The sequence below is a fragment of the Neisseria sp. KEM232 genome (assembly GCF_002237445.1).
In the GTDB taxonomy this organism is placed as follows: Bacteria; Pseudomonadota; Gammaproteobacteria; order Burkholderiales; family Neisseriaceae; genus Neisseria.
Map to the genome: position 1 here is coordinate 954,422 of NZ_CP022527.1, position 450,335 is coordinate 1,404,756.

Genomic DNA, 450,335 nt, shown 5'->3' on the forward strand with positions numbered 1-450,335 from the left:
TCCACCCTGCTGCACGACGATGTGGTCGACGAAAGCGATATGCGGCGCGGCCGCGAAACGGCCAACAACCTGTTCGGCAACGCCGCCGCCGTTTTGGTAGGCGACTTCTTATATACCCGCGCCTTCCAACTGATGGTCGGCTCGGGCAGCATGCGCATCCTCGAAGTCATGGCCGATGCCACCAACATCATTGCCGAAGGCGAAGTAATGCAGCTAATGAATATCGGCAACACCGACATCAGCGAAGAAGAATACGTCCGCGTCATCCAATACAAAACCGCCAAGCTGTTCGAGGCCGCCGCCCAAGTCGGCGCGATACTGGCAGGCGCGACGCCGCAGCAGGAAGCCGCCCTGCGCGACTACGGCATGTATGTCGGCACCGCCTTCCAAATCGTCGACGACATTCTCGACTATTGCGGCGACCCGGCCGAAATCGGCAAAAACGTCGGCGACGACCTGGCCGAAGGCAAACCCACCCTGCCGCTGATTTACCTGATGCGCCAAGGCAGCCCCGAAGCCGCACAGGACGTGCGTGACGCCCTGCAAAACGCCGACCGCAGCCGCTTCGCGCAAATCCATGCCCACGTCGCCACCTCCGACGCGCTCGCCTACGCCGCGCAGCAGGCACGCAAAGCGGTAGACCAAGCCCTCGCCTGCCTGCAAAACCTGCCCGACAACGAAGTAAGCCGCGCCATGCGCCAACTGGCCGAAGAATCATTAGCGCGCGTGTCGTAAGCAACTGTTTTCCAAAATTGATTTTCCACACCTCGCCGTAGTTCAACGGATAGAACGTATGCCTCCTAAGCGTAAAATACAGGTTCGATTCCTGTCGGCGAGGCCAAGTCCAAACGGGCGCACTTACGGGGGCGCCCGTTTTCCCGCACCAGGCCGTCTGAAAACGCAGTTTCAACAAAGTCAAAGCATACTTCCAACCAAACCGCCCTACCACCCCGCTTTCAGACGGCCTTTTCTCCACCGCCGTTTTCCCTTACATTATCCCTTTCCCAATCCGTCGGAAACACCATGAAAACCCTTATTACCGCCCTCGCCTTGCTACCCGCCCTTGCCGCCGCCGCGCCGTCCTCCTCGCCCAACAACGAAATCACCCGTCCCGCCGATCTCTCCGCCCTTACCGCGCCGCACAGCGGCTACACTTTCCAAACATTAGCCTTCCAAGACCAAAACGGCCGAGCCTACCGCGTTTTCCTCGGCATTCCCGACAGCCCGCCGCCCGCCGCAGGCTATCCCGTCCTCTACGCCCTCGACGGAAACGCCCTGCCCGAATACCTCGCTGCCCCCGCATTGCAGGACTTGTCCGCCAATCCACCCGTGCTGGTGCTGATCGGTTACCCGACCGATCTGCGCTTCGACACCACCCGCCGCGCCTACGACTACACCCCGCCCGACTTGTCCGGCAACAGTCTGCCCGACCAGCTGATGGACGGACGGCGCAACGGCGGCGCGCCCGCCCTGCTCGAACTTATCGACGGCAAAATCCGCCCCGCCGTCGAACGCGCCGCCCATACCGACCCCGCGCGGCAAGCCCTGTGGGGCCACTCCTACGGCGGCCTGTTCGTTCTCTACACCCTGTTCCAACGGCCGCAAACCTTCACCCGCTACATCGCCGCCGACCCCGCCCTGTGGTGGCAAAACGGCCTGATGCTGCGCTACGCCGAACGCGCCGCCGCCAAAGCAGATGCTTATTCCGGCCGCAGCCTGTTGCTGGAGAAAAGCGGCAAAGCACACCACAAACAACCCGCCGACGCCAAACAGGCCGACATGCTGGCCAAACGCGCCGCCGTCATCGCCTCCGTACCCGCCGATGCGGGGGAAAAACTCGTCGCCAAGCTGCGCGGACAAGGGCTGGCCGCCGAATACCGTCATTATCCCGACCTCACCCACGGCGGCCTGCTCGGCATATCCTTCAAGCAAGCCCTACCCGCCGCCGCACGCTGAAACACCCCGGCCGTCTGAATATATTGGAGCACATACCGCAGATACTTGTTCTTCCGTATAACAAACCATCCGCATAGCAAGCGCTTTACCGCGTTGCACATAAAAAGGTCGTCTGAAAGTTTTAACTTCGTTGAAGCTTCGCTTTCAGACGGCCTCTATTATCGATTCGACGATGGCAGCGGCTGCGGCGCAGCCGTCGCCCGCAGAATGCTGGAATACGAAGAGCTATACAAAAAACGCCTAGAAAAACATAAAAAAATTATTCAAAAACAGGTCGAAATCAATCACGGACAAATCATCCGACATCACGAAATTCAACAATTCTTCCATAACCTTCATCTCGCTTTTATTCATATGCTCTCCTCTCAAGCTTCAGAAAGAGCCTTGTCTGCATTCAACGATACGGTGGTGGCAAATACCTCTATCGAAAAATTGAAAAAAGTTGAATGGATGATGAGTTCAGAAATGCATAAGGAATATGAAGAAACGCTTCCACTTTTGAAGAACGAAATGAATGCCAGCAAACATGCGTTTTGGCATAAAAAATCACCGGAAGAACAAGAAAAATTTGCCAAAATATTTAAACAAAACAAGGTTGTGATTAATGCAATGGCCAAAAATGAAGACGGATGAAATTTCATTCAAAAAATTCTGAAAAGCCATCCCGATAAACGGATTGACCTGAGCAAATTGAAACCCGGACAAACAATTCCTGACCTTTTATATGAACAGCTTGGAGAAGATTCACTGTATGTCATGTTTGATTTGGCTGAAGAGCTCAAAAACAGTAAATCTCTTGATAAATCTAGGGGTGTTGACATTCAAGCCAGCCTTAAAACCGTAGCAGCCAGATAAATGTTGGCAGCAAAAGATTCATCCGTCTTTTCACAACGCATCGCAATCTTTTTAAACTCCTTTATCCGGCAGAAAAAGTTTTCAATCAGATGCCGCCATTTGTATTTCCCACGGTCATAACACCTCTCCGTGTTACGACCTTTGCGTGGGGGGATAACGGGCTCGATACCCTTTTGTGTCAATTCCTTAATCAGCCAGTCTGCATCAAAGGCTTTGTCGGCAAACAGTGCACCAAAGCTTTTATCCTTAATCAGTGATAGGACGCCGCAAATGTCGTTGCGCTGTCCGGGCAGCAGTTCTATACGGATTGTTTGAGCAGCTATGATGTGTTGGATGTAAGCGGATTTACCCACCACCGCATTAATCACAGCAAGCTGTTTGCCGACAGACAGAACCATATCAACGGCATTGAAAATTTCTGGAATCAGGCAAAGCGCGTACTGCGCAAATACAATGGAATCGACCGTAAATCTTTCCCGCTTTTCTTGAAAGAATGCGAGTTCCGTTTTAACTTTGGCACACCCTCCGAGCAGCTTAAAGTGCTGCGTCGGTGGTGTGAAATTTAGGGCTTATCTAGTACAGCCCCAATATTAATGCTGTCAGTAAAGAAAAATTTACCAATCAAATTCTCCTTTATTCTGTAAGTAATTTTCAAGATCTGCCAATCTATATCCCAATCTAAATACTTCTTCAATATTGTATTTATCAGATTGAATTGTTGCGGAGTTTAGTGAATCTTCAATTTCATTAATTATTTGAAATTTCACATTGGATGTAGGATCCAAGTTATACATTTCTACTGCTTTTTCTAGTATATCTAAATCCATAACTAAAACTTTAAACTCTAATTTTTTATTAATCATTTCTTAACTCCATTAATTAATGTTAATCTTAGATTTGGGAACATTGTTTGGAATTGCTGTATTACATGAGTGCATGATGTGCAATAAGGATATTCAGAAACAATAGTTAAATGTCCGTATACTTGGTGATAAACATGGCCCGGTTTTCCACCTAATTTATAAGCAAGATCATTTAACATTCTGTATTCACTATCTGTATGGCGTAGCCAAGCATTACCATTTTTTCCTTTAACTTCTGTCGCGGTAAATATTTTAGGTTCATTTGTAACTCTATCTAAAGACGAACTCCTCCATATTTTATTTGCATTTACTGACCTACCATTTATTATTCCTTCTAAATAACTTAAATTTCCTCCTCTTATCTTAAATTTTGTGCGATACTCTACAAGTTTAGCTGCTGCTTTTGCTATTTCTTCAGTCGAAGGGCCACCTATTTTACTTATTAATGATGGAATTGGTTTTAAAGCTGTTGGAGGAACATATTTATCAACAGACTTTGAGAGTTCTCTATTTAATTGTTTTATTAGGTCAACACGATTAAGTTTTTTTGCAGCCTGCTTAATTTTTACTAAGTATTTTACAATTGGCTTTGACGAAGGAATAAATTCTATTGCATTAGTTGGAAATAAAGTTTCATTTGTTGCATAAAGTATGGCAAAAAATTCCGTTTCTGCATCACTTAGTTCTTTTCCTTGTTTGTTTTCTAAATAAACTCTAATTTTTTCTTGAGTATCCTTTAGATGATTAATTTCTGTTAGCTCAAGAAAACTTCCCAAGCCTTCAATGGAGCTTTTTACCAAAATTATTTGGTTCTTAGCATTTTCCCCTGTTTTATCATTAATAAGCTCATCAAATTCAATCGGATTAGTTTCTCGAAATCCATTATTCTCTACCGCATTCTGCCCAAGCACGCCCCCTACCTGCGCATTGAACAGGGCGTTGGTGTTTGTGCGGATTGTGCCGCTGCCTTTCAGACTGCCTCCGGCCGCACCCACCACCGAAGCAAGCGCCCCGGTCTGCGCTTTAATCTCTTCTTTAATGTGCTCGGGCAGAAGATTGGGATTGAATTTCCCCGTTGTCGGGTCAATCGCGGTATGGCCGTCGTCGTATTGTCCGGCCAGATACCCGGCTGCGCGTTCGGCAGCAACGGCAGCGCTGCCGCCGGCAAGCGGGTCGGCGCCGTTGGCGTAGGCCAAGGCCGCGCCGAGCATAAAGTGGCCGATTGCTTGCGCGGCTTCGTTTTTGTTTTCACCGTGGCCGAAGCGCTTGCCGATGGCGGCTGCAGCATACGGCGCCAACGTATTGGCCGCCAGCTGCAGATCCCCCTGGCCGCCCAATGCGCCGGTAATCAGGGTTTCGGCGGCGCTAAGCGCACGGCTTTTGCTGCCGCCAAGGGGGCAGGCTGCCTGCGATGTAAACACACAGCAACTTAATCCTAAACTCTATTCGTCATTCACAAGCGGCGGCAAACCCAAAGTATCTGTTTGGCCGGTGTAGTAATCCACCCAGTTTTGCAAGTATTCGTAGGGGAAGTCCAAATCGTAGGTACGCATAAAGTCGAAGGGATCTTGGTATTCGCCTTCAGGCAGCGGCGCATAGGCAATGGCTTCTTTGGGGGCGATTTCATGGTCAATACCCAGATCAAAGCCGTGAATTGCGGCAATTTTGGCGTACATCACGATTTGCGGCTGCAAGAAGAAATCGAAATAGCTGAGGGTTTCTTTGGCTGCCTGACGGGCGCGTTTTTTTTCAAACAAAGGATCGAGCGCCTGCCGCATAGCAGCAGGATCTTGGCGGGCGAAGGCCAGGAAGAAGAGGAAGTCTTCGCACCGCAGTTGCAGCCATTTGCTTTGCTGTTGGTTTTCGAGCACATTCAGGCTGCGCCGTTCCAAGCGTTCCAACTGCGTGCCTTCCAGCATCAGCAGGGTGTTGTACTTCAACTGGCGGTTCAAATCGTAGCGGTCGGCAAACTCTTCGGTATCGTTGCTGATTAAATCGATATTGCGCAGCAGGAAGGAGCGGATTTTGGGGCTGTCGCTCATCAGCATCACAAACAGCGGGTTGGCCACATTGGGGGTTTCGGCACACAGGAAAAACGGCTCGGGATAACTCCAGCCCATACTGCTTAAGATTTCGAGCTTGCCCAGCTGGTAGGCATAGCGCTTGAATTTGGGCAGGTCGCGCTCCGCCCACAATGCGTGGGCGCAGGCCGCATACACCCTCCGTTGCAAATTCGACATGGCTGCAAAGGGGGAGCCTTTGCGCTCGTCAATATACGACAGATGATATGCAATATCAGGATCGCCTTTACCCGAAAGGTATTGGTTGAAACTTTCGGCATATTCGATGACGATGCTGCTGATATGGTCGTACCATTTTTTACTGCACATAAAACTCATGTTGGTTTACCTCTTCGGTTTGTTTATTTGTTGAGTGGGGAAGTATAAGGGAACAAGAGTAATTTTTCCTGTGTTTCTGTCAATGCCCATCACGGTTCTATGCAATGTCTGATTACCCATTGCTTTTTCTAAGACAGGAATAGTCGGGTCATTTTTTGGCAATTTGCCGATAACGGTTTGTATCCAATTGTCACTCATTTGCATATGCCCGCCTGCCGCACTGGGGATCAGATGCATGGCATTTTTCACGATCTGTTTGCTGTCCCCCAAAACAACCTGTCCGGTGGGTGTGACAAAAACATGGTCAAAGCCGTTGTTGCTGCCGTATTTGCCGCCGGGAATGACCCGCCAGCCCATTTCTTTTGCCCAAGCGTTAACCACTTGCTCGGTCAGCTTTCCGTCTTTATCCAAACCCTGTTTGATCTTATCCACCGTTTTCTGCTGTGATTTGGGCGCATCTAATGAAATCCCGTTTCCAATAGGTTTGCTGCCTATACGGCCTCGATTAGTAGGGGTTGCAGTAGTTGGGGGTGGGATATTTTTGAGTCTGTTAACTTTATCTAGTATTGCCCGAAGATTTTTATAATTTCGTTCGGTATCTTGACGTATGACCCCCACTCCATTGACATTTTCCATTACTTCTATCAATGGAACATTGATACCATGTTCTTTAAGCAGGTATTTGCGGGCTTCTTCATTCCAATGATCCTTCCTTGCTCTGGATACTTTTTGGGCTTCGGCAGCAATAGCTGGGACATTTCCCAGGAGACCAAAAAAATCCATTGCATAGACTGAGTTTTCTAATGTTGCGGCTCTACTCTGCATCCGCGTAACAGCAGAAGTATTATTCCCTGCAGCATTATTCTCCACCGCATTCTGCCCGACCGTCCCGGCAACCTGCGCATCAAACAACGCTCCGTTGCCGCCGTTCGTGCCGTTCAGGCTGCCTCCGGCCGCACCGACCACCGAAGCAAGCGCCCCGGTCTGCGCTTTGATCTCTTCCTTAATGTGTTCGGGCAGAAGATTGGAATTGAATTTCCCCGTTATCGGGTCAATCGCGGTATGGCCGTCATCGTATTGTCCGGCCAGGTATTCGGCTGCGCGTTCGGCGGCAACGGCAGCGCTGCCGCCGGCAAGCGGGTCGGCGCCGTTGGCGTAGGCCAAGGCCGCGCCGAGCATAAAGTGGCCGATTGCTTGCGCGGCTTCGTTTTTGTGTTCACCGTGGCCGAAGCGCTTGCCGATGGCGGCTGCAGCATACGGCGCCAAAGTATTGGCCGCCAGCTGCAGATCCCCCTGGCCGCCCAATGCGCCGGTAATCAGGGTTTCGGCGGCGCTAAGCGCACGGCTTTTGCTGCCGCCTACGCCCCAGCTTCGGGCTTCTTGGTAGGCTTGGGCGTAGGCGGGGGAATGGGCCAGCATCTCCTGCTGCCGTTGTGCGTCGCTTAGGCTGAGGTAGTGTTCGTAGCTGCCGTCGTTACGCTCTTTCAGGCTGCCTTCGTAAGCGGCCTGTTGTTTTTCCAGCTCTTCGGCTGCCGCTTTGGCACGGTTGCCCCTATAGGTGCCGACGGCACTGTGGATGGCGGTAGTCGATTGGGCAATGATTTGCTGTTTGTCGAGTAGGTTTTGCAGATCGGGAACGCTGTCGGCACCGTGATGGGCAGTGGCCGAATCGGTATGGATGCCGAGAGCGCGGGCGCTGGTTTTTTTGCCGCCGATGGTGATGTTGCCTTCGCTGAGTACCGAGCGGGTATAGCCTTGGCTGTCGCCGCTTTCATGCTGCGGCAGGGTGGGGCTGTAGTTGAGGCCTTTGTTCATGTTCTGGCCGGCGGTTTGGGACGCACGGCCGAAGGCGCTTTGATTGAAGCCGTCGCTGCCTTTCAGGCTGCCGCCATAACCGGCACCGATGCCCATGCTGCTGGCGCTGTAGCTGCTTTCGTTGCGGATGTCTTCAAAGCTGAAACTGCGGGCGGTGAGTTCGTTGTGGTCTTTGTCTGCGGCAGAAGCGATGGCGCCGCCTTTGAGCCGGACACCGTCGGCTGTGATGTGATAACCGCCTTCGCCGGCAAAGAGACCGCTCTGGCTGCCGACGCTGCGGCTGTGGCCGCTGGCTTTGCTTTGGTTGTAGTTGCCGGATACGCTCCATGCGGTACCGAGCGCGACTTGGGCGCGGATGCCGCCGCCGCTTTGTTTGCTCTCCTGTTCGACAGTGTCCTGCGGGCTTTCGATGTGCAGTGTGCCGCCGACTTCAGCGTCGATGCGTTTTGCATGGGCTTGGGCACCGTTCAGCACGGTATTGCCCTTGCTGCTGAGCTGCAGTTTGTCCGATTGCAGCAGGGTGTTTTGATGGGTTTGGCTGTCCGAACGGTTTTTGCCTTTGCCGTAGGCGGCTTCGGCATAGATATAGACGCCGGTTTGGGCACCAACGGAAACGCCGACGCCGACTTGTACGCCGGCATTGCGGTTTTTGCCGTCCTGATGTTGGCTGTCTTGGGCCGACTGCAGCCGGATATCGCGCGCGGAATCGAGGCGAATGGTGTCGCCCGCAGTAATGTTGCTGCCTTGGACGGTAATGTCGCCCGCGCGGCTGCGGATATTGATGTCGCCGCCGGCTTTCAGGCTGCTTTCGCGGCTTTGGCGGTAGTTTTGGTTTTGTTCCTTGCTGGCGGTTTTAAAGCCGAAGCCGGCTTCGACGGACAAGAGGACGGCGCCTTGCTGGCCGGTTTGGTTTTTGACGGCGTCGGCCACTTTGCCGACGCCATCGGCCAGCTGGTAGGCTTGGGCGCCGGCGGCTAGACCCTGCAGGGCGCGGGTGCGGTCGTCGGCTTTGCTTTTGGCAGCACCTTCGGCAGCGTTGACCAAATCAATCAGCGGCGAGGAGATTTTGGCGAAGGTGCCGATTTTAAGGTCGCGCTCGCTTTGGCGGCTGCGGCCGTGATTGTCGGCGGTGCGGATATCGACGCTTTGAGCGGCAATGTCAATATCGCGGGCAGCGGCAACATCACTGCCGGTTTGGCGGTAGGCGCCACCGGCGTCGATGCGAACGCTGCCTTTCAGGCTGCCGATTTGGCTCTTGGCCTGCAGGGTTTCTTCGCCTTCGTTCTCGCGGCGGTTTTTCATCCAGCCGCTAAAGTGCTCGGTGTCGGAAATAACGGCACTGCCGATGCCGGAAGAAACTTGGCGCTCGCTCTGGCTTTGGCGGTGTTCGGCGGCGCGGATGTCGATGTTGCCGCCGGCTTTAAGCAGCAGGTCGTCTTGGGAGACCAGACTGCTGCCGCTGACGGCGATATTGCCTTTTTCGGCAAGCAGACGGGTTTTACCGCCCACGGACAGGGTGCTGCCGCTGATGCTGCCGATCTCACCCGCAGCCTGCCCCTGATCGTTAAAGGTGCCGAAGGGGGTGATATGGTCGCGGTTGTCGATGGAGAAACCGCTGCGCTTGCTGCTGCCGGTTTGCCGGCGGCTGTCGGCCGCGGCCAGCAGCCGGATGTCGTCGCGGGCATACAGCAGGGCATCGCCTTCGGCGGCGATCTGTGCGCCTCTGGCTTCGATGCTGCCTTCGGTGGCACGGATGCTGAGATGGCGGCCGGCTGTCAGCGAGCTGCCGACGGCTTCGGCGCTGCTGCCATCCTGCACCTGCGTGCTGCGGCTGCGGCCGCCGCTGATGACAACGGGTGTACCCGCCGCCTGGCTGGCTTTGGCGGAGGCGCTGCTGCGCTGCATCCAGTTGCCGACAATACTGTCGCTGTAACCGCCGCCCTGCATGGCTTTGACCCAGGCATTTTTGCCGGCGGTATAGGGGTCGTAAGTGATGCCGACCGAGAAGCCGCTCTGTTTGTGCTGCGCTTCGCTGTGCCGCTCGTTCTGCTTGTAGGCTTCGCCAAGGGAAACTTCGCGCCCCTGCAGCTGCAGATCGCCGCCGGCATACAGCTGTGCGGCTTCGGTAGTCAGTTTGCCGCCCGCCACTACGGTGGTGTTGCCTTTCAGGCTGCCTATCTGCGAGGAGGTTACGGCAGACGATACGCTGTTTTGTTGCAGGTTTTCTTGGGTCTTGCCGTAACCGGCCATCGCCACGCCGTTTTTCAGGCTGCCGGTGAGGCCGGACTTTTTGCGCTCGTGGTTTTCCCAATCTTGGTAGCGGTTCTCGGCCGCTTCGATGCTGACCCCGCCCCGGGCGGTAACCATGGTCTGGTCGTCGCTGATGACTTGGCTGCCGCGGATGTGGGTGTCGCCGCCGGAATCCGTTCTGACTTCGCGGCCGGTAATCACGCTGCCGGCTGCTTCGTCGTGTTGGCGCCGGTATTGGTCCAGCCGGCTTTTGCTGCCGACCAAACCGCGCTCTTTGCTGTAGGTCGATTCGTCCAGATCCAGGGTGCGGCGGCCTTCGCTGATGTCAATATTGCCGCGGGCGGCCAGGGTGGTGCGGCCGTTTTGGCTGTCGATTTGGCCTTGGCGGATGCTGAGGTCTTTGCCGGCGGATACGGTGATGTTGCCAAGCGCTTCGATGCGGCTGCCTTCTTCGGCGCTTTGGTGGACGTGGCGGTGGTTTTTGTCGCTGAGACTGCCGTAGCTTTCGTGGCTTTCGGTGCGGACGGTGCCGAGTGTGACGCTGCCTTGGTGGGAAACGACTTGGGTATGGCCGTCGCGGGCGCGGTTGGCCAGGCGGGCGCCGTTCAGTTTGATGTCGTGCCCTGCTTCGAGGCTGAGCAGGCCTTGGCCGTCTTCTGTGCCGCTGACATACAGTCCGGCCACACGGTCAAGGGTGGTGCGGCCGTTTCCGGCGTTGCCGCTGCGGGCGGTGCTGCTTTGAAGGGTGATGTTGTCGGCTTTGAGGCTGAGCAGCCGTTCGGCTTCAATGCTGCCGCCTTGCAGGGTGATTTGGTTTTGTGCTTCCAGCAGGGTTTGCCGCCCTTGGATGCGGCCGCTGTTGCTGATGTCGCCGGCGGCCAGATCGACGATACGCCGGCCGGCAAGGGTGCCGCGGTTGTCGATGCGGCCGGCATTCAGCTGCAGGGCGTCGGCGCTGATGAGTCCGCCGGCGCTGTTGAGATCGCCGGTTCGCGCCAGTACGTAGACTTTGGGAACGAGTACGCGTTGGCTGCTGCCGTCGGCCAGGGTAACGGTCCGGCTTTCAAGCCAGACGATGTCGCTGGTCAGCCGGGCAACCTGCTCGGGGGACAGGGCGATGCCGGGGGTCAGCTGCTGGGCGCGGGCGAAGCTGATACCGGCGTCCATCAGGGTTTTGAATTGGGCTTCGTCGTTGGGGTAGCCATCCAGACGGCGGTAGCCGGTCAGACGGGCGATCTGTTCGTTGATCAGGCGTTGCTCGTAATAGCCGTCGCCCAGCCGTTTGTGGGTGCGGTTGGGATCGGTTTGCAGGGCTTTGAGCATGTAGTCGCTGCCCAGCCAGGTGCGGTAGTCGGCATAGGCGGGATCGGTTTCGACCAGATAGCCGGGGCGGTCGGGACGGACGGTGTACAGGCTGCTTTCGGGCAGGCTGAAGCTGCCGTCGGGACTTTTAATGCGTTGTGGCGCAACGGCGGCGGTGGCGGCATCGGCTGCGGCGGCATGGCCGGCAGGAGGGGTCAGGCTGCCTGCCTGATCCTGATAGCTGATGTGGTTGGCAAATTCGCGGCGCTCAAGCAGGGTTTCGTTATACACGGGAGCGCTGTAGCCAGTGCGGCGTCCCCACCTTTGTCTAGATTTGCTTTTGCGGGCATAGCTGTTTTCGAAGATGCCGGACTCGATTTCGTACACGCCGGCCAAATCGCTGAGGTTTTTCAGGGTGCTGTCTTTGTCGCTGCCCTGCCAGACGCCGCCGATTAAGATTTGGCCGTTTTCATTAACCAGCTCTTGGGTGTCGGCAGTAAAGTTGCCGCCGATGGCAATTTGCCCGGGTTGGGAGTGGGCGATTTGGTCTTCGTGGCGTTGTATGGTGACGCGTTTTTCGTTCCAGCTGGATTGGCGAACCGGAGCACGGCCGTCGTTAAAGGTAAACTCGCCTTTGGCATGATTGGCAGTCTGCCGCCATGAGCCGTCTTTGCCGACCTGCCACCATTCGGGATTGCCGGGCTGGCTGTAGCTGTGCCGGTGTTCGGCCGCGCCGACGGCAACTTTGTGATTGACTTCCCAGCGGCTGTTGCCGTTATGGATTTTGGCAACCGACCATACGCCGTCTCCGGCCGCTTCGATGCGGCCGCCGCGGTTTTCCAGGCGCTCGGCCCTGCCTTCAGCCTGATGGCTCTCGTTCAGACGGCCGCCGATATGCAGTGTGCCTTCGCTGCTGATCAGGCTGGAGACGCTGCCGGTTTGTACTTGGCCGTTTTCAATCCGGCCAAAGCCGCTGCCGGTGTTGCTTATACTGCGCATGCCGATGTCCAGCCGCTCTCGTGCGGCAATCACGGGGGCTTGGTTTTTGCCGTCTGCGCCTGGTTCTTCGCGGTTGTTCAGGCTGCCGCCGCCCAGGGCGAGACGGCTGCCGTAGATGCGGCCGCTGCCGATGTTGTTCAGGGCAGTCGCGGCATCAATGCGGGTCAGGCCGTTGCTGTTGATCAGGCCGCGGTTGTCCACGGTGTCGGCGCCAATACGGGTATTGCTGCCGGAAACCAGTTTGCCTTCGGCGCGGTTGTCGATATGGCGGGCACGGATGTCGAGGGCTGCGCCGCCGGCCATGCGGTGGCGGTTGCGGATGCTGCCGCTGCTCTCGATGCTGAGTGTGCGGCCGGCTTCGATGTCGCCGCTGCTGTCAAAGTCGGCGCTGAGTTTGAGGGCGGCATCACGGCCGGCGGCCAGGGTGCCGCTGCCGTCCAGCCGGTTGGCCGTCAGTTCGAGATCTTGGCCGGCCAGAATGCTGCCGCCGCTGCTGGCAATATCGCCGGCGGCCAGTTTCAGGCTGCCGGCAGTGGTGATTTCGCCTTGTTCATTGTTCAGGCCGTCTGAAAGGCGGATGTCGCTGAGGGTATTGCTGCGGATGGTGCCTTGACGGTTGTCGAGTCGGGTGCCGTCCAGTTTCAGGCTGCCTGCGGCCAGGGCGCCGCCGCGGTTGTCGCTGTGGCTGCTGTTTATGTCGGCGCTGTGGGCGAGGATGGTGCCTTGGCGGTTGTCGAAACGGCTGCCGTCTGCTTTCAGGCTGCCGAGAGTCAGGCGGCCGCTGTTGGCCATTTCGCTGCTGACGCTCAGATCGGTGCGCCCGCCTGCTTCGATGGTGCCGCTGTTGTCCAAACGGCCGGAGACGCTGATGCGGCCGTCGGCAGGAGCGGGAACTTGGGTATGGCCGCCGTGACTGTTGCCGCTGTTGCCGTTGTTTCCACCGTTACCGTTGTTACTGCCGCTGTTGCCGTTGTTACCGCTGTTTCCGCCGTTGTTACCGCCGTTTCCGCCGTTGTTACCGCTGCCGTTTCCGCCGTTGCTGCTATTGTTTTCCGGCAGGCCGATGCGGCCGCTGTTGGCCAGACGGGCGGTTTCAACGGTGAGATTCTGACTGCCGCTTTGGCTGATGCGGCCGCTGTTGGCCAATACGGGGGCGGCAATGTCCAGACGGCCGCCGTCGATTTGACCGCTGCCGCTGTTGCTGATGCGGGCGCTGCGGATGCGGTTTTCTGAGGTGCTGAGAATGCGGCCGCTGTTGTTCAGGCTGCTTGTGCTGTCGATGCTGCTTTGGCCGTGGGCGTAAAGGGTGCCGCTGTTGTCGGTTTGGTCGGCGTTAAGACGCAGGGCGCCGCCGTCTTGGGCGGCAACCGTGCCGCTGTTGGCCAGCTGTCCGTCGGCGCTGAGGGTGACGCCGCCGGCACCGGCGTAAATCTTGCCGGCGTTGCGGATGCCGCTGCCGGCATCGGCGGCAATCAGGGTGATCTTGCCGGCATACATGCCGCCCAGGGCGCCGGTGTCGATGGCAAAGACGGGAGTGCCGCCCGCAGACGGCGGGTTGCCGGCTGCAGACGGGGTTTTGACACTGCCGGCGGCGTCGGTTTGGCCGCCGGCGGCAATCACTTGGACGTCCTGTCCCCAAATGCCGCCGTCAATCTTGGCGGCTCGGCTGAGAATGCGGGTGTAGTCGGCATCGCGCCCGTCAAGACCCTGAGTGCCGATTTCGATACGGCCGCTGCCGATGTCCAAACCGTCGAAACGGCCGTCTGCCAGGATGGGACGGCCGGTGGTCAGGGTGGCACCTGCGCTGTTGATAAAGCCGCCGCCGTCGACGCGGATGCCGGCGGGGTTGGCCATCACCACTTCGGCGCGGCGGCCGGCGATTTCGATATAGCCGTTCAGCCGGCTCGGGTCGCTGCTGTTGATTTGGTTGACGATCACACGGGCTTCGCCGCGGGCGAGAAAAGGGTTGCCCTGTATCCAGCCGGCCTGGCGGGTGGATACGCTTTTGTGGCTGTTGTTGAGAATGGCGCCGCGCGTGTCAACGTCGAAACGGCGGTATTGGTTGACGGATACGCCGTGGGCGGTGGGGGTTTGGATATTGACCTGCGGCAGTCCGTTGCCGGTTTTAAGAACCGTGGGCTGCTGGTACCGCGGGGCGGTGGGATCGGACTGGATGTCGGCAGCGGCGGCGGGCACAATCAGGGCCGAACCGAAACCGAGCAGCAGACTGAAAGCCAGCGTGCCCAAATGCAAACGGCAGCCTGAATGGGTTTTTAGACTGCCGTTACCGCCACCGGTTTCTCCGCCTGAGCGCTCGCCGGGACTTTTGCCCTGCCCGATGGCAGTCTCGGCTACGGCCATCAGAATGCCGCGGGTGCGGTTGAAGACGATTTTATGGCGGTGTTTGTTCATGGTAGGGGGTATCCGTAGTGTGTGCGGGGAAAGGCAGCCTGAAAACGGGAGATGGAGTTCCAGGCTGCACAAGCGCGGGTTTAGAAGGAATAGTTCAGATTAAAGCCGAAGACGGTAGAGGCCGTCTGAAAGCCTTTGGGCTTTTTAATCGGTTTGCCGGCAAACAGGTCGTAATTCAGGCTGCCGCCTGCTTTGAACTGGCCGCGCAGACCGGCGGCGGCGCCAATCAGGGTTTGGCCGAGCAGGTATTGCGCCGAATCGCCGGAGACGTGGCCGCCGTCCACTGCCAGATAGAGCTGGTGGGCGGGTTTGAATGACCAGGCGGCTTCGTTGCGCCAGTACCAGCCGCGTTCGGCCGACAGTGAGCTTTCGCCGTCGAAGCCGCGAACGGTGTAGCGGCCGCCGATGGCGATTTTGTCCAAAGGCGTCAGCGGGGTTTTATTCCATTGGGCGTGCAGGGCAGTGTCGTATACGAAGTGCTGCCGGCCGATTTGGAAGGGGTGGTTATAGCTGATGTCGGCAGTGATTACCTTCATTCTCGAAGTGCCTTCATCAAACACTTCTTCAGGGGCGGCAATGGCATCGGCCATACCGGTGCCGCGTTTGTAGGCAAGACCAATATCCAAAGTGCTGCGGCCGATGTATTCCTTGTGTTTTAGGCTCAACTGCCAACCGGCGGTTTTACGGCGCTGTACTTCGACTTCGGCATCATCGATAAAACTTTGGTTTTCTTTCTGCCACAGTTTGAAGCCGATATGGCTCTTGCGCCGCGCATCACGGTACAGCAGGCGGGTAAATCCGATGTCGCTGCCGCGGCTTTTGCCGTTGTAGTCATATACTTCATTGATACCCGCTACAGCCTGGTGGTAGCGGTAGTAGTTGTGGTTCCAGCTCCACAGCCAGTTGCCGGCAGGAACGGAATAGTGAAAGGCGTAGCTTTGGGTGCCGCCGGCGGTTTTTTTGCCCTCGGAGTCGGTATGGGCGTCGGTATGGCCGAGATGGCGGCCGTAGGACAGATAAAACAGATCGCTCAAGCCGAAAGGGTTGTCGGCAGAGAAAGTCAGGCTGCCTTGGTATTTGCCGGTGGTTTTGCTGCCGGAGTCGTCCACACCGAGCGACAGGCGGTAGGGCAGCAGCCGCTGCCGCCAGGCAACAACGATGTCGCTTTCATCAGGCGCGTCTGCAGGAACGATTTGGATATCGGCTTCGGCGGTAGGTACGCGTTTGAGATTTTCCAGCCCCTGCTCGATACGGCGCAGATTCAGAATATCGCCGCCTTTCAACGGAATTTCGTTTTGAAAGGCGGCAATGCGCGCGGCACGGGTTTGGTCGTTGTGCGAAGTATCAGTGCGAACCGAGCGCACTTTGCCGGGCAAAACGGTTAATTCCAAAGTTCCACTGTTTAAATCCTGCGGTGCGGCCAAAATACGGGTAGTGGTATAGCCGCGGCCGATAACGGCGTTTTGTGCCGCAACCATAATGCGGTTGATGCCTTGCGCACCCAAACATTGTCCGGATTGGAAGCCGGTTTCTTTCAAGGCTTTTTTAAGTGCAAACTGAAAACGGCCGGCAGCATCGCCGGTCAGGGTAACGGTATGAATGGGTAAACAGGGGGATTCGGCCGATTCGGCCGCAGACGGAGTAAGCGTACTTTGCCGCGTATCGTCCAAACGCACATCGACTTCGCGCTGCAGCTGCTGCTCCTGCTGCCGGCGCAATTCCTGACGGCGGATTTCGTTTTCTTCGATGGTATCGGCTAAAGCAGCCTGAAAGGAGAGAATGGCTAAAAAGATAAGGCTTAAACGGTGGTGTGCGTGCGGCATTTTGTTAAATTGGATTAAATTTGCAGGTTTAATTTAAGATAGCTAAGCGTAGTCTATAAATAAGTCAAGGAAGCGTCAATGTTTTTTAAGAACAGGCTTAGGTATGCGGATGGATTTTTTTGTTTTAAATTGTTTAAAAACAATACGAAAATCAATATTAAAAATTAATTCAATCACATAAATAACTTTAATCCTGAACATAATTCTGTTTGGTAAATAGGTAAGATGTTTCATCAGAGATACAGTCAAAAAACAGCCTGAATGCGTTCGGGGTTATCCAACTATTGTTTGTTATGTTGCATCTCTACAGCATTGTCCTTGGGGGATGCAAACAACGCCAGTGTTTTCTGCATCATCTTAACGGCTTGCCCGGCATGACGCTGCCTGAGCTTTCGAGTAAAATGCCGCTTTTTTTTTCCGACAGGCAGCACACTTATGAGCGACGTACCCGACACCAAACAGATTCTGGCACTCAAAGCCCGCGCCCATCATCTCCATCCCGTGGTGATGATTGGTCAGCACGGTCTGACCGAGGCCGTGATTAAAGAAACCGATGCCGCGCTGGCGGCACACGAACTGATTAAAGTGCGTGTGGCGGGCGACGACAGAGCCGAGCGCGTGGCCGTGGCCGAAGCCCTGTGCGGGGCGACGGGTGCGTTTTTGGTGCAGCATATCGGTAAGTTGCTGGTGCTGTGGCGTGAGAAACAGGACGAAGAATAGTAGGACGTATTGGCCAATCAACATTTTGGCGGCTTTCCCGTCCTAAAACGGCATCTGCCGCGTTGAAAATACCCGTCTATGGGCACATAGGTTCGCATTTTCGCCTTGCATCTGCCGTTTTATGCTGAAAAATCCGCTGCAAGAGTTGAATGACAACACGTCCTATGCAAAACAAAAGGCCGTCTGAAAACGTTTCAGATGGCCTCCAAGCAGGAACTACACCATGAAAAACAATGATTTGAGCAGCCTGTTTAACGGCTTTGACGACGAAGATTTCCAGCAGATGCTCGCGCAGATGAGCGAAGAAGAGCGCACCGAGTTCAAGCGCGAGTCGCAGCAGCTTTTTGCCGAAGTGGCCGAAATGTTCGAAGCCTTCGATAAGCGCGTTATCTACGAAAAACTCACCGCCGACATCCTCGCGCAAACGCCCGACGAGGAGCTGGTGCTCACCGTGTTCGACACTCTCGCCGCGCAGGCGCCCGTCGGACTTTCGGAAGAGGAATACCTGAAAACCCTCAGCCCCGAGCGCCGCGCCGTGTATGCCCTCTATATATTGGCGGGCGAAGTGGACAACGGCGGCTTCAACCAGTATTACTACAACACCGAAGCCGAAGCGGCGGCCTATCTGCCCGAAGCCTGCGAACTCGTCGGTGCGCCGAAATACGCCGACCTCGTGCGTCGCGCCAACGCCTGCTACGAAAACGAACGCCTCGCCGAGCGGCAGGACGGTTCGCTGGAAGCCTTTTGCGACTCCTACCGCGACAACCCGCTGGAAAAATTCGACGACGAGTTTTATCTGTTGGAAAACTGCCAGGCGCTCGACCAGCTGCTGATGCGCTTTATCCGCGCCAACCCGCAGGCGTTTGTCGGCTGAGACCTAGGGTGTGTTGACACGCGGCAGGCAAAAACACCGCTGCAACGTTGATTGTCAATACACCCTAAACAAAGGCCGTCTGAAAGCCCTTTCAGACGGCCTCTTTCCATATATTAAGGAGATAGAAAAGGAAGGCCATGACGCACCACCTTGTTTTGCAGCATCCCGATATCGCCCGCTGCGATTTGCCGTTTTTAAACGGGCTGAGGCCGTCTGAAAACCCGTTTCCCGAGCGCGTGCGGCGTTTTGTTGTCGAACCCGGTTACGTGCTGCCGCACGAAGCCGCGGCCGCCCTTGACGCACAACGGATTGATTATGCCGTGTTGCCCGCCGTGCCCTTTGCCGATTTCGGGCTGATTGTCAGCGATATGGATTCGACGCTGATTACCATCGAATGCGTCGACGAAATCGCTGCCGGCGCAGGTTTGAAAGAGCGGGTGGCGGAAATTACCGAACGCTCCATGCGCGGCGAAATCGATTTCGAGCAGTCGCTGCGCGAGCGCGTCGGCCTGCTGGCGGGATTGTCCGAGAGCGTGTTGCAGGAAGTGTACGACCATGTGCTGCAACTTTCGCCCGGCGCGGAATACCTGCTGGCCGAATGCAAGAAACACGGCGTGAAATTCATGCTGGTGTCGGGCGGCTTCACCTTTTTCACCGACCGCCTGCAAACGAGGCTGGGTTTGGACTACGCCTTTGCCAACATGCTGGAAACGGCAGACGGCAGGCTGACAGGCCGTCTGAACGGACGCATCATTGACGCCGAAGCCAAAGCGCGGCTCCTGCGCGAATACCGCGAAAAACTCGGCCTGCGTGCGGAACAGGTGATTGCCGTCGGTGACGGTGCGAACGACATCCCCATGCTGCGCGAGGCCGGTTGCGGCATTGCCTACCATGCCAAACCGAAAACGCAGCAGGCGGCGGATTTGTGCATCAATTACGGCGGACTGGAAGCCCTGCGCGGCTGGTTTCTTTGATACCGAGAAACACGGAATCAGGAGGCAGGCGGAACGTTTCAGACGGCCTCCCTTTGCCGTATAATCCGCGCTTTTTCCGCCGCACCCTTGTTTTTCCCGCGTGCGGCACTATTTAACGGCAACAGTTTGAACCGGGTCTGAAAGCCGCAGAGCTATCGCAGGCCGTCACCCCTCCGTCGCGGCGGTGCCATTTGCTGCACAGAAGCAGAATCCTACCGAAGCCGCCCGCTCCGCCGGAACAGCCAAATACCGAGACGAATTATGAGCAATCCGCAAGACTACGAAGACCAGGAAGACGAAAACCGCCCGCTGACGCCCGAAGAGCAGCGTCTGCGTCTGCGCCAGCTGATTTTGCAGGGCAAGGAGCGCGGTTACATCACCTACGCCGAAATCAACGACGCCCTGCCCGACGATATGTCCGATGCAGAGCAGATCGACAATATTGTCAACATGATTCAGGGCTTGGGCATACAGGTTACCGAGGAAGCGCCCGATGCCGATACCCTGCTGATGAACGACAGCGGCACCGGCATGACCGACGACGACGCCGTCGAAGAGGCCGAGGCGGCATTGTCGAGCGCCGACTCCGAGTTTGGCCGCACCACCGACCCCGTGCGCATGTATATGCGCGAAATGGGTCAGGTAGATCTGCTGACGCGCGAAGACGAAATCATCATCGCCAAAAAGATCGAAAACGCGTTGAAAAACATGATACAGGCGATTTCCGCCTGCCCGGGTTCCATCGCCGAAATCCTCGATCTGATTGAAAAAATCCGCGCCGACGAAATCAAAGTCGACGACGTCGTCGAAGCCATCCTCGATCCCAACGAAGTGCTGATGCACGAACTGGGCGTGAGCGATTTGGAAATCATCCCGCCGGGCAGCAAGCCGTCCGATCGTGCCGCCGCGGCCGAAGAAGAGGGCGACGGAGAAGAGGGCGACGAAGACGAATCTTCCGAAGAAAACCTCGAAAGCATCAATCTCGAAGAGCTGAAGCAGGAAGTGCTGGCGCATTTCTCCGGTATCGGCGAAAGCTACGGCCTGATGATTGCGGCGCTCAACGAGCACAACAGCCGCCATCCCGATTATCTGAAACACCGCGACGCCATCGCCCACAAGCTTTTGGAAGTGCGCTTTGCCACCCGCCAAATCGAAAGCCTGAGCAACAACCTGCGCCAGAAAGTCGACAACATCCGCAAGCTCGAGCGCGAAATCCGAGATATCTGCCTCGACCGCGTGCAGATGGACAGGGACTACTTCATCAGCCAGTTTCTGCCCAACATCACCGATTTGGACTGGCTGGAAGGCGAAATCGGCAGAAAACGCGTGTGGAGCAACGCCCTCGAACGTTTCCGCCACGCCATTTTGGAGAAACAGACCGAAGTGGCCGAAATGGAAAAAACCGCGCAGATTTCCATCGAAGAATTGAAGGAAATCAGCAAAAACATGCAGAGCAGCGAACGCGAAACCGCGCGTGCGAAAGAGGAAATGATTCAGGCCAACCTGCGTCTGGTGATTTCCATCGCCAAAAAATACACCAACCGCGGTTTGCAGTTTCTCGATCTGATTCAGGAAGGCAACATCGGCCTGATGAAGGCGGTGGACAAATTCGAATACCGCCGCGGCTACAAATTCTCCACCTACGCCACATGGTGGATACGCCAGGCCATCACCCGCTCGATTGCCGATCAGGCGCGCACCATCCGCATTCCCGTGCACATGATCGAAACCATCAACAAAATGAACCGCATTTCGCGTCAATATTTGCAGGAACACGGCGAAGATCCCGATTCCGCCAAACTGGCCGAGCTGATGGAAATGCCGGAAGAAAAAATCCGCAAGATCATGAAAATCGCCAAAGAGCCGATTTCGATGGAAACCCCCATCGGCGACGACGACGATTCGCACTTGGGCGACTTCATCGAAGACGTGAACAATGTTGCGCCCGCCGAAGCGGCGATGTATTCCAGCCTGCGCGAAGTGACCGCCGACGTGCTCGAAAGCCTGACTCCGCGCGAAGCCAAAGTGCTGCGTATGCGTTTCGGCATTGACATGAACACCGACCACACGCTGGAAGAAGTGGGCAAACAGTTCGACGTCACCCGCGAGCGCATCCGTCAAATTGAGGCCAAAGCTCTGCGCAAGCTGCGCCACCCCACCCGCAGCGACCGCCTGAAAAGCTTCCTCGACAGCGAAGAAGGAAAATAGCCCAGAGGCCGTCTGAAAAAGCATCTTCGCCTTTCAGACGGCCTTTAAAAAGCGCTATCCCGAAAGCGGCGGCCATAGTGGGTGCGCCCTTGTTTTTGCCTTACAATACACCCGTTTCCAACCCCAAAACACAGAAAGGATTCAGCAATGAGCCAGGAAGAAAACAAAATCAAAGTAGACACCTACGACAACGAACAGCCGCAGCAGAAAGAAGAAGTGGAGCTGCCCGTCGTCGATAACGACAAAGGCGAGAAAACCGAAAGCGGCTGCTGCGGCGTCTGCGGCGGCTGAGGTTCCGAGCCACTCCCGCCTTTGCGGGAACGGCGTTTCCGAAACCAAAAAAACGACACGTTTTGCGTGTCGTTTTTTTTTTGGGGTTTCACGTTTTCATTTCGTTGGGATTCCGTTTTCAGACGGCCTCAACTGCCGCTTTGCCTACCCGCCCGTTTCGCCCTGACGATTTCAATCGCCGCCGGAAGCAGGGAAACGACGATAATCGCCGCCAGCACCAGGCTCAGGTTCTGTTTTACCAGCGGAATATTGGCGAAAAAATAGCCCGCGTAGGAAAACAGCACCACCCACAAAGCCGCGCCGATGATGTTGTAGCGGATGAAGCGGCCGTAGTGCATGTCGGCCATGCCCGCGACAAAGGGGGCGAAGGTGCGCACGATGGGCACGAAGCGGGCGATGATAATGGTTTTGCCGCCGTATTTTTCGTAAAAGGCATGGGTTTTCGCCAGATGGCTTTGGCGGAAGATTTTGGAATCGGGGTTGGCAAACAGCTTCGCGCCGAAATATTTGCCGACGGCAAAGTTCGCCGCGTCGCCCAACACGGCGGCGGCAAACAGTAGCAGTACCATCACATGGACGTTCATGCCGCCCACCGCCGCAATGCCGCCGGCGGCAAACAGCAGCGAATCGCCCGGCAGAAAGGGCGTAACCACCAGCCCTGTTTCGCAGAACACAATCAGAAACAGCAGGCCGTAAATCCACGCGCCGTACTGTGCGGCCAGTTCGGCCAGATGGACGTCGATATGCAGGACAAAATCGAGAAGGGTTTGAATCATGAAAAACTCCCGCTTGCGGCAAAAAGCGCGGATTGTAACCTGTAAGCGCGGCGGCAGGCCGTCTGAAAAGAGGTTTTGCCTTGCCAGAATCTGTTTTTCAGACGGCCTGATTTTGAGAGCCGCGTGAAAGGGGCTACAATCGCGCGGTTTTTTCCATCCGAGCAGGCCGCCCGTGAACCAACTGATTTTCGACTTTGCCCGCCGTGACTATCCGGAGTTTGACAAATTCCTCGGCAGTGCCAACCGCGAGCTGGTGTTTGTCCTGCAACAGGCGCGCGATCAGTTTGTCTACGTCTGGGGCGCGGCGGGCACGGGCAAAAGCCACCTGCTGCGGGCATGGGCGGGGCAGGCGGCGGAGCAGGGCGCGGACGCGCGCTATATCGATGCTGCCGCCATGCCGCTGGACGATTCCGCCCTCGAAGCCGACTATCTCGCCGTCGATCAGGCCGACAGGCTCAACGACGGCGAACAGGCATTGTTGTTTGAAATCTTCAACCGCTTCCGCAACAGCGGCCGCGGCCGCCTGCTGCTTGCCGCCGACGTGCCGCCCGCGCAGCTTGCCGTGCGCGAAGATTTGCGCACCCGCATGGGCTACTGCCTCGTTTACGACATCAAACCCCTGTCCGACGACGAAAAAATCGCCGCCCTTGCCGGCATGGCGCGGGCGCGGCAGATCGATGTCGACGACGAAATCTTCCGTTATCTGCTCAACTACTGGCAGCGCGACATGGACAGCCTGGTGCAGATGCTCGACACCCTCTGCCTCTACACTGCCACCACCCGCCGCCGCCTCACCCTGCCGCTCTTGCGGCGGCTGCTCACCCAACAGGACGCCGTATGAAAAACCTCGCCATCTTCGATTTGGACAACACCCTGATCAACACCGATTCCGACCACGCCTGGCCGCAGTATCTGATGAAAAAAGGTCTGGTCGACGTCGAATACACCCGCGCGCAGAACGACAAGTTTTACCGCGACTACCAAAACGGCTGCCTCGACATCGACGAATTCCTCGCCTTCCACCTTGCGCCGCTGAAAAATTTCTCCCGCGCCGAGCTGGACGAAATGCACCGCGAATTCAGTGCCGAATTTATCGAGCCGCACATTGCGCCGATGGCGAAAATGCTGGTGCAGAGCCACCGCGACGCGGGCGACGAGCTGCTGGTTATTTCGTCCACCAACGAATTCATCATCCGCCCCATCTGCCGCCTGTTCGGCATAGACAACGTTATCGGCACGCAGCTCGAAACCGACGCAGACGGCCGCTACACCGGCCGTTATGTCGGCATCCCCAGCCTGAAAGAAGGCAAAATCACCCGCCTGCACCAATGGCTCTCCGCACGCGGCGAAAGCCTCGCCGACTACGGCAAAAGCTATTTTTACAGCGACTCGAAAAACGATCTGCCGCTGCTGCGGCTGGTCGACGAACCCGTCGCTGTCAACCCCGATGCCGAACTGCTGCGCGAGGCGCAGGAAAAAGGCTGGCCGGTGCTGAATTTCAAAGAGGCCGTCTGAAATGCCCCGCTTCAAACCCGCCGTCGTCCTAATTACCGCGCCTAACCGCACCGAAGCGGAAAACATCGGCCGCGCCCTGCTGAAAAAACGCCTCGCCGCCTGCGTGCAGTATGAAAACATCGTCAGCCAATATGTCTGGATGGGCGAAACCTGCCGCGACGACGAAATCCGCATCACCGTCAAAAGCGCGCGCAGCCTGTTCAAGAAAGTGGCCAAAACCGTCCGCGTCCGCAGCAGCTACGACTGTCCGCAAATCCTGATGCTGCCCGTGGCAGGCGGCAGCAAAGACTATCTGCGCTGGTTAAAGGCGCAGTTGGCGTTATAGCGGGCCCAAATGAAAAACCTACGGCGTTGCTGCGCCTTGTCGTACTACTTGTATTGTCTGCGGCTTGCCGCCTTGTATCTTTTTCATTTTGACTCACTATATAATGCTGCCCTTTTGTTTTCAGACGGCCTTAGAACCCGTTCCAAGCAGACAAAGGCCGTCTGAAAACATTGTCGAACCACCAAATTAAGGAAACCCATGTTCCGCACCATGCTCGGCGGCAAAATCCACCGCGCCGCCGTTACCGAAGCCGATTTGAACTACGTCGGCAGCATCACGGTAGACCCCGACCTGCTCGACGCCGCAGGCATACTCGTCAACGAAAAAGTGCAAATCGTCAACAACAACAACGGCGCACGCCTCGAAACCTACACCATCGCCGGTAAGCGCGGCAGCGGCGTCGTCTGCCTCAACGGCGCGGCGGCGCGGCTGGTGCAAAAGGGCGACATCGTCATCATCATGTCCTACGTCATGCTGTCCGAACCCGAAATTTCCGCCCACCGGCCCAAAGTCGTCCTCGTCGACGAAGCCAACAAAATCCGCGACATCCTCGACTACGAACCGCCGCACACCGTGTTATAAACCTCCAGGGTGTGTTGACAATCAGCCTTGCGGCGGTGTTTTTGGCAAAAATACCCACCTGCCGCGTCAAAAATCCTCGCAAGGTGTCCAACCTTGCTGCGGTTTTTTCCTTGCATTCGGGTATTTTTACTCAAAAAACCGTCCCGCAAGCTGAATGTCAACACACCCAAAGGCCGTCTGAAAAACTTTCAGACGGCCTCAAGCCTATCCAGACCATCATGAGCGAACAAGAAACCATCCAAGCAGAACACCCCCGCGCCATCCGCAGCTTCGTCCTGCGCCAAGGCCACATGACCGCCGCCCAGCAGCGCGCCATCGACACCCTGTGGCCGCGATACGGCCTCGATTACCAAAACACCCCCGCCGATTTAAACCAAGCCTTCGGCCGCGCCGTGCCGAAAATCCTCGAAATCGGCTTCGGCATGGGTGCCGCCACCGCCGAAATCGCCCGCCGCCTGCCGGAAAAAGACTTCCTCGCCATCGACGTGCACGGGCCGGGCGTCGGCAACCTATTGAAGCTCATCGAAGAGCAGACTATCGGCAACATCCGCGTCATGCGTCACGACGCCGTCGAAGTCGTCGAAAACATGCTTGCCGACGGCAGCCTCGACGGCATCCACATCTTCTTCCCCGACCCCTGGCACAAAAAACGCCACAACAAACGCCGCCTCATCCAAGCCCCCTTCGTCGCCAAACTGCTGCCCAAACTCAAAAGCGGCGGCTACCTCCATCTGGCGACCGACTGGGAAGAATACGCCGTACAAATGCTTGAAGTGTTAAATGGTTTTGCCGGGCTGCAAAACACCGCCGCAGCCTACGCCCCCACGCCCGCCTACCGCCCCGAAACCAAATTCGAAGCGCGCGGCAAACGGCTGGGACACGGCGTGTGGGATATCGTTTTCAAAAAACGCTGATTTACACAAAGCGGTATTTCGCTGACACAATCTTCTTTACAATACGCCCTTTCGTTTTCCAACCACCCACAGGAGACATTCATGCAGAACAAAAAACTGATCGCCGCCGCTTTCGCCGCCCTGGCACTGGCCGCCGCAGGCGCACAGGCCGCAGGCAAAAAACCGGTGAAAAAACTGGCCGACCTGCCCGACAACGCCCCCGTACTGATGCTCGCCGAAGTCAACAGCCTCGATAAAAAAGTAGAAGTGGCCTACGTTTGCGACAGCCAGCAGGGCAAACGCAATCTCAACGCCATGTACGGCGTCAAAAACGGCGAAACCGTCGTCACCCAAATCAAAGTCGGCACAGAGCTCACCCCCAACCTGCGCCGCGTGATGAACGACACCAACGGCAAAAAACAAAACAGCTACTACGGCGAAGGCCTCACCTGGATTACCGACAAAACCGACCCGAACAGCCTCACTTCCGCCAACGGCAAAATCCTGATGCAGGCCGACGCGGTGGACGGCGGACTGCCCAAAGGCAACCAGACCATCCTGTTCCAAAACTGCAAAGTAGACAAAGCCGCCACCAAAAAACTGAACGGCAAATAAAACCCGAAAGGCCGTCTGAAAACCCGTTATGCAAGGAAAACGGGTTTTCAGACGGCCTTTTGACTTGTCCCTTTCAAACCAAACCGGCCGTGAACCGCGCTGCCGTTTTTGTACCCTCCGCCTGCGATGCGCCGCGGCTATGCAGCCAAACCCCGACAGCCGAACCGCTGCGTCTGACGGAAAAACCCAAGTGCAAAGCGGCAACGGCATTTCGGCGGCAAGCATCCGCTGCTTGAAGAATAAGCAAAGGCCGTCTGAAAGAACGCTTGCCTTTTCAGACGGCCTCAAACGCAGTCGGATAACCCCCGGCAGGCCGTCTGAAAAGCCTTCCCGCTCTTTTTCAGACGGCCGTAAACCGACAGGAAACCTGATGAATAAAATCCTTCCCGCCCTATGTGCCGTCCTGCTGCTGTCTGCCTGCGCCGGTTTGCAGAACGTGCAAACCCGATGGCAGCCGCCGCGCGACATCCCCGATTTTTCCGCCGAAGGCCGCCTGGCCGTGCAGGCAGAGGGCAAAGGCTCGTATGCCAATTTCGACTGGACGCGGCAAAACGGCGTGCAGACCATCGACATCAACACCCCGCTGGGCAACACCCTCGGCCAACTGTGCCGCGACGCGCAGGGCGTGCTGGCCGTCAACAGCAAAGGCGAGCGCTTCGAGGCTGCGAGCGTGCAGGAATTGAGCAGCCGCCTGCTCGGCTTCGCCCTGCCGCTGCAATATCTCGATACATGGGCAAACGGGCAGTGGGCGGCGGACATCCCGCACCAAACCGCCGCCGACGGCAGCCTGATGCAGGCAGGTTGGAATATCAGCCGTCAGGCACGCGAAGACGGAACAGTGCGCGTTTTGGCGCTGACCGACGGCAAAATGTCGCTGCGGCTGGTGTTCGACAGCATGAGGCCGTCTGAAAACGGCGGCGGTGCGCCGAAACAGTGCGCCGCCAGAGGAGGCGCGTAATGGAGAGGAGTGCACAAGAACCGGCCTTTCCTGCCCCCGCCAAACTCAATCTCGACCTGCGCATCACCGGCCGCCGCGCCGACGGTTATCACGAGCTCGAAAGCATCTTCACTCTGATTGATTTGCAGGACACCCTGTATATCGAGCCGCGTGGTGACGGCCGTATCGTGTTGCACACGCCGCTCTCGGACGTGCCGCCCGAGCAGGATTTGTGCGTGCGCGCGGCACGGGCGCTGCAAAACTTTTCCGGCTGTTTGAAAGGCGCGGACATCCGCGTCGAAAAACGCATCCCGACGGGCGGCGGTTTGGGCGGCGGCAGCTCCGACGCAGCCACCGTATTGATGGCGCTCAACCGCCTGTGGGATTTGAACCTGCCGTCAGACGCGCTGCAAAAAATCGGCCTGACGCTGGGCGCGGACGTGCCGTTTTTCCTGTTCGGCCAAAGCGCTTTTGCCCGCGGCATCGGCGAAATCCTTACGCCGCTGGCGCTGCCGCCGCAATGGTATGTGCTGGTGCGTCCGAACGTGCACGTCGCCACGCCCGCCGTGTTCGCCCATCCCGACCTGCCGCGCAACAGCGCCCCCTGCGCCGTGCCGTCTTTTGCCGCGCTGCAACCCTTTCACAACGATATGCAGACGGTGGTGCTGGCGCAATATCCGCCCGTGGCCGCCGCATTCAGGCTGCTGCAGGATTACGGCACTCCGCGCATGACCGGCTCGGGCGCCTGCCTGTTCCTGGCGTTTGACAGCGAAGCGCAGGCGCAGGCGGTACGCAGCCGTCTGCCCGAACAGCTTGAAAGTTGGTGCACGGCAGGCCTGGCCGAGCACCCGTTGCGTTGTCAGGCCGTCTGAAAAAACGACAAATCGGTCTTGACAGCCCGGCCGAAAGCAAACATAATCCGCCCCTTTCGATGCGCCTGCTTTTGTAGGCGGAAAATTGGGGATTCGCCAAGTTGGTTAAGGCACCGGATTTTGATTCCGGCATTCGTAGGTTCGAATCCTACATCCCCAGCCACAACATTCCGCAGATTTTGGGGGACTTCTTCCTTGCCTTTGTAGAGGTTTACCACTTCGCGGGTGTAGACGCGGTCGCGGCCGGTTTGGTGTTTGTTTTTGTTGCCTTTGACGATAACGGTTTCGAGAGCGGAGGATTCTGCAGCGTCGGCGGCGGTGTTGTCGGCGAAGGCGGCAGGCGTGCCGAGTATGGCGATGCAGGCGGCGAGGGTTTTGAGACGGGTTTTATTCATGACGGAAGTCCTTGCAGAAACAGATTGATACGAATCTCTTAGATTTGTTTTTGTAAACGGATTATACGCAACTTAACAAATAAAAACAAAACCAAGGAAGAGGCCGTCTGAAAACCGCATTTTTGTTTTTCAGACGGCCTCAGGCTGCAAACAATCACCTGCCGCACATTCATTCTTTCCATCAAGTCTTTAATTTGAAAGGGAAATCAAATCTTCTCAAACCGTATATTGCGCGACATACCCAAGCGGTAACGGCAGAGGCCGTCTGAAAACCCGATTCGGGGGTTTCAGACGGCCTCTGTTTTTGCAGGGCGTTACACGGCGGTGCGGGCGCGGTGCATGGTTTCTTTCATTTGGGCGATGGCGGCGGGCAGGCCGATGAAGAGGGCTTGGGCGATGAGGGCGTGGCCGATATTGAGTTCGGCGATGGGGAGGATTTTGGCGACGGAGGTGACGTTGTGGATGTTCAGCCCGTGGCCGGCATTGACAATCAGGCCGCGTTCGGAGGCGAAGTAGGCGGCTTCTTCGATTTGCGCGAGCCTTTGGGCGCGTTCGTTGTGGTTTGCGGCGTCGGCGTAGGCGCCGGTGTGCAGTTCGATTACGGGTGCGCCGAGGTCGGCGGCGGCTTGGATTTGCGCTTCGTCGGCGTCGATAAAGAGGGAGACGCGGATGCCTGCTTCGGCGAGCGTGCGGGTGTAGCCGGCGATTTTCTGCTGCTGCGCCAGGACGTCGAGGCCGCCTTCGGTGGTGATTTCCTGCCGTTTTTCGGGAACGATGCACACGTCGCGCGGGCGCACGGCCAGCGCGTGCTCGAGCATTTCGGGGGTGAGCGCCATTTCGAGGTTGATGTGGGTGCGTACGGCGCGGGCGATGGCGGCGACGTCGTCGTCGCGGATGTGGCGGCGGTCTTCGCGCAGGTGCAGGGTGATGTAGTCCGCACCGTGGGTTTCGGCCAACAGGGCGGCTTCGAGCGGGCTGGGGTAGACCGTGCCGCGTGCGTTGCGCAGGGTGGCGACGTGGTCGATGTTGACGCCTAAGAGCATGTGGGTTCCTTTTTGGTGGTTGGTCGGATTCGGCTGCCGTACTTCAACTTCGTTGGCATTTCGGTTTCAGACGGCCTTAACGGGTTTGAGGCCGTCTGAAAAGGGTTTTCCCGTTCAGACGGCCTTTTTGCTGCTTTGGGTTTTTCAGACGGACTCGGGATTTTCAAAATAGGAAAACCAAAACCGCGTGCGTTGCTGCGCAACACACCCTACTTTGAGGCCGTCCCCGCCTTCGCGGGGATGAAGTTTCCGCAAGCCGTTTTACCGTGCCGCTTTGGCGACGCGCCGCCAGTGGTGCAGCAAGGGTTCGGTGTAGCCGTTGGGCTGTTCCGTGCCTTTGAAGACGAGGTCGCAGGCGGCGAGGAAGGCGGGGGAGGTGTCGAAACGTCCGGCCATCGGGGTGTAGGCGGGGTCGCCTGCGTTTTGTTTATCGACAACGGCGGCCATGCGTTCGAGGGCGGCGCGCACTTCGGCGGGGGAGACGATGCCGTGCAGCAGCCAGTTGGCGATGTGCTGGCTGGAGATGCGTAATGTGGCGCGGTCTTCCATCAGGCCGACGTTGTGGATGTCGGGCACTTTGGAGCAGCCGACGCCCTGTTCCACCCAGCGCACGACGTAGCCGAGGATGCCCTGGCAGTTGTTGTCGAGCTCCTGCCGTTTTTCTTCGTCGCTCCATGCGGTGTCGGCGGCGACGGGGATGGCGAGCAGGTCGGGCAGGTAATCGGCGGCTGGGCTGGCGGACAGTTGGTGTTGCACGTCGAAAACGTTGACCTGGTGGTAATGCAGGGCGTGCAGGGTGGCGGCGGTGGGCGAGGGCACCCAGGCGGTGGTGGCGCCGGATTTGGGGTGGCCGATTTTTTGTTTGAGCATTTCGGCCATCAAATCGGGCATCGCCCACATGCCTTTGCCGATTTGCGCTTTGCCGCTCAGGCCGCATTGCAGGCCGGTTTGCACGTTGTTTGCTTCGTAGGCGACAATCCAGCGGCTGGCTTTCATGTCGCCTTTGCGGATCATGGCCCCGGCGTGCATGGAGGTGTGCATTTCGTCGCCGGTGCGGTCGAGGAAGCCGGTGTTGATGAAGACGGTGCGCTCGGCGGCGGCGCGGATGCAGGCGGCGAGGTTGGCGGAGGTGCGGCGTTCTTCGTCCATGATGCCCATTTTGAGGGTATGGCGCGGCAGGCGGCAGAGGTCTTCGATGGCGGCGAAGAGTTCGTCGGCAAAGCGCACTTCTTCGGGGCCGTGCATTTTGGGTTTGACGATGTACACGGAGCCGCTGCGGCTGTTTTTGTTTTCGCTACGCTCGAAGTCGAAGGGGGCGGTGAGGGCGGTGATGACGCCGTCGAGGATGCCTTCGGGGATTTCGTTGCCTGCGGAATCGAGCACGGCGGGGGTGGTCATCAGGTGGCCGACGTTGCGGATGAAAAGCAGCGAGCGGCCGGGCAGGGTGAAAGTGCCGCTGCCGTCGGGCTTGGTGTATTGGCGGTCGGGGTTGAGGCGGCGGACAAAGGTTTTGCCGCCTTTTTCGACGCTTTCTTCCAGCGTGCCGCGCATCAGGCCGAGCCAGTTGGCGTAGACGAGGGCTTTGTCTTCACCGTCGACAGCGGCGACGGAGTCTTCGCAGTCCATGATGGTGGAGAGGGCGGCTTCGAGGACGATGTCTTTGATGCCTGCGGGGTCTTGGCTGCCGATGGGGCTGTCTTTGTCGATGAGGATGTCGATGTGCAGGCCGTTGTGCAGGAAGAGGAGCGAGGTGGGCGCGGCTTCGCTGCCGTTGTAGCCGGCGAAGAGTTCGGGCGATTTGAGGCCGGTTTCGCTGCCGTTGATCAGGCGTACTTTCAGACGGCCTGCGCCGACGTAATACAGGGCGGCGTCTTTGTGGCTGCCGTGTTCGAGGGGCAGGCTTTGGTCGAGGAAATCGCGGGCGAAGGCGATAACGGCTTCGCCGCGCTGCGGGTTGTAGGTTTTGCCGGGGGCGAGGCTGCCGCTTTGGTCTATTGCGTCTGTGCCGTAGAGGGCGTCGTAGAGGCTGCCCCAGCGGGCGTTGGCGGCGTTGAGGGCGTAGCGGGCGTTGTTGATGGGGACGACGAGCTGGGGGCCGGCCTGTTCGGACAGTTCGCGGTCGACGTTTTGCGTGGCGATTTTGAAGGGGGAGGGTTCGTCGGCAAGATAGCCGATGTCTTTGAGGAAGGCGCGGTAGGCCGCAGCATCGCCGAGGCCGTGTTCTTTGTGCCATTGGTCGATTTTGGCTTGGATTTCGTCGCGTTTTGCCAAGAGTTCGCGGTTGCGCGGGGCGAAGCGTCCGACGAGTTCGGCAAAGCCCTGCCAGAAGGCGTCGGCTTCGACGTTGGGATGGTTCGCCAGAAGGTTTTCGCTGATGAAACGGTAGAGATGGGAGTCGATTTGCAGACTGGCTGCGGGGATGTAGCTGTACGCCATGTTGGTTCTCCTAAAAGTGTTTTTTCTTATTTGCACTGCGTTGCCGCAGCACGGCGCAACCTTAACAGTTTTTTGCAGACGAGAAAAGGCCGTCTGAAAACGCGGCGGCGCTTTCAGACGGCCTCTGCCGTTTGGCTTCAGCCGCGCCAGTAGTTGTTGGCGGCGGCGATGGTTTGAAAGTTGATGGCGATCACCTGCGAAGCGGCGGTGAGGCTGTCGGCATCGTTGGCGTAAACCGAACGCAGCTGTTTCAGCACTTCGACATCGGGCTGGGTGGTTTTCACGCCGCGGCGGCTGAGGGTAACGGCCAGTTCGAAACCGGCCTGCGGCGTGTCGGTGATGAGGGTGGTGAGCCAGGGTTGGTCGCTCATTTTTGTGTCCTTTTATATATGGTTATTGTGAAAAGAAAGCCCGCGCGGGGCGCTGCTGCGGCCTTGGTGCGGCGGGGAAACTGCCCCGCCGCTGCCGCAAAAGGCCGTCTGAAACGGGTTTCAGACGGCCTCGATACCTGAATCCGGCTTACTTCGCGGCCACCAGCTCCTGCAATTCGCCCGCTTCGTACATTTCCTGCAAAATATCCGCGCCGCCGACGAATTCGCCGTTGACATAAAGCTGCGGGATGGTCGGCCAGTCGCTGTATTCCTTAATGCCTTGGCGCACTTCGGGGTTTTCCAACACGTTAACGGTAACGTATTGCGCGCCCGCGGCGTTCAGCAGCTGCACCGCGCGCGAAGAAAAGCCGCACTGCGGAAATTGTTTGGTGCCCTTCATAAACAGCACGATGGGATGGGTGGTAACCACTTCTTTGATTTGCTCTTGAATGCTCATGTTTGGTGTTCCTTAAAAAAACCGTTGGCGAAAAACGGCGGCATTATACGCGCCATTTTGATGAATTTGAAACGAATGTTTCGGCCGCCTCGCGGACAGGCTAAAATGCCGCCTTTTTTCTCCCGTCCGTCCGCGCCGCACCATGATCGAACTGAAAAACCTCACCCTGCAACGCGGCAGCAAACTGCTGCTCGACCAAGCAAACCTGACCATCGCCCCCGGCAAACGCGTCGGCCTGATCGGGCGCAACGGCAGCGGCAAATCCAGCCTGTTCGCTCTGATAAAAGGTGAAATTGCGCAAGATGGCGGCGACATTGTCCTGCCGCCGCACTGGAAAACCGCCTCCGTCTCCCAGGAAACCCCCGCGCTCGACACCTCCGCGCTGGATTACGTTTTGCAGGGCGACAAAGAATTGCAGGCTTTTCAGACGGCCTTGGCAGAAGCGCAAGCGCAAAACGACGGCATGAAGCAGGCCGAATACCACGGCAAACTCGAAGAAATCGACGCCTACACCGCCCCCGCCCGCGCCGCCAAACTCCTCAGCGGCCTCGGTTTCGCCCAAGAAGAACACAGCCACCCCGTCAAATCCTTCTCCGGCGGCTGGCGCATGCGCCTCAACCTCGCCCAAGCCCTGATGTGCCGCGCCGACCTGCTCCTGCTCGACGAACCCACCAACCACCTCGATTTGGAAACCGTGCTGTGGCTGGAAAACCACCTCGCCGACCTGCCCTGCACCCAAATCATCATCTCCCACGACCGCGACTTCCTCAACGCCGCCACGACCCAAACCGTCGAACTCTCCGGCCGCAAACTCACCCTCTACGGCGGCAACTACGACTTCTACCAGAGCGAGCGCGCCCGCCGCCTCGCCCAACAGCAGGCCGCCTACGCCAAACAGCAGGCACACATCAAACACCTGCAATCCTTCATCGACCGCTTCAAAGCCAAAGCCACCAAAGCCGTGCAGGCGCAAAGCCGTATAAAAGCCCTCGACAGGCTCGAACGCATCGCCCCCGCCCACCTCGACAGCGGCTTCTCCTTCCGCTTCGACACCCCCGAACACCTGCCCAACCCCCTGCTCAAACTCGAAAAAGCCGATCTCGGCTACAACGGCGAAACCATCCTGCGCGGCGTCTCCCTCTCCCTCGAAAGCGGCGCACGCTACGGCCTCCTGGGCGTCAATGGCAGCGGCAAATCCACCTTCATCAAAACACTGGCCGGCAGCCTGCCCCTGATTGCCGGCGGCATCGTCCGTGCCGAAAAACTCAACATCGGCTACTTCGCCCAACACCAGCTCGACACCCTGCGCCCCGACCAAAGCCCCCTGTGGCACATCCAAAAACTCTCGCCCGAAGCCAAAGAACAAGACATCCGCAACTTCCTCGGCGGCTTCAACTTCACCGGCGATGCCGCCCTGCAAAACACCGCCCCCTTCTCCGGCGGCGAAAAAGCCCGCCTCGCCCTCGCTATGCTCGTCTGGCAGAAGCCCAACCTCCTCCTGCTCGACGAACCCACCAACCACCTCGACCTCGACATGCGCCACGCCCTCACTCTCGCCCTGCAAAGCTTCCAAGGCGCACTCATCGCCGTCTCCCACGACCGCAGCCTGCTCGAAGCCACCACCGACAGCTTCCTCCTCATCGAAGAAGGCCGTCTGAAAACCTTCGACGGCGATTTGGAAGACTACCGCCGCTACCGCCTCGCCCGCGAAAACGCCGCCGCCGCGCCCGCCGCCTCCGCGCAAAACCAAAACCGCAAAGACAGCAAACGACTCGAAGCGCAAATCCGCCAGGAAAAAGCCAAACGCGGCAAACCCCTGCAACAGAAAATCGACCAAGCCGAAAAAGAAATCGCCGCCCTCAGCGAAATTCAGACGGCCTGTGAAGCATTTTTGGTACAGGAAAACGCCTACAACGAAGAAAACAAAGGCAAATTGCAGCAAACCCTTAGCCAACTGGCGCAAACCAAAGTAAAATTAGGACAAATGGAAGAAAACTGGCTTGCCTGGCAGGAAGAACTCGAAAGCATCCTGCTCGCCGTCGAAGAAGAACTACGGGGAATATCCGAATGACGAAACGAAACACCATGAAACCCAGCATCCTCACCCTTACTCTTGCCGCCGCCGCATTCTCCGGCGCGGCCGAAGCCAAAGTCTACGAATGCAGCGTCGGCGGCATTACCGTCTACACCTCCCGCCCCTCCGCCAGCTGCCGCGCGTCCGACCTGCCCAAAATCGGCAGCTATTCCAGCCTGCCCGTCCCGCGCAGCGCGCCGCAGCAGTTTGCCGCCCGCCAAGACACAACCGCGCCCGCCGCAACAAGGCACGTTTCCGTCAACAAAGCCTCCGCCGCCCCCGTACGCAACGCCCCGTCCCTGCAAGCCGCCGACGCCGCCCTTCTGCCCCGCCCCTCCGGCAGCAGCGGCCGCCGCACCATCTTGGAACAAGAGCTGGCCAACGAGCGCCAGGCGCTCAATCTGGCACAAAACGAACTGAGCACCGCCCGCGCCCAGAAAAACCAAAACCGCGCCAGCCAGCTCACCGCCAGCATCCAAGACCGCCAGCAAAACATCCAGGCGCTGCAACGCGAACTGAGCAGAATGTAAAACCCGTCTTTCAGACGGCCTCCAACCTCCGAAGCCCCTCCGCCTCGGAGGTTTTCCCTATCCGGCGATTCCGCAGAAAATAAAAACCTCCACGCGAAAGGCCGTCTGAAACCGGACGGCGCGGGCATCGTGCAGAGCGTGCCGCCACAGCGGCGTTCCCGTTCCATACGATGCCTGCCATGCTTCTGCCTACCGAAGGCCGTCTGAAAGCCCCAATCCGCTTTTAAATTCGTTGAAGCCCCGCTTTCAGAAACGTCATTTCCGCGTAGGCGGGAACGGCCTGTATAATCCGCCGTTTCCCATTCCGCCGAAAAACCCGTCATGGCCAACCAAAGACTCATCTACGGCTTTCACGCCGTCAACGCCCGCCTGTGGCAAAACCCCAAATCCCTTACCGAACTCTACATCCAAGAGGGCAAAAACGATGCCCGCACGCGCGAAGTGTTGGAAAAAGCCGCCGCCGAAAACGTGCGCGTGCATTTTGCCGATGCCGACCGCCTGAACGCTATCGCCAAAGGCGCGCGCCATCAGGGCGTAGCCGGTTTTATCGATGCCTCGAAAAACCACGTCCACCTTGAAGACGTGTTGGAAAACCTGAGCGAACCGCCGCTTCTGCTCATCCTCGACGGCATCACCGACCCGCACAACCTCGGCGCGTGCCTGCGTACCGCCGACGCAATGGGCGTACACGCCGTGATTGCGCCGAAAGACAAAAGCGCGGGGCTGAACGCCACCGTGAGCAAAGTCGCCTGCGGCGCGGCCGAAACCGTGCCCTACATCACCGTAACCAACCTCGCCCGCACCCTGCGCGAGTTGAAAGAATACGGCATCTGGATAGTCGGCACCGACATGGGGGGCTCGGCCGATTTGTACCACGCCGACCTGCCCGAGAGCATCGCCTGGGTGATGGGCAACGAGGGCGAAGGCATGCGCCGCCTCACGCGCGAGCATTGCGATATGCTGGTATCGATACCGATGTTCGGCACGGTGGAAAGCATGAACGTGTCCGTCAGCGCTGGCATGGTGTTGAGCGAAACGCGGCGGCAGCGGGTGTTGAAAACTCTGGGACGCGGTTGAAACGCTGCCTGAAGGCCGTCTGAAAAACAGTAAAGAGGCCGTCTGAAAGATTCAGACGGCCTCCGCATCAAATCCTTGCCCTGCCCTGCTCCGCCAAACCGCGCAGACAGACATTATAGTGAGCCAAAATAAAAAATCTACGGCGTTGCTGCGCCTTGCCGTACTACCTGTACTGTCTGCGGCTTGCTGCCTTGTATCTTTTTTATTTTGACTCACTATATTTCCAAACCACGGCAGCCGTCTGAAAAAACGATAAGGCCGTCTGAAGATTTTCAGACGGCCTTTCCCGTTGGCGGCGTTTGGCGGCGGATTCAGTCGCGCACGTAGATGGTTTCGACGTCGTAGTCGTCTTCGTTCCAATCATTGTCTTCGTCGGCAAAGCGTTCCTGCCATTCTTCTTCGTGGCTGAGGGAGGAATCCATGCCGCTTTCGAGGCGCAGGACGGACAGCAGGTGGTAGATGTCGGCGGGCAGCGGCGCTTCAAAATGCACGGTTTCACCGCTTTGCGGGTGGACGAAGCTGAGGCGGTAGGCATGCAATGCCTGTCTGCCCAGTTGGCGCACGGTGCTTTTGACGGTGTCGGAGCAGGCGTGGCGCGGGTTGCCGTAGACGGGGTCGCCCGAGAGCGGATGGTTGGCTTCGCGCATGTGGACGCGGATTTGGTGGGTGCGGCCGGTTTCCAGTTGGCATTCTATATAGCTGTGCGCCTGATAGCGTTCGAGCACTTTCACGTGGGTGACGGCTTCTTTGCCGCCGAATTTCACCACTGCCATTTTGACGCGGTTGTGCGGGTCGCGGCCGATTTGGGTTTCGATTTTTCCGTCGAAGGGCACGATGCCGTCGGCCACGGCGCGGTAAACGCGTTTGACCGTGCGCTCCTGCATTTGTTTGACCAGGTGGTTTTGCGCGCTCAGGGTGTTGGCAACGACCATCAGGCCGCTGGTATCTTTGTCGAGACGGTGGACGATGCCCGCACGCGGCACGTTCTGCAAGGCTGGGCAATGCGCCAAAAGGCCGTTGAGCAGCGTGCCCGACCAGTTGCCCGCGGCGGGGTGTACGACGAGTCCGGCGGGTTTGTTCAGCACGATCACGCTGTCGTCTTCGTAAACGATGTCCAAATCCATAGGCTCGGGCGTGAAGGCCAGCGTTTCGTTGCTTTCCTGCACCTGTACGGCCAGTTTCTCGCCGCCTATCAGCTTGTCTTTGGGCTTGGCGGGTTTGCCGTCCACCGACACCGCGCCTTCTTTAATCCAGTCGGCCAGGCGCGAGCGCGAGTAGTCGGGCAGCAGCTTGGCTAAGGCGGCGTCGAGACGCAGCCCGGCCAAATCGAGCGGCACGGTTAAATTCAGACAAGTTTCGGCGGCAGGGGCTGCACCAAACTCAAAATCGTCGTTATAATCGCCGCCATTTTCAAATGAAGAGTTCTGCATGAAAAAAATTCTTTTAGTAGCGTTGCTGGGTGCGGCGCTGTCCGGCTGTGCAAGTAAAGGCACAAGTGACAAAGACGCGCAAATCACCCAAGACTGGTCGGTGGAAAAACTGTACGCCGAAGCGCAAGACGAGTTGAACAGCAACAATTATACGCGTGCCGTCAAGTTATATGAACTGCTCGAATCCCGCTTCCCGCAAGGCCGTTACGCGCAGCAGGCGCAGCTTGACACGGCCTATGCCTATTACAAGGACGAAGAGCGGGAAAAGGCGCTCGCCGCCGTGGAACGCTTCCAAAAGCTGCACCCGCAGCATCCGAACATGGACTACGCCCTTTATCTCAAAGGGCTGATTCTGTTTAACGAAGACCAATCCTTCCTCAACAAACTCGCCTCGCAGGACTGGTCCGACCGCGATCCCAAAGCCAACCGAGAAGCCTATCAGGCCTTTGCCGAGCTGGTTCGCCGCTATGCGCAGAGCAAATACGTCGAAGACGCCACCAAGCGCATGACCAAGCTGGTGGACGCGCTGGCCGGCAACGAAATGGCCGTCGCCCGCTACTACGCCAAACGCGGCGCCTACCTCGCCGCCGCCAACCGGGCGCAAAACATCGTCACCGGCTTCCAAAACACCCGCTATGTCGAAGAAGCGCTGGCCGTGATGGAACTCTCCTACCGCAAAATGGAGCGCCCGCAGCTTGCCGACGACACCCGCCGCATCTTGGAAAAAAACTTCCCGCAAAGCCCCTACCTGACCCGCTCGTGGAAAGACAACGACGCCCCCTGGTGGCGTTATTGGAAATAACGGGCTTTACACACAACAGGCCGTCTGAAAACCTTTCAGACGGCCTGTCTGCCTATTACAATCCCCCTCTCCAACAGCAAAGCGAGAAACCAAATGGATCTGCGCCACATCCGCGAAGACTACAGCAAACAGCAGCTTTCCGAACAAGACTGCGCCGACAGTCCCGTCGTCCAATTTGAAAAATGGCTGAACGAAGCCGTCAAGGCGCAAGTCAACGAGCCCACCGCCGTCAACGTCGCCACCGTCGGCGAAGACGGCCGCCCGCAAAGCCGCATGGTGCTGCTCAAAGAAGTCAACCCGCAGGGCTTCGTCTTCTTCACGAATTACCACAGCCGCAAAGGCCGCGCCCTCGCCGATTGCCCCTTCGCCGCCCTCACCTTCTTCTGGCCGGAACTCGAACGGCAGGTACGCATCGAAGGGCGCGTCGAAAAACTCTCCGAAGCCGCCTCCGACGAATACTTCGCCTCCCGCCCCTACGCCAGCCGCATCGGCGCGTGGGCAAGCGAACAGAGCAGCGTCATTGCCGACAAAAACGTCCTCATCAAACGCGCCGCCGCCGTCGGCCTCAAACACCCGCTCAACGTCCCCCGCCCGCCGCACTGGGGCGGCTTCCTCGTCATTCCCGACCGCATCGAGTTTTGGCAGGGACGCCCCAGCCGCCTGCACGACCGCATCCGCTACCGCCTTTCAGACGGCCTGTGGATCAAAGAGCGCCTCGCGCCGTAGTTTCAGACGGCCTTTCAGACGGCCTGAGCAACAAGGCGGCAAAGGCCGTTCCCACATACGCGGAAATGACGTTTCCGAAAACAAAGCACCAACGAAATTCAAACCGATACCCGACGTTTCAAACGGCCTCACGCATACCGAGGCCGTCTGAAAAAGGAAAAACCGCTTTCAGACGGCCTCCCCGAACCCCAAAGGCCGTCCCGCCCGCGCGGGAATGACGTTTCCGAAAACCAAGATTCAATAAAACAAACAAAGGAGAACCATGCAGAACGCAGCAAAACCCTTCCCCCGCGTCCTCACCATCGCCGGCTCGGATTCCGGCGGCGGTGCGGGCATCCAGGCCGACCTCAAAACATTCGGCGCGCTCGGCGCATACGGCGCCAGCGTTATCACCGCCGTTACCGCGCAAAACACCCTCGGCGTGCAGGCCATACACACCGTCCCGCCCGAAACCGTACGCGCCCAATGCGAATCCGTGCTTTCCGACATCCGCATCGACGCCGTCAAAATCGGCATGCTGCCCGACTGCGAAACCATCCGCACCATTGCCGCCGCCCTGCGCCGCCATCCCGTTCCCTTCGTCGTTCTCGATCCCGTCCTCATTGCCACTTCCGGCGACCGCCTCGCCCTCGAAAACACCGTCGAAACCCTGTTTGCCGAACTGGTGCCGCTGGCCGATTTGCTGACGCCCAATCTGGCCGAACTGGCAGCACTCGTCGGCAACAGCCCGCCGCAAGACGAAAAAGAGATGCTGCACCAAGGAGCAAACCTGCTCGGTCGCGGCGCGAAAGCCGTGCTGCTCAAAGGCGGCCATTGGAGCGGCGACACCGCCCGCGACTGGCTGGTGCGGCAGAACGCCGAAGCGCAGTGCTTTATCAACAGCCGCATCAGCACCCGCAATACGCACGGCACGGGCTGCACCCTCTCCGCCGCCATCGCCGCCCTTTATCCGCACCGCAAACAGCTCCCGCTCGCCGTGGCCGCCGCCAAAAGCTATCTGCACGGTGCCCTCGACGCAGGCAGCCGCTGGCAGCTCGGCCGTGGCGCCGGCCCCGTCGCCCATTTCTGGCGCACGGTGCGCTAGGGTCTGTTGACAATCAGCTCGTTTTCCGTTCCGCAAAAAGATGCCGCGCCCTTAACGGCGCGGCATTGCTTTTTCTCATGTCTGACCGAAAACGGCCTGCCGCTGCCGCCCGTTATCGGGCGGAACAGCGGCAGGCCGTCTGAAAGGGCGGTTTGTGCTTAAAAACCGGTTCAAAATCTCCGATACGGCTTTCAGACGGCCTGGAAAAGGTTTAAAGACGCGGATCTGTCTGTATGTCTGTTTGACGGCGGCAGGCCGTCTGAAAAGCCGGTTTTATTCTTTCGGGAAGCTCTCTTTAATCCACAGCAGGGCAATCAGCAGGGCGGCGGCCAGCGCGGCAGCGGTCATCAGCATGGCGTGCTGGTAGTCGGCCAGCAGCTCCTGCGTACCGGCGAGCAGTTTGCCCGGCAACCCCACCAGCAGGCCGCCTGCGATAAACATCGAGCCGTTGACGATGGAAGCGGATGTGCCGATCAGGTGCGGCGGAACGTTGTCCGCCGCAGCGGTGAAGTTGAGCATATGGCCGGCGTTGCAGAAGCCGAAGATGAAATACAGTACCATAGCCACGGCACCCGACATCGGCAGGTAAATGACGCACAGCAGCGACAGAACCTGTACCAGCGTGGTGACGGCTATCGGCCATTTGCGCGATTTGAGCGCGTTGGAGATTTTGTTGATCAGCGGGCTGCCGGCCGCCAGTCCCAGCCACAGGCAGGCGGTGGCGTGGTTGGCGGTGCTGGCGTCAATGCCGTGCGCCATCAGCAGTTTCGGCTCCCAGACGACGCCGAACGCCAGAATCATGCCGAATACGATGGCGCCTTGGATGCTGATCGCCCAAATCTGTTCTTTTTTTCAATACTTCGAGGATAGAGCGGAAGACGGAGGCGATGAACTCGCCCGCGCCGGATTTTTCGCCCTCCACTTCGGATGGGTTGTGGACAAACATCACGGCGGCAATCAGCAGAAGAACGCCGAATACGCCGAAGCCGGTAATGATGGCACGCCATTCCCAGCGGCTGAGGGCGAAGTCGAAGGCGGTTTGGCCGAAGGCGGAGGAGAGGGCGGCCACCAGTTGCACAAGGCCGAACATGATGCCGAATTTGGCCATGCCGAACCACACGCCGCCGACGTAGCCCGCGCCGACGAATCCGGCACACGATCCCATTGCCAGCACCACTTGCGAGAGCAGCAGCATTTCAAAACTTTGGGCAAAGGCGAACAGGAACACGCCCAAAATAACCAGGCCGATGGCGGGTATCAGCACTTTGCGGCTGCCCAGTTTGTCCAAGAGCGCGCCGGAGAAGAGTTGGGCGACGGCGAACACCCATGTGTAGGTGGCGGCAATCAGGCCGACTTGCTCGATGCTGAGGTTCAGCGTTTTCGCCACGCTGTTGTTGACGATGGCGTAGCCGGTCTGCACGTTGAACAGCCACACGACGAAAATCACGGCGATCGTCCATACCGTCCAGGCGCGTGCGCCGCCGAGTTCGTAGGTTTTGTTGTTTGTTTGCGTACTCATTTGATTCTCCTATCAATTATGCACTGTAAACTTCTTTGCCCGCGATATAGGTCGCGGCAATGGCGCGGTCGTCGGCCAAAGTCATTTGGATGAACAGCACTTCCTCCAAGCTCTTCGCGTAGCGCATGCGGTATTCGATGATCGGCGTCGATTTTAGGTTGATAACCGCCAAATCCACTTCCATGCCCGGCTCGATGCTGCCGATTGTGCCGGCCAGCCCCAAGGCTTCGGCCGTGCCGCGTCCGACAAGATAGAAGCTGTGCAGCGAGCTGTACGGCGTGCCGTTCATCTGAGCGGCTTTGTAGGCTTCGTTCATGGTTTGCAGAATGGAAAAGCTGGTACCCGCACCCAAATCCGTTGCCAGGCCGACATGGACGGGGTGTTGTTCCGATTCCAGTTTTTTCACGTTCAGACAGCCCGATCCCAAAAAGAAGTTGGAGGTCGGACAGTACACCACCGATGCGCCCGTTTCGTTGAACACGCCCAACTCGCGTTCGGTCAAATGGATGTCGTGGCCGTAGATAGCGCGGCGACGCATCAGGCCGTAGCGGGCATAGGCGTCGGTGTAGTCTTTCGCTTCGGAACACAATTCTTTTACCCACGCGACTTCGTTGACGTTTTCGGAAACGTGCGACTGAATCAGCATATCGGGATTTTCCTGCGCCAACGCGCCGATCATTTCCATCTGTTCGGGTGTCGAAGTGGGCACGAAACGCGGCGTAATGACATATTCCGCGCGGCCTTTGCCGTGCCATCTGCCGATCAGCGCTTTGGATTCGTCGTAGACACGCTGCGGCGTGTCCAACAGGGCGGCGGGAGCGTTTCTGTCCATGCACACTTTACCCGCCATAATCCGCATATCGTATTTCGCCGCCGCTTCAAAAACCGCATCGACCGACTGCGGGAAAACCGTGCAGTAAACGGTTGACGAAGTCACGCCGTTACTCACCTGCTCGCGCAGAAACACTTCCGCCACTTCGTCGGCATGCTCTTTGTTTTTAAAGCCCTGCTCTGCGATAAATGTATAGTTGTTCAGCCATTTGATTAACTGTTCTCCGTAGGCTGCGATGATTTCCGTTTGCGGATAGTGGACATGGCAGTCGATAAAGCCGGGAACAATCAGGCTGTCCGCATATCTTTTGACAGGCACGCCGTCCAACTCGGGCAAAATCTTATCCGCCGCGCCCGCTTTGACAATCTTTCCGTTTTCCATCACCACCACGACATCGGACTCATAAACCAAGCAATCTTCCATATCATGAAAAAACGGGTCTTTGCGAAAAGAAAGCATCGCACCGCGTATCGCAGTTTTTATACTCATAACATTCTCCTACTAAAATTTACACTTCGATTTATTTACACAAATCAATTTGTGTGATTTAATTATAATATTAATAATGTAATATACATAAGAAGAAAAATGCCATTGTTTATTGGCAAAAAGAACAGTCACTTTTATGATTTATTTTATTTCCAGATATAAATCAAATATAAATTAGAAAAAATTATTCCAACAAAATAAAATTTCAAAAATAATCCGATATTAATATGGATGTTTCTTTTACATTTGTTGATAAAGGTCAAATAGTGCAGTAGCCGTCAATAACGGCTCTCATTTCAGATTGAAATAAAAAAAGAAAAGGGCTATCCTGCGTTTGCCGGACATTACCGGCACGGCTTTTTTCCTAAACCCAGTCATTTGAGGAGATAGTTTATGACTGCCAAAAACCTGAATGTGTTTGACAAAGAATACGGATTGCTGATCAACGGCGAATGGACGAAGCCCGGTGCGCTTTTGGAATCGTATAACCCCGCCAACAACGAAGTGCTGGCCAAATTCACCGACGCAACCGATGCCGATGTCGATGCCGCCGTGGCCGCCGCGCAGCAGGCGTTTAAAAGCTGGCGCAAAACCACCGCCGCCGAGCGCGCCGCCATTCTGAACAAAATCGCCGACGTGATTGACGAAAACGCTGAGCTGTTTGCCTTGCAGGAAACGCTGGACAACGGCAAACCCATCCGCGAAACCCGCGCCGCCGACATCCCGCTTGCTTCCGACCACTTCCGCTATTTTGCGGGCGTGATTCGCGGCGAGGAGGGCACCTGCAACCAAATCGATCAGGAAGACCTGTCCATCGTCTTGCGCGAACCCATCGGCGTGGTCGGCCAGATTATCCCGTGGAACTTCCCCTTCCTGATGGCCGCCTGGAAAATCGCCCCCGCGCTGGCTGCCGGCTGCACCATCGTTATCCACCCCTCGTCCAGCACCTCATTGAGCCTCTTGTCGTTTGCCCAAAAAATCAACCATCTGCTGCCCAAAGGCGTGCTCAACGTCATCACAGGGCGCGGCAGCAAATCCGGCGAATACATGCTGCACCACAAAGGCTTCAACAAACTGGCCTTCACCGGCTCCACCGAAATCGGCCGCCGCATCGGCATCGCCGCCGCCGAAATGCTGATTCCCGCCACGCTCGAACTGGGTGGCAAATCGGCCAACATCTTCTTCGACGACATGCCGTTTGACAAAGCACTCGAAGGCGCGCAAAAAGGCATTCTGTTCAACCAAGGCCAAGTCTGCTGCGCCGGTTCGCGCATCTTCGTACAGGAAGGCATTTACGATAAATTCGTCGCCGCGCTGGCCGAAGAGTTCAAAAAAGTCAAAGTCGGCCTGCCGTGGGAAGACGACACCCAAATGGGCGCGCAAGTCAGCGCAGGCCAGCTTGAAACCATTTTGAAATACGTCAAAATCGGCGAACAGGAAGGCTGCCGCATCATCACCGGCGGCAAAAAAGTCGAAGGCGCATTGGGGCAGGGCGAGTTCCTCGAACCGACCCTGATCGAAGCGCCCGACAACAGAGGCCGCGTCGCGCAGGAAGAAATCTTCGGCCCGGTGGCTACGGTTATCAAATTCAAAACCGAAGAAGAAGTTATCGCTATGGCCAACGACAGCGAATACGGCCTCGGCGGCGCGGTGTGGAGTAAAGACATCAACCGCTGCCTGCGCGTCTCCAATGCGCTGGAAACCGGCCGCGTGTGGATCAACTGTTACAACCGCCTACCCGCAGGCGCGCCGTTTGGCGGCTACAAAACCTCCGGCATCGGCCGCGAGACCCACAAAATGATGCTCGCCGCCTACACCCAGGTGAAAAACATCTACATCAGCACCCGCGAAGAGCGCGAAGGTTTGTACTGATCCGCAATGTAACCGTGTAATCGCCGCATAAGGCCGAAGGCCGTCTGAACGCTGTTTCAGACGGCCTTTTTTGTGACTCAAACACGCGGAACGCATTCGGCGGCATGGGCATCGGAGACCGTCTGAAAGCGAAGCTTCAACGAAGTTAAAAACCGAAATCTTTGCCCGACTCCGAATCTGCCCGAATGCCGCCAACGTTGTGCAGAGGGTTCAAACTGTCTTTCAGACGGCCTTTTTGTCTTCCCAACACACAACCGCATTCGGCGGCGCAGAAATCGGAGGCCGTCTGAAACCCGAACGGTTTTCAGACGGCCTTTACGCGACATGACTGTTTGCCCAAGCCGTTCAGTCGTGTAGGTCGGGCATTCATGCCCAACGTTTTCCGTTTTGTTTTTTTAATCCTTGTCGGGCATGAATGCCCGACCTACGCTTCCCTATCCGCTTTTTTAACTTCATTGAGGCTTCGCTTTCAGAAACGTCATTCCCGCGCTGATGCTCCGAAGGGCTACAGGCAGAACGGCCTCTGTCTGCCCGCACGTTTTCGCAACCCCAATCCGCGCGCGCCATCTGCATTCATTCCGCAACGGCAAAGGCCGTCTGGAAACCCGTAACACAGGTTTTCAGACGGCCTCCGATGGCGTCTGAAAGCAGCTGTCTCATTTACCCAAGCCGTTCAGTTTTTTAATCACCTGCGGCGTATCCAGGCCGTAGCGGAACATATCGTTGGCCTGCCAGAGGTAGATTTTGCCGTTTTTGGCGGCGTTTGTGGCGGCGATTTCGGGGCGCTCGGCGAATTGTTTGACCGAGCCGATCATGGCGGTGTTGTGGTCGGCGATGATGATGATGTCGGGCTTGGCGGCAATCCACGCTTCGCGGCTCATGGGTTTGAGGCCGTCGATGGCGGCGGCGGCGTTGATGCCGCCGGCGCGGCGGATGATTTCGTCGGCGGCGGTGTTTTTACCCGACACGATGCGGCCGTCGTAGCTGAAGAGGTAGCGTTTGCCGTTGGCCGGCTGCTGCGTCATGCCCGCCTGCCAACTTGCGGCGATTTTGTCGGCCTGCGCTTTTTTGCCGATAAGCTCGCCGACGCGGCGGATGCTTTGCGGATATGCGGCGATGCTGTCGTCGGGCGCGACGTTGACGGCGTTGATGCCCGCTTTTTTCAGGTGCTCGAAAATGCTTGCCGGCTGCGCCATCCACGAGCCGATGGCGATGTCGGGCTTCGCGGCGGCGATGGGTTCGACGGTGAGGCGGCGGTGTACGCCGATGCTGGGTTTGCCTTTGAGGGCGGGGTTTTGCACGGTTTGGTCTTTGCCGACAATTTCGTCGAGCGAGCCGAGGGCGACGACCACGTCGGCCACGTCGGGGGTGAGCACGACAATGCGCTGCGCCTGCGCCTGGGCGGCGAGGGCAAGCATCATGGCAAGGGCGGGAAGTATGGTTTTCACGGGGTTTCCTTTGCGGGATGGGTTGGGAAATCGGGTTTCAGACGGCCTTTTGTCCGTTTGCGAGAGTAAAGGCCGTCTGAAAAGCCTTTCAGACGGCCTTTCTCCCTTTAAAACTTGATATGCACGCCTGCGGCGATGTTGCGGCCGCTGTCGGTATACAAATCGTTGAAGGCACTGGATTTGAGTCCGGCCACGTCGGCGTGCTGCCAGTATTTTTTGTTGCCGAGGTTGTAGACGGTGGCGCTCAGTTCGACGTTTTTCACGGGTTTGTACCAGGCGCCGACGTCCCATACGCCGTAGCCGGGGGTTTTGAACACGTCGTCGCTGCTGACGCGGTTTTGTTTGGCCGCCCAGCGCAGCTTGGTACCCGCGCCCCATTTTTCCTGCGCGTAGTCGATGCCGATTACGCCGTTGAGCGGGTGGGCGGAGTCGAGCGGGCTGCCGTCGGCCTGTTTGCCGCGCATCCAGGCGATGCTGCCGTTTGCCTGCCAGTGGTCGGCGAAGGTGTAGGCGGCGGCGGCTTCGAGGCCGTAGGTGCGGACGCGGTCGAGGTTTTGGTACTGGTATTGCAGGATGGGGCGGCCGCCGATGATGGCGGTGCCGATTTGGGTTTGGTCGATGAAGTTTTTGTAGCGGTTGTAGAAGGCGGTGACCTGCGCTTTGGCGCGTTCCCCTTTGAACTTCATGCCCAGTTCGAAGCTGTTGGAGCGCTCGGATTTGAGGTTGGCGTTGGGCACGATGGCGTAGCCGTAAGTGGTGTTGGCGAAGGCCATGGTGGCGCTGTCAAACGGCGGGGTGCGGAAGCCCTGCGAGTAGGTGGCAAAACCGGTGAATTTGTCGCCCAGCGGCACGCTCAGGCGCAGGCTGGGGGTGACGGCGGAATCGCTGAACTCGGGCATATCGGCGCTGTTGGGATTGGCGTTGCGGTAGGCGTCGTCGACGGTGGTGGAGAGCTTGTCTTTTTCGTAGCGCAGCGCGGGGGTGAGAACGATGCCGTTGTTGAAGGTCAGGCTGTCCTGCACATAGAGGCTGAAGGTTTTGCGCGTGCTGTCGGGGAAGGTTTTGTTGGGGAAGAGGCTGCCGGCGTAAATTTTGCTGACTGTGCCGGTGGTGTGGTTGACGGTGAGGCTGTCGCGCGGGCGGGCGGTTTTGGTGTGCTTGTATTCGGCGCCGGCGACGACGGTTTGCTTCACCGCGCCGTCAAACGCCCACACGCCGCGCGTGGTCAGGCCGCGGATGGTTTGGTTGAAGCCGTAGTCGGAATAGCGCGTGCTGCTGCTGGCGGTGCCCATGCGGACGGTGGTGCTGCTGTCGACGGCGTCGTCTTCGTTGCGCATTTTCTGTTGGTAAAGTGTGACGTTGGCTTCTTTCAGACGGCCTTCGCCGGTGTAGCGGTAGCCCGCTTCGATGCGCTGGCGGCGGATGCGGTCGTGCGCTTCGCTGCTTGTGGTGCGGGTGGTGACCGGCCCGTAGGAGGCCGTGCCCAGGCCGTTGGCGAGGACGGTGTCGTTTTTGCGGTAGAAACGCTCGTACAGCGTTTCAAAGCGGTGGCTCTCATTGCCGACGCTGCCTTTGGCGAGGATGTTGTAGGCGCTGTTGTTCTGCGGGTTGGAGGCGGTGCGCGCGGTGGAATAGCTTTTGTCCTTGCCCATGTTTTCGGTTTCGTGGCCGTGGCGGCGCGTGAGCATCAGCAAACCTTCGGCGTTTTCATGGAAACCGGCGGCGGTGGCGGTGACGCCGTGGCTGCGGTCGCGGCTGCGGTAGCCGTATTTCAGGCCGAAGTAGCCGCGTTTTTCCGCATCGACGAAATCGCGCGGCGAGTAGGTCACCATATTCACCACGCCGCCGAGCGCGTCGCTGCCGTAGAGCGCGGAATACGGGCCTTTGACGATGTCGACCTGGCGCAGGGTGTCGGCTTCGACCATGTCGCGGCCGGACACCGCGCCGTTGGTGCCGCCGCCTTCGTAGGCTTCGGGCACGCGCACGCCGTCCACCATCATCAGGATGCGGTTGCCGCCGATGCCGCGGATGTTGAAACCCGCGTGGCCGCGGCGGTTGTTGTCGGAGGCCACTCCCACGCCCGGCTCGTAGAGCGCGATGTCGTCGAGGTTGGCCGCTGTGGCGCGGTCGAGGATTTTGCGGGTTATCACCGACACGTTCGGCGCGGCTTTGTCGAGCATTTGCTCGTTGCGGTCGGCGGTGACGACCACGGTGTCCAAATCGTTTTGCGAAACGGTTTCGGCCAAAAGCGGGGAAGAAAAAAGCGCGGCGACGGCGCAGGCCAAGAATTTGGGTTTCATGTTTTTCTGTTACGAATATAATAAAAATGGTTCGTGTTTATAAACCTTGCGGCGGAAAATTGCAAGCGCGGGTTAAGGGCGGTAAAGACCGGTGTACCGGACGCTTTATGTCTGTTTCGATGTATAGTGAGCCAAAATAAAAAATCTACGGCGTTGCTGCGCCTCGCCGTACTATCTGTACTGTCTTCGGCTTGCTGCCTTGTATCTTTTTTATTTTGACTCACTATAACGGAATGAGTTTGTTCGGATTTGCCCGACGGCGCTTTCAGACGGCCTCTGCCGCGCCATACAAAAAGGCCGTCTGAAAACGCCTTGTGCATTTTCAGACGGCCTTTTGCGCGCCGCTGCGGCAGTCAGGAAAAATCAAACAAATCGGGCTGCGCCGTTTCGCCGGTCACACGCACGTCGGCCTCGCCCTCGGCAAAGGTGATGTGCAGCGTCTGCCCCTGTTTGAGCAATGCGGCGTCGCGTACGACCTGGCCGCGCCCGTTTTTCACCACGGAAAAACCGCGTGCCAGAATGTGCTGCGGCGACACGGCCTCCAACAGCGCGGCCTGTTTTTCCAAACGCTGCCGTTTCGCCGCCGACAGCAGGGCGAAGTTGCGCGACAAGGCCGTCTGAAAAGCGTTCAGACGGCCTTTTGCCGCCGCCGCGTCGGGGCGGGCGTGTTGCAGCAGCAGGCTCTGCCGCGCCAGCGTTTCCCTTTGCAGGCGCAGATTGGCGAGCATGGCGGCGGACAGCCTTTGCGCGAGGACGGCGGTTTGCCCGCGCTGCGCGTCGAGCTTCTGGCGCGGGTGGCGGATTTGGCGGGCAAACCAGTCGACGCGCTGGCTGGCATCGTGGTAACGCTGCGTCAGCGCATCTTTCAGACGGCCTTCGGCCTGCGCCAGCTTGTGCAGCAGCTCGGTGCGGTTGGGCGACACCAGCTCGGCGGCGGCGGTGGGCGTGGGCGCGCGCACGTCGGCGGCAAAGTCGGTGAGGGTGAAATCGGTTTCGTGGCCGACGCCGCTGACCACGGGAATGCGGCAGGCGGCGACGGCGCGGACGACGGCTTCTTCGTTAAACGACCACAAATCCTCAATGCTGCCGCCGCCCCGGCAGACGATTAGCACGTCGCATTCGCCGCGCTCCGATGCCGCGTTTACGGCACGGGCAAGCTGCGCCGCGCTGTCCGCGCCCTGCACGGCGGCGGGATAAAGGATAACGGGAATGTCGGGCGCGCGGCGGCGCAGGGTGGTGAGCACGTCGCGCAGGGCGGCGGCGGCGGGGCTGGTGACGATGCCGATGCGCTGCGGATGCGCGGGCAGCGGCCGCTTGTTTGCTGCGGCGAACAAGCCTTCGGCCTGCAAGGCGGCTTTCAGTTTTTCGTAGGCTTCGTAGAGCCGCCCCAAGCCTTTGAGGCGCAAATCGTTCACCGTAATCTGAAATTCGCCGCGCGCCTCGTAAATGGAAATGCGGCCGCTCACTTCGACATGGTCGCCCTCTTTCAGGGCGGCAAACCGCTGCGCCGTGCCCTTGAACATGGCGCAGCGCACTTGGGCGCGGCTGTCTTTGAGCGAGAAATAATAATGCCCGCTGGCGGCGCGGGTGAGGTTGGACACTTCGCCCGCCACCCACAGGCCGGAAAGATTGTCTTCCAGCAGCATTCTGGCGGCGGCGTTGAGTTCGGAAACGGACAGGGCGGCGGACGCGAACAAATCGGACATGGCTTCGGGCGGCGGCAAAAGCGGCGCATTATACGGGAAAACGGCAGGCGGCTATAATGCGCGGCCTGACCCCGGTTTTTCAGACGGCCTCATTATGTTTTTTCCCACGGAGAACAAGCACCATGAAACCCCGCCTTTCCGCCCTGCTCTGCGCCCTCGTCTGCCTGCCCGCCTTTGCCGCACCGCAGGAAAAAACCGTTTCCTCCGAATGCCACACCGTGATGCGCGATGCCGTGCTGCTGCAAAGCGCCTTCATCTTCTGCCCGCAAGAAGTGTCGGCGGCAGCGGGCGGTATCGGCAAGCTGGCAGACATCTACAAGCAGCTCGACACGCCGGTGAGAGCCTGCGAGCAAAAATACGGCCGCCTGTCCGAGCAAAACGATATCGTCGGCAGCATCCCCGGCCTCATCGATCTGCTCGACCCGGTGAAAATGGCCGACATGAAAGCGCCAAGCCCCGCCCTGCAAAAAAAAGCCGCCGCCTATCGCGCCGCGCAGAATGCGGAAATCGTCCGCGTTATCAGCCGACGCAAATAAAGACAGAGGCCGTCTGAAATATGCGTTCGGAAACGTCATTCCCGCGAAGGCGGGAACGGCCTCATCCTGTTTTTTACCCAAGAGAACAAGCACCATGAAACCCCGCCTTGCCGCCCTGCTCTGCGCCCTCGTCTGCCTGCCCGCCTTTGCCGCGCCGCAGGAAACAACCGTTTCCGACGAATGCCGTACCGTGATGCGCGATGCCGTGCTGCTCAAAAGCGCGGAAACCTTCTGTTTTAAAGAAACCGTGGCGGCAACGGGCGGCTTGGGCAAGCTGGCAGACATCTACAAGCAGCTCGACGCGCCGGTGAAAGCCTGTGAGGAAAAATACGGCCGACCGTCGCCGCAAAGCGCCATCGTCCGCAGCATTCCCGGCCTCGCCGATCTGCTCGGCATGGTTTGGACGGCCGGCCTGAACGCGCCCACCGCCCCACCGCCCCGCTGCACGCCAAAGCCGAAACCTACTGCGCCGCACAGAACGCGGAAATTGTCCGCGTTGTCGGCAAATACAAATAACAGAGGAGGCCGTCTGAAAGCCCGTTTTGTGCTTTCAGACAGCCTCCTTTATGCCGCTCCAAGCATTCAGGCCGTCTGAAAACGAAGTTTCAAAGAAGTTAAAACCGTTTTTCAAATATCTATTATCTGTCTTCCCGCACCCGCCCAAAGTCATGCCCGTCTCCCGCCGCCAGTTTCTCGTTTCCGCCGCCGCCCTCGCTGCCGCTTCCGCCGCATCGTGGCAGACATGGCGGCATTTGAACCGCCTGCCGCCGGTCAGCGTCCGCCGCCCGGGTCTGCCGCCCGGCCACCTGCTGCGCGACGGCATGCTGGCGGAGGGCACGGACAGGCCGCCCTCACACCGCTGCGGCACGCTCATTCTCGGCAGCGGCGCGGCGGCGCTCTCGGCGCTGTGGTATCTCGTGCGAAACGGCCACCGCGACATCCTGCTGGCCGAAGGCTTGGAGCGCAACGGCAACAACGCGGGCTTTTACGATGCGGAGCTGGCCGCGCCGACGGGCGCGCACTATCTCGCCCTGCCCCCGCCGGAAAGCGTGTATGTCCGCCTGATGCTCGACGATCTCGGCATCATGCAAAACGGTGTGTTCAACGAAACGGATTTGGTGTACGCGCCGCAGGAGCGGCTGTGGTATCGCGGCAAATGGCAGGAAAGCCTGCTGCCGCAGCAGGACGCCGACAGCCGCCGTTTTTTCGCCCTCACAGGCCGTCTGAAAACCGCGTGCGGCCGCGACGGACGCAAGATTTTCGCCATTCCCGTCGCCCTGTCTTCGCAAGACGGAGAATGGCGGCGGCTCGACCGCCTGACCTTCGCGCAGTGGCTCGCACGCGAGGGCTACCGCTCTCCCTCCCTGCTCTGGTATCTCGACTACTGCTGCCGCGACGACTACGGGCGCGGCATTGCCGACGTATCGGCCTTTGCCGGACTGCATTATTTCTGCGCGCGCGGGCTGCACGCCGACGCGGTGCTGACCTGGCCGGACGGTTTGGCGCACGTTTCCGAAGCGCTGCGGCGGCATTGCGGCCTGCAAACGCTCGCGGCGCTGCCCGCAGCCGCTCAATGGCGTTTTACCGCGCCCGCAGCTTGGGACGGGGCTGCGGTGAAAATCGAAGAGCGCGAAGACGGCGCGGCGGTGTGGCTGCGCGGCAATGCCGACGGCAAAACCGTGGCGGTGCTCGCGCGGCACGTTGTCTGCGCCATGCCGCTGTCGGTGGCGGCGCACATCGTGGCAGACGCGCCGCGCTACGGCCTGAGGCCGTCTGAAAGCGCGCCGTGGCTGGTGGGCAATTTCGTCCTCAACCGTTTCCCCGCCGAACCAAACGGCAGCGGTTTGGCATGGGACAACGTGGTATACGGCAGCCCGCATTTGGGCTACGTTGCCGCGGGCAACCAGCTGATCCGCACCGCCAAGCCGCCGCGCACGGTGTTCACGTCCTACACCGCGCCCGTGCACGACACGCCGCGCAAGGTCCGCCGCTACCTGCTCGATGCCGACGCCGGCGAATTGCTGGCTTTGGCCGCCGCCGACCTTACCGCCGTATACGGCAGCGGCTTTTGGCGCCATGTGGAGCGCGTTTCCCTCACCGTGCGCGGCCACGGCATGGCGGTTCCCCGCCCGGGCTACCTCGACGCCGCCCCGCCGCAAACCGGCCGCCGCTCCGCCCTCTTCTTCGCCCACAGCGACATGAGCGGCTATTCGGTATTCGAGGAAGCGGCCTATTGGGGCGTGGAAGCGGCAAAACGGATATTGGAGGCCGTCTGAAAGGGCAGAGGCCGTCTGAAAAAACGGAAAGGAAGTAGCCACACGCCGCGTTTTAACGTAATCTCACGTTCCCTCTCCATTTCCTAACGCAAACGCCATGCCCGTTTACAACCACGCCGCCGCCTACACGGCCTTTCAGGATTTCTACCGCGAAGCGCTCGAAGGCAACCCGCTCTACGGCCATCTTGCCGAAGCGCTGAAAAACCCCGAAGCGCTGCCCGAAGCCGCCTACCGCGCCGCCGTGGCCGATCTGCACGAATTCGAGCGCGAGTGTTTTCAGACGGCCTATGCCCGCCTGAACGCGCTCTCCGACGGCCACGCCTGCGATGTGATCAGCCCCAACGATTTTTTCTTCTTCCGCACGCAGTTTGGCGGGGAATAAAGCGCCGCACGCATTCCGAACGGGTTGTCAGGCCGTCTGAAAAGCATCCGTTTTTTCAGACGGCCTGATTTCAGACGGCCCGAACAGCCGCCGCACGCTATAATCCCGCCCCTTTTGCATCCGAGCGAAACAGATTTATGCAGACACCCCCCCTCCCCTCCCCCGCGCAGGAATTCCGGCGCGGCATCCGCGACTGCCTGCCCATCATCATCGGCATGCTGCCCTTCGCCCTGATTCTCGGCATACAGGGCGCGCAAAAAGGCATGAGCGTGGTCGAAATGCCGCTGATGACCGGCCTGAACTTCGCCGGCGGCTCGGAATTCGCCACCGTCGGCCTGTGGGCAAAACCGCTGCCCATACTGCTGATTGTCGGCGTTACCTTTATGATCAACACGCGCCACATCCTGATGGGCGCGGCGCTCGCCCCCTATATCCGCCATCTGCCGATGAAAAAAGTGCTGCCCGCCCTTTTTCTGATGACCGACGAGAGCTGGGCGATGGCGATGGCCGACATCCGCAAGCGCAAAGACGCGGGGCTGGCGCTGTTCAGCCTGCAATACTATTTGGGCGTGAGCCTGACGCTGTATGTGGTGTGGGTGATTACTTCCGCCGTCGGCGCGGCTGTCGGCCCGGTGCTGGGCGATGTGGCCGCGTGGGGCTTCGGCATGGCCTTTCCCGCCGTGTTCCTCGTGCTGCTGCGCGGCATGTGGAAAGGCTGGCGCCCCGCCCTGCCCTGGCTCGTCAGCCTGATTGCCGCCGCCGCGGTCTACCGCACGACAAAAGGCGCGTGGTACGTTCCCGCCGGCACCGCCGCCGGATTGCTGACGGCCTATTTCCAAGGGAAGGACGCATGATTTCCCTTGATTCCGTCCTCGTTATCCTCGGCATGCTGATGGCAACATACAGCACGCGGCTGATCGGTTTTTTCGCCCTGCGCAACCGCACGCTGGGCAAACGTGCCGCCAAAGTGATGGACGCCGCGCCCGGCTGCGTGCTGATTGCCGTGATCGCCCCCTACTTCGCCTCCGACAAACCGCACGAGCTGATTGCCGTTGCCGTTACCGTGCTCGCCGCCAGCCGCCTGCCCATGCTGCCGACCGTGCTGATTGCCGTCGCGACATCGGGCATACTCGGTTATCTGATGGGCTGACCGCGCACACAAAGAGGCCGTCTGAAACTTCGCTTTCAGACGGCCTCTTGCCTTTGATCCGCCGCTCACACGGCAAACACCGGCCTGCCGCCGGCAGGCACATAAGCATCCAAAAGCCGCACGCCCGCCACCCGTTTCACGCACACCGCCGCGTAAACCAGCGCCAAAACCGGCAGCCCCGCCTCCCCATGCTGCGGCGTGTCCGCCAGCGGCCAGCAGACCAGCCATTCCACCGCCTCCGTCTCAAACCCCGCCTCTTCCAAAACCGCCTTCAAACGCCCCCAAGGCAGCGTGCGGCCGCTGTTGGGAAACAGTTTTCCCTCGGCACGGTAAAGCAGCCGCCACAGCGAATGCGGATTCAGCCCGCACAACACCAGCCGCCCGTCGCCCGCCAGCACGCGCCAGGCCTCGCGGGCAAACGCTTCACAATCCCCGTTTTCAAAACCGTGCGGCACCAGCAGCAGATCCATACTCTCCGCCGCAAACGGCAGCGCGGCAAAATCCGCCATCACATCGCGGCCGACGCACGGCACGCCGTCGGTTTCCCATTGCGGCATCCCGATCTGCAAGGCCGTCTGAAAAGGCCGCACCCGCGCCATGCTCTTGAGAAAATCCCGTTCGCAGCACGCCGCATAACGCCCCACCGCACCGCGTTCGAACCAAACCGTCCAATCCATAATGCACCCTCCTTCTTGCGTCCGAAAAAACGACAAATGCTTATTCTACCCCCGATGCCCGCCCGCCGCACCATTGCACAAAAATGCGACGAACGGTCTAACGCATTGAAAATTTTTACACTTGGCAAACCTTGACGCTTCATGCCTGTCAAGTTAGTATCCCGCGCTGTTCCAGCGTCCGCCGAAACCCAAATACATGAAACCGATAAAAACACTCGTCATCGCCATTACGGGCATCTCCTTCGCCTCCGCCGCCTCCGGCCAAACCTACACCAAAAACCAAATCGGCATGGCGCTGATGCGCGCCAACACCGTCGCCCTCGACCACGGCAAAACCAAAACCGGCCACAACAGCGTCTGGGCGCATCTGCGCAGCGACTTCCGCATGAACGAAGTCAACCCCGAACTGGTGCGCCGCCACGAAAGCAAATTCGCCGCCTCCGCTGCCTATTTCAACCGCACCATCGAACGCAGCCGCCCCTACATGTACCACATCAGCCGCGAAGTGGCCAAACGCAACATGCCCGCCGAAATCGCGCTGCTGCCCTTCATCGAAAGCGCCTACGTCACCAAAGCCAAATCCACCGTCGGCGCCTCCGGCCTGTGGCAGTTCATGCCCGCCACCGGCCGCCACTACGGCCTCGAACAAACCCCGCTCTACGACGGACGCCACGACGTCTACGCCGCCACCGACGCGGCGCTGAACTACCTCGAATACCTGCACGGCCTGTTCGGCGACTGGTCGCTGGCGCTGGCCGCCTACAACTGGGGCGAAGGCAACGTCGGCCGCGCCGTCAACCGCGCCCGCGCCCAAGGCTTGGAGCCCGTTTACGAAAACCTGAAAATGCCTGCCGAAACGCGCAACTACGTGCCCAAACTGCTCGCCGTGCGCAACATCGTCAACAACCCGCAATATTTCGGCATGAACTTCGCCGACCTCGACAACAAACCCTTCTTCAAAGCCGTCGACATCGACCAACCCATCGATTTGAGCGCCGCAGTCCGCCTTTCAGGCATCAGCCAGGCCGAATTCGACGCCCTCAACCCCGCCTTCAAAACCCCCGTCTACATCCCGAAAATCGGCCGCAAGCTGCTGCTGCCCGCATCCGCCGCCGCCACTTTCGAGCGCAACTACAAAAAAGCCGACCGCGCCACCCTGCTCTCCTGGGACGTCTACACCCCCTACGCCGACACCGACATCTCCTCCATCGCCGCCGAAACCGGCATGAGCACCGCCGAAATCAAACGCCTCAACGGCCTGAGCAAAAACAACATCGCCGCCGGCCGCAGCATCCTCGTGGCGAAAAACAACTTCAGCGGCAAAACAGGCGGCACGCCCCTCAACTTCGCCGCACTGGACACCGACACCAACCCCAACGACAACAAGCTGCAAACCGTGCCACAGATGGGTACCACCGCCGCAGTCGCCACCGCCCAGCCCAAGCTGATGCCCGCGCCGCGAACCCTGCCCGAATCCGCGCCCGTTTTTACCCAAACCGCCCCGCAGCCTACCGTCTCCGCCACACCCGTCTTCACCGCATCGGACAAACCGGCTCCCGCCCCTGCCGCCGCTCCTGTCGATTTTACCCGCGCTGCCGCACCCGCGCTGCCTGACGATCTGACCGTCAAAACAGAACCCGCCGCTCCGGCCGCCCCCGTTGTCGAAACCGCCGCCGCTCAAACGGCCTCCCCCGTTCAGACGGCCTCAGCCGCCCCCGCGCCCGCCGCAGAAGACGGAAACAGCGATCTGATCATGAACTTCGTCCAAACTTCCGGCCTGCAACAGGCAGAGACCGCACCCGTGCAAACCGCCGAAGCCGAAGCGGCAGAACACAACCGCCAGGCCAAAGCTGCCGCCGAAGCCCGCGCCAGACAGAAACAGGCGGCCGAAGCCCGCGCCTTGGCCGCGGCCAAAGCCGCCGCACCCGGTACCCACAAAGTTGCAGACGGCGACACCCTGTTCAACATCGCCAAACGCTACGACATGAACGTGGCCGATCTTGTTGCCGCCAACAACATCAAAGGCAACACCATCCGTCAGGGGCAGATACTCAAAGTGGCCGCCTCCAAAGGCAGAGCCGCCCCCGCAGCCGTCCGCCCCGTTTCCTACACTGTCCGCCAAGGCGACACGCTGGCCGAAATCGCCCGCCGCTTCAACGTCGATGTCAAAGACGTGCGCCGCTGGAACAACAACAGCACCGTCATCCGCCCCGGACAAAACATCAGACTCCAAGGCAGCTAAACCCGCCTTCCCGTTTCAGACGGCCTGCCCGCAGCAGGCCGTCTGAATATTTTTCCCCTTCCGCAAACAGGACAACGACATGGCACAAACCGCCCCCGAAATCTTCAAAGCCTACGACATCCGCGGCATCGTCGGTCAAACCCTAACCGAAGACACCGCCCGCCTGATCGGCCGCGCCATTGCCGCACGCGCCGCCGCGCAGGGCATCGGCAGCATCGCCGTCGGCCGCGACGGCCGCCTCAGCGGCCCCGCGCTTACCGCCGCACTCTGCCGCGGCCTGACCGAAAGCGGCATCAGCGTCACCGACGTCGGCATGGTCGCCACCCCCATGCTCTACTTCGCCGCCGTAAGCGAATGCGGCGGCAGCGGCATCATGATTACCGGCAGCCACAACCCGCCCGACTACAACGGCTTCAAAATCATGCTCGGCGGCGAAACCCTCGCCGGCGAAGCCATACAGCAACTGCGCGAAACCATCGAAGAGAATGCCTTCGTCAGCGGCAGCGGCAGCATCCGCCAAACCGACACCGCAGCCGCCTACCAAAATGCCGTCACCTCCCACATCCAACTCGCGCGCCCGATGAAAATCGCCATCGACGCGGGCAACGGCATTGCCGGCGCATACGCAGGCAGCCTCTACCGCGCCCTCGGATGCGAAGTGGAAGAACTCTACTGCACCGTCGACGGCAGCTTCCCCAACCACCACCCCGACCCCGCCAAACCCGACAACCTGCGCGACCTGATTGCCGCCGTGCAAAACGGCAGCGCCGAAATCGGCCTCGCCTTCGACGGCGACGGCGACCGCCTCGGCGTCGTCACCAAAAACGGCAACATCATCTACCCCGACCGCCAGCTCATGCTCTTCGCCCGCGACGTCCTCAGCCGCAACCCGCAGGCCAAAATCATCTTCGACGTCAAATCCACCCGCCTGCTCGCCCCCTGGATACGGCAGCACGGCGGCGAACCCGTCATGGAAAAAACCGGCCACAGCTTCATCAAATCCGCCATGAAACGCAGCGGCGCCCTCTTGGCGGGCGAAATGAGCGGCCACACCTTCTTCAAAGAACGCTGGTACGGCTTCGACGACGGCATGTACGCCGGCGCCCGCCTGCTGGAAATCCTCTCCCGCAGTGCCGACCCATCCGCCGAACTCGACAGCCTGCCGCAGGCAGTGTCCACCCCCGAAATCAACATCGCCCTGCCCGCAGGCCGCAACGGCCACGACACCGTCGCCGAACTGGCCGCCGCCGCCCGCTTCGAAGGCGCACAAGACATCGTCACCATCGACGGCCTGCGCGTCGAATACCCCGACGGCTTCGGCCTGATACGCGCCTCCAACACCACCCCCGTGCTGGTGCTGCGCTTCGAAGCCGACAACCGCGACGCCATCACCCGCATCCAAAACCAGTTCAAAACCGCCCTCGCCGCCCTGCCCGACCTGGCCTGGCCGCTGTAAATCCCAGCCGCGGCAAGGCCGTCTGAAAAAACGCCCGACATTGTCGGGCGTTTTTTCAGACGGCCACTTTCAGACGGCCACTTTCAGACGGCCACTTTCAGACGGCCACTTTCAGACGGCCACTTTCAGACGGCCACTTTCAGACGGCCACTTTCAGACGGCCACTTTCAGACGGCCACTTTCAGACGGCCACTTTCAGACGGCCACTTTCAGACGGAAATGGCCGTCTGAAATGGCCGTCTGAAATGGCCGTCTGAAATGGCCGTCTGAAATGGCCGTCTGAAATGGCCGTCTGAAAAAAACCGCATTCGCGGTTTTTTTCAGACGGCCTGTTTTGTCGACGGCGGCAGGTTTAACGGAAGCAGGCTTCGTAGAGCGGTTGCAGTTCGTGTATGGTTTGTGCGATCCAGGCGGCGGTGTCGGTTTTGCCGAGGTCGCCGCCTTCGATGTGGCGGCCGATGCAGTAGAAGTCTTCGCCGCTTTCAAGTTTGACGGTGCTGTCGGCAACGGTCGGGTAGTCGGCGTATTCGCTTTCGGCGCCGTGCCATAGCTCGTAGGCGGCATAGCGTTCGGTATCGAGTTCGTCGAGCCATTGGTTGTATTGCGGCAGGGCGATGGGGGAGACGTCGGCTTTGTAGCAGTGCCAGTCGAGGCTGACGGTGAGGCGGCGGCGGTTGAGGAGGACCGAAAGAATGGCGGCGGCATCGCGGTAGGCTTCGTATTTGAAGTAGGCGAAAAAGTGGGCGCGTACCTGCCAGCCGTTGCACCAGCGTTCGATATGCGGCGGGGCGAAGGGGGCGCCGAGATCGGCGGCAACCTGGCGGATCAGGCTCTGCCAGTCCTGCCAGGCGGCTTTGTAGTCGGCTTTGATTTGCGGGATGGCTTCGGGTTGGTATTTTTTGAGTTGGGCGAATTGGTAGAAGGGGATGTCGAACAGGCGGCTGTGTTGCGGGGTGAGCATGGCGTTCCTTTTTAGTCGGCCGACATGAAATCTGCGGCGCTGTGGCTTTGGCTCGAAGGGTTGTCGGATACGGCAAGGCCGTCTGAAAACAAGCGCGGCCGGGGCGGGGTGTTTTCAGACGGCCTCAGTCTGCCTGCGGCGGGGCGGTTTCGGAGAAGATGTCGGGCTCGGCTGCGGCGACGCGGTAGTCTTCGCCCGCCCATGCGCCGAGGTCGGTGGTTTTGCACCGTCGGCTGCAAAAGGGGCGGTAGGGGTTTGCTGGCGACCATTCGGCGGGTTTGCCGCAGCGGGGGCAGCGGACGGTTCGGATGGTTTTGTCCATTTATTCCACCACTTGGTCGAAGCTGCTCATGATCATTTTGAAGGGGATGTCGCCGTCTACCTGCGGGCCGCGCGGGCGTTCGTTGGAGATGGTGAGGAAGCGGATGTGGGTGAAGTATTTGTTGGCGGAAACTTCGGGCATGGCGCCGTGTTCTTTGCCGACTTCGATGCTGAGCAGGTGGATGTTTTGCGCCAGGCTGGCGTGCTGGTAGTTTCCGCGTTTGGCGTGGCAGCCGACTTCGCGCGAGTTGTTGCGCAGGATGCGCAGGAGGACGGAGATGGCGTCGTAGGTGGGCATCAGGGTGCGTATCCAGCGTTTGAGGTCGGCCTGGCGCTCTTCGTACGGGCGCTGCTGCCAGTAGTAATACGAAGGGACGTCGAACGGGCTGGTGCCGCCGGGAACGAGCATGCGCTGTTTGAGCGCCATCAGCCATTCGTTTTCGCGCAGGTGCTGGCCGAATTTCTGCTGGATGCCGAGCAGGCCTTGCGCGACTTGTTTGAGGTCTTCCTGCAACTGCCGGGCGGATTCGGGGCTGCGGGTTTTGGCGACCATTTGTTTCTGGCGTTCCAATTCCTGCAGGATGTCGAGCTTTAATTCGGCGCGGGCGGCGGATTCCATGATATCGAACAGGGTGGACAGCGCCAGATGGTGCGCCCACACCGAATGCGGGCAGGCGATTTCGTCCTGAAAGCGTTTGAACAGGTATTCGATGCGCAGGAAGTTGCGTACCCGCTCGGACAATGGGTGTTCGAATTTAATCATTTGGATGTCTGTGGTTGGTGGTGGAAACGGGCGCGGAAGTAAGCGTTCAGACGGCCTATTTTCTGCCGCAGCTCTTGTGTGCTGCCGTTGTTGATCACGATATCGTCGGCCAGACGCCGGCGCTGTTTTTCTCCGGCCTGCGCGGCGATAATCCGCTTCACTTCGTCTTCCGAAAGACCGCTGCGCCGCATGACGCGCCCGATTCTGACCGGCTCGTCGGTTTCTATCAGCAAAACGCGCCGCACCAGCGTTTGAAAACCGGCCTGTTCGGCCAGCAGGGGGATTTCGATTATACCGTAGCTTCGATTGGTGTATTGCTGCTGCTCCCGACGGATTTCATCGAAAATCAGCGGCAGCAGAATGTCTTCCAAACGTTTTTTTGCCACAGCATCGGCAAAAACTGTTTCTCTCAATGCGGCACGGTTCAGCGTGTCACCGTCGAACACTTTGTCGCCAAACGCCTGCCGCACCGCCGGCAGCGCCCTGCCCTGCTCTGCAGTCAGCCCGCGTCCCACCTGATCCGCATCGATAACCGGAACACCCAAAGACGAAAATTCGGCAGCGGCCTGTGATTTTCCGCTGCCGATTCCTCCTGTCAGCCCGATCCAAACGGTCATGCCGAAAAACCCGACATATGCAGCCACCAGCGCACGCCTGCCAGAACTTTGTCATGCGTGACGAAAACAATCCAGCCGGCAATAATCAGGCAGGGGCCGAAAGCCATCGGCTGGCTTTGTCTGACTTTCATAATGAGGGCAGAAACAATACCGACAACGGCCGCAACAAAAACGACAACGGGCAAAACCGCCGCGCCAAGCCACGCACCCAATGCGGCCAAAAGCTTGAAATCGCCTCCGCCCATGCCGTCAATTCCGCGAATCTGCTTATGAAGCCGGTTTAACAGCCATAAGCTGAGATAGCCGCATACCGCGCCCATGACAGACTGCTGCAAGGTAACCAAGCCGCTGCCGCCATAAGCCGCAAGCAAACCCAGCCAAACCAGAGGAATGGTCAGCTCGTCAGGCAGATATTGCGTATCCGCATCGATAAAGGCCAAAGCCACCAAGAAACCCGTAAACACCAAGCCTGTCAGCGTTATCCAAGACCAGCCGTAACAAGCGGCAACAATGCCGAACACAACGGCCGTCAATACTTCGACAGCGGGATAACGGGCACTGATATGGGTATGGCAATGGCCGCATTTGCCTTTCAACAGCAAGTAGCTGACAACCGGTATGTTCTGCCACGGCCTGACCCGGTTACCGCATTTCGGACAGCGCGACGGCGGCCGGGTCAGACTGAACGGCTGCTTTTCCTCATCGGTCAGCTCGATTCCCAAATGCTCTTTGGAAAACAGAGTCCACCCGCGTTCCATCATCACGGGAACGCGGTAAATCACGACATTGAGAAAACTACCGACCAGCAGGCCGAGAATTACCGAGATGGGAATGACCAAAGGGGCATAATATTCCGTCATCCATGAATACAGATTATTCATGAACCATCAGCCTACTACGTTACCCAAGTTGAACAGCGGCAGGTACATGGCTACCAATATCACACCAATAATGCTGCCCAATACCACCATAATAATCGGTTCCATCAGTGAAGACAGCTGGGCAACAGCTGTGTCGACTTCTTCCTCATAAAACTCTGCTACCTTGTTCAACATGTCGTCTAAGGAACCGGACTCTTCACCGATAGATGCCATCTGTATGACCATATTGGGGAACAAACCCGTACTTTGCATGCCCGAAGTCAACGACAGACCTTGGTTTACTTGGGATTTAATTGTAATTGTACCCTCTTCGTACAAAATATTACCTGAAGCACCTGCCACAGAATCCAAAGCTTCAACCAAAGGCACACCAGCGGCAAAAAGGCTGGCGGTTGTCCTTGCCCATCGGGCAATAGTGGCTTTACGCACAATGTTACCAAATATTGGTAATTTCAACACCCAAGCATCCACCCTTTTCTGAAACTTGGGAGAATTTTTATGAAAATGAACCAAGGCAACCACCATACCGATCAGTCCTATAATAATTACCCATCCATAACTGACAAAAAAGTCAGAAATATTCATCATAACCTGGGTAAGGAAAGGCAGTTCCGCCCCCATGTCGTGATAAACTTTTCCGAATGCCGGCAACACAAACATCATCATAATAATAACCAATACAACTGCCACAACAACAATGGCAATCGGATAAGTCAATGCTGATTTCACTTTTTTCTTGATAGACTGGGTTTTTTCCTTGTAGACAGCCAATTTGTCCAACAAGTTTTCCAACACACCACCAGCCTCACCCGCAGCAACCAGATTGCAGTAGAAACGGTCAAAATATTTCGGATGCTTGGCAAAAGCGGCGCCCATAGACGTGCCCTGCTCCACATCGCTTCTGATAGACATCAGCAACTGCGTCATCGACGGATTCGAGTGTCCGCGCGCCACAATTTCAAAAGCCTGCATCAACGGCAAACCGGCCTTCATCATAGTTGCCAACTGACGGGTAAAAACCGTGATATCTTCCTGAGTAATGCGCTTTTTGCGCGTGGCTTTGACCTGCGTAATCCGCAACGGTTTGATACCTCTGCGCAGCAGTTTCTTACGCGCTTCTTCCTCGTTGGCAGCTACTACTTCTCCGCGGACGATTTGTTCGCTCTGAGTGTGCTTACCTTCAAAAGTAAACCGTTTACCTTTTTCATTATTGACTTTATTTGCTTTCATTTTCCCAGTCCATTTGATTAATCGTTAGTGTTACCCAATACTTCTTCCAAAGAAGTAATCCCATCCATTACCTTCAACAAACCTGCTCTGCGCAAATCGACCATACCCTCCTGATAGGCCATCTGCTGTATATCGACTTCCGTACCACCTTCCATAATTACCCTCTGCATTTCACCGGTTATCGGCATAACTTCATAAACACCGGCTCGGCCTTTGTAACCTTTACCGCGGCATGTGTCGCAGCCGACCGCACGATACATCGTCCATTCACGTGCCAAATCTTCATCGGTAAAACCGGCTTTTTTTAATGCATGTTCAGGCGGCCTGTCCATTGGCTCTTTGCAGTTCGGACACAGGCGGCGGAGCAGCCTCTGCGCCATAATCAGACTAACCGAGCTGGCAATATTGAACGGCGCGACACCCATATTCAACATACGGGACAAAGTTGCCGGCGCATTATTGGTATGCAGCGTTGAGAACACCATGTGACCGGTTTGCGAGGCTTTAATTGCAATATCCGCCGTCTCCAAATCGCGAATCTCACCGACCATGATGATATCCGGGTCTTGACGGAGAAACGATTTCAGTGCTGCTGCAAAGGTCAGTCCCTGTTTGTCGTTTACGTTTACCTGGTTAATGCCGGGCAGGTTAATCTCGGCTGGATCCTCTGCGGTAGAAATATTCACACCTTCGGTATTCAGAATATTCAGGCATGTATACAACGAGACGGTTTTACCCGAACCGGTCGGTCCGGTAACCAAAACCATGCCGTAAGGCCTGTGAATTGCCTCCAACAGCAAATCTTTTTGGAAATCCTCAAAACCGAGTTGATCTATATTGAGCGATGCCGCATCGGAATTCAAAATACGCATCACCACTTTTTCGCCAAAAAGGGTAGGCAGTGTGCTGACACGGAAATCCGTGGGGCGGCCATGTTTGGAAAACGCAATCTGAATACGGCCGTCTTGAGGGACGCGCTTCTCGGAAATATCGAGTTTGGCCATCACTTTGATGCGCGATGCGAGCTGGCTTCGTACGGTCACAGGAGGTTTGACAACCTCCCTAAGCTGGCCGTCGACACGGAAACGAACCCTTGCCGTATTTTCATAAAACTCAAAGTGGATATCCGACGCGCCCGAATTAAGGGCATCAGAAAGCGTTTTGTGGATGAAACGTGCAATCGGCCCGTCTTCTGCTTCTTCATCGCCGATAAACAATGCCTGAGAAGTCGAGGTATCCAACTGATCTTGCGACATCTCGCGCAAAATAGTGGTGGAGCGCTGACCCAGCCACTCGACCAAAGTCATCAGCTGGTCATGTCGTACGACAACCAAATCAATCGTATACCCGGTTACCAGTTTTTGAAATTCCTGAATTTTGGTCGGATCGGAAACTGCCAGAAACACCCTGTTTCCGCGTTTGAATACCGGCACGCAGGCGTTGGCCTGCATCTGCTCTTCCGGTAACACATCCTGCACGATATTGCTGCGCGGGTAATAACTCAAATCCAAAACCGGATAATTGAAAATCTGAGCCAACAATTCCGCCAGCGCTTTCGGATTGGTAATATTATCGCCAAACAGCATGGGGATAATGTCTTTATTTTCCCCTAAAGCTTTCTGATAGCGCCCCGTCTGTTCGTTGGACAGTATACGGTTTTGCACTAAAACCCTTAACAAACCTAAACTCATGCCATCCCTATTCCGGCTTCCGGCGTACCCGGTTTTTGCCGTTCAAATTGCGAAAATTTTGTCCATTATAAATACTTGACCGGCATATGACAAAATTTTCCTATTATTTGTAAAAATTATTAAACACCAAGCCACATTATCAGCCAAAGGCCGTCTGAAGCACGAAGAAGCAGGTAACCGAAAGAAGCGATGCCGCGGGCAAGGTAATTACCCAAGCCAAAGCGATAGGCTTCATCGCTTTCCAGTTGGCATTACGGTTGACCAAACCGATGCCCAAAACCGCTCCGACCAGAATATGCGTGCTCGACACCGGCAGCCCCAGAAACGAAGCCGCCATCACAACCGAAGCCGCAGACAGCTCGGCCGTAAAACCCGAAGCAGGATGCATTTCGGCCAAACTCGTACCCACAGTCGCAATCACTTCCTTACCGATAAACCACAAACCGACGATAAGCGCGATACCGAACGTCAAGAGAACTATCGGCGGCACGGGCGCGGAAATACCGATGGCATCGGTACGCAGCACGTCCATAATCGCCGCAAACGGGCCGATGGCATTGGCAATGTCGTTCGCTCCGTGGCTGAACGCAAACCCGGCTGCAGTAAACACCTGCATCCAGGAAAACATCAAAAAAGTGGATTTTGCCAAATCCTTGCGTTTCAATGTCTTAGCATAAATAAACGTAGCTAACCAAATACCTGCGCCTATCATCAGAATGGTCAGATAGCTGCCCAGCTCGCCGATACCCAAATTCAGGTTTTTCAAACCTTTGAAAATCAGCATCGAGGCAATCATCATACCGCCCACCGACGAAATCAGCGGCACCCAAGAATGAAGCGCCTTATAGGCGTCGATACTGCTCTTGCGCTGTTCGATATGGTACAGACCCTGGTAATAGGCCGATTCCAATTCATTCGGATCAAAGTCCGCCTCGCCGTAAATCTGCGCGTCACGCGCCATGGCCGACGCCGCTTTCAGGCGTTCAGGCTCGGGCAGAGCTTCGAAGCGCAGGCGGTGTTCTTCTTTATAGGCTTTTTTCTCGGCTTTGATGTCTTTAAGCTGTCTTTCGATTTCCGTGTTGTAATCCAGCACATGTTTTTTTACCTGATAAAACAGCACATACGACACTAGCCCGCCCAACACCGGCGACAACACCCAAGACACGGCAATTTCGCCGATTTTTTCCCATTTTATCAAAGCAAACGTGCCGTCGCTGCTTTTGGTTAACAGAAAACCCAGCACCATCGAGCTGCCGACAATGCCGCCGATGATCGCGTGCGTGGTCGAAACGGGCAGGCCTTTTTTTGTGGCAAACAGCAGCCAGAGGGCAGCCGCCAAAAGCGCGGACAGCATCACATAGACAAACTGCATCGGCTCCATCGGCAAAGCCTCCATCCGCACAATGCCGTTGCGGATGGTGGCGGTTACCTCGCCGCCCGCAATCACCGCACCGCTCACTTCGAACACGGCCGCGACAATCAGCGCCTGCGGAATCGTCAGCGTACCTGCGCCCACGGAAGTGCCGAAGGAATTGGCCACATCGTTGCCGCCGATATTAAACGCCATAAACACGCCGAAGGCCGTGGCAAGCAGGAACATGGTGATATGGTTGTAATGGGTGTAATCCAATCCCCAGTAAATAAAATAGCCGACCATACCGATAAGCATGGCGGCAAATGCCAGATTGGTTTTATACATGGGACTCGAATCGTTGTTCGTCGGAGCCATGAGGACAGTCCTTCAAAATAATTTGAAAACGGAGAAATTCGGCACAACCATCACAAACACGCCAAGCGGCGTTTGCGCATTATAAGTTTAATAATCTCCGCCCGAAAGGCTTTACCGGACAATCCGGCGGGAAATTCCCCGCCCGCTTTGCCGCATACTCCCGCCAAATGCCTGTAAACACAAAATTGCCTCACCATACCGCTGCCCGGCAGGCCTTTTCAGACGGCCTGTTGTTTTTCTTTCAGCACCCGCGGCAGCACGCCTGCGGTAAACGTGGCCGCCACGACAATCAGAATCCCCAGCCACGAAAGCGGAGAAATGTCCTCGCCCAGCAACAACACCGCCAGCAACACGCCGAAAATCGGTTCGAGCGAAGTCAGCAGCCCCGCCAGATTGGCCGGAACGGTCAGCATCCCCTTATTCCACAACAAATAGGCCAGCCAGCTGCACCCGATGCCCAAATACAGCAGCGCCGCCGCCCCCTGCCAGCTCCAAACCACCGTATAGCGCTCGGCCAGCAGCAGGGAAAACGGCAGGCACAACACCGCCGAAACGGCCAGCGAAACCGAAGTATAGGCCGGCGCACCGATTTCGCCGATCAGCTTCTGCGTCGGCCGCGTGATGCTGCAAAACACGATGCCTCCCATAAACACCAGCATACAGCCGAAAATGCTGATGCCGCCGCCCTCGCCGCCGCCGAGTATCAGCACGGCCACACCCGCAAACGCGGCTGCGCCGCAAAGCCAGTGGTACGGGCGGGCGCGGTCGTTGAAAAAAAAGTGGCCGACAAACACCATCATCAGCGGCTCCAGCCCGATCATTGTTGCAGCGCTGGCGGCAGACGTATATTTGACGCCGATAAATTGGAACATCAGCACGCCGACATAGTTGAGAAACGACAGCCACAACAACGGCTTCCATTTATCCTGCGGAATGCGTCCGATATAGCGGCGGCAGACCGGCAGCACGGCGAGCGCGGCGATAACCAGCCTGATCTGCACCGTCATTGCGGGATCGACCATCCCCTCGGCGTACTTGGCAGCGATAAAGGTGCTGCTCCAAATCACCAGTGCCAGAATTTGATAGATCATTCGGTTTCCTTGTCCGACTCCGCATCCGGGCGGTAATAGGCCGTCTGAAAACATATTCGGCAAAGCGCATTGTGCAGGCGCAAGGCTTTTTCAGACGGCCTCGGGGCTGTTTGCAAGCGTTTTGAGAAGCGGATTCCGTACACGGAAACAGACGGTGCGGGAAGCAAAAACCGTCGCGGCAACGAAACTGCAAAACAGCCCCGATTTAATGGTTCGACAAACCGCCGCGGCAAAAAACGCACGGCGGCGGCAAAGCGGCGGATTGTAACCCAAGGAGGCCGTCTGAAAAAGCCGGAGCGGCAGGCAAAACGGCATATCAGAGGCCGTCTGAAAGCCAAACCGCAAGCCTGTTTTCAAAGAACCGAAATCCGTTTTCAGACGGCCTACCTTTCTTTTCGCACTTAAAAACCGTATGATTGCGAGCCGTTTTCAACTCAACACACACCCATGGAAAATATTGCCGACACCGTGGCCGACCACACCCGACAATGGATGGAAAAAGCCGTTATCGGGCTGAACCTCTGCCCGTTTGCCAAAGCCCCGCACGTCAAAGGCCGCGTACGCATCGCCGTGAGCGGGGTCAAACACGGCGACGGTTTTTTGGAAGACCTCGACCGCGAATTGCAGCTTTTGGCCGACACACCGCCCGAACAGTTGGAAACCACGCTGCTCGTCCACCCGACGCTGTTTACCGACTTTTTGCAGTTCAACGACATGCTCGACACCGCCGAAGCCGCCATTGCCGACAACGGCCTCGAAGGCATCATCCAAATCGCCCCCTTCCACCCCGACTTCCGTTTCGAAGGCACCCAGCCCGACGACATCGGCAACTACACCAACCGCAGCCCCTACCCTACCCTCCACCTCATCCGCGAAGACAGCATCGCCAAAGCCGCGCAGGCTTTTCCCGATGCCGAAGCCATTTTCGGCCGCAACATCGAGCTGCTGGAAAAAATGGGCAAAAGCGGCTGGGACGCACTCGGCATCCCGCAGGGCTGCCCGTTCCACAAGGAACAGCCGTGATTTCCCGTCCGTTTTTCTGGCTGCTGGGCGCGGTGTCGCTGGCGGTGGGAATCGTCGGCATCGTGCTGCCGCTGCTGCCGACCACACCCTTCGTCCTTCTCACCGCCGCCTGCTGGGCAAAAGCCTCGCCGCGTTTTCACCGCTGGCTGCACCGCCACCGTTATTTCGGCCCGATGATTCAAAACTGGGAAGAAAAACGCGCCGTGCCCCGCCGTGCCAAATACCTCGCCTTTTCCATGATGGCGGCTTCCTGCCTGATTATCCTGTGGCGCATCCCCGATCCGTGGTGGATACCCGCCGCCGCAGCCGCGCTCTGTCTGGGCAGCGCATGGTGGATGTGGCGGCTGCCCGACGCATAAGCCCGCCGCTACCCAATGTGCGGCATCTCTTATAGAATGCAAACATTCAGTTAAAAGAAGTTAAGGAATCAAGATGGCAAATAATACAACCCTGCAAGCCCTGCTGCGTATGAGCGTGGTGAAGCAGATTATCATCGGACTCGTACTCGGCGTTGCGGTATACGCAGTTTCCGTCCCCGCCGCCAAAGCCGTCGGCATTTTGGGCAGTATGTTCGTCGGCGCGCTCAAAGCAGTCGCGCCGTTTTTGGTGTTCATACTGGTTACCGCCGCTATTACAAAACATCAAAAAGGCAACGAAATCCACATCAAACCCATTCTGGTGCTCTACCTTATCGGCACACTGGGCGCGGCTCTGGTTGCCGTTGCCGCCGGTCTGGCCTATCCGACCGAACTCAAACTGGTGAGCGGACAGGAAGGCATCGCTCCGCCCGAAGGCATTACCGCCGTATTGAAAACCCTGTTGCTCAACCTGGTCAGCAACCCCATCAAGGCGCTGGCCGAGGGTAACTACATCGGCATCCTTGCCTGGGCGCTGCTGCTCGGCTTCGCTCTGCGCCATGCCTCCGCCACCACCCGCGCCGCCGTTGCCGATATGGCTGATGCCGTCTCCGCCATTGTGCGCTGGGTAATCCGCTTCGCCCCGCTGGGTATCTTCGGCCTGGTCGCCTCCACTCTTGCCGAAACCGGTTTTGAAGCGCTGGCAGGCTATGCCAAGCTCCTCGTCGTGTTGGTCGGCTGCATGCTGTTTGTCGCCTTCGTCTTCAACCCGCTGATTGTCTGGTGGAAAATCCGCGCCAATCCCTATCCGCTCGTTTTCACCTGCCTGCGCGAAAGCGGCATTCCCGCTTTTTTCACCCGCTCCTCCGCCGCCAACATCCCCGTCAATATGGCACTGGCGAAAAAACTCGATCTGCACGAAGACACCTATTCCATTTCCATCCCGCTGGGCGCCACCATCAATATGGCGGGCGCGGCCATCACCATCACCGTGCTGGCGCTTGCCGCCGCCCATACCGAAGGCATCAGCGTTGACTTCCCCACCGCCCTGCTGCTGAGCCTCGTCGCCACCGTCAGCGCCTGCGGAGCATCCGGCGTGGCCGGCGGCTCGCTGCTGCTGATTCCCCTCGCATGCAGCCTGTTCGGCATCAGCAACGACGTCGCCATGCAGGTGGTCGCCGTCGGCTTCATCATCGGCGTGGTACAGGACTCTTGCGAAACCGCGCTCAACTCTTCCACCGACGTCCTCTTCACCGCCGCCGCCGACCTCGGCAGCCGTAGGAAAAACTGATCGGGTAAAAAAGCAAAAGAGGCCGTCTGAAAGTTTCAGACGGCCTCTTTTTTGGCATTTGGAAACATGGCGTACCCGTTCAAAACAAGCCATAAAAACCGCAATGCGGTAAAGCCGCAGACCTTTTACCCTGACCCTCACACGGCAAAACGCCGGACAGATTATGTTCGGCAGCGGCAAAAAGGCCTTACATAGCGGAACAACACGAAAATCTGGCAACACCCCAAATACGGCAGACAAAAAAATAACCGCAAATGCGGTTAGTGGTGCCCGGAACCGGAATCGAACCGGTACGCCCGTATCAGGGGCGACGGATTTTAAGTCCGTTGTGTCTACCAATTTCACCATCCGGGCTTTATCCCTGCCCGAAAGGAGGAAAAAGCAGAGATAAAACTTTGGAGGCGGGGGCGCGGATTTTAACCGGCCTGTACGGGGTTTGCACACCCCGTAGCATCAACACTCTGCCACCCCGCCGTGAGGCTTGAGATTTGTGGAGGCGGGAGTCGGAATCGAACCGGCGTCGACGGATTTGCAATCCGCTGCATAACCACTTTGCTATCCCGCCATAAAGAAAAAAGTTGTCTGACAACAACTTCGTTTTATGGAGCGGGAAACGAGTCTCGAACTCGCGACCTCAACCTTGGCAAGGTTGCGCTCTACCAACTGAGCTATTCCCGCATACGAATACGGTTTTATGGAGCGGGAAACGAGTCTCGAACTCGCGACCTCAACCTTGGCAAGGTTGCGCTCTACCAACTGAGCTATTCCCGCATAGACCGGATTGCATTTCAAACTGTGGAGCGGGAAACGAGTCTCGAACTCGCGACCTCAACCTTGGCAAGGTTGCGCTCTACCAACTGAGCTATTCCCGCTTGTATTTCGCTGCCCTAGGGCAAAGAAGGCGCCATTATAGTGTCTTTTGTTTGACTGTCAAGTGCCGTGGCGGATTTATTTGAAGTCCTTCCATGCCATTTTGAGGTAGTAAAACATCGACCAGATGGTAAGCACGGCGGCGGCGGCCATTAATGCGTTGCCGACAATGAGCAAATTCCAGCCGTGCCAGTCGCGTTCGCCGACAATCAGAAGCAGGATGGCGGCCATTTGCGCGGTGGTTTTGAGTTTGCCGATTTGCGCGACGGCGACGCTGCCGCGTTTGCCCATCTGCGCCATCCATTCGCGCAGGGCGGAGATGGTGATTTCGCGGCCGATGATCACCATGGCAAAAATGGCGTGGGTGCGGTGCAGGCTGACAAGCAGAATCAGGGCGACGGCCACCATCAGTTTGTCGGCGACGGGGTCGAGAAAGGCGCCGAAGTCGGAAGTCTGCTTCCAGCGGCGGGCAAGAAAGCCGTCGAACCAATCGGTCACGGCGGCAGCGGCGAAGATAAAAGCGGCTGTCCAATTGGCAGTTTGCGGCGCAATCCAGCTTTCGGGCAGGTAAAACAGCAAGGTGAACACGGGTATCAGGACGACGCGCATCCAAGTGAGCAGTATCGGTATGTTCCACGGCATGTCGTGATTCTTTCGTACGGATTGGGCGTGCGCGCCTTGTTTTTCAGACGGCCTCCGTATGGCGGGAGGCCGTCTGAAACCGCTAGGGCGCGGTGTGTGTGCGCGGCATTATAGCGGATTGCCCGCGCCTTCGGTTTTCACGGCGGAGGCTTTGTTTTAGAATGTTGCACCGTTCAAACAGGCCGTCTGAAAAGCGGCTTTCTTTATTATTGGGCAACAGGAAACCATGTCTGCAAACCATTACGAAAACTTCCCCGTCGGCTCGTGGGCGCTGCCGCGCCGCCTGCGCCGCCCCGTGCACGCCGTGTACGCCTTCGCCCGCCATGCCGACGATTTGGCCGACGAGGGCGACGCGCCCGCGGCCGAACGGCTGGCCGCCCTGAACGCATTGAAGGAAGAACTCGGCCGCATCGGCGCGGGACAAGAGCCGCAAACCGCCCTGATGCGCCGTCTGAACAACGAAGCCGTCTCCCCCTTTTCCCTGCCGCTGCAACCCTTTCACGACCTTTTGAGCGCGTTTTCGCAGGACGTGGAAAAAACCCGCTACCAAAACTTCGCCGAGCTGGCCGACTACTGCCGCCGCTCGGCCAACCCCGTCGGCCGCATCATGCTGCACCTCTATGGCGAAAGCGACAGCCGCAGCATCGCCCAAAGCGACGGCATCTGCACCGCCCTGCAACTCATCAACTTCTGGCAGGACGTCGGCATCGACCGTGAAAAAGGCCGCATCTACATCCCGAAGGACGACATGTCCAAATTCAAAGTCAGCGAAGAGCAGATTGCCGCAGGGCGCGCCGATTTCGCCTTCCGGCGGCTGATGGCCTACCAGTGCGACCGCGCCTTTAAAATGCTCAAAGCCGGCTCGCCCTTGGGCAACACGCTCAAAGGCCGCATCGGCCTCGAACTGCGCATGATCGTCGTCGGCGGCCAAATGATTCTGCAAAAACTCGACGCCGCCGGTTACGACGTCTTCACCGAACGCCCCGTGCTGCAACGGCAGGACTGGTGGCTGATCGTCAAACGGGCGGTGATGAAGAAATAGGCCGTCTGAAACAACCCGGAAACCGCCTGTGAACCTGAGCAAACCCGTCCTCCTCTCCGGCTCCGCCCTGCTCTTGGGCGCCTGCCAGTCGCTGCCCGACCTCGCCGGCCGCAGTGTCTCCACCTACATCGAAAGCGAAAGCGCCCCCCGCCTCGAAGCCGCCCTGCCCGCAGGCAGGCCGTCTGAAAAACAGACAGAGCAAAGCGGCGTTTACCTTTTGGCCGACCCGCACGACGCCTTCGTCGCCCGCGCCGTCCTCATCGAACACGCCGACCGCACCCTCGACATCGCCTACTACATCTGGCACAACGACGTCTCGGGCAAAATGCTGTTCCAAATGCTGCAACAGGCCGCCCGGCGCGGCGTGCGCGTGCGCCTGCTGCTCGACGACAACAACACGCGCGGCATGGACGACGTACTCGCCGCCCTCGACGCCGAAGCCAACATCGAAATCCGCCTGTTCAACCCCTTCACCCACCGCCGCTTCCGCGCCCTCGGCTACCTCACCGACTTTCCCCGCCTCAACCGGCGCATGCACAACAAATCCCTTACCGCCGACAACCGCTACACCATCGTCGGCGGCCGCAACATCGGCGACGAATACTTCAACGTCTCCACCGAAACCGGCTTCGCCGATCTCGACGTCCTCGCGCGCGGCACCGTCGTCACCGATGTTTCGCAGGATTTCGACCGCTACTGGGCCAGCGGTTCGAGCTACCCCTTCGCCGACATCGCCAAACGCGCCGACGCCGAAAAAGGCCGTCTGAAACTAAACCGCTCGCGCCAAAGCGACGCCGCCGTGCGCGAAAGCTACCTCGAAGACCTGCGCAGCTCCCCGCTGGCCGCCGCCGTCGACAGCGGCACCATCCCCTGGCTCTACGCCGACGCCCGCCTCGTCAGCGACGACCCCGCCAAAGGCCTGTCACGCAGCCGCGAAAAACCCTCCGTCGCCGACAAACTGTTCGACACCCTGGGCGAACCGCAGCGCGACCTCTTCATCGTCTCCCCCTACTTCGTCCCCAGCAAATGGGGCATGAACGCCATCCGTGCCATCCGCAAAAAAGGCGTCGCCGTCACCGTGCTCACCAACTCCCTGCGCGCCACCGACGTTGCCGCCGTCCACTCCGGCTACGCCCGCTACCGCAAAGCCCTGCTCGAAGCGGGCGTCGGACTCTACGAAGTCAAACCCGACTTCGCCCCTCCGAAAGCACGCGACAAAGGCCTCACCGGCAGCTCCGCCACCAGCCTGCACGCCAAAACCTTCGTCGTCGACGATAAACGCGTCTTCATCGGCTCGCTCAACTTCGACCCCCGCTCCGCCCGCCTCAACACCGAAATGGGCATCGTCCTCGACAGCCGCGAAATCGCCTCGAGAATGCGGCAGGAACTGGCACAAATGACCCCCGAGTACGCCTACAAAGTCGTCCTCGACCGCCAAAAAAAACGCCTGCGCTGGCAAGACCCCGACCAGCCCGACACCCTGCTGAAAAAAGAACCCGACGCCGGCCTGTGGAAACGCCTGCTCAACAACATCCTGTCGCTGCTGCCGATTGAAAAACTGCTGTGAGCACCCGTTTGCAGGCCGTCTGAAACCAACAAGGGGAATGCCGTGGACTTCGTCATCACCGTACTGCTGTGGGGCTTCGCCGCCCTCTGCGCCCTGATACTGCTGGCGAATATGCTGCTGATACTGCCGCGCCTCATTGCCTTTTCCACCGCCCTGTTCCTGCTCGGCCTACCCGTTTACCTGTACATCAAAACCGGCTGGTTGGCCGCCCTGCCCTGCGCCCTTCTCTGCTGGCCGGCCGCCTGCAAAATTCTCTTTTTTATGACCGGTTCCGACCAAATTCCGTATCAGGATAAAGGCACAAAGGAAGACTGAGGCCGTCTGAAAGGCCGTCTGAAAGCGAAGTTTCAATGAAGTTAAAACCAATCACGGCCGCAAGAGTGTTTAACTCCGCGGCACTCTTGCATATTTACCCGCACGCCGCTAATCAAACAGATTCATGAAAACCAAAGAAAAAACATTACTAACTTAATAGACCATCCGAACAAACTGATTAACGTGCCTCCGCGGGTCACCGTAGAGTACAAACGCCTCACCATACTATCGAAGTGATTCTGCCACCACACCAAAGTGACAATACGGGAAAGAAAACCAGCTGCACCGGCGACAGGATGACGGTACACAACATGCTGGGCAATACTGACAATGAGCCCCAAAGCACCAATATCCGAGACTTTACAACAAAACAAATACATCCGGGCATAAGTAACAAAATGGAGGCTAAGAATCCCTGCAAGCCTTATCCTATAGTGAGCCAAAATAAAAAAGATACAAGGCAGCAAGCCGCAGACAGTATGGGTAATACGGCAAGGCGCAGCAACGCCGTAGATTTTTTATTTTGGCTCACTATATAAGGCTTTAAAAGAGATCAAAGGCTTTGAATACAAAAAATGCCCTTTCTGCCGCTCAAAACAAGTCAAAAAGAACGGCTGTCGAAACAGCAAACAACGCCACAAATGCCACCTCTGCGGCAGGCAGTTTGATGGCGGCAGATGGCTTAATCCGCAGAAAATATGGCAGACATACAGAGAAGGCAGACAAACCGCCGTACAGCTTGCCAAAACTTACGGATGCAGCAGGCAGACCATTCTGAGACATCTCAAAAAGGTTCAAATTGAAGCGCACTTCATTGCTCCCGAAGTAGCCAACGTCATCATGGACACCACCCACTTCGGCCGTACGTTCGGCGTCATGGTTCTGTTCGACAGCATCAGCGGCAAAGCCCTGCCCGTCAGCGAAGCCAAATACGAAACCAACACGCTATATGCCCAAGCCATAGGAAGACTGAAAGCCAAAGGCATTTCAACCTGTTTTGCCGTTTTGCCGTTTTGACGAACTGAGCATCCCCGATTACAGCACCTTATGCCGCTACCGCAACTGGCTGGCGCAAGACGACACCCTGTCCGAACTGCTGGAACTGATTAACTACCAACTGACCGAAAAAGGCCTAAAAGTAGAGAAAGCATCCGCCGCCGTCGTTGACGCCACCATTATTCAGACCGCCGGCAGCAAACAGCGTCAGGCCATAGAAGTCGACGAGGAAGGACAAGTCAGCGGTCAAACCACACCGAGCAAAGACAGCGATGCCCGTTGGACAAAGAAAAACGGCCTCTACAAACTCGGTTACAAACAACATACCCGTACCGATGAGGAAGGCTATATCGAGAAACTGCACATTACCCCCGCCAATACTCATGAGTGTAACCATCTGTCGCCTTTGCTGGAAGGGATATCCGGGGAGGATTAAGGGGGTATTTGGGTAGAATTAGGAGTGATTTGGGGCGAAAACAGCCGAAAATCTTTGTTTAGGTTCCGGCTGTCGAAGGAAGGGCTTTTTTGCAAAGGTCTCGGATAGACAGTATTCCGAATTGCGAAAGCAAGATGGATGAAGGTGATTTATTACATTTGTATAAAGATCAGACAAATTAATTTTAAATAGGAGCTTAACAATGAAAAACATTGAAAACTACATGGTATTGACAGAAGCCAGTTATACTGACTTTTTTGGATTGGAACTTTCAGCAGATAACAAATCCAAAATTGAGAAAGCAATTAAAAATGAAGGGGATGATAACGGTAAGACAAAAAGCGGAATAGCCAAATATATTGCTGACAGATACAACGTTATTGACCATTGCACGGACGAAAATCATCCGGCAAGCACAGATCGGCCGTATTCCAAATCCGATTTTGGATTTTCGGCAACCCTGTTCCAAGACAAGACTACAAAAGAATATGTTTTTGCTATAAAAGGTTCCAAGGGGACATATGACCTTGCTATTGCAGATGCAGGCGACATCGCCAACGACGGACTTGCCCATCATCAAATCGTCGATATGTACAATTTCCGGCAGAGCATTGTTCAGGATGAGTTTAGACCGGCACAAAGCGCAGCAGACCTTTCAGGCTGCCTGATTGGAAACAGTCAGGCAGCCTGAAAGGTTTTGGGAATTGCGTGCAATTGGTTTTGCGGCGGCGTAAGCAAAGAGTATATCTTTGCCATCAAAGGCACGCTCAGCTTATATGATTTGGTTGCCGTGGACGGAGGGGATATCGCCCTTGACGGTTTGGCACACCATCAAATCGTCAATATGTACAATTTCCGGCAGAGCATTGTTCAGGATGAGTTTAGACCGGCAGAAACCGCAGCAGACCTTTCAGGCTGCCTGATTGGAAACAGTCAGGCAGCCTGAAAGGTTTTTGGGAATTGCTTGCAATTGGTTTTGCGACGGCGTAAGCTGCGAAACCGTATTTCAAACAAGGAGGAAGTGCAATGCTGGGATTGGCAATACTGTTCGGATTATGTATATGGCTGCTGCTGACGCTGCTGGCGATGGTGCTGGGCTATAAGCTGGGCAGACGGCTTACTAAGAAGAAATGGGGCAGACTGTTCGGTATGTTTACCGGTTTTATGCTGCTGATGGGTGGTTGGATTACCCATTGGGTGGTGGAATACTGGCAGACCAAAGCCTATGCGGCATCGGTGTGCGGCCTGGCGGGCTATAAGATTTACGTGCCGCCGGAAGAGTGGAAAAAAACGGTGTCGGAAGAAGAATGGAAGCAGATGGCGGAGTTTAAGTCTTGGCTTGTGCGTCCGTCGCAAAGAAACGGGCCGAAGACGCTTGTGTTTGAGGGGGAGGAGTATAAAATTGACTCGCAGATTGATAATAGGCTAACCAGTTATGAACGAACGATAAGGAAAGGATATACAATGGTTTGGGAAGATTTAATATATGATGTCAAACGAAAGGAGGTACTTTTTAAAGCAATACATACCCATACCGGAACAAGTTCCGGATGGGAATCGTTGGAGGAATTGAAATTTTGGATAGACAGTATTCCGAATTGCGAAAGCAAGATGGATGAAGGTGATTTATTACATTTGTATAAAGATCAGACAAATTAATTTTAAATAGGAGCTTAACAATGAAAAACATTGAAAACTACATGGTATTGACAGAAGCCAGTTATACTGACTTTTTTGGATTGGAACTTTCAGCAGATAACAAATCCAAAATTGAGAAAGCAATTAAAGATGAAGGGGATGATAACGGCAAGACAAAAAGCGGAATGGCCAAATATATTGCTGACAGATACAACGTTATTGACCATTGCACGGACGAAAATCATCCGGCAAGCACAGATCGGCCGTATTCCAAATCCGATTTTGGATTTTCGGCAACCTTGTTCCAAGACAAGACTACAAAAGAATATGTTTTTGCTATAAAAGGTTCCAAGGGGACATATGACCTTGCTATTGCAGATGCAGGCGACATCGCCAACGACGGGCTTGCCCATCATCAAATCGTCAATATGTATAATTTTTGGCAGAGCATTGTGCAGGAAGAGTTTAAACCGGCACCAAGCGCAGCAGACTTTTCAGGCTGCCTGATTGGAAACAGTCAGGCAGCCTGAAAGGTTTTGGGAATTGCGTGCAATTGGTTTTGCGGCGGCGTAAGCGGCGAAACCGCATATCAAACAAGGAGAAAAGCAATGCTGGGATTGCTGGTACTTTTTATATTGGGCTTATGGCTGCTGCTGACGCTGCTGGCGATGGTGTTCGGCTACAAAGCGGGCAAATGGCTGACGGGTAGGAGATGGGCGGGGCTGCTGGGCATGTTTGCCGGCTTTATGCTGCTGATGGGCGGCCAAGTTACCCATTGGGTGATGGAGTACCGAGAGGCCAAGGCCTATGCGGCATCGGTATGCGGCCTGGCGGGCTATAAGATTTACGTGCCGCCGGAGGAATGGAAAAAAACGGTGTCGGAAGAGGAATGGAAGCAGATGGCGGAGTTTAAGTCTTGGCTGGTCGATCCGACGGAGAAAAACGGGCCGAAGACGCTTGTGTTTGAGGGGGAGGAGTATAAGAATAGTAAACAGAAAAACAATAGGATTACTGTTTATCGAAGATTTTCAGGAGAAATGTATACGCATATTTTTGAGATTTTATATTATGATGTCAAACGAAAGGAGGTGCTTTTTAAAACAACAGATGTTTATACGGGAGTAGGCAGTTCTGGATTGGCTTCACTAACTGATTTTAAATCTTGGCTGAACGACATTCCCGACTGCCCGAGCAGCAAACAATCCAGCGAATTATTGGATATTTATTTTGAACCATTGGAGCGTTATCGTGAAAAACATTGAAAATTATGTATTACTGGCAGAAGCAAGCTATTCGGACTTTTCTAAAATTGATTTTAAACTTCCAAATATTAGTGAGCAAATTGAAAACGCAATAATTGAAGAGAATGACGGCAAAGACGAATCCAAATCCGGACTGGCCGCATATGTCTCCGACAAATACAATATAATTGCCCACTATAAGGATGCGGACAACAGTTCTTGGGCTGTGTCCGATATGATCGAAATGGTGGGAAGCGGCGAGACCGGATTCTCCGCAACCTTGTTTCAGGACAAAGACACAAAAGAGTATATCTTTGCCATCAAAGGCACGCTCAGCTTATATGATTTGGTTGCCATGGACGGAGGGGATATCGCCCTTGACGGTTTGGCACACCATCAAATCGTCAATATGTATAATTTTTGGCAGAGTATCGTGCAGGAAGAGTTTAAACCTGCAAGAATCGAAACGGATTTGGCTCTGACTGCCCAATATCAGGTGAAAAATCCCCATTCCGTTTTGGGAATAAATGCCTTCTCCGAATATCTTTCGCAAAACAAATTGGAAAACCAAGGTTATTTCCTTGATTCGGGAAAAGTCAAACGGATTGTTTTCTCCGAAAATGCGGTAAAGGGAAAAGGTTTGAAAGAAGTAGCGGAGCAAAAAGTAACCGTAACCGGCCACAGCTTGGGAGGCCATCTGTCGGCTGCATTTTCCCGACTGTTTCCCGATGCGACCAAACATGCCTATATGGTCAATGGGGCGGGTTTCGGCTCTCTGACAAATTTGGTTGGGACAAACAATGAGGGAAATATACGTATGGTTTTCTCTTCATTGGGAGGTGCTGCAAAATTCGATCCTGCAAAAATCACCAACATTATCGGCGATAAAAGCATGAATTTCATCGCCCAAAACTGGAAAATTGGCCTGCAACAGCCGGGGAAGTCAACCGAAATCTTTATTGAAGACAATGCAATGGGCCAGACTTTGGGACACGGTATGCCGCAAATGAGCGACAGTATGATGACCGCCTCACTGTTCTTCGCATTGGACAAATCCCTCCAAGACAAAAGCCTTGCCGACGCTTTGGATTTCGTCAACCCGCTGTTCCAATCGGCGGAGAACGACGAAGAGAACACTTTGGAAGCAACCGTTCATATGCTGGACAAGCTGGTCAACGGCAGTAAAGCTGTCGAAATCGCAAAAGGCGATCGTAATACGCTTTACGAGCGGATGGCGAAATTAAAGCTGCAGATTTCCAAGCTTGGAGACGGCTTCTCCGTATCCCGTTTGTCCGACGTGCCCGATCTGGCCGCCAAGGCCGCCGCAGACACGCCCGAAGGTTTGGCCTACCGCTATGCCCTGCGCGAACTGAATCCGTTTGCAATCGTCGGTTTCGATTACGGCAGCCATAATCAAAACGGCTCATTGGATCTTTATTCCGCCGCCAATCCCAACGGTATGAGTGCCGAATACATACGCGACCGTGCACAAATGCTGCATTGGAACAGTTATTACGCGCAAGAAAACAAACCGTACGGCAGCCAAGTCAGCTCGTGGTCGTTCCGTGATGATTTTATTTATCAGGATCTCAACCGCAATATCACGCTTGATCTTGACGGTTTCAACCCTGCCTCTACGCAGACCGGCCATATCCTGTTCGGCAGCGAAGCCCGGCAAAACACACTGACCGGCAGCAGCATTGGCGACAGCCTTTACGGCGGTGTGAATAACGACGTGCTTGACGGCAAAGGCGGCGCAGATTACATGGAAGGCGGCGCAGGCTTCGATACCTACTACATCGACGGCAACGACACCGTTTACGACAGCGACGGCACCGGCAAAATCATCTTCAGCGGCGGATTGCTGCACAGCGAAGCAACCGCCGCAAACTTTGTCCGCGATTCGGACGGCACCCAAGACATCTGGTACAGCGTCGGCGAAAACGGCATGCGCGACGGCAGAATGACAGCCAAAAAGTCGGGGCAGGATCTCATCATCACCCGCGCAGGAGACAGCGTTCTTCTGCGCGGTTTTTTCGACACCGCCAAAAACACTTCAGACGGCCTCTCCGCCCTCGGCATTACCCTGGCAGAGGCGCAAACGCCGCAAACCGCCGATACCGGCGCATGGGAAAACGCCCCCCATTCCGCCAATCTCTACAACACCTTCTACCTCAATGCCCGTAAAAGTTTCGCCGTCAGCGGAGGCTTGAAAGACGATATTGTTTTCGCCGGCACAGCAGATGCTTCGCTGATTCAAACCGGCGCGGGCAACGACAGGGTGTACGGCAGCATGATGGCCGACAAAATCTATGGCGGCGACGGCAACGACGTGTTAAACGGCAGTTCCTATGCGGGAATACGCAGTGTCGAAGAAATGGCCAAGGATGCCGATCTGATAGTCGGCGGCAACGGCCGCGATATCATCAGCGGCATGGCGGGAGACGACATTATCCATACCGGCAACGAAGGGGAACACCTGCTTGCGGCAGGCAGCGGCGAACGCGGCGACTGGGCAACAGGCGGACTTGGCGACGACAAAATCTATGGAAGCACAGGCAACGATTTCCTCAGCGGCGCGGAAGGTTCGGACACCATATACGGCGGAGCCGGCGACGATGTGATCTTGGGCGATGCCTTTATGCGCGGCGGAGCCAAATCCCGTCCGATTTATGTTGAGGCCACCATCGGCGAGCCGTTTTACGGCGGAGTGGTCGGAATCGGCGGGATAGTTGGAATCGGCGGCATCATACCGCCTTCGGTACACAAACCGTTGATCGGCAGAACGCATACCTATACCGATCAGGACGGTTGGAAAAGCGAAACGCTCAATGTGGCAACGGCCATACATTCCGATACCGACAAATGGTCGGTATCGGTGGATTGGGAAAAAGGCGATTACGGCCTGCAGGCAGCGGTTGCTCCGGTTAAAGAAGAGCACCGTGTCGCGCAGGACGGCGCGGCCGACTATCTTTACGGCGGCAGCGGCCGCGATCTGATTATCGGCCAAGACGGCGGTGACTTTCTGTTTGGCGGGGAAGGCGACGACATCCTGTGGGGCGACGACAACCGCGACCAGACGGTCAGCGGCCACGATTACCTTGACGGCGGCGCGGGCAACGACACCCTTTACGGCGGTTTGGGCAACGACAGCCTGACCGGCGGCGCAGGCAACGATATTCTGTATGGCGGCGAAGGCCGCGACAACTACTGGTTCCACAGCAGCGACCTGCGCAACGGCGACAACGACATACTGGAAGACAGCGACGGACTGGGCAACATCATGCTCGACGGCCGCAACATTGCCGAAGCAGACTGGGAAGCCGACGAGGGAGGTACAAGCTGGCACGCCGCATCCCGAGGCTGGACCTTGAGCCGCGACGGCGGCGACCTGCTGTTTGCCATCGACGGCACGTCCGGCAGCATCCGCATCCGCAACCACCGCGAAGGCGCTTTGGGGTTTGATTTGCCCAAACCCAACCGCGCCCCCGAAGTGCGCGAAGCGGCCGAAGACCTGACGCTCGACAAAGCAGGTTATTTCAGCTTCAGGCTGCCTGATACCCTGTTTGCCGATCCCGATAGCGTGTACGGTGATTTCTTGCGCTACAGCGTCACCCTGGCCGACGGCAGCGCACTGCCGCCGGGCATCCACGGCGTCTATTTCAACGCCGCCACCCGCACCGTCAGCGGCTACGCCCCCGATACGGGCTTGGATATGCTCCTTACCGCCACCGACCGCAAAGGGCTCGCCGCTTCGCAAAACTGGTCGGTACGCATCAAAGCCGCCGAAGAGACGCAGCCTGAAAAACCGCAGCCGCCGCAAGAGCATGACACCGATGAAAACGATACCGTACAGCCGGTTTACGGCAGCAGCGGCGACGACACGCTGACCGGCGGCGGGCGCCGCGACCACATCCATGCCTTAAGCGGCAACGATACCCTTGAGGGCGGCGCAGGCAACGACTGGCTCTACGGCGGCACCGGCGACGACACCTACCGTTTTGCCGCAGGCGACGGCGCCGACTGGATACAGGACGAGGGCGGCAGCGACAGCATCGTACTGGCAGGCATCCGCAGCGATCAGGCACGCTTCCGCCGCGAAGAAGACCATCTGGCGGTATACGGCTACCACGAAGGCGACGTTGTGCGCGTCCACAACTTCTTTGCCGGTAGTGAACACCGTATCGAACAATTCCGCTTTGCCGACCGCACGCTGAGAGCTGAAGACTTCCTGCGCTATGCCGATGCCGGCCAATACGTTTCCCGCCTGGTTTCCGCCGCAGCCGACGGCTACGACGAGCGTTACAGCGGCAGCCAAAGCCTGCACGGCAGCACCGGCAACGACGTGCTGCACGGCGAAGAGGGCAACGACCACCTGTATGCCTATTCCGGCAACGACCTGCTGGTCGGCGGCAAAGGCAACGACTGGCTCTACGGCGGCACCGGCGACGACACCTACCGTTTTGCCGCAGGAGACGGCGCCGACTGGATACGCGACGACGGCGGCAGCGACAGCCTGCACTTCACCGGTTTGGACAGCCGTGACGCTTCGTGGCGCAGAGAGGGCGATCATCTGGCTTTGTTCGGACGGAACGGCGATGTGGTGCGCATCCACGATTACTTTGCCGGCTCCGCACACCGCATCGAACGGCTCGCCTTTGCCGACCGTACGCTGGACAATCCCGATTTCGCCGCCCACGCCCAAGCGGCCGACGGGCTGATACAGGCGATGTCGGTATTTGGCGGGGGCAGCGGAGCAATGTCGGCCTCTGCCGATACGGCGTCCGTTTCGCAACCGCTGCTGGCTGCCCCTTCGTCTTTTTGAGGCAGAAACAGGGGTTGAGGCCGTCTGAAAGCGAAGCCCGGCGAAGTTGAAACCGCCGTACACGCAACAGGAGGCCGTCTGAAACCGTTTCAGACGGCCTGAGACCTTTGCAAAAAAAGCAGCCGAAGGCAGGTATTCCTGCCTTCGGCTGCTTTTTTTTAAATTTCCGATATTTTTAAGACGAATTGAGACCTTTGCAAAATCCCCCCAAATCCCCTAAATTACCACCAAGACATTTAGGGGATTTCTCATGAGCACCTTCTTCCGGCAAACCGCACAAGCCATGATTGCCAAACACATCGACCGCTTCCCACTATTGAAGTTGGATCAGGTGATTGATTGGCAGCCGATCGAACAGTACCTGAATCGTCAAAAAACCCGTTACCTTAGAGGCGGTGCCGTTTTGTGAATTTCTACAATACCGTCAAGCCCCACAGCAGCCTGAAAGGGGATACGCCCTTTGAAGTGCTGCAGGCTTATTTTTCTCAACCTGTGGTGTAAATAACGCGAACTTTTCTAACACATAAGCAGCTCAGAAGCGCATATTTCAACCTGAAACGGAATTTGGCTTACTTGTTTGTGTTTGAGCAATATCCCGATTTGAACATCCCAAACACCACTAACCTGCTTGACGGTATGTTTGCGGGCTTAAAGCGCCATTTGGCGTGCCATAACGGCATGAGCAAAGAAAATAAGATTATGTTTGTTAAGGATTATTTCTCAATTAAACCTTAGACTCAGCCTCCATTTTGTTACTCATGCCGACATCCGCTTAGTAACGTTTGGCTTCCCTACCCGAAACAACAGCAACAAATTTGCGCGGGATTTGTTTGATTCGTCCGGTTATAAAAAACGCCGTCTTTTCGGACGGCGTTTTTTCCTGCGGTCAGTTTTCCAATCCGCTGTCGGCGGCAGCTTCGGCGGCAGTCAGCGCGGTATCTTCGGCCTTCGCATCTGCCAGCCGCTCCGCCCATTGGCGGCGGCGGGAGCGGTGGTAGGTGAGGCCGGTACCGGCGGGAATCAGGCGGCCGACAATGACGTTTTCTTTCAGGCCGCGCAATTCGTCGCGTTTGCCCATGATGGCGGCTTCGGTCAGCACGCGGGTGGTTTCCTGGAAGGACGCGGCGGAGATGAAGCTGTCGGTGGAGAGCGAGGCTTTGGTAATACCCAAAAGGATGTTGTCAAAGCGGGCAGGCTCTTTGCCTTCGGCCAGGGCTTTTTCGTTGGCGGCCATCACGTCGGCGCGTTCGACCTGTTCGCCGGTGATGAAGCGGGTGTCGCCTGCGTCGGCGATGTTCACGCGGCGCAGCATTTGGCGGATGATGACTTCGATGTGTTTGTCGGAAATCTTCACGCCTTGCAGACGGTAAACCTCCTGCACTTCCTGCACGATGTAGCGCGCCAGGGCTTCGATGCCTTGCAGGCGCAGGATGTCGTGCGGATCAACGGAGCCGTCGACGACGGTTTCACCGCGGTTCACCACTTGGCCGTCGTGGACGAGGATCTGTTTCTCTTTGGAAATCAGGGTTTCGTGTGCCACGCCGTCGACATCGGTAATCACCAGGCGCTGTTTGCCTTTGGTTTCTTTACCGAAGGAGACGGTGCCGGTTACTTCGGCCAGCATGCCGGCATCTTTCGGGATGCGGGCTTCAAACAGCTCAGCCACGCGCGGCAGACCGCCGGTAATGTCGCGGGTTTTGGTGGAGGCTTGCGGGATACGCGCCAGTACGTCGCCTTTGCCGATTTCCTGTCCTTCGCGCACGGTAATCACGGCGCCGACGGGGAAAGCCATGGACACGGGGGTTTCCGTGCCGGGGATTTTGACTTCTTCGCCGTTTTCGTCGACAAGTTTCACGGTCGGACGCAGCAGTTTGCTGGTGCTGGAACGGCGTTTGCCGTCGATGACGACGAGTGTGGACAGGCCGGTGATTTCGTCGGTTTGTTTGGCGACGGTAACTCCTTCTTCGACGTTTTCAAATTTCACCGTACCGGCGTGTTCGGTAATCATCGGGCGGGTGTGCGGATCCCAAGTGGCCAGGGTGGTGCCGGCTTTGACGGCTGCGCCGTCCTGAACCAGAAGCGTCGCGCCGTAGGGCACTTTGTGGCGCTCGCGCTCGCGGCCGATATCGTCGTGGATGACGACTTCGGAGGAGCGGCCGATGACGATGAGCTCGCCTTTGTTATTGGCAACATAGCGCATCTGGCTGTTGAAACGTGCCGTACCGTTGGATTTGGCTTCCACCTGGCTGGCTGCTGCCGCACGCGATGCCGCACCGCCGATGTGGAAGGTACGCATGGTGAGCTGTGTGCCGGGTTCGCCGATAGACTGGGCGGCAATCACGCCGACGGCTTCTCCCGCATTGACCAGTTTGCCGCGCGCAAGGTCGCGGCCGTAACACTTGGCGCACAGGCCGTAGCGGGTTTTACAGGTAATCGGCGTGCGTACTTTCACTTCGTCTACGCCCGAATTGTCGATGAGGTCGACAAGCTGCTCGGACAACATCGTGCCTGCTTCCACCAGGGTTTCATGGCTGGAAGGATCGACGATGTCCTGCGCGGCCACGCGTCCCAAAATGCGGTCGCGCAGCGGTTCGATCACGTCGCCACCCTGCACCACGGCTTTCATGACGAAGCCGTCGGAAGTGCCGCAGTCGTCTTCAATGACAACCAAGTCTTGAGTGACGTCTACCAAACGACGGGTCAGGTAACCGGAGTTGGCGGTTTTCAAGGCGGTATCGGCCAAGCCTTTGCGCGCACCGTGTGTCGCAATAAAGTATTGCAGTACCGACAAGCCTTCGCGGAAGTTGGAGGTAATCGGCGTTTCGATAATCGAGCCGTCCGGTTTGGCCATCAGGCCGCGCATGCCGGAAAGCTGTTTAATCTGGGCGGCGGAACCGCGCGCACCGGAGTCGGCCATCATGTAGATGGAGTTGAACGACTCCTGCTCGACTTCTTTGCCGTCGCGGTCGATGACTTTTTGTTTGGACAGGTTGTCCATCATCGCTTTGGCGATTTTGTCGCCCGCGCGCCCCCAAATATCAACCACTTTATTGTAGCGCTCGCCGTTGGTAACCAAACCTTGGCGGTATTGGTCTTCGATTTCCTTCACTTCGGCCTGAGCTTCGGCCAGCAGCTGCGGTTTCTCTTTCGGAATTTCCATATCGTCGACGCAGATGGAGATGCCGCCCTTGGCCGCGAAGCCGAAGCCTGTGTACATCAGGTGGTCGGCAAAAATCACCGTGTCGCGCAGACCGCACAAGCGGAACGATGCGTTAATCAGCTTGGAAATCTCTTTTTTCTTCAGAGCCTTGTTGATGTATTCGAAAGGCAGGCCTTTGGGCAGGATTTCGGACAACAAGGCGCGGCCGACGGTGGTTTCGTAGCGTTTGACCACCGGCTCGAATTCGCCCGCTTCGTTTTTCACCCATTCGCGCAGGCGCACAGTGATTTTCGTGCCCAATTCGACCTGTTTGGTGTGGTAGGCGCGGTGCACTTCTTTCACATCGGCAAACAGGCTGCCTTCGCCTTTGCCGTTGATTTTGTCACGGGTCATGTAGTAGAGACCCAAGACGATGTCCTGCGAGGGCACGATAATCGGCTCGCCGTTGGCAGGAGACAGCACGTTGTTGGAAGCCAGCATCAGGGTGCGGGCTTCCATCTGCGCTTCCAGGCTCAGAGGAACGTGGACGGCCATTTGGTCACCGTCGAAGTCGGCATTGAATGCGGCGCACACCAAGGGATGAAGCTGGATGGCTTTGCCTTCGATCAGAATCGGCTCGAAGGCCTGGATACCCAAGCGGTGCAGGGTCGGCGCACGGTTGAGCATAATCGGATGTTCGCGGATGACTTCGTCCAAAATATCCCAAACTACCGGCACTTCCTGCTCAACCAGTTTTTTTGCCGCTTTGACGGTAGACGCTTCGCCGCGCAGTTCCAGTTTGTGGAAAATAAACGGTTTGAACAGTTCCAACGCCATTTTTTTCGGCAGACCGCACTGGTGCAGGCGCAGGTAGGGGCCGACGGTAATCACGGAACGGCCGGAGTAGTCGACTCGTTTACCCAACAGGTTTTGACGGAAACGGCCGCCCTTGCCTTTAATCATGTCGGCCAGAGATTTGAGCGGACGTTTGTTGGCGCCGGTCATGGCTTTGCCGCGGCGGCCGTTGTCGAGCAGGGAATCCACCGCTTCCTGCAGCATGCGTTTTTCGTTGCGCACGATGATGTCGGGTGCGTGCAGTTCGAGCAGGCGTTTGAGACGGTTGTTGCGGTTGATGACGCGGCGGTAGAGATCGTTCAAATCGGATGTGGCAAAACGGCCGCCGTCCAGAGGCACGAGCGGGCGCAGATCGGGCGGCAGCACGGGCAGCACGTCCATAATCATCCATTCGAGCTTCATGCCGCTGCGCTGGAAGGCTTCCAGCACTTTCAGGCGTTTGGCGATTTTTTTGATTTTGGTGTCGGAGTTGGTGCTTTCCAATTCCTGACGCAGCATTTCCACTTCGGCGGAAATATTGAGGCTTGCCAGCAGGTCGCGGATACCTTCCGCACCCATTTTGGCATCGAAATCATCGCCGTATTCGTCAAGCTTTTGATAGTAGTCTTCCTCGGTCAGCAGCTGGCGGCGTTGCAGCGGCGTCATGCCGGGATCGGTGACAACGAAAGCTTCAAAATACAACACGCGTTCGATGTCGCGCAGGGTCATGTCCAGCACCATGCCGAGGCGGGAAGGCAGGGATTTGAGGAACCAAATGTGGGCGACGGGCGCGGCCAGTTCGATATGCCCCATGCGCTCGCGGCGCACTTTCGACAGAGTCACTTCCACACCGCATTTTTCACAGGTGACGCCTTTGAATTTCAGGCGTTTGTATTTTCCGCACAGGCATTCGTAGTCTTTGACCGGGCCGAAGATTTTGGCACAGAAGAGGCCGTCGCGCTCGGGTTTGAAGGTGCGGTAGTTGATGGTTTCAGGTTTTTTCACCTCGCCGTAAGACCACGAACGGATGGTTTCCGGCGATGCGATGCCGATTTTGATGGCATCGAATTCTTCTTCCATTCCTGCGGCTTGCAGGGGATTAAACAAATCTAACAATGCTTTCATTTTTGCTCCTTAATAAGGAAGTGTGTTTTTCGTCCCGTCCGGCCGATGGGATGCCGAAACGTTTTTTCAGACGGCCTGCAGACAGCGGAAAGGCCGTCTGAAAACGGAAGAAAAGATACCTGCCGTATTCTGTTTCAACAAAACAGGCGGGTTCCGGTCTTTTCAGACGGCCTCATGCAGGCAGAGGCCGTCTGAAACTCCGTTTTAATGGCGTTCCAAGTCGATATCCAAGCCCAGTGAGCGGATTTCTTTGACAAGGACGTTGAACGATTCGGGCATGCCTGCGTCGATTTTGTGCTCGCCCTTGACGATGTTTTCGTACATTTTGGTACGGCCGTTGACGTCGTCGGACTTGACGGTAAGCATCTCCTGCAAGGTGTAGGATGCGCCGTAGGCTTCCAGCGCCCATACCTCCATCTCACCGAAACGCTGGCCGCCGAACTGTGCTTTACCGCCCAAGGGCTGCTGGGTTACAAGCGAGTACGGGCCGGTCGAGCGGGCGTGCATTTTCTCGTCCACCAAGTGGTGCAGTTTCAGATAGTGCATCACGCCGACGGTTACTTTGCGGTCGAAAGGCTCGCCCGAGCGGCCGTCGTAGAGCGTAATCTGGGTTTTGGTGTCGTTGAAACCGAGTTTCTGCACTTCGGGGTCGTCGCTGGGGTAGGCCAGTTCGAGGAAGGCTTTGATTTCGCTCTCGTGGGCTCCGTCGAATACGGGCGAAGCGAAGGTCGCGCCGTTGCGTAGATTACGCGCCAGCGTGAGGATTTCTTCGTCGCTGAGTTTCGACAGGTCTTCCTTGTGCATATCGGGGCCGCCCAAATCGCCGTTGTACATGGTGTCGAGGAATTTGCGGATTTCCTTGACTTTGCGCTGCTCGTCAAGCATGCGGCCGATGCGTTCGCCTATGCCTTTCGCTGCCCAACCCAGGTGCACTTCGAGAATCTGGCCGATGTTCATACGCGAAGGTACGCCCAGCGGGTTCAACACGATGTCGACCGGACGGCCGTCTGCCATGTAGGGCATGTCTTCCACGGGCAGGATGCGCGATACCACACCTTTGTTACCGTGGCGGCCGGCCATTTTGTCGCCTGCCTGCAGACGGCGTTTGATGGCGATGAATACTTTCACCATTTTCTGTACGCCGGGCTGCAGTTCGTCGCCCTGGGTCATTTTCTTTTTCTTGATTTCAAACAGGCTTTCGGCTTCTTCGCGTTTGTCTTGCAGGCTGCCTTTAATCAGCTCCATCTGTTTGGCAATACCTTCGTCGGCCACGCGCACGTCAAACCAGTCGTGCTTGCTCGGCAAGCCGGCCAGATATTCGGCAGTAATGACGCTGCCTTTGGCCAGTTTCATCGGGCCGCCGTTGGCTTTTTGGCCGACAATCATGCGCTCGATGCGGTCGAATGCGTCGTTGTCGAAAATACGCAGTTGGTCGTTCAAATCCAAGCGGTAGCGTTTGAGCTCAGCATCGATAATCGACTGGGCGCGTTTGTCGCGCTGGATGCCTTCGCGGGTAAATACCTGCACGTCGATTACGGTACCGCTCATACCTGTGGGCATACGCAGCGAAGTGTCTTTTACGTCGGACGCTTTTTCGCCGAAGATGGCGCGCAGCAGTTTTTCTTCGGGGGTAAGCTGGGTTTCGCCTTTAGGCGTTACTTTGCCGACCAGCACGTCACCCGCTTCCACTTCCGCACCGATATAAACGATGCCGGATTCGTCCAAACGGTTTTGCATACGCTCAGACAGGTTCGGGATGTCGCGGGTGATATCTTCCGCACCCAATTTGGTATCACGCGCAACCACGTTCAGCTCTTCGATGTGAATCGAGGTGTAGCGGTCGTCGGCGGCCACTTTTTCGGAAATCAGAATCGAGTCTTCGTAGTTGTAACCGTTCCACGGCATAAAAGCGATGGTCATGTTCTGACCCAACGCCAGCTCGCCCAAATCGGTCGAAGCGCCGTCGGCCACCAAATCGCCGCGCTGCAACACGTCGCCTGCCTTAACGGCAGGGCGCTGGTTAATATTGGTCGATTGGTTAGAGCGGGTGAATTTCACCAGATTGTAGATGTCCACACCCACTTCGCCGGCCACTGCCTCATCATCGTGCACACGCACCACAACGCGGTTGGCATCGACATACTCGACCACACCGCCGCGGCGGGCAACGATGGCGGTTGCCGAATCGACGGCCACGGCGCGTTCGATGCCCGTCCCCACCATCGGTTTTTCCGCACGCAGACAGGGAACTGCCTGACGCTGCATGTTCGCACCCATCAAAGCGCGGTTGGCGTCGTCATGCTCCAAGAATGGAATCAGCGAAGCCGCTACCGATACCGCCTGGCCGGTTGCCACATCCATATATTGGACACGGTCGACGGTAGCCATGATGGTTTCGCCTTTTTCACGGCAGGTAACCAGCTCGTCAATCAGACGGCCTTTTGCATCCAAGGCGGCATTGGCCTGCGCAATCACGAACCGGCCTTCTTCAATGGCCGACAAATATTCGATTTCATCAGTCACTTTGCCGTCAACCACACGACGGTAGGGAGTTTCCAAAAAGCCGTATTCGTTGGTGCGCGCGTAAACCGACAACGAGTTAATCAGGCCGATGTTCGGGCCTTCCGGTGTTTCAATCGGACAAACGCGGCCGTAGTGGGTCGGATGCACGTCGCGCACCTCGAAGCCTGCGCGTTCGCGGGTCAGACCGCCCGGGCCGAGTGCGGAGACACGGCGTTTGTGGGTAATTTCCGACAGCGGGTTGGTCTGATCCATAAACTGCGACAGTTGGCTGGAACCGAAAAATTCTTTGATCGCGGCAGATACGGGTTTGGCATTGATCAGATCCGTCGGCATCAGGTTTTCCGATTCGGCCTGATTGAGACGCTCTTTCACCGCACGTTCGACACGTGCCAAACCGCTGCGGAACTGGTTTTCCACCAATTCGCCCACTGAGCGGACACGGCGGTTACCCAAATGGTCGATATCGTCTACTTCGCCGTGGCCGTTTCGCAGCTCTACCAAAGTGGCAATAGATGCCACAATGTCTTCTACGCTCAGCACAAAACCGCCTTTTTCTGCAGCACCGGCAAAAGTTTCATTCAGCAGACGTCCGTACCAAGAAGCTTTCTGTTCGTCGCTCAGCTTCTGCTCGTAAGTACGCGTATTGAATTTCATACGGCCTACACGGGACAAATCGTAACTCTCTTCGTTAAAGAACAATCTGTTAAACAATAACTCAACTGCTTCGTCGGTAGGCGGCTCGCCCGGACGCATCATGCGGTAAATAGCAATGCGTGCGGCATGTTGGCCGTTTGTTTCATCGGTACGCAAAGTAGCAGAAATATAACCGCCCTGATCCAAGTCGTTGATATACAGGGTTTCGATTTCTTTAACACCGTGAATATCCAACTGCGCCAACAGCTCCTCGGTGATCTCGTCATTGGCGGAAGCCAGCACTTCTCCGGTATCTTCAACTACAACATCTCTTGCCAATACCTTGCCCACCAGACTGTCGGGATCGACAGGCAGGTGCTTGATGCCTGCTTTTTCGATATCTCGAATATGTTTGGCAGTAATTCGTTTACCCGCGGCAACTAGGACGTTACCCTCCTTATCGGTAATGTCCAACTTCGCGCTTTCGCCTTTCAGACGGCCTGCAACCAAATCGGTACGTACGCTGTCTTTGGAAAGGTAAAACTTTTCCTTGTCGTAGAAAGTATCGAGAATCTGCTCGTTACTGTAACCCAAAGCTTTGAGAAGAATGGTCACAGGCATTTTGCGGCGACGGTCAATACGGAAATAAAGCAGATCTTTCGGATCAAACTCAAAATCCAGCCAAGAGCCGCGATAAGGAATCACGCGCGCAGAAAACAGCAGTTTGCCCGATGAATGGGTTTTACCGCGATCATGTTCGAAAAACACGCCGGGGGAACGGTGCAACTGGGAAACGATTACCCGCTCGGTACCGTTGATAATGAACGATCCGCTTGGCGTCATTAGGGGAATTTCGCCCATATACACTTCATTCTCGCGAACTTCTTTTACCACATCCTGCTTGGACGACTCTTTATCAAGAATGACTAAGCGGATACGCGCACGCAGAGGAGCCGCATAAGTGATACCGCGCAACTGACATTCGGGAATATCAAAGAGCGGTTCGCCCAAGACATAGTGAACGAATTCCAAACGGGCATAGCCGTTATGACTCACGATTGGGAAAATCGAATTGAAGGCAGCCTGCAAACCTTCATCGATGCGCTTATCGTAGCCCTTTTCCTGTTGTAAAAATTTAGCATAGGAATCCAGCTGTGTAGCCAGCAAAAAAGGGACTTCCAAGACGTTTTCACGCTTCGCAAAGCTTTTGCGGATACGCTTTTTCTCAGTAAAAGAATAAGTCATGGCGTAACACTCCAACAAAATAATGAATAAAAAATAACCGACTAAAACGGCTCATCACAATCAAGCAGCCCGAAAAGTTTTTTCAGACATTTAAACTTACTTAAATTTTTACGGTTGGTAATTCGCAAACCAATATGAAAATTTAAGTAAATTCACCAGAACAATTCGAACAGACACAATAAGGCTGGCAGACAAGCTGCCAGCCCACAGTCAGGTAAACCTTATTTGATTTCGACTTTAGCGCCTGCTTCTTCCAACTGTTTCTGAATATCTTCAGCTTCAGCTTTAGAAACACCTTCTTTAAGAGTTTTAGGAGCACCGTCAACGATGTCTTTGGCTTCTTTCAGACCCAAACCGGTAATCGCACGAACAACTTTAATCACACCGACTTTCTGCTCACCAGCAGCAGCCAAGATTACGTCAAACTCGGTTTTCTCTTCAGCAGCGGCACCACCTGCAGCAGGACCGGCAGCAACTGCAACAGCAGCAGCAGAAACACCAAATTTCTCTTCAAATGCTTTAACCAAGTCATTCAATTCCATTACGGTCAAAGAACCAACGGCTTCCAAAATGTCTTCTTTAGTAATAGCCATGCTATTTATACTCCAAATATTGTATTAAAAAATAAATCAAATAGACAAATATCGATAGCGATTAAGCAACTTCTTCGCTTGCTTTTTTCTCTGCCAAAGCAGCCAAACCGCGTGCAAAGCCCGAAACAGGCGCCTGCATAACAAACAACAGTTTGGACAACAGCTCTTCACGGCTCGGAATAGAAGCAAGTTCAGCAACCTGAGCAGCATTCATTACTTCGCCATTATAAGAACCGGCCTTTACGACAATTTTGTCATCTTTTTTCGCGAATTGGTGCAACACTTTTGCAGCAGCAACTGCATCTTCAGAAGCAGCATAAACCAACGGACCAACCATTTGGTCTGCTAATGCTGCAAATGAAGTACCCTCTACTGCACGACGAGCCAGAGTATTTTTCAGAACGCGCAGATAAACGCCTTCCTTACGTGCATTTGCACGCAACTCGGTCATACTGGAAACACTGATACCGCGATATTCGGCAACCACGAGAGTCTGCGCATTAGCGATCGCTGCACTGATTTCCTCTACGGCCACCTTCTTGGTTTCAATATTGAGACTCAAGGTCTACCTCCCACTGTTTATCAAAAGAGTGTTATTTCAGCACTCCACCAGCGCGGTAACCTAAAAAGACATTTTGCAAACAATATTGCATTGCAATTTGTTTCAGGACTACCGTCTGCGCAGGGTTGTCACAATTAAATCTTTCGATCCCTACGGTCTTGGACATCTACTTAATATTAAGTAGCCCAAATTCAAGCAATCCAAGCGTACTTGGATTGCCCGAAACTTTTAAATGAATATTAGTTATTCACACTTGAAGTATCAACACGAACACCCAAACCCATGGTACTGGAGACAGCTACTTTCTTCAGGTACTGGCCTTTCGCAGCAGCAGGCTTGGCTTTTACAATTGCATCAAGCAGAGCATCGAAGTTCTCTTTCAAATCCGCCTCAGCAAATGAAGCACGACCGATTGTTGCATGCACTATACCCGCTTTGTCGGTACGATATTGAACTTGGCCGGCTTTAGCATTTTTAACAGCTTCAGCAACATTTGGAGTTACTGTGCCTACTTTAGGGTTTGGCATCAAACCACGGGGGCCTAAAATAGTACCAAGTTGGCCAACGATACGCATCGCATCAGGAGAAGCGATAACCACGTCAAAATTCAAATTACCTGCCTTGATATCAGCAGCCAAATCTTCAAAACCAACCACATCGGCACCAGCAACTTTTGCTGCATCGGCATTCGCCCCCTGAGCAAATACAGCCACACGGGTTGTCTTACCGGTACCTTTAGGCAACACGACCGAACCACGGATTACCTGATCGGACTTGCGAGGATCCACACCCAAATTAAACGAAACATCTACAGATTCGTCAAATTTGGCGGTAGCCGCTTTTTTTACCAGCGAAATAGCCTCATAAATAGCATATAACTTATTAGCCTCAACAGAGGAGCGCAATGCTTTCAAGCGTTTAGATACTTTTGCCATTATACAACACCCTCCACATCAAGACCCATAGAGCGGGCAGACCCTGCAATTGTGCGAACAGCCGCATCCAAATCAGCAGCAGTCAGATCAGGCTCTTTGGTTTTTGCAATCTCTTCCAATTGAGCACGCGTCAACTTACCCACTTTATTGGTTAAGGGATTAGAACTACCTTTTTGCAAACCTGCAGCTTTCTTTAACAAAATGGAAGCAGGAGGCGTCTTCATTACAAAAGTAAATGACTTGTCTGCAAACGCAGTAATCACCACAGGAATCGGCAAACCAGGCTCCATCCCTTGAGTTGCAGCGTTAAACGCCTTACAAAACTCCATAATATTCAAACCGCGCTGCCCCAAAGCAGGACCAACTGGAGGGGAAGGGTTGGCTTTGCCTGCAGGAATCTGCAGCTTAATATAGCCGATAATTTTCTTTGCCACTTAAATAAACTCCTAAAATGGGTATTAACGCAATGAACTTGCTCCCCAGTTATTTACCAAAAATAAAACAGTCTATTATTATACTGCTTTTTCAAAAAAAAGCACAAGGGTAGGCAAGTAAATTGTCCTTCCTATCTAATCTTTCTCAACCTGACCAAACTCTAATTCAACAGGAGTTTCTCGACCAAAAATTTGAACGGAAACTCTCAGCCTATTTCGCTCATAATTAACTTCTTCAACGATTCCATTAAAATCAGCAAACGGTCCTTCATTTACTCTGACCTGCTGCCCAATCTCAAACTCCACTCTTGGTTTTGGTTTTTCACCGCCGGTTTGTACTTGCGCCATAATCGCATCCACTTCCCTCTGCGAAATAGGCAAAGGACGGTTTCCACTCCCACCAACAAAACCTGATACCCTTGGGGTACTTTTTACCAAATGCCAAGAATCATCCGTCATTTCCATTTCAACAAGCACATATCCAGGAAAAAATTTCCTTTCGCTAACCGTTTTTCGTCCGTTCTTAATATCCACCACTTCTTCAACAGGAACCAAAATCGAACCAAAATAATCCAGCATTCCTTCACGCTCAACTCTTTCTTTAAGCGTTTTTTGTACATTCTTTTCAAATCCAGAATATGCCTGAACCACATACCATTTTTTAGACATTTATTCCTACCTCATCAGCAGATCAAACAATACCCAAGAAATTACAGAGTCAACGACATAAATAAAAACAGTAAGCACACCGGCAAACACCAAAACAAAACCTGTCATTTTTATCGTATACGCTTTCTCAGGCCATACAACCTTCCTAAGCTCGACTACAGAATCCTTAACATATCGGACAAATCGAGAAAAGTTACCCCACATGACAATAACAATACCCGCAAAGATTGCAAAAGCAATGAGTAGATTTTGAATATAGCCAGGAACACTGGTTGTTTGACCAAGTGCAAACCACACCCCCACAGACAGCAACATAATAAGCGCTAATTTTATCAAAAATCTAGCCATTGATTTCCTAACCTGCTTTTGCAACTTAGGATCCATAAGTACAGTTACCGACTCAGCCCTTTTCCCAATATCTTGTTTATCCATTATATAAAACCCTTAAAAATAAAAAAACCAACCGACCCTAGGCCGGTTAGTTTTCTTATTTGGCAGGCCAGGAGGGTCTCGAACCCCCAACCCTCGGTTTTGGAGACCGATACTCTACCAATTGAGCTACTGGCCTCTAAACTTTAAGCGATTACGGTAGACACCACTGCCGAATTGGGCTGAATGCCCAAAATATCGGCAGCTGAACGGGCGGTAACTTCGAGTACAAAAAATTGAAGCATTTTCTTTTAAATACTCTTTTTTAGTTTACAACGGGTTATCTTCGTTTTTGCAGTCTAACATGACTGCTTATCTAGTACAGCCCCTTTAAAATTTAACAAATAATGCAAGTTCATAGCTTGTGTTCCAACTTTATCTATGCGCCTCAAAAACGACCGCCTAGCCTACGAAATCCTTTCCGCTGTCGCCGAAATCCCCTTTGGCAAAGTCGCCACCTACGGCCAAATCGCCCGCCTGATCGGCAGGGACAAAAACGCCCGCCTGGTCGGCTGCGTGCTGCGCCATGCGGCGGATTACGGCGATTATCCTTGTCACCGCGTGGTCAATGCCGCAGGGCGGCTGGTGCCGGGTTGGGCGGCGCAGGCAGATTTGCTGCGCGATGAAGGGGTGGTGCTGAAAGACGAGAACCATGTTTGTTTGAAGACATATCAGTGGGATTGTTAGGACTGTGAGCCGGCATCTTTAATTAGGCTTTATCTTTTATTAAAGACAGTAGGTATTTTCTGCACGCCAATCCGTGGTGAAAATTACGGATAGGGTTTTCACAAAACAGAGAGGCCGTCTGAAAGCTTCTGCCCGAATGTGCGGCGGTTGTTTTCAGACGGCCTGTCTGTTTTTGTGCCAACGGTTTGCGCAGCCGAAAATCTTTTCGGCATCAAATATCTTGAAAACCGTTTGCATTCGCTCCGTGAAGCGGCGATAATATTTGCGTATTTTAACCATGCGTCAGAACGAATTTTTATGTTGATTGCTTTTCTGATTATGCTGCGCGAGGGTATCGAAGCGGCGCTGATTGTCGGTATTGTGGCCGGATTTTTGAAACAGTCCGGCCATCATGATTTGATGCCGAAGGTGTGGCTGGGCGTGGCGGCGGCTGTGCTGATCTGCTTCGGGCTGGGTTTTGCCATCCACCGCATCACAGGCGAGATTCCGCAGAAGCAGCAGGAATTTGTTGTCGGCATGATCGGTTTGCTGGCCGTGGGCATGCTGACCTATATGCTGCTGTGGATGCAGAAGGCCGCGCGGTCGATGAAACAGCAGTTGCAGGACTCGATTCAGGCCGCGCTCAATAAGGGCGGTTCGGGCTGGGCTTTGGTGCTGATGGCTTTTTTGGCCGTGATGCGCGAGGGTTTGGAGAGTGTGTTTTTCCTGATTGCGGTGTTCACGCAAAGCCCCGACAGCCGTATGCCGCTGGGCGCGGCAGGCGGGCTTTTGGCTTCCGCCGCGGTCGGGATTTTGCTGTATCAGGGCGGCATCCGTCTGAATTTGGGAAAATTTTTCCGCTGGACGGGTGTGTTTCTGATTTTCGTCGCCGCCGGGCTGCTGTCGGGTTCGTTCCGCGCGCTGCATGAGGCAGGCGTGTGGAATGCCGGTCAGCAGGTGATTGCCGATTTTTCCGGTTTTCTGCACGAAGACAGTCCGTTGGGCGTGCTGATGGGCGGATTTTTCGGTTATACCGACCATCCGACCGTCAGCGATGTTCTGTGGTATGTAGTTTATTTGTTTCCTGTTTTGTTTTGGTTCTTACGCGGCAGCCAAGCCGCTTCGTCTTCCCGTTAAGGAGTTTTTTATGAATATGACACGCATCACTTTATCCGTTTTACTGGCCATGGGACTGGCAGCCTGCCAGCCGCCTGAGGCCGACAAACCCGCCGCGCCCGCATCAGGCGAAGCAGCCGCATCCGGTGCGGCAGCCGCGCCGAATGCCGACGGCAGCATCAACATCGCCGTTACCGACACCGCCTGCGATCCGATGGAACTGACCGTACCCAGCGGCAAAACCGTGTTCAACATCAAGAACAACAGCGGCCGCAAGCTCGAATGGGAGATTCTCGAAGGCGTGATGGTGGTGGACGAGCGCGAAAACATCGCTCCCAGCTTGTCCGACAAAATGACCGTCACCCTGATGCCCGGCACTTACGAAATGACCTGCGGCCTGCTGACCAACCCGCGCGGCAAACTGGTCGTCACCGACAGCGGCTTCAAAGCCGATCCCGCGCAGGCCGACATGGCCAAACTGGCGCAGCCTTTGGCCGACTACAAAGTTTACGTCCAAGGCGAAGCCAAGCTCTTGGTTGAAAAAACCGAGAAATTCGCCGCCGCCGTGAAAGCGGGCAAAGTTGACGAAGCCAAAGCCCTGTTTGCCGACACCCGCGTCCACTACGAACGCATCGAGCCGATTGCCGAGCTGTTCAACGAGCTTGATCCCGCCATCGACTCGCGCGAAGACGACTACAAAGAAAAAGCCAAAGACGACGCCTTCACCGGTTTCCACCGCATCGAACACGCGCTGTGGGTGGACAACAAAATCGACGACAAAGTAAAGGAAACCGCCGACAAGCTCGATAAAGACGTGAAAGCGCTGAAAGCCGAAATCGACGTATTGAGCTTCCCGCCGAGCAAAGTGGTGGGCGGCGCGGCGGCGCTGATCGAAGAAGTGGCCGGCACCAAAATCACCGGCGAGGAAGACCGCTACAGCCACACCGACCTCTCCGACTTCCAGGCCAACATCGACGGCTCGCAGAAAATCGTCGAACTCTTCCGTCCGATGATTGCCGAAAAAGACAAAGCCCTCCTGGATACCGTCGATGCCAACTTCAAACAGATCAACGACATCCTGGCGAAATACAAAAAAGGCGACGGCTTCGAAACCTACGACAAACTGTCGGAAGCCGACCGTACCCAGCTCAAAGCCCCGATCAACACTCTGGCCGAAGAACTGGGCAAACTGCGCGGCGTACTCGGTCTGAACTAAGCCGTCTGAAAACGCCGTTTCCGCCGCATCCCGCAGCGGGCGGATGAAGCGTTAAAAGGCCGTCTGAAAACCCGAAATACGGTTTTCAGACGGCCTTTTTTAAACCTCAAACGTCTGTAATAACGGTTTCAAACCAAGCCCGACAGCGGCACAGGTGTCAAGCATTCCGCGCCGACACAGGCAGACAAAACACCAAAAGGCCGTCTGAAAACGAATCTTTCAGACGGCCTCTTCTGCCGATGCGGCAGGCCGCCTTTTCAGACGGCCTCTGCCAACCGGTTCAGCGTTTGGCGAAACCCTGCCCTTGCAGATAACCGAGCACAAACGGGCGCACGGGGCGGGCGAGGGTGTTGGCGATTTGCCCCGCCCAGTCCAAATCCCGCCCGCTGCGTTCGCGGTAATAGGTTTTCACCTCTTCGTTGTAGGCCGCGAGCACTTCGGCGGAGGCGGGACGGTAGCGGTTTTCCGACACCAGCGTGTCCAGCGGCAGGCGCGGGCGTTGCAGCGGCTGCTGGTCGGGGTGGCCGAGGCAGAGGCCGAACAGCGGCACGGTGTGTTCGAGCAGACCGAGCAGTTCGCCGACGCGGGCAATATCGTTGCGGATGCTGCCTATATACACCGCGCCGAGGCCGAGAGATTCGGTGGCCAGCACGACGTTTTGCGCCATAATGCCCGCGTCAATCGCGCCGGTGAGCAGCACTTCCGTCCAGTCGGTCTGCACTTGGGCGTCCACCGTGTGATGGCGGGCGGCATCGATGCAGAACACGAGAAACTCGGCGCAATGCTCGACATAGGCATGCCCCATGCCGCCTTCGGAGGCGCAGATTTCGCGCAGCCCTTTGCGGATTTCGCGGTCGCTGACGCGGATGACGCTGTTGTTCTGCTGATAGCTCGATGTGGAAGCGGCGCGGCCGGCTTCGAGCACGGCGGCGAGCATTTCGGCGGAAACGGGTTCCTCGGTGAAGCGGCGGATGGAGCGGTGGGAAAGCGCGGTGTCCAGCGCGGGAAGGCTGTTGAGGGTCATGCGGTTTTCCTTTGCAGTTTGTCGGGACGGCGATTATAGCAGAAGAGGCCGTCTGAAACGCTTTCAGACGGCCTGCTGCTCTTTCTGCCGGACAGCAGATGTTTTTTCCGACCCTTGCAAGCGCTCTGCCGCGAAATGGCGTCGTCCGGATTTAAAATTAACGTTTGTTGTATTTGTGTTGCGTTTTGCAAACAAGAAGAATTTTTGGTTATTTATTGTTATGACTTTATATTAACGGTTCTTTTTTATCGGAATAATCCCGCTTTGAAAAAAGAAGATTTTATGAATGTTTCCATTAATATCTATTTGTCACAATCATTTTGAATTTTAAAGACTTTATTGATTAAAATTTTTTTATTTGCACCAAATCAAAAAATCAATAATATATTAAACTTTAAAATGCGCGCATTTTTCTAGGGGCGGGCATATTGCCCGCGTTTTATTGTGTTGTTTGGACTGCGTTAACAATTAAGAGGAGTAAACCATGAACAAAACGGTAAAAACAGACATTCTGCGTCATACATTGGACACGCTTCATTCCCAATCGAAAGGGCTGACGGCCTCGGCCATCGTTTCCGTAGACGGCCTGCCCATCGTCAGCGTGCTGGAACGCAATATCGACTCCACCCGCGTCGGCTCGCTGTCGGCGGCGCTGATGTCGCTGTGCGGCCAAACCGCCCGCATGCTCTCCTGCGGCAGCTTCAACCAAATGACCTTGCAGGGCAACCAGGGCGACGTGCTGCTGATGCAGATCAGCGACGATTTGGCACTGGTAAGCACCACCCACACCGGCACACAGCTGGGCATGATGCTCGTCCACCTGCGCAAAGCCGTAAAAGAAATCCGCAAGCAGCTCGGATACGGAGACTGATGCCATGATGTACATTTCCGCCGACATGCCCTACGCCGACGTGGTCCGCAGCGGCCGCAGCAGCCCCGCCGACGACCGCCGCGTCCTCAACGAAGAAGTGGAATTTCCCGACGGCAAACTGATTACCTCGCGCACCGACCTCAACGGCATCATCACCCACGCCAACCATGCCTTCGTCCACATGAGCGCGTGGAACCGCGACGAAATCATCGGCCGCCCGCACAGCATCCTGCGCCACCCCGACATGCCCAAAGCCGCCTTCGCCGATTTGTGGCACAAAGTCTCTAACGGCGAAAAATGGCACGGCTACGTCAAAAACCTGCGTAAAGACGGCCGCTACTATTGGGTTTACGCCACCGTAATCCCCAATATCCGCAAAGGCGAAATACAGGGCTACACCTCCGTCCGCCGCCGCGCCTCGGCAGAGAAAATCCGCGAAATCAGCAAGCTGTACCGCGAAATGCGCGAATCGGAAAGGTGCTGACCATGCAGTTTACCGTCGCCCCCGACTACCTTCCCGCCCATTTCGGCGCCTGGTATCTGCTGGGCAGCTTCATCCGCGGCGAACTCGGCAGCCCCGTCAGACTGCATATGCCGCACGATGCCGACGAACTGGCCGTTTCGCTGGCGAGTCAGAAAAGCGGCCTGGCATACGTCAGCTCCTTTTCCGCCTCCCGCCTCATCCGCGAAGAAGGCTGGCTGCCGCTGCTCAAACCCGCTGCCGTGTCCGACGAAATGGTCGTCATCTGCCGCGCCGACGCGCCCTACCGCAGCCTGCGCGATGTCGAAGCCGGCTGCGGCATCGCCTGCGCCGACGAAGACGTCCGCCTGATCGGCATGCGCCTGCTCGAAGGCTTCGATCTCGACAGCTCCAACACCCGCACCCTGCGCGAACACTCGGAAGAAGCCGTGCTCACCTCCGTTTTCCACGGCAAAGCCTGCATCGGTTTTCTAATGGCCGGCCTGTACGACGGCCTGTCCGACTTCGGCAAACGGCAATTCCGCGTCATCATGCGCAGCGCCATCGACGACATCTGCCACCTGATTCTGCTGCACCCCGACTCGCAGGAAAAAGCGGCAGACGTCAAATCGGCCTTCCTCAAGCTCAACCGCTGCGACAACGGCCGCGCCGTCCTCAAAGAATTCGGCCTGCCCGCTGGTTTCGCCGAAACGGAAGAGGAAGAAGTGGAAACCATGCTCGACCTGCTGACTACGCTGGAAGACTGAACCCACCGCCGCACAGGCTTAAAGAGGCCGTCTGAAAACCCGAAACAGGCTTTCAGACGGCCTCTTTCCCTATCCTGCGCAGCCCGAATTTGCACCACGCACAAAGGCCGTCTGAAAAACTTTCAGACGGCCTTTAAACACCGTTTCACCCAACACCTTCCGCAACCGCAGAGCAAGCACACATTTCCAACACCAAACAGCGAAAGGCCGTCTGAAAACGCTTTCAGACGGCCTCCCATTCCCGCTGCCGTTGCGCCCAAAGCCGCGCCTACGGCTTTCAGACGGCCTCCTACTCCGAACGGTAGGGGTTTTCCACACCCGCCACCAGCGCGGCGAGGTATTCGCGCAGCTGCTTTTCGCCGCAGCCCATCAGCAGCGCGTCCTCGAAAGCGTCCTGCGCGAGTTGGAACAGCTCGTTCATATTTTCGTTCATCACTTTGATTTTCTCGGTGCAGGAAACGACGCTGCCGTCGTCGCCGTACCATTTGGGCATTTCGGGCATGGACATGGCGGAAGTTCTTTCGGTCAGTTGGCGAAGCGGCCGGAGTCGAAACGTTTGATGCGGCGCGCCAGGGCGTAGCGGCTGTTCCAGTATTTGTTGGACAGGCTGGTGATTTCGATGCTCTTGCCCGTGCGCGGCGCGTGGATGAAACGGTTGTTGCCGATATAGAGGCCGACGTGCGAAATGCGGCCGCGCGAGGTGCGGAAGAACACCATGTCGCCCGGCTGCAATTCGCTGCGCGACACGCCCACGCCCATCCGCGCCTGTTCGGCCGACGTGCGCGGCAGGTTGATCTGCATGGTTTTGCGGAAAATGTGCTGCATAAAGCCGCTGCAGTCAAAGCCTGTGCTGACCGATGTGCCGCCGAAACGGTAGCTGACGCCGAGCAGTCCCATCGCGCTGCCGATCAGTTCGTCGGCCTCGCGGCGGGAAACGGGCGAACCCGAGGGCATGGCGGGCTCTGCGGTTTTGGCGGCCTGCCTTTCCTTCTGTTTTTCCTTTTCGGCCTGCTGCCTGACCAGAGCCTGCATCGCCGACTCGTCGTAAGCGGATTTGGCCTTCGGCTCTTCGCTCTGCACGGCGGGTGGAAACTGCGTTTCGGAGCGGCGGACAAAATCGCGGTTGGGCGGGGTTTCAGGCTTGGGCGGTTTCGGCGCAGGCTCGCGTTTGGCCGTTTCTTTTGCTTCTTTTTTAGACTGCTCTTTTTTGGTCGCTTCCTTTTTCGCAGGCTCTTTTTTCTGCGCGGTTTTGCCGGACTCGGTTTTCTTCGCCGTGTCGGCCTTACCCTTCTTCTTTGCATCGTCCGCCTTGCCTGCGGGAGTTTTCTGTTTGCCGTCTTTGGCATTGCGGCCTTTGTCTTTGCCGCTGTCTTTTTTACCGCCTTTGGTTTTGTCTTCTTTGGCGGGCACTTCTTTTTTGGCCGTTTTTTTGTTCTCCTGTGCCGCGTCTTTTTTACCTTTTACCGCCTCTTTTTTACCTTTCGTCGGCTCTTTGGCCGTGCTTTCTTTTTTCGCGGCGGGCTGTTTTTTACTGTCGGCACCGTCTTTTTTGCCTTTAGGCGCTTCCTTTTTGGCAGCGGTTTTCGGCTCGGCTTTCTTGTTGGCGGCCTGAACCGGCAGCGCGGCGCACAGCAGAGCGAGCGCGGCGAAGGCAGGGGCGAAAAGCTTTTTCAGATAAGTCATGCTGTTGTTTCTCTTCGATTTTGCCGGCAAAGCCGGATAACACGTTTTCAGACGGCCTCTGTGTGCCGTCTGAAAAAAATGGCGTGCGGCGGCAAAAGCCGCAGGGCGCTTGGCTACCCTATAACAGCCGCGATGATACCAATTTTGCCCGCCGTGTGCGATTTGTCCGCCCGCGCCCGCTGTGGTTTTCAGACGGCCTCCGAGCCTGTTCCCCGTTGCGCGGACAAAAACACGACAACACACTTTAAATTCCGCAAAAACGCGCCATATCCCGGCTTGTCACAGACACACAATAAGGAAAAGGAACAACCATGATCGTCACTCTGATTATCGGCTTCGTCATCGGCGTACTGGCCAAATTCATCTACCCCGGCCGCGACAAACTCGGCATCATCATGACCACGCTTTTGGGCATCGGCGGCTCGGTGCTCGGCAGTTGGGCGGGACAGACTTTGGGCTGGTACGCGCAGGGCGAACCGGCAGGCTGGATTGTGTCTACCGCAGCCGCCGTTGCCATTCTCGCCGTTTACAGCCGCCTCGCTGCCCGATGAGGCCGCAAAAGGCCGTCTGAACGCTACAATTTCTCCAACAAACAGCCGCTTGCTGTTACAATCGCGCTTTTTTTACCAACCCACACATAGGAACGACACCATGCAAAATGATGTTTACGACTACACCAACCCCGCCGCAGGCGTGCAGCGCAGCACCGTTCTGCGCAAAACCTACGGCCTTCTGGCGCTGTCCTTTATCCCCTGTGCGCTGGGCGCATTTGCGGCAGCCGCCTCAAACTTCAACGTCTATGCCCTCACCGGCAACCGCTGGGCGGGCTTCATCGCCGTTCTCGCCTTCTTCTACGGCATGGTTTTCCTCATCGAGAAAAACCGTTACAGCAACGTCGGCGCCGGCCTGCTGATGGTCTTCACCTTCGGCATGGGCGCCCTGCTCGCCCCGCTGCTGCAATACAGCCTGTCGATCCAAGGCGGCGCGGGGCTGGTCGGCACGGCCGCCCTGATGACCGCAGCCATCTTCGGCGTAATGTCGGTAACGGGTGCGAAAGCCAACATCAATTCCAACTCGCTCGGCCGCTTCCTGACTATCGGCGGTATCGTGCTGATGATAGCCGTTGTTGCCAACTTCGCCTTCGGCATCCCCATGCTGGGTCTTGCCATCTCGGGCGCGTTTGTCGTATTCAGCTCGCTCGTTATCATGTGGCAGACCCGCGTGGTGGTGGAAGGCGGCGAAGACAGCCACATCAGCGCGGCGCTGACCATCTTCATCTCCATCTACAACCTCTTTACCAGCCTGCTGCGCATCCTCTTGGCCTTTGCCGGCAGCGACGACTAAGCACCTAAAAACAAAAGGCCGTCTGAAAACCTTAAAGTTTTCAGACGGCCTTTTGACATTTCTTCACAATCCCGCTATTCTGCCCGCTCTCCCACCAGCCGCACCAAAGCACCAAAAACGATATGCAAACCAAAGCCCTGCGCCGCGCCGTGTATGCCGGCAGCTTCGACCCGCCCACCAACGGCCACCTGTGGATGATACGCGAAGCGCAGGCGCTCTTCGACGAACTCATCGTCGCCATCGGCGTCAACCCCGACAAAAAATCCACCTACACCGTCGCCGAGCGCCGCAAAATGCTCGAAGACATCACCGCGCCCTTTGCCAACGTGCGCATCGATTCCTACGAAAACCAATTCCTCGTCAACTATGCCCACAGCGTCAGCGCGGGCTACATCGTGCGCGGCATCCGCAGCGCTTCGGACTACGAATACGAACGCACCATCCGCCACATCAATTCCGACCTCCAGCCCGAAATCTCCACCGTGTTGCTCATTCCGCCGCGCGAATACGCCGAAGTGTCGTCCACCCTCGTCAAAGGCATGGTCGGCCCCGTCGGCTGGCGCGACACCGTCCGCCGCTACCTGCCCGAAGCAGTGTACGAAAAAATCCTGCGCGACCACCAAAGCAGCGGCTGAACCCGTTTTTCAGACGGCCTCGAAACAGGAAACACCCGCCGCCGAAGGCCGCATAACGCGTATTGCAAAGCGCAACCAAGCCGCACCGCGCCGCAACCGATTCAGGCCGTCCCCGCCTGTGCGGGGATGTCGTTTCCGAACACGCGACACGCGGCGGTGCAAAACCAACCGTTTCCCCGCACAAAGGAGCTCCCGTGAACAAAACCGCCCTGATTCTGGCCGCCCTCCTTCTCGCCGCCTGCGTCCGCCAATCGGCCGAACCGCCGCTCGGCCGCCAGCTTGCCGGCCTCAGCAGCGCGCAGCGCGACGCCGAAGGACGCAAAGCCGCGCAAATGCTGCGCCGCGCCAACCGCGACGATGACCCCGACGTGGCCGTGCGCGACATCCGCTACCGCGCAGCCGACGACACCTTCGTCTACACCGTCGTCCTCAAACGCCTGAAAAACACACACGGCATCACCCCCGCCGCCCGCCGCCGCGCCCAGGCCGAAATGAAGCGCGGCATGGTGCGCGAAAGCTGCCGCCGCCGCGCCGAACGAGACATCCTCACCCAAGGCCGCTACGCCCTCGAATTCCATGTCCTTGCCGCCGACGGCCGTCCCGTCGCCGCCCCCTTCCGCATCACCGGCAAAGACTGTTGAGGCCGTCTGAAAGCGTAGCTTCAACGAAGTTAAAACGCAGTTTCGGCGCAACCAAAAACACTTTTCAGAAACGTCATCCCCGTGCAGGCGGAGACGGCCTCTGTCGCCAAGGTAGGGGGTGGCGCAGCCACGCACGCGGTTTGGGATTCACAGGCTAACTCTCGGATTGGCTGTGTGGCACAAACCGCGTGCGTCGACTTGGGGCGACACACCCTACCTTAGGTTCGGCATAGTCTGAATAAAAGACTGCTGAGGCCGTCCCCGCCGCCCACCCTGCCTCACAAACCGCATTTGCGTTATTTGGCAAAATACCCGCTTGTGTTGTTCCACCATCAATTCCCCAAAACCATGAACACCGAAACCCTCCTCTCGCTCGACCGAGCCCACATCTGGCATCCCTATTCCTCCACCGCCGACCCCGCGCCCGTTTATCCCGTGGCACGCGCCGAGGGCGTGCGCATTCATTTGAAAACGGGGCAAACGCTCATCGACGGCATGTCGTCGTGGTGGGCGGCGGTGCACGGATACAACCATCCGCGCCTGAATGCCGCCGCCGCGCGCCAGCTCGAAAAAATGAGCCACATCATGTTCGGCGGCTTCACACACGATGCCGTCGGCGAACTGACGCAGGTTTTGCTCGGCATTCTACCCAAAGGCTTGGACACCGTGTTTTACGCCGACAGCGGCTCGGTGGCGGTGGAAGTGGCGATGAAAATGGCGGTGCAGTACCAGCACGCGCTCAATCGAAAAGGGCGACACAAATTCGCCGCCATCCGCGCCGGTTATCACGGCGACACTTGGCACGCGATGTCGGTGTGCGACCCCGTTACCGGCATGCACGGCCTGTTTTCCGGCAGCCTGCCCGTGCAGTTTTTCCTGCCGCAGCCGAGCGTGAAATTCGGCGAAGCGTGGCGCGAAGAGGCCGCCGCGCCACTGGCGGATCTGCTGGAAAAACACGCGCACGAAATCGCCGCGCTGATTCTCGAACCCGTCGTTCAGGGCGCGGGCGGCATGTATTTTTATTCGCCCGAATACCTGAAAACCGCCCGCGAATTGTGCGACCAACACGGCGTATTGCTGATTTTCGACGAAATCGCCACCGGCTTCGGCCGCACCGGCAAACTGTTCGCCTGCGAACACGCCGGTGTCGTCCCCGACATCATGTGTCTCGGCAAAGCCTTAACCGGCGGCTATCTCACGCTCTCGGCGGCGGTAACGCACAAACACATCGCCGACACCATCAGCGGCGGCGCGGCGGGCTGCTTTATGCACGGCCCCACCTTTATGGCCAACCCGCTCGCCTGCGCCGTGGCCGCCGAATCGGTGAAGCTGCTGTTGGAAGGCGGCTGGCAGGAGAATGTCGCGCGGATTGGGCGGCAGCTTTCAGACGGCCTCGCCCCCGCGCGTGAAATCGCGGCGGTGAAAGACGTGCGCGTACTCGGCGCCATCGGCGTGGTGGAAATGCACGAACCTGTGAACCTGCGCCGCCTGCAGCCCAAATTCGTCAAGCGCGGCATCTGGCTGCGCCCCTTCGGCAAACTGGTGTACACCATGCCGCCGTTTATAATGCAAGACTATGATTTGGAAACACTTTCAGATGGCCTGATTGGCGCGCTGGCAGAAGAATACGGAGCGTAAAATGAGTTCGACACCAAAAGGCAAAATCCTGTTTGTTACCGGTATCGACACCGGCATCGGCAAAACCTTTGCCACCAGTTATCTCGCCGCCAAACTCATGCGGCTGGGGCATTCGGTGATTACCGCCAAAGCCGTGCAGACCGGCTGCGAAAAAGTTTCAGACGACCTTTTAACCCACCGCCGCCTGCAAAACCTGCCGCTGCTGCCCGAAGACCTCGACGGCAGCACCTGCCCCTACCTGTTTGCCTACCCCTGCTCGCCGCATTTGGCCGCCCGCATGGAGGGCAAAACCATTAACCCCGCCGCCATCGCCCGCGCCGCCGAAACGCTGGCCGCGCGTTACGATTATGTGTTGCTCGAAGGCGCGGGCGGGCTGGCTGTGCCGCTCAATGATGAAGAAACCACGCTGGATTTCGTCCGCAATCAGGGTTATCCCTTAATCATTGTTACCTCTGGGCGGCTCGGCAGCATCAGCCACACCCTGCTCACACTCGAAGCCTGCCGCCACAACGGCATTGCCGTGGAAATGCTGGTGTACAACCGCTTCCCACAAACCGACGCGCTGATCGAAAACGAAACCGCCGCCTATCTGCAAAATTATCTGCAACGCCACTTCCCCGATGCGGTATTTGAAACAATGGAAGAAATGAGCGCGCAACCATGAGCTACTGCGACCTTGCCAACGCCCTGCCCGATGACACCGACAACCCCAACAAACACTACCACGACCACGAATACGGTTTCCCCGTTTCGGGCGACAACGCGCTGTTTGAGCGGCTGGTGCTCGAAATCAATCAGGCCGGGCTGAGCTGGACGCTGGTTTTAAACAAACGCGCGGCGTTTCAGACGGCCTACCGCGGCTTCGACATCGCCGCTGTCGCCGCCTTCGACGACACCGACCGCGCGCGTCTGCTCGCCGATGCGGGCATCGTGCGCAACCGTTTGAAAATCAACGCCGCCATTGACAACGCCAATCGGATTCTGGCCTTGCGGCAGGAATACGGCTCGTTTGAAAACTGGCTGAACGCGCACCATCCGCGCAGCTTAAACGACTGGGTCAAGCTGTTTAAAAAACATTTCAAATTCGTCGGCGGCGAAATCGTCGGCGAGTTTCTGATGAGCACGGGCTATCTCAAAGGCGCGCACGGCGAAAGCTGCCCGGTGTACGCGCGGGTATTGCGGCAGAAACCCAAATGGACGGAGGCCGTCTGAAAGCCTTTTAGGGCTTTCAGACGGCCTCATGCGCCGATGGTGCGGCGTTTTAATCGAGCAGCAGCCCCTGTGCGAGGAAGCCGCCTTTTTCCACGCCCGGCAGGGTGAAGAAATAGCCGCCGCCGAAGGGTTTGACATACTCTTCCAAGGGTTCGAGGTTGAGGCGGTTTTGCACGAAGATAAAGCCGTCGTCAAGGTTGGCCTGATACATGACGAGGATGAGGCCGACGTCGAGCTGGCCGTTTTTGGCGAGCCCCAGCGAGTAGTTGAACGGGCGGCGGAAGAGCAGGTGTTTTTTCATAAACTCGGGATCACGCGGGTCGCCCAAGCGGATGTGGCTGTCTTTGGGAATGACTTTGCCTTCGGGGTCTTTGGCGTAATCGGGAATATCGCTCTCGTGTTTCTGCCCCAAGGGCGCACCGCTGTATTTTTCGCGGCCGAAGATGGCGTTTTGCTCCTGCAAGGGTGTTCTGTCCCAAAATTCGACGAAGTGGCGGATAAGGCGCACGGCTTGGTAGCTGCCGTTTTTCGTCCACGCGGGCTCGTCGAGACTGTTTTCGGCCACGCCCGTCCACAGGACTTGGTCGGCGATTTTGGGGTCGGAGACGTCGGGGTTGCCCGTGCCGTCGCGGAAGCCCAACAGGTTGCGGGCGGCGATGGCGCCGGGTTCGGGCTTGGGCAGCCAGCCGTCCACCGTCCAGCGGATAACGGCGTATTTGGCGGTGTTTTTGATGATGTCGCGCAGGGCGTTTTGGCAGGTTTCGGGCGAGAAGGCGCAGATTTGGATGCCGATGTCGCCGTCGCACCATTCTTTGCGCAGTTCGTCGTTGGGGAAGTCTTTCATTTCCTGCAAATGCTTGGGCTTTTTGCCCGCGAGGCCGAAGCGGCCGTCGAACAGGCTGTTACCAACGGATACGGTGACGGTGAGGCCGTCGGGCGGCAGCACTTTGCCCAACAGGCCGCTGCCTGCGGGCGGCAGTTTGTCGTCGCCGTCGATCAGTTCGCCGCCTTTGGTGAGAAATTCTATGCGGGCGGTGAGGGTGCGGAAAAAGTCGATCAGGCGGGGGCGGTCGGCGGCGGTGATGTCGAAGGCGCAGAGGATGCCGAAGGGCTGGTGCGGGGTGGTGATGCCGGCCTGGTGCGTGCCGTAGCAGTCGTAGGCGGTTTGGCTGTGGCCGGCAAACTGTCCGCCTTCGCCTTTGCTTTCAGACGGCCTCTCTGCCGCGCCTTCGGCGCTATCGCCGTTTTTGCCGCAGGCGGCAAGGGCGGCGGCGGCGGAGAGGGCGGCGGCGTTTTGCAGCAGGCGGCGGCGGCTCGGGTTTTCGGGGTGTTTCATGTTAGCTCCTTGTGTCCGTTGTTTTTGATTCGAGGCCGTCTGAAACCGCTTTTTCACTTCGTTTTCAGACGGCTCCGTGCAGATTCTTACAAATAAGAATTATACCCGAGCGCACGCGCCCGATGCCATGCCGCCCGTGCAGTCGCGGCAGACTTGCCATATAGCGAGTCAAAATGAAAAAGATACAAGGCAGCAAGCCGCAGACAGTACAGGTAGTACGACAAGGCGCAGCAACGCCGTAGATTTTTCATTTTGACTCACTATACAATCGGCCAACGCAACTACGGAGCCTTATTGATGAACACACTCGCCGTACTCACCGCCAATCTGGCGGCAGGCCGTCTGAAAGTCACCTGTGCCGAATCGTGCACGGGCGGTCTGCTGGCGGCGGAACTCACCCGCCTGCCCGGCAGCTCGGCCTGGTTTGAAACGGGCTTTGTCACTTACAGCAACGAAGCGAAACAAAAGCTGCTCGGCGTCTCGCCCGACAGCCTGCGGCGCGAAGGCGCGGTCAGCGAAACGGTGGCGCGCGAAATGGCCGCAGGCGCGCTCAAAGCGGCGCAGGCCGACTTCGCCCTTTCCGTGTCCGGAATCGCCGGCCCAGGCGGCGGCAGCGCGGAAAAACCGGTGGGCACGGTGTGCTTCGGTTTGGCATCGGCCGCAGGCACAGCCGCCCGCACGGCGCATTTTCACGGCAGCCGCGACGAAATACGGCGGGAGGCCGTGTCCTTCGCGCTGGAATGGCTGGCGCAGGCCGTGCGCCGCTGAGGCGCAAAAGACCGTCTGAAAGCACGGTTGCCCCATTCGCGCACGTGACACATAAAAAACTATCGACCGCATTTTTCAGATAAATTTCATTACATTAAGCCGCTTGTCAAACTAGACAACCGCCGCGCAAACGCTTAGTATCCGCGCCCGTTTTTCATCTGTTTTTTCCGCCGCCCCGCCATGTCTGCCCCGCTTACCGAACCACCCATACGCTGCGCCGTCGTCGCCACCTCCACCGGCTCGCTCGACGAGCTCTCCGGCCTCGACGACCTGCTCTACATCCTGCGCCTCAACATCCACATGAACGGCCTCGTCTACGCCGACGGCCTCGATCTGCACCCCGAAGCCTTCTACCAGAGCCAGACGGAAAACCCCGAAGGCGAAACCCGCACCTCGCCGCCCGCCGAAGCCGCCGTCCGCGCCCTGTTCCGCCAGATACGCGACGCGGGCTACCGCGAAATCATCGTCACCACCCTCAGCGGCCGCATCAGCGACACCGTCGACACCGTGCGCAAAGTCGCGGCGGAAACGGCGCGCGACATCCAAACCTACATCGTCGACACCGGCACCGCCTGCATCGCCGAAGGCCACTTCGCCCTCGAAGCGGTGAAGCTGCTGCGCCAGGGCTTTGCCGCCGCCGACGTGGTCGAACACCTCGAACGCCTCAAACCCGGCGCCGAAATTGTGTTCAGCGTCCACAGCCTCGCCCACCTGCGCCGACTGCCGCACCTCAACACCACGGAAAAATTCGTCGCCGGCCTGCTCGACCTCAAACCCGTGCTGCGCTTTTACGACGGACAATTCTCGCGAGTGGACATCGGCCGCAAAACGGAAAACACCCTCGACGCGTTGGTGGAAAGCGCCGCCGCAGCCCTGCGGCAGAAACCCGTCCGCCTCTACGGCCTCTACGGCGGCAACCGCGCCCTCTACGAAAACCTCGCCGAGAGGCTGCACCGCAAAACCGGTATCACGCCCGAAGCCTTCCCCATTTCCCCCGTTATCGGCGCCCACATCGGCCCCGACGCCGTCGGCATCGCCCGCGTCGACAAGCTGCTCTGAATCCCGCACCACTTTCCGCATCAGGCCGTCTGAAACCTTTCAGACGGCCTGATGCACAACGAAATGCCAAAACAAAAGAAAAAACAGCCTAAAAAATAACAAAACGGATAAAAAAAGCGGAATAAAGCAATTTTATTGCCAAAGAAGCACCGAGCGGCTTGCCATTCCCCGCCGCCGCCGCTATCCTTCTCCTCCTTTCATCCATAAAAACAACAGGCCGCGCCATGACCAAAAAAAACCGCACCGACGACATCCGCATCAGCGGCATCGCCGAACTCCTCCCCCCCATCGCCCACCTTTACGAGCTGCCCGCAGGCGACGCCGCGCAGGAACTCGTCGCCGGCACCCGCCGCCAAATCGCCGACATCGTCCACGGCCGCGACAAACGCCTGCTCGCCATCATCGGCCCCTGCTCCATCCACGACCCCGCCGCCGCCCTCGAATACGCGCGAAAGCTGCTGCCGCTGAAAAAACAATACGAACAGGAGCTGCTCATCGTCATGCGCGTTTACTTTGAAAAACCGCGCACCACCGTCGGCTGGAAGGGCCTGATTAACGACCCCCATCTGGACGGCACTTTCGACATCAACTACGGCCTGCGTCAGGCGCGCCGCCTGCTGCTCGATCTCAACAATCTCGGCATGCCCGCGTCCACCGAGTTTCTCGACATGATTACGCCGCAGTATTACGCCGACCTGATTTCCTGGGGCGCTATCGGTGCGCGCACCACCGAAAGTCAGGTGCACCGCGAGCTTGCCAGCGGCCTCTCCTGCCCCGTCGGCTTCAAAAACGGCACCGACGGCAACCTCAAAATCGCCATCGACGCCATCGGCGCCGCCAGCCATCCGCACCACTTTTTGTCCGTTACCAAAGCGGGGCATTCCGCCATCGTCCACACCGCAGGCAACCCCGACTGCCACGTTATCCTGCGCGGCGGCAAAGAGCCGAACTACGAAAGCCGCTTCGTGCGGGAAGCGTCGGAGCAACTGACCAAAGCGGGCGTCACCCCCAAGCTGATGGTCGACTGCAGCCACGCCAACAGCCGCAAAGACTACACCCGCCAGATGGAAGTCGCCCGCGACGTGGCGCAGCAGCTCAAAAACGGCGAAAACGACATCATGGGCGTGATGGTTGAAAGCCACCTCGTCGAAGGCCGTCAGGACAAACCCGAAATCTACGGCCAAAGCATCACCGACGCCTGCATCGGCTGGGACACTACCGAAGAGCTGCTCGCCCTGTTGGCCGACGCCAACCGCAGCCGCGTTTGAACGGCACGGCAGCGCCAAACATAAAAAGGCCGTCTGAAAACCGTTTCTACGGACTTTCAGACGGCCTCCGACATTCGGGCAGGGCGTATCGCCCGCCGTCCGCGTCCATCCGCAGAGGCCGTCTGAAAACCCGCAAACGCATTTTCAGACGGCCTAATCCGCTAAAATACGCCCTTTCCGATTTTTCAGACGGCCTCCCATGTTTCCCAACGAATCCCCCTCCGCCCTGCTGCAAAACCTCAATCCCGAACAGCTCACCGCCGTAACCTGGCCGCCGCAATCCGCGCTCGTTTTGGCGGGCGCGGGCAGCGGCAAAACGCGGGTGCTCACCACGCGAATCGCCTGGCTTTTGCAGACCAACCAGGCCAGCGTGCACAGCATCATGGCGGTAACGTTTACCAACAAGGCCGCCAAAGAAATGCAGACGCGGCTGGGCGCGATGATTCCGGTAAACGTGCGCGCCATGTGGCTGGGCACGTTCCACGGCCTGTGCCACCGCTTTTTGCGCCTGCACCACCGCGACGCGGGTCTGCCCGCCTCGTTTCAGATTCTCGACAGCGGCGACCAGCTCTCGCTCATCAAACGCCTGCTCAAAAGCCTCAACATCGCCGAAGAAATCATCGCGCCGCGCTCATTGCAGGGCTTTATCAACGCGCAAAAAGAAAGCGGCCTGCGTGCCGACGCGCTCGAAGCGCCCGACCCGCACACGCGCCGCATGATCGAGTGCTACGCCGAATACGACAAAATATGCCAGCGCGAAGGTGTAGTCGATTTTGCCGAGCTGATGCTGCGAAGCTACGAAATGCTGGCGCGCAACGAAATCCTGCGTACGCACTACCAAAACCGTTTCAGCCATATTCTGGTTGACGAATTCCAAGACACCAACAAGCTGCAATACAAATGGCTCAAGCTGATGGCGGGCAGCCACGCCGCCGTGTTTGCCGTGGGCGACGACGACCAGAGCATCTACCGCTTTCGCGGCGCACACGTCGGCAACATGACCGCGCTGATGCAGGAATTTCACATCGACGCGCCAGTGAAACTCGAACAAAACTACCGCTCGGTGGGCAACATTCTTGCTGCCGCCAACGCCGTGATTGAAAACAACGGCGATCGTTTGGGCAAAAACCTGCGCACCGATGCCGAAGCGGGCGACAAAATCCGCTTTTTCTCCGCGCCCTCCGATTTTGACGAAGCGCAGTTTGTCGTTGAAGAAACCAAAGCCCTGCACCGCGAAGGCAAGCTGTTGCGCGAAACCGCCGTGCTCTACCGCAGCAATGCCCAATCGCGCGTGATCGAACAAGCCCTGTTCCGCAGCGGCCTGCCCTACAAAATCTACGGCGGCCTGCGCTTTTACGAGCGGCAGGAAATCAAACACGCCCTTGCCTACCTGCGTCTGGCGGTCAATCCCGACGACGACAACGCCCTGTTGCGCGTAATCAATGTACCGCCGCGCGGCATCGGCGCGCGCACGATTGAAAACATTCAGACGGCCTCTGCCGAAACCGGTGTGTCGCTGTGGCAGGCCGCCTGCGCCGCCGGTGCGAAAGCCGCCAAAGTGGCCGCCTTCGTGCGCCTGATCGAAAACCTGCGCACCCAAGTCGGCCAAATGCCGCTGGCCGAAATCATGTCCGGCATCGTGCGCGACAGCGGCCTTATCGAGTATTACCAAACGCAAAAAGGCGACCACCAAGACCGTTTGGACAACCTCGACGAACTGGTCAACGCCGCCATCGCGTTCAAGCCCGAAGAGAGCAATTTTGAAATCCTGCCCGACAACGCCGCCGCCGACCCGGCCTTTCCCGTGCTGGCCTTTTTGAGCAACGCCGCGCTCGAATCGGGCGAAAACCAGGCGGGCGAAGGCGAAGACGCGGTGCAGCTGATGACCGTGCACGCCGCCAAAGGCTTGGAATTTGACACCGTGTTCCTCACCGGCATGGAAGAAGGCCGCTTCCCCAGCGAACTCTCGCTGGCCGAGCGCGGCGGCCTCGAAGAAGAACGCCGTTTGATGTACGTTGCCATCACGCGCGCGCGCAAACGGCTGTATATCAGCATGGCGCAACAGCGGATGCTGCACGGCCAAACCCAATTCGGCGTGGTGTCGCGCTTTGTCGAAGAAATCCCGCCCCAAGTGCTGCACTTTCTCTCGCCGCCAAAAACCGCTACTTTCGCCGACGCGCCCCAAACGCGCCGCAGCGACATACGCGCCTCCGAAAGCTACCAACCGGCGCAAAGCTACGCGGGTTTCCGCATCGGCCAAAACGTGCGCCACGCCAAATTCGGCACAGGCGTGATTATCGACGCCGCCGACAAGGGCCAATCCGCCCGCCTGACCATCAATTTCGGCAAACAGGGCGTGAAAGAACTGGATACCGCGTTTGCCAAATTAGAGGCCGTCTGAAAGTAGGGCTTCAAGGCAGTGAAAACAAAAAAGGCCGTCTGAAAGCCGTTTCAGACGGCCTCGCGCCAAACCCTGCTACAATGCGCCCGCATATGCCGTCTGCAACGGCGCACGCCTTTTCAGACGGCCTTCCGTTTCCCAACCGACACAAAGGAGCACATCATGAGCCTCATCATCGAAGACATCGAAACCGGCAGCGGCACCGAAGCCGAAAAAGGCCGCCGCATCAGCGTCCACTACACCGGCCGCCTCGCCGACGGCAGCAAATTCGATTCCAGCCTCGACCGCGGCCAGCCCTTCGAGTTCAAACTCGGCGCAGGTCAGGTTATCCGCGGCTGGGATGAAGGCTTCGCCGGCATGAAGGAAGGCGGAAAACGCAAGCTCACCATCCCGCCCGAAATGGGCTACGGCGCTCGCGGCGCGGGTGGCGTGATTCCGCCGAACGCCACGCTGGTATTCGAAGTAGAGCTGTTGAAAGTACACTGAAGCCGTCCGAACAGGCGGCAGCCGCATTTTCCGAACAGAAAAAGGAACGACACAATGACCATCGACACACAAGCCGTATTGGATTTCTGGTTTTCCGAAGAAAGCCGCCCCTACTGGTTTGCCGAAAGCAAAGAATTCGACGAAAAAATCCGCCTCCTCTTCTTCCCCCTGTGGCGGCAGGCGGCGGCGGGCGAACTTTCGGGCTGGCGCAAAACCATGCAGGGCAGGCTGGCCGAAATCATCATTCTCGACCAGTTTTCGCGCAACCTCTTCCGCAACAGCCCGCAGGCTTTCGCGCAGGACTTGGCCGCGCTGTGCCTGGCGCAGGAAGCCATCACCCGCCCCGGCTTCGCCTCGATGACGCCCGACGAGCGCCAGTTTGTCATCATGCCCTTCATGCACAGCGAAAGCCCCGAAGTGCACGCCCATGCCGTCGGCGTCTTCAAACAATACGCCCCCGGCAACCCGCTGGATTTCGAACTCAAACACCAGCTCGTCATCAGCCGCTTCGGCCGCTATCCGCACCGCAACGCCGTGCTGGGACGCGAAAGCACGCCCGACGAAATCGCCTTTCTCGAAGGCCGACGCGGCTTTTAAACACGGCGGCACAACTGATAAAACGGACGGATTCGGGTAGAATCCGCCCGTTTTTTTCTTTTCAGACGGCCTCCAACCATGTATTCCCTGCTCCGCCCCCTCGTGTTCGCCCTCGATCCCGAAAAAGCCCACCACCTCGCCCTCAACGCCCTGAAAACCGCCGCCTGCTGCGGCCTGCTGCCCGCCGTGGAGCGCGACACGCGCCCGACGCCGCTGATGGGCATGACCCTGCCCAACCCCGTCGGCCTCGCCGCCGGCCTCGACAAAAACGGCGCCTACACCGACGCCCTTTTCGCGCTGGGCTTCGGCTTCGTCGAAGTCGGCACCGTCACCCCCCTACCCCAGCGCGGCAACCCGCAGCCGCGCCTGTTCCGCGTGCCCGAACAGCGCGCCATCGTCAACCGCATGGGCTTCAACAACGAAGGCATCGACGCGATGATACGCCACCTGGAAAAAAGCCGCCGCCGCGGCATCCTCGGCATCAACATCGGCAAAAACGCCGTCACACCGATGGAAAACGCGGCCGACGACTATTTGATCTGCCTCGAAAAAGCCTACGCCCACGCCGACTACATCACCGTCAATATCTCCTCGCCCAACACCAAAAACCTGCGCGAGCTGCAAGGCGGAGACGAACTCACCGCCCTGCTCGCCGCCCTGAAAGACAAACAGGCACACCTCTCTGCCGCGCACGGAAAATACGTCCCCCTCGCCGTCAAAATCGCGCCCGATTTGGACGAAGCGCAGATTGCCGACATCGCCCGCGTCGTCAAAGCAGTGGAAATGGACGGCATCATTGCCACCAACACCACCATCGACAAAACCGCCCTCGGCAGCCACCCTCTTGCCGCCGAAGCGGGCGGCCTCTCGGGCGAACCAGTGCGCGAAAAAAGCAACCGCGTCCTGCAGCTTCTGGCGCAGCATATCGACGGCAAACTCCCCATAATCGGCGTGGGCGGCATCATGAGCGGCAGCGACGCCGCCGAAAAACTCCGCCTCGGCGCCACGGCTGTACAGCTGTACAGCGGCATGGTCTACCGGGGCACGGAGCTGGTGCGCGAGTGCATCGAAGCCTGCCGCTGAGCGGAAAAAACACAGAGGCCGTCTGAAATCCGCCGTCGGTTTTTTCAGACGGCCTTCTTGTATGGCCGGAACGGCGGCGGGCGGCAGGTGCAAACGCGGAAAACACACAAGGCCGTCTGAAAGCGCTACGGGCTTTCAGACGGCCTAGGGCGTGTTGACATTCGGCTTTTGAAGCGGATTTTTCGTCAGAAAATGGCAGATGCAAGGCAAAAATGCGAGCCTATGCCGTCCATAGGCGAGTATTTTTAACGCGGCAGATGCCGTTTTATGGCGGAAAAGCCTCCAAAACGCTGATTGTCAACACGCCCTAGTATTTCAGACGGCCTTTTGTCAGTCGAAGCGGACGACGTATTTGATTTCGCCGCCCGAAGACACCGAGCCGACGCGGACGATGGCCTGGATGCTGCGCGTGAGCTGGTAGACGAGTTTGACCGTCTGGCTGGCGCTGTTGAGGCCGAACTCGTAGCCCAGATACAGCTCGCTTGTCAGCTGCTTGCCGACGGTGAGCACCTGCTCGGCGGGGTTGAGTTCGCCCGTCTGCGCGTTGCGGCTGCGCTGGCTGGTCATGCCGAAGTCGTCGACCAGGCCGATGCGGTCGTTGAGTTTGCCCGCGAGGAAGGCGCTGGCGGCGGTAGAGAGGGCGGCATTGTCGCCGTCGCTGCCGCTGCTGGCGCGGTTGAGGATGAGCCAGGAGAGCTTGTCTTTTTCGCTCATCGGCTCGTTGGCGACGAGGGTGACGCGCGGGTTGTCGAGGCTGCCGACCGCTTCCACGCCCGCACCCACGGGCGAGAGGTTGCGCACGGCGCGGATGTTGAGGTTGGGGCTGGACAAGGGGCCGACAAAGGATACCGTGCCTTTGGTGATGTTCAAATCCTGGCCGTAGGCTTTGTATTTGCCTTTGACGACTTTAATCGTGCCGACACCCTGCACGTCCTGCTTGGGCTTGGCGGTGAGGTTGAGCTGGCCGCCGAGGGTGACGTCCACGCCTTCGCCTTTGAAATAGACCTTGTCGTTGAGATCGAGGGTCACGTCCATGCTGATGGGCACGGCGGCGGAGGGTTCTTTTTTCGCTTCGCCTATCACTTCCACGTCGTCGTCCAGCGTCGGCATACCCGATTTCTGCATGCCGAAGCGGCCTTCGTCCACTTTCAGACGGCCTGTGAGGGTGATGCCGTTTTTCTCGGTGTAGAGCAGCCGGGTGTCGCCGCTGACGGCGAGGCGGCGGCGCGGTTTGTCGAGGATTTCATATTTGTCGAACACGGCCGAGGCATCGACGACGGGGATGCCGCCGCCCCAGCCGACGCTGCCCGCAAGGGCGACGCTGCCGCTGCCGCGTTGGAATTTGAGCGTCTGTATCTGCCATTCGCGGCCGACGAAGCGCGAACGCAGGCTGCCGTTGTCGAGGATAACGCCGAGGTCGCGGTTGATGTAGTAAAGACCGCTGCCCTCGAGCGTGCCGTCCAGCTGCGGGTCGCCGACGCGGCCGCCGACGGTGGCCGCCGACGCCAGTCTGCCTTTCACGCTTTGGCCGACGGGCATCAGGTTTTTCAGCGCGGCCAGGTCGGGGATGTCGAGTTTGACGCTGCCGGACACGGGCGCGAGCAGGATGGAGCTGCCGAACTGCTGGCTGATGCCGACGCTGCCGGAGAGTTCGCCGTAGCGGGTTTTGCCGGAGATTTGGTTGTCGATGCGGCCGTTTTGCAGGCGGGTTTGCAAAACGAGGCCGGTCAGGCCGAGCGCCTGTTTGCGGTAGGCGATGATGATGTCGCCCGACTGCTGGCGCACGTTGAGGAAGCCGCGCGCGTCGCGGCTGTAGGCCAGATCCCAGTCGGCGGCGAGGATGAGGTTGTGTTCGACGGGCGGCTTGAAGAAGCTGTGCAGCTCGGCGACGTTGAGGTTGGCGGCGCTGCCTTTGCTGGTGAGGCCGTTTTGTTTGTCCCACACAAAGCGTTCCATGTTCAGACGGCCGCCCATCGCCGCCCACTGCGCCGCGCCCAGCACCACGCGCTGCGCGCCCGCTTCGAGGGCGAGGCGGTTTTGCAGTTTGAGGTTGAAGCCGCCCGACAGATCGAGCCTGCCCAGCGTGCCTTTCCAAACGTTGTCTTTGTTCAGGCCGCCGTCGGCTTCGAGGTCGAGTTTGTAGTGTTTGCCGCCCATCGCCATGCTGCCGTCGGCGCGCACGCTGTGGCGCAGGCCGGTGCCGGCGACGGCGGCGTTGACGGTGTCGATGCGCGTGCCGTCTTTGCCGCCCGCCACGATGTCGCGGCCGCGCACTTGGAGGTTGAGCGGCAGGCTGTAATCGGGCGAGGCGGCGGCTTTGAAGTCGAGTTCGCGCACCGACAGTGCGTTTTGCACGCGCAAGCCGCGCACGCTGCCCGTGAGGTCGGCGGCGAGTTTTTTCGGGTCGCCCGCGATGTAGCCTTTGGCATTGAGGGCGCCGCCGAGGCCGAAGCCGAATTTGTCGAGTTCGGGGGCGGCAAGGTCGAGGTTGAGGCGGTCGCCCGCTTTGCCGAAGCTGCCGTCGGCTTTGAGGCGGTTGCGGCCGAGAATGATGTCGGCTTTGGCGCGGCTGAGGTGCTGTTTTTCATACTGCACGTCGGCGCTGCCGGAGAGGACGGCGCCGGAGAGGGTGCTGTTGCCGAATTTCATTTTGCCGTTCAAAACGAGGTCGGCCAATTCGCCGCTCAGGGAGATGCCGCCGTTGACGCTGCCTGCGGGCAGGTCGGGATGGAGTTTGGCGGGGTTGAAGCGTTCGGAGGCGATTTCGGCGGACAGCAGGCGGCGGTTGAAGAGTTCGAGTTTGCCGCGCGCGTCGAGCGAGCCGCCGCCGTCGGGGCGCACGGAGGCGGAGACGATTTCGAGGGTGCGCTGGCCGAGTTTGGCGTCGGCGGCGATTTTCAGACGGCCTTCGCTTTTGGCGCGGCGCGAGGCGATGTCCCACACGGCTTCGGGTTCGCGGTAGCTGCCGCGCAGGCCGATTGTGCCGTTGAAGGTGTCGTCGTAGGCCGTCTGAACGAGGTCGGCGGCGGTGATGTCTTTGAGTGCCGCCTCGAGGGCGAAGGTGTTGCGGCCGGTGTCGGTTTCGCCGCCGAACACCAGCCGTCCGCCGCCGAGCAGGGCGGCTTCGACGCCGTAGAGTTTGAGTACGCCGTCGCTGCCGACGGTGAAGTCGCCCAGCAGGCTGCGGACGGGGATGCCGTTTTGGTCGGCGGGGGCGGCGGCGCGGTTGGCCAGGTCGATCGAGCCTTCGAGCGCCAGTCCGCGCTGTGCGGAGGGGACGATGGTGGCGTCGAAGTCGAAGTCGGCTTCGGGCGCGCCTTCGGCGAAGACGGCGGGGTCGATGCCGCTGCCTTTAATCAGGACGTGGTCGATTTGTTTGTCGAGGCGGTTTTCAAACAGGCTGACGAGGGCGTCGGCGTTCAGTTTGATGTCGCCGCTGGCGAGGCGGGCGGTGAGGGCGGTTTGTTTGAGGTCGCCCGCCAGTTTGAGCTGTGTTTCGCTGACGATGTCGTCGAGCACGGCCATGCCGCCGAAGCTGCCTTTGAGGGCGAAGGGGGAGGCCGTCTGAATTTCCAGCGTGCCGTCGTTGCCGCTCCACGGGGTGACGAGGCGGGAGACGGTGAGTTTGTGGCTGCGGCGGTTGTAGGCGTAAGCGGCGTCGATGCGGGTGACGAAGACGGTGCGGGCTTTGCCGCTGCTGATGCTGCCGACGGCGAGTTTGTCAATCTGCACGGCCAGCGGCAGGTCTATGCTTTCGGGCAGTTTGGCGGGCGGGCTGTCTTTGGGCGGCGTGGGTTTGCTTTGGATGTGGATGTCGCCCGCGTCTATCTTTTCGATGTGCAGGAGGCCGTCTGAAAAGATTTGCCGGGGCCGCCATTGGAAGGCGAGGCGGCTGATTTCGATGTCGGCGGAGGGCGTCCGCACCGTCCAGCCGTCGCCTTCGAAGCCGTGCCACAGCGTGCCTTTGAGGGTTTTGCTGCCGATATGCACGCCGCCCAGTTCGGGCAGGCGGTAGAGGGCGGCGCGCAGGCCGGATTCGGTGGCGGCGAGCCAGTAGAGCGCGCCCGCCAGCGTCAGAACGAGGATGAGGAGGAGCCACAGCAGGGCTTTGATAAGGCGGCGCGGCAGGCTTTTTTTCGGCTTTTTCGGGTTTTCAGACGGCCTTTTGCCGTTTGCGCCGCCTTCGTTTTCAGACGGCACGGGGGTGAGGTTTTCGTTTTTTTCAGACGGCCTTTCGGCAGCGTTGTCGTGTGTCGCGGTCATTTAGAAACGGGTTCCCAAGCTGATGTGCCAGCGGATTTTTTTGTCCTGGTGGCCGTAGGCGATGTCGAAGGAGAAGGGGGCGACGGGGCTGAACCAGCGCACGCCGATGCCCGTGCCGTGTTTGAGTTTCATGTCTTGGAAGCTGTGCGCCGCGTCGCCCATGTCGTGGAACAGGGCGGCGGAGAAGCTTTTGTTGATGGGGAACTGGTATTCGGCGCTGGCAACGGCGAGGGCGCGGGCGGGCAGGACGGAGCCGGAGGGGCCGGCCAGGCCGATGCTGTCGAGTTCGTAGCCGCGCACGGAGGTGGCGCCGCCGGTGCGGAAACGCAGCACGGCGGGAGTGTCGCTGCTGTCGCTGGCGTTGACGAAGCCGATTTGGCCGCGGGCGACGAAGGTGCCGATTTTTTTGTTCTCGGGTGTGAAGTAGTAGCCCGCCCGCGCGGCGATGCGCTGCATGGCCGAGGAGGACATCAGGCTGCCGAGGGTGGTGCCGCCTTTGATGTCGAGGAAGTAGCCGTTTTCGGGTCGCAGCAGGGTTTCGATGCTCTGTTTTTTCCACGAGGCGGTGAGCATGGTGGCGAAGGAGCGGCCGAGGTTGATTTTGGCGTCGGGAATTTTCGATTTGTCTTCGACATACTCGATGCCCAGCCGCGATTCGATGCCGTTGCGGTCGCGCACGCGCCACAGACCGGCGGTGAGGGTTTCGGTTTCGAGTTTCTGCGTGGTTTTGCGGTTGAAGGAGAGCGAGCCTGTCCAGTAGTGGCCGTTGCTGCTGCGCGGCTGGCTGACGCCGGCGGCCACGGTCTGCTCGTATTTGTCGCCGTTGAGCACCAGCGATCCGGTGTAGCCGCGGCCGAAGAGGTTATAGTGGTCGTAGCCGAACGAGCCGCCCAAGCCGTATTCGGAATCGAAACGCACGCCCAGTTCCAGCTTCTGCCGCTTCATTTCCGACACGGCCACTTTCACCGGCACGCGGTCGCCGCTGAGCCTGTCGAAATCGGCCTGCACCGACGCGCCCGAATAGTGGCTGTCCTGTTCGAGCGCCTGCTGGTAGTCGAGCAGCTTGTCCAAATCGTAGGGCGAACCGGGGGCAAACTGCGCCAGCCCGCGCACCACGCTTTCGGGATAGCGCTTGGTGCCGCTGATTTCCAAATCGCCGAAGTAAACCGGTTTGCCGCTTTCCACCGCCACCGACAAATCGGCGCTGCGTTTGGCCGGGTCGACCAAAGCGCGGGTGGAGGAAAATTCCGCCAGCGGGTATTTCTTGCGCCGCACGGCCGATAACACCGAGGTTTTGCTGCTGCTCCAATCGTCCTGGTTGAAGACGCTGCCCACCGGCAGCGCCCAGTTTTCCAAAGCCGAACGGTAATACGCGCCGAGGTTTTCGTCTTGCAGCACATCGCCGAGAATGGCAACGCTGACATTGCCCGTCGTCGTCTGCGCCCCGCTCTCCACCTTCACCAGATAGCCCGCGCCCTGCCGCGACACCGTCACCCGCGCGTTGAAATAACCCTTGGTTTTCAGCATCATCAGCACCTGCTCGGGCGCTTCCTCGGCGAGAAACTCCATCTGCTCTTCGTCAAGCACTTCCTCCTGCTGCTGCGTAATCAGCGGCAGGTGCGTTTCAATCATCTCCTTCACATCGGCGGGCGCGGCCTCCACTGTCACGGGAAACTTCGGTTTCAGCGCCGCCGCACCGTCTTCTGTTTTTTTGTTCAAACCGAGACGGTTTTTCACCCGTTGGGCAAACGAAGGCTTCTGCTCCGCCGCGTTTTCAGACGGCCTCTCCTGCTTTGCGGCATCGGAGAGGCCGTCTGAAAACGCGGCGGCAGGCAGGCCGAGCGCGAACAAAAAAACAAAGGCGGCGGATGGGCGGTTCATGGCGGGAAACGGCAGACGGTACGGGTTGGCAAAAGAGCGCGGATTGTAACACCGTTTCATTTTGCCAGACACGCGGCCGCCGACGGGCGGAAGAGCGTGCCGCCGCAACGGCGCAGAGGCCGTCTGAAACACCGTTCCGACGGCATTTGAACAGGGCGCTGCGCTTTCAGACGGCCTCTGCCGATGCCGATATAATGCCGCCCTTCCCCGCGCAAACAGGAAACCCGACATGACCGCACCCCTCATTTATCTCGCCTCCGGCAGCCCGCGCCGCCGCGAAATCCTCGAAAACCTCGGCTTTGCCGTCGAACGCGCCGCCACCGACATCGACGAAACGCCCCGTCCGCACGAAGACCCCGCCGCCTACGTCGTCCGCATGGCGCGCGAAAAAAACGCCGCCGCCCTTGCCGTACGGCGCTCGGCGGGCAAAGCGCCGAGTGCCGCCCCCGTGCTCAGTGCCGACACCGCCGTCGTCCTCGACGGGCAAATCCTCGGCAAACCCGAATCGCCCGACCACGCCCGCACCATGCTCGCCGCCCTCTCCGGCCGCGAACACCAAGTCCTCACCGCCGTCTGCCTGTTTTCAGACGGCCTCACATCCTGCGCCCTGCACACCGCCACCGTCGCCTTTGCCGAAATCGACGACGCGCAAATCGACGCCTACGTCGCAAGCGGCGAACCGCTCGATAAGGCGGGCGCCTACGGCATACAGGGCATAGGCGGCGTTTTCGTGCGCAGCCTCAACGGCAGCCACAGCGGCGTGATGGGTCTGCCCGTTTACGAAACCTGCGCCCTGCTGCGCCAGGCGGGCTGCCCCGTGCCGCCGTTTGCCACATAGCACAGAGGCCGTCTGAAAGCCGCAAGGCTTATGCGCCCGTGCCGAAAAAAGGCCGTCTGAAAACAGGATTTCAGACGGCCTTTCTGCCCGCACGCTTTCCCGAAACACACCAAGCCGCTGCCGCAACACACGAGCGGATTGAGGCCGTCTGAAAAGATTCCGCCGGGCGTTTCAGACGGCCTCTCCTGCTATAATCCGCCCCTTTTCCAACCCCGCTCCCGCCGCCATGCAGCCCGATTTTTCCCGCCCCGTCCTCGCCATCGACACCTCCACCTCCGTCCTCTCCCTCGCCCTCTTCGCGCACGGCCGCCTGTTTGCCTGCCACGAAGAAGCGGGCAACCGCCAGTCGGCGCTGGTTCTGCCGCAGATCGGGCGGCTGTTTGGCGAAGCGGGCGTGTCTGCCGCCGATCTGTCGTGCATTGTCTACGCGCAGGGGCCGGGGGCGTTTACGGGACTGCGTATCGGCCTGGGCGTGGCGCAGGGCTTGGCCGCGCCCTTCGGCCTGCCGCTGGTGGGCGTGCCCTGTTTGGACGCGGCGGCTTATCTGGTGCGCGGGCGCGGCGTGCTGGCGGCGGCGGACGCGCGGATGGGCGAGGTGTTTTACGCGTGGTTTGACACGGAAAACCGCCGCCGCCTCAGCCCCTATCAGGTCGGACGCGCGGCGGACATCGTGCCGCCCGAGGGCGTATCGTTCACGCACGGCATCGGCAACGCCTTCGCGCTGGCCGATCCGCCGCCCTTTGCCGGTTCGCCCGCGATGCCGACGGCGGCAGACTATCTGCGTCTGGCGCAGACGGGCGCATATGCGGCGGGCGACGCCGCCGACGCTTCGCTGCTCTATGTGCGCGACAAAATCGCCCTCACCGCCGCCGAGCAGGCGGCACGCAAAGCGGCGGGCGGCGCATGAACATCCGCCCTGCCCTGACAAGCGACTGCGCCGCGCTGGCCGCCGTCGACCGCGCCTGCAACCCCTCGCCGTGGTCGGAAAACCAGTTTCAGACGGCCTTAAACCAAGCCTGCGGTACCGTGCTGCTTGCGGAAGCCGACGGTGCGCCCGCCGCCTTTATCGTCTGGCAGACCGTGGCGGGCGAATCGGAGCTGCACCTGATTGCCACCGCGCCCGCCACGCGCCGCCAAGGCTATGCCGACGCGCTGCTGCGCCGCTGGTTGGCCGACTGCGCCGCCAACGGCGTGACCCGCCTGCTGCTGGAAGTGCGCGAATCGAACGCTGCCGCGCAGGCGCTCTACCGCAAACACGGCTTTTCCGACGCGGCGCGGCGGCGCGGCTATTATTCCCTGCCCGACGGCGCGCGCGAAGACGCGCTGATTATGGAGAAAATATGTTAAGCAGCCGCTACCTCCACCTGCACGAAGCACTCGATCTGGGCCCGATGTGGCTGAAACGGGGCGCGAAACTCGTGGCCGCCGACGCGGAAAACAAAGGGCAAACCGCCGTTCAGACGGCCTCCGTGCCGCAAACCGCCGCAACAGAACGGCCGTCTGAAAACACCGCGCCGACGTCAGCCGCGCCCGTTGCCGCGCCCGACCCAACCCGCAACGCCGCCGTTCAGACGGCCGCGGCAAAAAGGCCGTCTGAAAACATCAGGCCGTCTGAGAACGCCCGCGCCGCCGCCATGGCCGCCGTCGGCAGCAGCATAGGCGGCTACTACAAATCGCAGGAGCGCGCCGCGCAACTGGCCGCGCCGCCCGAACGCCGCGCCGCCGAAACCGCCGCGCCCGTCTTCCGCAGCGTGGCCGAACACAAAGCCGCCCTTGCCGCCAGCGTCGCCCCCGCCCGCGTGATGGCCGTGTCCGTCTGCCCCGCGCCGGAAGACATCGCCGCCGGACGCCTGTTCGGCGGCGCGGCGGGCGTGCTGCTGGGCAATATGTTTGCCGCCATCGGCCTGGCCGACGCCGACGTGCGCCGCACCAGCTGGCTGGAAAACAGCGAATTTTCCCCGAGCGCCGCACAAATCGAAGCCGCCGCCACCCGCGTGCAGGCCGAACGCGAGTTGTGCGGCGCATCCGCCGTGCTGCTGCTCGGCCGCTTCGACCACCCCGCCCACACCGCCGCCCTGCCGCAGGTATTCGCGGGCATCCCCGTGTTCGCCGTCCCCCACCCCGCCCGCCTGCTGCGCCAACCCGAACTGAAAGCCGCCGCCTGGCAGGAACTCAAACGCCTGCGGCAGTTTTTGCACAGCGCTGCGTAGGCTGTTTTCCAACCCGTGCAGAGAACGGCGTTTTGCCGCTTCCGTTTGGAGCATACGATGAATAAAAACAACCGCCGCCGCGAGAAAAAAAACCGCCGCCAACGAAGTCAGGCGGGCGTTTTACGCCGTTTGGGATTCGGACATCGTCAACACCGTGCCCAACCGCGAACTGATGCGGCTGTGGCGTGATTTTGTCGCCGCCGAAATCCTGCCGCTGGCCGAATCCGACGGCGCGGCGGAAGACCCGGCCTGCGCCGCCGCCTTTGCAGACGGCCTGATTACCGCGCACCGGCTGCGCGTCCGCGCCCGTATTTCATGGTGCGGCAGCGAGAGCGGCGGAGAGGGACGCGAACACGGCATACGGCGCATCAGCCGTTTTTTCCTAAGCCCCGATACGACAACCGAACCCGTCTCCGCCTGCCGGGCGACATCGGCGAAGACCTGATGCTGCTGTTGCAGGAAATGCACGATATCGACAGCGGCCTGTGCGCCAAGTTCGCCGATTTTTTATGCGCGGCGGCAGGCACAAAAAACGCCCCGCCCGAACCGGACAGAAAATGATGCTGCCGCAACGGCAAAGGCCGTCTGAACGCCCAACCCGCTTTCAGACGGCCTTTCGTTTGAATGCGGCACGCCCTGCAAAACGGAGGCCGTCTGAAAATGCGGGCTGTACGTTTTGCCCATGCAAAAGGCCGTCCCTGCCTGTTCGGACAGAGACGGCCTTTTCGCTTTTTCCCGTTTAAAACGAGGCATGGCGCAGCAGATATTTCAGCCACGGCATCAGCAGCGCCGCCATCAGACCCGCCGCCGCACCGCAAGCCGCGCCGTGCACGCCTGCCGTTGCCAGACCTGCCAGTGCGCCGCCCGCGATGCCGAACAGCAGCCGTCCGCTGCGGCCAAAGAGCGGTTCGCCGCCTGCGTCTTCGGCGTCTTCTTCGATGAAATAAAGGACGAACAGCGTCGCCAAAGCCGCCGTTTGTGCGAAAAACAAGCGCAACGTCTTCGCAGCAAGCAGCGTGGCGGAGAGGCCGCTTGAAAAGCCGTTTTCCATGACGGCGCGCACAATTTCTGCCATCAGGGAAAACAGCGGCACGAGTGCGGCAAACGCCGTGACCATGCCGAGGGCAAAGAGTTTTTCCACCGGCTTTTCCGACGGTTTCGCCCGCTGCGGCGGCACGGCGGCAGGCCGCGCGGCGCGGGTTTGGCGTTTTTTCGTTTTGCGTTTGTTCACGGGCTGTTTCCGCTGGTTGAGGCCGTCTGAAAGTGCGTTCAGACGGCCTCTGTCCGCCGCAGCACCCATTTGATATCGCCGTCGAGGATGTCGGCGGACACGGTGTGCCAGTGCGCGCGGGCGGCGAGGGCGGCGGGGTTTTCGGGCAGCTCGAACAGGCCGCGCGCCGCCGTGCCGAGGATTTTCGGCGCTTGGTAGAGGACGATTTCGTCAACCAAATCCGCCCGCAGCAGCGCGCCCGCCAGCGTCGCGCCCGCTTCGGCCAGCACTTCGCCCATGCCTTGTTCCGCCAGCGCGGCGAGGGCGGCGTTCAGGTCGATAAGGCCGTTTGAAAGCAGCGGCACGGTGCGGAGGGAAACGTGCGGAAAACGGGCGAAGGCGGCGTGTTTGGCGGGGTCGGTTTCGCCGGTGAGGATGATAACGGGGGCGGAGGGGTCGGCCAGCAGCTTGGCGCTTGGCGGCAGGCGCAGGCGGCTGTCGAGGACGACGCGCTCGGGCGGGCGCACGGTGGGGAAGGCGCGGACGGTGAGCAGCGGGTCGTCGGCGAGCACGGTGCCGATGCCGGTGAGCACGGCGCAGCTTTCGGCGCGCAGTATCTGCACGTCGGCGCGGGCGGCGGCGTTGGTAATCCATTGGCTGCGGCCGTCTGAAAGGGCGGTTTTGCCGTCGAGCGAGGCGGCGCATTTGAGGCGGACGAAGGGGCGGCCGCGTTCGATGCGCGACAGGAAGCCGCGGTTGAGTTCGCGGGCTTCGGTTTCGAGCAGGCCGCATTCGGTGCGGATGCCCGCCGCCGCCAAGAGGGCGAGGCCGCGTCCGGCCACCTGCGGGTTGGGGTCGGACATGGCGGCGACGACGCGCGACACGCCCGCCGCAACGAGGGCTTCGGCGCAGGGCGGGGTGCGGCCGTGGTGGCTGCACGGTTCGAGGGTGACGTAGGCCGTTGCGCCGCGTGCGAGTTCCCCCGCCTGACGCAGGGCGTGCACTTCGGCATGGGGTTCGCCCGCGCGGACGTGGAAGCCCTGTCCGACAATCTGCCCGCCGCGTGCGATAACGCAGCCGACGCGGGGATTGGGGCTGGTGGAAAAACGGCCTTCGCGGGCAAGGGCGAGGGCGGCCTGCATATGGCGGCGGTCGGTGTCGGTGAAGGTTGGCTCTTGGGGGGAGGGCATTTCAGACGGCCTTTCGGAACGGAAAACGGGGGCGGATTATAGCGGCGCCCGGATGGGGCGGAAAACGGTTGAGGCCGTCTGAAAGCGTGGTTTCAGACGGCCTTGATGCGGTGTTTGTCTAGGATCCGGCTCAGCCGCCGATGGTGATGGTTTCCACGCCGCTTGCGCGTGCCAGCAGCAGCACGTCGGCGGTGTCGCGGGCGAAGAGGCCGTTTTCCACCACGCCGGTGATTTTGTTGATTTCTTCTTCCATCGTCAGCGGACGCGACAAATCGAGGCCGGAGACGTCAAGGATTTCGTTGCCGCTGTCGGTGGTGAAGCCGACGCGCAATTCGGGTTCGCCGCCCAGCGCGAGCAGTTTGCGCGCCACCAGCGAGCGGGCGGCGGGAATCACTTCGACGGGAAGCGGGAAGCGGCCGAGGCGGGTGACGTATTTGCTTTCGTCGGCGATGCAGACAAAGCGCTCCGAGGCGCTGGCGACGATTTTTTCGCGCAAAAGGGCGCCGCCGCCGCCTTTGATCATTTGCAGGCTGTGGTTCACTTCGTCGGCGCCGTCGATGTAAACGGCCAGCCGCACCACGTCGCTCAAAGTCACTTCGGGAATTTCATACTGCGCCAGCAGCTCGGAGGTGGCTTTGGAGCTGCTGACCGCGCCTTTGACGGCTTTGCCGCTTTCGGCCAGGGCTTTGATGAAGTGGTTGACGGTGGAACCCGTGCCGATGCCGATGTATTCGTTTTCGGGCACGAAGCCGACGGCTTTTTCGCCCGCCATGCGTTTCAGATCGTCTTGTGCTGCCATGTTCTGCTCCTTTTTGTCGTGGTTGGTTTGTCGGGCGGCATGATACCGAAAGGCAGGGGGCGGCGGAAGCGCGGGGCGGCCGCGGCGGCGGGAAAACGGCGGCTGTTTGACCCATCGCAAAGGTGGGGACAGGAGGCCGTCTGAAAGCCTGCAAGGCTCGTGTGTAGGATGTGCCGCCCAAGCGGCGCACCCTATACGAAACAAAAAGGCCGTCTGAAAACCCGATTTGGATTTTCAGACGGCCTTTGCACCTGCTGCAACGGGCACGGTCAGCCGGTAAAGCGTTTGAATACCAGCGTACCGTTGGTGCCGCCGAAGCCGAAGGAGTTGGAGAGGGCGACGTCGATTTTTGCGTCGCGGGCTTCGTTGGCGCAGTAGTCCAAATCGCAGCCTGCTTCGATGTCCTGCTCGAAGAGGTTGATGGTGGGCGGGGATTTTTGGTTGTGTACGGCCAAGACGCTGTACACGGCTTCTACTCCGCCTGCCGCGCCAAGCAGGTGGCCGGTCATGGATTTGGTGGAGTTGACGATGGTTTTGTAGGCGTGTTCGCCCAGGGCGCGTTTGAGGGCTTTGGTTTCGTTGGCATCGCCCAGCGGGGTGGACGTGCCGTGGGCGTTGACGTAGTCCACATCGGCGGCGTTCAGCCCTGCGTCTTTGAGGGCGCGGGTGACGGCCAATGCGGGGCCTTCTTCGTCGGGGGCGGTGATGTGGTAGGCATCAGAGCTCATGCCGAAGCCGACGAGTTCGGCGTAGATTTTCGCGCCGCGTTTTTTGGCGTGTTCAAGCTCTTCCAATACCAAAATGCCTGCGCCTTCGCCGATAACGAAGCCGTCGCGGCCTTTGTCCCACGGGCGGGAGGCGGTGGCGGGGTCGTCGTTGCGGGTGGAGAGGGCTTTCATGGCGGCGAATCCGCCTACGCCGAGGGTGCTGATTGCGCCTTCCGCGCCGCCGGCAATCATGATGTCGGCGTCGCCGTATTTGATGATGCGGGCGGAATCGCCGATGGAGTGCGCGCCGGTGGTGCAGGCGGAAACCATGCCGTAGCTGGGGCCGCGGTAGCCTTTGAGGATGGTAACGTGGCCGGAGATGAGGTTGATCAGCGAACCGGGAATGAAGAAGGGGTTGATTTTGCGCGCGCCGCCTTCGATAACGGCTTTGCCGGTGGCTTCGATGCTGGGCAGGCCGCCGATGCCGGAGCCGATGTTCACGCCGATGCGGTCTTTGTCGAGGCCGTTTACGTCGTCGAGGCCTGCGTCGGCGATGGCTTGGAGGGCGGCGGCGATGCCGTAGTGGATGAATACGTCCATGCGGCGGGCTTCTTTGGCACTGATGTATTGGCCGATGTCGAAGCCGCGCACTTCGCCTGCGATTTGGCTGTTGAGGTCGGATGCGTCAAAGCGGGTGATGCGGCCGATGCCGCTTTTGCCGGCCAGTAGGTTGTCCCATGCGGTCGGGATGTCGTTGCCGACGGGGGATACCTGCCCGAGGCCGGTGATGACTACTCTTCGCTGACTCATAAAAATCTGCTCGCTGTGGAATCGTTTGCGCCTGTTCGGCGGCGGGTTGAATGAGAAACGACCCCTGTGTGCAGGCAAGCCCGCGCGCAGAGGCCGGAATGTGTCAAAGCCGCTTATCAGCCCTGATGTGCATTGATGTAGTCGATGGCAGCCTGAACGGTGGTGATTTTTTCGGCTTCTTCATCGGGGATTTCGCAGCCGAACGCTTCTTCCAAAGCCATAACCAGCTCGACGATGTCGAGGGAATCGGCGCCCAAATCGTCTTGGAAGGAAGATTCGTTTTTCACTTCGTCAACGGTTTTGCCCAATTGCTCGGCAACGATTTCTTTCACTTTTTGGTCGACATTTGACATATTTGTAAGTCCTTGTTTAAAGCCTTGCGGCGGTGGTTAATGTAAAACTTAAAACGGGCGCATTGTACCCGATTGGTTTAGAGTTTTCCATCTAGTTTGACGCCCCGCTGCGGGTATCCGCTTGGGCGGGGCTCGAAGCGCGGGCATCTTAGCATGGCGGCGATTTTGCCGACAAGCGCATTTTCCCTCGTTTTTTCTTATGATTACGTGTTATCACGGCTTTTCTGCGCCTACGGTCTGCTGCAAAAAGCGCAGCACGCAGGCCAGCTCGGCGGCGGTTTCTTCCTGCGTTCCGTTGCCGGTGTGGCCGCCGCCGTCGGGTGCGTAGAGCCAGGCGTTTGCGCCATAGCCGCGCAGTTTGGCGTAAAACTTTAAGGCGTGGGCGGGGTGGACGCGGTCGTCGGACAGGCTGGTGGTGATGAGGGCGGGCGGGTAGCTGAGGCCGTCTGAAAGTTTGTGGTAGGGCGACAGGGCGGCGAGGTGGGGGCGCATTTCGGGGTCGGCGGGGTCGCCGTATTCGTCCGTCCAGCTGGCGCCAGCGGAGAGTTCGGTGTAGGCGAGCATGTCGGTGAGGGGGACTTCGCACACCAGCGCGCCCATGTTTTGCGGTTCGCGCACGAAGGCGGCGGCGGCGACGAGGCCGCCGTTGCTGCCGCCCTGCACGGCAATGCGTTCGGGCGAACTCATGCCGCGCGCGGCCAAATCGCGCACCACGGCCAGCAGATCGTCGGCGCTGCGGTGTTTGTACCTGCCCTGCGCGGCGGCGTGCCAGTGTTTGAACTCGCCGCCGCCGCGCACGTTGGCAACAACAAAAGCATTCCCCTGTTCGAGCCAGTGGCGGCCGATGCTTTCGGGGTAATGCGGCGGCTCGGGTTCGCCGAAGCCGCCGTAGGCGTAAACCAGCGTCGGCGTGTCGGGCGCGGCGGTTTTACCGACGTGGAAATAGGGTATCCGCGTGCCGTCGGCCGATTCCGCCCAAAGCTGCTGCACGCGGATGCCGTCTGCAACAAACTGTTCGGGCTGGCGGCGCAGCACGCTCAGTTCGTTGACGTGCAAATCGAGGGCAAACAGGGTGAGCGGCGTGGTGAAGTCGTCGGCGGCCAGATAGAGTATGTCGCCGCCCCAGGGTTGGTCGGTGATTTCCAGCGCGCCTGCGGGCAGCTCGGGCAGGCTTTGTTCTTCCCATGTTTTGCCCGTCCATTTCCACGCTTTCAGACGGCCTTTCACCTTATCCAGCAGCGACACGGCGATAAAGCGTTTGGTGGTTTCCACGCTGTCCACCGCCTGCGTGTCCGACGGCTCGAACAGCAGCGCCGCTTCGCCCAGCACGCCCTTGTTCAGCTTCACCGCCACCAGTGCGCCCGCCGGATAGCTTTGCTTGGCGCGCTGCCACGGTTCGCGCAGCTGCACGAGCAGCTGTCCCGCCGTGTAGCCGACGATGTCGCAGTCGCGCGGCAGGTTCAGTTTGGCGGTGCTGTTGTCGGGCAGCACCTGGTAATAGTCTTTGGTGAAAAAGCCTTCCGCCGCTTCGATTAAATCCACGGGCGAACCGAGGCCGTCGAGATAACGCCAGGCGTTGGCCATCATCCAGTTTTCCGCCACCTGCAACACGGGCAGGCCGTCTGAAAACGCCTGACCGCGTTCGAGCAGCCACACCTGGCGCGGATAGCCCGATTCGGTGAGCTGGCGTTCGTCCCAGGCGGGGCAGACCCACACGCTGTTTTCGTCGCGCCACGAAATATGGTTTTTGCCCGCCGGAAAGTGGAAGCCGTTTTCGACGATGCGCCGCCCGGCCAAATCGAATTCCAGCGTGTAGGACGCGTCGCCACCCGCCGCGCTCAGGCTCAACAGCACGCGCAGCGGCTGCTCGACATAATGCGACACGCCGTCGAGATAAACATCGTCGCCGAGAATTTCGTCGAAATCGGCCACGGAAAACAGCACTTCCCAATCGGGCAGACCGGCGCGGTAGGAGGCGGCGGAGCAGACGCGGTAGACGCCTTTGGGAAAGTCTTCGCTCTGGTAAAAATGGTACATCCGCGCGCGGTGTTCCTGGCAAAACGGAATCTGCCGCTCGTCGCGCATGGCTTCGGCGATGTCGTCGCGCAGGGCGCGGAAGACGTCGTCGCCGGCAAAGCGCGCCAGCGTTTCGCCGTGGGCGCTGCGGGCGAAATCCTGCGTGGCGGGGTCGGAAAGATTGTGGAAACGGGAAAACGGATCGTGTTGCTCGGGCATGGTGTGAGGCTGTCTGAAAAGGAGAAAAGGGCGCGATTATAAACAAAAAGGCCGTCTGAAACGTTTTCAGACGGCCTCTGCGCTTGATGCACAATCAGCGGGGCGTACAGCTTTTGAACAGGATTTCGTCTTTCGGCGAAGTGATCATGATGGGCTGCTTGTGGTAGGTTTTGGTGCTCATCTCGCTGGTGCTCAGAGTGTAGCCGCCCTCGTCGATGAAGAAAGTGTCCACATTGTCGGAGCGGTCGAGGTTGATGTCCATGGTGCGGTTGCGGCCGTTGATGCGGGCAACGGCGTAGTTGGGCAGGCCTTGTTTGTTAAAACCGTAGGTCACGTTGATGCGTTTGCCCTGCTGGCAGCGGTAGCTGACGGTTTTTTTGCTGACGGTGGGATTGCCGGTTTCGGCCATGGCGGTGCCGCTGAGGGCAACCAGGGAAGACAGTACGACGGCAGACAACAGTTTCATATGCGTATCCTCAATTAAGTAGATTGGATGAAAATCCTTTGCGGCAGACGCCCGCCGCAAAAGCGCCGCCATACTAAGGCTTTTTCTGTTAAAAAAGCAAAGGCATTCGGATAATTTTTGTAAACAGAAAAACCCAATGCGATAGCTTTTAACACAACCAGAGGCCGTCTGAAACCGCCCGATGCCCTACGGAACGGGCTTCTTCCCGTTTCGCCGCCGCAGCGTTCAGACGGCCTGTCTTTCAAAAATACGGAAAAGCGCGTAAAATCCGCGTAAATTTTCTTTATCCGCAGGCAGATTCAACTGCCTGTTTTTTATCAGGTAAAAAACATGACCGAACAGCACAATCCCGCCGAAGAAGCCCATATCGACGAAAACCAAATCATCGCTATCCGCCGCGAAAAACTCAACGCCATCCGCGCCGAACGCATCGCGTTCCCCAACGATTTCAAACGCGACAGCTTCGCTGCCGAGCTGCATGAAAAATACGACGCTTTAAGTAAAGAAGAACTCGACCCGCAGGCAATCCCGGTAAAAATCGCCGGCCGCATGATGCTCAAACGCGCGATGGGCAAGGCCAGCTTTGCCACCGTGCAGGACGCAACCGGCCAAATACAGCTCTACATCAACAATCAGGGCGTGGGCGAGGCGGCGCACGAAGATTTCAAACATTGGGACATGGGCGACATCGTCGGCGCGGAAGGTACTTTGTTCAAAACCAACCACGGCGAGCTGACCGTGCGCGTGTCCAATGTGCGCCTGTTGTCCAAATCGCTGCGCCCGCTGCCCGACAAACACAAGGGTTTGGCCGACCAAGAGGCAAAATACCGCCAACGTTATGTCGATCTGATTGTGAACCCCGAATCGCGCGACACCTTTATCAAACGCAGCCGCATCATCCAAACCGTACGCAACTATATGGTGAACGAGCGTTATCTCGAAGTGGAAACGCCGATGATGCACCCGATTCCCGGCGGCGCAACGGCCAAGCCTTTCGTAACCCATCACAACGCGCTGGATATGCCGCTGTATCTGCGTATCGCGCCGGAGCTGTATTTGAAACGCTTGGTGGTGGGCGGCTTGGAGCGCGTGTTTGAAATCAACCGCAGCTTCCGCAACGAGGGCATGAGCACGCGCCACAACCCCGAATTCACCATGATGGAATTTTACGAGGCCTTCTGCACCTACGAGCGCATGATGGAAATGACCGAGGGAGTCATCCGCGCCTGTGCACAGGCCGTCTGCGGTACGGCCAAAATCAGCTACAACGGCAAAGAAGTCGATTTGGAAAGCCCGTTTGAGCGTTTGACGATTTTGGAAGCCATCAAAAAATACAATCCGCACTACACCGACGAGCAGCTTTTTGACGCCGAATGGCTGAAAAAAGAAATCGTGCGCCACGGCGAAAGCCTGCCGCCCGCGCCCGGCATCGGCAGCCTGCAACTGGCTCTGTTTGAAGGCTGCGCCGAAGGCAAACTGTGGAACCCGACTTTCATCATCGATTATCCGGTGGAAGTATCGCCGCTGGCGCGCGCCTCCGACACCAAGCCCGGCCTGACCGACCGTTTTGAATTGTTTGTCGTCGGCCGCGAGCTGGCCAACGGCTATTCCGAGCTGAACGACCCCGAAGACCAGTCCGCCCGCTTCAAAGCCCAAGTGGCGCAGAAAGACGCAGGCGACGACGAAGCCATGCACTACGACGCCGACTACATCCGCGCGATGGAATACGGCCTGCCCCCCACCGGCGGCAGCGGCATCGGCCTCGACCGCCTCGTGATGCTGCTCACCGACGCGCAAAGCATCCGCGACGTGATTCTGTTCCCGCAGATGCGGCCGGAGTAGGCGCAGCGTTCACAGACCAAAAAGGCCGTCTGAAAACCCGGTTCAGGTTTTCAGACGGCCTCATCTATAATGCCGCCCCGGCCGAGAGGCCGTCTGAAACCCGTCTGCAAGAAAGAAGCGGACGGCTGCCACCCCGAACCCGAAGGACAACCCATGCACACACGCCGCATCATCGTCGGCATCAGCGGCGCCAGCGGCTTCCAATACGGCCGCGCCGCCCTCGAAATCCTGCGCGCCCTGCCCGACGTCGAAAGCCACCTGATTGTCAGCAAAGGCGCCGAACTCACCCGCGCCCTCGAAACGCCCTACGGCAAAGATGATATCTACGGCCTCGCCGACACCGTCCACGCCATCGGCAACCTCGGCGCGCCCGTGTCCAGCGGCTCGTTTCCCGTGCACGGCATGATTGTCGCCCCCTGCTCCATGCGCACGCTGGCCGCCGTCGCCCACGGCTTCGCCGACAACCTGCTCACCCGCGCCGCCGACGTCACCCTCAAAGAGCGCCGCCGCCTCGTGCTGATGGTGCGCGAAACTCCGCTCAACCTAGCCCACCTCGACAACATGCGCCGCGTCAGCGAAATGGGCGGCATCGTCTTCCCGCCCGTGCCCGCCCTCTACCACCGCCCGCAAACCGCCGACGAAATCGTCGCCCACAGCACCGCCCGCGCCCTCGGCCTGCTCGGCCTCGACATCCCCAACAGCCCGCAATGGACGGGCGGCGCGGCGGATAAGGCCGTCTGAAACCCGTTTTCAGACGGCCTCCCCGTCCCAAACCCCATACAAAACGGAAAAACACCCCCTTCCCGCCAACAAAGCCCCAACCATGAAACGCACCCTCTCCGCCGCCGAAAAAGGCCGTCTGAAAACCCATCTGCGCCGTGGCGGCCTCATCGCCTATCCCACCGAATCCTGCTACGGCCTCGGCTGCCTGCCGCGCCATGCCAAAGCACTCAGAACGCTCGTCCGCCTCAAACGCCGCCCGCAGCACAAAGGCATGATTGTTATCGGTGACAGCCTTGCCCGCCTGCGCCCGCTGCTGCGTCCGCTGCCCGAGTCCGACGCGGCCGCGCTGCACGACATCTGGCCGGCGCGCGAAACCTTTCTGCTGCCCGCCGCCCCCGGCCTGCCGCCGCTGCTGCGCGGCAAAGGACGCGGCAAACTCGCCGTGCGCGTGCCCGCTCACGCCGCCGCCCGCGACCTGTGCCGCCTGCTCGGCACGCCGCTGGTGTCCACTTCGTGCAACCGTGCGGGCAAACGCCCCTGCCGCAGCGAGCGCGAAACCCGCCGCCAGTTCGGCCGCAGCGCACGTATCGTCGGCGGCCGCTGCGGCCAAAGCAAAACGCCCAGCCGCATCACCGACTGGGCAACGGGAAAACGCTTGCGCTGAACCTTGAATCCCGCGCAAAAAGGCCGTCTGAAAACCGTAAAACAGGTTTTCAGACGGCCTTTTGTCTGCCGCTTATTTTTTCAGCGAATCACGGATTTCGCGCAGCAGCAGCACTTCTTCGCTCGGCTCGGCGGGGGCGGCGTCGGCAGGCGCTTCAACCTTGTTTTTCAGTGTGTTGAGGGCTTTCACCACCATAAAGATGGCGGAGGCGATGATGAGGAAGCTGATGATGCTGTTGATAAACAGGCCGAGGTTGAGCGTTACCGCACCTGCGGCTTTGGCGGCGGCCAGCGAGGCGTAGCCGCTTTCGGGGGCGGGCACGCCGTCTTTGAGGGTGATGAAGAGGTTGGAGAAATCCACGCCGCCGATCAAAAGGCCGATGGGGGGCATGATCACGTCGTCCACCAGCGATTTGACGATGCCGGAGAAGGCGGTACCCACCACCATACCGACGGCCAGGTCCACCACGTTGCCGCGCATGATAAAGTCTTTAAACTCTTGTTTAATCGACACTTGTCTTTCCTTTTTGTATGTTTGCGAAACGAAAGGGCGGCAGTGTAAAGAAATCGCGCAACCCGTGCGGCGGCGGCGCGATTTTCGGTTGCTTTTCGGTTATGTGCGGCGAACGGGGGCAAACGGCTTTTCAGCGGTGCAGAGCGGCGGTTTTGACCCATGCCAGAAGTTCGCGCGTCAGTTTGCGCAGGTAGTTGGGGGCGGAGTCGCCGCAGTCGGGGGCGGCGTACAGCTGCGTTTCCTTGTCCGGCCAGTGGCGGCGTGCCAGCCATTGCGCGCGCGGCAGGTGGAAATCGTCGCTGACGATGGCAATGTGTTTTTCCGTGCCCAAGAGTACGCGGCTGAACGCGATGTTTTCGTAGGTGCTTTCCGAGCGGTTTTCGACGGCGATGTCGCGGCGCGGCACGCCTGCGGCTGCGGCCATGTCGCGCATGGCTTCGGCTTCGTTGCTGCCGTCGCCGTCGGTGCCGCCCGACATGATGAGCCGCCGCGCTTTGCCCGCATGATAAAGCGCCACGCCCGCTTCGACGCGGCTGCGCAGACAGGGATTGGGGCGGCCGCGACGGTTGACGGCGTTGCCGAGCACCACCGCCGCGTCCGCCGCCGGAGCGCCGTGTACGGGCTGCGCCGCCCGTTCCGCCAGCGCATCAAGCGCCAATATGCCCGCCGCCCACAAAAGCAGGCCGCCACCCGCCGCCGCGCAAACCGCGCGCCGCATTCTGCGTTTTGCCATGTCCGTGTCCTTTATCTTTATTGTCTGCAAAATGCCGACGATAACACGCTTGAGGCCGTCTGAAACGCGGCGGCGCTTTCTTTCAGACGGCCTGTGCCGCTATAATCGCGCCCGCTCTCGAGGGAGTAGCCGTCCGCGCGCCGTTTCAGGCAGCGCGCGGAGCCTGCGTCAACACAATTGCCGGTCGGCATGGCGCAGGCATCTTCCCGCCGGAAGACTGGCAAGACTTGGGGCATACCGACGCATTCCGTGCGGGGCGTTTGGTGTGCCTTTTGTCTGTCCGCACGGTTTTTGGGAATATCGAATGGAAGCCTTCCTCTCCTCCACGCTGGCCGTGCTGATTGCCGAAATCGGCGACAAAACCCAGCTGCTCACTCTGTTTCTCGCCTCCCGCTTTGCCGACAAAAAGGCCGTTGTCGCGGGCATTTTCGCCGCCACCCTGCTCAACCATCTCGCCTCCGTCCTGTTCGGCGCGTGGCTGTTTGCCCGTGTGCCGCCCGAAACGGCCAAATGGGCGGTCGGCCTGAGCTTTGTCGCCGTGGCGCTGTGGCTGCTCGTGCCCGACAAAGACGATGAGGGCGACAACGGCCGCTGGCTGAAATACGGCGCGTTCGCCGCCACGGCGGTGCTGTTTTTTCTGGCGGAAATCGGCGACAAAACGCAGATTGCCACCGTGCTGCTGGCCGCGCGCTACCACGATCTGACGGCCGTGGTGGCAGGCAGCATTATCGGGCTGATGGCAGCCAACGTGCCCGCCGCCTATCTCGGCGAAAAAATCACCGCCGCCGTTCCCGCCCGCGCCGTGCGCTTTGCCGCCTGCGCCCTGTTCGCCGCGATGGGCGTGCTGACACTGTGCGGCGGCGGAATCGCTTTGGGTTGAACGCGGCAGGCAAGAGGCCGTTCCCGCCTACGCGGGAATGACGTTTCTGAAAAGGCGGTTTCGGCTTGGTTGGAGCCGTGTTTTCAGACGGCCTCATGCAGACAAGCGTTTAAACACTCCGAACCCAAATTTACGCTTGCGCCGCTATAATCCGAGCCTTCGTTCCACCAAGCCAAACCGCTATGAAACTGTTTTACCTGCCTCTTTTTCTCGCCGCCCTCGGCGCAGCCCCGCTCTCGCACGGCGCAACCTATGTCTGCGGCAGCGGCACGTCCGTCAGCTATTCCAGCGAAAAAACCGACGCCTCCTGCCGCGAATCACAGCCGCGCGGCTCTGCCGCGGAAAAAACGCCGGCCGACAAAACCGATGTTTGGGGCGACGCGTCTTCCGGCGACATTTTCGTGATGCCGCCCTCCGCGCAGCAGCTGGCCGACAACGCCCCGCCGCCGAAAATGACGGTGAAGCTGCGCAACCGCCCGCAAACCGCCGCCGTGAAAACTGCCGCGCCCGCCAAAGCCCCCGTCCGCGCCGCCGCGCCGATCTACGCCGCCGTGAAACCCAAGCTCAGCCGCGACCAAATCCTGCAACGCGAAATCAGCAGCGAACGCGCCGCCCTCGTCCGCACCAAAGGCCGCCTCGAACAGGAAATGAAAAAAGGCGGCAACACCGCCACGCTGCAACGCGCCGTTGCCGACCGCGAAGCCAATATCCGCGCCATCGAACGCGAGTTGAAAAAGTTCTGAGTCCGCGCGACGCCAACCCAAAAGGCCGTCTGAAACCCGTTTTTCAGACGGCCTTCGCCCATCCGCGCCGCACAAAGGCGGCGTTTGCCCGAACAGGCCGCCGCCCCGTCCCGCAAGGCTTTTCAGGTGGCCTCCCTGTGACTGCCGCCGCTGAATAATCCAGCAAAATCAGGTATAATCCGTCCCTTTCGCGCCGTCTGCACCAGCCGTTTCCCACGCGGTTTTTCAGACGGCCTCTTTCAGCAAAAACAACGGTAAGAAAAACTATGGCAGAGCAAAAACACGAAGAATACGGTGCCGACAGCATCCAGGTGCTCGAAGGCTTGGAAGCGGTACGCAAACGCCCCGGTATGTATATCGGCGACACGCAGGACGGCAGCGGCCTGCACCACATGGTATTCGAAGTATTGGACAACGCCATCGACGAAGCGCTGGCCGGACATTGCGACAAAATCACCGTAACCATCCATGCCGACAATTCCGTCAGCGTGGCCGACAACGGGCGCGGTATGCCCACCGGCATCCACCCGAAAGAAGGACGCTCCGCCGCCGAAGTCATCATGACCGTATTGCACGCGGGCGGCAAGTTCGACAACAACAGCTACAAAATCTCCGGCGGACTGCACGGTGTGGGCGTGTCCGTCGTCAACGCGCTGTCCGACTGGGTAACGCTGACCATCTACCGCGACGGCAAGGAACACTTCGTCCGCTTCGTGCGCGGCGAAACCGAAGAGCCGTTAAGGGTTGTTGGCGATTCCGACAAAAAAGGCACGACCGTGCGCTTCCTCGCCAGCGCGGAAACCTTCGGCAACGTCGAATACAGTTTCGACATCCTCGCCAAACGCATCCGCGAACTTTCCTTCCTGAACAACGGCGTGGACATCGAATTGATTGACGAGCGCGACGGCAAACACGAAAGCTTCGCCCTTTCCGGCGGCGTGGCAGGTTTCGTGCAATACATGAACCGCAAAAAAACGCCGTTACACGAAAAAATCTTCTACGCGTTCGGCGAAAAAGACGGCATGAGCGTCGAATGCGCGATGCAGTGGAATGACAGCTATCAGGAAAGCGTGCAGTGCTTTACCAACAACATTCCGCAACGCGACGGCGGTACGCACTTGACCGCATTACGCCAAGTGATGACGCGCACCATCAACAGCTACATCGAAGCCAACGAAGTCGCTAAAAAAGCCAAAGTTGAAACCGCCGGCGACGATATGCGCGAAGGTTTGACCTGCGTGTTGTCCGTCAAACTGCCCGACCCCAAATTCTCATCGCAAACCAAGGACAAACTGGTTTCCAGCGAAATCGGCCCCATCGTCAACGAAGTCATTAACCAAGCCTTGACCGACTTCCTCGAAGAAAATCCGAACGAAGCCAAAATCATCACCAGCAAAATCGTCGATGCCGCCCGCGCGCGCGAAGCCGCCCGCAAAGCCCGCGAAATCACCCGCCGCAAAGGCGTGATGGACGGCTTGGGGCTGCCCGGCAAACTCGCCGACTGCCAAGAAAAAGACCCTGCCTTGTCAGAACTTTATCTGGTCGAGGGCGATTCCGCAGGCGGTTCTGCCAAACAAGGCCGCGACCGTAAATTCCAAGCCATTTTGCCGCTCAAAGGCAAAATTTTGAACGTCGAAAAAGCCCGTTTTGAAAAAATGCTCGCCAGCCAAGAGGTCGCCACCCTGATTACCGCGCTGGGCGCAGGCATCGGCAAAGAAGAGTTCAACCCCGAAAAACTGCGTTACCACCGCATCATCATCATGACCGATGCCGACGTGGACGGCGCGCACATCCGCACCCTGCTCCTGACCTTCTTCTACCGCCAAATGCCCGAACTGGTCGAACGCGGCTACATCTACATCGCCCAGCCGCCGCTCTACAAAGCCAAATACGGCAAGCAAGAGCGTTACCTCAAGGACGAACTGGAAAAAGACCAATGGCTGCTCGGTCTTGCTTTGGAAAAAGCCAAAATCGTTTCAGACGGCCGCACCATCGAAGGCGCAGAACTTGCCGACACCGCCAAACAATTCCTGTTGGCGAAAACCGTCATCGAACAGGAAAGCCGCTTTGTGGACGAACTCGTCCTGCGCGCCATGCTGCACGCTTCGCCCATTGATTTGACGTCGTCTGAAAACGCCGATAAAGCCGTTGCCGAACTTTCCGGTTTGCTCGACGAAAAAGAAGTCGCCCTCGAACGCATCGAAGGACACGAAGGCAACCGCTTTATCAAAATCACCCGCAAGCTGCACGGCAACGTCATGGTCAGCTACATCGAACCCAAGTTCCTCAACAGCAAGGCTTACCAAACCCTCACTCAAACCGCCGCCGCGCTCAAAGACTTGGTCGGCGAGGGCGCCAAGCTCTACAAAGGCGAGAACGAGTACGATGTGGACAGCTTTGAAACTGCGCTGAACATCCTGCTCCAAAACGCGCAAAAAGGCATGTCCATCCAGCGATACAAAGGTTTGGGCGAGATGAACCCCGAGCAGCTTTGGGAAACCACGATGGATCCCGCCGTTCGCCGCCTGTTGAAAGTGCGCATCGAAGACGCCATCGCCGCCGACGAGGTGTTCGTTACCCTGATGGGCGACGAAGTCGAACCGCGCCGCGCCTTCATCGAAAACAACGCCCTGATTGCGCAAAACATCGACGCATAAAGCGTTTGGGCAAAAAAAGGCCGTCTGAAAACAAAAAACCGCTTTTCAGACGGCCTTTGCCACATCAAAGCCACCCGCAACCACCCACAGAAATCATCATGACCGAAACCGAATACCGCGCCCGATTCAACGAAGACCAAGCTGTCGGCTGGGAAGCCATCGACGCCGCGCTGGAAAAAATCTACGGCGATACCGAGCCGCGCCACTACGGCAGCATCATCTCATACCGTCTTGGCGGCGAAGATCCGCTCGACGGCACCAGTATCTACGACTGCAACGAACAAAGCTTCCACCGCCATCTTGTTTCCTACGGCATGAGCAGCCTCTACTTCGACCCCGAAAATGCCGGCAACGAATACAGCGGCTGGGGCTTCGAGTTTACCGCCCGCATCGCCCCCTGCGCCGAAGACGAAACCTACAACGGTGCCGAGCATGAGCCGATATGGGTAATAAACGTGATGAACAAGCTCGGCCGCTATGTATTCGAGAGCGGAAAATGGTTTGACTCCTACCACTTCATCCCCGCCAACGGCCCCATCCGCCTCGACAGCGACACCGCCCTTGTCGGCTTCGCCTTCGCACCCGACCCCAAGCTGCCCACCCTCGCCACACCCAACGGCGAAGTCCAATTCCTGCAACTCGTCGGCCTCACCCAAAGCGAACTCGACTGGCTGTGGCAAGACCCCACCCGCACCCGCTGCCGCGAACTCATCGACAAAATGCGCGCCGACAACCCGCTGCTGATTACCGATTTGCACCGCAGCAAAAGCCACGTTTAAACAAGCGAAAAGGCCGTCTGAAAACCGCTTTAAGGTTTTCAGACGGCCTTTTGTTACCGCGTTCAAACGTTCGGACTGACGGGGCGCGGGCGGCCGTTTTCGTCGATGGCGACGTAGGTGAACAGCGCTTCGGTTACCAGCCGCTGTTCGTTGAAATCGGCGAAGGATGCGGAGTGCACCCACACTTCGATGTGGATCTGCATCGAGGTATTGCCCGTTTTCACCAGCCTGCCGTAGCAGCCGACGATGTCGCCGACGGCGACGGGACGGTGGAAGACGATTTTGTCGGCAGCCACGGTGACGATGCGGCCGCGGGCGGTTTCGCAGGCGAGGATGCCGCCGGCGATGTCCATCTGCGACATCAGCCAGCCGCCGAAAATGTCGCCGTTGGGATTGGTGTCGGCGGGGCGGGTCATGGTACGCAGCAGCAGGCTGCCTTGCGGTTCGGTGCGGGTTGGTGTGTCTTGCCGGTTCATGTTTTTACTCCTGTCGGGCGGTTTCGATTTCTTTGAGGCCGTCTGAAAGCCATTCTTTCATGGCGGGCAGCGCCAACAGGCGTTGCGCATACGCCTTCGCCGCGCCGCTGAGGGCGTCTTCCAGTCCGTAGTTGGCCAGACGCAGCGCCACGGGGGCGTAAAAGGCGTCAACCGCGCCAAAGTGCGCGGCGGCGAGAAAATCCCCGCCGAAACGGCCGAGGCCTTCGTTCCACAATGCGTCGATACGCTCGAGGTTGCGGCGCAGGCCGGGCGTGATGGCGGGGGTGTCGGCGCGCAGCAGGGTGAAGTTGCAGACCGTGCGCATCACGGCAAAGCCGCTGTGCATTTCCGCTGCGGCGGAGCGCGCCCAGGCGCGGGCTTCGGCATCCTGCGGCCAGATGTGCGGATGGCGCTCGGCCAGATATTCGGCGATGGCAAGGCTGTCCCACACCACCGTGCCGCCGTCATGCAGCGCGGGCACTTGCGAAGTAGGCGAAAACGGCAGCCACTGCGCCCGCTGCGCTTCTTTGTCGTCGATAAAATGGTGCAGCACTTCCTCAAAGGGGATGCCGCAGGCCTTCATCAGCAGCCAGGGACGCAGCGACCATGACGAGATGTGTTTGCTGCCGATATGCAGTCGGTACATATTTCTTCCTTCCGTTTTTCTTGTGGATATTGTGGACATAAGGCCGTCTGAAACACAGACGGCCGCGCCATTTTAGCCCGAACGGAGGGCGCCGCGAAACGGGCGGCGCGTTTGGGCTTCGTCGGAAACCGTTTTCAGACGGCCTATTCCCTCTGCGCCATCTGCGCGCAGGGCGTCGTTTTCTTTTCGTGACGCGCGTCGTAAGCCTTGCCCCAGTCGCACATGGCATCGAGCACCGGCGCGAAGGTTTCGCCCTCGGCGCTGAGACGGTATTCCACGCGCGGCGGCACTTCGGCGAAGGTTTCGCGCTCGATCAGGCCGTCGGCTTCAAGCTGGCGCAGCTGTTCGGTCAGCACTTTCGCGCTGATGCCGTCGAGCTTTTCCAGCAAATCGCGCGTGCGTTTCGCGCCGCCGCCGAGATAATAGAGAATCAGGCATTTCCATTTGCCGCCCACCAGCTTCATCGTCAGCTCCACCGCTGAAAAAACCGCCATCGCCAAGCTCCTGTTTTGTCCGAAAACTTACCGAAAGGTGCGTAACCGACCTTTCAGTGCGTTGTTTTTATTTGGTTTTAAAGCCATTAGTATAGCGGCTTTCCAACCGAAAGGACAAAACCGTGAACCCGGAAACCCTGCTGCAAAACCGCCGCTCCACCCGCCGCTTCGATCCGTCTGCCGAAATTTCCCGCGCCGAATTGGACGCGCTGCTTGCCCAAGCCGGCCGCGCGCCCAGCGGCAACAATTCGCAGCCCTGGCGCATCATGGTGCTGACCGACCCCGCGCTGCGCCAAAGCCTGCTGCCCGAAGCCTACGGTCAGGAACAGGTGGTTACCGCGTCTGCCGTGCTGGTGCTTTTGGGCGACCGCGAAGCCTACCGCGAGCCGAATCTGCGCCGCATCCATGAAGAGGAATTTGCCGAAGGCTGTTTTGACGCGGATGTGCGCGATTTTCTGATTCAGGCCGCCGTCGGCTTTTACCGGCCGTTTGACGAAACCGACACGCAGCGCAGCCTGGCGCTCGACTGCGGCCTGTGGGCGATGTCGTTTATGCTCGCCGCCGAAAACGCAGGCTGGCAAACCGTGCCGATGACCGGCTACAAACGCGACGGCCTGCGCCGCGTGCTGAACCTGCCCGAGCGCTATCTCGATATGATACTGATTGCCCTCGGCAAAGGCGCAGAGCGCGGCCACCGCACGCTGCGGCAGAACGCGGCGGCGGTGTCGGCGTGGAACGCACTTCCTTAAAACCCCGTTTTCAGACGGCCTCACAAGCATCAGGCCGTCTGAAAACGAAATCCCGAAGAAATGGAAACCCAAACCCGACGGCGTGCGGCTTTCAGACGGCCTCACGCCGTTTTTGTTACACTAGGGGCTGTTTTCCCCCGATAGAAAAACGATGCTGACCTACACCCCGCCCGAGATGCGCGCCGCGCCGCCGACGCATGAAAAACCGTGGATTCTGCTGCTTTTGGTCTTCGCCTGGCTGTGGCCGGGCGTGTTTTCGCACGACCTGTGGAAACCCGACGAAATTGCGGCCAACGAAGCGGTGAAACACGCGCTTTCGGGCGGCGGCTGGTGGCTGGCGCGGGGTTTGGACGGCGCACCCGAGGCCGGCCTGCCCTTTGTTTACGTCTGGCTGGCGGCGCAATGCCGCACGATGTTTTCGCCGTGGCTTGCGGACGCCTATTCGGCGATGCGGCTGGCGGGCGTGTTTTTCACCGTGATCGGGCTGAGCGGCTGCGGCATGGCGGGCTTCCATCTGGCGGGGCGGCATCAGGGGCGCAGCGTGGTGCTGATTTTGATCGGCTGCGCCGGGCTGATTACCAACGCGCACCTGCTCGGCGGCGTGTCGGTGCAGTTTGCCGCGCTGGGGCTGTGCCTGTACGGACTGTCGGTGGCGCGGCGGCGGGCGATGTTCGCCGCGCTGCTTTTGGGTTCGGGCTGGGCGCTGTTGTCGGTGTCGGCGGGCTGGCTGGCGACGGCGGTGCTGATGCTTTCGGCCTTCGCCCTGCCGCTGGCGCCGCAATGGCGCAGCCGCCGTTTCGCGGCGGCGCTGGCGGGCGCGGCGGCGCTGGCGCTGCCGCTGGCGGCGCTCTACCCGCTCTCGCTGCACCGCGCTTCGCCCGCCGCTTTCGACTGGTGGCTGCGGCAAAATGCGTTCGGCGTGTTCGGCGGTACGGAAACGTTTGCGCTGTCGTTTTCGCCCGTCTATTACCTGAAAAACCTGCTGTGGTTTGCCTTTCCCGCCTGGCCGCTGGCCTTGTGGACGTGCAGCCGCCGCGGCTTTTGGCGCGAAGACTGGGCGGCGCCCGCCGTGTTGTGGACGGCGGCCGCTTTGGCGCTGCTCTGCTGCACGCCCGCGCACGATGCCGACAATCTGATCTGGCTGCTGCCGCCGCTCTCGCTCTTGGGCGCGGTGCGCCTCGATGTGCTGCGGCGCGGCGCGGCGGCGTTTTTCAACTGGTTCGGCATCATGATTTTCGGTCTCTTGGCGGCGTTTTTATGGCTGGGCTGGCTGGCGATGAATTTCGGCTGGCCGGCAAAGCTGGCCGAACGCTCGGCCTATTTCAGCCCGTATTACGTGCCCGAGTTCGATTGGATGCCGATGATTGTCGCCGTGCTGTTCACGCCCCTGTGGGTGCTGGCGGTGCGGCGGCGCAAGGTGCGCGGGCGGCAGGCGGTGACAAACTGGGCGGCGGGCATGACGCTGGTGTGGGCGCTGCTGATGACGCTGTTTCTGCTCTGGCTCGACGCAGCCAAAAGCTACCGCCCCGTGGTGGAGCGCATGGAAGCCGCCGCGCCCGCCGCGCTCAAATCAGGCACGGAGTGCCTCGCCGTCGCCCGCGACGCCTACACCGTGCGCACCGCCTGGGGCGAATACGGCAGCCTGCCGCTTGCCGTCGGCGGCGAAGCCTCCTGCCGCTACCGCCTGACGCGCAACGAAAAAGCAGACGAACCCGCGCCCGCAGGCTGGCGCGTGCTGTGGCAGGGCGCCCGCCCGCGCAGCAAACAGGAATTTTTCGTGCTTTTGGAAAAACAAGAGGCCGTCTGAAACCTGTTTTCTCTCCCGCCAGTACCCCTTCGGGGCATAAACGGGGGAGGGCTGGGGGGGGCTGATGCAGCTGCGCTAACGTGCACGGAGCGGCGGCAGGCAAAAAGCGGTTCTGCGAACCGCCACCCCCTCCCCCGCGCTTTGGCGCAGGAGAGGGAGAAGAATAGCTGACGGCCGCACGGCAACTGAACAAACTAAAAGGCCGTCTGAATGAGGCCGTCTGAAAACCGCTTTCGCGGTTTTCAGACGGCCTGCCCCTTACCCGACAAAAGGAACACACCATGAAAACCACCGCAACCCTTCTCTGCGCTCTGCTGTTGGCGGCCTGCAACCTTTATCTGCCCAAGCAGGCGGCAACGGACGGCGCGCTGCTGGTTGTTTTGCCCGACGCAGCGCCCGCACGCGGGCTGATCCGCACGGGCGGCGGCGAATGTCTCGACGTCCACGGCGGCGACGGCAAAACCCTGATCCGCCACGCCTGCCACGGCCGTGCCAACCAGCAGTTCCGCTTCGACCCGGCAAGCGGCGCCATCCGCCAAAACGGCGGCTGCCTCGATGTGGCGGGCGGGGAGCGGCGCGAGGGCACGCCGGTTATCCTCTACCGCTGCCACGGCGGCCGCAACCAGCAGTGGTATGCCGAAGGCGCCGCGCTGCGCAGTGCCGATTCGGGTCTGTGTCTCGACGCTTCCGACAGCCGCATCACCGTGCGCCGTTGTAACGGCAGCCGCGCCCAAGCCTTCGGTTGGTAACCGCGTTTGAGGCCGTCTGAAACCACGGCGGCCGACGATTCGACAGTCAAGCAAACGGAAATCCCATGAACCTTCCCATTCTCGCCGTCACCTCGGGCGAACCGGCCGGCATCGGCCCGGACGTCTGCCTCGGTTTGGCAGAACATACCCTGCCCTGCCGCCCCGTTATCCTTGCCGACAGGAATTTGCTGGCAAGCCGCGCCGCGCAACTGGGCAAAAGCGTGCGCCTGCGCGACTTTGCGCCGCACAAGCGCGCCGAAGCGGGCACGCTGGAAGTGCTGCACATCCCGCTGGCCGCGCCGTGTGAAGCAGGCCGTCTGAACGCCGCCAACGCGCCCTATGTGCTGCAACTGCTCGATGCGGCATACGGCGGCATTGTGCGCGGCGAATTTGCCGCGATGGTGACCGCGCCGCTGCACAAGGGCATCATCAACGAGGCGACGGGCGCGTTTTTCAGCGGCCACACCGAATATCTGGCGGAAAAAAGCGGCACAGATCGCGTGGTGATGATGCTCGCGGGCGGCGGCCTGCGCGTGGCGCTGGTAACGACCCATCTGCCGCTGAAAGACGTTGCCGCCGCCGTCACCTTCGATGCCGTGTGCGAAACCGCGCGCATCCTGCACCGCGATTTGCGCGGCAAATTCAAAATCGCCGCGCCGCGCATACTGGTGGCCGGGCTGAATCCGCACGCGGGCGAAGGCGGCCATTTGGGACACGAGGAAAACGACGTCATTATCCCCGCGCTGGGCAAGCTGCGCGGCGAGGGACTGGACGTGCGCGGTCCCTACCCCGCCGACACACTGTTCCAGCCCTTTATGCTGAAAGATGCCGATGCGGTGCTGGCGATGTACCACGACCAGGGTCTGCCCGTGTTGAAATACGCCTCCTTCGGGCGCGGCGTGAACATCACCCTCGGCCTGCCCTTCGTGCGCACCTCCGTCGACCACGGCACGGCGCTCGATTTGGCGGGCACGGGCAGAGCCGACGGCGGCAGCCTGATCGAGGCCGTGCGCACGGCTTTGGCGATGGTCGGCTGACATTCGGTTTGTGCAGCTCAAGAGGCCGTCTGAAACCCCGAATGGGCGTTTTAACTTCGTTGAAGCTTCGCTTTCAGACGGCCTTTTTGTCGTGCGCCGGGCGTTTTTGTAACTATCTTTCCCAACCGCTCCACTTATCGCCGTTCAGACACATTTTTTGTAATCCGGTTACAAAAACGGCACGGCAGGCGTATAGTCCGCCTGTCCCTTTTCTTTCCACAGGCGCCGTTTCGCGTGCGCCATCCAAGCAAAAAAGGAGTTCCATTATGGACAAGCTCGGTTTCAAACCGCTGCCCGCCGCCGTGGCGGTGGGGCTGGCGCTGCTGATTTGGTTTGCCGTTCCCGTGCCCGCAGGCGTGACGCCGCAGGCATGGCATCTTTTGGCGATGTTTGTCGGCGTGATTGCGGCAATCATCGGCAAGGCGATGCCCATCGGCGCGCTGTCGATGGTGGCCATCATGCTGGTGGCGGTGACGGGTGTAACCAACGACAAGCCCGACGCGGCGGTCAAAGACGCGCTGTCGAGTTTCGCCAACCCGCTCATCTGGCTGATCGGCGTGTCCATCATGATTTCGCGCGGCATCCTGAAAACCGGCCTCGGCGCACGCATCGGCTATTACTTCATTTCCATGTTCGGCAAAAAAACGCTGGGCATCGGCTACAGCCTCGCGCTCTCGGAGCTGATACTCGCACCGGTAACGCCGAGCAACACCGCGCGCGGCGGCGGCATCATCCACCCCGTGATGAAGGCCATCGCTTCAAGCTACGATTCCGACCCCGAAAAAGGCACGCAGGGGCGCATCGGCCGCTATCTCGCGCTGGTAAACTACCACAGCAACCCGATCACCTCGGCCATGTTCATCACCGCCACCGCGCCCAATCCGCTGGTGGTGGACATCATCGCCAAAGCCACCGGCAACGACATCCATCTGAGCTGGGGCACTTGGGCAGTGGCCATGCTGTTGCCCGGCCTTGTGGCCATGCTGCTGATGCCGCTGGTACTGTATTTCGTCAGCCCGCCCGAAATCAAGGCCACGCCCAACGCGGCGCAGTTTGCCAAAGACCGTCTGGCCGAACAGGGGCCGATGAGCCGCGGCGAAAAAATCATGCTCGCCATCTTCGCCCTGCTGCTCGTTCTGTGGGCGGGAGTGCCCGCCATGCTGCTGGGCAGCGCCTTTGCCGTCGACCCCACCGCCACCGCCTTCATCGGCCTCTCGCTGCTTCTGCTCTCGGGCGTGTTGAGCTGGGACGACGTGCTGAAAGAAAAAAGCGCGTGGGACACCGTAACCTGGTTTGCCGCCCTCGTGATGATGGCCACCTTCCTCAACAAACTCGGCCTGATTGCCTGGTTTTCCGACGCGCTCAAAACGGGCATCGAGCAAACCGGCATGGGCTGGGCGGGCGCATCGGTGCTGCTGATTCTGGTGTATCTGTACGCGCACTATATGTTCGCCAGCACCACCGCCCACATCACCGCCATGTTCGCCGCCTTCTACGGCGCGGGCTTGGCGCTGGGCGCGCCGCCGATGGTGTTCGGCCTGATGATGGCCGCCGCTTCCAGCCTGATGATGACGCTCACCCACTACGCCACCGGCACCGCCCCCGTGGTGTTCGGCTCGGGCTACACCACGCTGGGCGAATGGTGGAAAACCGGCTTCGTCATGAGCGTTGCCAACCTGCTGGTGTTCGCCATCGTCGGCGGCATCTGGTGGAAAGTGCTGGGCTACTGGTAAAGCGCTGTCGGTAAAACGCATCAAAAAGGCCGTCTGAAAATTTCAGACGGCCTTTTGTCTGCCCGCACGTTTTTCCAAAAAACCACGCCGCGTGCGCCGCTGTGAGGCCGTCTGAATGTTTCAGACGGCCTCAGCGCGCCGTTTCCCGCTTTTCCGCCGCATCCAGCAGCACGAACACCAGCGAGGCCAGCAGCATCAGCGCGGCAGTGAGCACGGCGGCGCGGTCGTGGTTGTCGGCGCCCGCCGCGCCGAGATATTGGTAGACCAGCGTCGTCAGTGTCAGCCATTCGGGGCGCGACAGAAACAGCGTGGCGGCAAACTCGCCGATGCAGGTGGCGGCGGCCAGCGTCAGGCCGCGGCGCAGGGCGGGCAGCAGCAGCGGCACGGTAACGAAAAAGGCCGTCTGAAAACGGCTGGCGCCCATGCTGCGGGCGGCGGCGGCGTATTGCGGCGGCAGCGCGTCCCAAGCCGCCAGCAGGTCTTTGGTGACAAAGGGATAGGCCAAAAGCGCGTAGGCGGCAATCAAAAGCGGCAGCGACGCCGTCCATTCGGGATAAAGCAGCAGCATGCCGAAGGCCACGCACACGGGCGACACCATAAACGGCAGAAAGGTAATGCCGCGTATCCACGGCAGACGCCGCGCCAGCGCCGCATGGCTCGCGCCCAAAAGCAGCGCCGCCGCTGCGGCCGATGCCGTAAAGCGCAGCGTGTTCCAGGCCGCCAGCCGCGTGTCCTCCGCCCACAGCACCTGCCACGACTCCCCCGAGCGCGCGGCCTGCGCGGCCACCGCTGCCAGCGGCAGCACGCAGAAAAACGCCAGCACGGCCAGCGAGAAAAACAGCATGGCGCGGCGGGCGGCGCTGTCCACGGCGGCCAAAGGCTGCGGCGCAACCTGCCGTCCCGCTGCCGAAGCGCGGCCGAAATAAGCATAGGCCGCACCCGCCAGCGCGGTGACGCCCAGTACCAGCCACACCAGAACGCCAGCCTGAGCGATGTCGAGTTCCACGGTCACCAGCCGGTAGATTTCCACTTCCGCCGTGGCGTAGTCCGTGCCGCCGAGCAGCAGGGCGAGGCCGAAACCGGAAAAGCAGTAGAGGAAAACCAGGCACGCGCCGCCCGCCAGCCACGGCAGCAGCACGGGACATTCCACCCGCCAAAAGCGCTGCCACGCATCCGCGCCCAGCGTGCGCGCCGCCGACAGCCGCGCCGCCGGCACGGCGCGCAGCCCCTGATAGGCCGCGCGCACCAGCACGGGCAGATTGAAAAACACGTTGCCGTAAACCAAAAGATACGGCGTGTCCTGCCAGCCCGGCCACAGCAGGCCGCGCGCGCCGAAGAGCGAGAGCACACCGATGCCCGCCACCAGCGTCGGCATCACGAAGGGCAGCATCAGCAGCCGCAGCACCCACGATCGGCCGCGAAAATCGAGCCGCGCCAGCGTCCACGCCGCAGGCACGCCCAAGAGTACGGTGAGCACGCAGGTGATGCCCGCCTGCGCCGCCGTCCAGGCGATGCGGCGGCGGATGTAGTCGTCGCCCAGCACCTCCGCCCAGGCCAAATCCCCGCCGTAACCGGCCAGCGCCCACAGCGGCGCGGCAACGGTCAGCACGAGAAAGCCGACGGGGATTAGGGCGAGCAGGAGGGTGGAGACAAGGCGGCGCATGGCGGGATTCCGAAATCTGCCGCGGGCGGCGGCGGGGGAGACGGGTAAAAAATAAGATGCGGCGGGGCGGTTGTTTCGTTCGAGGCCGTCTGAAAGCGGGTTTTACTTTGTTCAAACTCCGTTTTCAGACGGCCTCTTTGTATGTTTGGAGGCCGTCTGAAACCTTGTCGGCCGCATCGAAGAAAACGATTTTCGCCGTATCGGCGCGCACGCGGATTTCGGCGGCGGCAAAGCCGTCGGCCACGGGCATTTCCAGCGTGCCGTATTGCGGGTGGATGATTTCGGCGCGGGTCTGCCCGGGCAGGCGGTATACGGTCTGCACGGCGCAGGGCGTGCCGTTTGCATCGGCCGACAGGGCGGAGGGCGGCAGGTAGAAGCGTTCGGTCACGTTGCGGCAGCCCAAGAGGCGGGCGGCGGCGGCGTTGGCGGGGCGCGCGGCCAGTTCGGCCGAACTGCCCTGCTGGATGATGCGGCCGTCGGCCATCAGCGCGGTTTCGTCGGCCATCAGGAAGGCTTCTTCGGGGTCGTGGGTGACGAGGACGGCGGGGATGGCGAGGCGGCGGATATGTTCCAGCGTCAGCTCGCGCAGGCTGCGGCGCAGGCCGGTGTCGAGGCTGGAAAAGGGTTCGTCCAAAAGCAGCACTTTCGGTTCGGCGGCCAGGGCGCGGGCCAGGGCGACGCGCTGCTGTTCGCCGCCGGAGAGGGTGTGCGGTTTGCGGCCGCCTTCGCCCGCGAGGCCGACGCGTGCCAGCATGTCGTCGGCCGCAGCTTCGGCCTGCTTTTTCGCCACACCGCGCATGCGCAGGCCGAAGGCGGCGTTCTGCCGCAGGTTGAGGTGGGGAAACAGGGCGTAGTCTTGGAACATCAGCGAGACGCGGCGTTTTTCAGACGACCTTGATGTGACGTTTTCGCCGTTTATCCATACTTCGCCGCTGTCGGGGGCGGCGAGTCCGGCGGCGATGTTGAGCAGGGTGGATTTGCCGCAGCCGGAGCGGCCGAGGACGGCGAGCAGGCGGCCGCCGCCGACGGTGAGGGAAACGCCGTCGGCGACGGTTTTGCCGCCGTAGCGTTTGACGATGTATTTGAGTTCGAGCATTTCAGACGGCCTATCTGTTGAGCACGCTCAGGCTGGGCAGGGTGGCGAAGCCCTGGTCGCGCACGATTTGGCAGAAGTCGGCCAGATAGCTGCTGCCTTCGTCTTCGCTGCGCATGGCGGCATAGAGTTCGCTTTGCAGGCCGCCGTCGGTGATGGGGCGGGAAACGACGTAGCCCTTTTCCAGATAGGGCATCACCGTCCAATACGGCAGGGCGGCGATGCCGCGTCGGCTGGCGACGAGCTGGACAATGGCGATGGTCAGCTCGCTGTGGCGGCGCGACGGGTTGATGCCGCGCGGCAGCAGCACTTTGCGCAGCAAATCCAGCATATCGTCGGGCACCGGATAGGTAATCAGCGTTTCGGCCGCGAAGTCTTCCGCCTGCCAAACGTCTTTCGCCGCCAGCGGATGGTCGGGGGCGCAGATGCCAACCATGCCGTAGGCAAACAGCGGCCGGTAGGCGATGCCCGCCTGCGGCACGGCTTCGGACACAATGGCCAAATCGGCGCGGTGGTTGAGCAGCAGGCCGACAGGATCGGCCTGAAAGCCCGACACGATGTCCAATTCCACCTGCGGCCACAGCGGGCGGAACTCGCCCATCGCCGGCATCAGCCAGTCGAAACAGGTGTGGCATTCCACCGCCAGCCGCAACTCGCCCGCCTCGCCCTCGATAATCTGCGCCATATCGCGCTCGGCGGCGGCCATCTTCGGCATCAGCTCGCGCGCCAGTTTCAGCAGCCGCGCCCCCGCAGGCGTGAAGCGCAGCGGGTTGGACTTGCGCTCGAACAGCGGCGTTTCGTAATAGTTTTCCAGCGTGCGGATTTGGTGCGACAGGGCAGACTGCGTCAGAAAAACGCGCTGCGCCGCCAGCGACACGCTGCCGGTTTCTTCCAGCGCGAGCAGGGTTTTGAGGTGGCGCAGTTCGATGATGGATTCCATAAAACGGCCTTTCACGTCGGCGGTTGCGAAGGCGCGATATTAAAATAATTCATGCAGAAGGGGCAAACACGGCGTTCAGACGGCCTTCAAGCCCGCGCAAAGGCCGTCTGAACGCCGCGCCATGCAAACGTTCGGACGGCCTGTCGTTTACAATACAGGCCGTCTGAAAGCCATATGTATAAGGAGAAACACCATGCACGCCGCGTACCGCCTGCCCGAAAACTTCCCTCTCGCTGCTTCTTCGCAGCGCTTTCCCGCCCTGTCTGCCCCGCGTCCCGCCGACAGCCACAAAGGCACGTTCGGCACGCTGGCCGTATTCGGCGGCGCGGCAGGCATGAGCGGCGCCGTGGTGCTGGCCGCCTCCGCCGCCCTGCTCGCAGGCTGCGGCAAAGTGTGGGCGGGTTTCAACCAGGCCTCCCTGCCCGTGCCCTTTATCGCCGCCTTTCCCGAAATCATGCTCGACACCGCCCACGGCCTGTCGCGGCGGCACGACCTCTCCGCACGCGCCGCAGGCTGCGGCCTGGGCACAAACGAAGCCGCGCGCAAACTGCTGGCCGGGCTGTTTCAGACGGCCTCCGACACCCCGCTGCTGCTCGATGCCGACGCCCTCAACCTGCTGGCGCAACACAGGGATTTGGCCGACGCGGCCGCGCGTTACCCCCGCCTGCTGATTACGCCCCACCCCGCCGAAGCCGCGCGGCTGCTCGGCTGCACCACCGCCGAAATCCAAGCCGACAGAGCAACGGCCGTGCGCGAACTGGCGCGGCGTTTCGCCGCTACGGCCGTCTTAAAAGGACACCGCACGCTGGTGTGCGCCGCAGACGGCACGCTGTACGAAAACGACAGCGGCAACGCGGGTTTGGCCACCGCAGGCAGCGGCGACGTCCTCTCCGGCATCGCAGGCAGCCTGCTGGCGCAGGGCAGCGATATATTCGAAGCTGCCTGCGCGGGCGTGTGGCTGCACGGCGCGGCGGCGGAAGTGCTCAAAGCATCGGGCATAGGCGAAAGCGGCCTGACCGCAGGCGAAATCGCCCCCGCCGCACGCTGGCTGCGCAATCGGATGATTGAGAACGAGTCAGAATAAGCGTTTGATAAAAATCAAATTTGGCGGTAATTGTTTTTCATATTATGCCGAAGTTATCTTTTCTTTACACAGAACACCCTATAATGCCGCTTTCATTAACACACTTACGGGAAAATAAAAATGTCTGAACCCTTTTTGCATTGGACTTCCGATTTGGACACGGGCATCGATCAGGTTGACGAACAGCACAAAATCTTGGTGCAGTACATCAACGAAATGCATGATGCACACACCGCCAACGACCGCGACGGCGTCGGCAAAGCGCTCGACAACCTCTTGGGTTACACCATCCAACACTTCTCCGACGAAGAAGACCTGCTGAAAATGGCCGAATATCCGCTGGTAGACGCACACCACCGCGTGCATCAAAACTTCGTCGACAAAGTGCAGATGTACAAAGGCCGCTTCGACAACGGCGACGACGTCAGCCAGGAGCTGCTCGACATCCTGGAAACCTGGCTCTTCATGCACATCCGCCGCAACGACCACGGCTATGTGCGCCATGTGAAAGAAAAACTGGGCTTGTAAACCGCCCGCCGCAAAATGAAAAAGGCCGTCTGAAAAAACTTTTCAGACGGCCTTATCTTTTTTCCGCTGCCGCGGAGGGTGTGTCGGCCTGCGGCGTACACCCTACACACAAAACAAAGAGGCCGTCTGAAATCTCTTTCAGACGGCCTCTTTGCGCTTTGCGCCTGCATTTACGGCCGGCCGGTTTTGCGGCTGTATGCGAGAGAGGTGAGTATGGAGGCGCCGAGTGCGCCGAAAACGACGGCAAGCGAAGTGCCGACGGGGATGTGTATCCAGTGCATGACAAGCATTTTGATGCCGATGAAGCTGAGGACGAAGGCGAGGCCGTAGTTGAGGAAGACGAAGCGGTCGGCCATGTCGGCAAGCAGGAAGTACATGGCGCGCAGGCCGAGGATGGCGAAGATGTTGGAGGTGAGGACGATGAAGGGGTCGGTGGTGACGGCGAAGACGGCGGGAATGCTGTCGACGGCAAAGACGACGTCGCTCAGTTCCACCATCACCAGCACAAGCAGCAGCGGGGTGGCCATGCGGCGGCCGTTTTCACGGGTGAAGAATTTTTCGCCGTCGAGGGTTTGGCTGACGCGGATGTGTTTTTGCAGCCATTGCAGAATTTTGTTTTGCGACAGGTCTTCGTCTTCTTCGCCGCCCTGCTTAATCATTTTGATGCCGGTGTAGAGCAGGAAGGCGCCGAAGAAATACAGTATCCATTCGAAGCGGCTGACGAGTACGGCGCCGACGAAAATCATGAGGGCGCGCAGGACGATGGCGCCGAACACGCCGTAGAGCAGGACGCGGTGCTGGTATTGCGGCGGCACTTTGAAGTAGCCGAAGATCATGAGGAAGACGAAGAGATTGTCTACCGCCAGCGATTTTTCCAAAACGTAGCCGGTGAAGTATTCCATGACTTTGGTTTTCGCCAATTCGTGGCCGTAGGCTTGATTATGGGCGATTTCCCAGTAGAGCCAGCCGGCGAAGGCGCAGGAGACGGCGATCCACACTATTGTCCAGGCCAGAGCCTCTTTGCTGCTGATTTTGTGGGCACCGCTTTTTTTCAGCGTCAGCATGTCGATGGCGATCATGGCGAGGACGGCGGCGGCGAATACGCCGTAAAACAGGGGTGAGCCGATGCTCGGTGCTGCGGTCATATTGTGCGTTCCTTGCGTTTGGAAGCGGTTTAAAGGCCGTCTGAAAGTGTTCAGACGGCCTCCCGTTTCGGTTTATTTGACGAATTTCAAAACTTTTTTCTTTTCCGTGCCGCCATCGGGTTGTTTGCCCTCGGGCGCTTGGGCATCGGGAGTGTTTTCAGACGGCCTCTCGGCAGCCGGCTGCTTTGCCGCTTCCGCGCCTTCTTCGGGCTCGTAGGGCTCGACTTCAAAGCCCATGCCTTCGCCGGTTTCGCGGGCGAAGATGCCGGAGATGTGGCCGACGGGTATCCAGATGTCGTGCGCAACGCCGGAGAAACGGGCGGAGAAACTGACCCATTCGTTGTCTATCGTGAGGTTGCGGGCGGCGTTCGGGCCGATGTTGAGGACGATTTCGCCGTCACGCACATACTGCACGGGTACTTGGGTGTGGCCGTTGACCCAGGCGGCGATGTGGGCGGTGTAGCCGTTGTCGTTGCACCATTCGTACAGCGCGCGCAGAAGATAGGGTTTGGTGCTGCTGCTCATGACGTTTTCCTCAGCGGCGCATGGCTTTTTCGGCGGGGGTGAGCGCTTCGATGAAGGCTTCGCGCTGGAACAGGCGTTCGGCGTATTTCAAAAGCGGCGCGGCGTTTTTGCCGAGTTTGATGTCGTAGTGGTCGAGACGCCACAGCAGCGGGGCGATGGCGACGTCGATCATGGAGAAATCGTCGCCCATCACGTATTTGTTTTTGGTGAAGGCGGGGGCAAGCAGGGTCAGCCCCTGCGATACGGCTTCGCGCGCTTTGGCCTGTTCTTTGGATGTGGATTCGGGCGCTTCGAGCACTTGGACATGGCTGAACAATTCGCGCTCCATGCGGAACAGCACCAAACGGCCGCGGCCGCGCTGCACGGGGTCGCCCGGCATCAGCTGCGGATGGGGGAAGCGCTCGTCGATGTATTCGTTGATGATATTGGATTCATAGAGGATGAGGTCGCGCTCCACCAGCACCGGCACTTGGTTGTAGGGATTCATTACCGCCAGATCTTCGGGCTTGTTGAAAATATCCACGTCTTTGATTTCGAAATCCATACCTTTTTCGTAGAGGACGAAGCGGCAGCGGTGGCTGAACGGGCAGGTAATGCCGGAATACAGAATCATCATGATGGTTTGCTCCTGTTCGGTTAAAACGCATATCCGCACGCGGCGGATATGATGTGATTGAAAAATAAGGATATTATACACAAGGCCGTCTGAAAACGCCAGAAAACGACTATAACGCTATGTTTTCAAATTGAAAAAATCAAAAAGCGGGGTTACCCCCGCTTTCGTTGCGCCGCTTAGTGCACGTCTTTCCAATATTCCTTTTTCAGGAAGTAGGCCAGAGGCAGCATCACGGCCAAGAGGAAGATCATCACGATGTAGCCGATCTGCTTGCGCTCGACTTTGGCGGGTTCGCCCATGTACACCATGAAGGCCACCAGGTCTTTGGCGTAGTCGTCGTACTCTTTGGTAATGACTTTGCCGTCGGGCGTTTTGCGAGTCATGGTGCCGACGGATTCCCAATTCAGCTTGGGCACCAAATTGCCGTGTTCGTCTTTCACCATCACGGGCTGGCCTTTGGCATCGAGTTCGACCGCGCGGACTCCCTGCTGCTGCCACAGCGGGTGCGGCATGCCGACTTTGTCGAAGACGGTGTTGTTCCAGCCGGTGGGGCGGGTCGGATCTTTATAGAAGCCGCGCATATAGGCGTAGAGGTAGTCCGCACCGCGCGAGCGGGCGATCAATGACAAATCGGGCGGCGCGGCGCCAAACCATTTTTTGCCGTCGGCCGGGCTCATGGCCGCGTGCATGACGTCGCCGACTTTGTCGGTGGTGAACATCAGATTTTCTTTAATCTGCTCTTCGGTCAGGCCGATGTCCTGCAAGCGGTTGAAACGCATATTGCTGGCCGAGTGGCACGACAGGCAGTAGTTGGTGAAAATCTGCGCGCCGCGCTGCAGGCTGACCTGGTCGCCCAAGTCGATGTCTACTTTTTCATAGTTCGCGTGGCCGCTGGCGCCAGCGATAACCGGTGTTGCCAATGCGAAGGCAACAATCCATTTTTTCAATGTATTTTTCATTTTGCCGCCCTCATCAGATATTGGTTGCAAACAGATACGCGCCGACCAAGGTAATCGTAACGTAAACGAAGAACATGACTTTCTGTCTGCCCGTGCTCATGGTTACGCGTTCGGGAACCGGTTTGGTTTTGTCCAGTTTGGTGTAGAACGGCATGCCGATGAAGAAGGCGAAGTAGACGCAGGTCAGGATGCGGGCAACAAGCGTGCGGGAGTCGGTGGCCACCATCGCGCCGAGGATGCCCAGACCGATGAAGGCGATAACAAACAGCACCAGCGCGGTTTTGAAGACCGGGCCGCGGTAGCGCACGGATTTCACCGGCGAGCGGTCGAGCCACGGCAGCAGGGCAATCAGCACCACGGCCGCGCCCATGCCGATCACGCCCCAAATCTGCGTGCCGGCAAACGAGGGGATGGCGCGCAAAATGGCGTAGAACGGGGTGAAGTACCACACCGGCGCGATGTGCGCGGGAGTTTTCAGCGGGTCGGCAGGGTCGAAGTTGGGGCTTTCGAGGAAGTATCCGCCGCCTTCGGGAGCGAAGAACATCACAGCACAGAAGACGATGAGGAACACCACCACGCCGAGAATGTCTTTCACAGTGTAGTAGGGATGGAAGGGAATGCCGTCCAGCGGCACGCCGTTTTCGTCTTTGAGTTTTTTGATTTCCACGCCGTCGGGGTTGTTCGAGCCGACTTCGTGCAGGGCGATGATGTGTGCCACCACCAAGCCCAAGAGCACCAGCGGCACGGCGATAACGTGCAGGGCGAAGAAGCGGTTGAGCGTGGCATCGGAGATGGTGAAGTCGCCGCGTATCCAAACGGACAAATCGGGGCCGATTACGGGAATAGCGGAGAACAGGTTGATAATCACCTGCGCGCCCCAGAACGACATTTGTCCCCACGGCAGCAGGTAGCCCATAAAGGCTTCGGCCATCAGCGCAAGGAAAATCAGCGAGCCGAACACCCACACCAGCTCGCGCGGTTTTTTGAACGAGCCGTAAATCAGGCCGCGGAACATATGCAGGTATACGACGATAAAGAAGAAGGATGCGCCGGTAGAGTGCATATAGCGGATGATCCAGCCGCCGGATACGTCGCGCATGATGTATTCCACAGCGGTGAACGCGGCGGGCAGGTTGTATTGGTTCAGGTTGCCGTCGGGCTTGAAGTTCATCACGAGGAAGATGCCGCTGACAATCTGAATCACCAGCACTAAAAGCGCCAGTGAGCCGAAGAAATACCAGAAATTGAAGTTTTTCGGCGCGTAGTATTCGGAAAGGTGTTCGCGCCACATTTTAGACAAAGGGAAACGAGCGTCCACCCAGTCTAACAATGCCTTTGCTTTGCTATTGGTTTGGTTTGCCATGATGAAGTCCCTTTTTTATGATTCGGCACCGACCAGAATGGTGGTGTCGCTTAGATATTTATGGGGGGGAACAATCAGATTGGTCGGCGCGGGCATACCGGAGAACACGCGGCCGGCGATGTCGAATTTCGAGCCGTGGCAGGGGCAGAAGAAGCCGCCTTTCCAGTCTGCACCCAAATCGGCGGGGGCGATGTCGGGACGGAAGGTCGGCGAGCAGCCCAAATGGGTGCAGATGCCGACGGCCACCAGCACGTTCGGTTTGATCGAACGGGTTTCGTTTTTGCAGTCTTCGGGCTGGTGGTCGACCTCGGAATTGGGGTCGGCCAGAGAGCCGTTGAGGCTTTTGAGGTCTTTTACCTGCTGGTCGGTGCGGTTCACCACCCATATCGGTTTGCCGCGCCACTCGGCGGTCAGCATCTGTCCGGCTTCGAGCTTGCTGACGTCGATTTCCACCGGCGCACCGGCGGCCTTAGCCTTTTCCGAGGGAAACCAGCTGGCTACGAAGGGCGCAGCCGCACCTGCTGCGGCCACCCCGCCCGCTCCTGCTGTTGCCAGCACGAGGAAACGGCGGCGGCCTTGATTGATTTCTTGATTATCCATTATTTCAGTCATCCTGAGATTTTGAAAATACCGAGCCATTAAACCCCGCGATTCTACCCGAACTGCTGGGGTTACTTAAAGCACTATTTAAAATAAGGTAAATTTTTGAAGGGTTTTTTGACTTTAAGCAGGATTTTGTTCGTCGAAAAAGACGGTTTCCACGTTAAAGCGCCGTTGCAGCGCCTGCGCCAGCGCCAGGATGCCGTAACGCTCGGTGGCGTGATGGCCTGCCGACAGGAACACCGCGCCGGTTTCGTTGGCAAGGTGGTATTGCGCTTCGGAGATTTCGCCTGTGACGTAGACCTGCGCGCCTTCGTTTAAGGCCGTCTGAAAAAAGCCCTGCGCGCCGCCTGTGCACCAGCCGATGCAGGAGACGGTTTGCGACAGATCGCCTGCGGCAACGGGTTCGCGCCCCAGTTTCTGCGCCAAATCCGCCGCGAGCGCGGCGGCGGTTTGCGGCGTTTTCAGACGGCCTATGTGCAGCAGGTTTTGTTCGCCGCAGGTGTATTCGGTTTCCCAGCCCATCAGTTTGGCCAGTTGCGCGTTGTTGCCCAGTTCGGGATGGGCGTCGAGCGGCAGGTGGTAGCCTGCCATGTTGATGTTGTGGCGCAGCAGGGCGGCGATGCGCTCTTTTTTCCAGCCGGTGATGGTGACGGGTTCGCTTTTCCAAAACATGCCGTGGTGCACCAGCAGCATTTGCGCGCCCTGCTCTGCCGCGTATTCGATGGCGGCGCGGCTGGCGGTGACGGCGGCGGCAATTTTGGCGATGTGTTCGGTGCCTTCGACTTGCAGGCCGTTGGGGGCGTAGTCTTTGAAGAGGCGGGTTTGCAGGGTGTCGTCGCACCATGCGAGGATTTCGCTGCGTGTGGCCATGTTTGTGTCCTTTGCTTGATATAGTGAAACAACACGAAAATCTACGGCGTTGCTGCGCCTTGTCGTATTACCCATACTGTCTGCGGCTTGCTGCCTTGTATCTTTCCGCGTTGTTTCACTATATATGTTTTGAAATTGATTTGAAACGGCGGCGCATTGTAGCGGAAAAGGCCGTCTGAAAACCCCGATCGGAGGTTTTCAGACGGCCTTTCTGTCTTTCAGACGGCCTGTCTTATGCGGCGGCGTTTTCCGTCAGCCCCAAATGGCGCAGCAGGGCGTCGGGGGTGGCGTCGCGGCCTCGGAAGGCGCGGAAGGAGGCGGCCGCGCTGCGCGAGCCGCCGCGCGAGAGGATTTCGTCGCGGAAACGCCCGCCTGTGGCGCGGATGTCGCCGCTTTCTTCAAAGGCGGCGTAGGCGTCCGCGCTTAATACTTCGGCCCAGGCGTAGCTGTAATAGCCTGCGGAGTAGCCGCCGGCGAAGATGTGGCCGAAGCTGTTGGCGAAGCGGTTGTAGGCGGGCTGGGGGATGACAGCCACTTCGGCGCGTACGTTTTCCAGCACCTGTGCCCAGTCTTTCAGACGGCCTTCGTCGCTTTCGCTGTATATCAGCATGTCGAACAGGGCAAATTCGGCCTGGCGGGCGAGGAAGAGGCCGACTTGAAAGTTTTTCGCCGCCAGCATTTTTTTGTACAGCTCTTCGGGCAGGGGCGCGCCGCTTTCTTCGTGTTCGGACATGGCGCGCAGGGTGTCGTATTTCCAGGCGAAGTTTTCCATAAACTGGCTGGGCAGCTCGACCGCGTCCCATTCGACGCCGTTGATGCCGGAAACGCCCAATTCGTCGATGCGGGTGAGCAGATGGTGCAGGCCGTGGCCGGTTTCGTGGAACAGGGTAACGATTTCGTCGTGGCTCAGCCGCGCTTCTTTGCCGCCGACGGGCGGGGTGAAGTTGCAGACGAGGTAGGCAACGGGCATTTGCACGCTGCCCACCCTGCCGCCGTCGAGGAAGCGGCGGCGGCCTTGGTAGTCGTTCATCCACGCGCCGCCGCGTTTGCCTTCGCGGGCGTACAAATCCATGTACACGCCGCCGATTACCGCACCGTCCTGTTCGAGTTCGTAGTAGCGCACGTCGGGATGCCAGACGGACACTTCGCGTTCGCGCAGGGTCACGCCGTAAAGCCTGCCGATTTGGCCGAACAGCCCGGCGAGGACTTTGCCGGCGGGGAAGTAGCGTTTGACTTCGCTTTCGGAGAATGCGTATTTGGCTTCGCGCAGTTTTTCGCTGGCATAGGCGATGTCCCACGCTTCTAGCTGCGGCAGACCCAGTTCGGCGCTGGCGAACGCCTGCAACTCGGCCAAATCTTTTTCTCCGTGCGGCTTGGCGCGGGCGGCGAGGTCGCGGATAAAGGCGAGCACCTGCTGCGGCGATTCGGCCATTTTGGTGGCAAGGGAGCGTTCGGCGTAGTTGGCGAAACCGAGCAGGCGGGCTTCTTCGAGGGCGATTTCGAGGGTGCGGGTAATGATGGCGGTGTTGTCGAATTTGCCGCCGTTGTCCAACTCGCTGGCGCGGGTGAGGTAGGCGCGGTGCAGGGTTTGGCGCAGTTCGCGCTCGTCGGCGTGTTTCATCACCGCCAAATAATGCGGGATTTGCAGGCCGATTTTCCAACCCGTTTTGCCTTCGGCCTGCGCGGCGGCGGCGAACATGGCTTTTTCGTCGGCATCCAGGCCTTTCAGACGGCCTTCGTCGTCAAAATACAGGGCGAAGGCGTCGGTGGCGTCGAGCACGTTTTGCGAAAACTGCGCGCCGAGTTGGGCGGCTTCGGTTTGCAGCGAGGCCAGTTTTTCCTGCTGCTCCGGCGGCAGCTCGGCGCCGCTCAACACGAAATCGCGTAAATCGTGTTCCAGCTTGGTTTGCTGCGCTTCCGACAAGGCGGCAAATTCGGGCGAGGCTTTGATGGCTTTGAAGCGTTCGTAAAGCCCGATGTCCTGGCCGATTTCGGTGAAAAAGATGGTCACTTCGGGCATCAGGGCGTTGTATTCGGCGCGCAGTTCGGGCGTGTCCACCACGGAATTGAGGTGGGAGACGACGCCCCAGATGCGGCCGACGCGCTCGGTGAGGTCGGTGAGCCGCTCGACGGTGTTCAGCCAGTCTGCCTGCGGTTCGGCCTTGACGGCGGCCACGGCGGCGCGGGCGTCGGCCATCGCGCTTTGCAGGGCGGGCTTGATGTCTTCGGTGCGGATGTCGGAAAAACGGGGCTCGTCGGCCAAATGGAGGAGGACGTTGTCGGTCATGGGGTTCTCGCTTGTTTGCAAATGGGAAAAGGGTTTCAGACGGCCTCTGAGGCCGTCTGAAAACGAAACGTACAGCCCGCCAAATGGGGCTGTTTGGCAAAATTACAGCCCGCAGGGGGCGGATTGTCGGAACGGAATTTCGCAGAATGCGCTGCTGCGGTGGCACGCTCCATATTGGCTTAAAGGCCGTCTGAAAGCGTGAAAACGCCCTTTTCAGACGGCCTTTTGCCGTGTTCAGGCGTAGCAGACAAACATTTCGCAGATGCCGCTTTTGGGATCGTAGTGCGCGCCGCAGCCGCCCCAGTCGAATTTGCCGGTGCTGCCGATTTCTTCGGCCAGCCAGCGGCGGTAGAGGCTGAGGCTTTCCAGTTCGTAGCTTCCGACCAGCCTTCCCACGATGCCGCGTTTCTGTCGGCCATGGCAAAACGGATGGATTTCAGCGTTTGGCCGCAAAAAGCAAGGCTGATGAGAAAACGCCGCCCGCGGTATTCGGTTTCGGGCAGGGCAAACCAGTACCAGCCCGTGCCGACATCATGGGTTTCCCTGTCGGGAAACGCTGCCTGTATTTGGGCAAGGGTGGTGTCGCGGGTCAGGAATATGTGCGGCGGCATGGAAAAACCGCCGTTTTTCAGGTTGAGGAACATGGGTTTCCTTTGGGGAGGCCGTCTGAAAAAGTCTTGGCTGCGCCGAAGCTGCGCTTTCAGACGGCCTTTTGCCTATTCCTGCGTATCTTCCGCTTTGTCCGCCGCAATCAGGGCGGTTTCGTTTTCTTCGGCTTCTTCGACGAGTTTGCGGTCGATCTGTTTGCCGGTTTTCAGGCCGAGTTTGTGCAGCTTTTGGGCGCGGCCGATGAGGTTGCCGCGTCCGTCTTTGAGCTGGTTGAAGGCTTTTTGGTAGGCGGTTTGCGCCTGTTCGATGTTTTTGCCGACGCTTTGCAGGGTTTCGACGAAGCCGGCGAATTTGTCGTACAGCCTGCCGCCCTCTTCGGCGATGGCCAGGGCGTTGCGGTTTTGCTGTTCGTTGCGCCAGATGTTGGCGACGGTGCGCAGGGTGGCCAGGAGGGTGGAGGGGCCGGCGAGCATGATGCGTTTGTCGAAGCATTCCTGAAAGAGGCTGCCGTCCTGTTGCAGGGCGAGCAGGTAGGCGGGTTCGACGGGGATGAACATGAAGACGAAATCGAGGGTGGTGAGGCCGTCGATGTTGCTGTATTGCTTGGCGGCCAGTTCGGCGACGTGGCGGCGCACGGATTGGACGTGTTCGGCCAGATGTGTGCGGGCTTCGTCTTCGTTTTGTGCCTGGGTGTAGCGCACGTAGGCGGTGAGGGAGACTTTGCTGTCGATGACGATTTGTTTGCCGTCGGGCAGGTTGACGAGGACGTCGGGCTGCAGGCGGCGGGTGCTGCCGTCTTCCTGCGTCTGCACGGCGGCGGCCTGCACGGTGTATTCGCGCCCTTTGGCGAGGCCGGAGTGTTCGAGCACGCTCTCCAATATCATTTCGCCCCAGTTGCCCTGGGTTTTGTTGCGGCTGCCGGTGAGGGCGCGGGTGAGGGCGGCGGCGTCTTCGTGCAGGCGGCTGTTGAGCTGTTGCAGGCGTTTGAGTTCGTTTTCGAGGGTATGGCGCTCTTTGGCTTCTTTTTCGTAGGTGTTTTGCACGAGTTGGGAGAAACCGCCGAGTTTTTCGTTCAGCGGGTTGAGCAGCAGGCCGAGCTGTTCACGGTTTTGTTCGCTGAAACGGCGGCTTTTTTCTTCGAGGATTTGGTTGGCAAGGTGTTGGAAACGGCTGCCGAGGGCGTCGCGGGCTTCGTCGAGCAGGGCGAGTTTTTCTGCCTGCGCCTGACGCTCTTTTTCAATTTGGGTGGCGAGGCGTTCGTTTTGCACGCGGCTGTCGGACAACTCTTGCTGCAAGGTAGCGTAGTCGGTTTTCAGACGGCCTAATTCGTCGGTTTGGCGGCGGTTTTGCGCGGCGGCTTCTTCGAGTTGCGCCGACAGGCGTCCGTTGGCGGCGCGGCTGTCGGACAATTCCTGCTGCAAGGCGGCATGGTCGGTTTTCAGACGGCCTGCTTCTTCGGCTTGGGCGGCGAGGTGGCGCACCTGCGCTTCGAGGGCGGCGCGACGGCTGTCGAGTTCGCGGATTTGCCCGTGCAGTCCGTCGGCGGCGCTGCGGGCGGCGGCTAGTTCGCTTTGCAGCTCGGGCAGGCGGCGGGCGTGGACGTTGGCGGCGGCCAGCTCGTTTTCGGCGGCGTTCAGACGGCCTCTGAGGCCGTCTGAAAAGCGGGTTTGCTCGGCCAGTTCTTCTTCGCTGCGGCGTTGCTCGGCGGTGAGACGGTCGCACAGTTCTTCAAGGTGGGCGCGGTTTTCTTCGAGGGCGGCGCAGCGGCTTTCGCTTTCGGCCTGCGCGGCCCGGTGCTGCCGCTCGCGTTCGGCCGTGTCGGCCTGATGGCGGTTTTGGCAGACGAGGCGGGTAATCAGGGCGGCGAGGGCGGCGGCAGTGAAGACGGCGGCGGCGAGGATGAGGTAGTAGTGGTTTGCGGTCATGGTGTGGAAATGAGGAGGATGAGGCCGTTCCCGTCTGCACGGGAATGACGTTTCTGAAAGCGAAGCTTCAACGAGGTTAAAACAGGTTTCAGACGGCCTAGGGGTTATCGGCGCGGCGCGGCCAGCTCGTCGGTAACGCGCTGCAAAAAGGCGACGCGATCGGGCGAAACCGCGCCGCTGTCGGCCGCCTGTTTGACGGCGCAGCCTGGTTCCTGGCGGTGGGTACAGTTGTGGAAGCGGCATTGCCCGACGAGGTGGCGCAGGTCGGGGAAATAGCGCAGCAGGTCGGCGGCGGCGAGGTGGTGCAGGCCGAATTCCTGCAAGCCGGGCGAGTCGATAAGGAAGGTGTCGCTGCCGAGGTCGTACATTTGCGCGTGGGTGGTGGTGTGGCGGCCGGAGTCGAGGGCGGCGGAGATGTCGCCGGTGCGGGCGGCGTCGCTGCCGAGCAGGGCGTTGGTGAGGGTGGATTTGCCCATGCCCGACTGGCCGAGAAAAATGTTGGTGCGCCCCGCCATCAGCGGCGGCAGGGCGGCGGCGTTTGCCAGCGCGCTGACTTCGACGACGGGGTAGCCGAGGGCGGCGTAAAAAGCGAGTTTCTCCCGCCACGCCGCGCTTTCGGGCAAGTCGCTTTTGTTGAGGACAATCAGGGCTTCGATGCCGCCCGCCTCCGCCGCCAGCAGGGCGCGTTGCAGCAGGGTTTCGTTCGGCGTGGGCACGGCGGCGGTCACAACAAACATTCTGTCGACATTGGCAGCGATAAGCTTGGTGCGCCAGGCGTCTTGGCGGTAGAGCAGGCTGCGGCGCGGCAGGAAATCGCTAATCACGGCCTGCTCTTCGTTCTGCACTTCGATGTGTACGAAGTCGCCACAGGCGTAATCCACCCGCTTTTTGCGCGTGGTGGCGTCGTAAACGCGGCCGGAGGCGGCGCGAACGGTGTAGCGGCGGCCGTAGCTGGCAATGATGCGGGCAGTGTCGGACATGGTGTTCGGTAACCAAAAAGAAACGGATTTTAACAGAGGCGGCCGCGCCGTGCCGCCGCACGGGCATCCGCGCCCTTCGTCTATCATGCCGCCTTTTTTCAGACGGCCACCCCATGCTCTCCTGCCGCGTTTCCCCGACCGCTTGAACAACGGCATCGATCTGACGGTTTTGCAGCCGCAAGGAAAGCGCACCTTTTCCGTGCGCTACCGCCTGCGTATCGGGGATGAAGAGGCCGTCTGAAAAGGCCGCGACCTTTGCGAAACCGCTCAGGCCGTCTGAAACAGATAAGGATCGGGCGTACAGGCCGTCTGAAAACGAAAAAACCCGCCGTTTGCGGCGGGTTTTTGATCGGATGGCGCAGCTTACACTTTGGCGGCTGCGGCCACTTCGGCGGCGTAGTCGACTACGGCTTTTTCAATGCCGTCGCCCACTTTGTAACGCACGAAGCTGATCACTTCGGTATTGTTTTCTTTCAGGTACTGGGCAACGGTTTGGTCGGGATTCATTACGAAAGCCTGGCCGTTGAGGGTGATTTCGGCCAAGAATTTTTTGATGCGGCCTTCGACCATTTTGGCGGCGATGTCGGCGGGTTTGCCGGACTCGACGGCCTGCTGGGTGTAGATGTGGCGCTCTTTTTCGACGGTTTCGGCGTCCACTTCGGCTTCGGATACGCATTGCGGTTTGGCGGCAACGATGTGCATGCCGACTTTGCGGGCGACGTCTTCGCTGCCTTTGTATTCCACCAAAACGCCTTCGGTGGCCAGCGCGCCGTGGATGTAGGCGGTGAGGCTGTTGGCGGTTTCGATAACTTTGAAGCGGCGCACGGACATGTTTTCGCCCAGTTTGGCGATAACGGCTTTGCGCTCGTCTTCCACCAAAGCGGCCAGCGCTTCGATGTCGGCGGGTTTCTTGGCAACGGCGGTTTTGGCAACCGAGTTGGCAAACTCGACGAAACCGGCGTCTTTGGCGACGAAGTCGGTTTCGCAGTTCACTTCCACCAGTGCGCCGGTGTTGCCTTCGATGGCGTAGGCCAATACGCCTTCGGCGGCGGTGCGGCCTGCCAGTTTGCCGGCTTTGGCACCGGATTTGATGCGCAGGATTTCTTCTGCTTTTTCCATGTTGCCGTCTGCTTCAACCAGGGCTTTTTTGCATTCCATCATGCCAAGGCCGGTGGCGGCGCGCAGGTCGGCAACCATTTTTGCTGTGATTTCAGCCATTTTTGTCTCCAAGGGTATTAAGGTTACAGGCCGTCTGAAACCGTTTTCCGCAGGGCGGGAAACTTTTCAGACGGCCTTTCGCATCGGTGTTATTCGGCAGCGGCGGCCTGTGCGGCGGCTACGGTTTCGGCAACCGCCTGGTTTTTGCCTTCCAATACCGCATCGGCGATGCCGCGGCAGTAGAGGCGGATAGCTTTGGCGGAGTCGTCGTTGCCGGGGATGACGTGTTTCACGCCGTCGGGGCTGTTGTTGGTGTCGACTACGGCGATAACGGGGATGCCCAGTTTGGCGGCTTCGACCAAAGTGCCGTGTTGGTAGCCGGTGTCGATAACGAAGATGGCGTCGGGCAGGCCTTTCATGTTTTTGATGCCGCCCAGCGAACGTTCGAGTTTTTCCACTTCGCGGGTCATGTCCAGCAGCTCTTTTTTGCTGTAACCGCTGTTGTCGGCGTCGGCCAGAACGGCGGATTTTTCTTCCAGGCGTTTGATCGACTGCTTGACGGTTTTGTAGTTGGTCAGCATGCCGCCGAGCCAGCGGTGGTCGACATAGGGCATGCCGGCGCGGGTGGCTTCTTCGCGGATGATTTCGCGCGCCTGGCGTTTGGTGCCGACAAACAGCACGGTGCCTTTGTTGGCGACGAGGCGGCGCACGGCTTCCTGCGCTTCAAGGAAAAGCGGCAGGGTTTTTTCCAGGTTGACGATGTGTATTTTGTTGCGCGAACCGAAAATATACTGCTCCATTTTCGGGTTCCAGAAACGGGTTTGGTGGCCGAAGTGTACGCCTGCTTCGAGCATTTGGCGCATGGTGATTTGGGACATAGATTTCCTTCAAAAGGGTTAGTGCAGACACCCGCGCACAGAATTTCCGACCGGCGGAAACACCCTTCGGACGCGGAGTGCGAGCGTTTCAATGACAATAAAAAAGCGCTTTTTACGGGAAAAAGCGGCGGTATTATACGGGCTGCGGCTTTTCAGGGCAAGTTGCCGCCGCCGTTTTCCTCTTCGCGCTTCATGCGCCTGTTGCGCAGGCGGATATAGGCCGACCAGAGCATAAAGGCGGCGGGCAGGGCAGTGAGGAAAACGAAGTAAATCAGTTTGCGCGCCAGGCCGGGCTGGGCGACGGAAAACATCAGCGTGGTGAAAACGTAGCCGATAAAGACGATGTGCCACATGGTTTGCCGTTTCGGGGGTTCAGACGGCCTCTATTATAGGGCTTGATGCTGCTATAATCGCGCCCTTTCCCATTTTGCACAGCGAAAGGACGCACCCAATGGCAGATTTCAACCAAATCCTCGATGCGGGCGACGTGGACGGCGGCATTATCAATGTCGTTGTCGAGATTCCCGCAGGTTCGAACCACAAAATCGAATGGAACCGCAAGCTGGCGGTGATGCAGCTCGACCGCGTCGAGCCGCTGGCCTTTGCCAAGCCGACCAACTACGGCTTCATTCCGCAGACGCTGGATGAAGACGGCGACGAACTCGACGCGCTGATTATCACCGACACGCCGCTGCCCACCGGTATTTTTCTCGAAGCCAAAGTCATTGGCGTGATGAAATTCGTCGACGACGGCGAAGTGGACGACAAAATCGTCGTCGTGCCCGCCGACGACCGCCACAACGGCAATGCCTACAACACTTTGGAAGATTTGCCCAAGCAGCTCATCAAACAAATCGAGTTCCACTTCAACCACTATAAAGACCTGAAAAAACCGGGCACCACCAAAGTCGAACACTGGGGCGGCATCGACGAAGCCAAAGCCGTTATCCGCGAATCGCAGGAGCGCTGGAACAAGCGTTAACGCACCGGCAGGCCGTCTGAAAAGCATTTTTCAGACGGCCTTTTCCGTTTGGGCAAACCGTCACAGAAAGGCCGTCTGAAACCATGTCCGCCGCAACCGACACCGTCAAACAGCAAAAACGCGCCCTGCGCCGCCAATACCGCGCCGCACGCAGCGCCCTGCCCCGCGCCGAGCGCCTGCGCGCCGAACGGGAAATCGTCCGCCGCCTCAAACCCCTGATACGGCGCGGCAAAAAAACCGCCCTTTACTGGGCGATGGGCAGCGAACCGAACCTGCGCCCACTGCTGCACACCGCCGCACAACGCGGCGCGGCCGTCTACCTGCCCTACATCGAGCCGCGCAAAAAACGCATGTGGTTCACGCCCTACCGCGAAGGCGCGGCGGCCGAACGCAAACGCGGCCGCGCCAAGCTGAACGTGCCCCAGTTTGCCGGACGCCGAATCCGCGCCGACCGCCTCGATGTCATGGTTGTCCCCGTTGTTGCCGCCGACCGCACGGGCTGCCGCCTCGGCCAGGCGGGCGGCTACTACGACGCCACGCTGGCCGGATGCCGTTTCAGACGGCCTCTTGCCGTTGCCGCCGGTTTCGCCTGCCAGCTTGCCGAGCGCCTGCCGCGCGAAGCCCACGACATCCTGCTCGACGGCTTCGTATCGGAGTGCCACAAGCTGCGCTTTTCCCGCCGCTGACAGACAAAACGCGCCCGCAACGCACGGCTTTCAGACGGCCTCATCCCGTCAAACGGCAGCTTGGCAAAACATCAGGCCGTCTGAAACCCCGCAAGGTTTTCAGACGGCCTTTCCGTTTCGGGCAAACGGCAGACTAGGGCGCTCTGCCCTACCCTGCGCCGCCCCCAGCACCAGCCCGACGGCCAATCCCACAGCCGCAGGTACGACCCAGCCCAGGCCGTCGGCGTAGAGCGGCAGAATGTTTTTCAAAGCTGCGTCAATCTGCATAATCAGGCCGTCTGAAGCACCGTCAAACATGCCGTGCGCGGTGCGCCAGCCGTCGATAAGGGCGACGGGCAGCGTGGCGGCCACCGTGCAGGCGTACACGATGCGGCGGCCGCCGAAAAACCTGTCGAGAAAGGCCAGCGCAATCAGCACCACGGTCAGAGGGTAGAGCAGCATCAGCGCGGGCACGGAGAGCTTGATAATGCCCGACAGGCCGACGTTGGCCAGCGCGAGCGACACCAGCGTGAACACGGTTGTCCAGGCGCGGTAGCTGACGCGCGGGGCGAGGCGGTGGAAATATTCGCCGCAGGCGGTAATCAGGCCGACCGAAGTCAACAGGCAGGCCAGTATCACAATCACGGCCAGCAGCACGTTGCCCGCCGTGCCGAAATAATGCTGCGCGCTTTTGGCCAGCACCGCCGCGCCGTTTTCCTGTATGCCGATTGCCCCCGCGCTCGTCGCGCCCATGTAGGCGACGAAGGCGTACACCAGCGCGAGAAAGGCGGCGGCGACAAAGCCCGCGCGCGAAGTGAGGTACAGCACTTCTTCCTTTTTCGCAAAACCCATGCCGCGCACCGCGTCAATCACAATAATGGCGAACACCAGCGAAGCGAGCGCGTCCATCGTGCCGTAGCCCTCAATCAAACCTTTGACAACGGGGTTGGCCGCATAATCGGCAGCGGGCATCTGCAAGGAGGCCATCGGTTTGGCCGCCGCATAGCCCACCAGCACGGCAATCGACACCAGCAGCGCGGGCGTCAGCACCTTGCCGACGCGGTCGACCAGTTTGCCGGGCGAAATCGACAGCCAGTAGGTCAGCGCGAAAAAGGCGGCGGCAAACGCGGCCGGCAGCCCTTTGTGCTCCCTCTCGCCCAAAAACGGCTTGATACCGAGATCAAACGACACCGTCGCCGTACGCGGCGCGGCAAACAGAGGGCTGATGGCCAGATAAAGGGCGACGGCGAAAAACACGCCGTAGACCCTGCCCGCGCGCCCTGCCAAATCCGCAAATCGCGCGAGCCGGTATAGGCCACCGCCAGCACCCCCGCCAGCGGCAGGCCGACGCCCGTAAGCAGGAATCCGGCCAGCGCGGCCCACACCGCCTGCCCGCGTTCTGCCCCAGAACGGGCGGATAAATCAGGTTGCCCGCACCGAAAAACAGGGCGAACAGCATCAGGCCGGTGGCGATAAAGGCCGATTTTTTACTGGTATGCGTCATGGAAATACCTGCGTGGAAAACAAAGCCGCGCATTCTATCAATTTATGCGGGTGCGCGTCGGCTGCCGCTATAATGCCCGCCCGCAGACAACAGGCCGTCTGAAACCCGGTTTCGTTTTTCAGACGGCCTCACGATAAAACACAGCGATGAAACACAAGAAAAAACTCTTCGCCCTCACCGCCGCAGCCGCCGCGCTCGCCATCTGTCTCTATCCCGACACCTATCCCGTTTACCCCAAAAGCGACCACTACGACCCCGAAAGCCGCACCTTTTTCAACCCCGAGCCGCAGGCTGCGCCCACCGACCTTGCCCGCGCCATGTGGAAAATGCTGGTTGACCAACAATCCGCGCGCCCGCCCAAGCCGCTGCCCGTCGTGCAGCCCGACTGGCACGCCTTTCTCGCCGCACCCGCAGACAAAAGCCGCTTTGTCTGGTTCGGCCACTCGACCATTCTGATGCGCATCGGCGGGCAAACCGTGATTACCGACCCTGTATTCGGCAACAGCGTTTCGCCGCTTCCCGTGATGATGCACCGCTTCCAGCCACCGCCCGCCCCCTTGTCCAAAGTGCCCGCGCCCGACGTGGTTTTGATTTCACATAGTCATTACGACCATCTCGAAAAAGACAGCGTCAAAGAGCTGTCCGCACGCGGCAGCCGCTTTGTCGTTTCGCTCGGCTTGGGCGTATTGCTGCAAAAATGGGGCGTGCCGCCCGAGCGCATCACCGAGCTGGACTGGTGGCAGAGTGCCGAAATCAACGGCATCCGCTACACCGCGCTGCCCGCCCGCCACGACTCCTCGCGCACCCTCACCGACCGCAACAAATCCCTCTGGTCGAGCTTCGTTATCGAACACGGCCGCGAAAAATTCTACTACCACGGCGATTCCGCGCAGGGCAGGCATTTTGACGAAATCGCCAAACGCTTCAACGGCTTCGACATCGCCTTTATCGAAAACGGCCAATACAACGAACGCTGGCCGAACAACCACCTTTTCCCCGAGCAAACCGCCGCCCTCGCCGCCAAATTCGCACCCAAACGCTTCATGCCCATCCACTGGGGCGCATACGCCATGGCCCTGCACACCTGGAACGAACCCGTGTTGCAAAGCATCCCCGCCGCCCGCAAACTCGGCGTCGACACGCTCACACCGCTGATGGGGCAGGTGTTCGATGCCGATACGGCAACGACAGACTGGTTTGCCGAACCCCTGCCCTAACCGCAATGGCGGACACAAAAAGGCCGTCTGAAACACTTTCAGACGGCCTTTCGCCATTACGCTCCCGCACACAAAAAAACGCGAACCTTCACGGTTCGCGCTTTTTTCAGACGGCCTCGATTACTTCTTGTCGTCTTTCACTTCTTCAAAATCGGCATCGACTACGTCGTCGTCTTTCTTGGCGGAAGATTCCGACTGCGCCGCGCCTTCGCCGGCTTGGGCTTCGGCCTGCGCCTGTGCGTACACCATTTCGCCCAGTTTCTGACTGGCTGAACCGAGGGCTTCGGCTTTGGCATCGATGGCGGCTTTGTCGTCGCCTTTGACGGCTTCTTCGGCTTCTTTCAGCGCGGCTTCGATTTTTTCTTTCTCGGCAGCGTCGAGTTTGTCGCCGTAGTCGGCCAGCGATTTTTTCACTGAATGAATCAGGGCTTCGGCCTGATTGCGGCTCTGCACCAGTTCGGTCAGTTTTTTGTCTTCTTCGGCGTTGGCTTCGGCATCTTTCACCATGCGTTCGATTTCTTCCTCACTCAAACCGGAAGAGCCTTGGATGGTGATGTTGGCGGCTTTGCCCGTGCCTTTGTCTTTGGCCGAAACGTGCAGGATGCCGTTCGCATCGATGTCGAAGGTTACTTCGATTTGCGGCATGCCGCGCGGTGCGGGTGCGATGTCGCCCAAGTTGAACTGACCCAAAGATTTGTTGGCAGAAGCACGTTCGCGTTCGCCTTGCAGTACGTGGATGGTCACTGCGCTTTGGTTGTCTTCGGCTGTCGAGAACACTTGCGACGCTTTGGTCGGAATGGTGGTGTTCTTCTGAATCAGCTTGGTCATCACGCCGCCCATGGTTTCGATACCGAGCGAGAGCGGGGTAACGTCGAGCAGCAATACGTCGCTGCGGCCGCCGCTCAATACTTCGCCTTGAATCGCTGCGCCTACGGCAACGGCTTCGTCAGGGTTGACGTCTTTGCGCGGCTCTTTGCCGAAGAAGTCTTTAACGGCTTCTTGTACTTTCGGCATACGGGACTGACCGCCGACCAAGATCACGTCGTCGATGTCGCTGGTGCTCAAGCCGGCATCTTTCAGTGCGGTGCGGCAAGGCTCGATAGAGCGGGCAATCAGGTCTTCAACCAAGCTTTCGAATTTGGCACGGGTGATTTTCATCGCCAAGTGTTTCGGGCCGGTTGCGTCCATGGTGATGTACGGCAGGTTGATTTCGGTTTGCTGACCGCTGGACAATTCAATTTTGGCTTTTTCGGCAGCTTCTTTCAGACGCTGCAAGGCCATCACGTCGTTTTTCAGATCGATGCCCTGTTCTTTTTTGAACTCGGCGATGATGTGGTCGATGAGGCGTTGGTCGAAGTCTTCGCCGCCCAAGAAAGTGTCGCCGTTGGTGGCCAATACTTCGAATTGTTTGTCGCCGTCGAGGTTGGCGATTTCGATGATGGAAATATCGAAGGTACCGCCGCCCAAGTCATATACGGCTATTTTGCGGTCTTTGTTGTCGCCTTTGTCCATACCGAATGCCAAAGCGGCTGCTGTCGGCTCGTTGATGATGCGTTTTACGTCCAAACCGGCGATACGGCCTGCGTCTTTGGTGGCTTGACGTTGGCTGTCGTTGAAGTAGGCGGGAACGGTAATCACGGCTTCGGTTACTTTTTCGCCCAAGTAAGATTCGGCGGCTTCTTTCATTTTACGCAGGACTTCTGCGGAAACTTGCGGCGGAGACAGCTCTTTGCCTTGCGCTTTCACCCATGCGTCGCCGTTGTTGGCTTTGATGATTTCGAAAGGCATGGATTCGATGTCGCGTTGGACTTCTTTGTCTTCAAATTTATGACCGATCAAACGTTTGACGGCGTAGATGGTGTTTTTGGCGTTGGTTACGGCCTGGCGTTTGGCCGGTGCGCCGACGAGGATTTCGCCGCCGTCGAGGTAGGCGATGACGGAAGGCGTGGTGCGCGCGCCTTCGGCGTTTTCAATGACTTTGGTTTGGCCGTTTTCAGAGATGGCCAGACAGGAGTTGGTTGTACCCAGGTCGATACCGATTACTTTTGCCATATTGTATTGCTCCTAAAAAATGATTGGTTAATCTGTTTTCAGACGGCCTCATAAAGCTGCCGCCGTCTTGTCATGCGCTGCAAAATAGGGAAGAAGGGAAACTTTTCAAGGGCTGTGTTGTAAAAAAATCACAACTTTTTGAATTTTAAAATCAAACCATTATGCGGTTTTTGCTGCCTACCGGCTTTTCAGACGGCCTCAAAAGGCCGTCTGAAAACGCCTCTGTGCCGTGTTTATTGCGCCGTGTTTTCTGCGGCGGCTTTGGCGACGGTTACCATGGCCGGACGCAATACGCGGTCGGATAGGGCGTAGCCTTTTTTCATCACGCCGACCACGGTGTTCGGCTCCTGATCGCTTTCCACAGCCTGCATGGCCTGGTGGCGGTGCGGGTCGAGTTTGTCGCCCGGCTGCGGGTTGATTTCGCTGATGTGTGTGTTTTCAAACGCTTTGTTCAACTCGTTCAGCGTCATTTGCACGCCTGTTTTCAGCGCGTCGAAATTGCCGCTTTGGTCGAGCAGGGCCATTTCCAGATAATCTTTCACGGGCAGCATTTCGGCGGCGAATTTCTGTCCGGCGAATTTGTAGGCGTCGGCGATTTCCTGCTGGTGGCGGCGGCGCAGGTTTTGTTCGTTGGCCAGGCCGCGCAGCTCTTCGTCTTTCAGACGGCCTTCCAGTTCGGCCACCTGCGCCTGCAAGTCTTCATAGCTCGGCGGCGCGGCTTCGGCCTGATCGGCGGTATTCAGTTCTTCTTCGGGTGCGGGGTTTTGTTCGTTCATGTTTTTGCCTTTTTGGAAGTAACGGAAGGGATTTTTCATAAGGCGGCAATATAAGGCCGTCTGAAACGGTTTCAAGCACTGGGCGGCGGGCTTTGCGCCTTGCTTTTTCCGCCGCTGCGGCATATGGTTGTGCCGAAGCAATAACAAACGAAACAAAGGAGAAACCATGACCGCACCCGCCGCCCGCGCCGCCGCCGCCATGCTGGCCGGCTTCGACAAACACTACCGCCTGTTCCGCGAAAAATCCTCGCAGGCCAAAGCGCTGTTCGAGCGCGGCGACTGGAAGGGGATACAGGATTTGTCGGCGCAGCGCATCCAAATGTACGACCGCCGCGTGCGCGAAGCGGCCGACATCCTGCGCCAGAGCCTGCCGCCCGACGCTTCCGACGCCTTTTGGGCGGAAGTGAAAAAGGAATACATCGCCCTTCTGGTCGACCACAAACAACCCGAGCTGGCCGAAACCTTTTTCAATTCCGTGTCCACCAAAGTGTTGGACAAAAAGTATTTCAACAACCGCTTCATCTTCGTCAAACCGGCCATCAGCACCGAATTCATCGATTCCGATCCGCCCGTTTTCTTCCCCTACTACCCCGCCGAAACCGGCCTGCGCGGCTGTCTGCGCCGCATCCTCGGCCATTTCGGCTGGCAGATTCCCTTTGCCCACGCCGCGGCCGATGTGGCCGACATCATGCGCGCGGCGCGGCGGCACTTTGGCGCGGAATGGCCGCCGCAGGAAATGAACCTGCACGTCCAAGTGCTCGATTCGGCCTTCTACCGCAACAAATCCGCCTACGTCTTCGGCCGCATCGTCAACGGCAGCCGCAGCCACCCCTTCGCCCTGGCCGTGGTGCACGACGGAAGAGGCCGTCTGAAAATCGACGCCGCCCTTTTCGACCCGAAACAGATTTCCGTCCTCTTCTCCTTCGCCCGCGCCTATTTCCTCGTCGACATGCCCGTGCCCAGCGGCTACGTGCGCTTTCTGCGCGAAATGCTGCCCATGCGCTCCGACGGCGATTTCTACACCCTGCTCGGCCTGCACAAACAGGGCAAAAACATCTTCTGGCGCGAGTTTTCCCAACACCTGCGCCACTCCGACGACAAATTCATCCTTGCGCCCGGCGTGAAAGGGCTGGTGATGAGCGTGTTCACCCTGCCCTCTTTTCCCTATGTGTTCAAAGTTATCAAAGACACCTTCGGCGCCAACAAAGACTTCGACCGCGAATACGTCCGCCGCAAATACCTGCTGGTGAAAAAACACGACCGCGTCGGACGCATGGCCGACACCATGGAATTTTCCGACATCCCGCTGCCCAAATCGCGCTGCGACACCGCCTTCCTCGAAGAAATGCGCACCCTCGCCCCCTGCCAGATCGAAGAAACCGACGACATGGTCATCATCAGGCACGCCTATATCGAACACCGCCTGCAACCGCTCAACCTCTTCATGCAGCAGGCCGCTCCCGAAGAAAAAGCGGCGGCGGTGATCGACTACGGCTTCGCCCTGAAAGAGCTGGCCTCGGCCAACATCTTCCCCGGCGACATGCTCTACAAAAACTTCGGCATGACCCGCTTCGGCCGCGTGATTTTCTACGACTATGACGAAATCGAATACATGACCGACTGCAACTTCCGCAAAATCCCGCCCGCGCCGACCCCCGAAGCCGAAATGGCCGCCGAACCCTGGTATCCCATACACAAAGGCGACGTTTTCCCCGAAGAATTCGCCCCCTTCCTCTTGGGCGAACCCGACGTGCGGCAGGTCTTCCTCAAACACCACCGCGACCTTCTGACCCCCGAATTCTGGCAGGGCAAAAAAGAGCGGCTGCAACAGGGACTGCTCGACGATTTCTACCCCTACCCGCAGTCCGTCCGTTTCCATCCCGAGCAGACGGCGGAAGGGCTGGTGGACGATACCGACGCGTGAAACGGGCAGGAGGCCGTCTGAAAAGCCCGTTTCAAACCGGTTCTTAACTTCGTTGAAGCTCCGCTTTCAGACGGCCTCAAAGCACCTGCCGACCCGATACAAAAACAGGCCGTGCGGACACAGAAAGGCCGTCTGAAAAAACCTTTCAGACGGCCTTTGTGCGTTTTGCCCCGCAAAAATACAGGCAGAAACGGCCTCAACGCGTTTCTTTGCCGACGGTGACGACGTTCATTTTCTTGGGATCGAGGCGACGCTGCCAGACTTCTTTTATCTGTTCGGCGGTAACGGCTTCGATGTTGCGCGTGTAGTTGTCGTAGTAATCGAGCGGCAGGCCGCGCACGCCGACGGCGGCGGCGAGGCCGACGGTTTTGGCGTTGGTGTCGAAACTCATCGGGAAGCTGCCGACGATGTTGTCTTTGGCCTGTTTCAGTTCGGCTTCGGTCGGCCCTTGGGCGATGAAATTTTCCAAAACGCTGCGGGCGGCGGCCAGCGCTTCGGCGGCGCTGCCTTTTTTGGTGGAGAAGGAAACGGCAAACGGCCCTTTTTTCTCTAAGGGGCTGAGCGCGGAGGAAACGCCGTAGACCAGCCCTTTTTCGTCGCGCAGGGTTTTCATCAGGCGGCTGTCGAAGCCGCCGCCGCCGAGGATGTAGTTGCCGACGGTGAGGGCGTAGCGGTCGGGGTCTTTGTGCACGAGCAGGGGCAGACCCATCACGACGACGGCCTGTTCTTTGTCGGCAAAAGGAATGTCCTGCTGACGCCCGTCGGTTTCGGGGATGTCGGCGATGGGGCGGATATCCGCCTGGGCGGGCAGGCCGTCGAGGACGGCGGCGGCCATTTCGCCGGCTTCCTGGCGGCTGACGTCGCCGACGATGGCGACGTAGGCGTTGTTTTTGGCGTAGGTGCTGCGGTGGTGCGCTTTCAAAGCGTCGGTGGTGACGGCGGCGATGTCGGCTTCGTTCAGACGCGCGGTGTCGGCGTAGGCGTGATTGCCGTAGTTGAGGACGGTGAGCCCGCGCGAGGCGACGAAGGCGGGACGGCTGAGGTTTTGCCGCAGGGCGGTGGCGGCCTGGCTTTTCGCGCGTTCGAGGATTTTGCCGTCGAATTTGGGATGGGCGACGATTTGGTTGGCGAGTTTGAGGCCGTCTGAAAGGGTGTCGCGGCGGCTGAGGGAGGCGAAGGAGACAGAGGCGTTTTCCGTGCCCGCGCTGCTGCCGACGGTGACGCCGAGGCGGTTGCTGAGGTCGTGCAGCTCTTCTTCGCCGTATTGCTGCGTGCCGGTGGAGAGCATGTCGGCGGTGAAGGCGGCGACGCCTTTGGCGCTCTCGCCGGTCTGCCCCGCGCCTTTGAAGGTGATTTCCATGTGGACGATGGGCAGCTCGCGCCGCTCGACGTAGGTGACGGTGGCACCGTCGGCGGTTTGCCAGCGTTGGAAGGTGACGGCGTATGCGGGGGCGGCCAGGGCGGCCGCGAGGGGGAGGATGAGGACTTTGTTCATGGCTGTGCCTTGTTTTCTTGCGCGGCGGCGGGTGTTTCGGGTGTTTTCAGACGGCCTTCTGCCGCCTGCGCCTGCCGCGCTTTGGGCAGGACGGTAATCTGCGTCAGCGGCGAGGCGGCAATCAGGCGGGCGGCGGCCTGCACTTGTGCGGGCGTAACCGAGAGCAGGCGGCGGACGGCTTCGTCTTCGGTCTGCCAGCCGAAGCCGTTGTGTTCGAGTTCGCCCAAGGTGTCGGCCTGGCTGCGTACGGAGTCTTTGGCGAAGATGCGCGAGGTTTCGACGGGGCGGCGGATGAGTTCGAGTTCTTCCTGCGTGACGCCCTTGTCGGCGATGTCGCGGATTTCGGCGAGCAGGCGCTTTTTCAGCTCTTCGGGCGTGGTTTGGCCGTTGGGCAGGCCGCCGGCGGAGAACATGGCGTTTTTGCGGCCGAAGCCGCTGTATCCGGCCGACACGGCCAGCGCCACGGCATCGCCGCGCTGGAGTTTTTTGTTGTAGCGTGCCGAATCCGTGCCCGCGAGGACGAGGCCGAGCATTTCGAAGGCATAGGGCATTTCGTCGCTGATTTTTTCGGCAGCGGGCACGCGCCAGTTGAGGCTGACGATGGGCTGGGCGGTGACGGCGTACACTTCGGCCTGCACGGCGCGCGCTTCAGACGGCCTCTCGAATTCGCCGTTGCGCGCGGGCAGTTTGCGCTTGGGGATGCTGCCGAACAGTTTTTCCACTTCTTTCACGGTCTGCCGCGCGTCCACGTCGCCGACAATCACCAGCATGGCGTTGTTCGGCGCATACCATTGCCTGTACCACGCACGCAGATCGGCGGCTTTGAGTTTGTGCAGGTCGGCCATATAGCCGATAACGGGCGCTTTGTTGAAGGGTTTGCGCCACATTTTGATGTGCAGCGTTTCCCACATTTTGCCGCCGGGGCTGTCGTCGGTGCGCATGCGGCGCTCTTCGCGGATCACGTCCATCTCGTTGGCGAAAGCCTTGTCGCTGAAATTGAGGTTGGACATGCGGTCGGCCTCCATTTTCAGCACTTCGTTCAGGTTTTTCACCGCGATATTGGTGGTGTAGACCGTTTCCGTGCGGTTGGTATAGGCGTTGTCGTTGCCGCCCAGCGCGGCGACGCGGCGGCTGAACTCGCCCGCAGGCACGGCCTTCGTACCCTTGAACATCATATGTTCCAGCGCGTGGCTCAAACCCGTTTTGCCCGCGTGCTCGTCCACGCTGCCCACCTTGTACCACAGCCGCACCGCCGCCACCGGCGCGCGCCTGTCTTCCTTCACCAGCACCTTCATGCCGTTGGGCAGCGTCGAGAGCACCGTCTCCGCCTGCGAAAACGGCACAAGCGCCAAAAGCAGCACCGCAGAATAACGCAACATCATCCGAATTCCTGTCAACAAATAAACGAAACGCGCATATTAAAGGGGCAAAGGCCGTCTGAAAAGCAAAAAAGCGCCGCCGCCGCGCCCCAATCCGCGCCGCTTGCGTTACAATCCGCCGCCAGCAGCCTAACAACGCAATAAAAGGAATAAATCATGTTCGGATTTCTTGCCAAGCTCTTCCGCCGCACCCCGCCGCCCGCGCCCGCACAGCCTGCCGAACCCGCACCGTCCGCCCTCCCCGAAGACGACGGCCTGCAAATGGACGACGCCGATCTCGGCGACAACGTCAGCTTCGAAGACGACAGCCCGCTGACCGCCGAGCAGCTCAACGCCGTTTCCCGCCAGGCCGACAAAAGCTAACCCACTACCCGCCGTCAGGAACACACATGGCACTATTCGACTTCCTATTCAAACGCAAAACCGAATCCGCCGACAAAGAAGCGGAGCAAACCGACACCGCGCAAAACGCCGCCGAAAGCGCGCCCGCCGAAGCTGCGGACGAAGCCGCCGCCGCGCGTCAGAAATACCTCGACGACATCCGCAACGCCGACCGCAGCGGCCTGCTCAACCGTCCCGCCGAAACGCAGGAGCCCGCGGGCGCAGACGAAACCCCGTCCGACAACACCGTTTCAGACGGCCTCAATCCGAGCGAAACCGCGCCAGAGGCAGCGGCAGACGGGAGGCCGTCTGAAAACGACAACCCGCCGCCCGAAGCCGCAGCGGCAGACACCGCCGAAACCCCGTCCGCAACCGACACGGAACAAACCGACACGGAACAAACCGACACCGAGCAAACCGACAACGGCGGCTGGGCGGCGCGTCTGAAAAAAGGCCTCGGCAAATCGCGCGACAAAATGGCCAAATCCCTCGCGGGCGTGTTCGGCGGCGGCAAAATCGACGAAGACCTCTACGAAGAACTCGAAACCGTCCTTCTCACCAGCGACATGGGCATCGAAGCCACCGAGCAGCTGATGGACGAAGTGCGCCGTCGCGTCTCCCTCAAAGGCCTTTCAGACGGCCGCGAGCTGCGTCAGGCGCTTAAAGAAGCCCTCTACGACCTGCTCGCGCCGCTGGAAAAACCGCTTGAAATCCCTGACAACGGCCAACCCTTCGTTATCATGATGGCCGGCATCAACGGTGCGGGCAAAACCACCTCCATCGGCAAACTCGCCAAATACTTCCAGCAGCAGGGCAAATCCGTCATCCTCGCCGCAGGCGACACCTTCCGCGCCGCCGCCCGCGAGCAGCTTCAGGAATGGGGCGAGCGCAACGGCGTCACCGTCATCTCCCAGGCCAAAGGCGATTCCGCCGCCGTCTGCTACGACGCCGTCGAGTCGGCCAAAGCCCGCAAAACCGACATCGTACTGGCCGACACCGCCGGACGCCTGCCCACCCAGCTCCATCTGATGGAAGAAATCAAAAAGGTCAAACGCGTTTTGCAAAAAGCCATGCCCGACGCGCCGCACGAAATCATCGTCGTGCTCGATGCCAACATCGGCCAAAACGCCGTCAACCAGGTCAAAGCCTTCGACGACGCACTGGGCGTCACCGGCCTCATCGTCACCAAACTCGACGGCACGGCCAAAGGCGGCGTCCTCGCCGCCCTCGCCTCCGCCCGCCCGATACCCGTGCGCTACATCGGCGTCGGCGAAAGCATCGACGACCTGCGTCCCTTCAACGCCCGTGCCTTCGTTGATGCCCTCATCGACGGCTGAACACGCGCCGCGAATGTCAGGCCGTCTGAAAACCCGCCGCAGGGTTTTCAGACGGCCTCTTGCCGTATAATCCGCCCCTTTGTTTCCCGCACGCACCCGAACACCATGCTCACATTCACCCTGCACAAAACCGACGGCCACGCCCGCCGCGGCACGCTCGAACTCAACCACGGCAAAATCGAAACGCCCGTTTTCATGCCGGTGGGCACTTACGGCTCGGTCAAAGCCATGTCGCCCGCCAACCTCGCCGACATCAAGGCGCAGATTATTCTCGGCAACACTTATCATCTGTGGCTGCGCCCGGGTTTGGAAGTCATCGAACAATTCGGCGGCCTGCACCGCTTTATCGGCTGGGACAAGCCGATACTCACCGACTCGGGCGGCTTCCAAGTGTTTTCGCTTGCCGATATGCGGAAATTGACCGAAGAAGGCTGCACCTTCAAAAGCCCGATTAACGGCGACAAATTATTCCTGTCGCCCGAAATCTCGATGAAAATCCAAACGGTGTTGAACTCCGACATCGCCATGCAGCTGGACGAATGCACGCCCGGCGAAGCGACGAGAGCGCAGGCCGAAGCATCGCTGCAAATGAGCCTGCGCTGGGCGGAGCGCTCGAAAAAAGCGTTTGAAGATTTGAAAAATCCCAACGCGCTGTTCGGCATTGTGCAGGGCGCGATGTATGAAGACCTGCGCGAACAGTCGCTGCGCGGGCTGGAAGAATTTGACTTTCCGGGGCTGGCCATCGGCGGTTTGAGTGTCGGCGAACCCAAGCCCGAGATGTACCGCATGCTGCGCGCCGTCGGCCCGATGCTGCCCGCGCACAAACCGCATTATCTGATGGGCGTGGGCACGCCCGAAGATTTGGTGTACGGCGTGGCGCACGGCGTGGATATGTTCGACTGCGTGATGCCCACGCGCAACGCCCGCAACGGCTGGCTGTTTACCCGTTTTGGCGACGTAAAAATCAAAAACGCCAAACACAAACACGACACCGCGCCGCTGGACGCAAGCTGCACTTGCTACACCTGCCAAAACTTCAGCCGCGCCTATCTGCACCACCTGCACCGCGCCGGCGAAATTCTCGGCGCGCAACTCAACACCATCCACAACCTACACTACTACCAAACCATCATGGCCGAAATGCGCGAAGCCATCGAACAGGGGCATTTTGCCGACTGGCGCGCGTGTTTTCACGAACTGCGTGGTACGAAACCCGAAGCAGAATAAACAAAAAGGCCGTCTGAAAGGTTTTCAGACGGCCTCAGAATAAAGTCAGAATGAAGAAAGAGCGGAAAACCCACTCTGTGTCACAAGCCTTTTACAGACTGGTGACGAACGTAATCAGGCCAAGGATAATGCCAGGCACGTTGGCAACGACAATCGGCCAGTCGCGCGGCTTTTTGAACAGGCCGTAAAACACCCACAGCGTGCAGTTGATGCAGGCCACCAGCGGCTGAATCGGCGTGCCTTTGTGTCCGGCCAGATTGGCCTGAATCTGCGGGATATAGGCCACATACATGCCCACGGCCATGATGCTGGCCAGAATACCCAAAATACGGATTTGCTTTTCGTTCATGATTTTCCTGTCGAAATGTTTGTGAGGGGCGCAAAGCCCTTTGGCGGATGCCTGTTCTGTTGCCGCCAAGCGGCAAAAAAACGCGGCATTATACGCCCGCTTTATGCCGTTTTCAAACCATACCTTGCCGCGCGGCATCAGAGCATTTTCAGACGGCCTCAAAAGACACAGAGGCCGTCTGAAAACCGCCGTATAACCCTTTTCCCAGCCTGTTTTATGAAGCTCAAAACCCTTCTCGCCTATGCCGCCGGCCCCGTCGGCGGCGCGGCCGCCTCGTTTGCCGCCCTGCCGCTTTTGTCGCGCCATTTTTCAAGCGCCGACATGGGACGGCTGCTGCTGATGCAAACCGCCGCCGCGCTGGCGTTGATTGCGCTCGGGTTGGGTTTGGATCAGAGCTATATCCGCGAGTTCCACCATTACAGGGGGCGCGAGGGCGCGCTGCTGAAACACACGGCCGCGCCGCCGCTGCTGCTGGCCGTCGCCGCGTTTGCCGCGCTGATGGTTTTTGCGCCCGAGAGGCCGTCTGAAACCGTGTTTTCGCTCGCCGACGCGCGTTTGAGCCTGCTGTGTCTGCTGTTTGCCGCCGCGCTACTGCTGGCGCGCTGCCTGTCGCTGGTGCTGCGGATGAACGGGCGGGCGTGGGCGTTTTCGCTGTCGCAGCTGCTGCCCAAGCTGCTGGTTTTGGCGGCGGCCGCGTTCTGCCTGACGGGTTGGCTGCCCGCCGACACCTTCACCCTGCTGGCGGTGTTCGCGGCGGCGCAGGCGGCGGCGCTGCCGTTTTTGTTGTGGCAGACTCGGCGCGACTGCGCGGCGGCATGGCGGGCACGCTGGTCGGCGGCGGAACTGCGCTCCGCCCTCGCCTACGGCCTGCCGCTGGCGGCGGGCGCGTTGGTTTACTGGGCGTTTTCCTCGGCCGACCGCTGGCTGCTGCGCGATTTGGCCGCGCCGGAAGAGTTGGGCGTATACGCGCTGGCGGCGGGCTTTGCGGCGGCGGCGGGCATGTTGCAAAACGTGTTTGCCACGGTGTGGGCACCGACGGTGTTCAAATGGGCGGCAGACGGCGGCGGCGCGGACAAAGTCGCCCGCGCCGCCGCCCTGCTCTGCGCCGCCGTGCTGGCTTTGTCGTGTTTGGCCGGGCTGCTGTCGCCGCTGGCCGATCTGATTCTGCCGCCGCAGTATGCCGCCGTGCGCTTCGTTTTGGTGTCGTCCGTGCTCGTGCCGCTGCTGTATACGCTGACGGAGGCAACAGGCATCGGTATCAATGTGCGGCGCAAAAGCGGCCTTGTCCCCTCGGTTTCGCTGGCCGCCCTCGCCGCCGCCCTGCCGCTGCTTTACGCGCTTATCCCGCCCTACGGCGCACGCGGCGCGGCGGCAGCGGCGGCGGCGGCGTTCTGGATTTTCTGCGTGCTCAAAAGCGAGCTGTCCGCCCGCCTGTGGCAGCCGCTGCCGCGCCGCACCTTCTACCCCGCCACTCTCGCCACCCTCGCCGCCGCCGTGTCGCACACCCTGTTCGGCAACGCACAAAACTATCCGCTGTTTGCCGTTTTGTGGACGGCCGGGCTTCTGTGGGCGGCTTGGCTGGTCCGCGATGATTTAGGCCGTCTGAAAGCCCGGTTTGGGCGGCGGTAGGTCCTTTCAGACGGCCTGTCCGCTACCATGCCTTCGGAGACTTTTACATTCGCCACCCCGGCAGTCTTTGCTCCCCCAATCGTTTTTTGAGTGCAATCCGTTACCAAAACGCATTAATTTGATATAAATCAACAAATATCGAAATAAAACCGGATAAATTTGTCTTTACATAATTAAGTGTAAATTTACATATTTATAACTTATAATCCGAAAAAGCTGAGAAAACTTACAAAACAACACAAAATTTTCCAAATTGCATTTTTTGGAAATAAATTTGTAAGGAAGAAAGCTTCACTCCGAATCTTCCCAAACCGTTGTTTTCCGGCAGTATAAAATACCAACCAAATTGAGGACTTACATTATGAATGAAACCGTCGCTCCGGCCGCCCAATCGGGCAGAGGGCTGAAACCTTATCGGAGGAATACCGGCCTCCTTCTTTGTTTTCGTGCTGCTCCATCCGTAAAACAATCCCAACCGCAATGGGTCGGACTTGCCGCGTAATTTTATGGACGGACACCACACTTTGGTTTCAACCGCCCTTTTCAACAGCCTGAAAACACATTTCTTATTTGAGTGAAAGGAAAGCCATGAACGACAATACGGCGCCCAAAACCGATTCCGCCGGTTTGAGTCGGTATCGAGGATTGATTATCTCCATCGGCATCTTCGTTGTATTGCTGGCAGGATTATTGGCTTATGCCAACCATATTTCCAACGAGATTGAAGAAGATTCCGTCCAAAGTTACGTTACCGCCGAAATGGCAAACGCGTATGGCGAATTGCTGGAAAACGTCCAGATGCTCAAACTCAACACCCACCAAGACCCGAAAAATCCCTTGGTGCAAGGTGCATTAAAACGTACCAAAGAGGCGCAAGACGCTTTTTCCCGCTCGCTGCAGGCCACAGCCAAAGGCGGCGACTATCTTTCCATTGACGGCCGGAAATATTTGGTGGACGCAGCCGACAAAGGTGTCAAAAAAGCCTTGATGGCAGAGATGGTGCGAAAATGGAAAGAATCAAAAATCATCGTAGACGCCTATCTGAAAAAGGCCGAAGACCCCACCGCCGATGCTTCGTTGGTTGATGCTGCGTTATTGAGTCTGCAAAACAACAACGCCCGCTTTACCGAAATCACCAATTTCCTGCTGGCAAACAAACGTGCCAAGTTGGAAGAACGCGGCATCCAATTAAGAAACGTGGAGATTTTTGGTATCGGGGGCGCAGTGTTATACCTTGCGCTGTTCTTGGCCTACTTCATCCGCAAACTGCTCGCCGCCGACAAATCGGCAGATGCGGCGAAAAAAGAAACTACCGAGATTATGGACACGGTAACCACCGGTCTGTTCCTGCTCGACAAAGACCTGACCATCGGTTCGCAATATTCGAAACAGCTCGAAAGCCTGATCGGCCAGAAAAATGTCGGCGGCAAAAACCTGCTCGACGTTTTGAGCAGCTTCATCGACACCAAAGACCTGAACACCACCAACGACTTCGTCGGCCAGCTCTACAACGCGCGCACCAAAGAACGTCTGATTGCCTCGCTCAACCCCCTCATCCGCCAGAAAGTAAAGGTTGACGGCAACGAGCGCTTTCTCGACTTCAACTTCCGCCGCGTCTATCACGGCAAAGCCATTACCCGCGTGCTGGTGAACGTGGAAGATGTTACCGATGCCGTACTGCTGGAACAGAAAATGGAACAGGAGCGCGAGCAGAACGACGTCCAGCTCGAAATGCTCAGCACCATTTTGCAGGCCGACCGCGATTCGCTGAACGACTTTATCAACAACACCAAGCAGCGCATCCAAAGCATCAACTCGGTATTGAAGGTGCAAGACGAAAGCGGCATGTCGCTGTATGAAAAAGTAAACGCCATCTACCGCGAAGTGCACAGCATGAAAGGCGAAGCGTCCGCCCTGAAACTGAGCGGCTTCACCAATATGGCGGAAAACTTCGAAACCAACCTCAACCGCCTGAAACAAACGCCCAAGCTCTCCGGCGAAAACTTCCTCGGTCTGACCGTGCAACTGGAAGAACTGATCCGTCTCACCCACACCATCGAAGATCTGCTGGCTAAAATCGGTGGTACAGCCCCCGTTACTTTGGACGGCAAGCAAGCCGCCACACCGCAAACCACCCGCAGCCGCTATGCCGATTTTGTCGCCGATATCGCCAAACGCAACAAAAAAGAAGCCGCCTTCACCTACAGCGGCCTGGAAAGCACCGGCAACAAAAAAATGGATCGGGTCATTACCGAAATCGCCATCCAGCTGCTGCGCAATGCAGTCGTACACGGCATCGAAAAACCCGAAATCCGCAACCAGCGCGGCAAACTCACCATCGGCCATGTCCACATGGGACTGAAATACCACGGCGACAGATTTGTCCTTACTTTCGAAGACGACGGCAACGGCATCGACTACCGCGCCATCGCGCAAAAAGCCGTAAGTTTGGGCAGATACACCGAGGAAGAAGCCGCCAATCTGGACAGAAAAACGCTGGTTTCACTGCTGTTCAGCCCGGGCTTCTCCACCGCCAACGACAGCACCGAAGACGCCGGCCGCGGCATAGGTTTGGACATCATCAAAGACCGCATCATCTCTCTGAACGGCACGGTAAACGTAACCACCCGCCCGCAAGGCTATACCCGTTTCACCTTCACGCTGCCCAAATTAGGATAAGGATTAAAAACTATGGCAAAACGCATTATGGTTGTCGACGATTCCAACGTTATCCGCAACCGCATTTCGCGCGGGTCGAGCAAAATGGATTTCGAAGTGGTGGCCTCCGCGTCAAACGGCGAAGAAGCAATCGCCCTCTACCGCCAGCACCACCCGGATGTGGTTACCATGGATCTGACCATGCCCAAAATGGACGGCTTGGAGTGTATCGCCCAAATCACCGCCATGGATGAAAACGCCAATATTCTGGTCGTTTCCGCGCTGGCCGACAAAGCCACCGGCATCAAAGCCCTGCAACTGGGCGCGCGCGGCTTCCTCTACAAGCCATTTTCCGACGAAGAACTGTTCGGCGCACTGAACGAAATGCTGGAAGGCTGATTCGCGGCCGCCTCGGCAAACCGCCCGAACCGATTGTCACAAACACAGGAATAAACATGAAAGAAGAGAAGTTACAAATATTTATCGACGGCGTGCAAAAATATTTCGCGCAAATGATTACAGGGGAAGAACTGGTGGTAGGCACGCCCTACCTCATCGAAAACAAAATACCGTCGGCCAAAGATTTCACCGGCGTAATTGCCATTTCGGGAAAAAACCAGGGCGTCGTCTATTTCACCGCCCCCAAAGAGCTGCTCGAACGCCTTTTGGTGCTGATAGGCGAGAAAGACACCGGCGAAGAGCTGATGGCCGATTTGGTGGGCGAAGTGGCCAACACCATCGCCGGCAACGCGCGCAGCGAATTCGGCGAGGAATTTGAAATTTCCGTGCCCATCGTCCTGCGTGGCGCACCCGACGAAATCCTGCTGCCGCGCAAAGACCGCTCCTTCGTCATCCCGATAACCTGGCGCAACCGCAGCGCGGCCATCGTCATCAGCCTGCGCAAATGATTTTCCGCCCTGCAATCCCAACCCGAAAAGAGAGCATCATCATGATTTCGTTACGACGTTTTATGCCCCTTGTTGTTGTGTTTTCCTTGGCGGCCTGCGGCGACACGGCAAGCAAGGGAAAGCCGGTACAAAGCGAGCCCGCTGTGGAAAACTCCACACAAGACTCCCGCCCCGTGCAAAACGTATTTTTTGAAGCGGGCGGCTTCGCCCCGTTTGTGATGTCGGACACCGACAACCGCCCCTCCGGCTTCGGTATCGACCTGGTCAACGCTATCGGCGACAAACAGGGCTTCCGCACCAACTACATCCCCCATCCTTTTACCGGCATGCTGGAAGATTTGGGCAAAGGCGCGGACATCGCCGTGGCGGCGATTACCGTGACCGACGAGCGCAAAGCCATGGTCGACTTCACCAACCCGCACTTTGACACCTCGATGGCACTGATTGTCCCCGAAGACAGCCCGATTACCTCGATTGGCGACGTAAAAGGCAAAAACATCGCCGTCGTGGTCGACACAGTGGGTGAAACCGGCCTCGCCAAACTGCAAAGCGGCAAAGGCATCATCACGCGCACGCCCTCCGTTTGGGCGGCAACGCGCGAAGTGATGCGCAAAAACGTCGACGGCGCCTTCGCCGACGCCGGCCCCCTGAACTACTATGCCAACACCTACAAAGAGCAGAAACTGCGTGTCATCAGCGACGGCAGTTCCGCCAAAAACCACTACGCATTGGCAGTAACCAAGGGCAAAACCGAACTGCTGAACAAGCTCAATCAAGGCTTGGAGCAAATCAAAGCCGACGGCACCTACGATAAAATCTATCAGAAATGGTTTCCAACCGATCAGGGCAAACCAACTCCCGCCCCCGCCAAATAAGCGGACAGGCCGCCGAACAGAAGCAAAGGCGGCCTGAATTTTTTGCCCCAACAAAGGCCCAAACCTTTTTCAGACGGCCTCAACCGCATATACGGGGACGGCCTCAACCGTCACAGGCCGTCTGAAAACGCCCCGCCCGATCCCCCATGCACATCCTCCTCCTCCCCTCCTGGTATCCCGAAACGCCCGACTCCCTCGACGGCATCTTCTTCCGCCAACAGGCGCACGCCCTCGCCCGCGCCGGCCTGCGCGTCGGCGTCGTCGCACCTCTGTTCCGCTCGCCGCGCCGCTGGCGCGAAATCCTCACAGGCCGCTACGGCGAAAACATCTTTTCAGAAACGTCATCCCCGCACGCCTCAGGCGGGGACTGCCTCATTCCCACCTACACCGCCCACAACACCTACCTCTGCCCGCCCCTGCCCCATTTCGACCGCGAACGTTGGCTCGCCGCCGGCATGCGCCTGTTCGGGCGCTACCTCAAAGAACAAGGCCGCCCCGACCTCCTGCACGTCCACGCCGTCAACCACGGCGGCATCCTCGCCCGTCGCATCGCCGCCAAACACAATATCCCCTATATCGTCACCGAACACAGCAGCACCTACGCGCGCGGCCTCATCCGCCGCTGGCAGCGCCCCGCCATGAACCAAGCGGCGGCAGGCGCGGCGGTGCGGCTGGCCGTCAGCCCCGCCTTCTGCCGCCTGCTCGAAAGCGAATACCCCGGCCTGAACTGGCAATACCTGCCCAACATCCTCGGCGCAGACTTCGCCGAACCCTTTACCGCCCAAAGGCCGTCTGAAAACCAAACAAGCGACACCTTCACCTTCTGTTCCGTCGGCCGCCTCGACCACAACAAAGGCTTCGACATCCTTCTTGACGCCTTCGCCCGCGCCCTGCAAAGCCAACCCGCCCTGCGCCTCGAAATCGGCGGCGGCGGCAACGAACTGGGCAATTTGCAAAACCAGGCAGGCCGTCTGAACATCGCACACGCCGTCACCTTCCACGGCGCACTCGTCCCCGCCGACGTGCGCCGCCTCATGCGCCGCAGCGATGCCTTCGTCCTCGCCAGCCGCAGCGAAACCTTCGGCGTCGTCTTTATCGAAGCCCTGTCGCAGGGACTACCCATCGCCGCCACCCGCTGCGGCGGCCCTGAAGGCATCGTCAACGACGGCAACGGCCTCCTCGTCCCACCCGAAAACCCCGAAGCCCTCGCCTCCGCCCTGCTCGAACTGCACGCTAACTGCCGCCGCTACGACCGCGAAACCCTGCGCGCCCACTGCCTCGCCGAATACGGCGAAGCCGCCGTCACAGGCCGTCTGAAAGAAATCTACCGGCAAGTGCTGCAGCAGGACTGAGGCCGTCTGAAAACGGTTCGGACGCAGACACACGGCTTGCGCTTGTACCAAATCCCGCCGTGTCTGTCGGAATATCCGAAACCGTATGTACCGCCGCGCAACACCCCGCCTGATGCAGTAAAGGCCGTCTGAAACCCGTTCAGACGGCCTTTCCTTTACCGAACCTTTACATTGTCGGATAATGCGCGTTTTGCTTCATCCGACTACGCAAGGAATCCCATCATGGCATTTTTGAAACTCACCGACCAAAACGTTTCCGGCAAAACCGTACTTATCCGCGCCGACATGAACGTACCGTTTAAAGACGGCAAAATCAGCGACGACACGCGCATCCGCGCCTCGCTCGCTTCCATCCGCTACTGCCTCGACAACGGCGCGGCGGTTATCGTGATGACCCACCTCGGCCGCCCCACCGAAGGCGAATTCCACCCCGAAGACGATGTTGCCCCCGTGGCCGCGCATCTGGGCGCGCTGTTGGGCAAAGAAATCAAAGTGTTCAACGACTGGCGCGAAAACAAACCCGTTTTGCAGGCGGGCGAAGTGGCGATGCTGCAAAACGTGCGCGTCAACAAAGGCGAAAAGAAAAACGATGCCGGATTGGGCAAAGCCTATGCCGCTTTGTGCGATATTTTTGTGAACGACGCATTCGGCACGGCGCACCGCGCCCAAGCTTCCACCGAAGCCGTAGCCACAGCCGCGCCGCTTGCCTGCGCGGGCGTATTGATGGCGGGCGAACTCGATGCGCTGGGCAAGGCCTTGAAAAACCCTGCCCGCCCGATGGCCGCCGTGGTTGCCGGCAGCAAGGTTTCCACCAAACTCACTATTCTCGACTCGCTGGCCGACAAGGTTGACCAGCTTATCGTGGGCGGCGGCATCGCCAACACCTTCCTGTTCGCTTCGGGCAAACCCATCGGCAAATCGCTGGCCGAGCACGATTTGGTGGAAGAATCGAAAAAAATCATGGCGAAAATGGCGGCCAAAGGCGGCAGCGTGCCCCTGCCGGTGGACGTGGTGGTGGCCAAAGAATTTGCCGCCGACGCGGAAGCAACCGTCAAAAACATCGACGATGTGGCGGCCGACGACATGATTCTCGACATCGGCCCGAAATCCGCCGCCGAACTCTCCGCGCTGCTGCAACAGGCAGGCACCATCGTGTGGAACGGGCCGGTAGGCGTGTTTGAGTTTGACCAATTTGCAGGCGGCACCAAAGCACTGGCCGATGCCGTTGCCCAAAGCAGCGGCTTCTCCATCGCCGGCGGCGGCGACACACTGGCGGCCATCGCCAAATTCGGCGTAACCGAGCGCATCGGCTACATCTCCACCGGCGGCGGCGCGTTCCTCGAATTTTTGGAAGGCAAAGAGCTGCCCGCCGTGGCCGCGCTGGAAAAACGCGACGCGTAAGGTTGGAAACGTTCTCAGACGGCCTTTGTACAAAATGGCCGTCTGAGAACGGGCAAACCGCCGTTTTGCCGTTTGCGCGGCGCTTGGAAAACCGTTGGTGCGGCAGACATGAAAAGGCCGTCTGAAAGCCCTGTTTCGGGTTTTCAGACGGCCTTTTTGTGCGTCTCAGATTGCCACGTCTGCTTCTTCCAGCACGTTTTGCGCCGCCAGCGCGGCGGTGTCTTTGCGTAGGGTGAGGTGCAGTTCGCGGAAGTCGTTTTCCAGCGCGGCGACGGCTTCGGGCGATTCGTACCACTTGATCAGCGCGTCGGCCAAAAGCGCGGGTTTGGCTTTGCCCTGCAACAGCTCGGGCACGGCTTCGCGTCCGAGCAGGATGTTGGGCAGGCCGACGTGCGGCACTTTGATTTTGCGCTTCACATAGGCGTAGGTGAGCGGCGAGATTTTGTAGCTGATGACCATCGGCCGCTTGCACAGGGCGACTTCCAATGTAGCCGTGCCGCTGGTGACGAGCACGGCGTCGGCGGCGGTGCAGGCCAGGTCGGTGTGGGTGGTCATCAGTTGGATCGGCAGGCGTTTGTAGGCGTCTTTGGCTAAGATTTCCATCAGGCGCACGCGGGTGGCGTGGGTGGCGACGGGCAGCAGGAAGCGGGCGGCGGGCAGGCGTTGCAGAACGAGGGCGGCCGTCTGAAAAAAGACGGGCGCCATGTAGTCGATTTCGCTGACGCGGCTGCCGGGCAGCAGGGCGAAAACGGGCGTTTGCGGGTCGAGCTTCATTTTGGCACGGGCGGCGGCGCGGTCGGCTTGCAGCGGCAGGGTCTGCGCCATCGGGTGGCCGACAAATTCCGCCCGCCCGCCCGCGTCGCGGTAGAGCTGCGGTTCCATCGGGAAGAGACACAGCACGCGGTTGGCCTGTTTGACGATGCTGTTTACCCGCTCGCGCCGCCACGCCCACACGGAGGGGCTGACGTAATGCACGGTGGCGATGCCCGCCGCTTTCAGACGGCCTTCCACGGCTAGGTTGAAATCGGGCGCGTCGATGCCGACGAACACGTCGGGGCGCAGGCGCAGCATGTCGGCGGTCAAACCTTTGCGGATTTTCAGGATTTCGGGCAGGCGTTTCACCACTTCGGCAAAGCCGCGCACGGCGAGTTTTTCCTGATCGTAAAGGCTCTCGAAGCCGAGCTTGGCCATGCGCGCGCCGCCGATGCCGGTGAACCGCGCCTGCGGGCAGCGGGCGCGTATCGCTTCGATCAGGTGCGCGCCGAGCAGATCGCCGGAGGCTTCGCCCGCGCACAGGGCAATAAGGGGGGAGGGGGCAGTCATGTGTTTGGAAAGGTTTTGTTTTTGTAAAGCGCGGCATTGTACTGGAAAACATGCTTTGAGGCCGTCTGAAACCCTTTCAGACGGCCTCAAATGGCGGAAAACGGGCGAATCCTTTAAAATGCGCCCCTTATTCAACAAGCAGAAGCATTATGGAAGCCGAACGCATCAACCAGCTCAACAACCAGCTCGACGACCTCGAACAGCGCAGCGCCGACATCCGCGACTATCTGGACTACCAGGGCAAAAAAGACCGCCTGGAAGAAGTGGTCGGCCTCTCCGAAGACCCCGATCTGTGGAACGACCCCAAACGCGCGCAGGAAATCGGAAAAGAGCGCAAAATCCTCGAAGGCGTGGTGCTCACCCTCGACGGCATCGCCTCGGGCATCGACGACAACCGCATGCTGATTGAAATGGCCGTCGAAGAAAACGACGCCGACGGCTTTGCCGCCATCGAAAACGACGTGGCCGAACTCGAAAAACAAATGGCCGGCCTCGAATTCAAACGCATGTTCAACCAACCCGCCGACCCCAACAACTGCTTCGTGGACATCACCGCAGGCGCAGGCGGCACCGAAGCCGAAGACTGGGCGGGCATGCTGCTTCGCATGTACACCCGCTATGCCGAGCGCAAAGGCTTCAAAGTGGAAGTGATCGAGCAGGACGACGGCGAAATCGCCGGCATCAACAACGCCACCCTCCGCCTCGAAGGCGAATACGCCTATGGTTTGCTGCGCACCGAAACCGGCGTGCACCGCCTCGTGCGCTACTCGCCCTTCGATTCCAACAACAAACGCCACACCTCCTTTGCCTCCGTCTTCGTCTATCCCGAAGTGGACGACAGCTTCGAAGTCGAAATCAACCCCGCCGATTTGCGCACCGACACCTACCGCGCATCGGGCGCGGGCGGACAGCACATCAACAAAACCGACTCCGCCGTGCGCATCACCCACATTCCCACCGGCATCGTCGTCCAATCGCAATCCAGCCGCTCGCAGCACGAAAACCGCCGCATCGTGATGGAAATGCTGCGCTCCAAACTGTTCGAGTTGGAAATGCGCAAGCGCAACGAAGAAAAACAGGCGCTCGAAGAAGGCAAATCCGATGTCGGCTGGGGCAGCCAAATCCGCTCCTACGTGCTCGACTCCTCGCGCATCAAAGACCTGCGCACCGGGCACGAAGTCGGCAACACCAAAGCCGTGCTCGACGGCGATTTGGACGGCTTTATCGAAGCCAGCCTGAAACAAGGCGTGTAATCTTCAGGGTGTGTTTTGCGGGACGGTTTTTTGAGTAAAAAATGCCCGAATGCAAGGAAAAAAGCACAGCAAGGTTGGGCACCTTGCGAGCATTTTTGACACGGCAGGCGGGTATTTTTTGCCAAAAACACCGCCGCAAGCCGAATGTCAACACACCCGAGGCCGTCTGAAAAGCATTTCGGACTTTCAGACGGCCTTTGCCACCCATCCGATACAGAAAGGAAACCCGATGAAAAAACTTCTTCTGCCCCTGCTGGCACTCACCGCCGCCGCGCAACTGGCCGCCGCCCCCCTTTCCGCAGCCGACCAGGGCGAATACGTCCTGCTCGACCAAAACGAAAACCCCACCCCCATGCAGATGCAGTTTGCCCTCAACGGCAAACAATGGATCATGAACGGCCGCGAAGCGGGCGGCCAATGGCAGCCCGTCTGCCGGGGCACGGGCGACTGCCGCCTCGCCACCTCCGCCAAAGGAGACGTTGAAAAATGGAAAAAACACCTGCCCGCAAGCTGGCAACCGCACCACTTCGGCTGCATCAACAACAAAGCCTTCGCCTTCTGCCGCGTCGACCATGCCACTGAAGCGGGCCGCACCGGCTACTGGTGGTTTGCCCTCACCGACGGCAACATCGTCCCCCTGCCCGTCAACCGCATCAAATAAACGAAACTGTACCGAAAGGCCGTCTGAAGCTTTCAGACGGCCTTTGCACCGAATCCAAACTTTCAGACGGCCTCCCATGACCGACACCGCCCCGCCCGACACCGCATGGAGCGTCTACCTCATCCTCTGCGGCAACGGCTCGCTCTACTGCGGCATCAGCAACCGCCCCGCCGCACGCTTTGCCGCCCACCGCAACGGACGCGGCGCCCGCTACACCCGCATGCACAAACCGCAACAAATGCGCCTCACCGACAGCGGCCTCACCAAAAGCGCGGCGCAAAAACGCGAAGCGCAAATCAAACGCCTGGGCAAAGCCGAAAAAACCGCACTCTGGCAACACGCCGCCCCGCTCCCCGACACGGAAACCACCGCATGACCGACCAACCCCTGCGCATCCTCGGCATCGACCCCGGCAGCCGCACCACCGGCTTCGGCATCATCGACATCGTCGGCCGCGAACATCACTATGTCGCCTCAGGCTGCATCAAAACCATCCCCGGCGACGAATTGGCCGGACGCATCGGCATCATCGTCGAAAACATCGGCCAAATCATCGAACAATACCGCCCGCAGCAGGCCGCCGTCGAAAAAGTGTTCGTCAACGCCAACCCCGCCTCCACCCTTATGCTCGGCCAGGCGCGCGGCGCGGCCGTCGCCGCCCTCGTCATCCGCGGCCTGCCCGTCTACGAATACACCGCCCTGCAAATCAAACAGGCCGTCGTCGGCCAGGGCAAAGCCGCCAAAGAGCAGGTTCAGCACATGGTCATACGCATGCTGCGCCTCTCCGGCACACCCCAGGCCGACGCCGCCGACGGCCTCGCCGCCGCCCTCACCCACGCCCTGCGCAACAACCCCCTCGCCGCCCGCCTCAACCCCGACGGCCTGCAAATCAAAGGCGGCCGCTTCCGCTGAACCCGCCCCGCCGCTGTGCCGACAGATAACAAAAGGCCGTCTGAAAAGGTTTCAGACGGCCTTTTGCCATATTCATTCAAATCCGCCGCCCGATATAGCGCACGCGGCCGACAACTTTCAGGCGGTTAAGGTCTTCGCCTTCGATAGTGATGTCGGGATATTCGGGGTTGTCGCAAGCCAGGATGATTTGGCGCAGCAGCAGTTTTACGCGGCGGACAAGGGAGCGGCTGCCGATTTGCAGGGCGTAGATGCCGCCGTCGGTAAGTTTGTTATCGGAGAAATCAACCAGCAATTCGCAACGCCCGTCCAGCGTCGGCTTCATGGCTTCGCCGTGCACGCTGAATATGCCGCAGTGGTTTTTATCAATACCCAACTCGTCCATCAGCTCACGACTGAACAAAAGCGGCGGAGTAGCGGTGCTTTTTTCAGGCTGTATGGCTGTGCCGGGCGGGGTGTCGGTGAGCAGGTTGGAAGGGATGAAATCAGGTGTTTTCATGGGGTTTGTCTTTCAGGGATTGTGGGAGCGGCAGCTTGAAAGTGAATCTCAGGCTGCTTTGTTATGCTTTCAGACTGCCTTACCGCTTCAACTTGGCAAACGCATCGGCCATTGCGCTGTTTTGCGGAGCTTTGTTGTCGGTGTTGCGTTGGCTGCCTTTGCGGTTGCGCGGGTTTTCAGACGGCCTTTTGCCTGCTGCGCTTGATGCGGGGTCGTCTGAAAGGCGCATGGTCAGCGCGATGCGTTTGCGCGGCACGTCCACTTCCAGCACTTTCACTTTCACCACGTCGCCGGCTTTGACCACTTCGCGCGGGTCTTGCACGAATTTGTTTGACAGGGCGGAGATGTGGACGAGGCCGTCTTGGTGCACGCCGATGTCCACAAATGCGCCGAAGTTGGCGACGTTGGAGACCACGCCTTCTAAAATCATGCCGATTTCTAAATCTTTGATTTCGTGGATACCTTCGGCGAAATAGGCCGTCTGAAACTCGCCGCGCGGGTCGCGGCCGGGTTTTTCCAATTCTGCCAAAATGTCCAAAATGGTGGGCAGGCCGAAGCGCTCGTCGGTGAAATCGGCGGCGCGGATGTGTTTGATTTTTTCGCGGTTGCCGATGAGCTCGGCGGCGGTAATGCCTTGTTGCGCCAGCATTTTGGCGACGACGGGATAGGCTTCGGGGTGCACGGCGGATGCGTCCAGCGGCTCTTTGCCGCCGTTGATGCGCAAAAATCCCGCCGCCTGCTCGAAGGTTTTTTCGCCGAGGCGCGGCACTTTGAGCAGTTTTTTGCGGCTGTCGAACGCGCCGTTTTCGTCGCGGTAGGCAACGATGTTTTGCGCCAGCGTGGCGTTCAGCCCCGAAATGCGGGCGAGCAGCGGCGCGGAGGCGGTGTTCACGTCCACGCCCACGGCGTTCACGCAGTCTTCCACCACGGCATCGAGCGATTTGGCAAGCTGGGCTTGGTTCACATCGTGCTGGTACTGGCCGACGCCGATGGATTTGGGGTCGATTTTCACGAGTTCGGCCAGCGGATCTTGCAGGCGGCGGGCGATGGATACCGCGCCGCGCAGGGCGACATCAAGCTCGGGGAACTCGCGGGCGGCAAGCTCGGAGGCGGAGTAGATGGACGCACCCGCTTCGGAGACGACGATTTTGTGCAGCCCCATCTCGGGCAAACCGCGCACCAGTTCGCCCGCAAGTTTGTCGGTTTCGCGGCTGGCGGTGCCGTTGCCGATGGCGATGAGCTTCACGCCGTGCACCTTAATCAGGCGTGAGAGCGTGGCTAATAGATTGTTTTCTTGGTGCAAATAGACGATGGCGGTATCCAAAAGTTTGCCCGTATCATCGACCACCGCGCATTTCACGCCGTTGCGGTAGCCGGGGTCTAAGCCAAGCGTGGGCAGGCGGCCGGCCGGCGCGGCCAGCAGCAAGTCTTTGAGATTGCGGGAGAATACGGTAATCGCGTCATGGTCGGCGGCTTCTTTCAGACGGCCTAAGGCTTCGAGTTCTAATGACAGAAAAATCTTTGCGCGCCAAGTCAGGCGCACGGTGTCGCGCAGCCATTTGTGGCCGTCTGAAACGGCAAACTGCGCGGTAATCAGCTGCTCGTATTCGCTCGCTTGGGTAATCGGCGTGTCGTCGGCTTGATATTTGAGCGCGATGTTCAACACGCCTTCGTTGCGCCCGCGCAAAACCGCCAGCGCGCGGTGGCTGGGCATGGCGCGCACGGCTTCGCGGTGGTCAAAATAGTCTTTGAATTTCTCGCCTTTTTCTTCTTCGCCCGCGACAACCTGCGCGTGGATTTCGGCTTCGTTCCACAGCTTGTCGCGCAGCGTGCCGATGAGTTCCGCGTCTTCGGCAAACTGCTCCATCAGAATCGCGCGCGCGCCGTCCAGCGCGGCTTTGGTGTCGGATACGTTTTCGCTGACAAAGGGCGAGGCAGCGGCTTCTACGTCTTGCGGCTGCTCGTTTAACAGCAAATCCGCCAGCGGCTGCAAACCGTGTTCGCGCGCGGTTTGCGCCTTGGTGCGGCGTTTGGGTTTGTAGGGCAGATACAAATCTTCCAGCGCGGTTTTGTTGTCGGCGGCTTCAATCTGCGCCTGCAAATCGGGCGTGAGTTTGCCCTGTTCTTCAATGGATTTGAGCACGGCGGCGCGGCGCTCTTCCAATTCGCGCAGATACTGCAAACGCTCGGCAAGGGTGCGAAGCTGCGTGTCGTCCAAGCTGCCCGTGGCTTCCTTACGGTAGCGGGCGATAAAGGGCACGGTCGCGCCGTCGTCCAGCAGGGCAACGGCGGCTTCGATTTGGTCGGCAGTGGCGGAAAGTTCGGCGGCGAGGGTGGCGGTGATGTTCATAGTGGGAATCTCTTGATCAATGCAAAGGGCGGGATTATAGCGGCAGGCTTTCCGCGCCCGAAAAGGCCGTCTGAAAATTTTTTTTACGGCGGCGCGGAAATTCTGTAAGGTTTGCCGCTGCTGCGCGTCTAATGCCTATCCGAACCGTGAAAAAGGAGTACGACCATGCAAAAACGAACATCCTTCCGGCTGCCCGTGCTGCTGTTGGGCGCAGCGGCGGCGGCTTTGGCGTTTTTTCTGACGCACGCGCAAACGGCCGAAGCCGCGCCCGTGCCGCAGATGCTCTCGCAGCTCAAAGATTCGCACGGCCGACCCGCTCCGCGCCTGCTGGCGAAAAACAAGCCCACGCTGATTAAATTTTGGGCGAGCTGGTGTCCGCTGTGTTTGTCGGAGCTCGGCCACACCGAAAAATGGGCGCAGGACAAACGTTTCCAATCGGCCAACCTGATTACCGTGGCCTCGCCCGGTTTTCTCGGCGAGAAAAAAGACGGCGACTTTCAAAAATGGTATGCCGGCCTCAATTATCCCAAGCTGCCCGTGGTCGCCGACAACGGCGGCACCATCGCCAAAAGCCTCAATATCGGCGTGTACCCCTCGTGGGCGGTGCTCGACAAAAGCGGCAATGTCGCCCGCATCGTCAAAGGCAGCATCAACGAAGCCCAAGCGCTCGCGCTCATCGACAACCCCGAGGCCGACTTAGGCCGTCTGAAAACACAGTTCAACACCCAAGACAAAGCGAAAGTGAAACCCATGAATACCAAAACCATCTATCTGGCCGGCGGCTGCTTCTGGGGCTTGGAAGCCTATTTCCAACGCATCGACGGCGTGGCCGACGCCGTATCGGGTTACGCCAACGGCAACACGAAAAACCCAAATTATCAAGATGTAATCAACAACAGCGGCCACGCCGAAACGGTAAAAGTAACCTACGATGCCGACAAATTGAGCCTCGACGACATCCTGCAATACTACTTCCGCGTTATCGACCCCACCAGCCTCAACAAACAGGGCAACGACCGCGGCATCCAATACCGCACCGGTGTGTACTACACCGACCCGGCCGAAAAAGCCGTGATTGAGCAAGCCCTCACGCGCGAGCAGAAAAAATACAGCCAGCCCATCGTGGTAGAAAACCGGCCGCTGCAAAACTTCTACGATGCCGAGGAATACCATCAGGACTACCTGATTAAAAACCCCAACGGCTACTGCCACATCGACATCCGTAAGGCCGACGAGCCGCTGCCGGGCAAAGCCGCGCCGCAAGGCAAAGGCTTTAACGCCGCCACCTACCGCAAGCCCAGCGATGCCGAACTCAAGCGCACGCTTACCCGCGAGCAATACGAAGTAACCCAGCACGCGGCCACCGAATATGCGTTCAGCCACGAATACGACCACCTGTTCAAACCCGGCATCTATGTGGACATCGTCAGCGGCGAACCTCTGTTTGCCTCCGCCGACAAATACAACTCCCATTGCGGCTGGCCGAGCTTTACCAAGCCCATCGAAGCTGCCGCTGTAACCGAGCACAACGATTTGAGTTACAACATGGTGCGTACCGAAGTGCGCAGCCGCGCTGCCGACTCGCACTTGGGACACGTGTTCCCCGACGGCCCCAAAGACAAAGGCGGCCTGCGCTACTGCATCAACGGCGCCAGCCTGAAATTCATTCCGTTGGAAGAGATGGACGCGGCAGGCTACGGGCATTTGAAACATCTGGCGCGTTAAGGCCGTCCGTTCAGGCCGTCTGAAAGCAAAAAGGCCGTCTGAAAACCCAAATCAGGTTTTCAGACGGCCTTTGCCGTTTGTGTCGGTGCAAACCGCCGTCAGGCTTTCTTCACAAACTCCGATTTCAAATTCATCGCGCTGCCGTCGATTTTGCAGCCGATATTGTGATCTCCCTCCTGCAAACGGATGTTTTTCACCTTGGTGCCCTGCTTAATCACCATCGAACTGCCTTTGACTTTCAAATCCTTCACCAATACCACCATATCCCCGTTTTGCAACACCGCGCCGTTGGCATCTTTAACTTCGGCATCGGCCTCGGCGGCGGCTGTTTCCTGCGGATCCCATTCGTGGGCGCATTCGGGACAGACCAGATTGGCGCCGTCTTCATAAGTGTATTCGGAACCGCATTGCGGACAGGCGGGCAGAGTCATTGTGTTTCCTTCAAAAAAAGCCGGCAATATACAGCAAAACCGCCAACCGTATCCGACCATTCCTTTCAGACGGCCTCCCTTGCCCGCCGCCGCCGCGCTTGCTACCCTGCCGCCGTTTCTCCCCTACTCCGCCGCCCATGACTCCCGAAGAATTCCTGTCGCACCGCGCCGCCTATCTCGACGCCCTGCGCCAACAGCGCAAATCGCCGCACACCATCGCCGCCTACCGCCGCGACCTCGACAAACTGGCCGACATCATGCCGCGCCACGGAAACACCGTCGGCCGCGCCGACTTTGCCGCCGCGCTGAAAAAACTGTCGCAGCAGGGCTTGGGCGAGCGCAGCATGGCGCGCCAACTGTCGGCCTGGCGGCAGTTTGCCGAATATCTCGTGCGCCTCGGCCTGCTCGATGCCAACCCCGCAGGCCGTCTGAAAGCACCCAAAGCGCCGCAGCTGCTGCCCAAAGCGGTCGACGCCGAACCGCTCAACGCCCTGCTCGACCGCGCCGCCGACGCCGGCCATGCCTGCGCCGCCCGCGATTTGGCCTTGTTCGAGCTGCTCTACGGCAGCGGCCTGCGCGTGGCCGAAGCGCATGGTTTGGACTTGGCCGACGTGCTGTTGGAAGAAGGCTGGGTGGCCGTGCGCGGCAAAGGCGGCAAACACCGCCAGGTGCCGCTCACCGGCAAAAGCGCCGCCGCCCTCGCCGCCTACCTGCCGCAGCGCGCCGCCGCCGTAGGCGAAACCGCCCTCTTCACCAACCGCCACGGCCGCCGTCTGGGCATCCGCCAAATGCAAAACCGCCTGCGCGACTGGGCGGCAGTAGGCGGCAGCCCGCAGCACATCAGCCCGCACATGCTGCGCCACAGCTACGCCAGCCATCTGTTGCAGTCGGCCGGCGACATCCGCGCCGTGCAGGAGCTGCTCGGCCACAGCAGCCTGTCGGCAACACAGATTTACACCAAGCTTGATTTCGACCATATGGCCAAGGTATACGACGCGGCGCACCCGAGGGCGAAGCGGAAAAAATAAGCCGTCAGGAAAAGACCGTCTGAAAGCGGATTTTGCTTTCAGACGGCCTCAAACCGCCCGCGTTACTTCTCAGGCCGCCTGAAAACGGGCAGGCGCTGCGCCGTTTTTCGTCTGCCGCACGGAAAATACAAAGAGGCCGTCTGAAAACCCCGATTCAGGGTTTTCAGACGGCCTCTTCGTGTCAGGCAAACGCCGTTACGCGCCAAACACCTTAAAGCGCCCATCCAGCGGCGCAAAAGTTTTGTCGCCCGCCGGCGCAGCGATGCCGCCGAACACCAGCTGCGCGCGCAGCGTCCACGAAGCGGGGATGTTCCATTCGCGGGCGACGGCAGCATCAATCAGCGGGTTGTAGTGTTGCAGGTTGGCGCCGATGCCGGCGGCGGCCAGCGTCGTCCACACCGCGTATTGGTGCATGGCGTCGGCGTGTTCCGCCCACACGGGGAAATTGTCGGCATAAAGCGGGAATTTTTCCTGCAAGCCTTTTACCACGTCCTGGTCTTCAAAAAACAGTACCGAACCGGCAGCGGCTTTGAACATCGCCAGCTTCTGCGCCGTCGGCTCGAAAGACTCGGCGGGCACGACGGCGCGCAGCGCGTCTTCGGCAAACTGCCACAGCTTTTCATGCTCGGCGCCGAACAGCACCACCACGCGGGTGGACTGCGAATTGAAAGACGAAGGCATGTGGCGCACCGCATGCTCGACGATCGCCGCCACTTCGCCCGCAGGCAGCGGCAGGTTTTTGTTCAGCGCGTACACCGAGCGGCGCGCTTCGGCCGCCTGTTGCAGGGCTTGGTAAGACATATTCGGACTCCTTATTGGGAACGGGATTTGCACAAAAGATTGTCCAGCGACCACGCACCGCCGCCCGCTGCGGCAAAATAGAGAAACAGGAAGCTGAACAGCGCGGCCGACTCGCCGCCGTTGGCAATCGGGAACAGCGGGCTTTCAGCGGCGTGCGCCATAAAATAGGCCACCGCCATCTGGCCAGAGAGAATAAAGGCCACCGGACGGGTCAGCAAGCCCAAAAGCAGCAGCAGGCCGCCGCCCACTTCCAAAATTGCCGCTACCAGATAAATGCCCGACGGCGCGCCGCCGCCCATCGATACGGGGAAAGAGAAAAACTTGGCGGTGCCGTGCAGGATAAACATATAGGCCGAAGCAATGCGCAGCAGCGACAGCACGGCGGGAGCGAAACGGTTTAAAGCATTCATGGTCAAACTCCTTGATGTGTGTGTAATAAATAAAAGCAATGCAAGGCCGGCATTATAGATAAAGCATAAGCGGGAATATATACTCGCGCCGTTGACGCAACCTTTCCCCAAAAGAAACCATGGACACCCTTTTGAGCCTGCGCGTTTTCTGCGAAGTCGTCCGCCAACGCAGCTTCACCCGCGCCGCCGACAAACTCGGCATCTCCACCGCCATGGCCAGCAAACACGTTTCCCATCTCGAGCGCCACGTCCGCGCCAAGCTCCTGCAACGCAGCAGCCGCAGCCTGAACCTCACCGAAGCGGGCGAAGACTACTACCGCCGCGCAGGAGAAGCCCTCGACACGCTCGACACCGCCGCCGAACGCGCCGCCGGCAGCGCCGAAACCCCGCAGGGGCGGCTCAAAATCACCATGCCCATGTGGTTTGCCAACGCCATGTTCTGCGGCTGGCTCGCCGAATACCGCCGCCGCTACCCGCAGGTTACCTTCGATCTGATACTCGACAACCGCAAGGCCGACCTCATCGCCGAAGGCATAGACCTTGCCCTGCGCGTCAGTTCAGACGGCCTGCCGCCCGGCCTGATTGTCCGCCCGCTGGCCGAAATCCCCTTCTACCTCGCCGCCGCACCCGAACACCTCGCCGAATACGGCACCCCCGCCACGCCGCAGGAAGCCGCCGCCCATCCCTTCGTGCTGCCCGCCTACACCGACGTCGACAGCCTCACCGTCAGCCGCGGCCGCGAACGCCATACCCTGCGCCCCGAAGCCGCCGTGCGCAGCGACAACACCCAAATGACGCGGCAAATGGTTCTTGCCGGCTGCGGCCTGGGCTATCTGCCCGAATGGACGGCGCGCCGCGACCTCGAAAACGGCCGCCTGATCCGCCTGCTGCCCGACTGGCACATCTTCTCCGCCACCCTTTACGCCGCCTACCCCGACCGCACCTTCCTCAGTGCCAAAGTCCGCAGCTTTATCGATTTTCTGTGCGAAAAAACCGATCAGGCCGTCTGAAACGCCCGCCGCCGCCCTTCCTATACAAAACCCCGCCCGTGGGCTAGAATCCGCGCGTTTGAAACCCGTAAAAAAGGAAAGAAAATGACCCGCATGGTTCACTGCGTGAAACTCGGCAAAGAAGCCGAAGGCATGAAATTCCCGCCGCTGCCCAACGAATTGGGCAAACGCATTTTTGAAAACGTCTCCCAGGAAGCATGGATGGCCTGGACGCGCCACCAAACCATGCTCATCAACGAAAACCGCCTCAGCCTCGCCGACCCGCGCGCGCGCGAATATCTGGCGCAGCAGATGGAAAACTACTTCTTCGGCGACGGCGCCGATTCCGTCGCAGGCTATGTGCCGCAAGAGCCGCAATAAACCTTACAGGCCGTCTGAAACTCCGTTTTCAGACGGCCTGTAACCTTCTTCCCTTCCTTTTGCAGGCATCCTGCCATACAAAGAGGCCGTCTGAAAACCCGCAAATGCGTTTTCAGACGGCCTGTTGCACCACTGTGCTTTTTCAGACGGCCTCACAGCCCCTTGATGATTTCTTCCCATTCCGGCGGCAGGCGGCAGTTGTCGGAAACGTTTTTAAACAGCGGCGCGATATCGGCCGCGCCGTATTCGCCCAGCGCCGTGCCCACGGGCGTCACGAAAAAGCGTTTGTCGAAATTGGTTTTGGCAAACTCGACAAACAGATCGACATAGCTTTGGATTTCTTCCAGCGGCAGCAGCTTGAGCTGCTCGTCCTTCACCGGTATCGCCAGCGACTGCCCCTGCAAACCGAAGCCCTGCCCCATTTCCGCGCCGTATTTCATCCGCGCGGTAAGGGCGGGACCCAAGCCGTGTTTGCCGGCCTTGTTCGAGCCGAAGACAAAAATTTCGTTATCCCGTATTTCGTGTTTGATGCTCATCGACATCTCCTTATTTGGAATGGTTTTTTAAAGGACGCCTTGCGTCCGCAAAAAATGGCTATTGTAAATCATGCAGCGAAAAAGAATGTTTGACGTATGTCATACTTTCAAACAAACGGCATACGCCCCGAAGCCCGTTTCAGACGGCCTCCCGCTGGCAAAACACCGCCGCGCGACTTATACTGACAGCCTCTGAAAACGGTGCGCCGCCGCCGTTTTCCCGAAAAATCCGAACAGAACGACAACAGACAAAAAGGAGACCGCCATGCCCCGATCCGACCGCTTTCTCTGCCGCGAACTGAGCCTGCTCGCCTTCAACCGCCGCGTTCTGGCACAGGCGCAGGACGTGCGCGTGCCGCTGTTGGAGCGGCTGCGGTTTTTGTGCATCGTCTCGTCCAACCTCGACGAATTTTTCGAAGTACGCATGGCCTGGCTGCGGCGCGAACACAAACGCAACCCCGCCCGCCTGCTCGACAGCGGCCTGACGTCCGCCGAAACCATGGCCGCCGCCTCTGAAGAAGCGCACCGCCTGATTGCCGAACAATACGCCGTGTTCAACAAAGAACTGCAACCCGCGCTCGGACAGGCCGGCATCCATTTCTATCGCCGCCGCAACTGGACGGCCGAACAGCGCGCGTGGATTAAAAGCTATTTCGACCGCGAACTGTGGCCGATACTTACCCCCGTCGGCCTCGACCCCTCGCACCCCTTCCCGCGCCCGCTGAACAAATCGCTCAATTTCGCCGTAGAACTCGAAGGCCGCGACGCCTTCGGCCGCTCCTCGGGCATGGCCATCGTCCAAGCCCCGCGCATCCTGCCGCGCGTGGTAAAACTGCCCGCCGAAATCTGCGGCGGAGACGAGGGCTTCGTCTTTTTGTCGTCCATCCTGCACGAATACGTCTACCTGCTTTTCCCCGGCATGGAAGTGAAAGGCTGCCACCAGTTCCGCCTCACACGCGACAGCGATCTCACCGTCGACGAAGAAGACCTCACCAACCTGCGCGCCGCCATCCAAAGCGAGCTGCACGACCGCGAATACGGCGTCGGTGTGCGCCTCGAAGTGGCCGACACCTGTCCGCCGCAGCTGTGCGAATTCCTGCTCGGCCATTTCCGCCTCACACCCGCCGACCTCTATCAGGTAGAAGGCCCCGTCAACCTCGTGCGCCTGATGGCCGTGCCCGACATGGTCGGCCGTCCAGACCTCAAATTCGCCCCGCGCACCGGCAGCGTGCCCGCGCCGCTGAAAAAAGACCGCTCGATACTCGATGCGGCCGCGCGGCAGGACATCCTGCTGCACCATCCCTACCAATCCTTCGAACCCGTCGTCCGCCTCATCCGCGAAGCCGCCGCCGATCCCGACGTCGTCGCCGTCAAAATGACGATTTACCGCACCGGCACGACTTCCGAGCTGGCCAAAGCCCTGATGAACGCCGCGCTGGCGGGCAAACAGGTGACCGTCGTCGTCGAACTGATGGCGCGTTTCGACGAAGCCAACAACGTCAACTGGGCGCAGCGCCTCGAAGACGCGGGCGCGCACGTCGTTTACGGCGTATTCGGCTACAAAGTCCACGCCAAAATGGCACTCGTCATCCGCCGCGAAGAAGGCCGTCTGAAACGCTACGCCCACCTCGGTACGGGCAACTACCACCAGGGCACCTCGCGCATCTACACCGACTTCGGCCTCATCACCGCCGACGAAAACATCACCGCCGACGTCAACACCATCTTCATGGAAATCACCGGCCTCGGCCAGCCCGGCCGTCTGAACACCCTCTACCAAAGCCCCTTCACCCTGCACAAAATGCTGCTCGAAGGCATCCGTCGCGAAACGGAGCACGCCAAAGCCGGACGCCCCGCCCGCATCGTCGCCAAACTCAATTCGCTCATCGAAACCGGCATCATCGACGCCCTCTACGAAGCCGGCGCGGCGGGCGTGCAGATCGACCTGATCGTGCGCGGCATGTGCGCCCTGCGCCCGCAGGTGCCCGGCCTGTCGGACAACATCCGCGTGCGCTCCATCATCGGCCGCCAGCTCGAACACGCCCGCGTCTATTATTTCTACAACGGCGGCGCGGAAGACACCTACATTTCCAGCGCCGACTGGATGGGACGCAACTTCTTCCGCCGCATCGAAACCTGTACCCCGATTGAAGATGCGCAACTCAAAGCGCGCGTGATCCGCGAAGGGCTGACGCTGGCATTGGAAGACACCTGCCAAGCCTGGATCATGCAGCCCGACGGCAGCTACGTCCGCGCCGAAGCCGCCGAAGAAGCGCGCAGCCTGCAAGAAACCCTGTGGCAGGAATACGGCAGCTGAACCGCAGGCGCTTTGAGGCCGTCTGAAAGCAAGGTTTCAGACGGCCTGACGCTTTTGAACCCCGCCCCGCCACAGGGATGCCGATGGCGGCGGCACACGGCAAAAGGCCGTCTGAAACCCCGATTCGGGCTTTCAGACGGCCTTTCCGTATTCCGTCACATCACAAACGATGCAACCGACGATTCGATGTCGTCCATCATATGCTGGTGCTCGATGGCCTCGCCGACGGTAATGCCGTAGCGGGCGGCGGTGTAGCGCCCCGTTTGGCGGCCGATTTCCGCCTGAGTCACAAATTCCAGCAGCGTTTCGCGCTCTTCGGCGCTCAGCAGTTTCAGCGATTTGGCGTGCGCTTTCAAATCGCCGTAGTCGCGCAGCACGATGCTTTTCGGATCGAAGGCCGCACGCCATTCCGCGCGCAGCAGTGCGAATAGTTTTTTCATGTTTTACCCCGTAGTATTTGTTTTTGTCTGATGCCTGCGGCCTGTGTCCGACCGTTGAGGCGATGCCATTATAGACCGTTTTTCCGATAAGTGGCATATTTTTCAAACAAACGGTACAACCCATCTGAAAAACAGACAAAAAAAATGCCGCTCAGGGAGCGAGCGGCCAAATACATTATGGGAAAACGTCATAGAAAAACACCAACCGGGCAGGGATTAGACCCGATTGATGGAGCGCATTATAAGGGCTTGAGCCGACGTATGCAATTCTTTTTTATTTTAACGAAGGCGGGGGTTTGCAGGCCTACTGGTTGCTGCGTATCCATTTGAGCCACGGATCGAACAGCTGCGGGCTGACGGCGGCAATGACCGATCGCTGGAAAACGTGTTCTCCGCTCCAAAAATCGTCGCCTTCGAGTGTGGCGAGGCAGCCGCCTGCTTCGCTGAAAATCAGCGAGCCTGCCGCGTAGTCCCACAGTTTCTGGCCGCCGTGGACGTACACGTCCATGCGTCCGGCGGCGAGATAGCACCAGTCGAGCGTGCTGCTGCCCATGCTGCGGATGCTGCCCACCGGCGAGAGGGTGCTCATGCGGCTGGAGAGTTTGCCCGAACGCAGGTATTTGATTTCCACGCCGGCGATGGCACGGTGGAGTTTTTTTTCGCGCAGCGCCAGCGGCAGGCGGCGGCCGTTGAGAAACGCGCCCTGCCCGGCCTGCGCGTAAAAGCATTCGTCGGACACGGGGTTGTAGATAACGCCGATTTCGGGTCTGCCCTGCCGCAGCAGGGCGGCGGAGAGGGCGAAGTGGGGGAAGCCGTTGACGAAATTGGTGGTGCCGTCTATCGGGTCGACCACCCACAGCGCGTCGTGGTTGTGCAGCCACAAGTCGCGCTGCGCCTGTTCGGCCATTTCCTCGCCGAGCATCGGGCAGCCGGCAATCTGCCGCAGGCCGTCTGAAAAAGCGGCCTGCGCCGCCAGATCGGCTTCCGACAGAATGCTGCCGTCGGCCTTCTCGCTTGCGGCCGACGTGAGAAAGCGCGGCATCACTTCGGTGTGCGCGATGTGTTTCACCAGCGTTTGTAATTCTTGCAACACGATTGCCGTCCTTTATCCGTACAGGCCGCCCGAAAGTTTTCAGACGGCCTGTCTGCGCGGCGGCGCGCGCTATGCATTGCGCGCCGCACCTGTATTGTATAATTGCGGGCTATATTAACCGATTTTTACCGATTATGCCCCGCTTCTTTGTCGATGCCGCCCTCACCGAGGGCGCGGCCGTTTCCCTGCCGCCCGCCGTGGTGCGCCATCTGCACGTTTTGCGCTGCCGCGCGGGCGAGGAAATCGTTTTGTTCAACGGCGGCGGCTTTGCTTATCCGGCCGTGCTCGAACACATCGGCAAACGCGAAGCGGATGCGCGGATTCTGGCCGAGAGGCCGTCTGAAAGCGAATCGCCGCTGTCGGTCACGCTGGTTCAGGCCGTGTCGGCGGGCGAGAAGATGGACTTCATCATTCAGAAAAGCGTCGAATTGGGCGTGAACGAAATTTTCCCCGTTGTCAGCACCCGCTCGGTGGCGCGGCTCGATGGCGAACGTGCGGCCAAGCGGGTGGCGCGCTGGCAGGAAATCGCCGTGGCCGCCTGCGAGCAGAGCGGGCGCGACACCGTTCCCGCCATCCGCCCGCTGCTGCCTTTCACGCAGGCGCTCGCGCTGCTGCCCGCAGGCGGCACCCGCCTGCTGATGAGCCCGCGCAACGGCACCGGTCTGCGCACTCTGCCGCCGACACGGCACGCCATCCTTGCCGTCGGCCCAGAAGGCGGCTGGACAGAACAGGAAGCCGCCGCCGCCGCCGCCGCAGGCTTCGCCGCCGTCACCCTCGGCCGCCGCGTGCTGCGTACCGAAACCGCCCCCGTCGCCGCCCTCGCCGCGATGCAGACGCTGTGGGGCGATTTTTGAGATTTTCCTTGTTTGAGGCCGTCTGAAACACCGTTTTGCCTTTTCAGACGGCCTCTCCATCCCAACCCCGATTGAAAGCCCGACCATGTCCTACCAGCAAACCACCTTTATCGTTAACGAACTGATCGCCGAACCCCTGTCCGACGCGCTGATGGCGCACGGCGCGCTCTCCGCCGCCATCGAAGACGCCTACGCGGGCACGGACGAAGAGCAGGCCATTTTCGGCGAACCGGGCATGCCCGCCGAACAGGTTTGGCAAAACAGCAAAGTGCTGGCGCTGTTTGCCGAAAACGACGATGTGGCCGCCGTTGTGGCTGCTGCCGCCGCCTCGCTCGACATACCCGCGCCGCCCTACCGCACCGAACTTCTGCCCGAACAGGACTGGGTGCGGCTGACGCAGGCGCAGTTCGACCCCATCAAAATCTCCGAGCGCCTGTGGATTACGCCCTCGTGGCACGACGCGCCCGACAGCGGCGCCGTCAACCTGCAACTCGACCCCGGCCTGGCCTTCGGCACGGGCAGCCACCCCACCACCCGCCTGTGCCTGCAATGGCTGGATACCGAACTGAAAGGCGGCGAAAGCGTGTTGGACTACGGCTGCGGCTCGGGCATCCTCGCCATCGCCGCCCTCAAACTCGGCGCACGCGCCGCCGACGGCGTGGATATCGACCCGCAGGCCGTTGCCGCCGCCAAAGCCAACGCCGAACAAAACAACACGGCGGCGCGCTTCTATCTGCCCGACGAACTGCCGCAGGGACAATACGACGTCGTCGTCGCCAACATTCTCGCCAACCCGCTGCGTATGCTCGGCGAAATGCTCGCCGCCCGCACCAAAAGCGGCGGCCGCATCGTCCTTTCGGGACTTTTGGCCGACCAGGCGCAGGAATTGTCGGAAATCTACGGCCGCTGGTTCGACATTGATCCCGTTGCCGCCGACGAAGGCTGGGCACGTCTGAGCGGCGTGAAACGCTGACACGGCGGCAATACCGCCCGTCCAACCGAAGAGGCCGTCTGAAAACCCTTTTGCGGGCTTTCAGACGGCCTCTTTAAGCTCTGCCGCAGGCGCGGCTTATGCGAATTCGGGCACTTCCTGTCCGGTCATGCGCAGGGCGGTGCGCAGCATCTGGCAGCTGAAGCCCCATTCGTTGTCGTACCAGGCGAACACTTTCACCATATTGCCGTCGACGACTTTGGTAATCGTGGCATCAAAGCTGCTGGCGACGGTGGTGTGGTTGAAGTCGGTGGACACCAGCGGCAGGGTATTGTACGCCAACACGCCTTTCAGACGGCCTTCTTCGGCGGCGGCTTTCATCAGCGCGTTGATTTCGTCGACGGAAGTATCGCGTCCGGCTTGGAAGCTCAGGTCAACCAGAGATACGTTGACGGTGGGCACGCGGATGGCGAGGCCGTCGAGCTTGCCTTTGAGTTCGGGCAGTACGAGGCCGACGGCTTTGGCCGCGCCGGTTTTGGTGGGAATCATGTTTTCCACGCCGCTGCGCGCGCGGCGCAGGTCTTTGTGGCGCACGTCGGTAACGGTTTGGTCGTTGGTGAGCGCGTGGATGGTGGTCATCGCGCCTTTGACGATGCCGACGCTTTCGCTCAACACTTTGGCCACGGGAGCAAGGCAGTTGGTAGTGCAGGAGGCGTTGGAAATCACGGTCATGTCGTCGGTAATCACATCATCGTTGACGCCGTAAACAACGGTGGCATCGACATCGTCGCCGCCGGGTGCGGAAATCAGCACTTTCTTCGCGCCGCTGTCGAGGTGGACTTGCGCTTTGGCTTTGCTGGTAAACGCACCGGTGCATTCCATTACCAAATCCACGCCGAGTTCTTTCCACGGCAGCTCGGCCGGGTTGCGGGTGGAGAAATAGGGGATTTTGCGGCCGTTGATGATGAGGTGGTTTTCATCGTGGGACACATCGGCGGCAAAGCGGCCGTGTACGGTGTCGAATTTGGTGAGGTGGGCATTGGTTTCGATGCCGCCGCTGGCGTTGACGGCAACGATTTCGAGCCGGTCTTGCAGGTTGTAGTCGTAAATGGCGCGCAATACTTGGCGGCCGATGCGGCCGTAGCCGTTGATGGCAACTTTGATGCCCATGGTCTGAATCCTTTGTGTTTTGTGGGTTTGCGGAAATAAAAACCGGCGGATTATAGCAAATTTGTAATCGGACGTAGTCGGAAAAGGCCGTCTGAAAAACGGCCTCGGGGCAAATTGCGGACAAAAAAATGCCGCCTGAAAAGACAGGCGGCCAAACACATTACGGGGAAAACGTCTTACTCACTTACTTGCTAGAAAAGCAAATATCTATCAGACGGGATGCATCATAGCGGCTTTGTGCGCCGAACGATTTATTAATAGATAAACGGCGCAATTTTTCGGATTAACGGTATTTAACAATACGCTTTTAAGCCATTTTCTGCCCCATCCGCATAAAAAGGCCGTCTGAAAAGCGGGAAATGCTTTTCAGACGGCCTTTGAAGCGGTTTTATGCCAATCGGCAGCTTAACCCGCTGTCACCGCCTTGTATTGCGGGTTCATCAGATTGGCGGGCGACAGGATGTCGTCGAGCTGCGCCGCGTCCAGCAGGCCGAGTTCCAGCACCACTTCGCGCACGCTTTGGCCGGTTTGCGCGCAGATTCTGCCGACTTTGTCGCCGTTGTGGTGGCCGATAAAGGGGTTCAGGTAGGTGACGATGCCGATGGAGTCGAAAACGTAATCGGCGCAGGTTTGGCGGTTGGCGGTGATGCCGTCGACGCATTTGTCGGCCAAGGCGGTGCAGGCGTTGCCGAGCAGTTCGATGCTTTCAAACAGGGCTTGGGCGATAACGGGTTCCATCACGTTGAGTTGGAGCTGCCCCGCTTCGGCGGCGAAGGCGACGGCGGTGTCGTTACCGATCACTTTGAAGCAGACCTGGTTGGCCACTTCGGGTATCACAGGGTTGACTTTGGCGGGCATGATGGACGAGCCGGCCTGCATTTCCGGCAGGTTGATTTCGTTCAGGCCGGCGCGCGGGCCGGAGGAGAGCAGGCGCAGATCGTTGCAAATTTTGGAGAGCTTCACCGCCAGACGTTTCAGCGCGGCATGGACGCTGACGTAGTCGCCACAGTCGGGCGTGGCCGCAACCAAATCGGGCGACAGGGTGCACGGCAGGCCGCTGATTTCCGAGAGTTTGGCCACGGCCAGCGGCGCATAGCCTGCGGGGGTGTTGACGCCGGTGCCGATGGCGGTGCCGCCGAGATTGACGGTTAAAAGCAGGTCGATATTGCGTTGCAGGTTGGCCTCTTCGTCTGCCAGCCAGCGGGCGAAGGCGGCAAATTCGGCGCCCAGCGACATGGGCACGGCGTCCTGCAACTGGGTGCGCCCCATTTTCAGCACGTCTTTAAAGGCTGCGGCCTTGTCCTCGAAGGCTTTTTTCAGACGGCCTGTTTTTTCCATCAGGGCGGCGGCGCTGTTGTACACGGCAAGGCGCAGGCCGGTGGGATAGGCGTCGTTGGTCGACTGGCTTGCGTTGACATGATCCATCGGGTCGATGATGCCGTAGCTGCCTTTGGCGTAGCCGAGGATTTCCAAGGCGAGGTTGGCGATGACTTCGTTGGTGTTCATGTTCACCGACGTACCCGCGCCGCCCTGATAAACGTCGGACGGAAACTGGTCGAGACAGCGGCCTTTTTCCAGCACTTCGGCACAGGCTTGGTCGATCGCCTGCGCGACTTCGGCGGAGAGCATGCCCAGCTCGGCGTTGGCGCGGGCGGCGGCCTGTTTCACCATCACCATGCCGCGCACGAATTCGGGAATGTCGGAAATCCTGCGTTCGGAAATGCGGAAGTTTTCCACCGCGCGCAGGGTGTGGATGCCCCAATAGGCATCAGCAGGGATTTGTCGCTCGCCCAACAGGTCGCGTTCGGTACGGCTTGTCATGTCTTTTCTCCAAATTCGATGATAAAAATAGGGGCTGTACTAGATAAGGCATCGGCCCGGCCAAAGCCCAGGCCATTGCCGACTACCGTAAGGAAAACGGTGATTTCAAATCGGTTGAGGATTTGAAAAAGGTCAAAGGCATCGGCGAGGGTATCTTCGGCAAGCTCAAGGATGAGGCTACCGTCGGTTCCGCACCCAATGCCAAAGCAGCCAAACCCGCCGCACCTGCCGCCAAAAACGTACCGCCCGCTCCCGCCGCCAAAAAGTAGGCAGACACATCCGTCCGTAACAAAAGCCGCCGGTGCCTGTCAGCATCCGGCGGCTTTGTCATTTGTAGCGATGGGAGCAATTCAGACTGTTAAACCGTCTGTGTAGGGCTAACCCAGACATATGGTTGTCTGAGTTGACCTTTTGGTGGAATTTATACGGGGGAGATGTCCTACGGTAGAAATTGTTCGTTCACAGGAATAACGGAATAACCACCTCAGTGAAAATCAAATCGGCGTGTTCGTGGCGTTATGCAGTTGTTACCTGCTGTTTTATAGATTCGTTCAAAATTTAAAAACGTATAGGAGTAAGGAACTTTGGGTATTTTTCCTTACTGATATCCAAAAATTCAAAGATACGGATTATGCCGTTTTTCATGCCCGACGGTAGTCATGCGTCCGTGACCGGTGATGATTTGGGTATCGTCAGGGAGTGCGAAAATCTTTTCTCTGATGTTGCGGATCAAATCTTCGTGATTGCTGCGTTCGAAATCGGTTCGGCCTATGCTTTCGTAAAAAATGACGTCTCCCGCAATCAGTAATTCTGCTTCGGCGCAATAAAAGACGACATGACCGGGCGTATGTCCCGGAACATGAAGTACTTTGAACGCATATTTTCCAACTTTCAGAGTGTCGCCGTCGGAGAGCCATTGGGTTGGCATAAAGGGTTTCGCGGGGGGGAAATTATATTGTTTGGTGATGGAGGCGAGGTCGGCGAGCAGAAAGCGGTCTGCTTCGTGGGGACCGAAAACCTGAATTTCGGGGTTGAGCGCGGTGATTTCCGATACGCCGCCGATATGATCGAGATGTCCGTGTGTGAGCCAGACGGCTTTTGCTTTCAGATTCCGTTTTTCCGCTTCTTCCATCAGTCGGGGGATGTTGCCTCCCGTATCGGTGAATACGGCTTCCCCGCTTTCGTCGTCCCACATCAGCGTGCAGTTTTGGCGGAACAGGGTAACGGGTATGATTTCAACATGTAGCGACATTGTTTTCCTTGGCTGGATATTGTTATGGGTTTGCATGGCCTGCAATCTGCTGAATTATATGTGATAATCGCATGCAAACCAATTATTTGGAGGTATATGCGGTGAAAGACCTTATTTTCTGTGGGCTTTTTTCCATAAGCTGCGCTGCCCATGCCGCTCCGTCGCTGATGCTGGCCGAGGAGTACCGCAACCAAAACGTGGAAAACTGGGCGGCAAGCGAAAAATTGGACGGCGTGCGCGCCTATTGGGACGGCAAAAAACTGCTCAGCCGTCAGGGATACGCTTTCACACCTCCGCCGGGGTTTACCAAAAATTTTCCCGATTATCCGCTGGACGGCGAGCTTTATGCCGGACGCGGACGTTTTGAGCAGACTTCGGCCGCTGTCCGCTCCGCATCGGGCGATTGGTCGGGCATACGCCTGTATGTTTTCGATGTACCGCAGGCGCAGGGTAATCTTTACAAACGGTTGGCGGTTATAGAAGGCCGTCTGAAAAAATACCCCGCCAATATTTCAGTCGTCAGGCAGACGCCGGTAAAAGACATCGTCCAAGCGCGCGCCATGATGGAAAAAATCGTTGCGGAAGGCGGCGAGGGCGTGATTTTGCGCGATCCTGCCGCACCTTACGCGGCGGGGCGCAGCAGCAGCTATCTGAAACTGAAACCGCAGCAGGATGCGGAATGCACCGTCACCAAACATTACGAAGGAAAGGGCAAATACGCGGGCAAACTCGGCTCCGTCGGCTGCCGCAACAGTTTGGGCGAATTCAAAATCGGCAGCGGATTCAAGGATGCCGACCGCGCCAATCCGCCGCCTGTCGGTTCGGTTATCACCTACCGCTATCGCGGTTTCACACAAAAAGGCCTGCCCCGTTTCGCCACGTTTATGCGCGTCCGCAAAGATTGAGCGGAGGCCGTCTGAAACCGCTCTGCCATACCGAGGCCGTCTGAAAACGAAGCAGTCCGTTTTTTCAGACGGCCTCAACTGTTTTTCCGCGGCATTCAGCCCTGTTCCCGCCGTGCCGCCGCAATCAGTTCGCCAACCAGTTGCGGCACCCCTTCCGCCGCCTTTTTCGCCAACACCTCCGCCCGCACGCCGTTCAAATTCGGTTTCGGATCAACCAGATAAACCGGCGCGTCGGAGCGGGCATAATGAAGCAGCGACGCGGCGGGGTAAACCTGAAGCGACGTGCCCACCACCATCACAATGTCGGCACCGCACACCATGCCCGCCGCCTTGTCCATCAGCGGCACGGCCTCGCCGAACCAGACGATGTGCGGCCGCAGCGGATTGCCGTAGCGGTCGCAGTCGGACGGCTTCTGATCGCCGCTCCACGGCATCACGTCGGTTTCGTCGGCCGTGCTTCTGAGCTTGTCCAATTCGCCGTGCAGATGCAGCACCTTGCTGCTGCCCGCCCGCTCGTGCAGATTGTCCACGTTTTGCGTGATGATTTGCACGTCGTAATATTTTTCCAACTCGGCCAAAGCCTTGTGTGCGGCATTCGGTTTGGCTGCCGCCGCTTTGCGCCGCCTCTTGTTGTAAAAGTCGATTACCACCTGCGGCTGGCGGGCGAAGGCTTCGGGCGTGCAAACGTCCTCGATGCGCCAGCCCTCCCACAGCCCGTCGCTGTCGCGGAAGGTTTGCAGGCCGCTTTCGGCGCTGATGCCCGCGCCGGTCAGCGCCACGCATTTTTTCATTGTTTGTTCCTTTCGGTATTCTGTTTTGGCAAGCCACAATATGGGAAACCGGTATGCCGTCTGAAGACGTCTCGGATTTTCAGACGGCCTTTTATATTTCGGAATCCCGCAGCAACGCGTCATCCCCTCAAACAGGCAAAAACGCGATGTTCAGATTGTTGGCAAGCACCAATTCTTTGAATTTCTCCGTAAACACCCAAACCAGATTGTCCGAATCCTCTTTGGCGCAATACTCAAACCCGCCCGCGTGTTCAAGGAAAACGGGCGGGTAGTCGATAAACCGTTCGCCGTCGATTTCGTAACAATCGGATTGTTCAAAATCAACCAAGGCAAGCGACGGTTTGATTTTGCCCAAAAAGCACCTCAATTCCACATTTCGGATTTTGAGCACCGCAGGGAAAAATGCCAGCTCCTGTTCCAAATGCCCCGCCAGCTTGTGCACGAAACGCTCGGAAAACAAAGGCATTTTGGGAATGGTTTGGATAAAGTCGGTTTGCGAAATATTGTCGGGCGTATATCCTTCCTGCGCGATAAAAACCGCTTGTTGCCGGTAACCGCCCTCGCCGTACACAATAAAATCGTCAATGCCTGCGTCGGTTTGCTGTAAATCGGCATACGCGGCTTCGTTGTTCACGGCGGAATATAAATTGTAGTATTTCATGCGTTTTCCTTTGTTCGGAATGGGTTTGAAGGCAGCCTGAAAACGGTTTGTCCGCTTTTCAGGCTGCCTTCTGCCGTTTACTTTGCGTCTTTAAACCCACGCTTCAAATGCACCATCAACAGCGCCACTGCAGCGGGCGTTACCCCCGAAATGCGCGATGCCTGCCCCAGTGTTTCGGGCTGGTGCTGGTTGAGTTTCTGCTGCACTTCGGCGGACAAGCCTTTGACTTTGGCGTAATCAATATTTTCAGGCAGCCTGAAAGTCTCCAAATCGCGGCGGTTGTTGATTTCTTCCTGCTGGCGGTCGATGTAGCCTTGGTATTTGACTTGGATTTCCACTTGTTCCACCACGTTTTCAGGCAGCGTGGCGGGCGGTGCGGCGTCGGGTAGGGTCATCAGCGCGGCGTAATCGAGATTAGGGCGGCGCAGCAGGTCGTGCAGGTTGGCTTCGCGGCTCAATTTTTGCCCGAATACGCGCATTTGTTCGGACTCGGGCAGCTTTTGCGGCGTGTACCAAGTGGTTTTGAGCCGTTGGATTTCACGCTCGACGGCTTCGCGTTTTTCGTTGAATGCGCGCCATTGGGCTTCGCCGATTAAGCCGATTTTGCGGCCGTCTTCGGTGAGCCGCATATCGGCATTGTCTTCGCGCAGCTGCAGGCGGTATTCGGCGCGGCTGGTGAACATACGATACGGCTCGTTAACGCCTTTGGTAATTAAATCATCGACTAATACGCCCAGATACGCCTGTTCGCGGCGCAGCAGCAGCGGCTCTTGTCCGCGCACATACTGTACGGCGTTTGCGCCCGCGAGCAGCCCTTGTGCGGCGGCTTCTTCGTAGCCGGTTGTGCCGTTGATCTGCCCTGCGAAGAACAAGCCGTTGATGGTTTTGGTTTCCAAGCTGGCTTTCAGGTTGCGCGGGTCGAAATAGTCGTATTCGATGGCATAGCCGGGGCGCAGAATGTGGGCGTTTTCCAAGCCTTTCATCGAGCGCACGAGGGCAAGCTGGATGTCAAACGGCAGGCTGGTGGAGATGCCGTTGGGGTAGTATTCGTGCGTGGTCAGGCCTTCGGGTTCGAGGAAGATTTGGTGGCTGTCTTTGTCAGCGAAGCGGTTGATTTTGTCTTCAATCGACGGGCAGTAGCGCGGCCCCACGCCTTCGATTTTGCCGGTAAACATCGGGCTGCGGTCGAAGCCTGTGCGGATGATGTCGTGGGTTTGCGTGTTGGTGTGGGTAATCCAGCACGACACTTGGCGCGGGTGCAGCGCCGCGCTGCCGCGCACGGACATCACGGGTATCGGCGTGTCGCCGGGCTGCTCTTCCAGCACGGAAAAATCAATCGTGCGCCCGTCGATGCGCGGCGGCGTGCCGGTTTTCAGACGGCCTTGCGGCAGGTTCAGCTCTTTCAGGCAGCCTGAAAGCGACTGTGCGGCAGGGTCGCCTGCGCGTCCGCCCGAATAGTTTTCCAAACCGATGTGGATTTTGCCCGCGAGAAACGTGCCTGCGGTTAAAACCACGGCGCGGGCTTTAAACTCGACATTCATCGCGGTTTTCACGCCCGATACGTGGTTGCCGTTTAAAGTAATATCGTCCACCGCCTGCTGGAACAAATCCAAATTCGGCTGGTTTTCCAGCATTTCGCGGATGGCGGCTTTGTACAACAGGCGGTCGGCCTGGGCGCGGGTGGCGCGTACCGCCGCACCTTTGCTGGCGTTTAAGCGGCGAAACTGGATTCCGCTCATATCGGTTGCCAGCGCCATCGCGCCTCCGAGCGCATCCACTTCGCGCACCAGATGGCCTTTGCCGATACCGCCGATGGAAGGGTTGCAGGACATCTGCCCGAGCGTTTCGATATTGTGGGTGAGCAGCAGCGTTTGCGCGCCCATGCGCGCGGCAGCCAGCGCGGCTTCCGTGCCTGCGTGGCCGCCGCCGACGATGATGACGTCGTAGGTTTTGGGGTAAACAATGGTGGACATTTGGGTGTGTGCTTTCCGGGTTTCAGACGGCCTCTGTTTGGGATGGAGGCCGTCTGAAAAGGTTGTTCGTAAAAAAGAAAGGCGCGGATTGTACGCGCTTTTGTCAGGGAGGCGGAAGGCCGTTTCCGTCTGTGTGAAAAGGCCGTCTGAAAATGCCCGCGCTGTTTTTCAGACGGCCTTTTCGCCCCATGCCGCCAGAGCGGCCATGTTTTGCGCGGCGCAGTCGGCGAAGGGCAGGGGATGGGCGTGTTCTCCGTACCAGACGGTGCGCATGCCGAGTTTTTTCGCGGCGGCGAGGTTGGCGGCGGAGTCGTCGACCATGATGCAGTTTTCGGGCGCAGCGTTCAGGGCGGTGCAGGCGGAGAGATAGGCGGCGGGATCGGGCTTGCAGGCGTAGCCGCAGTCGTCCGTGCCCAGCAGGGCGCCGAAAAAGCCGTTCAGGCCGAGGGCGGACACGAGGCTGCGCACATAAAACGACGGCGCATTGGAGAGCACGGCCTTGCGTCCTTTCAGACGGCCTAAGGCCTGCGCCGCGCCTGTTTCGCCGCAGAGTTTGGGCAGGATGTCGTCCATCGGGTGCGAAAAACGCAAAAAGTCGGCGGTGTCGGCTTCGGGGCGGTGCAGGCGCAGGCCGGCGAGCGTCGCACCGTGTTCGTGCCACCACTGCCGCCGCAGGCAGTCGGCCTCGGTTTCAGGCAAACGCATTTCGGCGGCCAGCCATTCGGTCATGCGGCGGTTGATAAGATAAAAAATGCCCGCGTCGGCGCGGTGCAGGGTGTTGTCGAGATCGAACAGCCAAATCGGCTCTGTGTCTTTATTCATGGCGGTTTTGCGGGTATCATCCGCGCCCGATTATAACCAAACGGAGAATGTTGCATGAAACAGGTTTTGCAGGCGGCAGCGGCCGCTTTTTTGTTCGCGTCGACACAGGTGCAGGCGCAAACCGAAGTACGGCTGGCGGTGCACAAATCGTTCAGCCTGCCCAAAGACGCTTTTGCCGCCTTCGAGCGTGCCAACGATGCGAAGGTGTCCGTGATCAAGGCGGGCAGCGGCAACGAAATGGTGAACAAGCTGGTGCTCAGCCGCGCCCGCCCGATTGCCGATGCGGTATACGGCCTCGACAACACCACGGTGCTCAAAGCCCGCGAAAGCGGCATACTCGCGCCGCGCCAGCCCGCTTCCGCCGCCGTGAACGCAAGTCTGCCGCACGCGCTGGCGGTAGACTCGGGCTACATCACGCTCAATTACGACAAAGCCTGGTTTGCCAAGCACAAGCTGCCGCTGCCGCAGACTTTGGACGACTTGGCCAAGCCGCAGTATAAAAACCTGCTGGCCGTGCCCAATCCCGGCATGTCCAGCGCCGGACTGGGTTTTCTGCTCGCCAACATTCAGGGCTTGGGCGAAAAGCAGGCGTTTGACTGGTGGGCGAAAATGCGCGCCAACGGCGTGAAAATCACCAAAGACTGGAGCGAAGCCTACTACACCGAATTCACGCAAAACGGCGGCGCGCGCCCCATCGTCGTCGGCTACGCGTCCAGCCCCGCCGCCGAAGTGCACTACGGCAAAGGCAAATACAGCACACCGCCCACCGCCAACCTGTTCCTCAAAGGCGGCGTGTTCCGCCAGGTGGAAGGCGCGGCGGTGCTTGGCGGCGCGCAAGAGCCCGAGCTGGCGGCCAAACTCGTGCAATACCTGCAAAGCCCCGCCGTGCAAAAAGCCATTCCCGGCGAAATGTGGGTTTACCCCGCCGTGAAAAACACCCCGCTGCCCGAGGTCTTCAAATATGCCCAAGCGCCGCAGCACGCCGACAACCCGCCCGAAGCGGCCATCGCCAAAAACCAGCGCCGCTGGGTCAGCCACTGGATACGCGTCGTGCTCAAATAAACCGCGAATCCGCCGACAAAGGCCGTCTGAAAAGACAGAAACACCGCTTTCAGACGGCCTCCCCTTGATCAGGACACAACCATGGACAACAAACAAAAACTCCAAGCCGGCCTCGCCGAAATGGGCATCGCCCTCGACCCCGCCCGCCAGCTCCTGCTGCTCGAATACGCCGCCCTTTTGGGCAAATGGAACGCCGCCTACAACCTCACCGCCCTGCGCGACGAGAGCCGCGTTATCAGCCACCACATCCTCGACAGCCTCACCCTGCTGCCTTATATAGAAGGCGCGTCCTCCATGATGGACGTCGGCTCGGGCGGCGGCATGCCCGGCATCCCCGCCGCCATCTGCCGCCCCGATCTGCCCATCACCCTGCTCGATGCCAACACCAAAAAAACCGCCTTCCTGCAACAGGCCGCCATCGAACTGGGTCTGAAAAACATCACCGTCGCCTCCGGCCGCGTCGAAGCCATGCACGACAAAAAAGCCAACGTCGTCACCAGCCGCGCCTTTGCCGAGTTGCGCGACTTCGCCGCCCTCACCAAACACCTGCTCGGCGAAAACGGCTACTGGGCGGCCATGAAAGGCGTATACCCCTACGAAGAAATCGAACAGCTCCCCGACAGCATCGAAGTGGTGAAAGTGGAAAAACTCCACGTTCCCATGCTCGACGCCGAGCGGCATATGGTGATCATGCGCCCCAAGGCCGTCTGAAAAGGCCGTCTGAAAGCGAAGTTTGGCGGAATACCGGTATTCCGTATATTTAGAAAACAGAACACAAAGAGGCCGTCTGAACGTTTTCAGACGGCCTCTGCCGTAGCGGCAGGGTGTGATGCCTGCGGGATCTTCGCTTTCAGACGGCCTTTGCGGAATGTAGGGCTGACAAAATCCGTCAGCTGCCGAACTGCGGCTTTATGCCGATACCCTAAAAAGGCAGAAGTGCCGCAAAAATACACTCTTTTGTCATGACGGATTTTCGTGCCATGATAAATGAATCGAAATTTAAACCGATTAAAAACATAAAATTAAAAACGAAAACACCTGAAACCGAGCCGTTGGCACAAGCCGTGCTTGATACATTTCATCCGCGGCAGGCAGCAGCCGGCCAAGGAAACGAGTTTTAAAAGATATGCGCCAAACGCATTATGGGAAATGAAGCAAACAAGACTGCGCCGCATGGGGCGGCAAAAGTCAGATTTTTTGATAAACGGCAATTGTGCCGGTACTAACTTGGAGTTAAAACATGAAAGCAATGCAAAAAGGTTTCACCCTGATCGAGTTGATGATCGTAATCGCCATTATCGGTATTTTGGCTGCCATCGCCATCCCCCAATACCAAAACTACATTACCCGCTCGCAGGCTTCCCGCATAATGGGTGAAACTTCCCAGATTAAAACTGCCGTTGAAACCTGTATCTTGGACGGCCGTACTGCTGTCGTTATCCACAGCGGTACTCCTGCTGCTAACGCCATTGCCACTACTTGTGTAACCGGTGCTACCCAGTCCAACCTGCTGGGTGCTGCTACCGAGAAAGCGGTTGGCTTCCCGACTGTAACCATCAACGACAACGGCACTGCCAGCATTACTGCTACTTTCGGTACTAACGCTGCCACTGCTCTGAAAGGCAAAACTCTGGGTTGGGGGCGTACTTCTGAAGGCACTTGGTCTTGCTCTACCAGCATCGACGAGAAATACCGTCCGACCGGTTGCTCTGCTACTGCTGCTGCTGCAGCTACTCCTAAACCTTAATAATCAAGATATTTCTTATTCTGGTTATTCAAGAAACGCACCCCGCGCGGGTGCGTTTTTATCATTAGTGCCGTCGAAAGCAGGTTTCTACGATGTCCGCCAAACGAACCAAAGATATGCTCACCGTGGCCGTGCTGCTGGCTGCTGCCGCCGCCGCCATCCATTTTTATGTCGACAATATGGCGCGCAATGCGGCATGGCATGCCCTCTATCCCCTGCGTGCCAAGCTGGCTTTGTCCAAACTTTCGTGCAGCCCGGGCAGTCCCGCCTGGATGGAGGGCGCGCTGCGGCTTTCCGTCGAGCGCCAAGTCGCCCCTGCCAACCAAATCGCCTATATCGACGCGCAGGGTAGGGAATTCCATTGCGAAAACGGCTTTTTCGACAAGCCTTATTTTTCCGATGCGGTGACGGAGCAAACGCGTTTCCGCTATGCCAGCATGACCAAGCTGTGGACGGCCGATGCCGTGCTGGCGCTGGTCAACGAAAACAAAATCGGCCTGGATACCAAAGCCGTCGACATCCTGCCTGAAATCCGCAACCAAACCGATCCGCGCATGAACGACATCACGGTTGCCCATCTGCTGCTGCATCAGGGCGGCTTCGACCGCTATTCCATGCTCGGCATCGATATGTTCAACCCGAACGAAGAACCGCTCTGTCCCAACCGTTTGGCCGAACTGGGAACAATCCGTTTGAATTTCACGCCCGGCAGCCGCACCAGCTATTCCAATTTGGGCTATTGCCTCTTGGGCGAAATCGTGGCGAGAAAATCGGGCGGCGGCACTTATACCGAGGCGATGGGCAGGCTTTACCCTCTGGCGCAAGACGGCCTGAAATTCATTCGCCAACAGCAGGAAAGTGACGAAGTTAGTTACAATTATGTCGAAAAAGGGCTTACCGGCCTTGCAGACATTTATTCTTCTTTCGATTACGCTGCGGCGGCCTCGGCCGCAGGCCTGTCGGGCAGCGCATTGGGTGCGGCAAAAGAAATCCGCGCCATGTTGGCACGGGAAAAGCTTAATATCACTTCTATGCCGGAAAACGTAAGCTGCAACTTGGCGCAAATGCGCGATTGTTACGGCTATGCGATGTTTCCCTATCGGGAGGGCAATCGTCCGGCAGTTTGGTTTCGCGACGGCAATCTGCCGGCGGCATCGTCTGTAGCCATGGTTGACGATCAGGGCGGGGTGACCGTGTTGCTCGCTTCCGGTTGGGCGGAGTCTCCCGCCGAAGGGGCGGACGAAATCAAACGTTTTATTTATCGGAACAAATTTTAACCGTGTCAGGCCGCGCCAAGCTGCCGCCGAAACGGCACAATCAGGAATTAGTATGAAAAACGCAAATAAAACAAAAGGTTTTACCCTTATCGAATTGATGATTGTGATTGCAATCATCGGCATTTTGGCGGCCATCGCCATTCCGCAGTATCAGAACTATATCGTCCGCACGCAGCTCAACCGCGCTTATTACGAAGTGAAATCCACGGTAACCAGCATTGAAACCGTGTTGGGCAACGGCAATTTCCCGACCCTGCGGCCGGAAGAGGACAATACGGTGGCCGACGGCGTCAAACGCGAATACATCGGCCTCAATTCCACCATCCCGCAATCCAACATCATCAGCTCGGCCGACATCACGAAGGATGCGTCTAAAAATTTCAAAGACATCAGCATTGTTTTGGGAAAAAACGCGACCAACACCCTGCACGGTACAACCATCACGCTGACCCGCGATGCGGAAGGCGGATGGACGTGCAGCATCAAAAAGCCCAATGGTTCTTCCGTAAACCTGCCTTCGATCAACAGCTTGTGCACGCTTTCTTAATCAAGATCCGCATGATATGAAAATCTTCGCAATCTGCCGGCTTTGCGAAGATTTTTGCTGTCGGTGTGATTTCCTTAATGAATTGAAATGGTTTGAGAAACAGTATGACCCAACCCAAACTTTCCCGATGGCGTTTTGCCCTTCGGCTTGCATCCATACATCTGCTTATCAATATCTTGGTGGCGGCCGTGGTTGCCGCATTGGTGTTTTTCGTCTGGTATCCGCAGCCTTATCCGGATTTGATGGGCGGTTTGCAGATTTTCGGTTTGATTGTGGCCGTGGACATTATATGCGGGCCGGTATTGACGTCGGTTTTGGCTAATCCGGCCAAGCCGAAACGGGAAACAGTAACGGATTTGCTGTTGGTTGGCATGATACAGGCGGCGGCGCTGCTATACGGGTTGTATACGGTGACTGCGGTGCGCCCCGTTTGGGTGGTGTTTGAAAACGACCGCTTTACGACTGTGAGCGCGGCGGAAATCGACAAAAACAGGCTGAATGAGGCTTTGCCCGAATTCCGGCAGCTGCCCTGGACGGGCGTGAAACGAATCGCCGTGCGGGATTCCAAAAGCGGAGACGAGGAGCTGGCGAGAATCGAAATGTCCATGCAGGGGATAGAACCGCGCATGCTGCCGGCTTGGTGGGAAGCGGAAAACGAAACCCACCGCGACCGCATCCGCAGCAAAATGAGGCCGGTGGCCGAACTGGAAAAACGGTATCCCGGCCATCCCGCTTTGGCTCAGGCCATCAGTAAAAGCGGGCTGCCAAGCGCCGATTTGTATTATCTGCCGTTTACCTCACAGGAAAACAAAGACTGGACGGTGCTGCTTGATAAGAACACCGATTTCAAAGCTTTTGCGCCACTGGATGCGTTTAAGAAATAAGTTCGGCAAAAGGCCGTCTGAAAACTTGGTTTTCAGACGGCCTTTTGCCGTTTGCCCGCTTGGGCGAAAGCGCTTTATTCCACCACAATCTTCGGAAACGCCTTGCTGTAGTCGCGGCCTTTGTCGGCCACGGCCAGCGCGATTTGGAAAGCGGCGCCGGTGTAGATTTCGGCAACGGCCGGATGCGTGTCGAAAAGCTGCGCGGCCGATCCGTTGTCCATCGCTTCGCGCACGGCCATTTGCAGGGGGAGCCGGCCAAGCAGGGGCACGTTCAGACGGCCTGCCAGTTCTTTGCCGCCTTCGCTGCCGAACACGGCTTCGGCATGGCCGCAGTTGGAGCAGATGTGCACCGACATATTTTCCAGCACGCCGAAGATGGGAATGTTGACCTTTTCAAACATATTCACGGCCTTGCGCGCGTCGATCAGGGCAATGTCCTGCGGCGTAGTGACAACCACCGAGCCGGTGACGGGGATTTTCTGCGACAGGGTAAGCTGGATGTCGCCCGTGCCCGGCGGCAGATCGACGAAGAGATAGTCCACATCGTCCCATTCGCTTTGGAACAAAAGCTGCTGCAAAGCCTGGCTGACCATCGGCCCGCGCCAGACGACGGCCTGGTCGGTGTCGACGAGAAAGCCGATGGACATGACTTGGATGCCGCCCTGCGCTTCGACGGGAATCAGCTTTTTGTTCTGCTGGTCGGGCTTGCGTTCGGCCACGCCGAGCATGGTGGGTTGGCTGGGGCCGTAGAGGTCGGCATCGAGCACGCCGACGCGCGCGCCCATGCGTGCCATGGCGGTGGCGAGATTGGCGGTGGTGGTGGACTTGCCGACGCCGCCTTTGCCGGAGGCAACGGCGATGATGTTTTTCACGCCTTTGATGGTGGCGATGCCGGGCTGGACTTTGTGGGTGACGATGTCGGCGGACAGGTGCAGATGGATGGTGTCGCCGCAGCCCGCGTCGGCCAAGGCCGTCTGAACCGACTCGGCAAGCTGCGCTTTGATGTGGTTGTAGGGAAAGCCGAAAACGATTTCGACGTGCAGGCCGTCTTTTTCGTTGCGCACGTCTTTCACGGCCTTTTCGCCGCCCAGCGTGCGCTCCGTGCCGGGGATGGCAACGGCGGCGAGGGCTTGGCGGTAAGTTTCTGTATTCATTTTGTTATCCTTTCCTGTTGACGGTTTGCCGCAAGCGGCACGACGCGGCGCATTTTAGCAGATTCCCCGTGTTTCAGACGGCCTTGGGCGAGACGCGGCGGCGCGGCAAAAGGCCGTCTGAAAACCCTGTTTTGGGTTTTCAGACGGCCTCTTTGCTGCCAACAATCTTTAGTCAAACTGCTTTTGCCCGTTGCGTACAAACGGCAGTTTCAACACGCGCACATCGGCTTCTTTGCCGCGAATGACGACTTTGGCCGCATCGCCGTCAAAATCTTTGGGTACGCGGGCGATGGCGATGGATTGTTTGAGGCTGGGCGAGAACACGCCGCTGGTGGTGATGCCGCGCCCTGCGTCGGTTACCACTTCCATATGGTCGCGCAACACGCCGCCTTTGGCGAGCAGCAGACCGACCTGTTTTACGGCTACGCCTTTTTCTTTCAGGGCAAGGAGCGCGGCTTTGCCGACGAAATCGCGCGCTTCGTCTTTCAAATCCACCGTCCAGCCCATGCCGGCTTCCAGCGGGCTCACGTCGTCGTCCATATCGTTGCCGTAGAGGTTCATGCCCGCTTCCATACGCAGGGTGTCGCGCGCGCCGAGGCCGCAGGGTTTCACGCCTGCCGCTTCGAGGGCTTTGAAAAACGCGGTGGCTTCGCTGCCAGGCAGGATGACTTCCACGCCGTCTTCGCCGGTGTAGCCGGTGCGGGCGACAAACCAGTCGTTGCCCAAATCCGCGCCTTGGAAGGGTTTGAGATTGTTCACCACGTCCGCCCATTCGGTTTTGACGGTCAGGAGTTTTTCAACCGCTTTTGGGCCTTGCACGGCGAGCATACCCAAGTCATAGCGCGGGTTGAACGCCACGCCGAATTCCGCGCCGATTTTGTGGAACTGGGCGGTGTCTTTTTCGCGCGTCGCGCCGTTGGAGACGATGCGGTATTGGGTTTCGGCTTCGTTGGTGCGGTATACGATTAAGTCGTCAATCACGCCGCCTTTGTCGTTGAGCATGGCGGAGTAGAGGGCTTTGCCGACGAAGGCGAGCTTGGCCACGTCGTTGGCAATCAGTTTGCGGAAAAAGGCTTTGGCGTTGGCACCGGCCACGTCGGTAACCAGCATATGCGATACGTCGAACATACCCGCGTCGGTACGCACGGCTTCGTGTTCGGCGATTTGCGAGCCGTAGTGGATGGGCAGCTCCCAGCCGGCAAAGTCGATGAGTTTTGCGCCCGCGTCGATATGGGCTTGATGAAAAGGCGTGGTGTTCAGGGTCATGGGTTTCTCCGTTTGCGGTTTCAGACGGCCTGATTATAGCGGCGCGCCCTGCGGAAACAAGCGTTTCTTTACATTTGGCGGCAATGTGGCGGCAAATGCGGTGTTTTATGCGTCAAAGGCCGTCTGAGAGACATTTAATTTTTAAAGAGGGCGGAAATTTAATCTATTGTGCGTTAACGGAATTTACCTTATATTCTCCCAACGCCCCGGGCTGTTGACATTCGGCTTGCAAGGCTGATTGTCAGCAGACCCTGAGGCGGCCGACAACAGAAGAAAAAAAGGAAAAACTGCATGACACAGATTACTTTGGACAAAACCGACCTGAAAATCCTGCAAGTGCTGCAAAGCAACGGCAGGCTCTCCAATGTCGAACTCTCCGAGCGGGTGGCGCTGTCGCCCTCGCCCTGCCTGCGCCGCGTCAAGCATCTGGAAGACGCGGGCGTGATCCGCTATCACGCCGCGCTTTTGTCGGCAAAAACCCTGCAACTGGATTTGCAGGTGTTTATCCGCGTTGCCATCGACAAATCCGTCGACGCGCGGGCGCGGTTTTCGCAGGCCGTCAAAGGCTGGCCGCAGGTGCTCAGCTGCTTTGCGCTGACGGGGGAAACCGATTATCTGCTGCACGCCTTTTTCCCCGACATGGCCGCCTTCTCCCATTTCGTGCTCGACACGCTGCTATCGCATCCCGGCGTTCAGGACGCCAAATCCAGCTTCGTGCTCGACGAGCTGAAAAACACCACCGTCCTGCCGCTGGCACACCTCCAACCCGCGCAGTAACCGTTTTCCGATGCCGCCTGATTTTCTTTAGACGGCCTTTTCAGACGGCTTCTTTCCCATAAGGAGCATTCCCATGAGCAGCAAAATCGTTTTTTTAGACCGCGGCACGCTGCCGGACGACGATGTTTTCCGTTTCACCTTCCCGCACGAAATTTCCGACTACGCGCAAACCGCCGCCGCCGACACCGCCCTGCGCTTGGCGGGCGCGCGCATCGCCGCCACCAACAAAGTCCGCATCAGCGCCGAAGACATCGCCGCCAATCCGCAGCTGGAAATGATCGCCGTGTGCGCCACCGGCTGCGACCATATCGACCTGGCCGCCGCCCGCGCCGCCGGTATCGCCGTCTGCAACGTGCCCGCCTACGGCAGCGAATCCGTTGCCGAACACGCCTTTATGCTGATGATCGCCCTGATGCGCAACCTGCCCGCCTACCGCCGCGACATCGCCGCCGGTATGTGGCAGCAGTCGCCCTTTTTCTGCCATTTCGGCGCGCCCCTGCGCGATTTGAACGGCAAAACCCTGGCCGTGTTCGGGCGCGGCAGCATCGGCCGCACGCTGGCCGGATACGCCCGCGCCTTCGGCATGGAAGTGCTGTTTGCCGAACACAAAAACGCCGCCGCCGTGCGCGAGGGCTACGTTTCCTTTGCCGAAGCCCTGCGCCGCGCCGACGTGCTGTCGCTGCACTGCCCGCTCACGCCCGACACGCGGCTGATGATAGGCGAGGACGAATTGCGCGCCCTGAAACCCGGCGCCGTCCTTATCAACTGCGGGCGCGGCGGCCTGGTGGACGAAACTGCCCTGCTGGCCGCGCTCAAATACGGCACGCTCGGCGGCGCGGGCATCGACGTGCTCTCGCAAGAGCCGCCCGCAGAGGGCAACCCGCTTTTGTCGGCCAATCTGCCGCACCTGATTGTCACGCCGCACATCGCCTGGGGCAGCAGCGAGGCGCGGCGCAAAATGTGCGAAATCATCGCCGCCAACATCGAAGCCTTCGCCGCAGGCAGGCCGCAAAACGTCGTTGCCTAGACAAAACTCCGTGACAAAAGGCCGTCTGAAAGTTTCAGACGGCCTTTTCGCATCCGCTTTTTGTTAAAATCGCGCCTTTCCAACCATCCCTTTAAAGCAGACAAAAATGGACAACTCTTTGGAAAACGCTTCCGATCGCGAAAAACAGCGCAATTTCCTTTATCTGATTTACGCCCTGTATATCGTCACCATCTTTACTGCCGGTCTGGCGGCGCTGATCGGCGTCATTGTCGCCTACGCCAAGCGCGACACGGTGAGCGACGCCGTCTGTTCTACCCACATCCCCTATCTGATCCGCACCTTTTGGGGCTCGATTTTCGGCTTTGTCGGCGTGCCGATACTGCTGATGTTTTTGAGTTATGTGGTTGAGTTTCCCCTGTTTTTCCTCTATCCGCTGGTCGGCCTCACCGGCCTGTGGTATCTCTTCCGCGTCATTTACGGCCTGGTGCGCCTGATCGACAACCGGGCGGTCAACCCCTACGGCTGGCTGGTGTAAACCGCCTTTCAGACGGCCTTTCCCATGAACATCCTGATCGCCGCCCCCTTCTGCTCGCTGCCCGGCGAGCCTTATTTCAACCGCTTCCGCTATCTGGCCGAGCGGCTTTCCGAGCGGCACGGCGTCACCCTGCTCACCAGCCGTTTCCGCCATTTCGACAAATCTTTCAGACGGCCTGAGGACGCCGCCGCCGCGTCGCAAGGCCGTCTGAAAGTCGTGTTGCTCGACGAAACGGGCTATGAGAAAAACGTCTCGATAGGCCGTCTGAAAAGCCACCACGCCTTTGTCCGCCACCTCGACCGTTGGCTGGCATCACAGGCGGCGGGGGCGTTTGACGCGGTGTATTCCGCCTACCCGCTGATTGCCTCCAACCTCGTACTCGGGCGGCACAAAGCCCGTTTGGGCTATAAGCTGATTATCGATGTGCAGGACGTGTGGCCGGAATCGTTTTCCGCCGTGCTGCCCGCGCTGAAAAAACTGCCGCCGCGCCTTGTCCCCTTTGGCCGCAAGGCCGACCGCGCCTATGCCTGCGCCGACGCGCTGGCCGCCGTGTCGCACACCTATCTTGCCCGCGCCCGCGCCGCCAATCCCGCCGTGCCGCACGAAGCCGTGTACATCGGCGCCGATTTCGCCGCCGTCGCCGCCGCGCCCGCGCAAACCTTCGCCGACAAGAAAACCTGCCTGTTCTACCTCGGCACGCTCAGCCACAGCTACGACGTCGAAACCGTCTGCCGCGGCGTGCGGCTGGCGCAGGCGCGCGGCGAAGCGGCCGAACTGCACATCTGCGGCGGCGGCGGCGATTTCGACCGCCTGCGCGCGGCCTACGGCGGCGGGGGCATCGTCTTCCACGGCTACCTGCCCTACGGCGATATGCTGTCGCTGGCCAAAGGCTGCGACATCGCCGTCAACGCCATCCACGGCCACGCGCCGCAAACCGTCACCAACAAACTGTCCGACTACATGGCGCTGCAAAAACCGATACTCAACAGCCAAGAAGACCCCGAAGTGCGCCGCCTGCTGCACCTGCTGCCGCACGAACACTACACATCGGGCGATGCCGAAAGCTTCGCCGCCGCCTTAGGCCGTCTGAAAAACAACGCTGCCCCCTTTCAGACGGCCGAAATCGCCCGCCTGTTCGACCGCGAACAGTCCTACCGCCGCCTGATCGGCCTGATAGAAGGAAGCCTGCCGTGAACGACGCCGCCAAACGCACCTTCGATATTGCCGCCGCCGCCGCCCTGCTGCTGTGCCTCGCGCCGCTCTTCGCCCTCCTCGCCTGGCTGATCCGCCGCCGCCTCGGCTCGCCCGTGCTGTTTTGCCAAACCCGCCCGGGCAGGCACGGCCGCCTGTTCACCATGTACAAATTCCGTACCATGCGCGACGCGGCCGACGAACACGGCCATCCCCTGCCCGACGGCGAACGCCTCACCCCCTTCGGCCGCAAACTGCGCGCCGCCAGCCTCGACGAGCTGCCCGAATTGTGGAACGTTTTGAAAGGCGACATGAGCCTGGTCGGCCCGCGCCCGCTGCTGCCTGAATACCTGCCGCTCTACAACGCCGAACAAAGCCGCCGCCACGAAGTGCGCCCCGGCATCACCGGCTGGGCGCAGGTCAACGGCCGCAACGCGGTTTCCTGGCCGGAAAAATTCCGCCTCGACGTGTGGTATGTCGACCACCGCTCGTTTGGGCTCGACCTGAAAATCCTGCTGCTAACGGTGAAAAAAGTCTTCGCCCGCGACGGCATCAATGCCGAGGGCGAGGCCACGGCGGCGAAGTTTGAGGGCAACGGCGAAGAGGAGTGAATCCTTGCCGCGACAGACAAACGGAAACAAAAATGACCGCAGACGAAATGTGGCAGGCATTCCGCCAAGCCAACCCACACATCACCGATAAAATGCAAAGCTGGCAGTTCGGCGAAAAAGCCGACCTGCTGGCCGATTTGGTGCTGCGCGGCGAAAAAACCGCCACTTCCTCGGCGCACGCGCTGTATGCCGCCGAGGGCGAGCCGCTGCCGCAGGCGGGCAGCTTCCATGTAATAGAAGACGGCGGCGGCCGCGCCGTGTGCATCGTCGAAATCACCCGCGTGCGCGTCGAAGCCTTCTGCCGCGTACCGGCGGAACACGCAGCACGCGAAGGCGAGGGCGACAAATCTTTGGAATACTGGCGGCGCGTCCACCGCGCGGCCTTTACGCAATGGCTGGCCGAAGCGGGTTTGGCGTTTGCCGAAAACAGCCCCATCGTGCTGGAAGAATTCCGCAGAGTCTGGCCGCTTGCGCAGGCCGTCTGAACGCGCAGCCAAAAACCGCACAAAGCACTTTTCAGACGGCCTCCCGAGCGCAACAGATGTAGGGTGTGTGCCGCAGGCACGCACGCGGATACGGAAAATTTAAGCGGCAACAGCAGCCGAAACCGCCAACTGCTTCCCCAAGCGGCGTCATTCCCGCATAGGTGGGAGTCTTGTTTCCATTCCGTCAACCGATTGTTTATTCAAAAAATGTAGGATATCAACCAAGATTCCCGCCTACGCGGGAATGACGGCAGTCGGGGGAACGGCCTTCCGCCCCGACAGACAAACAGAGAAGCGTTTTATGGACAGCAAAAACCTCGTCATTATCGGCGCGGGCGGCCACGGCAAAGTGTTGGCGGCCACCGCGCTGGCTGCCGCGCAGTGGGCGCGGATTGTGTTTCTCGACGACGCCCGCACCGCAGGCGGCAGCGTTGTCGGCCTGCCCGTTTTGGGCGGCACGGAACTGCTCGGCAGCCGCGTTGCCCCCGACGCATACCAAGCCGCCGTGGCCGTCGGCGACAATGCGGCGCGGCGGCGGCTGTTCGGCCGTCTGAAAACGCTGGGTTTCGCGCTGCCTGACATCGTCCACCCGAGCGCGGTTGTCGCGCCGTTTGCCCAATTGGGCGGCGGCTGCGCCGTGTTCGCCCAAGCCGTTGTCCAGCCCGGCAGCGTGATGGGCGAGGGCTGCATCGTCAACACCGCCGCCACGATCGACCACGACTGCACGCTGGGCGGCTTCGTCCACATCAGCCCGGGCGCGCATCTGGCGGGCGGCACGGCGGTCGGCGAAGGCAGTTGGATAGGCATAGGCGCGTGCACCCGCCAGCAGGTGCGTATCGGCAGCGGCGTCACCGTCGGCGCGGGCGCGGCGGTGGTGGGCGACGTGGCAGACGGCCTGACGGTTGTCGGTGTGCCCGCGCGGGCGTTGCGCTGAATATTGAAAGAGGCCGTCTGAAAGGGTTCAGACGGCCTGTTACAGGAAACTCGAAATGTGGCTGATTGATGTATTGCTGACTTTGGCCGACGCGGCCTTGCAGGTTTTCGATATTGCGCCGTCTGACAAAAACGACGGATAGGCCGTCTGAAAAAAGAAAGAACCTTATGCTGAACACTTCCCTCTCCCCCTGGCCGAGCTTCACCCAAGAAGAAGCCAATGCCGTATCGCGCGTTTTACTGTCCAACAAAGTCAACTACTGGACGGGCAGCGAATGCCGCGAGTTTGAAAAAGAATTCGCTGCCTTTGCCGGCACGCAATACGCCGTCGCCCTCGCCAACGGCACGCTGGCGCTGGACGTTGCCCTCAAAGCGGTGGGCATAGGCGCGGGCGACGATGTGATTGTTACCCCGCGCACCTTTCTCGCCTCCGCCTCCTGCATCGTTACCGCAGGCGCAAACCCCGTGTTCGCCGATGTGGATTTAAACAGCCAAAACATCACCGCCGAGACGATTCAGACGGCCTTAACCGCCAACACCAAAGCCGTCATCGTCGTCCACCTCGCCGGTATGCCCGCCGAAATGGACGCGATTATGGCGCTGGCCGAAAAACACAATCTGTGGGTTATCGAAGACTGCGCCCAAGCCCACGGCGCGCGTTACAAAGGCAAATCCGTAGGCTCAATCGGCCACGTCGGCGCGTGGTCGTTCTGCCAGGACAAAATCATGACCACCGGCGGCGAGGGCGGTATGGTAACGACCAACAGCAAAGAATTGTGGGAAAAAATGTGGTCGTACAAAGACCACGGCAAAAGCTACGACGCGGTGTACCACCGCCCACACCCGCCCGGATTCCGCTGGCTGCACGAGAGCTTCGGCACCAACTGGCGCATGATGGAAATGCAGGCCGTTATCGGCCGCATCCAGCTTCGCCGCATGGCCGACTGGACGGCGCGCCGCCGCGAAAACGCCGCCAAGCTGGCCGAAACGCTGGCGCAGTTTGACTGCATCCGCCTGGTAGAAATCCCCGACTATATCGAACACGCGCAATACAAGTTTTACGCCTTTGTGCGCCCCGAAAAACTCAAACAGGGCTGGACGCGCGACCGTATCGTGAACGAATTAAACGAGCGCAAAGTACCCTGCTATCAGGGCAGCTGCTCCGAAGTGTATTTGGAAAAAGCCTTCGACGGCACGCCGTGGCGGCCAAAAGGCCGTCTGAAAAACGCGGTCGAATTGGGCGGCACCAGCCTGATGTTCCTCGTGCACCCCACGCTCACCGACGACGAAATCGCGTTCTGCCGCGACAACACCGCCGCCGTTTTGGCCGAAGCCTCGGCCTGAGGCCGTCTGAAAAGCGCCGCAGACTTTTCAGACGGCCTCTGTCTGTATCAAAAAGGCCGTCTGAAAACCCCGTGCGGGCTTTCAGACGGCCTTTTGCGCTATGCGGTACTCAACCCGTCAGCTGGTGGGTAATCAGTTTTTTCACCGGCGGCAGGTTGTTGCTGACGCGCAAAACGAGGCTGCGCAGCAGTTTGGCGGGGGCGGCTTCGTTGGTGAAGAGTTTGACCATCGCATTCGTGCCGTGATAGAGCGGGCGGGTGTTGAGCTGGTGTTTGGCGTTGTAACGTTCCAAAAGGGAGGCCGCGCCGATGTCCTGGCCGTTTTGCGCCGCCTGCAAAACGAGTCTGCCCAAAATGTCCGCGCTTTCGAGGCCGAGGTTGAAACCGTGGGCGGTGACGGGGTGCATGCCGACGGCGGCATCGCCGATCAGGGCGGCGCGCGGGGCGTAGAAGCGGCTCGCGTGCACGCCCACCAGCGGATAGGTGTGCAGCGTGCCGGTTTTTTCCATTTTGCCCAGTTTGAAGTTGAGCTGTTTTTCCAAATCGGCGGCGAGTTCTTCGTCGCTCAGCGCCAGCAGGCTGCCTGCTTTGTCGCTGTCGATGGTAATCACGCAGTTGGTGAGATGCTCTTCCAGCGGCAGAAGGGCGAGAGTGCGGCCGTATTGGAAAAATTCGACGGCGGTGTGGCCGTTGGAGATTTCGTGTTTGAAACGGCAGACGATAACGGTGCGGCCGAAGTCGTGCATATCGGCGGAAATGCCGATTTGGCGGCGGGTTTGCGAGAAACGGCTGTCGGCGGCCACCAGCAGGCGGGCGGTGAGGGTTTCGCCGTTGTCAAGGGTGACATAGGCTTGGGTGTCGGTGGTGCGCGCTTCTTTGACGCCGACGCCCGTCAGCAGGGTGACGTTGTCCTGCTCTTTCACGGCTTCGTAGGCGGCGCGGCGGATGTTGTGGTTGGAAATCAGGTTGCCCAGGCGGTCGGTTGCGCCGCCGCGCGCCTGTTTGGGCTGCGGGAAATAGAGTTGGTAGGACGAAGTGCCGTTCCACACTTTGGCGTCTTTGAGCTGGTAAATCTCGTTTTCCGGCACGCGCTGCCACATGCCCAGCCGCTCCATGATTTCTTTCGACAGATGGGTGAGGGCGATTTCGCGGCCGTCGTAGGCGGGGTTTTCGATGCTCTCGAGCGGCGCTTTTTCAACGATGGTGACGGAAAGGCCGCTGTCGGCCAGAGTGCGGGCGAAGCTCAGGCCGGCAGGGCCTGCGCCGACGACGATAATGTCGGAATGGCTGTTCATCTTGGTTCTCCTGGGTTGGGCGGTGCGGAAGATGCGGGTGAAAGTTTCATCTGAAATTCCGCTTTGCAAAACGGCGGCAAGGATAACAAAAAAACGCCGCCCTGTGGCGGCAGCACAGGAAAATTTGGCCTGAATCAAGCGCATCCCCTTTCAGACGGCCTTTCTTGCTATACTCCGCCGCCACCGCAACCGATAACAGACAAACAGGAAACCGCCATGTCCGAACTGCGCCCCTATCCCGCCCCGACCTACCGGCAGCGCCTCAAAACCGCCTTCCATTATCTGCTGCCGCAGCTGGCAGTCACCCGCGCCGCAGGCTGGCTGGCCGAACGCCGCTGGGGCGTGCTCACCCATGCCGTGATCAAAACCTTCGCCGCCTGCTACAAAATCAACATGGCCGAAGCGGAAAAAAGCCGCGCGGCCGACTACGCCAGCTTCAACGAATTTTTCATCCGCAAACTCAAAGACGGCGCGCGCCCCATAGACGCCGACCCGCAAACCCTTGTTTTGCCCGCCGACGGCCGCGTCAGCGAAGCAGGCGCCATCGAAGCGGGGCGGCTGATACAGGCCAAAGGCCACGACTTCACCGCCCTCGAACTGCTGGCGGGCGACGAAGCGCTGGCCGCAGAGTTTTCAGACGGCCTCTTCCTCACCACCTACCTCTCCCCGCGCGACTACCACCGCGTCCATATGCCCTGCGATGCCGCCCTGCGCCGCATGATCTACGTTCCGGGCGAACTCTATTCCGTCAACCCCTTTCTCGCGCAGCACATCCCCAACCTCTTCGCCCGCAACGAGCGCCTGATCTGCGTGTTCGACACCGAGTTCGGCACAATGGTGCAGATACTCGTCGGTGCAACCGTCACCGCCAGCATCAGCACCGTATGGGCGGGCATCATCAACCCGCCGCGCAGCAAAAGTGTTTTGCAATGGCTCTATCCCGCCGAAGGCGAAGGCGCGGTGCGGCTGGCAAAAGGGCAGGAAATGGGCGCCTTCCGCCTCGGTTCGACCGTTATCAACCTGTTCCCGAAAAACAGCATCCGCCTGAACGGCAGTCTTGCCGCAGGAGCGCCCGTACGCATGGGCGAAGCCCTCGGCGTGCGCGCTGATGCGGGCTGACATATATATAAGGAGAAGAGGCCGTCTGAATATTTTCAGACGGCCTCTTGGTTTTTCAGACTAGGGTTCGGACTGCTCTGCCGTATCTTCGTCCGCATAGGGTTGGCTGGCGGACAGTTCGGCGGGTTCGGATGCTGTTTGGGCGGCTGCGCCGCTTGCGGGCGGGGCGGTGTCGGGGGCGACGAGTTCGTCGATGTCGATGTCTTCGGCGCTGCCTGCGGCGGCGGTGTTGCCGATTTGTTTGTCACGCATCTGCATATAGCCGTCGCGCACCATGATGTAGGGGTCGAGGGCGGCGTCGCCGATGCTGTCGGTGAGGTCGAGATATTCTTCGCGGGTGTTGACGGCCTGCAAGGCGGTGGAGGAGACGCGGCCGGCGGTGGTGTGAAAAATGGCGTTTTTCACGGGATAGGCCATCAGGGCGGTGTTGCCGACGCTGTCGCGCAGGGTGGAGGGGCCGGTAAGCGGGTAGACGAAGTAGTGGCTGTTTTTCCAGCCCCATGAGGCGAAGGTGTCGCCGAGGGTGTTTTTGTTGTCGGGGATACCGCCCGCGCCGGCGACGTTGATAAGGCCGCCAAGGCCGAAGGTGGTGTTGACGGCGACGCGCATGAAGTCTTCGCTGGCGCGTTTGGCGTCGAGCCGCAGGACGTTGCTGCCGAAGCTGACGACGTCGCGCAGGTTGTTGAAGAAATTGCGTACGCCGCCGCGCACGGGGGCGGGGGCGACTTTGCGGTAGCCGCGGGCGACGGGGGCGAAGATGTAGCGGTCGGCTTTGTCGTTCACTTTGAACATGAAGCGGTTGTAGCGCTCGTAGCGGTCGCGTACGGCGGGCGTGCCGGCGTTTGTCTGCGCGGTTTGCGCGGCGGGGGCAGGCGTTTCGGTGTTTTCGTTTTGTCCGTCGGCAAAAACGGGGGCGGCGGCCATCAGGAGGGCGAGGGCGGCGGGGAGGGCGTGGCGTTTCATAGGTTCATCCATTCTCGGACTTCGTACAGATCGGCAAGATCGCGCACGGCTGCGGGGATGCCGCGCAGCTGCCCGCCGCTGCCGCGCAGGATTTCCAGCAGCAGGCAGAGGCAGGCGGAATCGGCGCGGCCGACGGCGGAGAGGTCGGCCTCGGCGGGCTTTTGCCCGATCAGGCGGCGCAGGCGGCGCAGAGCGGCTTCGTCTACGGTTTTGACGGTGATGTCGCCCGACAGGCAGAGCACGCCGCCGCGGATTTCGCTGTCCATGGCTTATTTGCCGCCGTTTTTGGTTTTCAGGTCTTGAATCAGGCCGTCGAAACCTTTGTTTTTGATGGTTTCGCCAAACTGGTTGCGGTAGACGGTAACGAGGCTGGCGCCTTCGACGGCAACGTTGTAGACGCGGTATTTGCCGCCGCTTTGGTAGGTGGTGAAATCCATGTTGACGGGTTTGCCGCCGCTTTGGCTGATTTCGGTGCGGATGACGATTTCTTTGCCGCCTTTGTTGACGACGGGGTTGGCTTTCACGTCGACGGTGGAATTTTTGAATTTCAGCATCGTGCCCGAATAGGTGCGGATAAGCAGGGTTTGGAATTCTTTGGCCAGCGCCTGTTTCTGCGCGGGAGTGGCCTGTGTCCACGGCTGGCCGACGGCCTGCGCGGTCATGCGTTGGAAGTCGAAATAGGGCAGGGCGTAGTTTTCCGCTTCTTTGCGCACGGCGGCATCGTTGCTGCCGTTGGCTTTTTTCAGGATGGTGAGCACCTGCGCGGCGTTTTCGCGCACTTGGGCGACGGCCTGCTGCGGTGTGGCATGGGCGCTGCCGACGGCGGCGGCGATGATGGCTGCTGTATAAAGCGTTGTTTTCATATTGGTTCTCTCGTTTTAGGTTATCGGGGTTACGTTATCAGGATTACGGTTGCGGCGCGTCCTGTTTTTCAGACGGCCTCGAATTGCCTTCGGCGAAATTGGTCATGAATTTGCCGATGAGGTTTTCCAACACCAGGGCGGAATTGGTCAGCGTGATGGTGTCGCCTGCGGCAAGGGTTTCCGGGTCGCCGCCCTGCATCAGACCGATGTACTGCTCGCCCAAGAGGCCGGAGGTAAGGATTTGAGCGGACACGTCGCTGCTGAATTTGTATTGGTCGTCGAGGCGGATGGCGACTTTGGCGCGGTAGCTCTGCGGGTCGAGGGCGATGCTTTCGACGCGGCCGACCAGCACGCCCGAGGCTTTGACCGGGGCGCGGGTTTTGAGGCCGCCGATGTCGGTGAACTCGGCGTAGACGGTGTAGCCCGCCGTTCCGCCGCCGCCCAGGCTGCTGCCGCCTGCGGCGCGGAAGGAGAGAAAGCCGAGGGCGGCGATGCCGGCCAAAACGAAGAGGCCGACCCAGAATTCCATAATATTGCGTTTCATATCGTTATCCGGTGAACATAAAGGCGGTGAGGATGAAGTCGACGGCCAGCACGGTGAGGGCGGAGGACACCACGGTGCGCGTGCTGGCGCGCAGGATTCCTTCGGAGGTGGGCGAGGCGTGGAAGCCCTGGTGCACGGCAATCAGCGATACGGCCACGCCGAAGCAGGCGGATTTGATCAGGCCGTTGAGCACGTCGTAGCCGAAGGAGATGTTGTTCTGCATCTGCGACCAGAAAATGCCGCTGTCGAGGCCGAGCCACTGCACGCCGACGAGATACGCGCCGTAAATGCCGGCCACGTTGAAAATCGACGCCAAAAGCGGCATGGAAAACACGCCCGCCCAAAAGCGCGGCGCGACGACGCGGGCGACGGGGTTCACCGCCATCACGTTCATCGCTTCGAGCTGCTCGGTGGTTTTCATCAGACCGATTTCGCTGGTCATCGCGCCGCCCGCACTGCTGGCAAACAGGATGGCGGCCAGCACGGGGCCGAGTTCGCGCAACAGCGAGGCGGCCACCATATAGCCCAAAATATCGGCCGATTTGAACTTGGCAAGCTGCGTGTAGCCCTGCAAACCGAGCACCATGCCGACAAACAGCCCCGACACGGCTATAATCAGCACCGACATCACGCCGGAAAAATACACCTGCCGCACCGAGAGGCGCGGCCGCGCGAACGCCGTGCCGGAGCGCGCCAGAATCTGCATGAAAAACAGGCAGACGCTGCCGAGGGAGCGGATAAAGGCCAGCGTTTTCGCGCCGACGGTTTGAATAAAGTCCATAGTTTTGGGTTTCAAAAAAAGGGTTTCAGACGGCCTTTCAGGCTTGTGAGGCCGTCTGAAAACGTGTTTTGCGGGTGAGCAACCACACCCACAGGGCTTTGCCCAGCTCGGCCGCCAGCAGCAGGGCGATAAGGGCGCGGGTTTGCCACCCTTCGGGCAGTAGCGCGGCGAGGCTTTGCGCGGCGGCGGTTTCCCAAACGGGCAGGCTGGGCGAAAAATCCAAAAGGCGCAGCGGCAGTTGCAGCAGCACAACCCAACGAACCCAGCGTCTGCCGCGTGCCAAACCGTATGCGGAAAGCGGCAGCAGGCAGTAAAGCAGCAGCGACGACAGCGGCGCGGCGAGAAACAGCAGGCTCAGCGCGGCATCGTCAAAGGAAAATCCCGCCGCCGCGTCCGCCACGCGCTCCGCCAAAAAGGTGTAAAGAAACGCGCCCGCGTCGGCGTATTGCCAAAGCGCGTAACAGAGCGCAGCCGCATCAAGGATGGCAAGGGCGGCGAGGCAGAGGCGGTTTTTCGTCATGCGGCTTGTTCCGTGCGGCGGCTTTCAGACGGCCTTTCAGTCGCTTAGGCCGTTCCCGCCTACGCGGGAATGACGTTACTGAAAACTAGCCGAGCAAATCGTCTTTCAGCGTCGTTGGCGCGGGGTAGCGGAAGGCGACGGGGCCGTCGGCTTCGCCGCCGATAAATTGGCGCACCCACGGCGAATCAAGTTCGCGCATTTCTTGCGGCGTGCCGGAGAACATGATTTCGCCGTGCGCGAGAAAAATTACCTGGTCGACGATTTGCAGCGATTTTTCAATGTCGTGCGTCACCATCACGCTGGTGGAGCGCAGGGCTTTGTTGACGCGGCTGATGAGGTGGGCGATCACGCCGAGCGAAATCGGGTCGAGGCCGGTAAACGGTTCGTCGTAAAGCATGATTTCGGGGTCGAGGGCGATGGTGCGGGCGAGGGCGACGCGGCGCGCCATGCCGCCGGAAAGCTCGGAGGGCATCAGGTTTTCTACGCCGCGCAGGCCGACGGCGTTGAGTTTCAGCAATACCAAATCGCGGATAACGGCTTCGGGCAGGCGGGTGAGTTCGCGCATCGGGAAGGCGATGTTGTCGAACACGGAAAGGTCGGTAAACAGCGCGCCGTGTTGGAACAATACGCCCATGCGGCGGCGGTGTTCGTAGAGTTCGGCATCGGAAAAGGCGGCCAGATCGCGGCCTTCGATGAGCACTTGGCCGGACTGCGGGCGGATTTGGCCGGTAATCAGGCGCATGAGGGTGGTTTTGCCGCTGCCCGAGCCGCCCATCACCGCCGCAAACGCGCCACGCGCCACGGCAAAGCTGACGTCGCGCAGGATGACGCGGCTGCCGTAGGCGAAGACGACGTTTTTCATTTCGATAAAGGGCTGGGACATGAGGCGGCTCGGTGCGGAAATTGCGGCATTCTAAATATTGGTTGCGAAAGGGGCAAATGTCCGCCGCAGGCCGCCTTTTCAGACGGCCTGCGGCGCGGCAGGACGGCATTATACGGCATAAACATACACTGACGGCATAGGGGCTGTTGACACTCGGCCTTGCCGGCGGTGTTTTTGGTAAAAATCCGCGCCTGCCGCGTCAAAAATGCTCGCAAGGTGTCCAACCTTGCTGCGCTTTTTTCCTTGCATCCGCAGATTTTTCCTCAAAAAACCGCTTCGCAAGCTGATTGTCAACAACCCCAGGTGCGGGTGTTTTGGCGCTGCCGCGTCAGCGTTTTCAGACGGCCTTTCTGCCTGCGGCCGTGACGTGCCGCCGTTTGCCGCGTATCATCCGCCGCTTTGTCCGACAGCCCGAGGGCAGAGAGCCTTTCGGGCGTATCAGAGAGGAGACGACGATATGCACCATTTTTCCGCGCAGGCCGAAAGCAAGGCCGGACGCTACGACGAACTTCTGCCGCAGCTGGCCGCGCTGCTGGCGGACGAGAGCGACCAAACCTCCAATCTCGCCAACACGGCGGCGGTGTTGAAAGAGGCTTTCGGCTGGCTGTGGGTCGGCTTTTATCTGGTTCGTGGCCGCGAGCTGGTGCTCGGCCCGTTCCAAGGGCCTTTGGCCTGCACGCGCATTCCCTACGGACGCGGCGTGTGCGGGCAGGCGTGGCAGAAAAACGAAGTGATGCTGGTGCCCGATGTGGACGCGCACCCCGACCACATCGCCTGTTCTTCGCGCTCGAAATCGGAAATCGTCGTGCCGCTGGCGGATGAGGCGGGCAGGGTGTGGGGCGTGCTGGACGCCGATGCGGAAACCTTGGCCGCTTTCGACGAAACCGACGCCGACGGTTTGACGCGGGTGGCGGCGCTGCTCTCGCGCGGCGCGGGGGCGCGGGAGGCCGTCTGAAAAACGGGCAAACCCGAATCCGACGGTGCGCTTTGCTCCAATCTTTCCGCCTGAAAGCTGGTATACAAAAGGCCGTCTGAAAACCATTATTCAAGGTTTTCAGACGGCCTTTTTGTTGCGGCGGCGGTTTTACAGGCCGTTTTGCGCCGCGCGGCTCAGGCGTTCGGCAAAGGCGGACAAATCGACGCCCGCAGCGGCGGCGGCGCGGACGGCATCGTCGACGCTGGTGCCGTTTTGCACGGCGTGGTATGCCCACAGCAGCGAGCTGCGCGTGCCGGTGCGGCAGTAGGCGAGGACGGGGGCTTCCGACGAAGTGAGCAGGACTTGGAAGTTGTTGACGTCGGCAGCGGAGATGGCGGGCGCGGCGTTGATCGGTTGGTGCACGGTTTCGCCTATGCCCGCGTCGATGAGCCAGCGCTGCACTTGTGCGTAGGAGGGTTGGCCGTCTTCTTCGCCGTCGGGGCGGTTGCAGATGACGCTTTGGATGCCGAGCCGCGCGGCTTCCTGTGCGTCGGCTTCGGTGAGCTGCGGGGCGATGTAGAGCGTGTCGGTGAGTCGGCGGATGGGCATGGGGTTTCCTTTCTCGGTTTCGTTTTGGGGGATGAGAGGCCGTCTGAAAGCAAGGGTTTAACGAAGTTGAAACGGGAAACGGGGGCTTTCAGACGGCCTTTTCGGTTTTACAGCCAGCCTGCGGCTTCGCGGCGGACGATGGCGGCGAGGGCGTCTATCCAGTCGGGGTTGTCGTTGAGGCAGGGAATGTAGCGGAATTGGCGGCCGCCTGCTTCGTGGAAGGTTTCGCGGCCTTCGACGGCGATTTCTTCCATGGTTTCGATGCAGTCGCTGACGAAGGCGGGGCAGATGACATCGAGCGATTCGACGCCTTGTTTGGGCAGACTGCGGAACATGTCTTCGGTGGCCGGTTCGAGCCATTTGCCGCCGCCGAAGCGGCTTTGGAAGGAGGCGGTGTATTCGTTGTCGGAGAGGCCGAGGGCGGCGGCGAGCAGGCGGGCGGTTTCGCGGCATTCGTCGGGATAGGGGTCGCCCGCGTCGGCGTGCGCCTGCGGGATGCTGTGGAAACTCATCAGCAGGTGTTTGCCTTTGCCGTGTTCCTGCCAGTAGGCGGAGACTTGGCGGCGCAGGGCTTCGATGTAGCCGGGGTCGTTGTAAAAGCTGCGCAGGGTGCGCAGGGAGGGTTGGCTGCGGGTGCGCAGCATGGCGCGGGAGACGGCGTCGAGGGCGGCGCCGCTGCTGGATGCGGCGTATTGCGGGAAGAGGGGGAGGGCGAGGATTTTGTCGACGCCTTGGGCTTTGAGTTCGGCAACGGTGTAGGCGGTGTCGGGCAGGCCGTAGGTCATGGCGCAGCGGACGACGGCTTCGGGCAGGCGTTCGGCCAGTGCTTTGGTTTGGCGTTGGCTGTAAACCATCAGCGGCGAGCCTTCTTTGAACCAGATTTTTTTGTAGTGGGCGGCGCTTTTTTTGGCACGGAAGGGGAGGATGAGGCCGCGCAGGATGGGTTGCCAGAGGAGCGGCGGCAGTTCGATGACGCGGGTGTCGGAGAGGAATTGGCGCAGGTAGGGGCGCACGGCTTCGGCGGTGGGGGCGGCGGGGGTGCCGAGGTTGATGAGGAGGATGCCGGTTTTGCCGGTGTGCGGTTTGGCGGGGGCGGGTTCTGCCTGGTAGCGTTTCATGGGTTTCCTTCGGGCGGTGTGCTGACGGGGTTTTCAGACGGCCTTTTCGGCGCGGCTTCGGAGGCGACGGCGCTCATGTCGGGCGCGGAGGCGTCGTTTTCGGGCGCGTCGGCGGGGGCTGTGTAGTCTTTGGTTTGTTCTTTGAACGGGGTGGCGGCTTCCTGCGCGCGCAGTTCGGCGGGTGGCGGTTCGTTGTCGGGCGCTCTGCCGCAGGCGGCAAGCAGGATGAGGAGGAGGGCGGCGGTTTTGTTCATGGCGGGCGGAGGCGGTTTTCGGTTTTTACTTCGTTGCAGTTTCGCTTTCAGACGGCCTTTTCGGGTGCGGCGGCTTGGCGCGTCTGTTTATTGTTGCGCGGCGGTTTGCAGCAGCCATTGTTTGGTTTGCGCGATTTTTTCTTTGGCTTCGGGCGTGCAGCCTTGGGCGGTGAACAGTTTTTCGGGGGTGGCGCGGCCTTTGGCGTAGGCGGCTGCGGCGGTTTCGGCGATTTTCTGCCGGTCGAGGTTCAGGGCGGCGGCGTCGGCGCTGCTTTTGAGGCCGCGCAGCAGGGCGGTGTGCAGCTTGCCGCCGGGGGCGAAGAAGGGGTCGTCTTTTTTCGACAGGCCGCATTGTTCGGCTTCTTTGTGCAGGGTGCCGGTCAGTTGGGCGAGGTCGGTGAAGTTGACGAAGCGGGCGCGGGCGGCGGGATCGGGCGCGGCGGCGGCTGTGGTAGCGAAGAGGAGGGCGGCAAGCGCGGCGGGGATTTTCATGCGGGTTTCCTTTCAGTCGGTAACGGGTTCGCCGTTGTCGTGCAGCCAGCGGCGGTTGTCGAAATCGTATTGGTAATACTCGAAGGGCAGCAGCGGGTCTTTGTAGAGGAGGCTGTGTTTTTTGGTGTCTTGCCAATAGTTGTAACGGACTTCGAAGCTGTTTTTGACGTAGATGCCGGCATCGTCGAGGGTGTTGGGCAGGCGGCCGTTGGCGGCGCGGTAGCGTTCGACGGCTTGGGCGATGGCGGTCATGTCGCTGCGGGCGGCGCGGACGTATTGCACGTTGGCGGCGACGGCGAATGCGGCGGCAACCGACCAGACGAAGATGCGGAAGTTTTCCAGCCGTTTGGCCTGCGGGCTTTTGCGCGCCTTCCACCATGCGGCGGCACGGACGATCAGCAGCGGCGGCAGGAAGGCAAAGAGCATGAAGCCGGACATTTTCTGCGTGAAGAAAACGGCGGCTAGGGCGGCGCAGGCGAGCGTTCCGAGGTGGGGAAGGTATTTTTTCACGGCGGTTTTGTTACGGTTCGTTTTCGCTTTGTTTTCAGACGGCCTCAAAGCGGCAGCAGGCCGTCTGAAAACAGGCCGTTCCCGCCTATACCCCTTCGGGGCATAAACGCGGGAATGACGTTTCTGAAAACGGGTTTACAAGTCGTCTTTCCTTGCCAGCACTTTGCGCGCACCGCCGACGTCGGCGGCGGAAACGACGCCCGCTTCTTCCAGCGCGTCCATCATGTTGGCGGCGCGGTTGTAGCCGATTTTCAGATGGCGTTGCAGCGATGAGATGGAGGTTTTGCGCGTTTCGATAACGAAGGACACGGCGCGGTCAAACAAATCGTCCGCGCCCGCGTTGGGGTTGACGGCGTTGACGGTTTCCATTGCCGCTTCGCCCGACAGAAGGCCGTCGACATAGTTGGCGGGCGCCTGGCGTTTGATGTGCGACACGACTTCGTGCACTTCGTGGTCGGACACAAACGCGCCCTGTAATCGGGTCGGCTCGGCGTTTCCCGGCTGCAAAAACAAAAGGTCGCCGTATTTGAGCAGGTCTTCCGCGCCCATTTGGTCGAGAATGGTGCGGCTGTCGATTTTGCTCTGCACAGTAAAGGCCATGCGGGTGGGGATATTGGCTTTAATCAGGCCGGTAATCACGTCGACGCTCGGGCGTTGGGTGGCGATGATGAGGTGGATGCCGGCGGCGCGGGCTTTCTGCGCCAAACGGGCAATCTGCTGCTCGACGGCTTTGCGTTCGGTCATCATCAGGTCGGCCAATTCGTCAATCACGACGACAATCAGCGGCAGTTTTTCCAGCGGCTCGGGATCGTCGGGGTTGAGGCTGAACGGATTGGGGATTTTTTTCTCCGCCGCGGCGGCTTCCTCGATTTTGGCGTTGTAGCCGTCAAGGTTGCGCACGCCCAAGTGCGAGAGCAGGCGGTAGCGTTTTTCCATTTCGGCCACGCACCAGTTCAGCGCCTGCCCCGCTTCGCGCATGTCGGTAACCACGGGGCACAGCAGGTGCGGGATGCCGTCGTAAACCGAAAGTTCGAGCATTTTCGGGTCGATCATGATGAAGCGCACCTCGTCGGGCTTGGCCTTGTAGAGCATGGACATAATCATGCCGTTCACGCCCACCGATTTGCCCGAACCGGTCATGCCTGCCACAAGAAGGTGCGGCATTTTCGCCAAATCGCCCACCACAGGCAAGCCCGCAATATCCTTGCCCAGCGCCACGGTGAGTTTGGATTTGGCGTCGGCAAACACCGGCGCGGACAGGATTTCGCGCAGGGTCACTTCCTGACGGTGCTCGTTCGGCAGCTCGATGCCCATCGTATTTTTGCCGGCGATGGTTTCGACGATGCGCACCGCCTGCAAAGACATCGAACGCGCCAAATCTTTGGCCAGGTTGACAATCTGGCTGCCCTTCACGCCCTGCGCCGGTTCGATTTCGTAGCGCGTGATCACCGGCCCCGATGTGGCCGACACCACTTGCACGTCGATGCCGAACTCCGCCAGCTTGCTCTCGATGCGCTCGGCGGTCTGCTGCAAACGGTCGGGATCGATGGGGCGGACTTCGCCTTTGGGCGCGGAGAGCAGGCCGAGCGCGGGTTTGACGTATTCGCCGTTAGTGGGCGGTTCGGCCGGTTCGCCCTTATTGTCGAACAAGGCCGTCTGAACGGGCGCGGGCGGCGTCACTTCCAGCGGCGCGGATTTGCGGTTGCTGCTGGCGGCGGACAGGAGCGCCAGCGGCTCGGCGGTGATGTTTTCCGCCTCTTTTACCATGCGGCGCGTGGTTTTCGCGTCGGGCAGGTCTTTGACATAGGGCGAATTGCGGCGCGCGATTTTTTCCCACAGCCATTCCATGCGCCCGCCTATGCCTTCGAGCATATCGAGCCAGGACACCTGCGCGACAAAAGAAAACGCCAGCAGCACCAGCACCAGCGTCAGCAGGAAACTGCCGCCGCTGCCCAAGAGGCGGGCGGCGAAACCGCCGAGCACAAAGCCCGCCAGCCCGCCCGCACCGACGGGCAGCGAATCGCCCAGCGCCTGCTGCCACAGCGCGTATTCCAAAACGGGGCTGAACAGCAGCAGCACCGCCAGCCCCGCCGCCGCCAGCTTCACGCTGTACGGTTTGGCGTCGGGCAGACGCATCGGGCGGAAGTTTTTCCACAGCGCCACCAAAGCGGCCGCAATCAGCCACCAGGCCGACAGGCCGAACAGGTAATAGAACACGTCGGCGAAATACGCGCCGAACAGGCCGCCCAGATTGTGCACGCCGTCTGAAACCACGCTGCGCGACCACGCGGGATCGTTCATGGCAAAGCTGCCCAGCGCTACGGCGGCATACACCGTGACCGTCAGGGCGGCAAGCCACAGCGTGTCGTGAATCAGATTGGCCAGATGCTCGGCGCGGCGGCGGATGCTTTGGTTGGACGCCGTGCCTGCTTTGGCGGCGGCTCTGCCGTCGGCCTTCCTGACTGAGGAACGGCGCTGCGTGCCGGTGGTTTTGCGTGGATTTTTGGATTTGTCGGGTTTGCTGCTCATAGGGGCGGGGGATGAAGGAATGAGGCCGTCTGAAAAGTGCAGGCGGCATAAAAACGCGGAATTATAGAGCATTTTCGCCGCGGGCGCGGTTGAGGCCGTCTGAAAGCGCAGCTTCGGCGCAGCCAAAACCGTTTGGGCCGCGCCACAGCCGCGCTTTCAGACGGCCTCAAATGTTTACGGATAGCAGCCGCAGCCGAGGATGCAGGCTTGGCGTGCGCCGGTGGCCTGCGGCGGGCTGCTGGGGATGCGGTGTATCCAGCAGGCGGCAAGCCAGGCGAAGGCGGCGGCTTCGACCTGCTGCGGGTCGAGACCGAGGGCGGCGGTGGATTGGATTTCGCTGTGCGGCAGACGTTCGGCCAGTTCGGCCATGATGACGGGGTTGCGCACGCCGCCACCGCAAACGTAAAGACAGCGGCTTTGCGGCGCGGCGCGGTGGATGTCGGCGGCGGCGGTTTGGGCGGTGAAGGCGGCGAGGGTGCGCGATACGTCGTGCGGGTTTTCGCCGCCGTCCAGCCGTTCGAGCAGGTAGGGCAGGGCGAAAAGTTCGCGGCCGGTGCTTTTGGGCGGGGTTTGCACGAAGTAGGGATGGTCGAGCAGGCGGCCGAGCAGTTCGGGCAGGACGCGGCCTTGCGCAGCGCGTTGGCCGTCGGCGTCGTAGGGCGTTTGCCAGATGTGCTGCGTCCAGGCGTCGGCGAGCATGTTGCCCGGGCCGGTGTCGAAGCCGAAGGCGGGGGCGTCGGGCGGCAGGACGCTGATGTTGGCGATGCCGCCGATGTTGAGCACGACGCGGGTTTCGTCTGGCGCGGCAAACACGGCCTGGTGGAAGGCGGGCACGAGGGGGGCGCCCTGGCCGCCTGCGGCGATGTCGCGGCTGCGGAAGTCGCCGACGGCGGTGATGCCGGTGAGTTCGGCCAAAAGCGGCAGGTCGGCGAGTTGGACGCTGTATCCGTGTCCGGGGGCGTGGCGCACGGTTTGGCCGTGGCAGCCGATGGCGGTGATGTCGGCGGGGGTGAGTTTGGCTTGGTCGAGCAGGTTTTGCACGACGCGGGCGTAGAGGTATGAGAGTTCCTGCGCGAGCAGGCGGCTGCGGTGGATTTCGTCTGCGCCGCTGTTTTGCAGGGCGAGCAGGTCGTTTTTCAGACGGCCGGGGTAGGGCAGGAAGGCATGGGATTCGGTGGCGAGGAATTTGGCGGCGCCGGTGCGGATGAGGACGGCGTCTGCGCCGTCCATGCTGGTGCCGGACATGATGCCGATGTAGCGCTGGGTGGTCATAAGAGGAAGCCGTCTGAAAACGGCATGGCGGGAAATCGGACGTGTATTGTAGCGCGATTGGCGGCGGGGGTTGAGGCCGTCTGAAAAGGCGGTTTGGCAGGGTTTTGTGTTGAGGACGGACTGGGTGCTTACGGCTGCGTTCGCGTTGGCAGGTAGAACAGGGCGCAAACCGTTCTTCCATTGTAATGGATGTTCAGACGGCCACTTCGGACGGCAAATTCTTCATTCTGTGCGGCGGCATCCGGCAGCGGTTGGGCAAACAGTGCCAAATCGTCTTGAAAGGCGAGCCGTCCTTGGGCGGGAGACAAGGGGTTGGTAGAGCAGGGTTCGATTTGGATGTAGGTTAGCAGGCCGTCTGAAAAGGCAAATTCGATTTTGTACGGCGCGGCGTAAACGGCATATATCCGGTTGGCACGCCTGCCGCCGCATACGTCGGCAAGGGCGGCAACGAAGGCTTCATCGGACAGGCGTTGATCCAAGCCCCCGCCGCTGGCAAGGTGTGAGGTTTTGAGTGAGACGCTCATCGCTTGTTTCCTGAAACGGGGCGGTTGTGGTGCGGCGGAAAAACGGCAAGAGGCCGTCTGAAAGGTTTTCAGACGGCCTCTGTTGCGGGAAGGGTATGCAGGCATACCCTTTGCTGCGGCGTTTAGAACTTGCCGCCGGAGGAGTTCACCATGTAGGTAACGGCTGCTTTGACTTCGTCGTCGGAGAGGGCGGTGTTGCCGCCTTTGGCGGGCATCATGCCTTTGTCGGTAAAGCCTTCGATGGCGTGTTTGAACAGGGTGTCTTTGCCTTTTTTGATGCGCGGCGCCCATTCGTCTTTGTGGGTGATGCGCGGGGTGTCTGGGATGGCGGAGGTGGCGGCGTGGCAACCGAAGCACAGGCCATCGAACACTTTTTTGCCTTCGGCCATCACGTCCGCGCCGCCTGCGGCGGGGGCTGCGCCGTCTTTGGCGGTTTCTTTCGCTTCGCCTGCGGGGGCGGAAGCGGCGGCGTCGGAAGCCGCACCGGCTGCGGGTGCTGCGTCGGGATCGGGCAGGCTGCCGCCGGATTGGTTGGCCATGTAGACGATGGCGCGTTTGAGTTCGAGATCGGTCAGGTCGGACTGGCCGCCTTTGGCCGGCATGGCGTTAAAGCCGTTCAGGGCGTGGTTGAAGAGGGTTTCGAAGCCTTGTGCCAGGCGGGGCGCCCAGTCGCCGTTGTGGGTGATTTTCGGGGCGTTCGGCGTGGCGCTGTCGGCGCCGTGGCACTGGATGCAGACTTTGTTGAAGATGGAGTCGCCTTTGCGCTCGCCGACGGGAATGCCGTCGCCTTCCAATACGCTGCCTTGTGGCTGGATGCGTGTCTGGGTGGCTGCGGCGGTGGTTTGCTCTACCGTGCCGGGTTTGTAGCCGCCGGAGGCAAGCTGCACGAGGAAGTAGAGGGTGGCCAGTAGAATGACGATGCCGCCTATCAAGGTTGTGAGGGCGGAACCGCGGGCGTTTCGGTTGGTAAGGTGGTTCATGTTATTTAAGCCTCGCCGTTTTTTTGTGTAGTGATGAGGGGTTTGTGTCGGGTCGCGAAACCCGATTGTTAATATCAATTAACAATAATTTGCGGATTATACTGAATTCAACCCTGCTTTCCAATCTTTAAAATTTGGTTTATCTCAAAATTTGTGGAGATTGCGCGACGGCGTGCGGCGGGGCGCGAGCCGGTGGCTGTCGGGCATAAGGTTTGCGAAACGGCGTGTTTGTGGGATAATGCGCACTTTACGTACCCGTAGCTCAGTTGGAAGAGTGTCGGTTTCCGAAGCCGAAGGTCGCTGGTTCGATCCCAGTCGGGTGCGCCATATACGAGGCCGTCTGAAATATCCCTGCGGAGCGTTTTCAGACGGCCTTTTCCGCGTTTGTTGCCGCGGGGGAATCTGTGCTTGCCTGTTAACGGAGTTTGCGCTATCTTATGCGCTCTTTACTTTTTTAAACACTTTGCGCTCCAAGCCGATTTTGAAATCCTCCGGTTGTCGCCGGCTCATCCGTTCGCGTACCTCAAACCGCCGTTCGGAAAACCGACATTACCGTTGTGTTGCGAAGCCCGGGTTTATTATTGGTTTGCAGGCAGAATAAAAGAGGCCATCATGCAATTATCAGGTGCACAAATCCTTGTGCAGAGTCTGAAGGCGGAAAATGTGGAATACGTTTTCGGCTATCCCGGCGGCGCGGTGCTGGAAATCTACGACGCGCTGTTCCAATTAAACAAATTCAAACACATTCTGGTACGCCACGAGCAGGCTGCGGTTCACGCGGCAGACGCCTATGCCCGCGTCAGCGGCAAGGTGGGCGTGGCGCTGGTGACGTCCGGCCCGGGTGCGACCAACGCGCTCACGGGCATCGCCACGGCCTATTCCGATTCGATTCCGCTGGTGGTGATTTCCGGCCAGGTCGGCTCGCCCGCCATCGGTTCGGACGCATTTCAGGAAATCGACATGGTGGGCGTGTCGCGCCCGTGTGTGAAGCACAACTTTCTCGTCAAAAACATCGACGATCTGACCGTTACCATCAAAAAAGCCTTCCAAATCGCCCGCACCGGCCGCCCCGGCCCGGTGGTAATCGACATTGCCAAAGACGTGACACAGGCAATGGCGAAGTTCAGCTATCCGCAGGAAGAGGTTTTCATCCGCTCCTACCAGCCCGTGTTGAACGGCCATACCGGCCAGATTAAAAAAGCCGTGCAGATGCTGGCGGCGGCCAAGCGCCCGCTGGTGTATTTCGGCGGCGGCGTGGTGCTGGGCAACGCGTCGGACGAGCTGGCCGAGTTCGTCAAACTGACCGGCGTGCCGTGTACGGCGACGCTGATGGGCTTGGGTGCGTATCCGTCCAACAACAAACAATACCTCGGCATGCTGGGGATGCACGGCACTTACGAAGCCAATCTGGCGATGCAGAATGCCGACGTAGTGCTGGCGGTGGGCGCGCGTTTTGACGACCGCGTGGTGTCCGTTCCGGCCAAATTCCTCGAAAAGCCGAAAAAAATCATCCATATCGATATTGATCCGTCGAGCATTTCCAAGCGCGTCCGCGCCGACGTGCCGATAGTCGGCGATGTGAAAAACGTGCTGCGCGAGATGGTGGCGCTGTGGAAGAAGCAGGAGCTTTCCCTCAACGAAGCCGCTTTGGACAAATGGTGGCACACCGTCGAAGCATGGCGCGCGCGCGACTGCCTGCGCCTGCCCGAAAGCGACATCATCCTGCCGCAGATGGTAGTGAAAACGCTGGCGCAGGTCACCAATAACGACGCCGTTATCACCTCCGACGTCGGTCAGCACCAAATGTTTGCCGCCCAATTCTATCCTTTCAGACGGCCGCGGCAGTGGCTCAACTCGGGCGGACAGGGCACAATGGGCGTCGGCCTGCCTTATGCCATGGGCGCGTATCTTGCCGATCCCTCGAAAGATGTGTGCTGCATCACCGGCGAAGGTTCGATTCAGATGAACATTCAGGAACTTTCCACCTGCTTCCAATACCGCCTGCCCATCAAAACCATCTGCCTGAACAACGGCTATCTGGGCATGGTGCGCCAGTGGCAGGAGCTTTATTACGGCGAGCGCGAATCGGAAACCTATTTCGACTCCCTGCCCGATTTTGTCAAACTGGCCGAAGCCTACGGCCATGTCGGCATGCGGATTGACAAGGCTTCCGATGTCGAAGGCGCGCTGCGCGAAGCACTCGCCATGAAAGACCGTTTTGTATTTATGGACTTCATTACCGACCGCAAGCAAAACGTCTTCCCGATGGTGGGCAACGGCAAAGGTTTGGACGAAATGGTGCTGCCGCCGCACATGCGCGAAAGCAAAGCCGACAGCGACGTCAACGACGTACACGACCGCGATTACGACACAAGGAGCGTGCCATGAGACGGATTTTGTCTATCCTGATGGAAAACGAAGCGGGCGCGATGAGCCGCGTGGTCGGCCTGTTTTCCGCACGCGGCTACAACATCGACTCCCTGTCCGTGGCCGCCACCGAAGACCGCACCCTGTCGCGCATGACCATCGTCACCAACGGCGACGATATCGTGATTGAGCAGATTACCAAGCAGCTCAACAAGCTGATCGAAGTGGTGAAAGTGGTTGATTTGAACGAAAGCCGCTTCGTCGAGCGCGAACTGATGCTGGTGAAAGTGCGTGCCCTCGGCAAAGACCGCGACGAAATCCTGCGCCTTGCCGAAATCTACCGCGGCCACATTGTCGACGTCAGCGACAAGAGCTACACCGTCGAAGTGACCGGCACCACCGAAAAGCTCGATTCCTTCCTCGAAGCCGTCGGCCGCAGCCTGATCCTCGAAACCGTGCGCACCGGCGCGGCGGGCATCGGACGCGGCGAGCGTATTCTCAAAATCTGAGCGTTCAGACGGCCTCAAAGCACACAGAGGCCGTCTGAAAACCCGAATACCGAACGAAAGGACAAACAGCATGGCCAACGTCAAAATCGCCGCTACCATCGCCGTCAAACCCGAACACGGCGCCGAACTCGCCGCCGTGTTCGCCGATCTCGTCGCTGCCAGCCGCGCCGAAGCAGGCAACCTGCGCTACGACCTCCATCAGGACATCGCCGACGAAAACCGCTTCGTCTTTTTTGAAAACTGGCGCGACCAAGCTGCCGTCGACAGCCACAACGCCAGCGCCCATTTTCAAAACTTCCTCAAAGCCATCGACGGCAAAACGCAAGCCGTAGACATCGTGCTGATGCATGACGTGTCCGACAACGGCAACTGATCCCCCATCCTTTATCCAACCCAACTCCAAGGAAACAAAATGCAAGTTTATTACGACAAAGACGCCGATCTCTCCTTAATCAAAGGCAAAACCGTCGCCATCATCGGCTACGGCTCGCAAGGCCACGCCCACGCCGCCAACCTGAAAGATTCCGGCGTCAACGTGGTTATCGGCCTGCGCCAGGGCGGCTCGTGGAAAAAAGCCGAAGCCGCCGGTTTTGAAGTATTGTCTGTGGCTGATGCCACCAAAAAAGCCGACGTGGTGATGATTCTGCTGCCAGACGAAAACCAGCCCGTCGTGTACAAAAACGAAATCGAGCCGAACCTGAAACAGGGCGCGGTATTGGCGTTTGCCCACGGCTTTAATGTGCACTACAACCAAATCGTGCCCCGCGCCGACTTGGACGTTGTCATGATCGCCCCCAAAGGCCCCGGCCACACCGTGCGCAGCGAGTTCCTCAAAGGCGGCGGCGTGCCCTCGCTGATTGCCGTTTACCAAGACCAATCCGGCAAAGCCCGCGACATCGCCCTCTCCTACGCCGCAGCCAACGGCGGCACCAAAGGCGGCGTGATTGAAACCAACTTCCGCGAAGAAACCGAAACCGACCTCTTCGGCGAACAGGCCGTATTGTGCGGCGGCGCGGTCGAGTTGGTGAAATGCGGTTTTGAAACCCTCGTTGAAGCCGGTTACGCCCCCGAAATGGCCTACTTCGAGTGCTTGCACGAGTTGAAACTCATCGTTGACCTGATGTACGAAGGCGGCATCGCCAACATGAACTACTCGATTTCCAACAACGCCGAATACGGCGAATACGTTACCGGCCCCGAAGTGATTACCCCGGCCACCAAAGAAGCGATGAAAAAAGCGCTCTACCGCATCCAAAGCGGCGAGTACGCCAAAATGTTCATCCAGGAAGGTGCAACCAACTATGCCAGTATGACTGCCCGCCGCCGTCTGAACGCCGACCACCAAATCGAAAAAGTCGGCGCGCAACTGCGCGGTATGATGCCGTGGATTGCCAAAAACAAACTGGTGGATTTGGATAAAAACTAATCCCGCAGGCTAAGCAAAAAGGCGGTCTGAAAACTCCGAAACAGGGTTTTCAGACGGCCTTTTTTGTTTTGCCTGACCTGTCAGGGGGCGTTGTGGGGACGGGAAAGGCCGTCTGAAAGTGCGGCGGCGCTTTCGGAAACGGTATGTCCGCATTTGTGTTCCGAAGGGGCAGGCGGATACGGTTTTTGTACATGGTGTCCTTCCGCCGCGCCGATGTCTGCTTTGCCGAGTGATTCAGAAACGGATTGCATGGGTTGTCTGCCGCGTTGCCAATGCATGAGGCCGTCTGAAAACCCCTGTTTCGGGGTTTCAGACGGCCTCTTTTGTGCAGAGCCGTTTAACGGGGTTGGCAGGTGGTGTCCACACGGTTGCCGTAGGGGTCTTTGAAGCTGAAATAGGCATCGCCGCTTTTTTCGTGCCATTCGGCGCCGCTGCCGAACAGGCCGCTGTTGCCGACGTAGCGCTCGCCTGAGGCGGAAGAAGTGCGGTGGAGGCGCGCCTGTTTGTTGTCGAGCGTCAGATACAGCGTGTCGCCTTCGCGGCGGAGGTTGACGGTCGAGCCGTTTTCGCAGCTGTAACGGGCTGCGCGGCGGTTGCCGACGTAAGCGCCGTCGTCGCGGCGCGGTCTGTCGTAGCGGCTGCGGCGCTCTTCACGGCGCTCGTCGCGGTCGAAATCGCGGCCTTGTTCGGGGCGCGGAACGTATTCTTCGTATTGGCGGCTTTCGTGGCGGCGCGGCCGCTGCGGGCGGTAGTCGTCGTCATAGTCGGCGTCGAAGGGAACGACGCAGGCGGACAGCAGCAGGGTCAGCGAAGCGGGAACGGCCAGATAACGTAGTTTCATAATGGTTTTCCTGTGTGGTTGAGAAAATCTGCCGTGCGATGGCGGCGCCATCTTAGCCCAAGCCCCGTGGGGCGGCAGCAGGGTTAACTGAGATTTACGCCGTGCCGCCCGGCGTGTTGCGGCGGTGCTTTCAGACGGCCTTTTGCGTAAAAGGAACGATAAAAATATCCGTATAAACATGGTGTTGTTTTATTTTCTGTTAATATCTGTAAGAATTTCGCGGCAAGGGCGTCCAATACGTATCCCGTTCCCGATGTGCGGAACGTTTCCCTTCGATAACCTACAAAGGAATAAACATGAAACAGAAACTGCTCCCTTTATTGTGTGTTTTGGCTGCGGCGGCCTGTACGCCGAATCAGGACAACGCAGCCCAATCTGCGGCGGCATCGGCCGTTCAGACGGCCTCCGCCGCGCCGCAGGCCGCAGGCGCTTGGACGGCGGACGGCGCGCTGGTGCGCTTTGTCAGCAAAAAAACCAACACGCAGCAGAAAACGGTTGAGGAAGAATCGGCGTTTTCCGCGTCTTCGGCCAAGCTCGATGCGGACGGCGCGTTTGCCATGACCGTGGATTTGGCCAGCGTGAAAACCAATATCGACATCCGCGACCAGCGTTTGCGCGACTGGGTGTTTGAAACGGCGAAATTCCCGCAGGCAATGATTTCCGGCCGTTTGGACGCGGCGGCTATAGATGCTTTGAAAACGGGCGGAGAAACGGAGCTGAAACAGCCGCTGGTGTTGGAAGTGCATGGGCAGAAGCTCGACATCACCGCCGATTTGCGCCTGAAGCGGACGGCGGACGATACGGTGGAGGTGTCCACCGCGCAGCCTGTGGTGCTGGACGTGCAGCAGATGGACATGGCCGGCGGCGTGGCGAAGCTGGTGGAAGTGATGGGTTTGGCGTCGATAGACGGGCAGATTCCGGTGATGTTTGCCGGTACGTTTGTACGCAAGCCGTAAGCAAATCGGCAAAAAGGCCGTCTGAAAATCCTTGCGGGGTTTCAGACGGCCTTTGTCGCCTGACGCGGCAGCAGGCGGGAGGCCGTCTGAATGGTTCAAACAGGCTTTCAGAAGCGCCATTCGCGAGCAGACGGGAGTGGCCTTTGTTCTGCGTTTTGCTTGATGCGGCAGAGCCTGCCGATGAAACAAAAAGGTCGTCTGAAAAGTTTTTTCGGGTTTCAGACGGCCTTCGGGCGGATGGCAGGTATCACATGGAACGCGTGCGCCGCGGGGCGGCACACTCTGCGCACGATATAGTGAGCCAAAATAAAAAATATACAGCGTTGCCGCGCCTTAGCTCAAAGAGGGCGGTTTTCTACGACATTGGAAATGCCAAGAAAACCAGTCTCGTATTACTCATACTGTCTGCGGCTTGCTGCCTTGTATTTTTCTATTTTGGCTCACTATACAAAAGGAAAGGCCGTCTGAAAACCCTGTGCGGGGTTTTCAGACGACCTTTTTATCCGTGCGGCGGGGTCAGCCTGCGGTGTCGGTTTCGTTTTCGCCGCTGTCGGCTTTGCCCTGGCGGCGGGAGAACTGTATGCCGAGCTGTTTCAGTTTGCGGTAGAGGTGGGTGCGCTCGAGACCGACTTTCTGCGCGACGCGGCTCATGTTCTGGCCTTCCTGCGCGATGTGGTACTCGAAATAGCGGCGTTCGAGTTCTTCGCGCAATTCGCGCAGCGGCATGTTGAAGTCGAGGCTGCCCATGATTTCGGCGGCGGGCGCATTGTCCTGCTGCGGGCGGCCGAGCAGGGCGGCGACGGCGTTTTCGCCGATTTCGCCGTCTTCGCCGGCCAGTATCAGGCTTTTGACGACGGTGTGGAGCTGGTCGAAGTTGCCCGGCCAGTCGTATTGCTGCAGGGCGGCGAGGGCGGCGGCGCTGAATTTAGCAACGGGGATTTTTTGGGTTTCGGACAGCTCGGTGGCGATTTTGTTGACGAGGAAGGCGATGTCTTCGGGCTGGCTGCGCAGGGGCGGGATGGCGATGGTGAGGCCGGAGAGCAGGGCGGCCAGGCGGGTATCGTAGTTGGGATTGTCAAGCATTTCTTCGGGGCGGCGGGTGCTCGGGCAGATAACGCGCACGCCGAGGCGCTCGGCTTTGTCGAGCAGGAAGACGATGCCCTGCTGGATGGTTTTGCTGTATTGGGCGATGTCGTTAAGGTAGAGCACGCCGCCGGCGGCTTTTTGCAGCAGCTCCATCGGGGTGTCGACGATGTATTCGGTTTTCGGTTCGACCCAGGCGGTGCCGGTTTTGTGGAAGTAGCGGGCGACGGTTTCGAAGGGGGAGCCGGTTTCGCCGGTGAGCAGGACGGCGCCGCTCTGGCGCACGGCGGCTTCAATGCGGCGGTTCATTTCCTGCACGGCGGGGCTGTTGCCGAGTTTGTCGAGCGAGAGGCCGGCGGCAGCCTGCATTTCGCCGTATTTGAGGGCGCGCTCGACTGTGCCGAGCAGCTTTTTCAGGGCGATGGGTTTTTCGAGGAAGTCCATCGCGCCAATTTTGGTGGCTTCCACGGCGGTGTCGATACTGGCGTGGCCGCTCATCATGACGACGGGCATGGTGAGCTGGCCGTTTTTCGCCCATTCTTTGAGCAGGGTGATGCCGTCGCAGTCGGGCATCCAGATGTCGAGCAGCACCATGGCGGGACGGGTCTGGTTGCGCAGCTGCCGCGCTTCTTCGGCGTTTTCGGCAAGGGCGACGGTGTAGCCTTCGTCTTGCAGAATGTCGGACAGCAGGTCGCGGATGCCGATTTCGTCGTCTACGATAAGGATGTCGTTACTTCTCATGGTCGCTTTCTACCAGTGCGGGTAAGGTGATTCTGACGCAGGCGCCGCCTTCGGGCGGGTTGGACAGGCTGATGCGGCCGCCGTGTTCTTCGATGATTTTTTTGACAACGGGCAAACCCAGGCCGGTGCCGCCGGGTTTGTCGGTGACATAAGGCTCGAAGGCGTTGATGAGCATGTCGCCGGTGAAACTTTTGCCGTTGTTGGCAACGGTCAGGCCTACGCTGCCTTCGGATACGGCGGTATGGATGCGGACAAGCGGCTGCGGCGCTTCTTCGGCGGCTTCGGCGGCGTTTTTGAAGATGTTGTGCAGCACTTGGCGCATCGCCGTGGTATCGGCCTGTATGGTGGCGGGTATATTACTCAAATCGGATTCAAATGTACACGCGCCCGCTTCGTAGAGCAGCAAAACTTCTTCAATGAGGCGGTTGAGATCCTGCGGCTCGGGTTTGAGCGCGGGTGAGCGGGCGTAGTTGCGGAAGTCTTCCACCATTTCCTTCATGGCGGCCACTTGTTTGACGATGGTGTCGGTGGAGCGGATGAGGATTTGCGCGTCCTGTTCGCCCAGTTTGTCCTGGAGTTTCCACGCCAGCCGCTCGGCGGAGAGCTGGATGGGGGTGAGGGGGTTGCGGATTTCGTGGGCGAGGCGTTTGGCGACTTCGCCCCAGGCGGCTTCTTTTTGCGCGCGCACAAGCAGGGTGATGTCGTCGAACACCAGTACCGTGCCGCCGCCGGTGTCTTCGGGCAGGGGGACGGCTTTGCACAGGAGGATGCGCGGTTCGCCGCCGCCGGTGTAGGCCGTCTGAACGGGCTTGTCCTGCGCGTCGGTGTCGAGGACGGTTTGGAACAGACTGCCGACAAGGGCGTATTGTGGCACGTCGCGCGGCCAGTCGCGCCAGCGGCTGCCGGCCAGTTCGGACAGGGGCAGGCCGAGGATGCGTTCGGCGCTGCGGTTGAGGGTGTTCAGACGGCCTCCGTAATCGAGGGTGACGACGCCCGCCGTCAGGCTTTCCAATACGGTTTCGAGATAGTGGCGAGCGGCTTCCTGTTTGAGGCGGTTGAGCTTTTCGGCGTCGCTGGCGATGGCGAGCTGCTCGGTCATGTGGTTGAACAGGCGGGTGAGCTGGCCGAGTTCGTCGTTGCGGTAGACGGGGCGGCGTTGGGAAAAATCGCCTTCGGCCACGGCTTTGGCGCCTTCGGAGAGCGACAGGATGGGCTCGATGAAGCGGCGCGAGAAGTAGAGGGCGATCACCAGCGCCAGCATCACGGAGAGCAGGGCAGCGGCGAGCAGGGTGATGAGGAAGAAGGTTTGCAGACCCTGCTGGGCGTAGGTGAGCTGGGCGTATTTGCCGCGTGCGTTTTCGATGAGTTCGGCGTCGCGGGCGACGTTGTCGGGGATAGGCCGTCTGAAAAAGAGCGCCTGTTCGCGGCCGTTTTGCGGCGGCAGGGACAGCCAGCCTTCGGCGTAGAGCCTGCCGTTGATGCTGGCGACGCTGCGGGCGGAGCCGGTTTGTTTCAAACGGGCGGCGGTGTCGCCGTCGGGCTGCGGCGGGGGCAGGGCGGCGGGGTTGGTGATGATTTCTGTGCGGTTGCCGGCGGGATGGTAGAGGCCGGTTTGGCCGAAGGCGGCGGCTTCGCGGCTCTGTTTGACGGTCTGCGCCGCATCGCCACCCATGGAAACGGCGCTGATGACTTCGATTTGCAGGCCTGCGGCACGGCGCACGCTGTCGTCGAGGGCGGCGTCGAGGGCGGATTTGCTGAGGGTCAGGCTGCTTTCGAGCGCCTGCGCGGTGTCGTTGCCGAACCAGGAATGGATGCTGTATGAGATAAATTGCGCCGATACGCCGAAGAGGAAAACGGCGGGCAGCACGGCCACCAGGCAGAACATGACCGCCAGCCGCCGCGCCAGCCGCGAGCCGAGCATATTGTATTGGTTGTGGCGCAGCAGCAGCCAGCCGTAGCGCAGCAGCATGGCCAGCAGCATGACGACCATCAGGCCGCCTGCGGCAATCAGGTGCCAGAAGTATTCGGAGAGCGGGCTGCCGCTGTTGGTGGCGACGGTGAGGGCGTACACCAGCGCGGCGGCCAGCAGGAAGAAAATCAGATAGCGGCGGTGCATGGTTCAGCCTTTGCTGACCGACAGGGTTTTCCAGCCGGAATCGAGCTGCCAGTTTTTGGCGGTGAGCGAGTTGATTTGGAAGGGCTTGGGCAGTTGGGCGGTGCTCAGCGTCAGACGGATTTCGGCCTTCACTTCGTGCGCGTCGGTGCCGTCGAGCGTGCCTTTGGGCAGCACGCGCCAGTTGGCGATGGCGCCGATGCCGCGCAGGGCGGTGTCGAGGCCGGAGTATTCGGTGGAAAACGTGCCGACGGTGACGCGGTAGCGGTTGGTGAGCGGGTGGAAGGAGAGTTTGTAGGCGACGTCGTTGTCGCTGCCGACGAGTTGGCCGAGCTTGAATTTGTAGGCGGCCATGGTCGGCGAGGAGAGCCGGTAGCTGAGGGTGAAATAGAGCGGCACGCCCTGTTTGAGCGCCTGTTTGAGCTGGTCGGGCAACTCGGTGTGGAAGCGGCTGCTGATGTCGAGCTGGCCGCTTTCGGTGAGCACGGCCGCGCTGCGCGTGGGAGCGATGCTTTCGGCGGCGGCTTCAGACGGCCGCAAAAGCAGCACGGCGCCGCAGAGCAGGGCGGCGGCCGTGCGGGCGTGTTTACGGGCGTTTGCGGATAAGTGCGTAAAAAAAGCCATCTTGGGAAGGAGTGGGCAACAGGGTCTGCGGATCGGAGCAGGAGGCGTCGGCGTGGCGGGCGAGGAAGCGTTGCAGTTGCAGGCTGTTTTCTTCGGTGAAGAGCGAGCAGGTGGCAAAGAGCATGCGCCCGCCGGGTTTGACCGTTGTCCACAGCGCATCGAGCAAACCCTCCTGCTGGCGGGCGGTTTTGGCCGCGTCGGTGGGGAGGCGCAGCCATTTGATGTCGGGATTGCGGCGCACCACGCCCGAAGCCGTGCAGGGTACGTCGGCCAACACCGCGTCAAACTGCCTGCCATCATACCACGAAGCCAAATCCCGCGCGTCGGCAGCGGCCAGAGAGGCCGTCTGAAAGCCCAAGCGGTGCAGATTGTCGGCCACGCGTTTCAGACGGCCTGCGTCGATGTCCAACGCCGTTACTTCGCAATCGGCCATCTCCAAAATATGCCCCGTTTTGCCGCCCGGCGCGGCGCAGGCATCCAAGATGCGTTCGCCGTTTTGCGGCTGCAACAGATACGCCGCCTTCTGCGCGCCGAAGTCCTGCACCGACACCAGGCCGTCTGAAAAACCGGGCAGGCTGTTTACCGGCACGGCCTCGTCCGGCGTTACTGCGTAATCGTCAAGCGCACGCGCCCCGATGCCCGCTTCGGCGAGCTTGACCAAATAGCTTTCGGCGTTGCCGTGGCGGCGGTTGACGCGCAGCGTCATCGGCGGATGGCTTTGCAGCGCGGCGGCGATATTGTGCCAATGCTTGGGATAATGGTTTTGCAGATAAGCCAGCCACCAGCGCGGCAGATTGTATTTCGCCACATCGTCGGCCTTACACCACGCCGCGAGCTTGTCGCGCTCGCGCAAAAAACGGCGCAACACGGCGTTGGCAAACGAGCGGTACTGCCCGCGCCCGATGCGGCCGACGGCTTCCACCGCCTCGTTCACCACCGCGTGCGGTGCGTTGCGCGTGTAATGAAGCTGGTAGAGCGCGGTAATCAGCAGGCTTTCAAGCTCTTGATTGTCAATCGGCTTTTTCAACAGCTTGCCGAGCATGAATTTGAGGCTGCCGAGATAACGCTGGCTGCCGTAAGCAATGTCTTGCAGCGCGCCGCTTTCCTGCGCGCTCAAATCGGGATGCGCGGCACGCACGCGCGCCAGCACGTCTTGCAGGTTTTGCCCTGCGGCCACGGCGGCGGCGGTTTCGGCGGCAAGTTTCTGGGCGAGAGCCATGCTCATAACGGGATTCCTGTTTGCAAGGGTTTCAGGCGGCCTTTTGGTGTTGAGGCCGTCTGAAAAAGACGAAGGGACGAAAAAGCGGCGATTATACGGCAGACGGGCTTTCAGACGGCCTCTGTCAGATACGACACAGCGGCGGCGAGGCGTTCGGGGACTTGGTGGAAATGGCTGCCGCTGTTGAGCGCAAAGGCCGTCTGAATGCCGCGCCCGCGCCACAGGTTTTCTGTAAAACGCATATTGTCTTCCACCGCCGCCATGCGCGGGTTTTTGCTGTTTTTTTCGGTGTCGCCGATGGAGAAATACGCGCGTTGCGGCGGCTTGGGCATGGCGTTGGCGGCGGCAAAATCCGTCCAGCCGTCAAACCACAGCGAGCCGGAAATGCAGGCAATTTTTTCAAACGGGCTTTTCTGATACGCGCACCAGGCGGCAAACAAACCCGCCAGCGAGTAGCCCGCGATGCCGCGCCATTGGGGGCGCAGGTTCAGACGGCCTTCGATGTCGGACAGCACGTCTGCCAGCCAAGCCAGATAATCCGCCGCGCCGCCGCTAAAATCGGCCGCTTTTTTAAACACGCGCGGCGCAGGCCAGGGCGTGAACGAGTGTTCCCAATCGGACTCGTCCGCCGAGAGCAGCACAAGGCCGTCTGAAAGCAGCGCGGCCAGCGCGTCGGCTTCGTGCGGCTGTAAAAAAGTGAGCACCAGCGGTGCGTCGGCAGGGGTGTTGTCGGCGCGGTAAACGCGGAAAGTTTTTTGGTTGAGGGTAATCGTATTGGTAAGGTGCATGGCCGGTTGCTTATATATGTTGTTCGGAGGCCGTCTGAATGCGGTTTCAGACGGCGTAGGTTGGGTTAAAGACCCAACAAAACCTTTAAATCATCTGTTTGTTGGGTCTTTAACCCAACCTACCTGCCGCACAATTGGCGTTCGCACGGTACACCATCGTGATTGCCGTCCATTTTGGTGTTGGGGCAGTTGTGCAGGAAAAATTCGGCCTCTTCGCAAGAAGTCATTTGCGAGCAGTGCGTACGGCCGTCGCAGCGGAATTTTTGGGCAGACGTATTGCTTTTCTTCAGCTTGGGTTTGGCTTTGTTTTCGATGGCGGAAAGCGCGGCAGGTTTGTTTTTTTGCCAAAGAGCTTGGATTTCGTGGCTGTAAAAGTGCCAAATTCCTGCCGATACGGCGATGAGAAGAATAAGTTTTTTCATGGTGTTATGTGCAAAGCGGTTAAAGATGTGTGTTAACGGCAAATTGCCCAAGGCCGTCTGAACACGATATTCAGCCAAACAATTCGGCGTGCGAACCCAAGCGGTAGAGCAGGATGGTTTTACGCGCTTGGTCGCAGCGGTAAACCAGTAGCAAATAGGGTTTGCCGTGGCATTCGAGATGGCCGGCGTAATTGCCGATAAGCGGGTGCTCTTTGTATTTGGCGGGCAGAGGTTCGCCCGATACGAGCAAGTCCAAAACGGTTTTGACGGCCTGTTGCGCGGCCTTGTCGTGTTGGTAGCGTTTGCTGTCCTGCTTGAATTTGTTGGAAATTTCCAGCGTGTACATTACCACCCCAAATCGCGCATCAAATCTTCGACGGTTTCATAGCGCGTACCGCCGTTGCGCTCCAAATCGGCGACGGCGGCCAGCGTTTCGGCATTCGGCCGCGCCAAGCCTTCGGGCAGCTCGGCTTTGGCGGCAAGCTGGGTCAGCAGCATTCGGGTAACGGTCGACAAGTCCAGACCTAGGGCTTTGGCGTTGGCGGCAGCTTTTTGTTTGATTTCGTTGTCGATGCGGATGGTCAGGGTGCTGTCCATGATGCGCTCCTGTTATTACGGATTTGTACTGACAATATTGTATGTGCAAATTTGTAATGACGCAATTTGCGTAGGGAAACAAAAGGCCGTCTGAAACGGAAAACTGCGTTTCAGACGGCCTTTGCCAATGTTGCTTCGTTATTCCAACACCGTGCCCGCTTCGATACTGCGCCCTGCGACAAAGGCGGCAATGTCCATGCGCTTGCTGCCTGCGGGTTGCAATTCTTTGATGCTTAACGCGCCTTCGCCGCAGGCGATGACGAGGCCGTCTGAAGTGCAGGACAACACTTCGCCCGCGCGGCCTTGTTGGTTGACTGTTTCGACGCGCCAGATTTTCAGCGGCTTGCCTTGATATTGCGTCCACGCGGCGGGGACGGGGTTGAAGGCGCGGATTTTACGCTCGATGACGGCAGCCGGTTCGTGCCAGTTGATGCGTGCTTCTTCTTTGCTTAATTTTTGTGCGTAGGTAACGCCGTTTTCGGGCTGGGCAGCGGCGTTCAGACGGCCTTCGCGCTCGAGTTGTTGCAAATCGGCGACAACGGCGGCCGCACCGATGGCCATTAGCGCGTCGTGCACTTCGTTGGCGGTGTCGGTGTCGCGGATAGCGTAGCGGTGTTCGCTGACCACCGCGCCGGTGTCCAAGCCCGCGTCCATCTGCATGATGCACACGCCGGTTTCGGCGTCGCCCGCTTCGATGGCGCGTTGGATGGGGGCGGCACCACGCCAGCGCGGCAGCAGCGAGGCGTGGATATTGAGGCAGCCGTGGCGCGGCGCGTCCAATACTTCCTGCGGCAGTATCAGGCCGTAGGCGGCGACGACCATCACGTCTGCGCCGACGCTTTGCAACAGGGCGAGCGCATCGGCGTTGCCGCGCAGTTTTTCGGGCTGTTCGACGCGCAAACCGAGTTCCAGTGCGGCCTGTTTCACGGGTGAAGCCTGAAGCTGCATTCCGCGCCCTTTGGGGCGGTCGGGCTGGGTGAGTACAAGCGGGATGTCAAAACCCGCATCGGCGATGGCTTTGAGGGCGGCGGCGGCAAAATCGGGCGTGCCTGCGAAGATGATTTTCATGGGTGTGGCCTTGTGGAAACTTTCAGACGGCCTTGTCCGTGGTATGGAGGCCGTCTGAATAGGTTGGGCGGATAAGAATTTTTGCAGAGTCTGCGGCGGCCGTTTCAGAGGGCCTTGGTATCGGATTTCGGCGTGAAGCCGCTTTCGCGCGGGCAGGGCGGACAATGGCGGCGGCTTGGAAGAAGTTCAGGCCGTCTGAAAAGCGGCGGTGCGGTTTCAGACGGCCTGTGTGTGTTTACATATTGTGTTTTTGGCGTTTTTTCAGCTTGGTTTTGATGCGGCCTTGTTTGAGCTGCGAGAGGTGTTCGACAAACACGATGCCCATCAGGTGGTCGAGTTCGTGCTGTACGCAGATGGCCAATAGGCCGTCGGCTTCGAGAGTGAATTTTTCGCCTTTTTCGTCAAGTGCTTCTACCTTTACACGCTCGGCGCGGGTTACCGTGTCGTAAATGCCGGGTACGGAGAGGCAGCCTTCTTCGTAAGTGGTTTGGCCGTCTTTTTCCACAATCACGGGGTTGATGAACACGCGCGGCTCGCTGCGGTCTTCGCTCAAATCCATCACCACCACGCGCTCGTGCACGTCAACCTGCGTGGCCGCCAGCCCGATGCCGCGCGCCTCGTACATGGTCTCAAACATATCGGCAACCAGCGTTTGGATACGTTCGTCAATCTTTTCAACGGGCTTGGCTACCGTGTGCAGCCGCTCGTCGGGATATTGGAGGATGTTCAGTAAAGCCATTTCGTTCTCGATGGGTTTTGCGGGTGTTTATGCAGAATAATTTTAACGCTATGTGGTTTGCCGTAAAGAGTGGTAAAATCATGCGATAAATCGGCAAGGCAATTTTGTTTTGTGTTGCTACTTGTATTTTTTTAATGATGACTGCGTGAATGAATTTCAAGGGGAGTGTCATGCAAAAACGTATTATAACCCTGCTTTGTGCCGCCGGTTTGGCTATTTCCGCCCCGGCAATGTCTGCCGCGCTGAAGGTTCGCCCCGATGCGCCGACCCGCTATGTTGTGAAACAGGGCGATACTTTGTGGGGAATTTCAGGCAAATATCTGTATCGTCCTTGGCAGTGGAACCGCCTTTGGGGTGCGAACCGCAGCAAAATCCGCAATCCCGACCGCATTTATCCGGGTCAAGTGTTGGTTTTACGCTACGTTAACGGCCGTCCTCGCCTTTCGGTAGAGCACCGCGCAGGTTCGGACGGTATTCCGACCATCAAGCTGTCGCCGCGTGTGCGCGAGGTCAGCTCCGGTTACGGCATCCAAGCCATCAATGTGAATTTCTACCGCATGTTTATGCAGCATCCGCAGATTATCGACCAGATGCAGACGCAGCATGCGCCGCGCTTGGTTGAAGGTCCTGACGGCCGTATGCTGTATTCGAAAGGCGACCGTGTATACGCCTATGAGATTACCGAGCCCGGCCGCTATTTGGTTTACCGTGCGCGCAAAGACATTACCGATCCCGAAACCAAGAAATATTTGGGTCAGGAAGTGGTGTTCAGCGGCGTAGTCAGCACTTTGGCCGGTACGAACAGCGCGTTGGACGGCCGCAGCAAGGCGGATGCCGAGGCATTGCCGGACAACGAGTACTACACACGCGTTCATCCGTTGGTAAAACTGCCGACGCAGACTGCGCAGCCGATGGTAGTTGAAGAGGCTGTATCCGAAATCCGCAAAGGCGACTTCCTGCTGAAAATGGACGAGAGCGGCGACAGCTTCAATATGATGCCCCATGCGCCCAGCCAGCATATCGATGCCCGCGTGGTTTCGATTTTTGACGGCATCAGCGAGGCCGGCCAGTTCCAAACCATTACGCTGAACAAGGGTGAGGAAGACGGCTTGGACAAAGGCACGGTATTGAGCCTTTACAAGCGCAGCCGCCAAATCAAAACCGATTTGCAAAAAGGCAAAGACGGCAGCCGCAGCGTGGTGAAATATCTCTCCATCCCTGCTGAAGAAGTGGGTTTGGCGATGGTGTACCGTACCAGCAAACACCTTGCATCGGCCATTATTTTGGAAAGCGCCACCAGCATCAGCGTGGGTGACACAGCTTCCGAGCCGGGTCATGATTTGGATAATATGTCGGACGATGGTCGTCACGAGCCGAATGTTCCGCAAGATTCGCATGACGACGAACATAACTCAACTAATGTGAAGAGCAATATCAACCTTCATTAATGTACGTGGCGTTTGCTTGGAGGCCGTCTGAAAAATTTTCAGACGGCCTTTTGTTTGTGTCGGGCAAAGCTGTGAAGTGTTCTGATAAAACGGAAAAAAATGTGGCTGTGCGGCAGTTGGTTGGAGAGGAGAGACAAAATCTTCTTAACATAATTTAATAGTAACTATTATCATTTAGTTATTGAAATTATTGGATTTTTTTGTGCGATTTTGAAATCGCGCTCTTTAAATTGCCGTCTGATTTGGCTAAAATGGCAGCCGTTTGATTACGTTATCTGTTAATGATTCGAGTGTGACGCTATGTTGGCAAATTACCTGCCCGTTTTGGTTTTTATGCTGATCGGCCTGGCCGCCGGCATTCTGTTTCTGGCCTTGGGCACGCTGTTGGGACCCAAGCGCCATTACGCCGAAAAAGACGCGCCGTTTGAGTGCGGCTTCGAGGCTTTTGAAAACGCAAGGATGAAGTTCGACGTGCGCTACTATTTGGTGGCGATACTCTTCATTCTCTTTGATTTGGAAGTGGCTTTTATGATCCCGTGGGCGGTGGTGTTCAAAGATTTGGGCATGGTCGGATTCTGGCCGATGCTGGTGTTTATCGCCGTTTTGGGCATAGGCTTTGTTTACGAATGGAAAAAAGGTGCGCTGGAATGGGAATAGAAGGCGTTTTGAATAAAGGTTTCATCACCACCAGCGCGGATACCGTGCTCAACTACATGCGCACCGGCTCGCTGTGGCCGGTGACTTTCGGTTTGGCCTGCTGTGCGGTGGAGATGATGCACGCCGGTATGGCGCGCTACGACCTTGACCGCTTCGGCATTATCTTTAGGCCTTCGCCGCGCCAGTCCGACCTGATGATTGTTGCCGGCACGCTGTGCAACAAAATGGCGCCGGCGCTGCGCCGCGTGTACGACCAGATGGCCGAGCCGCGCTGGGTGCTGTCTATGGGTTCCTGCGCCAACGGCGGCGGCTACTACCATTATTCCTATTCCGTGGTGCGCGGTTGCGACCGCATCGTGCCGGTGGACGTGTACGTTCCCGGCTGCCCGCCCACCGCCGAAGCGCTGCTTTACGGCCTGATTCAGCTTCAGGGCAAAATCAAGCGCACCTACACCATCGCCCGCAACTAGGAGCACGCCATGCATGTAAACGATTTGCACGCCGCCGTGCAGCGGCTGTTGGGCGACAAGGCCAGCGTCGTGCTGCTGGCTTTCGGCGAAGTAACTGTTGAATGCCGCCCCGAGCACTACATCGACATTATGACCACCCTGCGCGACCACGAAGAGCTGCATTTCGAGCTGCTGGTGGATTTGTGCGGCGTCGATTACAGCACTTATAAAAACGAAGCATGGCAGGGCAAGCGCTTTGCCGTAGTCAGCCAGCTGTTGTCGGTGAAAAACAACCAGCGCATCCGCGTGCGCGTGTGGGCGGACAACGACGATTTTCCGGTTGTCCAAACCGTTACCCCGATTTACAACAGCGCCGACTGGTACGAGCGCGAAGCCTTCGATCTCTACGGCATTATTTTCAATGACCACCCCGACCTGCGCCGCATCTTGACCGACTACGGCTTTGTCGGCCATCCTTTCCGCAAGGATTTCCCCATTTCCGGCTATGTGGAGATGCGTTACGACGAAAAAGAAAAACGCGTGATCTACCAGCCGGTTACCATCGAGCCGCGCGAGATTACCCCGCGCGTTGTCCGCGAGGAGAACTACGGTGGCCACTAAACTCAGAAACTACACCATCAACTTCGGCCCGCAGCACCCCGCCGCCCACGGCGTATTGCGCATGATTTTGGAATTGGACGGCGAAACCATCGTCCGCGCCGACCCCCATATCGGCCTGCTGCACCGCGGCACCGAAAAGCTGGCCGAAACCCGCACCTTCCTGCAAACCCTGCCCTATATGGACCGCTTGGACTACGTTTCCATGATGGTCAACGAGCAGGCCTACTGCCTGGCGGTGGAAAAACTGCTTGGCATCGACATCCCCATCCGTGCCAAATACATCCGCACCATGTTTGCCGAGGTAACGCGCATCCTGAACCACCTGATGGGTGTCGGTTCGCACGCGCTCGACATCGGCGCCATGACCGCGATTCTCTACGCCTTCCGCGACCGCGAAGACCTGATGGACTTGTACGAAGCCGTCTCCGGCGCGCGCATGCACGCCGCCTATTTCCGTCCCGGCGGCGTGTACCGCGATTTGCCCGACTTTATGCCCAAATACGAGCCGAGCAAGTACCGCAGCGCCAAAGTATTGAAAGAACTCAACGCCTGGCGCGAAGGCAGCATGCTCGACTTCATCGACGCCTTCTGCGAGCGTTTCCCGTCGCGCATCGACGATTTGGAAACCCTGCTTACCGACAACCGCATCTGGAAGCAGCGTACCGTCGGCATCGGCGTCGTTTCGCCCGAGCGCGCCATGCAAAAAGGCTTCACCGGCGTGATGCTGCGCGGCTCCGGCGTCGAATGGGACGTACGCAAAACCCAACCCTACGAAGTCTATGACCAAATGGACTTCGACATCCCCGTCGGCGTCAACGGCGACTGCTACGACCGCTACCTGTGCCGCATCAACGAAATGCGCCAGTCCACCCGCATCATCAAACAATGCGCCGACTGGCTGCGCGTCAATCCCGGCCCGGTGATTACCGACGACCACAAAGTCGCCCCGCCCAAACGCACCGAAATGAAGCTCGGTATGGAAGATTTGATCCACCACTTCAAACTCTTCACTGAAGGCATGCACGTACCCGAGGGCGAAACCTATACCGCCGTCGAACATCCCAAAGGCGAATTCGGCATCTACCTGATTTCCGACGGCGCCAACAAACCCTACCGCCTGAAAATCCGCGCCCCCGGCTTCGCCCACCTGCAAGGCATGGACGAAATGGCCAAAGGCCACATGCTGGCCGACGTCGTCGCCATCATCGGCACCCAGGACATCGTATTCGGAGAGGTGGACAGATAATGTTATCCGCAGAATCCCTGAAACAAATCGACACCGAGCTGGCCAAATACCCCGCCGACCGCCGCCGATCCGCCATTATGGGCGCGCTACGCATCGCCCAAACCGAAAAAGGCTGGCTCGCCCCCGAAACCATCGAGTTTGTCGCCGAATACGTCGGCATCAGCCCCGCGCAGGCCTACGAAGTCGCTACTTTCTACAATATGTACGACATCAAACCGGTGGGCAAATACAAACTCACCGTCTGCACCAACCTGCCCTGCGCCCTGCGCGGCGGCGTCGATGCCGGCGAATACCTGAAGAAAAAACTCGGCATCGGCTACGGCGAAACCACCGCCGACGGCAAATTCACCCTGGTCGAAGGCGAATGCATGGGCGCCTGCGGCGATGCCCCGGTGATGCTGCTCAACAACCACAAAATGTGCAGCTTTATGGATGCTATGGCGATTGATGCGAAGCTGGCGGAGTTGGAATAGAGCGGTTTGAGGTAATCTGAGACAATATTTCCAGCTATTTTAGATAAAAATGGACTACAAAATAGATGTTTATGAAGCTGATGAACTCAATCAGTATCGATTTGTGCTTGGCTCAATATCAGCTAAAACACTTTGCGTATTCGGTATAAATCCAAGTACAGCAGATGATAAAAACCCTGATCCCACGATCAAAAGAGTAATGGGATTTGTTGAGCGCAATGGTTATACCAGTTTCGTAATGTTTAATTTGTATCCTAAAAGAGCTACTGATCCGCATGATTTGCCTACTGTAGCTGATGAAGTAGCAATACAGAAGAATATTGAAATTATTTCTAAAATTGTTTCTCAGATTATTGAGCAACAAAAACAATGTGATGTGTTGTTGGCATGGGGTGGCTCATTTTATTTGCGCAATTATTTTGATACTTGTTTGAAGAAAATGTATAACTCTTTGAATGGATATCCAATAAATTGGTTAAGAATAGGAGAGTTATTGAAATCAGGACAACCAAGGCATCCATCACGGCAGTCCTATGAATTAAAGTTTGAAACTATGGATATGAATGCGTTTTTGTCTCGTTAGCAAAGTTGGGTTTCGACTCAACAAAAACGTAAAGCAGCCTGAAAACCCGTAGGGTGCGCACCGCGCACCAAATCTCACCGCAATCCGATAGGCGAAACATAGCAACCCCCCCCGGGAGCGCGCCATGAAACCGCTTTTATTTGTAAGCGCCGCAGCATTGTTGATGAGCGGCTGCGCGTCTGTCGAAGAATATTTCAACGGCACATCGCCCCACACCTGCTACGGCTTGGGCAACCCAGAATGCGTCAGACAAGGCTACCACCCTGGCGGAGGCATAATGCAGCCTGGCGCAACCGCCTACGAACAGTAGCAAAAACGGTAGCGTAAGGCAGCCTGAAAAGGCCGTCTGAAAACCATAGGCCGGATTCTCGAATCCGACAGCCGCCCGCAAGGCGGCATCAGGCAGCCTGAAACCGTAAAACCTACAGCAATCCATTCCCTCTCCCGCCCCGCGGTGGAGGGCTAGGGTGGGGGCAGCGGTGCAACAGAAACCGCCGCCACACCCGCAAACAAAAAAGCGTTTCCGCAGAAACACCACCCCCACCCCGACCCTCCCCCGCAAGGCAGGGGAGGGAGCAGAAGAAACATCTGTTTCAGACGGCCTTAAAAGCAGCCTGAAAACCAAACAGGCCGTCTGAAAGGCCGCCCGAACCGAACAAACCAAACAACCCCGAGCAAGCACCATGGCTATTTACCAAACAGGCGTGATTTTCGACAACGTGGACACCCGCGATCCCGACTGCTGGACACTCGATTCCTACCTCCAACGCGGCGGCTACCAAGCCCTGCGCAAAATCCTGTCCGAAAACACCAGCCAAGACGACGTCATCGCCGAAGTCAAAGCCTCCGGCCTGCGCGGCCGCGGCGGCGCAGGCTTTCCCACCGGTCTCAAATGGAGCTTTATGCCCCGCTCCTTCCCCGGCACCAAATACGTCGTCTGCAATACCGACGAAGGCGAGCCCGGCACCTTCAAAGACCGCGACATCATCTTCTTCAATCCCCACGCCCTGATCGAAGGCATGATTATCGCCGGCTACGCCATGGGCGCGCCCGCCGGCTACAACTACATCCACGGCGAAATCTTCGAAGGCTACCAGCGCTTTGAAGCCGCGCTGGCGCAGGCGCGCGCGGCCGGCTATCTCGGCCAGAACATTCTCGGCAGCGAGTTCTCCTTTGAACTCTATGCCGCCCACGGCTACGGCGCCTATATCTGCGGCGAAGAAACCGCCTTGCTCGAATCGCTGGAAGGCAAAAAAGGCCAACCGCGCTTCAAGCCGCCGTTCCCCGCATCCTTCGGCCTATACGGCAAGCCCACCACCATCAACAACACCGAAACCTTTTCTTCCGTCCCCTTTATCATCCGCGACGGCGGCCAGACCTTTGCCGACAAAGGCATCGAAAACGCCGGCGGCACCAAGCTGTTTTCCATTTCCGGCCATATCGAGCGCCCGGGCAACTACGAAGTGCCGCTGGGTACGCCGTTTGCCAAAATCCTGGAAATGGCTGGCGGCATGAAAAACGGCAAAAAACTCAAAGCCGTTATCCCCGGCGGTTCGTCCGCACCGGTGCTGCCCGCCGACATCATGATGGAATTGAACATGGACTACGATTCCATCGCCAAAGCCGGCTCGATGCTCGGTTCGGGCGCGATTATCGTGATGGACGAAGACGTGTGCATGGTCAAAGCGCTCGAGCGCCTGAGCTATTTCTACCACGAAGAATCCTGCGGCCAATGCACCCCCTGCCGCGAAGGCACCGGCTGGCTGTACCGCATCGTCCACCGCATCGCCAACGGCCAGGGGCGCATGGAAGATTTGGATCTGCTCGATTCCGTCGGCAACAATATGGCCGGACGCACCATCTGCGCCCTGGCCGACGCCGCCGTCTTCCCCGTGCGCAGCTTCACCAAACACTTCCGCGACGAGTTCGTCCACTACATCGAACACGGCCGGCCGATGAAAGAGCATAAGTGGTGTTAAAGGCAGCCTGAAAGTAAAAAGGCCGTCTGAAACCGAACAACCGACAGCAACCGAATCCCCTCTCCAGCTTGCGGGGGAGGGCTAGGGTGGGGGTAGTAGGGCAACAGCAATTTCCGCCACGCCCGCAAACAAAAAAAGCGTTTCCGCAGAAACGCCACTCCCACCCCTCCCCTCCCCCGCAGGGCAGGGGAGGGAGACAGAAGCAACACTGTTTTCAGACGGCCGCCAAGGCAGCCTGAAACGTAAAAAAGCCACCCGAAACCCGTAGTTCGGATACTCGTATCCGATAAGCCGCTCCAAGCGGCTGTAAGGCAGCCTGAAAACCGGCAACGCAAGTTTCAGCGAAGTGAAAAAACACCCCAAGGCCGTCTGAACGCCGCAAACCGCGTTTTCAGGCTGCCCCAAACCATTACCCATTTAAAGAAAACCCCGTAACTAGGAAACCACCATGTTACAAATCGAAATCGACGGCAAACAAGTGTCGGTAGAGCAGGGCGCGACGGTAATCGAAGCCGCGCAAAAGCTCGGCACCTACATCCCGCACTTCTGCTACCACAAGAAACTTTCCATTGCTGCTAACTGCCGCATGTGCCTGGTGGAAGTGGAAAAAGCGCCCAAGCCGCTGCCCGCTTGCGCCACGCCGGTAACCGACGGCATGGTGGTGCGCACCCATTCCGAAAAAGCGCGTCAGGCGCAGGAAGGGGTGATGGAGTTTCTGCTGATCAACCACCCGCTCGATTGTCCGGTCTGCGACAAGGGCGGCGAGTGCCAGCTGCAGGATTTGGCAATGGGCTATGGCAAAACCACCAGCCGCTACACCGAAGCCAAGCGCGCCGTGGTCGGCAAAGACATGGGCCCGCTGATTTCCGCCGCCGAAATGAGCCGCTGCATCCACTGCACCCGCTGCGTGCGCTTCACCGAAGAAATCGCCGGCGAGCAGGAAATCGCCATGGCCTACCGCGGCGAGTTTTCCGAAATCATGCCCTTTGTCGGCAAAGTGGTGGAAACCGAATTGTCGGGCAACGTTATCGACCTGTGCCCCGTCGGTGCGCTGACCAGCAAGCCCTTCCGCTTCAACGCCCGCACTTGGGAATTGAGCCGGCGCAAATCCGTTTCCGCCCACGACTCTTTGGGCAGCAACCTGATTGTGCAGGTGAAAGAACACACCGTGCGCCGCGTGCTGCCGCTGGAAAACGAAGCCATCAACGAATGCTGGCTGTCCGACCGCGACCGCTTTGCCTACGAAGGCCTGTACCACGAAAGCCGTCTGAAAAACCCGAAAATCAAGCAGGGCGGCGAGTGGATCGATGTTGATTGGAAAACTGCGCTCGAATACGTGCGCACATCGCTGGACTGCGTCGGCAAAGACGGCCAGCAGGACCAAATCGGCATCTGGGCCAACCCGATGAACACTGTTGAAGAGCTGTATCTGGCGAAAAAACTGGCGCAGGGTCTCGGCATCAAACATTTCGACACCCGCCTGCAGGCGCAGGACAGCCGCCTGCAAGGCAGCCTGAAAGGCGCGCAATGGCTCGGCCAGAGCATTGAAGACTTGGGCAATGCCGGTGCCATTCTGGTGCTCGGCGCCAACCTGCGCAAAGAGCAGCCGCTCCTGACCGCCCGCCTGCGCCGCGCCGCCAACAACGGCAGCCAGATCAGCGTGCTCGCCAGCAGCAAAGAAGCGCTGCATATGCCGCTTGCCGCGCAGCAAATCCTGCATCCGAACCAATGGGCAGGCTGCCTGAAAACCCTGGCGCAGGACTTGGAAAACGGTATCGGCGGCAGCCTGAAAACCGCCGAGCAGGCCGCCATTGTGCTGGGCGCCGAAGCGCAGAACCATCCCGATTACGCCGCCATCTATGCCGCCGCGCAGGAGCTGGCCGATGCTACCGGCGCCAAGCTCGGCATTCTGCCGCAGGCGGCCAACAGCGTCGGCGCTGATGTGCTGGCAGTCAATAACGGACAGACCATTGCCGAAATGATTGCCCAGCCGAAAAAAGCCGTGCTGCTGTTGAACGTCGAACCCGAAATCGACGTGGCCAACGGCGGCCGTGCCGTGGCCGCGCTGCGCGAAGCGCAAACCGTGATGGCCTTCACCCCCTATGTCAGCGACACTCTGCTAGACGTGTGCGACCTGCTGCTGCCGATTGCGCCCTTTACCGAAACTTCCGGCAGCCTGATCAATATGGAAGGCCGCTTGCAGTCCTTCCACGGCGTATCCAAAGGCTACGGTGACAGCCGCCCGCTGTGGAAAATCCTGCGCGTGCTGGGCAATATTTTTGAAGTGGACGGCTTTGAGTTCGACAGCAGCGAAGAAGTGCTGCAAGAAGCAATCGACAAAGACGCGCTGGCCGGCAAACTCGACAACCGCAGCAGCTGGCAGGGCGCAGCCGCGCCGGCCGGCAGCGGGCTGACCCGCGTCGGCGGCACCGGCATCTACCACACCGACGCCATCGTGCGCCGCGCCGAATCGCTGCAGCAAACCGGCCACGCCCAAGTGCCCGCCGCCCGCGTCCACCCGCTGACGCTGGCCGCGCTCGGCCTGCTCGATGGCGACAGCGTGCGCGCCAAACACGGCGCCCACAGCGTTACCGTCAGCGTCTCGGCCGACAAAACGCTGCCGGAAAACATCGTCCACCTGCCGCTGCACAGCGCCAACGCCGAATTGGGCGGCATGATGAACGCCATCGAACTGGAAAGGGCTTAAGCAATGCAAGAATGGTTCCAAACCCTGTTTTCAGGCTGGCTCGGCCCCATCGGCAGCGACATCGGCCTGATTGTGGCGATCGTCGTCAAAATCGTCATCATCCTGATTCCGCTGATTCTCACCGTTGCCTACCTGACTTACTTCGAGCGCAAAGTTATCGGCTTTATGCAGCTGCGCGTCGGCCCCAATGTAACCGGCCCGTGGGGTCTGATCCAGCCGTTTGCCGACGTGTTCAAGCTGCTGTTTAAAGAAGTTACCCGCCCCAAGCTGTCGAACAAGGCGCTGTTCTATATCGGCCCGATTATGTCGCTGGCGCCGTCGTTTGCCGCTTGGGCGGTGATTCCTTTTTCCGAAAAATGGTTGCTCACCAACATCAACGTCGGCCTGCTCTATATTCTGATGATTACTTCGCTGTCGGTGTACGGCGTGATCATCGCCGGCTGGGCGTCCAATTCCAAATACTCATTTCTCGGCGCCATGCGCTCTTCCGCGCAAACCATTTCCTACGAAATCGCCATGGGCGCGGCCTTGCTGTGTGTGGTGATGGTTTCAGGCAGCCTGAATTTTTCCGAAATCGTCGCCGCCCAAGCGCAGGGCATCGCCGGCGGCTCGGTATTCTCGTGGAACTGGCTGCCGCTGTTTCCGGTGTTTATCATTTATCTGATTTCCGCCGTTGCCGAAACCAACCGCGCACCCTTTGACGTGGCCGAAGGCGAGAGTGAAATCGTCGCCGGTTTCCACGTCGAATATTCCGGCTTCGCCTTTGCCCTGTTTTTCCTGGCCGAATACATTTTCATGATCTTGATCGCCGCGCTGACATCGCTGATGTTTCTCGGCGGCTGGCTCTCGCCCTTCCCGCAAAGCTGGGGCGCTGTCGGTACGCCGTCGGCCTTCTGGATGTTCGGCAAAATGGCGATGGTGCTCTACGGCTATCTGTGGATACGTGCCACCTTTCCCCGCTACCGCTACGACCAAATTATGCGCCTGGGCTGGAAGGTGCTGATCCCGATCAGCTTCGTGTTTATCGTCGTGCTGGCGCTGTGGATGGTCTCGCCGCTGAGCTTGTGGAAATAGGCCGTCTGAAAAGCAAAAGCAGCCTGAAAAGGCAGCCTGAAAAAAAGGACAAGCAAATGATCGAATACAGCAACAGCAAAACCATTACCGCCGAACAGTTTGCGGGCGTACTCGAGCGTTCCGGCATCCGCCGTCCCACTACCGACCTGCCGCGCCTGCAAACCATGCTCGATCAGGCCGACATCCTGTGGACGGCATGGGACGGTGCGAACCTTGTCGGCGTTGCCCGCTCGCTTACCGACTTCGCCTACGCCTGCTATCTGTCCGATCTTGCCGTCGATACCGCCTGCCAGCATCAGGGCATCGGCCGCGAACTCGTCCGCCGCACACAGGCGCAAATCGGCGAAAAAGTCGCCCTGATTCTGCTTTCCGCCCCCGCTGCGATGGACTACTACCCGAAAATCGGCTTTGAAAAAGCCGAAAACGCCTTTATCGTCAAACGTACCGCCTGACACGGCAAGGCAGCCTGAAAACGCACAACGCAAGTTTCGGCAAAGTTTAAAACCAAAACCAAACACCAAAATCCCCTAAAACGGAGGATACGAACCCAATGGCAAACCTAGTCAAAACCTTCCTGCTCGGCGAGCTGGTCAAAGGCATGGGGCTGACCCTGAAAAACTTCTTCGCCCGCAAGGAAACCATCTACTTCCCCGAAGAAAAAACCCCGCAGTCCGTGCGCTTTCGCGGCCTGCACGCCCAACGCCGTTATCCGAACGGCGAAGAACGCTGCATCGCCTGCAAACTGTGCGAGGCCGTCTGCCCCGCCATGGCCATCAACATCGAATCCGAAGAGCGCGAAGACGGCACCCGCCGCACCACCCGCTACGACATCGACCTGACCAAGTGCATCTTCTGCGGCTTCTGCGAAGAAGCCTGCCCCACCGACGCCATCGTCGAAACCCATATTTTCGAGTACCACGGCGAGAAAAAGGGCGACCTGCACTTCACCAAACCCATGCTCTTGGCCATCGGCGACAAATACGAAGAAGAAATCGCCAAACGCAAAGCCGCCGACGCGCCCTACCGTTGAGGCAGCCTGAAAGGCAAAAGGCTACCTGAAAACCTTAAACTGCCGTCATTAGTGAGTAGGTCGGGCACTTATGCCCGACAAACACCGGCAACAGAAAAATATCTGCCGTCATTTCCGCGCAGGCGGGAATCTTGGCGGCACAACAGCAAAGGCGGCCAACCCCAACCGCCGCCCACCCCAACCAAGATTCCCGCCTGCGCGGGAATGACGAGATTGAAGTAAAGTAGGTCGGGCATTTATGCCCGACAAACGCCGGCCAATTTGAAACATGTCGGGCATCAATGCTCGACCTACAAACTGAAAACACAAGCAACGTAGGGTGTGTGGCTCCGCCACGCACGCGGCAAAGCAAAAGCAGCCTGAAACGCAAAAGGCAGCCTGAAATCCAAACAGGAGCAGCACCATGAGCAAAACCCTCGTCATCGTCGCGCATCCGAGTATTGCGCAGTCCGCCGTCAACAAACGCTGGCTTGCCCAATTGCGCCGATACCCCGAACGCTTTACCGTGCACGAGCTTTACGCCACCTACCCCGACGGCAAAATCGACATCGCCGCCGAACAGCGGCTGGCGGACGCGCATCAGGCTTTGGTATTGCAGTTTCCCGTGTATTGGTTCAACTGCCCGCCGCTGCTGAAACAATGGCTGGACGACGTGCTGACCTACGGCTGGGCATACGGTTCGCAAGGCAAAGCCCTGGCAGGCAAGAAAACCGCGATTGCCGTGTCGCTGGGCACGCCCGCTGCCGACTACACGCGCGAAGGCGCAGTCGGCTGCACCGTTGCCGAAGCACTGCGCCCGTTTGAATTGTCCCTGCGCTACTGCAACGCCGACTACCGCCCGATGTTTGCCTTCCACACCATCGACAGCAACGCGGGCTACACCGAAGCCGCTTTGCAGGCGATAGAGCAAAGCGCGGCGGATTATGTGGCGTGGCTGGATGCGCTGGCGCAGGCAGCCTGAAACCGTAAGAGGCTACCTGAAAAACCAAACAGGCTGTCTGAAACCCGCAGCCATGCAGCTTGGGAAAGCCTGAAAGAAAAAATAAAATGTTTAAAATCATTATGCTGGTAAAGAAGAAAACCGAACTCGACACCGAGGCATTTATCGCCCGCTGGCAGCAGCATTCTGAAAAAGTGCTGGGTTTGAAGGACGTACTGAATATCCGCCATTACGCCAAAACGCTGCCGTTTCAGGCCGGTGCGCAACCTGCCACCCAGCGCGGCACGCTGCCGTTTGCGTTTGATGCGATGGGCGAGCTGTGGTACGACAGCCGCGACGATTTCCAACGCGCCCGCGAAACCGAAGCAGGGCAGGCGGCACTGGCCGCACTGCGCGAGGATGAAGCCGAGTTCGTGGATTTGCAGCATTCCGTCATGTGGTTTGGCGAAGAAGAGCGCGTGATTTGAAGTCAAAGGCAGCCCAGACCCCAAAAAAAGGCCGTCTGAAAAGCATTGAAAAACCCCCACCGGAAAGACCTTTATGAGCTTCCAACTGATTATGTTCTACACCCTGGCCGCCATCATCCTGTTTGGCGCGCTCAAAACCGTAACCGCCAAGAACCCCGTGCATGCCGCGCTGTATCTGGTGCTCACCTTCTGCATGAGCGCGATGATGTGGATGCTGATGCAGGCCGAGTTCCTCGGCATCACGCTGGTGGTGGTGTATGTGGGCGCGGTGATGGTGCTGTTCCTGTTTGTGGTGATGATGCTCAACATCGACATCGAAGAAATGCGCAAAGGCTTCTGGCGCAACGCCCCCGCCGCGCTGACCGTCGGCGTGCTGATGGCCGTCGCCCTGATTCTGATACTGGTGTCGCCCAAAACCAACCTTGCCGCCTTCGGCCCGATGAACGACATCCCCGCCGATTACAGCAACGTGCGCGATCTCGGCAGCCAGATTTACACCACCTACCTGCTGCCCTTTGAGCTCGCCGCCGTGCTGCTGGTGCTGGGCATGGTTGCCGCCATCGCCCTGGTACACCGCAAATCCAGCAACCCCAAACGCATCGACCCCGCCGACCAGGTCAAAGTCGATGCCAAACAAGGCCGCCTGCGCATGGTGAAAATGGCCGCCGTGGTGCAGACCCCGTCCGCGCCCGCAGCCGAAGAAACCGACGATGCCGCCGATTCGGAGAACAAAGCATGATTACGCTGACCCACTATCTGGTACTCGCCGCCCTGCTGTTCGGCATCAGCGCCATGGGCATCTTTATGAACCGCAAAAACGTACTCGTTTTGCTGATGTCCATCGAGCTGATGCTCCTGGCCGTAAACTTCAACTTCATCGCCTTCTCGCAATACCTGGGAGACACCGCAGGCCAGATTTTCGTCTTTTTCGTCTTGACCGTAGCCGCCGCCGAATCCGCGATTGGTTTGGCGATTATGGTTTTGGTGTTCCGCAACCGCCAAAGCATCAACATCAGCGATTTGGACAGTTTGAAAGGGTAGGGCGGTTTCAGACTGCTTTGCAGGCCGTCTGAAAAGCAGACGTAGGTTGGGTTGCAAACCCAACAAAATGTTGGAACCGCAAACATTGTCGAGTCTCGACCCAAGTAGGGTAGGTTGGGTTGCAAACCCAACAAAATGCTGAAAACGCAAACGTCGTTGTTGGGTCTCGACCCAACCTACAAGACTCTTGGCTGAAACCGCCGACAGTCAAAGCCGAAAAAAGATTCCCGCCTGCGCGGGGGTAGCGTAGCGGACTTGCGTAAGCTAATGACGAAAGTGAAAGAAACCCCCGTTTTCAGACGGCCTTTAAAGCAGCCTGAAAACCGTGCACACAAAATAAGGAAAAGCTATGAAAGCCCAATGCCAGTGCGGCAGCGTAACGCTCGAAGTCAGGCATAATCACGAAGTTCACGCCTGCCATTGCAGCAAATGCCGCCAACGCACCGGAGGCGCATCGTTTACCCTGACCGCCGAAGGCGCACCGCAAATCAGCGGTGAAGAAAACATCGGCCGCTACCGCTCTTCCGACTGGGGCGAGCGCACTTTCTGCAAACAATGCGGCAACGATCTGTATTTCCACCTTCTGCCCGAAAGCGGCATGGACGAAGCGTGGTATGTCAATGCCGGACTGTTTGCCGACAACGCCGACTTTGCTTTGAAACTGCAAATTTTTACCGACTGCCAAGCACCGTATTACCACCTGTCCGACGACACCCCGAAAATGACCGAACAAGAATTTCTGGCGTGGGTGGGCGCGGCAGAATAGGCAGCTTGCGTAGCGTAGCGGAGTTGCGGAGCTAAAACACCATTTTCCCTTGCGGGAAACGTCGGATTCGAGAATCCGACCTACGAAAAGGCCGTCTGAAAAGCAGCCTGAAACCGATAGCCCGACAGCAAACTAATTCCCTCTCCCGCTCGCGGGGGAGGGCTAGGGTGGGGGCGGTAGGGCAGCAGAAACCTTTGCTACTACGTCGGCGAAAAAAGCGTTTCCGCAGAAACGCACACCCCCACCCCAACCCTCCCCCGCAAGACGGGGGAGGGAGCAGATGGCAGAAGTCCGACGGTTTCAGACGGCCTGTAAAGCAGCCTGAAAACCCAAACAATGTAGGGTGTGTAGCTCTGCCACGCACGCGGACAAATACCAAGGCAGCCTGAAACGCCAAAAGGCTACCTGAAAATGTGAAAGGCCGTCTGAAACCAGACAGCCCACCAGCCCCGTTAGCCAAAAGATTAAAAGTTCAACCCCTAAGGTTCACAACATGACTGATATGACTTTATACCTCACCATCGCCCTTCTGCCGCTGGCGGGCTCGCTGCTGGCGGGGCTGTTCGGCAATAAAATCGGCCGCGCAGGGGCGCATTCGGTAACGATACTCGGCGTGGCGGTGTCGGCCGTGTTGTCCGGCTGGGTGTTGTGGGGCTTTATCGACGGCTCGCGCGCCAAGTTCGACGAAAACGTCTATACCTGGCTCACAATGGGCGGCATTGATTTCTCGGTCGGCTTTCTGGTCGATTCGATGACGGCGATGATGATGGCGGTGGTAACCGGCGTGTCGCTGATGGTACACATCTACACCATCGGCTATATGCACGATGAAGCGGTCGGCTACCAACGCTTTTTCAGCTATATCTCCTTGTTTACCTTCAGCATGCTGATGCTGATTATGTCCAACAACTTCATCCAGCTTTTCTTCGGCTGGGAAGCGGTGGGCTTGGTGTCGTATCTGTTGATCGGTTTCTATTTCAAAAAACCGTCGGCCACTTTTGCCAATTTGAAAGCGTTTTTGGTCAACCGCGTCGGCGACTTCGGCTTTGTGCTGGGCATCGCGCTGGTGCTGGCCTATTTCGGCGGCAGCCTGCGCTATGCCGACGTGTTCGCCTATCTGCCGCAGGTGCAAAATGCCACCATCGAGCTGATTCCGGGCGTGCAGTGGTCGCTGGTTACCGTAACCTGCCTGCTGCTGTTTGTCGGCGCGATGGGTAAATCCGCCCAATTCCCGCTGCACGTGTGGCTGCCCGACTCGATGGAAGGCCCGACACCGATTTCCGCGCTGATTCACGCGGCAACGATGGTTACTGCCGGCCTGTTTATGGTGTCGCGCATGTCGCCGATTTACGAATTGAGCAGCACCGCCTTGAGCGTCATCATGGTCATCGGCGCAATTACCGCGCTGTTTATGGGCTTTCTCGGCACGATTCAAAACGACATCAAACGCGTGGTGGCCTATTCCACCCTGTCGCAGCTCGGCTATATGACCGTGGCGCTGGGCGCGTCGGCCTACTCCGTGGCCATGTTCCATGTGATGACCCACGCCTTCTTTAAAGCCCTGCTGTTTCTCGCCGCCGGTAGCGCCATCATCGGCATGCACCACGACCAAGACATGCGCCATATGGGCAACCTGAAAAAATACATGCCCGTCACCTGGCTCACCATGCTGCTGGGCAATCTGGCGCTTATCGGCACGCCCTTCTTCTCCGGTTTCTATTCCAAAGATTCCATCATCGAAGCGGCCAAACTCAGCAACCTGCCCGGCAGCGGCTTTGCCTACTTCGCCGTACTCGCCAGCGTGTTCGTTACTGCCTTTTACGCGTTCCGCCAATACTTTATGGTGTTCCACGGTAAAGAAAAATGGCGCGAGCTGCCCGAGCATCACGACGACCATCATTCAGACGGCCACCATCACGGCCTGGGCAAACACGATAACCCGCACGAAAGCCCGTGGGTCGTCACCCTGCCGCTGGTACTGCTCGCCATTCCGTCCGTCATCATCGGCTACATCGCCATCGAACCCATGCTCTACGGCGACTTCTTCAAAGGCGTGATTTTCGTCAACCACGAAGCCCACCCCACCATGCACCTGATGAAAGAAGAATTCCACGGCGCACTGGCGATGGTGTCGCACAGCCTGCACTCGCCCGTGCTGTATCTCGCTATCGCAGGCGTGGTAAGCGCCTGGGTCTTGTACATCAAAGCCCCGGGTCTGCCCGCCAAAATCGCCGCCGCCTTCCGCCCCGTGTACGTATTGTTTGAAAACAAATACTACCTCGACACGATTTACTACAACGTTTTCGCCAAAGGCAGCCGCGCATTGGGCACATTCTTCTGGAAAGCCATCGACACCGCCATCATCGACAACGGCCTCGTCAACGGCAGCGCCAAACTCGTCGGCGCCGTCTCCGCCCAAGTACGCAAAATGCAAACCGGCTTTATCTACACCTACGCCGCCTTTATGGTAACCGGCGTACTAGTGCTGATTGTGGCGTTTTTCTGGGGGCTTTGGTTCGGATAATTGGTGTTTCAGACGGCCTTTGGGTTGCAGGGCAGCCTGAAAGCAAAAAGGCCGTCTGAAAAACAGAACACCGCGTGAAACCCTGCAAGCAGACGCCCACCCACTGCCGTCATTCCCGCGCAGGCGGGAATCTTGGCGCAGATGCAGCAACCCCGTGTTTCAACTGCCAATCATTGAAGCCGGAAAAAGATTCCCGCCTGCGCGGGAATGACGAAACAGAAAGAAACAGCCGTTTTCAGACGGCCTTGAAAGCAGCCTGAAAAACGAAAGGCCGTCTGAAAGCGGGTTTGCAGGCTTCTGCAAAACCCAAAATAGGAAGCGATATGCACCGCCATCCCTTAGCCGGACAGCCTGCCGTGTATATTATGGCCAGCGGCAGAAACGGCGTGCTGTATATCGGCGTTACCATGAACCTGCCCGAGCGGGTATGGCAACATAAAAACAGCCTTGATTTCGACAACTTTACCGCCCGTTACAATGTGCACGATCTGGTGTGGTACGAACTGTTCGAGCATATGCCCGCTGCCATCGCCAAAGAAAAAGCCCTGAAAAAATGGCGGCGAGAATGGAAAATCAGACTGATAGAAGAACAGAATCCCGAGTGGCTGGATTTGTTCGCCGGTCTGATACGTTAGAAGGACAAGGCAGCCTGAAAATAAACAGGCCGTCTGAAAAGCAAAAAGGCCGTCTGAAATCCTGCAAACAGCCGCCCCACCACTGCCGTCATTCCCGCGCAGGCGGGAATCTCGGTGGAATTGAACGAATGCAGGTTCAAGCCGCCATTGTTGGAGCGGAAATAAGATTCCCGCCTGCGCGGGAATGACGGCAGTAGAAGCAACACCGTTTTCAGACGGTCTCAAACAGTAGCCTGAAAACAATGGTCGTAGGGTGTGTGGCTCTGCCACGCACGCGGATAAAACCAAAGGCAGCCTGAAACTCCGCAAACAGCCGTGCCCACCACAGACGTCATTCTCGCGCAGGCGGGAATGACGGGTGTAAATAGTTATGTATAAATGAAATTAACAAGTTATGTGGTAAAGCATGATACCGGCTTTGCCCCCAATCCGTATTACGGTTTTTTAACTTTGGCAACCTGCAAGCCGAAGATCAGGCAGAGTGCCAATATCGGCGATATTCTTGTCGGCACCGGTTCTGCACGGGGTGTCGGCAATAATAAAATTATTTATGTCGGTGTTGTCTCTGAGGTGTTGAGCACGATAGATTATTCTATTGATCCGCGCTTTGAAGCAAAAAAACCAAGTAATCAAGACGAAAAGGCGAAAAGAGGCGACAACATTTATTACTGGCAGGATGGGCAATGGCAGCAGATTAAAAATATCTCGCATGGCAAAGGCGAAATATATGATGATTTGCAGCCCAATCGTATCTTGGTTTGCGAAAAATTTTGGTATCTCGGCAATCAGGCTAAGATGATTCCTGAAGAATTTTTAGAAATAGTAAAAATCGGCCCCGGCCATAAAAATACTATAGATGAAACTTTAATAAACGATTTTATGAAATGGATAGGACAGTTTCCTCGAGGAGTAATGGGAGAACCAAGCAGTTTAAGTTTCTGTAGCTCCGACAAGATTCCCGCCTGCGCGGGAATGACGGCAGTAGAAGCAACACCGTTTTCAGACGGCCTCAAAAGCAGCCTGAAATAACAGAGGCCGTCTGAAAGGCTACCTGAAAACCCGAAAGGCCGTCTGAAACCCCTTTACCCAACCCACCCACGCAACCCAAACCGAATTATTTTTACAAACCACAGGCAAACATTATGTTTTCAAACAACCTACTCAGCTTGGCAATCTGGGTGCCGATAGCGGCCGGTATTCTGGTCTTGGCGACCGGTTCCGACCGGCGGGCGCTGTTGGCGCGCATTCTTGCGCTGATTGGCGCGGCGGCCGGATTTTTGGTAACGCTGCCGCTGTTTACCCGTTTCGACCGTTTGAGCGGCGGCTTCCAGTTTCAGGAGTTCCACCAGTGGATTCCCACGCTCAATATCAACTACGCACTGGGGGTGGACGGTATTTCGGTGCTGTTTGTCATTCTCAACGCCTTTATCACGCTGATGGTGGTGCTGGCGGGCTGGGAAGTGATTCAGAAGCGTCCGGCGCAGTATATGGCGGCATTTTTAATCATGAGCGGCCTGATTAACGGCGCGTTTGCGGCGCAGGATGCCCTGCTGTTTTACGTGTTCTTCGAGGGCATGCTGATTCCGCTGTATCTGATTATCGGCGTGTGGGGCGGCCCGCGCCGCGTGTATGCGTCGGTAAAACTGTTTCTCTATACGCTGATGGGTTCGCTCCTGATGCTGGTGGCGATGGTGTATCTGTCGTATCAGGCGGGCGGCAGCTTTGCGATTGCCGATTTCCAGAATCTGAAACAGATTCCGCTCGGCATCCAACAGATTTTGTTTGTCGCCTTTTTCCTGTCGTTTGCCGTGAAAGTGCCGATGTGGCCGGTGCACACCTGGCTGCCGGATGCGCACGTTGAAGCGCCGACCGGCGGCTCGATGGTGCTGGCGGCGATTACGCTGAAAGTGGGCGCGTATGGTTTCCTGCGCTTTATCCTGCCGATTCTGCCCGATGCGGCGCGCTTTTTCGCGCCGGCGATTGTAGCGTTGAGCCTGATTGCGGTGATTTACATCGGCATGGTGGCGCTGGTGCAAACCGATATGAAAAAACTGGTGGCCTATTCTTCCATCAGCCATATGGGTTTTGTTACGCTGGGGATGTTCCTGTTTCTTGACGGCCGTCTGAACGACTGGGCGCTCAAAGGCGCGATTATGCAGATGATTTCGCACGGTTTTGTCTCCGCCGCCATGTTTATGTGCATCGGCGTGATGTACGACCGCCTGCACACGCGCAACATCGCCGATTACGGCGGCGTAGTGAATGTGATGCCCAAGTTTGCCGCCTTTATGATGCTCTTTGGCATGGCCAACGCCGGTTTGCCTGCGACTTCGGGCTTTGTCGGCGAATTTATGGTGATTATGGGCTCGGTGGAGGTGAATTTCTGGGTGGGCGCGCTGGCCGCACTGACGCTGATTTATGGCGCGTCTTACACGCTGTGGATGTACAAACGCGTGATTTTTGGCGCGATTACCAATCCGCACGTGGCCGAGATGAAAGACATCAACGCCCGCGAGTTTCTGATTTTGGCGGTGTTGGCCGCCACCGTGTTGGGTATGGGCTTGTGGCCGGAGCCGTTTATCGCCGTGGTGCATCAGGCGGCCAACGATCTGATTACCCAAGTGGCGCAAAGCAAGATTTGAGGTGTGTGAATGAATACGAATAGTTTGAACCTGCTCCCCGCGCTGCCTGAAATCGTGCTGCTGTGCGGCCTGTTTTCCGTGCTGCTGATTGATTTGTGGCTCAAAGACGGTCAGCGCCGCGTTACCCATTATCTGAGCCTGCTTGTGCTGGCGCTGGCCGCTGCCGCGCAGTGCTATGTCTGGACGCCAGTCGCCGTCAGCATTTTTAGCGATATGTATCTTTCAGACGGCCTCTCGCAGCTGGCCAAGCTCACCATGTACGCCGCGCTGGCCGCCGCCTTCGTTTACGCCGCGCCCTACAACCGCGTGCGCAGCATTTTCGGCGGCGAGTTCTACACCCTGTCGCTGTTCGGCCTCACCGGCATGAGCATGATGGCGAGCGCGGGACACTTTCTCGTTGCCTACATCGGGCTGGAGCTGCTGTCGCTGTCGCTTTACGCCATGATTGCCCTGCGCCGCGATTCCGCCCGCTCCGCCGAAGCCGCGCTGAAATATTTTGTTTTGGGTGCGCTGGCATCCGGCCTGTTGCTTTACGGCGTTTCCATGATTTACGGCGCAACCGGTTCGCTCAACTTCGCCACCATTCTCGCCAACAGCTACAGCGGCCTCGACCAGCCCTGGCTGATGAAACTGGGCTTGATATTCGTCGTTGTCGGCATCGCCTTCAAACTTGGCGCCGTGCCCTTCCATATGTGGGTACCCGATGTCTACGAAGGTGCGCCGACTTCCGTTGCCGCCATCGTCGGCAGCGCGCCGAAAATGGCCGCTGCCGTGTTCGCCGCCCGCATCCTCTACGGCGCGATGGACAACGAACATGCCGATTGGACGCAGATGCTGGCCGTGATTGCCGTCGCCTCCCTGCTGGTGGGCAACCTCGCCGCCATTATGCAGACCAACCTCAAACGCATGCTGGCCTATTCCACCGTCTCGCACATGGGCTTCGTGCTGCTGGCCTTCCTCGGCGGCAGCATCAGCTTCTCCGCCGGCCTCTACTATGCGCTTACCTATGTCGCCACCGCGCTGGTCGGCTTCGGCGTGCTGATGCAGCTTTCCGACGAAACGGCCGACTGCGAAACCATCGCCGACCTGGCCGGTCTCAACCAGCGCAACGCCTGGTACGCCTTCCTGATGCTGCTCACCATGTTCTCGATGGCCGGTATCCCGCCGCTGGTCGGCTTCTACGCCAAACTCCAGGTGATCCAGCTTCTGGTCGGCAAAGGCTATCTGTGGCTGGCCGTGTTCGCCGTCGTTATGTCGCTGATCGGTGCCTTCTACTACCTGCGCGTCGTGCGCACCATCTATTTCGACGAACCGCAAAACGTCCGTATCAGACCGGGCAGCGCGGTGGCGAAAGCCGTGCTCTCGGCCAACGCCCTGCTGCTTCTGCTGTGGGGCATCCTGCCGCAAAGCGTGATGGACTGGTGCGTACAGGCCGTGCAGACCGCCGCAGGCTGATTGCACAGATACACAGAGGCCGTCTGAAACCCTGTTTCAGACGGCCTTTTTCGTTGTGCTCTTGGCAAGATGCGACGGCAAACGGAAGCGGCAAACAAACGTCATAGCCGCAGAAAGCAAAAAGGCCGTCTGAGACCTTTGCAAAATTCCTTTTCCCCAACAGCCGAAACCCAAAAACAGGTTTTCGGCTGTTTTCCTCCCCCCAATACCTCCTGATTCTACCCAAATACCCCCTTAATCCTCCCCGGATATCTGATAATCAGGCATCCGGACCGCCTTTTAGGCGGCAACAGGCACACTTAGCCTGTTAGCCGCTTTCAACAGGTTTAAACACATCGCCTTCAGATGGCTTTGCGCACTCACTTTGAGCAGACCAAAATAGGCTGCCCGGGCGTAGCGGAATTTACGGTGCAGCGTCCCGAAGCTTTGTTCGACCACATAACGGGTTTTCGATAAATACCGGTTACGTTTGGTTTGCGCTTCCGTCAGCGGACGGTTGCGGTGGGCTTTGCGCATAATGCCGTCCTGCAGCCGATGCTCTTCCAGATGTTGTCGGTTTTCCTTACTGTCATAGCCTTTGTCGGCATAGACGGTCATACCTTCGGCTATCCCTTCCAGCAAAGGCAACAGGTGGTTGCACTCATGGGTATTGGCGGGAGTGATGTGCAGTTTCTCGATATAGCCTTCCTCATCGGTACGGGTATGTTGTTTGTAACCGAGTCTGTATAAGCCGTTTTTCTTTGTCCAACGGGCATCTTTGTCTTTGCTCGGTGTGGTTTGGCCGCTGACTTGTCCTTCTTCATCGACTTCTATGGCCTGGCGTTGTTTGTTGCCGGCAGTCTGAATAATGGTGGCGTCAATGACGGCGGCGGATGCCTTCTCTACTTTTAGGCCTTTTTCGGTCAGTTGGCGGTTAATCAGTTCCAGCAATTCGGACAGGGTGTCGTCTTGCGCCGCCGGTTGCGGTAGCGGCATAAGGTGCTGTAATCGGGGATGCTCAGTTCGTCAAAACGGCAAAACAGGTTGAAGTCGATGCGGGTGATGAGGCTGTGTTCGAGCTCGGGATCGGAGAGGCTGTGCCATTGTCCGAGCAGGACGGCTTTGAACATGGATAGCAGGGGATAGGCGGGACGGCCGCGGTGGTCTCTAAGGTAACGGGTTCTTTGACGGTTCAGGTACTGTTCGATCGGTTGCCAATCAATCACCTGATCCAACTTCAATAGTGGGAAGCGGTCGATGTGTTTGGTAATCATGGCTTGGGCGGTTTGCCGGAAGAAGGTGCTCATGAGAAATTCCCTAAATGTCTTGGTGGGAATTTAGGGGATTTGGGGGGATTTTGCAAAGGTCTCCGTCTGAAAGCGCGAGATCCGCTTTCAGACGGCCTTTGGTACCTGTCCGCAACAATCAGGGCAAATCCCCAGTGGCCTTTTTCAGACGGCCTCTATAAAACCCGGTGCGCCAGCGCGGGCAGCCGCGTGCGGACGCTGTTGAGGCGCACGGGGTCGAGGTCGGCGGCGATCACACCCTCGCCTTCAGGCAGAACGGCGAGGATGTCGCCCCAAGGGTCGACTATCATGCTGTGGCCGAAAGTGCGCCGCCCGCTCTCGTGCGTGCCGCCCTGTCCCGCCGCCAGCACATAGCACTGGTTTTCCACCGCGCGGGCGCGCAGCAGCAACTCCCAATGCGCCTTGCCCGTGGTGTAGGTGAAGGCGGCGGGCAGCAGCAGTGCGGCGAAAGGGGCTTGGGCGCGGAAAAATTCGGGGAAACGCAGGTCGTAGCAGATACCCTGCGCCAGCGGCCAGCCGTCGGCGGCCAGCTTCGGCACGCTGCCACCCGCCGCGATGGTGTCGGCTTCGGCGTAACGCTCGCCCAAACCCGAGTAGCCGAACAGGTGCATTTTGTCGTAGCGGCCGAGCAGAGTGCCGTCGCGCCCGTAAACCGGCATGCTGTTGAGCACCTTGCCTGCTTCGCCGCTGTGCAGCGGAATAGTGCCGCCGAACAGCACCACGCCGCATTCGGCGGCGGCCTCTGCCAAGGCCGTCTGAAAACGCCCCGCGCCGAAGGGTTCGGCAAGGGCGAGCTTGTCTGTGTCGGCGTGTCCCATCAGCGGCCAGTATTCGGGCAGCAGCACCCAGCCCGCCCCCGCGTCCGCCGCTTGGCGCACCAGGCGGCGCATGGCGCGGATATTGGCTGCGGGATCGGCGGAGGAAACCATTTGCACCACGGCGGCGCGGATTTTTTCCATGTTTTTTTCCTTTCAGACGGCCTGTTCGTGTCAGATAGGCTGATTGCCAACCGCTCCTAATGCCTGCCAAACAGCTTCATCAGTGGCAGCACCACGGCGCAGGCCGCCGCGCCCGCCAGCAGGCCGACGGCCATGGCGGCAATCGCGCCCGCCAAACCGTCGTGTATGCCCACATGGTGTAAAAAGTCTGCCAAAACAGGCAGATTGTGGGCAATCAGGCCGCCGCCGACGAGGAACACCGCCAGCGTGCCCGCTACGCTCAGGCCGCGCATCAGCCACGGCATCAGGGCAATCAGGCCGTGCCCCAAGCCTTTGAGCGCACCGCCGCGGCGGATGAAAAACAGCCCCAAGTCGTCGAGCTTCACAATCACCGCCACCAGTCCGTACACAAACACCGTCATGCCCACACCGATCAGCAGCAGGGCGAGCGTGCGGTCGAGCAGCGGCGCACCCGCGCCCACCGTGCCCAGCGCGATGATGATGATTTCCGCCGACAGGATGAAATCGGTGCGGATGGCGCCTTTGATTTTCGCCTCTTCGCTGTCCAATTCGTCGGGCACGGCCTGCGGCGAATGTCCGGCAGCGGGGCGGCGGAAAAACTTGTGCAGCAGCTTTTCCACGCCCTCAAAACAGAGAAACAGCCCGCCCAGCATCAGCAGCGGCGTAATCAGCGCGGGCAGCAGCCACGACAGCAAAAGCGCGGCCGGTATCAGGATGAGCTTGTTGGCCAGCGAGCCTTTGGCCACGCGCCAGACGACGGGCAGCTCGCGCTCGGCCGACACGCCAGTGACCTGACCCGCGTTGAGCGCCAAATCGTCGCCCACCACGCCGACGGTTTTCTTGGCGGCGGCCTTGGTTATCAGCGACACGTCGTCGAGCACCGAAGCGATGTCGTCGAGCAGGGTAAAGAGGGAAGCGAAAGCCATAGCAGCCTTTCTCGGACGGTTTGTCCCAACGGAAAGAGCGGATTATACGGGCAAAGGCCGTCTGAAAAGCAGGTTTTGCGTCCAAACAGCCGTTTCAGACGACCTTTTTCAGACGGCCTTTTCTCCCTCTTTGTCGAACTCCTGCAAAAGAATGTCCAACACCGCCTGCGTGCGGGCGGACTGGATGCGGTAGGGCGTGACCGCGTACACATCCACGGAAGGCAGCGTCCAGTCGGGCAGCACGGTTTTCAGACGGCCTTCTGCCAAATCGGCGGCGATGTCGCCGTCAAGAAACAGCGCGAGCCCCAAGCCCGCCTTTGCCAGTTCCGCCAGCGCGTTGAGCTGGCCGCAGTAAATGCCTTGCGACGTGTCGAGCTCGAAAAAATCCGTGCCGCGCCGCATCGTCAGGCGCGCGGGCAGGTAGCGCAGCCAGCGGCAGGACGCCAAATCCTGCGGCGCGGCAACGGGGTGTTCTGCGAGATAGTCGGGCGAGGCGCAGATCAGCCAGCGCTGGCGCGTCAGCAGGCGGGCGACCAGATTTTCGTCATCGAGCGCGTGTTCCCCGCCGCGCAGGGCGATGTCGGCATCGCCGCGCTGCAAGTCGATCAGGCCGTCGCCGAACAGCAGCTGCGGGCGCACGGCGGGGTGGTCGCGCAGCAGGCGTCTCAGGCTGCGGTGCAGCGCGGGATGGGCGGCCATGGCCGAGGGCAGGGTGATTTTGATGCTGCCGCCGACGTCGGTATTGACCTGCCCGAGTGTGGCAAACGCCTCTTCGGTGCAGCGCAGCAGACGGCGGCACGAATCCGCCAGCGCCCGCCCCGCGTCGGTGGGCGTGAGCGAGCGCGTGCTGCGGTTGAGCAGCTTCACGCCGTAGGTGCTTTCCAAGCGGCTGATGTGCTGGCTGACGGCCGACGGAGTCATGTCCAGTTTTTCGGCGGCGGACGACATCGTGCCGCATTCGAGCAGCGTGGCGAAGGTGAGCAAAGATTTGATTTCCTGCATGGGGTCTCCTGTTTCTGCACAGGCCGTCTGAAAACGGTTCAGACGGCCTGATTGTGAAGCTGTACTTAATTTGAAAGTAAGCCCGCAGGCTATTATCGCGCCGCCCTTTTGTCAATAAAATGCGCGGCATCGCCAAACCAACACAAGAAAGGTACATCATGAAAATCGCAGTTATCGGCGCAACAGGCTTGGTCGGCAATGCCGTGGTACAGGAATTGGCGCAGCGCGGCCACAGCGTTACCGCGTTTGCCCGCAATACGGGAACAGTGTTCCAAGCGGCCAACGTCGATGCCGTTGCCGCCGATGTCAACGCGTCTGATTTTGCAGCGCAGCTTAAAGGTTTCGATGCCGTGGTCAGTGCGTTCAACCCCGGCTGGGACAACCCGAATCTGGCCGCCGATTTCACACGCGGCGCGGACAGCATCGTCGCGGCGGCGCAGGCGGCGCAAGTGCCGTATTTATTGGTCATCGGCGGTGCGGGCAGCCTGAATGTAGCGCCCGGTCTGCAACTGGTGGACACGCCCGATTTTCCGGCCGACGTGTATCCCGGTGCCAACGCCGCCCGCGAGCTGCTGAACCGCCTGCGCGAACGCCGCGATGTCAACTGGGCGTTTCTCTCGCCTGCCGCCATGTTTGCCGTAAACCCTGTGAAATTTGAAAAAACCGGCGCATACCGCATCGGTGCGGACGACGTATTGCTCAACGCCGACGGCTCGCCCGCCGACATCGCCCTGCCCGACCTGGCCGCCGCGATTGCCGACGATGCGGAAAACAAAGCGCATCTGTTTAAACGCTTTACCGTAGCCGAAAAATAAGCGGCAGGCCGTCTGAAACCGATTCAACCCATACATCACAAGGAAACCCGTTATGAAAAAAACCATCGCCCTGATTCTTGCCGCCGCCGCGCTGTCGGCAGGTACGGTACACGCCGCGCCGAAAGCCAAAGCCGCCGTCAAGCAGGCGCAAAGCCAAACCGAGCGCAACAAAGCCAACGCGCTGGCGTTTTACGAAATGGCGTTCAACCAACACCGCGTGCAGGAAGCGGCCGACAAATACGTCGGCAAAAGCTATCTCCAACACAATCCCGGCGTGGCCGACGGCGCGCAGGCTTTTGTCGATGCGTTCGCACCGTTTCTGAAAGAAAACCCGCAGTCCCGCGCCGAGATCAAACGCGTGCTGGCCGACGGCGATTTGGTCGCGCTGCACGTGTTCAGCCGTACCTCGCCGCAGGACAAGGGCGAAGCGGTGGTGGACATTTTCCGCTTCGACAAGGCCGGTAAAATCGTCGAACATTGGGACGTGATTCAGGCCGTGCCCGACAAAACCGTCAGCGGCCGCTCTGTGTTTTAAACAGGCCGTCTGAAAAGCAAAAGTCCGTCTGAAAGTCAGATTGGGCTTTCAGACGGCCTTTTTGCGTGCGGCTGTCAGGACGGGTTGGCTTTTTTCAGACGGCCTGCCGTTTGCCGTGCGGGCGGGAGGCCGTCTGAAAAACGGATGCGGGCAGGGAAAAGGCCGTCTGAAAAAGTTTAAAGGCCGTCTGAAAAAGCTTTCAGACGGCCTCAACGGGTTCGGACGCGGCTCAGATCAGACCGTGTTCGAGCAGTTTTTTACGCAGGGTGTTGCGGTTGATGCCGAGCATATCGGCGGCTTTGGACTGGTTGCCGCCGCATTGCGCCATCACGACTTGGAGCATGGGCTTTTCCACTTGGCGCAGCACCATGCCGTAAACGTTGGCGGCGGGTTCGCCGTCGAGGGTACGGAAATACTGATGCAGGTTTTGCTCGATGCAGTGGGCGATGTCGGTGGTTCGGTTCGGCATGGTGCACTCGTCTGGATGGTTTTTTAGGTTTTTTAGTCTGTTGCGCCGCGCGGCGGCAGCCCGTCAATGTCAGGCGCTATTGTAAGCAAAAAAAACGGTTTGTAACAGTTCTTTAAATTTTGTTAGCCGCATTGGCCGTTTCAGACGGCCATAAGCCGCTTCGGCGCTCGGGGGCGGTATCGAGGAAGGCGGCGACGGCGTCGTATTGCGCGGCGGCATTGTCGAGGGTGTTGGCTTGTTTGCGCAGGGCGGCGCCCTCGGCGAAAGGGGCGGTGTACCAGCCGATGTGCTTGCGGGCGATGCGTGCGCCGGCGGTGTCGCCGTAGAAGGCGTACATGGCTCGGAGGTGCTGCAAAAAGGTGTCGGCGGCCGTCTGAAAGGCAATGGGTGCGGGCGGCGTGCCGTGTTGCAGAAAGTGTTTGATTTCGGCGAAAAGCCACGGCCTGCCCTGTGCGCCGCGCCCGACCATCACGCCGTCGGCGCCGGTTTGCCGCAGCACGGCGGCGGCTTTTTCGGCGGAGGCGATGTCGCCGTTGACCCACAGGGGGATGGAGATGTCTTGCTTAACTTGGGCGATGAGTTCGTAAGAGGCGTCGCCTTTGTACATTTGCTCGCGGGTGCGGCCGTGCACGGCGAGGGCGGCGATGCCGGCCTGTTCGGCCATTTTGGCGATGGTGCGGATGTTTTTGTTGTTTTCGCAAAAGCCGAGGCGGGTTTTGAGGGTGACGGGTACGCCCGCCGCCGCGACGACGGCGGTCAGAATGTCGCCGACCAGTTTTTCGTTTTGCAGCAGGGCGCTGCCGGCCAGCACGTTGCAGACTTTTTTCGCCGGGCAGCCCATGTTGATGTCGATAATCTGCGCGCCCTGCTCGGCATTGTAGCGGGCGGCTTCGGCCATGCGCTGCGGGTCGCTGCCGACTATCTGCACGGCGCGGATGCCCTCTTCGCCGGCAAAATCGCTGCGGTGCAGGCTTTTTTGGGTGTGGCGCAGCGAGGGGTCGCTGTTGAGCATTTCGCTGACGGCGTAGCCCGCGCCGAAACGCCGTGCCAGTTGTCGGAAGGGTTTGTCGGTGATGCCCGCCATCGGCGCGAGGGCGGCGGGGGTTTCGATAAGGTATGAACCGATGGAGAACATGGGATGCGGGTGGAAAAAAGGGCGCGATTATATAGCGGAAGGGCGCTGCGGGGTTTGCAGGCCGTTCCCGCCTTCGCGGGAATGACGTTTCTGAAACGCCGTTTCAGACGGCCTTGACAGCGCCGCGCCGCGCGTTATCCTTGCGCGTTTTGGCAAACGGGAGGCGGCTGTGGTGCGGATGGTGTGTGCGGGAGTGGACGAGGCGGGGCGCGGGCCGCTGGCGGGCAGCGTGTTTGCCGCCGCTGTGGTGTTGCCGGAAACATACAATTTGCCGGGGCTGGCCGACTCGAAAAAACTCAGCGAGAAAAAGCGCGGCGATCTGGCGGCGCGGATTAAGGAACAGGCGCTTGCGTGGAGCGTGGCTTCGGCGGGCACGGAAGAAATCGCCGAACTGAACATTCTGCACGCGGCGATGCTGGCGATGCGCCGCGCGGTGGCGGGACTGGCGCTGGTGCCCGACAAAATCCTCATCGACGGCAACCGCGTGCCGCCCGATCTTCCCGCGCCTGCCGAGGCAGTGGTGAAGGGCGACAGCAAAATCATCGAGATTTCCGCCGCTTCGGTGCTGGCGAAAACGGCGCGCGACGCGGAAATGTACGCGCTGGCAAAACGTTTCCCGCAATACGGCTTTGAGCGGCACAAGGGCTACGGCACGGCGGAGCACCTTGCCGCGCTCAAACGTTTCGGCGTGCTGCCCGAACACCGCCGCGACTTCGCGCCCGTGCGCGAAATACTGGCGCAGGGGCGGCTGTTTGAATAAGGATCGGAGGCCGTCTGAAAAACGCGTTTTCCCGTTTTTCAGACGGCCTGCGGCACAAACAGGCTTTGAGGCCGTCTGAAAACAGAAAAAAGGACAGGATAAAGATGAATATTACGGTGTTGGCCGTCGGCACGAAGATGCCGCGCTGGGTGGACGAGGCGGTGAACGAATACGCCAAGCGCTTCGGCCGCGATGTGGATTATGTGTTGAAGGAAATCAAACCCGAAAAGCGCGGCGCGGGCGTGAACGCGGCGCAGGGCATGGCGGCGGAGGAAAAACGCATCCTCGACGCGCTGCCTGCGGGGGCGCTGGTTGTGGCGCTGGACGAGCGCGGCAAAGCGCCGACCTCGGTGGAGCTGGCGGCTTATCTGCAAAGCTGGCGGCAGAACGGCGAACATGTCTGCTTTCTGATCGGCGGCGCCGACGGCATGACCGACGCGCTCAAAAGCCGCGCCGCGCTGCTGCTGCGCCTGTCGAGCCTGACGCTGCCGCACGGCATGGTGCGCGTGCTGCTGACCGAGCAGCTCTACCGCGCGGTGTCGATTCTGAACAATCATCCCTACCATCGGGAGTAGGGTACGGAGAGGCCGTCTGAAAAAGGGTTTCAGACGGCCTCCGAATGTTTTTCCGTACGTTTTTCCGTTCCGCTGCAAGTCTGCGTGGCAATGTGAAGCAAAAGGCCGTCTGAAACCGCAATCGGGTTTCAGACGGCCTTTTTACGGCTGCCCGTTTATTTGGCGGCGGCGAGCGCCTGTGCCAAATCGGCGAGCAAGTCGTCGATGTGTTCGATGCCGACCGACAGACGCACCATGTCTTCGCCGACGCCTGCGGCTTGCAGCTCTTCGGGCGATAGCTGGCGGTGGGTGGTGCTCGCGGGATGGGTGGCCAGCGATTTGGCGTCGCCGATGTTCACCAGACGCAGGAAGAGTTGCAGCGCGTCGATGAATTTTGCCCCTGCTTCGCGTCCGCCCTTGATGCCGAAGCTGAGCAGGCCGGAGGCTTTGCCGCCGTAGTCGCGGTCGGTCAGTGCTTTGTAGGGGCTGTTGTCCAAAGCGGGGTAGTTGACCCAGGCGACTTGCGGGTGGTTTTGCAGGTAGCGGGCGACGGCGAGGGCGTTTTCGCAATGGCGCTCCATACGCAGGGCAAGCGTTTCCAGTCCTTGCAGCAGCAAAAAGGCGCTCATCGGGCTGAGTGCGGCGCCGGTGTTGCGCAGCGGTACGACGCGGGCGCGGGCGATGTAGGCGGCGGCGCCGAAGTGTTCGCTGTAATTGACACCGTGGTAGGAGGGGTCGGGCTGGTTCAGGATGGCATCGAAGCGCGGGTTGCCCGCCCAGGCGAATTTGCCGCTGTCGATAATCGCGCCGCCGATGGTGGTGCCGTGGCCGCCGATGTATTTGGTCAGCGACTGGATGACGATGTCGGCGCCGTGTTCGATGGGGCGGTAGAGGGCGGGCGAGGGGACGGTGTTGTCGACCATCAGCGGCAGACCCTGCGCGTGTGCGGCAGCGGCAAAGGCGGGGATGTCGATAACGTTGATGGCGGGGTTGCCGATGGATTCGGTGTAAACGAGGCGGGTGCGGGCGTCGGCAAGCGCGGCGATTTGTTCGGGTTTGTCGGGATCGACAAAGCGCACTTTGATGCCCTGCTGCGGCAGGGTGTGGGCGAAGTAGTTGTAGGTGCCGCCGTAGAGGGTTTTGGTGGCGATGATGTTGTCGCCCGCCTGCGCGATGGTTTGCACGGCGTAGGTGATGGCGGCCATGCCGCTTGCCACCGCCAGCGCGGCGATGCCGCCTTCAAGCTGCGCGAGTCGCTCTTCGAGCACGGCGGTGGTGGGGTTCATGATGCGGGTGTAGATGTTGCCCGCGACGTTGAGGTTGAAGAGGTCGGCGCCGTGTTGGGTATCGTCGAAGGTGTAGGAGGTGGTTTGGTAGACGGGCACGGCGGCGGCGCGGGTGGAGGGGTCGGAACGGTAGCCGGCGTGCAGGGCGATGGTTTCGCGTTTCATGGCGGTTTCCTTCTAGGAAAAACAGCAGGTTTATGGATAGGGATGAGTAAAGTAGACAAAAGGCCGTCTGAAAACCCGGTTTCGGGTTTTCAGACGGCCTTTTGTCAGCGGCGGAGCTGTTTGGCAGCTTCAATGGCGTAGTAAGTCAAGATGCCGTCGGCGCCGGCGCGTTTGAATGCGAGCAGGCTTTCTAAGATAACTTTGTCGCCGTCGAGCCAGCCGTTTTGGATGGCGGCCTGCAGCATGGCGTATTCGCCGGAGACTTGGTAGGCGTAGGTTGGTACGCCGAACTCGTCTTTGATACGGCGCACGATGTCGAGATACGGCAGGCCGGGTTTCACCATCACCATGTCTGCGCCCTCTTGGATGTCGAGGGCGATTTCGTGCAGGGCTTCGTTGCTGTTGGCCGGATCCATCTGGTAGGTTTTTTTGTCGGCTTTGCCGAGGTTGCCGCTGCTGCCGACGGCATCGCGGAACGGGCCGTAAAAGGCGGAGGCGTATTTGGCGGAGTAAGCCATGATGCGGGTGTGGATGTGGCCTGCGTCTTCGAGGGCTTCGCGGATGGCGAGGATGCGGCCGTCCATCATGTCGGACGGGGCGACAACCTGCGCGCCTGCGTCGGCGTGGCACAGGGCTTGGCGCACCAATACTTCGATGGTTTCGTCGTTAAGCACATAGCCGTCTGAATCGGTGAGGCCGTCTTGGCCGTGCACGGTATAGGGGTCGAGCGCGATGTCGGTCATGATGCCCAGTTCGGGAAACCGCTCGCGCAGGGCGCGGACAACGGTGGGCACGAGGCCTTCGGGGTTGTAGGCTTCTTCGGCGGCGGCGGTTTTGTTGCGGGTAACGACGGGAAACAGCGCGAGCATGGGAATGCCGAGTTTGACGGCTTCTTCGGCGGTAAAAAGCAGTTTGTCGAGGCTTTGGCGTTTCACGCCGGGCATGGACGGGATGTTTTCTTCCTGTCCGCTGCCTTCGAGTACGAACACAGGGTAAATCAAGTCGTCGGCGGTAAGCGTGTGTTCGCGCATGAGGCGGCGGGAGAAGTCGTCTTTGCGCATGCGGCGCATGCGGGTGGCGGAAACGTAACGCGGCGGAAAATTCATCGGTCTTCCTTTTGTATGGTCGGTAGTCAAAATAAAAGGGCGGATTATACGCCCGCCAATCCGCATGGGCAGAATCTGATTGAACGGTGTAAGAAAATTTCTTTACGAAACATTGGTGTTTTTGAAACGCTCGAAATATTTCCGCACAAAAGCTTGCAAAGGGTTTCGGGGTTCTGTATAGTTCACATCTTCGCTGCTTCGGCGGCGCTGTTCTTTAACAAAACGATTACCGATAAGTGTGAGTGCGCGAGCCTCACACTGCGACAAAAACAGACAGAAGATGTTTTCATTGGCTGTCGGTTTCTTTGAAGCAGACCAGAAGTTATAAGTTAGAGATTGAACATAAGAATTAATCACAGCAAGCTGTTTGCCGACAGACAGAACCATATCAACGGCATTGAAAATTTCTGGAATCAGGCAAAGCGCGTACTGCGCAAATACAATGGAATCGACCGTAAATCTTTCCCGCTTTTCTTGAAAGAATGCGAGTTCCGTTTTAACTTTGGCACACCCTCCGAGCAGCTTAAAGTGCTGCGTCGGTGGTGTGAAATTTAGGGCTTATCTAGTACAGCCCCTTCCGTTTTCCCAACCCGACGCAAAAAAGGAACTCCCATGAGTTTTCAAGACCATCTCGCCGCCATGCCCGACATCGCCCATCTTTCGGGCTTGAACGTCCTCGACGCGGCAGGCAATACCGTCCACCACATCCCCGCCGCCCCCGGCAAGCTCGGTTCGCTCAAACTCTACAACGCGCTGGCACAGGAATTTTCCGGCCGTCTGAACGCCGCAGCCGCCGCACGCGGACTGGAGCTGTTTGCCGAACACACCGCCGACGCCCGAGCCAACCCCGGCAAGCACCCGAATATCGACCTGCTGTTTAAAGTGCGCGCGGAAAACTTGGATTTGCGCTTCGAACCGCTGGCGCAGTAAACGCGGTTTGCCGAAGCGGAAAGGCCGTCTGAAAGCCCCGGGTTTGGGTTTTCAGACGGCCTTTTGCCGTGTGTTTTAGCGGTATTTTTTCTGGCAGTCGAAGCAGTAGATGCGGTTTTGGAAAAGGGCTTTGCGACTCCAACAGTAGCGGGCGGCGTTTTCGCTGACGCTTTTGCGGCAGTCGGCGCAAAAGTAGCGTTTCTGCGCGGCAGCGGCTTGCTGCGTGTCCGGCGCGGCCTGTGCCGGTACGGTTTGCACAGGCGGCTCAGTCTGTGCGGGCGGGCTTGGCGGCGCGGCCTGCGGAGCGGAATTTTGCGGCTGTGGCTGTGGCGCGGCCTGCACGGGCGGGACATGAAGCGCGGCGGGTTCGCTGATGCCGAAACGGGCTTTCCAGTTGTATTTGGACGGGCGGTGGAAAGAGGCGAGGTATTCGGCAAATTCGTATAGCGTTTCGCGGGAAATGGTTTTCATAACAGCAAGACTGCCCGCAATGCTCACCTCATCGATGTCCTTCTCGACTCTTTTGCGGACTTGTTCGCTTTTGATGATTCTGTCTAAATACTTCACGTTTTTGCCGTTTTGCGGACGGTGGATTTGCGCCGAGTTGCCGATCAGGATTAAGTGGTAAAAGGCGGGCTTCATACGCAAGCCCAAACGGGTCGGTACGGCAATTTCGCCGTCGTCGAACATCTTTTTCAACAGCAGGCGGTGGCGCTCGTTTTGCTCGATAGGCGAAGGCATTCCGTATGTTTTGCCTTCATACAGATAGGAAAATTCGCCGTTTTCGTTGATGGCGAAGCCTTCGTTGAAATTTTTGCTTTCGCAGATGTAGATTTCCATCGTGCGGTTGAGCAGCAGATGGTCTATCTGTGCCACTCTGCCTTCGTATTCCACGCGGAAATCGTGGATAACCGCCCAGTTTTTGGAAGGATTGCCAAAATGAAAGTCGATATGGTAAGCGGCCTCTTTCTCCCCCGCCATGCCCGCGCGGATTTTACGGATTTCCGTTTTGATTTTCCGCTTGGTCGGCTCATCGACGTAGGGCAGTGCCAGCAGGGCGGTGAGTTCTTCTATATCTTGGTTCCGGTTTTCCGCGTGTTTGATGATCATGGTTTTTGGCTTGCAAACAAAGGTTGACGGCTGCGGCCGCCTTTTCAGACGGCCTGAAAAAGCCGCGATTATACCGTTTTGCGTAAAGACGGGTTGCCGTGCGTTAAGCGCAGGCAGGCGGGCTGCTATAATCGCGGCCTTTTTAGGCCGTCTGAAACAACATGGATTTTCCCAAAGCCTTCGCCCTGCTCGGGCCTACCGCTTCCGGCAAAACCTGCCTTGCGCTGCGGCTGGCAGAGCGTTTTCCCGTTGAAATCGTCAGCCTCGATTCCGCGCTGGTATACAAAGGAATGGACATCGGCACGGCCAAGCCGTCTGCCGCCGAGCTGGCCGCCGTGCCGCACCATCTGATCGACATTGTCACGCCGCTGCAAACGTACAGCGCGGCGGAGTTTGCGGCGGACTGCCTGCGCCTGTGCCGCGAGATTGCCGCGCGCGGGCGGCTGCCGCTGATTGTCGGCGGCACGATAATGTATTTCCACGCGCTGACGGGCGGGCTGAACGATCTGCCCGCTGCCGATCCCGCCGTGCGCGCGCAGTTGCAGGCGGAGAAGGCGGCGCACGGTCTGGCCGCGCTCTACCGCCGTTTGCAGGCGGCCGACCCCGCCACCGCCGCCCGTTTGCAGCCGTCCGACAGCCAACGCATCGAGCGCGCGTTGGAAGTGCTGATGCTGACGGGCAGGCCGCTGGGCGAACATCTGGCCGTTCAGACGGCCTACCGCCTGCCGCTGGATTTGCACACCTTCGCCCTGGTTCCGCACGAGCGCGCCCGTCTGCACGAGGCCATTGCTGCGCGTTTCCAAGCGATGCTGGACGCGGGTTTGGTTGACGAAGTGCGCCGCCTGCAAAGCGGATATCCCGCGCTGACGGCGGAACACAATTCCATGCGCTGCGTCGGCTACCGTCAGGCCTGGGACTATCTGGCGGGCGCGTGCGGCTACGCGGAATTTGCCGAACGCGGCACGGCGGCGACGCGCCAGCTTGCCAAACGCCAGCTCACCTGGCTGCGCAAAATCCCCGCCGACACCGCCGCCGACCCCTACGGCGCGGCCGATGTTTTTCAGACGGCCTATGAGGCGGCGGCGCGGCATTTTGGCTGTTGAGCATTTGAGGCCGTTCCCGCCTGTACCCCTTCGGGGCATCAACGCGGGAATGGCGTTTCTGAAAACCCGCCGTGCAAACAAACCCCCGAGGCCGTCTGAAAGCCTCAAAACGATTTTCAGAAACGTCATTCCCGCGTAGGCGGGAACGGCCTCCCGCTTTATTTGACGGAGAAAAAACCATGTCCCCAACCCCTCTGCCCGCCGCGCCGCTCAAACGCCGTTTTGCCGCGCTGGTGTATGAAAGCCTGCTTATCGGCGCGGTGACCTGCGCCGCCTTTGTGCCCGCAGGCATCATCGCCCTGTTTCTCAACCGCGTCTCGCCGCCGCTCTCCGCGCTTGCCGTGTCGCTGGTGCTGGTTTATGCGTGGTGGCTGTATTTCAAAACCAACTGGCACAAAAAAGGGCAGACGCTGGCGATGCGCGTGTGGCGCATCGGTTTGGCCGACGGCGCGGGCAATCCGCCGCCGCTCGCCCTGCTGCGCCTGCGCTTTATCTGGGCGTGCGTGTTTCTGGTTTTCGTGCCGCTGCTGGCTTATGCCGCGCTGCGTCAGGGCATGGGCGTGCCGCCGAAGGCAGCGTTGGGCGCGGCGCTCTGTTGGTGGATACTGCCGTGGGGTTTTGCCCTGTTTAACGCCGAGCGCCGCTTTCTCTACGATTATCTGGCGGGCACGCGGCTGACGGATGTGAAGGCCGTCTGAAAGCGCGGCTTCAACGAAGTTAAAACAGGCCGTCTGAATGTTTCAGACGGCCTCAAACGCAGATTTGGAAAGGAAACGTCATGGCGCAACCGCAATCGCGTTGGCTGCCAATTTTGCTGGCGGTGTGCATTTTCATGCAGATGCTCGATGCTACGGTGCTGAACACGGCGCTGCCGCAGATGGCGGCCGATTTGCACCAGAGCGCGCTGAATATGCAGTCGGCGGTGATTTCCTACGCGCTGACGCTGGCGCTGTTTATGCCGTTGAGCGGTTATCTGACCGACCGCTACGGCACGAAAAAAGTGTTTTCCGTGTCGATGGCGCTGTTTGTGTTCGGTTCGCTGCTGTGCGCCGCCGCGCCGAATCTGCCGCTTTTGGTGTTCGCGCGGGTGGTGCAGGGTTTGGGCGGGGCGATGATGGTGCCCGTGCCGCGTCTGATTGTGCTGCGGGCGTATGACAAGGCCGAGTTGTTGGAGCGGCTGAACTTTATCGTGATGCCCGCGCTGTTGGGGCCGATAGTCGGGCCGCTGGTGGGCGGCTATCTGGTGGAATATGCCAGCTGGCATTGGGTGTTTCTGATTAACGTGCCCATCGGTTTGGCGGGCATTGCGCTGGCCGCGAAAATCATGCCCGATTTTTACGCGGCCGACGGCGGCAAACCGCATTTCGATTTGATCGGTTTTCTGCTTTTCGGCGCGGCGGCGGTAGGCTTGAGCCTGGCGGTGGAAATGCTGACGCACCCGGGCGCGCGGCTGTTTTCCGCCGTGTGCGCCTCGGGCGGCTTGGCGGCGGGCGCGCTTTATTGGCAGCACGCGCGGCACGACGGCGACGCTGCCCTCTATCCGCCGCGCCTGCGCCTGGTACGCACTTTCCGCTTGGGCATTTTGGGCAATCTGGTGAGCAGGCTGGGCATGGGCGCGATGCCGTTTCTGATGCCGCTTTTGTTGCAGGTGGTGTTTGCCCGCAGTGCCAGCACCGCAGGCTGGACGCTTGCCCCCGTCGCCCTGGCCGCGCTGCTGACCAAGCCGCTGGTCAAGCCCGTGGTGGGGCGTTTCGGCTACCGCACCGTGCTGGTGTGGAATACGCGCATCATCGGCCTGCTGATTATGGCGATGGCGCTGGTGACCGCCTCCACGCCGTTGTGGCTGCTCGTGCCCGCGCTGTTTTGTCTGGGCATGTGCAATTCGCTGCAATATTCGGCAATGAACACGCTGACGCTGGCCGATTTGCGCCCGCAGATGGAAGGCAGCGGCAACAGCCTGATGGCCGTGAACCAGCAGCTTGCCATCGGCTTCGGCATCGCCCTGGGCGCGCTGCTGCTCAATTTTTACGGCGGCGAACTGCGGGGCGATATGCACCGCGCCTTCCGCCTCACTTTCGTGTCCATCGGCGCGGTGACCTTCTGCGCGGGCTGGGTGTTCGCCTTCCTGCACCCGAACGACGGCGGCAATCTGGTGCACGGCGCGGAAAAGGCCGTCTGAAAGCGGGGTTTGAGAAGCCGATCGGGGCGCGAAATGCGGGCAATCGCGCCGTGTCGCAGATGGCGGACGGGTTCTTGTGCTAGTATGCGCCCCGTTTCACACAGAAAGGATAAACGGATGAACCGTCTCACCGCACTCTTGACCGGCATTTGGCTGGGTATGCAGATTATGGCCGGCTATGTTGCCGGCCCGATACTGTTCGAGCAGATCGAACGCCAAACCGCCGGCAATATTGCAGGCACGCTGTTTGCCGTGAACAACTGGTTCGGCATGGCCGCATGGCTCTTGGCCTGGTTTGCCGCAGGCGGCCGGCGCGAACGCGGCTTCGGCCACGGCGGCCGCAGCATCGCGCCGAAATTCATCATCCTGCTGCTGGTGCTGCTGGCGGCCAACCAGTTCCTGTTCGCCCCCGTTATCGCCGCCCATAAAACCGGTGCATCGCATTGGCTGCTGTCGCTGGCGGGCGGCTCGTTCGGTATGTGGCACGGCGTTTCCAGCATCATCTATCTGGTCTGCACCCTGATCGGCGCAGGGCTGCTGCTGCGCTATCTGAGCTTTGCCAAACATTAAGGCTCTTGTCGAAAGGACGTTCCCGCATTGATGCCCAAAGGAGTACGGGCGGGAACGGCTTTTGTATGTTTGAGGCCGTCTGAAAAACCGGTTTTCGGCTTTTCAGACGGCCTCTTTGTTTATGGCCTAGGGGTTGTTGACATTCAGCTTGCGAAGCGGTTTTTTGAGGAAAAATTCGCGGATGCAAGGAAAAAAGCACAGCAAGATTGGACATCTTGCGAGCATTTTTGACGCGGCAGGCGCGGATTTTTACCAGAAACACCGCCGCAAGGCTGATTGTCAACAGCCCCTAGTTAAAGGGGATAATTTTTGGGTGCGAGGTGGCTGCGTTTGCCGCTGTTGTAGGGCATGGCGTATTTTTGATTGGTGTAGCGTTTTTTGCCTGCGCGGCCGCTTAACACGGCTTGGATTTCCCACACGCCGTTTTGTTCGGCAGCGCGGTTGAAGGTGATTTTGGCTTCCAGACTGGTGTGGCTGTTTTGGCAGTGGCGCTTTTCCGCTCCTGTGTATTCGTTGCAGTCGCCATACATGCCGCCGTTGTCGCTGCCCTCATGAATATCGCTGTGGGCAACGCCGTTGTTGTCGGTAAAGATAAAGAACCGTACGGTGTCGGTGACGCCTTGGTTGGTGTAGCCGCTTTGGGCTTGGTAGCCCCAGTTTTGCCTGCCCACCTGTACAAACCGCCATTCCTGCGGGGGTTTGCCCTATGCGCCGATTTCGTTTCTGCCGTGTTGTTTGAGCGCCCATGTGCCGCCTGTTTTTTCCAATACAAAGAGTTCGGCAAGCCCCGGTGCGGCGTGGCCGTCGTCTTTACGTTTTTTGCGGGTGTCGTAGGCGGAGCCTGTGTAGAGCACGTAGCGGGTGGTTTTGCCGTTGCGGTTGACGGTATGCGCGGCGGCGGGCTTCATGCAGTAGGCGAAGTTTTCGGGCTGCTCGTAGCTGCCTTGGGCGGGGCGGTGAGTTGGCACTTTTGCGCGGGCAGGGGGCGGTTGTAGTGCCGCTCGATAAGCTTGCGGACAGTTTCGCCGTCTGTGTCGGGAGCAGCGGCGGCGAAGGCGGGGAGCAGGACGATGGCGAGGAGGGTGTGTTTCATGGTTTTCCTTTGTAACGAGTGGGATGAATCGGTGGCGCAGCCTCGTGGTTTTCCGTTTGTGCCGTTTTTGTGTTTTCACTTCGTTGAAGCTGCGTTTTCAGACGGCCTCACGCGGGATTTTGGCAAACAGGCGGAAGAAGTTTTCTGTGGTGGCTCGGGCGATGTTTTCGAGGGTGTCGCCGCGCAGTTCGGCGACGAATCCGGCGGTGTGGCGCACATAGGCCGGTTCGTTGGGTTTGCCGCGTTTGGGCACGGGGGCGAGGAAGGGGGAGTCGGTTTCCACCAGCATTCTGTCGAGGGGGACGTAGCGGGCGGCTTCTTGGATGGCGGCGGCGTTTTTGAAGGTGACGATGCCGGAGAAGGAGATGTAGAAGCCCAAATCGAGAGCGAGGCGGGCGACGCGCACGTCTTCGGTAAAACAGTGGATAACGCCGGCGTGTGCCTGGTGTTCGCGCAGCAGGCGCATGGTGTCGTCGGCGGCGTCGCGGGTGTGGATGATGAGGGGTAGGCGGCTTTGGTTGGCGGCTTCGATGTGGGTAATGAAGCGGCGGTGCTGCCATTGCAAATCGCCTTTGCACCAGTGGTAGTCGAGGCCGGTTTCGCCGATGGCGGCGACTTTGGGCAGGGCGGCGCGCTCGACGAGTTCTTCAAATGTGAATTCTTCGGCTGCGGGGTCGTCGGGGTGGATGCCGACGCTGGCGTAGATGTTGGCGTGCTCTTGTGCGATGGCGTGCACTTCTTCAAAGCTTTGGCGGCTGACGCTGACGGCCAGGGCGAGGGCGACTTGGTTTTCGGCCATGTTGGCAAGCACTTCGGGCAGGCGGTTGGCGAGGCCGTCGAAATTGAGGTGGCAGTGGGAGTCGATAAGCTGCATGGGAATGTGGGCGTGAAAAGGCCGTCTGAAAGGGTTTCAGACGGCCTGTGTGTTACAGGGTGAAGGTGACGCGGTCGCTTTTGAGGGCGGTGCCGAGCTGTTTTTCAATCAGGTTTTTGGTGGCGATGGAGATTTCGTCTTTGCCGAAGGCAACACCGATGCCGCGCGGGCGAACGGGGGTGGAGCGGGCGAAGTTGATCCAGGCGACGTTGGTGCGCAGGAATTTTTTTTCCTGGCTGTTGCCCAGCGACAGGGCGAGCAGCACTTCGTCGCCGAGGGAGAATTTGTCTTCGGTGGTGACGAACAGGCCGCCGTGCTCCAAGAAGGGGATGTAGCAGTTGTAGAGCGACTGGCGGTCGGGGATGTGCAGGTTGATCATTTTGCCCGGAATAGGGATGTCGGTGGGCTTGCTGAAATCGAAATTGGGGTTGGCTGCCATGATGTTTTCCTATCGGTTATTTGTTCTGCCAGAAATGCAGGTATTCGGTGAGTAAAAATTCGAGCTGCATTTTAACACTTAATGTGTGGCGGCCGTAAGGGACGAGGCTGTTCAGACGGCCTGTGAGGGCGAAGAGGGCGTGCGGCGCGGTGCGTGCGGCAATGGCGGCGGATTGGGCGGCGAAGGCGGGGTAGTAGAGCGGCGGCATGTTCTGCTGCGCCAGTCCGACGTCGAGCAGCCATTTTTGCAGCCAGTCGAGGAACACGGCCAGCGGCAGCTTGTGTTTGTCGAAGGCGGCGGCGTAGTCGAGGGCGGCGATCAGGCGCGGGGCGGACAAGAGTTGCAGCAGTTCGCCGCGCAGGGCGGTTTGTTCTGCGTCGTCGTCGAACAGGGGGGCGCCGCTGTGGAAGGCGAGCAGTTCTTCGGCGTGCTGCGGATGGCGTTCGCGCACATAGGCCAGCGCGGCGGCACGCTCGGGCGAGTGCAGGATGATTTGGCGGCAGCGGCTTTTGACGGTGGGCAGCAGGCGGTCGCGCTCGTGGGAAACCAGCAGGAAAACGACGCCCTCGGGCGGCTCTTCGAGAATTTTCAGCAGGGCGTTGGCCGATTGCGCGTTCATGCTTTCGGCGGGATGAACCAGTACCACGCGCCGCCCGCCGCGTACGGAGGTGAGGCGGACGTGTTCGATTACATCGCGCACGGCGTCGATTTTGATTTGCAGCAGTTTGCGCCCGACGGCTTCGCCTTCGGGGATTTCGGGGGTGAGTTCGTAGAAGTCGGGATGGCTGTTTTGCGCGAACAGGTGGCAGGAGGGGCATTGCCCGCAGGCTTCGTATGCCGCGCCGCTGTTTTCGCACAGCAGGCTTTGGGCGAGGTGGCGGGCGAAGGCTGTTTTGCCGGTGTTTTCCTTGCCGGAGAAGAGCAGGGCGTGCGGCAGCTGCTGCCGGTGTTCTGCGAGGCTGCGCCAGTCGGATTCGTGCCAGGGATAAATCATGTGCGCTCGGGCGGGCGGAAAAAGGAGGCGCATTATAACGGGTTTGCCTGCCTTGTGTCGGGCGCATGGGAAAGGCCGCCTGAACGGTTTCAGACGGCCTCAAAATAAGAAAATTCAGTTGGAAACGTTGATGGCGGCGTTTACTGTGCCGCTTTGCTGGGTGTTGTTGGCGGTGAGGAAGGACGATGCCAGGTCGGTGCAGCAGCCGCAGCAGGTGGCGACCCCCAGCTGGGCTTGCAAATCGCCGAGGGTGCTGGCGCCGGCGGCGACGGTTTCTTTGATTTGGTGGTCGGTAACCGCATTGCAGATGCAGACGAACATGATGGTTTTCCTGTGGTAAGCGTGTCGTTGTTAAATAGGATTAAATTGTGTTCGCGAATATAAATGGAAACGCTTTGTGTTGCAAGCTGTCGGAATGTAAAGGCAGGCGGCTTGAGGCGGAGTGTTTGGCGGGAAACGGTTTTTACTCAACGGCAGCCGCTGCGGCATATGCGGTTTGAAGGCCGTCTGAAACGGCAGGTTTCTGACGGCCTTTTGCGCGGCTGAGGCCGTCTGAAAAGACAGGCGGCCTGCGTTTTTGGCTTTTTTGGCGTTTCGTTTTCGGAAACGTCATTTAACGGGCGGCGAGTTTGACCAGCCACAAGCCCGCCGCTGTGAGCAGGAGCGAGCCTGCGAGGTGGAGGAGGGCGGTGGCGAGGGCGGGGAGGTAGCGCTGCTGTTGCAGCATGGCGACGATTTCGAGGGAGAAGCCGGAGAAGGTGGTGAGGCTGCCGAGCAGGCCGGTGACAAACCACAGCTTCCAGTAGGGCGGCAGGGCGGGGACGAGTTCGGACACGCCCGCCGCGATACCGATCAGCAGTGCACCGATCCAGTTGGCAGCGAGAGTGGCATAGGAGAGGGGTTGGGGCAGGGCGGCGAGCCACAGGCCGAGCAGCCAGCGTGCCGACGCGCCGAGTGCCGCGCCGCAGCAGACAGCCAGAAGTTGGGGCAGGAAAGATGCGTTCACGGTTGGTTTTCAGACGGCCAGATGCTGTTGCTGCGGCGCAGGTAGCGGTTATCGTCGAAGGTAGCCAGAAGATGCGGTTTGAAGGCGACGAACACGGCGGCGAAGAGGCCGGTGAGGAAGGCTTCGCCCCAGCCGAGCAGGAAGAAGACGGGGAAAGACTGCGTGCGCAGGTCGGCATCGGCAAAGGCGGGCGACTGCGACACGAGGGCGAGCACGGCGGCACCCGTTGCCAGCATGCCCAGCGCGGCGGCGAAAAAGCCGTTGACGAAGATATAAAGGAAGAGGTTGGGCGGCAGGAAGCGGCGTTCGGCGAAACGCAAACCGGCCGACACCGCCGCCGCAGGCAGCGTCAGCGCCAGCGCGTTCAGCGGCAGCACCGCCAGATCGGCCGCGCCCGCGTTCAGCAGCATATGCGGCAGCAAAAACAGCGAAACCAGCCACAACACCGCCGGCGCCCCGATCATCAGGCAGCCGAGCGTCACGCCGAGCAGATGGTAGTGCAGGCCGCTGCCCGTGCCCGCGTCCAGCGACCAGAACACGGCGAAAAAACACAAAAGCACGCCGAAAGCCTGCGGCCGGCCGCGCAGCACGCGCAACGCGGGGCGGGCGGCGGCGCACAGGCAGCAAAAGAGGATGAAACAGGCGGCGGCCGCGGGGGCGGCGGCGAACCATTCGGCGTGAAAATCCATGACGGTTTCGGCAGTTGCGGCAAAAAGGGCGCGCATTATAGCCCAAACGCCGCAAAGTTTCTGTCTGCGGCGAAACGCGTTAAAATGCCGCCGTTTACCCAATCTTTACGGAAAGCCGCCAGCCTATGTTTTGGATTGCCGCCAGCCTGTTTCTGCTCGCCGCCCTCGCCGCCCTGCTCGGCTGGCGCTTCTACCTCGACCGCGAATGGCAGCGCGAACTGCGCTACTACAACCGCCACGAAGGGGAGAGGCCGTCTGAAAACGGCAGCGGCGGCCGCACGGCCAAAGCGCTTTACGGCGCCGCCCCCAATCTGAACAACAGCCGCAGCCGCAGCCGCGCCGCCGACGAAAGCCGCGCCGTGTACGAGCGCACGGTGGAGAAGCTGCGCGAAGTTTCGCCCAAACGCTACCGCCGCCTCAACGCCGCCGCGCAGTCCGAAGAAGAAGGCGGGCGCCGTTTTGACGATTTGCCGATTTTCTCCGCCGCCCGCGAAGAGTCGGACGACACTGTTTTTCAGACGGCCTCCGTGTCCGAGGAGCAGCCCCCTCGGCAAAGCGAACCGACGGGGAGAACGGCAGCACAGCGGCCGTCTGAAAACCCTGTTGCCTCGTCGGATACGGACGCAGCGGAGCAGGCGGAACAGGCTGCGGCAGACGCTCAGGCCGAATCCGCAGAGCGCGAGCGCCTCGTTTCCCCGCCCGAAGATGAAGACCCGCCCCCGCACGCGCCCGCGCCTGACGCGGAAGTGATTACCGACGCCGAAATCGGCCGTTTCAAACGCAAAACCGTGCAGGAAATCATTGACGAAACCTTCGCCCACACCCACAGCGGCGGCCTGCCCGAAGACGAAGACGGCGCGGCCGCAGACGGCCTGATTGCCCCGCCCGAAGACGAAGACCCGCCGCCGCACGCGCCCGCACCCGACGCGCCCGTCATCACCGAGGCCGAAGTGGAACGCTTCAAACGCGAGCCCGCCGAAGCCATCATCGAAAAAATCAGCCCCGAACCCGAAGCCGAAACCGTGCGGCGGCCGCCACCCGACGCCGAAGTCATTACCCTCGACGACATCCGCCGCATTCAGTCCGCCGCGCAAAACCGCCGCCGCAGCCAAGCGATGCAGTCCGCCGCCGTGCGGCACGACGAAGCCTCGCTGCGCGGCACGCAGGAGCGCGCCCTGCTGCGCCGCATCGAGCGCGACAACCAAGTGTTCGCGCAGGGCATCGCCACGCCGCCCGTGCACAGGCCGTCTGAAAACACGGAATACGAAGCCGCCCGCCGCACGGGGCGCGAAGTGCAGACCATAGGCGAGGGCGACATCCGCAGCAACCTGCTGCGCGGGCAGTCGGCACGCCGCCGCCCCACGGCCGATATGCTGCAAACCATGCGCCCGCACACCATCGCCGACGACGAAGTGCTGGCCAACCTGTCGCGCCGCGAAGGCAGCCCGCGCCGCCTGCGCCGCGTCAGCACGATAGAAAACGCCAGCATCCTGCCCGTTGCCGCCCGCGTGTCGGCCTACGGCGGCGAAGTGGTGAAACTGCAGGCCTCGCGGCCGAAAGCGGGCAGCGCTTTGGACAACCGTTTCGCACCCTATCCGCCGCGCAAGCGCGCCGAAGTGCCGCCGCCCGACGCCACCGTGGTCGAGCCGCCCGCCGTACCCGACACGCCGCCCTTCGGCATCGACGTGCCGCCGCCCGCGTCGGTGGCCTTTTCCGCCGAAATGCTGCCGCAGCGCGAACTCGAAGAAGAGAGGCCGTCTGAAAACCCGTATGCCGCGTTTGCCGATGCCTTTGCCGAGCCGCAGGACGCACAGGAAGGCGCTTGGGCAAACGAAGTGGATTGGGACGAGCCGCAATGGGACGAAGCGCCGCAGAGGCCGTCTGAAAACGCGCAAGACGCCTACGGAAACGGTGAAACGCACGAACAGGACGCCTACACGCACGAACCCGCGCCGCACGGGGACGAAACGCCTTTTTTCCCCGATGAGGGCGGCGCCTACCCGCTGCCCGGCCTGAACCTGCTGCACGCGCCCAGCTACAATCCCGCTGCCGCGCAAAGCGAAGAGGCGCTGCTGGAAAACAGCATTACCATCGAAGAAAAGCTGGCCGAGTTCAAAGTAAAAGTGAAAGTGCTCGACGCCTACGCCGGGCCGGTGATTACCCGTTACGAAATCGAGCCCGACGTGGGCGTGCGCGGCAACGCGGTGATGAATCTGGAAAAAGACCTCGCCCGCTCGCTGGGCGTGGCCTCCATCCGCGTGGTCGAAACCATCCCCGGCAAAACCTGCATGGGCTTGGAACTGCCCAATCCGAAACGCCAGATGATACGCCTGAGCGAAATTTTCGATTCGCCCGCGTTCGCCGAATCGCCCTCCAAGCTCACGCTCGCGCTGGGGCAGGACATCACCGGCCAGCCCGTCGTCACCGACCTTGCCCGCGCGCCGCACCTCCTGGTGGCCGGTACGACCGGTTCGGGCAAATCCGTGGGCGTGAACGCCATGATTCTGTCGATGCTGTTCAAGGCCACACCCGACGACGTGCGCATGATTATGATCGACCCGAAAATGCTGGAGCTGAGCATTTACGAAGGCATCCCGCACCTGCTCGCGCCGGTGGTAACCGACATGCGCCTGGCCGCCAACGCGCTGACCTGGTGTGTGAACGAAATGGAAAAACGCTACCGCCTGATGAGCCATTTGGGCGTACGCAACCTCGCGGGCTACAACCAGAAAATACGCGAAGAGGCCGCATACGGCCGCAAAATCGGCAACCCCTTCAGCCTCACGCCCGACAATCCCGAACCGTTGGAAAAACTGCCGTTTATCGTCGTGGTGGTGGACGAATTTGCCGACCTCATGATGACGGCGGGCAAGAAAATCGAAGAATTGATCGCCCGCATCACACAGAAGGCGCGCGCGGCGGGCATCCACCTGATTTTGGCCACCCAGCGGCCGAGCGTGGACGTGATTACCGGCCTGATTAAAGCCAATATTCCGACCCGCATCGCCTTTCAAGTGTCGAGCAAAATCGACAGCCGCACCATTCTCGACCAAATGGGTGCGGAAAACCTGCTCGGTCAGGGCGACATGCTGTTCCTGCCGCCCGGCACGGGCTACCCGCAGCGCGTGCACGGCGCGTTTGCCTCCGACGAAGAAGTGCACGGCGTGGTGGAATACCTCAAACAGTTCGGCGATCCCGCCTACGTCGAAGACATCCTCACCGGCGGCGTCGGCAGCGACGACCTCTTCTCCAACGCCAACGAAGGCCGCAGCAACGAAGGCGGCAGCGATCCGCTCTACGACGAAGCCGTGTCCTGCGTGATCAAAACCGGCAAGGCCACCATCTCCTCCGTGCAGCGTTATTTGAAAATCGGCTACAACCGCGCCGCCAACCTGATCGAACAAATGGAAGCCGACGGCATCATCTCTGCCGCCGATGCCTCGGGCAAACGCACCGTCCTCGCCCGCGACAGCAGCCATTTGGACGGATAAACCAGCTCCCGCTGGCACCGCTTCGGGGTGTAAATGCGGTAACAAGGTTTTTGAAAACGCAGCTTCAACGAAGGCAAAAGGCCGTCTGAAACAGAGTTTCAGACGGCCTTTAAAGTTGGGAAACCGCGTGCGTCGCGGGGCGGAAAAAACCTATTGCATACAGGCCGCGCCTGCCCGTTTTCGCTGTCGTCAGTATACCGTCGGGTTTTGCCGTTTGACGGTTTTCCAAGCTGATTCGCCGCGGGCATACCGTTTCAGACGGCCTTTTCCCCGCCCGCCGCTATATAATCGCCGCTTTCGTCCAATCCTTCCCGACTGCCATGTCCGACAACGAATTCCGCAACGCCGCCGCCGATGCTGCGCTCGACGTGCTGCAACGCCTGTTTCCCGAAGCCGCCGCCGTGTGCGCGCCTTTTCTGCCGCGCCTGTTTTCCGCCCTCGACGACGGTCACAGTTTTATTTGGCTGAACGACGCGGAGGCCGAAGCGCTTGATAGCGCCGCGCCGCTGGCCGACGGCACGGGCAGGGGGCCGCTGGTGTTGCGCGGGCGGCGGCTGTTTCTCGGACGCCTGTGGCAGCTGGAAAACGATTTGGCGGGCGAAATCCGCCGCCTCGCCGCCGCGCCCGCCGCGCCTGCCGATATGCGGGCGGCGGCGGAAAACCTCGGCCTGTGGTTTGACGGTGCGGGCAGCGAAGGGCAGCAGGCCGCCGCCGCGCTGGCGCTGCTGCAAAACTTTATGCTGATTACCGGCGGGCCGGGCACGGGCAAAACCACCACCGTCGCCAAGCTGCTCGCCCTTTTGTGTTCGGGCGCCGACTCTCTGCCGCGCATCGCGCTGGCCGCGCCGACGGGCAAGGCGGCGGCGCATATGGGCAACGCGCTGCACGCGGCGCTCGGCCGTTTCCCGCTTTCAGACGGCCTCAAAGAGCGGTTGTCTGCCCTCGAAGGGCAAACCGTCCACCGCCTGCTGAAACTGCGTCCGCCGCAGATGCGGCCGCAGTTTGACGCCGCCCGCCCGCTGCCGCTGGATATTTTGGTGGTGGACGAAGCCTCGATGCTCGATCTGGCGCTGATGCTCGATCTGCTGCGCGCCGTGCCCGACGGTTGCCGCGTGATTCTGTTGGGCGACGAAAACCAGCTTCCTTCCGTCGGCGCGGGTGCGGTGCTGGCGGCGCTGGCGCGGCCGACCGTGCTCGATGCCGACACCGCAGGCCGTCTGAAAACCCTGCTGCCCGATGCCGCAGAGCGTTTTCAGACGGCCTCAAACGCGCCGCCCCTGTCGGCCAATACCGCCCGCCTCACCGTCAGCCACCGCTTCGGCGAACACAGCGGTTTGGGCGCGCTGGCGCGGGCGGTGTGCGCGGGCGATGCGGCGGGAGCGGAAGACGCCTTCGCCCGTTTCCCCGAAGAATTGTCGTTTGCCGATGGCGGCGCCGAACGTTTGGCGGAGCGTTTCTGCCGCACGCAGGCGGCGTTTTGGCAGGCGGCCGATGCCGCCGATCCTGCCGCCGCTTTTGCCTGCCAGAGCCGCCTCACCGTGCTGGCCGCGCGGCGCGGCGACGCCGAACGTTTTAACGAAGCCTGCCGCCGCATTCTGCTGCGCGAAGGGCGCGCGCGCGAAGACAGGGCGTGGTTTGCCGGACAAATCCTGATGGTGGAGCGCAACGATTACGCGATGGGGCTGTTTAACGGCGACATCGGCATTGTGATGCCCGACCCGCACGGCTCGGACGGCCTGTCGGTGCGGTTTCCCGCAGGCGGCGGTTTCCGCAGCGTGCCGCTCAGCCGCCTGCCCGCGCACAGCAGCGCGTTTGCCGTGACCGTGCACAAAAGCCAGGGCTCGGAATACGGCGAAGTGTGGCTGCTCGCGCCCGAAGGCGGCGGAGAGGGTTTCAACCGTTCCCTGCTGTACACCGCCGTCACCCGCGCGCGCGAACGCTTTGTATACGCAGGCAGCCGCGAATCCTTCGCCGCCGCCTGCGCCAACGCCGAAACCCGCCGCACCGCCCTGCGCGAATTTTTGGCGGCAGGGTAGGGTCTGTTGACTGTTTTTCTGTATTAAAGGCCGTCTGAAAAGTCTTTTGCCGTTGAAGCTGCGCTTTCAGAAACGTCATTCCCGTGTAGGCAGGAACGGCCTCCGTCCACCCCAAACTAGGAAAATTCCATGAACGAAGAATACAGATACGCCGACCGTTTCAACACCGTCCACCTTTGGTTGGGCATGTTTGTCGGCACACAGGAAGAGTACGAACGCTATTTCGGGCAGGACGACCTGAACGAAGGCGAAATCTGCCCTTTCTGCCGCGACATCGGCCTGAATGCCGAATATGACGAAGACTACATAGGCATCATTCCCCTGTCCGCCCGCACCGTCCCGCTTGACGAGCTGCTGTCCGAAGCCGCCGTAGACGCAGACGCCCTGGACGCCGTGCGGCAGAAATGCCGCGCACTCGGCCTGTGCGAAGGCAACGCCGTCTTGTGGTATTCTGACCCCGAGCTGAATATCGACGCCGGCAAAAGCTACAACGGCCTGCACTACATCGGCGAATTTCCCGGCGACTGACCTCCCTTTTCTCCAATCTGCGACACCATGCCCACCGCCACCTTCTACACCCACGTTTCCGACCCCGCCGCCTTCGCCTGCCGCCTTGCCCGCCGCGCCGCGCAAAACCCCGAGCCGCTGCTGGTGTGGACGCAGGAGCTCGGCGAACTCGAAAGCCTGAACCAAGCCCTGTGGCGCGACCCGCCCGAGGGTTTTCTGCCGCACGAAATCTGGCAGACCGACGCGGCCTTTCCGCAGGGCGTTCCCGTTGTCCTTGCCTGCGGCGCGCAACTGCCGCCGCTGCCTGCGGGCACCGTCGTCCTCAATCTCAGCCAAGACTTTTGGACGCAGGCCGCCGCGCCGCCCCTGCGCGTGTTGGAAATCGTCGGCGGCAGCCTGGAAGAGCTGGCCGCCGCCCGCGACCGTTTCCGCGCCTACAAACAGGCGGGCTTTACGCTCGAACACCACAATATGCAGGGAAAGGCCGTCTGAAAACATGGACCAGCCCGACTTCTTCGGCATCCCCAGCCCCTGCATCGGCGTCTGCCGCGCCAACAACAAAGGCTACTGCGTCGGCTGCCTGCGCAGCCGCGAAGAGCGTCACAACTGGCTGAAAATGACCGACGGCGAACGCCACCAAACCATGCGCCTGCTCGCCCTGCGCCGCAAAAAAGTCGAACAGGCCAAATGGGAAAAAAGCCGCGATTTCGGCGCGGCACCCGAACAGGAAGACCTGGATTTCGATTTCGATTGAGGCCGTCTGAAAAAGGCCGCTCCCGCCTACGCGGGAATGATGTTTCTGAAAACGCAGCTTCAACGAAAACGAAGCCAAAACCGTGAAAGGAGCAAAACATGAAAACCGTCCGTACCGCGATTCTGCTGCTGCCGCTCTTGGCCTGCGCCTGCGTGTACAGCGAAACCCCCTACGGCCGCTACGCCGCCATCGACCTGCCCGTCGAAAACCGCACCGTTATCAACAAAACCGTCACCGTCAACGCCCCGCCGGGCACCACCGTTATCTACGGCGACACCACGCCCGCTTCGGCCTACTACGGCCAAGACTGCTACTACGACCGTTACAACCGCCGCCGCTGCTACCCGCGCAACCTGCCGCCCGAGCGCGACGTCTACCGCATCCAAGGGCAGGGCGGCAGCATCAGCCAAAGCTACCAAGGCAGCGGCTATTCCGTCGGCGGCTACATCCGCCACCTGCGCTGACGAGCCCGAGGCCGTTCCCGCCTACACGGGAATGACGTTTCTGAAAGTGCGGCGGCCGTTTGAAAAAGACGCGGAATTTTGCCTTTTCACGTCATTGTCTTATCGTTTGCATACGGCAAAACTGTCTGAGCCGCGTTGACATCGCGCCGCCGCCTGCGTATAGTGCCCACTTTCTGCACGGAGTAATGGCTGAGAGGCTGAAGGCACTTCCCTGCTAAGGAAGCATGTGGGGTCAACCTGCATCGAGGGTTCGAATCCCTCTTACTCCGCCAAGCAATCCGCGAAGCCCCTGATTCTTTCAGGGGCTTCGCTTTTACCGTTTGTGCAAACGAATAAAAGAACACCATGTCATCCGTCCGCATCCTCTTTTCCCTTCTCGCCGCCTGCCTGCTTTTGGCCGCCTGCAACCGCAGCGAAACCCCCGCGCCGCCCACCGTGACCCTGCGCGGCGAAACCATGGGCACGACCTACACCGTCAAATACGTTTCAGACGGCCTCAAGCAAACCCCCGCGCCGCAGGAAGTGCAAAAACAGCTCGACGGCCTGCTGGAAGAAGTGAACCGGCAGATGTCCACCTACCGCGAAGATTCCGAAATCAGCCGCTTCAACCGTATGCGCGACACCGGCCGCCCCATGCCCGTGTCCGCCGATTTCGGTTTTGTCACCGCCGAAGCCGTGCGCCTCAACGGGCTGACCGGCGGCGCGCTGGACGTCACCGTCGGCCCGCTGGTCAACCTGTGGGGCTTCGGGCCCGACAAAAGCGTCACCCGCGAGCCGTCGCCCGAACAGATTGCCGCCGCCTCGCGCGTCACCGGCATAGACAAAATTGCCGTCGGCGGCACGAGTAATGCCCCCACGCTGGCCAAAGCGCAGCCCGAAGTCTATTTGGATCTGTCGTCCATCGCCAAAGGCTACGGCGTCGACAAACTCGCCCTGCATCTCGAAAGCCTCGGCATCGGCAACTATCTGGTGGAAATCGGCGGCGAGCTGCGCGGCAAAGGCAAAAACGCGCAGGGCGAAAGCTGGCGCATCGGCATCGAGCAGCCGCAGATTGTTCAGGGCGGCGGCACGCAGATTATCGTTCCGCTCGACAACCGCGCCATCGCCACCTCGGGCGACTACCGCAACTTCCACACCGATGCGCACGGACGCCGCCTGTCGCACATCATCGACCCGCAGCGGCACGAGCCCATCAGCCACAATCTCGCCTCCGTCAGCGTGATTGCCGACACGGCCGCCACCGCCGACGGCCTCTCCACCGCCCTGTTCGTCCTCGGCGAAGAGCGCGGCTTCGCGCTTGCCGAAAAACAGGGTTTGGCAGTATTCTTCATCGTCCGCGAAGGCGGCGGCTACCGCACACGGACCAGCTCCGCCCTCAAAAAAATGCTCGCGCAGGAACAACCATGAACACCATCCTCCTCACCTTCGGCCTGTTTTTAATCGTTATCCTCGCCATGTCCGTCGGCTATATTTTTTCCAAACGCAGCATCAAAGGCAGCTGCGGCGGCATCAGCGCGCTGGGCATGAAAAAAATGTGCGACTGCGACACCCCGTGCGACACATTGCAGAAAAAACTGGACGAAGCGCAGACGCAGGGCGGCGGGATCCGCGTCGATTCCTGAGCGGCAGCCCGCCCGAAACAGCCCGTCCCCGCTTTGGCGGGGATGATATTTTTACAAACGGCCGCACAGAAAACCGCCCGCATGCACACAGCAGAACACACACAGTCCGCCCCCGATTCCTCATACCAAGGCACGCGCCGCCTGTCCGTCGCGCCCATGCTCGACTGGACCGACCGCCACTACCGCTACATGGCGCGGCAGATCAGCCGCCACACCTGGCTTTACACCGAAATGATCAACGCCGGCGCGGTGGTGTACGGCGATCCCGAACGCTTTTTGCTGAAAGACGACTGCGAAAACCCCGTCGCCCTGCAACTGGGCGGCAGCGAGCCCGCCGCTTTGGCGCAGGCAGCGGCAAAGGCGGCGGCATACGGCTACGACGAAATCAACCTCAACTGCGGCTGCCCCAGCCCGCGCGTGCAGAAAGGCGCGTTCGGCGCGTGCCTGATGAACGAGGTTGCGCTGGTGGCCGACTGCCTCAACGCCATGCAGGATGCCGCACCCGACTGCGCCGTTACCGTCAAACACCGCATCGGTGTCGACCGGCAGACCGAATACCAAATCGTCGCCGATTTCGTCGGCACGCTGGCGGAAAAAACCGCCTGCAAAACCTTTGTCGTCCACGCCCGCAACGCCTGGCTTAACGGCCTCTCGCCCAAGGAAAACCGCGAAGTGCCGCCCTTGAAATACGAATATGTCTACCGCCTCAAACGCGAATTTCCCGAGCTGGAAATCATCATCAACGGCGGTATCAAAACCAACGGGGAAATCGCCGCCCACCTGCAACACGTCGACGGCGTGATGGTCGGGCGCGAGTGCTACCACAACCCGATGATTATGCGCGACTGGGACAGGCTGTTTTACGGCGACAAACGCCAAGCAGTAGGCTACGCCGAACTGGCAGGCCGTCTGAAAGACTACGCCGCCGCCCAGCTTGCCGCCGGACGCGGCAGCATCCTGCGCCACATGGCGCGCCACTACCTCGGCCTGATGCACGGCCTCAACGGCGCGCGCCGGTGGCGGCGCATGCTCTCCGATGCCGCCCTGCTCAAAGACAACGACCCCGGTTTGATTCTGCGGGCATGGGCGGAAGTGGAAAAAGCCAATGTCCGGTAGCAAAGTCCCGCAGGCCGTCTGAAACGGCAAATTCCGCCCGCTTGTGGCACAATCCGCCTGCCGACAGGCCGTCTGAAAACCGTTCAAATACCATCCCCGCATTGATGCCCGAAAGGAAACCCGATGGACGCACTCGACCTTCTCACCACCCGCCGCTCCGTGCGCGAACTCACCGCCCCCGCCCCCGACGAACTCGAACTGGAAACCGTCTTCCAGGCCGCCACGCAGGTGCCCGACCACGGCGGCCTCACCCCGTGGCGTTTCGTCGTGATACAGGGCGACAAAGCCAAAGCCCGCTTCCGCCGCGCGCTGGAAGAAACCGTCGTGCAAATGAAGCTCGGCGACGACACCATGAAAAAAGCGGAAAAAGTCGCCAACTTCGCGCCGATGATTATCGCCGTGATCTCCAAACCCGCCGTCGGCGCGGAAAAACCCAAGCCCGAATGGGAGCAGTTTCTCAGCGCGGGCGCAGCCGCCTACGCCGTGCAGCTCGCTACCAACGCCCTGGGCTACGACAACGTCTGGATTACCGGCCTGTGGTGCGGCAGCCCCGTGTTGCGCGAAGCAATGGGCTGCGGCGAAAAAGACAAAATCATCGGCTTCATCATGGTCGGCACCGCACAGCACGACTTCCCGAAAGAAGAGAAAAACACCGATTTGGAACAATTCGTTACCTATTGGTAAACCCCGCAAAAGGCCGTCTGAAACCTTTCAGACGGCCTCAATACGCAACACAGACAGGAAACAGGAAAACCATGCGCCAATATCTCGACCTGATGCGCCATGTTCTCAAACACGGCAGCGACAAATCCGACCGCACCGGCACCGGCACCCGCTCCGTTTTCGGCTACCAGATGCGCTTCAACCTGCAACAGGGCTTCCCGCTCTTAACCACCAAAAAACTGCACCTGCGCTCCATCATCCACGAGCTGTTGTGGTTTTTGCGCGGCGACACCAACATCAAATACCTGCACGACAACAACGTCACCATCTGGGACGAATGGGCCGACGAAAACGGCGAACTCGGCCCCGTTTACGGCTACCAGTGGCGCAGCTGGCCGACGCCCAACGGCGGCAGCATCGACCAAATCGCCAATTTGGTTGACCAAATCAAACACAACCCCGACAGCCGCCGCCTGATCGTTTCCGCCTGGAATCCCGCGCTGGTCGACGAAATGGCGCTGCCGCCCTGCCACGCCATGTTCCAGTTTTACGTGGCCGACGGCAAACTCTCCTGCCAGCTCTACCAGCGCAGCGCCGACATCTTCCTCGGCGTGCCCTTCAACATCGCCAGCTACGCCCTGCTCACCATGATGATCGCCCAAGTCTGCGGCCTGCAAGCGGGCGAGTTCGTCCACACCCTCGGCGACGCCCACCTTTACAGCAACCACTTCGAGCAGGCCAAGCTGCAACTGACCCGCGAACCGCGTCCGCTGCCGACCATGACCCTGAATCCTGCGGTGGACAATCTGTTTGACTTCAAATACGAAGATTTTGAATTAAGCGGCTACGACCCGCACCCGCACATTAAAGCGGCGGTGGCCGTATGAAAAAAGGGAAGGCCGTCTGAAACCCTGTTTCAGACGGCCTTTTGCATTCGGGCGGAAAGCTTTGCAAACTACATCAGGCCGTCTGAAAGACAAGCAGGCTGCCGTAGCCGCGTTTGTGCCCCTCAGGGCTGCGTTCGGGTTTTGCGCCGATTGCCGCCCGATCCTTCGGCAGACGCAGACAAAGGCAGAGTAGGGCGGATTTTGGCTTTGCCAAGGTTTCAGACGGCCTTTTGCATCCGCAAGGCCGTCTGAAAACACGGAGGGTTCGGGTAGCATAAAGCACCGTTTGTGCACCGCCGCCCTTTTTCAGACGGCCTCTGCCCCGCAGCACCGTGCGCGGCGGTGTTATAGTGAAACAAAATAGAAAATCTACGGCGTTGCTGCGCCTTGCCGTACTATTTGTACTGTCTGCGGCTTGCTGTCTTGTATCTTTCCTATTTTGTTTCACTATATAATCGCGCCGTTTTTTGTTTGGCCGCCGGCGGGCGGCCGTTTTGTATGGCACACGGATAGGGATATGGAAAAGAAAATACCTTTGGGCAACCGGCAGACGGCCTTTCTGCTGGCGACGCTGACGGCGATTATGCCGTTTTCGGTCGACGCCTATCTGCCGGCGGTGCTGTCGCTGGCCGACGATTTGCACGTCAATGTGCATCTGATCGAAAAAAGCATGAGCAGCTTTATGTTCGGCGTGGCTTTCGGCCAGCTGCTCGGCGGCGCGGTGTCCGACGTGAAAGGACGCAAAACCGTGGCTCTGGCCGGTTTGGCGCTGTATGCCGCTGCCTCGGTCGCGCTGACGCTGCTGCAAAGCATCGACCAACTGATCGGGTTGCGCCTGATACAGGCTTTCGGCGGCGGCATGGCGGCGGTGATGGCGGGGGCGGTGGTGCGCGATTTCTACGAAGGACGCGAGGCGGCGCAGATGTTCGCGCTGATCGGCATCGTGATGATGTCCGCGCCGCTGGTGGCGCCCATGCTCGGCTCGGCCTTGCAGCAGCTCGGCGGCTGGCGGCTGATTTTCGCCTTTCTCGCCGCCTATTCGATAACCGTGTTTCTGCTGGTGGCGCGTTTTCTGCCGAAAACGGCGGCCAAAGGGCGGATAGACAGGGCGTTTTTCGGCGGCATGATCCGCCGCTACATCCAAGTGCTGAAAACCAAAAGCGCGCTGGGTTTTCTCTTTTTCCAAGCGTTCAGCTTCGGCTCGATGTTTGTATTCCTTACCGAATCGCCCTTTGTCTATATGAAGCTCTACGGCCTGACGCCGCACGCCTACGCCTGGGCGTTCGGCTGCAACATCATCACGATGGGCACGTTCAACCGCATCACCGCCTGGCGGCTGAAAAACGGCAGCAACGCCGAAGACATTCTGCTGTGGGGCTTGGGCATCCAGCTGGCGGCCAATGCGGCGCTGCTGGGCGCGGTGGCGGCCTTCGGCGGCATGCCGCCTTTCGCGCTGGCGGCGGCCTGCGCCATGTTGTCGGTTGGCACGCAGGGCTTGGTAACGGCCAACACGCAGGCCTGTTTTATGAGCCGCTTCCGTGAAATCGGCGGCAGCGCCAACGCCCTGCTGATGGCGTCCACCTCGATGATCGGCGCGGGCATGGGCTGGCTGGCAACCGAGCTGCACAACGGCACGGCCTATGTGATGTCCGCGCTGATGCTGTGCGCCACTTTGGCAGGCTGCGTGCTGCTCTACGCCTTTTCGCGCAACGCCTGGCAAAAAGGTTGAGCGTCCGAGCGCTTGGCAGCTTTGAGGCCGTCTGAAAAACGGAACAAACGTTTTTCAGACGGCCTTTTTGTACCGCCCGCACCGCTTCCGAGTCCGGTTACAGATGCGGAAAGGCCGTCTGAACAATACGGCCTGCGCTGCGGCAGTTCTTTCAGACGGCCTTTCGGGTTTCGGGCAGCCTTTGATGCCGTCTGAAACCTGTCGGAGCAACAAAGTTCCCTCTCCCGCTCGCGGGGGGCTAGGGTGGGGGCTCGTGCCGCTACGGCGACTTTTGCAGGACACCCGCAAAATGCAGTTCTGCAAACTGCCACCCCCGCCCCAGCCCTCCCCACGCTTGGCGCAGAGGAGGGAGTCAGGTGTGCGGTGGGATTTTCGATTTCAGACGGCCTCTTCCAGCCACACGGCGCTGACCATGCGTCCCGTCTGTCCGTCGCGGCGGTAGGAGAAGAAAGTGTCGCGTTCGAGAACGGTGCAGTGCGTGCCGCCGTAGATTTGCGTCACGCCTTCGCGGTGCAGGGCGGGGGTGGCGAGGGCGTAGATGTCGGCGAGGTATTTTCCGCCGCCGATGTCGGTGAAAGCCGCTTCGGCGGCGGGATCGCGCAGGCAGAACGTGTCGAAAACGTCCTGCCCGACTTCAAAGGCATCCGGGCCGATGGCGGGGGCGAGGTAGGCGAGGATGTCGGTGGGGTCGGCCTGCATGGCGGCGACGGTGTTTTGCAGGATGCCGCCTGCCAGCCCGCGCCAGCCCGCGTGGGCGGCGGCGACGCAGCGGCCGTCGGCGGTGCAGAAGAGGACGGGCAGACAGTCGGCAGTCATTACCGCGCAGGCCGCCTTGCCGCTGCGGTCGACAGAGGCGTCGGCATCTTTTAAGACGGCCACAGCATCGGCGGCGGCAACGACATGGGTGCCGTGCGTCTGGTTGAGGTAGGCGAGGGGAACGGGCACGGCGGCTTGGACAATGGCGCGGTTGTGTGCGACGCGTTCCGGGTTGTCGCCGACGTGTGCGCCGATGTTGAGCGAGGCATAGGGCGCGATGCTGACGCCGCCTTGGCGTGTGGAAACCAGCGTTTTCACATTGGCGGGGGCAGGCCAGTCGGCATGGAGGAAGAGGCCGTCTGAAACGGGCAGGCCGATGGCGGCGGAGAGGTTTTTCGGTGTGGGATACGGCATGGCGTGTGGCGGAAAAAGTAACAAAGGGAGCGCTTTTATCATGCCGTTTCGCACGCGGCAAGCGGCAGCAGGCAGCCGCGCCGCGCTTTCAGACGGCCTTTGGGCTATAATGCGCGCCTTTTACCCTGATTCGGAACATTTTATGCAGAACAGTCGTTTCAACCAAACCGGCCCGAAAATCGGCCTCAGCGTCCGACTGGCCGAAACCCGCGAAGAAATCGAAGCCGCGCAGCGCCTGCGCTATCGGGTTTTCGCCGAAGAATTGGGCGCCGACATCAAAGGTGTCGACGGCCGCGACACCGACCCCTACGACGAATACTGCCACCACCTGCTCGCCTTCGACGACGCCACCGGCGAAGTTATCGGCTGCTACCGCCTCATCACCGAAGACACCGCCAAAAAAGTCGGCGGCTGGTACAGCGAACACGAATTCGATTTGAGCCCGCTCAAAGACATTCTGCCGCAAACCGTCGAACTCGGCCGCGCCTGCACCCACCCCGACTACCGCAACGGCGGCCTCGTCATGCTGTTGTGGACGGGACTCGTCAAATTCATGAAAGACGAAAACCTGCGCTTTATGATCGGCTGCGGCAGCATCGAAATGCGCGACGGCGGCAGCGACGCGGCAGGGCTCTACCACATCCTCAAAGAAAAATACCTCGCTCCCGAACCGTGGCGCGTGCGCCCGCTCAACCCGCTCAAATGGGACAAAATCACTCCGTCCGCCCACCCCGACACCCCTGCCCTGATTAAAGGCTACCTCAAAGCGGGTGCCTGGTTCTGCGGCGAACCCTGCGTCGACGAAGCCTTCAACTGCGCCGACGTCCTCATCATGATGGACATCTCGCAACTGAGCGACCGCTACCTGCAAAAATTCGCCCCCAAACCTTAATAAAGATAAAAGGCCGTCTGAATACCGCTTTCAGACGGCCTCAACACGTCTGCCCGAACAAAAAAACACAACACAGCCATGACCGCCCTCCGCTTTGCCTTCCGCCTTTCCTGCATCGGCCTGTGCCTTATCTACGGCGCCGCCGAAATGTTCTTCCTCTTCCCCTTCTACACCCCCCGCCGCAAACTGCGCGCCATCCAAATCTGGTCGCACCGCGTCCTCGCCTCCTGCGGCATGACGCTGCACACCTACGGCACGCTCCCCGCCGAAAACCGCGGCCAAATGCTCGTCTGCAACCACATCTCCTGGCTCGACATCATGGCCGTCAACGCCGCCCACCCCGGCCGCTTCGTCGCCAAAGACGACGTCGCAAAATGGCCCGTTGTCGGCTACCTTGCCACACAGGCGCGCACCGTCTACGTCGCCCGCAACAAAGGCGCCGGCGGCGGCAACAGCGAAAAACTGCGCAACGTCACCCAAGCCCTCAAAGACGGCGACACCGTCACCCTCTTTCCCGAAGGCACCAGCAGCGAAGGCCGCACCATCCTCCCCTTCAAAACCGGCTTCTTCCCCGCCGCCGCCGAAGCGCAAGTCCCCATCGTTCCCGTCCTCTGCCGCTACCCCAATCCCGACGGCAGCAGCCCCAACCCCCACACCGCCTACTACGGCGACATCAGCCTCTGGCAGTCCATCTGCATGGTGATCCGCCAGCCGCGCAGCACCGCCGAACTCCACTTCCTCACCCCCGTTGCCGCAGGCGATCGCCAGCAAACCGCCGCCCTGATCCGCGACCGGCTTACCGCCAAACAGCAGGAATTGGGCTAGGCACGGCGCAAACAAACAGGCCGTCTGAAACAGCGTTTCAGACGGCCTTTCCGCATCCGCCCCAAAAAATCCGTACAAACCTTAACCGTAAAACTACACTTTCCGCCCGCAATGTAAAGAAAAGTTGCACTTTACAAAACATTAACAGATAATCTGCGCCCTCAAATAAGAACAAGAAAAGTTCTGATTATTCGATGCAGGACAAAGCCATATTTATCAAATAGCTGCGAACGCTATCGCATATTTTAAGATGCCTCGCAGGTTTTTATTTTTCATCTGTTTGAAGGAAACCCCCATGAAACACAGCAAAATCACCCCGATCGCCCTGCTGGTCGGACTGATGTTCTGCAACGCCGCCCTAGCCGCCGAGGCCGAAGCGCAGGCAGCCGCCGAACAGAGCGGCACGCTCGAACAGGTTAAAGTCAAAGCGCGGCGCAATCGTCCGGCTTCGGTCGAAAAAGTAAATGCCGAAACCATTCAGGAACAAATGATCCGCGACAACAAAGACCTGGTGCGCTATTCGCCCGATGTGGGTGTGGCCGACCAAGGCCGCCACCAAAAAGGCTTTGCCATACGCGGCGTGGAAGACAACCGTGTCGGCATCAGCATTGACGGTGTGGCTCTGCCCGATTCGGAAGAAAACTCACTCTACAAACGCTATGGCAACCTGAATACTTCGCGCCAAAGCATTGACCCCGAACTTGCCCGCACTATTGAAATCGTCAAAGGTGCAGATTCGTTCAATCAAGGCAGCGGAAATTTAGGGGGGGGGGTTAATTACCGCACACTTACCGCCGCCGACATCGTGCAGCCCGATAACAAGTTGGGTTTTCTGCTTCGCAGCGGCTTTGCCAGCAAAAACCGCGAATGGGTCAATACCGTCGGTACGGGTTATCAGGGAGAGAAAGCCGAAGCGGTATTGCTGTATTCCCACCGGCACGGCCATGAAATGAAAAGCCGGGGCGGCTACACCATTCCCGAAGACAGCCTGAAAACCCGTGATTACCGCAGCAGCCGCCAAATCCCCGATGCGGCCAAACACAAAAGCCACAGCTTTTTGGCCAAATGGGCATGGCGTTTTAACGACAGCCACCGCGCAGGCATCTCGTTGAGCGGACAGCAGGGCAACAACTACATCATTGAAGATTCGGGTGTTTGGTTTTATACCAAATACCGCGAATCAGACGACCGTGCCAAACGCCGTACTTGGAACGCTTTTTATGAATTTACGCCCGATTCCGACTGGTTGGCGTTAGTCAAAGCGGATTTGGATTATCAAAAAGCCGTTTCCTCCGCCTACAACTACGAAGGTACGCGCGAAGAATACGATTCATCAGGCAACTATAAACCGCGCGAACCGAGCGACGACAACATCCGTATCTTTACCACCCGTTTCAAACGGCTGTCTCTGCGTGCCGATACCCAGCCTTTAAGCCTGGGAAGCACAAGGCATACACTGTCGTTTAAAGCCGCTGTTGCCCGCAGGGAATTTGACATTCTGCACCGCGACCGTTATTTCTTAAGCGGTGCATATTCGCCCTACGAAGAAAAAACCATGATGTATCCGGTGAAAACCACGCAATACAATTTGTCTTTGCACAACCGCATTGCGTTTAACAATACCTTCTCCGGCTACGCAGGTATCCGCTACGACCACAACAAAGTCCAGCCGCAGGATTTGAATGGGCTTTATTGCAAAAACTGTCTGGTTCCCAAACCCGCCGACAGCACTTTCAAAGGATGGAGCTGGGTAGTGGGTGCGGATGCCAAACTGAATGACGCATGGCAACTGGGTTACAGCATCGGAACGGGCTTCCGCGTACCAAATGCTTCGGAAATGTATTTTGACTATCGTGACAATCCGGCGGGCGCATGGTTGTCCAATCCGAATCTGAAAGCCGAACGCAGCCTGACGCAAAATATCAGTCTCAACGGCAACAGCAAAGCAGGGAATTTGGCTGTTAATCTGCACCATACCCGTTACAAAGATTTTCTCTATGAACAGGAAACTTTGGTGAGTGAAGCCAATCCGTTCTATCCGTGGTGGTCGCCTAACCCATACAGCTACAAGCCTTTCCAGCAAATGCAGAATATGGACAATGCCAAAATCTACGGCATAGAAATGACCGGCCGTCTGAACCTCAACAGCATTACCCCGCTGCCCGAAGGCTGGAAGCTCTTCGGTGCACTCGGTTACAGCCGGGGCAATTTGTCTGGCGATGCCGACCTGCTGTCCATCCAGCCGTTTAAAACCATCATCGGTTTGGACTACGAGCAGCCCGACGGCAAATGGGGCGTATTCTCCCGCCTGACCCATACCGGTGCGAAACACGCGGGCGATGCCAAATACAAAAACTGTAACCACCCCGACTATCGTGACGAGGGTAAATGTGTTTACAGCGTGTGGCCGCATCTGAACAAATCGGCTTGGATATTCGATATGTTCGGCTATTACAAACCGACCAAAACCCTGACTTTCCGTGCCGGTGTGTACAACCTGTTCGACCGCAAATACCACACATGGGACAGTCTGCGCGGTCTGAATATCACCGGCGGCTTGGTCAACTCCGTCGGTGTGCGCCCGAACCGTACCTACGGCGGCTATCCCGGCCTCGAACGCTTCTACGCCCCCGGCCGCAACTACGCCGTATCGCTGGAATGGAAGTTCTGACCCGAAAGCAAGCCTTTCAGACGGCCTCTTATCTTCATAGGCCGTCTGAAACGGCAAAAAGGACGGCAATTGCCGTCCTTTTTTATTTGCCCTGCCCGCCTGCGCGAATCTGCATGGCGCGGCTCGCGCCATGCCGTCCTGATAATAAAAAAACGTGAAATTTGAGTAAGTTGATGTAAAGAAAAATTTGCAGAGAAGGCCGTAGTCAGGGATAATCCTCACCATATCCGCAGCGAAATATTCCTATTAGTCCGAAATTTTGCCGCAATACATCTTTTTCAAACCGTTTCAGACGGCCTTTGCCCGCAGAGGCCGTCTGAAAACACCATCACAAGGAAACGCCATGAGCAACGAAATGACTTTTGCCAAAAAGCTGAAAGAGCAGACCACCACCACCCACGACAGCGTCGATAATCTGGTGATGTCAGTAGAGCCTTTTGTCAGCAACGAAAACTACATCAAATTCCTGAAACTGCAATCCGTGTTCCATAAAGCGGTCGACCATATCTACAAAGACCCCGAGCTGAACAAGCTGATCCCCGAACTCGAATATATGGCGCGTTACGACGCGGTGGTGAAAGATTTGGCCGATTTGGGCGAAAAGCCCTACGAATACGGCAAGCCGCTGCCGCACGAGACGGGCAACAAGGCCATCGGCTGGCTCTACTGCGCCGAAGGCTCGAACTTGGGCGCGGCGTTTTTGTTCAAACACGCCAAACAGTTGGCATTCGACGGCGAAAAAGGCGCGCGCCACCTTGCGCCGCATCCCGCAGGCCGCGGCAAACGCTGGCGCGCTTTTGTCGAGCTGCTGAACGCGCTGCCGCTGGACGAGGCGGCGCAGGCTGAAGCCATCCAAGGCGCGCGCGAGGCGTTTGCGTTTTATAAAGTGGTGCTGCGCGAAACCTTCGGCCTGCCCGAAGGCGCGGAAGCGCCCGAAGGCATGCAGGCGCACCGCCACTAAGCGGCTCCGCATCTTTTGGCAAACAAGGCAAAAGGCCGTCTGAAAACGTTTCAGACGGCCTTTTTGCGGATGGAAATCATAAAGGCATTTCAAAATACTCTTAAAACATTGAAAAACGGATAGAATGTCGGCAGCCTTAATCACACAACGAGGAGTAAACCATGCACACTATATTTGCCGAACATGCCGTCAGCGTTACCGAACTCAAACGTAATTTCAGCGCGATCGTGCAGGAGGCCGAAGGTGTCGTGATCGTACTCAACCACAACCGTCCGGAAGCCTATCTTGTCCCTGCCCGTTTTTACGAAAAGCTGATTTCTTATATGGAAGATTTCGAAGACGCCAAAATCGTGTTGGAGCGCCAGGATTCCCCGATCATAGAGGTATCTATCGATGATTTATAAAGTTTATAAGCCGGAATATAAACTGGCATTTTGCATTGAGGCGAAAGACGAATGGAACAAACTGGATGACGACGTCAGGCAGCAGTTGGGCAAGAAACTCAAAAAGCGTTTGGAAAACCTGCATGCGCCTTCGGAAGCCCTGCGTAATCTGTCGGGCTTCTACAAAATCAAACTCCGCCACGCGGGATGCCGCCTTATTTATCAGATGCACGGCGAAACACTCACAGTTGTCTTGGTCGGTATCGTCGGCAGGCAGGATAGGGACGCAGCCCGCAAGAAAGCGGAAAACAGGCCGGACAGTTGAACCGTCGGAAATATTCGATACATAAAGGCCGTCTGAAACTTTGTTTTCAGACGGCCTTTTCCTACCCGCGCGGCTCAGTAGCCCAAGCGCTGGCAGATGGTGGACGACAGCCCCGCCTGGTTCATTGTGTAGAAGTGCAGGCCGGGCGCGCCCTGTTCGAGCAGGCGGCCGCACATTTCGGTGACGACGTCGAGGGCGAGGGCTTTGATGGCGGCGGTGTCGTCGGCGTAGGACTGGAGTTTCAGCCGCAGCCAGCGCGGGATTTCCGCGCCGCAGGTGTCGGAAAAGCGGGTCAGCTTGGAGAAGCTGGTAATGGGCATGATGCCGGGAATGACGGGAATGGCCACGCCGCGACCCTGTACTTCGTCGACGAAACGGAAATAAGCGTCGGCGTTGTAGAAATACTGGGTGATGGCCGAGTCTGCGCCCGCTTTGGCCTTGCGCACGAAGTTTTCGATGTCTTCGTCGGCGCTGCGCGCCTGCGGGTGGTATTCGGGATAGGCGGCGATTTCGATGTGGAAGTGGCTGCCGTATTCGTTTTTGATGAGTTCGACCAGTTCGTTGGCATAGCGCAGGCCGCTGCCGCCCGCGCCCATACCCGAAGGGATGTCGCCGCGCAGGGCGACGATGTGGCGCACGCCCATTTCTTTATAGATGTCGAGCAGGCTTTTCACTTCTTCGACGGTCATGCCGATGCAGGGCAGGTGCGGCGCGGCGGGCGTACCTTCGGCGAGAATGTCGGCGATGGTTTGCAGCGTGCCCTCGCGGGTCGAGCCGCCCGCGCCGGATGTGCAGGAGAAAAATTCGGGGGCGAACTGGCGCAGCTGCTTGCGGGTGACGATTTGTTTTTCGCGTCCTTCGGGGGTGCGGGTGGGGAAAAATTCGAAGCTGAGGGTTTTTTCGGCGGCACTCATGGCGCGGTTTCCTGTGGCAGTGTTTTTCAGACGGCCGAGTGTATGGCTTCAACTGGTTGATAACAAGATAAAAAATGCGCTTTGGCGTGAAAAATACTGCGCTGCGGCATGAACGGGATTTTTGACTTTTGATTTGTCTGGGGATTTTTGCCGACGCGCAACGAGGCCGTCTGAAACCGCCCGCGCTTTTCAGACGGCCTGCAAAGTATTAAGATGCGCCCCATTACATTTTCTTAACAGAAGGAACCACCATGAAAGTATTGTTACTCGGCGCACCCGGCGCAGGCAAAGGCACGCAGGCGCAATTTATCACCGCCGCCTTCGGCATTCCGCAAATCTCCACCGGCGACATGCTGCGCGCCGCCATCAAAGCGGGCACGCCTTTGGGTTTGGAAGCGAAAAAAATCATGGACGAGGGCGGCTTGGTGCGCGACGACATCATCATCGGCATGGTGAAAGAACGCATCGCCCAGCCCGATTGCGCCAAGGGTTTTCTGTTTGACGGCTTTCCGCGCACGCTGGCGCAGGCCGAAGCCATGCAGCAGGCGGGCGTATTGCTTGATGCCGTGGTGGAAATCGACGTGCCCGACAGCGTGATTATCGAACGCATGAGCGGCCGCCGCGTGCACCCCGCATCCGGCCGCACCTACCATGTGGTGTACAACCCGCCCAAAGCCGAAGGCAAAGACGACCTCACCGGCGAGGATTTGGTACAGCGCGACGACGACAAAGAAGAAACCGTTAAAAAACGCCTGGCCGTGTACCACGAGCAAACCGAAGTGCTGGTAGGCTATTACAGCAAACTCGAAGGCGAGGGCGCGCCCAAATACATCAAGGTTGACGGCACGCAGGCGGTAGAAGCCGTCAAAGCCGAAGTCTTGGCCGCGTTGGGCAAATAAGGCCGTCTGAAAGCAAAGAGGCCGTCTGAAAACCCAAAAAAAGGTTTTCAGACGGCCTTATTCTTTGTTTGCCGTGCTTTCAGACGGCTTGTTCACACCGCCAGCCAATAGCGCAGCAGCGCCAGCAGCGATACGCCCGCGCACCACCAAGCGGCGAACATAAAAACGCGCCGCGCCGCCCGCTTGTGGCGAACAGGCAGAAAACGGGCGGCCAGCAGCAGCGCGGCGGCGGCAAACAAAAGGATTTTGACGGCAAAAACGGCGGAAGACATAGTAAAAGGCCGTCTGAAACGGCCATGCAGAAACAGGGTCGGGGCGTTATAATACGGCGTTTTTTATCCCGCCGCGCCTCTTTCATGACCGCCTCCGACAGCATCGGGCTGGTAACGCCCGAAAAAATCCCCTTCGACCAAGAGCTTGCCCTGCAAAACGGCCAAACCCTGCCGCGCTTCGATTTGATGGTGGAAACCTACGGCACACTGAACGCCGACAAATCCAACGCCGTCCTCGTCTGCCACGCCTTATCGGGCGACCACCACGTCGCCGGACGCCACCATCCCGACGACAAACACCCCGGCTGGTGGGACACCATGGTCGGGCCGGGCAAACCCGTCGACACCCGCCGCTTCTTCGTTATCGGCCTCAACAACCTCGGCGGCTGCGCCGGCAGCACCGGCCCCCTCAGCACCAATCCCGAAAACGGCCTCGAATACGGCGCCGACTTCCCCGTCGTCACCGTCAAAGACTGGGTCAACAGCCAAGCCCTGCTGGCCGACCGTTTCGGCATACGAAAATGGGCGGCCGTCATCGGCGGCAGCCTCGGCGGCATGCAGGCGCTACAATGGGCGATCGACTTTCCCGAACGCGTGCGCCACGCCCTCGTCATCGCCTCCGCCACCCGCCTGTCAGCGCAAAACATCGCCTTCAACGACGTCGCCCGCCAGGCCATCATCACCGACCCCGACTTCCACGACGGCCACTACCGCCGCCACAACACCATCCCCCGCCGCGGCCTGCGCATCGCCCGCATGATGGGACACATCACCTACCTCGCCGAAGAAGGGCTGGGCAGAAAATTCGGCCGCAGCCTGCACGACGGCATACAGTACGGCTACGGCGTCGAATTCGAAGTCGAATCCTACCTGCGCTACCAGGGCGACAAATTCGCCGAACGCTTCGACGCCAACACCTACCTGCGCATGACCAAAGCCCTCGATTATTTCAGCCCCGCCGCCGACTTCGGCAACGACCTTACCGCCGCCCTGCGCCGGACACAGGCCGGATTCTTCGTCGCTTCCTTCACCACCGACTGGCGCTTCGCCCCGCAACGCTCGCGCGCCCTCGTCAAACACCTCGTCCGCGCCGGGCGCCCCGTCCAATACATCGAAGTCGAATCCAACCACGGCCACGACGCCTTTCTGATGGACGACGCCCCCTACCTCGCCGCCGTTTCCTCCTATATGGACAACGTTTACAAGGAATTGCAGCCATGAATGCCCTGCGCGACGACCTTCGCCTGATTTACGACTGGATACCCGCGGGCAGCCGCGTGCTCGATTTGGGCTGCGGACGGGGCGAACTGCTCTCCGCCCTCGTGCGCGACAAACAATGCAGCGGCTACGGCGTCGAAATCGACACCGAAGGCGTACTCGCCTCCGTCGCCGCCGGCATCAACGTCATCCAGGCCGACCTGGAACAGGGCTTGCAGGACTTCGACGACAACAGCTTCGACGTCATCGTGTTGAGCCAAACCATCCAGGCCATGCAGAACACCGAAACCATCCTGCGCGACCTCACACGCGTCGCCCGAGAAGCCGTCGTCTCCTTCCCCAACTTCGGTTACTGGCGCAACCGCCTGCAAATCACCCTCGGCGGCCACATGCCCGTGTCCGAACGCATGCCCTACCAGTGGTACAACACCCCCAACATCCACTGGTGCACCCTGCACGACTTCGACAAACTCTGCGCCCAAAACAACATCCGCATCCTCGAACGCGCCGTCATGACCGGCGGCAGGCGCGTGGACATCCTGCCCAACCTCCTCGGCAGCCTGGCTTTTTACCGCGTCGGCTGAGGCCGTTCCCGCCTTCGCGGTAATGACGTTTCCGAAAGCGCAGCGTCAACGAAATGAAAAGCAGAAAGGCCGTCTGAAAAATGTTTTTCAGACGGCCTTGTGCCGTTTTGCAAACAACCGTCGGATTTGGAAAACCGGCCTGCGAAACCGAAAGGCCGTCTGAAAACGTCATTCCCACCGCGCGCCTAACTCCCTCTCCTGCGCCAAAGCGCGGGGGAGGGGACGGCAGGTTTCAGACGGCCTGTTTGGAGAAACAGGCCGTCTGAATGTCTGTGTTGCTGCGTTTACCTGCCCTGCGGCACGGGGTCTTTGGCGTTTTGTTTGAAAATCAGAGAATTGGGTTTCTCTTTCAGCGTGTTGAGCAGCGGGCGCACGTCGCGCAGGGTGTTGTCGATGTTGTGCAGGGTGTCTTGGACGTCGCGGTAGACGGGCGATTCGGGGGACACGCCGTTAAGGGTTTGACGCAATTCGGCCAGGGTTTTGTTCAGTTCGGCAGGTATGGCCTGTGTCTGCGGTTTGGCCAGCAGGCTGTTGGCGGATTTGAGGGTGGCTTTGAGTTCGGCCAGGCTGCCGTTGAGTCCGTCTACGGTTTTGTCCAGCGGCAGTTTGTTGAATTTGTCGAGCAGGGCGGAGAGCTGTGCCTGCAAATCGTCCAGTCCGCCGCCGCTGCGGCTGGCGATAACGGGCGCGCCGCCGTATTCGGCGAAGGGTTTGAGTGTGCCGCCGGTGGCGGGGGTGTCGGAGAGTTCGACCATTTTGCTGCCGAGTATCAGGTTGTCGGAGGCGAGGGCGGCGCTCAGGCCTTTGTTTAAGGCCGTCTGAAAGGTGTTCTGCCAGTAGCTGCGGCTTTCGTGGTCGGCATTTTGTTCGATAAGGTGCGGTTCGATGCGCAGGCGCACGGGTATCCAGCCGTTGGCGAACAGTTTGAGGCTGTCGCCGGCGGCGAAGTAGGGCACGTCGGCGACGCTGCCGACGCGCAGGCCTTTGTATTCGACGGGCGATCCTTTGCCCAGCCCGCGCACGGACTGTTTGAAAAAGGCGGTGTAGTAGAGGGCGCGTTCGCCCGGCAGGCTGTCGACGGCGGCGCGGTTGTCGTAGAGTTCGAAAGGTGTGCCGCCTTCTGCTGGGCGGGCGGTTTTGTCGGGGGTGTCGAAGGTGATGGCGCCGGAAATGAGGGCACCCAGCGGGGCGCTGTCGAGCTGGAAGCCGCCGCCTTCGGATTGGATGCGGATGCCGCTGTCGAGCCAGAAGCGGCTGCTGCTGTTGATGAGGCTGTCGTTGGGGTGGCCGATGAAGACGGTGTAGTCGCTGCGGCGGCGCTGCGGGTCGAAGCGCACGCTTTCCACTTGGCCGATGGGCAGGCTGCCGTAGACGACGGGCGCGCCGATGTCGAGCATTTTGCTGTTGCTGCCGGAGAGTTTCAGGCGCAGGCCGTCCTGGCCGAGGGCGGCAACGGGCGGGATGTCGGATACGTCGAAAGTGTCGCGGTTTTCCTGCGCTTTGCCGGGGATGAAGGCGATATAGGCGCCGGAGACGAGGGTGTTGAGGCCGGAGATGCCGCTGCTGTCGATGCGCGGTTTGACCACCCAAAACTGGGTGTCGCTTTTCATCATGTCTTTTACGTCGGCGTTAAGCTGCGCGGTCAGCTCCACACCTTTGCCGCCTTCGCGCAGGCGGATGTTGGTGATTTTGCCGACGTTGACGCTGAGCACGCGCACGACGGTGTTGTTGACTTCGATGCCTTCGGCGCTGTCGAGGTAGAGGGTGATTTTCGGGCCGGTGTTGCGGATGTGGTCGAACAGCAGCCAGCCGCCCACGAGAAATGCGGCTAGCGGCACAATCCAGATCAGGGAGGCGGCGGCGTTGGTTTTGCGCACGCGCGAGGGGACGGGGGTGGGGCGGTCTTGGGACATGGGGCTGCTGTGTGTGTAAAAAGGCGGCAATTATGCCGTTTCGCTGTGGGCATGGCAACGGAAAAGGCCGTCTGAAAGCGCTTTGGCGTTTCAGGCGGCCTTTTTAACTTTGTTGAAGCTGTGCTTTCAGACGGCCTCTGTGCCTTTGCCGTTTTCTCCGTCGCCAAGCAGGGCGGCAATCAGCCGTTCGGATTGGCGCAGGCGTTCGATTTCGTCCAGCGCGGCCGCGCGGGCGGCGTGCAGTCTGCCGCGCAGTTCGGTGCAGAAATCCTGCGGCTCGTCGTGCAGGCAGTCGCGCAGCAGGGCGATGTCTTTCAAGGCCAGTCCGGCGCGGTTGAGCATGGCCGCTTTGCGCACGAAGGAGATGTCACGCTCGGTGTATTCGCGGTAGCCGCCTGCCGTGCGCGCGGGGGTGATGATGCCTGCTGTTTCGTAAAAACGCAGCATCCGTATGCTGACGCCGCTGGTGCGGGAGAATGCTCCGATTTTCATCCGTTTCCTTTCTGTTTGTCTGCTTGACCCTGACACGGTGGCAGCCTGTAAGCTCTGCCGTTTCAATATTGCCGCAGGGAGTATTTTATATGAACCGCCGCACATTCTGCGCCGCCGCAGGCATCGGGCTGTTTGCCGCCTGCGCGCGTCTGAGCGCCCCGTCTTCCGCACGGGTCTTTATTATTCACGGCTACGGCGCGACGGTTAGCGACCATTGGTTTGCCTGGCTGGAAGCGGCGCTCGTCCACGCGGGTATTTCTGCCCGCAGAGTGGCGTTGCCCGACAGCGGCATGCCCGATTTCGACCGCTGGCAGCAGGCTTTGGCCGATGCTGTCGGCAGGCCGTCTGAAAACGATATTTTCGTCGCCCACAGCTTGGGCACGGTTTCCGTGCTGCATTATTTGAGCGCGTTGCGGCCGAAGCGCATCGGCGGGCTGGTGCTGGTGTCCGCTTTCGGTGCGCCGATTCCGACGCTGCCGCGCATCGGAGGTTTCGATGTCGATGCCTATGTGCGCCGCTGCACCTTGGACTTTCCCGCACTGCGGGCGATGACGGGCAATATCGAACTTTTTGCCGCTGCCGACGATACCATTGTGCCGCCCGAGAACACGCGGCTTTTGGCGCAGCAGCTTGACGCGCGTATGACCGTTGTGCCGCACGGCGGGCATTTCCTCGCATCCGACGGCTTCACCGAATTGCCGCCGGTGTTGCAGGCCGTGCGGCGGATGGCGTCCCGGGCGGGATAAGGCGTGCGGCAAAAGGCCGTCTGAAAAGCCTTTTGGCGTTTCAGACGGCCTTTTTTCACTTCGTTGAAGCTGCGCTTTCAGACGGCCTTTGTGTGCTTTGAGGCCGTCTGAACAGTCCCTAGGGCGTGTTGACATTCAACTTTTGAAGCGGATTTTTCGGCATAAAATGGCGGATGCAAGGCGAAAATGCGAGCCTATGCCGTCCATAGGCGAGTATTTTCAACGCGGCAGATGCCGTTTTAGGACGGAAAAGACGCCAAAATGTTGATTGTCAACACGCCCTAGAATTTGTAGGTGTACTGCAAGCCCAGAATGTCGGCGTGGTTTTTGAAGGAGGCGGAGGCGCGGCCTTTGCTGTCGACGTCGCGGCCGGATGCGGCCGCCGCTTGGAAGCGGGTGTCGTTGATGTGGATGTGGCTGTAGGCGATGTCAAAGACGTGGCGCTTTTTGTGGGTGTATTTGACGCCGACGGAGTACCAGATGCGGTTGCCGTCGGGCAGGGTGTTGAGGCGGCTTTGTGCGTCGCGCACGGGGCTTTGGTCGAAGGCGAGGCCGGCACGCAGTTGTAGGGGTTCGCTGTATTGGTAGGCGCCGCCGAGGGCGAGTTTGTAGGTGTTGCGCCAGTTGGGGGTGATGACGGTGCGGTCGGAGCGGCCGCTGACGACGGCTTTGCTGTTTTCAAAGATAAGTTCGGCGCGGTTGAAGCGGCTGTGGCGCGTCCAGGTCAGGTCGGCGAAGAGTTTGGTTTTCGCTGTGGCTTGGTACATGCCGTGCACGGACAGGGATTCGGGGGTGACGATTTTGACGTGCGCTTTTTCGTGCGGTTTGTAGCCGGAAACGGTGCTGATGAGGGCGTCGTAGGCGTTTTTGCCGCCGAGCAGGGGGCTGGGGGTGGTGACGGCGGCGCCGTCGGGCGTCCAGTCGGCCGTGCCTTTGATGTCGTGGCTGATTTTGGAGCGGTAGTTGAGGCCGACGCGGGTGCGGTCGTCGATGTTCCACAGCCAGCCGAGCTGGTAACCGAAGCCCCAGTCTTTGCCTTTGACTTCGGCGTGGCCGTCTGAAAGGCCGTTGTGCGCGCCGAGGCGGCCGGAGGCGTTCCAGTCGGCGTATTTGCGCAGCTCGGCGGTGGAATATTGGGCGATCAGGCCGACGGCGGCGGCGTGGCGGTCGTTGATTTTGTAGGCGGCGACGGGTTCAATGGCAACGGTGGTGAGGCCGAGTTGGTTGAGGTTGTGGCGCAGGACGGAGTTTTTCTGATATTCGGTGGAGGAGGCGAAGGGGATGTAGATGCCGAGGCCGAGTGTCAGGTTGTCGTTTGCCCTGTATGCGCCGTAGAGGTGGGGCGCGGGCACGATGTCTTTGGTAATTTTGCCGGAGGTTTCGCCGCGCACGCTGCCGCCGCGGAAATATTCGGCTTCGGCGTCGCCGTAGGCGATGTGCGGGGCGACGATGTTGAGGGCGGTGGTGACCTCGCTGCCGTCGAGTTTGGCGAGGCCGGCGGGGTTGTAGAAAATGGTGGCGGCGTCGGCGGCTTCGGCTGCGGCGGCGTTGGCCGTGCTTTGGGCGGTGACGGACTGGGTGCCGAAGTGGTAGCCGGAGGCTTGGGCTTGGGCGGAGAGGGCGGCGGCGGTGAGGAGGGCGGTAATGCGGAGGCGGTTGGCGGTTTGGTTCATGTGTTGTTTTAACGCAGTTTAAAGTAAAGGCTCGAATTTTAACAAAATAACGTGTGGTGTAAACTTTTTTCTGTGTTTTGCGGTTTAATGCGGATTTCAGATGGCCTGAAAGAAGGCCGTCTGAAAGGGTTTATAACCAAAGGCCATAATGCTGCGGCAAACGGTTCTTTCCTTTTTCAGACGGCCTCTGGCATAAATCCGCCTTATGAAAAAAACATCAAAGGAAACCCCATGCCGAAAAAATCATTTGCCGCCTTGATTGCCGCCGCCGCGCTCTCCGCCTGTGCGCCCGACAATGCGGCGCAAAACGCCGCTTCCGCAGGCGGCGCGGCGCAGGAGACGAAGCTGTTGAACGTTTCTTACGACGTTGCCCGCGATTTTTACAAGGATTTCAATCCGCTGTTTGTCGAAGAATACAAAAAACAGCACGACGGTGCGGCGCTTGCCGTGCAGCAGTCGCACGGCGGCTCGAGTAAGCAGGCGCTGGCCGTTGCCAACGGTTTGCAGGCCGATGTGGTGACGATGAACCAGGCTTCCGACATCGATCTGCTGGTGAAAAAAGGTTTGGTGAAGGCCGACTGGCAGAATGCGTTTCCCAATAACGCCGTGCCCTTCACCAGCACCACCGTGTTTCTCGTACGCAAAGGCAACCCCAAGCAGATTAAGGATTGGGGCGACTTGGCAGGGGAGGGCGTGAAACTGGTGATCGCCAATCCGAAGGTAACGGGCAACGGCCGCTACACCTTTCTCGGCGCATACGGCTACGGCCTGAAAGCCAACGGCGGCGACGATGCGAAGGCGCGCGGTTATGTGAAAAAAATGCTCGCCAATGTGGAGGTGTTTGAAAACGGCGGCCGCGCGGCCACCACCACGTTTATGCAGCGCAATATCGGCGACGTGTTGGTGACGTTTGAAAACGAGGCCAATCTGTCGGCCAAGCAGTTTGGCAGGGGCGAAGTGGAAATCGTCTATCCGAAATACTCGATACGCATGGACAGCCCGGTGGCCGTGGTGGACAGCGTGGCCGACAAACGCGGCACGCGCGCCGCAGCAACGGAATATCTGAATTATCTGTGGAGCAAACCGGCGCAGGAGTTGGGTGCGAAACTCTATCTGCGCCCCGCCGACCCGCAGGTGCTCGCCGCCCATGCCACCGAGCTGCCGCCGCTGGAAACCTTTAATCCCAACGAGGTGTTCGGCTCGTGGGACGAAATCATGCCGAAATACTTTGCCGACGGCGGCGTGTTCGACCAGCTCGGTACGCGCAAATAGGCAGGAAAAAATCAAAAAAGGCCGTCTGAACGTTTCAGACGGCCTGATGTTTTACTGGGACTTCAATCCGTGCCGCCGATGCGCGGAGCAGGGATGGGTACGGGCTTTGTGAAAACAAAAAACGCCGCAGCGGCAGGGCGCGGCGGCGTTTTTGTTTTTCAGACGGCCTTAATTAACCGTGCAGGGCGCGTTTGTCGGCGGCCAGGCAGGCTTCGTGCACCACTTCCGACAGGGTCGGGTGGGCATGGATGATGCGGGCAAGGTCTTCGCTGCTGGCGGAGAACTCGAGTCCGACCACGCCTTCGGCGATCAGTTCGCTCACCATCGGGCCGACCATGTGCACGCCGAGGATGCGGTCGGTTTCGGCATCGGCCAGCACTTTGACCGTGCCTTTGGCTTTGCCCAGACCGAGCGCGCGGCCGTTGGCACCAAAGCCGGACGTGCCTTTTTTGTATTTGACGCCTTCAGTTTTAAGTTGCTCTTCGGTTTTACCGACCCAGGCGATTTCGGGGTCGGTGTAAATCACGAAGGGCACGCTGTTAAAGTCGATATGCGGTTTCTGGCCGGCGATGCGCTCGGCCACGGCCACGCCTTCGTCGCTGGCTTTGTGCGCCAGCATCGGGCCGCGCACCACGTCGCCGATCGCCCAGACGTTGGGCAGGTTGGTGCGGCAGTCGCCGTCCACCTTGATAAAGCCGCGCTCGTCTTTTTCCAGGCCGACAGCCTCACCGTTCAGGCCGTTGGTGTTGGGGATGCGGCCGATGGAAACGATGAGCTTGTCGAACACTTCGGTTTTGGCTTCGCCTGCGGCGGTTTCATAGGCAACGGAAACGCCCGCGCCGGTGTTTTGGATGTCGCCGATTTTGACGCCCAGCTCGATGTTCAAGCCTTGTTCTTTGGTGAAGTATTTAAAGGCTTCTTTGGCGATTTGCTGGTCGGCGGCGGCGAGGAAGGTGGGCATGGCTTCGAGGATGGTGACCTGCGAGCCGACGCGGTTCCACACCGAGCCCATTTCAAGGCCGATTACGCCCGAGCCGATGATGCCGAGTTTTTTCGGTACTTCGGTCAGGTTCAGCGCGCCTTCGTTGTCCAAAACATTAACGTTGTCGATGGCAATCTGCGGCAGCTGACGCGGCACGGAGCCGGTGGCGACAATGACGTTTTTGGCTTCGATAAGGGTTTTCTCGCCCTTGTTGTCCACTTCGATTTGGTAGAGATCGCTGTTTTTGCCGACGAAAGAGCCTTTGCCGTGCAGACTGGCGACTTTGTTTTTTTGGAACAGGAAGGCGATGCCGCCGGTGAGCTTGGTGACGATGGCGTCTTTGCGTTCGATCATTTTGGAGGCATTGAATTTCACGTCGCCGACGGTGATGCCGTGTTCGGCGAAATCGTGCTGCGCGGCGTGGAAGTGTTCGCTCGATTGCAGCAGGGCTTTGGAGGGGATGCAGCCTACGTTGAGGCAGGTGCCGCCCAGTGCGGGGGCATCGCCTGCTTTATTGACGCCTGCGTCGATGCAGACGGTGTTGAATCCGAGTTGGGCGGCGCGGATGGCGGCAACATAGCCGCCGGGGCCGGCGCCGATAACGGCAACGTCGTATGGTTGTTGGGACATTTTTCTATCCTTTTATATCGGTTTCAGACGGCCTGTGCTTTGGATGGGGCCGTCTGAAAATATGGACGGGAATATGATTTTCAGACGGCCTGTTGTGCGAACAGGCCGTCTGAAAGGGGCTTACAGATCCAGCAGCAGGCGTGCCGGGTCTTCCAGCAGGTCTTTGATGGTGACCAATGTCAGCACGGCTTCGCGGCCGTCGATGATGCGGTGGTCGTAAGAGAGTGCCAGATACATCATCGGGCGCACGACAACCTGGCCGTTTTCCACTACGGCGCGCTCTTTGGTGGCGTGCATACCGAGAATGGCCGATTGCGGCGGGTTGATGATGGGGGTGGACATCATCGAGCCGAAGGTGCCGCCGTTGGTGATGCTGAATGTGCCGCCGGTCAAATCTTCGATGGCGATTTTGCCGTCTTTGGCTTTCACGGCGTAATCGACGATGGCTTTTTCGATTTCGGCGATGCTCATCTGGTCGGCATCGCGCAGAATCGGCACGACCAGGCCGCGCGGGCTGCCGATGGCGATGCCGATGTCGAAGTAGCCGTGGTACACGATGTCTTTGCCGTCAACCGAAGCGTTCACAACGGGGAATTTTTTCAGCGCGGCAACGGCGGCTTTGACGAAGAAGGACATGAAGCCGAGTTTGACACCGTGTTCTTTTTCGAATTTTTCTTTGTATTTGGCGCGCAGATCCATCACCGGCTTCATATTGACTTCGTTGAAGGTGGTGAGGATGGCGTTTTCCTGTTGCGAAGAGAGCAGGCGTTCGGCAACGCGGGCGCGCAGGCGGCTCATCGGTACGCGCTCTTCGGGGCGGACGCCGGCGGGAATCGGAGCGGCGGGAGCAGCGGCTCTGGAGGCGGCCGGGGCGTTTTGCACGTCTTCTTTCAGCACGCGACCGTCGCGGCCGGAACCTTGTACCGATGCCACGTCCACACCTTTTTCGGCGGCCAGTTTGGCGGCGGCGGGCATGGCGACGCCGGCTTGGGCGTTGGAAGCGGGCGCGGCGGGAGCGGCTTCGGTAGCGGGTGCCTGTGCGGCAGGGGCTGCGGCAGCTGCGGTGGCTTCGGTGTCGATTTTCGCCAAAACCTGTTGCGATTCGACGGTGTCGCCTTCGTTGACGATGATTTCCACCAAAACGCCGGCCTGCGGCGCGGGCACTTCGAGTACGACTTTGTCGGTTTCGATTTCGACCAAAACTTCGTCGCGGGCGACTGCTTCGCCGGCTTTTTTGTGCCAGGTCAGTAGGGTGCCTTCGGTGATGCTTTCGGCGAATACGGGAACGTTTACTTCTACGATCATTTTTTGCTCCTAGGTGTGGTTTTTATGCGGCCCGCTTTGCGGCGGGCCGCGTCTGTTGACGGGTTAAAAGGCGAAAGCGTCTTCCACCAGCTGTTTGAGCTGGGCGGTGTGTTTGCTGGCATAGCCGACGGCCGGAGAGGCGCTGGCGGGGCGGCCTGCGTACACGACTTTTTGGCCGTTTTGCGCCAGATATTCCAAGCGGTGGCGGGTCTGATACCAGGCGCCTTGGTTTTTCGGCTCTTCCTGCACCCACATGATTTCAGCAGCGTTGGGGTATTTCGCCAGCTCGGCCTCGGCCTCGGCGTAGGGGAAGGGATAGAGCTGCTCGACGCGGATGATGGCGACTTCTTCTTCCAAGCCGCGCTCGGCACGGCCTGCGGCGACGTCGTAATACACTTGGCCGGAGCACAGGATGACGCGTTTGACTTTGCCGTTGTCGGCGCGTTCTGCGGTATCGCCGATAACGGGGCGGAAAGTCGTGCCTTCGAGGAAGTTTTCCAGCGGGCTGGTGGCGTCTTTGAAGCGCAGCAGGCGTTTGGACATAAAGATAACCAGCGGTTTGCGCACGGAGCGCAGAGCCTGACGGCGCAGGATGTGGAACATCTGCGAGGCTTCAGACGGCATAACAATCTGCATATTGTGTTCGGCACACAGTTGCAGCCAACGCTCCAAACGGCCTGAGGAGTGTTCCGGGCCTTGGCCGTCGTAGCCGTGCGGCAGGATGACGGTCAGGCCGCACAGGCGTCCCCATTTGGTTTCGCCGGAAGAGATGAACTGGTCGATGGCAACCTGCGCGCCGTTGGCAAAATCGCCGAACTGTGCTTCCCAAATGGTCAGCATATCGGGCGCGGAGCAGGCATAGCCGTATTCGTAGGCCATGACGGCTTCTTCGTTCAGGATGGAGTCTATAACGGTGAACGGTGCTTGGCTGTCGCTGATGTGTTGCAGGGAAATGTAGGTTCCCGAATCCCATTTTTCGCGGTTTTGGTCGTGCAAAACTGCTTGGCGGTGTGAGAAAGTGCCGCGTCCGGAGTCTTCGCCGGAAATGCGAACGCCCGTGCCGTGGCTGACCAGGCTGGCGTAGGCGATGGTCTCGGCCATGCCCCAGTCGACGTTCTGCTCGCCGGCTGCCATGGCTTTGCGGTTGGCAATCAGGCGTTTGGAGGTGTTGTGCAAGCCGAATCCTTCGGGAACGGCGGTGAATTTGTCGGCCAGACGTTTGATGTCTTCGGCAGACAGGCCGCTTTCCACGGCTTCGCGCCAGTCTTGGCCTTGGTATTTCGTCCAATCGACGCTGTGTTTGCTGGTGTAGTTGGTCAGACGGGTTTGCTCGACGTGTTCGCCCCGATCCAAGGCGTCGCGGTAGGCCTGAACGTAGGAATCGGCCTGCTCTTTGCTGACGATGCCTTCCTGCGCGAGCTTGTCGGCGTAAATGGCTCGTGTGCCCGGATGTTTGGCAACGGCTTTATACATCATTGGCTGGGTCAGTGTCGGATCGTCGCTTTCATTGTGGCCGTTTTTGCGGTAGCAGACCACATCAATGACGACGTCTTTGTGGAAGGTTTTGCGGTAGTCCATCGCGGCCTGCATCACCAAGCAGACGGCTTCGGGATCGTCGCCGTTGACGTGGAAAATAGGGGCGTCGACCATTTTGGCGATGTCGGTGCAGTAGACGGTGGAACGGGTGTCGCGGGTGTCGGATGTGGTGAAACCGATTTGGTTGTTGACGACGATGTGGATGGAACCGCCTGTGGTGTAGCCGCGGGTTAGTGACATATTGAACACGGCCTGATTGACGCCCAAGCCGATGAAGGCGGAGTCGCCGTGGATGAGGACGGGCAGAACCTGTTTTTGGCCGTCTGAACCGCGTCTGTCTTGTTTGGCGCGGCTCGATCCTTCGACTACGGGATTGACGATTTCCAAATGGGAGGGATTGAAGGCCAGCGTGACGTGCATGGGGCCGGTGGGCGTGGCGATGTCGGAGCTGAAACCGGTGTGGTACTTCACGTCGCCGCTGGGCAGTTTGATTTCAGCGCGGCCTTCAAATTCCGCGAACAGATCGCTCGGCTGTTTGCCCAAAGTGTTGACCAGTACGTTCAGACGGCCTCGGTGCGCCATGCCGACAATAACTTCTTCTACGCCGTCTTTACCCGCATTCTGAACCAGATAGTTCAGAGCCAGGATGGAACTTTCGCCTCCTTCTACACCGAAGCGTTTTTGGCCGACGTATTTGTTCTGCAGGTAGCGTTCCAGTGTTTCTGCCGCTGTAAGCTGTTTCAGGATATACAGTTTTTCATCGGCATTGAATTTGGGCGTGGAGGATGTTTTTTCAAAATACTCGCGTATCCAGCGGCGTTCTGCACGGTTGGTGATGTGCATGTACTCGATGCCGATAGTGCCGCAGTAGGTTTGTTTCAGTTTGCTAAGAATTTCGGATAGGGTCAGTTTTTCATGTCCGCCGCCGAAGTCGCCGCTGCCGACATTGAATTTAACCGCCATATCCGAATCGGAAAGGCCGTGGAATTTGGGATCCAAGCCTTCGATGTGGATGGGCGGTTTGCGTTTCAGGGGATCAAGTTGTGCGGCGCCGACGCCTTGGATGCGGTAAGCCGAAATCAGGCGCAGTACACCAACCTGTTTTTTCAACAGGGTCTCGTCAACCGTTCCAGCAGCAACGGGACGGGATTTTGCCAGCTTGACAAAAGATTCCTGAATGGGGCGGTGTGCTACGTCGCGTTCGGCTGCGCCGGGTTGGACGGCCAGTTCGGAAAAATATTTCCGCCAATATTCCTCTACGGAATTCGGGTCGTTTAAAAACTCTTCGTACAGCTCCTCGATATAGGGAGCATTGGAGCCGAAGAGGTAGGAAAAGTTCTGTTTTTCATCCATCATGGCATTAGCCTCTTTACTTGGGAACAAACACAAACGAGCCGGCAGACTGCCGGGCAGCTGCCCGCTCAAATATTGAGCCTTATTTTACTCTTTATAATTTTTCATTACTACCGTGCGGCAAAAAAGAAAGCAGGAAAATCCTGCTTTCTTTTTCGATTCCAGATTACACCGGCATTTTCATGTCAGCGTTTGTCCAGCGGAGTGTAGTCGCGACGTGGAGCACCGGTATACAGTTGGCGCGGGCGGCCGATTTTTTGCCCCGGGTCGGAGATCATTTCGTGCCAGTGGGAAATCCAGCCTACGGTACGTGCCAAGGCGAAGATGACGGTGAACATGGAAACGGGAATACCCAAAGCGGATAAAACGATACCGGAATAGAAGTCTACGTTCGGGTACAGTTTTTTCTCGATGAAATACGGATCGCTCAGTGCGATTTTTTCCAATTCCATCGCCAGCTTGAATTTGGGGTCGTTTTCCAAACCCAGTTCGCGCAAGACTTCGTCGCAGGTGCGCTTCATAATGGCGGCACGGGGATCCATGTTTTTGTATACGCGGTGGCCGAAGCCCATCAGGCGGTATTTCTTCGCTTTAACGCCTTCCATGAATGCGGCAACATTGGAGACATCACCGATTTCGTCCAGCATGTTCAGCACGGCTTCGTTGGCGCCGCCGTGCGAGGGGCCCCACAGGCTGGCAATGCCCGCTGCGATACAGGCGAAGGGGTTTGCGCCGGAAGAGCCTGCCAGGCGTACGGTGGAAGTAGAGGCGTTTTGCTCGTGATCCGCGTGCAGGATGAAGATGCGGTCAAGTGCGCGCGCCAAAACAGGGTTTGGTTTATACTCTTCGCACGGTGTGGCAAACATCATGTGCATGAAGTTTTCGGCGTAAGAGAGGTTGTTCTTCGGATAGTTGAACGGGAGGCCGTTTGAATAGCGGTAGCACATCGCGGCAATCGTCGGGATTTTGGAAACCAAACGATAAATGGCAACTTTGCGATGCTCGGGATCGGCGATTTCCAAGCTGTCCTGATAAAAGGCGGATAGTGCACCGACCACGCCGACCATCATGGCCATTGGGTGCGCGTCGCGACGGAAGCCGCGGAAGAACCATGTCAGCTGTTCGTGAACCATGGTGTGGTGCATCACGGTATCGACGAACTGTTTTTTCTGTTCGGCGTTGGGCAGTTCACCATAGATCAGCAGGTAACAGGTTTCCAAGTAGTCGCCGTGCTCGGCAAGCTGCTCGATCGGGTAGCCGCGGTAGTACAGATAGCCTTTGTCGCCGTCGATGAAGGTAATCTTCGACTCGCAGCTGGCGGTTGAAACAAAGCCGGGATCGAATGTGAACATACCGCTGCCTTTGGTGAAGGTGCGGATGTCGACAACGTCGTTGCCCAGTGTGCCTTTCAATACCGGCAGCTCCATGGGCTCTTTGCCTGCGATTTCCACTTTAATTGACTGAGACATCTCTTACTCCTTTATTCTTCTAAGATTTACCAAGGGGTGTTTTCAGACGGCCTCCAACCTCTCAGCTCTGCCTGATTTTATCCAGCAAATTTGCGAATTCGGGATTTTCGGTTGTTTCTTTCCGGTTTACCAAAGCCAAAAATTCTTGGTCGGGCAGATCCAGAATTTCTACAAATACCGCCAATTCTTCATCGCTCAAATGCGGGAATTCTTTTTCCATAAACCGCTTGAGCACAATATCGAGCTCAAGCAGTCCACGGCGTGTCAGGAAACGGATTCGCCGCTTCGCTGCTTCGTCGAAAGTTATCATATTTAAACGGCTCGTTTCAACATGATTTCTTTAATTTTCCCGATGGCACGAGTCGGGTTCAGGTGTTTCGGACAAGCATCTACGCAGTTCATGATGGTGTGGCAGCGGAACAGACGGTAAGGATCGTTCAGGTTGTCCAACCGTTCGTTGGTGATAGTGTCGCGGCTGTCTGCAATAAAGCGGTAGGCGTTGAGCAGGCCGGAAGGGCCGACGAATTTGTCCGGATTCCACCAGAAAGAAGGACATGAGGTCGAGCAGCATGCGCAGAGAATGCATTCGTAGAGGCCGTCGAGTTCTTTGCGCTCTTCTTGGGTTTGCAGGCGCTCTTTGTCGGGATCGACCGGGGTGTCGTTGACAACGTAGGGTTTGATGGAGTGGTATTGTTTGAAGAACTGGGTCATGTCGACGATCAGATCGCGTACCACAGGCAAGCCGGGTAGGGGGCGCAATACGATAGGTTGTTTCAGGCTGCGGATGTCGGTCAGGCAGGCAAGACCGTTTTTGCCGTTGATATTCATGCCGTCCGATCCGCAGATGCCTTCGCGGCAGGAACGGCGGAACGATAATGTGTCGTCCTGCGCCTTGAGCTTCATGATTGCGTCAAGCAGTTTGACGTCTGTCGGTTCGATTTCCAGTTCGTAGTCTTTCATGTACGGCTTGGCATCCACATCGGGATTGTAGCGGTACACTTTTAATTGAATTTTTTCCATGGTGGTGTATTCCTCAGTAAACACGTTTGGCTGGTTCGATATAGTCGACGGTCAGCGGTTTGGTGTGAACCGGTTTGTAGGCTAAACGGTTGTCGGCGGAGTAGAACAAGGAGTGTTTCATCCAGTTTTCGTCGTCACGGTCGGGATGGTCGTCTGAAGCATGTGCGCCGCGGGATTCTTTGCGTGCTTCGGCTGCAACCAAGGTTGCCTTGGCTACTTCCATCAAATTGTCCAACTCCAATGCTTCGATGCGCGCGGTATTCCAAACCATACTTTTGTCACCGATTTCGGTATTCTTGGCGCGCTCGTACAGTTTCAGGACTTTTTCCACGCCGTCTTTTAGGATGGCGTCGGTACGGAATACGCCGGCGTGGAGCTGGACGGTACGCTGTAATTCGTTGCGTAGGGCATCTACTTTTTCGCCGCCTGTTTGGTTGTTCAGTCGATCTAGGCGCTGTTTTGTCAGTTCTCCTGCATCAGCAGGAAGGGGTTTCCAGTCGGTCTGTTCTTTAACAAAAGCGATCATGCTGTCGCCGGCGGATTTGCCGAATACAACCAAGTCTAATAGGGAGTTGGTGCCCAAGCGGTTGGCACCGTGTACGGAGGCACAGGCGCATTCGCCTGCGGCATACAGCCCTTTTACGGGTACTTCCGGATTGTCTCCCTGAGGAATAACGACTTCGCCCAAATAGTTGGTAGGGATGCCGCCCATCATATAGTGTGTGGTCGGAACAACGGGGATCGGATCCTTAATCGGGTCGATGCCTGCAAATTGGATGGAGATCTCGCGGATACCGGGCAGTTTTTCCATAATTTTTTCTGCACCGATATGGTCGATTTTCAGCAAGACGTGGTCTTTGTTTTTGCCGCAGCCGCGTCCTTCGTAAATTTCCATCGCCATGGCGCGGGAAACGACGTCGCGCGAAGCCAAGTCTTTCACAGTCGGTGCATAGCGTTCCATGAAACGCTCACCGTCGGCGTTGAGCAGAATGCCGCCTTCGCCGCGTACGCCTTCGGTAATCAGTACGCCCGCGCCTGCTACGCCGGTCGGATGGAACTGCCAAAACTCCATATCTTCCAACGGAATGCCTGAACGCGCACAGATGCCCAAGCCGTCACCGGTATTCATAAACGCATTGGTCGAGGAAGCATAAATACGGCCTGCTCCGCCGGTGGCAAACAGAATGGCTTTCGCATGGAAGATATAAACATCGCCTGTTTCCATCTCCATAACGGTAACGCCGACAACGTCGCCGTTTTCGTCACGAATCAAATCCAATGCCGTCCATTCGACGAAAAATTGGGTGTTGGCGCGGACATTTTGCTGATACAGGGTATGCAGCATGGCATGGCCGGTACGGTCGGCAACGGCGCATGCACGTTCCACCGCACGTTTTCCGCGCTCGGCGGTATGTCCGCCGAACGGGCGCTGGTAGATTTTGCCGCTTTCGACACGGTCGAAAGGCATGCCCATGTGTTCGAGCTCGATGACGGCTTCAGGAGCGGCGCGGCACATAAATTCGATGGCGTCTTGGTCGCCCAGCCAGTCCGATCCTTTTACGGTGTCGTACATATGCCAGTCCCACCGGTCTTCCTGAACGTTGCCCAGTGAGGCGGAAATACCGCCTTGCGCGGCAACGGTATGCGAACGAGTGGGGAAAACTTTGGATAATACGGCAGTGTTCAATCCTGCTTTGGAAAGCTGCAATGCGGCACGCAGACCAGCGCCGCCGCCGCCGACGATAACGGCATCAAATTTGCGAATGGGAAAACTCATTTGTTCGTTCCTTTACCAGATTACTTTAAACGAATACACCGCGCACATAACCAGCCAGACGATGGTGGCGCAGTGCAGGGTCAGTCTCAAACCGAAGGGCTTGATATAGTCCATCCAAAGATCGCGGATGCCGACCCATGCGTGAAGAAGCAAAGCGATAAAGGTTGTTTGGGTAAATACCTTGACCCAAGTCTTATCGAAAAACGCCTGCCACTGTGAATAGTCTTCTGCTCCGGACATTCCGAGCAAAAACAGAAAAAATACAGTCAGATAGATAATCATAAGAACAGCGGTAACACGCTGTGCCGCCCAGTCTCGCAGGCCGTAATGGGCGCCGGCCAGTTTGCGGTCTACCATAATGCCACTCCCAATACCAATGTCAGAGTCAGTGAAACGGCCAAAACCAATTTGGCTGTTTTGCGGCAGGTTTGCAGTTCCAAACCTTTATGGGCGTCCAAGAACAGGAAACGGATGCCTGCGCACAAATGGTGCAGCAGCGCCCAAAGAACGCCGATTAGAATCAGTTTGACCAGCGGATTGCCTACAACCGCTTTATACGATTCAAAAGTCTCCCCGCTGCTGAGCGAGCCTTCGAGCAGCATCAGCAACACGGGGAGCATGATGAACAAAATCACGCCGCTGGCGCGATGGAGAATGGAGACTATCCCGGGAACGGGCAGGGCACGGATTAAAACCGGCATCTCCAAAAATACAGGCCGCTTTTTCGTCTGCATCTTTGATTCCTCTTTCAAACAGTAATTTTTCTCGAACTCAAAATCCAAGCTGCCAATAATGGTCGTAATATCGGCTACATTGGGCTACTTCAGCCCGTAATTTACCCTGTTTGTTGTGGATTGAATAGTCTTCCGTGTATTTTTTTTAATCTGTTTTTACAATTTTATTACAAATAAAAACAACTTTCAGTTAATTTAATGGATTATTCATTAAAAGCAAAGTGTTACCTTGTTGCTGTGTATCCGTTTTGTTCCGTTGCAATATGCTTGGGATTCTTACGGCGGCTTGAAACCGCATTTGGAAATAATCTTGTTATTTCAATATTTCAGAGAGTTGTTTTTATTTTCTTCTGCTCTATACAAATGTTTCCCGTTTTCTGTTTTTATCCTGTTTGGGTGTTGCCGCTACATCGGATTACAAACGGAGTTTTTCTTCTTTACACATCTTGATTAAATATTGTCCCATCAAGTAAACTCAATGAAAGCTTGGTCGGGGCAGACTGCAAAACAATGTGCCGACGCGGCTTTCCGTATCGAACCGTTAATTTATTTTATGCAATAGGAGTCTTCGAGTATGAAATCACCTGTCCGTGTCGCAGTAACCGGTGCTGCCGGTCAAATCGGTTACGCTTTGCTGTTCCGCATTGCCAGCGGCGAAATGTTGGGCAAAGACCAACCCGTTATTTTGCAGCTTTTGGATCTGCCGCAGGCGCAAAACGCCGTTAAAGGTGTGATGATGGAATTGCAGGACTGCGCCTTCCCGCTCTTGGCAGGCATGTTTACTACCGACGATCCCGAAGTGGCGTTCAAAGACGCGCAAATCGCCATTCTTGTCGGCTCGCGTCCGCGCAGCAAAGGCATGGAGCGCGCCGACCTTTTGCAGGCCAATGCCGAAATCTTCACCGTTCAGGGCGCGGCGTTGAACAAAGTGGCCGACCGCAACGTGAAAGTGCTGGTTGTCGGCAATCCCGCCAACACCAACGCCTATATCGCCATGAAGTCCGCCCCCGATCTGCCCGCGAAAAACTTCACCGCTATGCTGCGTCTCGACCACAACCGCGCACTGAGCCAGATTGCCGAGAAAACCGGCAAAGCCGTGGCCGACATCGAAAAACTGTGCGTATGGGGCAACCATTCGCCCACCATGTATGCCGACTACCGTTTCGCCACCATCAACGGCGAAAGCGTGAAAGACATGATTAACGATCAGGCTTGGAACGCCGACGTCTTCCTGCCTACCGTCGGCAAACGTGGTGCAGCCATCATCGAAGCGCGCGGCCTGTCTTCCGCCGCATCCGCCGCCAATGCCGCCATCGACCATATCCGCGACTGGGTGCTGGGTACCAACGGCAAATGGGTGACTATGGGCATCCCGTCCGACGGCTCCTACGGCATCCCCGAAGGCACGGTTTTCGGTTTTCCCGTTACCTGCGAAAACGGCGAATACAAACTGGTGCGCGATTTGGCTATCGACGATTTCAGCCGCGAGCGCATCAATATCACATTGAAAGAATTGGAAGACGAGAAAGCCGGTGTTGCCCACCTGCTGTAAGCGCCAAACAAAACTGCCGGCATTGTCCGGCAGTTTTTCATTGTCTTTGCCGTCTTGTCTGCCGATGCCGCCGGCGGGTGGGAAATACGCCGCTGCCGCTATATAATCCCGTCATGGCGAACAGACGGAGGCGGGAAATGCCGACAGAAAAAATCTACTACGCAGCAGTGATCCTGCTCTCTGCCGTTTCGATTCTGCTTTCGCCCTTTTTCTATGTCCGCCGCAGCCGTACCGCGCTGACCGTCCGTCCTCCGACCAGGCGGCAGTGGTATTGGGTGCTGGCCGTGAATACCGTCTTGTGTGCCGTTCTTTTGGCGGCTTGGTATCTCTGGTTTTAATTAGCATCAAAAAAGGAATTTTTATGAAAAACATCTTGTTGGCCTCCGTGTTGCTGGCGGCGTCCGTATCCGCCCATTCCGCCGTCTATACCTGCAAAGACGCCTCCGGTCACACCGTTTATACGCAGGATCCGCGCGGCAGCAACTGCCATAAGAGCGATCTCGGCACTCCCTCCGTCTACTCGGCGCTGCCTGCGCCCGCCGTTTCCGTATCTTCTGCGGCTGCAACACAAAACAATGCTCCCGCCACCGACAGCCGGCCTGCAGACAACGGGCAGGCAGAAGCCCGCCAGCGTGTCGCGGCGGCAAAAAAAGCATTGGAAGAGGGTAAAAAAGTCCGTTACGGCAACGAGCGCAACTATGCCAAATATCTCGAACGCATCGCCAAACTGGAATCCGATGTCAAACAGGCCGAAGCGGCGCTGCAAAAACAGTAATCCGGCAACTGATCTTTAAAGAGGCCGTCTGAAAACCCGGGCTGCGTTTTACCGTACGCAGCTTTGTTTTCAGACGGCCTTTTTGCGGATGGCGGTTTTATCTGTTTGGACGGCGGCATTTCTTGCTTTTTGGCTTTGTCAGGCCGTCTGAAACGGTTTTCAGACGGCCTGAACCGTGTTCGGAATATTCCTGCCGATACGAAAATCTGCCGACTTGCTTTGTTGCGGTTTGGTGGAAACGGTTGGCTCGGGTAAGGTTGCACCGTATCGCCTGCATGGTCTGCGGTTTCTTGCCCGTGTTTTGTTCGGAGGCCGTCTGAAAAAAAAGGCCGTCTGAAAACCCCTTTTCGGGTTTTCAGACGGCCTTGATGCGGTAGGACGGCTGTTACAGCGAACGCGCCACTTCGACGATGTCGAAGCATTCGAGCTGGTCGCCTTCCATGATTTCGTTGTAGCCCTTAATCATCAGGCCGCACTCGAAGCCCATGCGCACTTCTTTCACGTCGTCTTTGAAGCGTTTGAGCGAGGAGAGTTCGCCGGTGTGGATGACCACGTTGTTGCGGATGAGGCGGATGTGCGAATCGCGTTTGACGAGGCCGTCCGTCACCATACAGCCGGCGATGTTGCCGACTTTCGACACGCTGATGACCTGTCGGATTTCCACCGTGCCGGTAATCTGCTCTTTCTCTTCCGGCGCCAGCATGCCGCTCATGGCGGCTTTTACGTCGTCGATGGCGTCGTAGATGATGTTGTAGTAGCGGATTTCCACGTCTTCGTTTTCGGCCAGCTTGCGGGCGGAGGCGTCGGCGCGTACGTTAAAGCCAATGATGAAGGCGCCGGAGGCAATCGCCAGATTGACGTCGGATTCGGTGATGCCGCCGACGCCGCTGTGCAGTACGTTGACTCTCACTTCGTCGGTGGACAGTTTTTTCAGGCTGCCTGAAAGCGCTTCGTAAGAGCCCTGAACGTCGGCCTTGATGATAACCGACAGCGACTGCGCCTGGTTCTCGCCCATATTGCTGAACATGTTTTCCAGCTTGGCGGCCTGCTGTTTGGCCAGACGCACGTCGCGGTATTTGCCTTGGCGGAACAGGGCGATTTCACGCGCTTTTTTCTCGTCGGCCAATACCATGGCGTCTTCTCCGGCGTTGGGTACGTCGGACAAACCGAGGATTTCAACGGGAATCGACGGGCCGGCTTCGCTGATGGCTTTGCCGTTTTCGTCGGTCATGGCGCGGATTTTGCCGAAAGCGGTACCGGCCAAGAGCATGTCGCCTTTTTTCAGCGTGCCGCTCTGCACCAGCAGGGTGGCGACGGCACCGCGTCCTTTGTCCAGACGGGCTTCGACGATGATGCCTTTGGCGGGCGCGGCGACGGGGGCTTTCAGTTCCAGCACTTCGGCTTCGAGCAGCACGGCTTCGAGCAGGGCGTCGATATTGGTGCCTTTTTTGGCGGACACGTCGACAAACTGCACGTCGCCGCCCCAAACCTGGTCGATCACTTCGTGCGCGGTCAGCTCTTGGCGGATGCGCTCGGGATTGGCGGCTTCCTTATCGATTTTGTTGACGGCCACGACGATCGGCACGCCCGCCGCTTTGGCGTGGGCGATGGCTTCGATGGTCTGCGGCATCACGCCGTCGTCGGCGGCCACCACCAGAATCACGATGTCGGTGGCTTTCGCGCCGCGCGCGCGCATGGCGGTAAAGGCTTCGTGTCCCGGCGTATCAAGGAAGGTTACGACGCCGCGCGGGGTGTTCACGTGGTAGGCGCCGATGTGCTGGGTGATGCCGCCCGCTTCGCCCTGCACCACTTTGGCGCGGCGGATGTAGTCGAGCAGCGAGGTTTTGCCGTGGTCGACGTGACCCATCACGGTAACGACGGGCGGACGCGGCAGGGCTTCGGCATCGCTCTGCGCGGCGCCGTCTTCCAAGAAGGCTTCGGGGTCGTCGGCGGCGGCGGGTTTGCCGATGTGGCCGAGTTCTTCCACCACAATCAGCGCGGTGTCCTGGTCGAGCGATTGGTTGATGGTGACCATCATGCCCATCTTCATCAGGGCCTTGACCACTTCCACGCCTTTCACCGCCATTTTGTGCGCCAAATCGGCTACGGTGATGGTTTCAGGCACAAGAACTTCGTGCACGACGGGTTCGGTGGGTGCCTGGAAGCTGTGCTGGTTGGGCTCGAGTTTGAGTTTCTTGCCTTTTTTGCCGCCGCGCACGCGCTCGTCGTCGCGTCCGGCGTTGCGGTCTCGGCCGCCCTTGCCGCCTTTGCCTTTGGCGTTGCGGCCTTGGCCTTCGTCGTCGCGGCTGTTGCGACGCTCGTCTTTTTTACGGCCGCTGCCTGTGCCGTTGTCGGCAGGTGCGGCGGCGGATTTGGCTGGTTGGGCGGATGCGGCTGACAGGGGTTTCTGCTCACTGGGTTTGGCGCTGCGCTGGCCGCCCGCTTTGGCGGCGCGGGCTTCTTCCTGCGCCTGTTTTTTCGCGGCTTCGCGGCGCTCCTGCCGCTCTGCGCGTTCTTGTTTTTCACGCAGCAGTTTTTCCTGATGCTCGCGGAAGGCTTGGGCGCGGCGCTCTTCTTCGGCGCGGCGTTCTGCCTCTTGGGCGTTGACGACTTCCACAGGTGTCGGCAGCGGCTTGGGTTCTTTCGCTTTTTTCTCGCGGGCTTTTTTCGCCGGTTTGCCGTCTTTGGCGGCAGCTTCGGTTTTGGCGGTTTCTTTTGCTGCGGGTTCTGCGGCCGCAGGCTCGGAGGCCGTCTGAACGGCGGACGTTTCAGCTGCGGCTTCTGCTGCTGCCTGTTTGACCGGTTCGGCTTTGGCGCTCTGCGCTTTCTGCTGGGCGGCGGCACGCACTTTGGCCGCTTCCGCCTCGGCCGCGGCGCGTGCGGCGGCGCGGGTGTCGTCTTGTGCGGCGGCGGGTGCGTTGTCAGGTTCGGAGGCCGTCTGAATGGCAGGCTGCGGTGCGGGTTCTGCGGCTGCGGGCTCGGAGGCCGTCTGAACGGCGGCCGCTTCGGCTGCCGACGGAATCACGACTTTGCGGCTGCGGCGGCGCTCCACGGCCACTCCCGCCACAGTGCTTTTTTCCACTTTGGTGCGGTTGATGCTGATGGTGCTGCCCACGGTTTGGGCGCGCAGGTGCGCTTTGTCGGCTTCGGTCAGGGTGTCGCTGCCGCTGCTTTTGGCGATGCCGTGTTTTTTCAGGTGTTCGAGCATGCGCTCGACGGACATTTTCGATTCGGCGGCAAATTGTTCTACTGTGCTGGTGCTCATACGGGTGCCTCCTTATTGTTCGTTGGTTTCAAACCAGTGGGCGCGGGCGGCGAGAATGATTTTCTCGGCTTCGCCGGTTTCCACACCGGTGATTTCTATCAGTTCGTCGACGGCCAGTTCGGCCAGATCGTCGCGGGTGGTGACGCCTGCCTGCGCCAGATCGCGCAGCATGTCTTCGTCCATGCCCTCGAGGGTGCGCAGGTCTTCGTCGATTTCTTCCAGTTTTTCTTCCTGTGCCATGGCCAGCGACAGGATGGCGTCGCGGGCACGGCCGCGCAGGGTATCGACGGTAGCGTCGTCGAAGCCGATTTCCACCAGCTCTTCAGACGGCACATAGGCGATTTCTTCCAGCGTGGCGAAGCCTTCCTGCACCAGTACGTCGGCGGTTTCTTCGTCGACGTTGAGGTGTTCGGTGAACAGGCTGCGGATGGCTGCGTCTTCGGCGGCGTGGCGCTCTTCGGCTTCTTCCACGGTCATAATGTTGAGCTGCCAGCCGGTGAGGTCGGCGGCCAGGCGCACGTTTTGGCCGCCGCGGCCGATGGCCGGCGCAAGCTGGTCTTCGGTAACGATGACGTCGACGGCGTGGTTGTCTTCGTCAATCACGATGCGGCTCACTTCGGCGGGCGAGAGGGCGTTGATGACGAATTGGGCGGTGTCGGGCGACCACAGCACCACATCGATGCGCTCGCCGCCGATTTCGTTGGTAACGGCGTTGACGCGGCTGCCGCGCACGCCGATGCAGGTGCCCTGCGGGTCGATGCGCTGGTCGTTGGCTTTGACGGCGATTTTGGCACGGTGGCCGGGATCGCGGGCGGCTTCGCGGATTTCCAGCAGGCCGTCGGCGATTTCGGGCACTTCCTGCTCGAAGAGTTTGGCGAGGAATTCGCGCGAGGAGCGGCTGAGGATGACCTGTTTGCGGCCGGACTGGCCGATTTCTTCGACGCGCACGAAGAGGGCGCGGATGCGGTCGCCGCTGCGGAAGTTTTCGCGCGGGATGCACTGGTCGCGCGGAATCAGGGCGTCAAGTTTGCCGGGGATGAGTTCGACGATGATGCCGTGGCGTTCGACGCGTTTGACCGAGCCGATAACGATGTCTTCGCGGTTGGCGAGAAAGTCGCCCAGGACTTTTTCGCGTTCGGCGTCGCGGATGCGTTGCAGGATGATTTGCTTGGCGGTCATGGCCGCCTGGCGGCCGAAGCCTTCGTTTTCAATCTGTTCTTCGTAGTATTCGCCGATTTGGATGGCGGTGTCGGGGATTTCCTCTTGGATTTCCTCGATGGTTTTTTCCACGTCGGGGTAGGTGTAGTCTTCGTCGGCGACAATCAGCCAGCGGCGGAAGGTACGGTATTCGCCGGTGTCGCGGTCGATTTCGACGCGCACATCCATGTGTTCGCGGCCGGCCTTTTTCTTGGCGGCGGTGGACAGGGCGAATTCGAGGGCGTCGAAAACGACTTCTGTGTCTACGTTTTTCTCGCTGGCGAGGGCTTCGGCCAGCTGGAGCATTTCGCGGCTCATAATCGGTCTCCTAAATATGAATTGGGGAATGGCGGATGGTTAAAATTTGAATTCGGGTTTCAGACGGGCTTTGTCGATGTTGTCGAGCGCGATGGCGGCGGTTTTGCCGTCGGACGACAAGGTGACGGTTTCGCCGTCGCAGCTTTCGATGCGGCCGATGAAGTTTTTTTGTCCTTCGATGGGCAGGCGGGTTTTGATTTTGGCTTCCTGTCCGGCAAAGCGTACGAAGTCGGCGGCTTTTTTCAGCGGACGGTCGAGGCCGGGGCTGGAAATTTCGAGGTTTTTGTAGTCCACGTCTTCGACGATAAACAGGCGGCTGAGGTGGTTGCTGACGGTGACGCAGTCTTCCACGGTGATGCCGCCTTCTTTGTCGATGAAGACGCGCAGCGTGCCCTGCGGCGTCATTTCGAAATCGACCGGTTCGTAGCCCAGCCCGGGCAGGGTTTTGTCCAACAGGTTTTGAATGTCCATTTTGTTTCCGTTGAAAATAAAAAAATGGCCGGGCGGCCATTTCTCAGTGTGACTTGAAAAATTTTGCGCATTATAGCGGGTTTGCGCACAAAAGAAAACCATAGCTTTCAGCGGTTTCAGACGGCCTGCTAATCCGGGCGGCGTTGATGAAACGTTTTCGGCGGCATAGAATGCGCCTCCCGCGTGCGGACACGCTCCGTGAGGCCGTCTGAAAACCGCAAAAAGGCCGTCTGAAAAGCATTTGCCGCGTCCGCCGCGCAACAATATATATATAAAGAACAGGAGAACCGAACCATGAGCACCGTTTACAATTTTTCCGCCGGCCCTGCCGTGCTGCCCGAAGCCGTGCTGCGTACCGCGCAACACGAGATGCTCGACTACAACGGCACGGGCGTTTCCGTGATGGCGATGAGCCACCGTTCGCCCGAATTTCAAAGCATCCTTCATCATGCCGAACAGGATTTGCGCCAGCTGCTCGGCGTGCCGTCGAACTATGCCGTTTTGTTTCTGCAAGGCGGCGCGAGCGCGCAGTTCAGCCAGGTGGCGATGAATCTGGCACACGGTTTTGCCAGCATCGATTCGGTGGTGACGGGCAACTGGTCGCGGATTGCGCACGAGCAGATGGGCAAACTCACTGCGGCGCAAATCCGCCTTGCCGCGCAGGGCGGGGAGCGCGACGGCCTGAAAACGCTGCCGTCCGTTGGCGATTGGGACATTTGTACCGAGTCGGCTTTCGTCCATTTTGCCGCCAACGAAACGGTAGACGGCCTGCAATACGGCGAAATGCCGCGTCTTTCAGACGGCCTGCCGCCCCTGGTGTGCGATATGTCGAGCGAAATCCTGTCGCGGCGCATCAATGTGGCCGATTTCGGCCTGATTTACGCGGGAGCGCAGAAAAACCTGGGGCCGGCGGGCGTGACCATCGTCATTGTCCGCGAGGATTTGCTGGCACGCTGTCCCGACAGCATTCCCGCCGTGTGGAATTACAAGGCGCACGCGGACAGGCAGGGGATGTACAACACGCCCGCCACTTATCCCATCTATATCGCAGGGCTGGTGCTGCGCTGGCTGCAAACGCAGGGCGGTGTCGGCGCAATCGAGGAGGCCAACCGCGTCAAGGCCGAACTGCTTTACCGCGCCGTCGACGGCAGCGGCGGTTTCTACCGCAACCATGTCGCTCCCGAAGCACGCTCGAAAATGAATGTGGTTTTTACCACCGGCGATGCCGGTTTGGACGATCGCTTCGTGCGCGAAGCCGCGCTGTGCGGCCTGCGCCAGCTCAAAGGCTATAAAACGGTTGGCGGTATGCGCGCCAGTATTTACAACGCCATGCCCTTGGCGGGCGTGGCGGCGCTGGCGGAGTTTATGGCGGAGTTTGTGCGGAAAAACGGTTGAGCACCGCCGTTCGGTTGGCAAAAGGCCGTCTGAAAAGTATTTTTCAGACGGCCTTTTGCCTTTCAGACGGCCTTTCGTATTAGGGTGTGTTGGCAATCAATATTTTGGCGGCTTTCCCGTCCTAAAAAATCTGCCACACGAAGAAGATAAGGGTGTGCAGGATAAAGAGGGGGACGAGGATGCCGAACGACCAGGCCATGTAGCCGAAGAACGCGGGCATGGGGACTTTGCGCTGTTCGGCGATGGATTTGACCATGAAGTTGGGGGCGTTGCCGATGTAACTGAGCGCGCCCATGAAGACCGAGCCCATGGAAACGGCGAGCAGGGTGTGGAAGAGGTGTCCGTTCATCAGGGTGTGCGGGTCGCCGCCTGCCAGGTTGAAGAAGACGAGGTAGGTGGGGGCGTTGTCGAGGAAGGCGGACAAGAGGCCGGACATCCAGAAATACATGGTGTTGACGGGGTTGCCCGCACTGTCGTGAACGAGGGAAACGACGCCCGCAAGCGCGCCTTGTCCGCCCGCTTTGAGGATGGCGAGGACGGGGGCGATGGTGATGAAGATGCCGAGGAAGAGTTTGCCGACTTCGGCGATGGGCTCCCAGTTGAATTCGTTACCGGCGCGCACCTGTTTGGGGGTGATGGCGAGGGAGATGACGGTGAAGGCGAGCAGCAGGCCGTCGCGGACGAGGTTTTGCAGCTCATAGTGGCTGCCGAGGATGTCGAGGGAAACGCCGGGTTTCCAGATGCCGGAGAGCAATACCGCGCCGACGATGCCGGCAAGCAGGAAGAAGTTGCGTTTGCCGTGGATTTTCAGTTTGTCGTCGAAGCCGTGGTTGCAGGGGACGATTTCGTCTTCGCGGGCGTAGTAGTGGCGGTCGAGGAAGTAATAGAGGGTGAGCAGAACCGCGCTGCTGATGAGGACGGGCGGCAGCATGTGTTTGACCGTCCACATAAAGTCGACGCCTTTCAAGAAGCCGAGGAAGAGGGGCGGATCGCCTAGCGGGGTGAGGCCGCCGCCGATGTTGGCAACAAGGAAGATGAAGAAGATGATGCTGTGGACGCGGTGTTTGCGCTCGTCGTTGGCTTTGAGCAGCGGACGTATCATCAGCATGGCCGCGCCCGTTGTGCCCATCACGGAAGCCAGCAGCGTGCCGATAGCGAGGATGGCGGTGTTGGTTTTCGGCGAGCCGTGCAGGTTGCCCCAAACGAGAATGCCGCCGGAGACGGTGTAGAGGGCGAGCAGCAGGAGGATGAAGGGGATGTATTCTTCGACCAGGGCGTGGACGACGGTGCCGACGCCCGCGCCGATGCCGTAAACAAAGGTGAAGGGGACGAGGAAAAGCAGCGTCAGCAGGGCAGTGATTTTGCCGAAATGATGGTGCCAGGTGTGGGCAAAGAAGAGCGGGCCGGTGGCGATGGAGAGGAGGATAAGGGCGAAGGGGATGCCCCAGGCGAGACCCAGTTGCGTGCCGTCGGGTGTGGCGGCAAGGGCGGCGGCGGGGACGAAGAGGAGGGCGGGAAGCAGGATTTTGGTCGGCATGGTGTTCCTTGTGTTTTATTCTGATGTGGGAGTTCTGCGGGCGGATTGGGCGTTTTCAGACGGCCTTTGAGGCCGTCTGAAAAGGGTGTCCGTCGGTAAAACGACGTTTGATTGTATAGTGAAACAAAATAAAAAATCTACGGCGTTGCTGCGCCTTAGCTCAAAGAGGGCGGTTTTCTACGGCATTAAAAATGCCAAGAAAACCTGCCCCGTACTACTTGTATTGTCTGCGGTTTGCTGCCTTGTATCTTTTCTATTTTGTTTCACTATAACGGAAAAGCAAAAAGCGCGAAACGCGGGGCGGCACAAAAGCGGCGGCGCACAGACAGGAGGGCTGTGCTGTGCGCCGTGGGGCGGGGATGCGTTCGGGGTGTTATTCCGCCGTTTCGCTGGCGAAGAAGATTGCCTGCTGCGCGAAGGGGTTGCCTGCGGCATCGGCCAGCGGGGCGGCGGCCGCGCTGTGTTTGATAACGGCGAGGCTGAGACTGCCCTCGGCATCGGCAGCGCTGTTGATGACGATGCCCGCTTCCGCCGCGTCCTGCAACACGGCCGCGCCTTCGGCCTGCGGCGCGGGCGAGGCGAGTACGGCGAGGCCGCGTTTGACCTGGCCGCGGTATTGGGCGCGGGCGATGATTTCCTGGCCGGGGTAGCAGCCTTTGCGGAAATGCACGCCGCCGATGGTGTGCTGGTTGAGCATCTGCGCGACGCAGCTTTCTTTGGTGGCGGCGCTGATCCACGGATAGCCGCTGCGGATTTCGTGCAGCTTCCAGGCGTTTTCGGCGGCTGCGTCATAGGCGGGCAGAGCGGCGGTTTCTCCGATGAGGAACACGCCGCCGTGCGGCAGGGGAATCTCGATAAGGCCGTCTGAAACGGTGAAAGCGAAGGCCAGATGCGGCTCGGTGGCGGGCTGCGGCGCGAGGCCGTCGGCGAGGCGGCAGGCCGCGCCGTGGGTTTCCAGAATTTCAAACGCGGCTTTTGCACGCAGCACAAACATACGCAGGCGTTTGGCGACGGCTTCGGCAAGGTCTTTTGCCAGCACCAGCAGGATGTCGCCACCGCGGTTGGCAACAATCATATTGGCGATGACGCGGCCTTTGGGCGTGTTGTAGGTGGCGTAGCAGGCTTGGCCTTCGGCGAGGTCTTCGATGTGGTTGGAGAGCTGGCCGTGGAGGAAGGCGGCGCGGTCGTCGCCTGTGACGCGGATAACGCCGAAAAAGGGCAGAAGCGAGGTTTGCATGATGATTCCTTGTGCGGTGGCAAAACGGCGGGCATTGTACCCCTTTCGCCGCAGGGAAGACAGGCCGTCTGAAAGCGGCGGGCGGCTATACCAGCCCGCGCGCGGCAAAGGACACGGCCTGTTTTGCGGTGATGACGAAATGGTCGAGCAGGCGCACGTCCACCAGTTCCAAAGCCTGTTTCAGACGGCCTGTGAAGGCGATGTCGGCGGCGGAGGGTTCGGGCGAGCCGCCGGGGTGGTTGTGGGCGAGGATGACGGCGGCGGCGTGGCGCTCGAGGGCGAGTTTGACCACTTCGCGCACGTATACCGCGTTTTCCGCCAGCGTGCCGCGCGCGAGTTCCACGCAGTCGATCAGGCGGTTGCGGCTGTTGAGCAGCAGGGCGAGGCTGACTTCGACGCGCTCGTGTCCCAGTTGCAGGCGCAGGAAATCGGCGGCGGCCTGCGGGTCGGCGATCAGGTCGCCTTCGCGCAGCTCTTCGGCCAGCACGCGGCGGCCGATTTCGCGCACGACGGCAAACTGGGTGAAGCTGGCCTGCCCCATGCCCTTGTGCCGCACCAGCTCGCGCTCGGGCGCGCTCATCAGGCGGCCGAGGCTGCCGAACTCTTTTAACAGGTAACGCGCCAAATCCACCGCGCTCATGCCTTTGATGCCGGTGCGCAGCAGCACGGCCAGCAGCTCCGCGTCGCTCAGCGCACCCGCGCCGAGGACGGACAGCTTCTCGCGCGGCCGCTCGCCTTCCGGCCAGTCTTTGATGCTCATGTCTGCTACTCCTTATAGATAGGTATGGATTATTTGGAGGCCGTCCCCGCCTACGCGGGGACGGCCTCTGTCAGCGGAAAAACCGTCCGCAGCAGCTTTTGAATTTCCTGCCCGAGCCGCAGAAACACGGCGTTTGCGGCGCGGGCAGGGAAACGGTGGGATCGATGAAATACCAGCGGCCGCCGCTGCGTACGAAGGCGGACAGCTCGCGGTGCGTCTGCTCTTTTCCATCGGCATCGACGAAACGGGCGGCGAAGTCCACCAGTGCGTGCCGTCCGCCCGGCAGGGTTTGGAAATCGAAAACTTCGAGGCCGAGCCACTGCGATTCGCGGCTCCATGCGGCGATGGCGGCGGCATCGAGCAGCCGCTGCTGCGCGGGCACGGTGGTGGCGACGATGTAATCGGTCAGCTGCAAAACATAGGCGGCGTAGCGCGAGCGCATCAGTGCGGGGGCGTCGGCGGCGGGCCGGCCGAGGTGCGGCGGCAGGCAGCAGTCGCGGTAGGGCAGGGCGGAGCAGCAGGGGCAGGCTTGGTTTTCCATGTTTTCAGACGGCCTTGTTTCAGACGGCCTTGTTTCAGACGGCCGCAGTATAGCAGCCGCGCTGACGGGTGCAGGCGTTTCTTGCTATCATGGCGGCCGTTTGCAACCGGAGGAATGCCGATGAAAATCCTGTTTATTGCCGACCCGATGGCGGGTTTCAAAACCTATAAGGACACCACTTACTCGATGATGCGCGAAGCGGCGCGGCGCGGCCATGCGCTGTTTCACACGCTTGCGGGCGAACTTTCCGTGCAGGGCGGCCGCGTGCTGGCACAGGCCGCGCCCTTTGAATTTCTCGGCGCGAAAAACAACAGCGACTATGCCTGGTTCCGCGCCGAAAGTCCCGTTCAGACGGCCTTAAACGAATTTGATGCCGTGATTATGCGCACCGACCCGCCCTTCGATATGCAGTATCTCTACGCCACCCAGCTTCTGACGCTGGCCGAAGGGCAGGGCGCGAAAGTGTTCAATAGCGGCCAGGCGATGCGCGATTTCAACGAAAAACTGGCGGTTTTGAACTTCCCGCAGTTCGCTCCCACCACCATCGTCACCACCCGTGCCGCCGACGTGCGCGCCTTTCTCGCCGAACATGGCGACATCATCGTCAAACCGCTCGACGGCATGGGCGGTATGGGCATTTTCCGCCTCACCAAACAAGATCCCAACATCGGCAGCATTCTGGAAACCCTGATGCGGCTCGAAACGCGCACCATCATGGCGCAGCGTTACCTGCCCGATATCGTCAAGGGCGACAAACGCGTGCTGGTAATCGGCGGCGAAGTCGTCCCCTACGCGCTGGCGCGCATCCCGCAGCAGGGCGAAACGCGCGGCAATCTGGCGGCGGGCGGGCGCGGCGTGGCGCAGGACTTGTCGGCACGCGACCGCGAAATCGCCGAAACCCTCGCCCCCGAACTCAAACGGCGCGGCATCCTCCTGGCCGGTTTGGACATCATCGGCGAAAACCTCACCGAAGTGAACGTCACCAGTCCGACGGGCTTTCAGGAAATCACGCAGCAAAAAGGCTACGATGTGCCCGCCCGCTTTGTCGATGCGGTGGAAGAGGCCGTCTGAAAAAGGCTTTAAGGCCGTCTGAAACCTTTCAGACGGCCTTCGTATGATTAACCGACGCCGCCCAACGGAGGTACGCCGTGCCTGATGCTTCTTATCTGGTAACGGTTTATCTGATTGTTCTGACGGTGTTTCCCCTGTGGGTTAACAGCCGCTCGCAAACCGTTTGGGATGCTTTGCGCGCCGACGGCACACTTTACGAAGCGGCGGGCAGGCCGTCGGATATGTATTTTGTGTTCGACATTTATCGGTTGCGCTATCGCTACGCTTTCTTTTTAAAGAGCCATCCCGCCAGACCGCCGCAGCTTGCCTGCTCCGACGGCGATTACCGCACGGTGCGCAGGCTGGCGGTATTTCTGCTGTACCTCAACTTCGCCCACGGCGCGGTAATCATAGGCATATTTTTGTATTTTCAGGTTTTCCGTTAAACGGAGGCCGTCTGAAAGCACGGCTTGGATACAGCCGAATCCCGTTTCCCGTTTTTCAGACGGCCTGTTATTTTCATTTAATTTAAGGAAGCAAAATGGAGCTGATCGAACTTATCCGCCACTTTTTCGCCGAAAACGATATGGGCGAAACCGCAGGCACGCCGAATACGCCGCAGGACATCGCCGAAATCGAACAGACGCTGAACCTGCGTCTCAACTCTCTGTATCAAGAAATTATTTCCGAATTCGGTTCGTGCTATCTCGGTTTGGAATTTTACGACCGCCGCAATCCGGACGGCGGCCTCATCACCCAAACCCAATGGTTCCGCCAAGCCGCGCAAGATGCGGGTTTGACCGGTTATGAGCACTTCATCGCCATCGCCGACAACGGCAGTGGCGACAAAATCCTGCTGGGTGCGGACAGCAACGAATTGTTCCTCTTTGCCCACGACAGCGGCGAAATCCTGCCCCTCGCGCAAGAATACGGCGGAGCGGGCACGTTGGACGACCTGATTAGAGAATATATCGGGGAAGAGGAAGAAGATTGGGACGACGAAGAGGACGAATAGGCCGCCTGAAAAGCAAAAAACGGTTTTAACTCCGTTGAAACTTTGCTTTCAGACGGCCTGAATCCCGTTTTGCATCATGTTTTAAAAGGGAATTTATGGAAAAAAACAACCACGACAGCTACGCCGCACAAATCAAAGGCAAAACCGGCCTGCGCCGCATCATTAACGCCTGGGGCTATTCGCTCGACGGTTTCAAAGCCGCCTGCGAAGAGCAGGGCTTCCGCCAGCTTTTGTGGCTCAATGTGCCGCTGGTGGTGCTGGCCTTCGTACTGCGCTTCGGGCCGACGACGCAGATGGTGCTGCTGGCGGCTTCTTTTTTGTGCCTGATTGTCGAATTGTTCAATACGGGTGTGGAAGCGGCGGTAGACCATACTTCGCTGGAAAAACACCCGCTGGCCAAGCGGGCGAAAGACGTCTGCTCGGCGGCGCAGTTTCTCGCACTGCTGCTTTTGGCGCTGCTGTGGTTTATTGCGTTGTGGCGCGAATACGGTTTCAATGTTTTTTGAGGCGGGTCAAACTTTTCCCTTGATTGATACCATATAACAGACTTATAGTCTGCCTGTCGTCCGCACGAGCTTTCGGTTTCGGCGACTTCTTTTGACAACCGTTTTTTGAAAGGAAAGCAGTATGAAAAAATTACTTATAGCCGCAGCGGCAACTCTGTTCTGCCAGGCCGCCTTTGCAGAAGGCGTGGTTATCCAAAACTCTTGGGCGCGCGAAACCGTGGGCGGCATGAAAAACGGCGGCGTTTTCATGGATATGGAAAACGACACGCCCAAAGAAATCGCTCTGATCGGCGGCAGCAGCCCCGTGGCGAAAAGCGTGGAAATCCATGAGCACATCCACGCGATGCTCACCGACCCGAAAACCGGTCAGAAAGCCATGGGTATGCGTATGCAGGAAGTGAAGGGCGGCATCAAAATCGCCAAAGGCGAAATCGCTTCGCTCAAACCGGGCGGCTACCACGTTATGCTGATGGGTTTGAAAAAACCGTTGAAACCGGGCGACAAATTCCCGCTGACGCTGAAATTCAAAGGCGCGAAAGAGCAGACCGTGCAGGTTGAAGTCCGCGCCAACGCGGGCAGCCCCGGCGCGCACGGCGACCATGACCACGGCCATGCCCACTAAACATCCGCATTGAAAGCCGCAAAGGCCGTCTGAAACGCCGTTTTCAGACGGCCTTTTGTGATGGCGGGAGCGGGTTGTCCTTACTTGCCCGACATGGAAAAGCAAGGTAGTATCCCGCCTTTCATTTTTCAGCCGTAAAGTTAAAGAGAACAAGATGATTAGCGATATTCAGAAGACAGCCGAAAGCAAAATGCAGCGCTCGCTGGAAGTATTGAAGGAAAACCTCGCCAAAGTGCGTACCGGCCGCGCCCATACCGGCCTGCTTGAACAAGTGGAAGTGGAATACTGGGGCAGCATGGTGCCCGTGAGCCAGGTCGGCAACGTCACCCTTCTGGATGCGCGCACCATCGGCGTGAAGCCTTTTGAAAGCAATATGGCCGCCAAAATCGAAAAGGCCATCCGCGATTCCAATCTGGGCTTGAATCCCGCCTCTGTGGGCGACCTTATCCGCGTGCCCATGCCCATGCTCACCGAAGAGCGCCGCAAGGATTTGATTAAAGTCGTGCGCGGCGAAGCCGAAGAAGGCCGCGTTTCCATCCGCAACGTGCGCCGCGATGCCAACGACCACATCAAAAAGCTACTGAAAGACAAAGAAATCTCCGAAGACGAAGCACGTCGCGGCGAAGAGGCGGTGCAAAAGCTCACCGACAAATACATCGCCGAGGCCGACAAAATCCTTGCCGCCAAAGAAGAAGACCTGATGGCCGTGTAAAGGCCGTCTGAAAGCCGCCCATCCCGCGTACGACAAGGATTTCCCGTGAAAAGCAGCACACAGGCCATACCGGAACACCGCAGCGTTCCCCGCCACATCGCCGTGATTATGGACGGCAACGGCCGCTGGGCGAAGAAACGTTTCCTGCCCCGCGTGATGGGGCACAAAAAAGGTTTGGACGCCCTGGAAAATCTGTGTGCCGAATGCTCGACGGCGGGTGTGGAATACCTGACCGTTTTCGCCTTTTCCACCGAAAACTGGCGCCGTCCGCAAGAGGAAGTCGGCTTTCTGATGGGGCTGTTTTTACAGGCGCTGCAAAAGCAGGTTCGGCGTATGCACGAACACAATATGCGCCTCAAAGTGATCGGCGACCGCAGCCGCTTTAATGCCGAAATCATCGTCGGCATCGAGGCCGCCGAAAACCTCACAAAGGACAATACCGGCCTTACGCTCACCATCGCCGCCGACTACGGCGGCCGCTGGGACATCCTCCAAGCCGCCAACCGCCTGCTGGCCGCAGGCAAACAGGAAATTGCGGAGGCCGACCTCAATGCCGAGCTGATGCTGGGCGATGCGCCCGAGCCCGATCTGTTCATCCGCACCGGCGGTGAAATGCGCATCAGCAATTTCCTTTTGTGGCAGATGGCCTATGCCGAACTTTATTTCACCGACACGCTGTGGCCCGATTTTGACAAACAGGCTTTTCAGACGGCTATAGCCTCCTTCCAAAGCCGCGAGCGCCGCTTCGGACGCACGTCCGAGCAGCTGCCGCAGGATCAGCAGAGAAATTAACCCGATATGTTGAAACAACGCATCATCACCGCCCTGATTCTGCTGCCCATCATGTTGGGCATGCTGTTTTGGGCTTCGGATATCCTGTGGGCGGCGTTTTCCGCGCTGATCGCCCTGCTTGCCCTGTGGGAATACGCCCGCATGGCGGGTATAAACGGCAAAGACCGCGCGCCCTATCTGCTGGCAAGCGCGGTGTTTATGTTGTTAGCGGTTGCAGGCGGCTGGGCGCTGCCCGCCGTGGGCTGGTTTGCCGTGCTGGTGTTCTGGCTGGCCGTGATGCCCCTGTGGCTGAAACACAAATGGAAACTCGCGGGCGGCTGGCGTGCCTATGCGGCAGGCTGGATGCTGATGATGCCGTTTTGGTTCGCTCTCGTGACCCTGCGCCCAGACGGCGCAAGCGTGCTGCCGCTGCTGTCGGTGATGGGTTTGGTGTGGGTGGCCGACATCGGCGCTTATTTTTCCGGCAAGGCTTTCGGCAGACGCAAGCTCGCGCCCGCCATCAGCCCTGGAAAAAGCTGGGAAGGTGTGGCTGGCGGTCTGCTGGCGGTGCTGCTTTACCTGAGCGCCGTCCGCGCGGCGGGCTGGCTCGGCTTTGACGCCTCGTGGCCTGCCACCATGGCGGCAGGTGCGGTGCTGGCCGCTGTCAGCGTATGCGGCGACCTGCTCGAAAGCCTGCTCAAACGCGCGGCGGGCATTAAAGACAGCAGCAATCTGCTGCCCGGCCACGGCGGCGTATTCGATCGCACCGACAGCCTGATTGCCGTATTGAGCGTATATGCCGCCTTTGTTTCGCTGTATTGAGGCCGTCTGAAAGGAGTGTTTTATGACGGATACCCACCGCCAATCTTCGCTACCCCTGTTGGGCGCACTGCTTGCCGCCGGCCTGATGGCCGCTGCCTTCATACTCGGCATCCAGTTTAAAAACTTCCGCCAGCCCGGCACGATTACCGTCAAAGGCCTGGCCGAAAAAAACTTCCAATCCGACAGCGCCACCTGGCGCAGCGGCGTTGCGCTGCACGGCGACAGCTATCAGGACGTGTTGGACGCTCTGGCATCGGAGCGCAAAAAGCTGGAAGATTTTTTGAGAAAACAGGGTTTTGAAGAATCCGAAATGCAAATCGGCCTGCCCTTGGTCGAACGCGTCTATCAGGAAATCCGCAACAGCGACGGTGAAGTGGTCGAGCGCAAACCCAACGGCTACGACGGCAGCCTCTCCATTACCGTCAACACCAAAAAACTCGACAAAATCCAAGCCGCGCAAACCGCCATCCGCAACCTGCGGGCGAAAAACGAATTCATCGAATTCGACAACCCGCAATACCTGCTCGGCAACCTCGAAACCATCAAACGCGACTTGATTACCCAAGCCACTGAAGACGCGCAAAAACGTGCCGTAGAGTTTGCCAAAACCGGCGGCGGCAAAGTCGGTGCCATGCGCTCGGCTTCGCAGGGCTCGTTCAACATTTATTCCGACAGCGGCAGCAGCAGCGACGACGACTATGGCGGCACTTACGACAAATCCACCGTCGGCAAACAAGTCCGCCTTGTTGTCACCATCGAATACGCAATCGACTGACGGCAAACCTTTCAGACGGCCTTTATCCGCAAAGGCCGTCTGAAAATTTCCGCAGCAACAATAAAACGACAATGCCGCTTCGCACGGCCTAATTGGAAACACACAAATCCATGTCCATCCAAAATCTCACCATTCTCGGCAGCACCGGCAGCATCGGCGAGAGCACGCTCGATGTGGTTGCGCGCCATCCCGATCGTTTTTCCGTTTTTGCGCTGGCCGGACATACGCAGGTGGAAAAGCTGGCCGCGCAATGCCGCCGCTTCCAACCCGAATACGCCGTTGCCGCCGATGCGGAACACGCCGCGCGTCTGGCAAACCTGTTGCGCGAAGCCGGTGTCAAAACCCAAGTGTTACACGGCACGCAAGCCCTGATTGACATTGCATCCGCCAACCAAGTACACGGCGTGATGTGTGCCATCGTCGGCGCGGCCGGACTACCTTCCGCTCTGGCCGCTGCCCGCGCGGGTAAAACCATTTATCTGGCCAACAAAGAAACGCTGGTCGTAGCCGGCGCATTGTTTATGGACACCGCCAAAGCAGGCGGCGCAACCGTGCTGCCCGTCGACAGCGAACACAACGCCGTGTTCCAAGTTTTGCCGCGCGACTACACAGGCCGTCTGAACGAACACGGCATCGCCTCCATCGTGCTCACCGCTTCGGGCGGCCCCTTTCTTGATACTGATTTGGCCGCGCTCGAGCGTATCACGCCCGCAGAGGCCGTGAAGCATCCCAATTGGAGCATGGGGCGCAAAATTTCTGTCGATTCAGCCACCATGATGAACAAAGGCCTGGAGCTGATTGAGGCGCACTGGCTGTTTGCCTGCCCGCCCGAAAAACTCGAAGTCGTCATCCACCCGCAATCCGTGATTCACAGCATGGTGCGCTACCGCGACGGCTCGGTGCTGGCGCAGCTGGGCAATCCAGATATGCGGACGCCGATTGCCTACTGCCTCGGCCTGCCCGAACGCATCGAATCGGGCGTGGGCACACTCGATTTCGACAGCCTGTCCGCGCTCACGTTCAGACGGCCTGACTTCCAACGCTTCCCCTGCCTGAAACTCGCCTACGAGGCTATGCACGCGGGCGGCAGTGCGCCGTGCGTACTCAACGCCGCCAACGAAGCCGCCGTCGCCGCCTTTTTAGACGGCAAAATCCGTTTCACCGACATCGCCCGCACCGTCGCGCATTGTTTGGACAAAGGTTTTTCAGACGGCCTTTCAAGTGTGGAAGACCTGCTCGCGCTCGACGGAGAAACACGTCGCCGCGCCCAAGCTTTTTCAGACGGCCTCTGCGGCGTCGAAACCGCAATGGCTGTCTGAAAAACAAAAACACGGCGGTACAACGGACATATTAAAAGGAAAAAAGATTGCTCACCCTGGTTTCATTCATCGTTGCCATTCTGATATTGGTCAGCCTGCACGAACTCGGCCATCTGCTGGTGGCACGCTGGTGCGGCATCAAAGTGCTGCGTTTCTCCGTCGGCTTCGGCAAACCGTTTTTTACCAAACGCTGGCGCAATATCGAATGGTGTTTCGCGCCGATACCGCTGGGCGGCTATGTGAAAATGGTCGACACCCGCGAGGGCAACGTGGCCGAGGCCGATCTGCCCTATGCTTTCGACAAACAGCATCCCGCCAAGAAAATCGCCGTCGTGGCCGCCGGCCCGCTCACCAACCTGGCTTTGGCCGTGCTGCTTTACGGTTTGAGTTTTTCTTTCGGCATCAGCGAGCTGAAACCTTTTGTCGGCACGGTCGAACCGTACAGCATCGCCGCCAAAGCGGGTTTTGCCGCAGGCGATAAAATCACCGCCGTCAACGGCGTGCCCGTTGCCAACTGGGGTGACGCACAAACCGGCATTGTTTTGGATTTGGAGGCGGGAAAAGTCGATGTGGCCGTGACGACGGAGCAGGGGCGCAACATCGTGCGCACCATCGATGCCGCAGGCACGCAGGAAGCGGCCGACGTGGCCAAACGCGGCGGCTATATCGGTCTGATGCCTTACAAACTGACGAAAACCGTCAGCGTGGTTGTGCCGGGTAGTGCGGCGGAGAAGGCCGGTTTGAAGGCGGGCGATACGCTGTTGGCGGCCGACGGCAAGGCGCTGGGCGACTGGCAGGAGTGGGTCGATCTGGTGCGCCGCAGCGCGGGGCAGAAGTTACAACTGACCTATCTGCGCGACGGAAAAACGCTGCAAACCTTCATCCGCCCCGACTCGGAAATGCAGGGCGGCGTCTTGTCCGGCAGGGTCGGATTGGGTGCGGCCACCGATAAAGTATGGGACAAAGCAGTCCGCTTCCGCTATTATCCGTCCGTTGCCGAAGCCTTCGGCATGGCCTGGCGCAAAACCACGGGCTACGTTACGCTGACTTTGAAGTTTTTCGGCCGCCTTTTGGGCGGGCAGGCTTCGCTGCAACACGTTTCCGGCCCGCTGACCATCGCCGATGTGGCGGGCAAGTCCGCCTCGATGGGCTGGCAGCCCTATGTCGAATTTCTCGCCTTGGTGAGCGTCAGCCTCGGCGTGATGAATCTGCTGCCCGTTCCCGTGTTGGACGGCGGGCATCTGGTTTTTTACAGCATCGAATGGCTGCGCGGCAAACCGCTTTCCGAAAGCATTCAGACGGCCGGACTGCGCGTCGGTCTGGCGCTGATGATGATGCTGATGATTTTGGCTTTTTTTAATGATATTACCCGTTTGTTTGGATAACGTATGAAACTGAAAAAACTGACCCTGACCCTGATGATGCTGGGACTTTCCCCGTTTGCCCTGGCCGACTTTACCATTCAGGACATCCGCGTGGAGGGCCTGCAGCACGCCGAGCCGTCCGCCGTGTTCACCTATCTGCCGGTTAAAGTGGGCGACACCTTCCGCGACGGGCAGGGCGAGCAGATTATCAGCAGCCTCTATGCCACCGGCCTCTTTGACGACGTGCGCGTGGAAAGTATGGGCAACCAGCTTTTGCTGACCGTGGTCGAGCGCCCGATTATCGGCAGCTTCGAAGTCAGCGGCGGCAAGCTGATCCAAAACGACGCCATCAAGAAAAACCTCGACGCCTTCGGCTTGGGGCAGTCCAAACCGTTTAACCAAGGCCGTCTGAACGAAGCCGTGGCCGGTTTGAAAGATGAGTATAAGAAACAGGGCAAATATTCGGTGGAAATCACCCCCACGGTTACCCGCCTGGCACGCAACCGCGTGGCGGTGGAGCTGAAAATCGACGAGGGCAAAACCACCACCATCAGCGACATTGAATTTGAAGGCAACGAGCGCTATTCCGACCGACGCCTGCGCCGCCAGATGTCCCTGAGCGAAGGCGGTCTGTTTACCTGGCTGACCAAAAGCAACCGCTTCAATTCCGACAAATTCTCGCAGGACATGGAGCGCGTTACCGATTTCTATCAAAACAACGGCTATTTCGATTTCCGCATCGTCGATACCGACGTACAGATGTCGCCCGACCAGAAACACCAAACGATGAAAATCACCGTGTCCGAAGGACAGCGCTACCGCTGGGGCAAAGTGACTATCGAAGGCGACACCCGCGAAGTGCCGAAAGAAGAGCTGTACGGCCATCTGAAAATGAAGGAAGGCCGCTGGTACGAGCGTTCGCAGATGTTGGAAAGCCTGGAAAAAATCCAGCAGTCAATGGGAACGGCCGGTTATGCGTTCAGCGAAGTCAACGTCGTGCCGCAGCCGAACCGCGAAACAGGCGTCGTCGATTTTGTGTTGCAGATTGAGCCGAACCGCAAAGTCTATGTGAACAAAATCAACATTTCGGGCAACAACAAAACCCGCGACGAAGTGGTGCGCCGCGAATTGCGCCAGATGGAAGCCGCTCCGTATGACGTCTCCAAGCTGCAACGCTCGAAAGAACGCGTCGAGCTTTTGGGCTACTTCGACGATGTGAAATTCGAAGCCAAACCCGTGGAGGGCACACCCGACCAGGTGGATGTGGACATGAGCGTCAACGAACGCGCCACCGGCTCGCTCGATTTGAGCGCGGGCTGGGTGCAGGACACCGGTCTTGTGATGGCCTTCGGCGTGGCGCAGGACAACCTGTTCGGCACGGGCAAATCCGTTTCCGCCCGCGTTTCGCGCAGCAAAACCACCAACAACGCCTCTTTGTCGTTCACCGACCCCTACTTCACCCCCGACGGCGTGAGTCTGGGCTACGACCTCTACGGCAAAACCTACGACCCGCGCAAATCCTCTTCCTCCACCACCAGCAACAGCCGCTACAAAACCTCCACAATCGGCGCGGGCATCCGCATGGGCGTGCCGGTAACCGAATACGACCGCGTCAACTTCGGCCTCGGCGCGGAACACATGCAGGTGGAAACCTTTGCCGGCGCACCGAAACGCTACCGCGAATTCATTGAAAAATACGCCAAAAACCAAACCGGCGGCATCGGCAAATACAAAGGCTGGACGGTTAAAGGCAGCGTCGGTTGGGGACGCAACAAAACCGACAGCGCCCTGTGGCCGACACGCGGCTACATGATCGATGCCAATTTGGAAGGCGGCCTGCCGGGCGGCGATTTGCAGTATTACAGCTTAACGCACAACCAAAAATGGTTCTTCCCGCTAAGCAAAAACTTCACCCTGATGCTCGGCGGATCGCTGGGCACGGCCGACGGCTACGGCAAAACCAAAGACCTCCCCTTCTTCCAAAACTTCTACGGCGGCGGCCTCGGCTCGGTGCGCGGCTACGAAAGCGGCACGCTCGGCCCGAAAGTCTACGACGTAGACGGCGACAAAATCAGCTACGGCGGCAACAAAATGCTCTCCGGCACGGCCGAGCTGCTGTTCCCCTTCCCCGGTATCAAAGACAGCCGCAGCGTCCGCCTGAGCCTGTTTGCCGACGCCGGTAGCGTGTGGGACGGCAAAACCTACACCGATTCGAGCAGCGATCTTTTGGGCGGAAGAAAGCTGCAGAATGTTTACGGCATAGGCAGCAGCCACAAATCCAGCTTCAAAGAAGAGCTGCGCTACTCTGCCGGTGCGGCAGTAACGTGGATTTCGCCGCTCGGCCCGATGAAGTTCAGCTATGCCTACCCGATCAAGAAAAAACCGACCGACGAAATCCAGCGCTTCCAATTCCAGCTGGGCACCACGTTCTAAGGCCGGTACAGGAAACAGCATGACCAGCGGAAAAACACGGATCAGAATGTGGGCGGCCGCCTTTGCCGCGGCAGCGGCTTTGGCCGCACCGGTTGCGGCAGGCGGCGTGCAGAAACTTGGTTTCATCGACGTCGAGCGCGTCTACCGTGAGTCGAAACAGGCGCAAAACATCCAGCAGAAACTGGAAGCCGAATTTGCGCCGCGCCAGCAGCAGTTGGAAAAAATGCAGCAGGAAACCGCAGAATGGCTGCGCAAAAACGCCGCCTCCGGCAAAAACGCCGAAAGCGAGCGCCGCAGCCGCGACCTGCGTACCGCACAGCAGCAGCTGGCCGAAGACTACGACCTGCGCCGCAACGAAGAGTTTGCCGCCCTGCAACGCAATGCCGACCGCGTGATGATCGATTTGGCGAAAAAAGAAGGTTACGACCTGATACTGCACGACGTTATCTTCATCGATGCCAAATTCGACATCACCGACAAAGTCATCCGCGAGATGAACCGTTAAAGCAGCTAAACCCGTGCTGCGGGTTTTTCAGACGGCCTGCCGTATCGAGGCCGTCTGAAACGTTTTCCCGCTGTACCCGAACCGGATTTATATATGATGAAAAAAGCATCGGCAGCATTGGCCTGCCTTTTTTCCTCTGCCGCGCACAAGCGGTCACATCCGCCCCGCGTCCGAACCTGTCCGACACACATTCCGTCAGCTACGAAATCGGCGGCAGGCAATACACCTTCACCGCCGATTATGATGCCGCAAACGGGCGCTGGCAGAGCGCATACGAAGGCGGCAGCCTCGAAGTGTATTACCGCAGCCGCACCTTCAAACCCTTGAAGCAGGATGGCCGCCGCGCCCGCTACACCTGTTTCCGCGCGCAAGACGTGCATTTCTGCACACCCAAACGCCCCGCGCCGTTTTGGTAAATTCCACGAAAAGGCCGTCTGAAAACGAAACTTCAACGAAGTGAAAACGCATCCGATTGTTTGCGGTTTCCCGTTTCAGACGGCCTGCCGTGCAACCTGTTCCGATAAGGCCATGACAGAAAAAACCTATACCCTTTCCCAAATCGCCGCCGAACTCGGCGGCGAATGGCGCGGCAGCGACATCGCCGTGTCCGCCGTGCGCCCGCTCGCCGAAGCAGGCGCGGCGCACATCAGCTTTCTCGCCAACCCCAAATACAAGGCCGACGTACACGCCAGCGGCGCGGGCGCGGTCATCGTTTCGCCCAAAGCCGCCGACGAATTTACCGGCCGCAACCTGATTGTCGCCGCCGATCCCTATCTCTATTTCGCCAAAGTGGCACGGCTGTTTTCGCCGATCGTCAAAGCACAGAGCGGCGTGCACCCCACCGCCGTGATTGAGCCGACCGCCACCGTACCCGCAAGCTGCGAAATCGGCGCGCACGCCTACATCGGTGCAAACACCGTACTCGGCGAAGGCTGCCGCATTCTCGCCGGCGCGGTAGTCGAACAAGGTTGCACGCTGGGCGACGAAACCGTTATCCACCCCAACGCCGTGGTTTACCACGGCTGCACGTTAGGCAAGCGCGTGGAAATCCACAGCGGCGCAGTCATTGGCGCAGACGGCTTCGGCCTCGCCTTTGCAGGCGATTCGTGGTTCAAAATCCCGCAAACCGGCGCGGTTACGCTCGGCGACGATGTCGAAATCGGCTCAAACACCAATATCGACCGCGGCGCGATGAGCGACACTACCGTCGGACGCGGTTCCAAAATCGACAACCAAGTGCAAATCGGCCACAACTGCCGCATCGGCAGCCACACCGTTATCGCCGCCAAAACCGGTATTTCCGGCAGTGTAACCGTCGGCGATTTCTGCATCATCGGCGGCGGTGTCGGCACGGTCGGCCACATCGAAATCGCCGACAAAACCACCATCGGCGGCGGCACGTCGGTTACCCACAGCATCAGCGAAAGCGGCACCCACGTTGCGGGCATCTTCCCCATGTCTTCTTATAAAGAATGGGCGCGCAACGCCGTGCACGTGCGCCGTTTGAGCGAAACGGACAAACGGATCAGACAGCTTGAAAAAGAACTGGCCGAACTGAAAAACGGCAGATAAGCAGATAACAAAAGGCCGTCTGAAAACGAAGTTTCAAGGAAGTGAAAAACCGTTTTCAGACGGCATGACCCAACCACAAGGACAATCACGCAATGGACATCAAATTCCCCATCGAAGCCCGCGAAATCCAGGAAATCCTACCGCACCGCTTCCCCTTCATGCTGCTCGACCGCGTTACCGCCGCCGAGCCCGGCAAAACCCTGAGTGCGTTTAAAAACGTCACCTTCAACGAGCAGTTTTTCCAAGGCCACTTCCCCGAATCGCCCGTAATGCCGGGCGTGCTGATCGTCGAAGCCATGGCGCAGGCCTGCGGCGTGCTGGCCGTGTTGAGCCAGGGCAGCACCAAACGCCGCGAAAACGAAATCACCCTGTTTGCCGGACTCGACAACGTGCGCTTCAAACGCCAGGTCATCCCGGGCGACCGCCTCGACTTCGAAGTCGAACTGCTCGCCCACCGCCGCGGCATCGGCAAATTCAACGCCACCGCCAAAGTAAACGGCGAACTGGCCTGCGAGGCCACCATCATGTGCGCCCAGCGCGTCGTCGAAAAAGGTTGATGCGGCGTTTTCAGACGGCCTGGGGCTGATTGCCAACAGCCCCTAGGGCGTGTTGACAATCAACATTTTGGCGGCTTTTCCGTCCTAAAGCGGCATCTGCCGCGTTGAAAATACTCGCCTATGGGCGGCATAGGCTCGCATTTTCGCCTTGCATCTGCCGTTTTATGCCGCAAAATCCGCTTCAAAAGTTGATTGTCAACACGCCCTAGGAGGCCGTCTGAAAACCGTCGGACAGGCCGCCAGCGAACAAACGGGCACGAAAGGAAAACCATGACCCTCATCCACCCCACCGCCGTTATCGACCCCAAAGCCGAACTGGATTCCAGCGTCAAAGTCGGTGCATACACCGTTATCGGCCCCGACGTGCAAATCGGCGCCAACACCGAAATCGGCCCGCACGCCGTGATTAACGGCCACACCACCATCGGCGAAAACAACCGCATCTTCCAATTTGCCAGCCTCGGCGAAATCCCGCAGGACAAAAAATACGCCGGCGAGCCCACCCGCCTGATTATCGGCAACGGCAACACCATCCGCGAATTCACTACCTTCAACCTCGGCACCGTCACCGGCATCGGCGAAACCCGCATCGGCGACGACAACTGGATTATGGCCTACTGCCACCTCGCCCACGACTGCGTCATCGGCAACCACACCATCTTCGCCAACAACGCCAGCCTGGCCGGACACGTTACCATCGGCGACTACGTCATCCTCGGCGGCTACACACTGGTTTTCCAGTTCTGCCACATCGGCGACTACGCCATGACCGCCTTCGCCGCAGGCGTGCACAAAGACGTACCGCCCTACTTCATGGCCGCAGGCTACCGTGCCGAACCGGCGGGCATCAACAGCGAAGGAATGCGCCGCAACGGCTTTAGTGCCGAGCAGATTGCCACCGTCAAAGACGTGTACAAAACCATCTACCACCGCGGCATCCCGTTTGAAGAGGCCAAAGCCGACATCCTCAAACGCGCCGAAACGCAGCCCGAACTGGCCGTATTCAAAGACTTTTTCGCCGCCTCCACACGCGGCATCATCCGCTGATGTTATGAACAGGTTTTAAGAGGCCGTCTGAAAACGCCGCGCGCTTTTCAGACGGCCTCTTGGCAGGGCGGGTCAAACGTCCTATCCTTCACGCGGGCGGCAGCCGCCGCCCGTTTCCACGCAACCGAAAGAAAGGATTTACCATGTCCCAAGTCACCTTCCACGGCAACCCCGTACAAGTCAACGGCACGCTGCCCGCCGTCGGCCAAACCGCACCCGCGTTTTCATTGGCCGCCGCCGATTTGTCCGACAAAACGCCCGCCGATTTTGCCGGCAAGCGCAAAGTGCTGAACATTTTTCCCAGCGTCGACACCGGCGTGTGCGCCCAATCGGTACGCAAGTTCAACCAACGCGCTTCCTCGCTGGATAACGCCGTCGTGCTGTGCATCTCCGCCGATTTGCCTTTTGCCCAAGCCCGCTTCTGCGGCGCGGAAGGTTTGGACAAAGTTGTTACGCTCTCAAGCTTCCGCAGCAGCTTCGCGCAAGACTACGGTGTTGCCCTCGTCGACAGCCCGCTGCGCGGCCTCACTGCCCGCACCGTTGTGGTGCTCGACGAAGCCGACAAAGTGCTGCACGTCCAACTGGTCGGCGAAATCGGCGACGAACCCGATTACGACGCTGCGCTGGCCGTGCTGTAAAGCGCTTGTTTAGGCAGCTGGCAGTTTTCAAACCGAAAGGCCGTCTGAAAACCTGTTTTGGGTTTTCAGACGGCCTTTGTGTCGGGTAGGGCAGGGCGCTTACTCTTTCAACATCCTGCGTTCGTACACGGCCTGCGCCAGCGTGCCCGCGTCGATGTATTCCAGCTCCGCGCCCAGCGGCATGCCGCGCGAGAGGCGGCTGATTTTGTAGGGCAGGTTTTTCAGCAGCTCGGCCAGAACATAGGCTGTGGCGTCGCCTTCGGCGGTGAAGTTGGTGGCGATGATGATTTCCTCCACATCGCTCTCTTGCAGCCGCGTCACCAGTTTGTCGATGGCGATATGGCTCAAATCCATGCCCTGCGCCGGGCTGACCTGTCCCATCAGCACGAAATAGAGGCCGTCGTGGCAGCGGGCGGCTTCCATGCCGGAGACGTCGGCGGGCATGTGGACGATCATCAGCCGCCGCCCGTCGCGCGCGGGGTCGGCGCAGATGTCGCAGGTTTCGCCTTCGCAGAAGGTGTTGCAGCGGGCGCAGTGGCGGACTTGCAGCAGGGCGTTGTCGAGGGTGCGGGCGAGTTCCGCCGCGCCTTTGCGGTCGTGTTGCAAGAGGTGGTAGGCGATGCGCTGGGCGGATTTTGGGCCGACGTTGGGCAGCACTTTCAGGGCGTTTATCAGGCGGGAAAAGGCGTCTTGCTGTTTGGCCATGGGTTTTCTTCAATAGGGATGCGGGACAAGGTTTGAGGCCGTCTGAAAAAGGGTTTCAGACGGCCTTTCGCGCTTATCCGCTGCGGTAGGTTTAGTTGGGAAAACGGATTTCTGCATCGTCGCTGCTGACATCGAAAAAGCCCACGCCGTGTTTGGCGGCCAATGTACACACGGTTTCATAGGCTTCGTCGGCCACCGACCAGGCAAAGGCGGTATAAATCACCGATTTTCCGATACAGTAGTCGCTGACGTGGGGATTGTCGAAATAGTCGTCATCGTCTTCGTCGCCGCCATAAAGGCCGTTCATGGCGGGGAAGGTTTCGATCATTTCCAAAAACCAGGCGCGCAAGGCGGGCGTGGTAACGGCGGGATCGTCGTACTCGTGATCTTCCGCCCATTCTGTTTGCGCGTCATACCATTGCATAAACTCCTCGCGTTCGCGCGGGGCGGCGGCGGGGTCGAATACCATCAAGTCGTAACTCATTGTTGTTTCCTTAGCCGAATAACAATCCGAAGATGCGCGGCGGTTTACGCGCCGTACACCGGATTTTTATCGCACAGCGCTTTGACCTGTTCGGCCACGTGCGCGAGATTGGATTCGTCGTTGGGATTATCCAGCACGTCGGCCACCAGATTGGCGAGTTTGCGGGCATCGGCTTCATCGAAGCCGCGCGTGGTAATCGCCGAAGTGCCGACGCGGATGCCGCTGGTTACAAACGGTTTTTCCGGGTCGTTGGGGATGGCGTTTTTGTTAATCGTAATGTGCGCTTTGCCCAAGGCTTCTTCGGCGGCTTTGCCGGTGATGTTTTTCGGGCGCAAATCAACGAGGAACAAATGGCTTTCGGTGCGGCCGGTAACGATACGCAGGCCGCGTTTGACCAGCTCTTCGGCCATTGCCTGCGCGTTGGCTTTCACCTGTTTGGCGTAGGTTTTGAACTCGGGTTGCAGCGCTTCTTTAAAGGCCACGGCTTTGGCGGCAATCACATGCATCAGCGGGCCGCCTTGCAGGCTGGGGAAAATTGCCGAGTTGAGGGCTTTTTCGTGGGTGGTGTCGCGGCAGAGAATCACGCCGCCGCGCGGGCCGCGCAGGGTTTTGTGGGTGGTGGTGGTAACAAAATCGGCATAGGGCACGGGGCTGGGATACTCGCCGGCGGCAATCAGGCCGGCGTAGTGCGCCATATCGACAAACAGATATGCGCCCACTTTGTCGGCAATCTGGCGGAAGCGCGCCCAGTCGATTTCCAGCGCGTAGGCCGATGCGCCGGCGACTATCATTTTCGGCTTGTGCTCAAGCGCGAGGCGTTCGACTTCGTCGTAATCCAAAATCTCGTCTTTGTTCAAACCGTAGGCAACCACGTTATAGAGCTTGCCGGAGATATTGACGCTCGCGCCGTGGGTCAGGTGGCCGCCGTGCGCCAGGCTCATGCCCAAGATGGTGTCGCCCGGTTTGAGCACGGAAGTGTACACGGCCTGGTTTGCCTGCGAGCCGGAATGCGGCTGCACGTTGGCATAGGCCGCGCCGAAGAGTTTTTTTACGCGGTCGATGGCCAGCTGCTCGGCCACGTCCACATGTTCGCAGCCGCCGTAATAGCGTTTGCCGGGATAGCCTTCGGCGTATTTGTTGGTGAGCTGGCTGCCCTGCGCTTCCATCACGGCGGGGCTGACGTAGTTTTCCGAGGCAATCAGCTCGACATGGTCTTGCTGGCGTTGGTTTTCGGCGGCGATGGCAGCGGCCAGTTCGGGGTCGTATTTTTCGATGGTGAGGCTTTTCGAGAACATGGTATCTCCTTTGAAGTGCGTTGGGGTGGGGCGCCCGTGCGGGGGCGTCGGGCATTGTATAGTGAAGCAAAATGGAAAATCTACGGCGTTTTCGGCCGTGGGCGTTTTCAGACGGCCTCAGGCGTCGCAGATGCAGGTTTGAGGCCGTCTGAAAACAATCAAGGCCGTCTGAAAACGGTTTTTAACTTCGTTGAAGCTTTGCTTTCAGACGGCCTTATCCTACTGTTTTTCCTGCGCCAGACGCTCTTTGCGCTCTTCCAGCCAGCGTTCCAGATAGTGGATGCTGACGCCGCCTTCGGCAAAGCCGGGGTCGGTAAAGAGGTCGCGGTGCAGCGGGGTGTTGGTTTTGATGCCGGTAACGGCCAGCTCGGCCAGCGCGACGCGCATTTTCGCCATCGCCTGTTCGCGGGTTTTGCCGTGCACGCAGATTTTTCCGATCAGGCTGTCGTAGTTCGGCGGGATGCGGTAGCCCTGGTAGATGTGGCTGTCGACGCGGATGCCGAAGCCGCCGGGCAGGTGGCAGCTTTCGATCAGACCCGGGCTGGGGATGAAGTTGTACGGGTCTTCGGCGTTTATGCGGCACTCGAAGGCGTGGCCGTCGAGGACGATGTCTTTCTGCTTGTATTGCAGTTTTTCGCCTGCGGCCACGCGCAGCTGCTCCTGCACGATGTCCACGCCGGAGATGAGTTCGGTTACGGGGTGTTCGACTTGGACGCGGGTGTTCATTTCGATGAAGAAAAACTCGCCGTCTTCGTAGAGGAATTCGAATGTGCCCGCGCCGCGATAGCCGATGCGTTTACAGGCTTCGACGCAGGCTTTGCCGATTTTTTCGCGCTCTTTGGCGGTGATGCCGGGGGCGGGGGCTTCTTCGATGACTTTCTGGTGTCTGCGCTGCATGGAGCAGTCGCGCTCGCCCAGATAGATGGCGTTGCCGTGTTCGTCGGCGAGAACTTGGATTTCGACGTGGCGCGGGCGTTGCAGGTAGCGTTCCATGTAGACCATGGGGTTGCCGAAGGCGGCGCCCGCTTCGGCTTTGGTCATTTCCACAGATTTGATGAGGTCTTCTTTTTTCTCGACCACGCGCATGCCGCGTCCGCCGCCGCCGCCGGAGGCTTTGATAATCACGGGGTAGCCGACTTTGTCGGCAATTTTCAGGATTTCGTCGGGATTGTCGGGCAGGGCGCCGTCGGAACCGGGCACGCAGGGCACGCCTGCTTCGAGCATGGCCTGTTTGGCGGACACTTTGTCGCCCATCAGGCGGATGGTGTCGGGACGAGGGCCGATGAAGACGAAGCCGGACTCTTCGACTTGTTGGGCGAAGCTGGCGTTTTCGGCGAGAAAGCCGTAGCCGGGGTGGATGGCGTCGGCGCCGGTGACTTCGGCAGCGGCGATGATGGCGGGGATGTGCAGGTAGCTTTGCGGCGAGGGGGCGGGGCCGATGCAGACGGATTCGTCGGCCAGCTTGACGTGCAGGCTGTCGCGGTCGGCTTCGGAGTGGACGGCGACGGTGGCAATGCCCATTTCGCGGCAGGCGCGCAAAACGCGCAGGGCGATTTCGCCCCGGTTGGCGATTAAGACTTTTTTCAGCATGATGACTTTTCCTGTGTGGCGCGGCGGCGTGCCGCTTGCGGTTTGGCCGGCGCTGCGTGTTCAGACGGCCTCAGCGGCCGAGTGTTTCGCGGATTTTTTGGTCGGTTTTGTACTGGCTCAGTGCGTACACAGACCACAGGGCGGCGGGCACCCAGCCGATGACGGTCAGTTGCAGGATCAGGCAGACGATGCCCGCAATCGGGCGGCCGATGGTGAAAAACTGTAGCCAGGGCAGGAAGATGGCGAGGAGCAGGCGCATGGTTTTCCTTGCGTTCGGAGGGTGGGGAAAAGGTTTTCAGACGGCCTCCGTATGTTCGGAGGCCGTCTGAAAGCGGCTTATTCGATGATGAAGAGCGGTTCGCCGTATTCGACGGGTGTGCCGTTTTCGACGAGGATTTCTTTGATTGTGCCGGATTTTTCGGCTTCGATTTCGTTCATCAGCTTCATGGCTTCGATGATGCAGAGGGTGTCGCCCGCTTTGACGCTTTGGCCGACTTCGACGAAGGGGGCGCTGGTGGGGCTGGCGGCGCGGTAGAAGGTACCGACCATCGGCGATTTCTGCGCGGCGGACAAGTCGCGCGCGGCAGGGGCTGCGGGTGCGGCAGGCACTGCTGCTGCCGCGGGGGCTGGTGCGGCGGGTGCTGCTTGGACGGGGGCGGGTGCGTAAACGGTTTGCGCCACGGTGGAACGGGTGATGCGTACTTTTTCTTCGCCTTCGGTAACTTCGATTTCGGCGATGCCGGATTCTTCCACCAGATCAATCAGCTTTTTGAGTTTGCGTAAGTCCATTCGTGTTTTCCTTGCGAAAATGTTGTGCCGCCGCGAAGTGCGGTTGCAGAGTGGGTGTTTTGCGGCGCGGGCGGGGCGGGAAAATGCGCCCCGCAAGGCGGAAATAGGCGCGCATTTTTACCAAAATGCGGCGGAAAGTCCAGCGAAATGTTGGGAAACGGCGGGTTTTGCGGCGTTTGTCTGCCGTGTTGAGCGGAGGCTTGGGAAGGACTGTTTCCGGTGTGCGGCAAAGATGTTTTCAGACGGCCTGCAACAGGATGCAGGCCGTCTGAAAGGGGCGGTGTCAGCCTGCCAGTTCGGCGTATTGCTCTGCAGTGAGCAGGGCGTTGTAGTCGGCGGGGTTGTCGGGTTGGATTTTGAAGAACCAGCCTGCGCCGTAGGGATCGCTGTTGGCGGTTTCGGGAGCGGAGGCGAGGGCTTCGTTCACTTCGATGATTTCGCCGGCAATCGGGACGTATACGTCGGAGGCGGCTTTGACGGATTCGACGACGCCGGCCTGGTCGCCGGCGGCGAGTTTCGCGCCGGTTTCGGGCAGCTCGACGAACACGATGTCGCCCAAAAGTTCCTGCGCGTGGAAGGTAATGCCGACGGTGACGGTGCCGTCTTCTTCGCGGCGCAGCCATTCGTGGCTGTCGACATATCTGAGTTCGGCGGGAATGTTGCTCATGGTTTGTCCTCCGGTTAAGGGTTAAGAATTGTTTGGGTGTGTAAGGATAGCAGGCTTGCCGTGCTTTGGGAATATCGGCATTTAACGCGGGACGGGTGCATAATGCGGCAGGCATCCGCCGTTTTACGCAGGAGAAAAGCGATGAAAAAAATGTTGGTTTTGACCGCCGCGCTGTTTGTGTCTTCGGGTGCGGGGGCGGTCGATTATCTGATCAGCGGCGAGAAGAGCGAGCCGCCGGTTATCATCATCCACGAGCCCTACGGGCGCGGGCGCTATATGCCTTATCCGCCGCCTCCGCCGCCGCGTCCGTATTTCCGCGACGACAGCGGCAGCGGGCAGTCGATCAGGTTCGGCCAAAACACCATCCGTTTCAGCAACAGCCCGCCGGATACTGTCGAGAGCCGCAGTATTGGCGGCTACGGTTATTATGAAGACGCTTATCCGCCGCCGCGCCGCTACCGTCCCGCGCCGCCGCCGCGCGCTTATTATTGGCGGCGTTAGAAGCGCTTTTGTGCCGTATGAAGGCCGTCTGAAAAGTTTCAGACGGCCTTTTGCTTTACGGGTTTACAGCTGTCGGAAGTGCGGCAGGAAGGCGGGAATGCCGGGCAGCATGCCGACCGCGCCCATGGCGGCGCAGAGAATGACGAAGCCTGCGGCGGGCACGATAACGCGGCCGACGAAGCCCAATCCGGCGCTGCGTTCTTTGCAGCCGATCAGGCCGAGGTTGTCGAGCAACATGGTGAGCGACCAGCCGAACACGGGGTTGACCAGCGCCGAGGAGAAAACGACGATGGCGGCGGACTGGGTGGTTTTGCCTTTGCGCGTCATTTCCATGCCCGCTTCAAGCAGGGGAACATACACGCCGACCACGAGCGCCACGCTCAATACGGGCTGCCACACGGCCAAGTCCATCGGGTAGCCCCAAATGCCTGCCGTGATGCAGAAGAGGGCGGTGAGAATGGCGCCGGCGGGAATCGGGCGCTTGGCGATGGAGGCGGGAACGATGTATGTGCCCCACGATGAAGTGAAGTTCGCGCCGCCGAGGAACGAGCCTGCGGCCTGGCGCACGGCGCAGCTGACCATGGTGTCGTCGATGTTCATGTGCGCTTTTTCCGCTTTTTCGGGATAGCTCAGTTTTTGGAAGACCTGGTGGCCGAGGAAATCGGGCGACCACATGGCGACGGCGAGCACGGCGAAGGGGAAAACGACGAGGAAGCTGTCGGCCGTCGGCCAGCCGAGCATCCAGCCCGTGTTTTCACCCCACCAGTAGGACGGGCTCATCGGCGGCAGGCCGGGTGCGGTTTTAAACGAAAAAGGTGCGCCGAGGACGAAGGCGGTGACGCCTGCCAAAAGGCAGCCCAGCGGCACGGCCAGCCAGCGTTTCTGCCAGTGTTCGAGCAGGGCGTAGAGCACGATGGTGCCCAGTATCACGACGAAGGCGATGTGCGGCATGCCGAAGCCGCCTGCCCAGTCGAACAGTTTTTTCACCTGCCCCGTCGTGCCGATAAAGCCCAGATAGAGCAGCAGGCCGCCGCAGACGCCGTTGCCCGTCAGCTTCGCCATCAGGCTGCCGCCTTTGGTAATGCCGAGGATGAAGCCGAACAGGGCAATCAGGATGCCGAAGGCCAGCGGGTGTCCGCCTGCGGCGACTATAACGGGAATCAGCGGAATCAGCGGGCCGTGCGTGCCGGGCAGGTTGGCGGTGGGCAGGAAAAAGCCCGACAAGAGCAGGATGAACAGCGAGGCGATGAGCAGCTCGTAGCGCACGTTTTCCAAAATAAAGCCTTCGGGCAGCCCCAAGGGGCCGGCGAAGGCGGCGGCCACCGCGCCCACCATCACCACTTTGCCGATGGTGCCGGCAAACGCGGGAATCAGGTCTTCCCATTCGAAGCGGAAATCGCGCAGCGGCAGGTTGGCGCGCCAGCGCTTCGGTTGCAGGATTTCCAGTTCGTGATCGAGATAGGCTTCGCGGGTGGCGAAGTCGGAGGCGGGTTTGTGTAATTGCGAATAGCTTTTTTCGATGGTCTCACTCATATTTTTCTTCTCCGTTTGTCTGTTTCAGACGGCCTGCCGCGTTTGCATGGAGGCCGTCTGAAAAGCAGTATAGTTAATTTGTGTAATCGCGTGTAATCCAAAATGGTGATGGCAGCCATCAGTTAAACGGAAGGAGACGGATTTTTCCGATGGAAAAGAATGATATAAAAAACAGGCCGTCTGAAAACGAATGCATGGATTGGTTAAGAATCCATACATTCGTTTTCAGACGGCCTTTTCGCGGCGGAGGTTTACAGCGGGCGCAGGCGGTAGAGGGTGGTGGTTTCGCGGCTGCGGGCGAAGGCGAGCGGGTCGGACGGGTCGGCGGCTTTGGCGTGGGCGGGGCGGGTGTGCAGGGTTTCGACTAGGGCGAGGGAGGCCGTCTGAAAGAGGGCGGACAGAAGGTCGGGGCTGCGCAGGCCGAGGTGTTCGGCCAGGTCGGACATGACAAGCCAGATTTCGCCGCCTTCGTTCAGGTGCTGCCGTGCGCCGCCGAGAAAGCCGCGCAGCATGGCGTGTCCGGGGTCGTAGAGGGCGGTTTCGACGGCGGAGGTGGGTTTGGCGGGCAGCCAGGGCGGGTTGCAGACGATGAGGTCGGCGCGTCCGGCGGGGAAGAGGTCGGCGGCTTCGACGGCGATTTGCCGCGCGAGGCCGAGGCGGGCGGCGTTGGTAGCGGCGCAGGCGAGGGCGCGGGGGTTGTTGTCGGTGGCGGTGATGCGGGCGATGCCGCGTTTGGCGAGTAGGGCGGCGATTACGCCCGAGCCTGTGCCGATGTCGAAGGCCGTCTGAAAGTGCGGGGGGAGTTCGGCCTGCATGACGAGGTCGAGATATTCGCCGCGCAGGGGGGAGAAAACGCCGAAGGGAACGTGGATGCGGCCGCCGAGGGCGGGGATGTCGACGCCTTTTTTGTGCCATTCGTGCGCGCCGATAAAGCCGAGCAGGAGATTTAGGGGCAGCAGGAAGGGGGCGTTGTTGGCGCTGTCATAGACGTCTGCGAGGGCGGCGCGGATGTCGGGGGCGCGGGACAGGCCGAGGGTGAAATCCGTGCCGATTTCGACGGCGAGCATATTGGTGAGGCGGCTTTGCTGCGCTTGTCGCAGGCGGTGGCGGTGGAAGGCGGCGGCGGGGTCGGCGTTTGGCGTGTCGGCCTTTGGTTTGCGTTTTTCAGACGGCCTGCCGCCGCGCAGGCGTTTTTTCAGGGCGGCGAGGATTTGTTTGCCGTTGTGGAAGTCGCCGGTAAAGACGGTGGCGGTGTCGGCACGGGCGTTTTGCAGGACGGCGGCGGCGTTGGTTTCACGCAGGAAAACGGCGTTTTTCGGCGGTTTCTGCGTGCTTTCGCTGCGCCATTCGCAGGCGGTATTGCGGTCGGTGGGGATTAGGGGGTTCATGGCAAAGGCCGTCTGAAAAGGGTTGGGAGTGTTTAAGGCCGTCTGAAAACGGGGTTTCAGACGGCCTCTGTGCAGCAATTTTTATTGTGAAGTGTTTTTCAAACCGAGTACGTCCTGCATATCGAAGAGGCCGGTTTTTCCTTGTGCCCAGACGGCGGCGCGTACTGCTCCGGAGGCGAAGGTCATGCGGCTGGAGGCTTTGTGGGTGACCTCGACGCGCTCGCCGTCGGCGGCGAAGAGGGCGGTATGGTCGCCGACAATGTCGCCGCCGCGCACGGTGGCAAAGCCGATGGTTTGCGCGTCGCGCTCGCCGGTGTGGCCTTCGCGGCCGTAAACGGCGCATTCTTTGAGATCGCGGCCGAGCGCGTGGGCAATCACTTCGCCCATACGCAGGGCGGTGCCGCTGGGGGCATCGACTTTGTGGCGGTGGTGTGCTTCGATGATTTCGATGTCGTAGCCTTCGTTTAACACGCGGGCGACAGTGTCGAGAATGTGGAATGTGAGGTTGACGCCTACGCTGAAGTTGGCGGCAAAGACGATGCCGATTTTTTCGGCGGCCGTCTGAATGGCGGCTTTGCCCGCGTCGTCAAAACCGGTTGTGCCGATAACGATGTTGGTGCCGTGGGCGACGCATTTTTGCAGGTGGGCGAGGGTGGACTCCGGGCGGGTGAAGTCGATGAGTACGTCGCTTCGGGCAATCACGGCTTCGGCATCATCAGTAATGGTAATGCCGGTGTTGAGGCCGAGTGCGTAGCCTGCGTCGCGGCCGAGCGCGGGTGAGGCGGCGTGTTCGAGTGCGCCGCTCAATACGGTATCGGGGTGTTTGTTTACGGCTTCGATTAAGACGCGCCCCATGCGGCCGTCTGCGCCGGCAATGGCGATTTTCAGGGGATTCATGGCGCTCGCTCCTTATTGTTGCGGCTGTTGTGCGGCGGCTTGGAGCTGCTCGCGGGCGTAGTCGACGGCGTTGCCTTCGGCTTTGACGAGGCGGTCGTTTTCAAACCAGACAGTGAGGTTGCGCGTTTCGGCCTGGTTGATGATGCCGTTGCGGCTGATTTCGTAGGTGTAGTCCCAGCGGTTTTGGTGGAAAGCGGAGCGTAAGAGCGGCGTGCCCAGCAGAAGCTGCACTTGGTCGCGGCTCATACCGGGGCGCAGGGAGGAGACGGCGCGTGCGTCGAGCTGGTTGCCCTGAATGACTTTCAGTTTGTAGGAGGGAAAATGGGAAACCCGCTCGGACGAGCAGGCGGAGAGGCTGAAAAGTGCCGTTGCGGCCAGCAAAACTGCAAATTTGTTCACGGATTGAACCTTTCCGAATGGGTGGGAGGGGCAGTATGACACAACAAAATTCTCATTTGAAAATTTTTATCATTCTGCTAGTGGGCAAAGCCGTTAAAAGTGCGTATTATAGCGGCAATTACGTCACTAAGGTATGAACGGTATGGAAAAGACTATAGACAGCAATGTAGCTCAACTCAGGGACAACGGCCTGAAAGTCACCGGCCCCCGCTTGAAAATCCTCGATTTGTTCGAGAAACACCCCGACGACCACATGAGCGCGGAAGATGTGTACCGCGTGCTGCTGGAAAACGGTATCGAAATCGGCGTTGCCACGATTTACCGCGTGCTGACCCAGTTCGAACAGGCCGGCATCCTGCTGCGTCACCATTTCGAAACCGGCAAGGCGGTGTACGAACTCAACACCGGCGGCCACCACGACCACATCGTCTGCGTCAAATGCGGCGCCGTGGCCGAGTTCCACAGCGAGGAAATCGAAGAGTTGCAGGACAGAATGGCCGAAGAACACGGCTACCGCATCGTCGACCACGCGCTTTATATGTACGGCGTGTGCGGCAACTGCCAAAAGAAGGAAAAACGCTGATTTGATTCGGCGCGGCGGCTCGGATTGCTCGACTGAGGCCGTCTGAAAATATTTGTTTTGGTTAACTATACAAAAAGGCCGTCTGAAATCCGAATTTGGTTTTCAGACGGCCTTTCGTGTCGTATGTAGGGTGTGTCGCCCGCAGGCGACGCACGCGGTTTGCGGATTGGGCAGAAGCCTTCCGACGAAATCTGCCGAAACATCGGGAAACGCGTGCGTTGCGGAGCGACACACCCTACGCATCGGCGGAAAAGTATAAGGCCGTCTGAAACCATGTCTTATGGGCTTTCAGACGGCCTTTTTGCGTTTTTTATCGGATACGTCCGTGCGCTTTTCAATCCACCACTTTTTTCCCCAGCAGCACAACATCGGCGCTGATGCCGTCGAGGTCGCACACTTGCGGCAGCCTACCCCATTCTTGGAAGCCGAAGGAATGGAACAGGCGGATGCTGGCGTGGTTGTGGCCGAAAATAAGGGCGATGATGTTGCGGATGCCGAGCGCGGGAGCCTGTTCCAGCATATGGCGCAGCAGGATTTTGCCGACGCCGACGCCGCGCATGTCGTGGCGGACGTAGATGCTGATTTCGGCGGTGATGCGGTAGGCTGCGCGCGGGTAGTAGTCGGAAAACGCGCCCCAGGCAAGGAGGGTGTCTGTTTCGTCTTTCAGGACATACAGCGGGCGGTTGCCGCCGTGCGCGTCGAGCCAGCTTTGGCGGCTTTCGGAGGTGGCGGGGCTGAGGTCGGCGGTGGATTGGCGGCTGTCTATAGTGCTGTTGTAGATGTCGACGATGGCGGCCAGGTCGTCCTGTTGCGCTTGGCTGATGCGGTAGCGGTGCATTTCAGACGGCCTAGCGCACAAGTTGCGAAACGGTTTTGAAGGCGGGGTGTTTGGCGTCGCGCATCAGGGCGAAGAGCAGGCTTTCGCTGTTGCCGACGGTAACGCCGGCCGCGCGCATTTGTTCGAGGCCGTTGGCTTTGTTGGCGGGGTTGCGCGAGGCGGCGCACTCAAAGGGCAGGTAGACGTTCAGCCCCTGCGCGCGCCAGTCGAGGGCGGTTTGCAGGATGCAGATGTGGGTTTCCGCACCGATAAGGATGACGTTTTGCGCCTGTTTTTCGCGGATGAAGTCTGCCGTGGCGGGGGCGGCGGAAAACAGGGTTTTTTCGGCGACGGGTGCGTCGGGCAGCAGCAGGCGGACAGCAGGCAGGGTGCCGCCGAGGCCTTTGGGGTATTGTTCGGTAATCATCATCGGCACGTTTAAGGCCTGCAAGCCCTGTATCAGCAGGCGGCAGGCGGCGGTGAAGGCTTCGCTTTCGTGCAGGGCGGGGGCGAGGCGTTCTTGGATGTCGACGACAATGCAGACGGTGTTTTTGGGGGTCATTTTGCTTCTCCTTTGTTTGCGGGTTTTTCAGACGGCCTTTTGCTTTGAGGCCGTCTGAAAACACAGTTTACAGGCCGTCTGAAAGCTTTTCAGACGGCCTTAAAACAGTTTATGAGCGGTATTCCGCATTAATGCGGACGTATTCGTGCGTCAGATCGCAGGTGTAGACGGTGGCGGATTCGCGGCCGCGCTGCAGGTCGATGCGTACGCTGATTTCGGCTTCGTCCATCACGCGCTGCGCGGCTTCTTCGCTGTAGCTTTCGGCGCGGCCGCCGTTTTCGGCAACGAGCACGTCGCCCAGCCACATTTTCAGTTTGTCCTCGTCGAAGGGCACGCCGGCGTAACCGGCGGCGGCGAGCAGGCGGCCGAGATTGGGGTCGGAGGCGGCGAAGGCGGTTTTCACCAGCGGCGAGCGGGCAACGGCGTAGGCAATTTGCTTGGCTTCTTCGCGGCTTTCGGCGTTGTCCACGCGGATGGTGACGAATTTGCCCGCGCCTTCGCCGTCGCGGACGATGGCCTGCGCCAGTTCGAGGGCAAGGCTGCCGAGCAGTTCTTTCAGCTGGCTGTAGCGCGGGTCGGCGATGTTGTCGATTTCGCTCTGGCCGCATTTGCCGGTGGCGATGATAACGAAGCTGTCATTGGTGCTGGTATCGCCGTCTACCGTGATGCAGTTGAAGCTTTCGTCGGCGATTTCCTGCGTCAGCAGCTGCAAAACGGGCTGGGAGACTTTGGCATCGGTGGCGATAAAGCCAAGCATGGTGGCCATGTTGGGATGGATCATGCCCGAGCCTTTGGCGATGCCGGTGGCGCGGACGGTGTGGTTTTCGCCGACGCGGCCTTCGCGCGAGGCGGCTTTGGGCATGGTGTCGGTGGTCATGATGGCGCGGGCGGCGTCGAGCCAGCCTGCGGGGGCAACTTTGGGCAGGGCGGCGATGATGCGGTCGGAAGGCAGGGTTTCGAGAATGACGCCGGTGGAGAAGGGCAGCACCTGGCCGACGGCGCAGCCGACCTGTTCGGCCGCCGCTTCGCACACGGCCAGCGCGCGGTCGATGCCGTCGGCGCCCGTGCCCGCGTTGGCGTTGCCGGTGTTGACAACGAGGGCGCGCACGCCGTCGGCGTCGAAAAGGTGGCGTTTGCAGATGCGCACGGGCGCGGCGCAGAAGCGGTTTTGCGTGAACACCGCGCCGACGGTGCAGCCGCCCGCCAGCACCATCAGGGTGAGGTCGTCGTGATGCGGCTTTTTGATGCCGGCCCGGCCGGTGAACACGCGGATGCCGTCGATGGGCAGCAGGCTGTCGGCGGCGGGCGTTTGGTAGTTGACGGGCATTTTGTCCTCCTTTGTTAAACGGTTATAAATCAGGTAAGCGATTATGAACGTTTTTGTGGTGACAGGAAACCGAAACGGCAAGAGGCCGTCTGAACGCGCCAAAACGGCTTTCAGACGGCCTCAAAACCTTTCGTCCGCGTTTTTTCAGACGGCCTCCGTGCATATCGCGCCGCGCGGCACGTTTTGCAGATTCCAGTTTGCCGCCGCCCAGTCGAGCAGGTCGCGCGGCTTGTCCACGGGCGGCGCGGGCGGCAGATTGAGATAGGCCGACACCTGCCGCAGCCATTCTTCGCGCCGCGCCAAATCCAGCGCGGGGGCGAGGGTCTGTTTCGACCACTTCTGCCCCCGCGCGTTCACCAGAAGCGGCAGGTGCGCGTATTGCGGCGTCGGCACGCCCAGGCAGCGTTGCAGCCAAATCTGGCGCGGTGCCGACACCAGCAGATCCTGGCCGCGCACCACGTGCGTTACCCCCTGCGCCGCATCGTCGGCCACCACCGCCAGCTGGTAGGCCCAAAAGCCGTCGGCGCGCAGCAGCACGAAATCGCCGATGTCGCGCGCCAAATTCTGCGCGTAATGGCCGACAATGCCGTCGTCAAAACCGATTTCCCCATCCGGCACGCGCAGCCGCCAGGCGGGCGTTTTGCCGTTTCCAGACGGCCTCTGCACCGCATCGCGGCAGCGGCCGCCGTAGACAAAGCCGTCTACCCCCGGCCGCGCCTCCGCCTGCCATTGGCGGCGGCTGCAATAGCAGGGATACACCGCCCCCGCCGCTTTGAGTCCGGCCAAAGCCGCTTCGTAAACGGCATAGCGGCGGCTCTGGTATTCGACCGCTCCGTCCCACTCGAAACCGAAGGCTTCCAGCGTGCGCAAAATATCGTCGGCCGCGCCCGCCACCTCGCGCGGCGGATCCAAATCCTCCATCCGCAGCAGCCAGCGGCCGCCGTTTGCACGCGCATCGGCATAAGACGCCAGCGCCGTCAGCAGCGAACCGATGTGTAAAAGCCCCGTCGGACTGGGGGCGAAACGGCCGGTGTAAGCCATCTGAAAACTCCGAAGCCGCCCGCAGGCGGCAAAACAGCGAAAACCGTTACATCCGCGCAACGTTATGGCGGCGGAATGCGCTTGTGTCAAAAAAAATCAAAATGATAACGGATTGCGACGCGTATAATCCGCCCGCTATTTTAACCCGTGTTTACACATTAACATCAGGACAATCATGCTTCACAAACATTTCAAACTCAGCACCATCGCCGCCATGATTATTGCGGCAAATGCCGTTTACGCGCAATAAAACACTACCATCCCCCAATCCGAAGCAGATAATGCTAATGCCGTATCTTCTTCCGCCATCGAAACCGTTACCGTCACCGCGCAAAACCGCTCCACCCGCACCGAAAACCGCAATTCCTACACCACCTCCGCCATGCGCACCACCACCGGCCTGGCGCTATCGCCCAAAGAAACGCCGCAGTCGGTGAGCGTGATTACCAAGAAGCAGATTGATGAGCAAGGTATTTCCCGTATGGAAGATGCGCTGCGCAAAACCACAGGCATCAATGTTGTAGCCGACGGCGGCCGTTACCGCTACCAGTCGCGCGGTTTTTATATCGACCAGATTGAAGAAGACGGCATTTCCTCCACCGTACCCGGTGCGTCCACCAATATGTATCAAGACGCGCAAAGCATGTCCGATCTGGCGCTTTACGACCATATCGAAGTGGTACGCGGTGCTACCGGTCTGACCCAGGCCAACGGTGCGCCCGGCGGCACGATCAACGCCACGCGCAAGCGCCCGACCGCGAAAACACAAATCCAAGCCGAAGCATCGGTCGACCGCTTCGGTACGGTGCGCACGATGGGCGACGTATCCGGCAGCCTGAACGAAGCGCACACCCTGCGCGGCCGTGCCGTCGCCCTGCTGGAAAAAGACAACAACTTCAAAGACGATGTCGACGGTAAAAAAGGCCTGATTTACGGCATTCTTGAAGCCGACGCGGGCGACAATACAAAAATTACCTTCGGCCTTTCCCATCAGAAAAAACACGAAACATTAGATCCTTCCGGTCTTTTGCTGTCCAAAACAGGCCAAGACCTGCATCTGCCGCGCGATACTTTCCTTGCTGCCGGATGGAATAAAGGCAAATTCGACAAAACCAACGTATTCGGCGAAGTCGAGCACCAATTTAACGACAATTGGAAGCTGACCGGCAAACTAGCCTATACCCACAACAAAAGCCATCAGGAATTGGGCACGCTGGCCAGCCGCCAAAGCACCGACAGCGACTACCAAGCCCGTATCGGCATCCTCAGCAAATACTTCGGCAGCAGCAACCTGTATGACTTCAGCACCAACCTGACCGGCAAATTCCATGCTCTCGGCCGCAGCCACGATGTATTCGTAACCTATTCCTACTCCAAGGAAAAAGGTGATATGCGCAATATCGATGCCAAAAAAGACAGCACGCTGGTTTATGATTTACGCACCTTCCGTCCGAGCGACATCGCCTATCCCGACTGGAACAACAAAAGCTGGGACGGCATAAGCGACACCCTGTTCGTTACCCATATGCTCTCGGCCGGCGTACGCTTCAATCCGCTGGAGCAGCTGCACATTCTTGCAGGCGGCAGCTATGCCAAATTCAAGAGCCATTATGTGGAAAACGCCACCCGCGCCAACGGTTCGCTCTACAACGAAGACACGCTGACCGAGCAAAAACATTTCACCCCTTATCTCGGCATCACGTTCGACGTTACACCCAACCAAAGCCTGTACGCCAGCTACACCAGCATCTTCAAACCCAGCTACGGTAAAAAAGACAAGCAGGGCAACCAGATCAAGCCCAAAACAGGCAACAACCTCGAAATCGGCTGGAAAGGCGCATGGTATGCCAACCGTCTGAATGCCTCCGTCGCCCTGTTCCAAATCGACGAGAAAAACCGCCCGCTGAACATCAGCAAAGCGCAGGCGCAGGCCGAAGACCCCAGCGCGACACGCGGCTATTCCATCCCCTTCGGCAAAGTGCGCAGCCACGGCTGGGAAGCCGAAATTTCCGGCAAGCTGACCGACAACTGGCAACTGTTTGCAGGCTATACCTTCAACACCAGCAAATACAAAAAAACCGAATCCGCATCACTGCCTGAAGGTTTGAATTTCAGCACTCACACGCCCAAACATATTTTCCGTCTCTACACCAGTTACAAACTGCCTGTAGACAGCGGCAAATGGCAGATTGCCGGCGGCTTGGAAAGCCAGAGCAAAACCCAAAGCTCGCGCGGCATTAAGCAAGGCGGCTACACCCTGTGGAACGCCAACCTGCAATACAGGCCGTCTGAAAACGCCACCGTCAGCCTGATCGGCAGCAACCTGACCAACAAACGCTACTATCAGAACCAGGCCAACCGCAACGTTCTGGCAGGCAACTACTTGGGCGAGCCGCGCAATATCACGCTCAAATTCAACTACAAGTTCTAAACCCGCAGCAAAAGGCCGTCTGAAACCCGTTTTCAGACGGCCTTTCCCCATAAAACAGCAAACAAATCCGCCCGCCGCATCTTTTCAGACGGCCTCAACGCCGCCGCAAACACAATCAAACATGAAAACCCTCCGCCGCTTCCTTGCCCTTGCCGCCCCCTTCTGGCTGCGGCAAAACCCCTGGTACAACTGGCTGCTCTTGGCCGCCGTGGTCGGCTTCTCGCTGGTCATCGTCCGCGTCGGCGTGCTGATTACCGACTGGAACAAAACCTTCTACGACGCCCTGGCCGCCTTCGACGGCCGCGCCATGCCCGCGCTGATACTCGAATACCTCGTTTACATCACCCTCGTAACCGCCTTCGTCGCCTGCGGCAACTGGCTGCGCAAAGTCCTGCTTTTCCGCTGGCGCGAACACCTCACCGGCCAATTCCAAACCGACTGGCTCGGCGGCCACAAACACTACCGCCTGCAACTCACCGGCGAGCCCGACAACCCCGACCAGCGCATCGCCGAAGACATCGCCCTGCTGTCGGAAAAAAGCATAGACCTTTTCAAATACTTCATTATGAACGCCGCCAAACTCGGCGCCTTTATCGAAATCCTGTGGCAGCTCTCCGGCGTGCAAACCTTCGTGCTGTTCGGCCACAGCATCACCGTCAAAGGCTATCTCGTCTGGATTGCGCTCGCCTACTCCGCCGCCTGTACCCTCATCACCCACCTGATCGGCCGCAAACTGCAACCGCTGAACATCGAGCGCCAGCACCGCGAAGCCGACTACCGCGCCACCCTGCTGCGCGTGCGCGACCATGCCGAACAAATCGCCCTCTACCACGGCGAAAACGCCGAACAAAGCCGTCTGAACGCCCGTTTTGCCGCCGTTAAAAACAACTGGCTCAGCCTGATACGGCGCGAGTTCTACCTTGAAAGCTTCTCCGCCGCCTACCTGCGCCTGTCGATGTTCATCCCCATCATCGCCACCCTGCCCATGTACCTCGCCCACAGCATGAGCTTCGGCGACATGATGAAAGCCCGCAGCGCCTTATCCAACGTCCAAGACGGCTTCGGCTGGTTTATGGACTACTACAAACGCATCATCGAATGGGCGGCCGTTGTCGAGCGTCTCGCCCACTTTCAGGCTGCCCTCGAACAAGTCCCCGCCGACAGCAGGCAGCCTGAAACCCTTGCAGACGGCCTGAACAGCGTAGGTCGGATTCCCGAATCCGACACCGCGCCCAATGCAGGCGAAACGTCGGATACAAGTATCCGACCTACTCAGCTTTCAGACGGACTTTCGGGATGTGTGCCCGCAGACACGCACGCGCTTACAGAAACCGCCAATCCCGCCAGCCAATCCGTCCCCTCCCCCGCCCGCGGGGGAGGGTTAGGGGAAAATCGCCGACACACCCGCAAACCCTGTTTCTGCCGAAACCACACCCCCACCCCAACCCTCCCCCGCGCAAGCGCAGGGGAGGGGGCAGGTTTCAGACGGCATCACCAGCAGCCTGAATACCCAAAAGCAGCCTGAAAACTCCAACAGCGCCCCGCCGCTGCTCGCCATCCGCGCCTTAAACCTGCACACCGCCGAAGGCCGTCCGCTGCTCTCCGGCCTCAATCTCCAAGCCGCCGCGTGCCAATGGCTGCTGCTCGACGGCCCCAGCGGCATCGGCAAAACCACCCTGATGCGCACCCTTGCCGGCCTGTGGCCCTACTATTGCGGCAGCTTCATGCTCGGCAGCCGCCGCAGCCTGTTTCTGCCACAACGCCCCTACCTGCCGCAGGACACGCTCTACAAACTTATCTGCTACCCCGACGCACCGCAAGATAGCAGCCGCGAAAGCACCGTTGCCGACGCGCTGGAAAAAGTCAGCTTAGGCCGTCTGAAAGAACATCTGCACCGCGACGACGCCTGGTACAAAACCCTCTCCGGCGGCGAACAGCAGCGCGTCAGCATCGCCCGCGCCCTAATCGCCCGCCCCGACATCCTGTTTCTCGACGAAGCCACCAACCAGCTCGATGACGCCTCCGCCACCGCCCTGCTGTCCGTACTCAAAACCGAGCTGCCCGACACTCTCGTTATCGGCATCAGCCACCAACCGCCGGTAAAAGCCCTGTTCGACCGCCGCGAAGACTTGGCCACGTTTGCGGAAAACTGAAAGCAGCCTGAAAGCCGTTTTGCGGCTTTCAGGCTGCTTGTGATTGTGATGCTTATACGGGCGGCCGTCTGAAAATTTTTTAGGCTGCTTTTGGGCGTTCAGGCTGCCTGTGAGGCCGTCTGAAACCTGCTCCCTCCCCGCTAGCGGGGGAGGGAACCGGATTCGTGGTGGGATTGGCGGTTGCAGCGGTTTTATCGGATTCGAGAATCCGACTTGCGTCGTTTAGGCCGTCTGAAAGCCCAAATCGGAATTTTCAGATGGCCTCCGCTTTTTATCCGCAAAGGCCGTCTGAAAATAAGCACCTTTCCTGTAACCTTCAAAAAAGCTTCCCTTTTGCGCGGAAATGACGCCGTTTGGGCGGATTTGAGGCTTTGCCAAGACAGGAGGCCGTCTGAAAATTTTTCAGGCTGCCTTTGGATTTTCAGGCCGCTTTGGAGGTTGTCTGAAACCCGCTCCCTCTCCTGCGCTCGCGCGGGGGAGGGTTGGGGTGTTGTTTCGGCAGAAACAGTGTTCGCGGACAGGTATGCGCTTTGTACCCGCCCCGGCCTTCCCCCGCAGGCGGAGGAAACGGATTGAAGGCCGTCTGAAAAAACACAGGCCGTCTGAAACCCCGAATCAGGGTTTTCAGACGGCCTGTTGCGTGTTGCCGGGCAGGTCAGACTACGGCGTTGAGATAGCTCAGGGCGATAAAGCGTTTTTCCGTATCGAGGCCGGTGATTTTCAGTCTGACGGTGGTGCGCGGCGGCAGTTCGAGCGGGATGCCGGTGGCACGGGTGACGAGGGGCAGGCCGTTGATGCGCACGAGGTCTTCTTTTAATACGACGGCTTCGAGTTCGGCGGCCTGCTGCTGTTGCAGCCAGACGAGGCTCCAATAGTGTTCCATCTCGCGCTGGAAGTCCTGATAGGCGGTGTAGGCGGTGTCGAAGTCGCGCAGTTCGGCGAAGAGGGCGGCGTCGTTGCCGGTGTAGCGCGGTGCGGCGGCGGGGTCGATGAGCGACAGGAGCTGTTTTTGGTTGACGTAGTCGGCGGCGCGGCGCAGGGGCGAGGTGAACCAGCCGTAGTGTTGCACGCCCATGCCGACGTGCGGCTCGGAGCGGGTGCTCATGCGCACTTTGCCCAAGGCGGGCTGGACGCGGAAGAGGCCGCCCAAATCGGCTTCGTCGAGCATCTGCGCCCAGGTGCTGTTGGCGAGTATCATCATTTCGCTCACCAGTGTGTCGATGGGCGAGTTGCGCTCGCGCACGGTTACGGCAACCCGGCCGTCGGCAAGGATGTCGATGCCGTAGTCGTATTGTGCGGGGCGGTCGGGCTCGTATTTGCCGCGCTGTTTCTGCAATTCGACGGCCAGGCGGTAGAACCAGGCCATGTCGTCGTGGTGCGGGAAGGCTTGGCCGCCTTCTGTGCCGGTGTTGCGGTTGAAATGCGGCTCTATGGTTTGGATACGCAGGTTGTCGGCGATGAAGACGCGCTCGGTTTTGCAGACGGGATTGGATACCCGGAAGTGTTCGTCTACGTCGAAATAGATGCTGACGGCGGGTTGGGTTTTGCCTTCGTCGAGGCTGAATGCGGCAATCCAGTTGTCGGGCAGCATGGTGATTTTGCCGCCGGGGAAGTAGGCGGTGCTCTGGCGCTTGAAGATGATGCGCTCGATTTCGCTGTCGGGCGCAACGGCGAGGGCGGGGACGGCGATGTGGATACCGATGCGGCGGCGGCCGTCGGGCAGGGTCTGCACGGAGAGGGCGTCGTCCACTTCGGTGGTGGATTCGTCGTCGACAGAGAAGGCGGCAACACCTTCGGCTGCCGGCAGTTCGGGCAGCGGCGGCAATTCGGCGGCGGGCGCCTGCGTGCCTTCGGGGAAGTGTTGCAGCTCGAAGCCGTCGAGCAGGTATTGCGGCAGGGAGGTGACGGCGCCGGTTTGGCGGGCAAGCTCGTAGGGGCTGAGTTTGAGGGCGTCGGCGGCTTTGGCGAAGGCTTTGTAGGTGAGCGCCTGTTTGTCGGGCGCGTGCAGGATGGTTTTCAGGTCGGCGGCGATTTCAGACGGCATTTCTTTGTTTTTCAGCCTCGCTATCCAGCCTTCCATCATTTCGTCCTGCTGTTTTTTGCGTTCGACGGCCGCCAGTGCCTGTTTCAGGGTTTCGGCGGGCGCGGCTTTGAACACGCCTTTGGCTCTTTTGTAGAAATACATCGGCGCGGCGTAGAGGGCGACGAGGGTGGCGGCCAGCTCGTGTTTGGTCGGGGCGTGGCCGAAATATTCGGCGGCAATGTCGGCGGCGGAAAATTCTTCTTCGCCGCAGGTTTCCCATAAAAGATCGGTGTCGATTTGCGCCGCTTCGGCCTGCGCGCGTTCGAGGAAGGCGGCGGCGTCGCCGTCGAACTCGGCGAACACGTTGGCGGCTTTGACTTTGGTGCGCTTGCCGTGCAGGGTGTCGGCCTGGTAGGTGGCGTCGTTTTTCTGCACGACGGCGGCCACTTTGAACTGGCCTGATTCTTCGTAAAAGATGTTCATGGGTTGTGTCTGCGGACGGAAAAGGGGCGGATTATATAGTGGAATGAATTTGCACGCCTACGCCCGATCTTGCGGCAAGCGGATGCGCGAAGGCCGTCTGAAAAGCGGGCGCGGCGGCAAACCCGGCTTTTCAGACGGCCTTTATCGGAGGGAATCAGTCGGCGAACTGTTTTTTCATGCGTTCGCGCCGCTCCTGCGCTTCGACGGACAGGGTGGCGGTGGGGCGGGCAAGCAGGCGTTTGAGGCCGATGGGTTCGCCCGTGTCCTGACAGTAGCCGTATTCGCCTTCGTCGATCAGGCGCAGCGAGGCTTGGATTTTGTTCAGGAGCTTGCGTTCGCGGTCGCGGGTGCGCAATTCGAGGGCGTATTCCTCTTCCTGCGTGGCGCGGTCGGCGGGATCGGGGGCGGTTTCGTGCTTTTTCAGTTCGGCGGCGGTGTCGCTTGCGTTGTCGATCAGTTCGTCCTGCTGTTTGACGAGCAGTTCGCGGAAAAACGCGAGCTGGTCTTCGTTCATATAGTCATCTTCCGGGCCGTTCCAGTTGATGATGTCTTGTTCGGTCAGTTTGGCCATTTTGCTTCTCGTGCTGATTGTTCTTCGGAAAGTGCCGTGTTTTCAGTGTGCTGCGGCACGTCGTGCTGAAAAAAAAAGCAACCCGTCGAAAACGGGTTGCACATCATAGCATGAAACAAACGGCGCTCCGCCGTTTTTCGTTTCGCTTACATTTTTACGGAACAGGTTTGCAGCCGTTTTCAGATTTCAGACGGCCTCAAACTGCCGCGCCAGTTCGCGCGAACGTTCGACACAGGCTTCGACGCCTGCGGCAATGGATTCGGCGACATGGCGCTCTTTGAAGGTTTCGACGGCTTCGTGGGTGGTGCCGCCTTTGGAGGTGACGTTTTGCCGCAATAGCGAAAAATCTTCGCCCGTCTGCGCCGCCAGCGCCACTGCGCCCCGGAAGGTGGCAAGGCTGAGTTTTTTTGCGTCTTCGCGGCTGAAACCCTGCTGTTCGGCGGCGGTTTGCAGGGCTTCGAGCAGATAGAAGACATAGGCCGGGCCGCTGCCGCTGATGCCGGTGATGCGGTGCATGCCGTCTTCGCTCTCGAGCCATACGGTTTGGCCGACGCTGTTCATGATGCGTTCGGCGGTGTCCCTGTCTGCCTGCGGCAGGCCGTCTGAAAACAGGCCGGAGATGCCCATGCCGATTTTGGCCGGCGTGTTGGGCATCACGCGCACGATGCGCCGCGTGCCGCCGAGCCAGGCCGACAGGGTGTCGATGCCCAAGCCCGCAGCCACCGACAACACCAGCGCGCCGCCCGTGTTCACGCCCGCGCAGGCGGCCTGCATATCCTGAGGTTTGACAGCCAGCACCAAAACGTCGTCCGCGCCCAAGTCGGGCAGGCTCTCAGACACGCTTGCGCCGAGCTCTGCCGCCAAACGCTCGCGCGTCTCTTGGCTGCGGTCGGCAAGGTGGACGCGGTATCCGCCCTGTTTCACCAGCCCGCCGGCGATGGCGGAAGCCATATTGCCGCCGCCGAGAAAATAGATGTTCATGTTTTACTCCTTTATGGTTAAGCGTATCTGCTTAGGTGCCGTTGAGGCCGTCTGAAAAGGGTTTCAGACGGCCTGCGGATATTCCCGCCGCCCGAATATCGCGCTGCCGATGCGGACATGGGTTGCGCCGCAGGCAACGGCGGTTTCCATATCGCCCGACATCCCCATCGACAACACGTCCGCCGCCACGCCCGCCGCGTTCAAATCGGCCAGCAGCCCGCGCATGGTGTCAAACTGTTTTTTCAAAACCTCTTCGTCCGCGCCCGCCTCGGCCACACACATCAAGCCGCGCACTTTGATATTGGGCAGCTTGGCCACCTCAACAGCCAGCGCAACCGCCTCTTCGGGCGGCACGCCGTGTTTGGCCGCTTCGCCTGCAATATTCACTTCGATGCACACCTGCAAAGGCGGCATTTCAGACGGCCTCTGTCCGCTCAAACGGCGCGCGGTTTTCAGACGGCCTATGGTGTGCACCCAGTGGGCGCGCTCGGCCACCTGCCGCGTTTTGTTCGACTGCACGTCGCCGATAAGGTGCCAGACAATATCGGGCAAACCGGCCAGCTCTTCGGTTTTGCCAAACCATTCCTGTATGTAGTTTTCGCCGAAATCGCGCTGGCCTGCGGCATACACTTCGCGGATGTCGGCGGCGGGAAAGGTTTTGGACACGGCCACCAGATGCACGCTTTCAGACGGCCTCTGCGCGCGCTGCGCCGCTTCGGCAAGCCGCCGCACGGTCTTTACATAGTTCTGTTGCAGGGTTGACATGATTAGATGGTTGATTTGGAAGTTTTTTTGAAATTTCCGCAGATTTGCATGGAATAAAGCGGCGTTCTTATTTAAAATGCAGCGTTATTTTTTGCAAGAAATTGTAACTGAAAAAGACAAAGGCCACATTATGCAGATTACCGACCTACTCGCGTTCGGCGTGAAAAACAAAGCATCCGACTTACACCTCTCCGCCGGCCTGCCGCCGATGATCCGCGTGCACGGCGACGTGCGCCGCATCAACCTGCCGGAAATGAATGCCGAGGAAGTCGGCCACATGATCACTTCCGTGATGAACGATTTGCAGCGCAAAAACTACCAGCAAAACCTGGAAACCGACTTTTCCTTCGAGCTGCCCAACGTCGCCCGCTTCCGTGTCAACGCGTTCAACACCAACCGCGGCCCGGCCGCCGTGTTCCGTACCATTCCCAGCAAAGTGCTGACACTGGAAGATTTAAAAGCGCCGCGCATTTTCCAAAAAATCTCGGAAAACCCGCGCGGCCTCGTGCTGGTAACCGGCCCGACCGGTTCGGGCAAATCCACCACGCTGGCGGCGATGATCAACTATATCAACGAAACCCACTCCTCGCACATCCTCACCATCGAAGACCCGATCGAGTTTGTGCACGAGAGCAAAAAATGTCTGATCAACCAGCGCGAGCTGCACGAACACACCCACAGCTTCGCCAACGCCCTACGCTCCGCCCTGCGTGAAGACCCGGACGTGATTCTTGTGGGCGAGATGCGCGACCCCGAAACCATCGGCCTCGCGCTCACCGCCGCCGAAACCGGCCACTTGGTATTCGGCACCCTGCACACCACCGGCGCGGCCAAAACCGTCGACCGTATCGTCGACGTATTCCCCGCAGGCGAAAAAGAAATGGTGCGCTCCATGCTGTCCGAATCGCTGCGCGCCGTGATTTCGCAAACCCTGCTCAAAACCCGCGACGGCCAGGGACGCGTCGCCGCGCACGAAATCCTGATTTCCACCGCCGCCGTGCGCAACCTGATCCGCGAAAACAAAATCGCCCAAATCGGCTCGGCGCTGCAAACCGGCCAGCAATACGGCATGCAGACGCTCGACCAGTCATTGCAGGCTCTGGTGCGCACCGGCGTCATTTCCCAAGAAACCGCCCGCGCCAAAGCGCAAAACGCCGACTTTATGTAAACGGATAACGGAGAAAAAACATGAGCGACATCCCGCAAAACCTCGACGGCCTGCTGAGCGAAATCGTGTCCGACTATTCGGGCAGCGACAACCCGCACATCGATCAGGAAAGCCCTGCCGCCATCGGCCAGCACCTGCATCCTATTCTGGCGCGCATGTGCGAAGAAGCCGAAAAACGCGGCGCATCCGATATTTTCATCAGCTCGGGCTTCCCGCCTTCGGTAAAAATCGACGGCAACCTCATTCCTGTGCCGCTGCCCGCGCTGACTGCGGCCGACACCGAAAAAATCGTCGCCTCCACCATGAACACCGCCCAGCGCGAGGAATACCTGCGCAACCACGAAATCAACTATTCCGTGCAATCCAAGGGCAACGTGCGCTACCGTGTCAATTCCTACCACGAACAAGGCCGCTGCGGCCTCGTCATGCGCCGCATCAACACCGAAATCCCCTCCGTGGAAGACCTCGCCCTGCCGCTCAAACTCAAAGAACTCGTCATGCAGAAACGCGGCCTGCTCATCCTGGCGGGTGCGACCGGCTCCGGTAAATCCACCTCCATGGCCGCCATGCTCGACCACCGCAACCGCAACCTGCCCGGCCACATCATCACCATCGAAGACCCCATCGAGTATCTGCACGTCCCCCGCCGCTCCATCATCACCCAGCGCGAAGTCGGCATCGACACATCCAGCTGGGAAGTGGCCGTACAAAGCGCCATGCGTCAGGCGCCCGACGTCGTCTGCGTCGGCGAGGTGCGCGGCATCGAAAGTATGGAATACGCCCTGCAACTGGCGCAAACCGGCCACCTCTGCATCTTCACCATCCACGCCACCACCGCCAACCAAACCATCGAGCGTATCATGAACCTGTACCCCGAAGAGCGGCACAAACAGGTGCTCATCGACTTGGCGATGAACCTCGTCGGCATCATCGGCCAACGTCTCGTCGTCAAAAAAGGCGGCAAAGGCCGCACCGCCATCGTCGATTTGATGATCAACACCCCCGCCGTGCAGGATTTGGTATTCAAAGGCGATTTGATGGGCATCAAAGAACTGATGACGCGCGGCCAAGGCGACGGCATGCAAACCTTCGACCAGCACTTGTTCGACCTCTATGTCGCCGGCACCATCGACTACGACGAAGCCATCCGCCAGGCCGACTCCGCCAACGACCTGCGCCTGCGCATCCAGCTCTACGAAGAAGGCAACAAGCCCGACCACATCTTCGACCGCGTCAGCGACCTCAACCTCATCTGACACGGATGCTTTTCAGACGGCCTGCCCCGCGCAGGCCGTCTTTTTTGTGTAAACAGAGGCCGTCTGAAAACCTGCTTTCAGACGGCCTCTTAACCGATACAGGCGGGAAAACAACAAACTCACCACCGTTAGTAACATTGTTACGCTTTTTTATCGGAAAAGGTTGCAAAAGGTTTGGAATATGCATATAAGCTCGGCCAGCCCGTTTGCTGTATCCGTGAAACACAGGCGGGAACAAATCCGAAAATCTGCGAAATCCGGCCGGAAAACGTCATATCGTGCCAAACCTCCGCAAACGGGGCGCAACAAGAAAAAAGGCCGTCTGAAAAGCCTTTGGGCATGAGCCGAAAGAAATTTTCAAACGGAGGTGGGCAGGAAAAGTGCAATGGCACGAAATTTGCAGCAAAGTTTGGTTGCGATGCAGCCGCTGCCGCCGTGGCAAAACACGGCAGGTATCGGCGGCAGAAAAGTTTTAACAAAAAGGAAGTCAAAATGAACAAGATCTATCGTACCGTTTACAACGAAACGACCAACACTTGGGTGGCTGTGCAAGAAACAGCCAAGGCGCATGGCAAGTCCGGGCGCAGCAGCATGGTTGCTGCTGTGGTGGACGGCATTTCTCTGAATAAGAAAGTATTGACGATTTCTGCTTCTGTTGCAGCTGCCTTTATGTCGCAGACCGCAATGGCAGATAATGCTCGCATTGAAAATGGATCTGCTCAATGGACTATTGCCGTTAGCCCAAGTGGTAGTAATGTCGGCGGAAATGGCAGCGCTAAAGCTACAGGCAAAACTTCTATCGCAGCTGGTTGGGACGCTAAGGCCGACGGAGAAAATTCAATTGCGGTGGGTTACGGTGCATCAACAGAGACTAACTCGGCAACTTACTACCGAATACAAAATGTTCCTGATAAGACAATGAATAATATCGCGATTGGTAAGCAAGCCAGATCGGGCGGGTTGCAGACAATTGCATTTGGTCCTGAGTCAGTAGCTTCTAAATCACAGTCCATTGCTTTTGGTTTTGATGCCCAGGCAACAGGCGATCAGTCTGTGGCACTGGGTGCGAATACCCGTTCGACCGGAGATTCTTCGGTTGCCATTGGTGGTGATGATTTGGATTCGGTAGCATCCACAGTGTATCGAGTGACTTCTCAATCTGCTGATAATGATGCGTATAACGATACGGCACTGGCAAAAAAATATCGGGAGTTAACGGGTCAGAACTTAGTTAATTTCACGCCTAATAATCGCTATATCGGCACATCTACTGGCCAGGCTGGGGTTGCTGTGGGCGTCTCTGCCAAGGCGGCAGATTTGGCAACGGCAGTAGGTACGAAATCCCATGCCACGGGTGATTATTCGGCTGCATTCGGTGTAGGGGCAAATGCTACATTGGCCAATGCTGTTGCCTTGGGTGCGGGTAGTACAACTGCAACAAACGCTACTGATGTGCCGTCTGCCACAATTGGTGCAATCACCTACGGTGGTGGGACTAGCCCGTTTGCTGGCAGCGGCAAAGTGGTTCCCGGTGACCAAGTTTCAGTTGGTGCGGCCGGTTTCGAACGCCAAATCAAACACGTTGCGCCAGGTGCTATTACTGCAGCTAGCACTGATGCCATTAACGGTAGCCAGTTGTTCTATGTGGCTAAAGGTTTACAAGAACAAATTACAGCTGCCGGTGGTAATGGTATTCACTTCTACCATGTAAACGGTGCAAATACTGACAATAACTATAATAATGACGGTGCAACTGGCAGCAAAGCCTTGGCAGCAGGGATTAACGCTAAAGCGGCTGGCGCTAGCTCTGTTGCGGTTGGTAGCGCTGAAGTTGCGGAAAAATCTGTTGTTGGTCAGTCGAATTCCGAGGGTGCAGTTGCAATTGGTGATTCCGCTTATGCAGCGGGTCGTCAGGCAGTTACTCTTGGTGCTAGCCGTGCGGAAGAGGAGCAGGCAGTTGCCATCGGCTCTAATGCCCGCTCTAGTGGCAAGGCTTCTACGGCTATTGGTGCGGCTGCAGTAGCGTCTAAAGAAAATAGTATCTCTATTGGTTCTAGTGCTAATGCTGCTGGTAATAATAGCGTAGCAATTGGTGCAGATAGTTCTACTGTCGCAGCTGGTTCAGTTGCCTTGGGTTATGGCTCTCAGGCTACTCGTGCCGCTATCGATGCGACTAAAGTTCAGGCTAATGCAGCACCTACCGTGGCGAATAATCAGGTTTACGCACTGGCGTCAGCTTCTAATACTGATCAAAACAATATTAGGGCGACAGTAAAAGGCGAGCTGGGTGCGGTATCAGTTGGTACGCAGAATGGTACCCGCCAAATCATTAATGTGGCCGCAGGTACGGAAGACTCTGATGCAGTAAACGTTGCTCAGCTGAAAGCTGTAGCAAACCAAGTAACATCGTCTATTTCCACCACTCCGTTGACCGTAGCCAACGACGGCAAAGTTACTCCACCGGCTGCTGCCGACGCAGGCAAACTGGCCACAGCGGGTGATATTGCCAACGCCATCAACAATAGCGGCTTCCAAGCCACTGCCGGCGGCAGACTGGCTAGCGGTACTACGGCTACTGCCACTACCGTTAAACCCGGTCAAAAAGTTACCTTTGCTGCCGGTAACGGTTTGACTGTTAAACAGGATGTGGACGCTACCAACGGTGACCAGACTTACACTTACGCATTGGATGCCCAAACCGTAGTGCAGAATGCCCAAACTCCGGTGGTATACACCGATGCCAACGGCAACAAAGTGTACAAACACACGGATGGCAACTTCTACGATGCACCTAACGGCGCAGGTAACCAAGTAGCCACCGGCGACGTGATTGCCAGCATGCAGAATGCAGCAGGCAATACCACTGCACCGACCACATTGGCTAACGTGAAGGGCAATCTTGCCGATACGAGCAATGCCACCGGCAATCCGAACGGTAACGATCGTGCTACCTTGGCAGCAGGTAACAAAGGCAACAACGCCGCCACCGTCAACGACGTACTCAACGCAGGCTTCACCGTCCAAGGCAACGGCGTAGCGAAAGACTTCGTAACCCACGGCGACACCGTCAACTTCGCCAACGGCCAAGGCACAGTCGCCAAAGTCGAAAGCAAAGACGGCGTAACCAAAGTCAGCTTCGACACCCCGATGCAGTACCTGGCTCGCGGGCATTCCGTGCCGTGAGGCCGTCTGAAAGCACAGCTTCGGCACAGCCAAAACGGTGAGGCCGTCTGAAAACACAGCTTCGGAGCAGCCAAAACGGTTAGGCCGTCTGAAAACGCCGCCCGACATTGTCGGGCGGCGTTTTCAGACGGCCTTTGCGTATGCGGCGGACGCGCTTTATTTCACGCCGAAGTTGGGCAGTACCAGGGCGCATTTGACGCGCTCGCCGCGCCGGTTGCGCCTGCTGCGTCCGGCGATTCTGCCGCAGGAGTCGCCGGCGTCCCTGCCTTTGTCGGCTTCGCGGCGCGGCCGGCGCTCTTCGCTGCGGGCGCTGTCGCTGCGGCGGCGGTTTTCAGACGGCCTCTGCGCGGCACTCTCCTGTGTGCCTTTGTCCCACCATTGCGGTTCGAAGCCTTCGATGCGTTCGACGGCGATGTCGCTGCCGGTCAGCTCTTTGATGGCTTCGAACATTTTCTGTTCGTTTTCGTCCATCAGCGAGATGGCGACGCCGTCGGCGCCGGCGCGGCCGGTGCGGCCGATGCGGTGGACGTAGTCTTCGGGCTGGGCGGGCAGCTCGTAGTTGATAACAAAGGGCAGCTCGGCGATGTCGAGGCCGCGGGCGGCGACGTCGGTGGCGACGAGGACGCGCAGGCTGCCTTCTTTGAAGGCGGCGAGGGTTTCGAGGCGGCTTTGCTGGGATTTGTCGCCGTGGATGGCTTGGGCGGCAATTTCGCGCCGCTGCAAATCGCGGGTGACTTGGTCGACGCTTTGTTTGGTTTTGCAGAAGACGATAACCTGCTTAATGTCCAAATCGACGATGAGGCGTTCGAGCAGGTGGCGTTTTTTGAAGGTGTCGACGGCGATGATGTGCTGTTCGACGTTGGCATTGGCGGTATTCTGCGCGGCGACTTCGACGAGTTCGGGCGCGTTCATAAAGTCTTGCGCGAGCTTGCGGATGGGGTCGGAGAAGGTGGCGGAAAAGAGCAGGGTTTGGCGCTCGCGCGGCAGCATCTGCATGATGGCGCGGATATCGTCGATGAAACCCATGTCGAGCATGCGGTCAGCTTCATCGAGGACAACGATTTCGACTTTGTTGAAGTGAATGTTTTTCTGTTTGACGTGGTCGAGCAGGCGGCCGACGGTGGCGACGACGATTTCGCAGCCGGCACGCAAATCGGCGGTCTGCTTGTCCATATTCACGCCGCCGAAAAGGACGGTGTGGCGCAGGGGCAGGTTTTTGATGTAGCCCTGCACGTTTTGGTCGATTTGGTCGGCCAATTCGCGCGTGGGCGTGAGCACGAGCATGCGCACGGGGTGCATGGCTGGCGAGGTGGAGGGGGTGGCGTAGCGTTTGAGCCGCTCGAGGCTGGGCAGCATGAAGGCGGCGGTTTTGCCGGTGCCGGTTTGCGCGGCAGCCAGCAGATCGTGTCCGGCCAGGGCTTTGGGAATGGCGGCGGCCTGGATGGGCGTGGGGTTTTCGTAGCCCTGATCGGTGAGGGCAGAGACGATTTCCTGACCCAAACCCAATGAGGAAAAGGGATTCATGGCGGTTCTTTCTGTTTTCAGACGGCCTCTTCGCCGCCTGCGTGATTCGGGGATAGTTTTGAAATAAATGACGGTTCCAAACGGCAAAGGCCGTCTGAAAAAATACAGCGTCCGACGTGCGGGCAAGGGCGCGCATTATGCCACAAAAGCCCGCCGCCGTTGCGCCCGCGCCTGTGCCGCAGGGCGGGGGGGAAACGCAAGTTTTCCGCACAAACGGTTTGACTTAAATCAAAATAAACCATGTGTTACATTATTACAATGCGCGCATTTTTGCGGCGACGCAGCCGCGAAAGGCCGTCTGAAAACAGTTTGCTTGCGCCGTTTTTCCCTACCGATTCCCCTTCCCACACACATCAGGAGCCGATTCATGTCCGCCTTCAAACTTTCCGCCCTCGCCCTCGCCCTTATCGCCGGCCATGCCGCCGCCGACACCGCCGCACAGGCAGACAACATAGAAGAAAGCGAAGGCGTGGCGCAAGTGACCGTTACCGCCAAAAACCGCAGCCTGCGCACGGAAAACCGCAACAGCTACGCCGCCTCCGCCCTGCGCTCCACCACCGGCCTGATTCTCGCGCCTAAAGACATTCCCCAGTCCGTTACCGTCATCACCAAAAAACAGCTCGAAGACCAAGGCATCACCACGCTGGAAGACGCGCTCAAAACCGCCACCGGCGTCAACGTTTTCCAATCCGGCGGCCGCACCCACTTCATGTCGCGCGGCTACTTTATCGAGCAGTTTGAAGAAGACGGCATGGCAAGCCAAATCGGCTCGCCCGGCGGCTTCGGCCTCGGCGGCCCCTACGGCGACCCGGCCAACGCCACCGATCTGGCGCTTTACGACCGCATCGAAGTGGTGCGCGGCGCGGCCGGTCTGACCCAAGCCAACAGCGAACCGGGCGGCACGATTAACGCCGCACGCAAAAAACCCACCGCGCAGCGCCAAATCAGCGCCGACCTTTTGGCCGACCGCTTCGGCAAAATCAACAGCACTTTCGACGCCTCCGGCACACTCAGCGGCGAACACGGCCTGCGCGGCCGCTTTGTCGGCTCGGCCGCCCGCAACAAAAACTTCCGCGAACGCTCCGGCGGCCGCGACATCCTGCTCTACGGCGTGATGGAAAAAGACATCGGCGACAACGGCAAACTCACTTGGGGCGCAAGCCGCATCGACAAGAGCGAAACCCCCGACCTTGTCGGCCTGCCGCTGTATTCAGACGGCCGCGGCCTGCCGCGCAAACGCTATCTGGGCGCGGATTGGAACGAAAGCCGTCTGAAAAAAACCAACCTCTTCGCCGAATACGAACACTTCTTCAACGACAACTGGAAACTCTCCAGCAAACTTGACTGGCGCAAAACCGCCTCGGAAAAAGAATACTACTTCCTCGGCGGCATCAACGGCGAGGGCATCGGCACCGACGGCCTGGGCGCAACCTACAGCCACGACCGCTACGACAACGACTCGCGCCAATTTACCTGGCAGAACAACCTCACCGGCCGCTTCCAAGCGCTCGGCCGCAGCCACGACGTGTTTTTCATGCACAGCTTCTCCAAAGAAAAACACCACACCGTCAACCGCTGGCCCGACGACAGCCGCCGCTTCGACGCCGACAGCTTCAACGGCAGCGAAATCGCCAAACCCGACTGGGACGGCGCCGACATCAAAGCGCGCGGCGGCGACGGCCGCTACAAAACCCACGCCTTCGGCGCGGGTGTGCGCCTCAACCCCACCGAACGCCTGCACATCATGGCCGGCGGCCGCTACACCCGCTGGTACCGCTACCTGATTTGGGACAGAAACCTCAAAGACAACACCCCGGGCACGGTTAACGAACTCAAACGCAACCGCTTCATCCCCTACGCCGGCGTCACCTACGACCTCACCACGAGCCAAAGCCTCTACGCCAGCTACACCGCCATCTTCAAGCAAACCATGAACCGCGACGAAAACGACAACCTGCTGCCGCCGATTATGGGGCGCAACTACGAAATCGGCTGGAAAGGCCAATGGCTTTCAGGCCGTCTGAACACCGCGCTGGCCGCCTATTTCACCGACAAAGACAACGAAAACTTCCGCGTCAACGCCCCCAAACCCTACTGGATCGCTCTCGACCGCCGCAGCAGGGGCGTGGAAGCCGAAATCTCCGGCGACCTGAGCGAGCGTTGGAAAATCTTCGCCGGCTACACCTTCAACCGCAGCGTCAACCGCAACACCATTCCCGGCGGCGTTGCCAGCCGCGAAAAAGGCTACGATTTCAGTACCCACACGCCCAAACACATGTTCCGCCTCTACACCAGCTACACCCTGCCGACAGCGGGCAATAAATGGAGCATCGGCCTCGGCATCAACAGCAGCAGCAAAACCTCCAACAGCAGCCGCACCCTCACCCAAGGCGGCTACACCGTCTGGAACGCCAACCTGCAATACCGCCCCAACGCGCACATGCAGCTCGGCCTCGCCGTCAACAACCTCACCGACAAACGCTACTACACCAACCAATACGGCCGCAGCTTCGACAGCGGCAACTTTTACGGCGAACCGCGCAACGTCCTGCTCAGCTTCAAATGGAAAATGTAAAGACTGTCTGAAAAGATGCCTTTCAGACGGCCTGAAACGGCTGCGGCATACACAGGCCGTCTGAAACCCGTTTGGCGGTTTTCAGACGGCCTTTTGCCGTTTTGCAAACAGATATCGGCTTCGGTGATCCGATCGGCGAACCCGAAAGGCCGTTCCCGCCTTCGCGGGAATGACGTTTCTGAAACCGAAAATCCCGCCGCGCATCTGACTCCCTCCCCTGCACCCCAAGCGCGGGGGAAGGTTAGGGTGGGAGCGGCGTTTTGCGGAAACGCTTTTCTCCCGCCGCATCCCGCTGGATATTTCCGTGCGGCAAAAGGCCGTCTGAAAATCCGTTTGCGGTTTTAACGTAGTTGAAACAACGCAAATTCCGTTTTCAGACGGCCTCTTGCCCCATATAATCCGTCGCTTTTCCTCACCCTTCCCCATCCTGCCATGCCCGGACACCTGCTCCCCACCCTTCTCCTTGCCGCCCTCCTCGCCTCCTGCGCCTCCTTCACCGAACACACCCCCGCGCCTGTTGAAACCGCCGCTTCGCTCGGCTTGCCCGATTCTCCCCAGCCGCCGGTTTCGCCCGAGTGGTGGAGCGCGTTAAACGATGCGAAGCTCGACGCGCTGATCGACACCGCTTTGGCAAAATCGCCCGATTTGGCGGCGGTGGCGGCGCGTTTGCGTCAGGCGGAAGCGGGGGCGCGGCTGGCGGATTCGCAGGGCGGCGTGAAAATCGGTTTGAACGCAGGCGGCGCGTTTCTCCACCGCGACGGCTTGGGCGGCGGCGACAAATCGCGGCTGGTTACGGAGTTGGAACACCGCCTGTTTGGCGAACACGGCGTGAACATCGGCTACGAATCGCTGCAACTGCAAGGCCAGTGGTCGCCCGATATTTTCGGCAAATACCGCCACCAGCTCGAAGCCGCGCTGGGGCAGCAACGCGCCGTCGAATACGAACGCGCGCAAACGCGGCTGCTGATTGCGCAGGGCGTGGCGGGGTATTACCGCCAATGGCAGATGCTGCTCGAACAGCGGCAAATCGTGGAAAAACGTTTTCAAACCAACCGCGAACGCGAGCGCGTGGTGCGCGAACTGATCCGCGCGGGACAACTTGCGCCGAGCAGGCTGTATGCCGTGCGGCAGGGCAACAGCCGTTTTCAGACGGCCTTGGCTGAAATCGACGCCAACACCGCCCAAGTGCGCCACGCCCTTGCCGCGCTCACGGGGCAGCAGGCGCAGGCTTTGGACAATTTTTCCCCCAACGCCGCCGCTGCCGTGCCGCAGCCGCCCGTCTCGCAGCTGAGCGCCGATTTGCTCGGCAAACGCCCCGATTTGGCGGCGCAGCGCGAAGGACTGATGGCGCGGCGGCATTTGGTGCAGAGCGCGAAAACCGAGTTTTATCCGAACATTACGATTAAAGGCTTGGCAGGCTTGGCGAATCTGGAAATCGGCCATCTGCCCGCGTCCAAATCGTTTACCGCCGCCGTGTTGCCGAGCGTGAGCCTGCCGATTTTCACATCGGGCGCACTGCGGGCGAACCTGTCGAAAAAAGAAGCCGAGTTTGACGAACAGGCGGCGCGTTACAACAAAAACGTGTACACCGCCCTGCGCGAAGCCGCCGACGCGCTCACGCAATACGAAGCCGCCGCCCTGTCGGTGCGCGAACAAAGCGAAATGACCGCCCTCGCCCGCAAAAACGCCGCCGCCGCCAAAAGCCGCTGGCAATCGGGCTTGGACAACAAACTCGACTACCTCGCCGCGCAGGACGAAACCCTGCAAAACGAAAGCCAGCTCTCGCAGGCGCAAACGAAGCTGTTTAGCGCGTGGCTGGCGTTGAATACCGCGTTTGGCGGCGGGTTTGAAGCGGATGGCGGACAATAAGGCAGCCCGAAGGCAGCCTGAAAACGGTTTTTCCCTTGTGGGGAAACGTCGGATTCCAGAATCCGAACGACAGTTATCCCGCTTCGTTTTTGAACCATTCTGTTTTTTCACGATGATTACGCTCAATCAAAAAATTGTCTCGGTAAAAGGACTGTTCCATGTGTTCCCCACGGAAGACAGCCCTTTTGATTTTCAAAACCTGATTGAAATCTACTTTGGTTTGGAGCGCGGTTCGCTTTTAATCAAATGCAACGGCAGCAAAGAGAATTTAGCCTGCGAATTCAACCGCGAGCTTGAAAGCGTTTCTTTGGGAGAATACGGGGCGTTCAAAATATTTGATGTGGGCGGGCTTGATCTGTTCCGTCCGCTGCAAGGCGAGACTTTGCGGGACATGAAAAAACTGTACGACATCCACGGCGAAATCGGTTTCCGCCTGCTGTTCCGACACACTTTGCTTGATTTGATCAATTGGGGCGACGAATTGCTGGTTTTGCAGCAACCCAATGCTTTATCGGGCGAATATTTTTGTAAACAGGAGTAGACAAGTTTCCCCCGTTTTCAGGCTGCCTTTCAGACGGCATCAAAGGCAGCCTGAAACCCCAAACGCCGTCTGAAAAACAGCCCCCAAAGGATTCTCAACAACCATGACCCTCAAACACGGCAACTACACTTTCAAGCCGCACGAGATGCCGATGATGGCGGGAACGCCCGCTTCGCCCGACCATCCGAAAAAACGCCGTCTCGCCTATCTCGCCATCGGCGTTCTGCTCTCTCTGGCGGCGGGTTTTCAAAACGGTTTTCTCTCTGCCGTGCTGCCGCAGCTGCGCGGCGATTTGGCGTTGGATTTGCAGCAGGGCGGCTGGATACAGGCGGCGTATTTTATGTCTTACGCCTGCATGAGCATTTTGTTTTTCAAAATCCGCAAGGCGTTCGGCGTGCAGCGTTTTGTGCGCATCACGCTGTTTGCGCTGCTCGCCGCCAACCTGTCGCAGCAGCTTTGGCACCATTACGAAGTGGAGTTGTTTGCCCGCGCCTCGGCAGGCATTGCCGCCAGCGGTTTGCTGGTGTTGTCGATGTATTATTTTATGCAGGCGTTTGCCGGCGAGAAAAAGCTGGCGGGGCTGGTGTTCGGCATCGGGCTGATGCAGGTGGGCACGCCGCTGGCGCAGGCGTTTGTGCCTTTTCTTTACGCCGACGGCCTGCTCGGCTCGGTATTCGCCTTTCAGACGGCCTTGTCGCTCGCCTGCATCGCCGGAGTGTCCGCGCTGCCGCTGCCGCCCGGTTTTCACGAACGCGGCTCGTTCACGCTTATGGATGCCGTCAGCTTTACCCTGTTTGCCGTCGGCATCGCGCTGTTGTGCGCCTTTCTCGTGCAGGGGCGCACGGTGTGGTGGACAACCCATTGGCTGGGCTGGCTGCTCGCGGGCGGCGTGGGGCTGGCCGGGCTGGCGCTGTTTTTGGAAGCGCGCCGCCGCAAGCCGATGCTCGACTGGCATTGGATGACCGTGCCGCAAATCATCATCTTCGCCGTAATGGGCGCGATGGCGCGGCTTTTGACCTCCGAGCAGACCGTCGGCGCGGCGGGGCTGATGGCAACTTTGGGTATCGGCGGCACGCAGATGGGCGGCTTTTACCTGATGATGGCGGCCGCCTCGCTGGCAGGTGTGATTGCCAGCCTGATTTTGTTGGACATCAACAACATCCGCAAACCCGTAACCATCGCGCTGGCCTGTTTCGCGCTCGGCGCATGGCTGGAAATCGGTGTGGGCATGAACACCCGCCCCGCGCAGCTTTATTTCAGCCAAAGCATCGTCGCCTTTGCCACGCTCCTGTTTATGGGGCCGATGATGCTCGAAGGCATTGTGCGCGCGCTCGCCAAAAGCCCCGACCACATCATGAGCTTCTCCGCCGTATTCGGCCTGTCGCAAACCCTCGGCGGGCTGGCGGGCGCAGGCATTTTCAGCGCCTTTCTCACCTACCGCACGCGCGACCGTCTCACCGACATCGCGCAAAACCTCACCTTGGACAACCCCGCGCTCGCCGCCGACATCCAACGCAACGCTGCCGTGCTCGCCGTTACCCTTTCCGACAAAGCCCTGCTGCAAGGCAAAGCCGTTTCGCAAATCACCGCCCAAGCCGCCCGCGAAGCCGCCGTCGCCGCATACAGCGACCTATTCGCCCTGCTCGCCGTGATGGCTGGCATATCCGCGCTGGTGTCGTTTGCGCTGTGGGCATACCGCAGGCGTTACAAAATTGATATTTTGGCGAATGAGAAAAAGGCGGTGTTTGCGATGCTGGGGAGATAGAGGCCGTCTGAAAACCGACCGTAGCTCCGTAGGTCGGATACTTGTATCCGACAGGCAAACGCAAATCCTGCCGCAACAGATTTTTCCTTGCGGGAAAACGTCGGATTCAAGAATCCGACCTACGCAGCCTGAAAACACCCAAACGCACAGACGATTTATATTTTCAGACGGCCTCCACGCAGTCTGAAACCCAAACTTTGAAACGGAAATCCGACAATGACCGAACAAACTCCCAACCCCGAACAAACCCCCGAGCCGCAAACCCAAACGCCGTCTGAAACGTCCGAGCCCGCCCAATGGCAGCCTGAAAAACGCCGTTTCGGCGGCATCGCCATTCTTACCGCCACCGCCGCAGGCGTATTGCTCTCGCTGTATGCATGGCGGCTGCCGCCGTTCGGTTTGGGCGAAATCCATACCAACAACGCCTATGTGCGCGGCAGCGTGACCGTGGTCAGCCCGCGCGTGGGCGGCTATGTGCAGAAGGTTTTGGTGAACGATTTTGCCGAAGTGAAAAAGGGCGACCCTCTGGTAGAGATTGACCCCGCGCCCTATCAGGCGAAAGTGGCGCAGGCAAAGGCAGGCTTGGCGGCTCAGCAGGCGGCGTTAAGCAAAACCACGCAGGACAAGGCTTCCGCGCTGGCGGCATCCAAAGCCAATCAGGCGGTGATTGACAACGCCCAAGCCCAGCTTGACCGCGCCCGTCGCGAGTGGCAGCGCATTCAGACGGCCTCGCCCGATGCCGTGTCGCAAAGCAGCCGCGATGCCGCGCAAACCGCCGTCAAACAGGCCGAAGCAGGCTTGCAGCAGGCGCGCCAGCAATACGCCGTGGCGCAGCAAAACATTATCAACACAGGCGTCGGCCGCGAAGGCGCACAAGCGGGCATTGCCAACGCGCAGGCGCTGCTGGATTTGGCGGAACAAGAGCTCGGCCACACCGTGATTTACGCCCCCGCCAGCGGCAAACTCGGCGAAGTGGCGGTGAAACAAGGCCAGCTCGTCAGCGCGGGCACGCAACTGATGTCGGTAGTGCCGCCCGAGCGTTGGGTCATCGCCAATATCAAAGAAACCGATATGGCCAACGTGAAAATCGGGCAGAGTGCCAGCGTGAGTATCGACGCACTCGGCGGCAAGGCGTTCAGCGGCAAAGTTGCCGAAATCTCGCCCGCCACCTCCTCCGAATTCAGCCTGATTAAAGCCGACAGCGGCACGGGCAACTTCGTGAAAATCGCCCAGCGCATCGCGGTGAAAATCACGCTGGATGCGGGGCAGAAAGATTGGGAACGTTTGTCGCCCGGGATGTCGGCGGAAGTAACCGTGTCCACACGACAATAAACATACAGGCCGTCTGAAACCTGATTCAGACGGCCTTTTGCAGCGCGAAAGCAAGCATATGGCAAAACTCATCCGACAATTTCTCCGCCTTGCCCGTCCGTTTTGGGCGGGCGCGTCGCAATGGCGCGAGTGGCTGCTGCTGGCCGCCATCATCGCTTTTACCCTGTTTTCCACCACCGTCAGCGTGTGGATTGCCGCGTGGGACAAGCGTTTTTACGATGCGCTGGCGGCGTTTGACGGCAAGGCGATGCCTGCCTTAATCGTTGAATATCTGGGCTATATGGCGATGATTATCGCCTGTATCGTCTGCGCCGAATGGTTGCAGAAGCGGCTGGTGTTCCGCTGGCGCACGCATCTGACGGCGCAGTTTGAGCGCGAATGGCTCGGCGGCCACAAGCACTACCGCATCCAACTCACCGGCGAGCCGGACAACCCCGACCAGCGTATCGCCGAAGACGTGTCGCTTCTGGCGGCGCAAAGCATCAGCCTGCTGCTGTCGTTTATCAACAATATCGCCAAATTCAGCGCCTTTGTCGGCGTGTTGTGGGGCTTGTCGGGCGTGCAGACCTTCGAGCTGGGCGGGCGCACGTTTACCGTGTACGGCTATCTGGTGTGGGTGGCGCTGGCGTATTCCGCGCTCAGCACGCTGGGGGCGCATTTTGTCGGCCGCAAGCTCAAAGACCTCAACATCGAGCGCCAGCACCGCGAAGCCGACTACCGCGCCGCCCTGTTGCGCGTGCGCGACCATGCCGAACAGGTGGCGTTTTACCACGGCGCCGATGCCGAGCAAGGCCGTCTGAAACACCGTTTCCAGCGCATCCGCGACAACTGGTTCCGCCTGACCAACTGCGAATTCCGTTTCGGCACGTTTTGGGCGACTTATGTGCGCATCAGCATTTTCATTCCCATCCTCGCCACGCTGCCGATGTATCTGGCCAAAACGCTCACTTTCGGCGACATGATGCAGACGCGCACCTCGTTTGCCCGCATCCAAGACAGCTTCGGCTGGTTTACCGATGCCTACCGCCGCCTGGTCGAATGGGCGGCGGTTATCGAACGCTTGGGCAACTTTCAGGCTGCTTTGGACGATGCCGAACGGCACACCGGGCAGCCTGAAAGCCCGCTTTGTCTGCCTGATAACGCGGATGGCGCAAACGGCTTTTTGCAGCTGGATGCCACCGCCGTCCACACCCCGCAGGGGCGGGCGATGCTGCGCCCCGTAAGCCTGAGTACCCGCGCGCCCGAATGGCTGCTGTTTGAAGGGAAAAGCGGCATCGGCAAATCCACCCTGCTGCGCGTGCTGGCCGGATTATGGCCCTACCATCACGGACAGTTCGCCATCGAAGGCAGCCGCCTGTTTCTGCCGCAGCGCCCCTACCTGCCCTACGACAGCCTGCGCGCCGCCGTCTGCTACCCCCACGCCAACGGCGCCGATGATGCCGCCATTCAAGCGGCCTTAGAACAAGTCGGCTTAGGCCGTCTGAAACATCGTCTCGATGAAAAACAGGAATGGCACAGCCATCTCTCCGGCGGCGAACAACAACGCCTCAGCCTCGCCCGCGCCCTGGTTTTCCGCCCGCAAATCCTGTTTCTCGACGAAGCCACCAACCAGCTCGACGACGCTTCCTCGCTCGAGTTGATGCAAACGCTCAAACGCGAACTGCCCGATACTTTGATTATCGGCATCAGCCACCAAAGCCAAGTGCAGGCGCTGTTTACGCAGCGCATCAGGCTGGAAGCGGCGGAGTAAAGCCGCCCAAGCCGCGAAGCCGAAAGGCCGTCTGAAAACCCGCAAACGAGATTTCAGACGGCCTTTTGCCTAATTGGGCAAGGTGTTTTATTTCGACAGTTCCAACACTTTTTTTACCGCCGCGTCTTCGCTCATCTTCTGCATAAACGCCGCCAGATGCGGATATTCCTTATAGCTTTTCGGCGTTTTCACCGACCAGCGCGCCATCACGAAAGCGTAGGCATCGGCAACGCTGCGTTTGTCGCGGAACACATGGCCGCTTTCGCCGATTAAGTTGTTCAAAAACGTCATCACACGGTCGATGCGCGCATAGGCCGCTTCGCGCACCGCGTCGTGGGCGGCGGCGGTTTTTTCGGTGGTGTAGCGGTTGGGCGAGAACATCGGCCAGAAGGCGGGGTGGAAATCGCCGGTTAAGAAGGCCATGGTTTCGTTGAACTCGAACTGGTCTTCCAAGCCGCCGCCCGCGGCCAAATCGGCTGCGGGATGGGTGTCGGCGATGATTTATGCCGCCGTCCAGTCGTAAAACGCGGCGGCGAATTTGTTTAAAAATGCGGCGGTGCGCTCGTTGGCGATGTTGCCTTGTTCGTCCAGCGCTTCATGGGCGCGGCCGAGGAAAACTTCGGGGGCAATCAGCACATCCGCGCCCAGCGACTGCAGGCTTTGGCGCAGGTGCAGGCCGCTGTTGATGCCGCCGTAGCCGCCGGGCGAGGCGGTAACGACGGCCACTTTTTTTGCCGTTCCACACGCTTTGGCCAAACGGGCGCGAGGCTGCGTCAATCACGTTTTTGACTGCGGCGGGGATGCTGCGGTTGTGCTCGGGGCTGACGATGAGCACCGCGTCGGCGGCTTTGAGCCGGGTCGTAGGCGGGTACGCTTTGTTTGTCCAAATCCTGGGTGTAGAGCGGCAAATCGGCGATGGCGATTTCTTCGATTTCTACGCCGTCCGGAGCCTGCGCGGCGATGTATTCGGCGACGCTGCGGTTGAGCGGGGGGCGGCTGAGGCTGCCGATAATCAGGGCGATGCGGGTCTTGGGTTGTCCTTGTGTGTGTGTTGCGGAAGGGGCGCAGTGTAACCCAATCGGGTAAAGCGCGGAACGGAAGGCCGTCTGAAAGCGAAGTTTCAACCAAGTGAAAACACGGCACGGGGCTTTTCAGACGGCCTCTTAGGCCGTCCCCGCCTGCGCGGGGATAGCGTTTCTGAAAGGGCGGCCAAAGCGTGTACAATCCGCCGCCATGAAAAACGAAGCCAACTGTTTCCATTGCGGCGAGCCCGTGCCCGAGAATCTGCATCTGAACATTGCCTACGAAGGGCAGGAACATCCCGCCTGCTGCGCGGGCTGTCAGGCCGTGGCGCAAAGCATTATCGACGCGGGTTTGGGCAATTATTACCGTCAGCGCACCGCCGACGCGGAGCGTGCCGCGCTGCCACCGCCCGAGCTGCTCGCGCAGCTGAAACTCTACGATCTGCCCGACGTGCAGCGCGATTTTGTCGAAACGCTGCCGGAAAACGGCCGCGAGGCGGTGCTGATGCTCGAAGGCGTGACCTGCGCCGCCTGCGTGTGGCTGATCGAGCAGCGGCTGATGCGGCTGGAAGGCGTGCAGTCGGCGGAACTCAATTACAGCTCGCTCAAAGCGCGGGTGCGGTGGGACGAGGGGCGTACGAAGCTGTCGGACATCCTGCTGGCGGTGCGGCAGACGGGTTACGCCGCCCTGCCCTACGACGCGCGCAAGGCCGAAGAGGCGGCGCAGAAGTCGCGCAAAAAAGCCATCGTGCGGCTGGCGGTGGCGGGCATGTGCATGATGCAGACGATGATGTTCGCCCTGCCGACCTATCTTTACGACGACATCGAGCCGCAGTTTCTCACCATCCTGCACTGGGGCGGCTTCCTGATGGTGCTGCCCGTGATTTTCTATGCCGCCGTGCCGTTTTACCGAGGCTGCCTGCGCGACATCAAAAACCGCCGCGCGGGCATGGACACGCCGATTGCGCTGTCTGTCTGGCTGGCCTTCGGCGCGGGCGTGTACGCGCTGCTCACCAATGCGGGACAGGGCATGTATTTCGAAGGGCTGGCGATGCTGGTGTTTCTGCTGTCGCTGGGGCGGTTTATGGAACAGAGCGCGCGGCAAAAAGCGGGCGACGCGGCCGAGCGGCTGGTGAAACTCGTGCCCGCCTTCTGCCATCTGCTGCCCGACTATCCGCGCAGCGAGCGCAGCGAAGAAGCGGCGGTGGCGCGGCTGGCGGCGGGCGACGTGCTGCTGGTGAAGGCGGGCGAAGTCATTCCCGCCGACGGCACGGTGCTCTCGGGCGAGAGCGAGGCCGACGAAGCCATGCTCACCGGCGAGAACCTGCCCGTTGCCAAACGCGCGGGCGACAAGGTCACGGCGGGCACGCTCAACGCCGTAAGCCCGCTCATCATCCGCGCCGACAGCGTCGGCGGCGACACCCGCCTGTCGCACATCGCCCGCCTGCTCGACAAAACCCTGTCGCAAAAACCGCGCCTCGCCCTGCTGGCCGACCGCTACGCCTCGCGCTTTGTCGGCGGCATGATTGTGTTCGCCCTGCCCGTGTTCCTTTTCTGGTGGTGGCACGCGGACATCCATCAGGCGCTGTGGATTACCGTGTCGCTGCTGGTTATCACCTGCCCGTGCGCCCTGTCGCTGGCCACGCCCACCGCGCTGGCCGCCAGCACCGGCAAACTCGCCGCACAAGGCGTTTTGGTGGCGGGCGGCAGCGCATTGGAAACGCTGGCCGCCGCCACCGACGCCGTGTTCGACAAAACGGGCACGCTCACCGCAGGCCGTCTGAAAATCGAAAAAACCGTCTTGACCGGCAGCCTGAGCGAAACCCAAGCCCTGCACATCGCCCAAGTGCTCGAAGCGCAGTCGGAACACCCGATCGCCCGCGCCTTCAACGACCTGCCGCTTCCGCAAGACCTCCCCGACCTCGCGCCGCAGGAGCGTGCCAACCGCGTCGGCCACGGCGTCAGCGCCCGCCTCACCGTCAACGGCGAACGCGGCCTGTGGGCGCTAGGCAAACCCGAGTTTGTCGGCGAAATTGCCGGACAGAGGCCGTCTGAAACCGACGACCCCGCCCTGCAAGGCACGCTTATCGCGCTGGGCAGCCGCCACGGCGTCCAAGCCCTATTCCTGCTGGCCGACCAAACCAAAGAGCGTGTGCCGCAAACCGCTGCCGAATTACGCGGCCTCGGCCTGAAACTGCACATCCTCAGCGGCGACCGCCGCACCGCCGTCGCCGCGCTCGCCGACAGCCTGTCCGCCGACACCTTTTGCGCCGAAGCCGCGCCCGAAGACAAACCCGCCTACATCGCAGAGCTGCAAAAACAAGGGCGCGTGGTGCTGATGGTGGGTGACGGCATCAACGACGCCCCCGCCCTGGCCGCCGCCGACGTTTCCGCCGCCGTGGCGGGCGGCGCCGACATCACCCGCGCGGGCGCGGACATCGTGCTGCTGAACGACGATATGTCCGTCATTCCCGCCGCCGTGCGCCAGGCTAGGCGCACCGCCGCCGTTATCCGGCAAAACCTGTGGTGGGCGAGTGTGTACAACCTCATCGCCGTGCCGCTGGCCGCCGCCGGCTTCGTCACCCCCTGGCTCGCCGCGCTGGGCATGAGCCTCAGCTCGCTTCTGGTGCTCGCCAACGCCCTGCGGCTGCGTAAGGCCGTCTGAAAGCGGGACAACGGCCTTTTCAGACGGCCTCTGCCAAGCAGCACAGAGGCCGTTCCCGCCTACACCGCGCGGGAATGACGTTTCCGAAAACCGAAAACACAAGCGCAAACCCGAAAGGAAAAACATGAACGACTTCGAACGCATCTACCGCGACTGGCACGAACACGCCAAAAACCGCGACACGGAAAAACTCATCGCCCTCTACGCCGACAACGCCGTCTTCGAAAGCCCGCTCGTCCCCGCCATCATGAACCGCCAAAGCGGCATCCTGCGCGGCAAAAGTGAAATCCTCGCCTTTCTCGAAGAAGGCACGCGCCGCCGCCCGAACGAACTGGTGCGCTGGTACCGCGAAGACGGCCGCTTCTTCACCGGCGGCGACACCCTGATTTGGGAATACCCGCACCAAACACCCGACGGCGGCCAGGTCGACATTCTCGAACTGATGCAGCTTTCAGACGGCCTCATCGCCCGCCACCGCATCTACTGGGGCTGGTTCGGCACACAAATGCTGATCGGCTCGGCCTTGGCAAAACGCTGAACGAAAGGCCGTCTGAAAGCGAAGCTTCAACGAAGTTAAAACCTTTCGGAAACCTTATCCCCGCGAAGAAGGGACGGCTTCCCTTATCCGAACCAGGAACGCAACATGAAAAAAATCCCCACCACCCTCATCATGTCGGCCGCCGCAGGCAGCGCCTTTGCCCTGCCGCCGCCGGCAAGCGAAATCGCCTGCCCCGTCGGCAGCGAAAAATTTTGGGCGCAAATGCACGACAGCGCGCCCGAATACCAAATCTGCCCCGGCAACAAACTGGTGTTCCCAACCGCCCGATACGGCAAATTCACCGCTGAAGAACTGGCGCGCTACAAAAAAAACCGTCAACAGCAAAGCCTACCGCAGCCTGCCCGCGCACACCGAAAACGCCCACCGCATCGCCGCCTTTGCCGAGCTGTCGGGCGGATACAGCCCTGCCGCCGTCGGCTGGCTCTATTTCCGTGCCGCCAACGGCAAATATCCCGGCGAACCCTACTCCCGCGCCGAACTCAAACGGCTCTACCGCAAAGCCCTGTCCCACCTGAACAAAGCCCTGCGCGAACCGGGCAGCCCCCGAGACAAACAGTCCGCCCGCTACGCCCTGGCCGGCATCTACCGCATCAGCGGCGATTTCGCCCGCGCCGAATCGGTATTGCGCACACTCCTGCAGGAAAACCTAGAGCCGAACGACCGCAAAGATGCCGAATACGTTTTGGAGTCTGTCCGCCTCAAAGACAGCGGCCACATCCTTCCCCGCTTCCACCGCCCGGCCATGCCCTGAAACACAAGGAGAACACCATGAACACAGTCACCCACCAACCCGAACGCCGCCGCTTCGTCCTCACGCTCGAAGGCAGGGAAGCGGGCTTTGCCGCCTATGAGGAGCAAAACGGCGGCTGGAACATCACCCACACCGAAGTCATGCCCGAATTCCAAGGCCGCGGCCTCGCCAAAATACTCGTGCAGGCACTGGTCGGACACGCCCGCACACACGGGATTGCCTTGTACAGCAGCTGCGGATATGCCGCACGGTTTCTCGACACGCCGCCGACAAACGGCGCAAAAACTTGAAATACGGCATCATAAAGGCTTACAATCCCGCCCCTTATCAGACGCCGCTGCCGAAAAAGGCGGCCTGCAGTCCGCAGCCGCCCAAACAACATGAAAACCATCCCGTCCAACCTGGAAAAACTCGCCCGCAAACGGCGTGTTTTGCTTTTGCAGGGGCCTGTCGGCCCCTTCTTCCGCCGCCTCGCCCTCTGGCTCGAAGCGCGCGGCGCACGGGTGTTCAAATTCAATTTCAACGGCGGTGACGAAGCCTGTTATCCCGCCCGCCTTCCCCGCGTCACCTGCTACCGCGGCAGCCCCGAAGACTTCCCCGCCTGTCTCTCGTCCTTTATCAAAGAACACAAAATCGACGCCGTCGCCTGCTTCGGCGACAACCGCCTCTACCACGTAATCGCCAAAGAGATTTGCACCGAGGCGCGCGTTTCCTTCTGGGCGTTTGAGGAAGGCTATTTCCGCCCGCACTTCGTCACCCTCGAAGAAGGCGGCGTCAACGCCCATTCGCCGCTGCCGCGCGAAGGCGCTTTCTTTCTCAACGCGCGGCGCAAACTCGCCGTACAGCAATACAGCCCGCCCGCGCCCGTGCCCGACGGCTTCTGGCCGCGTGCCAAAAGCGCCATGTACTACTACGCCGCCGCCAATTTCTGCGGCCGCCGCTACCCCGCCTACCGCCATCACCGCGCCATCGACCTACCGCACTACATCGCCCTGTGGCTGCGTTCGGGCATCCGCCGCGCGGGCTACGCGCTTGCCGACCGCCGCTTCGCCGCCCGGGTCGGCAGCGGCCGCTTCGGCCACTTCTTCATCGTGCCCCTGCAAGTGTTCAACGACAGCCAGGTGCACATCCACAGCGACTTTGCCTCCGTGCGCGACTTCCTGCTGCACGTACTCGCATCCTTCGCCGCACACGCCCCGTCCGACACCTCGCTCATCATCAAGCACCACCCGATGGACAGAGGCTTCACCGACTACCGCCGCGACATCGGCGGCTTCCTCGCCGCGCATCCCGATCTCGCCGAGCGCGTGCACTACGTCCACGACGTGCCGCTGCCCGTCTTCCTGCGCCACGGCACGGGCATGGTGACGCTCAACAGCACCAGCGGCCTCTCCGCCCTCGTCCACAACATGCCCGTCAAACTGCTCGGCCGCGCCAACTACGACATCCCCGGCCTCACCTCGCGCCAGCCGCTGGCCGAATTCTGGCAAAACCCGCAGCCGCCCGACCGCGAACTCTTCGCCGCCTACCGCATGTACCACGTCAACGTCACGCAGATAAACGGCAGCTTCTACAGCCGCGTCAACCTGCCCGACACCCTGCCCCGCCGCCGCAAAAAATAAGCGCCCGTGTGCTTTGCCCGCAGCGGACACGCGAAACGCCAAACCCGCAGAGGCCGTTCCCGCCTTCGCGGGAATGATGTTTCTGAAAGCGCCGTTTCGACACAAGTAAAACGTCAACCCGCCTTTCAGACGGCCTTGTGCCGTTTGGCGGACGAAAAAGCAAAAGGCCGTCTGAAAACCGCAAAACGGGTTTCAGACGGCCTTTTATAGTGAGTCAAAATAAAAAAGATACAAGGCAGCAAGCCGCAGACAGTACAGGTAGTACGGCAAGGCGCAGCAACGCCGTAGATTTTTTATTTTGGCTCACTATACTGCTAAGCGTAGGGACGGAGGCCGCAGAAATATCCGACAGGTTGCGGCAGCAGGTAACAGGCAAAAAGCGTTTCTGCGAACCGCCACCCCCTCCCCTGCCCTCCCCCGCGCTTGGGCGTAGGAGAGGGAGCAAGAGGTACGGCGGGATTGACGGTTTCAGACGGCCTGCAAATATAGTGAGTCAACACAAAAAGATACAAGGCAGCAAGCCGCAGACAGTACATCCAGTATGGGGCAGGTTTTCTTGGCATTTCCAATGCCGTAGATTTTTGTGTTGGCTCTCCATAGCGGATACAAGCATCCGTCCCGCATGCTGCCTTTAAGGCCGTCTGAAAACATTTCGGTATCTGCATTCCCTCTCCCGCCCGCGGGGGAGGGTCAGGGTGGTGGCTGGTGCCGCTGCGGAAACTTTTGTTCGGTTGCATCAGCAAAAGCAGTTCTGCGGACTCTCCCTCTCCTGCCCTCCCCCACACTTGGGCGCAGGAAAGGAAACGGGATACAGAAGCAGTAAAAAGGCCGTCTGAAAGACACCTTTCAGACGGCCTGAAACGGCTGCGGCATACACAGGCCGTCTGAAACCCGTTTGGCGGTTTTCAGACGGCCTTTTTTGTGTATCCGCAAGTGGGTCGGGCTACAAACCCGAGCTATGTCAAAGGCCGTCTGAAAGCCCTGTTGCGGGTTTTCAGACGGCCTTTGGCGTTCAAACAAACGCTGTATCAGAGCGAGTAATACATTTCAAATTCCAGCGGGTGCGGTGCCATGCGGATGCGGCGCACGTCTTCTTCTTTGAAGGCGATGTAGCTGTCGATCCAGTCTTGGCTGAACACGCCGCCGCGCAACAGGAATTCGTGGTCGGCTTTGAGCGCGGCGAGGGCTTCTTCGAGCGAGGCGCACACGGTGGGCACGAGCGCGTCTTCTTCGGGCGGCAGGTCGTACAGGTTTTTGTCGGCCGGTTCGCCCGGGTGGATTTTGTTTTGGATGCCGTCCAAACCGGCCATCAAAAGCGCGGCAAAGGCCAGATACGGGTTGGCGGTGGGGTCGGGGAAACGGGCTTCGATGCGGCGGGCTTTGCTGCTGCCGACAGACGGGATGCGGATGGAGGCCGAGCGGTTTTTGGCGGAATAGGCCAGTTTGGTCGGTGCTTCAAAATGCGGCACGAGGCGTTTGTAGGAGTTGGTGGACGGATTGGTAATCGCGTTGAGGGCTTTGGCGTGTTTGATGATGCCGCCGATGTAGTAGAGCGCGGTGTCGGAGAGGCCGGCGTAGCCGTCGCCTGCAAACAGGTTTTGGCCGTCTTTCCAAATGGATTGGTGCACGTGCATACCGCTGCCGTTGTCGCCCATGATGGGTTTGGGCATGAAGGTGGCGGTTTTTCCGAAGTTGTGGGCAACGTTCCAGATGACGTATTTCATGTCTTGGGTTTGGTCGGCGCGTTTTACCAAGGTGCTGAATTTGGTGCCGATTTCCATCTGGCTGCCGGTGCCGACTTCGGCGTGGTGCACTTCAACCGGAATGCCGATTTCTTCCAAGAGGTTGACCATCGCCGAGCGCAAATCCTGGCCGCTGTCGGTAGGCGCGACGGGCGCGTAGCCGCCTTTGACTGTGGGGCGGTGGCCGGTGTTTTGGCCGTCGAGGTGCAGGCCGCTGCTCCACGCGCCGCTTTCGGATGTGATTTCAAAACGGGTTTTGTGCATGGCGGTTTCAAATTCCACGCCGTCGAAAACGAAAAATTCGGGTTCGGGGCCGAAATAGGCGGTGTCGCCGATGCCGGTGGATTTGAGGTAGTTTTCGGCGCGGCGGGCGATGGAGCGCGGGTCGCGGCCGTAGCCCTGGCCGTCGGCCGGGTCGATCACATCGCAAGTAAGGACGACGGTTACATCGTCGAAAAACGGGTCGATAAAGGCAGTTGCAGGGTCGGGGCGCAGCTGCATATCGGAAGCCTGAATACCTTTCCAGCCGCCGATAGACGAGCCGTCAAACGGCTGGCCGTTTTCAAACCATTCTTCGGGGTCGTCGAGCACCACGCGGGCGGGTACGGTAAAGTGGTGCTGCTTGCCTTTGGTGTCGGTAAAGCGCAAATCGACAAAGCGCGCTTCGTTTTCTTCAATCAGTTTGACAACGTTTTTGACGGACATAATCTGCTCCTGGGCGGCGGGTTGTGGACGGGCGGGAATATAAACAGGCAGCGTTAAATTATCAACAATTTTACGCAGGAGCGGATGCAGGCCGTCTGAAAGAAACCCGGCAGGCGGCTCAAAGGCCGTCTGAAACCGCTGCCGCAGAATGCAGGAAGGCCGTCTGAAACGGGTTTCAGACGGCCTCAAAGACGGCAAACGGGTTTGGGCTGCGCCGAAGCCGCGTGTTCAGACGGCCTCCGCGTCCGATAACAAAGCGTGCACAAAGGCCGTCTGAAAAACGTTTCAGACGGCCTCTCCGCGCTCGATGCTCTGCCAGCGGCTGCTTTCGGCACGCAGTTCCCTCTCGATAACGAGGCGGGCGGCTTCGGCGGGCATGGCGCCGCAGAGGAAGATGTCGGCGGCGGCGTAGCGGCGTTCGGGCCAGGTGTGGACGGTGAGGTGCGATTCGGCCAAGAGCAGCACGCCGGTGACGCCGCCTTCGCCGCCGAAGGTGTGGAAGCGGCTGTATAACACGGTGGCCTGCGCGGCTTCGGCGGCTTGGTGCAGGACGGTTTTCAGACGGCCTTCGTCGCGCAAAACGTCGGCTTCGCAGCCGTAGAGGTCGAGCAGGCCGTGGCGGCCGGGGAGGTGGCTCATTTGTGGCCTCCCGAAAAGCCGCCGCCGATGTAGCCCGTGCCGCCGCCGTAGCCGGATGTGCCGCTGCTGCTGCCGCTTGCGGCGTAGTGGAAGGCGGTGGCAAACATGATGAGGAAGGAGCCGATAATGACGTAGGCGGTGGTGCTGCCGATCATGGAGGTGCCGTCTTCTTCAGAGGGGCTGCCGAGTTTGTGCAGGCCGTAGCCCGCCAGAATGGGCAGAAAGAGGCCGCCGTCGGAGTCGCCGATAAAGAAGGCGGGCAGGTTGAGGATGGCGAGCAGGCCGATCATCAGCCAAACGACGTAGGCCGGGATGTGTCCGCCGCTGTCGGGTTCGGCGGCTTTTTCGTCGAGACCGAAGGCGCGGGCGATTTCGCGGTGGTCGACGGGTTCGGTGATGCTCCACGACATTTCGGCGGCGGAGAGGTCGGAGGAGATTTTGCCGCGCCCGCGTTTGTAGTCGCTGTAATAGTTGAGATCGCCGGAGCGGACGTGCCAGTAGAACGCGCCTGCGGCGTAGCCGACGCGGCTGCCGTAGTCGTAGAGTTTTTCGCAGCCCTGCGGGTGGCCGTTGCGGTCGAGGCGCGGCCAGTCGTGCAGGGTGTAGGAGGCTTCCCAGCCGCTTTCGCTTTCGATAAGCCAGAGAAAGCCGTTTTCGGGGTGGTAGAGCAGGTATTCGCGCCAGCGGCCGACGGGCACGGGGGCGAAGGGCTTTTTGAAGGCATACATCAAATCGAAGGCGGTTTGCGCTTCGTATTCGTCTTTGTGCAGCGCGCCGATAACGGTGTAGGTTTTGCCTTTGAGCGTGCCGCTGCTGCCGACGGGCAGGGTGAGGGCTTCCTGCTGCGCTTCGCGCATGGCGTTGGCTTCGATGAGTTCGATTTTGCCGTCCACCGCTTCGAGGTCGCTGCCGCAGGAGGGGCAGAGGATGTTGTCGGCCAGGCCGCTCACCCAGTGGACGGTCGAGCCGCAGTTGGGGCAGTTTTCGGATTGGCGGCTGCCTTTCAGACGGCCTGTACTTTCTTTGATTTGGTCGGCGGTGCGGGTGTATTGCAGTTGCAGATCGTCGAGTTTGACGGCGCTGCCGGTGTAGAAGGCGGGCGGGCTGTCGGAGTAGTCGGTGGTGATGAAGACGTTTTCGCAACGCCAGTCGGCCACTTGGCTGACGCTGTCTGCGGAAAATTCAAACGGCAATTCTCCCTGGGCGGCGGCGTGTTTGAGGGTGACGCGGCGCACGTCGGAGGCGATGAAGCGTTTGTTTTCAAAGTCGAAGGTGGTAAAACCGGCGCGGATGTCGTCGAAGGCGGGCAGGCCGTTCGGTGTGGCGTGTGGGCGGGTGAAGGTGTAGATGTCGCCCGCTTCGGCGAGCCAGCCGGTGCCGCCGTCGTCGAAGAGGACGTACCATTCGTTCCATACGCCCGCGTCGTAGTGCATCTGCACGCGGCCGACGAGGGAGAAGGGATGCGTGCCCCAGCGCCCCTGCGTGCCGATTTGCAGCGGGCTGTAGTCTTCCAGAAGGGCGGAGTCGCGGCCTTTGTCTGCCACGCCCGCCGCTTCGCGCACGAGCATGCTGTTGCAGTAGCCGCAGACGAGGGTGACGGAGGTGGCCGAATGCGCTTCGACGCGCGCTCCGCAGCTAGGGCAGTCGGTGTGGAAGATGGGTTCGCGGGTCATGGCTCGGGTATGGGCTGGTTGGTCGGGAGTCTCTGTTTTCAGACGGCCTTTTATACAGAGGCCGTCTGAAAAGAAAGTCGGAGAAAAGCCGTTGTTGCTTGGAGGCCGTCTGAAAGCGGAATTTTACGTTTTCCGTTTTTCAGAAACGTCATTCCCGCACGGTGTAGGCGGGAACGGCCTCTTTGCGCCGTCAGCCGATAAGCTGTTTCAGCACTTCAGACTTGGCCTTCTCAAAGTCTTCGGCGGAAATCAGGCCGTTATCGAGCAGCGATTTGAGTTTCTGCAACTTGGCCTGCGGGTCTTCTGCGGCCGTCTGAACGGGCGCGGCGGGCTGTTCGGCGGCGGGTGTCTGCGCGGCGGGCTGCATCATGCCGCCCATCGCGCCTGCCATTGCCTGGCCGATGCCCGCGCCCACGCCCAGTCCCGCGCCGATGCCGGCAACGCCGCCTTCGTTCTGCGCCGCCAGCGGGATGGCTTCGGCGGTTTGGAATTTGGTGTAGGTGTCGAGGTTGCCGACGATGCCCATGGAGATTTTTTTGTCGAGCGCCTGTTGGATGTTGTCGGGCAGGCTGATGCTTTCGACGGTGGCGTTTTCCAGCGTCAGGCCGAGGCGTGCGAACTCGGGGGCGAGGTTTTCCGCCAGTTTCTGCGACAGCAGGATTTGGTTGGCAGCCATGTCGAGAAAGGGCGTGCCCGAATTGCCGAACACGGCGGCAAGCTGGGTAACGGCAATATTACGAAGCTGCTGTTCAAGCTGGTGGCCGGTGTAGCTTTCGACGACGCCGCTGACCTGTTTGAAGAAGGTTTCGGGGTCGCTGATGCGGTAGCTGTACATGCCGAAGGAGCGCAGCTGCACCGCGCCGAACTCGGGGTCGCGCACGGTTACGGGCTGGGCGGTGCCCCATTTGCGGGCGAGCTGCTGTTTGGTGTTGAAGAAGTAAACGTCGGATTTGAAGGGGGATTCAAACAGTTTGTCCCAGTTTTTCAGGTAGGTGAGGATGGGCAGGGTGCTTGTGTTGAGCTTGTAGGTGCCGGCGGAGAACACGTCGGCGGTTTTGCCTTCGTCCACAAACAGAGCCATTTGCGCTTCGCGCACGGTGAGGCTCGCGCCGTTTTGGATTTCCTGGTCGGCAATGGGAAAACGCCACACCAGCGTTTCGTCGTCGGGATTTTCCCATTGGATGATGTCGATAAACTGCTTTTTAATGAAGTTGAACATGGCGTTTTTCCTTTGCGGTTGAAGATTTTTTTACGACAGACAGGCGGCGTTGAGCAGGCCGACGGCGAGGGAGAAGCTGCCGAACAGCGCGCCGACAGCGACATTGTTGGCGGCCAATTCGTCCGACGCCTGCGGAATCAGGCGCGCGGCGGCGAAATAAACGGCGGTTTGCAGCACGCCCGCCGCACACGCCCACAAGAGAAAGTCGGTAAAACCGACGCTGTGGGAAATGCTGGATGCCAGCGGCAAGCAGAAGCCGACGGTGGTGCCGCCGAAGGAGAGGGCGCAGGCGAGGTTGCCGTTTTTAATCAGATGCAGCTCGCGCACGGGGGTGATTTTGACGTAGAGGGTGCAAAACAAAGCCAGCAGCGCGAGGGCGGCCAGCATGTATTGCAGGTAGAGAAAGTATTGGGCGGGGGAGATGGACATTGTTCGTTCCTAAGTAAACCATGCGGCCGATTATGCCACAACCGTGCCGCCCGTCCGCCTTGCCAAACCGCTTTCAGACGGCCTTTTGCGTTTTTTTTACATCTTCAAAAACGCCCCCGACCCGCCTATAATCCGCAGGCCGTCTGAAAGCCCGTTTCCCGTGCACACGGGCTTTCAGACGGCCTCCCGTTTCCCGTTCCCGCCCACACCGAAGGACAACCGCCATGAGACCTCTGCGCGCCGAAATCCGCCTCGACCGCCTGCGCGAAAACTACCAAACCCTCAAACAAATCCACGGCGGCCGCATGCTGGCGGTGCTCAAAGCCGACGCCTACGGCCACGGCGCGCTGCGCTGCGCCCACGCCCTTGCCGACATCGCCGACGGATTCGCCGTCGCCTTTCTCGAAGAAGCCCGCCTGCTGCGCGAAAACGGCATCGCCAACCCCATCGTCCTGCTCGAAGGCGTGTTCGAACCCGAAGAATACGCCGAAGTGGAACGGCTCAATCTGTGGCCGGTGGTCGGCAGCCAGTGGCAGCTCGAAAGCCTGCTGCGCCGCGACTGGCAGACGCCCGTTACCGTCTGGCTGAAAATGGATACGGGCATGCACCGCGCCGGTTTCTTCCCGCACAACTTCGCCGCCGCCCACACCGCGCTGATGCAGAGCGGCAAAGTAGCCGCCGTTGTCAAAACCAGCCATTTCGCCTGCGCCGACGAAGAAGAACGCGGCATGACCGATATGCAGATCGAAGTCTTCGACCTCGCCTGCGCCGCTTTGGCGGGCGAAGAGAGCCTCGCCAACTCCGCCGCCGCCATCGCCTACCCGCAGGCGCGGCGCGACTGGGGCAGGGCGGGGCTGGCGCTTTACGGCGTCGATCCCTTTCTGGAAAAAGACCCGCGCTTCAAACCCGTGATGCGCCTCGTAACCGAAATCTTCGGCGAACGCGTGTTGCAGCCGCACGAACCGATAGGCTACGGCGCAAGTTTTTATACCAAACGCTCCACCCGCGTCGGCCTCGCCGCCGCAGGCTATGCCGACGGCTACCCGCGCCGCGCCGCCACCGGCACGCCTGTTGCCGTCGACGGCCGCCGCAGCCGAATCCTCGGCCGCGTTTCCATGGACATGCTCACTGTCGAGCTGGCCGACAACGAAGGATTCGGCAGCGAAGTCGAGCTGTGGGGCGACGCGGTGGACATCAACGAAGTTGCCGCCGCCGCAGGCACTATTGCCTACGAGCTGTTGTGCAACGTCAAACGCGCCCGCTTCGTTTACATCCAATAGCACAGAGGCCGTCTGAAAGGCTTTCAGACGGCCTCTGCCCCTTAAAACCTTTTCAGACGGCCTACTGCCGAACCAACATCATGACCCATCCCGCCCTTGCCCTTGCCAAAGAACTTATCGCCCGCCCCTCCGTTACGCCCGACGACCAGGACTGCCAGCGGCTGATTGCCGAACGCCTCGCCCCCCTCGGTTTCACCGTCGAAGAAATGAACTTCGGCGACACCAAAAACCTCTGGCTGCGGCGCGGCACATCTGCCCCACTGGTGTGCTTCGCCGGACACACCGACGTCGTTCCCACAGGCCCGCTGGAAAAATGGACGTCGCCCCCCTTCGAGCCGACCGAGCGCGACGGCAAACTCTACGGGCGCGGCGCGGCCGACATGAAAAGCAGCATCGCCGCCTTTGCCGCCGCCTGCGAAGCCTTTGTCGCCGACAATCCGCAACATAACGGCAGCATCGCCCTGCTGATTACCTCCGACGAAGAAGGCGACGCGCACGACGGCACGGTGCGCGTCGTCGACGCCCTCAAAGCGCGCGGCGAAACCATAGACTACTGCATCGTCGGCGAACCCACTGCCGTTGCCGAGCTCGGCGACACCATCAAAAACGGCCGCCGCGGCTCGCTCTCGGGCACGCTCACCGTCAAAGGCAGACAAGGCCACATCGCCTACCCGCACCTGGCCGACAACCCCGTCCACCGCGCCGCCGCCGCCCTCGCCGAGCTGGCCGCCGAACAATGGGACGAAGGCAACGCCTACTTCCCGCCCACCGGCTTCCAAATCTCCAACATCGCCGCAGGCACGGGCGCGACCAACGTCATTCCGGGCGAGCTCACCGTCAAATTCAACTTCCGCTTCTCCACCGCCTCGAATTCAGACGGCCTCAAACGCCGCGTGCACGCCATACTCGACCGCCACGGCCTGCAATACGATTTGCAATGGAGCCTGTCCGGCCAACCCTTCCTCACCGAAGCCGGACGCCTCACCGAATGCGCGCAAAACGCCGCCGAAAAAATCTGCGGCATCCGCCCCGAACTTTCCACCACCGGCGGCACGTCCGACGGCCGCTTTATCAAAGACATCGCCCGCGAACTCATCGAACTGGGCCCCGTCAACGCCACCATCCACCAAATCGACGAACACATAGACACCGCCGCCGTCGGACAACTCGCCGAAATCTACCGCACCATGCTCGCCGACCTGCTCGGTTAACGCAAAGAGGCCGTCTGAAAACAATAAACTCCGTCATTCCCGCGTAGGCGGGAATCTTGCCTGATCCAAAATAATCTCTGATACGACCATATTTTGCTTGGATTCCGAAAAGATTCCCGCCTACGCGGGAATGACGCCGTTTAGATGAACATTGGCGTTGTACAAAGGTTTCAGGCCGTCTGAAAGCGCGTTTTCAGACGGCCTCCCACCTTAAAAACCGCCGACAAAGGAACAAGCCATGACCGAACACGTTTTGCTGCTGCACGGCATCCATATGCACGCTTGGACGATGTTTCCCTTTGCCCGCCTGCTCAAACAACAGGGGTTGGATGTGGAAACCTTCGGCTATTACAGCGTCTGGCAGACACACGAAGCACACTGCGCCGCGCTGGCCAAAGCCGTCGAAGCCTTTTTCAGACGGCATCCGCAACAGCCGCTGCATTTTGTCGGCCACAGCCTCGGCGGGCTGGTGCTGCGCCGCTTCGCCGCCGCGCGTCCCGACCTCGTGCGCGGCCGCATCGTTACCCTCGGCACGCCGCATCAGGGCAGTCATACCGCCAAAACCATCCGTAACAAAGGCCTGTCCGCGCCCCTGCTGGGCGGCGCATACCGGCAGCTGCTCGACGGCAACCTGCCGCCCCTGCCCGAAGGCGTAATGCTCGGCAGCATCGCGGGCAACGCGCCGATGGGTGTCGGCCGCCTCTTCGGCCTGCACGGCGAAAACGACGGCACGGTTTTGGTGGCGGAAACCCGCTGCGGCGGCATGGCCGACCACATCGTTTTGCCCGTTACCCACACGGGTATGCTGAACGACGGCGAAACGGCGCATCAGGCAGCGGTTTTCCTGCGGCAGGGCAGCTTCGAGCGCGGGCAGAAGGCCGCCTGAAAAAAACACGGCAGATACAGCAAAAAGGCCGTCTGAATCTTTCAGACGGCCTTTTTGCCAAGGCAGCGGTTTACAAACCCAATTCGCGCAAAAAGCGCACGTCGTCCGCCCAGCCGGATTTCACTTTCACCCACACTTTCAAAAACACTTTGCAGCCGAAGAGTTTTTCCATATCGAGCCGCGCTTCGGTGGAGATTTTTTTCAGTTTTTCGCCGCCTTTGCCGATGACGATGGGCTTTTGGTTTTCTTTATCCACCAACACGGCGATATAGATATGGTAAATATCGTCGCCCTCTTCAAACTGTTCTACCTCGACATTCATCGCATAGGGAAGCTCCTCGCCCAGATAGCGGAACAGTTTTTCGCGCACGATTTCGCCGGCGAGAAAGCGGCTGGAGCGGTCGGTAACCATTTCTTCGGGGTACATCGGCACGCTTTCGGGCAGGTAGGGCTTGACCTGCGCCATCAGCGCGGCCAACCCCAGCCCGTGTTTCGCGCTGACGGTTTCGCAGCCGGCAAAATCAAATTCGGCACGCACGCCTTCGATAAACGCGTTCAGCGCGGCGGCATCGGCGTTGCCTTTATCGACTTTGTTGACGACAAGAATCACGGGCATGTGCGTAGGCAGCAGCTTCATCACGGCGCGGTCGGCATCGGTAAAGCGCATCGATTCGATGACAAACAGCACCACATCCACGCCGCCGATGGCTTCGGTAACGTTTTGGTTGAGGCGGTCGTTGAGCGCGTTGCGGTGGTAGGTTTGGAAACCCGGGGTATCGACAAACACAAATTGCGCGGTGTCGTCGGTATAAATGCCGGTAACGCGGTTGCGCGTGGTTTGCGCTTTTTTGCTGGTGATGCTCACTTTTTGGCCGATGAGGTGGTTCATCAGCGTGGATTTGCCCACGTTGGGGCGGCCGACGATGGCGACAAAGCCGCAGCGGTATCCGGCGGCGCGCGCGGATTCTTGGTTTAAAAAGGTTTCGATGTCCATAAGGGCTTTCTTCACAATAAAGAGGCCGTCTGAAACAGGGTTTCAGACGGCCTGTGGGGTTTACAGGCCGGATTCCGTCTGCCACACGGCGGCAATGCATTCTTTGAGCATGTGCAGCGTGGGATTTTGCGCGTATTCGTCGGCATAGATAAAGTGCAGCGGCAGCGTCTGCCGGTATTCCTCCACCAGCGCCACCGGCCTGCCCGCTGCCACGGCGGCGCGGGCTTTGCTTTCGGGCACCATCGCCACGCCCTGCCCGTCGGCCACCAGATCGATGATGGTTTGCGGATAGTCGCACAGAATCTGCCGCTTGGGCGCGAGGCGGTTGGCACGCCAAAACTGCTTCAAATGCTTGTTGCTGCCCGACACGCCCGACATTTCGATCCAAACGTAATCTTCAAGCGCGGCAGGCAGATTGCTGCGGATGGCCGCCAGCTCGTCCTGCGGGCAGATAAGCGCGTAGCGGATGTTTTCGAGAAAACGGCTGTGGATGCCCGGCTGGCGCGTCATGCCGAGGAAAAAACCGCCGTGCAGCCGCTTGTCGCGGATGCGCTCGAGAACCTCGCCGCTCATGCCGTATTGGATGTGCAGGCGGGTGTGCGGCGCCGACTCGCCGATCAGCGCGGTCAGCTGCGAGACTTTGGCCGAGTCCACCGGATGAATCAAGCCGAGGTCGGCCTCCTCGGTGTAGTTGGCGGCGAGTGTTTTGGCAAACTGGTCGAGACGGTGTTTGTGCTGCAACAGCGCCTCGGCCTCGGGCAGAAAGATTTCGCCCGCGCGGGTGAGCGTCATGCCGCTGCTGGCGCGGGTAAACAGCGGCGTGCCCAATTCGGCCTCCACCGCCTTAATCTGCGCCGAAACGGCAGGCTGCGACAAAAACAGCCGCTCGGCGGCCTGGGTGAGATTGCCGTGATGCGCCACGGCAACAAAGGATTTCAGTTGGTTCAGCTCCATTTTTACTTTTTTGCGTGTCGGGAAAGATTGTTTTTCTGCGCGCCGTTTTAACACAAGCCGCACGCAAAGAGAAGCACAGAGGGCAAAGAGGCCGTCTGAAAAGCGCCCTGCCCCGCGCACTGTTGCGGCTCTGTTTTCAGACGGCCTCCCGCGGCTTGCCGCAAAACGGCGCTTTCGGTATTATGCCGCGCTTGTAAAAAATCTTTAAGGACACACCATGTCATACCAGAAAACGCTGTCCGCAGCGCTGGCGGCCGCCCTGCTGCTGGCAGGCTGCTCGCACGAAAACGCGCAGCAAAACGCCGCGTCCGCGCAAACGGGCGCAGCGCAGGAATACATCGTCGCCACCGACGCCGCCTACGCGCCGCTGGAATATATGGAAGGCGAACAGGTCGTCGGCTTCTCGCGCGACATCCTCGCCGCAGCGGGCGAAAAAGAAGGCATCAAATTCAACTTCGTCAACACACCTTTTGAAGGCATCTTCGCCAACGTGCAAAAAGGTGACAGCGACGTCGCCCTCGCCAGCATCACCATCACCGACGAGCGCAAACAAATCGTCGATTTTACCGACCCCTATTTCGAAGCCACACAGATGATCGTCACCGCCGACAAAGGCAGCGACATCAAATCCTTCGCCGACTTGAAAACCCGCAGCGTTTCCGTACAAAACGGCACCACCGCCGATTTGATTCTGCAAGATTTGCAGGGCAAAGACAGCAAACTCATCCGCCGCTTCGAAAACATGCCGCTGGCCTTTAAAGAACTGGCCGCAGGCGGCGTGGACGCCACCGTCGGCGACAACGGCGTCGTCCAGTATTTCGTCGCCAACAACCCCGGCATGAAATACAACATGTTCGTCGATCCCTCCTTCCCGAAAGAGCAATACGGCTTTGCCCTGAAAAAAGGCCGCAACGACGGCCTGCGCGAAAAAATCAACAAAGGCCTCGCCGCTATCAAGGCCGACGGCACCTACGCCAAAATCGAACAGAAATGGTTCGACAAAGGCGCAGCGCAACAGGAAGCGTCCGCCGCCAAATAAAGCCGCCGCAAAAAAGAGGCCGTCTGAAATTTTCAGACGGCCTCTTTGCCACAGAGCAGCCTATTTGCAGCTTACACCGGCGATTTTGCCGTCGTTCAGCTTGATGTTGCAGCGTGTCGCCCCCGCGCCGGAAATCACCACCCCGTCGCCCGATTTCTTAATCACCAAAGGCTCTTTCACACCCATGGACACAGCCGTTCCGGCCAGATTTTCAGTCAGCGCGGCAGAAAGCCCGGCAGAGTTTTCCTGAATCTTGATTTCTTTGGCTGCCGCCTGTTGGCCGAAGGCGGCAACAGCAAACGCAAGCAGCAAAGCGGTTTTCTTGTTCATATCAATGTTTCCTTAAAAGCGCCTGAAAAACACAGGCCGGCGCAGGGTAAAGCAATTCTCCCGCAGGCGCAAGCACCGCCAGTCACACTTACCCGTCAGCCCAACCCTGCCGCCGCCACATGCACCGCATGAAAAAAAGGCCATCTGAACAGGGATTTCCCCTTTCAGACGGCCTCTGCTGCCGTAGTAGGGTGTGTTGCGCAGCAACGCACGCGGTTTGATGTCTTTCGGAAAAGCGTGCGGGTAAACAAAGGCCGTCTGAAACTTTCAGACGGCCTCCTTCCCGCAAAGCGGACATTCAAAACCCGTATTGCAGCTTGAAGGTGATTTCGTTGCGTTTGTAGCGGTTGACCCACGAGGTGCTGCGGTTGTCGGTGCGTTTCAGGCTGAGGACGGGGACGAAGCCGCGCAGGGCGGGGCGGTCGTATTTGAGGTCGAGCTGGTAGGTGTGCTCCTTGTCTTTGCGCCGCGTGTCGAGCCAGGCATGGAAGTCCTGATAGGCGGTTTTGCGCCAAATGGTTTGGAATGTGACTTCGATGCCCGAATCAAAGCGTTTGCTGATACCGCCGCGCAGGCCGTGGCGGCGGTAGGAGTCGACTTTTTCGCGGCTGTTTTTGCGCAGGTAGTCGTAGCCGCCGAACAAGGCGGTGTTTTGCGGCAGGGCGTACACGGCGGTGGCGAACAGCAGGGTTTGCGGGCCGTTGAAATGTTCGTAGCCGCTACGGTAGCGGTCGTATTTGTGCTCTATCTGCACGCCCAGCGAGGCTTTGTCGGCAAAGGTGCGGTTGTAGGACGCGCTGACGCCCGCGTTGCTGTCCTGCATTTTTCCGCCGACCCAGTCGTATTGGATTTGCGGGCCGATTTCAAACGATGTGTCTTTGTTTTGGAAGCTGTATGCCGAACCGAGGCTGACGCTGTGTTCGGTGTATTCGCGGTTTTCGGGATAGATTTTGCCCAGCGCATAGCCGGAAAACCGGATGCCGTGGTGGCCGTTGAGCGAGAGACGGCGACCGGCGGCGGCTTCGTATGCCCACATGCGGCCGCTTAGCGCGTCGGGGGTTTTCATCGGCAGCCATTCGCTGCGGCAGGTGAAATTGCCGTTGGCGTCCAAAATCGGCTGCCCGTTGGAATCGAAGCCGCAGCTTTGCTGTTCGCGCAGCATGGTGGCGGCGGAAGAGCGGTTTAGATTGCTGTCGTGTCCCAAGCCGACGGAGAGCGAGCCGCTCCATGCGTCGCGTTTGGAGAGCGCGTCGGAGAAGCCTTTGATTTTTTCGTTGACGGCGGGGCGTTCGGGAATATCGATGCTGCCGAACAATTCCGCCGACTCCCTGTTCTGCCGGTCGACAAACAGCAGCCGCGCCAAATCGAGCTTGGCGCGGACAAACTGCGGATTGCGCGCATACAGCTCCCGATAGCGTGCCAGCGCGCCCGGCAAATCGTCGCGGAACACGGCCAGATTGGCTTCGGCAAACAGCACCATATCGGCATCGGCATCAGGCTGCGCCTTGTAGATTTCGAGCAGGCGCAGCGTTTCGGCTTCGTTTTGCGCGTTCACCGCCTTCATCAGCGCCGTCGGCAGATCGTCGTCTTCCTGCGGCGCGGCTACACCGAAAGACAAATCGCCCACCTTTTCCCCTTCCTGCCGCTGCTGCCGCTCTTCTATGCCGTATCGCAGTTGCAGGCGCGTGTCTTCGTTGTCGGCGCAGACGGGCAAGGACAACAGCAGCAGCGGAAGGAGAAACAGACAGTATTTCATGGGCTTTCCTGTGGTTTGGCGGGGAAACGGGGTTTTCAGACGGCCTCTGCCGCCGCAGTAGCAACTGCGTTCCCTCTCCCGCTCGCGGGGGAGGGCTAGGGTGGGGGCTTGTGCGGCTACAGAAATTTTTGCGGGCTGCAGCGGCAAAAGCAGTTCTGCGAACTGCCACCCCCTCCCCAACCCTCCCCCGCGCTTGGAGCGCAGGAGAGGGAGTCAGGTGTACAGGCGGGAACGGCCTCAAAGTGCGGCGGGCAGGAAAAACGCATTCCTGCCCGCTTATCACAATCATCCATGGTTAATCTTCAAAGGTATCCAAATTATTTTTTCGCACCGCCGAAAGCCGTGTTGT

The 450,335-nt window shown here is 59.1% G+C and carries 432 protein-coding genes, 11 tRNA genes, 12 pseudogenes and 1 riboswitch (2 of these 456 running past the window's edge); of the genes and pseudogenes, 244 read left to right on the top strand and 211 right to left on the bottom strand.

All coding sequences use genetic code 11. From position 1 onward, the window contains the following. The 4 genes from CGZ77_RS04725 to CGZ77_RS12020 form a co-directional block, all read left to right on the top strand. Nucleotides 1-735, top strand: the 3' portion of a protein-coding gene (locus CGZ77_RS04725) for a polyprenyl synthetase family protein (protein ID WP_009426975.1). 240 nt of this gene lie to the left of the window's left edge; the window shows 735 of its 975 coding nt (coding positions 241-975); its start codon lies beyond the left edge, outside the window; the stop codon is at nt 733-735. A gap of 31 nt (nt 736-766) precedes the next feature. Further along, a tRNA-Arg gene (locus CGZ77_RS04730) sits at nt 767-841 on the top strand. Between the two features lie 182 nt (nt 842-1,023). Next, the gene (locus CGZ77_RS04735; RefSeq protein WP_009426974.1) at nt 1,024-1,956 is read left to right on the top strand and encodes an alpha/beta hydrolase; all 933 of its coding nucleotides are present in this window, start codon (nt 1,024-1,026) and stop codon (nt 1,954-1,956) included. A gap of 45 nt (nt 1,957-2,001) precedes the next feature. After that, nucleotides 2,002-2,589 carry a hypothetical protein gene (locus CGZ77_RS12020; RefSeq protein WP_157697513.1) on the top strand — a complete coding sequence of 196 codons (588 nt, stop codon included), beginning with the start codon at nt 2,002-2,004 and terminating at the stop codon, nt 2,587-2,589. Between the two features lie 188 nt (nt 2,590-2,777). On the opposite strand, the gene CGZ77_RS04745 is transcribed toward CGZ77_RS12020, so the two are convergent. Then, nucleotides 2,778-3,209 (bottom strand): transposase, encoded by a 432-nt coding sequence (locus CGZ77_RS04745; protein ID WP_094030980.1) that lies wholly within the window; start codon nt 3,207-3,209, stop codon nt 2,778-2,780. Between CGZ77_RS04745 and CGZ77_RS04750 the strand changes: the two are divergent. Beyond that, a pseudogene (locus CGZ77_RS04750) lies at nt 3,111-3,377 on the top strand (transposase); the annotation flags it as partial. The gene CGZ77_RS04745 and the pseudogene CGZ77_RS04750 sit on opposite strands and share 99 nt — an antisense overlap. Before the next feature lie 48 nt (nt 3,378-3,425). On the opposite strand, the gene CGZ77_RS04755 reads toward CGZ77_RS04750, so the two are convergent. From CGZ77_RS04755 to CGZ77_RS04780, 6 genes and pseudogenes are all read right to left on the bottom strand, one after another. Further along, nucleotides 3,426-3,674, bottom strand: coding sequence for a hypothetical protein (locus CGZ77_RS04755; RefSeq protein ID WP_009426184.1), 249 nt, complete (start codon nt 3,672-3,674; stop codon nt 3,426-3,428). After that, nucleotides 3,671-5,095 (bottom strand): deaminase domain-containing protein, encoded by a 1,425-nt coding sequence (locus tag CGZ77_RS12255; protein ID WP_198344881.1) that lies wholly within the window; start codon nt 5,093-5,095, stop codon nt 3,671-3,673. Before CGZ77_RS12255 ends, CGZ77_RS04755 begins: the two co-directional genes overlap by 4 nt. A gap of 21 nt (nt 5,096-5,116) precedes the next feature. Next, nucleotides 5,117-6,073: an Imm49 family immunity protein gene (locus CGZ77_RS04770; RefSeq protein ID WP_009425201.1), complete on the bottom strand. Its 957-nt coding sequence runs from the start codon at nt 6,071-6,073 to the stop codon at nt 5,117-5,119. Nucleotides 6,074-6,079: 6 nt separating this feature from the next. Then, nucleotides 6,080-10,576 (bottom strand): hemagglutinin repeat-containing protein, encoded by a 4,497-nt coding sequence (locus tag CGZ77_RS12745; protein ID WP_369830586.1) that lies wholly within the window; start codon nt 10,574-10,576, stop codon nt 6,080-6,082. A 468-nt stretch (nt 10,577-11,044) separates the two neighbouring features. Further along, nucleotides 11,045-14,851 (bottom strand): annotated as a pseudogene (locus CGZ77_RS12750) (filamentous hemagglutinin N-terminal domain-containing protein); the annotation flags it as partial. A gap of 80 nt (nt 14,852-14,931) precedes the next feature. Then, on the bottom strand, nt 14,932-16,674 hold the full coding sequence (locus CGZ77_RS04780; protein ID WP_009426180.1) for a ShlB/FhaC/HecB family hemolysin secretion/activation protein: 1,743 nt from the start codon (nt 16,672-16,674) through the stop codon (nt 14,932-14,934). A gap of 435 nt (nt 16,675-17,109) precedes the next feature. Here CGZ77_RS04780 and yhbY point away from each other — a divergent pair, with 435 nt between their 5' ends. The 5 genes from yhbY (at nt 17,110) to CGZ77_RS12025 (ending at nt 21,741) form a co-directional block, all read left to right on the top strand. Continuing rightward, nucleotides 17,110-17,394 carry a ribosome assembly RNA-binding protein YhbY gene (yhbY, locus tag CGZ77_RS04785; protein ID WP_009426177.1) on the top strand — a complete coding sequence of 95 codons (285 nt, stop codon included), beginning with the start codon at nt 17,110-17,112 and terminating at the stop codon, nt 17,392-17,394. Between the two features lie 223 nt (nt 17,395-17,617). Further along, the gene (locus tag CGZ77_RS04790) at nt 17,618-18,268 is read left to right on the top strand and encodes a DUF4375 domain-containing protein (RefSeq protein WP_009426176.1); all 651 of its coding nucleotides are present in this window, start codon (nt 17,618-17,620) and stop codon (nt 18,266-18,268) included. Between the two features lie 137 nt (nt 18,269-18,405). Continuing rightward, a complete protein-coding gene (gene serB / locus CGZ77_RS04795; RefSeq protein ID WP_009426175.1) occupies nt 18,406-19,242 on the top strand; it encodes a phosphoserine phosphatase SerB in 837 nt (278 codons plus the stop codon). A 261-nt stretch (nt 19,243-19,503) separates the two neighbouring features. Next, entirely contained in the window at nt 19,504-21,450 is a 1,947-nt protein-coding gene (rpoD, locus tag CGZ77_RS04800) for an RNA polymerase sigma factor RpoD (RefSeq protein ID WP_009426173.1), read from the top strand. 147 nt (nt 21,451-21,597) lie between these two features. Continuing rightward, complete coding sequence (locus CGZ77_RS12025; protein ID WP_009426172.1) at nt 21,598-21,741, top strand: hypothetical protein; 144 nt, start codon at nt 21,598-21,600, stop codon at nt 21,739-21,741. A 128-nt stretch (nt 21,742-21,869) separates the two neighbouring features. Here the strand turns inward: CGZ77_RS12025 and CGZ77_RS04805 are convergent, their stop codons facing one another. Then, nucleotides 21,870-22,517: a DedA family protein gene (locus CGZ77_RS04805; RefSeq protein ID WP_009426171.1), complete on the bottom strand. Its 648-nt coding sequence runs from the start codon at nt 22,515-22,517 to the stop codon at nt 21,870-21,872. A 172-nt stretch (nt 22,518-22,689) separates the two neighbouring features. On the opposite strand from CGZ77_RS04805, the gene hda reads away from it, so the two are divergent. From hda to CGZ77_RS04850, 9 genes are all read left to right on the top strand, one after another. Beyond that, complete coding sequence (gene hda, locus CGZ77_RS04810) at nt 22,690-23,358, top strand: DnaA regulatory inactivator Hda (protein ID WP_094030981.1); 669 nt, start codon at nt 22,690-22,692, stop codon at nt 23,356-23,358. Next, nucleotides 23,355-24,032 (top strand): HAD family phosphatase, encoded by a 678-nt coding sequence (locus CGZ77_RS04815; protein ID WP_094030982.1) that lies wholly within the window; start codon nt 23,355-23,357, stop codon nt 24,030-24,032. The genes hda and CGZ77_RS04815 overlap by 4 nt, the downstream gene beginning before the upstream one ends. Nucleotide 24,033: 1 nt before the next feature. After that, complete coding sequence (gene cutA / locus CGZ77_RS04820) at nt 24,034-24,357, top strand: divalent-cation tolerance protein CutA (RefSeq protein WP_009426168.1); 324 nt, start codon at nt 24,034-24,036, stop codon at nt 24,355-24,357. A 198-nt stretch (nt 24,358-24,555) separates the two neighbouring features. Beyond that, nucleotides 24,556-24,939: an aspartate 1-decarboxylase gene (panD, locus tag CGZ77_RS04825; protein ID WP_009426167.1), complete on the top strand. Its 384-nt coding sequence runs from the start codon at nt 24,556-24,558 to the stop codon at nt 24,937-24,939. A gap of 218 nt (nt 24,940-25,157) precedes the next feature. Continuing rightward, on the top strand, nt 25,158-25,853 hold the full coding sequence (trmB, locus tag CGZ77_RS04830; RefSeq protein ID WP_036496135.1) for a tRNA (guanosine(46)-N7)-methyltransferase TrmB: 696 nt from the start codon (nt 25,158-25,160) through the stop codon (nt 25,851-25,853). An 81-nt stretch (nt 25,854-25,934) separates the two neighbouring features. Beyond that, entirely contained in the window at nt 25,935-26,447 is a 513-nt protein-coding gene (locus tag CGZ77_RS04835) for a hypothetical protein (protein ID WP_009426165.1), read from the top strand. Nucleotides 26,448-26,817: 370 nt separating this feature from the next. Next, on the top strand, nt 26,818-27,405 hold the full coding sequence (locus CGZ77_RS04840; RefSeq protein WP_009426164.1) for an outer membrane lipoprotein LolB: 588 nt from the start codon (nt 26,818-26,820) through the stop codon (nt 27,403-27,405). Then, entirely contained in the window at nt 27,405-28,256 is an 852-nt protein-coding gene (gene ispE, locus CGZ77_RS04845) for a 4-(cytidine 5'-diphospho)-2-C-methyl-D-erythritol kinase (RefSeq protein ID WP_009426163.1), read from the top strand. The genes CGZ77_RS04840 and ispE overlap by 1 nt, the downstream gene beginning before the upstream one ends. A gap of 86 nt (nt 28,257-28,342) precedes the next feature. Then, a tRNA-Gln gene (locus CGZ77_RS04850) sits at nt 28,343-28,419 on the top strand. A gap of 546 nt (nt 28,420-28,965) precedes the next feature. Here the strand turns inward: CGZ77_RS04850 and pdxJ are convergent. The 4 genes from pdxJ to grxD form a co-directional block, all read right to left on the bottom strand. Next, nucleotides 28,966-29,694 carry a pyridoxine 5'-phosphate synthase gene (gene pdxJ, locus CGZ77_RS04860; RefSeq protein ID WP_009427186.1) on the bottom strand — a complete coding sequence of 243 codons (729 nt, stop codon included), beginning with the start codon at nt 29,692-29,694 and terminating at the stop codon, nt 28,966-28,968. Between the two features lie 261 nt (nt 29,695-29,955). Then, entirely contained in the window at nt 29,956-32,130 is a 2,175-nt protein-coding gene (locus CGZ77_RS04865; RefSeq protein ID WP_036496615.1) for a malate synthase G, read from the bottom strand. Between the two features lie 137 nt (nt 32,131-32,267). Beyond that, entirely contained in the window at nt 32,268-32,501 is a 234-nt protein-coding gene (locus CGZ77_RS04870; RefSeq protein WP_009427190.1) for a hexameric tyrosine-coordinated heme protein, read from the bottom strand. Between the two features lie 148 nt (nt 32,502-32,649). Next, nucleotides 32,650-32,958, bottom strand: a complete 309-nt coding sequence (gene grxD, locus CGZ77_RS04875; protein WP_009427191.1) for a Grx4 family monothiol glutaredoxin — start codon at nt 32,956-32,958, stop codon at nt 32,650-32,652. A gap of 142 nt (nt 32,959-33,100) precedes the next feature. On the opposite strand from grxD, the gene CGZ77_RS04880 reads away from it, so the two are divergent. The 3 genes from CGZ77_RS04880 to rlmB all read left to right on the top strand — a co-directional run bounded on the left by CGZ77_RS04880 (nt 33,101) and on the right by rlmB (nt 36,639). Beyond that, nucleotides 33,101-35,029 carry an ABC-F family ATP-binding cassette domain-containing protein gene (locus tag CGZ77_RS04880; protein ID WP_009427192.1) on the top strand — a complete coding sequence of 643 codons (1,929 nt, stop codon included), beginning with the start codon at nt 33,101-33,103 and terminating at the stop codon, nt 35,027-35,029. Nucleotides 35,030-35,043: 14 nt separating this feature from the next. Then, nucleotides 35,044-35,562 (top strand): hypothetical protein, encoded by a 519-nt coding sequence (locus tag CGZ77_RS04885; protein WP_232304412.1) that lies wholly within the window; start codon nt 35,044-35,046, stop codon nt 35,560-35,562. Between the two features lie 321 nt (nt 35,563-35,883). Continuing rightward, nucleotides 35,884-36,639, top strand: a complete 756-nt coding sequence (rlmB, locus tag CGZ77_RS04890) for a 23S rRNA (guanosine(2251)-2'-O)-methyltransferase RlmB (protein ID WP_009427194.1) — start codon at nt 35,884-35,886, stop codon at nt 36,637-36,639. A 311-nt stretch (nt 36,640-36,950) separates the two neighbouring features. On the opposite strand, the gene rluD is transcribed toward rlmB, so the two are convergent. After that, entirely contained in the window at nt 36,951-38,069 is a 1,119-nt protein-coding gene (rluD, locus tag CGZ77_RS04895; RefSeq protein ID WP_094030984.1) for a 23S rRNA pseudouridine(1911/1915/1917) synthase RluD, read from the bottom strand. Between rluD and CGZ77_RS04900 the strand changes: the two genes are divergently transcribed. The 3 genes from CGZ77_RS04900 (at nt 38,068) to thiD (ending at nt 40,681) form a co-directional block, all read left to right on the top strand. Beyond that, nucleotides 38,068-38,871, top strand: a complete 804-nt coding sequence (locus tag CGZ77_RS04900; protein ID WP_094030985.1) for an outer membrane protein assembly factor BamD — start codon at nt 38,068-38,070, stop codon at nt 38,869-38,871. The two genes, rluD and CGZ77_RS04900, sit on opposite strands and share 2 nt — an antisense overlap. A 93-nt stretch (nt 38,872-38,964) precedes the next feature. Then, a complete protein-coding gene (pdxH, locus tag CGZ77_RS04905) occupies nt 38,965-39,597 on the top strand; it encodes a pyridoxamine 5'-phosphate oxidase (RefSeq protein ID WP_094030986.1) in 633 nt (210 codons plus the stop codon). 262 nt (nt 39,598-39,859) lie between these two features. Continuing rightward, on the top strand, nt 39,860-40,681 hold the full coding sequence (gene thiD, locus CGZ77_RS04910) for a bifunctional hydroxymethylpyrimidine kinase/phosphomethylpyrimidine kinase (protein WP_094030987.1): 822 nt from the start codon (nt 39,860-39,862) through the stop codon (nt 40,679-40,681). A 273-nt stretch (nt 40,682-40,954) separates the two neighbouring features. Here thiD and CGZ77_RS04915 read toward each other — a convergent pair whose 3' ends face one another. From CGZ77_RS04915 to guaD, 3 genes are read right to left on the bottom strand one after another with little or no spacing between them, the layout of a single operon-like run. After that, nucleotides 40,955-41,440: an MFS transporter gene (locus tag CGZ77_RS04915; RefSeq protein ID WP_198344882.1), complete on the bottom strand. Its 486-nt coding sequence runs from the start codon at nt 41,438-41,440 to the stop codon at nt 40,955-40,957. Next, nucleotides 41,424-42,200: an MFS transporter gene (locus CGZ77_RS04920; protein WP_009427204.1), complete on the bottom strand. Its 777-nt coding sequence runs from the start codon at nt 42,198-42,200 to the stop codon at nt 41,424-41,426. Before CGZ77_RS04920 ends, CGZ77_RS04915 begins: the two co-directional genes overlap by 17 nt. Nucleotides 42,201-42,216: 16 nt before the next feature. Further along, on the bottom strand, nt 42,217-43,521 hold the full coding sequence (gene guaD, locus CGZ77_RS04925; RefSeq protein WP_094030989.1) for a guanine deaminase: 1,305 nt from the start codon (nt 43,519-43,521) through the stop codon (nt 42,217-42,219). A 393-nt stretch (nt 43,522-43,914) separates the two neighbouring features. Here guaD and CGZ77_RS04930 point away from each other — a divergent pair, with 393 nt between their 5' ends. Then, complete coding sequence (locus CGZ77_RS04930; RefSeq protein ID WP_009427206.1) at nt 43,915-45,393, top strand: aldehyde dehydrogenase family protein; 1,479 nt, start codon at nt 43,915-43,917, stop codon at nt 45,391-45,393. Nucleotides 45,394-46,049: 656 nt separating this feature from the next. On the opposite strand, the gene CGZ77_RS04935 is transcribed toward CGZ77_RS04930, so the two are convergent. The 3 genes from CGZ77_RS04935 to xseA all read right to left on the bottom strand — a co-directional run bounded on the left by CGZ77_RS04935 (nt 46,050) and on the right by xseA (nt 50,847). Further along, complete coding sequence (locus CGZ77_RS04935) at nt 46,050-46,814, bottom strand: hemin ABC transporter substrate-binding protein (protein WP_009427209.1); 765 nt, start codon at nt 46,812-46,814, stop codon at nt 46,050-46,052. Between the two features lie 134 nt (nt 46,815-46,948). Beyond that, nucleotides 46,949-49,141, bottom strand: coding sequence for a TonB-dependent hemoglobin/transferrin/lactoferrin family receptor (locus tag CGZ77_RS04940; RefSeq protein WP_009427210.1), 2,193 nt, complete (start codon nt 49,139-49,141; stop codon nt 46,949-46,951). A gap of 353 nt (nt 49,142-49,494) precedes the next feature. Then, the gene (xseA, locus tag CGZ77_RS04945) at nt 49,495-50,847 is read right to left on the bottom strand and encodes an exodeoxyribonuclease VII large subunit (protein WP_009427211.1); all 1,353 of its coding nucleotides are present in this window, start codon (nt 50,845-50,847) and stop codon (nt 49,495-49,497) included. A gap of 122 nt (nt 50,848-50,969) precedes the next feature. On the opposite strand from xseA, the gene CGZ77_RS04950 reads away from it, so the two are divergent. The 6 genes from CGZ77_RS04950 (at nt 50,970) to CGZ77_RS04975 (ending at nt 55,191) form a co-directional block, all read left to right on the top strand. Continuing rightward, nucleotides 50,970-51,383: a hypothetical protein gene (locus tag CGZ77_RS04950; RefSeq protein ID WP_094030990.1), complete on the top strand. Its 414-nt coding sequence runs from the start codon at nt 50,970-50,972 to the stop codon at nt 51,381-51,383. Nucleotides 51,384-51,477: 94 nt separating this feature from the next. Continuing rightward, nucleotides 51,478-51,978, top strand: coding sequence for a hypothetical protein (locus CGZ77_RS04955; protein ID WP_094030991.1), 501 nt, complete (start codon nt 51,478-51,480; stop codon nt 51,976-51,978). A gap of 73 nt (nt 51,979-52,051) precedes the next feature. Next, nucleotides 52,052-53,659 (top strand): FAD-dependent oxidoreductase, encoded by a 1,608-nt coding sequence (locus tag CGZ77_RS04960; RefSeq protein WP_036496627.1) that lies wholly within the window; start codon nt 52,052-52,054, stop codon nt 53,657-53,659. A 97-nt stretch (nt 53,660-53,756) separates the two neighbouring features. Further along, complete coding sequence (locus tag CGZ77_RS04965) at nt 53,757-54,041, top strand: hypothetical protein (RefSeq protein ID WP_009427216.1); 285 nt, start codon at nt 53,757-53,759, stop codon at nt 54,039-54,041. A 137-nt stretch (nt 54,042-54,178) separates the two neighbouring features. Next, nucleotides 54,179-54,895, top strand: coding sequence for an AzlC family ABC transporter permease (locus CGZ77_RS04970; RefSeq protein ID WP_009427217.1), 717 nt, complete (start codon nt 54,179-54,181; stop codon nt 54,893-54,895). Continuing rightward, nucleotides 54,892-55,191, top strand: a complete 300-nt coding sequence (locus CGZ77_RS04975; protein WP_009427218.1) for an AzlD family protein — start codon at nt 54,892-54,894, stop codon at nt 55,189-55,191. Before CGZ77_RS04970 ends, CGZ77_RS04975 begins: the two co-directional genes overlap by 4 nt. 65 nt (nt 55,192-55,256) lie before the next feature. Here the strand turns inward: CGZ77_RS04975 and CGZ77_RS04980 are convergent, their stop codons facing one another. After that, nucleotides 55,257-55,868 carry a class I SAM-dependent methyltransferase gene (locus CGZ77_RS04980; protein WP_009427219.1) on the bottom strand — a complete coding sequence of 204 codons (612 nt, stop codon included), beginning with the start codon at nt 55,866-55,868 and terminating at the stop codon, nt 55,257-55,259. 196 nt (nt 55,869-56,064) lie between these two features. Here CGZ77_RS04980 and CGZ77_RS04985 point away from each other — a divergent pair, with 196 nt between their 5' ends. The 3 genes from CGZ77_RS04985 (at nt 56,065) to CGZ77_RS12030 (ending at nt 59,810) form a co-directional block, all read left to right on the top strand. Further along, nucleotides 56,065-58,110, top strand: coding sequence for a LysM peptidoglycan-binding domain-containing protein (locus tag CGZ77_RS04985; RefSeq protein ID WP_009427221.1), 2,046 nt, complete (start codon nt 56,065-56,067; stop codon nt 58,108-58,110). 79 nt (nt 58,111-58,189) lie between these two features. Next, nucleotides 58,190-59,566, top strand: a complete 1,377-nt coding sequence (locus CGZ77_RS04990) for a phosphomannomutase/phosphoglucomutase (protein ID WP_009427222.1) — start codon at nt 58,190-58,192, stop codon at nt 59,564-59,566. Nucleotides 59,567-59,606: 40 nt separating this feature from the next. Beyond that, entirely contained in the window at nt 59,607-59,810 is a 204-nt protein-coding gene (locus CGZ77_RS12030; RefSeq protein WP_157697515.1) for a hypothetical protein, read from the top strand. 108 nt (nt 59,811-59,918) lie between these two features. Here CGZ77_RS12030 and CGZ77_RS04995 read toward each other — a convergent pair whose 3' ends face one another. The 9 genes from CGZ77_RS04995 to CGZ77_RS05035 form a co-directional block, all read right to left on the bottom strand. After that, the gene (locus tag CGZ77_RS04995) at nt 59,919-60,527 is read right to left on the bottom strand and encodes an HI_0552 family protein (RefSeq protein ID WP_009425277.1); all 609 of its coding nucleotides are present in this window, start codon (nt 60,525-60,527) and stop codon (nt 59,919-59,921) included. Between the two features lie 124 nt (nt 60,528-60,651). Next, the gene (locus CGZ77_RS05000; RefSeq protein WP_009425278.1) at nt 60,652-60,849 is read right to left on the bottom strand and encodes a DNA gyrase inhibitor YacG; all 198 of its coding nucleotides are present in this window, start codon (nt 60,847-60,849) and stop codon (nt 60,652-60,654) included. Beyond that, nucleotides 60,850-61,611 (bottom strand): cell division protein ZapD, encoded by a 762-nt coding sequence (zapD, locus tag CGZ77_RS05005; RefSeq protein ID WP_009425279.1) that lies wholly within the window; start codon nt 61,609-61,611, stop codon nt 60,850-60,852. After that, on the bottom strand, nt 61,608-62,228 hold the full coding sequence (coaE, locus tag CGZ77_RS05010) for a dephospho-CoA kinase (RefSeq protein ID WP_009425280.1): 621 nt from the start codon (nt 62,226-62,228) through the stop codon (nt 61,608-61,610). The genes zapD and coaE overlap by 4 nt, the downstream gene beginning before the upstream one ends. Next, nucleotides 62,225-63,088 (bottom strand): A24 family peptidase, encoded by an 864-nt coding sequence (locus tag CGZ77_RS05015; RefSeq protein WP_009425281.1) that lies wholly within the window; start codon nt 63,086-63,088, stop codon nt 62,225-62,227. The genes coaE and CGZ77_RS05015 overlap by 4 nt, the downstream gene beginning before the upstream one ends. 27 nt (nt 63,089-63,115) lie before the next feature. Next, a complete protein-coding gene (locus CGZ77_RS05020; RefSeq protein WP_009425282.1) occupies nt 63,116-64,339 on the bottom strand; it encodes a type II secretion system F family protein in 1,224 nt (407 codons plus the stop codon). 17 nt (nt 64,340-64,356) lie between these two features. Next, nucleotides 64,357-66,030: a type IV-A pilus assembly ATPase PilB gene (gene pilB / locus CGZ77_RS05025; protein WP_009425283.1), complete on the bottom strand. Its 1,674-nt coding sequence runs from the start codon at nt 66,028-66,030 to the stop codon at nt 64,357-64,359. Between the two features lie 139 nt (nt 66,031-66,169). Continuing rightward, nucleotides 66,170-67,759: an inorganic phosphate transporter gene (locus tag CGZ77_RS05030; protein WP_009425284.1), complete on the bottom strand. Its 1,590-nt coding sequence runs from the start codon at nt 67,757-67,759 to the stop codon at nt 66,170-66,172. Nucleotides 67,760-67,977: 218 nt separating this feature from the next. Then, nucleotides 67,978-68,850 (bottom strand): DMT family transporter, encoded by an 873-nt coding sequence (locus tag CGZ77_RS05035; RefSeq protein WP_009425286.1) that lies wholly within the window; start codon nt 68,848-68,850, stop codon nt 67,978-67,980. Between the two features lie 447 nt (nt 68,851-69,297). On the opposite strand from CGZ77_RS05035, the gene CGZ77_RS05040 reads away from it, so the two are divergent. From CGZ77_RS05040 to sstT, 3 genes are all read left to right on the top strand, one after another. Continuing rightward, nucleotides 69,298-69,873, top strand: a complete 576-nt coding sequence (locus CGZ77_RS05040; protein WP_009425290.1) for a DUF1415 domain-containing protein — start codon at nt 69,298-69,300, stop codon at nt 69,871-69,873. Continuing rightward, nucleotides 69,873-70,232 carry a YbaN family protein gene (locus tag CGZ77_RS05045; protein WP_232304371.1) on the top strand — a complete coding sequence of 120 codons (360 nt, stop codon included), beginning with the start codon at nt 69,873-69,875 and terminating at the stop codon, nt 70,230-70,232. Before CGZ77_RS05040 ends, CGZ77_RS05045 begins: the two co-directional genes overlap by 1 nt. A gap of 73 nt (nt 70,233-70,305) precedes the next feature. Next, nucleotides 70,306-71,520 carry a serine/threonine transporter SstT gene (gene sstT, locus CGZ77_RS05050; protein WP_009425292.1) on the top strand — a complete coding sequence of 405 codons (1,215 nt, stop codon included), beginning with the start codon at nt 70,306-70,308 and terminating at the stop codon, nt 71,518-71,520. 264 nt (nt 71,521-71,784) lie between these two features. Here the strand turns inward: sstT and CGZ77_RS05055 are convergent. From CGZ77_RS05055 to pgsA, 7 genes are all read right to left on the bottom strand, one after another. Further along, nucleotides 71,785-71,874 (bottom strand) — tRNA-Leu (locus CGZ77_RS05055). A 42-nt stretch (nt 71,875-71,916) separates the two neighbouring features. Continuing rightward, a tRNA-OTHER gene (locus CGZ77_RS12035) sits at nt 71,917-71,994 on the bottom strand. A 17-nt stretch (nt 71,995-72,011) separates the two neighbouring features. Beyond that, nucleotides 72,012-72,085 (bottom strand) — tRNA-Cys (locus CGZ77_RS05060). Between the two features lie 37 nt (nt 72,086-72,122). Further along, nucleotides 72,123-72,198, bottom strand: a tRNA-Gly gene (locus CGZ77_RS05065). 17 nt (nt 72,199-72,215) lie between these two features. Next, nucleotides 72,216-72,291: transfer RNA gene (locus CGZ77_RS05070), tRNA-Gly, on the bottom strand. Between the two features lie 25 nt (nt 72,292-72,316). Continuing rightward, nucleotides 72,317-72,392, bottom strand: a tRNA-Gly gene (locus CGZ77_RS05075). Nucleotides 72,393-72,468: 76 nt separating this feature from the next. Then, complete coding sequence (pgsA, locus tag CGZ77_RS05080) at nt 72,469-73,032, bottom strand: CDP-diacylglycerol--glycerol-3-phosphate 3-phosphatidyltransferase (RefSeq protein WP_009425293.1); 564 nt, start codon at nt 73,030-73,032, stop codon at nt 72,469-72,471. 226 nt (nt 73,033-73,258) lie between these two features. On the opposite strand from pgsA, the gene hpnC reads away from it, so the two are divergent. From hpnC to CGZ77_RS05095, 3 genes are read left to right on the top strand one after another with little or no spacing between them, the layout of a single operon-like run. Beyond that, on the top strand, nt 73,259-74,074 hold the full coding sequence (gene hpnC / locus CGZ77_RS05085) for a squalene synthase HpnC (RefSeq protein ID WP_009425295.1): 816 nt from the start codon (nt 73,259-73,261) through the stop codon (nt 74,072-74,074). 28 nt (nt 74,075-74,102) lie between these two features. Beyond that, nucleotides 74,103-75,641: a phospholipase D family protein gene (locus tag CGZ77_RS05090; protein WP_009425296.1), complete on the top strand. Its 1,539-nt coding sequence runs from the start codon at nt 74,103-74,105 to the stop codon at nt 75,639-75,641. 42 nt (nt 75,642-75,683) lie between these two features. Beyond that, nucleotides 75,684-75,956, top strand: coding sequence for a hypothetical protein (locus CGZ77_RS05095; protein WP_009425297.1), 273 nt, complete (start codon nt 75,684-75,686; stop codon nt 75,954-75,956). Nucleotides 75,957-76,547: 591 nt separating this feature from the next. Here CGZ77_RS05095 and CGZ77_RS12440 read toward each other — a convergent pair. Further along, nucleotides 76,548-76,766, bottom strand: a complete 219-nt coding sequence (locus CGZ77_RS12440) for a hypothetical protein (RefSeq protein WP_083479440.1) — start codon at nt 76,764-76,766, stop codon at nt 76,548-76,550. Between the two features lie 30 nt (nt 76,767-76,796). Between CGZ77_RS12440 and CGZ77_RS12755 the strand changes: the two genes are divergently transcribed. From CGZ77_RS12755 to CGZ77_RS12445, 10 genes and pseudogenes are all read left to right on the top strand, one after another. Continuing rightward, nucleotides 76,797-76,973 carry a hypothetical protein gene (locus CGZ77_RS12755; RefSeq protein ID WP_369830583.1) on the top strand — a complete coding sequence of 59 codons (177 nt, stop codon included), beginning with the start codon at nt 76,797-76,799 and terminating at the stop codon, nt 76,971-76,973. Then, nucleotides 76,960-77,373 (top strand): annotated as a pseudogene (locus CGZ77_RS05110) (transposase); the annotation flags it as partial. The gene CGZ77_RS12755 and the pseudogene CGZ77_RS05110, both read left to right, overlap by 14 nt. A gap of 217 nt (nt 77,374-77,590) precedes the next feature. After that, the gene (locus CGZ77_RS05115) at nt 77,591-78,079 is read left to right on the top strand and encodes a hypothetical protein (RefSeq protein ID WP_094030994.1); all 489 of its coding nucleotides are present in this window, start codon (nt 77,591-77,593) and stop codon (nt 78,077-78,079) included. 335 nt (nt 78,080-78,414) lie between these two features. Next, entirely contained in the window at nt 78,415-79,047 is a 633-nt protein-coding gene (locus CGZ77_RS05125) for a hypothetical protein (protein ID WP_094030996.1), read from the top strand. Between the two features lie 20 nt (nt 79,048-79,067). Then, on the top strand, nt 79,068-79,556 hold the full coding sequence (locus tag CGZ77_RS05130; protein WP_094030997.1) for a hypothetical protein: 489 nt from the start codon (nt 79,068-79,070) through the stop codon (nt 79,554-79,556). A 78-nt stretch (nt 79,557-79,634) separates the two neighbouring features. Continuing rightward, a complete protein-coding gene (locus CGZ77_RS05135; RefSeq protein ID WP_094030998.1) occupies nt 79,635-80,288 on the top strand; it encodes a hypothetical protein in 654 nt (217 codons plus the stop codon). Continuing rightward, nucleotides 80,275-85,092 (top strand): calcium-binding protein, encoded by a 4,818-nt coding sequence (locus CGZ77_RS05140; RefSeq protein WP_157697516.1) that lies wholly within the window; start codon nt 80,275-80,277, stop codon nt 85,090-85,092. Before CGZ77_RS05135 ends, CGZ77_RS05140 begins: the two co-directional genes overlap by 14 nt. A gap of 250 nt (nt 85,093-85,342) precedes the next feature. After that, nucleotides 85,343-85,483, top strand: a pseudogene (locus CGZ77_RS12045) (IS5/IS1182 family transposase); the annotation flags it as partial. A 5-nt stretch (nt 85,484-85,488) separates the two neighbouring features. Then, nucleotides 85,489-85,593: pseudogene (locus tag CGZ77_RS12760) on the top strand (IS481 family transposase); the annotation flags it as partial. An 18-nt stretch (nt 85,594-85,611) separates the two neighbouring features. Beyond that, nucleotides 85,612-85,827 (top strand): annotated as a pseudogene (locus CGZ77_RS12445) (hypothetical protein); the annotation flags it as partial. Between the two features lie 151 nt (nt 85,828-85,978). Here CGZ77_RS12445 and rpoC read toward each other — a convergent pair. The 10 genes and pseudogenes from rpoC to CGZ77_RS12050 form a co-directional block, all read right to left on the bottom strand. After that, complete coding sequence (rpoC, locus tag CGZ77_RS05155) at nt 85,979-90,190, bottom strand: DNA-directed RNA polymerase subunit beta' (protein ID WP_009425980.1); 4,212 nt, start codon at nt 90,188-90,190, stop codon at nt 85,979-85,981. A gap of 204 nt (nt 90,191-90,394) precedes the next feature. Beyond that, nucleotides 90,395-94,591 (bottom strand): DNA-directed RNA polymerase subunit beta, encoded by a 4,197-nt coding sequence (rpoB, locus tag CGZ77_RS05160; RefSeq protein WP_009425978.1) that lies wholly within the window; start codon nt 94,589-94,591, stop codon nt 90,395-90,397. Nucleotides 94,592-94,812: 221 nt separating this feature from the next. After that, on the bottom strand, nt 94,813-95,184 hold the full coding sequence (gene rplL / locus CGZ77_RS05165; protein WP_009425977.1) for a 50S ribosomal protein L7/L12: 372 nt from the start codon (nt 95,182-95,184) through the stop codon (nt 94,813-94,815). A 61-nt stretch (nt 95,185-95,245) separates the two neighbouring features. Further along, the gene (gene rplJ / locus CGZ77_RS05170; protein WP_009425976.1) at nt 95,246-95,746 is read right to left on the bottom strand and encodes a 50S ribosomal protein L10; all 501 of its coding nucleotides are present in this window, start codon (nt 95,744-95,746) and stop codon (nt 95,246-95,248) included. Nucleotides 95,747-95,985: 239 nt separating this feature from the next. Then, nucleotides 95,986-96,681 (bottom strand): 50S ribosomal protein L1, encoded by a 696-nt coding sequence (gene rplA / locus CGZ77_RS05175; RefSeq protein WP_009425975.1) that lies wholly within the window; start codon nt 96,679-96,681, stop codon nt 95,986-95,988. After that, on the bottom strand, nt 96,681-97,115 hold the full coding sequence (rplK, locus tag CGZ77_RS05180; protein ID WP_002220151.1) for a 50S ribosomal protein L11: 435 nt from the start codon (nt 97,113-97,115) through the stop codon (nt 96,681-96,683). Before rplK ends, rplA begins: the two co-directional genes overlap by 1 nt. 135 nt (nt 97,116-97,250) lie before the next feature. After that, nucleotides 97,251-97,784 carry a transcription termination/antitermination protein NusG gene (gene nusG, locus CGZ77_RS05185; RefSeq protein WP_009425974.1) on the bottom strand — a complete coding sequence of 178 codons (534 nt, stop codon included), beginning with the start codon at nt 97,782-97,784 and terminating at the stop codon, nt 97,251-97,253. Nucleotides 97,785-97,790: 6 nt separating this feature from the next. Next, on the bottom strand, nt 97,791-98,216 hold the full coding sequence (gene secE, locus CGZ77_RS05190; protein WP_009425973.1) for a preprotein translocase subunit SecE: 426 nt from the start codon (nt 98,214-98,216) through the stop codon (nt 97,791-97,793). A 60-nt stretch (nt 98,217-98,276) separates the two neighbouring features. Next, nucleotides 98,277-98,352, bottom strand: a tRNA-Trp gene (locus tag CGZ77_RS05195). Nucleotides 98,353-98,377: 25 nt separating this feature from the next. Beyond that, nucleotides 98,378-98,458, bottom strand: a pseudogene (locus tag CGZ77_RS12050) (IS1595 family transposase); the annotation flags it as partial. A 136-nt stretch (nt 98,459-98,594) separates the two neighbouring features. Between CGZ77_RS12050 and CGZ77_RS05200 the strand changes: the two are divergent. From CGZ77_RS05200 to efeO, 3 genes are all read left to right on the top strand, one after another. Continuing rightward, nucleotides 98,595-98,900 (top strand): MGMT family protein, encoded by a 306-nt coding sequence (locus CGZ77_RS05200; RefSeq protein ID WP_094031001.1) that lies wholly within the window; start codon nt 98,595-98,597, stop codon nt 98,898-98,900. Nucleotides 98,901-99,197: 297 nt separating this feature from the next. Continuing rightward, complete coding sequence (efeU, locus tag CGZ77_RS05205) at nt 99,198-100,016, top strand: iron uptake transporter permease EfeU (protein WP_094031002.1); 819 nt, start codon at nt 99,198-99,200, stop codon at nt 100,014-100,016. 10 nt (nt 100,017-100,026) lie between these two features. Then, entirely contained in the window at nt 100,027-101,211 is a 1,185-nt protein-coding gene (efeO, locus tag CGZ77_RS05210) for an iron uptake system protein EfeO (protein WP_009427607.1), read from the top strand. Between the two features lie 280 nt (nt 101,212-101,491). Here efeO and nfsA read toward each other — a convergent pair whose 3' ends face one another. Beyond that, on the bottom strand, nt 101,492-102,235 hold the full coding sequence (gene nfsA, locus CGZ77_RS05215; RefSeq protein WP_094031003.1) for an oxygen-insensitive NADPH nitroreductase: 744 nt from the start codon (nt 102,233-102,235) through the stop codon (nt 101,492-101,494). Nucleotides 102,236-102,719: 484 nt separating this feature from the next. Between nfsA and CGZ77_RS05220 the strand changes: the two genes are divergently transcribed. The 3 genes from CGZ77_RS05220 to CGZ77_RS05230 are packed head-to-tail and all read left to right on the top strand — an operon-like array spanning nt 102,720 to nt 104,333. Then, nucleotides 102,720-103,106, top strand: a complete 387-nt coding sequence (locus tag CGZ77_RS05220) for a roadblock/LC7 domain-containing protein (RefSeq protein WP_009427604.1) — start codon at nt 102,720-102,722, stop codon at nt 103,104-103,106. A gap of 4 nt (nt 103,107-103,110) precedes the next feature. Then, entirely contained in the window at nt 103,111-103,590 is a 480-nt protein-coding gene (locus CGZ77_RS05225) for a PAS domain-containing protein (protein ID WP_009427603.1), read from the top strand. Nucleotides 103,591-103,592: 2 nt separating this feature from the next. Next, on the top strand, nt 103,593-104,333 hold the full coding sequence (locus tag CGZ77_RS05230; RefSeq protein WP_009427602.1) for a phosphate/phosphite/phosphonate ABC transporter substrate-binding protein: 741 nt from the start codon (nt 103,593-103,595) through the stop codon (nt 104,331-104,333). A 289-nt stretch (nt 104,334-104,622) separates the two neighbouring features. On the opposite strand, the gene CGZ77_RS05235 is transcribed toward CGZ77_RS05230, so the two are convergent. After that, nucleotides 104,623-104,841 carry a hypothetical protein gene (locus CGZ77_RS05235; RefSeq protein ID WP_009427601.1) on the bottom strand — a complete coding sequence of 73 codons (219 nt, stop codon included), beginning with the start codon at nt 104,839-104,841 and terminating at the stop codon, nt 104,623-104,625. Between the two features lie 17 nt (nt 104,842-104,858). Then, the gene (locus CGZ77_RS05240; protein ID WP_083479466.1) at nt 104,859-105,365 is read right to left on the bottom strand and encodes a C40 family peptidase; all 507 of its coding nucleotides are present in this window, start codon (nt 105,363-105,365) and stop codon (nt 104,859-104,861) included. Nucleotides 105,366-106,327: 962 nt separating this feature from the next. On the opposite strand from CGZ77_RS05240, the gene CGZ77_RS05245 reads away from it, so the two are divergent. The 7 genes from CGZ77_RS05245 to CGZ77_RS05275 all read left to right on the top strand — a co-directional run bounded on the left by CGZ77_RS05245 (nt 106,328) and on the right by CGZ77_RS05275 (nt 111,486). Then, nucleotides 106,328-106,567: a GlsB/YeaQ/YmgE family stress response membrane protein gene (locus CGZ77_RS05245; RefSeq protein ID WP_009427599.1), complete on the top strand. Its 240-nt coding sequence runs from the start codon at nt 106,328-106,330 to the stop codon at nt 106,565-106,567. A 100-nt stretch (nt 106,568-106,667) separates the two neighbouring features. Next, the gene (locus tag CGZ77_RS05250) at nt 106,668-107,360 is read left to right on the top strand and encodes a Bax inhibitor-1 family protein (protein ID WP_009427598.1); all 693 of its coding nucleotides are present in this window, start codon (nt 106,668-106,670) and stop codon (nt 107,358-107,360) included. Nucleotides 107,361-107,482: 122 nt separating this feature from the next. After that, nucleotides 107,483-107,995: a pantetheine-phosphate adenylyltransferase gene (coaD, locus tag CGZ77_RS05255; protein ID WP_009427597.1), complete on the top strand. Its 513-nt coding sequence runs from the start codon at nt 107,483-107,485 to the stop codon at nt 107,993-107,995. Nucleotides 107,996-108,189: 194 nt separating this feature from the next. Then, entirely contained in the window at nt 108,190-108,636 is a 447-nt protein-coding gene (locus CGZ77_RS05260; RefSeq protein ID WP_036496882.1) for a hypothetical protein, read from the top strand. 348 nt (nt 108,637-108,984) lie between these two features. Then, nucleotides 108,985-110,274, top strand: coding sequence for an adenosylmethionine--8-amino-7-oxononanoate transaminase (gene bioA / locus CGZ77_RS05265; RefSeq protein WP_009427594.1), 1,290 nt, complete (start codon nt 108,985-108,987; stop codon nt 110,272-110,274). A 1-nt stretch (nt 110,275) separates the two neighbouring features. Continuing rightward, nucleotides 110,276-110,938, top strand: coding sequence for a dethiobiotin synthase (gene bioD, locus CGZ77_RS05270; protein WP_009427593.1), 663 nt, complete (start codon nt 110,276-110,278; stop codon nt 110,936-110,938). Continuing rightward, the gene (locus tag CGZ77_RS05275) at nt 110,935-111,486 is read left to right on the top strand and encodes a DNA-3-methyladenine glycosylase I (protein WP_009427592.1); all 552 of its coding nucleotides are present in this window, start codon (nt 110,935-110,937) and stop codon (nt 111,484-111,486) included. The genes bioD and CGZ77_RS05275 overlap by 4 nt, the downstream gene beginning before the upstream one ends. Nucleotides 111,487-111,535: 49 nt before the next feature. Here CGZ77_RS05275 and efeB read toward each other — a convergent pair whose 3' ends face one another. Continuing rightward, entirely contained in the window at nt 111,536-112,822 is a 1,287-nt protein-coding gene (gene efeB, locus CGZ77_RS05280; protein ID WP_009427591.1) for an iron uptake transporter deferrochelatase/peroxidase subunit, read from the bottom strand. A 297-nt stretch (nt 112,823-113,119) separates the two neighbouring features. Between efeB and CGZ77_RS05285 the strand changes: the two genes are divergently transcribed. The 7 genes from CGZ77_RS05285 to CGZ77_RS05315 all read left to right on the top strand — a co-directional run bounded on the left by CGZ77_RS05285 (nt 113,120) and on the right by CGZ77_RS05315 (nt 120,484). Then, complete coding sequence (locus CGZ77_RS05285; RefSeq protein WP_009427589.1) at nt 113,120-113,590, top strand: CinA family protein; 471 nt, start codon at nt 113,120-113,122, stop codon at nt 113,588-113,590. A 180-nt stretch (nt 113,591-113,770) separates the two neighbouring features. Beyond that, nucleotides 113,771-114,649, top strand: coding sequence for a DegV family protein (locus tag CGZ77_RS05290; protein ID WP_009427588.1), 879 nt, complete (start codon nt 113,771-113,773; stop codon nt 114,647-114,649). 224 nt (nt 114,650-114,873) lie between these two features. Then, nucleotides 114,874-115,917 carry a 3-deoxy-7-phosphoheptulonate synthase AroG gene (gene aroG, locus CGZ77_RS05295; protein ID WP_009427586.1) on the top strand — a complete coding sequence of 348 codons (1,044 nt, stop codon included), beginning with the start codon at nt 114,874-114,876 and terminating at the stop codon, nt 115,915-115,917. 199 nt (nt 115,918-116,116) lie between these two features. Next, the gene (locus CGZ77_RS05300; protein WP_009427583.1) at nt 116,117-118,318 is read left to right on the top strand and encodes a UvrD-helicase domain-containing protein; all 2,202 of its coding nucleotides are present in this window, start codon (nt 116,117-116,119) and stop codon (nt 118,316-118,318) included. A gap of 162 nt (nt 118,319-118,480) precedes the next feature. Continuing rightward, nucleotides 118,481-118,804 (top strand): FKBP-type peptidyl-prolyl cis-trans isomerase, encoded by a 324-nt coding sequence (locus tag CGZ77_RS05305; RefSeq protein ID WP_009427582.1) that lies wholly within the window; start codon nt 118,481-118,483, stop codon nt 118,802-118,804. Nucleotides 118,805-118,858: 54 nt separating this feature from the next. Then, complete coding sequence (locus CGZ77_RS05310; protein ID WP_009427581.1) at nt 118,859-119,401, top strand: DUF924 family protein; 543 nt, start codon at nt 118,859-118,861, stop codon at nt 119,399-119,401. A 78-nt stretch (nt 119,402-119,479) separates the two neighbouring features. After that, nucleotides 119,480-120,484: a quinone-dependent dihydroorotate dehydrogenase gene (locus CGZ77_RS05315; protein ID WP_036496881.1), complete on the top strand. Its 1,005-nt coding sequence runs from the start codon at nt 119,480-119,482 to the stop codon at nt 120,482-120,484. A 330-nt stretch (nt 120,485-120,814) separates the two neighbouring features. Here the strand turns inward: CGZ77_RS05315 and CGZ77_RS05320 are convergent, their stop codons facing one another. Further along, a complete protein-coding gene (locus CGZ77_RS05320; protein WP_009427579.1) occupies nt 120,815-124,747 on the bottom strand; it encodes a translocation/assembly module TamB domain-containing protein in 3,933 nt (1,310 codons plus the stop codon). Continuing rightward, nucleotides 124,748-126,688 (bottom strand): autotransporter assembly complex family protein, encoded by a 1,941-nt coding sequence (locus CGZ77_RS05325; protein ID WP_036496888.1) that lies wholly within the window; start codon nt 126,686-126,688, stop codon nt 124,748-124,750. 169 nt (nt 126,689-126,857) lie between these two features. On the opposite strand from CGZ77_RS05325, the gene CGZ77_RS05330 reads away from it, so the two are divergent. The 5 genes from CGZ77_RS05330 to CGZ77_RS05350 all read left to right on the top strand — a co-directional run bounded on the left by CGZ77_RS05330 (nt 126,858) and on the right by CGZ77_RS05350 (nt 130,121). Then, the gene (locus tag CGZ77_RS05330) at nt 126,858-127,466 is read left to right on the top strand and encodes a nucleoside triphosphate pyrophosphatase (RefSeq protein WP_009427577.1); all 609 of its coding nucleotides are present in this window, start codon (nt 126,858-126,860) and stop codon (nt 127,464-127,466) included. Nucleotides 127,467-127,692: 226 nt separating this feature from the next. Beyond that, nucleotides 127,693-128,373: a tRNA (adenosine(37)-N6)-threonylcarbamoyltransferase complex dimerization subunit type 1 TsaB gene (gene tsaB, locus CGZ77_RS05335; protein WP_009427576.1), complete on the top strand. Its 681-nt coding sequence runs from the start codon at nt 127,693-127,695 to the stop codon at nt 128,371-128,373. After that, on the top strand, nt 128,370-128,813 hold the full coding sequence (rimI, locus tag CGZ77_RS05340; RefSeq protein WP_009427575.1) for a ribosomal protein S18-alanine N-acetyltransferase: 444 nt from the start codon (nt 128,370-128,372) through the stop codon (nt 128,811-128,813). The genes tsaB and rimI overlap by 4 nt, the downstream gene beginning before the upstream one ends. Then, on the top strand, nt 128,807-129,676 hold the full coding sequence (locus tag CGZ77_RS12765; protein WP_009427574.1) for a uracil-DNA glycosylase family protein: 870 nt from the start codon (nt 128,807-128,809) through the stop codon (nt 129,674-129,676). Before rimI ends, CGZ77_RS12765 begins: the two co-directional genes overlap by 7 nt. Nucleotides 129,677-129,830: 154 nt before the next feature. Beyond that, complete coding sequence (locus tag CGZ77_RS05350) at nt 129,831-130,121, top strand: hypothetical protein (protein ID WP_062546276.1); 291 nt, start codon at nt 129,831-129,833, stop codon at nt 130,119-130,121. A 294-nt stretch (nt 130,122-130,415) separates the two neighbouring features. Here the strand turns inward: CGZ77_RS05350 and CGZ77_RS05355 are convergent, their stop codons facing one another. The 7 genes from CGZ77_RS05355 to CGZ77_RS05385 form a co-directional block, all read right to left on the bottom strand. After that, a complete protein-coding gene (locus CGZ77_RS05355) occupies nt 130,416-130,976 on the bottom strand; it encodes a hypothetical protein (protein ID WP_009427570.1) in 561 nt (186 codons plus the stop codon). Beyond that, nucleotides 130,946-132,076: a bifunctional diaminohydroxyphosphoribosylaminopyrimidine deaminase/5-amino-6-(5-phosphoribosylamino)uracil reductase RibD gene (gene ribD, locus CGZ77_RS05360; RefSeq protein WP_051040495.1), complete on the bottom strand. Its 1,131-nt coding sequence runs from the start codon at nt 132,074-132,076 to the stop codon at nt 130,946-130,948. The genes CGZ77_RS05355 and ribD overlap by 31 nt, the downstream gene beginning before the upstream one ends. Nucleotides 132,077-132,206: 130 nt before the next feature. Beyond that, nucleotides 132,207-132,875, bottom strand: coding sequence for a ribose-5-phosphate isomerase RpiA (rpiA, locus tag CGZ77_RS05365; RefSeq protein WP_009427567.1), 669 nt, complete (start codon nt 132,873-132,875; stop codon nt 132,207-132,209). 269 nt (nt 132,876-133,144) lie between these two features. After that, the gene (gene fabF / locus CGZ77_RS05370; RefSeq protein ID WP_009427566.1) at nt 133,145-134,392 is read right to left on the bottom strand and encodes a beta-ketoacyl-ACP synthase II; all 1,248 of its coding nucleotides are present in this window, start codon (nt 134,390-134,392) and stop codon (nt 133,145-133,147) included. Nucleotides 134,393-134,508: 116 nt separating this feature from the next. Next, nucleotides 134,509-134,745 (bottom strand): acyl carrier protein, encoded by a 237-nt coding sequence (gene acpP, locus CGZ77_RS05375; protein ID WP_009427565.1) that lies wholly within the window; start codon nt 134,743-134,745, stop codon nt 134,509-134,511. Nucleotides 134,746-134,958: 213 nt separating this feature from the next. Further along, nucleotides 134,959-136,980 carry a prolyl oligopeptidase family protein gene (locus CGZ77_RS05380; RefSeq protein WP_094031004.1) on the bottom strand — a complete coding sequence of 674 codons (2,022 nt, stop codon included), beginning with the start codon at nt 136,978-136,980 and terminating at the stop codon, nt 134,959-134,961. 94 nt (nt 136,981-137,074) lie between these two features. After that, complete coding sequence (locus CGZ77_RS05385) at nt 137,075-137,446, bottom strand: hypothetical protein (RefSeq protein WP_036495473.1); 372 nt, start codon at nt 137,444-137,446, stop codon at nt 137,075-137,077. 330 nt (nt 137,447-137,776) lie between these two features. Between CGZ77_RS05385 and lysS the strand changes: the two genes are divergently transcribed. From lysS to CGZ77_RS05400, 3 genes are all read left to right on the top strand, one after another. Further along, complete coding sequence (lysS, locus tag CGZ77_RS05390) at nt 137,777-139,288, top strand: lysine--tRNA ligase (protein WP_009425133.1); 1,512 nt, start codon at nt 137,777-137,779, stop codon at nt 139,286-139,288. A gap of 153 nt (nt 139,289-139,441) precedes the next feature. Further along, on the top strand, nt 139,442-140,029 hold the full coding sequence (locus tag CGZ77_RS05395) for a UbiX family flavin prenyltransferase (RefSeq protein ID WP_036495472.1): 588 nt from the start codon (nt 139,442-139,444) through the stop codon (nt 140,027-140,029). An 82-nt stretch (nt 140,030-140,111) separates the two neighbouring features. Then, nucleotides 140,112-140,675, top strand: a complete 564-nt coding sequence (locus CGZ77_RS05400) for an L-threonylcarbamoyladenylate synthase (RefSeq protein WP_036495471.1) — start codon at nt 140,112-140,114, stop codon at nt 140,673-140,675. A gap of 72 nt (nt 140,676-140,747) precedes the next feature. Here CGZ77_RS05400 and mscL read toward each other — a convergent pair whose 3' ends face one another. Both mscL and CGZ77_RS05410 read right to left on the bottom strand, forming a co-directional pair. Further along, a complete protein-coding gene (gene mscL / locus CGZ77_RS05405; protein WP_009425129.1) occupies nt 140,748-141,188 on the bottom strand; it encodes a large conductance mechanosensitive channel protein MscL in 441 nt (146 codons plus the stop codon). Between the two features lie 130 nt (nt 141,189-141,318). Further along, nucleotides 141,319-141,921: a YdcF family protein gene (locus CGZ77_RS05410; RefSeq protein WP_232304368.1), complete on the bottom strand. Its 603-nt coding sequence runs from the start codon at nt 141,919-141,921 to the stop codon at nt 141,319-141,321. A 121-nt stretch (nt 141,922-142,042) separates the two neighbouring features. Beyond that, a riboswitch (yybP-ykoY riboswitch) is annotated at nt 142,043-142,212 on the top strand. A 13-nt stretch (nt 142,213-142,225) separates the two neighbouring features. On the opposite strand from CGZ77_RS05410, the gene CGZ77_RS05415 reads away from it, so the two are divergent. The 4 genes from CGZ77_RS05415 to CGZ77_RS05430 all read left to right on the top strand — a co-directional run bounded on the left by CGZ77_RS05415 (nt 142,226) and on the right by CGZ77_RS05430 (nt 146,980). Continuing rightward, nucleotides 142,226-142,801, top strand: coding sequence for a TMEM165/GDT1 family protein (locus CGZ77_RS05415; protein ID WP_009425126.1), 576 nt, complete (start codon nt 142,226-142,228; stop codon nt 142,799-142,801). A gap of 182 nt (nt 142,802-142,983) precedes the next feature. Beyond that, nucleotides 142,984-143,544 carry a hypothetical protein gene (locus tag CGZ77_RS05420; RefSeq protein ID WP_009425125.1) on the top strand — a complete coding sequence of 187 codons (561 nt, stop codon included), beginning with the start codon at nt 142,984-142,986 and terminating at the stop codon, nt 143,542-143,544. A 266-nt stretch (nt 143,545-143,810) separates the two neighbouring features. Next, nucleotides 143,811-146,201 (top strand): DNA topoisomerase (ATP-hydrolyzing) subunit B, encoded by a 2,391-nt coding sequence (gene gyrB, locus CGZ77_RS05425; protein WP_009425123.1) that lies wholly within the window; start codon nt 143,811-143,813, stop codon nt 146,199-146,201. A gap of 98 nt (nt 146,202-146,299) precedes the next feature. Then, entirely contained in the window at nt 146,300-146,980 is a 681-nt protein-coding gene (locus CGZ77_RS05430) for a suppressor of fused domain protein (RefSeq protein WP_009425122.1), read from the top strand. Between the two features lie 62 nt (nt 146,981-147,042). Here the strand turns inward: CGZ77_RS05430 and yciA are convergent, their stop codons facing one another. The 3 genes from yciA to CGZ77_RS05445 all read right to left on the bottom strand — a co-directional run bounded on the left by yciA (nt 147,043) and on the right by CGZ77_RS05445 (nt 148,596). After that, nucleotides 147,043-147,456 carry an acyl-CoA thioester hydrolase YciA gene (gene yciA / locus CGZ77_RS05435; protein WP_009425121.1) on the bottom strand — a complete coding sequence of 138 codons (414 nt, stop codon included), beginning with the start codon at nt 147,454-147,456 and terminating at the stop codon, nt 147,043-147,045. Between the two features lie 4 nt (nt 147,457-147,460). Further along, nucleotides 147,461-148,102 (bottom strand): glutathione S-transferase family protein, encoded by a 642-nt coding sequence (locus CGZ77_RS05440; RefSeq protein WP_036495470.1) that lies wholly within the window; start codon nt 148,100-148,102, stop codon nt 147,461-147,463. A gap of 143 nt (nt 148,103-148,245) precedes the next feature. Next, on the bottom strand, nt 148,246-148,596 hold the full coding sequence (locus CGZ77_RS05445; RefSeq protein ID WP_009425119.1) for a helix-turn-helix domain-containing protein: 351 nt from the start codon (nt 148,594-148,596) through the stop codon (nt 148,246-148,248). A 122-nt stretch (nt 148,597-148,718) separates the two neighbouring features. On the opposite strand from CGZ77_RS05445, the gene CGZ77_RS05450 reads away from it, so the two are divergent. From CGZ77_RS05450 to CGZ77_RS05470, 5 genes are all read left to right on the top strand, one after another. Beyond that, nucleotides 148,719-149,345 (top strand): nitroreductase family protein, encoded by a 627-nt coding sequence (locus CGZ77_RS05450; RefSeq protein ID WP_009425118.1) that lies wholly within the window; start codon nt 148,719-148,721, stop codon nt 149,343-149,345. A 151-nt stretch (nt 149,346-149,496) separates the two neighbouring features. After that, nucleotides 149,497-151,152 (top strand): glycosyltransferase family 39 protein, encoded by a 1,656-nt coding sequence (locus tag CGZ77_RS05455; RefSeq protein WP_094031005.1) that lies wholly within the window; start codon nt 149,497-149,499, stop codon nt 151,150-151,152. Nucleotides 151,153-151,433: 281 nt separating this feature from the next. Then, on the top strand, nt 151,434-151,901 hold the full coding sequence (locus CGZ77_RS05460; RefSeq protein ID WP_051040412.1) for an RICIN domain-containing protein: 468 nt from the start codon (nt 151,434-151,436) through the stop codon (nt 151,899-151,901). A 65-nt stretch (nt 151,902-151,966) separates the two neighbouring features. Then, nucleotides 151,967-152,938 (top strand): 4-hydroxythreonine-4-phosphate dehydrogenase PdxA, encoded by a 972-nt coding sequence (gene pdxA / locus CGZ77_RS05465; protein WP_009425532.1) that lies wholly within the window; start codon nt 151,967-151,969, stop codon nt 152,936-152,938. A 266-nt stretch (nt 152,939-153,204) separates the two neighbouring features. Beyond that, the gene (locus tag CGZ77_RS05470) at nt 153,205-154,671 is read left to right on the top strand and encodes a DASS family sodium-coupled anion symporter (RefSeq protein WP_009425531.1); all 1,467 of its coding nucleotides are present in this window, start codon (nt 153,205-153,207) and stop codon (nt 154,669-154,671) included. 130 nt (nt 154,672-154,801) lie between these two features. Here the strand turns inward: CGZ77_RS05470 and CGZ77_RS05475 are convergent, their stop codons facing one another. The 3 genes from CGZ77_RS05475 to CGZ77_RS05485 form a co-directional block, all read right to left on the bottom strand. Then, a complete protein-coding gene (locus CGZ77_RS05475) occupies nt 154,802-156,334 on the bottom strand; it encodes an iron ABC transporter permease (protein ID WP_094031006.1) in 1,533 nt (510 codons plus the stop codon). Nucleotides 156,335-156,458: 124 nt separating this feature from the next. After that, nucleotides 156,459-157,430 (bottom strand): ABC transporter ATP-binding protein, encoded by a 972-nt coding sequence (locus tag CGZ77_RS05480; RefSeq protein ID WP_094031007.1) that lies wholly within the window; start codon nt 157,428-157,430, stop codon nt 156,459-156,461. Nucleotides 157,431-157,440: 10 nt separating this feature from the next. Beyond that, nucleotides 157,441-158,367 (bottom strand): LysR family transcriptional regulator, encoded by a 927-nt coding sequence (locus CGZ77_RS05485; protein ID WP_094031008.1) that lies wholly within the window; start codon nt 158,365-158,367, stop codon nt 157,441-157,443. A 193-nt stretch (nt 158,368-158,560) separates the two neighbouring features. Between CGZ77_RS05485 and CGZ77_RS05490 the strand changes: the two genes are divergently transcribed. Together CGZ77_RS05490 and CGZ77_RS05495 are read left to right on the top strand one after the other, a co-directional pair. Beyond that, nucleotides 158,561-159,451, top strand: coding sequence for an NAD(P)H-hydrate dehydratase (locus CGZ77_RS05490; RefSeq protein WP_094031009.1), 891 nt, complete (start codon nt 158,561-158,563; stop codon nt 159,449-159,451). Nucleotides 159,452-159,571: 120 nt separating this feature from the next. Continuing rightward, on the top strand, nt 159,572-159,979 hold the full coding sequence (locus CGZ77_RS05495) for a bacteriohemerythrin (protein WP_094031010.1): 408 nt from the start codon (nt 159,572-159,574) through the stop codon (nt 159,977-159,979). A gap of 170 nt (nt 159,980-160,149) precedes the next feature. Here the strand turns inward: CGZ77_RS05495 and CGZ77_RS05500 are convergent, their stop codons facing one another. From CGZ77_RS05500 to rsgA, 11 genes are all read right to left on the bottom strand, one after another. Then, nucleotides 160,150-161,124: a TerC family protein gene (locus tag CGZ77_RS05500; RefSeq protein WP_009425525.1), complete on the bottom strand. Its 975-nt coding sequence runs from the start codon at nt 161,122-161,124 to the stop codon at nt 160,150-160,152. Nucleotides 161,125-161,196: 72 nt separating this feature from the next. After that, entirely contained in the window at nt 161,197-161,649 is a 453-nt protein-coding gene (locus CGZ77_RS05505; protein ID WP_009425524.1) for a ClpXP protease specificity-enhancing factor, read from the bottom strand. 10 nt (nt 161,650-161,659) lie between these two features. Then, nucleotides 161,660-162,265, bottom strand: coding sequence for a glutathione S-transferase N-terminal domain-containing protein (locus tag CGZ77_RS05510; protein WP_009425523.1), 606 nt, complete (start codon nt 162,263-162,265; stop codon nt 161,660-161,662). A 176-nt stretch (nt 162,266-162,441) separates the two neighbouring features. Further along, on the bottom strand, nt 162,442-163,224 hold the full coding sequence (locus CGZ77_RS05515) for a cytochrome c1 (protein WP_009425522.1): 783 nt from the start codon (nt 163,222-163,224) through the stop codon (nt 162,442-162,444). A gap of 13 nt (nt 163,225-163,237) precedes the next feature. Next, nucleotides 163,238-164,587, bottom strand: coding sequence for a cytochrome bc complex cytochrome b subunit (locus CGZ77_RS05520; RefSeq protein WP_009425521.1), 1,350 nt, complete (start codon nt 164,585-164,587; stop codon nt 163,238-163,240). 15 nt (nt 164,588-164,602) lie between these two features. Further along, nucleotides 164,603-165,187 carry a ubiquinol-cytochrome c reductase iron-sulfur subunit gene (petA, locus tag CGZ77_RS05525; RefSeq protein WP_036495662.1) on the bottom strand — a complete coding sequence of 195 codons (585 nt, stop codon included), beginning with the start codon at nt 165,185-165,187 and terminating at the stop codon, nt 164,603-164,605. A 123-nt stretch (nt 165,188-165,310) separates the two neighbouring features. Then, a complete protein-coding gene (locus CGZ77_RS05530) occupies nt 165,311-166,060 on the bottom strand; it encodes a Nif3-like dinuclear metal center hexameric protein (RefSeq protein WP_036495660.1) in 750 nt (249 codons plus the stop codon). A 232-nt stretch (nt 166,061-166,292) separates the two neighbouring features. Then, nucleotides 166,293-168,347, bottom strand: coding sequence for a M3 family metallopeptidase (locus tag CGZ77_RS05535; protein ID WP_009425518.1), 2,055 nt, complete (start codon nt 168,345-168,347; stop codon nt 166,293-166,295). Between the two features lie 234 nt (nt 168,348-168,581). Then, nucleotides 168,582-168,743: a hypothetical protein gene (locus tag CGZ77_RS12060; RefSeq protein WP_157058111.1), complete on the bottom strand. Its 162-nt coding sequence runs from the start codon at nt 168,741-168,743 to the stop codon at nt 168,582-168,584. A 320-nt stretch (nt 168,744-169,063) separates the two neighbouring features. Next, nucleotides 169,064-170,881 carry a DNA recombination protein RmuC gene (gene rmuC, locus CGZ77_RS05540; RefSeq protein ID WP_009425515.1) on the bottom strand — a complete coding sequence of 606 codons (1,818 nt, stop codon included), beginning with the start codon at nt 170,879-170,881 and terminating at the stop codon, nt 169,064-169,066. Nucleotides 170,882-170,985: 104 nt separating this feature from the next. Then, nucleotides 170,986-171,861 carry a ribosome small subunit-dependent GTPase A gene (rsgA, locus tag CGZ77_RS05545; protein WP_009425514.1) on the bottom strand — a complete coding sequence of 292 codons (876 nt, stop codon included), beginning with the start codon at nt 171,859-171,861 and terminating at the stop codon, nt 170,986-170,988. Here rsgA and CGZ77_RS05550 point away from each other — a divergent pair. Continuing rightward, the gene (locus CGZ77_RS05550; RefSeq protein ID WP_157697517.1) at nt 171,851-172,102 is read left to right on the top strand and encodes a hypothetical protein; all 252 of its coding nucleotides are present in this window, start codon (nt 171,851-171,853) and stop codon (nt 172,100-172,102) included. The two genes, rsgA and CGZ77_RS05550, sit on opposite strands and share 11 nt — an antisense overlap. Before the next feature lie 122 nt (nt 172,103-172,224). On the opposite strand, the gene tsf is transcribed toward CGZ77_RS05550, so the two are convergent. The 3 genes from tsf to CGZ77_RS05565 all read right to left on the bottom strand — a co-directional run bounded on the left by tsf (nt 172,225) and on the right by CGZ77_RS05565 (nt 174,250). Further along, nucleotides 172,225-173,079 (bottom strand): translation elongation factor Ts, encoded by an 855-nt coding sequence (gene tsf / locus CGZ77_RS05555; protein WP_009425512.1) that lies wholly within the window; start codon nt 173,077-173,079, stop codon nt 172,225-172,227. A gap of 89 nt (nt 173,080-173,168) precedes the next feature. Further along, nucleotides 173,169-173,897, bottom strand: a complete 729-nt coding sequence (gene rpsB / locus CGZ77_RS05560; RefSeq protein WP_009425511.1) for a 30S ribosomal protein S2 — start codon at nt 173,895-173,897, stop codon at nt 173,169-173,171. A gap of 152 nt (nt 173,898-174,049) precedes the next feature. Continuing rightward, on the bottom strand, nt 174,050-174,250 hold the full coding sequence (locus CGZ77_RS05565; protein WP_094031011.1) for a hypothetical protein: 201 nt from the start codon (nt 174,248-174,250) through the stop codon (nt 174,050-174,052). 98 nt (nt 174,251-174,348) lie between these two features. On the opposite strand from CGZ77_RS05565, the gene CGZ77_RS05570 reads away from it, so the two are divergent. Both CGZ77_RS05570 and CGZ77_RS05575 read left to right on the top strand, forming a co-directional pair. Then, nucleotides 174,349-174,879: an inorganic diphosphatase gene (locus CGZ77_RS05570; RefSeq protein ID WP_009425509.1), complete on the top strand. Its 531-nt coding sequence runs from the start codon at nt 174,349-174,351 to the stop codon at nt 174,877-174,879. 83 nt (nt 174,880-174,962) lie between these two features. Further along, nucleotides 174,963-175,565 carry a 5-formyltetrahydrofolate cyclo-ligase gene (locus CGZ77_RS05575; protein ID WP_036495659.1) on the top strand — a complete coding sequence of 201 codons (603 nt, stop codon included), beginning with the start codon at nt 174,963-174,965 and terminating at the stop codon, nt 175,563-175,565. A 99-nt stretch (nt 175,566-175,664) separates the two neighbouring features. Here the strand turns inward: CGZ77_RS05575 and brnQ are convergent. Then, nucleotides 175,665-177,048: pseudogene (brnQ, locus tag CGZ77_RS05580) on the bottom strand (branched-chain amino acid transport system II carrier protein). A gap of 146 nt (nt 177,049-177,194) precedes the next feature. Between brnQ and CGZ77_RS05585 the strand changes: the two are divergent. Beyond that, a complete protein-coding gene (locus tag CGZ77_RS05585; protein ID WP_009425505.1) occupies nt 177,195-178,265 on the top strand; it encodes an MBL fold metallo-hydrolase in 1,071 nt (356 codons plus the stop codon). 120 nt (nt 178,266-178,385) lie between these two features. Here the strand turns inward: CGZ77_RS05585 and dnaK are convergent, their stop codons facing one another. After that, the gene (gene dnaK / locus CGZ77_RS05590; protein WP_094031012.1) at nt 178,386-180,317 is read right to left on the bottom strand and encodes a molecular chaperone DnaK; all 1,932 of its coding nucleotides are present in this window, start codon (nt 180,315-180,317) and stop codon (nt 178,386-178,388) included. A 233-nt stretch (nt 180,318-180,550) separates the two neighbouring features. Beyond that, nucleotides 180,551-181,093 (bottom strand): nucleotide exchange factor GrpE, encoded by a 543-nt coding sequence (gene grpE, locus CGZ77_RS05595; protein WP_232304374.1) that lies wholly within the window; start codon nt 181,091-181,093, stop codon nt 180,551-180,553. Nucleotides 181,094-181,259: 166 nt separating this feature from the next. Here grpE and aceK point away from each other — a divergent pair, with 166 nt between their 5' ends. Then, on the top strand, nt 181,260-183,017 hold the full coding sequence (gene aceK, locus CGZ77_RS05600; RefSeq protein ID WP_036495654.1) for a bifunctional isocitrate dehydrogenase kinase/phosphatase: 1,758 nt from the start codon (nt 181,260-181,262) through the stop codon (nt 183,015-183,017). Between the two features lie 196 nt (nt 183,018-183,213). Here the strand turns inward: aceK and CGZ77_RS05605 are convergent, their stop codons facing one another. Together CGZ77_RS05605 and CGZ77_RS05610 are read right to left on the bottom strand one after the other, a co-directional pair. Beyond that, nucleotides 183,214-184,512 carry a pitrilysin family protein gene (locus CGZ77_RS05605; RefSeq protein ID WP_009425500.1) on the bottom strand — a complete coding sequence of 433 codons (1,299 nt, stop codon included), beginning with the start codon at nt 184,510-184,512 and terminating at the stop codon, nt 183,214-183,216. Continuing rightward, nucleotides 184,509-185,894 carry a pitrilysin family protein gene (locus CGZ77_RS05610; RefSeq protein WP_009425499.1) on the bottom strand — a complete coding sequence of 462 codons (1,386 nt, stop codon included), beginning with the start codon at nt 185,892-185,894 and terminating at the stop codon, nt 184,509-184,511. The genes CGZ77_RS05605 and CGZ77_RS05610 overlap by 4 nt, the downstream gene beginning before the upstream one ends. Before the next feature lie 153 nt (nt 185,895-186,047). Between CGZ77_RS05610 and CGZ77_RS05615 the strand changes: the two genes are divergently transcribed. From CGZ77_RS05615 to tgt, 3 genes are all read left to right on the top strand, one after another. Next, a complete protein-coding gene (locus CGZ77_RS05615) occupies nt 186,048-186,254 on the top strand; it encodes a hypothetical protein (RefSeq protein WP_009425497.1) in 207 nt (68 codons plus the stop codon). 26 nt (nt 186,255-186,280) lie between these two features. Then, nucleotides 186,281-187,609 carry a signal recognition particle-docking protein FtsY gene (gene ftsY / locus CGZ77_RS05620; protein WP_094031013.1) on the top strand — a complete coding sequence of 443 codons (1,329 nt, stop codon included), beginning with the start codon at nt 186,281-186,283 and terminating at the stop codon, nt 187,607-187,609. 105 nt (nt 187,610-187,714) lie between these two features. After that, a complete protein-coding gene (gene tgt / locus CGZ77_RS05625; protein ID WP_094031014.1) occupies nt 187,715-188,836 on the top strand; it encodes a tRNA guanosine(34) transglycosylase Tgt in 1,122 nt (373 codons plus the stop codon). Nucleotides 188,837-188,927: 91 nt separating this feature from the next. On the opposite strand, the gene CGZ77_RS05630 is transcribed toward tgt, so the two are convergent. After that, on the bottom strand, nt 188,928-189,185 hold the full coding sequence (locus tag CGZ77_RS05630) for a SemiSWEET family transporter (protein WP_094031212.1): 258 nt from the start codon (nt 189,183-189,185) through the stop codon (nt 188,928-188,930). Nucleotides 189,186-189,401: 216 nt separating this feature from the next. On the opposite strand from CGZ77_RS05630, the gene CGZ77_RS05635 reads away from it, so the two are divergent. From CGZ77_RS05635 to CGZ77_RS05665, 7 genes are all read left to right on the top strand, one after another. Continuing rightward, a complete protein-coding gene (locus CGZ77_RS05635; RefSeq protein WP_094031015.1) occupies nt 189,402-190,814 on the top strand; it encodes a lipopolysaccharide biosynthesis protein in 1,413 nt (470 codons plus the stop codon). A gap of 588 nt (nt 190,815-191,402) precedes the next feature. After that, entirely contained in the window at nt 191,403-193,493 is a 2,091-nt protein-coding gene (locus CGZ77_RS05640) for an ATP-binding protein (RefSeq protein WP_094031016.1), read from the top strand. 12 nt (nt 193,494-193,505) lie between these two features. Further along, nucleotides 193,506-193,871: a response regulator gene (locus CGZ77_RS05645; protein WP_009425488.1), complete on the top strand. Its 366-nt coding sequence runs from the start codon at nt 193,506-193,508 to the stop codon at nt 193,869-193,871. A 56-nt stretch (nt 193,872-193,927) separates the two neighbouring features. Further along, nucleotides 193,928-194,380, top strand: coding sequence for a chemotaxis protein CheX (locus tag CGZ77_RS05650; protein ID WP_009425487.1), 453 nt, complete (start codon nt 193,928-193,930; stop codon nt 194,378-194,380). Nucleotides 194,381-194,523: 143 nt separating this feature from the next. Beyond that, on the top strand, nt 194,524-195,255 hold the full coding sequence (locus tag CGZ77_RS05655; RefSeq protein WP_232504858.1) for an ABC transporter substrate-binding protein: 732 nt from the start codon (nt 194,524-194,526) through the stop codon (nt 195,253-195,255). A gap of 146 nt (nt 195,256-195,401) precedes the next feature. Next, nucleotides 195,402-196,607: a glycosyltransferase gene (locus CGZ77_RS05660; RefSeq protein ID WP_094031018.1), complete on the top strand. Its 1,206-nt coding sequence runs from the start codon at nt 195,402-195,404 to the stop codon at nt 196,605-196,607. 222 nt (nt 196,608-196,829) lie between these two features. Further along, nucleotides 196,830-198,008, top strand: coding sequence for a phosphoglycerate kinase (locus CGZ77_RS05665; protein WP_094031019.1), 1,179 nt, complete (start codon nt 196,830-196,832; stop codon nt 198,006-198,008). A 165-nt stretch (nt 198,009-198,173) separates the two neighbouring features. Here CGZ77_RS05665 and lpxB read toward each other — a convergent pair whose 3' ends face one another. Further along, on the bottom strand, nt 198,174-199,331 hold the full coding sequence (lpxB, locus tag CGZ77_RS05670) for a lipid-A-disaccharide synthase (RefSeq protein ID WP_094031020.1): 1,158 nt from the start codon (nt 199,329-199,331) through the stop codon (nt 198,174-198,176). Nucleotides 199,332-199,480: 149 nt separating this feature from the next. Here lpxB and prfB point away from each other — a divergent pair, with 149 nt between their 5' ends. From prfB to ruvC, 4 genes are all read left to right on the top strand, one after another. Beyond that, nucleotides 199,481-200,584 (top strand): peptide chain release factor 2, encoded by a 1,104-nt coding sequence (prfB, locus tag CGZ77_RS05675; RefSeq protein WP_009425481.1) that lies wholly within the window; start codon nt 199,481-199,483, stop codon nt 200,582-200,584. A 229-nt stretch (nt 200,585-200,813) separates the two neighbouring features. Continuing rightward, nucleotides 200,814-201,245, top strand: coding sequence for a hypothetical protein (locus tag CGZ77_RS05680; protein ID WP_083479433.1), 432 nt, complete (start codon nt 200,814-200,816; stop codon nt 201,243-201,245). A 76-nt stretch (nt 201,246-201,321) separates the two neighbouring features. Then, nucleotides 201,322-201,621: a GIY-YIG nuclease family protein gene (locus CGZ77_RS05685; RefSeq protein WP_009425479.1), complete on the top strand. Its 300-nt coding sequence runs from the start codon at nt 201,322-201,324 to the stop codon at nt 201,619-201,621. Next, nucleotides 201,618-202,157 carry a crossover junction endodeoxyribonuclease RuvC gene (ruvC, locus tag CGZ77_RS05690; RefSeq protein ID WP_094031021.1) on the top strand — a complete coding sequence of 180 codons (540 nt, stop codon included), beginning with the start codon at nt 201,618-201,620 and terminating at the stop codon, nt 202,155-202,157. Before CGZ77_RS05685 ends, ruvC begins: the two co-directional genes overlap by 4 nt. Before the next feature lie 76 nt (nt 202,158-202,233). Here ruvC and CGZ77_RS05695 read toward each other — a convergent pair whose 3' ends face one another. Continuing rightward, complete coding sequence (locus tag CGZ77_RS05695) at nt 202,234-202,653, bottom strand: S24 family peptidase (RefSeq protein WP_009425477.1); 420 nt, start codon at nt 202,651-202,653, stop codon at nt 202,234-202,236. 79 nt (nt 202,654-202,732) lie between these two features. Further along, nucleotides 202,733-205,003: a Tex family protein gene (locus CGZ77_RS05700; RefSeq protein ID WP_009425476.1), complete on the bottom strand. Its 2,271-nt coding sequence runs from the start codon at nt 205,001-205,003 to the stop codon at nt 202,733-202,735. A 165-nt stretch (nt 205,004-205,168) separates the two neighbouring features. On the opposite strand from CGZ77_RS05700, the gene msrAB reads away from it, so the two are divergent. Continuing rightward, on the top strand, nt 205,169-206,728 hold the full coding sequence (gene msrAB, locus CGZ77_RS05705) for a bifunctional peptide-methionine (S)-S-oxide reductase MsrA/peptide-methionine (R)-S-oxide reductase MsrB (RefSeq protein ID WP_094031022.1): 1,560 nt from the start codon (nt 205,169-205,171) through the stop codon (nt 206,726-206,728). 98 nt (nt 206,729-206,826) lie between these two features. On the opposite strand, the gene CGZ77_RS05710 is transcribed toward msrAB, so the two are convergent. Beyond that, a complete protein-coding gene (locus CGZ77_RS05710; protein WP_009425473.1) occupies nt 206,827-207,159 on the bottom strand; it encodes a zinc ribbon domain-containing protein YjdM in 333 nt (110 codons plus the stop codon). A 137-nt stretch (nt 207,160-207,296) separates the two neighbouring features. Here CGZ77_RS05710 and CGZ77_RS05715 point away from each other — a divergent pair, with 137 nt between their 5' ends. Next, complete coding sequence (locus CGZ77_RS05715) at nt 207,297-208,187, top strand: tyrosine-type recombinase/integrase (protein ID WP_009425471.1); 891 nt, start codon at nt 207,297-207,299, stop codon at nt 208,185-208,187. A gap of 195 nt (nt 208,188-208,382) precedes the next feature. On the opposite strand, the gene CGZ77_RS05720 is transcribed toward CGZ77_RS05715, so the two are convergent. Together CGZ77_RS05720 and CGZ77_RS05725 are read right to left on the bottom strand one after the other, a co-directional pair. Continuing rightward, a complete protein-coding gene (locus CGZ77_RS05720; protein ID WP_009425469.1) occupies nt 208,383-208,988 on the bottom strand; it encodes a nitroreductase family protein in 606 nt (201 codons plus the stop codon). Between the two features lie 11 nt (nt 208,989-208,999). Next, nucleotides 209,000-209,398 carry a DoxX family protein gene (locus CGZ77_RS05725; protein ID WP_009425468.1) on the bottom strand — a complete coding sequence of 133 codons (399 nt, stop codon included), beginning with the start codon at nt 209,396-209,398 and terminating at the stop codon, nt 209,000-209,002. 119 nt (nt 209,399-209,517) lie between these two features. On the opposite strand from CGZ77_RS05725, the gene CGZ77_RS05730 reads away from it, so the two are divergent. Together CGZ77_RS05730 and CGZ77_RS05735 are read left to right on the top strand one after the other, a co-directional pair. Next, nucleotides 209,518-210,408 (top strand): LysR family transcriptional regulator, encoded by an 891-nt coding sequence (locus CGZ77_RS05730; RefSeq protein ID WP_009425467.1) that lies wholly within the window; start codon nt 209,518-209,520, stop codon nt 210,406-210,408. An 84-nt stretch (nt 210,409-210,492) separates the two neighbouring features. After that, nucleotides 210,493-210,768, top strand: a complete 276-nt coding sequence (locus CGZ77_RS05735) for an oxidative damage protection protein (RefSeq protein ID WP_009425466.1) — start codon at nt 210,493-210,495, stop codon at nt 210,766-210,768. 152 nt (nt 210,769-210,920) lie between these two features. Here the strand turns inward: CGZ77_RS05735 and CGZ77_RS05740 are convergent, their stop codons facing one another. Continuing rightward, nucleotides 210,921-211,304 carry a hypothetical protein gene (locus CGZ77_RS05740; protein ID WP_036495645.1) on the bottom strand — a complete coding sequence of 128 codons (384 nt, stop codon included), beginning with the start codon at nt 211,302-211,304 and terminating at the stop codon, nt 210,921-210,923. 244 nt (nt 211,305-211,548) lie between these two features. Between CGZ77_RS05740 and ppk1 the strand changes: the two are divergent. Next, nucleotides 211,549-213,621, top strand: a pseudogene (gene ppk1 / locus CGZ77_RS05745) (polyphosphate kinase 1); the annotation flags it as partial. A 155-nt stretch (nt 213,622-213,776) separates the two neighbouring features. On the opposite strand, the gene CGZ77_RS05750 reads toward ppk1, so the two are convergent. Together CGZ77_RS05750 and CGZ77_RS05755 are read right to left on the bottom strand one after the other, a co-directional pair. Then, nucleotides 213,777-214,061: a hypothetical protein gene (locus CGZ77_RS05750; protein ID WP_009425461.1), complete on the bottom strand. Its 285-nt coding sequence runs from the start codon at nt 214,059-214,061 to the stop codon at nt 213,777-213,779. Nucleotides 214,062-214,365: 304 nt separating this feature from the next. Further along, entirely contained in the window at nt 214,366-215,154 is a 789-nt protein-coding gene (locus tag CGZ77_RS05755; RefSeq protein WP_009425460.1) for an inositol monophosphatase family protein, read from the bottom strand. Between the two features lie 134 nt (nt 215,155-215,288). Between CGZ77_RS05755 and CGZ77_RS05760 the strand changes: the two genes are divergently transcribed. After that, nucleotides 215,289-216,008, top strand: coding sequence for a 16S rRNA (uracil(1498)-N(3))-methyltransferase (locus tag CGZ77_RS05760; RefSeq protein ID WP_009425459.1), 720 nt, complete (start codon nt 215,289-215,291; stop codon nt 216,006-216,008). A gap of 85 nt (nt 216,009-216,093) precedes the next feature. Then, the gene (gene prmA, locus CGZ77_RS05765; protein WP_009425458.1) at nt 216,094-216,981 is read left to right on the top strand and encodes a 50S ribosomal protein L11 methyltransferase; all 888 of its coding nucleotides are present in this window, start codon (nt 216,094-216,096) and stop codon (nt 216,979-216,981) included. Nucleotides 216,982-217,077: 96 nt separating this feature from the next. Here prmA and gap read toward each other — a convergent pair whose 3' ends face one another. Then, nucleotides 217,078-218,109: a type I glyceraldehyde-3-phosphate dehydrogenase gene (gene gap, locus CGZ77_RS05770; RefSeq protein ID WP_009425457.1), complete on the bottom strand. Its 1,032-nt coding sequence runs from the start codon at nt 218,107-218,109 to the stop codon at nt 217,078-217,080. Nucleotides 218,110-218,514: 405 nt separating this feature from the next. Then, entirely contained in the window at nt 218,515-219,930 is a 1,416-nt protein-coding gene (gene aspA / locus CGZ77_RS05775; protein WP_009425456.1) for an aspartate ammonia-lyase, read from the bottom strand. 47 nt (nt 219,931-219,977) lie between these two features. Between aspA and CGZ77_RS05780 the strand changes: the two are divergent. Continuing rightward, nucleotides 219,978-220,199 (top strand): annotated as a pseudogene (locus CGZ77_RS05780) (ComEA family DNA-binding protein); the annotation flags it as partial. A 347-nt stretch (nt 220,200-220,546) separates the two neighbouring features. On the opposite strand, the gene CGZ77_RS05785 reads toward CGZ77_RS05780, so the two are convergent. Further along, nucleotides 220,547-221,182 (bottom strand): MBL fold metallo-hydrolase, encoded by a 636-nt coding sequence (locus CGZ77_RS05785; protein ID WP_036496562.1) that lies wholly within the window; start codon nt 221,180-221,182, stop codon nt 220,547-220,549. A gap of 167 nt (nt 221,183-221,349) precedes the next feature. On the opposite strand from CGZ77_RS05785, the gene CGZ77_RS05790 reads away from it, so the two are divergent. After that, entirely contained in the window at nt 221,350-222,087 is a 738-nt protein-coding gene (locus CGZ77_RS05790; protein ID WP_369799228.1) for a DNA ligase, read from the top strand. A 95-nt stretch (nt 222,088-222,182) separates the two neighbouring features. Here the strand turns inward: CGZ77_RS05790 and CGZ77_RS05795 are convergent, their stop codons facing one another. From CGZ77_RS05795 to CGZ77_RS05810, 4 genes are all read right to left on the bottom strand, one after another. After that, nucleotides 222,183-222,878, bottom strand: a complete 696-nt coding sequence (locus CGZ77_RS05795; protein WP_009427033.1) for a Sir2 family NAD-dependent protein deacetylase — start codon at nt 222,876-222,878, stop codon at nt 222,183-222,185. A gap of 127 nt (nt 222,879-223,005) precedes the next feature. After that, nucleotides 223,006-223,539: a hypothetical protein gene (locus tag CGZ77_RS05800; RefSeq protein ID WP_009427034.1), complete on the bottom strand. Its 534-nt coding sequence runs from the start codon at nt 223,537-223,539 to the stop codon at nt 223,006-223,008. A 77-nt stretch (nt 223,540-223,616) separates the two neighbouring features. Further along, complete coding sequence (mnmG, locus tag CGZ77_RS05805) at nt 223,617-225,512, bottom strand: tRNA uridine-5-carboxymethylaminomethyl(34) synthesis enzyme MnmG (RefSeq protein ID WP_009427035.1); 1,896 nt, start codon at nt 225,510-225,512, stop codon at nt 223,617-223,619. A gap of 168 nt (nt 225,513-225,680) precedes the next feature. Next, complete coding sequence (locus CGZ77_RS05810) at nt 225,681-226,334, bottom strand: pyrimidine 5'-nucleotidase (RefSeq protein ID WP_009427036.1); 654 nt, start codon at nt 226,332-226,334, stop codon at nt 225,681-225,683. A 54-nt stretch (nt 226,335-226,388) separates the two neighbouring features. On the opposite strand from CGZ77_RS05810, the gene CGZ77_RS05815 reads away from it, so the two are divergent. The 7 genes from CGZ77_RS05815 to tfpZ all read left to right on the top strand — a co-directional run bounded on the left by CGZ77_RS05815 (nt 226,389) and on the right by tfpZ (nt 231,851). Then, on the top strand, nt 226,389-227,396 hold the full coding sequence (locus tag CGZ77_RS05815) for a thiamine ABC transporter substrate binding subunit (protein WP_009427037.1): 1,008 nt from the start codon (nt 226,389-226,391) through the stop codon (nt 227,394-227,396). An 81-nt stretch (nt 227,397-227,477) separates the two neighbouring features. Continuing rightward, complete coding sequence (gene rsmG, locus CGZ77_RS05820; protein ID WP_094031024.1) at nt 227,478-228,107, top strand: 16S rRNA (guanine(527)-N(7))-methyltransferase RsmG; 630 nt, start codon at nt 227,478-227,480, stop codon at nt 228,105-228,107. 269 nt (nt 228,108-228,376) lie between these two features. Then, complete coding sequence (locus tag CGZ77_RS12065; protein ID WP_157058149.1) at nt 228,377-228,517, top strand: hypothetical protein; 141 nt, start codon at nt 228,377-228,379, stop codon at nt 228,515-228,517. Nucleotides 228,518-228,636: 119 nt separating this feature from the next. Beyond that, entirely contained in the window at nt 228,637-229,143 is a 507-nt protein-coding gene (locus CGZ77_RS05825; RefSeq protein WP_094031025.1) for a pilin, read from the top strand. 92 nt (nt 229,144-229,235) lie between these two features. Continuing rightward, nucleotides 229,236-230,420: a serine hydrolase gene (locus CGZ77_RS05830; protein WP_009427043.1), complete on the top strand. Its 1,185-nt coding sequence runs from the start codon at nt 229,236-229,238 to the stop codon at nt 230,418-230,420. 52 nt (nt 230,421-230,472) lie between these two features. After that, the gene (locus CGZ77_RS12455; protein ID WP_009427044.1) at nt 230,473-230,967 is read left to right on the top strand and encodes a pilin; all 495 of its coding nucleotides are present in this window, start codon (nt 230,473-230,475) and stop codon (nt 230,965-230,967) included. Nucleotides 230,968-231,071: 104 nt separating this feature from the next. After that, nucleotides 231,072-231,851 carry a TfpX/TfpZ family type IV pilin accessory protein gene (gene tfpZ / locus CGZ77_RS05840; RefSeq protein ID WP_009427045.1) on the top strand — a complete coding sequence of 260 codons (780 nt, stop codon included), beginning with the start codon at nt 231,072-231,074 and terminating at the stop codon, nt 231,849-231,851. Between the two features lie 74 nt (nt 231,852-231,925). On the opposite strand, the gene apbC is transcribed toward tfpZ, so the two are convergent. After that, nucleotides 231,926-233,005: an iron-sulfur cluster carrier protein ApbC gene (apbC, locus tag CGZ77_RS05845; RefSeq protein WP_009427046.1), complete on the bottom strand. Its 1,080-nt coding sequence runs from the start codon at nt 233,003-233,005 to the stop codon at nt 231,926-231,928. A 168-nt stretch (nt 233,006-233,173) separates the two neighbouring features. Further along, nucleotides 233,174-234,271, bottom strand: a complete 1,098-nt coding sequence (gcvT, locus tag CGZ77_RS05850) for a glycine cleavage system aminomethyltransferase GcvT (protein WP_009427048.1) — start codon at nt 234,269-234,271, stop codon at nt 233,174-233,176. Nucleotides 234,272-234,562: 291 nt separating this feature from the next. On the opposite strand from gcvT, the gene CGZ77_RS05855 reads away from it, so the two are divergent. The 8 genes from CGZ77_RS05855 to CGZ77_RS05890 all read left to right on the top strand — a co-directional run bounded on the left by CGZ77_RS05855 (nt 234,563) and on the right by CGZ77_RS05890 (nt 241,135). Continuing rightward, complete coding sequence (locus CGZ77_RS05855; RefSeq protein ID WP_009427050.1) at nt 234,563-235,048, top strand: Lrp/AsnC family transcriptional regulator; 486 nt, start codon at nt 234,563-234,565, stop codon at nt 235,046-235,048. Nucleotides 235,049-235,121: 73 nt separating this feature from the next. After that, nucleotides 235,122-236,075, top strand: a complete 954-nt coding sequence (locus tag CGZ77_RS05860) for a D-2-hydroxyacid dehydrogenase (RefSeq protein WP_009427051.1) — start codon at nt 235,122-235,124, stop codon at nt 236,073-236,075. Between the two features lie 106 nt (nt 236,076-236,181). Next, a complete protein-coding gene (locus tag CGZ77_RS05865) occupies nt 236,182-236,571 on the top strand; it encodes a membrane protein (RefSeq protein WP_036496564.1) in 390 nt (129 codons plus the stop codon). A gap of 24 nt (nt 236,572-236,595) precedes the next feature. Continuing rightward, nucleotides 236,596-237,765, top strand: coding sequence for a glycosyltransferase (locus CGZ77_RS05870; protein WP_036496566.1), 1,170 nt, complete (start codon nt 236,596-236,598; stop codon nt 237,763-237,765). Further along, complete coding sequence (locus tag CGZ77_RS05875) at nt 237,762-238,373, top strand: sugar transferase (protein WP_009427054.1); 612 nt, start codon at nt 237,762-237,764, stop codon at nt 238,371-238,373. Before CGZ77_RS05870 ends, CGZ77_RS05875 begins: the two co-directional genes overlap by 4 nt. 32 nt (nt 238,374-238,405) lie before the next feature. Beyond that, nucleotides 238,406-238,858 (top strand): ASCH domain-containing protein, encoded by a 453-nt coding sequence (locus CGZ77_RS05880; protein WP_009427055.1) that lies wholly within the window; start codon nt 238,406-238,408, stop codon nt 238,856-238,858. Nucleotides 238,859-239,159: 301 nt separating this feature from the next. Beyond that, nucleotides 239,160-239,792 (top strand): acetyltransferase, encoded by a 633-nt coding sequence (locus tag CGZ77_RS05885; RefSeq protein ID WP_036496568.1) that lies wholly within the window; start codon nt 239,160-239,162, stop codon nt 239,790-239,792. 167 nt (nt 239,793-239,959) lie between these two features. After that, on the top strand, nt 239,960-241,135 hold the full coding sequence (locus CGZ77_RS05890) for a DegT/DnrJ/EryC1/StrS aminotransferase family protein (RefSeq protein WP_009427058.1): 1,176 nt from the start codon (nt 239,960-239,962) through the stop codon (nt 241,133-241,135). Nucleotides 241,136-241,244: 109 nt separating this feature from the next. On the opposite strand, the gene ubiM is transcribed toward CGZ77_RS05890, so the two are convergent. Beyond that, the gene (gene ubiM / locus CGZ77_RS05895; RefSeq protein ID WP_036496588.1) at nt 241,245-242,429 is read right to left on the bottom strand and encodes a 5-demethoxyubiquinol-8 5-hydroxylase UbiM; all 1,185 of its coding nucleotides are present in this window, start codon (nt 242,427-242,429) and stop codon (nt 241,245-241,247) included. 216 nt (nt 242,430-242,645) lie between these two features. Here ubiM and asd point away from each other — a divergent pair, with 216 nt between their 5' ends. Then, on the top strand, nt 242,646-243,548 hold the full coding sequence (asd, locus tag CGZ77_RS05900) for an archaetidylserine decarboxylase (RefSeq protein ID WP_009427060.1): 903 nt from the start codon (nt 242,646-242,648) through the stop codon (nt 243,546-243,548). A 60-nt stretch (nt 243,549-243,608) separates the two neighbouring features. On the opposite strand, the gene CGZ77_RS05905 is transcribed toward asd, so the two are convergent. The 7 genes from CGZ77_RS05905 to CGZ77_RS05935 all read right to left on the bottom strand — a co-directional run bounded on the left by CGZ77_RS05905 (nt 243,609) and on the right by CGZ77_RS05935 (nt 248,102). Next, nucleotides 243,609-244,511, bottom strand: a complete 903-nt coding sequence (locus tag CGZ77_RS05905) for a VacJ family lipoprotein (protein WP_094031026.1) — start codon at nt 244,509-244,511, stop codon at nt 243,609-243,611. Next, a complete protein-coding gene (locus CGZ77_RS05910; RefSeq protein ID WP_009427062.1) occupies nt 244,508-244,777 on the bottom strand; it encodes a lipid asymmetry maintenance protein MlaB in 270 nt (89 codons plus the stop codon). Before CGZ77_RS05910 ends, CGZ77_RS05905 begins: the two co-directional genes overlap by 4 nt. 3 nt (nt 244,778-244,780) lie before the next feature. Next, nucleotides 244,781-245,374 carry a phospholipid-binding protein MlaC gene (locus tag CGZ77_RS05915; RefSeq protein WP_009427063.1) on the bottom strand — a complete coding sequence of 198 codons (594 nt, stop codon included), beginning with the start codon at nt 245,372-245,374 and terminating at the stop codon, nt 244,781-244,783. Nucleotides 245,375-245,417: 43 nt separating this feature from the next. Further along, nucleotides 245,418-245,918, bottom strand: coding sequence for an outer membrane lipid asymmetry maintenance protein MlaD (gene mlaD, locus CGZ77_RS05920; RefSeq protein WP_009427064.1), 501 nt, complete (start codon nt 245,916-245,918; stop codon nt 245,418-245,420). Between the two features lie 4 nt (nt 245,919-245,922). Then, on the bottom strand, nt 245,923-246,699 hold the full coding sequence (gene mlaE / locus CGZ77_RS05925) for a lipid asymmetry maintenance ABC transporter permease subunit MlaE (protein ID WP_009427065.1): 777 nt from the start codon (nt 246,697-246,699) through the stop codon (nt 245,923-245,925). A gap of 37 nt (nt 246,700-246,736) precedes the next feature. Beyond that, a complete protein-coding gene (locus tag CGZ77_RS05930; protein WP_009427066.1) occupies nt 246,737-247,219 on the bottom strand; it encodes a hypothetical protein in 483 nt (160 codons plus the stop codon). Nucleotides 247,220-247,304: 85 nt separating this feature from the next. Then, nucleotides 247,305-248,102: an ABC transporter ATP-binding protein gene (locus tag CGZ77_RS05935; protein WP_009427067.1), complete on the bottom strand. Its 798-nt coding sequence runs from the start codon at nt 248,100-248,102 to the stop codon at nt 247,305-247,307. A 457-nt stretch (nt 248,103-248,559) separates the two neighbouring features. Between CGZ77_RS05935 and CGZ77_RS05940 the strand changes: the two genes are divergently transcribed. Continuing rightward, nucleotides 248,560-249,057 (top strand): GAF domain-containing protein, encoded by a 498-nt coding sequence (locus CGZ77_RS05940; RefSeq protein ID WP_036496570.1) that lies wholly within the window; start codon nt 248,560-248,562, stop codon nt 249,055-249,057. A gap of 129 nt (nt 249,058-249,186) precedes the next feature. On the opposite strand, the gene CGZ77_RS05945 is transcribed toward CGZ77_RS05940, so the two are convergent. From CGZ77_RS05945 to CGZ77_RS05985, 9 genes are all read right to left on the bottom strand, one after another. After that, nucleotides 249,187-249,627, bottom strand: coding sequence for a TIGR01244 family sulfur transferase (locus tag CGZ77_RS05945; RefSeq protein ID WP_009427070.1), 441 nt, complete (start codon nt 249,625-249,627; stop codon nt 249,187-249,189). Nucleotides 249,628-249,734: 107 nt separating this feature from the next. Further along, nucleotides 249,735-250,745, bottom strand: a complete 1,011-nt coding sequence (hemH, locus tag CGZ77_RS05950; protein WP_009427071.1) for a ferrochelatase — start codon at nt 250,743-250,745, stop codon at nt 249,735-249,737. Next, nucleotides 250,742-250,999: a hypothetical protein gene (locus tag CGZ77_RS05955; RefSeq protein WP_009427072.1), complete on the bottom strand. Its 258-nt coding sequence runs from the start codon at nt 250,997-250,999 to the stop codon at nt 250,742-250,744. The genes hemH and CGZ77_RS05955 overlap by 4 nt, the downstream gene beginning before the upstream one ends. Nucleotides 251,000-251,086: 87 nt before the next feature. Then, entirely contained in the window at nt 251,087-251,491 is a 405-nt protein-coding gene (locus CGZ77_RS05960) for a hypothetical protein (protein ID WP_009427073.1), read from the bottom strand. Nucleotides 251,492-251,503: 12 nt separating this feature from the next. Continuing rightward, nucleotides 251,504-252,001: a hypothetical protein gene (locus CGZ77_RS05965; RefSeq protein WP_157058151.1), complete on the bottom strand. Its 498-nt coding sequence runs from the start codon at nt 251,999-252,001 to the stop codon at nt 251,504-251,506. 135 nt (nt 252,002-252,136) lie between these two features. Beyond that, nucleotides 252,137-254,530 carry a DNA translocase FtsK gene (locus CGZ77_RS05970; protein WP_009427075.1) on the bottom strand — a complete coding sequence of 798 codons (2,394 nt, stop codon included), beginning with the start codon at nt 254,528-254,530 and terminating at the stop codon, nt 252,137-252,139. A 174-nt stretch (nt 254,531-254,704) separates the two neighbouring features. Beyond that, on the bottom strand, nt 254,705-255,802 hold the full coding sequence (locus tag CGZ77_RS05975; protein ID WP_009427077.1) for an anhydro-N-acetylmuramic acid kinase: 1,098 nt from the start codon (nt 255,800-255,802) through the stop codon (nt 254,705-254,707). A 128-nt stretch (nt 255,803-255,930) separates the two neighbouring features. Beyond that, complete coding sequence (locus tag CGZ77_RS05980) at nt 255,931-256,431, bottom strand: hypothetical protein (protein ID WP_157697519.1); 501 nt, start codon at nt 256,429-256,431, stop codon at nt 255,931-255,933. A 17-nt stretch (nt 256,432-256,448) separates the two neighbouring features. Then, nucleotides 256,449-257,306 carry a cytochrome c5 family protein gene (locus tag CGZ77_RS05985; protein ID WP_009427079.1) on the bottom strand — a complete coding sequence of 286 codons (858 nt, stop codon included), beginning with the start codon at nt 257,304-257,306 and terminating at the stop codon, nt 256,449-256,451. A 251-nt stretch (nt 257,307-257,557) separates the two neighbouring features. Between CGZ77_RS05985 and CGZ77_RS05990 the strand changes: the two genes are divergently transcribed. The 5 genes from CGZ77_RS05990 to ilvC all read left to right on the top strand — a co-directional run bounded on the left by CGZ77_RS05990 (nt 257,558) and on the right by ilvC (nt 261,608). After that, nucleotides 257,558-257,633: transfer RNA gene (locus tag CGZ77_RS05990), tRNA-Arg, on the top strand. A gap of 285 nt (nt 257,634-257,918) precedes the next feature. Then, on the top strand, nt 257,919-259,694 hold the full coding sequence (gene ilvB, locus CGZ77_RS05995; RefSeq protein WP_036496574.1) for a biosynthetic-type acetolactate synthase large subunit: 1,776 nt from the start codon (nt 257,919-257,921) through the stop codon (nt 259,692-259,694). Then, nucleotides 259,691-260,182 carry an acetolactate synthase small subunit gene (gene ilvN / locus CGZ77_RS06000; RefSeq protein ID WP_009427081.1) on the top strand — a complete coding sequence of 164 codons (492 nt, stop codon included), beginning with the start codon at nt 259,691-259,693 and terminating at the stop codon, nt 260,180-260,182. Before ilvB ends, ilvN begins: the two co-directional genes overlap by 4 nt. A 70-nt stretch (nt 260,183-260,252) precedes the next feature. Further along, complete coding sequence (locus tag CGZ77_RS06005) at nt 260,253-260,555, top strand: putative quinol monooxygenase (protein ID WP_009427082.1); 303 nt, start codon at nt 260,253-260,255, stop codon at nt 260,553-260,555. A gap of 39 nt (nt 260,556-260,594) precedes the next feature. Next, nucleotides 260,595-261,608: a ketol-acid reductoisomerase gene (ilvC, locus tag CGZ77_RS06010; protein ID WP_009427083.1), complete on the top strand. Its 1,014-nt coding sequence runs from the start codon at nt 260,595-260,597 to the stop codon at nt 261,606-261,608. Between the two features lie 80 nt (nt 261,609-261,688). Here the strand turns inward: ilvC and CGZ77_RS06015 are convergent, their stop codons facing one another. Together CGZ77_RS06015 and CGZ77_RS06020 are read right to left on the bottom strand one after the other, a co-directional pair. Then, nucleotides 261,689-261,859, bottom strand: coding sequence for a hypothetical protein (locus tag CGZ77_RS06015; protein ID WP_157058152.1), 171 nt, complete (start codon nt 261,857-261,859; stop codon nt 261,689-261,691). 86 nt (nt 261,860-261,945) lie between these two features. After that, entirely contained in the window at nt 261,946-262,449 is a 504-nt protein-coding gene (locus CGZ77_RS06020; protein ID WP_009427085.1) for an MliC family protein, read from the bottom strand. Between the two features lie 296 nt (nt 262,450-262,745). Between CGZ77_RS06020 and CGZ77_RS06025 the strand changes: the two genes are divergently transcribed. After that, the gene (locus CGZ77_RS06025; RefSeq protein WP_009427087.1) at nt 262,746-263,405 is read left to right on the top strand and encodes a YceI family protein; all 660 of its coding nucleotides are present in this window, start codon (nt 262,746-262,748) and stop codon (nt 263,403-263,405) included. A 516-nt stretch (nt 263,406-263,921) separates the two neighbouring features. On the opposite strand, the gene CGZ77_RS06030 is transcribed toward CGZ77_RS06025, so the two are convergent. From CGZ77_RS06030 to def, 10 genes are all read right to left on the bottom strand, one after another. Then, the gene (locus tag CGZ77_RS06030; RefSeq protein ID WP_009427090.1) at nt 263,922-265,229 is read right to left on the bottom strand and encodes a sigma-54 dependent transcriptional regulator; all 1,308 of its coding nucleotides are present in this window, start codon (nt 265,227-265,229) and stop codon (nt 263,922-263,924) included. Continuing rightward, complete coding sequence (locus CGZ77_RS06035) at nt 265,219-267,345, bottom strand: PAS domain-containing sensor histidine kinase (RefSeq protein ID WP_009427091.1); 2,127 nt, start codon at nt 267,343-267,345, stop codon at nt 265,219-265,221. Before CGZ77_RS06035 ends, CGZ77_RS06030 begins: the two co-directional genes overlap by 11 nt. Nucleotides 267,346-267,348: 3 nt before the next feature. Next, the gene (locus CGZ77_RS06040; protein ID WP_094031027.1) at nt 267,349-267,966 is read right to left on the bottom strand and encodes a DUF4390 domain-containing protein; all 618 of its coding nucleotides are present in this window, start codon (nt 267,964-267,966) and stop codon (nt 267,349-267,351) included. Beyond that, nucleotides 267,929-269,191: a 16S rRNA (cytosine(967)-C(5))-methyltransferase RsmB gene (gene rsmB, locus CGZ77_RS06045; protein ID WP_009427093.1), complete on the bottom strand. Its 1,263-nt coding sequence runs from the start codon at nt 269,189-269,191 to the stop codon at nt 267,929-267,931. The genes CGZ77_RS06040 and rsmB overlap by 38 nt, the downstream gene beginning before the upstream one ends. A 104-nt stretch (nt 269,192-269,295) precedes the next feature. Continuing rightward, complete coding sequence (locus CGZ77_RS06050) at nt 269,296-269,973, bottom strand: alpha/beta hydrolase-fold protein (protein ID WP_009427094.1); 678 nt, start codon at nt 269,971-269,973, stop codon at nt 269,296-269,298. Nucleotides 269,974-270,092: 119 nt separating this feature from the next. Further along, the gene (locus CGZ77_RS06055; protein WP_009427095.1) at nt 270,093-270,395 is read right to left on the bottom strand and encodes an excalibur calcium-binding domain-containing protein; all 303 of its coding nucleotides are present in this window, start codon (nt 270,393-270,395) and stop codon (nt 270,093-270,095) included. Between the two features lie 70 nt (nt 270,396-270,465). Further along, nucleotides 270,466-270,741, bottom strand: a complete 276-nt coding sequence (locus CGZ77_RS06060; RefSeq protein WP_009427096.1) for a type II toxin-antitoxin system YafQ family toxin — start codon at nt 270,739-270,741, stop codon at nt 270,466-270,468. Continuing rightward, on the bottom strand, nt 270,741-270,992 hold the full coding sequence (locus tag CGZ77_RS06065) for a type II toxin-antitoxin system RelB/DinJ family antitoxin (protein ID WP_009427097.1): 252 nt from the start codon (nt 270,990-270,992) through the stop codon (nt 270,741-270,743). Before CGZ77_RS06065 ends, CGZ77_RS06060 begins: the two co-directional genes overlap by 1 nt. 138 nt (nt 270,993-271,130) lie before the next feature. Next, on the bottom strand, nt 271,131-272,060 hold the full coding sequence (fmt, locus tag CGZ77_RS06070; protein WP_094031028.1) for a methionyl-tRNA formyltransferase: 930 nt from the start codon (nt 272,058-272,060) through the stop codon (nt 271,131-271,133). A gap of 235 nt (nt 272,061-272,295) precedes the next feature. Then, nucleotides 272,296-272,799 carry a peptide deformylase gene (def, locus tag CGZ77_RS06075; RefSeq protein ID WP_009427099.1) on the bottom strand — a complete coding sequence of 168 codons (504 nt, stop codon included), beginning with the start codon at nt 272,797-272,799 and terminating at the stop codon, nt 272,296-272,298. Nucleotides 272,800-272,969: 170 nt separating this feature from the next. On the opposite strand from def, the gene CGZ77_RS06080 reads away from it, so the two are divergent. The 23 genes from CGZ77_RS06080 (at nt 272,970) to nuoN (ending at nt 295,536) form a co-directional block, all read left to right on the top strand. Then, complete coding sequence (locus tag CGZ77_RS06080; protein WP_036496579.1) at nt 272,970-274,247, top strand: LysM peptidoglycan-binding domain-containing protein; 1,278 nt, start codon at nt 272,970-272,972, stop codon at nt 274,245-274,247. 300 nt (nt 274,248-274,547) lie between these two features. After that, a complete protein-coding gene (locus CGZ77_RS06085) occupies nt 274,548-274,904 on the top strand; it encodes an NADH-quinone oxidoreductase subunit A (RefSeq protein WP_009427103.1) in 357 nt (118 codons plus the stop codon). Beyond that, nucleotides 274,895-275,374 (top strand): NADH-quinone oxidoreductase subunit B family protein, encoded by a 480-nt coding sequence (locus CGZ77_RS06090; protein WP_009427104.1) that lies wholly within the window; start codon nt 274,895-274,897, stop codon nt 275,372-275,374. Before CGZ77_RS06085 ends, CGZ77_RS06090 begins: the two co-directional genes overlap by 10 nt. 9 nt (nt 275,375-275,383) lie before the next feature. Then, nucleotides 275,384-275,974 (top strand): NADH-quinone oxidoreductase subunit C, encoded by a 591-nt coding sequence (locus tag CGZ77_RS06095; protein WP_009427105.1) that lies wholly within the window; start codon nt 275,384-275,386, stop codon nt 275,972-275,974. Then, nucleotides 275,964-277,220: an NADH dehydrogenase (quinone) subunit D gene (gene nuoD, locus CGZ77_RS06100; RefSeq protein WP_009427106.1), complete on the top strand. Its 1,257-nt coding sequence runs from the start codon at nt 275,964-275,966 to the stop codon at nt 277,218-277,220. Before CGZ77_RS06095 ends, nuoD begins: the two co-directional genes overlap by 11 nt. Beyond that, nucleotides 277,220-277,693, top strand: coding sequence for an NADH-quinone oxidoreductase subunit NuoE (nuoE, locus tag CGZ77_RS06105; RefSeq protein WP_009427107.1), 474 nt, complete (start codon nt 277,220-277,222; stop codon nt 277,691-277,693). The genes nuoD and nuoE overlap by 1 nt, the downstream gene beginning before the upstream one ends. A 49-nt stretch (nt 277,694-277,742) precedes the next feature. Further along, entirely contained in the window at nt 277,743-278,276 is a 534-nt protein-coding gene (locus CGZ77_RS06110) for a DUF1643 domain-containing protein (protein ID WP_009427108.1), read from the top strand. A gap of 124 nt (nt 278,277-278,400) precedes the next feature. Continuing rightward, nucleotides 278,401-278,586, top strand: coding sequence for a hypothetical protein (locus CGZ77_RS06115; protein ID WP_036496582.1), 186 nt, complete (start codon nt 278,401-278,403; stop codon nt 278,584-278,586). 373 nt (nt 278,587-278,959) lie between these two features. Further along, nucleotides 278,960-280,255 (top strand): NADH-quinone oxidoreductase subunit NuoF, encoded by a 1,296-nt coding sequence (nuoF, locus tag CGZ77_RS06120; protein ID WP_009427111.1) that lies wholly within the window; start codon nt 278,960-278,962, stop codon nt 280,253-280,255. Nucleotides 280,256-280,703: 448 nt separating this feature from the next. Next, entirely contained in the window at nt 280,704-282,962 is a 2,259-nt protein-coding gene (gene nuoG, locus CGZ77_RS06125) for an NADH-quinone oxidoreductase subunit NuoG (RefSeq protein WP_094031029.1), read from the top strand. A 3-nt stretch (nt 282,963-282,965) separates the two neighbouring features. Next, complete coding sequence (nuoH, locus tag CGZ77_RS06130; RefSeq protein ID WP_009427114.1) at nt 282,966-284,036, top strand: NADH-quinone oxidoreductase subunit NuoH; 1,071 nt, start codon at nt 282,966-282,968, stop codon at nt 284,034-284,036. A gap of 56 nt (nt 284,037-284,092) precedes the next feature. Then, nucleotides 284,093-284,488: a GNAT family N-acetyltransferase gene (locus tag CGZ77_RS06135; RefSeq protein WP_036496584.1), complete on the top strand. Its 396-nt coding sequence runs from the start codon at nt 284,093-284,095 to the stop codon at nt 284,486-284,488. 98 nt (nt 284,489-284,586) lie between these two features. Beyond that, nucleotides 284,587-285,066: an NADH-quinone oxidoreductase subunit NuoI gene (gene nuoI, locus CGZ77_RS06140; protein ID WP_009427116.1), complete on the top strand. Its 480-nt coding sequence runs from the start codon at nt 284,587-284,589 to the stop codon at nt 285,064-285,066. Between the two features lie 403 nt (nt 285,067-285,469). Next, a complete protein-coding gene (locus tag CGZ77_RS06145) occupies nt 285,470-286,027 on the top strand; it encodes an NAD(P)H-dependent oxidoreductase (protein ID WP_009427119.1) in 558 nt (185 codons plus the stop codon). A gap of 86 nt (nt 286,028-286,113) precedes the next feature. Continuing rightward, complete coding sequence (locus tag CGZ77_RS06150) at nt 286,114-286,473, top strand: EthD domain-containing protein (RefSeq protein WP_009427120.1); 360 nt, start codon at nt 286,114-286,116, stop codon at nt 286,471-286,473. Nucleotides 286,474-286,546: 73 nt separating this feature from the next. Next, nucleotides 286,547-287,212, top strand: coding sequence for an NADH-quinone oxidoreductase subunit J (locus CGZ77_RS06155; protein WP_009427121.1), 666 nt, complete (start codon nt 286,547-286,549; stop codon nt 287,210-287,212). Then, complete coding sequence (gene nuoK, locus CGZ77_RS06160) at nt 287,209-287,514, top strand: NADH-quinone oxidoreductase subunit NuoK (protein ID WP_009427122.1); 306 nt, start codon at nt 287,209-287,211, stop codon at nt 287,512-287,514. Before CGZ77_RS06155 ends, nuoK begins: the two co-directional genes overlap by 4 nt. A gap of 349 nt (nt 287,515-287,863) precedes the next feature. Next, nucleotides 287,864-288,280, top strand: coding sequence for a GFA family protein (locus CGZ77_RS06165; protein ID WP_009427125.1), 417 nt, complete (start codon nt 287,864-287,866; stop codon nt 288,278-288,280). 493 nt (nt 288,281-288,773) lie between these two features. Continuing rightward, nucleotides 288,774-290,804, top strand: coding sequence for an NADH-quinone oxidoreductase subunit L (nuoL, locus tag CGZ77_RS06170; protein WP_009427127.1), 2,031 nt, complete (start codon nt 288,774-288,776; stop codon nt 290,802-290,804). Nucleotides 290,805-291,127: 323 nt separating this feature from the next. Next, the gene (locus tag CGZ77_RS06175) at nt 291,128-291,439 is read left to right on the top strand and encodes a GIY-YIG nuclease family protein (RefSeq protein ID WP_009427129.1); all 312 of its coding nucleotides are present in this window, start codon (nt 291,128-291,130) and stop codon (nt 291,437-291,439) included. Nucleotides 291,440-291,817: 378 nt separating this feature from the next. Continuing rightward, the gene (locus CGZ77_RS06180) at nt 291,818-292,468 is read left to right on the top strand and encodes a hypothetical protein (RefSeq protein WP_009427131.1); all 651 of its coding nucleotides are present in this window, start codon (nt 291,818-291,820) and stop codon (nt 292,466-292,468) included. Between the two features lie 113 nt (nt 292,469-292,581). Continuing rightward, nucleotides 292,582-294,081 (top strand): NADH-quinone oxidoreductase subunit M, encoded by a 1,500-nt coding sequence (locus tag CGZ77_RS06185; protein ID WP_009427132.1) that lies wholly within the window; start codon nt 292,582-292,584, stop codon nt 294,079-294,081. A 9-nt stretch (nt 294,082-294,090) separates the two neighbouring features. Continuing rightward, entirely contained in the window at nt 294,091-295,536 is a 1,446-nt protein-coding gene (gene nuoN, locus CGZ77_RS06190) for an NADH-quinone oxidoreductase subunit NuoN (RefSeq protein ID WP_094031030.1), read from the top strand. Nucleotides 295,537-295,815: 279 nt separating this feature from the next. Here the strand turns inward: nuoN and CGZ77_RS06195 are convergent. The 4 genes and pseudogenes from CGZ77_RS06195 to CGZ77_RS06210 form a co-directional block, all read right to left on the bottom strand. Then, nucleotides 295,816-296,822: pseudogene (locus CGZ77_RS06195) on the bottom strand (IS5 family transposase). Nucleotides 296,823-296,977: 155 nt separating this feature from the next. Continuing rightward, on the bottom strand, nt 296,978-297,781 hold the full coding sequence (locus CGZ77_RS06200) for a carbon-nitrogen hydrolase family protein (RefSeq protein WP_009426771.1): 804 nt from the start codon (nt 297,779-297,781) through the stop codon (nt 296,978-296,980). A 56-nt stretch (nt 297,782-297,837) separates the two neighbouring features. After that, nucleotides 297,838-298,707 carry a DUF808 domain-containing protein gene (locus tag CGZ77_RS06205; RefSeq protein WP_009426772.1) on the bottom strand — a complete coding sequence of 290 codons (870 nt, stop codon included), beginning with the start codon at nt 298,705-298,707 and terminating at the stop codon, nt 297,838-297,840. Nucleotides 298,708-298,815: 108 nt separating this feature from the next. Next, the gene (locus CGZ77_RS06210; RefSeq protein WP_009426773.1) at nt 298,816-299,709 is read right to left on the bottom strand and encodes a LysR family transcriptional regulator; all 894 of its coding nucleotides are present in this window, start codon (nt 299,707-299,709) and stop codon (nt 298,816-298,818) included. A gap of 158 nt (nt 299,710-299,867) precedes the next feature. Here CGZ77_RS06210 and CGZ77_RS06215 point away from each other — a divergent pair, with 158 nt between their 5' ends. Beyond that, entirely contained in the window at nt 299,868-300,524 is a 657-nt protein-coding gene (locus tag CGZ77_RS06215) for an NAD(P)-dependent oxidoreductase (protein ID WP_036496429.1), read from the top strand. A gap of 52 nt (nt 300,525-300,576) precedes the next feature. Further along, nucleotides 300,577-301,059 (top strand): nuclear transport factor 2 family protein, encoded by a 483-nt coding sequence (locus CGZ77_RS06220; RefSeq protein ID WP_009426775.1) that lies wholly within the window; start codon nt 300,577-300,579, stop codon nt 301,057-301,059. A gap of 229 nt (nt 301,060-301,288) precedes the next feature. Here the strand turns inward: CGZ77_RS06220 and CGZ77_RS06225 are convergent, their stop codons facing one another. Both CGZ77_RS06225 and dusB read right to left on the bottom strand, forming a co-directional pair. Then, complete coding sequence (locus tag CGZ77_RS06225; protein ID WP_036496425.1) at nt 301,289-301,528, bottom strand: Fis family transcriptional regulator; 240 nt, start codon at nt 301,526-301,528, stop codon at nt 301,289-301,291. 112 nt (nt 301,529-301,640) lie between these two features. Then, the gene (gene dusB, locus CGZ77_RS06230; protein ID WP_009426777.1) at nt 301,641-302,663 is read right to left on the bottom strand and encodes a tRNA dihydrouridine synthase DusB; all 1,023 of its coding nucleotides are present in this window, start codon (nt 302,661-302,663) and stop codon (nt 301,641-301,643) included. A 178-nt stretch (nt 302,664-302,841) separates the two neighbouring features. Here dusB and rnhB point away from each other — a divergent pair, with 178 nt between their 5' ends. Both rnhB and rlmH read left to right on the top strand, forming a co-directional pair. After that, entirely contained in the window at nt 302,842-303,423 is a 582-nt protein-coding gene (gene rnhB / locus CGZ77_RS06235; RefSeq protein WP_009426778.1) for a ribonuclease HII, read from the top strand. A 104-nt stretch (nt 303,424-303,527) separates the two neighbouring features. Beyond that, the gene (gene rlmH, locus CGZ77_RS06240) at nt 303,528-303,998 is read left to right on the top strand and encodes a 23S rRNA (pseudouridine(1915)-N(3))-methyltransferase RlmH (RefSeq protein WP_009426779.1); all 471 of its coding nucleotides are present in this window, start codon (nt 303,528-303,530) and stop codon (nt 303,996-303,998) included. A gap of 155 nt (nt 303,999-304,153) precedes the next feature. On the opposite strand, the gene CGZ77_RS06245 is transcribed toward rlmH, so the two are convergent. The 3 genes from CGZ77_RS06245 to CGZ77_RS12270 form a co-directional block, all read right to left on the bottom strand. Further along, on the bottom strand, nt 304,154-305,428 hold the full coding sequence (locus tag CGZ77_RS06245) for an O-acetylhomoserine aminocarboxypropyltransferase/cysteine synthase family protein (RefSeq protein ID WP_009426780.1): 1,275 nt from the start codon (nt 305,426-305,428) through the stop codon (nt 304,154-304,156). A gap of 104 nt (nt 305,429-305,532) precedes the next feature. Beyond that, nucleotides 305,533-306,534: a porphobilinogen synthase gene (hemB, locus tag CGZ77_RS06250; RefSeq protein ID WP_036496427.1), complete on the bottom strand. Its 1,002-nt coding sequence runs from the start codon at nt 306,532-306,534 to the stop codon at nt 305,533-305,535. A 102-nt stretch (nt 306,535-306,636) separates the two neighbouring features. Next, the gene (locus CGZ77_RS12270) at nt 306,637-306,921 is read right to left on the bottom strand and encodes a hypothetical protein (RefSeq protein WP_198344886.1); all 285 of its coding nucleotides are present in this window, start codon (nt 306,919-306,921) and stop codon (nt 306,637-306,639) included. Here CGZ77_RS12270 and CGZ77_RS06255 point away from each other — a divergent pair. Beyond that, nucleotides 306,874-307,089: pseudogene (locus CGZ77_RS06255) on the top strand (transposase); the annotation flags it as partial. The gene CGZ77_RS12270 and the pseudogene CGZ77_RS06255 sit on opposite strands and share 48 nt — an antisense overlap. Before the next feature lie 57 nt (nt 307,090-307,146). After that, a complete protein-coding gene (locus CGZ77_RS06260) occupies nt 307,147-307,464 on the top strand; it encodes a DUF2322 family protein (RefSeq protein WP_009425211.1) in 318 nt (105 codons plus the stop codon). A gap of 75 nt (nt 307,465-307,539) precedes the next feature. Here the strand turns inward: CGZ77_RS06260 and CGZ77_RS06265 are convergent, their stop codons facing one another. Next, nucleotides 307,540-308,574, bottom strand: coding sequence for a nuclease-related domain-containing protein (locus CGZ77_RS06265; RefSeq protein WP_009425210.1), 1,035 nt, complete (start codon nt 308,572-308,574; stop codon nt 307,540-307,542). Between the two features lie 161 nt (nt 308,575-308,735). Between CGZ77_RS06265 and miaA the strand changes: the two genes are divergently transcribed. From miaA to CGZ77_RS12275, 5 genes are all read left to right on the top strand, one after another. Further along, entirely contained in the window at nt 308,736-309,677 is a 942-nt protein-coding gene (miaA, locus tag CGZ77_RS06270) for a tRNA (adenosine(37)-N6)-dimethylallyltransferase MiaA (protein WP_009425209.1), read from the top strand. Between the two features lie 179 nt (nt 309,678-309,856). After that, a complete protein-coding gene (locus CGZ77_RS06275) occupies nt 309,857-310,375 on the top strand; it encodes an RDD family protein (RefSeq protein WP_036495517.1) in 519 nt (172 codons plus the stop codon). An 80-nt stretch (nt 310,376-310,455) separates the two neighbouring features. Continuing rightward, entirely contained in the window at nt 310,456-311,856 is a 1,401-nt protein-coding gene (locus CGZ77_RS06280) for an MFS transporter (protein ID WP_094031031.1), read from the top strand. A 117-nt stretch (nt 311,857-311,973) separates the two neighbouring features. After that, nucleotides 311,974-312,426 carry a DUF4149 domain-containing protein gene (locus tag CGZ77_RS06285; RefSeq protein ID WP_094031032.1) on the top strand — a complete coding sequence of 151 codons (453 nt, stop codon included), beginning with the start codon at nt 311,974-311,976 and terminating at the stop codon, nt 312,424-312,426. Nucleotides 312,427-312,456: 30 nt separating this feature from the next. Then, a complete protein-coding gene (locus tag CGZ77_RS12275) occupies nt 312,457-312,657 on the top strand; it encodes a hypothetical protein (RefSeq protein ID WP_198344873.1) in 201 nt (66 codons plus the stop codon). Nucleotides 312,658-312,719: 62 nt separating this feature from the next. Here the strand turns inward: CGZ77_RS12275 and CGZ77_RS12770 are convergent, their stop codons facing one another. The 9 genes from CGZ77_RS12770 to CGZ77_RS06325 all read right to left on the bottom strand — a co-directional run bounded on the left by CGZ77_RS12770 (nt 312,720) and on the right by CGZ77_RS06325 (nt 317,521). After that, a complete protein-coding gene (locus CGZ77_RS12770; protein ID WP_009425714.1) occupies nt 312,720-313,097 on the bottom strand; it encodes a hypothetical protein in 378 nt (125 codons plus the stop codon). A 33-nt stretch (nt 313,098-313,130) separates the two neighbouring features. Further along, nucleotides 313,131-313,394, bottom strand: coding sequence for a hypothetical protein (locus CGZ77_RS12775; protein WP_369799219.1), 264 nt, complete (start codon nt 313,392-313,394; stop codon nt 313,131-313,133). Next, on the bottom strand, nt 313,331-313,519 hold the full coding sequence (locus tag CGZ77_RS12780; protein ID WP_009425712.1) for a hypothetical protein: 189 nt from the start codon (nt 313,517-313,519) through the stop codon (nt 313,331-313,333). The genes CGZ77_RS12775 and CGZ77_RS12780 overlap by 64 nt, the downstream gene beginning before the upstream one ends. 97 nt (nt 313,520-313,616) lie before the next feature. Next, nucleotides 313,617-314,393 carry a TatD family hydrolase gene (locus CGZ77_RS06300; protein ID WP_009425711.1) on the bottom strand — a complete coding sequence of 259 codons (777 nt, stop codon included), beginning with the start codon at nt 314,391-314,393 and terminating at the stop codon, nt 313,617-313,619. Nucleotides 314,394-314,445: 52 nt separating this feature from the next. Next, complete coding sequence (locus CGZ77_RS06305) at nt 314,446-314,832, bottom strand: PilZ domain-containing protein (RefSeq protein WP_009425710.1); 387 nt, start codon at nt 314,830-314,832, stop codon at nt 314,446-314,448. 16 nt (nt 314,833-314,848) lie between these two features. Beyond that, nucleotides 314,849-315,826: a DNA polymerase III subunit delta' gene (gene holB / locus CGZ77_RS06310; RefSeq protein WP_009425709.1), complete on the bottom strand. Its 978-nt coding sequence runs from the start codon at nt 315,824-315,826 to the stop codon at nt 314,849-314,851. A 114-nt stretch (nt 315,827-315,940) separates the two neighbouring features. Beyond that, nucleotides 315,941-316,147, bottom strand: a complete 207-nt coding sequence (locus tag CGZ77_RS06315; protein ID WP_009425708.1) for a (2Fe-2S)-binding protein — start codon at nt 316,145-316,147, stop codon at nt 315,941-315,943. Between the two features lie 292 nt (nt 316,148-316,439). Next, the gene (gene crcB, locus CGZ77_RS06320) at nt 316,440-316,832 is read right to left on the bottom strand and encodes a fluoride efflux transporter CrcB (protein ID WP_009425705.1); all 393 of its coding nucleotides are present in this window, start codon (nt 316,830-316,832) and stop codon (nt 316,440-316,442) included. Further along, nucleotides 316,829-317,521 (bottom strand): energy-coupling factor ABC transporter permease, encoded by a 693-nt coding sequence (locus tag CGZ77_RS06325; RefSeq protein WP_036495804.1) that lies wholly within the window; start codon nt 317,519-317,521, stop codon nt 316,829-316,831. The genes crcB and CGZ77_RS06325 overlap by 4 nt, the downstream gene beginning before the upstream one ends. A gap of 125 nt (nt 317,522-317,646) precedes the next feature. Between CGZ77_RS06325 and CGZ77_RS06330 the strand changes: the two genes are divergently transcribed. From CGZ77_RS06330 to CGZ77_RS06390, 13 genes are all read left to right on the top strand, one after another. Next, nucleotides 317,647-321,012 (top strand): DNA translocase FtsK, encoded by a 3,366-nt coding sequence (locus CGZ77_RS06330; RefSeq protein ID WP_094031034.1) that lies wholly within the window; start codon nt 317,647-317,649, stop codon nt 321,010-321,012. Between the two features lie 320 nt (nt 321,013-321,332). Further along, nucleotides 321,333-323,048: an exodeoxyribonuclease V subunit alpha gene (gene recD / locus CGZ77_RS06335; RefSeq protein ID WP_009425701.1), complete on the top strand. Its 1,716-nt coding sequence runs from the start codon at nt 321,333-321,335 to the stop codon at nt 323,046-323,048. 129 nt (nt 323,049-323,177) lie between these two features. Then, a complete protein-coding gene (locus CGZ77_RS06340) occupies nt 323,178-323,576 on the top strand; it encodes an immunity 22 family protein (protein ID WP_009425700.1) in 399 nt (132 codons plus the stop codon). Between the two features lie 27 nt (nt 323,577-323,603). Next, on the top strand, nt 323,604-324,047 hold the full coding sequence (locus CGZ77_RS06345) for a DNA polymerase III subunit chi (protein ID WP_009425699.1): 444 nt from the start codon (nt 323,604-323,606) through the stop codon (nt 324,045-324,047). 4 nt (nt 324,048-324,051) lie between these two features. Then, nucleotides 324,052-324,309: a DUF1289 domain-containing protein gene (locus CGZ77_RS06350; protein ID WP_009425698.1), complete on the top strand. Its 258-nt coding sequence runs from the start codon at nt 324,052-324,054 to the stop codon at nt 324,307-324,309. Between the two features lie 98 nt (nt 324,310-324,407). Further along, complete coding sequence (locus tag CGZ77_RS12785) at nt 324,408-324,773, top strand: hypothetical protein (protein ID WP_036495789.1); 366 nt, start codon at nt 324,408-324,410, stop codon at nt 324,771-324,773. 179 nt (nt 324,774-324,952) lie between these two features. After that, a tRNA-Ser gene (locus CGZ77_RS06360) sits at nt 324,953-325,045 on the top strand. A 73-nt stretch (nt 325,046-325,118) separates the two neighbouring features. Continuing rightward, nucleotides 325,119-326,180, top strand: a complete 1,062-nt coding sequence (locus tag CGZ77_RS06365; protein WP_036495786.1) for an FAD:protein FMN transferase — start codon at nt 325,119-325,121, stop codon at nt 326,178-326,180. Next, nucleotides 326,177-326,395, top strand: coding sequence for a (Na+)-NQR maturation NqrM (gene nqrM, locus CGZ77_RS06370; RefSeq protein ID WP_009425695.1), 219 nt, complete (start codon nt 326,177-326,179; stop codon nt 326,393-326,395). Before CGZ77_RS06365 ends, nqrM begins: the two co-directional genes overlap by 4 nt. Nucleotides 326,396-326,476: 81 nt before the next feature. Then, nucleotides 326,477-327,511, top strand: coding sequence for a tRNA dihydrouridine(20/20a) synthase DusA (dusA, locus tag CGZ77_RS06375; protein WP_094031214.1), 1,035 nt, complete (start codon nt 326,477-326,479; stop codon nt 327,509-327,511). A 123-nt stretch (nt 327,512-327,634) separates the two neighbouring features. Further along, on the top strand, nt 327,635-328,195 hold the full coding sequence (locus CGZ77_RS06380; protein ID WP_094031035.1) for a nitroreductase family protein: 561 nt from the start codon (nt 327,635-327,637) through the stop codon (nt 328,193-328,195). 71 nt (nt 328,196-328,266) lie between these two features. After that, entirely contained in the window at nt 328,267-329,061 is a 795-nt protein-coding gene (locus CGZ77_RS06385; RefSeq protein WP_094031036.1) for a thymidylate synthase, read from the top strand. A gap of 517 nt (nt 329,062-329,578) precedes the next feature. Next, nucleotides 329,579-330,790: a multidrug effflux MFS transporter gene (locus tag CGZ77_RS06390; RefSeq protein WP_009425690.1), complete on the top strand. Its 1,212-nt coding sequence runs from the start codon at nt 329,579-329,581 to the stop codon at nt 330,788-330,790. Between the two features lie 378 nt (nt 330,791-331,168). Here CGZ77_RS06390 and pgeF read toward each other — a convergent pair whose 3' ends face one another. Next, nucleotides 331,169-331,960 (bottom strand): peptidoglycan editing factor PgeF, encoded by a 792-nt coding sequence (gene pgeF / locus CGZ77_RS06395; protein ID WP_232504825.1) that lies wholly within the window; start codon nt 331,958-331,960, stop codon nt 331,169-331,171. A gap of 142 nt (nt 331,961-332,102) precedes the next feature. Here pgeF and CGZ77_RS06400 point away from each other — a divergent pair, with 142 nt between their 5' ends. From CGZ77_RS06400 to CGZ77_RS06425, 6 genes are all read left to right on the top strand, one after another. Beyond that, nucleotides 332,103-332,852: a GNAT family N-acetyltransferase gene (locus CGZ77_RS06400; RefSeq protein WP_094031216.1), complete on the top strand. Its 750-nt coding sequence runs from the start codon at nt 332,103-332,105 to the stop codon at nt 332,850-332,852. Nucleotides 332,853-332,930: 78 nt separating this feature from the next. After that, complete coding sequence (locus tag CGZ77_RS06405; RefSeq protein WP_094031037.1) at nt 332,931-333,677, top strand: 1-acyl-sn-glycerol-3-phosphate acyltransferase; 747 nt, start codon at nt 332,931-332,933, stop codon at nt 333,675-333,677. A gap of 295 nt (nt 333,678-333,972) precedes the next feature. Beyond that, entirely contained in the window at nt 333,973-336,348 is a 2,376-nt protein-coding gene (locus CGZ77_RS06410) for a TonB-dependent hemoglobin/transferrin/lactoferrin family receptor (RefSeq protein ID WP_094031038.1), read from the top strand. Between the two features lie 343 nt (nt 336,349-336,691). Further along, nucleotides 336,692-337,309, top strand: coding sequence for a biliverdin-producing heme oxygenase (locus CGZ77_RS06415; protein WP_094031039.1), 618 nt, complete (start codon nt 336,692-336,694; stop codon nt 337,307-337,309). A 161-nt stretch (nt 337,310-337,470) separates the two neighbouring features. After that, nucleotides 337,471-337,713, top strand: a complete 243-nt coding sequence (locus tag CGZ77_RS06420) for a type II toxin-antitoxin system Phd/YefM family antitoxin (protein WP_009425683.1) — start codon at nt 337,471-337,473, stop codon at nt 337,711-337,713. Then, nucleotides 337,703-338,017: a type II toxin-antitoxin system RelE/ParE family toxin gene (locus CGZ77_RS06425; RefSeq protein ID WP_009425682.1), complete on the top strand. Its 315-nt coding sequence runs from the start codon at nt 337,703-337,705 to the stop codon at nt 338,015-338,017. Before CGZ77_RS06420 ends, CGZ77_RS06425 begins: the two co-directional genes overlap by 11 nt. Nucleotides 338,018-338,091: 74 nt before the next feature. On the opposite strand, the gene metF is transcribed toward CGZ77_RS06425, so the two are convergent. Both metF and CGZ77_RS12070 read right to left on the bottom strand, forming a co-directional pair. After that, nucleotides 338,092-338,931: a methylenetetrahydrofolate reductase [NAD(P)H] gene (gene metF / locus CGZ77_RS06430; protein WP_094031040.1), complete on the bottom strand. Its 840-nt coding sequence runs from the start codon at nt 338,929-338,931 to the stop codon at nt 338,092-338,094. Between the two features lie 26 nt (nt 338,932-338,957). Further along, nucleotides 338,958-339,155: a hypothetical protein gene (locus CGZ77_RS12070; RefSeq protein WP_009425680.1), complete on the bottom strand. Its 198-nt coding sequence runs from the start codon at nt 339,153-339,155 to the stop codon at nt 338,958-338,960. A 27-nt stretch (nt 339,156-339,182) separates the two neighbouring features. Between CGZ77_RS12070 and adk the strand changes: the two genes are divergently transcribed. Then, nucleotides 339,183-339,830 carry an adenylate kinase gene (gene adk, locus CGZ77_RS06435; RefSeq protein ID WP_094031041.1) on the top strand — a complete coding sequence of 216 codons (648 nt, stop codon included), beginning with the start codon at nt 339,183-339,185 and terminating at the stop codon, nt 339,828-339,830. 92 nt (nt 339,831-339,922) lie between these two features. Here adk and CGZ77_RS06440 read toward each other — a convergent pair whose 3' ends face one another. After that, on the bottom strand, nt 339,923-340,102 hold the full coding sequence (locus tag CGZ77_RS06440; RefSeq protein ID WP_094031042.1) for a hypothetical protein: 180 nt from the start codon (nt 340,100-340,102) through the stop codon (nt 339,923-339,925). Nucleotides 340,103-340,186: 84 nt separating this feature from the next. Here CGZ77_RS06440 and CGZ77_RS06445 point away from each other — a divergent pair, with 84 nt between their 5' ends. After that, nucleotides 340,187-341,323 (top strand): homoserine O-acetyltransferase, encoded by a 1,137-nt coding sequence (locus tag CGZ77_RS06445; protein WP_094031043.1) that lies wholly within the window; start codon nt 340,187-340,189, stop codon nt 341,321-341,323. Next, nucleotides 341,320-341,904, top strand: a complete 585-nt coding sequence (gene metW / locus CGZ77_RS06450) for a methionine biosynthesis protein MetW (RefSeq protein ID WP_094031044.1) — start codon at nt 341,320-341,322, stop codon at nt 341,902-341,904. The genes CGZ77_RS06445 and metW overlap by 4 nt, the downstream gene beginning before the upstream one ends. 284 nt (nt 341,905-342,188) lie before the next feature. Here metW and pqiB read toward each other — a convergent pair whose 3' ends face one another. Together pqiB and CGZ77_RS06460 are read right to left on the bottom strand one after the other, a co-directional pair. Then, a complete protein-coding gene (gene pqiB, locus CGZ77_RS06455; protein ID WP_036495776.1) occupies nt 342,189-343,817 on the bottom strand; it encodes an intermembrane transport protein PqiB in 1,629 nt (542 codons plus the stop codon). 126 nt (nt 343,818-343,943) lie between these two features. Beyond that, entirely contained in the window at nt 343,944-344,309 is a 366-nt protein-coding gene (locus CGZ77_RS06460) for a MerR family transcriptional regulator (RefSeq protein WP_009425673.1), read from the bottom strand. An 89-nt stretch (nt 344,310-344,398) separates the two neighbouring features. On the opposite strand from CGZ77_RS06460, the gene CGZ77_RS06465 reads away from it, so the two are divergent. Next, complete coding sequence (locus CGZ77_RS06465; RefSeq protein ID WP_009425672.1) at nt 344,399-345,055, top strand: alpha/beta hydrolase; 657 nt, start codon at nt 344,399-344,401, stop codon at nt 345,053-345,055. A gap of 281 nt (nt 345,056-345,336) precedes the next feature. On the opposite strand, the gene CGZ77_RS06470 is transcribed toward CGZ77_RS06465, so the two are convergent. Continuing rightward, nucleotides 345,337-346,728 carry an OmpP1/FadL family transporter gene (locus CGZ77_RS06470; RefSeq protein ID WP_009425670.1) on the bottom strand — a complete coding sequence of 464 codons (1,392 nt, stop codon included), beginning with the start codon at nt 346,726-346,728 and terminating at the stop codon, nt 345,337-345,339. A gap of 231 nt (nt 346,729-346,959) precedes the next feature. On the opposite strand from CGZ77_RS06470, the gene CGZ77_RS06475 reads away from it, so the two are divergent. Then, a complete protein-coding gene (locus CGZ77_RS06475) occupies nt 346,960-348,000 on the top strand; it encodes a sulfate ABC transporter substrate-binding protein (RefSeq protein WP_036495774.1) in 1,041 nt (346 codons plus the stop codon). A gap of 172 nt (nt 348,001-348,172) precedes the next feature. Here CGZ77_RS06475 and lpdA read toward each other — a convergent pair whose 3' ends face one another. From lpdA to sdhC, 9 genes are all read right to left on the bottom strand, one after another. Further along, nucleotides 348,173-349,612, bottom strand: a complete 1,440-nt coding sequence (gene lpdA / locus CGZ77_RS06480) for a dihydrolipoyl dehydrogenase (protein ID WP_009425668.1) — start codon at nt 349,610-349,612, stop codon at nt 348,173-348,175. 120 nt (nt 349,613-349,732) lie between these two features. Continuing rightward, entirely contained in the window at nt 349,733-350,917 is a 1,185-nt protein-coding gene (gene odhB / locus CGZ77_RS06485) for a 2-oxoglutarate dehydrogenase complex dihydrolipoyllysine-residue succinyltransferase (protein WP_009425667.1), read from the bottom strand. A gap of 63 nt (nt 350,918-350,980) precedes the next feature. Next, on the bottom strand, nt 350,981-353,809 hold the full coding sequence (locus CGZ77_RS06490; protein ID WP_094031045.1) for a 2-oxoglutarate dehydrogenase E1 component: 2,829 nt from the start codon (nt 353,807-353,809) through the stop codon (nt 350,981-350,983). 182 nt (nt 353,810-353,991) lie between these two features. Further along, nucleotides 353,992-355,275, bottom strand: coding sequence for a citrate synthase (gltA, locus tag CGZ77_RS06495; protein WP_094031046.1), 1,284 nt, complete (start codon nt 355,273-355,275; stop codon nt 353,992-353,994). Between the two features lie 61 nt (nt 355,276-355,336). Continuing rightward, on the bottom strand, nt 355,337-355,585 hold the full coding sequence (locus CGZ77_RS06500; protein WP_009425663.1) for a succinate dehydrogenase assembly factor 2: 249 nt from the start codon (nt 355,583-355,585) through the stop codon (nt 355,337-355,339). Between the two features lie 2 nt (nt 355,586-355,587). After that, entirely contained in the window at nt 355,588-356,295 is a 708-nt protein-coding gene (locus tag CGZ77_RS06505) for a succinate dehydrogenase iron-sulfur subunit (RefSeq protein ID WP_036495770.1), read from the bottom strand. A 13-nt stretch (nt 356,296-356,308) separates the two neighbouring features. Beyond that, entirely contained in the window at nt 356,309-358,072 is a 1,764-nt protein-coding gene (gene sdhA / locus CGZ77_RS06510) for a succinate dehydrogenase flavoprotein subunit (RefSeq protein ID WP_009425661.1), read from the bottom strand. 12 nt (nt 358,073-358,084) lie between these two features. Next, on the bottom strand, nt 358,085-358,429 hold the full coding sequence (gene sdhD, locus CGZ77_RS06515; protein ID WP_009425660.1) for a succinate dehydrogenase, hydrophobic membrane anchor protein: 345 nt from the start codon (nt 358,427-358,429) through the stop codon (nt 358,085-358,087). Continuing rightward, the gene (sdhC, locus tag CGZ77_RS06520; protein WP_036495766.1) at nt 358,423-358,806 is read right to left on the bottom strand and encodes a succinate dehydrogenase, cytochrome b556 subunit; all 384 of its coding nucleotides are present in this window, start codon (nt 358,804-358,806) and stop codon (nt 358,423-358,425) included. The genes sdhD and sdhC overlap by 7 nt, the downstream gene beginning before the upstream one ends. 574 nt (nt 358,807-359,380) lie before the next feature. Between sdhC and CGZ77_RS06525 the strand changes: the two genes are divergently transcribed. The 3 genes from CGZ77_RS06525 (at nt 359,381) to CGZ77_RS06535 (ending at nt 361,133) form a co-directional block, all read left to right on the top strand. Further along, complete coding sequence (locus CGZ77_RS06525; protein WP_009425657.1) at nt 359,381-360,358, top strand: malate dehydrogenase; 978 nt, start codon at nt 359,381-359,383, stop codon at nt 360,356-360,358. Between the two features lie 137 nt (nt 360,359-360,495). Further along, a complete protein-coding gene (locus CGZ77_RS06530; protein ID WP_009425656.1) occupies nt 360,496-360,696 on the top strand; it encodes a hypothetical protein in 201 nt (66 codons plus the stop codon). A 23-nt stretch (nt 360,697-360,719) separates the two neighbouring features. Continuing rightward, nucleotides 360,720-361,133, top strand: a complete 414-nt coding sequence (locus CGZ77_RS06535) for a DUF4124 domain-containing protein (RefSeq protein WP_009425655.1) — start codon at nt 360,720-360,722, stop codon at nt 361,131-361,133. A 385-nt stretch (nt 361,134-361,518) separates the two neighbouring features. On the opposite strand, the gene infB is transcribed toward CGZ77_RS06535, so the two are convergent. The 3 genes from infB to rimP are packed head-to-tail and all read right to left on the bottom strand — an operon-like array spanning nt 361,519 to nt 366,384. Beyond that, nucleotides 361,519-364,398, bottom strand: coding sequence for a translation initiation factor IF-2 (gene infB, locus CGZ77_RS06540; protein ID WP_009425653.1), 2,880 nt, complete (start codon nt 364,396-364,398; stop codon nt 361,519-361,521). A 12-nt stretch (nt 364,399-364,410) separates the two neighbouring features. Beyond that, nucleotides 364,411-365,913: a transcription termination factor NusA gene (gene nusA, locus CGZ77_RS06545; protein ID WP_036495763.1), complete on the bottom strand. Its 1,503-nt coding sequence runs from the start codon at nt 365,911-365,913 to the stop codon at nt 364,411-364,413. Between the two features lie 39 nt (nt 365,914-365,952). Then, on the bottom strand, nt 365,953-366,384 hold the full coding sequence (gene rimP, locus CGZ77_RS06550) for a ribosome maturation factor RimP (RefSeq protein ID WP_036495793.1): 432 nt from the start codon (nt 366,382-366,384) through the stop codon (nt 365,953-365,955). A gap of 294 nt (nt 366,385-366,678) precedes the next feature. Here rimP and serC point away from each other — a divergent pair, with 294 nt between their 5' ends. Next, nucleotides 366,679-367,779 carry a 3-phosphoserine/phosphohydroxythreonine transaminase gene (gene serC, locus CGZ77_RS06555; RefSeq protein WP_009425650.1) on the top strand — a complete coding sequence of 367 codons (1,101 nt, stop codon included), beginning with the start codon at nt 366,679-366,681 and terminating at the stop codon, nt 367,777-367,779. 121 nt (nt 367,780-367,900) lie between these two features. On the opposite strand, the gene CGZ77_RS06560 is transcribed toward serC, so the two are convergent. From CGZ77_RS06560 to CGZ77_RS06575, 4 genes are all read right to left on the bottom strand, one after another. Further along, on the bottom strand, nt 367,901-369,316 hold the full coding sequence (locus CGZ77_RS06560; RefSeq protein WP_009425649.1) for a sodium:proton antiporter: 1,416 nt from the start codon (nt 369,314-369,316) through the stop codon (nt 367,901-367,903). A gap of 373 nt (nt 369,317-369,689) precedes the next feature. Further along, entirely contained in the window at nt 369,690-370,553 is an 864-nt protein-coding gene (locus tag CGZ77_RS06565) for a folate-binding protein YgfZ (protein ID WP_009425647.1), read from the bottom strand. An 85-nt stretch (nt 370,554-370,638) separates the two neighbouring features. After that, the gene (gene radC / locus CGZ77_RS06570) at nt 370,639-371,313 is read right to left on the bottom strand and encodes a DNA repair protein RadC (protein ID WP_009425646.1); all 675 of its coding nucleotides are present in this window, start codon (nt 371,311-371,313) and stop codon (nt 370,639-370,641) included. 70 nt (nt 371,314-371,383) lie between these two features. Next, nucleotides 371,384-371,854, bottom strand: a complete 471-nt coding sequence (locus CGZ77_RS06575; RefSeq protein WP_009425645.1) for a YchJ family protein — start codon at nt 371,852-371,854, stop codon at nt 371,384-371,386. Nucleotides 371,855-371,974: 120 nt separating this feature from the next. On the opposite strand from CGZ77_RS06575, the gene gshB reads away from it, so the two are divergent. From gshB to tpx, 18 genes are all read left to right on the top strand, one after another. Further along, nucleotides 371,975-372,925 (top strand): glutathione synthase, encoded by a 951-nt coding sequence (gshB, locus tag CGZ77_RS06580; RefSeq protein WP_036495760.1) that lies wholly within the window; start codon nt 371,975-371,977, stop codon nt 372,923-372,925. Nucleotides 372,926-373,002: 77 nt separating this feature from the next. Next, nucleotides 373,003-373,350, top strand: coding sequence for a hypothetical protein (locus CGZ77_RS06585; protein WP_009425643.1), 348 nt, complete (start codon nt 373,003-373,005; stop codon nt 373,348-373,350). 95 nt (nt 373,351-373,445) lie between these two features. Then, nucleotides 373,446-373,919, top strand: a complete 474-nt coding sequence (locus CGZ77_RS06590) for an SMI1/KNR4 family protein (protein WP_009425642.1) — start codon at nt 373,446-373,448, stop codon at nt 373,917-373,919. A 95-nt stretch (nt 373,920-374,014) separates the two neighbouring features. Continuing rightward, entirely contained in the window at nt 374,015-374,425 is a 411-nt protein-coding gene (locus tag CGZ77_RS06595; protein WP_094031047.1) for a diacylglycerol kinase, read from the top strand. Between the two features lie 121 nt (nt 374,426-374,546). Beyond that, nucleotides 374,547-375,047 carry a copper chaperone PCu(A)C gene (locus CGZ77_RS06600; RefSeq protein WP_009425640.1) on the top strand — a complete coding sequence of 167 codons (501 nt, stop codon included), beginning with the start codon at nt 374,547-374,549 and terminating at the stop codon, nt 375,045-375,047. 154 nt (nt 375,048-375,201) lie between these two features. Beyond that, the gene (gene frr, locus CGZ77_RS06605; RefSeq protein WP_009425639.1) at nt 375,202-375,759 is read left to right on the top strand and encodes a ribosome recycling factor; all 558 of its coding nucleotides are present in this window, start codon (nt 375,202-375,204) and stop codon (nt 375,757-375,759) included. 45 nt (nt 375,760-375,804) lie between these two features. Then, on the top strand, nt 375,805-376,551 hold the full coding sequence (locus CGZ77_RS06610; RefSeq protein ID WP_094031048.1) for an isoprenyl transferase: 747 nt from the start codon (nt 375,805-375,807) through the stop codon (nt 376,549-376,551). 6 nt (nt 376,552-376,557) lie between these two features. Continuing rightward, complete coding sequence (locus tag CGZ77_RS06615) at nt 376,558-377,352, top strand: phosphatidate cytidylyltransferase (protein WP_009425637.1); 795 nt, start codon at nt 376,558-376,560, stop codon at nt 377,350-377,352. 22 nt (nt 377,353-377,374) lie between these two features. Continuing rightward, nucleotides 377,375-378,127, top strand: a complete 753-nt coding sequence (locus CGZ77_RS06620; RefSeq protein WP_009425636.1) for an SIMPL domain-containing protein — start codon at nt 377,375-377,377, stop codon at nt 378,125-378,127. A 110-nt stretch (nt 378,128-378,237) separates the two neighbouring features. Next, entirely contained in the window at nt 378,238-379,446 is a 1,209-nt protein-coding gene (gene ispC, locus CGZ77_RS06625) for a 1-deoxy-D-xylulose-5-phosphate reductoisomerase (protein WP_009425635.1), read from the top strand. A gap of 47 nt (nt 379,447-379,493) precedes the next feature. Continuing rightward, nucleotides 379,494-380,831 carry an RIP metalloprotease RseP gene (gene rseP, locus CGZ77_RS06630; protein WP_094031049.1) on the top strand — a complete coding sequence of 446 codons (1,338 nt, stop codon included), beginning with the start codon at nt 379,494-379,496 and terminating at the stop codon, nt 380,829-380,831. 3 nt (nt 380,832-380,834) lie between these two features. Continuing rightward, complete coding sequence (gene bamA / locus CGZ77_RS06635) at nt 380,835-383,243, top strand: outer membrane protein assembly factor BamA (protein ID WP_009425633.1); 2,409 nt, start codon at nt 380,835-380,837, stop codon at nt 383,241-383,243. A 19-nt stretch (nt 383,244-383,262) separates the two neighbouring features. After that, on the top strand, nt 383,263-383,748 hold the full coding sequence (locus CGZ77_RS06640) for an OmpH family outer membrane protein (protein WP_009425632.1): 486 nt from the start codon (nt 383,263-383,265) through the stop codon (nt 383,746-383,748). A gap of 293 nt (nt 383,749-384,041) precedes the next feature. Beyond that, a complete protein-coding gene (locus CGZ77_RS12625) occupies nt 384,042-384,164 on the top strand; it encodes a hypothetical protein (RefSeq protein ID WP_255351466.1) in 123 nt (40 codons plus the stop codon). Nucleotides 384,165-384,276: 112 nt separating this feature from the next. Continuing rightward, nucleotides 384,277-385,320: a UDP-3-O-(3-hydroxymyristoyl)glucosamine N-acyltransferase gene (gene lpxD / locus CGZ77_RS06645; protein WP_009425630.1), complete on the top strand. Its 1,044-nt coding sequence runs from the start codon at nt 384,277-384,279 to the stop codon at nt 385,318-385,320. Between the two features lie 92 nt (nt 385,321-385,412). Continuing rightward, complete coding sequence (gene fabZ, locus CGZ77_RS06650) at nt 385,413-385,877, top strand: 3-hydroxyacyl-ACP dehydratase FabZ (RefSeq protein ID WP_009425629.1); 465 nt, start codon at nt 385,413-385,415, stop codon at nt 385,875-385,877. Between the two features lie 270 nt (nt 385,878-386,147). Continuing rightward, nucleotides 386,148-386,924: an acyl-ACP--UDP-N-acetylglucosamine O-acyltransferase gene (gene lpxA, locus CGZ77_RS06660; RefSeq protein WP_009425627.1), complete on the top strand. Its 777-nt coding sequence runs from the start codon at nt 386,148-386,150 to the stop codon at nt 386,922-386,924. A 143-nt stretch (nt 386,925-387,067) separates the two neighbouring features. Further along, nucleotides 387,068-387,562 carry a thiol peroxidase gene (gene tpx / locus CGZ77_RS06665; protein WP_009425626.1) on the top strand — a complete coding sequence of 165 codons (495 nt, stop codon included), beginning with the start codon at nt 387,068-387,070 and terminating at the stop codon, nt 387,560-387,562. A 99-nt stretch (nt 387,563-387,661) separates the two neighbouring features. On the opposite strand, the gene recR is transcribed toward tpx, so the two are convergent. From recR to gcvH, 7 genes are all read right to left on the bottom strand, one after another. Then, a complete protein-coding gene (gene recR / locus CGZ77_RS06670) occupies nt 387,662-388,267 on the bottom strand; it encodes a recombination mediator RecR (RefSeq protein WP_036495754.1) in 606 nt (201 codons plus the stop codon). Between the two features lie 91 nt (nt 388,268-388,358). Beyond that, the gene (locus CGZ77_RS06675) at nt 388,359-388,751 is read right to left on the bottom strand and encodes a hypothetical protein (protein WP_009425623.1); all 393 of its coding nucleotides are present in this window, start codon (nt 388,749-388,751) and stop codon (nt 388,359-388,361) included. 44 nt (nt 388,752-388,795) lie between these two features. Continuing rightward, nucleotides 388,796-390,046: a serine hydroxymethyltransferase gene (glyA, locus tag CGZ77_RS06680; protein WP_036495745.1), complete on the bottom strand. Its 1,251-nt coding sequence runs from the start codon at nt 390,044-390,046 to the stop codon at nt 388,796-388,798. Between the two features lie 219 nt (nt 390,047-390,265). After that, the gene (gene accC / locus CGZ77_RS06685; protein WP_009425621.1) at nt 390,266-391,636 is read right to left on the bottom strand and encodes an acetyl-CoA carboxylase biotin carboxylase subunit; all 1,371 of its coding nucleotides are present in this window, start codon (nt 391,634-391,636) and stop codon (nt 390,266-390,268) included. Between the two features lie 70 nt (nt 391,637-391,706). Continuing rightward, complete coding sequence (locus CGZ77_RS06690) at nt 391,707-391,895, bottom strand: YqaE/Pmp3 family membrane protein (RefSeq protein ID WP_009425620.1); 189 nt, start codon at nt 391,893-391,895, stop codon at nt 391,707-391,709. A gap of 77 nt (nt 391,896-391,972) precedes the next feature. Beyond that, nucleotides 391,973-392,425, bottom strand: coding sequence for an acetyl-CoA carboxylase biotin carboxyl carrier protein (accB, locus tag CGZ77_RS06695; protein WP_009425619.1), 453 nt, complete (start codon nt 392,423-392,425; stop codon nt 391,973-391,975). Nucleotides 392,426-392,708: 283 nt separating this feature from the next. Further along, nucleotides 392,709-393,092, bottom strand: coding sequence for a glycine cleavage system protein GcvH (gene gcvH, locus CGZ77_RS06700; protein WP_009425618.1), 384 nt, complete (start codon nt 393,090-393,092; stop codon nt 392,709-392,711). 141 nt (nt 393,093-393,233) lie between these two features. On the opposite strand from gcvH, the gene CGZ77_RS06705 reads away from it, so the two are divergent. Continuing rightward, nucleotides 393,234-393,593: a hypothetical protein gene (locus CGZ77_RS06705; RefSeq protein WP_036495741.1), complete on the top strand. Its 360-nt coding sequence runs from the start codon at nt 393,234-393,236 to the stop codon at nt 393,591-393,593. Between the two features lie 63 nt (nt 393,594-393,656). Here the strand turns inward: CGZ77_RS06705 and CGZ77_RS06710 are convergent, their stop codons facing one another. From CGZ77_RS06710 to CGZ77_RS06725, 4 genes are all read right to left on the bottom strand, one after another. After that, the gene (locus CGZ77_RS06710; RefSeq protein ID WP_009425616.1) at nt 393,657-395,126 is read right to left on the bottom strand and encodes a DUF3360 family protein; all 1,470 of its coding nucleotides are present in this window, start codon (nt 395,124-395,126) and stop codon (nt 393,657-393,659) included. 251 nt (nt 395,127-395,377) lie between these two features. Beyond that, nucleotides 395,378-396,514, bottom strand: a complete 1,137-nt coding sequence (locus tag CGZ77_RS06715) for a class I SAM-dependent methyltransferase (protein WP_009425614.1) — start codon at nt 396,512-396,514, stop codon at nt 395,378-395,380. A gap of 81 nt (nt 396,515-396,595) precedes the next feature. Beyond that, entirely contained in the window at nt 396,596-397,411 is an 816-nt protein-coding gene (gene dapB, locus CGZ77_RS06720) for a 4-hydroxy-tetrahydrodipicolinate reductase (protein ID WP_009425613.1), read from the bottom strand. Between the two features lie 12 nt (nt 397,412-397,423). Then, nucleotides 397,424-397,810 carry an outer membrane protein assembly factor BamE gene (locus CGZ77_RS06725; protein ID WP_009425612.1) on the bottom strand — a complete coding sequence of 129 codons (387 nt, stop codon included), beginning with the start codon at nt 397,808-397,810 and terminating at the stop codon, nt 397,424-397,426. A 133-nt stretch (nt 397,811-397,943) separates the two neighbouring features. Between CGZ77_RS06725 and fur the strand changes: the two genes are divergently transcribed. Then, the gene (gene fur / locus CGZ77_RS06730; RefSeq protein ID WP_009425611.1) at nt 397,944-398,393 is read left to right on the top strand and encodes a ferric iron uptake transcriptional regulator; all 450 of its coding nucleotides are present in this window, start codon (nt 397,944-397,946) and stop codon (nt 398,391-398,393) included. 334 nt (nt 398,394-398,727) lie between these two features. Here the strand turns inward: fur and CGZ77_RS06735 are convergent, their stop codons facing one another. The 4 genes from CGZ77_RS06735 to gluQRS all read right to left on the bottom strand — a co-directional run bounded on the left by CGZ77_RS06735 (nt 398,728) and on the right by gluQRS (nt 402,140). Beyond that, complete coding sequence (locus CGZ77_RS06735; protein WP_094031051.1) at nt 398,728-399,231, bottom strand: GNAT family N-acetyltransferase; 504 nt, start codon at nt 399,229-399,231, stop codon at nt 398,728-398,730. 10 nt (nt 399,232-399,241) lie between these two features. Then, nucleotides 399,242-399,772 carry an isochorismatase family protein gene (locus CGZ77_RS06740; protein WP_009426827.1) on the bottom strand — a complete coding sequence of 177 codons (531 nt, stop codon included), beginning with the start codon at nt 399,770-399,772 and terminating at the stop codon, nt 399,242-399,244. A gap of 109 nt (nt 399,773-399,881) precedes the next feature. Further along, nucleotides 399,882-401,099 (bottom strand): bifunctional glutamate N-acetyltransferase/amino-acid acetyltransferase ArgJ, encoded by a 1,218-nt coding sequence (gene argJ, locus CGZ77_RS06745; RefSeq protein WP_036496457.1) that lies wholly within the window; start codon nt 401,097-401,099, stop codon nt 399,882-399,884. Nucleotides 401,100-401,243: 144 nt separating this feature from the next. Continuing rightward, nucleotides 401,244-402,140, bottom strand: coding sequence for a tRNA glutamyl-Q(34) synthetase GluQRS (gene gluQRS / locus CGZ77_RS06750; protein ID WP_009426825.1), 897 nt, complete (start codon nt 402,138-402,140; stop codon nt 401,244-401,246). 382 nt (nt 402,141-402,522) lie between these two features. Here gluQRS and CGZ77_RS06755 point away from each other — a divergent pair, with 382 nt between their 5' ends. From CGZ77_RS06755 to CGZ77_RS06765, 3 genes are all read left to right on the top strand, one after another. Continuing rightward, the gene (locus tag CGZ77_RS06755) at nt 402,523-404,571 is read left to right on the top strand and encodes a TonB-dependent siderophore receptor (protein WP_094031052.1); all 2,049 of its coding nucleotides are present in this window, start codon (nt 402,523-402,525) and stop codon (nt 404,569-404,571) included. A 121-nt stretch (nt 404,572-404,692) separates the two neighbouring features. Then, on the top strand, nt 404,693-406,096 hold the full coding sequence (locus CGZ77_RS06760; RefSeq protein WP_094031053.1) for an ABC transporter ATP-binding protein/permease: 1,404 nt from the start codon (nt 404,693-404,695) through the stop codon (nt 406,094-406,096). 136 nt (nt 406,097-406,232) lie between these two features. Further along, entirely contained in the window at nt 406,233-406,724 is a 492-nt protein-coding gene (locus tag CGZ77_RS06765; RefSeq protein WP_232304405.1) for an ATP-binding cassette domain-containing protein, read from the top strand. Between the two features lie 655 nt (nt 406,725-407,379). Here CGZ77_RS06765 and CGZ77_RS06770 read toward each other — a convergent pair. From CGZ77_RS06770 to CGZ77_RS06785, 4 genes are all read right to left on the bottom strand, one after another. Then, complete coding sequence (locus CGZ77_RS06770; protein ID WP_009426817.1) at nt 407,380-409,230, bottom strand: ribonuclease catalytic domain-containing protein; 1,851 nt, start codon at nt 409,228-409,230, stop codon at nt 407,380-407,382. A gap of 154 nt (nt 409,231-409,384) precedes the next feature. After that, a complete protein-coding gene (dksA, locus tag CGZ77_RS06775; protein WP_009426816.1) occupies nt 409,385-409,801 on the bottom strand; it encodes an RNA polymerase-binding protein DksA in 417 nt (138 codons plus the stop codon). Between the two features lie 186 nt (nt 409,802-409,987). Further along, nucleotides 409,988-410,782: a pyrroline-5-carboxylate reductase gene (gene proC / locus CGZ77_RS06780; RefSeq protein ID WP_009426814.1), complete on the bottom strand. Its 795-nt coding sequence runs from the start codon at nt 410,780-410,782 to the stop codon at nt 409,988-409,990. Nucleotides 410,783-410,845: 63 nt separating this feature from the next. Beyond that, a complete protein-coding gene (locus CGZ77_RS06785; protein ID WP_009426813.1) occupies nt 410,846-411,547 on the bottom strand; it encodes a YggS family pyridoxal phosphate-dependent enzyme in 702 nt (233 codons plus the stop codon). Between the two features lie 130 nt (nt 411,548-411,677). Here CGZ77_RS06785 and CGZ77_RS06790 point away from each other — a divergent pair, with 130 nt between their 5' ends. The 3 genes from CGZ77_RS06790 to CGZ77_RS06800 all read left to right on the top strand — a co-directional run bounded on the left by CGZ77_RS06790 (nt 411,678) and on the right by CGZ77_RS06800 (nt 417,154). Then, a complete protein-coding gene (locus CGZ77_RS06790) occupies nt 411,678-412,715 on the top strand; it encodes a type IV pilus twitching motility protein PilT (protein WP_036496460.1) in 1,038 nt (345 codons plus the stop codon). A gap of 20 nt (nt 412,716-412,735) precedes the next feature. Continuing rightward, on the top strand, nt 412,736-413,971 hold the full coding sequence (locus tag CGZ77_RS06795) for a PilT/PilU family type 4a pilus ATPase (protein WP_094031054.1): 1,236 nt from the start codon (nt 412,736-412,738) through the stop codon (nt 413,969-413,971). A 174-nt stretch (nt 413,972-414,145) separates the two neighbouring features. Then, nucleotides 414,146-417,154 (top strand): ESPR-type extended signal peptide-containing protein, encoded by a 3,009-nt coding sequence (locus CGZ77_RS06800; protein WP_157697521.1) that lies wholly within the window; start codon nt 414,146-414,148, stop codon nt 417,152-417,154. 156 nt (nt 417,155-417,310) lie between these two features. Here CGZ77_RS06800 and CGZ77_RS06805 read toward each other — a convergent pair whose 3' ends face one another. After that, entirely contained in the window at nt 417,311-418,678 is a 1,368-nt protein-coding gene (locus CGZ77_RS06805) for a DEAD/DEAH box helicase (protein ID WP_036496410.1), read from the bottom strand. 367 nt (nt 418,679-419,045) lie between these two features. Between CGZ77_RS06805 and CGZ77_RS06810 the strand changes: the two genes are divergently transcribed. The 6 genes from CGZ77_RS06810 (at nt 419,046) to CGZ77_RS06835 (ending at nt 428,510) form a co-directional block, all read left to right on the top strand. Then, nucleotides 419,046-421,253: a TonB-dependent siderophore receptor gene (locus tag CGZ77_RS06810; protein WP_009426768.1), complete on the top strand. Its 2,208-nt coding sequence runs from the start codon at nt 419,046-419,048 to the stop codon at nt 421,251-421,253. 432 nt (nt 421,254-421,685) lie between these two features. Further along, entirely contained in the window at nt 421,686-423,122 is a 1,437-nt protein-coding gene (locus tag CGZ77_RS06815) for an efflux transporter outer membrane subunit (protein WP_009426765.1), read from the top strand. Then, nucleotides 423,109-423,663 (top strand): hypothetical protein, encoded by a 555-nt coding sequence (locus CGZ77_RS06820; RefSeq protein ID WP_232504826.1) that lies wholly within the window; start codon nt 423,109-423,111, stop codon nt 423,661-423,663. The genes CGZ77_RS06815 and CGZ77_RS06820 overlap by 14 nt, the downstream gene beginning before the upstream one ends. A gap of 103 nt (nt 423,664-423,766) precedes the next feature. After that, entirely contained in the window at nt 423,767-425,428 is a 1,662-nt protein-coding gene (locus tag CGZ77_RS06825; protein ID WP_009426763.1) for an MFS transporter, read from the top strand. A gap of 216 nt (nt 425,429-425,644) precedes the next feature. Beyond that, nucleotides 425,645-426,760: an HlyD family secretion protein gene (locus tag CGZ77_RS06830; RefSeq protein WP_009426761.1), complete on the top strand. Its 1,116-nt coding sequence runs from the start codon at nt 425,645-425,647 to the stop codon at nt 426,758-426,760. Nucleotides 426,761-426,818: 58 nt separating this feature from the next. Continuing rightward, the gene (locus CGZ77_RS06835) at nt 426,819-428,510 is read left to right on the top strand and encodes an ABC transporter ATP-binding protein/permease (RefSeq protein ID WP_094031056.1); all 1,692 of its coding nucleotides are present in this window, start codon (nt 426,819-426,821) and stop codon (nt 428,508-428,510) included. A gap of 87 nt (nt 428,511-428,597) precedes the next feature. Here the strand turns inward: CGZ77_RS06835 and CGZ77_RS06840 are convergent, their stop codons facing one another. From CGZ77_RS06840 to CGZ77_RS12465, 4 genes are read right to left on the bottom strand one after another with little or no spacing between them, the layout of a single operon-like run. Further along, entirely contained in the window at nt 428,598-428,981 is a 384-nt protein-coding gene (locus CGZ77_RS06840; protein WP_009426758.1) for a glutathione S-transferase family protein, read from the bottom strand. Nucleotides 428,982-429,011: 30 nt separating this feature from the next. After that, nucleotides 429,012-429,146: a hypothetical protein gene (locus CGZ77_RS12630; protein WP_255351480.1), complete on the bottom strand. Its 135-nt coding sequence runs from the start codon at nt 429,144-429,146 to the stop codon at nt 429,012-429,014. Then, nucleotides 429,106-429,345, bottom strand: coding sequence for an NAD(P)H-dependent oxidoreductase (locus tag CGZ77_RS12460; RefSeq protein WP_232304403.1), 240 nt, complete (start codon nt 429,343-429,345; stop codon nt 429,106-429,108). The genes CGZ77_RS12630 and CGZ77_RS12460 overlap by 41 nt, the downstream gene beginning before the upstream one ends. Further along, the gene (locus CGZ77_RS12465; RefSeq protein WP_009426756.1) at nt 429,284-429,634 is read right to left on the bottom strand and encodes an NADPH-dependent FMN reductase; all 351 of its coding nucleotides are present in this window, start codon (nt 429,632-429,634) and stop codon (nt 429,284-429,286) included. Before CGZ77_RS12465 ends, CGZ77_RS12460 begins: the two co-directional genes overlap by 62 nt. Nucleotides 429,635-429,743: 109 nt before the next feature. Between CGZ77_RS12465 and CGZ77_RS06850 the strand changes: the two genes are divergently transcribed. From CGZ77_RS06850 to CGZ77_RS06870, 5 genes are all read left to right on the top strand, one after another. Beyond that, nucleotides 429,744-432,197 carry a heavy metal translocating P-type ATPase gene (locus tag CGZ77_RS06850; RefSeq protein WP_094031057.1) on the top strand — a complete coding sequence of 818 codons (2,454 nt, stop codon included), beginning with the start codon at nt 429,744-429,746 and terminating at the stop codon, nt 432,195-432,197. Nucleotides 432,198-432,321: 124 nt separating this feature from the next. Then, nucleotides 432,322-432,735 (top strand): nuclear transport factor 2 family protein, encoded by a 414-nt coding sequence (locus CGZ77_RS06855; protein WP_094031058.1) that lies wholly within the window; start codon nt 432,322-432,324, stop codon nt 432,733-432,735. 157 nt (nt 432,736-432,892) lie between these two features. Next, nucleotides 432,893-433,507: a lipopolysaccharide assembly protein LapB gene (locus tag CGZ77_RS06860; protein ID WP_232504827.1), complete on the top strand. Its 615-nt coding sequence runs from the start codon at nt 432,893-432,895 to the stop codon at nt 433,505-433,507. Nucleotides 433,508-433,524: 17 nt separating this feature from the next. Further along, nucleotides 433,525-433,797 carry a GNAT family N-acetyltransferase gene (locus CGZ77_RS06865; RefSeq protein ID WP_094031059.1) on the top strand — a complete coding sequence of 91 codons (273 nt, stop codon included), beginning with the start codon at nt 433,525-433,527 and terminating at the stop codon, nt 433,795-433,797. Nucleotides 433,798-433,887: 90 nt separating this feature from the next. Continuing rightward, on the top strand, nt 433,888-435,129 hold the full coding sequence (locus CGZ77_RS06870; protein ID WP_094031060.1) for a capsule biosynthesis protein: 1,242 nt from the start codon (nt 433,888-433,890) through the stop codon (nt 435,127-435,129). A gap of 1,028 nt (nt 435,130-436,157) precedes the next feature. Here CGZ77_RS06870 and glnA read toward each other — a convergent pair. The 5 genes from glnA to CGZ77_RS06895 all read right to left on the bottom strand — a co-directional run bounded on the left by glnA (nt 436,158) and on the right by CGZ77_RS06895 (nt 441,536). Next, a complete protein-coding gene (gene glnA, locus CGZ77_RS06875) occupies nt 436,158-437,576 on the bottom strand; it encodes a type I glutamate--ammonia ligase (RefSeq protein WP_009426745.1) in 1,419 nt (472 codons plus the stop codon). 285 nt (nt 437,577-437,861) lie between these two features. Next, the gene (gene speD / locus CGZ77_RS06880; protein ID WP_009426744.1) at nt 437,862-438,215 is read right to left on the bottom strand and encodes an adenosylmethionine decarboxylase; all 354 of its coding nucleotides are present in this window, start codon (nt 438,213-438,215) and stop codon (nt 437,862-437,864) included. Then, nucleotides 438,212-439,888: a DUF4178 domain-containing protein gene (locus CGZ77_RS06885; protein WP_036496406.1), complete on the bottom strand. Its 1,677-nt coding sequence runs from the start codon at nt 439,886-439,888 to the stop codon at nt 438,212-438,214. Before CGZ77_RS06885 ends, speD begins: the two co-directional genes overlap by 4 nt. A 190-nt stretch (nt 439,889-440,078) precedes the next feature. Then, the gene (locus CGZ77_RS06890; protein ID WP_009426741.1) at nt 440,079-441,107 is read right to left on the bottom strand and encodes an SPFH domain-containing protein; all 1,029 of its coding nucleotides are present in this window, start codon (nt 441,105-441,107) and stop codon (nt 440,079-440,081) included. Nucleotides 441,108-441,137: 30 nt separating this feature from the next. Continuing rightward, a complete protein-coding gene (locus CGZ77_RS06895) occupies nt 441,138-441,536 on the bottom strand; it encodes a DUF350 domain-containing protein (protein WP_009426740.1) in 399 nt (132 codons plus the stop codon). A gap of 224 nt (nt 441,537-441,760) precedes the next feature. On the opposite strand from CGZ77_RS06895, the gene alr reads away from it, so the two are divergent. From alr to CGZ77_RS06910, 3 genes are all read left to right on the top strand, one after another. Then, nucleotides 441,761-442,816 (top strand): alanine racemase, encoded by a 1,056-nt coding sequence (gene alr / locus CGZ77_RS06900; RefSeq protein ID WP_009426738.1) that lies wholly within the window; start codon nt 441,761-441,763, stop codon nt 442,814-442,816. Nucleotides 442,817-442,896: 80 nt separating this feature from the next. Beyond that, nucleotides 442,897-444,027: a succinyl-diaminopimelate desuccinylase gene (gene dapE, locus CGZ77_RS06905; protein ID WP_094031061.1), complete on the top strand. Its 1,131-nt coding sequence runs from the start codon at nt 442,897-442,899 to the stop codon at nt 444,025-444,027. 238 nt (nt 444,028-444,265) lie between these two features. Next, a complete protein-coding gene (locus CGZ77_RS06910) occupies nt 444,266-444,913 on the top strand; it encodes an alpha/beta fold hydrolase (protein WP_009426736.1) in 648 nt (215 codons plus the stop codon). A gap of 70 nt (nt 444,914-444,983) precedes the next feature. On the opposite strand, the gene era is transcribed toward CGZ77_RS06910, so the two are convergent. Together era and CGZ77_RS06920 are read right to left on the bottom strand one after the other, a co-directional pair. Further along, a complete protein-coding gene (gene era, locus CGZ77_RS06915) occupies nt 444,984-445,907 on the bottom strand; it encodes a GTPase Era (RefSeq protein ID WP_009426735.1) in 924 nt (307 codons plus the stop codon). Nucleotides 445,908-445,967: 60 nt separating this feature from the next. Further along, on the bottom strand, nt 445,968-446,861 hold the full coding sequence (locus tag CGZ77_RS06920) for a LysR family transcriptional regulator (protein ID WP_009426734.1): 894 nt from the start codon (nt 446,859-446,861) through the stop codon (nt 445,968-445,970). A 217-nt stretch (nt 446,862-447,078) separates the two neighbouring features. Between CGZ77_RS06920 and CGZ77_RS06925 the strand changes: the two genes are divergently transcribed. After that, nucleotides 447,079-447,900, top strand: coding sequence for a basic amino acid ABC transporter substrate-binding protein (locus CGZ77_RS06925; protein ID WP_009426732.1), 822 nt, complete (start codon nt 447,079-447,081; stop codon nt 447,898-447,900). A gap of 60 nt (nt 447,901-447,960) precedes the next feature. Here CGZ77_RS06925 and CGZ77_RS06930 read toward each other — a convergent pair whose 3' ends face one another. The 3 genes from CGZ77_RS06930 to CGZ77_RS06940 form a co-directional block, all read right to left on the bottom strand. Then, nucleotides 447,961-448,230, bottom strand: a complete 270-nt coding sequence (locus CGZ77_RS06930) for a hypothetical protein (RefSeq protein ID WP_009426731.1) — start codon at nt 448,228-448,230, stop codon at nt 447,961-447,963. Nucleotides 448,231-448,528: 298 nt separating this feature from the next. Next, on the bottom strand, nt 448,529-449,986 hold the full coding sequence (locus CGZ77_RS06935) for a surface lipoprotein assembly modifier (RefSeq protein WP_094031062.1): 1,458 nt from the start codon (nt 449,984-449,986) through the stop codon (nt 448,529-448,531). A gap of 317 nt (nt 449,987-450,303) precedes the next feature. Then, on the bottom strand, nt 450,304-450,335 hold the end of the coding sequence (locus CGZ77_RS06940) for a Slam-dependent surface lipoprotein (RefSeq protein WP_094031063.1). It continues 850 nt past the right edge of the window; the window shows 32 of its 882 coding nt (coding positions 851-882); its start codon lies off the right edge, out of view; it ends in the stop codon at nt 450,304-450,306.

Bases quoted from the DNA above. Each gene is read 5' to 3' on its own strand.
- rpoC (WP_009425980.1), bottom strand. From the start codon at position 90,190: ATGAAAGCATTGTTAGATTTGTTTAATCCCCTGCAAGCCGCAGGAATG.
- nuoL (WP_009427127.1), top strand. From the start codon at position 288,774: ATGACTGATATGACTTTATACCTCACCATCGCCCTTCTGCCGCTGGCG.
- CGZ77_RS05305 (WP_009427582.1), top strand. From the start codon at position 118,481: ATGAGCCTCATCATCGAAGACATCGAAACCGGCAGCGGCACCGAAGCC.
- CGZ77_RS05740 (WP_036495645.1), bottom strand. From the start codon at position 211,304: ATGAGCATCAAACACGAAATACGGGATAACGAAATTTTTGTCTTCGGC.
- lysS (WP_009425133.1), top strand. From the start codon at position 137,777: ATGACCGAACAGCACAATCCCGCCGAAGAAGCCCATATCGACGAAAAC.
- CGZ77_RS05810 (WP_009427036.1), bottom strand. From the start codon at position 226,334: ATGAATAAAGACACAGAGCCGATTTGGCTGTTCGATCTCGACAACACC.
- CGZ77_RS06005 (WP_009427082.1), top strand. From the start codon at position 260,253: ATGGCCAACGTCAAAATCGCCGCTACCATCGCCGTCAAACCCGAACAC.
- nuoF (WP_009427111.1), top strand. From the start codon at position 278,960: ATGGCTATTTACCAAACAGGCGTGATTTTCGACAACGTGGACACCCGC.
- CGZ77_RS05355 (WP_009427570.1), bottom strand. From the start codon at position 130,976: ATGGGTGCTGCGGCGGACAGAGGCCGTCTGAACGCACTTTCAGACGGC.
- CGZ77_RS05430 (WP_009425122.1), top strand. From the start codon at position 146,300: ATGACCGAAACCGAATACCGCGCCCGATTCAACGAAGACCAAGCTGTC.
- CGZ77_RS06275 (WP_036495517.1), top strand. From the start codon at position 309,857: ATGTCCCCAACCCCTCTGCCCGCCGCGCCGCTCAAACGCCGTTTTGCC.
- efeB (WP_009427591.1), bottom strand. From the start codon at position 112,822: ATGAAACACCCCGAAAACCCGAGCCGCCGCCGCCTGCTGCAAAACGCC.
- mlaE (WP_009427065.1), bottom strand. From the start codon at position 246,699: ATGGACTTTATTCAAACCGTCGGCGCGAAAACGCTGGCCTTTATCCGC.
- pgsA (WP_009425293.1), bottom strand. From the start codon at position 73,032: ATGCCGTGGAACATACCGATACTGCTCACTTGGATGCGCGTCGTCCTG.
- nuoK (WP_009427122.1), top strand. From the start codon at position 287,209: ATGATTACGCTGACCCACTATCTGGTACTCGCCGCCCTGCTGTTCGGC.
- tfpZ (WP_009427045.1), top strand. From the start codon at position 231,072: ATGACCCAACCCAAACTTTCCCGATGGCGTTTTGCCCTTCGGCTTGCA.
- CGZ77_RS05790 (WP_369799228.1), top strand. From the start codon at position 221,350: ATGCTGGCCGAGGAGTACCGCAACCAAAACGTGGAAAACTGGGCGGCA.
- CGZ77_RS05115 (WP_094030994.1), top strand. From the start codon at position 77,591: ATGAAAAACATTGAAAACTACATGGTATTGACAGAAGCCAGTTATACT.
- CGZ77_RS05855 (WP_009427050.1), top strand. From the start codon at position 234,563: ATGACACAGATTACTTTGGACAAAACCGACCTGAAAATCCTGCAAGTG.
- CGZ77_RS05320 (WP_009427579.1), bottom strand. From the start codon at position 124,747: ATGACCGCGACACACGACAACGCTGCCGAAAGGCCGTCTGAAAAAAAC.
- nuoI (WP_009427116.1), top strand. From the start codon at position 284,587: ATGGCAAACCTAGTCAAAACCTTCCTGCTCGGCGAGCTGGTCAAAGGC.
- CGZ77_RS04995 (WP_009425277.1), bottom strand. From the start codon at position 60,527: ATGCTCACCCCGCAACACAGCCGCCTGTTCGACATCCCCTTCTACCAA.
- CGZ77_RS04970 (WP_009427217.1), top strand. From the start codon at position 54,179: ATGCAGACACCCCCCCTCCCCTCCCCCGCGCAGGAATTCCGGCGCGGC.
- dksA (WP_009426816.1), bottom strand. From the start codon at position 409,801: ATGGCCAAACTGACCGAACAAGACATCATCAACTGGAACGGCCCGGAA.
- CGZ77_RS05200 (WP_094031001.1), top strand. From the start codon at position 98,595: ATGCGCCTCAAAAACGACCGCCTAGCCTACGAAATCCTTTCCGCTGTC.
- CGZ77_RS06815 (WP_009426765.1), top strand. From the start codon at position 421,686: ATGCCCGGACACCTGCTCCCCACCCTTCTCCTTGCCGCCCTCCTCGCC.
- CGZ77_RS05800 (WP_009427034.1), bottom strand. From the start codon at position 223,539: ATGAAATACTACAATTTATATTCCGCCGTGAACAACGAAGCCGCGTAT.
- CGZ77_RS05645 (WP_009425488.1), top strand. From the start codon at position 193,506: ATGGCAAAACGCATTATGGTTGTCGACGATTCCAACGTTATCCGCAAC.
- CGZ77_RS05795 (WP_009427033.1), bottom strand. From the start codon at position 222,878: ATGAAAAAATGCGTGGCGCTGACCGGCGCGGGCATCAGCGCCGAAAGC.
- CGZ77_RS05910 (WP_009427062.1), bottom strand. From the start codon at position 244,777: ATGGACAGCGAAATCCGCGGCGGCGTGCTCTGCCTGTCGGGCGACATC.
- fabZ (WP_009425629.1), top strand. From the start codon at position 385,413: ATGGACATCAAATTCCCCATCGAAGCCCGCGAAATCCAGGAAATCCTA.
- CGZ77_RS06535 (WP_009425655.1), top strand. From the start codon at position 360,720: ATGAAAAACATCTTGTTGGCCTCCGTGTTGCTGGCGGCGTCCGTATCC.
- CGZ77_RS06825 (WP_009426763.1), top strand. From the start codon at position 423,767: ATGACCCTCAAACACGGCAACTACACTTTCAAGCCGCACGAGATGCCG.
- CGZ77_RS04940 (WP_009427210.1), bottom strand. From the start codon at position 49,141: ATGAAACCCAAATTCTTGGCCTGCGCCGTCGCCGCGCTTTTTTCTTCC.
- CGZ77_RS06470 (WP_009425670.1), bottom strand. From the start codon at position 346,728: ATGAACCAAACCGCCAACCGCCTCCGCATTACCGCCCTCCTCACCGCC.
- CGZ77_RS05575 (WP_036495659.1), top strand. From the start codon at position 174,963: ATGTCCGCCGCAACCGACACCGTCAAACAGCAAAAACGCGCCCTGCGC.
- CGZ77_RS06180 (WP_009427131.1), top strand. From the start codon at position 291,818: ATGAAATTAACAAGTTATGTGGTAAAGCATGATACCGGCTTTGCCCCC.
- rimI (WP_009427575.1), top strand. From the start codon at position 128,370: ATGAACATCCGCCCTGCCCTGACAAGCGACTGCGCCGCGCTGGCCGCC.
- CGZ77_RS04960 (WP_036496627.1), top strand. From the start codon at position 52,052: ATGCCCGTCTCCCGCCGCCAGTTTCTCGTTTCCGCCGCCGCCCTCGCT.
- serC (WP_009425650.1), top strand. From the start codon at position 366,679: ATGAGCACCGTTTACAATTTTTCCGCCGGCCCTGCCGTGCTGCCCGAA.
- gcvT (WP_009427048.1), bottom strand. From the start codon at position 234,271: ATGACCCTGAACACCACGCCTTTTCATCAAGCCCATATCGACGCGGGC.
- CGZ77_RS06135 (WP_036496584.1), top strand. From the start codon at position 284,093: ATGATCGAATACAGCAACAGCAAAACCATTACCGCCGAACAGTTTGCG.
- CGZ77_RS06330 (WP_094031034.1), top strand. From the start codon at position 317,647: ATGTTTTGGATTGCCGCCAGCCTGTTTCTGCTCGCCGCCCTCGCCGCC.
- CGZ77_RS06910 (WP_009426736.1), top strand. From the start codon at position 444,266: ATGACCGAACACGTTTTGCTGCTGCACGGCATCCATATGCACGCTTGG.
- ribD (WP_051040495.1), bottom strand. From the start codon at position 132,076: ATGCCCTCCCCCCAAGAGCCAACCTTCACCGACACCGACCGCCGCCAT.
- CGZ77_RS05310 (WP_009427581.1), top strand. From the start codon at position 118,859: ATGACCATCGACACACAAGCCGTATTGGATTTCTGGTTTTCCGAAGAA.
- nuoG (WP_094031029.1), top strand. From the start codon at position 280,704: ATGTTACAAATCGAAATCGACGGCAAACAAGTGTCGGTAGAGCAGGGC.
- CGZ77_RS05395 (WP_036495472.1), top strand. From the start codon at position 139,442: ATGCACACACGCCGCATCATCGTCGGCATCAGCGGCGCCAGCGGCTTC.
- grxD (WP_009427191.1), bottom strand. From the start codon at position 32,958: ATGAGCATTCAAGAGCAAATCAAAGAAGTGGTTACCACCCATCCCATC.
- panD (WP_009426167.1), top strand. From the start codon at position 24,556: ATGTTCCGCACCATGCTCGGCGGCAAAATCCACCGCGCCGCCGTTACC.
- CGZ77_RS04990 (WP_009427222.1), top strand. From the start codon at position 58,190: ATGGCACAAACCGCCCCCGAAATCTTCAAAGCCTACGACATCCGCGGC.
- CGZ77_RS05665 (WP_094031019.1), top strand. From the start codon at position 196,830: ATGGCATTTTTGAAACTCACCGACCAAAACGTTTCCGGCAAAACCGTA.
- efeO (WP_009427607.1), top strand. From the start codon at position 100,027: ATGAATATGACACGCATCACTTTATCCGTTTTACTGGCCATGGGACTG.
- sstT (WP_009425292.1), top strand. From the start codon at position 70,306: ATGGCAAATAATACAACCCTGCAAGCCCTGCTGCGTATGAGCGTGGTG.
- CGZ77_RS06575 (WP_009425645.1), bottom strand. From the start codon at position 371,854: ATGGAAAACCAAGCCTGCCCCTGCTGCTCCGCCCTGCCCTACCGCGAC.
- CGZ77_RS05585 (WP_009425505.1), top strand. From the start codon at position 177,195: ATGAAACACAAGAAAAAACTCTTCGCCCTCACCGCCGCAGCCGCCGCG.
- CGZ77_RS06350 (WP_009425698.1), top strand. From the start codon at position 324,052: ATGGACCAGCCCGACTTCTTCGGCATCCCCAGCCCCTGCATCGGCGTC.
- CGZ77_RS04745 (WP_094030980.1), bottom strand. From the start codon at position 3,209: ATGGTTCTGTCTGTCGGCAAACAGCTTGCTGTGATTAATGCGGTGGTG.
- CGZ77_RS06390 (WP_009425690.1), top strand. From the start codon at position 329,579: ATGGAAAAGAAAATACCTTTGGGCAACCGGCAGACGGCCTTTCTGCTG.
- yciA (WP_009425121.1), bottom strand. From the start codon at position 147,456: ATGAACCGGCAAGACACACCAACCCGCACCGAACCGCAAGGCAGCCTG.
- CGZ77_RS04870 (WP_009427190.1), bottom strand. From the start codon at position 32,501: ATGAGCGACCAACCCTGGCTCACCACCCTCATCACCGACACGCCGCAG.
- CGZ77_RS04780 (WP_009426180.1), bottom strand. From the start codon at position 16,674: ATGCCGCACGCACACCACCGTTTAAGCCTTATCTTTTTAGCCATTCTC.
- CGZ77_RS05565 (WP_094031011.1), bottom strand. From the start codon at position 174,250: ATGTGGCACATCGTCTTTATCGGCTACGTTTTCACCACGCTGATGTTT.
- xseA (WP_009427211.1), bottom strand. From the start codon at position 50,847: ATGTCCGATTTGTTCGCGTCCGCCGCCCTGTCCGTTTCCGAACTCAAC.
- adk (WP_094031041.1), top strand. From the start codon at position 339,183: ATGAAAGTATTGTTACTCGGCGCACCCGGCGCAGGCAAAGGCACGCAG.
- cutA (WP_009426168.1), top strand. From the start codon at position 24,034: ATGCCCCGCTTCAAACCCGCCGTCGTCCTAATTACCGCGCCTAACCGC.
- CGZ77_RS12755 (WP_369830583.1), top strand. From the start codon at position 76,797: ATGGACACCACCCACTTCGGCCGTACGTTCGGCGTCATGGTTCTGTTC.
- CGZ77_RS05135 (WP_094030998.1), top strand. From the start codon at position 79,635: ATGCTGGGATTGCTGGTACTTTTTATATTGGGCTTATGGCTGCTGCTG.
- tsaB (WP_009427576.1), top strand. From the start codon at position 127,693: ATGCAGCCCGATTTTTCCCGCCCCGTCCTCGCCATCGACACCTCCACC.
- CGZ77_RS05510 (WP_009425523.1), bottom strand. From the start codon at position 162,265: ATGATGATTCTGTATTCCGGCATTACCTGCCCGTTCAGCCACCGCTGC.
- CGZ77_RS04735 (WP_009426974.1), top strand. From the start codon at position 1,024: ATGAAAACCCTTATTACCGCCCTCGCCTTGCTACCCGCCCTTGCCGCC.
- CGZ77_RS05385 (WP_036495473.1), bottom strand. From the start codon at position 137,446: ATGAAACTGTTGTCTGCCGTCGTACTGTCTTCCCTGGTTGCCCTCAGC.
- odhB (WP_009425667.1), bottom strand. From the start codon at position 350,917: ATGATCGTAGAAGTAAACGTTCCCGTATTCGCCGAAAGCATCACCGAA.
- lpxD (WP_009425630.1), top strand. From the start codon at position 384,277: ATGACAGAAAAAACCTATACCCTTTCCCAAATCGCCGCCGAACTCGGC.
- CGZ77_RS06770 (WP_009426817.1), bottom strand. From the start codon at position 409,230: ATGAACATCTTTTACGAAGAATCAGGCCAGTTCAAAGTGGCCGCCGTC.
- CGZ77_RS06305 (WP_009425710.1), bottom strand. From the start codon at position 314,832: ATGGCAGCCAACCCCAATTTCGATTTCAGCAAGCCCACCGACATCCCT.
- CGZ77_RS05500 (WP_009425525.1), bottom strand. From the start codon at position 161,124: ATGACCGCAGCACCGAGCATCGGCTCACCCCTGTTTTACGGCGTATTC.
- CGZ77_RS06265 (WP_009425210.1), bottom strand. From the start codon at position 308,574: ATGATCATCAAACACGCGGAAAACCGGAACCAAGATATAGAAGAACTC.
- CGZ77_RS05640 (WP_094031016.1), top strand. From the start codon at position 191,403: ATGAACGACAATACGGCGCCCAAAACCGATTCCGCCGGTTTGAGTCGG.
- guaD (WP_094030989.1), bottom strand. From the start codon at position 43,521: ATGAGTATAAAAACTGCGATACGCGGTGCGATGCTTTCTTTTCGCAAA.
- rimP (WP_036495793.1), bottom strand. From the start codon at position 366,384: ATGGACATTCAAAACCTGTTGGACAAAACCCTGCCCGGGCTGGGCTAC.
- hemH (WP_009427071.1), bottom strand. From the start codon at position 250,745: ATGAAACGCTACCAGGCAGAACCCGCCCCCGCCAAACCGCACACCGGC.
- nusG (WP_009425974.1), bottom strand. From the start codon at position 97,784: ATGTCTAAAAAATGGTATGTGGTTCAGGCATATTCTGGATTTGAAAAG.
- CGZ77_RS05660 (WP_094031018.1), top strand. From the start codon at position 195,402: ATGCACATCCTCCTCCTCCCCTCCTGGTATCCCGAAACGCCCGACTCC.
- frr (WP_009425639.1), top strand. From the start codon at position 375,202: ATGATTAGCGATATTCAGAAGACAGCCGAAAGCAAAATGCAGCGCTCG.
- CGZ77_RS05735 (WP_009425466.1), top strand. From the start codon at position 210,493: ATGACCCGCATGGTTCACTGCGTGAAACTCGGCAAAGAAGCCGAAGGC.
- nuoE (WP_009427107.1), top strand. From the start codon at position 277,220: ATGTTATCCGCAGAATCCCTGAAACAAATCGACACCGAGCTGGCCAAA.
- gyrB (WP_009425123.1), top strand. From the start codon at position 143,811: ATGGCAGAGCAAAAACACGAAGAATACGGTGCCGACAGCATCCAGGTG.
- CGZ77_RS06095 (WP_009427105.1), top strand. From the start codon at position 275,384: ATGCATGTAAACGATTTGCACGCCGCCGTGCAGCGGCTGTTGGGCGAC.
- CGZ77_RS04920 (WP_009427204.1), bottom strand. From the start codon at position 42,200: ATGAGTACGCAAACAAACAACAAAACCTACGAACTCGGCGGCGCACGC.
- CGZ77_RS06755 (WP_094031052.1), top strand. From the start codon at position 402,523: ATGCGCACCACCACCGGCCTGGCGCTATCGCCCAAAGAAACGCCGCAG.
- aroG (WP_009427586.1), top strand. From the start codon at position 114,874: ATGACCAAAAAAAACCGCACCGACGACATCCGCATCAGCGGCATCGCC.
- CGZ77_RS06325 (WP_036495804.1), bottom strand. From the start codon at position 317,521: ATGGATTTTCACGCCGAATGGTTCGCCGCCGCCCCCGCGGCCGCCGCC.
- CGZ77_RS06440 (WP_094031042.1), bottom strand. From the start codon at position 340,102: ATGTCTTCCGCCGTTTTTGCCGTCAAAATCCTTTTGTTTGCCGCCGCC.
- msrAB (WP_094031022.1), top strand. From the start codon at position 205,169: ATGCAAAAACGAACATCCTTCCGGCTGCCCGTGCTGCTGTTGGGCGCA.
- speD (WP_009426744.1), bottom strand. From the start codon at position 438,215: ATGAGCCACCTCCCCGGCCGCCACGGCCTGCTCGACCTCTACGGCTGC.
- era (WP_009426735.1), bottom strand. From the start codon at position 445,907: ATGGACATCGAAACCTTTTTAAACCAAGAATCCGCGCGCGCCGCCGGA.
- CGZ77_RS05960 (WP_009427073.1), bottom strand. From the start codon at position 251,491: ATGAAAATCCCCGCCGCGCTTGCCGCCCTCCTCTTCGCTACCACAGCC.
- CGZ77_RS06285 (WP_094031032.1), top strand. From the start codon at position 311,974: ATGAACCGTCTCACCGCACTCTTGACCGGCATTTGGCTGGGTATGCAG.
- CGZ77_RS06810 (WP_009426768.1), top strand. From the start codon at position 419,046: ATGTCCGCCTTCAAACTTTCCGCCCTCGCCCTCGCCCTTATCGCCGGC.
- hemB (WP_036496427.1), bottom strand. From the start codon at position 306,534: ATGAATTTTCCGCCGCGTTACGTTTCCGCCACCCGCATGCGCCGCATG.
- CGZ77_RS06475 (WP_036495774.1), top strand. From the start codon at position 346,960: ATGCCGAAAAAATCATTTGCCGCCTTGATTGCCGCCGCCGCGCTCTCC.
- CGZ77_RS06785 (WP_009426813.1), bottom strand. From the start codon at position 411,547: ATGTCAACCCTGCAACAGAACTATGTAAAGACCGTGCGGCGGCTTGCC.
- rplA (WP_009425975.1), bottom strand. From the start codon at position 96,681: ATGGCAAAAGTATCTAAACGCTTGAAAGCATTGCGCTCCTCTGTTGAG.
- metW (WP_094031044.1), top strand. From the start codon at position 341,320: ATGAATGCCCTGCGCGACGACCTTCGCCTGATTTACGACTGGATACCC.
- CGZ77_RS06885 (WP_036496406.1), bottom strand. From the start codon at position 439,888: ATGACCCGCGAACCCATCTTCCACACCGACTGCCCTAGCTGCGGAGCG.
- CGZ77_RS06050 (WP_009427094.1), bottom strand. From the start codon at position 269,973: ATGCACCTTACCAATACGATTACCCTCAACCAAAAAACTTTCCGCGTT.
- CGZ77_RS05975 (WP_009427077.1), bottom strand. From the start codon at position 255,802: ATGACCACCCAGCGCTACATCGGCATCATGTCCGGCACCAGCATGGAC.
- glyA (WP_036495745.1), bottom strand. From the start codon at position 390,046: ATGTTCTCGAAAAGCCTCACCATCGAAAAATACGACCCCGAACTGGCC.
- CGZ77_RS12065 (WP_157058149.1), top strand. From the start codon at position 228,377: ATGATAAATGAATCGAAATTTAAACCGATTAAAAACATAAAATTAAAA.
- CGZ77_RS05785 (WP_036496562.1), bottom strand. From the start codon at position 221,182: ATGTCGCTACATGTTGAAATCATACCCGTTACCCTGTTCCGCCAAAAC.
- metF (WP_094031040.1), bottom strand. From the start codon at position 338,931: ATGAGTGCCGCCGAAAAAACCCTCAGCTTCGAATTTTTCCCCACCCGC.
- recR (WP_036495754.1), bottom strand. From the start codon at position 388,267: ATGGCCAAACAGCAAGACGCCTTTTCCCGCCTGATAAACGCCCTGAAA.
- lpxA (WP_009425627.1), top strand. From the start codon at position 386,148: ATGACCCTCATCCACCCCACCGCCGTTATCGACCCCAAAGCCGAACTG.
- gluQRS (WP_009426825.1), bottom strand. From the start codon at position 402,140: ATGGCTTACACCGGCCGTTTCGCCCCCAGTCCGACGGGGCTTTTACAC.
- pgeF (WP_232504825.1), bottom strand. From the start codon at position 331,960: ATGCCGTATCCCACACCGAAAAACCTCTCCGCCGCCATCGGCCTGCCC.
- CGZ77_RS05240 (WP_083479466.1), bottom strand. From the start codon at position 105,365: ATGCAGGCTCTGGTCAGGCAGCAGGCCGAAAAGGAAAAACAGAAGGAA.
- CGZ77_RS06245 (WP_009426780.1), bottom strand. From the start codon at position 305,428: ATGAAACGCGAAACCATCGCCCTGCACGCCGGCTACCGTTCCGACCCC.
- secE (WP_009425973.1), bottom strand. From the start codon at position 98,216: ATGGATAAACAAGATATTGGGAAAAGGGCTGAGTCGGTAACTGTACTT.
- coaE (WP_009425280.1), bottom strand. From the start codon at position 62,228: ATGACCGTTTGGATCGGGCTGACAGGAGGAATCGGCAGCGGAAAATCA.
- rluD (WP_094030984.1), bottom strand. From the start codon at position 38,069: ATGCAGAACTCTTCATTTGAAAATGGCGGCGATTATAACGACGATTTT.
- CGZ77_RS04980 (WP_009427219.1), bottom strand. From the start codon at position 55,868: ATGGATTGGACGGTTTGGTTCGAACGCGGTGCGGTGGGGCGTTATGCG.
- pilB (WP_009425283.1), bottom strand. From the start codon at position 66,030: ATGAGTTTAGGTTTGTTAAGGGTTTTAGTGCAAAACCGTATACTGTCC.
- CGZ77_RS04835 (WP_009426165.1), top strand. From the start codon at position 25,935: ATGCAGAACAAAAAACTGATCGCCGCCGCTTTCGCCGCCCTGGCACTG.
- bioD (WP_009427593.1), top strand. From the start codon at position 110,276: ATGAGTTCGACACCAAAAGGCAAAATCCTGTTTGTTACCGGTATCGAC.
- argJ (WP_036496457.1), bottom strand. From the start codon at position 401,099: ATGCCCGTCAACTACCAAACGCCCGCCGCCGACAGCCTGCTGCCCATC.
- sdhA (WP_009425661.1), bottom strand. From the start codon at position 358,072: ATGAGTTTTCCCATTCGCAAATTTGATGCCGTTATCGTCGGCGGCGGC.
- prfB (WP_009425481.1), top strand. From the start codon at position 199,481: ATGGAAGCCGAACGCATCAACCAGCTCAACAACCAGCTCGACGACCTC.
- CGZ77_RS06740 (WP_009426827.1), bottom strand. From the start codon at position 399,772: ATGACCCCCAAAAACACCGTCTGCATTGTCGTCGACATCCAAGAACGC.
- CGZ77_RS06640 (WP_009425632.1), top strand. From the start codon at position 383,263: ATGACCAGCGGAAAAACACGGATCAGAATGTGGGCGGCCGCCTTTGCC.
- CGZ77_RS06930 (WP_009426731.1), bottom strand. From the start codon at position 448,230: ATGAACAAGAAAACCGCTTTGCTGCTTGCGTTTGCTGTTGCCGCCTTC.
- CGZ77_RS06340 (WP_009425700.1), top strand. From the start codon at position 323,178: ATGAACGAAGAATACAGATACGCCGACCGTTTCAACACCGTCCACCTT.
- ispC (WP_009425635.1), top strand. From the start codon at position 378,238: ATGTCCATCCAAAATCTCACCATTCTCGGCAGCACCGGCAGCATCGGC.
- asd (WP_009427060.1), top strand. From the start codon at position 242,646: ATGTCCGAACTGCGCCCCTATCCCGCCCCGACCTACCGGCAGCGCCTC.
- CGZ77_RS04755 (WP_009426184.1), bottom strand. From the start codon at position 3,674: ATGATTAATAAAAAATTAGAGTTTAAAGTTTTAGTTATGGATTTAGAT.
- pdxH (WP_094030986.1), top strand. From the start codon at position 38,965: ATGGATCTGCGCCACATCCGCGAAGACTACAGCAAACAGCAGCTTTCC.
- CGZ77_RS12025 (WP_009426172.1), top strand. From the start codon at position 21,598: ATGAGCCAGGAAGAAAACAAAATCAAAGTAGACACCTACGACAACGAA.
- CGZ77_RS06505 (WP_036495770.1), bottom strand. From the start codon at position 356,295: ATGGAAAAAATTCAATTAAAAGTGTACCGCTACAATCCCGATGTGGAT.
- bamA (WP_009425633.1), top strand. From the start codon at position 380,835: ATGAAACTGAAAAAACTGACCCTGACCCTGATGATGCTGGGACTTTCC.
- CGZ77_RS05830 (WP_009427043.1), top strand. From the start codon at position 229,236: ATGTCCGCCAAACGAACCAAAGATATGCTCACCGTGGCCGTGCTGCTG.
- CGZ77_RS05330 (WP_009427577.1), top strand. From the start codon at position 126,858: ATGACCGCACCCCTCATTTATCTCGCCTCCGGCAGCCCGCGCCGCCGC.
- CGZ77_RS06420 (WP_009425683.1), top strand. From the start codon at position 337,471: ATGCACACTATATTTGCCGAACATGCCGTCAGCGTTACCGAACTCAAA.
- pdxA (WP_009425532.1), top strand. From the start codon at position 151,967: ATGAACCTTCCCATTCTCGCCGTCACCTCGGGCGAACCGGCCGGCATC.
- CGZ77_RS05750 (WP_009425461.1), bottom strand. From the start codon at position 214,061: ATGAAAAAACTATTCGCACTGCTGCGCGCGGAATGGCGTGCGGCCTTC.
- CGZ77_RS05235 (WP_009427601.1), bottom strand. From the start codon at position 104,841: ATGTCCATGCCCGAAATGCCCAAATGGTACGGCGACGACGGCAGCGTC.
- yhbY (WP_009426177.1), top strand. From the start codon at position 17,110: ATGAGCGACGTACCCGACACCAAACAGATTCTGGCACTCAAAGCCCGC.
- CGZ77_RS05635 (WP_094031015.1), top strand. From the start codon at position 189,402: ATGAAGCTCAAAACCCTTCTCGCCTATGCCGCCGGCCCCGTCGGCGGC.
- CGZ77_RS06015 (WP_157058152.1), bottom strand. From the start codon at position 261,859: ATGCAATCCGTTTCTGAATCACTCGGCAAAGCAGACATCGGCGCGGCG.
- CGZ77_RS05685 (WP_009425479.1), top strand. From the start codon at position 201,322: ATGACCGACACCGCCCCGCCCGACACCGCATGGAGCGTCTACCTCATC.
- CGZ77_RS06380 (WP_094031035.1), top strand. From the start codon at position 327,635: ATGGACGCACTCGACCTTCTCACCACCCGCCGCTCCGTGCGCGAACTC.
- CGZ77_RS05570 (WP_009425509.1), top strand. From the start codon at position 174,349: ATGGCAGATTTCAACCAAATCCTCGATGCGGGCGACGTGGACGGCGGC.
- CGZ77_RS06300 (WP_009425711.1), bottom strand. From the start codon at position 314,393: ATGCAGCTTATCGACTCCCACTGCCACCTCAATTTCGACGGCCTCGCC.
- recD (WP_009425701.1), top strand. From the start codon at position 321,333: ATGTCCGACAACGAATTCCGCAACGCCGCCGCCGATGCTGCGCTCGAC.
- CGZ77_RS06890 (WP_009426741.1), bottom strand. From the start codon at position 441,107: ATGTTCAACTTCATTAAAAAGCAGTTTATCGACATCATCCAATGGGAA.
- CGZ77_RS05715 (WP_009425471.1), top strand. From the start codon at position 207,297: ATGACTCCCGAAGAATTCCTGTCGCACCGCGCCGCCTATCTCGACGCC.
- aceK (WP_036495654.1), top strand. From the start codon at position 181,260: ATGACCGCACCCGCCGCCCGCGCCGCCGCCGCCATGCTGGCCGGCTTC.
- CGZ77_RS06620 (WP_009425636.1), top strand. From the start codon at position 377,375: ATGACGGATACCCACCGCCAATCTTCGCTACCCCTGTTGGGCGCACTG.
- CGZ77_RS06920 (WP_009426734.1), bottom strand. From the start codon at position 446,861: ATGGAGCTGAACCAACTGAAATCCTTTGTTGCCGTGGCGCATCACGGC.
- CGZ77_RS05530 (WP_036495660.1), bottom strand. From the start codon at position 166,060: ATGGCCACACGCAGCGAAATCCTCGCATGGTGCGACGACACCCTGCAA.
- CGZ77_RS06090 (WP_009427104.1), top strand. From the start codon at position 274,895: ATGGGAATAGAAGGCGTTTTGAATAAAGGTTTCATCACCACCAGCGCG.
- CGZ77_RS05225 (WP_009427603.1), top strand. From the start codon at position 103,111: ATGATGTACATTTCCGCCGACATGCCCTACGCCGACGTGGTCCGCAGC.
- CGZ77_RS05610 (WP_009425499.1), bottom strand. From the start codon at position 185,894: ATGATGTTGCGTTATTCTGCGGTGCTGCTTTTGGCGCTTGTGCCGTTT.
- rpsB (WP_009425511.1), bottom strand. From the start codon at position 173,897: ATGTCCCAAATCACCATGCGCCAAATGCTCGAAGCAGGCGTACACTTC.
- CGZ77_RS06500 (WP_009425663.1), bottom strand. From the start codon at position 355,585: ATGATAACTTTCGACGAAGCAGCGAAGCGGCGAATCCGTTTCCTGACA.
- CGZ77_RS06525 (WP_009425657.1), top strand. From the start codon at position 359,381: ATGAAATCACCTGTCCGTGTCGCAGTAACCGGTGCTGCCGGTCAAATC.
- CGZ77_RS05125 (WP_094030996.1), top strand. From the start codon at position 78,415: ATGCTGGGATTGGCAATACTGTTCGGATTATGTATATGGCTGCTGCTG.
- CGZ77_RS06835 (WP_094031056.1), top strand. From the start codon at position 426,819: ATGGCAAAACTCATCCGACAATTTCTCCGCCTTGCCCGTCCGTTTTGG.
- CGZ77_RS04930 (WP_009427206.1), top strand. From the start codon at position 43,915: ATGACTGCCAAAAACCTGAATGTGTTTGACAAAGAATACGGATTGCTG.
- CGZ77_RS06850 (WP_094031057.1), top strand. From the start codon at position 429,744: ATGAAAAACGAAGCCAACTGTTTCCATTGCGGCGAGCCCGTGCCCGAG.
- sdhD (WP_009425660.1), bottom strand. From the start codon at position 358,429: ATGGTAGACCGCAAACTGGCCGGCGCCCATTACGGCCTGCGAGACTGG.
- proC (WP_009426814.1), bottom strand. From the start codon at position 410,782: ATGAACATCTATTTTCTCGGCGGCGGCAATATGGCTTCCGCCATCGCC.
- efeU (WP_094031002.1), top strand. From the start codon at position 99,198: ATGTTGATTGCTTTTCTGATTATGCTGCGCGAGGGTATCGAAGCGGCG.
- CGZ77_RS06025 (WP_009427087.1), top strand. From the start codon at position 262,746: ATGAAACAGAAACTGCTCCCTTTATTGTGTGTTTTGGCTGCGGCGGCC.
- pqiB (WP_036495776.1), bottom strand. From the start codon at position 343,817: ATGTCCCAAGACCGCCCCACCCCCGTCCCCTCGCGCGTGCGCAAAACC.
- rlmH (WP_009426779.1), top strand. From the start codon at position 303,528: ATGAATATTACGGTGTTGGCCGTCGGCACGAAGATGCCGCGCTGGGTG.
- CGZ77_RS05825 (WP_094031025.1), top strand. From the start codon at position 228,637: ATGAAAGCAATGCAAAAAGGTTTCACCCTGATCGAGTTGATGATCGTA.
- CGZ77_RS06410 (WP_094031038.1), top strand. From the start codon at position 333,973: ATGAAACACAGCAAAATCACCCCGATCGCCCTGCTGGTCGGACTGATG.
- CGZ77_RS05935 (WP_009427067.1), bottom strand. From the start codon at position 248,102: ATGTCCCAGCCCTTTATCGAAATGAAAAACGTCGTCTTCGCCTACGGC.
- nfsA (WP_094031003.1), bottom strand. From the start codon at position 102,235: ATGACCCTCAACAGCCTTCCCGCGCTGGACACCGCGCTTTCCCACCGC.
- rpoD (WP_009426173.1), top strand. From the start codon at position 19,504: ATGAGCAATCCGCAAGACTACGAAGACCAGGAAGACGAAAACCGCCCG.
- fmt (WP_094031028.1), bottom strand. From the start codon at position 272,060: ATGAAAATCATCTTCGCAGGCACGCCCGATTTTGCCGCCGCCGCCCTC.
- CGZ77_RS04770 (WP_009425201.1), bottom strand. From the start codon at position 6,073: ATGAGTTTTATGTGCAGTAAAAAATGGTACGACCATATCAGCAGCATC.
- CGZ77_RS05945 (WP_009427070.1), bottom strand. From the start codon at position 249,627: ATGCCCATCCGCCGACTCACCGACACGCTCTACATCGCCCCGCAGCTC.
- miaA (WP_009425209.1), top strand. From the start codon at position 308,736: ATGGATTTTCCCAAAGCCTTCGCCCTGCTCGGGCCTACCGCTTCCGGC.
- CGZ77_RS05290 (WP_009427588.1), top strand. From the start codon at position 113,771: ATGTCTGCCCCGCTTACCGAACCACCCATACGCTGCGCCGTCGTCGCC.
- CGZ77_RS05725 (WP_009425468.1), bottom strand. From the start codon at position 209,398: ATGAATGCTTTAAACCGTTTCGCTCCCGCCGTGCTGTCGCTGCTGCGC.
- CGZ77_RS04865 (WP_036496615.1), bottom strand. From the start codon at position 32,130: ATGGCGTACAGCTACATCCCCGCAGCCAGTCTGCAAATCGACTCCCAT.
- CGZ77_RS05700 (WP_009425476.1), bottom strand. From the start codon at position 205,003: ATGAACATCACCGCCACCCTCGCCGCCGAACTTTCCGCCACTGCCGAC.
- CGZ77_RS06185 (WP_009427132.1), top strand. From the start codon at position 292,582: ATGTTTTCAAACAACCTACTCAGCTTGGCAATCTGGGTGCCGATAGCG.
- rsmB (WP_009427093.1), bottom strand. From the start codon at position 269,191: ATGAGCATGGCTCTCGCCCAGAAACTTGCCGCCGAAACCGCCGCCGCC.
- ilvN (WP_009427081.1), top strand. From the start codon at position 259,691: ATGAGACGGATTTTGTCTATCCTGATGGAAAACGAAGCGGGCGCGATG.
- bioA (WP_009427594.1), top strand. From the start codon at position 108,985: ATGAACACCGAAACCCTCCTCTCGCTCGACCGAGCCCACATCTGGCAT.
- CGZ77_RS05480 (WP_094031007.1), bottom strand. From the start codon at position 157,430: ATGCTCGAACTCAAATACATCGTCAAACGCTACGGCGGCAAAACCGTC.
- CGZ77_RS05325 (WP_036496888.1), bottom strand. From the start codon at position 126,688: ATGAAACGGTGTTACAATCCGCGCTCTTTTGCCAACCCGTACCGTCTG.
- CGZ77_RS12780 (WP_009425712.1), bottom strand. From the start codon at position 313,519: ATGAAACACACCCTCCTCGCCATCGTCCTGCTCCCCGCCTTCGCCGCC.
- CGZ77_RS06060 (WP_009427096.1), bottom strand. From the start codon at position 270,741: ATGTACACGCTGGAAATTTCCAACAAATTCAAGCAGGACAGCAAACGC.
- CGZ77_RS06790 (WP_036496460.1), top strand. From the start codon at position 411,678: ATGCAGATTACCGACCTACTCGCGTTCGGCGTGAAAAACAAAGCATCC.
- CGZ77_RS12270 (WP_198344886.1), bottom strand. From the start codon at position 306,921: ATGGTTCTGTCTGTCGGCAAACAGCTTGCTGTGATTAATTCTTATGTT.
- CGZ77_RS05035 (WP_009425286.1), bottom strand. From the start codon at position 68,850: ATGATCTATCAAATTCTGGCACTGGTGATTTGGAGCAGCACCTTTATC.
- accC (WP_009425621.1), bottom strand. From the start codon at position 391,636: ATGCTGAAAAAAGTCTTAATCGCCAACCGGGGCGAAATCGCCCTGCGC.
- ilvC (WP_009427083.1), top strand. From the start codon at position 260,595: ATGCAAGTTTATTACGACAAAGACGCCGATCTCTCCTTAATCAAAGGC.
- gshB (WP_036495760.1), top strand. From the start codon at position 371,975: ATGAAAATCCTGTTTATTGCCGACCCGATGGCGGGTTTCAAAACCTAT.
- CGZ77_RS06870 (WP_094031060.1), top strand. From the start codon at position 433,888: ATGAAAACCATCCCGTCCAACCTGGAAAAACTCGCCCGCAAACGGCGT.
- CGZ77_RS06260 (WP_009425211.1), top strand. From the start codon at position 307,147: ATGAGTTTTCAAGACCATCTCGCCGCCATGCCCGACATCGCCCATCTT.
- ubiM (WP_036496588.1), bottom strand. From the start codon at position 242,429: ATGAACAGCCATTCCGACATTATCGTCGTCGGCGCAGGCCCTGCCGGC.
- CGZ77_RS04975 (WP_009427218.1), top strand. From the start codon at position 54,892: ATGATTTCCCTTGATTCCGTCCTCGTTATCCTCGGCATGCTGATGGCA.
- CGZ77_RS05445 (WP_009425119.1), bottom strand. From the start codon at position 148,596: ATGGCGGTTTTTTCAGCGGTGGAGCTGACGATGAAGCTGGTGGGCGGC.
- CGZ77_RS06675 (WP_009425623.1), bottom strand. From the start codon at position 388,751: ATGAGTTACGACTTGATGGTATTCGACCCCGCCGCCGCCCCGCGCGAA.
- gltA (WP_094031046.1), bottom strand. From the start codon at position 355,275: ATGTCTCAGTCAATTAAAGTGGAAATCGCAGGCAAAGAGCCCATGGAG.
- dnaK (WP_094031012.1), bottom strand. From the start codon at position 180,317: ATGGCAAAAGTAATCGGTATCGACCTGGGTACAACCAACTCCTGTCTG.
- CGZ77_RS05485 (WP_094031008.1), bottom strand. From the start codon at position 158,367: ATGGAATCCATCATCGAACTGCGCCACCTCAAAACCCTGCTCGCGCTG.
- rlmB (WP_009427194.1), top strand. From the start codon at position 35,884: ATGGCCAACCAAAGACTCATCTACGGCTTTCACGCCGTCAACGCCCGC.
- CGZ77_RS06560 (WP_009425649.1), bottom strand. From the start codon at position 369,316: ATGCCGACCAAAATCCTGCTTCCCGCCCTCCTCTTCGTCCCCGCCGCC.
- CGZ77_RS06115 (WP_036496582.1), top strand. From the start codon at position 278,401: ATGAAACCGCTTTTATTTGTAAGCGCCGCAGCATTGTTGATGAGCGGC.
- CGZ77_RS05000 (WP_009425278.1), bottom strand. From the start codon at position 60,849: ATGGACAAAACCATCCGAACCGTCCGCTGCCCCCGCTGCGGCAAACCC.
- CGZ77_RS12765 (WP_009427574.1), top strand. From the start codon at position 128,807: ATGTTAAGCAGCCGCTACCTCCACCTGCACGAAGCACTCGATCTGGGC.
- CGZ77_RS06855 (WP_094031058.1), top strand. From the start codon at position 432,322: ATGAACGACTTCGAACGCATCTACCGCGACTGGCACGAACACGCCAAA.
- CGZ77_RS05970 (WP_009427075.1), bottom strand. From the start codon at position 254,530: ATGAGCAGCAAACCCGACAAATCCAAAAATCCACGCAAAACCACCGGC.
- CGZ77_RS06225 (WP_036496425.1), bottom strand. From the start codon at position 301,528: ATGCCGAACCGAACCACCGACATCGCCCACTGCATCGAGCAAAACCTG.
- accB (WP_009425619.1), bottom strand. From the start codon at position 392,425: ATGGACTTACGCAAACTCAAAAAGCTGATTGATCTGGTGGAAGAATCC.
- rpiA (WP_009427567.1), bottom strand. From the start codon at position 132,875: ATGGCAGCACAAGACGATCTGAAACGCATGGCGGGCGAAAAAGCCGTC.
- trmB (WP_036496135.1), top strand. From the start codon at position 25,158: ATGAGCGAACAAGAAACCATCCAAGCAGAACACCCCCGCGCCATCCGC.
- CGZ77_RS12785 (WP_036495789.1), top strand. From the start codon at position 324,408: ATGAAAACCGTCCGTACCGCGATTCTGCTGCTGCCGCTCTTGGCCTGC.
- CGZ77_RS06715 (WP_009425614.1), bottom strand. From the start codon at position 396,514: ATGAACCCCCTAATCCCCACCGACCGCAATACCGCCTGCGAATGGCGC.
- CGZ77_RS06080 (WP_036496579.1), top strand. From the start codon at position 272,970: ATGCAAAAACGTATTATAACCCTGCTTTGTGCCGCCGGTTTGGCTATT.
- CGZ77_RS06155 (WP_009427121.1), top strand. From the start codon at position 286,547: ATGAGCTTCCAACTGATTATGTTCTACACCCTGGCCGCCATCATCCTG.
- CGZ77_RS06935 (WP_094031062.1), bottom strand. From the start codon at position 449,986: ATGAAATACTGTCTGTTTCTCCTTCCGCTGCTGCTGTTGTCCTTGCCC.
- prmA (WP_009425458.1), top strand. From the start codon at position 216,094: ATGTCCTACCAGCAAACCACCTTTATCGTTAACGAACTGATCGCCGAA.
- CGZ77_RS06460 (WP_009425673.1), bottom strand. From the start codon at position 344,309: ATGAAAATCGGAGCATTCTCCCGCACCAGCGGCGTCAGCATACGGATG.
- CGZ77_RS06165 (WP_009427125.1), top strand. From the start codon at position 287,864: ATGAAAGCCCAATGCCAGTGCGGCAGCGTAACGCTCGAAGTCAGGCAT.
- rsgA (WP_009425514.1), bottom strand. From the start codon at position 171,861: ATGTCCGACACTGCCCGCATCATTGCCAGCTACGGCCGCCGCTACACC.
- CGZ77_RS06210 (WP_009426773.1), bottom strand. From the start codon at position 299,709: ATGCAGGAAATCAAATCTTTGCTCACCTTCGCCACGCTGCTCGAATGC.
- CGZ77_RS05870 (WP_036496566.1), top strand. From the start codon at position 236,596: ATGAACATCCTGATCGCCGCCCCCTTCTGCTCGCTGCCCGGCGAGCCT.
- CGZ77_RS06280 (WP_094031031.1), top strand. From the start codon at position 310,456: ATGGCGCAACCGCAATCGCGTTGGCTGCCAATTTTGCTGGCGGTGTGC.
- nusA (WP_036495763.1), bottom strand. From the start codon at position 365,913: ATGAGCCGCGAAATGCTCCAGCTGGCCGAAGCCCTCGCCAGCGAGAAA.
- CGZ77_RS04805 (WP_009426171.1), bottom strand. From the start codon at position 22,517: ATGATTCAAACCCTTCTCGATTTTGTCCTGCATATCGACGTCCATCTG.
- tgt (WP_094031014.1), top strand. From the start codon at position 187,715: ATGCTCACATTCACCCTGCACAAAACCGACGGCCACGCCCGCCGCGGC.
- gap (WP_009425457.1), bottom strand. From the start codon at position 218,109: ATGGGCATCAAAGTTGCCATCAACGGCTACGGCCGCATCGGCCGCCAA.
- sdhC (WP_036495766.1), bottom strand. From the start codon at position 358,806: ATGCAGACGAAAAAGCGGCCTGTATTTTTGGAGATGCCGGTTTTAATC.
- CGZ77_RS05300 (WP_009427583.1), top strand. From the start codon at position 116,117: ATGTTTCCCAACGAATCCCCCTCCGCCCTGCTGCAAAACCTCAATCCC.
- dapE (WP_094031061.1), top strand. From the start codon at position 442,897: ATGACCCATCCCGCCCTTGCCCTTGCCAAAGAACTTATCGCCCGCCCC.
- CGZ77_RS04965 (WP_009427216.1), top strand. From the start codon at position 53,757: ATGCCCGTTTACAACCACGCCGCCGCCTACACGGCCTTTCAGGATTTC.
- acpP (WP_009427565.1), bottom strand. From the start codon at position 134,745: ATGTCAAATGTCGACCAAAAAGTGAAAGAAATCGTTGCCGAGCAATTG.
- petA (WP_036495662.1), bottom strand. From the start codon at position 165,187: ATGGATAATCAAGAAATCAATCAAGGCCGCCGCCGTTTCCTCGTGCTG.
- CGZ77_RS06215 (WP_036496429.1), top strand. From the start codon at position 299,868: ATGAAAATCGCAGTTATCGGCGCAACAGGCTTGGTCGGCAATGCCGTG.
- CGZ77_RS06865 (WP_094031059.1), top strand. From the start codon at position 433,525: ATGAACACAGTCACCCACCAACCCGAACGCCGCCGCTTCGTCCTCACG.
- CGZ77_RS05515 (WP_009425522.1), bottom strand. From the start codon at position 163,224: ATGAAAAATACATTGAAAAAATGGATTGTTGCCTTCGCATTGGCAACA.
- CGZ77_RS06030 (WP_009427090.1), bottom strand. From the start codon at position 265,229: ATGAGAAGTAACGACATCCTTATCGTAGACGACGAAATCGGCATCCGC.
- CGZ77_RS05230 (WP_009427602.1), top strand. From the start codon at position 103,593: ATGCAGTTTACCGTCGCCCCCGACTACCTTCCCGCCCATTTCGGCGCC.
- CGZ77_RS06710 (WP_009425616.1), bottom strand. From the start codon at position 395,126: ATGAGTGAGACCATCGAAAAAAGCTATTCGCAATTACACAAACCCGCC.
- nuoN (WP_094031030.1), top strand. From the start codon at position 294,091: ATGAATACGAATAGTTTGAACCTGCTCCCCGCGCTGCCTGAAATCGTG.
- CGZ77_RS05420 (WP_009425125.1), top strand. From the start codon at position 142,984: ATGAAACTGTTTTACCTGCCTCTTTTTCTCGCCGCCCTCGGCGCAGCC.
- dusB (WP_009426777.1), bottom strand. From the start codon at position 302,663: ATGTTCTCCATCGGTTCATACCTTATCGAAACCCCCGCCGCCCTCGCG.
- CGZ77_RS06040 (WP_094031027.1), bottom strand. From the start codon at position 267,966: ATGGCTTTTTTTACGCACTTATCCGCAAACGCCCGTAAACACGCCCGC.
- nqrM (WP_009425695.1), top strand. From the start codon at position 326,177: ATGAACACCATCCTCCTCACCTTCGGCCTGTTTTTAATCGTTATCCTC.
- CGZ77_RS05020 (WP_009425282.1), bottom strand. From the start codon at position 64,339: ATGAAAGCAAATAAAGTCAATAATGAAAAAGGTAAACGGTTTACTTTT.
- CGZ77_RS05475 (WP_094031006.1), bottom strand. From the start codon at position 156,334: ATGCGCCGCCTTGTCTCCACCCTCCTGCTCGCCCTAATCCCCGTCGGC.
- coaD (WP_009427597.1), top strand. From the start codon at position 107,483: ATGCAAACCAAAGCCCTGCGCCGCGCCGTGTATGCCGGCAGCTTCGAC.
- aspA (WP_009425456.1), bottom strand. From the start codon at position 219,930: ATGACAAGCCGTACCGAACGCGACCTGTTGGGCGAGCGACAAATCCCT.
- CGZ77_RS05015 (WP_009425281.1), bottom strand. From the start codon at position 63,088: ATGACGGAATATTATGCCCCTTTGGTCATTCCCATCTCGGTAATTCTC.
- CGZ77_RS06735 (WP_094031051.1), bottom strand. From the start codon at position 399,231: ATGCACCGCTACCGCATCAGCCAAGCGCAACAGGACGACCTGGCCGCC.
- apbC (WP_009427046.1), bottom strand. From the start codon at position 233,005: ATGAATACAGAAACTTACCGCCAAGCCCTCGCCGCCGTTGCCATCCCC.
- CGZ77_RS05460 (WP_051040412.1), top strand. From the start codon at position 151,434: ATGAAAACCACCGCAACCCTTCTCTGCGCTCTGCTGTTGGCGGCCTGC.
- CGZ77_RS06365 (WP_036495786.1), top strand. From the start codon at position 325,119: ATGTCATCCGTCCGCATCCTCTTTTCCCTTCTCGCCGCCTGCCTGCTT.
- CGZ77_RS06565 (WP_009425647.1), bottom strand. From the start codon at position 370,553: ATGCAAACCTCGCTTCTGCCCTTTTTCGGCGTTATCCGCGTCACAGGC.
- CGZ77_RS06405 (WP_094031037.1), top strand. From the start codon at position 332,931: ATGACCGCCCTCCGCTTTGCCTTCCGCCTTTCCTGCATCGGCCTGTGC.
- CGZ77_RS06385 (WP_094031036.1), top strand. From the start codon at position 328,267: ATGCGCCAATATCTCGACCTGATGCGCCATGTTCTCAAACACGGCAGC.
- CGZ77_RS06445 (WP_094031043.1), top strand. From the start codon at position 340,187: ATGACCGCCTCCGACAGCATCGGGCTGGTAACGCCCGAAAAAATCCCC.
- glnA (WP_009426745.1), bottom strand. From the start codon at position 437,576: ATGTCCGTCAAAAACGTTGTCAAACTGATTGAAGAAAACGAAGCGCGC.
- CGZ77_RS06400 (WP_094031216.1), top strand. From the start codon at position 332,103: ATGCAGAACAGTCGTTTCAACCAAACCGGCCCGAAAATCGGCCTCAGC.
- CGZ77_RS06760 (WP_094031053.1), top strand. From the start codon at position 404,693: ATGAAAACCCTCCGCCGCTTCCTTGCCCTTGCCGCCCCCTTCTGGCTG.
- CGZ77_RS05400 (WP_036495471.1), top strand. From the start codon at position 140,112: ATGAAACGCACCCTCTCCGCCGCCGAAAAAGGCCGTCTGAAAACCCAT.
- CGZ77_RS06035 (WP_009427091.1), bottom strand. From the start codon at position 267,345: ATGCACCGCCGCTATCTGATTTTCTTCCTGCTGGCCGCCGCGCTGGTG.
- CGZ77_RS06345 (WP_009425699.1), top strand. From the start codon at position 323,604: ATGCCCACCGCCACCTTCTACACCCACGTTTCCGACCCCGCCGCCTTC.
- CGZ77_RS06110 (WP_009427108.1), top strand. From the start codon at position 277,743: ATGGACTACAAAATAGATGTTTATGAAGCTGATGAACTCAATCAGTAT.
- rmuC (WP_009425515.1), bottom strand. From the start codon at position 170,881: ATGACCGCAAACCACTACTACCTCATCCTCGCCGCCGCCGTCTTCACT.
- CGZ77_RS04935 (WP_009427209.1), bottom strand. From the start codon at position 46,814: ATGATGCTTGCCCTCGCCGCCCAGGCGCAGGCGCAGCGCATTGTCGTG.
- CGZ77_RS05470 (WP_009425531.1), top strand. From the start codon at position 153,205: ATGGACAAGCTCGGTTTCAAACCGCTGCCCGCCGCCGTGGCGGTGGGG.
- CGZ77_RS05315 (WP_036496881.1), top strand. From the start codon at position 119,480: ATGTATTCCCTGCTCCGCCCCCTCGTGTTCGCCCTCGATCCCGAAAAA.
- CGZ77_RS06415 (WP_094031039.1), top strand. From the start codon at position 336,692: ATGAGCAACGAAATGACTTTTGCCAAAAAGCTGAAAGAGCAGACCACC.
- CGZ77_RS05285 (WP_009427589.1), top strand. From the start codon at position 113,120: ATGAACACACTCGCCGTACTCACCGCCAATCTGGCGGCAGGCCGTCTG.
- CGZ77_RS06600 (WP_009425640.1), top strand. From the start codon at position 374,547: ATGAAAAAATTACTTATAGCCGCAGCGGCAACTCTGTTCTGCCAGGCC.
- CGZ77_RS05940 (WP_036496570.1), top strand. From the start codon at position 248,560: ATGCACCATTTTTCCGCGCAGGCCGAAAGCAAGGCCGGACGCTACGAC.
- CGZ77_RS05695 (WP_009425477.1), bottom strand. From the start codon at position 202,653: ATGAAAACACCTGATTTCATCCCTTCCAACCTGCTCACCGACACCCCG.
- CGZ77_RS06055 (WP_009427095.1), bottom strand. From the start codon at position 270,395: ATGAAAAAACTTATTCTTCTCATCGCCGTATCGGCAGGAATTTGGCAC.
- CGZ77_RS05710 (WP_009425473.1), bottom strand. From the start codon at position 207,159: ATGACTCTGCCCGCCTGTCCGCAATGCGGTTCCGAATACACTTATGAA.
- CGZ77_RS06530 (WP_009425656.1), top strand. From the start codon at position 360,496: ATGCCGACAGAAAAAATCTACTACGCAGCAGTGATCCTGCTCTCTGCC.
- CGZ77_RS04790 (WP_009426176.1), top strand. From the start codon at position 17,618: ATGAAAAACAATGATTTGAGCAGCCTGTTTAACGGCTTTGACGACGAA.
- CGZ77_RS05955 (WP_009427072.1), bottom strand. From the start codon at position 250,999: ATGAACAAAACCGCCGCCCTCCTCCTCATCCTGCTTGCCGCCTGCGGC.
- CGZ77_RS06615 (WP_009425637.1), top strand. From the start codon at position 376,558: ATGTTGAAACAACGCATCATCACCGCCCTGATTCTGCTGCCCATCATG.
- CGZ77_RS06150 (WP_009427120.1), top strand. From the start codon at position 286,114: ATGTTTAAAATCATTATGCTGGTAAAGAAGAAAACCGAACTCGACACC.
- CGZ77_RS12455 (WP_009427044.1), top strand. From the start codon at position 230,473: ATGAAAAACGCAAATAAAACAAAAGGTTTTACCCTTATCGAATTGATG.
- CGZ77_RS05040 (WP_009425290.1), top strand. From the start codon at position 69,298: ATGGAAAATATTGCCGACACCGTGGCCGACCACACCCGACAATGGATG.
- CGZ77_RS05980 (WP_157697519.1), bottom strand. From the start codon at position 256,431: ATGCCTGCATACCCTTCCCGCAACAGAGGCCGTCTGAAAACCTTTCAG.
- CGZ77_RS06490 (WP_094031045.1), bottom strand. From the start codon at position 353,809: ATGATGGATGAAAAACAGAACTTTTCCTACCTCTTCGGCTCCAATGCT.
- CGZ77_RS12275 (WP_198344873.1), top strand. From the start codon at position 312,457: ATGCCCAAAGGAGTACGGGCGGGAACGGCTTTTGTATGTTTGAGGCCG.
- CGZ77_RS12070 (WP_009425680.1), bottom strand. From the start codon at position 339,155: ATGGGGCGCATCTTAATACTTTGCAGGCCGTCTGAAAAGCGCGGGCGG.
- CGZ77_RS05380 (WP_094031004.1), bottom strand. From the start codon at position 136,980: ATGCCCGAGCAACACGATCCGTTTTCCCGTTTCCACAATCTTTCCGAC.
- CGZ77_RS05505 (WP_009425524.1), bottom strand. From the start codon at position 161,649: ATGAGCAGCAGCACCAAACCCTATCTTCTGCGCGCGCTGTACGAATGG.
- radC (WP_009425646.1), bottom strand. From the start codon at position 371,313: ATGAGCATCAAAGACTGGCCGGAAGGCGAGCGGCCGCGCGAGAAGCTG.
- CGZ77_RS05535 (WP_009425518.1), bottom strand. From the start codon at position 168,347: ATGACCGACAACGTCCTCCTCCATTTGGCCGACGAGCCCCGTTTTTCC.
- CGZ77_RS04840 (WP_009426164.1), top strand. From the start codon at position 26,818: ATGAATAAAATCCTTCCCGCCCTATGTGCCGTCCTGCTGCTGTCTGCC.
- CGZ77_RS05220 (WP_009427604.1), top strand. From the start codon at position 102,720: ATGAACAAAACGGTAAAAACAGACATTCTGCGTCATACATTGGACACG.
- CGZ77_RS05030 (WP_009425284.1), bottom strand. From the start codon at position 67,759: ATGGCTCCGACGAACAACGATTCGAGTCCCATGTATAAAACCAATCTG.
- CGZ77_RS05905 (WP_094031026.1), bottom strand. From the start codon at position 244,511: ATGAAACGCCACGCCCTCCCCGCCGCCCTCGCCCTCCTGATGGCCGCC.
- CGZ77_RS04815 (WP_094030982.1), top strand. From the start codon at position 23,355: ATGAAAAACCTCGCCATCTTCGATTTGGACAACACCCTGATCAACACC.
- CGZ77_RS05520 (WP_009425521.1), bottom strand. From the start codon at position 164,587: ATGGCAAACCAAACCAATAGCAAAGCAAAGGCATTGTTAGACTGGGTG.
- CGZ77_RS05630 (WP_094031212.1), bottom strand. From the start codon at position 189,185: ATGAACGAAAAGCAAATCCGTATTTTGGGTATTCTGGCCAGCATCATG.
- thiD (WP_094030987.1), top strand. From the start codon at position 39,860: ATGCAGAACGCAGCAAAACCCTTCCCCCGCGTCCTCACCATCGCCGGC.
- CGZ77_RS04955 (WP_094030991.1), top strand. From the start codon at position 51,478: ATGAAACCCCGCCTTGCCGCCCTGCTCTGCGCCCTCGTCTGCCTGCCC.
- CGZ77_RS05985 (WP_009427079.1), bottom strand. From the start codon at position 257,306: ATGAACCACCTTACCAACCGAAACGCCCGCGGTTCCGCCCTCACAACC.
- holB (WP_009425709.1), bottom strand. From the start codon at position 315,826: ATGATTTATCCCTGGCACGAATCCGACTGGCGCAGCCTCGCAGAACAC.
- CGZ77_RS06820 (WP_232504826.1), top strand. From the start codon at position 423,109: ATGGCGGACAATAAGGCAGCCCGAAGGCAGCCTGAAAACGGTTTTTCC.
- CGZ77_RS06830 (WP_009426761.1), top strand. From the start codon at position 425,645: ATGACCGAACAAACTCCCAACCCCGAACAAACCCCCGAGCCGCAAACC.
- CGZ77_RS04950 (WP_094030990.1), top strand. From the start codon at position 50,970: ATGAAACCCCGCCTTTCCGCCCTGCTCTGCGCCCTCGTCTGCCTGCCC.
- CGZ77_RS04880 (WP_009427192.1), top strand. From the start codon at position 33,101: ATGATCGAACTGAAAAACCTCACCCTGCAACGCGGCAGCAAACTGCTG.
- grpE (WP_232304374.1), bottom strand. From the start codon at position 181,093: ATGAACGAACAAAACCCCGCACCCGAAGAAGAACTGAATACCGCCGAT.
- CGZ77_RS06595 (WP_094031047.1), top strand. From the start codon at position 374,015: ATGGAAAAAAACAACCACGACAGCTACGCCGCACAAATCAAAGGCAAA.
- lpxB (WP_094031020.1), bottom strand. From the start codon at position 199,331: ATGACTGCCCCCTCCCCCCTTATTGCCCTGTGCGCGGGCGAAGCCTCC.
- hpnC (WP_009425295.1), top strand. From the start codon at position 73,259: ATGTCTGCAAACCATTACGAAAACTTCCCCGTCGGCTCGTGGGCGCTG.
- pdxJ (WP_009427186.1), bottom strand. From the start codon at position 29,694: ATGCTCTTAGGCGTCAACATCGACCACGTCGCCACCCTGCGCAACGCA.
- CGZ77_RS06315 (WP_009425708.1), bottom strand. From the start codon at position 316,147: ATGTTCGTCTGCATCTGCAATGCGGTTACCGACCACCAAATCAAAGAA.
- tpx (WP_009425626.1), top strand. From the start codon at position 387,068: ATGTCCCAAGTCACCTTCCACGGCAACCCCGTACAAGTCAACGGCACG.
- CGZ77_RS05615 (WP_009425497.1), top strand. From the start codon at position 186,048: ATGTTCGGATTTCTTGCCAAGCTCTTCCGCCGCACCCCGCCGCCCGCG.
- CGZ77_RS05880 (WP_009427055.1), top strand. From the start codon at position 238,406: ATGACCGCAGACGAAATGTGGCAGGCATTCCGCCAAGCCAACCCACAC.
- CGZ77_RS05245 (WP_009427599.1), top strand. From the start codon at position 106,328: ATGATCGTCACTCTGATTATCGGCTTCGTCATCGGCGTACTGGCCAAA.
- mnmG (WP_009427035.1), bottom strand. From the start codon at position 225,512: ATGTCCACCATTGTTTACCCCAAAACCTACGACGTCATCATCGTCGGC.
- serB (WP_009426175.1), top strand. From the start codon at position 18,406: ATGACGCACCACCTTGTTTTGCAGCATCCCGATATCGCCCGCTGCGAT.
- rsmG (WP_094031024.1), top strand. From the start codon at position 227,478: ATGGACAACAAACAAAAACTCCAAGCCGGCCTCGCCGAAATGGGCATC.
- CGZ77_RS05455 (WP_094031005.1), top strand. From the start codon at position 149,497: ATGCTGACCTACACCCCGCCCGAGATGCGCGCCGCGCCGCCGACGCAT.
- CGZ77_RS06020 (WP_009427085.1), bottom strand. From the start codon at position 262,449: ATGAAACTACGTTATCTGGCCGTTCCCGCTTCGCTGACCCTGCTGCTG.
- CGZ77_RS05915 (WP_009427063.1), bottom strand. From the start codon at position 245,374: ATGAAAACAACGCTTTATACAGCAGCCATCATCGCCGCCGCCGTCGGC.
- CGZ77_RS05720 (WP_009425469.1), bottom strand. From the start codon at position 208,988: ATGTCTTACCAAGCCCTGCAACAGGCGGCCGAAGCGCGCCGCTCGGTG.
- CGZ77_RS05250 (WP_009427598.1), top strand. From the start codon at position 106,668: ATGCAAAATGATGTTTACGACTACACCAACCCCGCCGCAGGCGTGCAG.
- infB (WP_009425653.1), bottom strand. From the start codon at position 364,398: ATGAGCACCAGCACAGTAGAACAATTTGCCGCCGAATCGAAAATGTCC.
- rplL (WP_009425977.1), bottom strand. From the start codon at position 95,184: ATGGCTATTACTAAAGAAGACATTTTGGAAGCCGTTGGTTCTTTGACC.
- ispE (WP_009426163.1), top strand. From the start codon at position 27,405: ATGGAGAGGAGTGCACAAGAACCGGCCTTTCCTGCCCCCGCCAAACTC.
- dapB (WP_009425613.1), bottom strand. From the start codon at position 397,411: ATGAATCCCCTGAAAATCGCCATTGCCGGCGCAGACGGCCGCATGGGG.
- CGZ77_RS04900 (WP_094030985.1), top strand. From the start codon at position 38,068: ATGAAAAAAATTCTTTTAGTAGCGTTGCTGGGTGCGGCGCTGTCCGGC.
- rnhB (WP_009426778.1), top strand. From the start codon at position 302,842: ATGGTGTGTGCGGGAGTGGACGAGGCGGGGCGCGGGCCGCTGGCGGGC.
- rpoB (WP_009425978.1), bottom strand. From the start codon at position 94,591: ATGACTTATTCTTTTACTGAGAAAAAGCGTATCCGCAAAAGCTTTGCG.
- CGZ77_RS05890 (WP_009427058.1), top strand. From the start codon at position 239,960: ATGCTGAACACTTCCCTCTCCCCCTGGCCGAGCTTCACCCAAGAAGAA.
- CGZ77_RS06085 (WP_009427103.1), top strand. From the start codon at position 274,548: ATGTTGGCAAATTACCTGCCCGTTTTGGTTTTTATGCTGATCGGCCTG.
- CGZ77_RS06465 (WP_009425672.1), top strand. From the start codon at position 344,399: ATGAACCGCCGCACATTCTGCGCCGCCGCAGGCATCGGGCTGTTTGCC.
- CGZ77_RS05490 (WP_094031009.1), top strand. From the start codon at position 158,561: ATGCACGCCGCGTACCGCCTGCCCGAAAACTTCCCTCTCGCTGCTTCT.
- lpdA (WP_009425668.1), bottom strand. From the start codon at position 349,612: ATGTCCCAACAACCATACGACGTTGCCGTTATCGGCGCCGGCCCCGGC.
- tsf (WP_009425512.1), bottom strand. From the start codon at position 173,079: ATGGCTGAAATCACAGCAAAAATGGTTGCCGACCTGCGCGCCGCCACC.
- CGZ77_RS06705 (WP_036495741.1), top strand. From the start codon at position 393,234: ATGAAAAAAATGTTGGTTTTGACCGCCGCGCTGTTTGTGTCTTCGGGT.
- CGZ77_RS06925 (WP_009426732.1), top strand. From the start codon at position 447,079: ATGTCATACCAGAAAACGCTGTCCGCAGCGCTGGCGGCCGCCCTGCTG.
- CGZ77_RS06805 (WP_036496410.1), bottom strand. From the start codon at position 418,678: ATGAATCCCTTTTCCTCATTGGGTTTGGGTCAGGAAATCGTCTCTGCC.
- CGZ77_RS05275 (WP_009427592.1), top strand. From the start codon at position 110,935: ATGAGCTACTGCGACCTTGCCAACGCCCTGCCCGATGACACCGACAAC.
- CGZ77_RS06145 (WP_009427119.1), top strand. From the start codon at position 285,470: ATGAGCAAAACCCTCGTCATCGTCGCGCATCCGAGTATTGCGCAGTCC.
- CGZ77_RS06590 (WP_009425642.1), top strand. From the start codon at position 373,446: ATGGAGCTGATCGAACTTATCCGCCACTTTTTCGCCGAAAACGATATG.
- zapD (WP_009425279.1), bottom strand. From the start codon at position 61,611: ATGATTAAATTCGAACACCCATTGTCCGAGCGGGTACGCAACTTCCTG.
- CGZ77_RS04915 (WP_198344882.1), bottom strand. From the start codon at position 41,440: ATGGCGCACGGCATTGACGCCAGCACCGCCAACCACGCCACCGCCTGC.
- CGZ77_RS05885 (WP_036496568.1), top strand. From the start codon at position 239,160: ATGGACAGCAAAAACCTCGTCATTATCGGCGCGGGCGGCCACGGCAAA.
- CGZ77_RS06425 (WP_009425682.1), top strand. From the start codon at position 337,703: ATGATTTATAAAGTTTATAAGCCGGAATATAAACTGGCATTTTGCATT.
- CGZ77_RS04985 (WP_009427221.1), top strand. From the start codon at position 56,065: ATGAAACCGATAAAAACACTCGTCATCGCCATTACGGGCATCTCCTTC.
- CGZ77_RS06690 (WP_009425620.1), bottom strand. From the start codon at position 391,895: ATGCGCCTGCTCCTCGCCATCTTCCTGCCCTGGCTACAGTTTTTCACC.
- gcvH (WP_009425618.1), bottom strand. From the start codon at position 393,092: ATGAGCAACATTCCCGCCGAACTCAGATATGTCGACAGCCACGAATGG.
- CGZ77_RS06175 (WP_009427129.1), top strand. From the start codon at position 291,128: ATGCACCGCCATCCCTTAGCCGGACAGCCTGCCGTGTATATTATGGCC.
- CGZ77_RS05650 (WP_009425487.1), top strand. From the start codon at position 193,928: ATGAAAGAAGAGAAGTTACAAATATTTATCGACGGCGTGCAAAAATAT.
- CGZ77_RS05815 (WP_009427037.1), top strand. From the start codon at position 226,389: ATGAAACAGGTTTTGCAGGCGGCAGCGGCCGCTTTTTTGTTCGCGTCG.
- CGZ77_RS05730 (WP_009425467.1), top strand. From the start codon at position 209,518: ATGGACACCCTTTTGAGCCTGCGCGTTTTCTGCGAAGTCGTCCGCCAA.
- CGZ77_RS06220 (WP_009426775.1), top strand. From the start codon at position 300,577: ATGAAAAAAACCATCGCCCTGATTCTTGCCGCCGCCGCGCTGTCGGCA.
- CGZ77_RS05605 (WP_009425500.1), bottom strand. From the start codon at position 184,512: ATGAACAAAGTCCTCATCCTCCCCCTCGCGGCCGCCCTGGCCGCCCCC.
- ruvC (WP_094031021.1), top strand. From the start codon at position 201,618: ATGACCGACCAACCCCTGCGCATCCTCGGCATCGACCCCGGCAGCCGC.
- CGZ77_RS04885 (WP_232304412.1), top strand. From the start codon at position 35,044: ATGAAACCCAGCATCCTCACCCTTACTCTTGCCGCCGCCGCATTCTCC.
- CGZ77_RS06200 (WP_009426771.1), bottom strand. From the start codon at position 297,781: ATGGAAAAAATCCGCGCCGCCGTGGTGCAAATGGTTTCCTCCGCCGAT.
- CGZ77_RS05440 (WP_036495470.1), bottom strand. From the start codon at position 148,102: ATGTACCGACTGCATATCGGCAGCAAACACATCTCGTCATGGTCGCTG.
- CGZ77_RS05130 (WP_094030997.1), top strand. From the start codon at position 79,068: ATGAAAAACATTGAAAACTACATGGTATTGACAGAAGCCAGTTATACT.
- CGZ77_RS05760 (WP_009425459.1), top strand. From the start codon at position 215,289: ATGCCCCGCTTCTTTGTCGATGCCGCCCTCACCGAGGGCGCGGCCGTT.
- CGZ77_RS05410 (WP_232304368.1), bottom strand. From the start codon at position 141,921: ATGGCAAAACGCAGAATGCGGCGCGCGGTTTGCGCGGCGGCGGGTGGC.
- CGZ77_RS05415 (WP_009425126.1), top strand. From the start codon at position 142,226: ATGGAAGCCTTCCTCTCCTCCACGCTGGCCGTGCTGATTGCCGAAATC.
- def (WP_009427099.1), bottom strand. From the start codon at position 272,799: ATGGCTTTACTGAACATCCTCCAATATCCCGACGAGCGGCTGCACACG.
- fur (WP_009425611.1), top strand. From the start codon at position 397,944: ATGAACGGTATGGAAAAGACTATAGACAGCAATGTAGCTCAACTCAGG.
- nuoH (WP_009427114.1), top strand. From the start codon at position 282,966: ATGCAAGAATGGTTCCAAACCCTGTTTTCAGGCTGGCTCGGCCCCATC.
- CGZ77_RS06205 (WP_009426772.1), bottom strand. From the start codon at position 298,707: ATGGCTTTCGCTTCCCTCTTTACCCTGCTCGACGACATCGCTTCGGTG.
- CGZ77_RS06065 (WP_009427097.1), bottom strand. From the start codon at position 270,992: ATGGACAGCACCCTGACCATCCGCATCGACAACGAAATCAAACAAAAA.
- CGZ77_RS05495 (WP_094031010.1), top strand. From the start codon at position 159,572: ATGTCTGAACCCTTTTTGCATTGGACTTCCGATTTGGACACGGGCATC.
- dusA (WP_094031214.1), top strand. From the start codon at position 326,477: ATGCACACAGCAGAACACACACAGTCCGCCCCCGATTCCTCATACCAA.
- ftsY (WP_094031013.1), top strand. From the start codon at position 186,281: ATGGCACTATTCGACTTCCTATTCAAACGCAAAACCGAATCCGCCGAC.
- CGZ77_RS06795 (WP_094031054.1), top strand. From the start codon at position 412,736: ATGAGCGACATCCCGCAAAACCTCGACGGCCTGCTGAGCGAAATCGTG.
- CGZ77_RS06895 (WP_009426740.1), bottom strand. From the start codon at position 441,536: ATGTCCATCTCCCCCGCCCAATACTTTCTCTACCTGCAATACATGCTG.
- ilvB (WP_036496574.1), top strand. From the start codon at position 257,919: ATGCAATTATCAGGTGCACAAATCCTTGTGCAGAGTCTGAAGGCGGAA.
- CGZ77_RS05680 (WP_083479433.1), top strand. From the start codon at position 200,814: ATGAAAAAACTTCTTCTGCCCCTGCTGGCACTCACCGCCGCCGCGCAA.
- CGZ77_RS05865 (WP_036496564.1), top strand. From the start codon at position 236,182: ATGGACAACTCTTTGGAAAACGCTTCCGATCGCGAAAAACAGCGCAAT.
- mlaD (WP_009427064.1), bottom strand. From the start codon at position 245,918: ATGAAACGCAATATTATGGAATTCTGGGTCGGCCTCTTCGTTTTGGCC.
- fabF (WP_009427566.1), bottom strand. From the start codon at position 134,392: ATGAGTCAGCGAAGAGTAGTCATCACCGGCCTCGGGCAGGTATCCCCC.
- CGZ77_RS05930 (WP_009427066.1), bottom strand. From the start codon at position 247,219: ATGACGAAAAACCGCCTCTGCCTCGCCGCCCTTGCCATCCTTGATGCG.
- CGZ77_RS05860 (WP_009427051.1), top strand. From the start codon at position 235,122: ATGAGCAGCAAAATCGTTTTTTTAGACCGCGGCACGCTGCCGGACGAC.
- alr (WP_009426738.1), top strand. From the start codon at position 441,761: ATGAGACCTCTGCGCGCCGAAATCCGCCTCGACCGCCTGCGCGAAAAC.